Origin of the sequence: Micromonospora sp. WMMC241, from assembly GCF_027460165.1 — a bacterium.
GTDB lineage: Bacteria > Actinomycetota > Actinomycetes > Mycobacteriales > Micromonosporaceae > Micromonospora > Micromonospora humi.
The window spans coordinates 1,077,180-1,527,941 of sequence record NZ_JAPZBF010000001.1 but is presented as its reverse complement, the minus strand read 5'-3'; the positions used below and the strand labels follow the sequence as shown (position 1 = coordinate 1,527,941).

The window sequence follows — 450,762 nt, the reverse complement described above, 5'->3', positions numbered from 1 at the left end:
TGCCCAAGGGCGCGGTGCCGAAGAACATGCGGCCGCCGCGGGGCGCGTTCCGGCAGACCCGGGGTCGCTGACTCCCGACGTACGCGAGAAAGGAGCCGGTCCCCCACGGGGCCGGCTCCTTCTCTCGGTGGTTCAGCGGCGCGACGCGTCGGTGACGACCGCGCCGGTGAGCCGGTCGTGCAGGCCGCGACGGTGCTGATCCATGATCAGGGCCGGGACGACGAGAGCCAGCAGGAGTCCTCGCAGCAGCCCTCGGGCCAGCCCGATCCGGCCGCCGTCGGCCCAGGCCACGCAGCGCAGCCGGGTCAGGTACATGCCGGGGGTCTGGGCGAAGAGGCCGAGGAAGAACCCGTACTCGAGGATCAGCACCAGGACCGGCGGCCAGCCGTCGCGGACCGGGTCGGCGAAGGACCGGGCGACCATCAGACAGAGCACCCAGTCGATGACCAGCGCGCCGAAGCGGCGGCCGAGGCCGGGGGGCGTGAAGGCGGGGTCGGTGGCGGGTGGCACCGGTGCGGCGGCGGTATCGGTCACAGCGGCCAGGGTAGCGCCGCCTCGGCACCCACCGGAAAATCCGACAATGAACCCAATCACCTCCAGACGGTACGGACGATGACGCTCCGCGAGCGACGTAACACGGCGGAAACAGAGGAGACACGGCCGGGCAACCGCCCGGCCATAGCGTCGCCACCAGCCAGCGACCGGAGTGGACCTGCCAGGAGGACGTGTGTTCGCCAATCCCGAGGAACTCCTGCGATACCTCAAGAACGAGGACGTGAAGTTCGTCGACGTACGTTTCTGTGACCTGCCCGGCGTGATGCAGCACTTCAACCTGCCGGTCGAGTCCTTCGACGACAGCGTCTTCACCGACGGCCTCGCGTTCGACGGCTCGTCGATCCGCGGTTTCCAGGCCATCCACGAGTCGGACATGCTCCTGCTGCCCGACGTGGCCACCGCGTTCGTCGACCCGTTCCGGGCGCAGAAGACCGTCGCGATCAACTTCTTCATCCACGACCCGTTCACCCGCGAGGCGTACTCCCGCGACCCGCGCAACGTGGCCAAGAAGGCCGAGGCGTACCTCGCCGCCAGCGGCATCGCCGACACCGCCTACTTCGGCGCCGAGGCCGAGTTCTACATCTTCGACTCGATCCGCCACGAGACGTCGGCGCACCAGTCGTTCTACTACATCGACTCGATCGAGGGCGCCTGGAACACCGGCCGGGTCGAGGAGGGCGGCAACCGCGGCTACAAGACCGCCTACAAGGGCGGCTACTTCCCGGTGCCCCCGGTCGACCACTACGCCGACCTGCGCGACTCGATCGTGCGGCGGCTCGTCGACACCGGCTTCACCGTGGAGCGCTCGCACCACGAGGTGGGCACCGCCGGCCAGTCGGAGATCAACTACAAGTTCTCCACCCTGCTGCACGCCGGCGACCAGCTCCAGCTCTTCAAGTACATCGTGAAGAACGAGGCCTGGGCCAACGGCAAGACGGCCACGTTCATGCCCAAGCCCCTGTTCGGTGACAACGGCTCCGGCATGCACACCCACCAGAGCCTCTGGCTGAACGGCGAGCCGCTGTTCTACGACGAGACCGGCTACGCCGGCCTGTCCGACACCGCCCGCTGGTACATCGGCGGCCTGCTGCACCACGCGCCGTCGCTGCTCGCCTTCACCAACCCGACCGTCAACTCGTACCGGCGGCTCGTGCCGGGCTTCGAGGCGCCGGTCAACCTGGTCTACTCGCAGCGCAACCGCTCCGCGTGCACCCGGATCCCGGTCACCGGCAGCAACCCCAAGGCCAAGCGCGTCGAGTTCCGCGTCCCCGACCCGTCGGCCAACGTCTACCTCGCCTTCTCGGCGATGATGATGGCCGGCCTGGACGGCATCAAGAGCAAGATCGAGCCGCCGGCCCCGATCGACAAGGACCTCTACGACCTCCCGCCGGAGGAGTGGGGCGACGTCAAGCAGGTCCCCGGCTCGCTGTCGGCCGTGCTCGACTCGCTGGAGGCCGACCACGACTACCTGCTCGACGGCGGCGTGTTCACGCCGGACCTGATCTCCACGTGGGTCGACTGGAAGCGGTCCAACGAGGTCGACCCGGTGCGCCTGCGCCCGACCCCGCACGAGTTCGCCATGTACTTCGACTGCTGAGCACGCTCGTCAGCACCGGCCGGGCCGGCTCCGCCACCGCGGGGCCGGCCCGGCCCGTATCCCGGCCACCACGATCACGATCACCAGCACGGTCATCAGCACGGCGCCGGGCGCCTTGGTGAACCGGGCCAGGTTCGTGCCGTCCGGCAACGTCAGCAGCGACGCCACCGCGCTGGGCGCCACGAACCAGGCCGTCCGGGCCGGCGACACCACCGCCACCGCGAGCAGGGCCAGCGGCCAGATCGCGTACCAGGGGTGGAAGACCGGGGCGAGCAGCACGGTCGCGGCCAGCGCCAGCCCGGCACCGAGCAGCGCCACCCGGGGGCGGGCCACGGTCAGCCGGGCCACCCGCTGCCGGGCGTCGTTCAACGAGCGCAGCGCCGACCACGCCCACCACCAGAGCGCCACCAGCAGCCCGGCCAGCAGCACCAGCCCGACCACCCGGGTCACCGGCACGGCGTGCGGGTGCCGGCCGGCCAACTCCCCCGCGTAGTCGACGACGAAACCCACAGCGGTCGGCGGCGACGTCCACTGCTGCGAGTCGCCGCTGCGGCCCAGCCCGCCCACCCAGCCCAACCCGAGGCCGGTGGCGAGCGAGAGAAGCACCAGCGTGCCGAGCACCACGGCGGCCAGCCGGCCCCCGTCGCGCAGCAGCGCCCGCCAGGTGTAGCGACCGAGCACGGCGGCGAGCGCCGCGAACGGCAGCACCACCACGGCGGTCGCCTTCACCGCGACCGCCAGGCCCAGCAGCACCCCGGCCACCACCAGCGCGCGCGGCTTGCCCGGCCGGCGGATCAGCACCAGCAGCCCGAACAGCACCAACCCGAGCGCGAGCGCGTCGTTGTGCGCGCCGGCCACCAGGTGCACCCCGACCAGCGGGCACGCCAGCACCAGCCAGGCCGCCCGGCGGGTGGGCACCCCGGCGGCGCGGGCCAGGCCGGGCAGGCAGAGCGCGGCCAGCAGCACCCCGGCCACCGCGACCAGCCGGAGCAGCACGATCGCACCGACCAGGCCACCGCCGGCGAGCACCGCCAGCCCGGCCAGCAGCACGAAGAACGGCCCGTACGGCGCCGGGGTGTCCCGCCAGATCGGCGACACCGACCCGGTCCACGGGCAGCCGGCCGCCTCGACCCCCACCCGGTACGGGCTCACCCCCCGCGTCCAGGTCCAGCCCTGACAGACGTACGAGTAGACGTCCCGGCTGCCCAACGGCGGCGCGGCCAGCAGCGGCAGCGACCAGAGCCCAGCGGTCAGGTAGGCCCACCGGCCCGACGGGGCGCCCCAGCGCAGCGACCACCAGGCGCCCACCAGCAGCACGGTCCCCACCAACCAGCAGCCGAGCGTCACCGGCCCGTGCGGGGCGTGCCACAGCGCGGCGAACGTGGCGCGCGGCGGCGCGTCGGGCAGGGCCCCGCCCAGCCAGCCGGCGACGGTGAGCAGGACCGCCCCGGCGAGACCGGCGTACCGGGCGAGCGCAGCGGCGACCGGCCGGACCGGCGCGTCGGGCTCGCTCACCGGCACACTCCTCACTCCACCAGGACCGGCTGCCGCCCCTTCCGAGCCGACCGTACCAACCGGACGACCAGCACGATCACGAACAACGTCATCAACGGCGCGCCGGGCATCTTGGTGTAGCGGGGTAGACCGGTCCCGTCGGCCAGCACCAGGAACGACGAAACCACTGTGACGATCGTGAACCAGCCGGTCCGCCGCGCGGTGGCGGCCAGCACGGCCAGCGGCCAGAGCCAGTACCAGGGGTGGAACAGCGGCGCGAGCGCGACGGTGGCGACCAGCGCCAGCGCCGCGTGCCAGAACGGCTCGCCCCGACGCCACGCCCGGAACCAGAGCCACACCAGCAGCGCGACCAGCACGACCATGCCGATCGCCCGGGTCACCGGCAACGCGTCGACGTGCACCCCGAACGGCGCCAGCAGGTAACCGACGGTCTGCCCGACCGCGGTCGGCGGCGACGTCCAGGCCACCACCAGCCCGCCCTGCTCCAGCCCGCTGATGAAGCCGAGGCCGAGGCCGGCGACCAGCGTCGCGGCGGCCAACGCGGCCAGCGCGCCGCCGACCACCCACCCGCCGTCGCGGATCAGCGTCCGGATCCGGTACGGCCCGACGACCGCGGCGAGCGCCGCGAACGGCACCACCACCAGCGCGGTGACCTTGATGCCGGCGGCCAGGCCGAGCAGCAACCCGCCGGCGAGCAGCGGACCCGGCCGGCCCGGTCGGGCCGCCACCACGGCCAGCCCGGCGACGAGCAGGCCGACCATCATCGCGTCGTTGTGCGCCCCGGAAGCCAGGTGCACCGGCACCAGCGGGCTGGCCAGCGCCAGCCAGAGCGCCCGCCGGGGCGGCACCCCGCAGCGGCGGGCCAGCACCGGCAACGCCCAGGCGGTCAGCGCCACCCCGGCCAGGGCCAGCACCCGGAACAGCACGACGGCGCCCCACAGCGAGCCGGTGGCCTTCACCACCGCGCCGGCGAGCAGCACGAACAACGGCCCGTACGGGGCCGGGGTGTCCCGCCAGATGTACGAGATGGTGTCCAGCCACGGGCACGGCAGCACCGACACGCCCTGCTCGTACGGGTTGATCCCGGCCGAGAAGCTGGCACCCTGACACGCGTAGGCGTACACGTCCCGGCTACCCAGCGGCGGAGCGACGAGCATCGGCAGCAGCCAGAGCCCGACCGTGACGAGCACCCACCGGGCCGACGGCACCCGGTCGCGCAGCGACCACCAGGCCCAGGCCAGCAGCGCGGTGCCGGCGAGCCACAATCCGATGATCAGCGGTCCGTTCCGGCCCTGCCAGATACTGACCGGGGTGGGGCGCAGTTCACCGTCGGGCAGCGCACCGCCGAGGTACGCGGCCACGGCGAGCAGCACCGAGCCGGCCAGACCGGTCCAGCGCGAGAGGTGGTGAGACACGTTCACCATGCTGCCAGTACGGTGGTTCGCGATCAGGAGGTGGGCATGCGCGGTGCTCGGGTGGTCGCGGTGTCCGCCGCGTCGGCGCTCGTCCTGGCCGTGCTCTACCTGATCCTGCCGGCCACCGGCTCGGACCTGTCCGCCCAGGTGGCCCGCGCCGGTTTCTTCGCCGCACACGGCCCCGCCCTGGTCGACCTGCGCTGGTACGGCGGGGTGCACCCGTGGGGCTACAGCCTCGTGTCCCCGCCGCTGATGGCGCTGCTCGGGGTACGCCCCACCGGCGCGCTCGCGCTGCTCGCCTCGGCCGTCGCGTTCGCCGCGCTGCTGGTCCGGGTCCGGGTGCCCCGCCCACTGCTGGGCAGCCTTGTCGGGGTGGTGACTATCGCCGGCAACCTGGTCTCCGGCCGGGTCACCTACGCCCTCGGCGTCGCGTTCGGCCTGGCCGCGCTGCTCGCCCTCACCCTGCCCACCGCCTCGACGCGGGTCCGGACCGCCCGCCCGACCGGTCCGACACCCGGCTCGCTGCGCGCCGACTCGACCGGTCCGTCGCCCGGCTCGCCGCCCGCCGGCGCGGCAGACCCGACCGTTCCGCTGGACACCGGGACGGCCGACTGGGCCGGTCCGTCACCTGCCTCGCCGCCCGTTGGAGCGGTCGGATCGACCGGCCCGACACAAGCCGGAGCCGCCCGCTGGGCCGGCCTGCCGCGCGCCGGGGCCGTCGGCGTGGCCGCGTTGCTCGCCTCGGCGACCAGTCCGGTGGCCGGGCTGTTCGTCGGGCTGGCCGGCGTCGCGCTGCTGCTCGGCCGGCGGTGGGCCGACGGACTGCTGCTCGCCGTGCCGGCCGCCGCTCCGCTCGCGGTGACCGGAGTGCTCTTCGGCGAGGGCGGCTGGATGAACATCAGCCGGAGCGACACGGTGCACGCCGTGGTGACCAGCCTGCTGGTGGCGGCGCTGGCGGCGTACCGGCCGGTGCGGGTGGGCGCGCTGCTCTCCGCGGCCGGGGTGCTGGCGGCGGCGCTGCTGCCCACCCCGGTCGGGTTGAACGCCACCCGGCTGGTGGTGATGTTCGCGCTGCCGGTGCTGGCCGCCGCCGCGACGGTCCCGCGCGCGCTCACCGGCCGTACACCTCTCGGGCGCGGCCTGCCGCGCGGCGCCGGAGCGGTCGGTCTGGCCGCGTTGCTGGCGGTGGTCTGCTGGTGGCAGCCGCCGGTGGTCACCGCCGACCTGCGCAGCGCCGACGACCCGACGGCCGACCCGGCGTACTTCGCGCCGCTGCGGGCGGAGCTGGCCCGGCGCGGGCTCACCGGGCGGGTGGAGGTGCCGCCGACCCGCAACTACTGGGAGGCCGCCCGCCTCGGCGAGGTGCCGCTGGCCCGGGGCTGGCTGCGGCAGGCCGACATCGACCGCAATCCGCTGTTCTTCACCACCGTGCCGGGCGCGGCCGGCACCGGCGTCCCGCTGACCGCCGACAGTTACCGGGGCTGGCTGGCCGACAACGCGGTGCAGTACGTCGCCGTGCCCGACGCCGAGCTGTCCTGGGTGGGCCGGCCGGAGGCGGAGCTGGTGACCGCCGGCCAGCCCTACCTGACCGAGGTCTGGTCCGACCGGCACTGGCGGCTGTACGCGGTCGCCGACCCCACCCCGCTGGTCGGCGCGCCCGGTGAGCTGGTCCGGCAGGACGGCGCCTCGGTCACGTTCCGCACCTCGGCGGCCGGCCCGGTCCCGGTCCGGGTCCGCCACGACCGCTGGCTCGCCGTCACCGGCGGCGCCACGCTGTCCCCCGCCGGCGACTGGCTCACCGTCACGGTCCCCCGCCCCGGCACCTACACCCTCACCAGCTGACCGCCGGCGTTAAGAAGGGGCCCCGCCTATACCGAAGGCGTTAACAAGGGGCCCCTCCTTACAGGGGGGCTTCGAGGATGCGCTGGACCACCGTGCGGGAGTGGCGGCCGACGCGCAGGTACTCGTCGAGGAACTCGCCCGGGTCGTCGCGGCCGAGCAGGCGCACCACCCCGGCCAGCTCCACGCCGTGCCGGGGCAGCTGGTCACCGGCGCGGCCCCGCACCAGCATCAACGCGTCGCGGACCTGGGCGGCCAGCGTCCAGCCGGCAGCCAGCTCGGCCGCCTCCTCGCCGTCGAGCAGGCCGGCGTCGCGCGCCGCCGCCAGGGCGTCGAGGGTACGGGTGCCGCGCAGCGCGGGCAGCGCGCCGGCGTGCCGGAGCTGGAGCAGCTGCACCGCCCACTCGACGTCGGCCAGACCGCCCCGGCCCAGCTTGGTGTGGGTGGCCGGGTCGGCGCCGCGGGGCAGCCGCTCGGTCTCCACCCGCGCCTTGATCCGGCGGATCTCCACCACCTGTTCGCGGGTCAGCCCGTCGGCCGGGTAGCGCACCGGCTCGATCATCGCCTCGAACTCGGCGCCCAGCTCGGCGTCGCCGCAGACGAACCGGGCCCGCAGCAGCGCCTGCGCCTCCCACACCCGCGACCAGCGCGCGTAGTACTGGGCGTACGCGGCCAGGCTGCGGACCAGCGGCCCCTGCCGGCCCTCGGGGCGCAGGTCGGCGTCGACGCCGAGCGGCGGGTCGGGGGCCGGCGCGGACAGCAGCCGGCGCAGTTCCTCGGCGATCGCGTGCGCGGCGGCGCTGGCCGTGCTCTCCTCCACCCCGGGCGGCGGGTCGTAGACGAAGAGGACGTCGGCGTCGGACAGGTAGTTCGACTCGTACCCGCCGAGCCGGCCCATGCCGATCACCGCGAAGCGCAGCCCCGGCGGGCCGGGCTGGGCGGCCCGGGCGGCGCGCAGCGCGGCCGCCACTGTGGCGTCGGTGACGTGGGACAGCGCGGTGCCGACGGCGGTCACGTCCACCACGGTGGGCCGGCGTTCCCCGCCGCCGACCGGGCGCGGGGTGAGCGGGGCGAGCGACCCGGCCCGGCTGAGCACGTCGGCGGCGGCGATCCGGACCAGCTCGCGGCGGCGCAGCGCGCGGACCGCCCGGGTGGCCTCGACCGGGTCGTCGTGCCGGGCGGCGGCGGCGACGAACCCCTCGACCAGCGTCTCCCGGGGACGCGGGGTCAGTTCGCTGTCCTCGGCCAGCAGCCGCAGCGCCTCGGGCTCGCGGGCCAGCAGGTCGGCGGCGTACCGGGAGGACGAGAGCACCCGGGCCAGCCGGCGGGCCACCGGGCCGGAGTCGCGCAGCAGGCGCAGGTACCACGGGGTGCTGCCGAGCTTGTCGGACACCTGCCGGTAGTTGAGCAGCCCCCGGTCCGGCTCCGGGGCGTCGGCGAACTCGTCCAGCAGCACCGGCAGCAGCGTGCGCTGGATCGCGGCGGTGCGGCTGACGCCGCCGGTGAGCGCCTGCAGGTGTCGCAGCGCGCCGGCCGGGTCGGCGAAGCCGAGCACCTCCAGCCGGTGCCGGGCCGCCTCGGGCGTGAGGCGCAGCCCTTCGGCCGGCACCCGGGCCACCGACTCCAGCAGCGGCCGGTAGAGCAGTTTGGCGTGCAGCCGGCGTACCTCGCTGGCGTGGGTGACCCACTCGGCGCGGAACTCCTCGACGGCGCTGCGGCCCGGGGTGGCCGTGTAGCCGAGCGCGGCGGCGAGCCAGCGCAGCGCGGCCGGCTCGGTCGGCACGGTGTGGGTGCGGCGCAGGCCCTGGAGCTGGAGCCGGTGCTCGACGGCGCGCAGGAAGCGGTAGCCGCGCAGCAGCGCCTCGCCGTCGGCGCGGCCGACGTAGCCGCCGGCGACCAGGGCGCGCAGCGCCGGCACGGTGCCCGGCACGCGCAGCGACTCGTCGCCGCGTCCGTGCACGAGCTGAAGCAGTTGGACGGCGAACTCGATGTCGCGCAGCCCGCCCGGGCCGCGCTTGATCTCGCGTTCCAGTTCCCGGGGCGGGACGTTGTCGAGGATCTTGCGGCGCATGGACCGGACGTCGGAGACCGCCTCGGGGCGCTCGGCGGCGGTCCAGACCAGCGGGGCGAGCGCCGCGATCCACTCCCGGGCCAGGTCCAGGTCGCCGGCCGCCGGGCGGGCCTTGAGCAGCGCCTGGAACTCCCAGGTGCGGGCCCAGCGGCGGTAGTAGGCCAGGTGGCTGGCGAGCGTGCGGACCAGCGGACCCCGGTTGCCCTCCGGGCGCAGCGCGGCGTCCACCGGCCAGGCGACCAGCCCGCAGACACCGATCAGCCGGGTGGCGACCTGGGTGGCGGCGGTCAGGTCGTCGTCGCCGGCGGCGACGAAGATGACGTCGACGTCGGAGACGTAGTTGAGTTCGTCGCCGCCGCACTTGCCCATCGCCACCACCGCGAGCCGGGGCGGCGCGGTGCCCTCGGGCAGCTCGTCGACGGCGATGTCGTAGGCGGCGGCCAGCGTCGCGTCGGCCAGCCCGGAGAGCGCGGCCATGGTCTGCTCCAGGCCGCGCCCGCCGGTCAGGTCGGCCGCCGCGATCCGCAGCAGCGCCAACCGGTACGCCTGCCGCAGCAGCGGCACCGCGCCGGTGAGCGTGGTCAGCTTGGCGGCGGCGGTCAGGTCGAGCCGGCCGTCGGCGGTCGGTGCGAGCCCGTCCGGCTCGGTGGCCAGCACCGCCCACTGCCCGGGGTTGGCCACCAGGTGGTCGCCGAGCGCCGAGGAGGCGCCGAGCACCGCGATCAGCCGGCGGCGCAGGCCGGGGTCGGCGGCGAGCGCGTCGCGGACCGCCACGTCGTCGCCGGCGCGCCGTTCCGACTCGACCAGCCGGTGCAGCTGGCGCAGCGCCAGGTCCGGGTCGGCGGCCCGGGACAGCGCGGTGAGCAGCTCGGTGGCCTTGTCGTCGGCCGGTTCCTGGGTGTCCGGGCGCCACAGGCCGAGCCCGTCCGGGCCGAGCAGGTCGGCGGCGCGCGCCGCGCCGTCGCCCTCGGCGAAGCCGTAGCGGGCCAGGCGCCCGCGGGCCGGCCGGGTCACCTCACGCCCCGAGCAGCGGGAGGCTGCGGCGAGGGCTGTCGTCGTCGCCCAGCTCGCCGAGCGCGAGCGCGGCGAACCGGATCGCGAACGGCTGCCAGGCCTCCTCGACGTCGGCCATCGCCCGATCGCAGGCGGCCACCACCAGCTCCGGGTCGTAGCCCAGCTCGGCCAGCGTGGCCGAGTCGCGGGACCATTCGGCGATCATCGCGGTGTCGCACTCGATGTGGAACTGCAGACCCCAGGCCCGGTCGCCGAGGCGGAACGCCTGGTGCGGGTAGCGGGTGGACGCGGCGAGCAGCGTCGCGCCGTGCGGCAGCTCGGTGATCTCGTCGGCGTGCCACTGGAGCACGTCGGGCATCAGCGGCACGTAGCGGAACAGCGGGTCGGTCTCGGCGGCGTCGCGCCGGCCCACCACGGTGGGGCCGATCTCCGGCCCGGACGGGCTGCGCTCGACCCGTCCGGCGTGCGCGGTGGCGAGCAGCTGCGCGCCCAGGCAGATCGCCAGCGTGGGCACCCGGTGGCGGACCGCTTTGCGCAGCAGCCCCTCCAGTGCCGGGAACCACTGCGCGCCGGGGCTGTCGTCGGCCAGCGGGTAGGCCTGCTGGTCGCCGCCGAGCACCACGAGCGCGGCGTATCCGTCGAGGTCGGCGGGGAGCGCGTCGCCCGCGTGCGGGCGCAGGACGCGTAGTTCCAGACCCCCTTCGGTGAGCCACTCCCCCAGGCGGCGGAGGTCGTCGGTCGGGTCGTTCTCGATCACCAGCGCGGTCGCCACGACGTCGAGGCTAGCCGGTACGCCCGAGCGCGGGCGGTCCGGCTCGGCGGCACTAGGCTCGCGGTCGTGCCCACCGACGACTGCCTGCGCCCACCCGCCCTGCGCCCCGGCGACGCGGTGATGCTGGTGTCGCCGTCCGGCCCGACCCGTCCGGAGCGGGTGGCCCGCGGCATCGAACTGCTCACCGGCTGGGGCCTGCGGCCGGTGCCCGCGCCGAACGCGTACGCCCGGCGGGGGTACCTGGCCGGCGACGACGAGCTGCGGGCCGACGACCTGAACGCCGCGTTCGCCGACCCGGAGATCCGCGGCGTGCTCTGCACCCGGGGCGGCTACGGCGCGCAGCGGGTGGTCGACCTGATCGACATGGCGGCGGTGCGCCGCGACCCGAAGGTGGTGGCCGGCTTCTCCGACATCACCGCGTTGCAGTTCGCGCTCTGGCGCGGCGCCCGGCTGGCCGGGGTGCACGGTCCGGGTGCCGCCTGGCGGGACGAGCGCACCCCGCTGCGCTCGGCGGAGTCGCTGCACGCCGCGCTGATGACCACCGAACCGGTGACCGTGGCGGCGGTCGAGGCGGAGGAGACGTATCCGGTGCGGGTGCCCGGGCGGGCCGAGGGCCGGCTGATCGGCGGCAACCTGTGCCTGATCACCGCGTCCATCGGCACCCCGGACATGCCGGACCTCACCGGCGCGATCCTGCTGGTGGAGGAGGTGCAGGAGCCGCCGTACAAGATCGACCGGATGCTGACCCACCTGCGCCGGTGCGGTGCCCTGGACGGGCTCGCCGGGGTGGCGGTCGGCCAGTTCACCGAGTGCGCCGACGGCTGGGACACCACTGTCGTCGACGTGCTCACCGACCGCCTGGGCGACCTCGGCGTCCCGGTCCTCGGCGGCCTTCCCATCGGCCACGGCCCCGACCAGCTCACCGTCCCGGTGAACACCCGAGCGGTCCTGGACACCCCCACCGCCACCCTCACGGTCACCCCCGCCGTCCGCTGACCCGGCCCGGCCTCCGCTCGCGCTCGGCTCGCGCGTCGATCATGAGGTTGGCGGCAGTTGTGGATCTCCAAAGCGCCGCCAACCTCATGATCGACCTCGGCGCGGGGTGAGGTGGGCGACCGCGCCGGTTTCCAGGGCGGCCCAGACCGAGGCGTCGGGGATGAGCGTGAGGCCGTGGGGTTCGGAACGCGGGGTGGGCAGGGCGTGGTGGGTGAACGTGCCGTCGGGGGCGACGTGGCCGATGCGGTTGGCGGCCCACTCGGTGAACCAGCAACCGCCGGCCGGGTCGGCGACGATCGCGTGCGGGCGGGCCGCCCGGTCCGGTAGCGGGAACTCGTCGATCCGCCCGTCCGGGGTGATCCGGCCGAGTTGCCCGGCGGCGATCTCGACGAACCACAGCGCGCCGTCGCCGCCCTCGGTGATGCCGACCGGACCGGCCGCCTCGGTGGGCAGCGGGTGCAGCGTCGTCGACCCGTCCAGGTCGACCCGGGCGATCGCGTCGGCCTGGTTGAGTGTGAGCCAGAGCGCGCCGTCCGGGCCGGCGGCCAGCATCGACGGGAACCCCTTGGCGACCGGCAGTGGGAACGTGCTGACCTCCCCGTCCACGCTCACCCGGCCGACCGTGTCGTCGCCCATGCCGGCGTACCAGAGCGCGCCGTCCGGGCCGGTCGCCAGGCCGCACGGGGCGCAGCCGGGCGGCAGCGCGACCGAGCTGCTCTCGCCGTCGACGGTGATCCGGCCGAGCCGGTGGTCGCCGGAGCGGGTGTACCAGAGCGCGCCGTCCGGCCCGGTGGTGATGATCAGGGGGCGGCTCTCCGGCGGGTCGGCGCGGTAGGTCCGCACGTCACCGTCGGCTCCCAGCCGGGCGACGCCGCCGGAGCCGGCGAGCGTCAGCCAGAGCGCGCCGTCGGGCCCGACCGTGATCGCGTACGGGCCGGAGCCCGGCCCGGTGAGCGCGACCTCGCGGATGACGGGCTGTGTCATGAGGGGTGGCCTTTCGTCGGGTTCCCGCCCAGCCTTCCCACCCTCGCGGCGACGCCGCAACCGCATTTGTCCGGATCCTCGGGTCGGATTGCCAGCTCGCTGACAGGTTCGCCATGGGTTGCCCCCAGCTCCAACGGTCACTGTCGGTGACGTCATCGCACCACCACCGAGAAGGAGATCCGCATGATCCGCACGACGAGGAAGCGCCTGCTGGTCGGCCTGGCCGCTGCCGGGGTGCTCGGCGTCGGGATCGCCGCCCCGACGGTGGCGCTCGCCGACGACAACAGCCCGAGTGCCAGCGCGAGCACCGACCAGCGTGCCGACCGTCACGCCGACCGGCAGGCCGAGTTCGCCGACGCGCTCGCCAAGGAGCTGGGCGTGCCGGCCGACAAGGTCACCGCCGCGCTGGAGAAGCTGCGCGAGCAGCGGCAGGCCGACCGGCCGGAGCGGCCCACCCCGCCGTCCGCGCAGGACCGGCAGGCCGCCTTGAAGGAGCGGCTGGACCAGGCCGTCAAGGACGGCAAGCTGACCCAGGAGCAGGCCGACGCGGTGCTCAAGGCCGCCGAGGCGGGCGTCTTCCCCAGCCCAGGAGGCATGGGCCCGGGCGGCATGGGCCACCGTGGCTGGCACGGCCAGACCGACAAGTGAGACCCGGTGGCCCCGCCACCCCTCGCCGGCCGCACCTCCCTCCCGGCCGGCCCGACGGGGCCACCCAGGTGAAAGGCGGGGCCCCCTCCTAACGCATCACGCATAGGAGGGGGCCCCGCTTAACACGCGCCGGCGGTCAGCGCAGGTACGGGCCGTCCGCGCCGATCTTCCCCGGCGCGGGGTTGCCGGGCAGGTCGAGCACGTAGACGCGCAGGTTGCCCTTGCCGCTGACCGAGGCGGTCAGCGTGCCGTCGGTGACCGTCCGCGCGTCGCCGGTGACGGCGTCGACGTACCGGCCGTTCGGCACGCCCCGGAACGTGGCCCCGCCGGAGACGGTGACCAGCGCGAAGCTGTCCACCGCGCCCTCGGTGAAGCGCCGCTTGTACGCCATCGCGCCGCTCACGCCCTCGGTGGAGTACTGCCCCTTCTGCAGCGCCGGCACGGCCCGGCGGATCCGGTTGAGCCGCTGCACGTGCTTGACCAGCGGCTGGGCCAGCGTGGTGGCCACCGTCCCGCCGGCGGTGCCGACCACCCCGAAGTCGGCGGCGGTGACGGTGCCGGCCAGGTGGTCGCCGTAGTAGGCGCGGCCGGTGGTGGCGAGCGGGCAGGTGGGCCCGCAGTCGATCCGGGCGCCCTTCTGGAACTCGATCTCGGAGCCGTAGTAGAGCGTCGGGATGCCGCGGAACGTCCACATCAGGCTCATGTTCTCCGCCCACGCGTCGGTGCCGCCGGTGTAGCGGGTCGAGGACTTGTTCGGCCCGTAGTCGTGGCTGTCGACGTAGACGGCGTTGTAGGTGGCGTCGTTGTAGCTGTCGTCGGAGTCCTTCCCGTTGCCGAACGCGTTGCCGGCGTCGGAGAAGTTCATGTGCATCCGCATGTCGATCACGTTCATGCCGGAGAACTTCGAGTGGTCCGGCGCGTGGTACGCGTTGCCGCGCAGGAACGCGTTGTCGGTGGTGGGCTGCCCGGCCGGGCCGAGCAGTTGCTCGTAGTCGTACTGCTCGATCGCGGCCCGCACGTCGTCCGGGCTGTACTCCTTGCGCTCCTGCCAGGTGAAGAACTGGGCGGAGTGGTTGACCGAGCCACGGTTCCACTTGTCGTTGACGAACGCGGCGACCTCGCCGAAGACGTAGAAGTCCTTGCCCTTCTCGCCGAACCGGGACACGGCGTGCTGCTGGATCGCGGGCAGGAAGCGCCGGTTCCAGGTGACCCGGGGGATGTGCACGGCGGTGTCGATGCGGAAGCCGTCCACCCCCATGTCGATGAACCTGTTGTACGCGTTGATCAGGTATTCCTGCACCGCCGCGTTCTCGGTGTTGAAGTCGGCCAGGTCCTCGTGCAGCCAGCAACTGCGCGCGTCCTCGCCCTCCCAGTTGCCGATCCAGCACTGGTGGTACCTGTCGGCGGGGAAGAGTTTGCTGGTCGGGGTGGGCCACTGGCACTGGTAGAGCGTGTAGCCCTCGGGGCTGCGCCCGCCGGTCGGCGTACCCCAGTTCAGGCACGTGTTGCCGGTGGGCGCGGCGGACGACCACACGTCGCCGTTGTACGGCCGGCCCTTGGCCTTGGCGTTCTGGGCCGGGGTGAGCGCCGGGTCGGCGCCGGTCGCCTCGACCATCGGGTCGTACTCCCGGCCGGCCTGCGGCTGGTCGTAGTACCACTTCCACTGCTCGTCGCGGGTGCCGTAGACGGTGGGCGTGAAGAGACCCTTGGCGCCCCAGCGGGAGCTGTGGTTGTAGACCACGTCCTGGAAGATCTTGATGCCCTTGGCGTGCGCCGCGTTGATCAGGTCCTGGTAGGACGCGCCGGCGCTCTCCAGCCGCGGGTCGACGCGGTAGAAGTCCCACCCGTGGTAGCCGTGGTAGTCGTAGTCGGAGCGGTTCAGCACCACCGGGGTGATCCAGATGGCCGAGAAACCGAGCGCCTTGATGTAGTCGAGCTTGTCGACGAGCCCCTTGAAGTCGCCCCGGAACATCGGGTCGCCGTTGGCGGCGTTGCCGGAGGCCACGTGCTGGCTGCCGCCCCGGTCGTTGGCCGGGTCGCCGTCGGCGAACCGGGCGGTCATCACGAAGTAGATGCTGTCCTCGCGCGGGTCACCGCCGAGCGGGGCGCCGCCGGCCGGCGCGGCGCCGGTGGTCGCGGACGCCGGCGCACTCGCCGCCGACCGGTTGCCGGCCGCGTCGAGCGCCCGCACGCTCCAGGTGTACGCCGTGGCGGGCCGCAGGTCGTACGCCACGTACCGGGTCGTGGTGCTGGTGACCGTGGTGCTCCCGGCGCCGCCGGTGCGGGTCAGCTCGTATCCGGTCACGCCCCGGTCGTCGGTGGCGGCGGTCCAGCTCAGGGTGACCGCCAGCCCGTCGGCGACGGCGGTCAGGCCGCCCGGCGTGGACGGCGGCGTGGTGTCCGGGGCGACCGGCGCGCACGGGTCGGCGGCGGAGGCGGTGACCCGACCGTTGTCGACGACGCTGCGCCCGACGCCCAGGGTGTAGTCGGCGCCGCCGTTGTTGTCCCAGGTGCCGGCGGTGTCGTTGAACGCCGCGGTGAGCCCGGTGGCCGCGCCGAGGTCGACGATCCGGCGGGCCCAGCCGGCGCAGCGCGTCTCCATGGCGACGCCCGGCGCGGTGGTCCAGGCGCCACCGGTGGGCCGGTAGTGCAGGTTGGCGGCGGTCCAGCCGCGCGGGGTGAGGTGGTACCAGACCTCGGCGGTGTTCCCGGCGCCGCCGGACGGCGTCGGCGTGGCCGTGCCGGAGGGTGACGGTGTCGGGCTGGCGGTGGCGGACGGGCTCGGCGACGGGCTGCTCGGGGCGCAGGGGTCGCCGGTGCCGATCCGGCCGGCGGCGACGGTGACCGCGCCGGTGCCGAGGCGGTAGTTGGCACCGTTGTTGTTGTCCCAGACGCCGCTGCCGTTGGTGAAGACGACCTGCAGGCCGGCGGCGGCGCCGAGGTCGAGGGTCTTGCGCCGCCAGCCGGTGCAGGCGGTGTCCATCGGCACGCCGGGCACCGGCGTCCAGGCCTGCCCGTCCACGCCGTAGTGGATGTTGACCGAGGCGCCCCAGGCGGCCGGGGGCTGGTAGTAGACCGTGACGGTGTTCGCCGCCGCGGCGGCGGTGAACGGCAGCAGCGCGGCGAGCACGCCGGTGGCGAGCGCGAGCGCGCCCCACCGGCGACGGGTGGTGGTGGTTCTGCCCCTCATGGCGGCTCTCCTGACACCCTGGCCCGCTCCGGCGGACGCAAGGGGATGAAGGCGTTGCAAGAACTTGCGACGCATGGTGCCAGGAAGTTACCAGCTTCAATCCCCGGAAACCAGAGGTTCACAATCGACGATATGCGCAACCCCTTGCATCCCCCGCAACTCCTTGCTCCCGGCTCCGCCAACGAGCCGGGAGCAAGGAGCGCTCAGTCGCCGGCCGGCGGAGTGAAGACGCCGAGCAGGTTGCCGGACGGGTCACACAGGCGCGCGTGCACCAGGCCGCTCGGCGCGGTCACCGGCTTCGCCAGCACCGTGCCGCCGGCCGCCTCGGCCCGCCGGCAGGTCTCCGCCACGTCGGGCACCTGCGCGTAGAAGATCGCGTAGTTGTCGCCGGCCGAGTCGGTGCCCCGGATCGCGCCGCCGATCCCCGACTCGCCGCCGGCCCCGGTCTGCCGGTAGGAGTTACCCGGGCCGCCCTGCTCCTCGAAGGTCCAGCCGAACAGGTCGGCGTAGAACCGCTGCGCCTCGTCCGGACGGTCGGAGCCGATCTCGAACCAGGTCACGGGCGTGCTGGACATGCTGCCTCCTCCTCGTCGCGCTGGCCGGCGGCCGACGTCGTCAGGATCCAGCGTCGACCCGACCCGCGACAGCGTCCTGTCGGTGTTTCCACCCGGATCAGACCAGGCTCAGCGGGCGCAGCCGGTGCTGCGGGATGTCGAAGTCCTCCGGGCGCAACTCCCGGGTCACCGGCTCGGCCAGCGGGCGCACCGAGCGGATCCGGTCGGTGCGGAAGCAGCGCACGCCGTCGCGCAGGCGGCACCAGGCGACCAGGTACCAGTGCGTCGAGTTGCCCAGGTAGGCCAGCGGCTCCACGTCGCGTGCCGAATCGGCGCCATCGCGGTCGGCGTACCGCAGCCGCAGCACCCGCCCGGCGGCGACCGCGTCGGCGACGGCGGCCGGGACGGGCGTGCCCGGCCCGTCGCCGATCAGGTGCACCCGGCCGGCGAGCCGGTGCGCCTCGGCCACCGCGGCGGGCGGCATCACCGCGACCAGCTTGCGCAGCGCGGCACCGGCCGCCGGGGCGAACGGGGAGCCACCGAGGCGGTGCAGCGCCACCGCCATCGCCACCGCCTCGGCCGGGGTGAGGTTGACCGGCGGCAGCGTGCGGGCGCGGTCGACGACGTAGCCACCGGCGCGGCCCGGCTCGGCCCAGATCGGCACGCCGGCACCCTGGAGCGCGGAGATGTCGCGCTCGACGGTGCGGGTGCTGACCTCGAAGCGCCGCGCCAGCCAGCTCGCGCTGCGCGGGCGCGGCGACACCGCCCGCAGTTCCTCGACCAGGGCGTAGAGGCGATCCGTGCGGTTCACCCCACGAACCCTAGGCCGGGGGTACGACGCCTCAGGCGATGCAGGCGCAGACGATCAGCGCGGCGCCGAAGTGGGTGGCGGCGCTGACCCGGGCCGCCGGGTGCGGCTCGTCGGCGGCGATGACGTCGCCCAGCTTGCCCGGGGTGAGCACGTCGAGCACGAAGAACGCCAACGCCATCACCAGCAGGCCGACCAGCCCGAAGATCACCGTGGAGGCCAGCCCCTTGGTGAACGAGCTGTAGCTGGTCAGCACCGCGGTGAAGACGATGCCGGCGATGCCGAGCTGGTTGGCGGCGAGCAGCAACGCGGCGTTGCCGTTGCGGCGGACCCAGATCAGCTCCCGCAGCTTGCCGGGGGTGAGCAGGTCGACCAGCAGGAATCCGGCGGCCATCAGCGCCACCCCGACCACCCCGAACACGATGCTCTGCCACGCCCCGTTGAGCAGGTCTTCCAGCACGAACGCCCTCCCGGCTCCGCCCGCCCGGGCGCGGGTGCGCGGGCGGTGCCGCAGACGATAGCGGCACCGCGCCAGCGTGATCTAGAGCGAGAGGTAGTGCTGCCGCTCGTAGGGGGTGACCTCGCGGCGGTACTGCTCCCACTCGGCCCGCTTGTTGCGCAGGAAGAAGTCGAAGACGTGCTCGCCGAGCACGTCGGCGACCAGCTCCGAGCCGGACATCACGTCGATCGCCTCGGAGAGGTTCTCCGGCAGCGCCTCGTAGCCCATGGCGCGGCGCTCGGCGCTGCTCAGCGACCAGACGTCGTCCTCGGCGCCCGGGGGCAGCTCGTAGCCCTCCTCGATGCCCTTCAGGCCGGCGCCGAGCATGACCGCGAACGCCAGGTAGGGGTTGGTCGCCGAGTCCAGCGAGCGGACCTCGACCCGGGCCGAGTTCGGCTTGCCGTAGGCGGGCACGCGGACCAGCGCGGACCGGTTCAGGTGACCCCAGCAGACGTACGCCGGGCTCTCGGTGATCCGGTCCGGCAGCGCCTGCGGGAAGAGCCGCTTGTAGGAGTTGACCCACTGGTTGGTGACCGCGGTGTATTCCCGGGCGTGGGTGAGCAGCCCGGCGATGAACGACTTGGCGACCTTGGACAGCTTCATCGGGTCGCCGGCGTCGTGGAACGCGTTGCGCTCCCCCTCGAACAGCGACAGGTGGGTGTGCATGCCGCTGCCCGGCTGGTCGGTGAACGGCTTGGGCATGAAGCTGGCCTGCACCCCCGTGGAGAGCGCCACCTCCTTCACCACGTGCCGGAACGTCATGATGTTGTCGGCGGTGGTGAGCGCGTCGGCGTAGCGCAGGTCGATCTCCTGCTGGCCGGGGGCGACCTCGTGGTGGCTGAACTCCACCGAGATGCCGATCCGCTCCAGCGCCAGCACCGCCTGGCGGCGGAAGTCGCGCGCCACCGCGTGGGTGGTGTGCTCGAAGTAGCCGCCGGTGTCCACCGGCACCGGCACCGAGCCGTCCTGCGGGCCGTTCTCCAGCAGGAAGAACTCGATTTCCGGGTGGGTGTAGAAGGTGAAGCCCTTGTCGGCGGCGCGGGAGAGCATCCGGCGCAGCACGTGCCGCGGGTCGGCCCAGGACGGGCTGCCGTCGGGCAGCAGGATGTCGCAGAACATCCGGGCGCTCTCGCCGCTCACCCCGCCCTCGAACGGGAACACCTGGAACGTGGTCGGGTCGGGCATGGCCACCATGTCCGACTCGAAGACCCGGGCGAAGCCCTCGATCGCCGAGCCGTCGAAGCCGATGCCCTCCTCGAAGGCCGCCTCCAGCTCCGCCGGGGCCACCGAGACGCTCTTCAGCGTGCCGAGCACGTCGGTGAACCACAGCCGGACGAAACGGATGTCCCGCTCCTCCAGCGTACGGAGGACGAACTCCTGCTGACGGTCCACATCCACCCCTCGTGACACGTACGTCCTGCACCGGTCGGGCCGGACCGGCTGACCGCTCAGTCTCCACCGGCCCCGTTACGCCGACGTTACGCCCTTCCCCGGCGGGTCGTCCTGCCGTGTCCCGCCCTCGGGGACGGTGGCCCTCCTCTCCCCCGTCCGGCCTGATTCGGGCGGGAGTGCTGGGGGAAGATGGGGACATGCCCACCCTGCGTCTCGCCCTGTGCCAGGTCAACCCGACGGTCGGCGACCTCACCGGCAACGCCGAGCGGGTCCGCGCGTGGACCCGCAAGGCCGCCGACTCCGGCGCCCAGCTCGCCCTCTTCCCCGAGCTGATGGTGACCGGTTACCCGGTCGAGGACCTGGTCTTCCGCCGGTCGTTCGTCGCCGCGTCCCGGGCCGCGCTGCACCAGCTCGCCGCCGACCTGGCCGGCGACGGCCTCGGTGACCTGCCGGTCCTGGTCGGCTACCTGGACGCGGACGGGCCGCCGCAGGTCAGCGCCGACGCCGAGCCGGGCCGGGGGGCCCGCAACGCGGCCGCGCTGCTGCACCGCGGCGAGGTGGTCGCCACCTACTTCAAGCACCACCTGCCCAACTACGGGGTGTTCGACGAGGACCGCTACTTCGTCCCCGGCGACACGCTGACCGTGGTGCGCGTCGGCGGGGTCGACGTGGCGCTGACCATCTGCGAGGACCTGTGGCAGGCCGGCGGCCCGTTCGCGGTGGCCCGGCAGGCCGGCGTGGGGCTGGTGCTCAGCATCAACGGCTCGCCGTACGAGCTGAACAAGGACGACGCGCGGCTGCCGCTGGTGCGCCGGCGCGCCGCCGAGGCGGGCGCCGCGATCGCGTACGTGAACATGGTCGGCGGCCAGGACGAGCTGGTCTACGACGGCGACTCGCTGATCGTCGCCGCCGACGGCACGCTGCTGGCCCGGGCCCCGCAGTTCGTCGAGCACCTGCTGGTGCACGACGTGGAGCTGCCGGCGGCGCCGGAGACGACCGGCGGCGCGGCCGACCTGGCCGACGGGATGCGGCTGGTCCGCCACGAGGTGCCGGCCATTCCGCCCGCGCCCGAGGGGCCGGCGGCGACCGGCGGGATCATCGAGCCGGTCGCCGACGAGGCGGAAGTGTGGCAGGCGCTGGTGCTGGGCCTGCGCGACTACGCCGACAAGAACCGCTTCCCGTCGGTGGTGCTCGGGCTCTCCGGCGGCATCGACTCGGCGGTGGCGGCGGCCCTCGCGGTGGACGCGCTCGGCCCGCAGCGGGTGGTCGGCGTCTCGATGCCCAGCCAGCACTCCTCCGAGCACTCCCGCACCGACGCCGAGGACCTGGCCAAGCGCACCGGGCTGGACTACCGGATCGAGCCGATCCAGCCGATGGTCGACACGTTCCTGGCCAACATGTCGCTCTCCGGCGTGGCGGTGGAGAACCTCCAGGCCCGGGTACGCGGCGTGATCCTCATGGCGCTGTCGAACCAGGAGGGCCACCTGGTGCTGACCACCGGCAACAAGAGCGAGCTGGCGGTGGGCTACTCGACGCTCTACGGCGACTCGGTGGGCGGCTACAACCCGGTCAAGGACGTCTGGAAGACGCTGGTGTGGCGGCTGGCGAAGTGGCGCAACGCGGACGCGTCCCGGCGCGGCGAGACGCCGCCGATCCCGGAGAACTCGATCGGCAAGCCGCCGTCGGCCGAGCTGAGCCCCGGCCAGCTCGACAGCGACACGCTCCCCGACTACGACGTGCTCGATCCGATCCTGATCGGCTACGTCGACGGCGACCTGGGCCGCGACGGCCTGGTCGAGTCCGGCCACGACCCGGCGGTCGTCGACAAGGTGCTGCGGATGGTGGATACCGCCGAGTACAAGCGGCGGCAGTCCGCGCCCGGCACCAAGATCTCCATGAAGGCGTTCGGCCGGGACCGGCGGCTGCCGATCACCAACCGCTGGCGCGAGGACGGCTGAGCGCTCCCGGGCCGCCGGCGACGGGAGTGAATTCCTCCACTCCGACCTGCCGGCGGCCGGCCACCCGGTGCGACGATCGCGGGGAACCCGGGGACCGCGTGCGCGGCCTCGAGGAAGGGAGATTGTCATGGTGGAGTCCACAGCGACCGAGGTGACCGCCCTGTACGGCGGGCCGGCCACCCGGCGGATCCGCACCCGCGACCTGATCGCCGCCAAGGAGCGCGGCGAGCGGTGGGCCATGCTCACCTCGTACGACCAGTACACCGCCTCGATCTTCGACCAGGCCGGCATCCCGGTGCTGCTGGTCGGCGACTCGGCCGCGAACAACGTCTTCGGCTACGAGACCACGCTGCCGGTGACCGCCGAGGAGCTGCTGCCGCTGGTCCGCGCCGTGGTGCGGGCCACGAAGCAGTCACTCGTCGTCGGCGACCTGCCGTTCGGCTCGTACGAGGAGGGGCCGGCGCAGGCGCTGCGCACCGCGGTGCGGTTCATGAAGGAGGGCGGCTGTCACGCCGTCAAGCTGGAGGGCGGCCGGCGCTGCGCCGCCCAGATCGAGGCGATCGTCGGCGCCGGCATCCCGGTGATGGCGCACATCGGCTTCACCCCGCAGAGCGAGCACACGCTCGGCGGCTACCGGGTGCAGGGCCGCGGGGACACCGCCGAGGAGGTGCTCGCCGACGCCCGGGCGGTGGCCGAGGCGGGCGCGTTCGCGGTGGTGCTGGAGATGGTGCCCGGCGAGGTGGCCAAGCGGGTCACCGGCGAGCTGTCCATTCCCACCGTCGGCATCGGCGCCGGGCCGGACACCGACGGGCAGGTGCTGGTCTGGCAGGACATGGCCGGGCTGCGCACCGGCCGCGCGCCGCGTTTCGTCAAGCGCTACGCCGATCTGGCCGGCGCGCTCACCGACGCCACCCGCCGGTTCGCCGACGAGGTCCGCGGCGGGGAGTTCCCCGCCCCCGAACACACCTTCTGAGAGGTAAGGCGGGGCCCCTTCTCAACGCCTGGCGTAGAGCAGGGGCCCCTTCTCGACAAGCGCCGCTCAGAGATCGGTGACCCGGATGCCGGCGTGCGCCTTGTAGCGCTTGTTGATCGCGATCAGGTTCGCGGTGAACGCCTCGATCTGGTGGGCGTTGCGCAGCCGGCCGGCGTAGATGCCGCGCATGCCGGGGATCCGGGCGGCCAGCGCGGCGACCACGCCGACGAGGTCCCGGTCCTCGGTGCAGATCAGCACGTCGAGGTCGATCCGGTCGACCTCCGGGTCGGCCAGCAGTGGCGCGCTGACGTGGTTGAAGGCGGCGCAGACCCGGGATTCGGGCAGCAGCGCGGCGGCCTGCTGCACGGCGCTGCCCTCGGCCACGGTCAACGCGTACGGGCCCTGCTTGTCGAAGCCCAGCGGGTTCACGCAGTCCACGACGATCTTGCCGGCCAGCGGCCCGGCGAGCGCGGCGACCGTGGCCTCGTGCCCGTCCCACGGCACCGCGACGATCACCACGTCGCTGCGGCGGGCGACCTCGTCGTTGCCGGCGCCGGAGACCGGGGCGTCGGCCGGCACGCCCGGCAGCGCGGCGATCTCGGCGGCGGCCTCGGCGGCCCGGTCGGCGGCGCGGGAGCCGATCAGCACGGTCTGCCCGGCCCGGGCGAACCGGTAGGCGAGACCCCGCCCCTGGTCGCCGGTGCCACCGATGATGCCGACGGTCAGCCCGGAGATGTCGGGCAGCGTGGTCGCGTCGTAAGCCATGCGGTCATCCTCGCAAAACCCGCCACCGGTCGGCGCGGCGAGGCGCTGTGACAATTCCCGCGCCGGTGCGTCGGGCGCTCGCGCGCCCGACGGCAACCGCCGGTCAGGCGCGTTCGAAGGCGACCTTGCGTTCCACCGGGTCGGCGACCGTCAGCCGGACCTGGACGCGCTCGCCGAGCGGCAGCTCGCCCGTGCAGCGGGCCCGTACCGGCGGTTCGTCGAGCGCTACCGTGCCACCGGGTGGCCGGCCGGCCCGGCCGTTGCCCGCCGGTCGGGGCTCGTCCACGTCCAGCACCGCCGCCTCGAAGGTCTCCCCCACCCGGTGGGCCAGCAGCACCGCCTCGGCCAGCTCGATCGCGCCTCGGGTGGCCGCCCCCGCGGTCCGGTCGGTCGTCGCCATCACCTCCGGCAGCTTCGGCAGCGCCTCGCGGACGTGCGCGGGCACCTCCCGCCCCTCGTGCAGGGCCAGGCAGGCCTCGGTGGCGTAACGGTCGGCGAGCCGGCGCAGCGGCGCGGTGACGTGCGCGTACGCGGCGGCCACCCCGCCGTGCTCGGGCTGTTCGGGCGCCGCGCCGTCGAAGGCGGTGTACGCGGCCCCGCGCATCAGCTCGGCGGACTGGTCGACGAAGGCGGCGGCGCGGGGCTGCGACGCGTCCAGCCCGGCGAGCACCTGACCGACCGAGGTGCCCTCCGGCCAGGGCACGCCGAGCGGGCCGGCGGCCAGCCGCAGCTTCTCGACCGCCTCCGGGCGGGGGCGGGGCATGGTGCGCAGCAGGCCGATCCCGCCGGCGAGCATGATGTCGGCGGCGGCCATGCCGGTGAGCAGCGAGATCTGGGCGTTGTGCTCCTCCATCGCGCCGGGGCCGCGCAGCACCAGCCGCCACCCGTCGCCGTCGGGCTCGACGTCCTGCTCGGGCAGCGGCAGGTTGATCGCGCCCCGGCTCAGCCCACGGGTGGTGAGCAGCGCCCCGATCTCGGGCAGCAGGGCGATGGGCTCGGGCAGGCGGCCGGCGTCGGCGTCGCGTTGCACCCCGCCGTAGTCGAGCTTGGCGCGGCTGCGTACCCGGGCCCGTTCCAGGGCGACCGAGACGGTGCCGCCGTCGGCGTCCAGGTCGATGGTCCAGAGCACGGCGGCCCGGTCGACGTCGGGCAGCAGGCTGGCCGCCCCCTCGCTGAGCGTGTGCGGGTGCAGTGGCACGTTGCCGTCGGGCAGGTAGACCGTCTGGCCGCGGCGCCACGTCTCGGCCTCCAGCTCACCCCCCGGGTGTACGTGGGTGAGCACGTCCGCGATCGCGTACCGGATGCGGTATCCCCCACCGGGCCGGCGGGCGAGGTGCATGGCCTGGTCGAGGTCGCGCGAGGTCGCCGGGTCGACGGTGACGAACGGGATGTCGGTCCGGTCGGGGACGGCCGGCAGCGGCGCGGCGGCCGCGGTGTCGGCCTCGCGCTGCGCCGCGGCCGGGAAGCTCTCGGGCAGTCCCAGCTCGCGGCGCAGCGCGCCGAAGTCGATGCGGGGCGCCAGTACGCGTCGGATCACCACGCGGTCAATCCTGACAGTGCGCCGCACGTTCCGCTCACCGGCGCGGCGGTGTCGAGAAGGGGCCCCTGCTCTACCGGATGCGTTGAGCGGGGCCCCTCCTTACGACTCAGGCTCGGCGGGCGGCCGCCTTGCGCGCGGTGGTGGTGCTCTTGCGCGCGGGCGCCTTCTTGGCCGCCGTGGTCTTCTTCGCCGCGGTGGTCGTCTTGCGCGCCGTCGTGGTCTTGCGCGCGGGCGCCTTCTTGGCCGCCGTCTTACGGGCGGTGGGACGCGTCGAGGCGGTGGTCTTCTTCGCCGCGGTCGTCTTCTTCGCGGCCGTGGTCTTTTTGGCGGTGGTCTTCTTCGCCGCCGAGGTGACCTTCCGAGCTCCGGTGGCCTTCTTCGCCGGGGCCTTCTTCGCCGCCGTGGTCTTCCGCGCGGTGGTCTTCTTCGCCGGGGCCTTCTTGGCCGCGGCGCTCGTCCGGGCGGTCGTGGTCTTCCGCGCGGTGGTCTTCTTCGCCGCCGCCGTCTTCCTGGCCGCGGTCGTCTTCTTCGCCGTCGTCTTCTTCGCCGCCGTCTTCTTCGCGGTGGCCTTCTTGGCGGGCGCGCTCTTGGCGGTGGTCCTGGACGCCGGTGCCTTGCGCGCCGCCGACACGGCCTTCTTGGCGGCCGCCTTCTTCGCAGCCGCCTTCCTGGCCGGCGTCCGTCCGGCGCCGGCGCCCGAGGCGTTCGGCGACGCCTTGGTGACCGTCGTCGTCCTGCCCGCGGTGGTCTTCTTCGCGGTCGTCCGTTTCGCGGCCGGGCGGGTGGCCTGCTGTGCTTCGGCCATCTCGGTTCCCTTTCCTGGGGACGTGCTGCCGCCCTCGCGGAGCACGGATCACCTCGACGCGGTCCGTCCCGCGCCGTCTATCGGCCCTCCCCGGCCCAACGGGCGTCCTCGGCATCCCACGCTTCGTTCCGCTCCTGCACCTTCTGCAGGGCGTTCTCCGCGTCGGCGGCCGAGGAATACGGTCCGAGAACGTGCTTCGCGGGACACACGTCGGCATCGGTCTCGACCCGGTGGTGTCGCGTGCACCAGTAGTAGTGCCCACCACTTCCGTCGTCGCTCATGCGATCACTGTGCACCGGGAATCGCCCGGCCGCCACCGGAACGCCACAAATAGTCGCCGCCCTCTCCACATTAGACCTGGTCGGGGCGGTACCGACGGGGAATGGCCGAACCGCCGCGAGCGGGCCGGCCGGCCGTCGAGCCGATCGGCCGAACCGGCGACGCGTGCCTCAAGCGGACACCGGCGCGGGCTCCGCAGCCGGCGCGGCGGCCCGCGCCGGACGGGCCACCGCGATGGCGTACGCCACCGCGTAGGGCGTGCAGGCCACGTAGAACATCGGCTCGACCAGCACCTTGTCGGTGATCAGGAACCGTTCCCACTCCGTCGGGCGGGGCAGCCCGAACGACCAGTCGGTCAGGCAGGTGAACAGCCACATCGGCGCGGAGATCCGGTCCACCGAGTCCGGCGGCAGCTCGGTGAACGACGCGGTCGCCGGGATCGTGGAGACCACCGTGAGCACCACCGCCGCGTCGGCGGCGACCAACGCGCCCAGCAGCCCGACCAGCCAGGCCGCCCGCGCCCGCCCCCGCCGGGCCAGCGCCCCGGCCCCCCAGAGGGCCGGCACCAGCAGCGCCAGCCAGAGCAGGAGCCCGGGCACCATCTCCGCCACACCGCTCTCCGCGCGGCTGGCGAACCAGCCGAGCACCACGGCGATCGTCGCGGCGATCGGCAGGACCACGCCGAGCGCGGTGGGCAACGCCCCGACGCGTACGGTCCGGCGTGCGGCCCGGGTGACGACGAACGCGAGCAGCACCCCGAGCCCGGCCGCGACCACGGACCAGATCGGCAGCTGCGCCGCTGTGGCCCACAGCACGCCGAAGGACAGCCACCCGTAGGCCAGGTTCATCACCAGCGCGGCGACCACGATGACCGCGACGCAGGCCGGCGGCGCGAGCAGCAACACCCCGGCGGTGCGCCACAGCCGCCCGGGCACCGGAGCCCGGTCCGGAGCCGTGGCCGCCCGGCTGGTCGCCAGGCTGGCGGCGAAGCGGAGCATCGTCCACCGCCGCCCGGTCCGGGTCAGCTCGTGCAGCTCGGCGGCCCACTCCCGGGCCAGTTCGTCCCGCAGTTCGGCCGGCCAGCGGCGCACCGCCACGCGCAGCAGGAACGCGGCCACCCGCCCGGTCACCACGCCGCCGCCCCGGTCGCACCGGCGCCACCCTGGTGGGGCCGTTCCGCGGGTGCGAGGGCGCGCAGCTCGGCCAGCGCCAACCGGCCGGCGCGGATCCCCTCGCCGGTGAGGCGGTAGTAGCGACGGGCCGGTCGACCGGCGGCGACCGGGTCGACGTCCTCCCAGTCGGCGGCGAGCCAGGCCGCCGCCTGGAGGCGGTGCAGCACCGGATAGAGCGTCCCGCTGGGCAGGCCGGTGAGTCGCATCAGGTCGAGGCCGTAGCGCGGCGCGTCGGGCTCGGCGAGCAGCGCCGAGAGCACCTTCACCACCGGAATGGTCAGTCGCACCACCTCTTTATAGCATCTCTACATAGGGTTGGCGGCTAGCCTCTCCGACATGGCCCCGCACCGTCTCGACCGTGTCGTCGCCCGCCGCGTCGCCGTACGCGCCCAGTTGCTGGACGCGCACCGGCCGACCGACCTTCGGTCGGTGGTGGACCGGCTGACCTTCCTCCAGATCGACCCGACCGCGGCGGTCGCACCCAACGCCGACCTGGTCGCCTGGACCCGCCTCGGCGCCGGCTACCGGCCCGACGACCTGGTCCGGGCCCTGGAACGGGAGCGCAGCCTCTTCGAGCACCGGGCCATGATCCGGCCCATGGCGGACCTGGGCCTGCACCGCCCGGAGATGTCCGCCTGGCCGACCGATGCCCGGCGACGCGACTGGCTGGCCGCCAACGCCGGCTTCCACCGTTACGTGCTGGACGCGCTGCGCGATGCCGGGCCGCGGCTCAGCCGGGACATCGAGGACCGCAGCGTGGTGCCGTGGCCGTCCACCGGCTGGACGAACAACCGCAACGTCACCCAGATGCTGGAGTTCCTCGCCGCCCGCGGCGAGATCGCCGTCGCCGGGCGAGCGGGCCGCCAACGGGTCTGGGACCTCGCCGAACGGGTCTACCCGGCCACCGCGGCGGTCCCGGCGGACGAGGCACGCCGGCTGCGGGCCGAGCGGCTGCTGCGCTCGCTCGGCGTCGCCCGGCCGACCGTGGTGGGCGACGCCGGCGAGCCGGCGGAGATCGAGGGTACGACCGGATGCTGGCGCGTCGATCCGGCCGCGCTCGACGGCACGCCGTTCGCCGGCCGCACCGCGCTGCTCTCCCCGTTCGACCGGCTGGTGCACGACCGCGTCCGCGCCCGGGAGCTGTTCGACTTCGACTACCGGCTGGAGATGTACGTGCCGAAGGCACGGCGGCGTTGGGGCTACTTCGCCCTGCCCGTGCTGCACCACGACCGGTTGGTGGGCAAGGTCGACGCGACCGTCGACCGCAGGGCGTCGGTGCTGGGGGTCGACGCCATCCACCCCGACGTGCCGCTCACCCCGGAGCTGACCGACGCCGTCCACGGGGAACTGGCCGCGCTCGCGTCGTGGTCGGGCCTGCGCGACATCCGCCTCCCGGCCGGATCCGCGTAGCAGGCGGCTCCACGATCGACCATCGGCCGACGAGTCCCACTTACGGGACCGACGGACGGGCGGGCGAGCCACCCAGGTGGATCACCGGCCGCCAACGTGCAGGCTGCACATTGCTGTGCAAGCCTCGACGGAGCATATTCGCGGGAGGCGCCGGCTGTCAGCCCGCACGACACCCCGAGCGGCGACCGGCCCACCCGGACGACCCCTGGGGAGAACACCGTGGGCAACCTCGACGTCGCGTTGAAGAGCGCGATGAGCATCGACGGCGCGATCGGCGCCGCGCTCGTCGACTACACCAGTGGCATGACCCTCGGCGTGGCCGGCGGCAACGGCGAGGTCGACCTGACCGTCGCCGCCGCCGGCAACACCGACGTGGTCCGGGCCAAGCTGCGCACCATCGAGATGCTGAAGCTCGACGACGAGATCGAGGACATCCTCATCACGCTGGGCAGCCAGTACCACCTGATCCGGCCGCTGAGCAACCGCACCGGCAAGGGCCTGTTCCTCTACCTGATGGTGAGCAAGAGCCGGGCCAACCTGGCGATGGCCCGGCACCAACTGCGCGCGATCGAGGAGAGCCTGGAGCTGTGAGCCGGGTGGACAATCTCCCCCGCCGTACGCCGGCCGGGGCCGGCACCCTGCCCCCGCAGCGCAAGCTGCCGCCCTCGTTGGCCGGCAACCCGGCGCTGCCCTACCCGGCCATCGGGCAGGAACTGTCCGCGTTGCGGCTGCAGATCCCCGGGGTGCACGGCTGCGTGCTCGGCGGCGTCGACGGCCTGCTCATCACGCACAACCTGCAGAACGACGCCAGCCCGGACGACCTGGCGGCACTGGCGGCGACCATGTTCGGGCTGGGCCGCCAGGTCGGGTTCCGGCTGGGCCAGGGCGACTTCCAACAGTCCACGGTCCGCAACGCGAACGGCTACCTCAGCGTCTACGCGGTCAGCCGGCAGGCGCTGCTCGCCGTGGTCGGCACGGACAGCATCAACGTGGCCCGCCTGCACCTGCACGCCCCGGACACCGCAGCCCGCCTCGCCGACCTGCTCGACGGCGTCACCCCGACCACGTCCTGACCCGAGCCGGTCGCGGTGGCCCGGAGAGGCCGCCGCGACCGGTCATGGATCAGGAACCGACCTGGCTCAGCGGGCCGGCCAGGCTGGGATAGTTGCGGGTGCTCATCGCCTGGATGCCCGCGGTGTGGTCACCGTTGAACGGGGTGGGGTTCGCCGGGCAGCCGGCCGCCACCGCCTCCTGCGGCGAGTTGAACCAGAAGCCCAGGTGGTAGGTGTGGATCGGGGCGAACGCCGGGTTGACCGTCGCGTCGACGCCGGGGTGCGTGTTCGGCGCGGGCTGGCCGCCCGGCGCGACGGCGAACGTCTCGATGTTGAAGCGTCCGACCACCGTCGCCCGGGCGAGGCCGTGCTGGTTGGAGCGCATGTCGCTCTGGTACCACGCCACCCCGAACGGCGCGTCGGGCACCTGCAGCACGAACAGGTCGAAGTTGGTCCGCGGCGGCAGGCCGACGGCCCGGATGGTCAGGATCTCGTTGGGCCCCTGCGGATGGACCCGCACCACGGCGCGGGCGTTCGGCAGACAGTCGGCCGCCTCGGCGCCCTGCGAACGGACCATCGTGAACGAGAAGCTGCGGCCATCCGCGCCGGCGGGACTCCGCACCACGCCCGACGCGACGAGCGTGCTGGCCGCGACCACGGCGAGACATGCCCCGACAGTCCTGATCTGGAATCTCATGACGCCCTCCATTCGCCGGGTCGATCACCTCCGACCGCCAGCGCTCGCCGGCTCGGGCCGGCGTGGCGGGGCGGACGCCCGGCCACGGACACGTTATGACCACCAATCGCCATCGGTATCCATAAAGACCGAGATCCGTCAATATGATCAGTTTTCAGTATCCGGATCCCGCAGCCCGACGCAGTCGTGCCGCCAGAACGTGTCCGGGTAGACGAACGTCCCGGTCATCCACGGCTCGTACGCCGACAGCTTGACCACCTGGAACGCGGCGTCGGGGATGCGCAGGGACGGCTTGCGGAAGCCCTGCTGCACCGCCGGCGAGAAGCCGAGCCGGGAGTAGTACCGGGGATCGCCCTCGAGGAAGACCAGCGGCACCCCGCGTACGTCAAGCTCCTGGAGCGCGTGCCGGACGAGCGCCGAACCGATGCCGCGGCGTTGCCGGCGCGGGGCGACGCCGAGCGGGCTCAGCGACACCACGTCGACGAGCCGCCGGGGCGCGTCCAGCCGGCACCGGCTGAACATCACGTGCCCCACGAGCCCGCCTGCCTCCTCGCCCGACTCCTCCGCCACCAGCGACAGCGCGGTGGGGTCGTCGTGACGCAGGTCGTCCACCAGGCGTGCCACCACCTCGCCGTGCTCGCCCCCGAAAGCCTCGCGGTGCAGCGCGCCGACGCGGTCCCGGTCGCGGGTCTGTTCCTCCCGAAGATCCATGGCCGGACGGTAGGAGGCACGCCCCCGGGCCGACAAACGAATAACCCGCTTGATTCTCCGGCTTGCCGGCACCCTCGCATCGCCCAGCCCGTGCCGTTCACGCTGCGCCTGCTGGCGAGGTCACCGTCCGAGCGCGTGCGCGATGGCCGACTTGATCTCCTCGTCGCCCGCGCCGAGCAGACGTGCGTCCCGGACGAAGATGGCAGCACGTTCGTGGAGAACGTCCTCCGACGCGCGGCGTGGGTTGACAGCGACACGCGTTCCCCCGCCACGCCGGGAGATGATCAGCCCGGCCGCTTCCAGTTCCCGGTATGCCCGGGCCACCGTTCCGACCGCCAATCCCAGATCGGAGGCGAGTTGGCGGAGCGGTGGCAGTCGCTCCCCGGGCCCGAGCACCCCGTACTCGATCAGATCCGAGAGCTGCCGGCGCAGTTGTTCGTACGGGGGCGTCGGGTCGTCGGTCGCGACGGTCAGGGTCGGCCGCCCGGTCATGCCCCGGCCTCGTCCGCGGTGGGCTTCTCGGGGACGAGGACGGCGGTGGTGCACCAGGCGGTGAAGGCGATCACCGCGGGCAACACGGCGAGCAGGAACCAGCCCACCGGCTTGCCCCAAGCCGGGCCGCATGCCGTCGCCAGCAGTGTCCAAGAGGCAGTCGCGCAGACCCCGGCGAGCGGGAGGCCCACCAGGATTCCGCCGGCGCCGGCGACCGCACGCGCGGCGCGCCGGCGCAACAGGTCGTCCATCCGGACCAGATCGCCGGTGCTGCCCAGCCGCGGCCGGCGAACGATGCTGCGGAGCACCACGTACGCAGTGACCAGGCCGAGCAGCGCGAGGACGGCAAGCGGAATCGAGTAGAACGACCCCGGCCACGGTCCGTGTCCCTCGGAAGTCGTGGGAGGGCAGTGCAGCTTCAACGCCCGTCCAGGATTCCCGAAGTCATCCGGGCCGCCTGTGGCGGTCGTGACGGTCAGCAGCGCCGTCAGCCCAGCAGCAGCGACGGCGACCGCCCAGCCGAGGCGGCGCGGGAGGTAGTCCCCGACGGTGCGGACCTCCACGGCCGCGCTTCGCGTCGCACCCCTCGGCGGCGCCACCCGCGACTCGCTGACCAGCACGCTCACCAGGACGGACAGCCCGAAAACCGGCGCAGCCAGCAGCGCTCCCAGCTCGAGCGGGTCCGATGCCGCCACTCCGGCCCCCAACACCAAGCCGACGATCACTCCCGCCCACCGCCACCTTGTGGTGCGACGGACCGCCTCCTGGTGCACCCCGTCCGGTGCGTGGCGGGCCGAACGAGCCCGTCGCCAGGACATGGTCACGGCGATCGCACTGACCACGAGGTACAACACGGTCACGATGATCGGGAAGCCGCCCATGAGACCCCTCCGCTTGTGTCAGTCGCTCGACACAACAATGGTCGCGGCAGGTCGGCCCTTGTGTCAATCACTTGAGACAAGTTGCGGTGGAATCCGCGCCGCCACGACGCGCGAGCTACGGGGTCGCATCGCACGGGATCGCGCGTCGTCGGGTTGTCACACGGACGGGTCCCAGGCTGCGAGCTGATCGAAGATGCGACGGTCGCCCTCGAACTCCAGCGCATCCAGCGGTATGCGGCCGTAGAAGAACAGGACCAGGTCACTGGCCGTACCCCGGGCGGAGACGTCGGCCGGGTCGAGGTGCTCGCCGGCAGCGGCCATGAGGTGGGCGACCTGTGCGCCGTCGCCAGACAGCCGGAGGCGCCAGGAGCGACCCTCGATGGCGTGGTAGTCGACGACGGCGGGGGTGTGCGGCCAGGCGACCGTCGTCGCGCAGAGGGTGAACTGGCAGTCGTCGAAACCGTCGAGGGCGACCTCCTCCGACAGCGGCTGCGGGGCACCCACCGTCAGCTGGACGTCGTAGGTGTGCACCGCGATCTCGGGGACCTGACGCCGCGCCCAGGCACCAGACGTCTGCGGTGACGGCGAGTCATCCCACCACGTCCAACAGCCGCGATCCGGGCCGGCCTCGCGCAGCGCGCTCGTCAGCACCTCGACGGACTCGGTCCACCAGGCCAGCAGAGCCTCCCGTTCCCGAGGCGCACCCGTGCCGTCCTCCCACGCCGACTTCTCCGGGGGCGCGTCCGCGGGCCCGGCGGCGACGACGGCGGCCGTCTTGCGGCGGCCCATGCCCACGTGTCGCACGAGATCGAACAGCGTCCGCTCCGGATGCGTCGGCACCGGCAGGTCGAGGCTGGGTGCCGCTTCGACCGCAGCGCGGAAGGCGGCCGACCGCTCGTCGATCAACCGCAGATGATCCAGGAACGTGAGAGTCTTGTGCACCCGGCTTTCTAGCACGGGGCTCCGACGACCGAACAGCGGATTTCGCAGCCGAGGTGGCGGCCCCGGCACCGCTCACGCTGCCGTCCCCCGGTTCAGGCGGTCACCGGACCGGGACGATGGTGGCGGCCAACACCCGCCATCTACCGTCCTCACGCACCCACAACCGGGTGTAGCGCAACCGCGCGGACACAGCGGTACCGCCCTGAACCGCGTCCACCGCGGCGACCATGCGGGTCAGACCGGTCTCACCGTCCTCCTGGACGTCGAGCGACTCCTCCACCAGGTTCGTGATCCGCAGGGCCCCCGAACGATGGCTCTCCAGGTCGTCTTCCTTCGAGAAAATCGCGCCGTCCGGTCCAGCGCCCACGACCCGGGGGTGGAGAAGCGCGTCGAGGGCCTCGACATCGCCGCCACGCTGAGCGGCTTGGAGCTGCCGTTCCGCAGTATGGAGATCCATCCACCGATCCTCTCCAGCGCCCCCGCTACCGGACAAGCGGCTACGCTCGCGGCAGAACATCGCGGCTCTGAGCTGGTGGGCGACGGACGAGTCGACCTGTACGCCGGATTGTGAAGGGTACACACACTCTGAACAGGCGTTTCGTTCCTCGGAAGCCCGCTCAGGGCGTCGCCAGGGCGTCAGGCGTGGGAAGTGTCATCACCTGCGAGGTCCCTCAGTTGCACTCGCTTCTTGGCCACGTTGTAGGCCCATGCATAGGTCGAGACCTTGCGATCAACTCCAAAATGCTTGCCGGTTGCCTCCTCCAGGACGACATAGAAGTCATCAAGGCACCGCGCTCCGCGCGGTGCGGGGCGGCAAGCCCGGCCGGCGGCAAGCCGCCCCGGCCGCCTACGGCGCCGGGGCGGTGAGCCACCGACAACCGCCGGGACACCGCCCCCACGGGAAGGAACCAGCTCTGCGAGGCCGTGACGGAAGCCGGCGGCGCGATCTGACCAAGTGGTCGGGGCTTCCGACTGCCGCGCCAGTCCAACCCCGGGACTGGCTTGCCACCGGATCACCGGCTAGTGCTCTGACCACAAACGTTCGCGGTGTTGGATGACACGTCGCGAATGCGCCCGCCTCCGCTGCGAACGCCAACACCGATGGGGCCAGGCCAACAGCCGGGCAGCAGCCTGACGAAGACCGCCAACGCTCGCGGGCACGCGCATTGTCGCGGTCAGTGGGTGGACGTGTAGAGGGTTAGTAAGGCCAGGGCGGGTGCAGCGGTGGCGATCAGCGGTCCGGCTACTCGCAGAAAGCGATCGCCGCGGCCGGGGAGCAGCGCCAGGATCCGAACGACGAGCAACGCGATCAAGGCCAGCAAGCTGACGGTGAACGCCATACCCCAGCCGCGGCGGAACGCGTCGCCGCCGGGCGTGGAGTCCCAGCCGACCGGACCGCTGCTTCCACGGGTAGGCGCGAAGACGGCGGCTACGAGCAGCGTCAGAATCAACGGGATGCGGCGGATCCAGTGGCGGCTGCCGCGCTCGGGGATCGCGTGGCCGTGGGGGACGCGCGGGCGGTTGAGCGGGTCATTACCGAGTTGTCGCTCGCGGCGCTGCCCGTCGAGCAGGAACACCAGCGCGGCGGCTGGCGCGAACGCGGCGGTTGCCCAGCCAGCCGTGGTCATCCAAGTCGGTGAGCCATGCGTGGCCCGGCTCGCCCAGCTGAGCAGGTGGGGCACGAGCAGCATGTGGGCGACGACGAATGCGGCGACCGGGACCGCGATCGCGCAGAAGTGCGCCAAGCGCTCAGGCCAAATGGGTGGTGGGAGGCGATGGGCGGGGTGCTCATCCCGGGACACGAGTATGCAGCGTAGCGACCCGGCGCTAACCCAGCGGGGCTGGGCGCACCGGTCCTCGTCAGGAACTGATCAGGCCGGGACGGCTGCCCACCCATCAAGGGTTCAGGCTGGCCATGCTCGTCTCGATGAACCAGCGGATCACCTGCCGGACGGCATGTCATTCAACAGCGTGAACGTTTGTGGTCAGAACACTAGCGAAACCAGCTCCACCGCCAGGACGTGCCCGACCCTCCCACACCGCCGCCGGCCCCGACTCCGGAACCACCGAGCGCCGGCCCGGAGAGGCCCCACGACGGCACAGCCCGACCGACCGAAACGAGGTCAACTGAGCCGGCGCTCAGGGCGTCTCCAGGGCGTCAGGGCGTCGTCAGGGCGTCAAATGCCGGCCAAAGTTGACCAACGACGACCATCGACGCCCGGACATTGAACCAGCTCAGAGCCTTGATCAGGTCCCTGAGCTGGTGGGCGACGGACGAGTCGACCTGTACGCCGGATTTTGTGCCCGGCACGCCCGAAGGCGCGCCGGCGGCGGCCATCCATCTCGGCCTGCCGTCGCCGGCAGGCTCCAGCGGCCTACCCGCAGACATCGGGCGGGCAGCCCTCAAGCGTCTGCGCGGGTCGTCATCTTGCGGTGACGGCCCTTTCTTGGCCTTGCTCCGGGTGGGGTTTACCGAGCCACCCCGGTCACCCGGGGTGCTGGTGGGCTCTTACCCCACCGTTTCACCCTTACCGTCCCGTAACGGGCCGGCGGTCTGTTTTCTGTGGCACTGTCCCGCGGGTCACCCCGGGTTGCCGTTAGCAACCACCCTGCCCTGTGGAGTCCGGACGTTCCTCGGCGGCGGGCCGGAGCCCGCCGACGCGACCGCCCGGTCGACTCGTCCGTCGCGCACCCATCCTAACGACGCGCGCGCCGCCCCCATTTCCACCCCGATGCGTCACCCGATTTCGGGGAGGATGACCTGCTCCAGCAGCGCGAGCGGGGTCCGCCACTGCTCGGGGTGGTCATAGTTGCCGGCGGTGACGGCCACGGTGAGGTCCAGGCCGGGCAGGACGTAGAGCCGCTGGCCGCCGTTGCCCATCCCGGCCACCAGGTCGTGGCCGGCGACGGTGTCGAGATACCAGTGGTAGCCGTACCGGGCGCCCCACTCGGTCCGCAGGCGCGGCTGGAGCATCGTCCGGAGCCAGTCGGCGGGAACGAGACGCCGGCCGTCCCACGTCCCCTCACGAAGCACCAGCTCGCCGATCCGGAGCAGATCACGCGGTACGAGTCGGAGCCCGGACGCGGCCGACGCCACCCCGTCCGGGCCGGCCATCCACTCGTACCTGCTGATGCCCAGCGGCTCGAACAGCTTGGCCTGCGCGTATTCAGGCAGGGTCTGCCCGGTGCCGTCGGCGATCAGGTGGCCGAGCAGGGCGGTGGCACCGCCGCAGTAGGTCCAGCGGGTGCCGGGCGGTTCGACGACCGGCCGCTCCAGGACGTATCGGTAGCGGTCGGGTGCCAGCTCCATCGCGATCTCGGCGTTGGCCGGGCTGTCGTACGGCAGGTCCTCGCGCCACTCCAGCCCCAGCGACATGGTCAGCGCGTGTGCGACGGTGAGCCGGGCACGCCGGGGGTCGGCTGCCAGGTCGGGGTATTGCGGGAAGCGCGGCAGCAGCGCCTCCTCGGGCGCCGGGACCAGCCCGTCGTCGAGGGCGACGCCGTACAGCAGGGCGGTCACGCTCTTGGTGACCGAGCGGATGTCGTGCAGGGTCTCGGGCCCGAACTCCACGACGCCCAGCGGATCGCCCCAGGAGAAGTCCTCGCCGGAGCCGTAGTGCTCCAGCAGGAGCTGGCCGCCCCGGGCCACCACCACGCCGTGCAGGCCGTCGAGCCGGCCGGCCCGCAGCGCCTCGTCCAGCCGATCACGCATCTGCGCCCCTCCCCCGCGTACCCCAGCCCGTTATACCGAATCCGCGCCCGCGCGGCGGCCCCGCGGGCGGCGGAAGGCGGGCGTACTAACCTCGGGGATCATGGATCTCTCCGACGTCGCGTTGCTGGTCGTCGCCGGTCTGGCCGCGGGCACGGTGAACGCGGTCGCCGGCGGCGGCTCGCTGATCACGTTCCCGGCGCTGATCGCGACCGGGCTGCCGCCGGTGGCGGCCAACGTGTCGAACTCGGTGGCGGTGTTCCCCGGGTACGCGGCGAGCGTGGCGGGCAGCCGGGCGGACCTGCCGCGCGGCCGGGCGCTGTGGTCGCTGCTGCCCACCGCCGCGGTGGGCACGGTGGTCGGTTGTGTGCTGCTGCTGGCCACCCCGGCCCGGGCGTTCGAGCTGGTGGTGCCGTTCCTGGTGCTGGGCGCGACCGCCGTGCTGGCGTTCCAGGATCCGCTGCGCCGGCTGGTCGGCCATCCGGCGCGGTTGAGCCCGCGCCGCCGTACCGTCACCGTGCAGACCATGGTCCTGGTCGGCACGGTGTACGGCGGCTATTTCGGCGCGGCGCTCGGGGTGATGCTGGTGGCCGGGCTGGCCCTGGTGCTGGATGCGACGCTGGCCCGGGTCACGGCGGTGAAGAACCTGCTGTCGGCCGTGGTGGGGCTGACCACGCTCGTGGTGTTCGCGCTGTTCGGCCCGGTGCAGTGGGTGGCCGTCGCGGTGGTCGCGCCGGCCACCCTGGTCGGGGGGTATGCGGGCGCCCGGCTGGCCCGCCGGCTCCCGGCGGTGGTGTTGAAGACGGTCATCGTGGTGTTCGGCACGGTGATCGGCCTCTACCTGCTGTGGCGCGCGCTGACCTGACCGACCGTCAGTAGGCCTCCCCCACCGGCTCCTCCGGGGCGTGCTCGGCCGCGCGGGCGGCCCGGTTCCACACCACCCGCTCGCCGTAGCCGGCGGCCATCAGGTGGCCGAAGGCGAGGTAGACCAGCACGCCGACGGCGAGGACCCCGAAGCCGACCCAGAACGGCAGGGCCAGGCCGTGTTCGGCGAGCTTGCCGGAGATGATCGGTGCGGGCGCGGCGGCGCCCCAGCGGACCAGGTTGAACGCGCCGGTGGCGATGCGCCGGTCGGCGGAGCCGAGGCCGAGCGCCAGGTCGGTCAGGTTGGCGTTGGCCAGGCCCATGAACAGGCCGGCGATCACGAGTACGACGAGCGACATGGCGGTGCCGGTGGAGGTGGCGAACAGGACCATGCAGACGAGCAGGCCTCCGATGGCCACGCCGACGGTCTGCACCGCGCCGATCCGGTGGGCGAGCCGGTGCCCGATCAGCAGGATGCCGGCGGCCAGGCCGAGGCCCCAGCCGGTGAACGCCAGGCCCAGCGGGATGACGTCGAGGCCCAGGTACAGCGGCGTGTAGCCGAGCACCACGAAGAAGACGAAGTTGTAGGCGGCGGTGACCACGCAGAGGGTGATGAACGCCGGCTTGCGGTAGGTGGTGAAGATCTGGCCGAAGCGTACCGGTGCCTGCTTGTTCGTGGGTTCGCGGAGCTTGCGGGCGGCGACGCCGAGCGCGAGCACCATGAAGATGCCGCAGACGAAGAACGGCAGCCGCCAGCTCACCTCGCCGAGCAGGCCGCCGATCAGCGGGCCGACGGCGAAGCCGAGGCCGAGCGCGGTCTCGAAGAGGCCGACCACCCATTCCCGGTCGTTGGCCAGGTTGACCAGCACCACCATGGCGGTGGCGAAGAACATCGCGTTGCCGAGGCCCCAGACGCCGCGCAGCACGGAGAGCTGGACGATGTCGTTGCTGAACGAGGCGAGGATGGCGGCCAGGCCGACCACCGAGACGCCGGTGACGAGCACCGGTTTGAAGCCGAACCTCCCGCTGGCCAGGGTGGCCGGGATCATGCCGACGGCCATCACCGCGATGTACGCGGTGAAGAGCAGTTCGACCTGCCAGGCGGTGACGCCGATGGCCTCGCCGATGGCGGGCAGGATGGGGTCCACCACGGCGATGCCGGCGATGGCGAGGAACGCCACGAGCGTGGTGGCGTAGATGGCACTGCGGTTGGGCTCGGATCGCCGATCCACTCCGCAACCTCCCAGATAGCTGTATCGTACAGGTAATTTCCTTGTATCATACAGCTATGAGCGACGACGACCACGCGAAGGAAGTCACACTCGGCCGCATCGAGACCGAGGTCGCCCTGCTGATGCGGCTGGGCGAGGCCACCCGGCGCGGCACCGGCACCATGGAGCACCGACTGCTCGACCGGGCCGCGTACGTGATCCTGCGGCACCTCGACGTGGCCGGGCCGCAGAACGTCTCGGCGCTCGCCGCCCGGCTCAACCTGGACGGCTCCACGGTCACCCGGCAGGTCTCCGCGCTCCAGCGCGACGGGCTGATCGCGCGTACCCCCGACCCGGCCGACGGGCGCGGCACGGTGATCTCCGCGACGCCGGCCGGGCTCCAGCGGATGGCGGCCGTGCAGGCCGCCCGCACCCGGCTGTACGGCGAGATGCTGGCCGGCTGGTCCGCCACCGACCGCGACACCCTCGCCGAGCTGCTGCACCGCCTCAACGAGGCGCTCGACGCGCGCAACCGTCGCCGCTGAGGTGTGTGGTTAGGAGGGGCCCCCTGTTATGCAGAATGCGTTAACAGGGGGCCCCTCCTTCTACGCCACCGGTTCCGGCGTGGAGTCGGCGCGTTCGGCGGAGGCCCGCGGCGTCCCCTCGTCGGCGAAGTAGTCGTCCGGCGTGGTGCCGTCCGGCCCGTCGGCCACCTTCGCGGCCCGCAGCACCAGCGTGCCCAGCGCGGCCACCACCAGGTTCACCAGCACCGCCACGATCCCCACGTAGATCGTCTTCTTGGTGTCGAAGCCGAACTCGGAGAGCGGGAACGCCGAACCGCCGAAGTGCTTCTTGCCGGTCGCCGGGTTGCCGATCTGGTAGAGCATCCACATGCCCAGGCCCATGCCGGCCACCCAGCCGGCGATCAGCGCGTCCCGGTGGAACCAGCGGGTGTAGAGGCCCAGCGCCACCGCCGGCAGCGTCTGCAGGATGATCACGCCGCCGATGAGCTGGAGGTCGATGGAGAACTGCGGGTCGAGGAAGACGATGCAGGCCACCGCGCCGACCTTCACCACCAGCGAGGTGATCTTCGAGACGTTCGCCTCCTGCGCCGGGGTGGCGTCCCGCTTCAGGTACTCCTTGTAGATGTTGCGGGTGAACAGGTTCGCCGCCGCGATCGACATGATCGCCGCCGGCACCAGCGCGCCGATGCCGATGGCCGCGTACGCGACGCCCGCGAACCAGTCCGGGAACTGCTGGTCGAACAGCAGCGGCACCACCGTGTTGCCGTCCACGCTGCCGGCCTTCGCGCCGGGCAGCGGCTTCACGTTCGCCGCGATCGCCATGTAGCCGAGCAGCGCGATCAACCCGAGCAGCAGGCTGTACGCCGGCAGCGCGGACATGTTCCGCTTGATCACGTCGCGGTTCCGGCTGGCCAGCACGCCGGTGATGCTGTGCGGGTAGAGGAACAGCGCCAGCGCCGAGCCGAACGCCAACGTCACGTACTGGAGCTGGTTGTTGGCGTTGAGCAGGATGCCGTCGCCGGGTGCCGGGGACGCCTGGAACTTCGCGTCGGCGGCGTCGAAGATGCTGCCCCAGCCGCCCAGCTTGTAGGGCAGGTAGATCACCGCCACCAGGATCACCACGTAGATCAGCGAGTCCTTGACGAACGCGATCAGCGCCGGCGCGCGCAGCCCCGACTGGTAGGTGTAGGCGGCCAGGATGGCGAACGCGATGATGATCGGCAGGTGCCGGGCCAGCGCGCTGTCCCCGGTGACACCCATCGTCTTCAGCACCGCCTCGATGCCGACCAGCTGCAACGCGATGTACGGCATGGTGGCGACGATCCCGGTGATCGCGACCAGCAGCGCCAGGACCGGCGAGCCGAACCGGTTGCGGACGAAGTCGGCCGGGGTGACGAAGCCGTGCCGGTGCGACACCGACCAGAGCCGGCACAGCACCAGGAACACCAACGGATAGATGACGATCGTGTACGGCACGGCGAAGAAGCCCGCCGCGCCGGCCCCGAAGATCAGCGCCGGCACCGCCACGAACGTGTACGCGGTGTAGAGGTCACCGCCGACCAGGAACCACGTGATCCAGCCGCCGAAGCTGCGCCCGCCCAGCCCCCACTCGTCGAGGTGGGCCATGTCCTGCGGCCGGCGCCACCGGGCCGCCACGAAACCCATGGCGCTGACCAGCAGGAACAGCACGGAGAAGACGATGATCTCGGTGAGGTGGTCGCGCCACATCAGTGCTCACCCCGCTTCTTCGTCATCTGGTAGACGAGCGTGGTGGTGCCGACGCCTAGCAGGATCCAGGCCAGTTGCAGCCAGTAGAAGCGTGGGAAACCGAACAGCCGCGGCGAGTCGGCGTTGAAGAACGCCGGGATCAGCGGCACCACGATCGGGATGAGGAGCAGCCAGTTCCAGGGACTCTTGTCCTTCGCCCGGGATCGCGCCGTGTCCGGCGCCTCCGGTTCCGGTGCGTCCATGTGACACCCTCCGGGAGGTCGTAGCGGGCCATGTGACGGCCGGAGGCTACGACCATGTGAGCGCGGTCACGTTCGACTGGCGGACGTCGATGCGCCGAGCGGCCGCCGGCATGCGCCGAACGGCCGCCCAGGGCTCAGAGGTTCCGGAGGTGCGCGGTGTCGTTGACGAGGCGGACCGCGACGCCGCCGTCCGGGTACAGGTCCAGCACCGAGACGCCCGCGGTGTCCAGGTAGAGCCGGTGCAGGAACGCGTCGCCGGCGGCGAGCGCGTCGCGCAGCACCAGCTTGATCGGCGAGACGTGCGAGACGACCACCACTGTCTCCCCCGGGTACGCCGACCGCAGCCGGTCCACCGCCCGGCCGGTGCGCGCGGCGACCGCCGTGAACGACTCGCCCTCCGGCGGGGCGACCCGGGTGGAGGCGAGCCAGGCGTCCAGCTCACCCGGCCAGCCCTCGCGCACCTCGGCGAAGGTGCGCCCCTCCCAGATGCCGAAGTCGCACTCGATCAGGTCCTCGTCGGGGCGTACCGGCGGGTCGCCGACCAGCGCGGAGACCGCCTCGGCGGTGGCCGTACACCGGGACAGCGGCGAGCTGACCACGGCCGCGACGGACGGCGCCAGCTCGGCCACCCGGGCGGCGGTGGCCCGGGCCTGGGCCCGGCCCCGCGCGGTCAGCGGCACGTCGCCGCGACCGGAGTAGCGCTTCTGCACGGTGCGCTCGGTCTCCCCGTGCCGGACCAGGATCAGCCGGGTGCCCTCCTCGGTCGGGCGGGGCTCCCAGGACGCCGGGGTGGTCGCCGGGTCGGTGCCGGTGGCCTTCGCGGTGGCGGCGCGGGCGGCCACCTCGCGGGCCGCGGCCCGGCCGGGTGAGTCGGGGCCGGCGACCTGGCGCGGCGGCTCCGCGACGCGCGCCGCCGTCGAGGGCTTGCCGGCGGCGGCGTCCATGGCGGCGTTGGCCAGGGCGTCGGCGTGCTTGTTGCGCTCGCGGGGGATCCAGGTGAACCGGACGGCGTCGAACCGGCCGACCAGCGCGGCGGCCTGCGCGGCGAGCGGGCGCAGCCCCGGGTGCTTGATCTGCCAGCGGCCGCACATCTGCTCGACCACCAGCTTGGAGTCCATCCGCGCCTCGACCTCGGCGGCGCCCAGCTCGGCGGCGGCCTCCAGCCCGGCGATCAGGCCCCGGTATTCCGCCACGTTGTTGGTGGTCGTGCCGATCGACTCCGATCGCTCGGCCAGCACCTCACCGGTCCCCGGGTCCCGGACCACCGCGCCGTAGCCGGCCGGACCCGGGTTGCCCCGGGAGCCGCCATCGGCCTCGATCACCACCGCGCGCACCGCCACGACGGCTACAGGCCCGACTCGTTGGTGCGGACCATGATCCGGCGGCACTCCTCGCAGCGGACCACGTCGTCCGCGTCGGCCTTGCGGATCCGGGCCAGGTCGGCGCCGGAGAGGTCCAGCCGGCAGCCGCCGCAGCGGCCACCGGTGAGCAGCGCGGCGCCCAGGCCGGTGTCCTCCCGGATCTTGTCGTAGAGGGTGACCAGGTCCCCCGGCAGGTCGTCGGCGAGCGGCCGGCGGGAGGTGCGCTTGAACTCCTCCTCCTTGGCGATCTCGGCGAGCGCGTCGTCGCGGCGCTGCTCGGCCGCGCCCCGGCGCTCCCGGGCCTCGGCGAGACGGCCCTCGATGCCGTCCAGCACGCCCTGCGCGGTCTCCCGCTGCTCCATCAGCTCCAGCTCGGCGTCCTCCAGGTCGCTCTGCCGGCGGTTGAGCGAGACCAGCTCGTGCTGGAGCGCCTCCAGCTCCCGGGCCGGGCCGCTGCCCGAGGCCAGCCGCGCCTCGTCCTTGCTCTTGCGCGCCCGCACCTGGTCGACGTCCTTCTCCAGCCGGGCGATGTCCCGGTCCAGGTCGTCAACGGCCACCTGGGCACGGACCCGCTCGTCCTCCAGCGCCGACAGCTCGCGTGCGAGCGCCTCCAGCTCGGCCCGTTCCGGCAGGCTCCGGCGGCGGTGCGCCAGCTGCGCGAGCGTGGTGTCGATCGCCTGCAGGTCGAGCAGGCGACGCTGCACCTTCGGGTCAGCCTTCACGGTCGGGGCTCCTTGTCGTCGTCCGGTCGGGGCGCGGCGGCGTGCACGGTCCAGGGGTCGGTGTCCAGGTCGGACACCACGGTCTCGACGCCCAGCTCGGCGGCCAGGTGGGCGGCCAGGTCGTCCAGCCACGGTCGTTCGGTCGCCCAGTGGGCGGCGTCCAGCAGGGCCGGGCCGCCGGCGGCGAGGTGCTCCCCGGCCGGATGGTGGCGCAGGTCCGCGGTGAGGAACGCGTCCACCCCGGCCGCGGCCGCCTCGGCGAGGAAGCCGTCCCCCGAGCCGCCGCTAACGGCGAGGGTACGAACCATACGCCCGGGATCCCCGGCGGCGCGAACGCCCCAGGCGGTGACCGGGAGCACGTCGGCGGCCAGCCGGGTCAGCTCGGCCAGCGTCATCGGGTCGGGCAGTTCGCCCACGCGGCCGATGCCCCGGCCCGGCCCGTCGGCCGGTGAGCCGGAGCGAGGCGGATGCAGCGGGCGCAGCCCGGTCAGCCCGAACCGGGCGGCCAGGGCGTCGGACACGCCCGGGGCGGCCACGTCGGCGTTGGTGTGTGCCACGTACAGGGCCACGTCGGCCTTGATCAGCCGGTGCACGATCCGACCCTTGTACGTGGTGGCAGCCACCGAGGAGACGCCGCGCAGCAGCAGCGGGTGGTGGGCGACGATCATGTCGGCGCCGGCGGAGAGCGCCTCCTGGACCGTCTCCGGGACCACGTCGACCACGCAGGCGACCCGGCGCACCGGGTGGTCGGGCTCGCCCAGCACCAGACCGACCCGGTCCCACTCCTCGGCCCAGGCGGGCGGGTAACGGCGGTCCAGGGCGGCCACCACGTCGGCGACCGTGGGCGGGGATCCGGTTGTGCTCACGGCCGGCCAGCTTACCGGCGTCCGGCGGGCGACACGTCCACGGCGGGCGGGCGGGGCCCCCGGACCTCTCCGGGAGGACCCGTGCTCACACCGCGCGGGCGACCGGCACGACGGGTCGCGCCGGGCCGCGCAGTGCGGCCAGGCCGGCGTCCCAGGGGAAGGCGTCCAGGTGCCGCTCGCCGGTGCCGGGGGCGTGCAGGCGGACCACGTGGTCGCCGAAGACCACCCGGACGCCCCACTCGGCGAGCCGGGCCAGGCTGGACCGGAACGCCGGGTGCCCGGCCATCGCCACGTTGGTGTACGGGACGGCGGCGATCGGCACCCCGAGCCCCTGCGCCTCGACCAGCAGGCCGAGCGCGAGCGTGTCGGTGATGCCCACCGCCCACTTGTTGACCGTGTTCACCGTGGCCGGGCAGACCAGCATGGCGTCCGCCGCGGGCAGCACGTCCGGGTCGCCCGGGTTCTTGTAGTGCGTACGGACCGGGTGGCCGGTCTGTCGGGCCAGCGCCGCCCGGTCGACGAACTTCGCGCCGTCCGGCGTGGTGACCACGCAGACCGCCCAGCCGTCGGACTGGGCGAGGTCGACCAGCCGGCCGACGTGACGGGCCAGCGGCGAACCGCAGGCGATGACGTAGAGCACCCCGCGGTGCCCGGTGCTGGTGTGCGGACCGCTCATCCGGTCGGGCCCGCGCTCATACTCCGACTCCCATGTGCTCAGCCAACTCCGCAATCGGCGGCGGCGGCGCACCCCGTGTGCGACGGAGGACCTCGGACATGAGTTCGTGGGCGATCGGCCGGCACCGGATCTCCGACGGCGCGAGCCGGTCGCCCTGCAGGAGCATGTCGCCGGCGTTGCCGACGTCACCGATCTGGGAGTAGGCCCGGGCCAGGTCGAGCAGGTGGTGCGCGCGCCGTTCGGGCAGCAGCGCGTTGAACGCGTGCCCGTTCATCCGCTGGTGGGTCTCCACCGCCCGGCCGCCGTCACCCAGCTCGACCGCCGCCGCGGCGCGGTGCAGCTCCAGGTTGGTCGGGCCGAACGAGGTCCAGTAGTGGTTGTGGTCGCCGCCGAGCAGGACGGCGGCCTCCCCGGCGCCGCTGAGCAGGTCGTCCACGGTCGCCGAGTCACCGATGCGGGCGGCGGCCATCGCGCCCTGGAGCAGCAGCATGCCGTAGACGGAGAGCCGCCTCGGGTCGACGTCGTTGTCGCCGCCGGGGGCGAGCCGGTCGGCGATCCGTACGTTGAGTTCGAGCGCGGGGCGGGGGCGGCCCATCGCGACGAGGGCGTTGCAGACCCGGGTGGTGGCGATGCCGGCGAGCAGCGGGTCGTCCGCGCGCTGGGCCACCGCCATCGAGCGGTCGGCGGCCAGCCAGGCCAGGTTGCACTCGCCCAGCTTGCGCAGCACCGAGGAGGCGATCTGGTAGACCTGCCCGAGCAGGTGGGCGGCCTCGCGGCGCTGGTCGTCGCCGCCGTACACGGCGTCCGCCGCCTGGGCGTCGCGCAGCAGCTTGGGCAGCGCGCGGGTGAGCATGCCGTAACGGCCGTACTGGTAGGTGAGCCAGGCGTGGTTGACCGCCTTGCGCATGTCGTCCAGCGGCGGCGGATAGGGCGCGGCGTCGAAGTAGGCGCTCATCGAGTCGTAGCGCTCCAGGGCGGTGCGGATCTCCTCCACCTCGACCTGGTCGATGCAGTTGAGCGCGTCGGTGCGCCGTTCCGGGTCCTTGCCGTGCAGCAGTTGCACGTCGATCTGGAGGATGTCGGCGATCTCGTAGAGCACGGAGAACTTGTCCAGCCGGCGGACGCCGCGTTCCACCTTGTCCACCCAGCTCTTCGACTTGCCGAGCCGGTCGGCGAAGACCTGCTGGGACATCTTGCGGCGGCTCCGCCAGTAGGCCACCCGCCGACCTATGGGTAGTTCGTCCATCCCTGCCCCTCCCCCGGTCAGCGCCGGCGACCACCCCCACGTTCACCAGGTTTGCCCTGGTCGCACAGGTTGTGCGTCAGCCGTCCAGCCAGTTCTCGTAGTTTTCGTGCAAGTTGCACCGGCCGTTCGTCAACTCAACGATCGCGGGTTACGGCAGTGACGGTTCTCGACGTGTGGCGGTGGACGGATTCGGTGGGGCGAGAGGGGATGGCACACATGTGGGGGAACGTCCGACCGCGCGTCGCTCACCTGTCGCCGCTGGAGCGGGTGCGGCTGCGCCGGGTCGCCGTCCGGTACGCGCTGCACGGCTGGCCGGTCACGCCCGGCGCCTGCCTGGCCAACCGGCGCTTCGTCTGCGGCCGGGCCGGCTGCCCCACCGTGGGCTGCCATCCGGCGCTGGAGAACTGGGAGCACGCGGCCAGCGCCGACCCGGCCCGGGTGGCCACCTGGTGGCGCAGCCGCCCGCACGGCGTCCTGCTGCCCACCGGGCACGCCTTCGACGTGCTGGAGGTCGCCGCGCATCTGGGCCGACGGGTGCTGGAGGCGGTCGCCACCCACCCGGCCGGCTTCGGCGTACGCGGGCCGGTGCTGGTCACCCCGACCGGCCGCTGGATGTTCCTGGTCCGCCCCGGCGACCCGCTGCGGCCGGAACTGGAGCACTGCTTCCACGTGGTGCGGCACGGCCCCGGCTCGTGGATCCCCGCCCCACCGACCCGGCTCCCCGAGGGGACGGTGCGCTGGGCGGTCGCCCCGGAACAGGCCCGGTGGCGGATGCCCGACTCCTACCTGGTGCAGAACGCGCTGATCGCGGCGTTACGGGCGGCCGGGATCACGCTCACCCCGGACCTCTTCCCCGGTCACCTCCCGCTGCCCCGGCGCGGGCGCTGACCGACGGCTGCCCGACAGCGACCTCCCCGCCACCGCACTCGTTGTGTCTGGCGAGGGCGCATCCGCGCCAGAGCGGGGGTTGAGGATGTCCAAGGACGACGCGGCCCGCCACACCGGCGGCACCGAACCACCGCGGCACCACCGTCGCCGCCCACACCCGTGGACCTTCACCCGCCCCCGCGGCGCCCGCCCCCCAGGCGGCTCCCGTCCCCCGGGCTCCCGCCCGGCCATCCTCCACCGCCCCCTCCGCTGACCGTCCCCCGTCCCACCCGGCCTCCACTCCGTCGATCATGAGGTTGGCGGGTGCGGCGCTCGGCGTGTCGTGCCGCCAACCTCATGATCGACGAGGTGGAGGCCGGGTGGGGTGGGGGTCAGGGGTCGGGGGTTACCGGGAGGGCTCGGGAGTGGAGGAGGCGGGCGTCGTCCGTCACCACGGCGTGCTGCCAGGGGGCCGGGAGGCGGTCCAGCCAGGTGATGCCGGGCTCGCCCATGGCGACGGCGGCCGTGGCGTAGGCGTCCGCCTCGCCCAGATCCGGGCCGACCACGGTGACCGAGCGCAGGCCGGTCGCCGGCGCGCCCCGACGCGGGTCGACGACGTGGTGCCCGCGCTCGTAGACCCCCGACGTGGCGACCGCCAGATCGGTGCCGGTCAGCACCAGGCAGGTGGCCGACGGGTCCCACGGATGCCGCACGCCGATCCGCCACGGCTCACCGGCGGCGGTGCGGCCGCGTACCCGCACGTCGCCGCCGGCGTTCACGCAGTGGTTCGGCGCGCCGGCCGCCGCCAGCCGGTCCGAGGCGACCTGCGCCGCCCAGCCCTTCACGTAGCCGGACGGGTCCAGCCGGCCGGTCGCGTACGCGTCGAAGAAGCCGTCCGTGGACATCCACAGGTCGGCGCAACGCTCCAGCACCGCCCGCAGGTCGCCGGACGCCTCGGCCAACGGCAGCTCACCCCGGCCCAGCCGGCACACCTCGCTGTCGTCCCGGTACGTGCTGAACCGGGCGTCCACCTCGCGCATCCAGTCGAACGTCCGCTCCGCCAGCTCGTGCAGCGTGGCGGCGGGCAGGTCGTCGGCGAGGTCGAGGCTGATCGCCGTACCCATGATCTGCTCGACCCGGCACAGCCCGGGCCGATCGGCGGCGGCCAAGCGGTCAGGCCTTGTCGAGCGCGCTCTGCAGCGACTGCTTGTAGGCGGTGCTGGTGTAGGTGGCGCCGGAGACGGTGCTCAGGTTGGCGCTCTGCTTGGCCACCACCTCGCCCGAGCTGCCGCTGTAGCGGGCCTGCACGTCGTCGCTGCGCTGCCCGGACTGGCCGCCCAGCGGCATGCCGGTCGCGGTGGCGTCGACGATCCGGCTGCCGCTGAGCGTGATCCGGACCTGGAGCGAGCCGTACTTATAGCTGACCGACGAGCCGGTGACCGTGCGGGTGGTCGGCTTCGGCGCCTTCGTGGTGGTCCGCGGCGCGGCCGGCGTGCTGGTGCTGGTGCGGGTGCTGCTCCGGCTGGCCGGCTTCCGGTCGGCGGACGGCTTGGCGCTCGGCTTCGCCGACGCGTCCGGCGTCGCCGAGACGCTCGGTGCGGCGGCCGAGGGCGTGGCGGCAGCGCCGCCGGGCGCGGGTGAGCCGCCCGGTACGACCGGCGCCTGCGCGGCCGGCAACTCCTGGGCGGTGGCCGGCCCGGCGCCCGGGCCACCCTTGAGTACCACCAGGGCGGTGGTGCCGGCGGCCAGTCCGGTGATCGCCAGGAACGCGCGACGCATGATGGGTGCCTCTCTACAACTCGAACGCGGTGAGGTGGATCTGGCGGCGGGGCACGCCGGCCGCCCGCAACACCTTGACGGACTCGTCGACCAGGCCGCCCGGCCCGCACAGGTAGACGTCGCGGCGGGTCAGGTCCGGCACCAGCCGGCGCAGCCCCTCCGGGTTCATCACCTGGCGCGGCCCCGGGTCGTCGCGGCGGCCGATGACGTACCAGACCGAGGTCTGCCGGGCCTGGGCGAGCCAGTCCAACTCCCGGTGCAGCAGCACGTCGGCGGGCTGACGCGCCCGGTAGATCAGCGCCGCGCCCGGCGGCAGTTCCTCCAGCATCGCCCGCAGCGGCGCGATGCCGCTGCCACCGGCGATGAGCAGGGCCCGCTCCCGGGTGCGGTGCGCCGCGGTGAACGTGCCGAACGGGCCCTCGGCCCAGGCGCGGGTGCCCGCGGTGAGGTCGCGCAGCTCGGCGGTGTGCTTGCCGACCACCTTCACGGTCAGCCGCAACCAGCGGCCGTTGGCCGCCGCGGAGACCGAGAACGGGTGCGACTCCCACCAGCAGCCCGGGTTGAGGAAACGCCAGCGGAAATATTGACCGCCGAGCATGTCGATCTGGTTGAGCCGGTGCCCGGTCAGGTAGATCGAGATGGTGTCCGGGCTCTCCGCCACCACGTCGGCCACCCGCAGCCGGTGCCGCAGGTTGAACGCCAGCGGCGAGATCACCCGGCCCCACAGCAGCGCGGCCACCACCAGCAGGTACGCGGCGATCCAGCCGGTGCGCACCGGCCCGGGCTCGTAGAGCTGGGCGCCGTTGCTGAACTGGTGCGCGTAGCCGAGCAGCAGGGTCAGGTAGCTGGTCAGGTGCAGGGCGTACCAGAGTTCGTAGGGCAACCGGCGGCGCACGCCGCGCACCGCGGTGACCCCGACCAGCACCATGACGCCGGCGGCCACGAACGCGGAGACCATGTCCTCGTAGTCGGACAGCAGCGTGCCGACCTCGCCGAACACCGAGTTGCGCTCCTGCCGGGCGTAGCCGACCACCAGCAGCGACATGTGGGTCAGCACCGCGACCAGCAGCGTCGCGCCGAGGTCCCGGTGCAGCCGGGAGATCCGTTCGCCGCCGAGCGAGCGCTCCAGCACGCCGAGCCGGCTCATCGCCAACACCTGCACCAGCAGCAGGTAGCCGGCGATCAGGCCGGTGATCCGCCCGCCGGCGGTGAGCAGGTCGGCGGTGTCGGTCAGCGAGCCGGCCGGGGTGGCCAGCCACCACGGCAGCACGGCCAGGACCAGGCCGAGCCAGAAGACCGCGGTGAGGGCACGCCGGCCGCCGGGCCCGCGGCGCGGCCGGCCCGGTAGTGGTACGGGAGCAGCCGGACGGCCGCCGTACGGGGCGGAGTGCCCGGTACGACGGCCGGCGGCCTGAGTTTCCTGATACGTCACGCGTACATCTTGATCGGGGCGAACTTCTGCCGGGGGAAGACCTTGTCCACCTGGGCGGCGGTCAGGCCGAAGCGACCCTGGGCCACCGACCCGTAGACGTTGAACATGTTGTTGTACTCCGGCACGTCACCGCTGTCCAGCTTGCTCAGCCCGTTCCAGGTGCCCAGCAGCGAGCCGGCGAGCTTGCGCCCGGACAGCACGGTCACCACGCCGCCGTGCCCGTGGTCGGTGCCGCCGCTGTTCGAGGCGACCCGCCGGCCGAACTCGCTGGACACCATGATCGTCACGTCCGAGGCCTTGTCGCCCAGGTCGGTGAAGAACGCCGCCATGGCGCCGGCCAGCTCGTTGAGCCGCCGCCAGAGCTGCCCGCCCTCGCTGGTGCCCTGGTTCTCGTGGGTGTCGTAGCCGCCCATGCCGACGGTCGCCACCCGCACGTTCGCCCCGCCCTTGATGAGCTGGGCGAGCTGCTGGAACGCGTAGCCGACGCCCTCGTACTTGACGCCGGCTGCGGCCGCGTACGGCTTGGCGGCGAGCTTCTGCGCGGTGGCCAGCGCGCCCATGCCCTCGATGACCGCGTCCTCCACCGGGTGGTTGATCCCGGTGAACAGGCCGCGGATCGCCTTCTCGGTGGCCGCGCGGTACTTGTCGTCGCCGTTGAGCCGCAGCTCACCGACGCTGTTGAGGGCGAGCGCGCCGTTCACGCCGACCAGCGAACGCGGCAGCGTGCTGCCGATGCCGACGCTGCGGAACGCGGTGCCCTTGCCGAGCGCGTCGACAAGGCTGTCCAGCCAGCCCCGGCCGCCGGTCTCACCGGGCAGGCCGCCCAGGTTGCAGGCGTCGGCGGCCTGGAAGTGGCTGCGGGACAGCCGCGGGTCGGACACCGCCGGCACGAAGCCGAGCTGACCGGCCTTCAGCCACTTCTCCAGCGGAGAGAACGCGCTGGTCAGCTTGAAGCCGCGGTCCAGGGCCAGCGAGTCGTTGCCGAGCAGCAGGTCGGGGCGGGCCTTGCTGAGCACCGCGTCGTTGGATGGCGCGACCAGGCTCAGCCCGTCCAGCCCGCCGTAGAGGAAGACGTGGATCAGGGTGCCGGTCTTGGTCGCGGCGAACGACGCCGAGGTGGTGACGAACTGCGCGGTGGCCAGCGCGGTCGCGGTGGCCGCGGCGCCGGCGACGAAGGTACGCCGGGTGACGCCCCGGCCGTCCTGCTGGGCCTCCTCGACCTCCTCCAGCCGGCGGTACCGGTCCGCCTCGGCCGCGTTCTCGGCCGCGACGATGTCCGCCTCCGCGCGCAGCAGCGCCTCGGCCGGGTTGTCGGCCAGCCGCCGCACGTCGGGGCATTCGGGGTGCAGGGGGTACGGGTTCACGGTCATCTCCATCGAATGCCTCACCGGAGGTGGTGCTGGGGGGACGCGAGGATCGTCCGCGCGACCGCGGCGATGGCCCCGTTGAAGGTGGCGTCGACCTTGGCGCCCTCGGACACCCCGGCCACGGCGAGCACGAGCTTCTTCTCCTTGGCGCTGAGCTTCTGGTGCACCAGCTTCACCGCCAGCGCGTCCACGTACGCCCCGGCGGTCGTCGGCGGCTTCGCCACCAGCTTCTCCGGCTTGACGTAGGTGAACTGCTTGCGCCAGCCACCGAGCAGCTCGCCTGCCTCGTTCCAGCCGTCGACCATGGTGCCGGCCGAGGTCCACGCCAGGTAGACGTCGGCGTAGCCGTCCGGGGTCGGCTTGCCCATCGGGTACTGGCCCAGCTCGCGCATCTTGTCCTGGATCTGCCGCAGGCCCTGGGCGAACGGCGTGCGCCGCTTGTCGCCGTCGAACCCGGGCATCGCGTCCGGCCCGACGCCGAGCGACCGGTACGTGGCCACCAGGTACTCCATCGGGCGGCGCACCTTCTGGCCGACCGAGGCCCAGAACTCCGAGGAGCTGAAGAGCGTGGCCAGCACCGGGCGGATGTTGCCCTTGTTGGTGGTGTACGCCTTCGCCAGCCGGTCCACGATCGACTTCGGCGGGGTGTCGGAGACGAACCGGGTGGCCAGGTTCTGGGCCACGTACTTCGCGGTGGACGGGTGCAGCGCGATGTACCGGATGTAGGAGTCGATCACCTTGTCGGCGACCTTCGGGTCGTTCGAGTTGTTGGCGTGGGTGAACCCGAGGATCTTCACCTTGCCGACGTAGTGCCGGTCGGCGAAGAACATGTACTTGCCGTCCGCGACGCCCCGACCGGTCTGCAGCATGGCGGCCTGCCGCACGTCCTTCTCGGTGTAGCCGCCGTCGACGCCGACCGAGTAGAGCTCCAGGTTCTCCCGGGCCAGGTTCTCGTTGATCGCGTCCTTGCGCGAGTCGACCTGGTTCAGGTAGAGCAGCAGCGCGGGGTGCTTGTTCGCGGCGACCAGCATGTCCGGGTAGCTACCGAGCGCGTGCTTGCGGATGACGTCCTTGTCGAACGCGTTGCGGTAGGTCTCGCCGCCGTCGAAGTCCGCCGCCACGTGCAGGAAGTCGTTCCAGAAGTCGACCATCACCTCGAAGAGCTGGCGGTCGGACCAGATCTGCCGGGCGATGGTGGCGTCCACCGTCTCCCGGGCCGGGTCGACGCCGCGCTCGTTGAGCTGCTCCCGCTGGTCGCGGAGCTGGGTCGGGCTGAGCTTGAGCGAGGGCAGGTCGGCCAGCTTCAGCTCGCCCTTGGTCGGGGCGATCTTCTCCGGCTCGAGCTGTCCGCGCAGCCAGTCGTCGATACCGAGCTTCTTGACCTCGGCCATCATCTTCGCCGTCGGGCCGAAGGTGGTCCGGCTCAGCAGGTGGCGGATCGGGTCCTTGGCGAGCACCGTCTTCACGGTCACCTGGGTCGCCGCCGCCGCGGCCGCCGGGCTGCCGAAGAGCCGACCGCCGGTCGGGGCGTTGCGCTTGAGCGCCGCACCGGCCCGCGAGCCCATGTAGCTCTCGTTCTGCTCGGTGTAGGTCCGCACCGTGCTGGGCTGCTGGCCGCTCGGCCGGGCCTGGGTGCCGTCGGTGGTCACCGTGCCGGTGGCGTCACCGGCCACCGGGCCGTCGGAGAACAGGCCGCGAAGCTGCGGGGAGAGGGCGAACGCGGCGCCGCCGGCGACCACCGCCGCACCGCCGAGCGTGGCGAGGGCCCGGCGCCGGCCGCGGTTCGGGGCGTCGTCGGAGTCGTCGTCCAGAGTGGGCAGACCCGGTCCGGCCGGCGGCGGGTACCCGCCGGCGGGCTGGGTGTAGCCGCTGCCGGGCTGAGCGTAGCCGCCCTGCTGGGCGTAGCCACCCTGGGACGCGGGGCCGGCGGGGGCGAAGCCGTTCGGGCCGACCCACTGCGGGCCCGGGGCGGGCGGGGGCACCGGGGCGGGGTAGCCGCCGGCGTACGGTGCGGCGGAGTCCAGGTCGCGGTGCCCGTCCGGGTGGGGGTGCTGGTATCCGTCCCAACCGCGGTCGTCCCTGGGTCGACGCGGTGGCACGTTCAGGTCGGCCATGTACCTATCCCGTTTTCTTCGAGCGCCGGCACGCCTGCCACCCGGGGGTTGGGTGGGAGGGGCGGCGACGGTTGCCGGAGAGTTGCTACGGGAAAGTAGCCAGGCCTCCGCCGCAGCTCAAGGCGGGCCGGAAGCGCGCCCACGCGCACTTAAGACGGTGCTCATGCCCGTTGCAAGAAGTCGGCCGCCACCGGCCCGGCCCATCCCCGTCCGGAGCAGGGCCGACCCGGGCGCGGACCGCCCGGACGCGAGGTTTCGGCCCGCCGTGACGTCGCCGGGCCCGTTCACGACAACAGGGAAACTTAAGGTACGGATAAGCCTCCGCTGAGGTGTCCGAGCGGTGCGTGCACGACTGCCCGAGCCGGCGAAACAAGCAGCAGCGGCGGCGCGTGACCCACCGGAGATCCGGGTATGCCGCCGAACCGCTGAAGCCGTGAGGGGAAGGCACACCGCCATGCTCAGCCAAGAGGATCAGCGCAGGTTCGAACAGATCACCCGCCAGCTGCGGGAGAGCGATCCGCGGTTCTTCGCCCGGTTGGACAGCCGGATCAAGGGCCGCCGGGGCCGGTACATGATGCTGATGACGATCGTGCTGTGGGCCTCGCTGCCGGCGATGACCGTGCTGGCCGGGCGGTTGGCCGGGGCGATCTGCGCCATGGTGCTGGTCGCCAACGCCGCAGTGATGTGGCGCTTCCGCCGCCGCCTCCTATGAGGTGTAAGGAAGGGCCCCCATTAACGCCTCCGGTAGAGGCGGGGCCCCCTGTTAACCGCTCGGCGTCTCGCCGAAGGCCCGGTACGCGCGGCGGAGCCGCTCGGCCAGGCCCGGGCCGCCGATCTCGGCACCGGGCGGTCCGAGCTGCCGCAACAGCAGCTCCGCGCCGGTGTCCAGGGTGGGCGGTCGGTCCGGCAACGCCACCGGTGAGAGCCAGAACCGGTCCAGCTCCTCGGCCGGCTCGACCGACGGCAGCCCGGCCAGCGCCCGCGCGGCGCCGGTCACCGTCGGTCCGGCCACTGTCGGCGCGGTTTCGGACCCCGTCGGCCCGGCGGGCGCATCCCGGCCGACCGCGTCCGTCGGCCCTTCCGACGCGACCCGGCGACCCTCGACGCCGCCCGGCACCGTCGCGCCGCCAAACCGGACACCGCTCGGCACCGTCCCGCCGCCCGGCACCGTCGCGTCGCCGGACCGGACGCCGCCCGGCCCGCCGGACCGGGCATCGCTCGACTCCGCCCCTCGGGATCGGGCGCCGCGCAGCGTACGCAGCCGGTCGAGCAGGTCGCCCCGGGCCCGGCCACGCCAGTGCAGCAACTGGAACGGGTCGGCGTCGAACGCCTCGGCGAGCAGGTAGAACGTGGCCGCCAGGTGCTTGCACGGCACCGCGAAGTCCGGGCAGCCGCACCGCTGCGTCAACTCGCCGACCTCGGTCGGGAACAGCGGCGCGCCCGCCGCGACGAACAGCTCCTCCAGCTCCGCCGGCAGGTCACCGGCGAGCAGCCGGGCGCTGAAGAACGCCTGCCCGGCCAGCTCCGCCTCGATCCGCCGCCACACCCCTTCCGGGTACGCGGCCAGCCCGATCCGCACCGGGTACGGCTGCGGCCGGGAGCCCTGCACCTCGGCGGTGACCAGCCCGGGTGCGACGTCCAGCCGGAGCACCTGCCCCCGCCGCGCGTACGCCCGGCCGCGGGTGAGCCGGGAGCCGAGCGCGAACGACTCCAGCACCTCCAGGAAGCGCCGGGACCACCAGGACTGCCCGATCGCGCCCCGGGTGCTGCGGGCCCGCAACCCGCCCTCGACCCGACGCGGCGGCCCGTAGTCGTCGAAGCTCGGGCTCACTCGACCACCGCCCCGGCCTCCAGCGTGAACAGTTCGCGCAGCGTGTCGGTGGACAGCTCGGTCACCCACTGCTCGCCGCTGCCGACCACCGACCGGGCCAGGCTCCGCTTGTCGGCGATCATCGCGGCCACCTTCTCCTCCACGGTGCCGGCGCAGACGAACTTGCGTACCTGCACCCGCCGGCGCTGGCCGATGCGGAACGCCCGGTCGGTGGCCTGGTCCTCGACGGCCGGGTTCCACCAGCGGTCGACGTGCACCACGTGGTTGGCCGCGGTGAGGGTGAGTCCGGTGCCGCCGGCCTTGAGCGAGAGCACGAACAGCGGCGGGCCGTCGGGGGTCTGGAACCGGGCCACCATGGCGTCCCGCTCGGCCTTGCCGACGCCGCCGTGCAACAGCAGCACCTCCCGGCCGGTACGCGCCGACAGGTGCCCGCGCAGCATCCCGCCGAACTCGGCGTACTGGGTGAACAGCAGTGCCTTCTCGCCCGCCGCGAGCACCTCGTCGACGATCTCGTCGAGGCGTTCCAGCTTGCCGGAGCGCCCGGCCAGCGCGGAGCCGTCGTGCAGCAGCTGGGCCGGGTGGTTGCAGACCTGCTTGAGCCGGGTCATGGTGGCCAGCACCAAACCCCGGCGTTCGATCCCGTCGCTGGACTCGATCTTCGCCATCATGTCGTCGACCACGGCCCGGTAGAGCGCGGCCTGCTCGGCGGTGAGGTTGCAGAGCACCTCCATCTCCAGCTTCTCCGGCAGGTCGGTGATGATCGACGGGTCGGTCTTGAGCCGGCGCAGCACGAACGGGCCGGTGATCCGGCGCAGCCGCTCGGCCACCTCGGCGTCGCCGTGCCGCTCGATCGGCTCGGCGAACCGCTTGCGGAACACGGCGGCCGGCCCGAGCAGCCCCGGGTTGGCGAACTGCATGATGGACCAGAGGTCGGCGAGGCGGTTCTCCACCGGCGTACCCGTGACCGCGACCCGGTGCCGCGCGGGCAGCGACCGGACCGCCTCGGCCTGCCTGGTCGCGGCGTTCTTGATCGCCTGCGCCTCGTCCACCACCACCCGGTGCCAGTCGACGCCGGCCAGCTCGAACGCGTCGCGCGCGGCCACCGAGTAGGTGGTCACCACCAGGTCCGCCGCCCGCACGGCCGCGGCGAACCCCTCGCCCCGCGCGCGCTCGGCGCCGTGATGCACGTGTACGCGCAGGTCGGGCGCGAACGTGGCGGCCTCGCGCTGCCAGTTGCCGACCAGCGACATCGGACAGACCAGCAGGGTGGGCCCGGCCTCCGGCGGGTCACCGGCGAGCAGCGCGAGCAGCTGCACGGTCTTGCCCAGCCCCATGTCGTCGGCGAGGATCCCGCCCAGCCCGAGCGATTGGAGGAACGCCAGCCAGGCCAGCCCGCGCCGCTGGTACGGCCGCAGCGTCCCGACGAAGCCCGGTGGCGGGTCGGCGGGGGTGAGCCGCCGCTCCGCCTCGCCGGCCAGCAGCTCGCCCAGCGCACCGTCGGCGACCACGTCCAGCACCGGCAGCTCGCCGCCGCGTTCCTCGCCGGAGAGCCCCATCCGCAGCAGGTCGGCCACGGTCAGCTCGCCGGAGGAGCGGAGCAGCCGCAGCCCGGCCTCCAGCCGCTGCGGGTCCAGCTCGACCCACCGGCCGCGCAGTCGCACCAGCGGCGACTTCAGGTCGGCGAGCGAAGCCAACTCCTCGGCGGTCAGCGGCTGGTCACCGAGGGCCACCTCCCAGCGGTAGTCGACGAGGGCGTCCAGCCCCAGCCCGCCCGCCGCGGTGGCGACCGCCCCCGGCGCGGTTCGGCTGCGGGCCCGCAACCTGGCGCCCAGGCGCGACGAGGAACGCCGCCACCAGGACGGCAGCAGCACGCCGAAGCCGGCCGCGTGCAGCACCGGCGCCCCCTCGCGCAGGAACCGGTGCGCGCCGTCGGCGTCCAGCTCCATCCCCTCCGGCGTGGCCGTACGCAGGGCCGCCTCCACCTCGGGCCAGAGCCGGCTGGCCCGGCCCAGTTCGGCCAGCAGCGTCTCCTGCGGGTCGACGCCGCGGGCGGCGAGCGCCGGCGCGGGACGCTGCCAGATGTGCCCGGCGTCGACCACCAGCCCCGGCTCGTCGGCCGGGTGCAGCCCGAACTCCACCTGCCAGGCGCCGCCCTCGACCAGCTCGGCGACCGGGTCGGTGGGCGGTTCGACCAGGCGGAACGTGGCCCGTACCGCCCCGCCGGCGGCGTCGCGCTGCCAGGCGTCCAGCGCGGCGCGCAGCGTCGCCAGCGCCGCCGGCTCGGCGGGGAACTCGCGCTCCGGTCCGGTGAGCGCGGCCAGCCAGCGCGGCACCGGGCCGCCGGGGCGCATCCCCCGGTGCAGCCGGGTGTCCGCCAGGGCCACCCGGGCGGCGGCGTCGGCCAGCACGTCCAGCGCGTCCGCCACCAGCTCGCCCGGCCCGGCCTCCCCGGCCCGACCGCGCCAGTCCCCGGCCGCGTCGGGCCCCGCTGTCCCGGGCCCCGCTGTCCCGGTCGCCGCCGTCCCGGTCGCCGCCGTCCCGGGCCCCGCTGTCCCGGTCGCCGGCTCCCACGTGCGGGCGGCGCGGGCCGCCGGGGGCAGGGCCGATGCCAGGTCCCGGGCCCAGGCCGCGTCGGTGCCGGTGAGCAGCGGCCGCCAGAGCGCCCGCGCGATCGTCACGTCGGAGTCGCCAGCCGCCCGCAGCTGCCGCCGCGCTCGCGTCGGGTGATAAGAGGGGGCCCCTCCTATACCGGAAGCGTTAACAGGGGGCCCCTCCTTACCGCCGAGCGCGGGGAGCAGGCGGCCGCGCGCGACCAGGTCGGCGGCGAAGTCGGCGAGTTCGGCCAGGTGCCGCAGGCTCGCCCCGACCGGGTCGGGCCGGGGCGCGCGCAGCAGCGCGTACGCGGCGTCCGGGGCGTACGCCAGGGCGGGGACCCGCCAGCCGGCGCGGGTGACCGGGCCGCGGACCGGCTCCTCGACGGTGGCTCGGACCAGTTCCGGGGACTCCACCGGCGAGCTGGCCCGGGTGGGCAGGCCGAGCAGTACGGAGATCGGCTCGCCCGGGGTCCCGTCGAGCGCGGCGGCCAGCGTGGCGTGGTCGGCGGCGAACGGGTGCGGCCGTTCCCGCGGGGCGCGGCCGGGCCGGCGCGGGGCGCGGGCGGGCAGCGTGCCGTCCTCGGCCCACAGCGCGAGCCCGGCGCCGGGCAGCCACAGCCCGTGGATGACCAGCACGCAGTTCCCCCTCGACGACGCCCGGGGCCAGGATAGGCGGCCGTGCGGGGTTATCGTCGGCGCCATGGTCGACCTTCTCGTGATCGGCGGGCTGGGCGTGGACGTCCGCGCCCGGGTGCCCGCGCTGCCGCTGCCGGTCGCCGACTCGCTGACCGTGCCCCCGGTCGAGCTGCGGATCGGCAACACCGGCGCCGGGGTGGCGCTGGCCGCGCACGCGCTCGGCCTGCGGGTGACGCTCGTCGACGTGCTCGGCGCCGACCCGGCCGGCGACGTGGTGCGGGCGGCGCTGGCGCGTACCTCGGTGCGGACCGTGCTGGTCGACGCGCCGGCCGGCACCCGACGCTCGGTGAACCTGGTCGACCCGGCCGGTCGCCGGATGTCGCTCTACGACCCCCGGCCCTGGTCCGGCCCGGCGCCGTTCGCCGACGCGGAGCTGGCCGCGCTGGTCGCCGAGGCGGCCCACACACACGTCTCGATCATGGACTGGGCCCGGGACGCGCTGCCGGTGCTGCGGGGCGCGGCGTCGCTCTCCACCGACCTGCACGACTGGGACGGCGAGAACGACTACCACCGCCCGTTCGCCGAGGCCGCCGACCTGGTGTTCGTCAGCGACGTGCAGCTGGGCGAGCGGGCCGGCAAGGCGGCTGCCGCGCTGGCGCCGCGCACGGTGCTGGTCACCGGCGGGGCGGCCGGCGCGACGCTGCACACCCCGGACGCGCCGCCGGCGCACGTGCCCGCCGCCACCCCGCCGGCGCCGGTGGTGGACACCAACGGCGCCGGGGACGCGTTCGCCGCCGGCCTGGTCGCCGCCCGGCTGCGCGGCGCCGCCCCGCCGGACGCGGCCCGGTACGCCGCCCGGGTGGCCGCCGCCGCGTGCACCCACGACGGGATGGAGTATCCGGACGGGCTGCTCCCCCGGGTCTGATCGGCGGCGGGCCCGTCGCCCCGCTATCCGCTGCGAGCGCCGGCCGGTCGGGGCAGGATGGGCGCATGGCTTCCACGGTGCAGATCCCCCTGGTCGGCGGCGCGGCCGACGGTGACAGCGTCACGGTCGAGCTGGACAGCAACGGCCGCCCGCCGCTGACCCACCACCACCTCGGGCCGGGCGGTCTGGCGGAGGCGGAGATCTACGAGCTGGAGTCGGGTGACCGGCCGGACCACGAGTGGGTCTACACCTGGCGCGGCCCGGCGGTCTGACCGCGCCGGCTCACGCCGCCGGGGTCAACGCCCGGGCCCGGATGCTGTCCAGCACGCTTCGGGTCACCTGCGAGGTGCCGCGCGCCTGGTCGCAGACCTCGGCCACCCGGCGGGCGGTCTCGTCGGCCCGGGCCGCCCGTTCGTCCCACAGCCGGTCCACCTCGGCCAGCAGCGGGCCCTCCACCTCCCGCTCCATGCCGCGCAGCGCCGGCACGCCGAGCCGCTGGGCCAGGTCGAAGACCTTGCCGGCGTACGGCAGCGGCAGGAACGGCGTGTTCATCATGGCGGCGAAGATCAGGAAGTGCAGTCGCATGCCGACCGCGAGGTCGAAGTGGCGCATCAGGCCGAGGATCTGCGCCGGGCGGTAGTCGCCGTGCAGGATCCGGCCCCGGTCGGCGGCGATCATGTGTGACAGCACGCCGTGCGAGTGCCGGATGTCGTCGCGTTCCATCGGTACGAAGAGCACGTGCGCGTCGATGCGGTGCACCAGGAAGTCACCGATCTGGGCGAGCAGCCGGTGGTAGCCGTCGACGTCGAGGCGTTCCGCGGCCCGGCCCGGCTCGCGCACGCTCAGCCCGACCAGCCGGGAGCCGGCCGGTACGCCCTCCTCGCGCAACCACTGCGCGGGGAACTCCTCCGGCTCCAGCAGGAACGCCGGGTCCCCGGTGACCGTGATCGGGTTGACCAGGCCGGCCTCCTCCAGCACCATCCGGGACTCCTGGTCGCGGACGGTCACCTCGACGGCCTGCGCTAGCGTCTCGCGCACCATGCCGGTGTCCACCCCGTCGGTGAGCGGGCCCACCCCGACCGCGTAGGTCAGCAGCGGTAGGCCCCGCTCCTGGGCGACCCGGACCACCCGGAGGTAGCGCCGGGCCTCCTTGTCGTAGAGGATCCCGCCGCCGCCGAGGACGAGCAGGTCGAGCTGGTTGAGCACCTGGGACGAGTCGACCCGGCTGACGCCCTCCCACGGCACCGCCTCGACGTCGGGGTGCGCCAGCGCGGTGTGCGCCGGGTTGCGGGAGAACACGATGATCCGTGCGTTCGGCTCGTGCTGGCGCAGGTCGGCCAGGAGACCCGTGAGGATCGCCTCGTCGCCGAGGTTGCGACCGCCGTACGACCCGAGCACGCCGATGGTCAGTCCGGTGCCATCCCTCATCCGATGCTCCTTCCCAGGGGCGTCCGGACCAGCGTTCCCGCACTTCGTGGTCGGGTAACCCGGGCGGAGAACCGCTCAGGGCGCGAGGTCCGCGCCACCGACCAGGCGGGAGACCAGGGTGGAGACCACCCGATCGGGGTCGAACCCGGCGTCGATCGAGGTGGTGAGCAGGTCGAGCAGGAGCCCGTCGACGGCGTAGTGCAGCAGCGCCACCTCGTACGCCCCGCCGGGTAGGCCGGCGGCGACGTGGAAGGCGACGTCGTCGGCGTACCCCCGGCGGAGCACGTCGCCGAGCGCGGCGCGCAGCTCGGGCCGGCGGGCGGCCTCCAGCCGCAGTTCCAGCAGTGCCCGGGTGAGGTCCGGCTCGCGGGTGGTGCGGGCGACGATGTCGCGCAGATAGTCGGTGACCAGCGCGATCGACGGCTCCCGGCGGCCCAGGTCGGCCAGCACGGCCGGGTCGGGCGCCATCCGGTCGAAGATCCGCTCGGCCAGGCCGGCGAGCAGCGCGGCGCGGGACGGGAAGTAGTTGGAGGCGGTGCCGGTGGGCACGCGGGCCTCGGCGTCGACCGCCCGGTGGGTCAGCCCTCGCGCGCCGGCGGCGGCGAGGACCCGCAGGCCGGCGTCGGCGAGCAGGGTACGGCGTTCGGTGTTGCGGGCCACGCGGCACAGCCTAGCAACAACCACGACAGGTGTTGTACATTCACTCCGAACCACGACAGTCGTCGTGGTTGCCCTCGGACATCGGAGTCGGTTTGCGCACGCTCGTCTACTTCGTCGCCAGCACCCTCGACGGCTTCATCGCGGCCCCGGACGGGTCCTTCGACTTCCTCCCGCTGGAGCCCGACGTGGCGCCCTACCTGGTGGCCGAGTGGCCGCAGACGCTGCCCACGTTCGCCCACGCCCAACTCGGCGTGCCGTCCCCGCCCGCCGGCCGCTTCGACACCGTGCTGATGGGTCGCGGCGCCTACGAGCCGGGCCTGTCGATCGGCGCCACCAGCCCGTACGCCCACCTGAAGCAGTACGTCTTCAGCCGCTCCCTCGCCCCGGCCGACCACCCGGACGTGGAGGTGGTGGCCGGCGACCCGGTGGCGTTCGTCCGCGACCTGAAGGCCCGGCCCGGCGGCGACATCTGGCTCTGCGGCGGCGGCCAGCTCGCCGGCCAACTCCTCGACGAGGTCGACGAGCTGGTGGTCAAGCTCAACCCGGTCGTCGTCGGCAGCGGCATCCCGCTGGTGGAGCGCGGGTTCGCGCCCAGCCGATTCACGCTCACCTCCGCGCGCCCCTTCGACGCCGGCGTGGTGGTGCTGCGCTACACGCGGTAAGGCGGGGCCCCTTGTTAACGCATTCGGTAGAGGCGGGGCCCCCGCTTAACACCTCGGGCCCGGCCTAACCCGCTTGCCACCGAAGGCGGGCGCCCCCACGGTGGAACGGTGCGCAGCCCGACGAAGACCCGAATCACGTGGCGCGACCTGCCCGCCCACGTCCGTACCGCGGTGGAGGCCATCCTCGACGACCGGGTGGTGGCGGCCGAGTCGCAGCCGGGCGGCTTCTCCCCCGGCACCGCCGACCGGGTCCGCACCGCCCGGGGCGGGCGGGCGTTCGTCAAGGCGGTCAGCCCGGCGCAGAACGACCGCAGCCCCGCCATGCACCGGGCCGAGGCCCGGATCGCCGCCGCCCTACCGGCGACCACCCCGGCGCCCCGGCTGCTCGGCAGCCACGACGACGGCGAGTGGATCACCCTGGTCTACGCCGACGTCGAGGGCCGGCACCCGGCCACCCCGTGGGACGCGACCGAGCTGACCGCCGTGCTGTCCACGCTGGAGACGATGGCCGCGGCGCTCACCCCGGCCCCCGCCGTCGCGACCACCGCCGCGACCGAGGCGCTCGCGCACGACTTCGGCGGCTGGCGGCGGATCGTCGAGGAGCCGCCGGCCGACCTCGACCCGTGGGCCCGGGCCCACCTGGAGGAGCTGTGCGCAGCCGCCGACCGGGGCCTCGCCGCCCTGGGCGGCGACACGCTCTGCCACCTCGACGTCCGCGCCGACAACCTGCTGATCGGCCCGGACGGTACGGTCACCGTGGTCGACTGGCCCTGGGCCTGCCGCGGGCCGGCCTGGCTGGACACCCTGCTCACCGTGGTCAACGTGCAGGTGTACGGCGGCCACGACCCGGACACGCTGCTCGCCGCCGGTCCGCTCACCGCGCACGTCGACCCGGCCGACCTGACCGGGGCACTGGCCGGCTTCACCGGCTTCTTCCTCGACGGCGCCCGGCAGCCGCCGCCGCCCGGCATCCCCACCGTGCGGGCGTTCCAGCGCCTGCAGGGCGACGCGCTGCTGCCGTGGCTGGCCCGCCGGCTGGGCGAATAAGGTCAAACCCGCTTCGTGTACGCGACGAAAGCGCGCCAGGAGGCGGACGCGAAGGCCAGGGTGGGGCCCGACGGGTCCTTGCTGTCGCGCACGCCGACGACCCCGGGCAGATCGTCCGCCACCTCGACGCAGGCGCCGCCGTTGGAGCCCGAACGGGACGACTTGCGCCAGCGCGCACCGGTCAGATCCATGAGCTTGCCGCCTCCTTGATCAGGTCGAAAGTCCCACCACGACCCGCCCACGGTCTCCCCCTGTCCGCCCGTCGAATCCCCACACGTCCCCGGGTCCTGCTCGCCACTACCAGGAGTGGCGTGGAGCCTTCCGAGCGTAGTGCCGTCCGCTACAGACTGTCATCCGGCGGTCCGATTCCCGCACCGGCCGCCACCGGGCCGCCCCGATGTCCCCCGATGCCGGGGCGGCCCATCCGCCGACTCCGAGGAAGGTCGTGACGATGTGGCCGCGTTCCCCGTACCCCGGCTCGGGCCGCATCCGGACCGGCCGCGCCCCTATCCGCCCGACCACCCGGCGCACCTGCCGATCCGGCCACTGTGGCTCTGCCGCGCCTGCGGCGCACCGTGGCCCTGCGCCCAGGCCCGCCTGCTGCTCAAGGTCGAGTACGCCGACCAGCCGGTCGACCTGGCCGTCTACCTCTCCGGGCTCTACCACGAGGCCACCCACGACCTGTTCCGCCTCGACCCGCACGGCGGCCCGACCCCGCGCGACCTGTTCGACAGGTTCGTCGGCTGGGGCCCGTACCGCCGGGGCGTGGTCGGGGAGGCTTAGGCTCGGCCACTGTGTCCACCGCGCCGACGATCCGTCCGGCGACACCCGACGACGACGTCGACCAGGTCTTCGACCTGCTGTGGCAGTTGGCGCCCGCCGACGACCGTCCCGCCCGGGAGGCACTCGCCGCGGCCTGGCGGGGTTTGCACGCCCGACCGGGCTGGGAACTGCTGCTGGCCCATCTCGGTCCGCGACTGGTCGGCACGCTGGACACCCTGGTCGTCCCGAACCTGACCCGCGAAGCCGCCCACCACTTCTGCGAGTCCGCCGGCTTCACCCCCTCCGCCGCGCCGCTTCCATGCGGCGGACAAGCCCTCTCGCATGCCGGGAACCGGAGAGATCTTGGAAGGAAAGTGCCCCTCCAGGGGCCATCTCCATCCAAGATCCCGGCCGGTGGCACCGATCTTGGAGTTGTGGTGCCCCGAAGGGCCGGAAATGACCTTTCTGTCCACAACCACAACTCCAAGATCGACGCATGAGCGGGCGTGCACACGCACGCATGAGCGGGTGGGGGTGGGTCAGCGGGGTGGGGCGGCCAGGGGGTCGGTCAGGAGCGGGGAGAAGGCCAGGTCGGCGGCGCCGATCAGGGTGGCGTCGTAGCCCAGGGCAGAGACGGTCAGCCGGGCCTTGTCCCGCGACACGGGCAGCACGTTGGCGGCGATCCGGCGGCGGACGTGGGGCGCCGCCGCCGGGAACACCTCACGGAGCGTCCCGCCGAAGATCACCACGCCGGGGTTGAACAGGTTGACCAGGTTCGCCACCCCGATGCCCAGCCAGTCGCCGATGCGCCCGAGCGCCTCGCGGGCGGCCGCATCGCCCCGGCCGGCGGCGGTGACCACGGCGCGTACCGCCTCGCGTCCCCTGTGGTCGGCCGGGCGGCCGGCCTCGTCGAGCAGCGCCCGCTCACCGACCTCGGCCTCCAGGCAGCCCCGGGAGCCACAGCCGCAGGGCCGCCCCTGGTAGGGGTTGACCAGCATGTGACCGACCTCGGAGCCGTACCCGCCGTCGCCGTCGAGCAGGTCCCCACCGACGATGATCCCGCCGCCGACGCCGACGTCGCCGTGCAGGTAGATCAGGTTCTGCACGCCGACGCCGGCGCCGCGCTGGTGTTCCGCCATCGCGCCCAGGTGGGCCTCGTTGCCGACCAGGACCGGCAGGCCCAGGTCGAGGCGGCGGGCCAGCTCGGCGCCGAACGCCTGGTCCACCCAGCCCATGTCGGGTCCGAACCGCACCATCCCGTCGCCGGGTCGGATCATCCCGCAGTAGGACGCGCCGACGCCCACGCACACCGACCCGGGCGGGGCGTCGTGATGCAGCTCCCGCCCGAAGCCGGCCAGCACGGACACCACCGCGTCGAGGTCGGCCCCGGCCCGGGGCCGTTCCGCCTCCAGCCGGGCCGACACCGCCCCGCCCAGCCCGACGCGGGCGGCCACGAGCCGGTCCACCGCGATGTCGAAGGCGAGGACGTGGACGGCCTCGGACTCCGGCCGGACCACGAAGGACGGTCGCCCGGCGCGTCCGCTCGCCGAGGCGGGCATCTCGCGGACCAGGCCGGCCGCCGCCAGCTCCGCCGTGAGCGCCATGACCGTGCTGCGGTTGACGCCCAACCACTCGGCGAGTCCGACGCGCGAGACCGGACCGCCCAGGTGGACCCGCCGGAGCAGCGCACCGAGGTTGCGCCGCCGGCTGTCGCCCGGCACGTGCCGGTCCGCGGCCAGATCCCTCAGCATCGACCACCCCGTCAGCTGACCCATGGCTTGTCATCCGAGGATAGGTGGCTCACATCGACGGCAGCCACCAGCCGGGACGCCTCAACCTTCCGGCGGCCGACCGGCGTTCATTGCAGGGAGGGGGTGGGCATGTCGGAGACGTTCCACGAGTTCGTGGTGCAGCGGTCGCCCGCGTTGTCGCGGACCGCGTACCTGCTGACCGGGGACCACCACCTCGCCGAGGACCTGTTGCAGAGCGCGCTGGCCCGGACCTACCGGCACTGGCGGCGTATCCGCGACGGCGACCCCGAGGCGTACGTGCGCCGGGTGATGTACCACCAGCAGGTGTCGTGGTGGCGTCGACGGCGGGTGGCGGAACGGCTGGACGCGTCGCCGGCCGAGCGGGGCGGCGGCGACCACACCGAGGACACCGCGCTGCGGCTGAGCGTGGTGGCGGCGCTGCGGCTGCTCACCGCGCGGCAGCGGGCCGTGGTGGTGCTGCGCTACTACGAGGACCTGACCGAGGCGCAGGTCGCCGACGTGCTGGGCTGTTCGGTGGGCACGGTGAAACGGCACGGGCACGACGCCGTACGCCGGCTCCGGGACCTCGTCCCCGGCCTGTGGGAGCGGACGCCGGAGAGGAGCGGGCAGTGAGCGTACGGCTGCGTGAGGCGTTGCGGGAGGCGGCGGCCGAGGTGCCCGCGTACCCGGTGCACGACCGGGCGGTGCGAACCGCGCGGCGTACGCGGTTGCGGACCGCCGCGGTGGTCGCGGTGGCGCTGGCGCTGACGGCGGCCGTGCCGCTGGCGGTACGCGGCGGCGGGCGGGCCGCGCCCGCGCCGGCCGGCCCGGGTGCGGCGGCGCTGCCGGACCGGCTCGGGTTGCCGCCGGTCGGCGCGCTGCGGGCCACCGACCGACCACGCCTCGGCCCGGCGTCGGTGGTGTTCAGCGGCCAGGCGCGCGGGCTGACCGACGAGGACGGCACGGTCGGCATCGTCGCCGCCGACGCGGACCGCTACCGCAACTGGACGGTGGGGGCCGAGGTGCCGGCCGGCGAGGGGGTGCTGCTCTCCCCCGACGGGCGCCGCCTCGCCGCGCCGGACCGGTCCGGCTTCCGGCCGGGGATCAACCTGATCGACCTGGTCACCGGCACGACCCGGCACCTGCCCAGCCCACGCGCGGGCAGCTCGATGACCGACCCGGCCGGCTGGGCGCCGGACGGGTCGGCGCTGGTGGTCCGCGACACCACACCGGCGAACCCGGAGGCCGGCGCGCACCTCAACACGCTCAGCCTGCTCCGGATCGACACCGGCCGGGCGGTGCGCCTGCTGGAGACCACGCAGGTGCCGGTCTTCGGCACCCCGGTGGCGTTCACCGCCGACGGGTCCCGGCTGGCCTACCAGGTCGGCGACAAGGTGCTGGTGTCGAGCGCGGACGGGCGGCAGATCTCCTCGTTCGCGCTGCCGGCGGAGAGCGCGTTGGCCGGCAAGGGCGCCTGGCTGCCGGACGGCTCACTGGCCCTGGTCGAACGCGATCCGGCGACCGACCGGTGGCGGCTGGGCCGGGTGGACGTCGAGGGGCGGGCGCTGCCCGCGCCGGCGCTGCCGACCGTCTCGGGCGTGACGGCGATCCGGCTGCTCGGCTGGCAGGCGGACGGGAGCGCGTGGGTGGTCGCGTACCGGCCGGAGCCGAACGCCCCGGCGCTGTCCACCGGCGGGCCGCTGGACATGGGCGAACGGACCTGGTACCAGATCGTGCGGTCGATCCGGGTGCTGGGCCTGACGCCGGGCGCCGCCGCGCCGACCACGCTGCTCACCGCGCCGGACCAGGTGCTCGCCATCGACGTGGCGGACGCGGTGGTGCACGCCGGCCGGGTCCGCGAGGCGCACCCGCCGTCGGGGTTGGGCGGCCGGGTGTGGTGGGGCGTGAGCCTGGTGGTTCTGCTGCTCGGCGTCGTGTTCGGCTACCGCCGGGTGCGCCGTGGCCGACCGGTCAGCCGGGGGCGCGCGCGACGTGGGTGAGGAACGGCAGCACCGCCGCCGGCAGGGCGGGTGACGTGACCACGTCGTCGTGGGTCAGGCCGGGCAGCACCGCCAGCCGGGACGCGGGCCGGTCGGCGCCCGCGTCCCGCCGGTCGCCGCCGAGCAGGCCGAAGAAGTCGGCCATGTGGCGCACCGGGATCGCGTCGGCGTCGGCGAAGACCAGCAGCACCGGCATCGGCAGCGCGGCCACCTCGGCCGACCAGTCGTAGTCGCGCCGCAGCAATTCGCCGGTGCGGACCCAGAGCGCGGGCCAGTCCTGCGGCCGGGGCGCCACCCGCGCGTACCGCTCGTGGGCCGGAGTGCCGCGCATCCGCTCGGCGGCCCGCTCGTCGTGGGCGGACATCGCGGCGAGCACGTCGGGATGCCAGCCCCGCCGCCGGAACGGGGTGGAGACCAGGACCAGGCGGCGGACCAGCGCGGGATGCTGGATCGCGGTACGCAGGGCCACCCCGCCGCCGAGCGAGTAGCCGAGCAGGTCGACCTGGGGCAGGTCGAGGTGACGCAGCAGCGCGGCCAGGTCGTCGGCCATCGACTCGTAGCGCAGCGGCCGGTCGGCGCCGACGGTGCGGCCGTGACCCGGTAGGTCGACCGCGATCAACCGTCGGCGCGCGACCAGCGCGGAGCGGACCGGGGCGAACGTCTCGGTCGAGCCGTAGGAGCCGTGCAGCAGCACCAGCGGCCGGCCGGCGCCGTGCTCCTCGTACCAGACCCGCAGGCCCCGGACGTCGGCGTAACTCACCCGCCGATCATCGCCGGGTCAGCTGACGCCGGTGATCGCCTTGACCAGGTTGATGCCGAAGTAGAGCACGAAGGCCACCGCGACCGCCCAGAGCAGCGGGTGGATCTGGCGGGCCCTACCCTGCGCCACCCGGATCGCCACCCAGCTCACGAAGCCGGCGCCGATGCCGTTGGTGATCGAGTAGGTGAACGGCATCAGCGTCATGGTCAGGAACGCCGGCACGGCCACCCCGAGGTCGGTGAAGTCGATGTCCTTCACCTGGCGGATCATCAGCGCGCCGACCACCACCAGCGCCGGGCCGGCGGCCTCGCTGGGCACCAGCGACACCAGCGGGGTGAGCAGCAGCGCGCCGAGGAAGAGCACGCCGGTGACCACGCTGGTCAGGCCGGTCCGCCCGCCGTCCGCGATGCCCGAGGACGACTCCACGTACGTGGTGGCGGACGAGGCGCTGCCCGCGCCGCCGGCGACCGCGGCGACGCCGTCGACGAAGAGCACCTTGCCGAGGCGGGGCATGTCGGTGCCGTCGGAGGTCGCCAGGTTCGCCTGCTTGGCCAGGCCGACCGTGGTGCCCATGACGTCGAAGAAGTCGGCCAGCACCAGCGTGAAGACCAGCAGCAGGGCGGTCATCAGGCCGACGTGGGCGAACGCGCCGAACGACACGTTGCCGACCAGGTGCAGGTCGGGCTTCTGGATCAGCGGGTCGGGCAGCGTCGGCACGTTGAGCCGCCACCCCTGGGGGTTGGGCTTGCCGTCGACGAACGCCGGCCCCGGCTTGGCGAGCGCGTTGACGATCACCGCGACCACGGTGGTGAACACGATGCCGATCAGCACGCCGGCCTTGACCTTGCGGGCCACCAGGATGCCGGTGACCAGCAGGCCGACCACGAATACGACGGTGGTCCAGCCGCGCAGCGTGCCGTCGCCGCCGAGCTGCACCGGGACCGTGGTGCCGGCCGCGTCCGGCACCCGCCGGACCAGGCCGCCGTCGACGAACCCGATCATGGCGATGAACAGGCCGATGCCGGCCGCGATGGCGGCCTTCAGCTCGGCCGGGATGGCCCGGAAGACGGCCTTGCGGAAGCCGGTCAGCACCAGCACGGTGATGATCAGCCCTTCGACGACCACCAGGCCCATGGCCTCGGCCCAGGTCATCTGCGAGGCCACCGCGTACGCGACGAACGCGTTCAGCCCGAGGCCGGTGGCGACGGCGAACGGCACCCGGCCGACGACGCCCATCATGATCGTCATGACGGCCGCGACCAGGGCGGTGACGCCGGCGACCGGCGCGATGCCGAGCAGGTTTCCGTCGACGTCCGGCGCGGTGCCGATGATCAGGGGGTTCAGCACCACGATGTAGGCCATCGTGGCGAACGTGGCGAGCCCGGCGAGCACCTCGCGACGCACGGTCGAGCCGCGCCGGGTGATCTCGAAGTAACTGTCGAGGCGGCCGCGCGGGGCGGGTTCCGTCGGCTCGACCGGGGCAGCGGGGTCCTGCGTGGACACGCTCATGGCGTGGGCGTACTCCGTTCCGGGTTGGCCCGCCGGTCGTGCCGGACGGGCGGTGGGGTGCGACCGTCCCGAAGCGGTTGGCCCGGAGAACGTCGGGACGGCGGAGCCACCCTAACCGGCGGGTAACCCGGGGTGACCTGGTGCTGCGCGCGGGGGGTGGGCAGGATCACTCCCGCTCGCGGGGGCGGGCGCGCAGGTGGGCCCGCTCGCCCTGGCTGCCGAAGAGGCTGAGGAACTCCACCCCGTCGGCGTCGGCGCGACCGAACCAGTGCGGCACCCGGGTGTCGAACTCGGCCGCCTCGCCGGGGGCGAGCACCAGGTCGTGCTCGCCGAGCACCAGGCGCAGCCGGCCGTTGAGCACGTAGACCCACTCGTACCCCTCGTGGGTCTTCGGTTCGGGCTCGGCCCGACCGCCGGCCGGGATGATCAGCTTGTAGGCCTGGATGCCGCCGGGACGGCGGGTGAGCGGCAGCATGGTCATCCCGAACGCGGCGACCGGCCGCAGGTGGATGCGGGGGTCGCCGGTGGGCGGCGCGCCGACCAGCTCGTCCAGCGTGACGCCGTGCGCCTTGGCCAGCGGGAGCAGCAGTTCCAGGGTGGGCCGCCGGCCGCCCGACTCCAGCCGGGACAGCGTGCTCACCGAGATGCCGGTGGCGGCGGAGAGGTCGGCGAGCGTGGTCTCCCGCTCGCGGCGCAGCGCGCGCAGGCGGGGGCCGACCGCGTCGAGGGCCTGGTCGAGATCGTCGTCCATGCCACCAGTTTGCCACAACAGCAAGAAGGTTTGCGGTTTCGTCAACGGTCGTTCCATGCTGTTCGCGGAGGTGGTCACGATGACCGAGCTACGGACGGACGGCTACGAGGTGGTGGTGATCGGCGGCGGCGCGGCCGGCCTGAGCGGGGCGCTCATGCTGGCCCGGTCGCGCCGGTCGGTGCTGGTGATCGACGGAGGCAGCCCGCGCAACGCGCCGGCCGAGGGGGTGCACGCGTTGCTCGCCCTCGACGGCGTACCGCCGGGCGAGCTGCTGGCGCGCGGGCGGGACGAGGTCCGCCGGTACGGCGGCCAGCTGCTCGCCGGCGAGGTCGAGGCGGTCACCCGCGACGGGACGGGCTTCGACCTGGCGCTGGCCGGGGGCCGCCGGGTGCGGGCCGGCCAGGTGCTGGTGGCCACCGGCCTGGTGGACGAGTTGCCGGACGTGCCGGGGCTGCGGGAGCGCTGGGGCCGGGACGTGGTCCACTGCCCGTACTGCCACGGCTGGGAGGTGCGCGACCGGCCGATCGGGGTCGTCGGCAGCGGCCCGCTGTCGGTGCACCAGACGCTGCTGTTCCGGCAGTGGAGCGACGACGTGGTCTATCTGCGCCACACCGCCCCGCCGCTCACCGACGAGCAGGCGGAGCAGCTCGCCGCACGTGGCGTACCGGTGGTCGAGGGCGAGGTCGCGGCCGTCGAGATCGTCGGGGACCGGCTGACCGGGGTACGCCTGCGCGACGGCCGCACGGTCGCCCGCGAGGTGTTGACCGTCGCGCCCCGGATGGTGGCGCGGACCGGTTTCCTGGCGGCACTGGGCCTGCGCGCGACGCCGCACGAGAGCGGGTCGGGTGAGTACGTGCCGGCCGACCCCGCCGGGCGTACCGATGTCCCCGGGGTGTGGGTGGCGGGCAACGTGACCGACCTGTCCGCCCAGGTCGGCGCCGCGGCGGCGGCCGGCGCCCGGACGGCGGCGATGATCAACGCGGACCTGGTGGCCGAGGAGACCCGCCGGGCGGTCGAGGCGCGCCGCGAGACGGTCGACCACCCGAAACGGCCCTAACCTGACAATTCTTCCCCTAGGTTGGAATGCGCAGGAGCAGTCGAGCGCGGGGGGCGACGTGGACAGCTATCCGGCGATCGAGGACCACGGGCTCATCGGCGATCTGCAGACCGCCGCGCTGGTGACCTGCGACGGGACGATCGACTGGTTCTGCGCGCCCCGCTTCGACTCGCCGAGCGTCTTCGCCGCCCTGCTGGACAAGGACAAGGGCGGCTACTTCCGCATCGCCCCGCACGACGTCCGGTACGTCACCAAGCAGCTCTACCTGCCCGGCACGCCGATCCTGATCACCCGCTTCATCAGCGCCGACGGCGTCGCCGAGGTGATGGACTTCATGCCGGTCACCGGCGAACGGGCCACCGACGCGCACCGCCTGGTCCGCATGGTCAACATGGTCCGGGGCAGCATGCGCTTCCGGGTCGAGTGCCGGCCCCGCTTCGACTACGCCCGGCAGAAGCACCAGCTCGAACGCCACCAGAACGGGTACGTCTTCCGCAGCCCGTCGGCGTCGCTCACGTTCAACCCGGTCGACCCGGTGCGGCAGCTCATCGCCCAGGGCGGCGACATCCAGCTCAACGACGGCGACCTCGTCGCGTACGGCACGTTGCACGAGGGCGACACCGGCGGGGTGGTGCTGGAGACGGCCGGCACCGAACCGCGGATCATCTCCCCGGAAGAGGTCCAGGGGATGTTCGAGTGGACCCGGGACTACTGGCGGCGCTGGGTCGAACGCTCCCGCTACACCGGCCGCTGGCGCGAGATGGTGGAACGCTCGGCGATCACGCTGAAGCTCATGACGTACGCGCCGACCGGCGCGATGATCGCCGCGCCCACCGCCGCGCTGCCCGAGCTGGTCGGCGGCACCCGCAACTGGGACTACCGCTACACCTGGGTCCGCGACACCTCGTTCTCCGTGCACGCGCTGCTCGGCCTCGGCTTCACCGAGGAGGTCAGCAGCTACATGGACTGGCTGGACGAGCGGATCCGCGAGGCCGGCGACCACCAGGACCCACTGAAGATCATGTACCGCGTGGACGGCTCCTCCGACCTGCACGAGGAGGTGCTGGAACACCTGGAGGGCTATCGCGGCTCCAGCCCGGTGCGGATCGGCAACGGCGCCGCCGACCAGCTCCAGCTCGACATCCACGGCGAGGCGCTCTACGCCATGCACCTCGCCGACGAGCAGGGCATCCGGGTGTCGCACCAGGTGTGGAAGAGCACCGTCCGGCTGGTCGACTGGCTCTGCCACAACTGGGACCAGCGCGACGCCGGCATCTGGGAGAGCCGCCACCACCCCCGCAACTACACGTTCGGCCGGGTGATGTCCTGGGTGGCGCTGGACCGGGCCATCCGGCTGGCCACCCGCACCGGCCGCCCCGGCGACATGTCCTGCTGGGTCGAGCAGCGCAACCGGATCTACAACCAGGTCATGGCCCGCGGCTACCACCGGGAACGCGGCAGCTTCGTGCAGGCGTACGACGAGAACGTGCTGGACGCCGCGCTGCTGGCGATGCCGGCGGTGGGCTTCGTGACGCCGAGCGACCCGCTGTGGAAGTCCACCCTGGCCTCGATCGAGCGGGACCTGGTCTCCGACAGCCTGGTCCACCGCTACGACCCGGTGCACTCCCCCGACGGCCTGCCCGGCCACGAGGGCACGTTCAACATGTGCACGTTCTGGTACGTCGAGGCGCTGGCCCGCACCGGTCGCCTCGACGACGCCCGGCTCACCTTCGAGAAGATGTTCACCTTCAGCAACCACCTCGGCCTGTACGCCGAGGAGATCGCCGCGACCGGCGAGCAGATCGGCAACTACCCGCAGGCGTTCAGCCACCTCTCGCTGATCAACTCGGCCTTGGCGCTGAACGACCTGCTCGACGCCGAGGCCGACGCCCGCCGCCGCCAGTAGGGGCTCAGCCCGGCACCGTGCCGACCCGGATCCGGTTGCCGTCCGGGTCGGTCATCCGAGCGTTGTGCGCCCCGGGTGTGTCGATCGGCGCCGATGCGGGCACCAACGCTCACGTGGCGGAGGAACGGGGGCCCGGCGCGGAGCCGGTGGTGTTGTTCGCGTCCCGGTGGTGGCCGGCGGTGCTCGCGCCGCTCGGGTTGCTCGCCCTGGCCGTGGCGCTCGCCCTCCGGGGGAGCCTCGGCTCGCTCGTCGTGCCCATCGGGATGAGTGCCGCCACCGTCATCTCGGCCTGGCGGCATCGCGACGGCGCGCTGCTCGCCGACGACACCGGGCTGCTGGTCCGGCACCGGGGCACGGTCGCCCGCAGCTACCGGTGGTCCGAGATCCACCAGGCCGGGGTGGCCCGCCCCGGCTTCGGCCGGCTCGCGCTCGCCGTGTACCCGAACGGCGGCCGGTGGGACGTGCCCGGGCCGAACAACGCGGTCATGGTCGGGCAGGTCTGGCTCTGGCGGCAGCCGGAGTCGGCCAGCCGGGAGCGGGTCGAGGCGGTGCTGCGCGCCCACGGCGTCCAGATCGTCGAGCCAGGCCCCTGACCGCCGGCGCAAATATCGTTGCCCGCCGACCTGCTCGGTGACAGGCTCCGGCCGTGATCGACAAGCCGGGCGTGGACGAGCGGCTCCTGGCGGCCGAGGTGGCCGCCGCCTGGGCCCTGGACGTCGCCGACCTCGTGTTCCTGCCGGTCGGTCTGGACGGGCAGGCGTGGGCCTACCGGGTGGACACGTCCGACGGTGGGCGCTGGTTCCTCAAGCTGCGCCGCGGCGAGTTCACCCCGGCCGCCGTCCGGTTGCCCGGATTCCTGCGCGCGCACGGCGTCTCGCAGGTCGTTGCGCCGGTGGACCTGGCCGGCGGCGGGACCGCGAACCCGTTCGGCGACTACGAACTGCTGCTCTACCCGTACCGCGACGGCGGCAGCCTCTGGGGTCGGGGACTGACCGACCGCCAGTGGGTCGAGTACGGCGAGTTCCTCGCGCACCTGCACGCGGTCCCACCCAGCCCCGAAGTCGCCGCCGTCCTGCCGGCGGAGACCTACCGGTCGAACGCGGGCCAGCGACTGCGCACCCTGGGCGGGCAGGCCGCGGCGAGCGCGTCCCTCGGGCCCTTCTGGGACCTGTACGGCGACGCGCTGCTCGGGCTGGCGGAGACGGTCGACGAGCTGGCCTCCCGCGTCCCGCAAGCCCCGCACGTCATCTGCCACGCCGACATCCACCCCGGCAACCTGATCGCCGACGGCGACGGACCGCTGCACGTGGTGGACTGGGACGCCCCGGTCCTCGCGCCCCGCGAGCGGGACCTGATGTTCGTGCACAGCCGGGACTTCGGCGACCACCCGATCGACGCGCGCCGCGCCGCGCTGTTCCGCGAGGGGTACGGGCCGGTGGAGCCGGAGCCGTCGCTGCTGGGCTACTACCGCGACGAGCGGCGCCTCGACGACGTCGCGGCGTTCCTCGCCGGCATCCTCGACCCGCAGGCGAGTGCCGAGTCGCGGGCCAACGACCTGCACTGGCTCACCCGCATCGCCGAGTCCGTCGCGGACCCCGGCCACGCGCCCTGAACTGCGGTGGTGGGTGGTGGGCACCCGGGAAGGTGGGGCGGTTCCACCAGAGCCTGCAGGGCGAATGTGGCTGGCGGGGTGGACGATCGATTCACTGGCGCACCGGCGAGCCGGGTCGGCTCGCCGGTGCGATTCCACTACCGCAGCGTGCCGGCTGGCAACACGGTGACGACCCCGGTCCGCGTCGCACTATCGGCGATGAACCGGCCGTTGAACGGATCGTTCGGCGAGAACACAACGTGGAAGTACCCGGTCTGGGAGGGCACGATGTCTGCCACGAACCGCCCCTTGGCGTCGGTGTCCGTGGGCCCGTAGGTGGCATAGCAGCCGTTGTCGTCGTACAGGTTGAAGTAGATGACGCTGGCCTGGTTGGCGTACGGGGTCCAGCCGGCCGACGTCAGCCACGACAACTGGCCCTTGACCTGCACGCTGCGGCCAGCGACAACTCTGGTGCGGTCGACCTTCGCGGTGACTCGTGTCTGCCGCGGATCGATCGTGATCGGGATGCGGACCGGCTCAGACTGCTCGAAGTAAGGTCGGTCGAGCGAGGCGTAGTACGTTGCCGTCACTTCCGGCGCGGGGCCGAAAATGGTGACAGTGCTGCTGAAGGAGCCGTCGGGTGCGGTGCTGACCGGGGGCGTGCCGTCCCATCCGTTGATGTCGATGGGGAATTCGGCAAGCGGGCGAACTTCCCCGGTGCCGGGCCAGCGGCCCTTGAGCGTCCCGCGAACGGTCACTTGGCGGCGGTCGTAGTCGACTGTGCTGGGGGCGGCGGTGACTCCGTCCAGGAAGGTGACGACCCGGTAGAGAAGCGAACCGGCCCGTTCCTGTCGGACGTGGTTGCCCGCGACATCGGTCACCTCGACGTGCACGACGTAGTCGCCGAGCGCGTCGAGGATCAGAGGCGCTGAGGTGGCCCAAAAGGCAGCATCTGAGGTCTGTGACTGGAGCACGAAGTCCGAGGCCTGGGCGACCGGGGCACCGGTGTCCTCGGTGACGACCTCCGCCAGAATGCTGGCGACCGGCTGCGTCGAGGTGACCGAGACAACCAGGGTGCCCGGATTTGGCGAGTCGCTGTAGGCGCCGTTGACCCGCAGGACGTCAGCGGCCTGGGCCGGGGCTGGCGAGCTGATGATGACTAGCACTGCGGCCAGAACGCCGGCAGCGAAAACGGATCTTCTCCTCATGATCTCCCCCGTCAGACCCCCCGGAGGTCGGCGGGGCCGACAGTAGTTATAGAGACACCGGTCGTTTTCGCGCAACCGGCTGGACGGCCACTGGACCGCCGCGCCTGAGACGGCGGGCGGTCAGCCTGCTCGGGCGGGAAGTCCTCGGCGAAGGCGGCGTCGGCGACTGCCACAGGCCTGGAGTCGTGCTGGTGGGCCCAAGTCCCTGCACCCTGGGGAGTGATCTTCCTGGGGCGGTTTTCCCTGCTGATGAGTGGTGGGCGCGGCAGGTTTCGAACCTGCGACCCCTCGCTTGTAAGGCGAGTGCTCTCCCACTGAGCTACGCGCCCGGAACGCCCGTACGGCCGGCCGGAGCGGCAAGCTTACCTGCCGGCCTCCGGCCCGGTCGACCGACGTGTCGGGGGTGGGATCAGCCGGCGACCGCCTCGGCCAGCGCCTTGCGCCAGCCCTGCTGGTCGCGCGCCTCGCCGGGCATGTTCATCTCGGCGAAGCGGACCACGCCGGCCCGGTCGATGACGAAGGTGCCCCGGTTGGCGATGCCGGCGACCTCGTTGAAGACGCCGTACGCCTGGGCCACCGCGCCGTGCGGCCAGAAGTCGGCCAGCAGCGGGAACTGGTAGCCCTCCCGGTCGGCCCAGATCTTGTGGGCGTAGACCGAGTCGACGCTGACGGTCAGCACCTGGACGTCGTCGTTGACGTACTCGTTGAGGTTGTCGCGCACCTCGCACAGCTCACCCTGGCAGATGCCGGTGAAGGCGAGCGGGTAGAAGACCAGCAGCACGGTCTTGCGACCGCGGAGGTCGGAGAGCCGGACCTCCTGGTTGTTCTGGTCCTTGAGCAGGAAGTCGGGCGCCTCGGCACCCACCTCGATCGGCATGCGCGCTCCTACTTCTTGCTCTTGGAGCCGCGCCGCAGCACCAGGCGGGCGCCGCTCCAGTCGCGGCCGGCGTTGATGGTGGAGGTCTGCTGGAGCCCGGCGGTCTGCGCGCTCTCGGCGACCTCGCTCGGCTCGACGTGGCCGTCCCGGCCGGCCTTCGGCGTCAGGAGCCAGACCACGCCGTTGTCCGCCAGCGGCCCGAGGGCGTCGACGAGGAGCTCGAAGAGGTCACCGTCGCCGTCGCGGTGCCAGACCAGGACCGCGTCGACCACCTCGTCGGTGTCCTCGTCGACAAGTTCTCCACAGCGGTCGGTCAGGGCGTCGCGGAGATCGGTGTCGACGTCCTCGTCGTAGCCCATCTCCATGACGACCATGCCCGGTTCGATCCCGAACCGGTCCGCCAGGCTGCGTACCCCGTCGGCGGCCTGACCAGCGGTCGCGCTCACTGTCGCGTGCCTCCTCATCTCATGCCTGCTCCGGCGTCGTGCGACGCCGTGGTGCCCAGTCCACACAGTTGCGGCTCGCTGCGCAAGTGGCGCACCGGGTGGAACGGAATTTACCGTGCCAGCAGCGTACGGGCACCCTGGGTAATGGCTTCCTCGGACACCAGAACATGATGGGCAGCCGGACCTAATGGTACAAAAGTGTCGAGAGCGGCCACCCGGCGCGCCGCACCGACGTAGCCGGTGTCGACGAGCGCGGCGAGCACGCCCTCGCCCACCCCGCCGGAGCGCCGCGTCTCGTCCACCACCAGCACCCGACCGGTCGCCGAGGCCTCCCGGATGAGGTCGGCCACCGGCAGCGGGGCGAGCCAGCGGAGGTCCACCACGCGGCTGCCGACGCCCTCCTCGGCCAGCGTGGCGGCCGCCCGCAGCGACATCCGCACCCCGTTACCGAAGGTGATGATGGTGAGGTCGTCTGCGGAACCGATCCCGTACACCCGGGCCCGGCCGATCGGCACGTGCCGGTCCGCCCACGCGCCCGGCTCGGCGTACTCGGCGAGCCACTCGCCGTCGCCCTCGGCGTAGAGGTCACGCGAGTGGTAGAGCGCGATCGGCTCCAGGAAGACCGACACCGTGCCGTCGACCCGGGCCGCCGCCAGGCAGGTACGCAGCATCGGCGCGGCGTCGTCCGGCCGGGCCGGCACGGCGATCACCAGCCCCGGCACGTCGCGCAGCACCGCCACCGAGTTGTCGTTGTGGAAGTGCCCGCCGAAGCCCTCCTGGTAGGCCAGGCCGGCCACCCGCACCACCATCGGGTTGCGGAACGCGCCCCGGGAGAAGAACCGCATGGTGGCCGCCTCGCCCCGGAGCTGGTCCTCGGCGTTGTGCAGGTAGGCCAGGTACTGGATCTCCGGCACCGGCAGCATGCCGGCCAACCCGGCGCCGAGCCCGAGACCGAGGATCGACGTCTCGTCGAGCAGCGTGTCGAACACCCGGGCCGCCCCGAACCGGTCCCGCAGGCCCTTCGTGACCCCGTACACTCCGCCCTTCGCGGCCACGTCCTCGCCGAACACGGCCATCTGCGGATGGTCGAGCATGCCGTCGGCCAGCGCCGCGTTGATGCTCTGCGCCAGCGTCAGCGGCCCGGTCAGCTCCGGTGGCTTGCCACCGAACGCCTCCGCCCGGCCACCGGCGCCGGGCCCGGCCGCGTGCGCCGCCGACTCGGCGACCGCCCGGGACACCCGCACCGGCCGGCGCGGCGCCAGCTCCGCCACCACCTCGACCGGGGACGCCAGCTTCGGCTCGTCGAGCACCTCCTCGGCGATCCGGCGCAGCTGCCAGCCCCGCTCGTCGTACCGGGCGAGCAGGTCCTCCCCGGCGGCGTAGCCGGCCTCGACCAGCCGGCGTGCGGTGACCAGCAGCGGGTCCCGCGCCAGGTCCGCGGCGATCTCCGCCGGGCTCCGGTACGCGGTCTCCGCGTCCGCCCCGGCGTGCCCCATCAGCCGGACCGTGCTCAGGTGGAGCACGGCGGGCCGGCGGTGCCGGCGCACCCAGGCCGCCGCCTCCGCCGCCACCCGGTGGGTCTCCACCACGTCGGTGCCGTCGGCGGCGAAGTAGCGGATGCCGGGCCGGGACCGCAGCGCGGTCGCCACCCACCCCTCGGGTGAGCGCACGCTGATGCCGAACCCGTTGTCCTCGCAGACGAACAGGACCGGGATCCGCAGGCCGGTGTGGTCGTACCAGCCGGCGGTGTTGAGCGCGGCGGTGGCCGTGGCGTGGTTGACCGAGGCGTCACCGAACGAGCAGACCACCACGGCGTCCGGCGGCCAGGCCGCCACCTCCGGGTCGCCGTCGGCGCGCGGGCCGCCCCGGCGCAGCCGCTCCAGGGCCAGCCCCAGCCCGACCGCCCGGGGCAGGTGCGAGGCGATCGTGGAGGTGGTCGGCACGACCGCGAGGTCGGCCCGGCCGAAGACCTTGTGCCGGCCGCCGGCGATCGGTTCCGCGGCGGAGGCGACCATGCCCCGCAGCACGTCACGCGCCGCCGCCGCGTAGGCGTCGTCGAGCGACGGCGACGGCAGATCGGGTACGCCGACGGTCGCGTCACCGTCCGCGTCCACTGTCACGCCCGCCCCCGCCGGCAGCCGCTCCGCCCCGCCCTCGTCGACGAGCGCAAGATCGGTCGCCGGATCGAGATCTTGGTACGGAACGGCCCCCATGGGGGCACTTTCGTACCAAGATCCCGACGCGTTCCGGTCTTCGGAACGCTCATCCCGAGCAGCGGAAGAGGCGGCGTCATCCGGGCCGACGGGTCCGCTCTCAGCGGCGTCCGGCGGGCCGGGCGCGTCGGCCGGGAGCGCGGCCGGCGAGTCGGCCGGTCGGGGTGCCGGCGGGTCGGCGGGGAGCGGGGCGGACGGGAAGGCGCCGGCGGCCTGGGCTGCGCGCAGGCAGTAGAACGCCCCGGACCGGTAGTGCAGCAGCGCCGGGTCGGTCGGTCGCAGCGCGGCGGCCAGCGCGGCGTTGCCCTCGTGGCCGGCCGAACCGATCGTGTAGTACCCCTCGCCGAAGCCGCGCAGCCAGCGCCCGGCCAGGTCGAGCAGCCGGCTGGTGAGCTGCGCGTCGAACAGGGCCAACGCCTGCGCCCCGGTCAACGACCCGCCGTCGGGCAGCGGTTCGCCGAGGTCGCGCCGCCGCTCCGGCGCGCCGAGCGCGGCCAGGTCGGCGCGGAGCCGGTCGTCGAGATCGTGCGGGGTGGTCACGTCGGACAGCATTACCGACTCGGGCCCGCCTCGCCCAGTCGGACACGTTCCGCCCGGCGTGGCTCAGATCTCCCCGCACGCCTCGGGGCACCCGCCGTCGGACACCTTCCAGACCAGCTCGTGCAGCGTGGCCAGCTCGGTGGCGCCCAGGCCGGCGAGCAGTCGGGAGTCCGACATCACCTCTCGCACCCGCTCGCGCACCTGCCGGCCGCGCGCGGTGACCACCAGCGTCTTCTGCCGCCGGTCGGTCGGGTCGGTCCGCCGTTCCACCAGGCCGGCCTGCTCCAGCTTGTCGGCCAGGCCGGTCACGTTGGACCGGTCACAGCCGAGCTGCTCGGCCAGGTCACGGGCGGGAAGCGGGTGGTCGGGGTCCAGCTCGTGCAGCGCACGGGCGGCTGCCGGGGTGAGCCCCAGCTCGGCGATCGCCTCGTCCTGGTGGTGGCGCAGCGCGGCGGCGACGTGCAGGAGCCGACGCACGGTGTCCCCGGCCAGCGCGGCCCGGTCGTCCGTCCCATCGGTGGATGACGCCATGCCCACGATCATACGTGACGCAGCAACAATTGATGTGGTCCATTATGCCGCCCGGGTACCGACGGGAGTCCCCGGCGAGCGCACCGGTCGGACCGCGCGACGGCCGGCGAACGCGCCGGTGACCAGCAGCGCGGCGACGGCGAGCGCCGGGGGCAGGGCGAGCCCGAGCCCGTCCTCGCCGGCGGCCGTCAGGCTCAGGTGCAGGCCACCGACCACGGCCACGCCCAGGACGGCGGCGAGCAGGGTGCCGGTGGAGACGGCCGCGGAGAGGGCGGTCGCCGCGCTCGCCGGGACGACGGCGGTGAGCCGGGTGACCAGCGGGCTGAACGCGGCCGCGTGCGCCGCGCCGCCGAGCAGCAACAGCATGCCGCCGGCCAGCCATGGCCAGCTCCGGGCGGACAGCGCGGCGAGACCCACGATCACCACGGCCAGCACCAGCGGGCCGACCACCGGCAGGACCGTCCGGGCCGCTCCCGGAAGTCGGGCCACCGCCAGGCCGCACAGGGCGAAACCCGTGGCGTACGGGAGGAAGGCCAACCCTGCGGCGAGCGCGGCGAGACCGAGCGCGTCCTGCGCCCGCAGGGTGAACACGAAGAGGAAGCCGGCGTAGCAGCCCATGACCACGCAGCAGGCGAGCAACCCGGCCGGCACACCCGGATGCCGCAGCACGGCCACGTCGAGCAGCGGGGCCTCGTGCCGCCGGGCCCGGCGGGACTCGTACCTGAGGAAGAGCCGCAGCCCGACGGCGCCGGCGGCGACCGCGGTGACGCGGACCCACCCGGCGGTCCCGAGGACCAGGGGCAGCACGAGGGTGAGCATCGCCGCCGCCAGCAGCGCCGCGCCGGGCAGGTCGAGCGGCTCCCGCCGAGCCGGCGGGGCCGGCGATCCGGCCAGCACCCGCCGGCCGACGACCTGGAGGATCACCCCGACCGGCACGTTCACCAGGAACGCCAGCCGCCAGGTGAGACCGCCGAGGTCGAGCGTCACCAACAGCCCGCCGAGGACCTGCCCGGCGGCCACGCCGAGCGCGAGCACCATCGAGTACGCGCCGACCGCCCGGGCTCGGGCGGCGTCCGGCAGCGCGGTCCGGATCAGCGCGAGCACCTGCGGCACCATGAGCGCGCCGGCCGCGCCCTGCGCCACCCGGGCGAGCACCAGCGTGACCGGCGTCGGGGCCGCCCCGCAGGCCAGCGAGGCGAGCGTGAAGCCGGCCAGGCCGACCAGGAACACCCGGGAGCCGCCGTGGCGGGCGCCGAGCCGGGCGCCGACCACCACCAGCACGGCGAAGGTGAGCGTGTAGCCGGCGAGCACGAGCTGCTGGACCGCGGCGGGACCGCCCAGATCGGCGCGGATCGCGGGCGCGGCCACCGCCGTGATCGAGCTGTCCATCGAGGCCATCGCCTGCCCGGTGAGCAGGACGACGAGCAGGGCGCCGGGACGCCGGTGCGATGCGGTCACCCGGGCACCCTGCCGCCCGCACGGGCGGCGGGTCTTGTCGATCCTTGCGGGCCGCGCCGCGTGGCCGTGGCGGCCTACGCTGGCCCGGTGCGCACCACCAGGCGGCTGCTGGCCCACCCGGACTTCCAGGTCGGCGTGGTGCGCTGCCGGGACGACCACACCGGCTGGTCCGCGCCGGAGCCGGCCACCGCGTACGGCCTGGTGCTGGCCCGGCGCGGCGCCTTCCGGCGGGTCGGGCGCGACGGCGACGCCTGGGTCGGGTCGACGGTCGCCTACCTGACCGTGCCCGGCGAGGAGGAGCGGTTCGCCCACCCGGCGGGCGGCGACGAGTGCACCTCGGTGCACGTGTCGGAGCGGCTGTGGCGGGAGCTGTTCGACGACCGGCCGGTCCCCGGGACGCTGCACGTGGACGGCCGGCTCGACCTCGCCCACCGGCTGCTGCTGCGCGACGTCGACGATCCCGACCACGCCGCGGCCGAGCGGTTGGTGCGGCTGCTCGGCCGGGCCACCGCACCGGCGGCGGTCGGAGCCGGTCCGGGCCGGCTGCTGGTCGAGCGGGCGCGGGCGGCGCTGCACGACGACGCACCGGAGGCCGCCGGGCTGCTTCCGCTGGCCCGGGCGCTGCGGGTGTCGCCCTACCGGCTCAGCCGGGAGTTCCAGGCCCGGGTCGGGGTGCCGCTGACCCGCTACCGCAACCACCTGCGCGTGGTCCGGGTGCTGGACCGGATCGAGCAGGGCGGCGTCCGCCTGGCCGACCTCGCCGGCGAGCTGGGCTTCGCCGACCAGGCGCACCTGACCCGCACCGTCCGCGCGCACCTCGGCCACACCCCCGGCCAGCTGCGCAGGCTGCTCGGCTGCCGAAGCTGCTTCATCCGCCGATCGCCGCTCCGGCTCAGCCGGCGAGGAACGAGAAGCGGACCTGGCGCTCCGGGTTGTCGCCGTTCGGGTCGACCAGGCAGATCGACTGCCACGTGCCGAGTTGGAGCCGCCCGCCGAGCACCGGCAGCGTGGCGTACGGCGGCACGAAGGCCGGCAGCACGTGGTCACGGCCGTGCCCGGGCGAGCCGTGCCGGTGCCGCCAGCGGTCGTCGGTGGGGAGCAGGTCGTCGAGCGCCCGGAGCAGGTCGTCGTCCGAGCCGGCGCCGGTTTCGATGATCGCCAGCCCGGCGGTGGCGTGCGGGACGAACACGTGCAGCAGCCCGTCGCCGGCCCCGGCGACGAACCGCTCGGCCTCGGCCGTGATGTCCCGGACGGTGGGCCGGGAACCGGTCCGGACGCTGATCACCTCACTGCGCATACGGCGCATTCTGCCGCAGCGGCTCAGCTCCCGCTCCCGCCGCCGCAGTCCCCGCCACCACCACCGCCGTCCCCCGAGCCGTAGTCGGGCATCTCGCCGCCACCGGTCTCCGGGCCCGGCGTATGCGGGAGGACGCCGGCCCCACCGGCCGCCTCCCGGTAGCCGGCGCCGAACCGACGCCGGTGGCGGATCTCGTCCACGCCGCCGAGGACCAGCATCACGCCGACGCCGAGGCCGAACACCCAGCCGGGCCCCCACTCCGGGGTGCGCGCGATCTCCCGCGCCAGCCCGACCGCCGAGCCCGCCGCGACCAGCGCGCCCACCCCCACCAGCACACCGCCCACCCGAACCATGCCGGCAGGGTAGGCGGGGGCCGCCACCCACCGGCTCGGACCGCGCGGCCGGCGGTCGCACAAAGTTACCGGCGGGTACCTGTGTTCAGCGTCGCGTCTGGGGGAGCCAGACGTGACGACGAGCGCCACCAGGGGGCAGGATGGCGCTAGAGACCTATCCCACACAGAACCGAGGGAACGCCTGTGGCTACGGAACGCAAGCGCCCGGTGATCACCGCTGGTCTGCCGAGCCAGCTTCCGGACATCGACCCTGAAGAGACCAGCGAATGGGTCGAGTCGCTCGACGGTGTCATCGACGAGCGCGGAACCAAGCGCGCCCGGTACGTCATGCTTCGCCTGCTGGAGCGGGCCCGTGAGCGCCAGGTCGGGGTGCCGTCCCTGACCACCACCGACTACATCAACACCATTCCGCCGGAGCGGGAGCCGTGGTTCCCGGGCGACGAGCACATCGAGCGGCGGCTGCGGGCGTACATCCGGTGGAACGCCGCCATGCTGGTGCACCGGGCGCAGCGCCCGGAGATCGGCGTGGGCGGCCACATCTCCACGTTCGCCAGCTCCGCGTCGCTCTACGAGGTGGGCTTCAACCACTTCTTCCGGGGCAAGGAGCACCCGGGCGGCGGGGACCACATCTACTACCAGGGTCACGCCTCCCCCGGCATGTACGCGCGGGCCTTCCTGGAGGGCCGGCTCAGCGCCGACCAGCTCGACGGGTTCCGGCAGGAGCTGTCGCACCGCGCCGGCTCGCTGCCCTCCTACCCGCACCCGCGGCTGATGCCCGACTTCTGGGAGTTCCCCACCGTCTCCATGGGCCTCGGCCCGTTGAACGCCATCTACCAGGCGCGGTTCAACCGCTACCTGCACCACCGTGGCATCAAGGACACCTCCCAGCAGCACGTCTGGGCGTTCCTCGGCGACGGTGAGATGGACGAGGTCGAGTCGCTCGGCGCGATCGGCGTGGCCGCGCGCGAGGAGCTGGACAACCTCACCTTCGTGATCAACTGCAACCTGCAGCGGCTGGACGGGCCGGTCCGCGGCAACGGCAAGGTCATGCAGGAGCTGGAGGCGTTCTTCCGGGGGGCCGGCTGGAACGTCATCAAGGTGGTCTGGGGCCGCGAGTGGGACCCGCTGCTCGCCGCGGACACCGACGGCGCGCTGGTCAACCTGATGAACACCACGCCCGACGGTGACTACCAGACCTACAAGGCGGAGTCCGGCGCGTACGTCCGGGAGCACTTCTTCGGCCGCGACCCGCGCACCCGCAGGATGGTCGAGCACCTCTCCGACGACGAGATCTGGAACCTCAAGCGGGGCGGTCACGACTACCGCAAGCTCTACGCGGCCTACAAGGCGGCCACGGAGCACACCGGTCAGCCGACGGTCATCCTCGCCAAGACCATCAAGGGCTGGACGCTGGGCTCGCACTTCGAGGGCCGCAACGCCACGCACCAGATGAAGAAGCTGACGCTCGACGATTTGAAGCTGTTCCGCGACCGGCTCTACCTCGACATCCCGGACAAGCAGCTGGAGGAGAACCCCTACCTCCCGCCGTACTACACGCCGGACGAGAAGTCGGACGAGATGGAATACCTGCGCGAGCGGCGCCGTCAGCTCGGCGGCTTCCTCCCGTCGCGCAACACCGCGCCCAAGAAGCTGGCCATCCCGGGCAGCGAGCGGTTCGCCGACGTCAAGCGCGGGTCCGGCAAGCAGAAGGTGGCCACCACGATGGCCTTCGTCCGCCTGCTCAAGGACGTGATGAAGGACAAGGAGTTCGGCAAGCGCTGGGTGCCGATCATCCCGGACGAGGCCCGCACCTTCGGCATGGACTCGCTCTTCCCGACCCAGAAGATCTACTCGCCGCACGGCCAGCGCTACACCTCGGTCGACCGGGAGCTGTTCCTGTCGTACAAGGAGTCGACGACCGGGCAGATCCTGCACGAGGGGATCAACGAGGCCGGCTCGGTCGCCTCGTTCACCGCCGCCGGCACCTCGTACGCCACGCACGGCGAGCCGATGATCCCGATGTACATCTTCTACTCGATGTTCGGGTTCCAGCGCACCGGCGACGGGTTCTGGGCGGCGGCCGACCAGATGGCGCGCGGCTTCGTGCTCGGCGCCACCGCCGGCCGGACCACGCTCAACGGCGAGGGCCTCCAGCACGAGGACGGGCACTCGCTGCTGCTCGCCGCCACCAACCCGGCGGTGGTCGCGTACGACGCCGCGTTCGCGTTCGAGCTGGCGCACATCCTGGAGAACGGCCTGCACCGGATGTACGGCGAGGCGCAGGAGAACGTCTTCTACTACCTCACCGTCTACAACGAGCCGATCTTCCAGCCGGCCGAGCCGGAGGGCGTGGACGCCGAGGGCATCGTCAAGGGCATCTACCGCTACTCCCCGGCGCCGCAGGTCGACGGCGACGCGCCGAAGGCGAACATCCTCGCCTCCGGCACCGGCATGCAGTGGGCGCTCAAGGCGCAGCAGTTGCTCGCCGAGGACTGGGGCGTGGCCGCCGACGTGTGGTCGGTGACGTCCTGGACCGAGCTGCGCCGCGACGCGGTGGAGTGCGAGGAGCACAACCTGCTCAACCCGGGCGAGGAGCAGCGGCTGCCGTACGTCCAGCGGAAGCTGGCCGACGCCGAGGGTCCGAAGGTCGCGGTCAGCGACTGGATGCGCGCGGTGCCGGACCTGATCGCCCGCTGGGTGCCGGGTGACTACACCTCGCTGGGCACCGACGGTTTCGGCATGTCGGACACCCGGCACGCGCTGCGGCGCCACTTCCACGTGGACGCCGAGTCGGTGGCGGTGGCCACGCTGCGGCAGCTCGCCATGCGCGGCACCGTGCCGGCCCACGTGCCGGCGGACGCCGCCCGCAAGTACGCGCTGGACGACGTGAACGCCGCCCCGGTGGGCGAGACCGGCGGCGACAGCTGAGAGTGAAAGGAAGGGCCCCTTCTTAACGCCTCCGGCAGAGAAGGGGCCCTTTCTCACACCCCACCGAAGCGACGATGGTCCGGCATCCCTGGCGGGGACGCCGGACCATCACCATCGCGGGCGACGCCGGGACTGGGCTCGGTCAGCCGACGGCGGCCAGGTCGGTCAGCCGGGCCAGCGAGTCCTCCAGGTCGGCGCCGACCCGGCGCAGGCCGAGCCGCAGCATGGCGGCCTTGACCGGCCCGGCGGGCCACCGCACCACGATCAGCCGGACGACGGTGCCGCCGGCCTCCTCGTCCGCGGTCAGCTGGACGTAGATCTCGGTGCGCGCCTCGGCCCGGGCGCCGGCGCCCTTGGCCCGTTCGCGCCAGCCGATCAGGGTCGGTTCCTGATAGGCGATCACTTCGGCCTCGTGGGCGGCGCCGCGCCCGGCCTGCACCAGCTGCCGCCGGCCGAACCCTTCCCCGGAGAGGACCTCGGCCGCGCGGACACCCGCCAGCCAGGCCGGCAGTTGCTCGGCCCGCTGCACGACGTCCCAGACCACTTCTACAGGCGCCACCACGTGTGCGCTACGTTCCACGAGGATCATGAGCGTCTTTCCCCCACTTAAATCACATCCGCGATATTTGGCACTCTATGTGTAAATCGGACTTAAGCGGACGGGATCGGAAAAGACACGCCGAAAACCCTTGTGCCACCCGCCGTCCCGGCCTATGGCGCGCCGGCCACCCGCGCCCTAGAGTCGCGAACACGCTTCATGTCCTGGGAGGGCGAATTGACGACCGTGCCGATCCCCGACTTCCCCGCCGGCTTCCGGTGGGGGGTGTCCACCTCCGCGTACCAGATCGAGGGAGCGACAGGCGTCGACGGCCGCGGTCCGTCCATCTGGGACACGTTCGCCCACGAGCCGGGCCGGATCGTCGACGGCAGCACCGGTGACGAGGCGTGCGACCACCACCACCGGTACGCCGAGGACATCTCGCTGCTGGCCGGCCTGGGCGTGTCCGCGTACCGGTTCTCGATCGCCTGGCCGCGCGTGCAGCCCACCGGCACCGGCCCGGCGAACGCCGCCGGGCTGGACTTCTACGACCGGTTGGTGGACGGCCTGCTCGCCGCCGGCGTCGACCCGGTCGCCACGCTCTTCCACTGGGACCTGCCCCAGGCGCTGGAGGACGCCGGCGGCTGGCTGAACCGGGACACCGCCGCCCGCTTCGCCGAGTACGCCGACCTGACCGCCGCCCGCCTCGGCGACCGGGTGAAGCTCTGGATCACGCTCAACGAGCCGTTCATCCACATGACCCTGGGCTACGGCATCGGCACCCACGCGCCCGGTCGGATGCTGCTCTTCGACTCCTTCCCGGTCGCCCACCACCAGCTCCTCGGGCACGGCCTCGCGGTCGCCGCGCTGCGCGCCCGCACCACGAGCCCGGTGGCGATCGCCAACAACTACTCACCGGTGCGGCGGGTCGGGGACACCGACGCCGACCGGGCCGCCGCCGAGGCGTACGACGCGCTGCACAACCAGCTCTTCACCGACCCGCTGCTCGGCCGCGGCTATCCCGACGCGCCGGGCCTCGACCGGGCCGTGGTCCGCGACGGGGACCTCGACGTCATCGCCGCGCCGATCGACGTGCTCGGGGTGAACTACTACAACCCGACCGGCATCCGGGCGCCGGAGGAGGGCTCGCCGCTGCCGTTCGAGATGGTGCCGCTGGACGGCTACCCGCGCACCGCGTTCGACTGGCCGGTGGCCCCGGACGGGCTGCGCGAGCTGCTGCTCCACCTCCACGAGCGCTACGGCGACGCGCTGCCGCCGATCCAGGTCACCGAGAGCGGCTGCGCCTACGACGACGCGCCGGACGCTGACGGCCGGGTGGACGACCCGGAGCGGATCGCGTACCTCGACGGACACGTGCGCGCGGTCCACGAGGCGATCACCGCGGGCGTGCCGGTGACCGGGTACTTCGTCTGGTCGCTGCTGGACAACTGGGAGTGGGCGGAGGGGTTCACCAAGCGGTTCGGCCTGGTGCACGTCGACTACCCGACCCAGCGGCGTACCCCGAAGTCCTCGTACGCCTGGTTCCGGGACCTGATCCGGCGATGACCACGGTGAACCCGACGCCGGCCTCACTGCCGGCGGCGCTCGCCGAACCGACAGTGCCGGTGCGGCGGAGCTGGATCGCGCTGATCTTCGCGGCCAATCTGGGCGTCTGGATGGCGTTCTTCACCCCGATCCAGGTGCTGCTGCCGCAGCAGATCGAGCGCATCGCGCCGGGCGACAAGGAGGCCATGCTGGCGGTGGTGACCGGCCTCGGCGCGCTCGCCGCGGTGCTGGCCAACCCGCTGGCGGGCGCGCTGTCGGACCGTACCTCGCTGCGGTTGGCCAACCGGCACTTCGGCCGCCGGCACGTCTGGACCGCGACCGGCGCGGTGGTCGGCGCGGCGGCCCTGGTGCTGCTGGCCCGGCAGAACAGCATCGCCGGGGTGGCGGTCGCCTGGGTGGCCGCGCAGGTCTGCTTCAACGCGATGCTGGCCAGCCTCACCGCCGCGATCCCGGACCGGGTGCCGGTGGCCCAGCGCGGCGGCGTCTCCGGCTGGGTGGGCATCCCGCAGGCGCTCGGCCTGGTGCTCGGCGCGGTGCTGGTCACCGCCGTGGTCACCGGCAACGCCGCCGGGTACGCCGCGATCGCGCTCGCCGTGCTGCTGCTGTCGCTGCCGTTCGCGCTGCTCACCCAGGACGACCCGCTGCCCCGGGAGCACCGGTCGCCGCTGCGGACGCGCGCGCTGTTCGCCTCGATGTGGATCAGCCCGCGCCGCCATCCCGACTTCGCCTGGGCCTGGTTCACCCGGTTCCTGGTGCAGCTGGGCAACGCGCTCGGCACGCTCTACCTGCTCTACTTCCTCACCGACGGGGTGCGGGTGGCCGACCCCGAGGGCTCGCTGCTGGTGCTGATCCTGCTCTACACGCTGGGCATGATGCTCACCGCAGTGGTCGCCGGGCGGCTCTCCGACCGGTCCGGTCGGCGCAAGGTGTTCGTGATCGTGTCCGGGCTGATCATGGCGGTGGCGGCGACGCTGCTCGCGGTCGCCCCGGTCTGGTCGATGGCGGTCGTCGCCGCGCTGCTGCTCGGCGCCGGCTACGGGGTCTACCTGGCGGTGGACGCCGCGTTGATCACCCAGGTGCTGCCCGCCGCCACCGACCGGGCCAAGGACCTCGGGGTGATCAACATCGCGAACTCCGCTCCGCAGGTGCTCGGGCCGGCGCTCTCCGCCCCGATCGTGGTCCACCTGGGCGGCTATCCCACGCTCTACGCGGTCACCGCAGCCGTCACCCTGGTCGGCAGCGCCCTGGTCGTGAAGATCAAGGCGGTGCCCTGACCGGCCCCCTGCCGGAAAGCGGTCGCGGCCCGCCGTAGGCTGGGGGACGTGACGGTACGTGTACGCTTCGCCCCCTCCCCGACCGGAATGTTCCACGTCGGCGGCGCCCGCTCGGCGCTGCAGAACTGGATCTTCGCCAAGCAGCAGGGCGGGGTGTTCGTGCTCCGCGTCGAGGACACCGACGCGGCCCGCAACCGGCCCGAGTGGACCGAGGGCATCCTCTCCGCGCTCGACTGGATCGGCATCGCGCGCGGCAGCTACGAGGGCCCCTACTTCCAGTCCTCCTACGCGGGCGAGCACCGCGCCGCCGCGCAGCGGCTCCACGAGGGCGGCCGGGCCTACTACTGCGACTGCACCCGCGAGGACGTGCAGGCGCGCACCGGCTCGCAGCACCGCGGCTACGACGGCTTCTGCCGCGACCGCGGCCTGCCCGCCGGCGAGGGTCGGGCGCTGCGCTTCCGCACCCCGGACGAGGGCGAGACCGTGGTGGTCGACCTGATCCGGGGCGAGCCGACGTTCGAGAACAAGCTGATCGAGGACTTCGTCATCGCACGCGGCGACGGCTCACCGGTCTTCCTGCTCGCCAACGTGGTCGACGACATGACGATGGGGATCACCCACGTGATCCGGGCCGAGGAGCACCTGCCCAACACCCCGAAGCAGCAGCTCCTCTGGGACGCGCTCGGGGTCAAGCCGCCGATCTGGGCGCACGTGCCGGTGGTCGTGAACGAGAAGCGGCAGAAGCTGTCCAAGCGGCGCGACAAGGTCGCCCTGGAGGCGTACCGGGACGAGGGCTACCTCGCCGACGCGATGCGCAACTACCTGATGCTGCTCGGCTGGGCCCCGTCGGGCGACCGGGAGATCGTGCCCTGGTCGGTGATCGAGGACGAGTTCCGGCTCGACGAGGTCAACCCCTCCCCCGCCTTCTTCGACGAGAAGAAGCTGCGCGCCTTCAACGGGGAGTACATCCGGGCCCTGCCGGTCGAGGACTTCGTCGCCGCGTGCCAGCCGTGGCTCACCGGCACCGACACCATCGCCCCGCCGCCCTGGCAGCCGGCCGAGTTCGACCCGGCCGCGTTCGCCGCGGTCGCCCCGCTGGCGCAGACCCGACTCGCGGTGCTCAGCGAGATCGTGCCGAACGTCGACTTCCTCTTCCTGGCCGACCCGCTGATCGACGAGGCGGCCTGGGCGAAGGCGATGAAGGAGGGCGCGGCCGAGCTGCTGGACGCGGCGATCGCCGCGTTCGAGTCGCTGGAGTCGTGGGACGCCGAGTCGCTGAAGGCCACCCTGGAGGCGGTCGGCGCGGAGCGCGGGCTCAAGCTGGGCAAGGCACAGGCGCCGGTCCGGGTCGCGGTCACCGGCCGCACCGTCGGGCTGCCGCTGTTCGAGTCGCTCGAGGTGCTCGGCCGCGACCGCACGCTGACCCGGCTGCGCGCCGCCCGGGTCCGCCTGGTCTGAGCCCGGCCGCGCCTCTCGCGGCTCCTCCCGGCCTCTCGCGGTTTCGCGGTGCGGCCCGTCGTGCGGCGTTTCGGGGTGGCCGCACTCTCCGCCTGCACTCAGCGTGACGTCGGTCGGGAACAACGCGCTGAAAAGCGGTATACCTCTCCGTCATAAATATGACGGAGAGGTATACCGCGTAAAAGCGTTCCCCCTGCCTGTCGGCGACAGGCCGGTGAACGAGCCGGTCAGCCGCGACCGGCGCGGCGGCGCAACAGCAGGCCGCCGCCGAGCGCGGCCAGCACCACCACCGCACCGGCCGCCCACAGCCACCCCGTACCCCCGTCGTCGTCCGCGGCGGCGGCCGGGGTCGGACTGGCGGGCGCGGCGCTGGTCGGTGCCGCCGTGGGGGTGGGCGTGGCGCCGGTGGGGGTCGCGCTCGCCGACGGCGCCTCCGCCGGCGTGCCGGTGGTGAGCGTGAACCGGATCTCGCCCTTGATCGCGTGGCCGTCGTCGGACGCGAGCTGGTACGCCACGATGTAGAGCCCGGCCGCACCCGGCGTGAACGGCACGCTCACCCGCTTGCCGGAGAACGTCGGGGCGCCGCCCGTGGCGGCCACGTTGTCCGGCCCGGTGACGGTCACCTTCGTCGTGGCCTCCTTCGGCGTGGCGAGGAAGCGCAGCTCGATCCGCTTCGGCGCGGTGGACACCCGGGCGCCGTTCTTCGGATCGCTGCCCGTCAACGAGTTGTGCGCGGCAGCCGGCGCGGCCGGCGACAGCAGCGACACCCCGGCCGCCACCCCGAGCACCACCAGCCAGGCCCGCGCCGTGCGGGCAGCCCTGCCCCCCATGAACCCCTCCGTCCGGGTAAGATCCGGCCGCTGATCTTCGGCCGCTCATGTTGGTCGGTCTCAGCTCGCAGATAGTTCCAATTACTCTTCCACCTGCTGCAACCGCGCGACGTTCTGCGGAGTCTTTCAGGTGGGTGGGTCCAGTGTGACCGGCAGCGGAAGCCAGCCATCGAACGGGGCGAGGAGGCGGCGATGGTCCGGAAGGTGAGACGGCTGCTGACGGTCGTGGCCGGGGCGGCGGTGGCGCTCGCGTGCTCGCTCGCGCTCACCGGCACGACGGCCGCACTGGCCGCGCCGAAACCGAAGCTCGCCCCGCCCGGGGTGGACATCACCGGCGACCGGCTCGACCAGCCGCTGCAACTGCGGGGCGACACCCGGCCGGCCGAGGTCAACATGGTCATCGACCAGGTCAAGTGGCTGGGGACGACCGGCCAGCTACGCGGCCCCGCCGCCAAGGACCTCGGTCCGAAGTACACGGTGGTCGTCCTCGTGGCCGGCACCGCGAAGAACACGTACGACCTGTTTCCGCTGGCCAAGGGCGGCCCCCGGGTCTACCGGCCGGCCAAGCAGCCGGACCTGAGCCACCCTCGGGCCGGCTGGTTCCTCGGCCGCCTCAACATGTCCGAGACGCTGCGCGCGGTCGGGGTGCCGCTGGCGCCCCAGTTCGACACGCTCTCCGGCGGCATCGGCGGCGGCGAGCGGGTCCTGCCGGAGGACGCGCTCGACCCGAAGGGCAACCTCGACACCGCGCTCGCCGAGCTCCAGCGGCTGCTGCTGCTCAACATCGGCGTGGTGCTCGTCATCACCGTGGGGCTGGCCGGCATCTCGCTGCTGGTGCGCCGCCGTACCCGCTGAGCGGTCAGCACCAGCGGCGCGGCGGCCGCTCCCGGCGGATCGTACGGTTACCGGGACGCACCGCGCCGTGCCGGTGACCGCCGGCCCAGCCGGCCTGGTCACTGCGGCAGGTCCGAGCCGGCTCCGGCTCGACCGCGGGGTACGCCGGCTCGACGACCCGCTGCCGCGGCACCGCCGGCTCGTCGTCGGCACGCTCGGGCGTCCACCCGGCGGGCTCGCCCGCGTGGGTCAGGCCCGTCCGGCGCGACTGGTCGTGGCCCGGCCGGCAGGGCTCGTCCTGGGCGCAGCCGTGCTCGGCCTCCCCGTGCGCCATCCCGGTCTCCTCACCTTCGCCGTCGCCCGCCGGGCGGAACACCCCGACGCGCCCTGACACCGTACTGGCCCGGCCCGACGAGATCGTCAGCGCGTACCGGTGGAGATCGTCCGGCGGGGTCCGTGTCGCGGACGCGGGGTGGATCCGCTGGTCAGCGCGTGTCAGGCTGGTGCGGTGAGCGAACCGGGCGGGACGGAGACGTCGGCGACGCTGCGCCGCATCGAGCGGGCCGCGGGCAGCCTGGCCACCGCCAGCGTCGCGCGGATGGACGAGAGCCTGCTCTGGTTCCGGGAGCTGCCGGCCGACCAGCGCTCCTGGGTGATGGTGGTCGCCCAGGCCGGCGTGCGGTCGCTGGTGCAGTGGCTGCGGCAGGGCGGCGGCGCGACCGACCGCACCCAGGAGGTGTCGGACGAGGTCTTCGCCACCGCGCCGCAGGCGCTCGCCCGCTCGATCAGCCTCCAGCAGACCGTGGCGCTGATCAAGGTGACCATCGAGGTCGTCGAGGAGCAGGTGTCGGAACTGGCCGTGCCGGGCGAGGAGCAGTCGCTGCGGGAGGCGGTGCTGCGCTTCTCCCGGGAGATCGCCTTCGCCGCCGCGCGGGTCTACGCCCGGGCCGCCGAGACCCGCGGCTCCTGGGACGCCCGGCTGCAGGCGTTGCTCGTCGACGCGTTGCTGCGCGGTGACTCACCGGACGTGCTGGCCAGCCGCGCCGCGGCGCTGGGCTGGTCGGATGCGCCGCCGGTGGCGGTGGCGGTGGGCCGCTCCCCCGGCGGCGAGGTCGCGGCCGTGCTGCACACGGTCTACCGGCAGGCCCGACGGATCGGCGTCGAGGTGATCGGCGGGGTGCACGGCGACCGCCTGGTCATCGTGCTGGGCGGGGCGGCCGACCCGCTGGCGGCCACCGGGAAGCTGCGTAGCGCGTTCGGCGACGGCCCGGTGGTGGTCGGTCCGGCGGTGCCCAGCCTGGACGAGGCGACCGAGTCCGCGCGGGCGGCGCTCGCCGGCTTCCGGGCCGCGCCGGCCTGGCCGACCGCGCCGCGCCCGGTCGCCGCCGGCGAGTTGCTGCCCGAGCGGGCCCTGGCCGGCGACGCCGAGGCCCGCCGCCGGTTGCGCCACGACGTGTACGCGGCACTGGCCCGCGCCGGCGGCGAACTGCTGGAGACGCTCGACGCGTTCTTCGCGGCCGGTGGCACGCTGGAGAGCGCCGCGCGAGCGCTGTTCGTGCACCCGAACACGGTGCGCTACCGGCTCAAGCGGATCTCCGAGGTGACCGGCTTCTCGCCGCTCTCGCCGCGGGACGCCTTCGCGCTCCAGATCGCGCTGACGGTCGGCCGGCTCGACCCGGTCGCACCAGCCGTCGCACCGGTCCCGAACCAGACAGCGAGCCCAGCCAGCCGGAAAGCCACCCAGAGCGGCGACGACCGTCGCCGATCTTTGTAGGAAACCTCTAAAGCTTCTAGTGCGGTTTGGTGCCGTGCGTTACAGCGCGGCCCGCGAGAATCCGTCAGAGTCGTAGGCGTGCTCGCCGTACTCTCGCCCGGACAGGGTTCACAGAAGCCCGGTTTCCTGAACCCCTGGCTCGACGTCGCCGGCGTCGAGGCGCGCCTGCGTTGGTGGTCGGCGCTGGCCGGAGTCGACCTGGTCCACCTCGGCACCCGGGCGGACGCGGACGAGATCAAGGACACCGCCCGCACCCAGCCGCTGCTGGTCGCCGCCGCGCTGCTCGCCGCCGAGCACCTGCCGATGCACGACGTCGCGCTGGTCGCCGGGCACAGCGTGGGCGAGCTGGGCGCCGCCGCCCTGGCCGGGGTACTGCCCGCCGAGGCGGCCGTGACGCTCGCCGGCGTACGCGGCCGGGAGATGGCCGCCGCCTGCGCGCTGGAGCCGACCGGGATGGCCGCCGTGCTCGGCGGTGACCCGGACGAGGTGCTCGCCGCGCTCGAGACGCACGGGTTGCACGCGGCCAACCGCAACGGCGCCGGCCAGATCGTCGCCGCGGGCGCCGTCGCCGGGCTGGAGAAGCTCGCCGCCGAACCGCCGGCCCGGGCCCGGATCATCCGGCTCCAGGTGGCCGGCGCGTTCCACACGCCCTACATGGCCCCCGCCGAGAACGCGCTGGCCGTCGTGGCCGCCGGCGTCACGGTGGCCGACCCGTCCCGCATCCTGCTGTCCAACCTCGACGGCAACCCGGTCGGACACGGCCGGGAGACCCTCCGGCGGCTGGTCCGGCAGGTGACCGCCCCGGTCCGCTGGGACCTGTGCATGCGCGCCCTGGCCGACCTCGGCGTCACCGGCGTGGTCGAGCTGCCGCCGGCCGGCACCCTGGCCGGCCTGGTCAAGCGGGAGCTGAAGGGCGAGGGCGCACCGGAGATCGTCACCCTGAACACCCCGGACGACCTGCCCGCCGCCCGGCGGCTCATCGCCCGGCACGGCGGCCCGGCCGCCCACCGCCCGGCCGCCCACCGCCCGGCCGCCCGATACCGGGTGGTCGTCTCCCCCGCCGCCGGTGTCTTCACGCCGGTGGCCGAGCTGGCCGAGGGCGCCGAGCTGCGCGCCGGCCAGGTCCTCGGCCACGTCGCCGGCCGGCAGGGGCCGGTCGAGGTGACCGCGCACCACACCGGGTCGCTCACCGAGTGGCTCGCGCACCACGCCGACCCGGTCGCCCCGGGCCAGCCCCTCGTCCGCATCGGAGGATCGCACTAAATGGTCGGCAGCCGGATCGCCGCGATGGGGCACTACCAGCCCTCCCGCGTGGTCACCAACGACGAGCTCGCGCAGATGGTCGACACCAACGATGAGTGGATCAGGGACCGGGTAGGCATCGTCACCCGCCGGATCGCCGGCGACGAGACGGTGGCGGACATGGCCATCGCCGCGGCCGGCAAGGCACTGGCCAACTCGGGCCTCACCGCCGCCGACATCGACCTCGTCGTGGTGGCGACCTGCACCTCCGTGGACCGCAGCCCGAACGTCGCCTGCCGGGTCGCGGCCAAGCTGGGCATCAACGCGCCCGGGGCGTACGACATCAACACCGCCTGTTCCGGCTTCGCGTACGCGCTGGGCACGGTGGACCACGCGGTGCGGGCCGGCGCGGCGCGCAACGCGATCGTCATCGGCGCGGAGAAGCTCTCCGACTTCACCGACTGGACCGACCGGTCGACCTGCATCATCTTCGGCGACGGCGCCGGCGCGGCGGTGGTCACCGCGACCGCCGACGACGAGCCGGCCGGCATCGGGCCGGTGGTGTGGGGCTCCGCGCCGGAGAAGAGCGACGCGGTCCGGATCGAGGGCTGGCAGCCCTACATCGCGCAGGAGGGTCAGTCGGTGTTCCGCTGGGCCACCACCTCGCTGGCCCCACTGGCCCTGCAGGCCTGCGAGCGGGCCGGGGTGGACCCGTCGGAGCTGGCCGCGTTCGTGCCGCACCAGGCCAACGGACGGATCATCGACGGCATCGCCAAGCGGCTGAACATCCCGGACGCGATCATCGCCAAGGACATCGTCGAGTCCGGCAACACCTCGGCGGCGAGCATCCCGCTGGCCCTGTCGAAGCTGGTCGAGCGGCGCGAGGTGCCCTCGGGCGCCCCGGTGCTGCTGTTCGGCTTCGGCGGCGGCCTGACCTACGCCGGTCAGGTCGTCCGCTGCCCCTGATGACCCCCTCGGGCGCAGACGCGCTCCAGGTGCGGTGGCCGGCGTCGCCGACCACCGAGAAACCCCCGATGAGAGGAACCAACCGCAATGACCCGTGACGAGATCACCGCCGGCCTCGCCGAGATCCTCGAAGAGGTTGCCGGCGTGAACCCGGACGACGTGGCCGAGGGGAAGTCCTTCACCGACGACCTCGACGTCGACTCGCTCTCCATGGTGGAGGTCGTGGTGGCGGCCGAGGAGAAGTTCGGCGTCAAGATCCCGGACAACGAGGTGCAGAACCTGAAGACCGTCGGGGACGCGGTCAGCTACATCGAGGCGCAGTCCTGATCATGAGTCGCCCCGACGTCGTCGTCACCGGGCTCGGCGCGACGACCCCGCTCGGCGGGGACGTCGCGTCGACCTGGGACGCCATGCTCGCCGGCCGCTCCGGGGTGAGTGCGCTCACCCAGGAGTGGGCCGCGCAACTGCCCGTCCGGATCGCCGCCCAGCTGGCGGTGGACCCGTCCGAGGTGCTCGACCGGGTGAAGCTGCGCCGGCTGGACCGGTCGCAGGCGATCGCCCTCATCGCCGCGCGGGAGGCCTGGGCGGACGCCGGGCTGACCGACGGCGGCGCCGACCCGGAACGGCTGGCGGTCAGCGTCGGCTCGGGCATCGGCGGCGCCACCACCCTGCTCGCCCAGGACGACATCCTGGAGGCGTCCGGCCCGCGGCGGGTCTCCCCGCACACGGTGCCGATGCTGATGCCGAACGGCCCGGCCGCCTGGGTCGGGCTGGAGCTGGGCGCGAAGGCCGGTGTGCACTCGGTGGCCAGCGCCTGCGCGACCGGCGCGGAGGCGATCGCGCTGGGCCTGGACATCATCCGTTCCGGCCGGGCCGACGTGGTGGTGGCCGGTGGCACCGAGGCGGTCATCCACCCGCTGCCGATCGCCGGTTTCGCCTCGATGCGGGCCATGTCGACCCGAAACGACGAGCCGGAGAAGGCCTCCCGGCCGTGGGACAAGGCCCGCGACGGCTTCGTGCTCGGTGAGGGCGCGGGCGTGCTGGTCCTGGAGCGTGCCGAGCACGCCGCCGCCCGCGGCGCGCGAGTCTACGCACGCCTGGCCGGCGCCGGGATCACCTCCGACGCGTACGACATGGTGCAGCCGCACGCCGAGGGTGAGGGCGCCATCCGGGCCATCACCCGGGCGGTCGCCGACTCGGACGTGGCCCGTACCGACATCGTGCACGTCAACGCGCACGCCACCTCCACGCCGGTGGGCGACATGCTGGAGATCGGCGCGCTGCACCAGGCGATCGGCGACCACGTGTTGCTGACCGCCACCAAGTCGATGACCGGGCACCTGCTCGGCGCGGCCGGGGCGCTGGAGTCGATCGCCACCATCCTGGCCATCCGCGACGGTGTGGTGCCGCCGACGATCAACCTGGAAGACCCGGACGACGGCCTGAACCTGGACGTGGCCGCGCACAAGGCCCGGCACCTGGAGATCCCGGCCGCGCTGAACAACGCGTTCGGTTTCGGTGGCCACAACGTGGCGCTGGTCTTCACCCGCCCCTGAGCGTGTAAGGAGGGGCCCCCTTTTAACAGACGTCTGTTAAAAGGGGGCCCCTCCTTACATCAGCCCCGGTTGCGAGGGTGCTGGCGGGCGGTCCGCTCGTTGCCCCGCCGGTAGTTGCCGGTCCAGCGGGCCATCGCCAGCTGCGGGTCGTCGTCGACCTCGGCCAGGAACTGCGCGGCCCGGCCGCCGCGCAACGTGCCCGCCACCCGCCCGTGATGCGTGATCACCACGGTGCCGTCGGCGCGTGCCACGTAGCGAAACCCCTGCGCTGCCTCTCCCATGGGCGCTGACCCTGCCACCCGGGCACCCCGTGCCGCACCCTGGTTTCGCCGCGCGGGGTGTTAAGCGGGGCCCCCTCCTCTACCGAATGCGTTAAGCGGGGGCCCCTCCTTACGCCTTGCAGGTGGTGGCGGGGAGGCCGGACACGGGCACCGGGGAGCGCCCGGTGGGGCGGGCCTTGCCGGCGAGCACCGCGGCCAGCGCGGTCATCGAGGCCGGGGTGGACGAGTAGGTCGCCAGCACGGTCGGCGACTTCGCGCCGGACAGCACGTACGGCGTGTCCATGGCCACCGTCACCGCCGCGTCGGCGCGCAGGTCCTTGGCGCCGTCGCCGTACCCGACGAGGTGCACCACGGTGCCGCCGGAGGACACCACCTTCACCCCGGCGGCGGTCAGCGCCTCGGTCAACGCGGCCCGGGTGCGGTCCCGCCCGCCGGAGGAGGTGACCCGGATCGGGCCGGCCACCGCGCCACCGCACCGGCCGCGCAACACGGTCACCGCGGCGGCGGCCAGGTCGACGGCGGCCTTGCGGTGCTCGGCGCCCGCCAGCGTGGACAGCGCCGGCTGCGGGTGCCCGGCCAGCCGGAACTTCATGGTGAGCACCCGGGTGACCGCCTCGACCAGGCGGGCCCGCGACAGCGAGCCGTCCTTCAGCGCGGCGCGCAGCCCGTCGTACGCCTGGCCCACGTTCGGGGTCATCAGGATGAGGTCGTTGCCGGCGTTGAGCGCGCGGACCGCCGCCTCGCCCGGCGACCACTTCTTCGCCGGGGCCATGTTCATCCCGTCGGTGATCACCACGCCCTGGAAGCCGAGCTGGCCGCGGAGCACGTCGGTGAGCAGCTTGCGGGAGAACGTGGCCGGGGTGCCCGGGTCGACCGCCTTGACGTTCAGGTGGGCGGACATCACCGCCATCGCGCCGGCGTCGATCCCGGCGCGGAAGGGCGGGAACGCGGTGCGGTCCAGCACGGCCCGGGACTGCCCGACCACCGGCAGGTCGGTGTGCGAGTCGGCGGCGGTCAGGCCGTGCCCGGGAAAGTGCTTGACCGCGGCGCCCACACCCTCGGCCTGCAGACCGCGTACCGCGCCGGCCACCTGGGGGGACGCGGTCGCCGGGGTGGCGCCGAAGGACCGGGAGCCGATCACCGTGCTGCGGGTGGCCAGCACGTCGGCGACCGGCGCGAAGTCCAGGTTGATGCCCATCGCGGCCAGTTCGGCCCCGGCGGCCCGCCACGCGGCCTCGGTCAGCGCCGGGTTGCCGGCCGCGCCGGCGGCGAGCGGGCTGGGCAGCTGGGTCACCCCGTCGGTGACCCGGGTGACCACGCCGTACTCCTGGTCGGTGCCGACCAGGAAGGGCGCGGCGCCGGCGGGCAGCTTGCCGGCGGCGGCCCGCAGCCCGTCGGTGAGTGCCCGGACCTGCTTCGGGCTGTCGACGTTCGTGGTCTCCTGGTTGCCCGAGGTCGGGTCGTCGGCGCTGAAGCCGACCAGGATCACGCCGCCGAGTCGGTACTTCGCCACCATCTCGGCGGGCGTGTCGACGCCGGCCAGGGCGCGGTTGCCGGCGGCCGAGCCGGCGGAGACCTCGGTGGCCGAGCTGCCGTAGGCGTACGGCATCAGCACCTGCCCGACCAGGTCCTCGTCGGAGAGCGTGGCGACCAGCGCGGCGGCCCGGGCGGCGGGGTCGGCGGCGGTGGGCGCCGGCGCGGCCGACGAGGGCGCCGGGGCCGACGGAGCCGGGCGGGGCCGGTCCGGCCCGTCCGAGCACCCGGCGGCGAGCAGCGCGGTCAGTGCGGCGAGCGCGACGGCGGAGCGCCGCGAGGGAATCGACACGGGTCCCACCGTATCGGGGCAACTCGCCCCGCCGTCACCCCACCCGGGTGAGCAGCGTCACCGGGGCGCCGTCGCCGGCGTACCGGTAGGGCTCCAGCTCGGCGTCCCAGGCGGTGCCGAGTGCCTTGTCCAGTGCGTGCGCGAGCGCCTCGGGGGCGCGCGCGGCGGCCATCAGGCTGCGCAGCCGGTCCTCGCCGAGCTGGATGTCGCCGGCCGCGCCGACGGTGGCCCGGAACAGGCCCCGGCCCGGGACGTACATGAAGCGCTCGCCGTCGACGCCGGGACTGGGTTCCTCGGTCACCTCGAAACGGATCATGGGCCACTGCCGGAGGGCAGCAGCCAGCTCGGCACCCGTCCCCGGGCTGCCGGTCCAGCCGCACTCGGCGCGGCGAGCGCCGTGGTCGACGGGCTGCGCCGTCCAGTGCAGGTTGACCGGCGCGGCGAGGACGCGCGCGATCGCCCACTCGACGTGCGAGCACACGGCGAGCGGGGTCGAGTGGACGTATACGACGCCACGCGTTGGCACGGTGACCTCCCGGTGAGCCGAGGTGCGTCTTCCCCTACGACCTCGTCACCCGAGTGGCCTCTGGCACACATGATGACGGCTGTGACAGGTGGTGCGCCAGCGAATCGGAAAATTCGCCGGGGTCGGGCGGCCGGAAATACCCGGGTGGCCGACCCGGTTGTGTCCCGTGACGGCAGCGACGACCAGCCAGGCGTCGTGGTCGTGTACAGTTCTCTGGGCGGTTCTGTGCCGCCGCACGTCTTCGCGGGCCGGCGCTCACGGGCGTCACTCGCATCAGCCCCCGGACGTTTCCCGTCCCCACCGTACGTCTGCAAGGAGTACCTCCGTGGCGAGCAACACCTCTAAGACCGCGCGCGCGTCAGTCCGGGCCGGCCAGGCTGGCCAGGGTGGCGCCCTCAGCGTGCTGGGCGAGTTCAAGTACCTGATCCCGCTCAACGGCGGCAAGCACGCCTACGTGCGCAACCTGACCAACGGCAAGACCGCGCACCTGCGCACCGACTCCGACGCCTTCGTCGAGGAGATCCGGACGCTGGCCGCCGCCGGCCACGCCGCCAAGATCCGCGCCGAGATCAACGGCCTTGCCGCGTCCCACCCGGACCACGGCTGGGACGCGACCGAGAAGCGTCTGGTCGAGGCCGGCGTCTTCGAGGGCTGAGCGCCCTCACCCGCACCACCACGACCGCCCGTCGGGGATCACCCCGGCGGGCGGTCGCGCGTCTCCTCCTCCGCCAGCACCGTGACCTCGCCGGTGGCCAACTCGTAGAGCGCGCCCACCACGGCCAGCTCGCCGGCCGCGACCGGGGCGGCGAGCAGGTCGTCGGCGCGCAGCGCGGCCACCGTCCGCCGCACGTGCCGGCGGATCGCCAGCGGGTGCGCGGCCGGATCGTCCACACCCACCTCGACCACCGCGGGCGCGATCCGGTCCACCACGTAGGCCAGCGCCCCGCCGGGCCGCCGGCCGGTGCGCAGCGCGTCGACCGCCGACGCCACCGCGCCGCAGCGCTCGTGGCCCAGCACCATCACCAGCCGTACGCCGAGCTGCCCCACCACGTACTCGATCGAGCCGCAGACCGCCCGGTCCAGCACGTGCGCGCCGGTGCGGATCACGCAGATCGACCCGAACGTCTGGTCGAAGATCGCCTCCAGCGGCACCCGGGAGTCGATGCAGCCCAGCACCACGGCGTACGGCTGCTGGTCGCCGGAGGCCACCGCCGCGGCGGCGCTGACGTCGTGCCCGTGCAGCGGCTGCCCGCTGACGAAGCGGCGGTTCCCGGTGAGCAGCTCGGCCAGGGCGGCCCGGGGGCTGCGGGCGGCGGGGGTGGTCGGCATGCCCCCAGCCTGGTCATCGATCCGACCCGGCGCGGACGGACGGCGAATCTTCTCACCGTCCCGGTTGCCGTGGTGTCATGGCGGGTAACGCCGGTGTCACCGCCGGGTCACTCCGGTGGACCCAGCGGCCCGGGGAGGTGGACCATGCCGGAGCACCAGGAACTACGGCTTCCCGACGACGTACGCCTGCACGTCACGGCGGTCGGGCCGGTCGACGCCGAGGTTACCGTGGTCCTGCTGCACGGCTGGACGCTGGACGGGCGCAGCTGGCACCGACAGCTCGCCGACCTGCGGGAGCGCTTCGGCGACCGGGTGCGGGTGGTCGCCTACGACGCGCGCGGGCACGGCCGGTCGAGCTGCCTGACCCTGCGCGACGCCACAGTGGCCCAGCTCGGCGACGACCTGGCCGCGGTGGTCGACGAGTTCGCCCCGTCCGGCCCGGTCGTGCTGGTCGGGCACTCGATGGGCGGAATGACCGTGATGGAGTACGCGCACCGCCACCCCGACCGGTTCGCCGACCGCACCGCCGGCCTGGTCTTCGTCTCGACCACCGCGGAGGGGCACACGCACACCGTCTACGGGCTCTCGCCCCGGATCGCCCGGCTGATCCGCCTCGCCGAGACCACCGGGGCCGGGGTGCTGGCCCGCTGCGGCGGCTGGCGGCCGCCGTACGCGCTGCTGCGCGCGCTGCGCCCCAGCATCCGCTGGATGCTCTTCGGCGACCGGTGCGACCCGGCCGACATCCGGCTGGTCACCTCCGCGGTGGCGCACGCCACGCTCCGCTCGATCGGCGGGTTCCGCGCCTCGATCGGCGCCCAGCACCGGCTGGAGACGCTGGCCGCCCTCGGCGGGCTGCCGGCCGCCGCGCTGGTCGGCGACCGGGACCGGCTGACCCCGCCGCCCTGCGCCGAGTCGATCGCGGCGGCGCTGCCCACCGCCGAGCTGACCGTCTGCCCGGGCGCCGGCCACATGCTGATGATGGAGCGCCCGGACGAGGTGAACGCCGCCGTCGCCGGGGTGGTGGGCCGGGTGCTCGCCGGCCCGGCCGCGTCGGGCGCCCGCCCGGCCGCGTCGGCCACCCGGTCGGTCGCCCGGCGGCGACGCCGGTCGGCCGCTCGCCGGGTGGCGGCCTGACCCGCGCCCGACCCACCACCGGGTGACCGGGAAACGGGTGGGAACAGCCGGATAACGGGCAGGCGGCACCGGCGTGCGCCGGTCAGCGGCATGGCCCCGACGTCCGGCTTGCCGGCGGCCCGTACCCTCATTCAGCCCGTCGTGCCGTCCGACCACAGGAGCACCGCGTTGACCGACCAGACCACGCTGGACCGGGAGATCGCCGCCGAGCAGCGGCACCTCGACCGGGTGTACGCCCGGCTGGCCGAGCTGCGCCGGTCTGCGGCCGACGCCGAGCGGGAGGGGTACCAGCTGGCCCGGGTCGGCACGTTCGGCGCGCTCGTCGAGCGGGACGCCATGGTCTTCCACGCCGCCCAGCGCCGGCACGTGCTGGACGCCGAGCACGAGGGACTGGTCTTCGGACGGCTGGACCTGCGTACCGGGCAGGTGCTGCACGTGGGCCGGCTCGGCGTGCGCGCCGACGACGCCGAGACCCTGGTGGTGGACTGGCGGGCGCCCGCCGCCGCCGCGTTCTACCAGGCCACGCCGGCCGAGCCGCGCGGCGTGGTGCGCCGGCGCACGATCCAGTCCGCGGCCGAGAAGGTCACCCGGATCGAGGACGACCTGCTGGACCCGGAGGCCGCCCCGCCGGACATGGCGGTGGTCGGCGACGGCGCGTTGCTGGCCACGTTGTCCCGGGCCACCGGCCGGGGCATGCGCGACATCGTGGCCACCATCCAGCGGGAGCAGGACGAGGCGATCCGCTCCCCCGGCAACGGCGTCACGATCGTCTCCGGCGGCCCGGGCACCGGCAAGACGGCGGTGGCCCTGCACCGGGCCGCGTACCTGCTCTATTCCGACCGGTCCCGGTACGCCGGCGGCGGCATCCTGGTGGTCGGTCCGTCGGGCGTGTTCGTCGAGTACATCGCGTCGGTGCTGCCGTCGCTCGGCGAGGAGACCGCGACGCTGCACTCGCTCGGCTCGCTCTTCCCGGGCCTGTCCGCGACCCGGACGGACCCGCCGGAGGTGGCGTCGGTGAAGGGTTCGCTGCGGATGCGCCGGGTGCTGGAGCGCGCCACCCGGGACGCGGTGCCGGACTCCCCGGCGGAGCTGCGCCTGCTCTACCGCGGTGAGCTGCTGCGGCTGGACCGGCCGGCGCTGGACGCGGTGCGGGACCGGACGCTGACCCGGGGCGCGCGTCGCAACGAGGTGCGTCGGGCGGCGTTCGACGCGGTCCTCGCCGCGCTCTTCGCGCAGGCCCGGACGCTGCGGGTGGGCCGGCTGCCGGAGCAGCCCGCGTTCGAGGACGAGATCATCGAGCGGCCGGAGTTCCGCGAATTCCTCAAGGCCTGGTGGCCCCGGCTGCACCCGCGGCACGTGCTGGGCTGGCTGGCCCGGCCGGAGCGGCTGCGCCGGTACGCCGGCGGGGTGCTCTCCTCGGCCGAGATCCGGCTGCTCACCGACGCGTACCGGACGCTGGACACCGACGGGCTGACCGTCGCCGACATCGCCCTGCTGGACGAGCTGGACGCGTTGCTCGGCACGCCGGTGCGGCGGGCCCGGCCGAAGCGCGACCCGTACCAGTTGGCCGGCGGCGTGCGCGAGCTGAGCACGTACGCCGATCGGCAGCGTGCCGCGCGGGCCGCGGCCCGGGAGCGCCCGGTGGACTACCGCGACTACGCCCACGTGGTGGTGGACGAGTCGCAGGACGTCTCGCCGATGCAGTGGCGGATGGTCGGGCGGCGCGGGCGGCTGGCGTCCTGGACGGTGGTCGGCGATCCGGCGCAGACCGCCTGGACCGGGGACCCGCAGGAGCTGGACCGGGCCCGGGACCAGGCGTTGGGGCGGCGTCGGCGGCACCGCTACGAGCTGACCACCAACTATCGCAACTCGGCGGAGATCTTCGCGGTGGCGGCGGCGGAGATCCGCCGGCTGTACCCGGACCTGGCGCTGCCCGACGCGGTGCGGTCGACGGGCGTGCCGCCGGTCCAGCGCACCGTGGCCGCGGCCGAGCTGCCCACGGCCACGGTCGAGGCGGCCCGGGTGCTGCTGGCCGAGGTGGAGGGGACGGTCGGCGTGATCACGCCGGTGCCGCGCCGGGACGAGGTCGCCGGCTGGCTGGGCGAGCTGGGCGCCGGCCGGCTCCAGGTGGTCAACAGCCTGCAGGCCAAGGGCATGGAGTACGACGGTGTGGTGCTGGTCGCGCCGGGTGAGATCCGGGCCGATCCGGGCTCCGGGGTCCGCACGCTCTACGTGGCGCTCTCCCGGGCCACCCAGCGCCTGACCACCCTCGACCCGGTGGGGTGAGGACACCCTCACTTGCACACATAGCGATGTGAGCATAGATTGGTTCCGGCCGGGGCACGGGGCGGAGGGTGTGTGCGTGGGCGCAGGTCATGACCACAGCGATGCGGTGGCCAACGCGGCGCACCGCCACCGGGGGCGACTGTGGGCCGCCTTCGCGCTGCTCACCGTGCTGATGCTGGTCGAGGCGGTGGCCGCCGTCACGACCGGCTCGCTGGCCCTGCTCTCCGACGCCGGGCACATGTTCACCGACGTGCTCGGCATCGGCATGGCGCTCGCGGCGATCAGCGCCACCCGGCGCGCCCGCACCGATCCGCAGCGGACGTTCGGGCTCTACCGGCTCGAGGTGCTCGCGGCGCTGGCGAACGCGGTGCTGCTCGGCGCCGTCGCGATCTACGTCCTGGTCGAGGCGGTACGCCGGTTCGGCGAGCCACCGGAGGTGCTCGCCGGGCCGATGCTGGTGGTCGCCGTGCTCGGCCTGCTCGCCAACGTCGCCGCGTTCGCGCTGCTGCGCTCCGGCGCCCAGGAGAGCATCAACCTGCGCGGGGCGTACCTGGAGGTGCTCGGCGACCTGCTCGGCTCGCTCGGCGTGATCGGCGCCGCGCTGGTCATCGCGCTCACCGACTGGTGGTGGGCCGACCCGCTGGTCGCGGTGGCGATCGGCCTGTTCATCCTGCCGCGCACGTGGCGGCTCGGCCGCGCCGCGGTGCGCATCCTGGTGCAGGCCGCGCCGGAGCACCTCCAGGTGACCGCGGTGCACGACCGGCTGGCCGCCGTGCCCGGCGTGGCGGAGGTGCACGACCTGCACGTCTGGACACTCACCTCGGGCATGGACGTCGCCTCGGCGCACCTGACCGTCGACGCCGGCACCGAGGTCGCCGGCGTGCTGGCCGCCGCCCGGGCCGCGCTGCACGAGGACTTCTCGATCGACCACGCCACGTTGCAGATCGAACCCGGAGCGTCAGCCGGGGCCTGCGGTCCGACCGAGTGGTAATTAGGACAGACTTAAATCACTGTGTTTATTGTTGGCTTATGCCGGTTTTGCCCGGTAGCTGGCTCCGGTCGGCGGAGCCGGCTCCGGGCAGCGCCGGTAGGCTCGGTCGCGGCCACACCTCGGGCGTCACTCCGGCACCCGAGGGCGCGGCCGGCGCCTAATCGCCCGCAGGGCGAGCCGGGGAACCACGTACGTGGGGTGCATCCGCGTCAGCGGTAGGGATCTTCCGTCCCGAACCCGTCAGCTAACCCGGTCGGCGGTTGACGGAAGGACACACGAATGCCCACAGTGGCACCTGCACGACGGACGGCCGCCCGGTTGGCGGCCCTGCTCGTCGCGACGCTGGCCCTCGGCGTCGGGACCGTCCCGGTCTCCCCCGCCTCGGCGGCACGGTCGACTTCCCCGACCGGCCTGCTCGCCGCCGCACCCGGCGACGACGACGAGGGCGGCACCCCGGCGCTGCGCGATCAGCTCGACGCGGCCAGCAAGGGCTGGCTGGAGGCCAAGGCCGCGCTGAGCCGCTCGGTGACCCGGCAGAAGCAGCTCAACGACCGGCTCAAGACGATCGACGTGGAGCTGACCGAGCGCGACGCCAAGGTCGGCGAGATCGCCGAGGTGGCGTACCGCACCGGCCGGATGGGCACCGCCGCGGCGCTGCTCGGCAGCCGCAGCCCCGAGGGCTTCATGGACCGGGCCGCGGCCTTGGAGACGGTCGCCGCGCACGAGGACCGGACGCTGCGCGACCTGATCACCACCCGGGACGAGGCCATCCGCACCCGCGGCGCGCTCGACGGCGAGATCCGGGAGCAGCGCAAGCAGGTCACGTTGATGGCCAAGCGCAAGGACCAGGCCGAGCGGGCGCTTGAGGTCGCCAACCGGCGGCCGGCCGCCGGCAGTGGCAGCAGCGGCAGCAGTGGCGGCGGCAGCGTCCGGGGCACGTCCACGGCGAACGCGAAGCCGGCCAAACGCAACTCCGACGGCTCGTGGCCGGCGGAGTCGTGCAGCGTCAACGACCCGACGCCGGCCAGCGGCTGCATCACCCCGCGCACGCTGCACGCGTTGCAGCAGGCCAAGGCGGCCGGTTTCACCAGGTACGTCTCGTGCCACCGGCCCAGCGGCTCGGGCGAGCACCCGAAGGGGCGGGCCTGCGACTTCGCGGCGCAGAAGGACGGCTTCGGCGGCGTCGCCAGCGGCGGCGACAAGACGTACGGCAACAACCTGTCCGCCTACTTCATCCGCAACGCCGACCGGCTCGCCGTGCTCTACGTGATCTGGTTCCGGCAGATCTGGCTGCCCAGCAGCGGCTGGAAGTCGTACAGCGGCGGCAACGGCGACCCGTCCAGCGACCACACCAACCACGTGCACCTGTCGGTCTACTGAGCACTACGCCACACGACGTACGCCCGGTGTCGTCGCGCGGCCCACGACGTGGGCCGCGCGACGGGGCGACGATCGGGGCATGAGACGACTCTCGCCCGCCGGCCGCAAGGCGCTGCTCACCGCGCACCTGGCCACCTCGCTGGGCTGGCTCGGCAGCGACCTGACGCTGCTCGCGCTCGGCATCGCCGGGCTGCGCGGCGCCGACCCCGACGTGGTCTACCCGGCGGCGGCGCTGCTGGTCACCTGGCTGTTCGCGCCGCTGAGCGTGGCGGTCTGGCTGATCGGGACCGCCAGCGCGCTGCTCACCCCGTGGGGCCTGCTGCGCTGGCGCTGGGTGCTGGTGAAGTTCGCGCTCACCACCGTCATGCTCGGCCTGGTGCTGCTCCTGCTGACCCCCCGGATCCGGCACCTCGGCGCGCTCGCCGACACCGCCGACGCGCACCTGCGGGTCGACCTGGTGGTGCCGCCGGCCGTCTCCACGACGCTGCTGCTGATCGCCACCGTGCTGTCCACCTACAAGCCGTGGGGGCGGATGCGGCGGGGTCGGCCCGGCTGACCCCACCGAGTCAGGCCGGCCGGCCCTCCAGGGTCGCGCCGAGGCGGGCGGCCAGCCCCAGGTGGGCCGCCCGGGCCTGGCGGAACGCGTAACCGAGCAGCGGCGCGGGCGCGGTGAGGGTGATCTCCACGTCGATCCGCACCACGCCGTCGGGCTCGTCGCGCAGCCGGGTGTGGTTGCGTACCGTCGTCGCCGGTTGCTGGCGGGCGACGGTGACCACCTCGTCGTCGTTGGCGATCAGCACGTCCGCCTGGTAGGTGATCGGGAAGTGCAGCGGACCGAGCTCCAGCCGGTCGGTGATCGCGTAGCTGGCCAGCGCGCCCGGCCGGGGCGGCAGCTGCCGCACCCGGACGATCAGGGGATGCAGCTCGCCCTGCCGGCTCAGGTCACCGAGCAGGGCCACCGCGTCCGCCCGGCTGCACCGGGCCTGCACGGTGTAGCTGAAGCTGTCGCTGCTCTGCAACCGGTCCCCCTCGCCGTCGTGGGTCCGGACGATCGTCCCGTACCGGGGCCGGGCTGGCAACGGGTCGAAGGTCCCCCGGTCGGCGAGGGCAGGACGGGTCTCCGCGCTCGGGCGGCGCGGGGCGCGCTCAGGCGCCGGGGAGCACCTCGGGGATGTCGTCGGCGAACCAGGGCTCGGGCGCGCCGAAGAGACCGAGCAGACCGGTCACCCAGAGCTGGCGGTGCACGAACCGGCTCGGCTCGGTGACCACGAGTTTGACGCCGCTGACCTCGCAGGTCTGGAAGCCGGCCACCATGGCGCTGATGCCGACGGAGTCGATGAACGTCACGAGCCGCATGTTGAGCTCGATCCGGGCGGGGCGCCCCTTGGCGAGCACCTCGGCGATCGCCTCCCGGACCTCGTACGCGGTGTCGACGTCGATCTCCCCGCGGGGCGCGATCTGGACGACACCACCCGGACGCATCGACTTCACGATCGACAGGCTCACGCGAGCACCTCCACTCGCCCCAACGGGCGCCTCATCAGTACGCGGGCCGCGACCGAGAGTATTCCTCCAACGGCCCCGGTCGCCACCCCCCGGGATGAGCAATTCGCGGACTGGGCACACCTGGGCGAGCCCAATCCGGACCTCCGGGTTCCGATTTCCCCTTCGACGCGGACCACGACCAGCCGAACGACCGAGCCGGGTCGACCGATCCGCCGACCCAGGGTAGCGGGCCCGCGCACGTCCCGGGGAATACCCACCCGTCGGCGCGTTCGGGTGATTCGTCCCATTCGGGCCGGGTCCCCGCGGGCGCGGGTGGGGTTTGGGAGAAGGGTGGGTGGGGCACTGCCCACCGGGAGTGAACCGTGACGCGCCGGATGAGGGGTAGAACGATGTTCGGATCCAGCCTGATGGACCGCCGCAGCAAGCCCGAGCGAGTCGCGGACCAGGCGTGGCAGCACCTGATCTCCGCGGTCGGCTCCGCCGGGGACAGCGTGCGCGACGTCACCCGCACCGCCCGCCGAAGCTCGTCCGGCCTGGCCGACGACGCCACCGACCTGGTCGGCTCCGCCGCCGACGAGGCGCGCCGGCGGGCCGGCCTCGCCTTCGACGCGCTCGCCGGTCGCCGGCCCGCGCTGCCCTGGACGCTGCTGATCGCGGCGGCCCTGGCCGGCGCCGCCATCGGCTGGGCTGCCGGCACCGCCGCCCGCGCCGCCGGCAGCCGGGAGCGCAGCGCCGACGAGATCGAGTTCGTGGACGTCGACCGGCCGAACTCCCCGGCCGGCCTGGACGGCTGACCCGCGCACATCTCGCACGAGCGGTGGCCGCCCCCTCGGGGGCGGCCACCGCTGTCTTCCCGCCGGCTGCCCGGCGATCTTGGACTTGTGGCACCTCCGATAATGGTGCCAATCGGGCATTACTGGTGCCACAGCTCCAAGATCGCCGGGGGATGGCGGGCGGCACGCCGGCCGGTCAGCGGGCGGTACAGGTCACCGTGGGCGTGCGGTTGCCGCCGGTCGCCGTCGCGGTGAAGCCGACCGTGGTCGACCCGCCGACGCCGAGGTTGCCGTTCCAGCCCGCGTCGGTGACCGTCACCGCCGCGCCGGTCTGGGTGTACGACCCGCTCCACAGCTGGGAGATCCGCTGACCGTCCGGGAAGGTCCAGGTCAGCGTCCATCCGGCGATCGGCGCAGTGCCCGAATTGCGCACCGCCACCTCGCCCTGGAAGCCACCCGGCCAGGTGTTCGTCACCGCGTAGGTGGCCGCGCACCCGCGCCCGGTCGACGGGGTGGGCGTGGGGCTCGGCGCGGTGGGGGTGGGCGTGGGCGTGCGGGTCGGGGTCGGCGAGGGCGACGGCGCGGTCGGGGACGGCGTCGGGCTCGCCGAGGTGGGGGTCGGCGTGGGCGTGCCGCCGAGCCGGTCCGCCACCAGGATGCCCCGGCCGTTGGTGCCCAGGTAGACCCGGCCGTAGACGCGCGGGTCGCCGGTGAGCGCCTCGCCCGCGTTGCCGTACTGGTGCTTGTCGTCGTTGATCCGCACCCAGGTCGTGCCGGCGTCGTCGGAGCGGTACACGCCGGCCGTGCCGTCGACCGTGCCGACGGTGAACAACGCCGGGTACGTCTTCCCGGGCGCCGCCTTCCCGAAGCCGACGTTCACCGCCGAGGACACGCCGGTCACCTTGGCGAAGCTCGTGCCCGAGTTGGTGGAGTGCCAGAGCCCGCCCTCGCCGGCCAGCCAGAGGTCGCCCTCGACGCCGGGCAGCGCCTTGACCTTGACCCCGGTGGTGGGCAGGCCGGTCGCCGCGGTCGCGGTGAAGCTCGCCCCGCCGTTGGTGCTGACGTAGAACTTCCCGGCGCTGACGCCGTAGAACTTGTTCGGGTCGACCCGGTCGGACTCGACAGTGGCGTTGGCCGGGATGCCGGTGGCGGCGGTCCACGAGTTGCCGAAGCCGACCGAGCGGACGACCTGCTGCCCGGCGTCACCGGGCGACCAGACGAACTGGCTGCCGTCGGCGGACGCGGCGACCGTCCCGCCGTTGTTGATCCCGCCCGGTTCGGTGCCCTGGAACCAGTTCGCGCCGCCGTCGGTGGAGAAGGCCACGTGGCTGTCGTTGGGCCGGTCGGAGTCGGTGAAGTTGCCGGCCCGGACCATCACCGCCGGCTTCGTCTCCGCGTAGTCGAGGCTGGTGGTGCTGGTGAACACCGGTTGGGTGAACATCATCGGCGGCACCGCGCCGAGGTCGGTGTGCCGGAAGCCGCCGATGTCGCCGAGCCCGCTGACCAGCGGCGCGCCGGACGGCGGGCTGATCAGGTCGAGCACCGCGGTCTCCTCCAGGCCCTTCACCATCGGCGTGATGGTGAAGGTGCCACCGGTGTCCCACTTGGTCAGGCCGGTGGTGCCGTAGATCGTCGCGCCGGTGCCGTACATCATCCGGTCGCTGTCGAACGGGTCGATCTCCAGCGACTCGTTCATCCAACCCAGCTTCGGGGTCTCCTCCGGCGGGGCCGGATTCGCGCCGAACGTCAGCCACGGCACCGAACTGACGTCCATGGCGTACTTCTTGCTCCGGTTCGGATAGCTGGTGAAGTCCCAGATCCGGGTCCAGGTCGCGCCCCCGTCGGTGCTGCGCCAGAAGATCGCGTCCGGCCACCAGGAGATCTGGGTGGCGACCATCAGCGTGTTCGGGTGCTGGCGGTCGATGGTCAGCCCGGAGTAGCCGAAGTAGGCGTCCCCGCTGGACGACGGGACCGGGCTGATCCGCGTCCACGCGCCGGTGGCCCGGTCGAACTTCCACACGTCGCCCTTGCCGCCGTCGTACGGGCCGCCGGTGTCGCTGGTGGCGATGTAGAGGAAGCCGCCCACCGGGTCCACCACGCCCTTGTGCGCCAGGTAGCCGGTCGGCTGCCCGGGGATCCGCTCCCAGGTGACGCCGGCGTCGGTGCTGCGGTAGACCGGGTTCTGCTTGTCCGCCACGCCGACGTAGATCGTCTTCGTGGCGGTGCCGGCCGTACCCGTGCTCTTGTCGAAGCTCACCCAGGTCAGGCCCTGGTTCTGGCTCTGGTAGCCGCTGCTGTCGTTCGGGTCGGCCCGGTAGTTGCCCACGTTCGGGAAGGCGGCGACCTTGGCCCAGGTCACCCCGGAGTCGGTGCTGCGCCACAGGCCGTTGCCGCCCTCGGCGCCGTAGTAGAGGACGCTGTTGCGGTTCGGGTCGACCGCCAGCCGCTCCCCCATGCCCCGGCCGGGCATGTTGCCGCCGTTCTTGAACGGCAACTCGGTGGCCTGCCAGGTGGCGCCCTTGTCGGTCGAGCGCAGGATCGCCCCGTGGTTCGGGTCCCAGTCGTTGGTGTACATGCCGACCGCCGCGTACACCCGGTTGGTCTGCACCGGGTCGGTGGCGAGGCTGACCACCCCGTTCCAGCCCCACCGGTCCGCGCCGACGAAGTCCAGCAGCGGCGTCCACGAGCCGGTGGCCTGCTCCCAGCGGTACGCCCCGCCGATGTCGGTCCGCGCGTAGATCAGGTTCTTCTCGGTGGGGTTGAAGACGATGCCCGGCACGAAGCCGCCGCCGTCGATCCGGACGTTCTTCCAGGTGTACGGCTCCGCGGCCGCGGCGGCGGCCGGGGGCGCGCCGGTGGCGACGAGCGGCACGACGACGGCCGCTGCCGTGGCGGCCAGCGCGACGGCGGCCAGCCCGGCGAGACTTCTGCGCATGGGAGGCGGTTCCTCTCGGGTGCCCGGTGACGGGGGAACGGGAGCAGGGGGTGACGCGAGGTCGGGGAGCGGCCCGGGCTCCCCGTCGGCATGCTGGCTCCCGCAGCCGAGGGACCCTCAGCGTACGCCGGTCGACCGATTCATGGAAGCGCTCCCATGCCATCCGGTCCGGGTGAGGCCGACTCACCCCCACGGCACGCAGGATCGGGCTTGCGCGACCGCACCGCCGACCGATCGGGAGGAGAGCGGGATGGCCACCGGAACGACCACGCGCACCGACCGGGAGATCCGGGCCGCCGTGCGCGACGAGCTGACCCGGGCGGGTCTCGACGGCGTCGGGGCGACCGTCACCGGCGGCGTGGTGACGCTGACCGGCCGGGTGGACGGCTACCCGGCGAAGTGGACCGCCGAGCAGGCGGCGCACCGGGTCGCCGGGGTGCGCGCGGTCGCCGACGACCTCGCCGTCCGGATCGCCGCCGCACCCGGCCGGGACGACCCGGAGATCGCCGTCGCAGCCGTACGGGCCCTGGAGTGGGACGCGTTCGTGCCGGTCGGTGCGCTGCACGTGACGGTCGCCGACGGCTGGGTCACGCTGCACGGCGAGGTCGACTGGGAATACCAGCGGCGGGCCGCCGAACGCTCCGTCGCCCGGCTCCCCGGCGTGTGCGGGCTGCGCAACGGAATCGCGGTACGGGCCGGCTGAGCGCGGAACCACCCGGCCCGGGTGAGCCGGGCTCACCCCGGCGCGGGCCAGGGTGGGAGGCATGAGTGATCCGAACGGGCTGATCACAGCCGGGCAGGCCGCGCCCGGGTTCACCCTGCCGGCGTCGCCGGACGGCCGGGAGGTGGGCCCCGGGCAGTTCCGCGGCCGACCGGTCGTGCTGGCCTTCTACCCCGCCGACTGGACCCCGGTCTGCAGCGACCAGATGGCCCTCTACCAGGCCGCCCTGCCCGAACTGGAGCGGTACGACGCGGCGCTGCTGGGCATCTCGGTGGACAGCGTCGACTCGCACCGGGCGTTCGCCCAGAGTCGGGGCATCCGGTTCCCGCTGCTCGCCGACTTCGAGCCGAAGGGTGAGGTGTCCCGCCGCTACGGCGCGTACGCCCCGCGTGGGCAGTCGGACCGGGCGCTCGTGGTGCTCGACCCGGACGGCCGGGTGGCCTGGAGCCACCTCTCCCCGCCCGAGGTCAACCCGGGCGTGGACGGCATCCTGGACGCGCTGGACCAGCTGGGCACGGATCGGCGGGTGGACGCCCGATGACGACGCCGTTGCAGGTCACCACCGCCCGGCTGCGGATCCCGGTCACCGAGCGGGACCACGTGCGCGGGCCCGTCGACGCCCCGGTCACCGTCGTCGAGTACGGCGACTTCCAGTGTCGGTTCTGCGGCGCCGCCTACCCGAACCTGGCCGAGGTGCTGCGTCAGCGGGCCGACGTGGTGCGGCTGGCGTACCGCCACTTTCCGATCACCAACGTCCACCCGTACGCGGAGAACGCGGCGGAGACCGCCGAGGCGGCCGGCGCGCGCGGCCGGTTCTGGGAGATGCACGACTGGCTCTACGAGCACCAGGACCAGCTCGACCCGGTGCACCTGTCGCTCGGCGTGGAGCAGGTCGGGCTGCCGCCCGACGAGGTGGGTGCCGAGGTGGGGCGGCAGGCCCACGCCGACCGGGTCCGGCAGGACTTCGTGGGTGGGATCCGCAGCGGGGTCAACGGCACCCCCACGCTGTTCGTCAACGACATCCGCCACGACGGCGGCTACGACCTGGCCGAGCTGCTGGCCGTGGTGGACGCCGCCGCCGGGGCCTGACCCGCGTCCGGTCAGATCAACCGCAGCTCGCGCGCCCGCCGGACGGCCTCCCGCCGGCGGGTGGCGTCGAGCTTGCGGTAGATGTTGCGCACGTGCGTCTTGACCGTGTTCACCGACAGCGACAGCTCGGCCGCGATCTCCACGTTGGACAGGATGCTCTGCAGGTAGCGCAGGATGGTCAGCTCCCGCTCGGTGAGCGGCTCGTCCAGCGCCCGTGCCGGCGCGTCCGGCGCACCGCCGGCCCGGGCCGCGTCGACGTCGCGGAGCAGGTCGCCGACGGTGGCCCAGTAGGCGGTGCCGGAGTCCAGGTGGGTGGCGAGCAGGTCGCGCAGCCCCGGCCCGGCTCGGGTGAAGACCCGCCGGCAGCCCTCCGGCTCGGCCAGCGCCAGCACCTCCTCCAGCAGCCGCCCGGCCCGCCGGCCGTCCCCGGCCGCGCCGGCCAGCGCCGCGTCCAGCAACCCGGCGCCCAGGCGTACCGGCAGCGGCCAGCGCGTCGCGCCGGGCCCGGTCCAGTCGGGCAGCTCCCGCTCCGCCGCGCCGGCGTCGCCGTCGGCCAGCCGCAGCCGGGCGGACGCCAGCGCCAGCGCCGGGTCGGGCGGTTCGCCGCCCACCGCATCCAGCAGCGCGCGCGCACCGGCCAGGTCGCCGACCTCGGCGCGGAGCTGCGCCTCGCCGGCGGTGAGCCAGGCCGCCAGCTCCGGGCCGGGCGCCGCCGCCCGGGCCGCGGTGAGCGTGCGCAACGCGGCCGCCGGGTCGCCGCCGTCGGCGAGCAGCCCGGCCCGGCAGAGCGCGACGAGCGCCGCGCCACCCGGCTCCGCGCCGGCCGGCCCGGCGAGCGCCAGGTGGGCGGCGGCCTCCGCCGGCCGGTCCCGCTGCCAGTGCGCCAGGGCCAGGGCGAGGTACGCGTAGCCGCAGTCCAGCCGGGACGACCAACCCCGGCAGGGCGGCATGGACAGTGCCTCCCGGGCGTGCTCCTCGGCGGCCCGCAGCGCGCCCCGGGCCGCCTCCAGCACCGCCGACCGGCTGGCGCAGAGCAGCTCGGTACGCGGCCGACCGGCCCGGCACGCCGCCGCGAGCGCCGCGGCGAACCGCTCACCCGCCACCGGCAGCTCCCCCTCGGCGAGCGCGACGAGCCCCTGCGCGGCCCCGGCCACCGCCCGCACGTCGTCGGAGTCGCCGCCCGTCACCTCGGCGAGCAGGCGGTCGGCGGCCCGGCGTACCTCCTCGTGGTCCGCGGTGAGCCGGGCCAGGCTCAGCTCGACCGCGGCGGCCAGCCGGCGGAACCGCTCGCGACGCGGCGCCGGCAGGTCCGACGCGTGCGCGAGCGCCCGCCGGAGCTGCCCGCCGGCGGCGGCCGGGTCCCCGGCGTACGCCCGCTCGGCGGCCGCGGCCAGCGCCAGCTCGGGGTCCCGGCGCACCGCCTCGGCCGGCGGCTCGGGCGGGGCGGGCGCGGCCGCCCGGGCCGGCTCGTCCGGGGCCAGTTCCGGCCATCTGGTGACCAGCAGTTCGGTGGCGTCGGCCCACGCGCCGGCGGTCAGCGTGTGCCGCAGCGCCTCGGCCGGCCGGTCGTGCGCGGCGAACCAGGTGGCCGCGCGCCGGTGCAGCTCGCGCAGCTCGTCGGCGGGGAGCCGGCCCAGCTCGGCGCGGAGCAGGTCGGCCAGGAGCGGGTGCGGCCGGTACCAGGGCGGGCTGCCCCCGTCCTGCTGGACGAAGCCGCCCTCCCGGGCCGCCTCGGCGAGCAGGCGCCCGGCGTCGGCCCGGCCGGTCAGCGCCGCGGCCAGGTCGGCGCAGACCGCGACCGCCACCGCGCCCCGGCGCAGCACCTCGCGGGCCGCCGGGTCCAGGGCCGCGAGCACCTCGTCCCGCAGGTACGCGGCGACGTCCGGCTGGTCGCCGGTGACCTGGTCCACGGCACGCGCCGGGTCGGCGCCGGCGGCCAGCGCCAGCGCGGCGAAGCGCAGCCCGGCCGGCCAGCCCGCGGTCCGCTCGACGAGCCGGGGCACCGCCTCGGCCGGCACCGGCACGCCGTGCGCGACCAGCAGGTCGGCCACCTCGTCGGCGGTGAACGCCAGCTCGTCCGGGCCGAGCACGGTCAGCTCGCCGGCCAGCCGCCACCGGTGCAGGGCCAGCGGCGGTTCCCGCCGCGCGCCGGCCACCAGCCGCAAGCGCCCGTCGCCGTGCCGGAGCAGGAACTCCAGCCCGGCCAGCGCCGCCGGGTCGGCCACCCGGTGCAGGTCGTCCAGGACCAGCAGCACCGGGTGTTCCCGGGCGGCGAGCGCGGCGGCGAGCGCCTCGAGCTGCTCCGGCCGGGGCGGGCCGTCCGGCACCGGCGGTGGCGACCCCTCGTCCGGGTCCCCGGCGACGGCGGTGCGCAGCGCCGCCGCCAGGTACGCCCAGAGCCGGCCGGTGGTGTCGCCGTCCGCCACGGTCACCCAGACCGGCGCCGGGCCGGGCCGCTCCGCGCGCGCCCAATCGGACAGCACTGTCGTCTTGCCCCAGCCGGCCGGGGCGAGGAGCAGGGTGACCGGCCCGACCGCGCCGCGTTCCAGCCGGTCCAGCAGCCGGGGCCGGAGCACCGCCGGCCCGGGCGGCGCGGACGGGGTCAACCGGGACGCGAGCAGCGGCGTGCCACCCCGACCGTGCGACGTGGCGACCCGCGCGTCCGCCGGCACGGCGGCGTCGGTCGGCACGACGGCCTCGGTCGGCACGACGGCCTCGGTCGGCACGACGGCCTCGGTCGGCACGACGGCCTCGGTCGGCACGACGGCCTCGGTCGGCACGACGGCCTCGGTCGGCGCGGCGGCGTCGGTGGGCCCAGCGACCTCGGTCGGCACGACGGCCTCGATCGGCGCGGCGGCCAGCCGGACCGGGTCGGCCTCCTGCGGCATGCGCCCCTCCCCCCGTCGGTGCGGGGGGCGGTTACCCGGACCGCGCCGGTTCACCCCTTCGGGGCGAGCCGGGGTCACCCGGGCCGGCGGCACAGTGGTGCTACCCGGGCGGCCGGCCGCGCACCGCCGGCCGCCCGGGTGGACCCGCGATCCGCAGGAGGGCACGGTGGCTCGGACCGGACGGCTGGTCGGCGCGCTGACCCGGGCGGCCCGGGACGCGCTCGCCGCGGCCCGCCGACGGCGGGCACGGGCCGGGACCGACCCGAGGCCGGCGCGCTGGCAGGTGGTGACCGTGACGGGACGGCCCGAGCACGTGCTCCCGGCCGGGCGGTGGCCCGAGCCGCTGCGCCGGCTCGACGGCGCGGTGGAGGTCTGGGCGCGCCCGGCCCCCGGCGAGCGCGGCACCGAGCTGGCGGTACGCCCGCTGGGCGGGAGGACGACGCTGCCCGGGTTCGCCGCGCACCTGGTCGGTGACGACCCCGGCCGGTTCCTGCGGCAGGTGCTCCGGGAGACCCGACAGCTCCTGGAGACCGGCGAGGTGCTGCGGGCGGACCGCTCGCCGCCGGACCGTCCGGGGGCGGCGAGGTGAGGGCGCTGTGCTGGGAGGGCGCCGGCGCGCTGGCGGTGCGTCAGGTGCCCGACCCGGAGCTGCGCAACGCCCACGACATGATCGTCCGGGTGCGGCGCAGCGTGACCTGCGGCGGTGACCTGCCGCTGCTGGCCGGGCGGGTGCCCGAGGCGGCCGCCGGTGAGGTGCTCGGCCACGAGTTCCTCGGCGAGGTGGTCGAGGTCGGGCCGGAGGTGCGCCGGCACCGGGTCACCGACCGGGTGGTGGTCGGCGCGGCGGTCGCCTGCGGGGCGTGCTGGTTCTGCCGGCAGGGCCTGCTGGCGAGCTGCGACAACGGCACCAGCGGGACGGCGGCCGAGCCGGACTGGGGGCAGCCCGCCGCCGGTTGCTACGGCCGGCCGGCCCGCCTGGGCGGATTCGCCGGCGGCCACGCCGAGTTCGTCCGCGTCCCGTACGCCGACGTGGGCGCGTTCGCGGTGCCCGAGGAGGTCGACGACGACCGGGCGGTCTTCGCCGCGGACGCCGCGCCGGCCGGCTGGCACGGGGCCGAGCTGGGCGGCGTCGCCCCCGGTGACGTGGTGGCGGTCTGGGGCGCGGGCGCGGTCGGCCAGCTCACCGCCGCGGCGGCGGTGGCCCGCGGCGCGGCCCGGGTCATCGTGGTGGACGAGCACGACGACCGGCTGCGGATGGCCGCCCGGCACACCGGTGCCGAGCCGCTCGACCACCGGTCCGTGGACGTCCTCGCCGAGCTGCGGGAGCGCAGCGGCGGCCGGGGACCGGACGTGTGCGTGGACGCGGCCGGCCCGCCGCCCGGGCCGGCGCGGTGGCCGAGCGGCGGGCCGGACGGCGGGGCGGCGCTGCGCGAGGCGGTGCACGCCTGCCGCAAGGGCGGCACGGTGGTGATGCTCGGCGGCGGGGCGGCGTTCGTGGACCGGTTCCCGCTCGGCGCGGTGACGGACAAGGGCCTGGCGGTACGCGGCGGCAGCCGCGCCGGGCCGGGCGCCATCCCCGCGCTGCTGGACCGGATGGCCCGGGGCGAACTGGTCACCGAGCACCTCGCCACGCACCGGCTGCCGCTGGACCGGGGCGCCGACGGGTACGCGCTGTTCCGGGACCGGGCGGACGGCTGCGTCCGGGCGGTGTTCACCCCGTGAGCCCGGCCAGCACGCATGGGCGAACGCACCGAGCGAAGCGAGGGCCGTGAGCGCATTGCCCGGCCAGCACGCATGGGCGAACGCACCGAGCGAAGCGAGGGCCGTGAGCGCATTGCCCGGCCAGCACGGATGGCACACTCGGCGGATGCCCACAGACCGCCCGTACGACCTCGTCCTGTTCGGCGCCACCGGCTTCACCGGCGGCCTGACCGCCGAATACCTGGCCCGGCACGCGCCGGACCGGCTGCGCTGGGCGCTCGCCGGCCGCAACCCGGCCAAGCTGGCCGCGGTACGCGACCGGCTGGCCGCGATCGACAGCGGCCTGGCCGAGCTGCCACTGCTCACCGCCGACGTGACCGACGCGGCGTCGCTGCGGGCGGTCGCGGAGAGCGCCCGGGTGGTCGCCACCACCGTCGGCCCGTACGTGCACCACGGCGAGCCGCTGGTGGCCGCGTGCGCCGCCGCCGGCACCGACTACGTCGACATCACCGGGGAGTCGGAGTTCGTCGACCTGATGTACGTGCGGCACCACGCCGAGGCGGTGCGCACCGGGGCCCGGCTGGTGCACGCCTGCGGCTTCGACTCGATCCCGCACGACCTGGGCGCCTGGTACACCGTCAAGCAGCTCCCGTCGGACGGGCCGGTCACGGTGGACGGCTACGTGCGGGCCGGCGGCCGGTTCTCCGCCGGCACGTACCACTCGGCGCTGACCGCGTTCGCCCGCACCGGCGAGATGAGCCGGGCGGCGCGGGCCCGCCGGGCGGTCGAGCCGCGCCCGGACGGCCGGCGGGTGCGTGCGGTGCCCGGCCGGGTCGGGCGGGTCCGCGAGTTCGGCCAGTGGGCGGCGCCGCTGCCCACCATCGACCCGCAGATCGTCCGCCGCTCGGCCGCGGCCCGCCCGGAGTACGGCCCGGACTTCCGTTACCGGCACTTCGCCGCGATGAAGCGGCTGCCCACCGTGCTGGTCTCCGGCGTCGGCCTGGCCGCGGTGGTGGGGCTGGTGAAGGTGCCGCCGACCCGGCGCTGGCTGCTCGGCCGGCTCGCCTCCGGGCAGGGGCCGAGCGCCGAGCAGCGGGCGAAGTCCTGGTTCCGGGTGCGGTTCGTGGGCGCCGGCGGTGGCCGGCGGGTGGTGACCGAGGTGGCCGGCGGTGACCCCGGCTACGACGAGACCGCCAAGATGCTCGCCGAGTCGGCGCTCTGCCTGGCCTTCGACGACCTGCCGGCGACCGCCGGCCAGCTCACGCCGGTGGCCGCGATGGGCGACGCGCTGCTGGAGCGCCTGGTCCGCGCCGGCATCACCTTCCGCACCCTGAAGGCGTAAGGAAGGGCCCCTTCTTAACGCCTCCGGTAGAGGCGGGGCCCCCTCTTAACAACTCGGGGCGTTGACCCTCGACCTGGTGGAGGGCACAGGATGACGGCCGTGGAGAGCGAGCTTCGCAGCATCGGTGAGCTGGCCCGGGCCAGCGGGTTGACGGTCAGCGCGTTGCGGTTCTACGACCGCTCCGGCGTGCTGGCCCCGGCCCGGGTCGACCCGGTGACCGGCTACCGCTGGTACACCGGGGACCAGGTCGGGCCGGCCCGCCTGGTGGCCGGGCTGCGCCGGGTCGGCATGCCGCTGGCCGGCATCGCCGAGGCGCTGCGGCACCGGGACCGGCCGGCGGAGGTGCACCGACTGCTGGACGCGCACCTGCGCCGGCTGGAGGACGGCCTCGCCGACGCGCGTCGCGAACTCTCCCGGATCCGTCGCCTGATCGACCCGGAGGAGACCACCGTGACCACCCGCCTCGCGCTGTCCCGCACCGACCTGGCCGCCGCCGTGGCCGCCGTACGCTTCGCCGTCGGCGCCGACCCGGAGCTGCCGGCCCTGTCCGGCGTGCTGCTGTCGGTCGAGCCGGACGGCGTACGCCTGGTCGCCACCGACCGGCACCGGCTGGCGGTGGCCCCGGTCGACGCCACGGTCGACGGCCCGCCGGTGGGCGCGCTGCTGCCGGTGGCCGCGGTGGACGAGCTGCGCGCGCTGCTGGACACCGACGCGGCCACCGTCGACGCCGTCGTCGCGGACCGGGTGACGTTCTCCGTCGCCGGTCGCACGCTGGCCGTCACGCCGCTGCCGTACGACTTCCCGGACTACCGCCGGCTGCTGCGGGCGCAGCTCGGTGACGTACCCGCGTACCGGATCCCGGTGGACGGCCCGGCGCTGCGCGCGGCGCTCACCGCCGACGGGGTCCGGGTGTGTCACCGGACGCACGACGGCGTCGCGCACGAGGTGGTCGCGCTCGGCCTGGACGGCCGGGGTGAGCTGCGGCCGGTCGACCCGGACGGCGGCGGCACCGGGCTGCGGGTCGGGCTGAACCGGGAGTACCTGCTCGACGCGCTGGACGCCGGCGGCGACCAGCTGGTGCTGGAGCTGGACGGGCCGATCACGCCGCTGGCCGTACGCCGGGTCGACGACGCGCACGCGTTCTCCATCCTCATGCCGGTGCGCCTGTAGACCGGGCCGGCCCGGGCCGGCGGGGCCGCGACGGTAGCATCTGTGGGTCCCACCTGACTGCCTGGACGGAGGCGTACGAGCAGCATGCTCGACATGGAGTTGATCCGGAAGGATCGCGAGGCGGTGGCGACCGCGCTGGCGAAGCGTCTGGATCCCGCCGAGGTCACCCGGGCGCTGGACGACATCCAGCGGCTCGACCAGGAGCGACGCGCCCTGATCACGGAGATCGACGCCGAGCGGCAGCGCCGCAAGGCCGAGGCGCGCGCGTACGCGGAGGCGAAGCGGTCCGGCGCCACGCCGCAGCCGTCCGCGCCGGAGGCCGAGCGCAAGCAGCTCGCGGAGCTGGAGTCCCAGCTCGACGAGGTGCAGTCCCGGCTCCGCTCGGCGATGAGCGAGCTGCCCAACCTGCCCGCCGACGACGTGGTCGCCGGCGGCAAGGAGGCCAACCGGGTGGTGCGGACGTTCGGCGAGGCGCCGGCCATCGAGAAGGTCCGCGACCACGTGGAGCTGAGCCGTGCGCTCGGGCTGGTCGACCACGAGCGGGGCGTGAAGCTCGGCGGTTCCGGCTTCTGGATGTACACCGGCATGGGCGCCCGGCTGGAGTGGGCGCTGGTCAACTGGCTGATCGAGCGGAACATCCAGGCCGGTTACGAGTTCCTGCTCCCGCCGCACCTGCTGCTGGACACCGCCGGCTTCGCCGCCGGGCAGTTCCCCAAGTTCTACGACGACGTCTACCACCTCGACAAGCAGTCCGCCCCGCGCGGCCAGTTCCTGCTGCCCACGTCGGAGACGGCGATCCTCGGCGCCTACCAGGACGAGATCCTGGAGACGCCGAAGCTGCCGCTGAAGGCGTTCGCGTACACGCCGTGCTACCGGCGCGAGGCGGCCGGCTCGCACTCCGACGAGCGGGGCACGGTGCGCGGCCACCAGTTCAACAAGGTGGAGATCTTCCAGTTCACGCTGCCGGAGCAGGCGGACGCCGCGCTCGAGGCGATGGTGGGTCACGTGGAGGGCCTGGTCGACCAGTTGGGCCTGCACTTCCAGACCAGCCTTCTCGCGGCCGGCGACGCCAGCGCCTCGATGAAGAAGACGCTGGACATCGAGGTGTGGATGCCGAGCACCGGCAAGTACAAGGAGGTGTCGTCGGTCTCCTGGGCCGGCGACTACCAGGCCCGCCGGGCGGCCATCCGCTACCGCGAGCCGGGCGGCAAGCAGACCCGGTTCGTGCACACGCTCAACGGTTCGGCGCTGGCCACCAGTCGCCTGTTCCCGGCGATCCTGGAGCAGTGCCAGCAGCCGGACGGCTCGGTGGTGGTCCCCGAGGTGCTGCGCGACAAGCTCGGCACCGACCGCCTCACCGCTTCTCGCTGATCACCTCCCGCACGGGGGCCGGTTCCGCCGGCCCCCGTCGCGCGTCTCCCGTGGTGTTAACAGGGGGCCCCTGCTCTACCGGAGGCGTTAACAGGGGGCCCCTCCTTACACACAGCGCGAGCAGCACGAGCGCGAGCGCCGCGAGCAACGCCGGGCCGGCGCCGTCCAACGTGCGCACCAGCGCCTGCTGGACGGCGGCGGCGGCCCGCACCACCGGGTCGCCGAAGGCGTCGTGCCGCCCCAGCGCCAGCCGCACCTCGTACCAGCCGTACCAGGCGACGTAGCCGCCGGCGACCAGCAGCACCAGGCCGCTCAGGCGCGGCACCCACGCGCCGGCGCCGCGCAGCCGGGCCAGCACCCGGCCGCGCAGCAGCGCCACGGCGAGCGCGGCCACGCCGACCACCAGCGCCATCCCGAGGGCGTACGCGCCGAACAGCGCCAGCCCGCGCAGCGGTGAGCCGGCCCGCAGGCTCGTCACCACGATCGCCAGGAACGGCGCGATCGCGCAGGTCAGCGACGTGAGCGCGTATGCCGCGCCGAACACCACCATGGACGGCCAGGTGCGGGTCAGCCGGGGCGCGGTGGCGAACGGGCGCGGTGTGGGCAGCCGCCGGCCGGCGAGCAGCCAGACACCGGCCAGCGCCAGCAGCACGCCGAGGGTGACGGTCAGCCAGGGCAGCCGGGGGCGCAGCCAGTCGGCGGCCGGCGCCACGGCCAGCCCGAACGCGCCGAAGACCAGCGCGTACCCCAGGGTCAGCCCGGCCGTCGCGGTGAGCGCCCGGCCGACCGCGCCGCGTCCGTCGCCGGGGCCGGCCACCAGCAACGACAGGTACGCGGGCAGCATCGCGAAGCCGCACGGGTTGACCGCGCCGAGCATGCCGGCGGTCAGCGCGAGCAGCAGCGCGCCGGTCATCCCCGGGCCAGCGTCTCGACCTGCCGGGTGAGTGACTCGCCGTCCAGGAAGCCCTGGTGGACCACCTTCCCGTTCCGGTCGAGGATCACGAACGTGCTCTGCTCGGCCACCTTGAACCGGCGCCACACCGCGCCGGCGCGGTCGTCGAGCTGCGGCGTGCCGGCCAGCTCGAACTCGGTGACGAACTCCTTCATCGCCTTCTGCTCGCCCAGCCCGGCGACGCCGACGATCGGCACGGTGTCCCGGTACTTCGGGGCGATCTCGGCGACGGTCCACGCCTGGCTGGCGCAGGTGGCGCACCAGGGCGCCCAGAACCAGAGCACCACCGGCCGCCCGGCCAGGGCGGCGGCGGAGAACGCCGTACCGTCGAGGGTCTTCCCGGCGAACGACAGCGTCTTCGGCACCGGGGCCGGCGGGGTCGGGGTCTCCCCGGCCGGGGACGCCGTGGCGGTCGCGGAGGGCGCGGCGGCCACCGCCGCGTCCACGGGCGCGGCCCGCTCCGGACCGACCGCGCAGGCCGCGGTGGCGGCGAGCACGGCGGCGGCGCCGAGGTGACGGACGGTACGGGACGACATCGGCGCCTCCTGGTGTGGTCGGCCGGCTACTCGGACTTGACCAGCCGCAGCGCGAGTTCGGGGCAGACCTTGACCGCCTTGAGCGCGCCCTCGCGCAGCCAGGTCGGCACCGGGGTGGGCGGGAAGGCCGGGTAGCCGTTGCCGTCGAGCCGGATGAAGTCCGGCACCACGTGCGCGCAGAGCCCGTGCCCGTCGCAGCGGGACCAGTCCAGGGTGAGTTTCTGCGGGTTGCCGTCGGGCGCTCCGGGCAGGCCCATCACGCCCTTGACCCGCTTGCCGCAGCCCTCCCCGGTGGCGTGCAGCCGCAGGTCGTCGGCGAACACCTCCATGGCGGAGAGCGCGAACCGGGCGGTGCCGTCGGGGTGGCTGCACGCGCCGCGCCCCTTCACGTCGCCGGCCGCCGCCCGGACCAGTTCGATCGGCGCGCTGCCGGAGACCGCGAGGTCGACCGAGCGGGCCAGGTCGGGCAGGCCCATCTTGCACGGCCCGCACTGCCCGGCGGACTCGCCGGCCAGGTAGCGGACCACCTGGGCGGCCTCGCCGAGCGGGCAGGTGTCGACGCCGAGCGGCACGATGATGCCGGCGCCGAGCGTGCCGCCGACGGCGGTGAGCCCCCGGCGGGAGACCTCGGCCCGCGCCGCCGCCTCGGCGGTGATCCACTTGCCGTGGTAGCCGCCCATCAGGATGCCCGGGCCCGGCGGCACCTCGCACAGGTCGAGGATCTCCCGCAACGGGGTGCCGGCGGCGCACTCCACCACGGCCGGCCGCTTCGCCGACCCGGTGACGGTGAGCAGCACCGTGCCCGGCTCGTCGTCGGTGCCGAGCGCCGCGTACTCGTACGGGCCGATCCGGGCGGCGATGGCGAGCTGGGCGTAGGTCTCGGCGTTGGAGAGCAGGGTGGGCAGCCCGTTGACGCCGGAGTCGCTGGAGCGTTTCTTGGTGCCGGGCGGGATGTGCGGCAGGCCGTTGATGCCGTTGACCAGCGCGCCGCCCTCACCGGAGATGAACCGGTGCGGCACGGTGACGATGGTGGTCGGCACCGGCATCCGCCGTTCCTGCAGCGCCTCGGTGAGCGAGGGCCGGCCCACGTCGTCGTCGGCCACCCCGATCACGATCTCCTCGGCGTCCAGCGCGAACGCGGCCAGCGCGGCACCGTCCAGGATGAGGTGCGGGGCCCGGGTGAGCAGCACCTTGTCCTTCCAGCTGGCCGGCTCCCCCTCGGTGGCGTTGACCACCACCACGGCGGCGAGGTCCTGCCGCTCGCAGGACTCCAGCACCGCGCGCAGCTTGCGGGCGAACGGGAAGCCGGCGCCGCCCTTGCCCTTGAGGTCGATCGCCTCGGCGAGCCGCAGCAGCGCGGCCGGCTCCATCGGGCCGATCGGGCCGTGCACCTCCTCGTGGGCGAGCAGGTCGAGCCGGCCGAACTCGGAGAAGCCGGCGGTCAGGCGGGGCTCCCCGACGCAGGCGACCGGCGGGACGGTCGTTCGCATCACCGGGCCTCACCTCGCAGCCCGGCCCAGTACGCGCCGTCGACCGCGTCCGCGTCGGCCTTCTTGCGCCGCCCGGAGCGGGTCTCCTTGGTGGCGCGCATGGCCCGGCGGGAGGCCAAGTCGACGAGCGTCGGGGTGTCGTCGACGAACGCGTCGTCGTCGGCGGCGTAGCGGGCCGGCGGGCGCCAGTAGTCCGGCTCCTCGGGCACGTCCTCCTCGTCGCGGTAACGCCGGCCGGTACCGCTGAGCGGCTCGGCCGAGATCGGGCCGGCGGAGATCGGGCCGGCGGAGATCGGGCCGGCGGAGATCGGCTCGTCCGCCCAGCGGCGCGGGCTGTCCCACGGCTCCTCCGCCTCGTCCGTCGCACGCGGCGGGGCCGAGTAGCGGGCCACCTCGGCCGGGGTGGCGTACCGGCCGCTGTCCGGCGGGGCGGAGTGGCGGCCACCGGTGTCCGGCGGGGCGGAGTGCCGGCCACCGCTCTCCGGCGGCGCGGAGTACTGCGCGGCCTCCTCCTCGACCCGGGCCCGGCGGCGACGGGACCGTTCTCCGTCGCGTCGGCCGACCGTCTCCATCTCCTCGGTGTTCCGCCGGACCGCGGGCACCCGCTCGGCGTCCCGGCTCCGGCGCGGCTCACGCTCGTCGTCGCGTACCCGGGTGGTCACCCGCTCGTCGTCCCGGCGGCGTGAGGTGCGCCGCGCGGCCGGGACCTCCTGGGTCCGGGCGCGGCGTTCCGGCTCGGCCGGCTCCTCGGTGCGCCGCCGGGCGGCGGCCGCACGGACCGGCTCGCGCAGCGACCCGGGCTCCGGCACCACCGGTACGGCGAACCGCTCGGGGTCGCGTCGCCGGGCGGTGCCGGCCGGCGCGGTCCAGGTGGCGGTGGCCTCGGCCCAGCGGCCCTTGCCGGCGCCGCTCTCCTCCTTGCCGGCGGTCTTCTTGCTCTTCAGGACCGCGAACACGCCGGTGCGCTCCTCGCCCTTGCCGGCCATCGCCTTGTTCAGCGCGACGGCCTGGTGCTGTTCGCGGCTGCGCTTGCCGAGGTGGACGGAGACGCGCACCAGCAGCGCCACCACCACGAGCAGCACGCAGGCGAGGTAGCTGAGCACCACCCAGCCCGCCGCCGCCCGACCGGCGTTGAGGCCGTGGAAGAGCGCGAACGGCCAGGAGACGTAGGCCATCGAGTGCAGCGAGCGCCAGAACCACTTGGGGCCGACGCCGGCGAACCGGACCCGGACCAGACCGGTCCAGAGCACGCCGACCATGAGCAGCGCGGCGACGGTGCCCAGCCCGACGTAGAGGCCGTTGCCGCCGACGAACGGCACCACCAGGTCGGTCGGTCCGGCCCGGCCGATCGCGATCTTGGTGATGACGTGGAAGACCAGCCCGACCACGCCGAGTACGCCGGTGGCCCGGTGCGCCGACTGGAGCAGCACCCGGTGGCGGATGAGCAGCACCAGCCGGTCCGTGGCGAGCAGCCCCAGCATCACGGTGAGGCTGAGCGAGACCAGGGTGACCACCCCGGCGAAGAACTCGGTGAAGAAGAAACCGTACGAGTACATGGCGCCGCCGGCGCCGGCCAGTTCCGCACCCGCCCACGCGAGGCCGAGCACGGAGGCGACGAGTGCCACCATCGCGGACTTCGACATGGTCCGGACACCACGGCTGCTGGTGGTGGTCCGGACGGTCGTCGCCTTCTCGTTCTGCTGTGCCCGGGCCATCTGCTCCTCGATCGTCTCGCGGCGGCGCCCCCACCGGCCGACCCTGCTCCCACCTCAGGTACGGAGCGACGGCCCGGACGGATCACCTCCGGTGGCGAATTTCTCGACCGGATCCTCGAACCGTCCCGACCGGACGCGCGTGTAGCGCGGTACGCAACGACGGATGCCCATGCGTTGACATTTCTTGCAACATGCTCGTAACCTTGCGGAAAATTTCAATGTCGGCTGCAAGAAGCCGGCACCGACGCCCTCCCCAGGCTCCACTCCCACTCCCCCGCACCCCCGTAGGAGTCCTGATGCATCGACGCCGATGCCGCGCGATCGGGCTCGCCGTGGCCCTCGCCGCGAGCCTGCTCGTCCCGACCACCGTGGCGGCACCCCCGGCCGTCGCCGCCCCCGCCGGCGGCAAGAAGGTCATCGTCCAGCTCTTCGAGTGGAACTGGACCTCGGTGGCAAGCGAGTGCACCAGCACGCTCGGCCCCAAGGGCTACGGCTACGTCCAGGTGTCCCCGCCGCAGGAGCACGTCAACAGCAGCCCGTGGTGGGTGTCCTACCAGCCGGTCAGCTACCGGATCGAGTCCCGCAAGGGCACCCGCGCCCAGTTCCAGTCCATGGTGAACACCTGCCACAACGCCGGCGTCAAGGTGATCGTCGACGCCGTGGTCAACCACATGTCCGGCCAGGAGAACGGCGGCACCGGGTGGGCCGGCACGTCGTACGGGCACTACAACTACCCGGGCACCTACTCCTCGCAGGACTTCCACTACTGCGGGCGCAACGGCAACAACGACATCGCCAACTACAACGACCGGTACGAGGTGCAGAACTGCGAGCTGGTCAACCTCGCCGACCTGAAGACCGAGTCCGACTACGTCCGCACCCGGCTCGCCACGTACCTCAACGACCTGCTCTCGCTCGGCGTGGACGGGTTCCGGCTGGACGGCAGCAAGCACATGCCGGCCGCCGACATCGCGGCGATCAAGGCGAAGCTGTCCCGCCCGGCCTACCTGGTGCAGGAGGTCATCTACGGCGCGGGTGAGCCGGTCCAGCCGACCGAGTACACCGGCAACGGCGACGTGCACGAGTTCCGGTACGGCAAGGACCTGGCCCGGATGTTCAACAGCGAGCGGCTCGCGTACCTGAGGAACTTCGGCGAGTCCTGGGGCTACCTGCCGGGCGGTTCGGCGGTGGTCTTCACCGACAACCACGACACCCAGCGCGACGGCGGCGTGCTCACCTACCGCGACCGCGGCGAGTACGCCCTGGCCAACGCGTTCATGCTGGCCTGGCCCTACGGCACCCCGGCGGTGATGTCGAGCTTCACGTTCGGCAACAAGGACCAGGGCCCGCCCTCGGACGGCAGCAACCGGATCACCAACACCACCTGCTACTCCGGCTGGGAGTGCGAGCACCGCTGGCCGGTCATCGCCAACATGGTCGGCTTCCGCAACGCCACCGAGGGCGCGGCGGTCGCCAACTGGTACGACAACGGCTACCAGCACATCGCGTTCAGCCGGGCCGGTAAGGGCTACCTGACGGTCAACGACGAGGACTCCGCGGTGAGCGGCCGGTCCTACTACACCGGGCTGCCGGCCGGGCGCTACTGCGACGTCATGCACGGCACGTTCAGCAACGGCTCGTGCAGCGGACCGGTGGTCACGGTGGACTCGTCGGGTTGGTTCGCCGCGACCGTCAACGCGCACGACGGGATCGCCATCCACGTCGGAGCGAAGGTGAGCTGACCTCGCCGTTTGTCGGAAGCCCCCGTGCCGCAGTTCGCGGCGCGGGGGCTTTTTTGTGGGATAGAGTCAGTTTCGTGCCTTTCGACCAGATTACCGGGCGGCGGATACCCGGCTGGCTGTTCGCCGCGCTCGGCGTACCGCTGCTGCTGGCCACCGCACTGCTGGTCGGCCGCGCGCTGGCCGGCCCCCCGGCGCCCACGCCGGTCGTCGCCGCACCCGCCACCGCCACACCGTCGCCGCGCGGCCCGTCGACGACGGAGTCCGTCCCGCCCGCCGCACCCGCGCCGGCCACGCTGCCGGTGATCACCTACGACCCGGCGCCCCGCGGCTTCCCCGCCGACCCGGCCCCGGCGGACACCCGACCGCTGGGCGAGGGCGCACGCCCCAACGGGAAGGTCGCCGCGTACGACGCGCCCGGCGGCCGCCCGCTGGCGTTCCTCGCCCCGACCATCAGCGACGTCCGGCTGACGATGCCGATCGTGGAACGCCGCGCCGGCTGGACCGCGGTGCTGCTCCCGTCCGCCAACCGCACCATCGCCTGGCTGCCGGCCGGCGGCTGGACCACCGTGGCGCTGCGCGACCAGATCGTGGTGGAACGCCGCACCCACCGGCTCACCTGGCTCCGGGACGGGCGCGCGGTCCACACCTGGCCGGTCAGTCTCGGCATGGCCGGCCAGCTCACCCCGCTCGGCCGCACGTTCGTCCTCGGTCGGACGCCGCCCCCGCAGGACGTCTACGGCGGCGTCGACATCTTCGCGCTCGGCGCGATCCCCGACGACCCGGACGCGGTGCCCACCGGCCTACGCGGCGCCCACATCGGACTGCACACCTGGTACAACGACGACACACTCGGCGAGAACGTCACCAACGGCTGCATCCGGCTGACCCGTTCCGCCCAGCGCCAACTCCTCGCCGCCCTGCCCCCCGGCACCAGCCTCGTCGTCGTCGACCGCGTGTAAGGAGGGGCCCCCTTTTAACAGGTGGGCGTGAGAAGGGGCCCCTTCTCTACCGCAGGCGTTAACAGGGGGCCCCTCCTTCTACCCGAGCAGCCAGCCGTTGGCCTCGGCCAGGCGGACGGCGTCGGCGCGGTTGCGGGCGCCGGTCTTACCGATCGCCGACGACAGGTGGTTGCGGACCGTGCCCTCGGAGAGGTGCAGCGTCGCGGCCAGCTCCGCCACCGTGCCGCCGCCCCGGGCCGTCCGCAGCACCTCGGTCTCCCGCTCGGTCAACGGGCTCGACCCGGTCGCCAACGTCTCGGCGGCCAGCGTCGGGTCGACCACCCGCAGGCCGGCGTGCACCCGGCGGACCGCGTCGGCGAGCTGACGGGCCGGGGTGTCCTTGACCACGAAGCCGTTCGCGCCCGCCTCCATCGCCCGGCGCAGGTAGCCGGGCCGGCCGAACGTGGTCACCACCAACACCCGGCAGTCGGGCAGCGCGGACCGGAGCGCGCCCGCCGCGGCCACCCCGTCCATCCCGGGCATCTCCACGTCGAGCAGCGCCACGTCGGGCCGGGTGCGCAGCGCCGCCGGCACCACCTCGTCGCCCCGACTCACCTCCGCCACCACGGTGAGGTCCGGCTCCAGCGACAGCAGCGCGGCCAGCGCGCCCCGGACCAGCGCCTGGTCGTCGGCGAGCAGCAGCCTGATCGACCCGGTCACCCGCGGGCCCTCCCGTTCGTCTGCGGCACCGTGACCCGGAGCAGGAAGCCCCGCCCACCGGGCGCCCGGGCCACCGTCACTGTCGCATCCAACCGGCCGGCCCGCTCGCGCAGCCCGACCAGCCCGTGCCCGGCGCCCGCCGGTTCGCCGGCCGGCCCCCGGCCGTCGTCGCCCACCTCGACCGCCGCCGGGTCGACCCGGATCACGCAGCGCCGCGCGCCGCTGTGCCGCACCACGTTCGTCACCCCCTCGCGGACCGCCCAGCCGAACAACTCGTCCCGGTTCGCCGGCAGCTCCGGCACCGTCTCCGGCAGCTCCGCGACGATGCCCGCCGCGGCCAGCGCCGACCGGGCGCCGGCGAGTTCGGAGGCCAGATCCACCCCGCGGTACGCCCCGACGGTGCCCCGCACGTCGGCCAGCGCCTCCCGGGCCAGCCGCTCCACGTCGGCGATCTCCACGGCCGCGCGGGCCGGGTCCAGCTCCAGCAGCCGGCCGGCCAGCTCGGCCTTGACCGCCACCACGGTGAGCGAGTGCCCGAGGATGTCGTGCAGGTCCCGGGCGGTGCGGGCACGTTCCTCGGCCACCGCGAGCCGGTGGATCTCCTGCTGCGCGGCCTGTAGCTCGCCGTTGCGCTGGGCCAGCCGGCTCACCCCGAACATGGCGAACGACGCGAGCAGCACCGCGAACACCACGGTGCTCTCCGACTCCCAGCCGGAGACGAGGCGCGACGTCACCGGCGGGGTCGCCGCGGCCAGCACCACCACGACCAGGGACTCGACCGACGGCAGCAGGAACACCGCGGCGGCGGCCACGAAGACCAGTGTGGCCAGCCAGTCGCCGTCGGTGCCCGGGATACCGGCCAGGCCGAGCGCGAGCAGCAGCGCGATCAGCAGTCGGGCCCGGCCGGCCGGGATCGGAAGGTGCCGTTGCCGGCGGCTCCGACCCCACTCGAAGATCAGCACGTACGCCACGGCGAACGCGAGCACCGAGCCGAGGCCGAGCAGGCGTCGCCACAGCTCCGGCTGGTGCAGCGCGGTGACGAACGGGATGTTGAGGAAGAAGAGCCAGACCGCCGCCAGCAGCCAGCCGGTGAACCGCCAGTGGCGGCGGTTCACCGGCCGGGCCGGGGCGGTCGGCGACGTCACGCCCACCACGCTAGTGCCCGCCGCCCCGGTCAGACCCGGGTGGTGTCGCGGCGGAACAGGCGGGCCGCGCCCAGACCGAAGAAGGCGGTCCAGGCGGCGACGTTGGCGACCGCCGCCCAGTCCACCCCGGTGCCGGTCAGCGGCGCGCGAGCGAGCTGACCGACCCCGTACACCGGGGTGAACTTGGCGATCTGCTGCATCACGTCGGGCAGCAGATCGAGAGGAACGAACAGACCGCCCAGCATGGCCAGGATGGCCAGTGCCGGGCCCATGAACTGCATGACGTTCTCGGCCGGGGCGAGGTAGCCGACGAACAGACCGAACGCGGCGAAGACGAGCGAGCCGATCCAGGCGGTCAGGCCGGACTCCAGCCAGACGTGTGCCGGCAGCCGGACCCCGGAGGCGGCGCCGACGGCGAACTCGACGAGCACGCCGAGCAGGCCCAGCACCATGGCGGTGGCCACCTTCGTGGCCACGTACGCGGCAGGACGCAACGGGGTGAGCCGCAACTGCCGGCTCCAGCCCAGTGCGCGCTCGGTGGCCACGGCCGCGCCGGCGCTGGTGGTGGCGACCATGGCGGCGTACACGGCCAGGCTGATCATGATCCAGCCGGTGACCGGCAGGCCGTTGTCCAGCTTCTCGCCGCGCGAGGGCAGTCCGAACAGGAGGAAGAACACCGCCGGCATGACCAGGATGAACATCAGGGTGCGGCGGTTGCGCAGCACCCGGCGGATCTCGATGGCGAGCACGCCGGCGGAGAAGCCGCCGAGGGCGGGCGGCCGACGGTCGGCCCGGCGCGGGTCGGTGGTGGTGTCGGGCGAGGTGGTTGCGGTCATGGCGAGGCTCCCGGGCAGGTCAGGCGGCGGTCAGGGCGAGGAACGCGTCCTCGAGGTTGCGCGAGGTGATCTCCAGATCCCGGGCGTCGGTCCGGGTCAGCAGGTGCCGGGCGACGACGTCGGAGTCCTCGCTGTGCACGAGGATCGCGTCGCCGCGTACCTCGACCGAGCGGACCCCGGGCAACGCGGCGAGCGCGGCCTGGTCGGCGCCGGGCAGGGTGGCCCGCACGACCCGGCCGGCGGCCAGGTTCTTGATCTCGGCGGTGGTCCCGTCGGCGACCACCCGGCCCTGCCGGACCAGCACGATCCGGTCCGCGTACGCGTCGGCCTCGTCCAGGTAGTGGGTGGCGAACAGGACGGTCCGGCCGGAGCGGGCGTCGGCGCGGATGGCCTGCCAGAAGTCCCGCCGGCCCTCGACGTCCATGCCGGTGGTCGGCTCGTCCAGCACCATCAGGTCCGGGTCGGGCAGCAACGCGAGGGCGAACCGCAGCCGCTGCTGCTGGCCGCCGGAGCACTTGCCCACCGGCCGGTCGGCGATCTCGGCGATGCCGGCGCGCTCCAGCACCTCGGCCACCGGTCGGGTGTGGCCGTAGAAGTGCGCGGTCATCCGTACCGTCTCGGCGACCGTGAGGTCCTTGAGCAGGCCACCGGTCTGCATCACGGCGGCGACCCGGCCGTGCCGGACGGCGTCGGCCGGGCTGCCGCCGAGGACCCGGACGGTCCCGGCGTCCGGCCGGGCCAGGCCGAGCAGCATGTCCACGGTGGTGGTCTTGCCGGCGCCGTTGGGGCCGAGGAAGGCGACCACCTCACCGGGGGTGATCCGCAGGCTGAGCCCGTCGACGGCGGTCACCGGGCCGTAGGTCTTGGTGAGTCCGGCCAGTTCGACGGCCGGTGCGGTGTCGGTCATGCCAACGATGCTCCGGCCTGCGGCGGTCCGGCCTCCGGAGCGGCCGTCACCTTCCGCCCATTACATTTGTCAGGCATAAGGAGGGGCCCCTTGTTAACGCCTCCGGTAGAGAAGGGGCCCCTTCTCACCGAGCCGCGCCGGGAGTGAGGGGCGCCGGGGCGGGTAAACCGCGGGATGGGCGTACCGACCGGACGCGTCGACACGATCGTGCTCATCCACGGCCTCTGGATGACCTCGCGCAGCTGGGAGCACTGGGCCGACCGCTACGCGGCACGCGGCTTCCGGGTGCTCACCCCGGCCTGGCCCGGTATGGACCGCGAACCGGCGGAGCTGCGGGCCGACCCCACGCCGATCGCCGGCCAGCGGATCGCCGACATCGTCGACCACTACGCGGCGATCATCCGGGAGCTGCCCCGGCCGCCGATCGTGATGGGGCACTCGTTCGGCGGCCTGGTCGCCCAACTGCTGCTGGACCGCCGGCTCGGCGCCGCCGTCGTCGGGGTGCATCCCGCGCCGGTCAAGGGCGTGCTCAAGCTGCCACTGAGCACGCTGCGCTCCGGGTTCTCCATCCTGCACAACCCGGCCAACCGGCACCGCGCCGTGCCGTTCACCGCCGAGGACTTCCGGTACGCCTTCGGCAACACGCTCACCCGCGCCGAGTCCGACGCCGCCTGGGAGCGGTACGCCGTCCCCGGCGCCGGCCACGTGCTGTTCGAGGGCTCCTTCGCCAACCTGGACCCGAACGCCGCCACCGAGATCGACCGCAAGCGCGCCGACCGAGCCCCGCTGCTGATCACCGCCGGCGGCGAGGACCACGTCATCCCGCCGTCGCTCGCCACCAGCCTGGCCAACCTCTACCGCAGCTCGACCGCGATCACCGGCTACCGGGAGTTCCCCGGCCGGTCGCACTTCGTCGGCGGCGAGCCGGGCTGGGAGGAGGAGGCCGACTTCGCGCTGGAGTGGGCCGTCGAGGCGGCCAACGAGTTCTCCCCCACCGTGGTCGGCGAGGCACCCCGACGCAACCGCGCCGGGTAGCGGTCACCGGGTGACCGCCATCGCGGGCACGCTCGGGGCATGAGTCTTGATCGCGCGGGGTCCAGGATCGACCACCTCAACATCGCCGTGCCCGACCTCGCCACCGCCGTGGCCTTCTACGAACCGGTGCTGGCCAGCATCGGGATCACCAAGATGCTCCAGATCCCACCGAACGCGACCCCGAACCAGCCGACGGCCATGACCGGCTTCGGGCTGGCCGGGGTCAAGCCGTACTTCTGGCTCGTCGACGGCGGCACGGTCGGCACGAACATGCACCTGGCCTTCACCGTCGACACCCGCGAGGACGTCGCCACGTTCCACCGTGCCGCGCTCGACGCCGGGGCCACGTCGCTGCTGCCGCCCGCCGTGCACCCCGAGTACCACGACGACTACTACGGCGCGTTCGTCCAGGATCCGCACGGCATCAACCTGGAGGCGGTCTGCCATCGGAGCTAGGCACCTGCGTCGCCGAACTGGCGCAGCCACCGCATGTTCCGGTCGTGCTGCTCGTCGCTGATCGGCGGGTGCTCCGCCAGCCGGCGGCGAGCGCGTTCGACGCTCTCGTCGGTAACCGCGTAGCCGTGCTCTGCCCACCGGACCCGCAGCCCGTCCGCTCGCATCTTCCGCCGCAGGACGTCCGCGATGAAGGCGGATGTCCTGCCGGGTGAACGCTGGACGTACTCGGCAACGTCGTCGGGCAGGCTGAGGCTGATGCGCCGCGTCATGGTCCCAGCATCGCTGGTGCCCGCTTCGTGGCGAGCGCGGCGCGCTCAGCACGGTGGGGACTGGTGTGGGGGTGGGTGGGGCGGGTATCACTGAGCGATGAGGGCGAGTTTCCGGCTCGGAAAGGTCGCCGGCGTACCTGTCGGCGTCAACTGGAGTGTCCTGGTCATCTTCGTACTGATCGCCTGGACGCTGTCGGGCAGCCTGTTCCCGCGCTCGTACCCCGGCCACTCCGCACTGGCCTACCTCGCGGCCGGCCTGGCCGCCGCGGTGGTCTTCTTCCTCGGCCTGCTCGCCCACGAGGTGTCGCACGCGGTGGTGGCCAAGCGCAACGGCATCGAGGTCGAGGGGATCACCCTCTGGCTCTTCGGCGGTGTCGCCGAGCTGAAGGGCGAGGCCAAGGACCCGGGCGCTGAGCTGCGGATCGCCGGCGTGGGCCCGCTGGTCAGCCTGGTCATCGGCGTGGTGTTCGGCGCGATCGCGGTGGCCGTGGCGGTGGCCGGCGGGCACGGGCTGCTGCTCGGCGCGCTGTCCTGGCTGGCCGGCATCAACGTGCTGCTGGCGCTCTTCAACGTGCTGCCGGCGGCGCCGCTGGACGGCGGCCGGCTGCTGCGCGCGGCGGTGTGGAAGGCCACCGGCGACCGGACCCGCGCGTCGGTGGTGGCCGCCGGCGCCGGCCGGGTGCTGGGCATCGTGCTGATCGGCCTCGGGCTGTGGCGGTTCCTCAGCGGGGCCGGGTTCGGCGGGCTGTGGCTGGCGCTGATCGGCTGGTTCCTGATCGGCGCGGCCGGGCAGGAGGAGCGGCAGGCCCGGATGGGCGACGCGCTGCGCGGCATCCGGGTCGGCGACGTGATGACGCCGCAGCCGCAGACCGCGTCCGGCGACCTGACCGTGGCCGACTTCGTCGACCACTACCTCTTCGCGTACCGGCACTCGGCCCTGCCGCTGACCGAGAACGACCGGCCGGTCGGCCTGGTCACGCTCGACCGGGTACGCGGCGTCGCGGCGGACCGCCGCCCGTCGACCACCCTGGCCGAGGTGTCCTGCCGGGCCGACGAGCTGGTGCTGGCCCGCCCGGACGAGCAGCTCACCGAGCTGCTCCCCCGGCTGAACGAGTGCACCGACGGCCGGGCGCTGGTGGTGGTCGACGGCCGGCTGGTCGGGATCGTCTCGCCCAGCGACATCAGCCGCGCCGTGCAGCGCGGCAGCCTGCGCCCGCAGTCACCCGCCGGCCGCTGACCGCCGCCCAGCACCCTCAGTCGCGGGGGAAGTAGCGGTCCATCTCCTCGGTGCGGAACTTCCCGGCCGGGTCGAACTCGCGCAGCAGAGCGGCGAAGTCGGCGTGCCGGGGGTACGCGGCGGCCGGGTCGCGCTCGAACAGCTTGCCCCAGTGCGGGCGGGGCGCGAACGGGGCGAGCCGCTGCTCCACCTCGGCCAGCACGGGCGCCACCGCCACCGGGTCGCCGATCCAAGTGAAGTGCACCGCCAGCGTGTCCCGGCGGTAGTTGGGGCTCAGCCACAGCTCGTCGGCGGCCACCGTACGCAGCTCGCAGATCTGGAGCACGGCGGCGATCCGCTCGGCGACCGGGTCGAGCGCGGCGAGCGCCGCCGCCGCGTCGGCGCGGGCCACGTGCCACTCGGACTGCAACTCGTCGCCGCTGCTGGGGGTGAAGCCGAGCCGGAAGTGCGGCAGCCGCTCGTGCCACGGCCCGGGTTCGCCGAGCTGCGCGGTGCAGTGCTCCGGCGACATGCCCGGCACCGGGTGCTGCGGCGTCTCGGCGGCCACCGTGTCCAGCCAGTCGGCGGCCGGCGGCGGCTGGTCGGCATCCTGCTTGATCCACACCTGGTCGAGGCGCTCCGACCGCCAGTCGGTGAAGACGCTGACGCTGTACGCGGCGCCGAGCGCCTCCGCCAGGGCTTCCCGGGGCAGGCCGAGCCGGACGTACTGCCGCAGCGGGAACGTGGGGACCACGTCGAGCGTGAGCCGGGTGACCACGCCCAGCCCGCCGAGGTTGACCACCAGTCCGGCGAACCGGCTGTCGGTCCGGTCGACGGTGAGCACGTCGCCGTCGGCGGTGACCAGTTCCAGGGCGGCCACGGCGGCGGCCAGGTTGCGGTTGGCGACGCCGGAGCCGTGGGTGGCGGTGGCGATCGAGCCGGCCACCGAGATGTGCGGCAGCGAGGCGAGGTTCGCCAGCGCGTACCCCTGGGCCTGGAGCGTCGTGGCCAGGTCGCCGTAGCGCACGCCGGCGGCGACCGTGACGGTGCCCCGCTCGGGGTCGAGCGCCACGGTGGGTGGCAGCCCGCCGAGCGCGATCTGGGTGCCGGTGGTGTCGCCGAGCCGGTTGAACGAGTGACCGGTGCCGACGGCCCGGACCCGGTCCGCCCCGGCGACCAGCCGGCGCAGTTCGTCCAGGGAGGTCGGCCGGTGCCGGGTCCGGGCCGACCAGCGGACGTTGCCGGCCCAGTTGGTGTCGGTCATGCGCTGCATCATCCGCCATCGCGCGCGGGCAGGGTTGCTCCGGGGTCGCAGCGGGAATCCTGGCGGGATGAGCAGCTACCGCGACCCGAGCCTCCACGGTGACGTGTACCCGTCGGAGGAGGAGATCGACCCGACCGGCGTCGGCCCGGACCTGACGGAGGACCTGGCCGAGGCCGGGCCGGACCTGACCGCGCCGGTGCCGGCGCCGACCCCGGAACCCGAACCCGCCCCGGCGCCCCACCCGGGGCCGGCGCCGCGCGACGGGCAGGCCCGGTCGATCGTGACCCGGCACCTGGACGGCTCCGTCGAGGTGGTGACCGACCTGGACGGCGACGGCGTGGCTGACGTGGTGCAGGTCGACATCGACGGCGACGGCGTCCCGGACGTGATGTACCTGGACAGCGACCGGGACGGCCGCCTCGACACCGTACGGCGGGCGACCGCGGGCTGAACAGTCGGCCGCCGTCACAGTCGGTGACGGCCGTCAGCGGCTGTCTGGTCGAAACGGTTATACCTCTCGGGCATAATCATGCCTCTGAGGTATACCGCATTCAATCGATGCCTTCCCGACGGAGGCCCGAGGCCACGACGGAGGCCCGAGGCCACGACGGAGACACCCGAAGCCACGGCGGGCCCGGCGCGGCGGTGAGACGGGCCGCTCAGAGCTGCGGCATCACCTCGGCGGCGACCAGCTCCAGGTGGTCCAGGTCGGCCAGGTCGAGCACCTGGAGATAGACCCGGCCGGCGCCGGCCTCGGCGTACCGGCCGAGCGTCTCCACCACCTCGGCCGGCGTGCCGGCGGCGCCGTTCGCGCGCAGCTCGGCGGGCTCCCGGCCGATCGCCTCGGCGCGGCGGGCCACCTCGGCGTCGTCGCGCCCGCAGCAGAGCACCAGCGCGTTGGACCAGGTCATGGTGGACGGGTCCCGGCCGATCTCGGCGCAGGCGTCCCGCACGCGCCGGAACTGCGCCGTGGTGTCGTCGACCGTGGCGAACGGCAGGTTGAACTCGTCGGCGTACCGGGCGGCGAGCCGGGGCGTGCGCTTCGGGCCCATGCCGCCGAGCAGGATCGGCGGGTGGGGACGCTGCACCGGCTTGGGCAGTGCCGGCGAGTCGCTGACCGGGTAGTGCTTGCCGGGGAAGTCGAACGTGGCGCCGGCCGGGGTGGACCAGAGCCCGGTGATGACCGCGAGCTGCTCCTCCAGCCGGTCGAACCGCTCACCGAGCGGCGGGAACGGGATGCCGTAGGCGGCGTGCTCCTCGGCGTACCAGCCGGTGCCGATGCCCAGCTCGACCCGGCCGCCGCTCATCTGGTCGACCTGCGCCACGGCGATGGCGAGCGGGCCGGGCAGGCGGAACGTCGCGGCGCTCATCAGCGTGCCGAGCCGGATCCGGGTAGTGTCGCGGGCCAGGCCGGCGAGCGTGGTCCAGGCGTCGGTGGGGCCGGGGTCGCCGCTCACCGAACCCATCTTCAGGTAGTGGTCGGAGCGGAAGAACGCGGCGAAGCCGGTCTCCTCGGCGCGACGCGCCACGGCGAGCAGCTGGTCGTAGCTGGCGCCCTGCTGGGGTTCGGTGAAGATCCGCAGTTCCATGACCCCGAGCATAGGAGCGGTCAACCCAGGTGCGGCGCGACCTCCCGGGCGAACAGCCGCATCGGGGCGAGGTCGGTCGGCTCGTGGAAGTAGAGGATGAAGTACTCCATTCCCGCCTCGACCAGCCGGCCGAAGACGTCGACCAGCTCGGCCGGGGTGCCGACGGCGCTGCCGGCGGCGGTGGCCGCCCGGTCCCGGCCGGCCAGCCGCGCCGTCACCTCGGCGTCCGTCGCGCCGGTGAAGACCGAGAACGACGCCGTCTTCAGGATCGTGGCGGGGTCGCGGCCGAGGTCGGCGCAGTGCCCGGCCAGGACGTCCAGCTTGTGCCGGTAGAACGCCGGGTCGGTGTGGTCGGTCAGGTTGCAGGCGTCCGCGTAGCGGGCCACCGTCCGCAGCGTGCGCTTCTCGCCGCTGCCACCGACGAGCAGGGGTACGGGCGAGGCGGTCGCCCCGGTCGGCACGTTCTGCGCCTCGCGTACCCCGTGGTGCCGGCCCTCGACGGTGCTGACCGGCCGACGCAGCATGGCGGTGACCACGGCGGCGGCCTCGTCGAGCCGGGTCAGCCGCTCCCCCGTCGACGGGTACGGCTGCGGGAAGCCGTAGGCGTCGTACTCGCGCTGGTCCCAGCCGGCGCCGAGGCCGAGGAAGGCCCGGCCGGCGCTGGCCACGTCGAGGGTGGCGGCCATCTTCGCCAGCAACGCCGGGTTGCGGAAGCCGTTGCAGGTGACGATCTGGCCGAGTCGCACCCGGCGGGTCTCCCGGGCGATCGCGGCGAGGCTGGTCCAGCACTCGAACGTGGTCTCCGGCTCGCCGGAGACGGCCTGCACGTGGTCGTAGAGCCAGACCGAGTGGCAGCCCAACTCGTCGGCCTCCCGGGCCACCGCGACCATGGCCTCGAACGCCGCGACCGGGTCGGTCAGGTGGGTGAGGTCGGACCGCCAGCCCTGGGGCAGCACGACGCCCCACCGAATCGTCATGCCCCGAGCATAGGGACAGGGCATATGCCTTGACCGGCATATAACCGCGATGGCATATTGGCGGGGTGACCGTGGACGCCTTCGCCGTGCTGGCCGAACCCGCCCGCCGCGACATCCTCGACCGGCTGCGCCGGGCGGAGAGCAGCGTCGGCGAGCTGGTGGACGCGCTGGGCATGAGCCAGCCCGCCGTCTCCAAACACCTGCGGGTGCTCCGCCAGGCGGGCCTGGTCACCTGCCGCACCGCCGCGCAGCGGCGGATCTACCGGGTGGACACCCGGCCGCTGCGGGCGGTGGACGACTGGCTCGGGCCGTACCGGCTGATGTGGACCGAGCACCTCGACGCCCTGGAGCGCCATCTCGACCGTCAGGAGTGACGATGCAGCGTGACGACTTCCGCCCCGGCCCGCTCGCCGACGTCGACCGGGTCCCGGTCGACGACCGGTGGGACCTCGTTCTCGTCCGGGAGCTGCGGCACCCGCCCGAGAAGGTGTGGGCCGCGTTGACCGATCCCGGGCAGCTCGCCCAGTGGGCGCCGTTCCTCGCCGACCGCGACCTCGGCCGTCCCGGCGAGGCCATGCTCAGCACCGTCGACGGCGACCGGACCCATCCGGCGCCGGCGACCGTGCTGCGCGCCGACCGTCCGATCGTGCTGGAGCACACCTGGGGCGACGGCCTGCTCCGGTGGGACCTGGACCGGACCGGCGCCGGAACCACCCTGACCCTGCGGCACCGGATCGACCGGCCCGACCTGGCGCCGATGGTGGCCGCCGGCTGGCACCTCTGCCTGGACGTCGCCGGGCACCTGCTCGACGGCGACCCGGTCGGCCCGATCCGCGGCGCGGAGGCGAAGGACTTCGGCTGGGCGGAGCTGCGCGACGCGTACGCCGAACGCCTGGACCGCCGCTGACGCTCAGGCCGCGTCGGGCAGCGTGATCGCGGTGGACGCCCGGCGGATCGGCTCGGCCACCCGGCTGATCATCCGCTCCCGGCCGGGCAGGTGCGGCAGGAGACGCAGCATCGTCGTCTGGAACCGGATCTGCCCGGCCGAGCCGAGCACCATGCCCTTCAGGTTCCGCTCGGCCAGCGCCTGGTTCGCCGCGACGAACGGCCGCATCCGGCGCTCGTATGCGGCGAACCCGGCCGCCGGGCGCCCGCCCGCCCCGGCCAGCGCGTCGGCCAGCACGTACGCGCCGACCAGGCCCAGGCTGGTGCCCTGCCCGGACGCCGGCGAAGCGGCGTACGCGGCGTCGCCGACGAGGCCGACCCGGCCGGTCGACCAGCACGCCATCCGCACCTGGCTCATCGCGTCGAGGTAGAGGTCGGGCGCGTCGACCGCCGCGGCGAGCAGTTCGGGCACCCGCCAGCCGGCGTCGGCGAACGCGCGGCCCAGCACGGCCGCGTCGTCGGGGTCGGGCTCGCCGGCGGGCGAGCGGAAGAGGAACAGCGCCCGGGCGTCGGGCGCGCCCGCGGTCCGGTAGACACCGACGGTCCGGCCGGGGGCCGGGTGCAGCAGTTCGACCCGCTCCTCACCGAGGGCGGCCGGCACGGTGCAGATGGCGATGTGGTGCCCGAGCGGGCGCAGGTGCGCCGACGCCGGGCCGAACGCGAGCCGGCGTACCGTCGAGTGCAGGCCGTCGGCGCCGATCACCAGGTCGAAGCGGCGGTGGTCGCCCCGGGCGAACGTCACGTCCACCCCGTCGGCGTCGGCGCGCAGCGCGGTGACCGAGTCGTCGAAGCGGTGCTCCACGTCGCCGGCGGCGGTCCGCAGGATCCGGGTCAGGTCGCCGCGCATGATCTCGACGTCGCCGGCCGACCGGCCGCCGAAGAGCGCGGCGTCCATGGTGGCGAGTTGCCGGCCGCGCGGGTCGAGGAAGCGGGCCAGCCGCATCCCGGTGTCGTGGGCGCGGACCGGCCCGGCCAGGCCCATCCGGTCGAGCACGGTCAGGGCCGAGCCCCGGACGTCGACCTTGTAGCCACCGTCGCGGGGGGCCGGGGCCCGCTCGACGACGGTGGGCCGGAAGCCGTGGCGACGCAACCACCAGGCGAGCGCGGAGCCGGCGACACCGCCGCCGGAGATCAGGACATCGGTCATGGTCACGACGGTACGGGTGTGTCACACGTCTGTGCAAGACAAATGTTCTACCGGTTCGGTACGCTGTCCGCATGGGAAACCGGGAGGACCTGCTCGCCGGCGCGAAGCGCTGCCTGATCGAGAAGGGCTACGCCGACACCACCGCGCGCGACGTCGCCGCCGCGGCCGGCACCAGCCTGGCCGCCATCGGCTACCACTTCCGCACCACCCGGGCGCTGCTCGACGAGGCGCTCGTCGAGGCGATGGCGGAGTGGGGCGAGGAGTTGGACCGCGCGCTGGCGCACGACGACGACCCGGAGCGGCGGTTCGAGTCGGCCTGGGAACGGATCATCGAATCGTTCGCCCGGCTGCGTCCGCTCTGGGCGGTCCAGTTCGAACTCATCGCCCGGATGGACCGCTCCCCCGAGCTGCGCGAGGCGTTCGCCGCGGCCAACCGCCGGGCGCGCCTCGGCCTGGCCGAGGTGTTCCACCGGCTCGACCCGAGCGCCGACGAGGCCACCGCGCTCACGCTCGGCGCGTTCCACCAGGCGCTGCTCGGCGGCGTGGCCGCCCAGTGGCTGGTCGACCCGGCCGCCGCCCCCTCGGCGGAGGAACTGGCCCGCGCACTGCGGGTCGTCGCGAGAGACCTGGGCCCCGCCCGTCCGGGATGACCGTCAGCCGGAGGGGCGGACCACCTCGACGCGACCGACCAGGTCGAACGTCGACCGCGCGGCGTCCACCGCGGCCGTCACCTCCACGGCCGACCACTCCCGACCGGCCACCGCGAAGCGGAAGGCCCGCCAGTCGCGGCCCGGCGCGCCCCCGACCCGGCGGAAGAAGCGGGTCGCCTCCCCCGCGCGCAGGCCGAGCCGGCGCTCCACCTCCGGCGCGACGACCCGGCCGCCCAGGGCACTGCCGAGCAGGACGTACCGGCCGCCGACGGCCCGGGCGGTGGTGTCGAGGTCCAGGCCCGACGACCCGGCGGCCGGCCGGTCGACGGCGACGCCGAGGGCGGCGAGATCGGTCCGCAGCAACGCGGCGGCCTCGCCGACCCGGGGGTCGAGCGGCAGTCCGGACCAGTCCGCGGCGGCCAGCTCCCGCTCCAGCGGCCCCCAGGCGGCGAGCAGCGTGGCCAGCGCGGCGGCGAGGTCGTCCCGCGTGCGGATCCGGTCCGGCAGGCCCAGTCGGCGCTCCACCGCGGCGTGGTGGTCGCGGGTGCCGTCACGCAGCGCGGCAAGCATCGGCGACGCCGCCGGGGGCCGGGGCTGATCGGGCATCCGGCGAGTATGCCCTGCCACGCCGGACGACGCACAATTCCCGGAAGTCGTTCCGACGGGTGCCGGGCCGACTTCCGGAATGGGACGGCGACACCGACCGGCAACCCGTGGGCGAATATGACGAATGCGTGACGGTTCGCTATCGGCGCCTTCATATTCGCGAGCGGACGGCACAACCGCCCAGAATCGTCGGAAGTAACTCCTGGGCGAGCGGAAACGCTTGTCGCGCGGGCGTGCCGCGCGCGTACCGGACCAGCCCGGACGACCGAATTCGGCTCCCGCTTTTTGTGTGCAGTTCCACAGGCCCCGTAGTCCCGGCTGGATTAACCGCGATGACGTCGGTAGGTTTCTCGGCCGGCCCTCAGGAGCCGTTCAATGTGACCGATGTTGATATGACGGACGACACCGCAGACCGCTTCCCGCCGGCGTGATCCGCCGGCGGTTCGCGTCGGAGAGGGGATCGTGTCCGCGCTCGCAGTGCAGTCGCTCTACAAAATATTCGGGAATCGAGCTGACGAAGCGGTAAGACGCCTGGCGGACGGCGCGCCACGCGCCGAGGCCCTGGCCGGACTCCCGGCCACCGCCGCCGTCATCGACGCGACCTTCGAGGTACGCCCCGGCGAGATCTTCGTCGTGATGGGCCTCTCCGGCTCCGGGAAGTCGACCCTCATCCGGATGCTGAACGGCCTGCTCCGCCCCACCTCCGGCAGCGTCCGGGTGGACGGGGTCGAGCTGACCTCGCTCAAGCCCGCCGCGCTGCGCAAGCTGCGCCGGGACAAGATCAGCATGGTCTTCCAGCACTTCGCGCTCATGCCGCACCGCACGGTGGCGGAGAACGCCGGGTACGCGCTGGAGGTCGCCGGCCTGCCCAAGCCGGAGCGGCGCGAGCGCGCCATGGAGGCGCTGCGGATGGTCGGCCTGACCGAGTGGGCGGACAACCTCCCGCACGACCTCTCCGGCGGCATGCGGCAACGGGTCGGCCTGGCCCGCGCGCTGGCCGCCGGCACCGACATCCTGCTCATGGACGAGGCGTTCTCGGCGCTCGACCCGCTCATCCGCCGGGAGATCCAGGACCAGCTCCTGGAACTCCAGGCCGAGCTGGGCAAGACGATCATCTTCATCACCCACGACCTGAACGAGGCGATGCGCCTCGGTGACCGGATCGCGGTGATGCGGGACGGTCGGATCGTCCAGATCGGCACCGCCGAGGAGATCCTCACCGACCCGGCCAACGGCTACGTGGCGCAGTTCGTGGCCGACGTGGACCGCACCCGCATCCTCACCGCCTCCTCGGTGATGGAGAAGCCGCACCAGGTGCTCGACGTGAGCGCCGGGCCGCGGGTCGCCGCGAAGGCGCTGCGGGACACCCAGACCTCGGTGGTCTACGTGACCGGTCCGGGAAAGCGGTTCCTGGGCACGGTGACCGAGGACGAGGTGCTGCGCGCGCTGCGCGAGAACCGGACCAACCTCGACGGACACGTCGTCACGGACCAGGTCCGCACCGTCACCGAGGACACCTCGGTGGCCGACCTCTTCGCCGACTGCGCGGAGAGCCGGCACCCGGTGGCCGTGCTGGACGACCGTGGTCGCCTGGCCGGGGTGATCCCCCGGATCACGCTGCTCAGCGCGCTGGCCAGCGCCACACCCGACGAGCCGGCCACGGTCGAGCCGTCGCCGGCGGCGCCGGAACCGGCCGACGTCGAAGCGGCCGCCGGAAAGGAGATGTCGGCATGAGCCTGCGCGAGTTCCCGCTCGACGCCGCGCTGCCCCGGGTCCCGCTGGGCGAGTGGGTCGAGACCGCGGTGGACTGGGCCACCCGTACCCTCGGGCCGGTCTTCGACGCGATCACGGCCGGGGTCGAGGCCCTGGTCGGCCCGCTCGAACAACTGCTCAACGGCGTGCCGGCGGTGGCCGTCGTGGCGGTGCTGGCCGGGCTCGGCTGGTGGCTGCGCGGCTGGAAGTTCGCCCTCGGCGCCGCGGTCGGCCTCCTGCTGGTGGCCGGGATGCCGTACTGGGAGGAGACCATGAGCACGCTCGCGCAGGTGCTCGTGGCCAGCGTGCTCGCCCTGCTGCTGGCGGTCCCGTTGGGCATCTTCGTGGCCGAGAACAAGCGGGCGTCCGCGGTGGCCCGGCCGGTGCTGGACTTCATGCAGACGATGCCCGCGTTCGTCTACCTGATCCCGGCGCTCTTCTTCTTCGGCATCGGCACGGTGCCGGGCGTGCTGGCCACGGTGGTGTTCAGCATGCCGCCCGGCGTCCGCCTGACCGAGCTGGGCCTGCGCCAGGTCGACAAGGAGATCGTGCAGGCCGCCGAGTCCTTCGGCGCGCCACCCTGGATGGTGCTGCTGCGCACCAAGGTGCCGCTGGCGCTGCCGACCATCATGACCGGCGTCAACCAGGTGATCATGCTGTCCCTGTCCATGGTGGTCATCGCCGGCATGGTCGGCGCCGGCGGTCTCGGCGACGTGATCATCTTTTCGCTCTCCCAGGTCGAGGTGGGCAGCGGGTTCGAGGGCGGGATCGCCGTCGTGGTCCTCGCCGTCGTGCTCGACCGGCTCACCGACTCCCTGGGCGACCGGTTCCCCTCCGCGCGGGCGCAACGCCTCGCGCGGGAGGCCGCCTGACCCGTCGCCCGTCCGGCCGGCACCCCTGCTTCCGCGTACGCGCAAGCGCCGGCAACCCCGTAAGGAAAGGAAATTCTGTGATCACGACAGTGAAGCGCGTCCTCGCGCTGGCGGTGACCGCCGCCCTGGCCCTCGGCGGCGCGACCGCCTGCGGCGAGAAGTCGGACGGTGCGTCCGGCGGCGACAAGAAGCTGACCATCGGCTACATGGCCTGGGACGAGGCGATCGCCGCCTCGCACCTGTGGCAGAACATCCTCGAGGACAAGGGCTACCAGGTCCAGCTGAAGAACCTGGAGGCCGGCCTGGTCTACGGCGGTCTCGCCAACGGCGACATCGACCTGTTCCTGGACGGCTGGCTGCCGCTGACCCACGCCTCCTACCTGGAGAAGTACGGCGACAAGCTGGAGAAGCTGGGCGTCTGGCACGACGACGCCAGCCTCAGCATCGCGGTGCCGAAGTACGTCGAGGGCATCGACTCGCTGGAGGACCTGGCCGCCAAGGCCGGCACGTTCGGCGGTGAGATGGTCGGCATCGAGCCGGGCGCCGGCCTCACCAAGGCCACCCAGGAGCAGGTGCTGCCGAAGTACGGCCTGGAGGGCTCGATGAAGCTCAAGACTTCCTCCACCCCGGCCATGCTGGCCGCGCTCGACGGCGCCATCGCGAACAAGAAGCCGATCGTGGTCACGCTCTGGCACCCGCACTGGGCCTACGCCAAGTACGAGCTGAAGGACCTGGCCGACCCGAAGGGCACGCTGGGCCAGGCCGAGCAGATCAACACGTTCGGCCGTAAGGGCTTCGGCAAGGACTTCCCGGAGGTCGCCGACATGCTGAAGAAGTTCAAGATGGACGGTGACCAGCTCGCCTCGCTGGAGGAGCTGATGTTCACCACGCACAAGGGCGACGAGGAGAAGGCCGTCGAGGAGTGGCTGAAGGCCAACCCCGACTACCTGAAGACGCTCGCCTGAGCGATCGGAGTGCTGACGAGGGGCCCTGCCGGTTCGGCGGGGCCCCTCGTCGTCAGCGGTCGAGGTGGTCGGCGGGCGCGGTCTGCAACAGCCAGGCCAGCGGCATCCGGGCGTGTTCGGCGTACCGGCCGTCGCCGGTCAGCTCGTGGAGCGTCACGGTCTGCGCGCCGTCGCGATCCACCACCCAGTAGCGCGGGATGCCGGCCGAGGCGTACTCCCGGACCTTGGTCACCGAGTCCATCGCCTCCGAACCGGGCGAGACGATCTCGACCGCCAGCACGAGGTCGGCCACGGCCGACCAGACCCCACGCCCGGGCGGCTTGCGCCACACGCTCAGGTCGAGGATCCGGCCGCCGTCGCCGTTGCGCCCGGGAACCCGTACGCCGACCGCCTGGAGCACCTGTTCGGCGGGCCAGCCGGCCATGATCAGCCAGGCGAAGAGGCGGCTCGCGATGATCGCGTGCTCCGAGTCGGGCGGCGGCATGACCGACAGGACCCCCTCGGGGCTGGTCTCGTAGCGGTGACCGTTCGGGTCGGCGGCGTTCATCGTCGCCACGTCGTCGAGCGTCACGACGGCGGGCATGTGCATGCCGACGGCCTCAGCGCTCATGCCGCCATCCTAGGCGAGAGCGGCTGGCAGGATCACGGACGTGACGAGTGTTTCCCGCCCGCCAAGGGCGCTGCCGCGAGTCGTGCCGGCGGAGGCGTTCGCGGACGTCCCCGCCGACCGGTTCCTCGCCGTGCTGGAGGCGGTGACGATGGTCCTCACCCTTCCCGGTCGCGCCGCCGAGCGGGTCGACGCGCTGGTCGTGCCCACCGGCCAGGGCGAGGACTGGCGCCTGGCCGACGCGATCCGCGCCTGGGAGTCCGGCCCGACGCTGCGCCACCTGCTGGTGGCCGGCACCAACCCGGCCGAACGGACCTACCGTCCGCTCACCCTGGACCGCCTGCGGGGTCTCGGTCTGCGCCGGGTCGACGGGGTCGTGCTCCAGGCCGAGCCGGCCACCGACACCGGCCGGCAGGCCAGGTGGATCGTCGACCGGGTCCGGGGCCTGGGCATCGACAGTCTCGCGCTCGTCGTCTCCCCGTACCACCTGGTCCGGGTCTACCTCACCGTGCTGCGGGCCTGCGACGACGGCGGCCTCCGGGTCCCGATGGTCCCGCTCCCGGTGGTAGTCGCACCGGACGCCCCGGTCCCGGAGACCGGGGCGTCCGGCTACCTCACCGGCATCGGCCCGGTCAGTGCCAGTCGCTGATCGGCACGTCGCGCGGTGACGGCGCGCCCTCGCCGGTCTCCACCAGCGCCTTCAGGCTGAGCAGGTACGACCCCCACTTGGTGCTGCAGTGGTGCATGAACTCGACCGGTTCGCGCCAGCCCCGATGGGCGAAGAGCACGATCGTCCAGTCGCCGTCCTGGCGCAGGTCCCACTCGACGGTGGTGCCGACCCACTCCGGCGGGCCGTCGACCACCCGCCACACCACCCGTTCGGACGGCCGCAGCTCGACGACCTCCATGTCGAACCCGCCCGGCGGGAACCGGAACTCGAGGACACCGCCGACGTCGGCACTGCCCTTCGTGTCGTCGGTCCACCAGCCGGCCAGCCCGTCGACGGTGGTCAGCGCGTCGTACACGGCCTCGGGCTTCGGGGTCCGCACCCCGATCCGGTGCAGGATGTCCACCATGTCGATCTCCTTGTCTCTCGTCGTCATTCCGGTCGGGCTCGTTGGATGTCCTCGGCGATCCGCTTGATCCGGCGCAGTCGGGCGTCCCAGGCCGAGCCGACGGACGCGAGCTGGGCCACCGCGCGGGCGAGCTGGGCGTCGTCGACGCGGTAGCGCCGCTCCCGGCCGGCAGGGTCGGCCCGGACCAGGCCGACCCGGTCGAGCACGCCGAGGTGCTTGGCGACCGCCTGGCGGGTGACCGGCATCTGCCGGCTCAGCGAGGTGGCGGTGCCACCGTCGGCGGCGAGCAGCAGGTCGAGCATCCGGCGGCGGGTCGGGTCGCCGATCGCGGACCAGAGGTCGTCGTCGACCGGTTCGACCAGGGCGGTGCTCACGGCCGTACGGCCAGCGTGGCGGCGTAGGGCGGCAGCTGCGGCAGGAAGTGGTCCCAGCCACTGACGTGGTCCTGGTACTGCTGCTCCAGGACGGCGATCTCCCAGCCCATCTCGCGGAAGCCGGTCTCGGTCATCCGGAGCGTCGTGCCCGCGCCGGACGGGGTCAGCTCGAACGTGACAAGCAGCGAGTTGCCCTCGGCCGCGCTCTCGCCGGCCGGGTGCGTCCAGCGGAACGAGAACGTGCGGGGCGGGCGCGCGTCGACGACCGTGAACGGGACCACCGTGTCGCCGAAGGCGATCTCCCCCACCGACCCCGGGGTGGGCTCGTAGCGGGCTTCGTCCGGCCACCACTTCCGGAGATGCTCGGGGCTGCTCACCACCTCGAAGACGATCTCGGGCGACGCCTCGACGTAGATCTCGCGCTCGATGGTTCCGTACTCCATGACAACCTCCTGCAACCATTGGTTGCGTTTGACGCTAGACCTGACCGCCGCAAAGCGCAACCATTTGTTGCATGTGCGTGGTGGTGCCAGCGTCGTGTGCGTCCGCTGCCAGCGGCCCCCGCCAAGGTCGGTGCCATGAGTTACGCATTCGAGGCGGAGGGCCTGGTCAAGCGGTTCGGTACGACAACCGCGCTGGCCGGGATCGACCTCGCCGCACGACGGGGGACCGTGCTGGGGGTGCTGGGGCCGAACGGCGCCGGCAAGACCACCGCGGTGCGCATCCTCGCCACCCTGCTGCGCCCGGACTCCGGGCGCGCCACCGTCGGTGGCCACGACGTGGTCCGCGACGCCGGCCAGGTGCGCCGGCTGATCGGGCTGACCGGGCAGTACGCCTCGGTCGACGAGGACCTGACCGGCACCCAGAACCTGGTGCTGATCGGTCGGCTGCTCGACCTGAGCCGGCGCGACGCGCGGGCCCGGGCGGCGGAGCTGCTCGCCTGGTTCGACCTGACCGACGCCGCCGGGCGCCCGGCCAAGACGTACTCCGGTGGCATGCGCCGCCGGCTCGACCTGGCCGCCAGCCTGGTCGGCCGGCCGGACGTCATCTACCTGGACGAGCCGACGACCGGCCTGGACCCGGCGAAACGCGAGGAGATGTGGGGCGTGGTCCGCTCGCTCGTCGACGACGGCTCGACAGTGCTGCTCACCACCCAGTACCTGGACGAGGCGGACGCGCTGGCCGACGAGATCTCGGTGATCGACCACGGGCGGGTGATCGCCCACGGCACGCCGGGCGAGCTGAAGCGGATCGCCGGCAGCCAGACCATCGTGGTCCGGCCGACCGAGCCGGAGCGGATCGGCGAGGTCGCCGACATCCTGCGCGCCGGCACCGGCGCCGAACCCGAGCTGCCCCGACCCGGCCTGCTCACCGTGCCGGTGGAGAACGACGCGACGTTCACCGCGGTGGTCCGCCGGCTCGACGAGGCAGGCATCGGGGTGGTCGAGCTGGCGCTGCGGCTGCCCAGCCTGGACGAGGTGTTCTTCACGTTGACCGGCCACGGCGCCGCGGAGCCCACGGAGGTGGCGGCATGACCACGACGACCCGCGCGGCGGCGACGCCGCCCCGGACCCGCGCCCCCCGGGCCGGCAGCCGCCCGTTCGGGCTGGCCCGGCACAGCCTCGCGCTCGCCGGCCGGAGCCTGATCAAGACACTGCGCACCCCGGAGCAACTGCTGGACGTGACGCTCCAGCCGATCATCTTCGTGGTCATCTTCGTCTACCTGCTGGGCGGCGCGATCTCCGGCTCGCAGCATGCGTACCTGGAGTTCCTGCTTCCGGCGATCATGGTGCAGACCGTCCTGTTCGCCTCCATCGCGACCGGGGTCAGCCTCAACACCGACGTGGAGAAGGGCGTCTTCGACCGGTTCCGCAGCCTGCCGATCGCCCGGTCCGCGCCGCTCGTCGGCTCCGTGGTCGGCGACCTGGTCCGCTTCGTGGTCTGCATCGCGGTGCTGTTCGCGTTCGGCTACGCGATCGGCTTCCGGATCGGCACCGACCCGCTGTCCACGCTGGCGGCCTGCCTGCTGACCATCGCCTTCGCGTTCGCGGTGAGTTGGATCGGCGTGCTGCTCGGGGTGCTGATGCGCAGCCCGGGCGCGGTGCAGGGCACCGCCTTCCTGCTGCTGTTCCCGCTGACCTTCGGCACCAACATGATGGTGCCGACCGACACGCTGCCCGGCTGGTTGCAGTGGTGGGTCGGGGTGAACCCGGTGGCCGACGTGATGGAGGCGGCCCGGGGACTGATCATCGGCGGCCCGGTCGCCGGGCCGGTGACCCGCTCACTCCTCTGGACGGTGGCGATCATCGCGGTCTTCGCGCCGCTCGCCGTCCGGGCCTACCGACGTCGCGCCTGACCGGTCACATCGAGCCGGGTCGCCGCCCACGGACGCGAGGGCGTCGACCCGGCTCAGCCCGTGCCCCCGGGCGTACGCGGCGGCGTAACCGTCGTCGCCCAGCTCGGCGCGCAGCCGCGCGGCGAGCCGCTGCGCGTCCGCGTTGGACCGGTCCGGCCAGCCGCGCAGCGAGTCGGACGTGCCGAGCAGCTCGGCGGCCCGCTCGAAACGGCCCTCCGCCTCGGCGACCGCCGCCCAGCCCACCGCGATGATCGCGACCACCGGCATGTCCCGGGCGGCGAAGCCCCGCTCGGTGGCCTCGGAGAGGCACGTCCGCGCCCCCGGCACGTCGCCACGGGCCAGCGCGAGGTGACCCGTCGCGGCCAGCAGCAGGCCACGGAACTGCGGCGCGACCATCGGCGCCTCGTCCTGCCGGCGCATCGCGACGGCGAAGCACTCCTGCGCCTCGTCGAGCGAGCCGTCCAGCCGGGCGATGTCGCCGAGCATCATCAGCCCGAACGCGGCGTCCTGGCCGTACCGGTCGGCCGTCCGGTCGGCGACGAACCGCCGCAGCTCCGCCTTGGCGCCGGCCACGTCGCCGGAGCGGGCCCGGATCGCGGCCAGCCAGATCAGCTGGAAGCTCGGCTCGGCGCCCGGGTCGAGTTCGCGGGCCAGCCGCGCCGACTCCTCCAGCGCGGCCGTGGCCGCCTCGAAGTCGCCGCGCTTGGTCAGCGCGTCGGCGTAGTTGCTCAGGGCCATCGACAGGCTCCACCGCTCACCCACCGCGCGCAGCTCCGCGACCGCGGCGGTCAGGTCGCGGAGCATGCCCTCGGCGTCACCGTCGTTCTCCCGGATCTGGCCGCGCATGGCCAGCAGCGTCCCGTCGGTCCACGGGTCGGGATGCCCGCGCGCCCGGTCCACGGCGGCGATCCCGGCGGCCGTGTCGTCGGTGAACATCGACAGCGCCGGTTCGAGCAACGCCACCAGCGGGTGTCCGGTCCCGTCCGCCGCGCGCACCGCCTCGGTCATCTCCGCGACCCGCTCCCCGGTCGGCTCGCGGGTGCCCTGGAACATCTCGGTGACCATCCGGATGGCGAGCACCACGGCCCGTTCCGCCGCCGGGGTGGCACCGGGCAACGCCAGCGCGCGGGCCAGCACGTCACCGCCGATCCCGCCGTCGTCGCCCCAGATGATCAGCGGCAGCGCCAGGCCCGCGCCGATGCGCAGCGCGGTGTCCGCGTCACCGGCGTCGCAGGCGAAGTGCAGCGCGCCGACGATGTTCTCCCGCTCCGCCGTCAGCAACCGCAGCCAGGGCAACTGGCCGGCGGTGCGCAGGTGCGGCTCCGCGGTCGCCACCAGGTCCCGGAAGTACACGGCGTGCGCGGCGCGCGCCTCGGTGGCGACCCCGGCGGCGGCGAGCCGCTCCAGCCCGTACTCCCGGATGGTCTCCAGCATCCGGAACCGCCCGTCGCCGACCACCTGGAGCAGCGACTTGTCGACAAGCGCGTCGAGCAGCGCGGCGGCGGCCGGCCCGGCGACGCCGGCGGCCGACTCGGCGGTGACCGAGGCGGGGAACACGGCGAGCCGCTCGGCCAGCCGGCGCTCGTCGCCGGTGAGCAGCCCCCAGCTCCAGTCCACCACCGCCCGCAGCGTCCGGTGCCGGGGCAGCGCGGTGCGGCTGCCGCCGGTCAGCAGCCGGAACCGGTCGTCCAGACCGGCCGCCACCTGCCGCGGCGAGAGCGTCCGCAGCCGCGCCGCGGCCAGCTCGATGGCCAGCGGCAGGCCGTCCAGCCGGCGGCAGATCTCCACCACGTCCGCGACGTTGTCGCCGGTCACCGCGAAGCCGGCCCGCACGGCCCCGGCCCGGTCGCGCAGCAACTGCACCGACGGGTACGCGGCCGCGTCGGCCGGCGCCGCGTCCGCCGGCGGCAGGCGCAACGGTGGTACGGGCTCCAGCGCCTCGCCGACGATGCCCAGCGGCTCGCGGGACGTCGCCAGCACGATCAGCCCCGGGCAGCGGCCGAGCAGTTCCTCGGCGAGCCGGGCGGCGGCCTCCACCACGTGCTCGCAGTTGTCCAGCACGATCAGCGTCCGGTCGGTGGCGATCGCGTCGACCAGCCGCCCGAGCGTGTCCCGCGCCGTCGGCCGGGCCGGTTCCCGCGGCCGGTCCCGCCGGCCGAGCGTGTCGAGCACGGCCCGCGGCACGTCGGCCGGGTCGGTGATCGGCGCCAGCTCGACCAGCCAGGCCCCACCGGGTACGCCGTCGGCCAGCAGCCCCGCCGCGACGGTCGCCAGCCGGGTCTTGCCGGCCCCGCCCGGCCCGATCAACGTGACCAGGCGGTTGTCGGCGAGCAGCCCGGTGAGCCGGCGCAGGTCCTCGTCGCGCCCGACGAACGTGGTGAGCGCGGCGCGCAGGTTCCCGCGCGGCGCGACGGCCGGCGGCGGCGGGGCGACGTCACCCCGCAGCAGCGCCAGGTGCGCCGCCCGCAGCTCCGGCGACGGGTCCACCCCCAGCTCGTCGGCGAGCCGTGCCCGGATCCGCTCGTACCCGGCCAGCGCCTCGGCGGGCCGCCCGGCGGCGGCGAGCGTCCGCAGGTGCAGCGCGGCCAGCCGCTCCCGCAACGGGTGCGCGGCGGTCAACTCGTCCAGCTCGGCGACCAGCAGCTCCGGACCGCCGGTGCGCAGCTCCGCCTCGATCCGGTCCTCCTGCGCGGTGAGCCGCAGCTCCGCCAGCCGCGCCACCGCGGCACCCGCGTACGGGGCGTCGGCCACCTCGGCCAGCGCCGGGCCACGCCACAACGCCAGCGCCTCCCGCAGCGTCGCCAGCGCCCGCGGCGCGTCCCCGTCCCGCAGCGCCTCCCGGCCGGCGCGGGCCAGCCGGGCGAACCGCTCCGCGTCCACGTCGTCCGGGTCCAGGTCGAGCCGGTAGCCGGCCGGGCCGCTGCGTACGCCCAGCCCGGGCGCCGCCCGGCGCAGCCGGGACACCAGCGTCTGCACGGCGTTCGCGGTGTCGGCGGGCGGCGCGTCCGCCCAGAGCGCCTCGGCCAGCGCCGGCACGCTCACCGGCCGGCCCGGGTCCAGGGCGAGGCGGATCAGCAGCGCCCGCAGCCGCGCCCCGGCGACGTCGACGGGCTGCTCGCCGTCGCGGACCTCCAGCGGCCCGAGGATCCCCACCCGCACGCTGCCACTCTCTCATCCGCGCACCAGCAGGCCATGCGGCTGGGGCGGTGGCAGGCAGGTCAGTCGGCGGTGCCCGGCCAGACGGTCACCCGGATCTTCCAACCGCCCTCGATCGGTGCGACGAACTCGACGAACGCGACGTTGACGTCCCCCCGCGTGTGCACGCAGTATCGGCTGCCTTTGCGGTAGGTGGAGTCGATCGTCGCGAAGCTGTTCAGCAGGGAAAGGCAGTCCTGCCGGCTCGGCACGCCGGCCGCACTCCACCTGGCCAGGCCCGCCCAGATGGGAAAGCTCTGAATCGAGCCGCCCGAGTCGTAGATGTCGATGTCGGGGTCGGACCGGGTGGCCACCTTGGGCGGGTCGGCGTCAAGATCGACGCCGTTGTTGTTGAAGAGCAGTTCGAAAGGGCCGGCACCGGCGCTGTCCGAGGGGGTGGCCGACGGTGGCGACGTACCGGTTCCGACCGCCCGGGCGGGGGCCGACGCGTTCGACGACCGTGTCGGCGGAGCGGCGGCGGAGCCACCTCCGGCGACCTGGTAGACGAATGCCGCGACGCCGACGAGCGCGGTGATCAGGCCGGCAACGGCGGTGAGCACCCCGGCCAGCGACTGCCAGAACGACGTCCGCGGCGCGGTGCCGCGCTGTGGCTCGCTCACACGACCTCCCGCCGGCGCTTCCGACATCGATCATCACATACGGCAGCTCTTCGGCACCGACCCGCGTCCATGCCTGGGTAAGGGGCGCTACGAGAAACGCCAGCACCACATTCGTCTAGGCGGTTCTCCACCCGGCACGTCAGCAATCTGCCGGCGACGGGACCGATTGACCGCCCACGCTGTATCGACCGTCCGGCATCATGGAGTACGTGGGGGACGACGAAACCAACGCTGACGGCCGAGTTCGTGACCCAGGTGGGACCAACCGCACCGGGGTTGGCTCCCTGCGCGGACAGGTGGATCTGTCGGGTGAGTGGGACAGCGCCCGGACCAACGCCGAGATCACTGCGGACTTCGCACCCGGACCGCCGTCCGAGTGCTCGCACACCTCGCCGACCCGTACCGACGCCTGAGCGGTCAGGCCTCGGGGACCCGCATCGAGAGCACCCGGGTGAGCGGGCGGAAGCCGGCCGCGTCGTACATCCGGCGGGCCGGATTTCCGTCGGCCACCGACAGGCCGACGGACGGCAGCCCCGCCCGGCGGGCGCCGCGCAACGCGTGCGTCAGCAACACCCGGCCGAAGCCGCGACGCTGCGCGCGGGGTGCGACGGCCAGGTTGAGGATCCAGGCGCACCCGTCGTCGGTCCACGGCACCGGCCCGGCGCACAGGACGTGACCGGCGCTGCGACCGTCGGGGTCGACCAGCCGGGCCGAGGCGGGCGCCAGCGGCGGCACCGGCTCACCGGTGTCGAACATGCCCCGTACCTCGCGGGTGTCGCCCGGCTGCCACCGCCCGTCCGGATGGTCGGGCCCGTACGCGGCGGCCAGCCCTGCCGCGAGGTCGTCGTCCCACCCCGGGGCGCCGAGTGACCAGCCCGCCGCCAGGGTGGTCGACTCCGGCACCCCGGTCAGGTCGTGCCGCATGTCGGTGGCGGCCCGGCTCAGGTCGAGGCCGTCGGCCACCAGCGCCGCGGCCAGTTCCTCGTCGGCGGTCTCCAGGCGGAACCCGGTGAGGTCCCGCCGTACCTGCGCGGCGAGCCTGGTGAGCGCCGCACCGGGCAGCGGTCGGACGTCGGCCGCGACCCGCTGGCCCTTCTCGTCCCGGACCCGCATCCGGGCGAGCGGTGTGCCGTCGTCTCCGATCAGCAGCGAGCCCTCGGTTTCCTCAAGGTGCGCACGCACCGGCATCCCCCGCTCCCTCTCCTTCGCAGACACCCACACCGTTCCAGTCACGGGTCGCCGAGCCGGCGACTGGAACGCCATGGGTGTCTCACGGCCCCGCAGACACCCACACCGTTCCACCCACGCCCCGGAGACCCCGTGACTGGAACGGTGTGGGTGTCTCGAGGGCGTGTTTCGGAAGTGCCGCGGCCGGCGCCGCGGCGCCGGCGGTTCAGTCCGGCGGGGCGAACACGGACGTGAAGATGACGACCAGCGAGGCCACCGAGATGACGGCGGCGCCGAGGGCCACGTCGACCGTCACCGTCAGCACGAGCCCGACCAGCGCCAACCCCGTGCCGGCGAACACCACGACGCGTTGCTTCCTGGTGAGGCGGGACCACGCCGCCCGCTGCCGGTCCATGTCGCCACGGTGTCACGGGTGGCCGCGTTCCGCAGCCCGGGCCGCGTCGAGCACGGCCGGCGCGGGCCGGGTGTCAGTCGTCGCCGCGGACCCGGGCGTGCAGGTGCATGTCGTGCGGCCCGTCCGCGTGCACGGCGGCGCGGCGTCTGGTGCCCTCCGGGCGGAAGCCGGCCTTGACGGCCACCCGGCAGGAGGCGTGGTTGCGGGTCGAGTGGTCGAGTTCGAGGCGGTGGAAGCCGGCCGCACCCAACGCCCACTCGCTCGCCGCCCGCAACGACCGGGAGGCCAGGCCCGCGCCGCGAGCGGCCGGGACCACCCAGTACGCGCACACCGCTACCCCGTCACCGAGGTCGATGCCGCCGAGGACCATGCGTCCCACCATGGCGCCGCCGCCGTACGTCATCGCCCAGCTCGCCGCCGTCTCCTGCCGCCACGCCCGACGGTAGAACGCGAACCACTCGCGGACCTGCTCCTCCGAGGCGGGTCGGCGGGTGTGCCAGCGTCGGATCTCCGGATCCTGGTAGGCCGCCAGGAACTCCGACGCGTCGTCGTCCTGCCAGGGCCGCAGGACGAGGTCGCCGGCGGTGAGCGTCGGCTGCGGGCCGGCGGCGAGGGTGCCGGCGGGAACGGCGAGCGGTGTCGAGAGTGGAAACCTCACCCGCCCATCCTGCACCCGATCGAACCCTAGAATCGGGTGGTGAGCAGGATCGATCGGGCGAGCCGGACGATAGCCGCGGCGCCGGCGGCCGTCTACGACGCGCTTCTGCGCCGGGACGCGCTCGAGACGTGGCTGCCGCCCGACGGCATGCGCGGGCGGATCGAGCGGTGGGATCCGCGCCCCGGCGGCGGCTTCCGGATGGTGCTCACCTACCTCGACCCCACCGACAGCCCGGGCAAGACGTCGGACGCGACGGACGTCGTCGACGTCGGGTTCGCCGACCTGGTGCGGCCGGCACGGGTGGTCCAGACCGCCGTGTTCCAGGCCGACGACCCGGCGTACGCGGGCACCATGACGATGACCTGGCACCTGGCCGCGGCCGGCGACGGCACCGACGTGACGGTCACCGCGACCGGCGTGCCACCCGGCATCGACCAGAGCGTCCACGAGGAGGGCATCGCGTCCTCGCTGGCGAACCTCGCCTCCTACGTCGAACGCGGCGAGTGACCCGCGTTCGTCACCGCATCGCGGCGCGCGCCTGCTCGACCTGCCCGACGATCCGGCCGGCGCCGGCGGAGCCGGCCAGTGCCTCGGCCTCGTCCAGCAGGGCCCCGGCCTCCTCGGGGCGGCTTCGCGCCAGCGCGACGTAGGCGAGGCCGACCAGGTTCGCGGCGACGCCCGCCGGGAACGCGCACTCGCGGCGCAGGCGGGTGGACTCCTCCAGGTGGCCGTGCGCGTCGTCCAGATCACCGGCCATGTGGGCGGCGATCCCCAGGTGTCGCAGGGCGTACGACCGGGTCAGGTCGTCCGCGACCTGCTCGGCGAGCACACGGGAGCGTTCGAGGTGGGGGACGGCGGCGGCGTTGTCCGCGCGTACCACCTGGTGGTAGACGCCGATCTGGAAGCGGGCCCGAGCCTGCCCACCCAGGTCTCCCAGGGCTTCGTAGGTCGCGCACGCCCGCTCGAAGAGTGCCAACTCGTGCGGGTCCTCGACCCGGTCGTCGAGGAAGCGGGCGTGCAGGACGCGGCCCCTGGCGAGCGCGAGTTCCGCCTCCACGGCGTCGAGCGCCCGGTCGGCGGCCGGCAGCAGGCTGCGGTCGCCTTCGAACACCACCCGGTCGCAGAGGTCGCCGGCCCGCCGCAGAAGATCGTCAGCGTTCATCGGTCCAGTGTGGAAGACGCTCGGCTCTCCTGTCCGCCCCGAGGCGTCGAGTCCGGGCCGGTACCGTCCTGGCATGACAGCGGTGGCAGCGGGAGTCTTTCGACGGACCCCTCTCGAACGGTCCGACCAACGCGTCGCGTGGGACCGCAAGGATCAGGCCTTCTTCGCCGCCGGCGCGTGCCACATCCTGGCCTGGGTGTGCCGGGACGCCCACCCGGACCGGCCGATCGGGCTCACCGGGCTGCACTTCGCCGACGACCCGCAGGTCTGGCACGTCTACGCGACCTGGGCGGGTTGGGCCTTCGACCACTCCGGCTGGCATCCCGAGCCGCACCTGCTGGCCGCGAACCGCGACTTCGAGAGCCGGCCGGTGGAAGCCGTCGCGCTCCCCGACGACCTGGCGGAGTTCTGCGCGGCGCACCACAGCCGGATGCCGCACCAGTACTGGGCGGACCCGCTCCCCCGCGCCCGCGCCTACCTGGCCCGGCACACGCCGCCGTGGGCGTAGCCGTCCGACTGCCTCACCCGTCGTGGCGGGCGGCGGCGTCGTAGGACTCGCGGGCGTCGAGCAGCTCGTCCCAGTGCCGCTCGGTCCAGGCGCACGCCACCGCGATCGGTTCGAGCAGGCTGCGACCCACCGGCGTCAGTTCGTACTCGACGTGTCGCGACCGTCCTTCGCGGACGGTGCGCCGGACGAGTCCGTCGCGTTCCAGGGCGCGCAGCGACCGGGTGAGCACCTTCGGGGTGACGCGGCGCAACGGCACCCGCAACTCGGAGAACCGACGTGGCCCGCCTTCGAGGCACCGGATGACGAGCGCCGCCCACTTGTCGCCGAACCGGATCGGGTTGAGCGACGACGGGCACAACTCGTCGAACATGTCGGCGGGCAGCGGTTGCCTCATCCCACCCACGATACGGGTATCCGCGCGGAAACCGCGGCCCCCGATACCGTCGCCGAACCGGCCGGGCGTGCGGGCTCCGGCCCTGGTGAGAGGCGTTCTGACATGAACATCGTGGTCTTCGGCGCGGGCGGCCGCGCCGGGCGAGCGGCCGTCGGCGAGGCGCGGCGACGCGGCCATCAGGTCACCGCCGTGGTACGCGACCCGGCCCGCCACCGCGACCCGATCGACGCCCGGGTGGTGGCGGGCGACGTCACCGACGCGGCCGACGTCGCGCGGGCGGCAGCCGGGCACGACGCGGCCGTCAGCGCGGCGGTCGACCTGGCCGCGCCGCCGCGCGACTTCTTCACCGCCGCGTCCCGTGCGCTGGCCACCGGGCTGGCGAAGGCGGGCGTACGCCGGTTGGTGGTGGTCGGCCTCGCGTCGGTCCTGCCCGGCGCGTCCGGCGCTCCGCTGATGGACGAGCCCGGCTACCCGAACGAGTACTGGTCCTTCTATCTGGGGCACGCCTCCGGCCTTGCGGAGCTGCGGGCCGGCGACCTCGACTGGGCGTACGTGGCGCCGGCCGGCGACTTCGACCACGGTGGGGCGCGCACCGGCCGATACCGGCTCGCCGAGCACGGCGACGCGGCCAGCCGGATCAGCTACCCGGACTTCGCGATCGCGCTGCTCGACGAGGTCGACGCACCTCGCCACCACCGCGGCGCCGCGAGCATCCGGGAGTCGTGACCTCGCGGCGCCGGTCGGTGAGCGGCCGTGAACGGATCGCCTTGACGGTCGCCGCGCGCACCGGCTCTACTGGTCGACGTGGTCGACGAATCCCAAGTTCCCATGTCAAGGGAGACCGCCGGGCACGAGGCGAGTCCTGGCCTCTCGGCGGATGCATACCTCGCAGACCGCCTCGCTCAGTACCAGTCCTGGTATGACAAGAAGGCGGTCAGGGCGAAGGCCACCCATCTCCGAACCCGCACGGCCGCCGTCGTCGGTGGTTCTCTCGTCCCGGTCCTCGTCAACCTCGACTTTCCCTACGCCCAGGCGGTGACCACCGTCGTTAGCCTGATCGTTGCCGGCGCGGTGTCGTTGGAGAGCGTGTTCCGCTATCGGGAGCAGTGGAAGAACTACCGGTCGACAGAGCAGACCCTGGGGCACGAGAGGATCTACTTCCTCACCCGGACCGGCGTGTACACCGAACTGGACGACGTCACCGCCTTCGCCACCCTGGTCGAGCGGGTGGAGGCGACGATCGCCAACGAGAACGCCGCGACCCTGAGCGTCATGACCCAGGTCGGCTTCGCCGGCGAGGACGGGCAGCCTGCGATCGAGCGGCAGGGCGGCCGGCAGTAGCTAGCCCTCGATGCCGGCGGACCACACGATCTGCCGGACCTACCCGCGGCGGTAGCCCGTACGCCGGACGGGGTCCACCTGACGGGCTCCGCCCTGGTACTCCACCACCACCACGCGTTGCAACTCGGCCCGAGCAGCGTCGACTGCGCGGGACGTGCGGTCCCGGCGCGGATCCGGCCGGCACCGTCCGCGCGGTTGTCGGAGTTGGTTGGTAGAAGTGCGTCGGACATCGCGGTGAGAGGAGACGGATCGTGGAGATGCGCGACGCGGCCGACAGGTGGGCGAAGACGTGGGCCCACGGATGGCCCGCCCAGGACATCGACGGCATCGTCGGTCTGCAGGCCGAGGACGGCGTGCACTGGGCATCGATGTTCCGGCCCTACCGTGGACGAGCCGGCCTGCGCGACTATCTGCGGGAGTCCTTCGACGAGGAGAGCCGCCCCGCCGAGGTCTGGTTCGGCGAGCCGCGCGTCGACGGAGACACTGCGGCCGTGGAGTACTGGGCGGTGATCTACCCGAACGACAAGCCTCTCACCGTCTCCGGCTGCACGCTGCTGCGCTTCGACCATCAAGGGCTGGTGGCCGAGGCGCGCGACTACTCCCACGTGCGGGAGGGCCGCTCCCTGCCCCCGCCCGGCCTGATGCCGGCTCGGTGACCGAGCTTCCGGGCCCCACCAGCTCCACGGCGAGCGCCGCCAGCACGGCGCCACCCGCGAGCCACCAGCGGCCGGAACCCGGTGCGGGAGCGGCGCACCCGGAGCCGAAGTGTGTAGCTACCCCCGGCTCCGTCCTTCTCGACAGCCCCCACCGCGAGTCGGATCCCGTTGTCAGCCACGTCCGTGATGGTGCCCAGGACGATGGGAACGGTCAGCCAGACGGAACCGGGCGGTGAGGTCGTCGGCGAGGTCGCGCACGTCACGCGAACCGTCGACGGTCACCACCGGCAGGCCCGACGCGACGGCCTGGCGGCGGATCTCGGCGTCCCACAGCTCGTCGCGCGCCAGCCGCAGGACCAACGCCTCGTCGTGGTCGCCGTCTCCCCAGTTCGCCCGGGCCCGCGCCGGGTCGGCGAACCGGGCACGCAACGCCCGGTCCCGGAACACCGGCGTCGGCAGGAGGAACGCCGCCTGCTCCGGCCACGTCAGCAGCGGGGCGACCTCCCGGGGCAGAGTACGGAAGTCGTCGACCAGGACCGGACGATCCACGGGCAGCCCCAGCAGGTCGTCCACCACGAAGCCGAACGTCTCGCCGTGCAGGCTCGGCATCGACTCGTAGATCTCCTGTGCGCTGCGGCCGTTCCACCGCCGCGCCGCCGGGGCGTTCAGCAACGCCCAGAGGTACGGCTGGTCCCGCGCGGTGCACCGGCCGACGTACCCCCGCTCGGCGCGGTCGCCGTCGTAGACCAGCACGTCGTGGCGCTCGGCCAGGGCCCGGACGAGGGTGCTCTTGCCCGACCCGGTGCCCCCGGCGAGCCACCGCACGTGCGAGAGGCGGTCAGCGAGGTCCGCGGGACGCCTCACCGCCCGGCGGCCTCTCGCGCGTTCCGCTCCACCATGTCGCGATGCGCGGCCCAGTGCGCCGCGTCCGCCGCCGGCACGTTCGTCGTCGTACGCAGCAGCCCGACCGTGCCGTCGATCAGCTCCCGGACGATGTCGGCGTGACCGGCGTGGCGCTGCGTCTCGGCGGTCACGTGAACCAGGACCTGATGCAGCGTCACCTCGCCGCCGTCGCCCCACCACGGCACCCGACCGACCGCGTCCAACGGCAACGCCTCGATCGTCGCGTCCGCGTGTGCCCAGGCCTGCCGGTACAGGTCGACGATGGACTCGCGCGACTCCGTCGGCAGCGCCCAGGCCTCCCACGCCTCCTCGCCCTCCGGCCACCGGGGAACGGCGTCGCTCGGACGCCCGAAGGTCTCACCGAAGTATCCGAACTCGCCTCGGGCCAGGTGTTTGACCAGGCCCAGCAGGTTCGTGCCGGTGGCCGTCAACGGGCGCCGGGCGTCGTACTCGCTCAGCCCGTCGAGCTTCCACACCATCGCCTCGCGCGCCCCACTCAGGTAGTCGCGCAGATCCGCCTTCGGGTCGTAGATCGCCATGGCGGACAGCATGCGCCATCGACCGTCGACGCGGAGCCCCGGTAGCGCATGTGCCACGATCCCCGACCATGCGTCTCCCGTACGGTCTGCTCGTCGCGTCCGTCGCGGCCGGTCTGCTCTCGGTCGCGGCGGCGCTGCTCGCCATGCGGGCCGCGTCGCTGCAGTTCGGCCTGATCATGCTGCTCGCACTGGTCGGCCACGTGCTGGCGAGCCCGGGTGTGCGCCGCGTCAGGTGGGCCGTCGCCGCGGGCGTCGGGCTACTGGCGGTGGTGACGGCGACCCGGCTCTTCCGGTACCAGGAGCAGGCCGATGACGCCGGCTGGCCGACCACCGGCCAGGGGTTGGCGAAGGCGGCCCTGGCGGCGCACTGGCGGGAACAGATCGACCGGGAGAGGCTCGTCGCGCTGGGCGTGGCGCTCGGCGTCCTCTGTCTCACGGTCGGGGTCGCGGCGCTGCCGTCCCGCGGCCGGCGCGGGGGTGCGGCGACGGCGGTCCTCGCGGTGCTGCTCCTCGCCTGGTTCGGCGTACGCGTGGCGCCGGAGTTCGGCGGTCGTCCGCTGCCGGACCTGCTCGGGACGGTGTGGCCGGCGCTGCTCGCCGCCGTCGTGGCCATGGGGGCGCTCGCGCTGTCCGGGTGGCGGGCGGACCGGCGGTGGCTGCTCCCGATGGGGTTGGTCCTGCTGTCGCTCGCGACGGCCCGCACCTGCTCGGATCTCGCGGCGTCGTGGGCGGGCTGGTGGATCGTGGCCAATCCGGCCGAGGCCACCTTCCTGCAGGTCGGGATGGCGGTGAGCGCGGGAACGGATGACCTGCCTCTGGTATCGGAGGCCGTCGAGGTGGCGGTCGCGCTCGCCGGCACGGGGCTGGTGGCCGTCGGCGCGCTGCGCAGTTCCCGCGAGGCCCGCGCCTCCTAGGTGGACGCTGAGCAAGGGCCGATCTCGCGGGGCAGTGCGGTCCGGCCGCTGCCGCTAGGATCTCCATGTTTTTTGCCTGCAACGGGGAGGACCATCCACATGCGATCGAAGTTGGCGGCGGGTGTCCTGGTGGCGCTCGCCTTTCTGATTCCGGCCGCGCCGGCGGCGGCTCAGGCGCAGGCGCCCGGGTTGGACCCGGCCTGCCAGACGGTCGAGCGCAAGGTCTACAAGGACATCCGCGAACTCGTCACCATCGACCTGGACGCCGCCACCACCACCCAGGTGCGTCTGCTGGCCAACCAGATCCTGGCCGAGGCGAACCGCGAACAGTTGCCCGTCCTGTCGGAAGCCATTCAGAAGCGGCTCGACGGCACCGCCGACGATCTGCGCGCGTTCCTCAAGGCGGACTTGAGCGGCGCCTGGTTGGCGGCTCTGCGGGTCGAGGCGTACCGGACCTTGACGAACGCCGGCCCCAACGTGCAGGACGCGGCGAAGAAGGCGCTCGACGACGGGTCCATCGACGTCCTCCTGGCCTACCTGAACAACGGCGTGTACGAGGCCCGTGAGCTGGACTGCAAGTCGCAGCCCACCGCGACCCCGACGTCGCAGCCCACCGCGACGCCGAGCGTCACGCCCAGCGCCACGGCGACCGGCGTGCCGACCTCCGCTCCCTCCGTCAGCCCGGGCGCTCCCGGCGGCGAGGGCGGCGAGGGTGGCGGGTTGCCGGTGACCGGTTCCGACACCGCAACCGTGGCCGGCATCGGCGGCGTGCTCCTGCTCCTCGGCGGCGTGGGCTTCGTGATCGGCCGCCGGCGCCGGGCCCGCTTCGTGGCCTGACCCCGCACGACGCGCCCGGCCCGGCACCCCGTCGGGCCGGGCGCGTCTTTGCGCGGTGCGTGACGAGCCCCGATCCGAACGGGGTGCCGAGCCGCTACGGTGGCGAACGTGACGGACGATGTGCCGGTGGTCGAGGTGGTGCCCTACGACCCGAACTGGCCCGAGCGGTTCACCGTCGAACGACTGCTGTTGTCGGAGGCGCTGCCTGCGGCGCTGAGCGTCGAGCACTTCGGGTCCACCAGCATTCCCGGCATGGCGGCCAAGCCCATCATCGACATCCAGGCGGTGGTGCCTGAGGTCGACGCGATCGTCACCGACCTCCGGCCACTTGAAAGGCTTGGGTACGTCCATCGTCCGACCGCCTTCGCCGAGGACGACGACCACTTGTTCTTCGCGAAGGACACCGCCGGGAGGCGCAGCCACCATCTGCACGTCTTCCGCGTCACGTCACCGGTGCCGGAAGCGAACCGACTCCTTCGCGAATACCTCGCGGTCACCCCCGACGCCGCCCGCCGATACGAGGCGGCGAAGAGGCGTGCGGCGGCGCTGCATCCCCACAGCCGGGCCCAGTACGGCGCCGCGAAGGAAGAGATGATGACGCAGTTGTCGGCCGAGGCTCGCCTGTCGGGCCGATCGGCGAGGCACCGGCGCGTGGTGGGGCGGGCGGGGTTCGAGCCCGTGCCGGCCGGTGATCGCGGGGCAGTACGCTCCGCCCGCCGCAGCTAGGATCTCCCTGTTTTTGCCTGCAACGGGGAGGACCATCCACATGCGATCGAGGTTGGCGGCCGGTGTCCTGGTGGCACTCGCCTTTCTGTTTCCGGCCGCGCCGGCGGCGGCTCAGGCCCAGGCGCCCGGGTTGGACCCGGCCTGCCAGACGGTCGAGCGCAAGGTCTACACGGACATCCGCAAGCTCATCACCATCGACCTGGACACCGCGACCGATCAGGAGCTCCGGGTGTTGACCGCCCAGATCCTGCACGTGGCGAACACCGACGAGTTGCCCGTTCTGCCGCAAGCCATCCAGGAGCAGCTGAAGGGCACCCCGGAAGGCCTGCGCGCATTCCTCAAGCAGGGCGTGCTCGACGCCTGGTCGACGGGTCTGCGGGTCACGGTGGCCCAGACGCTGACGAACGCCGGCCCCAACGTCGAGGCGGCCGCGCAGAAGCTGCTCGGCGCCCCGTCCATCGACGCCTACCTGGCCTACCTGAACAACGGCGTGTACGAGGCCCGTGAGCTGGACTGCAAGTCGCAGCCCACCGCGACCCCGACGTCGCAGCCCACCGCGACGCCGAGCGTCACGCCCAGCGCCACGGCGACCGGCGTGCCGACCTCCGCTCCCTCCGTCAGCCCGGGCGCTCCCGGCGGCGAGGGTGGCGGGTTGCCGGTGACCGGTTCCGACACCGCAACCGTGGCCGGCATCGGCGGCGCGCTGCTGCTCCTCGGCGGCGTGGGCTTCGTGATCGGCCGCCGGCGCCGGGCCCGCTTCGTGGCCTGAGCCCCACACCACGCGCCCGGCCCGACACTCCGTCAGGCCGGGCGCGTCTTGCCCGGCGCTCGACGCGGATCGTCCTGAGCACGCGGTGCCGGCGAGAGCGCTCGCAGGTCAGTCCGGCTGGGGGGCGAAGGGATTGCGGCGCCGTTCCCGTAGCTCCCGGTCTGCCGCGCACAGATAGTTCCAGGCGCCCCCCGCGACCGAGTCCAGATCCGGCAGCGCGCCGCCCCACCTCGGCGAACGGTCGCCGATCTGATCGAGGTAGCGCCGGTAGACCGCCAACTCGCCGTACCGCGGGTCCTGCCGCCAGAGGGCGTACGGCTGCTCGCGGAGCCAGTCGCAGGCCGCGTCCCCCTCGGCGATCAGGTCTGCGGTCGGTGGCAGCACCTCCAGCGGCTCGTCGCTCTGCCGGTTGCCGTACTGCTTGAGGTACGCCAGGTATCCGTCCTCGTCACGGGGATGGGTGACATGGACCCAGAGAACGGCGACCGGCGCGGCCAGCACACCGGCGACGGCCATTCCCACCATGACCCGCAGGCGTTTCCGCACGGGTGCCGCTACCTCGTCGCCCGGGAGGACGGGCTGGCGGTCCCGGCCCGCGGGGGCACCGGCATCGGGGTGTTGAGCCGGCAACTCTCCATGAACAGGCCCTCGCCGTCTTTCCACAGGGCGCGTGCGTCGTCGTCGTTCAGCGTATCAACCGTCCTTGATGCGCGAGGGAAGCACGGGCGGGGCGGTTGCGGCATCATCAACGGATGAGCGAGCCCAAGATGCAGGTGCGAGCACGGGTGCGGCACGAGCCTGACCGCTCATACGCCGTACTGGTCGAGGGTCCGGACGGCGAGGTGGAGGTAGGCCGCACGGGCAGGACAGCGGATCTCTGGGCGCTGGCCCAGGCCGGTGCAGTTCGTCTGTTCGGTGACAGCCCTGGGGCGGACAACCTCACCCTCCACGTCCCGCAACCGCCCTACGGCCAGGACGGGCAGTGGGTTCGTATCATCGCCGGGGCAAACCGGGACGACCCCTCAGAGAGCGCCGACATCGGCGTCCTGGCGCAGGCGCACTGGCTCGGCCACGAAGGCGCCTGGTTCGTGACGGTCACCGGTACGGGTACCGGCATCGTCCCGAGCGAGCACCTGGACTTCGAACCGGTTGTCACGGATGAAGAAGTGGCGGCCTTCCACACCTACATCACCGCTACGGCCGCAAGCTGAGGCCGTGCCGCCTGCCCGCCGTGCCATCCCGTCCACCGTCGACTGGTGGTGGTAGCTCCGGTCACTGCCTGAGGATCTGCAGTTCGTCTCCCCAGCCTTCGATGATGGGGGTCAGCGCGGGTACGGGACGCTCGTTGTCAAAGGTCGCGCACAGGCTCTCGACCCGCTTGAAGGTTGCCCGTACGGCGGCCGGATCGCCGTCGAGGGTGGCTTGCAGCAAAGACAGGAGTTCCCGGGCATCCCACTCCGGCACGGGGTGTTCGCGGAGTTCCCATGGCAGGTACTTGTGATAGGGACGCACCCGTCCGGCCAGCGAAAAGATGACGTCCAGCAGCCAGGGCACTGATTCGGCAGCATCGAGGCGGCGTTCCAATTCGCGTCCGTCGCGGTCGTTCTTGAGGGCTCGGTACGCATAGTTCAGCCACCCGTCCAGGCGGTCGTGCTCGACGAGAATCGTCTCTGCCTCGTCGGGCGTCACCGTGGCCAACCGGTGAAGGGCGGAGGGCAGCCGGCCCTGTGTGCGGTCGAGGAGGATCGGGGCCCACGCGAACGACCAGCGGAACCACCAGCCTCCGCTCCCGAACGGGGGTACCTCTTCCAACTGGGAGAGCGGGACCGGGATCTCGTCGAGGTCAGGGGACCGGGCCGTGGTGCGCTCGCCCATGCCGTGCTCGGTGAGAACGACGTACACGTCCAGGTCCGAGCGCTCGGTGGCGAGCCCTCGGCCTACCGAACCGGAGAGGACCAGGCCCAGCAGGTCCTCGCCGTGATCCGCATCGTTCCGGGCCGCAAGCTCCGTCAGCACTCCCAGGCGCTGGGACGAGAGACCCGGTGGAAGGTTCAGGCCCTCGGGTGCTTCGGCCACACGCAGCACCCTTCTCTCACCGAGCCCCTGACACCTGTCGCTGGTGGGGCGGGCGGGGTTCGAACCCGCGACCGAGGGATTATGAGTCCCCTGCTCTAACCGGCTGAGCTACCGCCCCGTCACCGCGCCGGATCGTAACCTGCCGATCGATCCCCGGCCACCACCGAGCCGGCGGCAAAGCCTGCCGCGACAGCACGATGGGCAACGCGAGAATAACAGCGAGCAGCCGGCAGGCAGGTGTCAGGAACGCAGCTCGTCCAGGACCGCCCCGGCGGTGCGCCAACCGCTCGCGAGCGCGCCCTGGATGGACGGGCTGTCCCGGTGGTCGCCGGCCACGAACAGGCCGTCGCCGAGCGCCACCGGCTTGCGCAGCCGGCCCTGCGGCGGCGGGGCGGCGGGCAGCGCGTCCGGCACCGTGACGGTGGTGAGGTGGGTCCAGTCGGCGGTGGAGCGGCCGTAGAGGCGGTCCAGCTCGCGCCGGATCACCGGCTCGGGCGGGGCCTGCGGGCCGACCACGGAGGTGGCCACCAGATGCTGGCCGTCCGGCGCGTACGTGGGCGCGGCCTTGCTGATCACCACCGTGTTGGCGACCAGTTCCCGCCGGTCGCCGTCGAGCAGCAGGATCGGCTCGTCGAGCGGCGCCGAGTCGGTGCGGTGGTAGTAGGTGGTGTAGGCGTGCATGCGTACCCGGTCGATCGTGGGCAGCAGCGTGGCCGCCGCCGGCGGGTCCGCGGCGACCACGACGGCGCGGCAGGTGATCTCGCCGGCCTCGGTGCGGACCCGGCCGGGCGCGACGGCGGTGACCGGCGTCCGCAGGGCGATCAGCTCGGCGGGCAGGGGCGCGGCGACGGCCCGGGGCAGCGCGCCCATGCCCCGCGCGGGCAGGCCGATCCGGCCTCGGGCGAACGAGCGCAGGATGACCGCGAACACGTGGCTGGAGGTGGCCAGCTCGCGGTCGAGCAGCACGCCGCTCAGGAACGGCCGGAGCAGTTCCTCGATGATCGCGCTGGAGAGCCCGGCCCGGCGCAGCGCCGTCTCGGTGCTGGTCTCCGGCGCGGTGAGCAGCCGCCCGACGGGCAGTGTGGCGCAGCCGCCGGCGAGCGCGGCCAGGCGCAGCCGGTCGCGCAGCGAGCCGACGCCGGCGGTCAGCGCGCCGGGCGCGCCGGTGGGCTCGCGCAGCGGGTTGACCAGCCGCGCCAGCCGGTCGCCGCGGCGCACCAGCACCCCGGAGGTGAACCAGCCCAGGTCGAGGGCGTCGAGGTCGAGCAGTGAGCCGAGCCGGGGGTAGGCGGTGTTGAGCACCTGGAAGCCCCGGTCCAGCAGGAACCCGTCGACCTCGTCGGTGGCGACCCGCCCGCCGAGCCGGTCGCCGGCCTCCAGCAGCCGCCACGGCACGCCGGCGCGGTGCAGCCGGCGGGCGGCGGCGAGGCCGGCCAGGCCGCCGCCGACGACGACCACGTCGGTGTCAGGCACGGTCCACCCCCGCTCCGGCGCGGTCGCCGTCGCGGTGCGACTTCGACAGCCGGCTCGGCCACCACACCTTGGGCCCGATGTCGTACGCGAGCGCGGGCACCAGCAGCGAACGGACCACGATGGTGTCGAGCAGCACCCCGGCGGCGACCGCCACGCCCAGCTCCACCAGCACCACCAGCGGGAGGACGGCGAGCGCGGAGAACGTGGCGGCGAGCACGATGCCGGCGGAGGTGATGACGCCGCCGGTGACGGCCAGGCCGGCGAGCACCCCGGCGCGGGTGCCGCGCCGCACCGACTCCTCGCGGACCCGGCTCATCAGGAAGATGTTGTAGTCGATGCCGAGCGCGACCAGGAACACGAAGGCGAACAGCGGGAAGGACTGGTCGACGCCGGGGAAGTCGAAGACGTACTTGAAGAGCAGCGCGCAGAGCCCGAGCGTGGCCAGGAACGACAGCACCACGGTGGCGATCAGCAGCACCGGGGCGACCAGGGCGCGCAGCAGCAGCGCCAGGATGATCGCGATGACCAGCAGCACCACCGGGATGATGACGTTGCGGTCGCGCACGGACGCGTCGGCGGTGTCGACGTTGATGGCGGTGAAGCCGCCGACCACGGCGTCCGCGCCGGGCACCGCGTGCACCGCCTCGCGCAGGTCGCGGATGGCCTGTTCGGCGCCGTTGCTGTCGGGCGGGTCGGCGAGCGTGACGTTGAGCTGCACCCGGCCGTCGACCACCTTCGGCGGCGCGTCGGGGTCGGGCGGCGCGTTCTGGCCCTGCTGGCCGAGCGGTGCCACCGAGGCGACGCCCTTGACGCCCTGCGCCACCTGGGCGACCCGCTGGGCGGCGGCCTGCGCGGTGAAGATGGTGGCCGGGCTGCCGGTGCCGGCCGGGAAGTGCCTGTCGATGACCTCCTGGCCGGCCACCGAGTCGGTGCGCTGGGTGAACAGCTGTGTCTGGCCGAGGGTGGTGGCGCCGAGCTGGGTCACCCCGATCGCGAGGGCGGCCAGGACCACCGCGGTGACGATCCAGACGGTACGCGCGCGGCGCGCCACGAAGCCGGCGATGCGCCCCCAGATGCCGTGCTCGGTGCGCGGGTCGGCGTCGTCGTGCCGGGGGCGCCGGGGCCAGAACGCCCAGCGACCGCCGAGCACCAGCAGGGCGGGCAGGAACGTCAGCATCACCAGCAGCGTGGCGGCGATGCCGACGGCGCTGACCGGGCCGAGCGCCCGGTTGGAGTTGAGGCTGGACAGCAGCAGGCAGAGCAGGCTGACGATGACCGTGGCGCCGGAGGCGACGATGGCCGGGGCGGCGCCTTTCCAGGCGGCCTTCATGGCGTCCCAGGGGCGTTCGTGCCGGTGCAGTTCCTCGCGGTAGCGGGCGATGAGCAGCAGCGCGTAGTCGGTGCCGGCGCCGAAGACGAGCACGGTGAGGATGCCCTGCGCCTGCCCGTTGAGCTTGACCACGTCGTGCTTGGCCAGCAGGTAGACGAAGACGGCGGCCAGCGAGTACGACATGCCGGCGGCCAGCAGCGGAAAGATCCAGAGCACCGGGCTGCGGTAGACGATCAGCAGGATGACCAGCACCACGACCAGGGTGACCAGCAGCAGCGGCCCGTCGATGGCGGAGAACACCTCGATCAGGTCGCCGAGCAGGCCGGCCGGGCCGGCGACGTCGACGGTGAGCCCGTCGCGGTCCGGGCCGGCGATGGTGCGCAACTCGTCGACGACGCTGCGGATCTGTTCGCCCTCGGCGCTGTCGATCGGCACGATGATCTGGGCGGCCTGCTTGTCCTGGCTGACGATCGGTGGGGGCAGCGGGCCGATCACGCCGGGCACCTGGGCGAAGCGCGCGGCGTCGGCCTGGATCCGTTGCTGGTCGGCGGGGGTGATGCCGCCGGTGCGTTCGTAGACCACCAGCGCCGGCGTGCTCTCCCGGTCGACGAAGCCGGCGGAGAGGTCCTGGGCCCGGGTGGCCTCGGCGTCGGTCGGAAGGAAGGAGGCGTTGTCGTTGGTGGCGACGTCACCGAGCTTGCCGGCGTACGGGCCGGCGACGCCGCCGACGATCAGCCAGCCGAGCACCACCGCCACCGCGATCAGCGTCGCGGTCCAGCGGCTGCGTCCTGCGGCCATCTCCACCACCCTCGAATCGACGCATCAATCGACGCAGCGGGAGTCTAAGTCGACCCGGACCATCCTGCCGTCCCAAGCCGCGTTCGCGGGCGGAAATCGGGCGGCCCCGGCGACGAGAAACGCCCGCCGGCAGGGCCGACGGGCGTGTGGTGGAGCGAAGCTCCCCCGATTGGACTCGAACCAATAACCTGCCGGTTAACAGCCGGCTGCTCTGCCAATTGAGCTACAGGGGATCGTGCACCGCCCAGCTCGGATCTCCCCGTGCCGTGCGACGGGAAAAGAATACAGGACATCGGGGGGTGGTGCGCCAGTGGGTTGCCGGGCCCTCAGAATCGGGATAAATCGCCATCTCGACACAGGGAGGCATGAGCCGAGAGGAGGATGGGTAGTTAGCCACCAACAGAGTTCAGGGACGGAAGGAGCCGCCATGCGCGGAAAGATCATGTTTCTTGGCGGGCTGGCAGCGGGATTCGTCCTGGGCGCCCGTGCCGGCCGGGAGAAGTACGAGGAGCTGGTGGTCCGCGGGCGTAAGGTGCTCGACCACCCGACCGTCCAGGAGGCGGCGGGCGTCGCGCAGGCCCAGGCGACCCGGCTCTACTCCGAGGGCAAGGACAAGCTCGGGCAGAGCAAGCTCGGCGAGAAGATCTCGACCGGCAACGGCAGCAAGTCGGGGCTGACCGACGCCGACAAGCCGTTCGCCGGCACGCCGGCGGCGGTCGGCAGCAAGTCCGGCACCACCGGTACGAGCGCGACCGGCTCGACCACCACCGGCACCAGCACCAAGCCGAACGGCACGAGCAGCACCCTCTGACGTCAGCGGACAGCGGGCCGGACACCTTCGGGTGACCGGCCCGCTCCCGTGTGCCCGCCCCACGCGTTCACGCCGCCGTGACGGCGGTGTGGCACATTCTCCGGTGGGGAGGTGGACGATCACATGGCGATGGTCGGACCGGAGACCGAGGATCAGGCGCGGCTGCTGCGGCTGCTGCGCGACGACGGCCCCCGGTCACGGGTGGAGCTGGTGGACGTCCTCGGGCTGCCCCGGGCCCGGTTCGCCGCCGAGGCGGATCGGCTGACCGAGCTGGGCCTGGTGGAGACCGCCGGACCGGCCGCGTCCCGGGGCGGGCGCCGCTCGTCGCTGCTGCGGATCGGCGCGCAGGTGCGCTTCGGCGCGGTCGCACTCGGCGACGGCCGGCTACGGGTCGCGCTCACCGACGGCGAGCTGAACCCGCTCGCCCGCCTCGACGAGCCGGTCGACGTGCGGCTCGGCCCGGAACCAGTGGTGGGCCGTGCGGTCGAGCTGCTCGGCAAGCTGCGGGCCGAGGCCGGGCTGGCCCGGCTGACCGGCGTCGGCGTGGCGCTACCCGCGCCGGTCGCGGTCCGCGACGGCTCGCCCGTCTCACCGCCCGCGCTGCCCGGCTGGCACCGATTTCCGGTACGCGACACGCTCGCCGCCGAACTGGGCTGCCCGGTGCAGGTCGACAACGACGCGAACGCCATGGCGCTCGGCGAGCGACACGCCGGCACCGGCCGCCCGTTCGACGACTTCCTCTACGTCAAGCTCGGCGACGCCGTCGGCTGCGGGCTGGTCCTCGGCGGCTCGCTCTACCGGGGCGCGGCCAGCGGGGCCGGCGACATCGGGCACCTCCAGCTCACCGAGGACGGGCCGCTCTGCGGCTGCGGCAACACCGGCTGCGTCGAGGCGTACTGCGGCGACGCCGCGCTGGTGCGGGAGGCGGCGACGGCCGCGCGGGCCGGGCGCTCGACGGCGCTGGCGGACCGGCTCGCGGCGGCCGGCGCGCTGACCGTGGCGGACGTCGCCGCGACGGCGACCGAGGGCGACCCGGCGGCGCAGACGCTGGTCCGCGACGCCGCCCGCCGGCTCGGGCAGGTGCTGGTCGGCCTGGTCAGCTTCGTCAACCCGGCCATAGTGATCATCGGCGGTGCGGCGCCGGGCATCGGGCCGGTCCTGCTCGCCGAGATCCGGGGCGTGGTCTACCGGCGATCCACGCCGCTGGCCACCGGCAGCATGCCGATCGTCCTGTCCGACCTGGACGACCGCGCCGCCCTCATCGGCGCCGCCCACCTGGTCAGCGACCAGGTCTACGCCGCACGCTGACCGCTCCCTGTCCCCCGCTGCCGGCGGCCACCAACCCGCTGCCGAACCTGTCCGGTCGCCGGGCCGTCGGACCGCCGGCGACCCTGCTCGACAAGCCCACGCCACGGCTCTGCCCAGCGGCCTACCCGGTGGGTCGGCACGCCGACCCGAACAGCAGTGCCGGCCGCCGCCGCATGCCTCTCACGCGCCTACAAAGTTGATGACGCAGGTGGGTCAATGGCGGCACATCCGGCCGGTCCGCTCCACAGGGCTCGGCCCTCTGGTGAGTGGAACGCTATGAGTGCCAAGCGCGCCCTCAGACACCCATGCCGTTCCACCCACGCCCTCACCGGACCACCGGTGGAACGCTATGGGTGCCAAGCGCGCCCTCAGACACCCATGACGTTCCACCGGAAGGTCGGAGGGCGGGCGCCGCGATGATATGGCCACTCGGGTCAACGGGCCCGGGGGCACGGGAGCGATTGGCGAGTCATCTGCGCCATCACGTTTGTAGGCGCGCGAGATTGCCCGGCCGCCGGGCTTCCGAGCCCGTCGGGGCGCCTACCACCGGGATCCGAGCCGCGGAGGTCGCGACGTCGGGACGTTGCCGAACTCCGAGCCCACCGGGCCGCCGAGCCGCCGGACTTCGGGCCGCGCCAGGCCGCCGGACTTCGGGCCACGCCGGGCTGCCGTGGCCGGCGCACCGGAGGGGGCGCGCCGGCCGGCGTGGGGGTCAGTCGCGGCTGGTGCTGAAGGCGGCGTCGAAGGCGGCGGTGGGGGCGTCGAAGGCGAGGCGGCGGACGAACTGGAGCGCCTCCGGCGCGCCGACCAGGCGGTCCATGCCGGCGTCCTCCCACTCGATCGAGATCGGGCCGTCGTAGCCGATCGCGTTCAACGCCCGGAAGCAGTCCTCCCACGGCACGTCGCCGTGGCCGGTGGAGACGAAGTCCCAGCCGCGTCGCAGGTCGGCCCAGGGCAGGTGGGACGAGAGGCGACCCCGCCGGCCGTCGCCGGTGCGGACCTTCGCGTCCTTGCAGTCCACGTGGTAGATCCGGTCGGCGAAGTCGAAGATGAAGTTGACCGGGTCCAGCTCCTGCCAGACGAAGTGCGACGGGTCCCAGTTGAGCCCGAACGCCTCCCGGTGGCCGATCGCCTCCAGGGTGCGCTTCGTGGTCCAGTAGTCGTAGGCGATCTCGCTGGGGTGCACCTCGTGCGCGAAGCGCACGCCCACCTCGTCGAAGACGTCCAGGATCGGGTTCCACCGGTCGGCGAAGTCCTGGTAGCCGCGTTCGATCATGGCGGGCGGCACCGGCGGGAACATCGCCAGCGTGTGCCAGATGGACGACCCGGTGAAGCCGACGACGGTCCGTACGCCGAGCTTCGCCGCCGCCCGCGCGGTGTCCTTCATCTCCTCGGCGGCCCGGCGGCGCACCCCCTCCGGCTCGCCGTCGCCCCAGATCCGGGCCGGCAGGATGTCCTGGTGCCGCTCGTCGATCGGATGGTCGCAGACCGCCTGCCCGACCAGGTGGTTCGAGATGGTGAAGACCTGGAGGTTGTGCTTGGCGAGCGTCTCCCGCCTGCGCTCGACGTAGGAGTCGTCCGCGAGCGCCTTGTCGACCTCGAAGTGGTCGCCCCAGCAGGCGATCTCCAGGCCGTCGTACCCCCACTCGGCGGCGAGCCGGCAGACCTCGTCGAACGGAAGATCGGCCCACTGGCCGGTGAAGAGCGTGATGGGTCGCGCCATTGTCCTTCTCCCCTGTCGTGATGGGGGATTCCGTTGCGGACCGGGGCGAGGGACCGGGGACGGCGACGGCTCGACACCGGTGGACGCTCTGGGCGTCTGCACCCGACGGGTTGCGCCTCCCGCCGGGTCACCGGCCACCTCGCGGTCGCCGTCCCCACTCTATGGCCTACCTCACGGCAGGGTCCAGCGTTGGTTCGCGGCGCCGGTGCAGGTCCACAGGTGCACCGGCGTGCCGTCCGCCGAGTTGTTGCCGGAGACGTCCAGGCACTTGCCGGACTGCGGGTTGCGCACCGTGCCGTCGGCCTGCGCCGACCAGTTCTGCGCACCCGTGCCGTTGCACGTCCAGAGCTGGATCTTCGTGCCGTCGGCGTTGGCGCCGCCGTTGACGTCGAGACACTTGCCCAGCGCCTTCACCGGCCCGTTCGGCGTCACCGTCCAGGTCTGCGCCGCCGACGAGTTGCAGGTGTAGAGCTGGATCTGGGTGCCGTCGGCGGTCGCCGCGTTGCGTACGTCCAGGCACTTGCCGGCCAGGCCCTTCACCGGGCCGGTCCCGCCGGTGCCGCCACCGCCGCGAACCAGCGTGAAGTCGTCGACGTCGAACAACCCGGAACCGGTGCCGGTGAAGGTCAGGTGGACCGTCTGGGTGCCCGACGGCACCCCGCTCAGCGCGGTGGTGACGTCGGCGAACGTGGTCCAGCTTCCGGTGTTCGGCACCGCCACCTGGCCGAGCAGCGGGCCGGTCGGTGAGCCGGTGCGCACCTGGATCGTGCCGCCCGGGCCGCCGGAGACCACCCGGGCGCGCAGCGACGTCACACCGGTCAGGTCCAGACCCTGGTAGGCGGCCCAGTCGCCCGGGTCGACGTACCCGAGGGTCTGCCCGCCGTTGGCCCCGGCCTTGGTGAACGCGCTGACGCCGCTGGCCGCGCTGAACGACTCGGCCTGCACTGTGGTGTTGCCGGTGGGCGGCGGGGTGCCGCCCAGTTCCTTGATCCGGATGTTGCGGAACGACGCGTCGTCACCGGTCCCGTGGTTCTGGATGCCGACGTGCCCGGCGAGCGACCGGACCGGGTCGGTGTTGGTGAAGTCGTTGATCCGGACGCCGTTGAGGAAGACCTGGAGCCGTTCGCCCTCGACCAGGATCTCGTAGGTGTTCCACTCCCCCGCCGGGTTCAGCGCCGCGTCCCGGGCGGCCAGGTCGGCGGACTTGAACCCGTAGATCGCCCCGGTGGTCCTGTCCGCCGAGTCGGTGGGGTCGATCTGCACCTCGTAGCCGTTGTTCACCGCCGAGTTCGGGTCGCTCGACGGCGGGAAGCCGACGAACACCCCGGAGTTGTCGTCGCCGGCGAGCCGCCAGTCCAGCTTCAGCGAGTAGTTGGTGAACTGCTTCGCGCTGTACCAGTAGAGACCCATGCCGCCGACCGAGGTGAGCGTGGCGTCGGAGTTGGTGAAGCTGCCCGGCCCGGCCTGCGACCAGCCGGTGGTGCCGCCGTCGTAGAGCGCGGTGTAGCCGGTCTCCGGCCGGCAGTCGGCCTTCGTGCGCCCGGCGGCGTAGCGGATGCCGCCGAGCAGGTGGGCGCGGAACGCGGGCTCGGCGTACGACGCCTGGGTGTGCCCGCCACCGGTGTAGAAGGACCGGCCGCCGCTGACGGACTTGCACCAGGCGTGCGGGTGGTCGCCGCCCATCGAACCCCCGCTGTAGGTGGACTCGTCCAGGCTGGCCAGCACGTGCGCGGTGGAGCGGGCGTTGGTGCGGTAGTCGTACCACTCGTCGGTGCGGTTCCAGCGTTGCGGCAGGTGCGCGGTGGCGGCGTGCGCCCGGTCCTCCACCTTGACGGTGGCCGGCTGGATCGCCGGGTGGGACGCGAACCAGGCGCCGACCAGGTTGCCGTAGAACGGCCAGTCGTACTCGGTGTCGGCGGCCGAGTGCACGCCCACGTATCCGCCGCCGGCGCCGATGTAGCTCTCGAACGCGGCCTGCTGGGTCGCGTTCAGCACGTCGCCGGTGGTGTTGAGGAAGATGACCGCCTCGAAGCGGGCCAGGTTGGCGGTGGTGAACTGGGCGGCGTCCTCGGTCGCGGTGACCGTGAAGTTGTTCGCCGCCCCCAGGTCACGCACGGTCTGCGTGCCGACCGCGATGGAGTCGTGCCGGAAGCCTGCGGTCTTGGAGAAGACCAGCACGTCGTAGGGGGCGTCGGCGGCCCATGCCGGGGTGGCGGACGCGGTGGCGGCGACGGCGGTCACCGCCACCAGCGCGGTACGGAGGAGTCTCATCGGTGTTCTCGCTTCCATCCTCACGGCAGCGTCCACTTCTGGTTGGCAGCACCGGTGCAGGTCCACAGGTGCACGGGCGTGCTGTCGGCGGAGTTGTTGCCGGACACGTCCAGGCACTTGCCGGACTGCGGGTTGCGCACCGTGCCGTCGGCCTGCGCCGACCAGTTCTGCGCACCGGTGCCGTTGCACGTGTAGAGCTGGATCTTCGTGCCGTCGGCGCTGGCGCCGCCGGACACGTCCAGGCACTTGCCGTACGCCTTGACTGTCGAGTTGGGGGTGACCGTCCAGGCCTGCGCGGCGGTGCCGTTGCAGGTGTAGAGCTGGATCTGGGTGCCGTCGGCGGTCGCCGCGTTGCGCACGTCGAGGCACTTGCCGGCCAGTCCCTTCACCGGCCCGGTCCGCACCGCCGAGGTGGTGAACGTGAACGCGTCCAGGTCGTAGAGCGCCCCGGTGCCGCCGGCGAACGTCAGGTAGAGCGTGGTGGTCCCGGCCGGCGGGTTGGTGACGGTGCCGGTGACCGTGGTGAACGAGTCCCAGGCGCCGGTGACCGGGACGGTGGCCGAGCCGAGCACGGTGCCGGTGGCCGAGCCGGCCCGCACCTGGAGCGTGCCGCCCGCGCCGGCCGAGGAGACCCGGGCGCTGAACCCGGTGGCGTCGGCGAGCAGATAGGGCTGGAACGCGATCCAGTCGCCGTTGTTGATGTCACCGACGGTCTTGCCACCCTCGGCGGTGCCCTTGTCGAACGTGTTGATCCCGGACGAGGTCTTGAAGTGCTCGGCCTGCCGGTGCCGGGGCTGGAGCGTGTGCTGGGTGTGGGTGGTGAGGCCGCCGGCGTCGGTGTACTCGGCGTCGAAGATGGCGAAGATGTTCGCCGCGTCGTCATGTTCGCCGTCCACCGGGATGGCGATCGAGCCGGTGCAGCCGGTGGCCGAGGTGATCTGGTGGCCGTGCTGGTCGTGGCCGAGCACGTAGGTCATCTTGACCTTGGTGCAGTCGATGGTGGCGTCCTCCGGGTCGGTGACGGTGATCCGGAACGGCACCGTGTCGCCGAAGGAGAAGAGCTTGCCGTTGCCGGGCGTCTCGATCACCACTGTCGGCGCGGTGTTGCCGACGGTGATCGTCACGCTGGCGGTGCCGGTGGCGCCCTGCGGGTCGCGGACGGTGAGCGTGGCGGTGTAGCGGCCGTTCGCGGTGTAGGTGTGCGACGGGTTGGCGGCGGTGGAGGTGCCGCCGTCGCCGAACGCCCAGGAGTAGGTGAGCGCGCCGCCCTCCGGGTCGGACGAGCCGGCCGACGAGAACGCCACGGCCAGCGGCGCGGCGCCGGAGGTCCGGTCGGCGGCGGCGCGGGCCACCGGGGCGCGGTTGCCGCCGCCCAGGTAGTCGAAGCGGTAGAGCGCCGAGTTGGCGTCGCCGTTGAAGTAGCCGGTGCCGTAGTCGAGCACGTAGTAGGAGCCGTCCGGGCCGAACGCGGAGTCCATCACCTGCTTGCCGGTCCACGGGAACGTGTCGATGGTGCCGGGTGAGCCGTCGGCGTTGACGTGGATCGGCTTGATCCAGCCGCGCCCGAACTCGGTGGCGAAGAACTGACCGTCGAAGGTCTGCGGGAACTTGGTGGTGGACGGGTTGGCCGCGTCGTAGCGGTAGACCGGGCCGCCCATCGGCGACTCGGAGCCGCCGCCGAACTCGGGCGGGCTGCCCGCGTCACCGGCGTAGCGGATCCAGGCCGGCTTGGCGGCCGGCAGCGTCGCCAGGCCGGTGTTGCGGAACGAGTTGTTCGTCGGGCCGCCGGTGCAGTTGAACTTCGCGCCCGCGGTGCCGGCGGCGAAGTCCCACTCGGCGTACGTCTCGGCGGCGGTGTTGGTGCCGGTGCAGTAGGGCCAGCCGTAGTTGCCCGGCCCGGTGACCCGGTCGAACTCGACCTGCCCGGACGGGCCGCGCGCCGAGGTGGTGCCGGCGTCCGGGCCGTAGTCGCCGACGTAGACGATGCCGGTGGCCTTGTCGACGCTCATCCGGAACGGGTTGCGGAAGCCCATCGCGTAGATCTCCGGGCGGGTCTTCGCGGTGCCGGGTGCGAACAGGTTGCCGCTGGGGATCGAGTACGTGCCGTTGGCGTTCACCTTGATCCGCAGGATCTTGCCGCGCAGGTCGTTGGTGTTGCCGGCGCTGCGCTGCGCGTCGTACCCGGGGTTGCGGTTGGTGCGCTCGTCGATCGGGGCGTAGCCGGCGGAGTCGAACGGGTTGGTGTCGTCGCCGGTGGAGAGGTAGAGGTTGCCGGCCGCGTCGAAGTCGATGTCGCCGCCGACGTGGCAGCACAGCCCTCGGTCGGCCGGCACGTCGAGCACGTCGACCTTGCTGGCCTGGTTGAGCGTGAAGTCGGCGTTGAGCGTGAACCGGGAGAGCCGGTTGACGCCCTGCCAGGCGGAGAAGTCGGTGCCGGTGGCGGGAGCGTCCCCGGCCGGGGTGGACAGCGGCGGCGCGTAGTAGAGGTAGATGTGCCGGTTGGTGGTGAAGCCGGGGTCGACGCCGACGCCCTGCAACCCCTCCTCGTCGTGGGTGTAGACCGGCAGCGTGCCGACGACAGTGGTGGCGCCGGCCGCGTCGGTGCGGCGCAGCGTGCCGTTGCGGGCGGTGTGCAGGACCGACCGGTCGGGCAGCACCGCGAGCGACATCGGCTCGCCGGTCTCGGCGACGCCGCGGGCCAGCTCGACCTGCTGGAAGTCGCTGGCCGAGATGGGGTGGGCGGACGCCGGGACGGGCGTCGTGGCCACTGTGACCGTGCCGGCGGTGGCCGCGAGCAGCAGCGCCGCGCCGGCGGCCAGTCGTCGTCGGGCGGGTGGGTGGTGGGGGTGGCTGGACATGCTGTGCAGTCCTTCCTGACGCGCGCAGCCAGGACCGGGCGCGCGTCGCGCCGGATGCCGAAAGGGGGGAGCTGGTGCTGGGACGACATTAAGACCTTTCGATCGGCATGTCCATAGCTTCTGATCGATCGGAAACTACTTTTGACGCGTATCGACAAAAGTTAGGTCCGCGAGGTGGAGCAGCAACGCCTTCACCTCGGTCGCGGCGACCCGGTCCCGGGCCGCCGCCGGGTCGGAGCAGAGCAGCACCGGCCCGTCCGCCGGGTCGGCCGGCAGGCGCCCGTGCGAGCCGCGGACCGCCCGCGCGCCCGCGTCCAGCCCCACCACGCTCATCAGGTAGCGCATCCCGAGCTTCTTGCGAGCCAGCGCCACCGCCGCCCGGCGCTTCGCCGCCGCCGGCGCGGCCGGGTCGAGGAACAGCTCGGCCGGGTCGTAGCCGGGCTTGCGGTGGATCTCGACCAGGCGGGCGAAGTCGGGTGCCCGGGCGTCGTCGAGCCAGTAGTAGTAGGTGAACCAGGCATCCGGATCGGCCACCAGCACCAGCTCGCCGGAGCGGGGATGGTCCAGCCCGTACCCGGCCTGCCCGGCCGCGTCCAGCACCTCGGCCACGCCGGGCAGCGCGGCGCACAGTTTCGCCACCGCCGGCACGTCCGCCGGGTCCCGCACGTAGACGTGCGCCACCTGGTGGTCGGCCACCGCGAAGGCCCGCGACGTCCACGGTTCCAGGTATTCCATCCCGGCCTGGGTGTGCACCCGCAGCAGCCCTTCGGCCCGCAGCATCCGGTTGACGTCCACCGGGCGGGACACCTCGGTGATGCCGTACTCCGACAGCGCGACGATGGTGGCGTCGCGTTCCCGCGCCGCGTCCAGCAGCGGGCCGAGCACCGCGTCCAACTCCGCCGCGGCGGCGGCGGCCCGCGGCGCGGACGGGCCGAAGCGTTGCAGGTCGTAGTCGAGGTGCGGCAGGTAGACCAGGGTCAGGTCGGGGGCGTGGTCGGCGAGGATCCGCTGCGCGGCCCGGCTGATCCACGCCGAGGACGGCAGCCCCGCGCCCGGCCCCCAGTAGCTGAACAGCGGGAAGGTGCCGAGCGCGTCGGTGAGCGTGTCGTGCAGCTCCGGCGGGTCGGTCCAGCAGTCCGGCTCCTTGCGCCCGTCGGCGTGGTAGACCGGGCGCGGCGTGACCGTCCAGTCGACGTCCGCGCCCATCGCGTACCACCAGCAGACGTTCGCCACCCGGTAGCCCGGCTCGACCCGGCGGGCCGCCTGCCACACCTTCTCGCCGCCGACGAGCGCGTGGTGCTGCCGCCAGAGCAGCACCTCGCCGAGGTCCCGGAAGTACCAGCCGTTGCCCACCACGCCGTGCCCGGCGGGCGGCTCGCCGGTGAGGAACGTGGCCTGCGCCGAGCAGGTCACCGCCGGCAGCACGGCGCCCAGCTCGGCGGCGAACCCGGCCTCGGCCACCGCGCGCAGCCGGGGCATGTGCGCCAGCAGCCGCGGCGTCAGCCCGACCACGTCGAGCACCACCAGCCGCCGGCTCATGAGGACACCCCCACCCCGACAGCGCCCACCTCGGCGCGGGCGAAGGCCAGTTCGGCGGCGATGCCGGCGGCCAGCTCCGCGTCGGAGCGCGGCCGCCGCGCCTGCGGCAGCACCCCCCAGGTGTACGTCTCCACGTCGAGGTGGTCGCAGCCGGCGGCAGGGCCGGCGAACAGCGCGGCGAGGGCGGCCCGCAGCACCGGCACGGTCGAGCGCAGCGGTTCCTCCGGCGGGGCGTGCAGCGGCACGTGGTAGTGCACCCGCCACGCCCCGGGCAGCCGCGCGTCGAGCGCCGCGTCCAGGTCGTCGGCCGCCCACGCCGGGTCGGCCGGGTCGGTGGCGCCGGCGCAGCCCGCCGCCCGGGTCTGATGCAGGAACCTCGGCTCGACGAAGCGGCGCAGCGCCCCGGTCGCGCCGGCCGGGTCGGGCGCCTCGACGGCGGCGGAGACCTGCACCTTGACCACCGGCAGCCCGGCGTCACGCAGCCGGGCCAGCGCGTCGGCCGGTTCCTCCCAGGCGCACGCCAGGTGCGCCAGGTCCAGGCAGATCCCGAGCCACTCGGGGTCCACGCCGGACAGGGCGGTGGCGGCCTGCGCGGTCGACTCCACCAGGCAGCCGGGTTCCGGCTCGAAACCCACCCGGATCGTCCGGCCGGTGTCGCGCCGCACGGCGGCCAGCCCGGCGGCCAACGCGTCGAGCCGGCCGCGGGCGGTGTCGGCCCGGTCCGGGCCCCACGGCGTGCGCCAGGCCAGCGGCAACGTCGAGATCGAGCCCCGGGCCGCGTCGTCGGGCAGCAGGTCGGCCAGCACCCGGGCCAGGTCCACTGTGTACGCGAGGCGCTCCGGCGTGGTCCAGTCCGGGTGGTAGACCGCGCCCTTGACCACCGGGGCCTGGAACGCCGCGTACGGGAAGCCGTTGAGCGTGACCACCTCCAGCCCGCGTACGGTCAGCTCGTGGCGCAGCCGGCGGCGGGCCGCCGGGTCGGCGGCGAGCGCGGCGGCCACCGGCGCGGACAGCCACAGCCCCAGTCCGAGCAGGTCGACGTCGAGTCGCCGGCGCACCGCGACCGCGTAGGTGTCGAGTTGGGCGAGGATGCCCGGCAGGTCCTCCGCCGGGTGGACGTTGGTGCAGTAGCCGAGGTGGACGGTGGTGCCGTCGGCGTGACGCAGCCGCATCACGCGCCCCCGCGCAGGATCGAGTTGCCGGCGTACGTGGGGCCGGAGTCGTCCAGGTCGGTCAGGTCCAGCCGGCCGGACTGGCCGTAGAACTCCACCGGGTTGCGCCACAGCACCCGGTCCACGTCGTCGGCGTCGAACCCGGCGTCGAGCATCGCCTCGCCGGTGGCCCGGGTGAGCAGCGGATCGGAGCGCCCCCAGTCGGCGGCCGAGTTGACCAGCATCCGCTCCGTCCCGTACGTCTTCAGCAGCTCGACCATCCGCGGCGGCGACATCTTGGTCTCCGGATAGATCGAGAAGCCGAGCCAGCAGCCGGTGTCCCGGACCAGCTCCACGGTCACCTCGTTGAGGTGGTCGACAAGCACCCGCCCGGGCGCGATGCCCGACTCGGCGACCACCGCGAGGGTGCGTTCCACGCCGCGCGCCTTGTCCCGGTGCGGCGTGTGCACCAGGGCCGGCAGGTCGTGCGCGACGGCCAGGGCGAGTTGCCCGGCCAGGGCGGCGTCCTCGGCGGGCGTCATCGCGTCGTAGCCGATCTCGCCGACCGCGACCACGCCGTCCTTGTCCAGATAGCGGGGCAGCACGTCGAGCACCGGGCGGCAGCGCGGGTCGTTGGCCTCCTTCGGGTTCAGCGCCACGGTGGCGTGGTGCCGTACCCCGAACTGCCCGGCCCGGAACGGCTCCCAGCCGATCAGCGAGTCGAAGTAGTCGACGAAGCTGTCCACGCTGGTGCGCGGCTGGCCCAGCCAGAACGCCGGCTCGACCACCGCCCGTACCCCGGCGGCGGCCATCCGCTCGTAGTCGTCGGTGGTCCGGGACGTCATGTGGATGTGCGGGTCGAAGATGCGCATGTCACGCCTCCGTGGTGGTGGTGAGCCGGTCGAGCAGGTCGGTGGCGTCGGCGGGCATGGCCCGTCCGGCGGCGTGCCGCTCGGCGGCGTACGCGGCGAGCATCTGCGCCAGCTCGCCGTCGGCCCGGTCGGGCAGGCCGTCCACCACGGCCAGCGGCACGCCGGCGAAGACGCACTTCAGCACCGCCTGCCGCCAGGCCGGCTGTTCCAGGTGCCGGGCGTAGGGGCCGAGCGCGGCGGCGACCAGCCGGGTGTCGTTGGTGCGGATCGCGTCGTGCAGCAGCGGCACGCACTCCGCCCCGATCGGCAGCAGCGGCAGGGCCCGCAGCACGGCCCGCTTCTCGGCGGCGTCGCCCTCCCGGTAGAGCGTCTCGGCCGCGGCGGCGTGACCGCCGGGAAGCGCGGCGAGCAGCAGCGCCCGGGCGGCCTCGTCGACGGTCCAGCCGGGCGGGTCGGGCACCGGCCCGCGCCCGCACCGCCGGGCGGCGGCGGCGAAGTAGCGCGGGATCGCCGCCGGTTCGGTCGCGACGCGGCGCAGCGCCGCGTCCAGCCACTGCGGATCGGGTACGCCTCGCAGCGCGGCGCGCAGTCGGTCGGGTGTCATGCCGTCTCCCCTCGGCCGGGTGGTGGATGGTGGTCGGTCACCGCCCCTCGCCGCGCCGGGCGGCGGCGCGCAGGAAGTCGAGCGAGCGGGCGGCGACGGTCGGGGCGGCGTGCGAGTGCCGGGGCAGTTCCACCGCCACCAGGCCGGGGTAGCCGGCGTCGGCCAGGGCGACCAGCACCGGCGGGAAGTCGATCTCTCCGGCGCCGAACTCCAGGTGCTCGTGCGCGCCCCGGCGCATGTCGTCGATCTGCACGTTGACCAGGTGCTCGGCGACCGCCGTCACGCAGTCGGGCACCGGCAGCGGCTCCAGGCAGCGGCAGTGCCCGATGTCGAGGGTGATGCCGAAGCCGGGCGGTTCGCCGAGCGCGGCGCGCAGCCGCCGCCAGCCGGCGATGTCCTCGACCAGCATGCCCGGCTCGGGTTCGAAGCCCAACGGCACGCCGGCCGCCTCGGCGCAGACCGTGGCGCACCCGTCGACCAGGCGCTCCCACGCGACCCGGGGCGGCACCTCGGGTGGGCGTACGCCGGCCCAGAAGGAGACCGCCTCGGCGCCCAGGTCGGCCCCGATCCGCACGGCCCGGCGGAGGAACTCGATCCGACGGGACGGATCGTCGTGCAGCAGCGTCGGGGCGTGCTTGTGCCACGGGTCGAGCAGGTAGCGGGCCCCGGTCTCGACCACCACGGCCAGCCCCAGCGCGCCCAGCCGGCGGCGTACGGCGTCCACCCGGCGGGCCAGCCCGGGGGCGAACGGGTCCAGGTGGTCGTGGTCCAGGGTGAGCGCCACACCCGCGTACCCGAGGTCGGCGAGCACCGCGAGCGCGTCGTCGAGCCGGTGGTTGGCGAAGCCGTTGGTGCCGTACCCGAATCGCAGCCGGCCCGGCGCGGGCGGAGGCCGGCGGGGCGCGGCGGCCGGCGTCACGGTGGTCATGTCGGCGAGATCAGTCGGGCCAGGCGGCGGCCGAGCGGGGCGGCGCCGGCCACCGCGAGACCGAGCAGCCGGGCGCCGGCCCGCGCGGCCAGCGCGCCCTGCAACGCGGGCAGCCCGGTGATGCCGGCGCCGACGGCGGCGCGGACCCGGGCCGGCGACGGGTCGGCGAGCACCCGGGCCTGCGCCCGCCCGTACCGGACGGCGTAGCCGGCCGCGAGCGCCACCGGCACCACGGCCCGAAGGAAGGGCCCCTTCTTAACGCATTCGGTAGAGGAGGGGGCCCCGCTTAACACTGTCGGCCGGCCCGGGGCGGCGAGCGCGATCAGCGCGGTGCCGGCGAGCGTCAAGGCGGGCAGCCGGCGGTCGGCCGCGCCGGTCACCTCGCGGCCGGACAGCGCGGTGACGGTCCAGGTGTGCGCGGCGACGGTGAGCGCGGCCGGCAGCGCCCGCAACAGCGCCGGTCCGACGCCCCCGGCCGACCCGCAGCCGACGCCCCCGGCCGACCCGCCGGCACCCCGGCCGCCGCCGGTGCCGGACGGTCCGCCGCCGGGCCACCGGTCGCCGCCGGCGGCGCATCGCCGGGCGGCCGGGGTCGTGGTCGCGCCGAGCAGCACGTCCAGCCCTCGGCACGCGGCCATCGCGGCGGGACCGGCCGCGGTGTCCTTCGCGCTCAGGTCGTACCCCCAGATGGTGGCGGCCAGACCGACCGCGACGGCCGACGCCGGCCGGCCCCCGGCGGCGGTGGCGACCGCCAGCCCGGCGGCGGTCAGGCCGCCGGCCAGGCCGAGCGCGACGGCGGGGCGGACCCGGCCGGACGGGATCGGCCGCTCCGGGCGCTCGGTCGCGTCGAGCCGCCGGTCCGCCCAATCGTTCGCGGCCATCCCGGCCCAGTAGAGCAGCACCGACGCGGCGGCCAGGGCGGGTGTACGCCGGCCGAGCGTGCCCGCCGCCGCGGCCCCGGCCAGCACGTCCCCGGGCACCGACAGCGCGGCGGGCGCGCGGACCAGCTCGGCCAGGTCGGCCAGCCGGGTCACCGGGCCACCCCGGCGTGCAGGCCGGCGACGAAGTCGCGCAGCACCGCCCACTGCTCGCCGAGCGCGTGGCCGGCGCCGCCGAGCGGGTCCTTGAAGAAGAACGCCAGCTCGGCCAGGGGTCCCCGGCGGCCGGCGGCGTGCGCGGCGGCGGTGAGGCGGGCCAGGTCCAGCACCAGCGGGGCGGCCAGCGCGGAGTCGCAGCCGTGCCAGGTGAACTCCATCCGCATGCCGGTGCCGAGAAAGCCGGCGAAGGTGACCAGGTCCCAGGCGGTCTTGAAGTCGCCAAGCTCCTGGACGTAGTCGATCCGGGTGCTGCCCTGCGGCAGGTAGCCGAGCGTCTCCGCGAGCACCCGCTGCTTGCTGCCCACCTTGGCGGCGTTGGCGGCCGGCTCGGCCAGCGTGGCGCCGTCGCCGCCGCCGAGCAGGTTCGTGCCGGACCAGGAACGCACCGCCAGGTGCCGCATCGCGAACATCGGCGCGAGCACCGACTTGAGCAGCGTCTCGCCGGTCTTGCCGTCGTGCCCGGCGTACGGCAGCCCGCGCTCGTCGGCCAGCGCGGCCAGCGCCGGCAGGCGGGCGCCGGTGGACGGGGTGAAGTCGACGTACGGGCAGCCGGCGGTGAACGCCGCGTACGCGTACCGGGAGCTGGGCGGCAGCACGTCGGCGGGGCCGGTCAGCGCGGTCCGCAGCGCGGTCAGGTCGTGGTGGGCCGGGTGCGGATCGGCCGCCGGCTCGGTGGCGGCGACGTTGACCACCACCACCCGGTCCAGCCCGTGTCGCCGGCGGAACGCGGTCAGGTCGTCGACCACGGCGGCGATCCGGGTCGCCGGGTCGCCCTCGGTCGGCGCGGGCCGGAGCGCCGCCTCGACGTCGGCCAGTTCCGGCGCGACGGCGTCGACCAGCCGGCCGGGCAGCACCCCGGCGGCGGCGAGCGCCTCGGCGCGCTTGGTCAGCGGGGTGGCGACCACGTCGTGGCCGCCGAAGACGAGGTCGGCGAGACCCGGCAGCGCGGGGCCGCGCAGCTCGGGCAGCTCGGTCACGCACCCGGTCGGCGGGGTGAGCCCGGCCCGCAGGGCGAGCGCCCCGACCACGCTGGTGGTGGCGACCGAGCCGCGCGCTCCCACCAGCCAGACACCCGTACGCATCGCTTTACCTCCCCAGGTCGGTGCCGGCCCCACCGGTGCGGCCGGGGAATCCCGGTCCGGCCGCACCGGAGGGCCGTGCTGGCCGTGCCGGCCGGAGGATCCCGGCGGCACGTTCCCCGACGCCGGCCTCGTTCCCGCCGCGGGGCGCAACCGTGGCGGGTCCTCGCCGGCCGGCGCCGGAAGGGTGTCGGCGGCGATCGCACGCCGCACGGGGTGGGCGGGTTGTTAAGCGGGGCCCCCTCCTCTACCGGAGGCGTTAACGGGGGCCCCCTCCTTCTCCACCTCCACCCAGGCGGACCGCGCGGCGGATTTCGCCACCGCGTCCAGCACCAGCTGGACCTGCAACGCGTCGGCGAACGACGGCCTCGGGTCGGCGCCGGTGGCGACCGCCTCGACGAAGTCGCGCATCTGGTGGGTGAAGGAGTGCTCGTAGCCGATGATGTGGCCCGGCGGCCACCACGCGTCCAGGTACGGGTGCTCCGGCTCGGTCACCAGGATCCGACTGAAACCCTGCTCGGCGGTGGGCCGGGTGGCGTCCAGGAACTCCAGCTCGTTGAGGCGTTCCAGGTCGAACACGACGCTGCCGCGCGAGCCGTTGATCTCGACCCGCAGGGCGTTCTTGCGGCCGGTGGCGAACCGGGTCGCCTCGTAGGTGGCGAGCCCGCCACCGTCGAGCCGGGCCACGAAGACCGCCGCGTCGTCCACGGTGACCTCACCCGTGCCCCGACCGTTGCCGCCGGCCTGCGCGGCCAGGCCGCTCGACCCGGCCGGCAACGGCCGCTGCCGGACGAACGTCTCGGTCAGCGCGCTGACCCCGGCGACCAGCTGCCCGGTGACGTACTGGGTGAGGTCGATGATGTGCGCGCCGATGTCGCCCAGCGCGCCGGAGCCCGCCCGGTCCTTCTGCAACCGCCAGACCAGCGGGAACTGCGGGTCGACGATCCAGTCCTGGAGGTAGACCGCCCGGACGTGCCGGATCTCGCCGAGCCGCCCGTCGGCGACGAGTTGCCGCATCAGGGCCACCGCGGGCACCCGCCGGTAGTTGAAGCCGCACATCGCGCGGGCACCGGACTCCCGGGCCCGCGCGGCGGCGGCGGTCATCTCCCGCGCCTCGGCGACGGTGTTGGCAAGCGGCTTCTCGCACAGCACGTGCTTGCCCGCGGCCAACGCGGCGAGGGCGATCTCGCGGTGGCTGTCCCCCGGCGTGCAGATGTCGACCACGTCGATCTCGTCGGACTCGACGAGTCGCCGCCAGTCGGTGGTGTGCCCGTCCCAGCCGAGCCGGTCGGCGGCCTCGGCCACCTTCGACTCGTCCCGGCCGCAGACGAGCGACATCCGCACCTTCGCCGGCAGGTCGAACACCCGGTTCACGGTGCGCCACGCCTGTGAGTGCGCGGCGCCCATGAACGCGTAGCCGACCATGCCGACCCGCAGGATGCTGTCGTGACTGGACAAGCTGGGTCTCCCCCCGTGTGTCAGAACCCGAGCTTCAGGTAGTCGCCCGAGTTCTGCTTGGTGATCGTCTCGGAGGAGAGCACGATCTCCTTCGGCACCTGGAGTTCCACCAGGTCGGACATGCCCTTGCCCTGCCCGATCAGCCGGGCCAGGGAGATGGCCGAGGAGGCCATCGACGGGCTGTAGGTGACGGTGGCCTTGAGCACCGTGTTGTCGGCCGCGATGTCCTCCATGGCCTTCTTCGAGCCGGCGCCGCCGACCATGAAGAACTCCTTGCGGTTGGCCTGGTTGACCGCGGCCAGCACGCCGATGCCCTGGTCGTCGTCGTGGTTCCAGACCGCGTCGATCTTCGGCAGGGCCTGGAACAGCCCGGTGGCGGCCTGCTGGCCGGAGTCCACGGTGAACTCGGCCGGGCGGCGGTTGGCCACCTTCAGCCCGTACGAGGCGAGCGTGTCGGCGAAGCCCTTGGAGCGTTCCTGGGTCAGCTCCAGCGACTCGATGCCGGGGATTTCGCCGATCACCGGGTTGCTCACGCCCTTGGCCTTGAGCTGCTCGGCGATGTAGGTGGCGGCGGCCACCCCCATGCCGTAGTTGTCGCCCTTGATCTGCAGCCGGTAGGCGCGCGCGTCGGGGAAGGCCCGGTCCAGGTTGACCACCGGGATGCCGGCCTTCATCGCCTCCAGGCCGAACGCGTTGAGTTCCTTGCCGTCGTGCGGCAGCAGCACGATCACGTCCGGCTTCTGGGAGATCAGCGTGGACAGCGCCGCCCGCTGGGCCGCCGCGTCCGCGCCGGCCTCCACCGACTTCAGCTCCACGTCGCCGTACGCGCCGGCCTGCGCCTTGGCGTTGTTGGTGATGGCGGCGATCCAGCCGTGGTCGGCGGCCGGGGCGGAGAAGCCGATGGTCACCTTCTTGCCGGGCTCGGTGTTGGCGTCGTTCGCGGCGGCCTTGGTCTGCGCCTCGGTCGGGGACTGCTCGTTGCTCGTGCAGCCGGCGAGCAACACCCCGGCCGAGACCGCGGCTCCGCCGAAGAGCAGCCGGCGGCGTGACAGGTCACTTGTCATGACGGCCTCCTGATGAGGTGGTGGGGGTGGTTTCGGGTGCGGTGGGCCGGGCCGGCGTCTTCTCGACGGCGGCCTGGTGGCGCGGTGGGATCAGGTGGTGGTGGCCCGGTTGCGGGCGAGGAACTGGGTCAGGCTGCGGAACTGCACCTGCTGGACCAGGACGGCGGCGACGATGATGCCGCCCTTGACCATGTTCTGGGCCTCGGCGGAGAGGTTGTTGATGGCGAACAGGTTGGTGATCGTGGAGAAGATGATCACCCCGAGCAGGGAGCCGACGATGGTTCCCCGCCCGCCGCTGAGCAGCGTGCCGCCGATGATCGCGGCGGCGATCGCGTCCAGCTCGTAGAGGTTGGCCATCGCCGCCTGGGCGGAGGTGGCCTGCGCGGTGAGCATGACCGCGGCGATGCCGCAGCAGAGGCCGGAGAGCGCGTAGAGCAGCACGGTGTGGCGGCGGACGTTGATGCCGGCGAGCCGGGCCGCCTCCGGGTTGCCGCCGACCGCCACCGTGCGGCGGCCGAACGTGGTCCGGTTGAGCAGCACCCAGCCGGCCGCGACCACCGCGACGAGGATGTAGACCAGCAACGGGATGCCGAGCACCTTCGTGGTGGCGATGCCGTTGATGAACGAGCTGGTGGAGACCTGGGTCTGCTTGTCGGAGATCTCGGCGGCCAGCCCCCGGGCGGCGACCAGCATGGCCAGCGTGGCGATGAACGGCACCAGCCGCCCGTACGAGATGAGCAGCCCGTTGACCACGCCGACGGCCAGCCCGACGGTCAGCGCGCTGAAGATCATGCCGCCGGCGCCGTAGCTCTGGGTGGCGAGCGTGGTGGACCAGACCCCGGCCAGCGCCACGATCGCGCCGACCGACAGGTCGATGCCGCCGCCGATGATCACGAAGGTCATGCCGACGGTGACCACGCCGACCACCGAGGCGAGCTTGAGGATGGTGAGCGTGTTGCCCCACACCCAGTTCGGGTCGCCGTAGAGGTCGGGCCGGGTCAGGATGCCGATGACCACCAGCACCACGAGCGTTGCCAGCAGGCCGAGGTTGCGCTTCGCGCCCTCCCCGCCGTCGCCGCGCCACCAGGAGAGCCGAGCCGCCGCGTCGGCCTTGGCGGTCTCCGCCCGGTCGACCGGCGGCGACTGTGCGGGAAGCTTGGTGTCGGTCACGTCGCTCATGCCGGTGCGCCTTCCATGAGGGACCCCGCCATGACGAGGTCGAGCACGGTGTTCTCGTCGAGTTCGCCGGCCGGGGCCTCCCGGACCACCCGGCCCTCCCGCATCACCAGCACCCGGTCGGCCAGGCCCAGCACCTCGGGCACCTCGCTGGAGACCAGCAGCACCCCGACTCCCCGGGCGGCCAGATCGCGGATGACCTGGTAGAGCTCGGCCCGGGCGCCCACGTCCACGCCCCGGGTCGGCTCGTCGAGCAGCAGCAGCCGGGTGTCCCCGAGCAGCCACCGGCCGACCACCACCTTCTGCTGGTTGCCGCCGGAGAGGGTGCGTACCGGCCGGCGCACGTCGCGGGGCCGCAGCTCCAGCGACGCGGCGATCCGGTCCGCCTCGGCCCGCTCCCGCCCGGCGTCGGTGAAACCGAGGCGGGCGTACCGGCCGAAGGTGGCGAGCGTGACGTTGCGGTAGATCGGCTCGCCGAGCAGCAACGCCTGGCTCTTGCGCTCCTCGGGGGCCATGCCCATGCCGGCCCGCACCGCCGCGCCCACGCTGCCGGGGCGAAGCGCCCGACCGTCGAGGCGTACCGTCCCGGCGTGCGGCCGGCGGGCCCCGAAGATCGTCTCCAGCAGCTCGGAGCGACCGGAGCCGACCAGTCCGGCGATGCCGACGATCTCCCCCGCCCGCACGCCGAGCGACACGTCGGCGAACTCGCCGTGCCGGGTCAGCCCGTCGACCCGCAGCAGCTCCGCGCCGGCGCCGTCGTCGGCCGGGCGCTGCGGGAAGACGTACTCGATGGTCCGCCCGGTCATCCGGGCGACCAGGTCGCGGGTCGGGGTGTCGCGCGCCGGCAGGCTCGCCGCCGTGGTCCGGCCGTCCTTGAGTACGGTGACCCGGTCGCCGATCTCGCGGATCTCCTCCATCCGGTGCGAGATGTAGATGACCGCGATGCCCTGCGCGGTGAGTTCCCGGATGATCCGGAACAGGTTGCCCACCTCGTCGTGGGCCAGCACCGCGCTCGGCTCGTCCATGATGATCAGGCGGGCCTCGTGGGACAGCGCCCGGGCCATGCTGACGATCTGCTTGCCGGCCGCCGGCAGGTGCCGCACCAACCGCCCGGGCGGGATCTCCGGGTGGCCGAGCCGGGCCAGGATCTGCCGGGTACGCCGGGCCATGTGCCCGCGCCTGACGAAGCCGAGCCGGCGCGGCTCGTGGCCGAGGAACGCGTTCTCCGCCACCGACAGGTCGTCGACCAGGTCGAGTTCCTGGTAGATGGTGGCGATGCCGGCGCGCATGGCGGCCTGCGGGTTGGCGAACGCGGCGGGCTCGCCCCGCCACACCACCTCGCCGGAATCCGGCCGGTGCACGCCGGCGAGCACCTTGATCAGGGTGGACTTGCCGGCGCCGTTCTGCCCCAGCAGGCAGTGCACCTCGCCGGCCCGCACCTCCAGTTGCACGCCGTCCAGCGCGCGTACGCCGGGGAACGTCTTCACCACGTCGGTGAGGCGCAGCACCACCTCGCCCGCGACGGCGGGCGTTTCCTTCCCGGTCACCTCCACCCCCTCGGATGTCATGCGGCTTCCCCGAACGCGACGTCGCTGGCCAGCACCGCGGCGCCGGCGACGCCGGCGCGTGGGCCCAGCTCGGAGAGGACGACCGGCAGGTTGCCGGTGGCCAGCGGCAGCGAGCGGCGGTAGACCACGCTGCGGATCTCGGCGAGCAGGATGTGGCCGAGCTGGGCCAGCCCGCCGCCGATCACGATCATCGACGGGTTGGTGAAGCTGACCAGCCCGGCCAGCACGCTGCCGACCCGCCGACCGCCGTCGCGGATGAGCTGGATGCAGGTGACGTCCCCCTCGATCGCGCCCTGCGCCACGTCCAACGCGGTCACCGCGCCCCGGGCGGCGAACCGCTCGACCAGGGCCGGTGACACCTCGGCGCGGGCCGCGGCGGTCGCCTCCCGGGCCAGCGCGGCGCCGCTGAACACCGCCTCCAGGCAGCCGACGTTGCCGCAGGAGCACATCGGACCGTTCGGGTCGACCTGGATGTGGCCGATGTCGCCGGCGCAGCCGTCGGTGCCCCGGTAGACCTCGCCGTGCAGGTAGATGCCGCAGCCGATGCCGGTGCCGATCTTGATGAAGAGGAAGTCGTCGACCGAGTGGGCGACGCCGCCGTGCCGCTCGCCGATGGCCATGATGTTGACGTCGTTGTCGACCACGGCCGGACAGCCGTGCTCGCGGGTCAGCAGCTCACGGACCGGGAAGCGGTCCCAGCCCGGCATGATCGGCGGGGAGACCGGCACCCCGTCGCGGAAGCTCACCGGCCCGGGCACGCCGATGCCGATCGCGTCGAGCCGCTCGTACGCGCCGTCGACCTTGGCCTTGTGCAGCAGGTCGTTGACCCGTTGCAGGGTCACCTTCGGGCCGGAGCGGATGTCGGCCGGTTCGGTGTAGGCGGTCACCGGCTCCAGGCGGCCGTTGACCACCTCGACGTCTATCGAGCTGGCGCCCAGGTCGACCGAGGCGAAGCGCAGGCGCGGGCTCAACTCGACGAGGGTGGAGCGGCGCCCGCCCCGGGAGGCGGCCAGCCCGGCCTCGGCCACGTAGCCGAGCGCGACCAGCCGCTCCAGCTCGGCGAGCAGCCTCGGGCGGGGCATCTGGAGCCGGTCGCCCAGCTCGGCGCGGGACACCGCGCCCTCGTCCCGGAGCAGCCGCAGGAGCCGCACGTGCAGGGGGTCGACGGTCCGCACCGGCAGCCACCTCCGCATCGAAGTCGTTCACATCGACGTGATGGCGATGTGTTGTGTTCGACACAGTAGGAGCCTTCCGGGTCACGTGTCCATAGCTTCGGCACATCCGATGGAAACTTTTGTCCATACGAACAAAAGCAGGTTCCGGATCATGAAAACGCCCCGCCCGGACGGATCCGGGCGGGGCGCTACGGGGTGCGATTCAGCGCGGAGTGGGGGCGTTCCGCTTCTTGCGCAGCTTGCGGTCGTCGCGCAGCTCGACGTAGGGCTCCTCGTCCTCGGGGAGCCCGGCGGCGATGGCGCGGCTACGCTCCAGCTCGGCGTCGAACTCGGCGCCGAGCAGGATGGCGATGTTGCTCAGCCAGAGCCAGACCAGGAAGATGATCACGCCGGCCACCGCGCCGTACGTCTTGTTGTAGGACCCGAAGTTGCTGACGTAGAGCGCGAACAGGCCGGACACCACCAGCCAGAGCACCACCGCGAGCACGCCGCCGGGGCTCACCCAGCGGAAGCCGCCGTGCCGGGCGTTGGGCGAGGCCCAGTAGAGAATCGCGAACATCAGGCTGACCAGCAGCAGCAACACCGGCCACTTGGCGATGTTCCACACCGTGACCGCCGTCGAGCCGAGCCCGATCGCGTTGCCCGCCTGCTCGGCCAGCCCGCCGGTGAACACCACGATCACGGCGCTGATCAGCAGCAGCACGCCGACCAGGGCGGTCACGCCGAGCCTGATCGGCAGCGTCTTCCAGATCGGCCGCCCCTCCGGCACGTCGTAGATGCTGTTCGAGGCGCGCATGAACGCGGCGATGTAGCCGGACGCCGACCAGAACGCGGCGACCAGACCGATCACCGCAGCGACGCTGGCCAACCCGCCGGCGTCGCTGGCCTGGGTGATCGCGCTCTCGATGATCTTCTGGATGTTGTCCTCAGGCACCACCTGGTTGACCGTGTCCTGCACGCCCTGGGTGGCCCGGTCGCCGAGCAGCCCGAGCAGGGAGATCAGCACCAGCACGCCGGGGAAGATGGAGAGCACCCCGTAGTAGGTGAGCGCGGCGGCCCAGTCGGTCAGGCTGTCGTCCTGGAACTCCCGGACGGTCCGCTTGAGCGTCGCCACCCAGCCCGGACCCGGCAGCTCGGTCGGGCTGTCCGGCCCGTCGTCCGGCCCCACCGGCGCGGTGCGGTCGCGCTCCTCCCGGACGGGAGACTCGTCGCCGGCCATCGCACCTCCCTCGTCGTCGTGTCGTCACTGCACGACTTGCCCCGAGGCCGGGCCGGATAACCGGCTACGGGTAGAGCAACCTGGCCATCCGCCGGGACGCCAGCGCCAACATGCCGCCGGTCAGCGCCACCAGGTAGGCCACGTCGAGCAGCCAGGACCAGCCGGACCCGCCGACGCAGACGCCCCGGATCAGGTGCACCGAGCGGTAGAGCGGGGTCAGCTCGACAAGCCACCGCAGCACCGCCGGGTAGGCCTCGGCGGGCACGAACGTGCCGGAGAAGAGGAAGAGCGTGAACTGGGCCGAGCCCATCAGGTCGAAATCCTGCCAACTGCGCAGCAGCGTGGCGACGGTCATACCGAGCGCACCGAACGCGTTCCCGACGAGCACCGCCGCCGGGAACGCGATCAAGGCCCGGGCCGCGGTGGTCAGGTCCAGCGCCACCATGATCAGCAGAAACGCGGCGGAGTAGAGCGACCCACGCGCCATCGCCCAGCCCAGCTCGCCCAGGGCGATCTCGAACGGCCGTACCGGGGTGGCGATCACCCCGTCGTACAGCTTCATGTATTTCATCTTGCCGAAGAAGTTGAAGGTGGTCTCGGACAGCGCGCCGCTCATCGCCGACGAGGCGAGCATGGCCGGGGCGACGAACGCCGCGTAGGAGACCACCCGGCCGCCGGGCAGCGTCAGGTCGCCGACCAGCGCGCCCACGCCGATGCCGATCGACAGCAGGTAGAGCACCGGCTCCACGAAGCCGGAGACCAGCACCAGCCAGTACGCGCTGCGCAGCGCGGTGAGGTTGCGCTCGGCCACCGCCGCCGAGCGGCGCGCCCCGGTGACGCCGGCCAGCCGGGGCAGGAGGAGAGCGACCACGACACCCCTTCCCTAGACGACGAGTTGACGACGGAACGCCCGCAGCGCCAGCCACCAGCCGACGCCGGCCCAGGCGGCCAGGTAGAGCAGGTGACCGGTGACCGACCATCGCGGCTCGACGCCCAGGGTGGCGGCCCGGCACAGGTCGACGCCGTGCCAGAGCGGCGTCGCCCAGGCGATCGGCCGCAGCCCGGCCGGCATCGACTCGACCGGGAAGAACACCCCGGAGAAGAGCGTCATCGGGATCACCGCGAACCGGAACAGCAGGGCGAGGTAGCTGTCGCTGGGCACCCGCGCGCTGAACGCGAAGACCGGCGCGGCGACCGCCAGCCCGAGCAGCAGGGCGATCGGCGGCACCGCCACCGCCCAGGGCGACCGCAGCGCCCCGAACGCGGCGGCCACGAGCAGGAACGCCAGCGCGCTGGTGACCGCCCGGAACAGCACGAAGACGAGATGACCGGCCACGATGTCGGCGCTGCGCAGCGGCGCGGCCACCTGGGCGTGGTAGGTGCGGACCCACTTGAAGTTGCTGTGCACCGGCCAGGTCGACTCGGCGACGGCGACCTGAAGGACTGTCGAGGCGATCAGGCCGGGCACCAGCCACGGCAGATAAGGCACCCCGTCGACGCCCTGGTCGACGTAGGCGCCGACGCCGTAGCCGAACCCGACCAGGGTGAGCACCGGGAGCAGGAAGGACGAGAAGACGCCCGCGCGCCAGGTGCGCCGGTAGTTGACCAGGTAGTGCGCGAACACCGTCACCGCCGGCACCCGCGGCAGACCCGTCGCGGCCCGGCCCGTCACCGTCGTCACCCGTATCACCCCCGCCGACCTTCCTACTCCTCGGGTACGACAGGCGCGAGCGTGGTCCACACCGGCCCGACGAGGTGGCGGGATGGGGGCCGCCACCTCGGGCCGGCGGCGTGGGTCAGCGCGCGGCGACCCCGGCGACGAACGCGCGCCAGGCATCAGGGGCGAAGGCCAGCACCGGGCCGGCCGGGTCCTTGGAGTCGCGCACGGCGATCACGCCGGGCCGGCCGTCCGCCACCTCCACGCAGGCTCCGCCCTGGCCGTTGCTGCGGCTGCTCTTGCGCCACCGGGCATTGCTCAGGTCCATGTCTCCGCCACTTCCGTCACGAGTTCGAGGGACTGCTGGTGCGATAGTGCCTCACCGCGGATCGACTCCCACACCTCGACCATCTGCCGCACGTGGTCGGCGCGGTCGATGACCTGCGCGTGGAGCTGGCCCTCCTGGTAGACCACGTCCTCGCCGTGCGGCGGGGTGGCGATCACGAACGGGCCGTTCATGCCAGGGTAGGCGCCGACGGTGAGCGGCACGACGTGGATTCTCGTCCGGGGCAGCGTCGAGCCGACCTTCACCAGGTGGCGCACCTGCTCGCGCATCACCTCCGGCCCGCCGACGCTCCGGCGCAGCACGTGCTCGTCGACGACGAACGTGAGCAGCGGGGGCCGTTCGCGGGTCAGCACCGGTTGGCGGTCCAGCCGGGTCGCCACCTGCTGCTCCACCTCGTCCGGCGGGAACAGGCCGCTGCCGGAGAGCAGCGCGCGGGCGTAGCCCTCGGTCTGGAGCAGGCCCGGCACGCAGATCGGCTCGAACCAGCGCAGCGCGGTGGCCTCCGCCTCGATGCCGGGCCAGTCACGGAACCACGGCACCATGGTCTCCCGGCCGATCCGCCGCTGGATGCGCTCGAAGCGCCCGTCGACGCCGAACACCGCGTCGCAGCGGCGGGCGAAGTCCAGGCTCGGGCGGCGCTCGCAGGTCTCCACCTTGGCCACCAGCGCGCCCGAGTAGGTGAGCGCCTCGGCCAACGCCGCCTGGGACATGCCGCCGGCCGCGCGGGCCAGCCGCAGCTCCTCCGCGAAGTGCTCCAGCATGGACGACAGTTCCACGGACAGCCTCCGTACGTCCTCGGTACACCCGTGAGCCGGTCGCCGGACGCGCTCGCCGTCGCCGCGCCGGATCTCCCACCGTAGTCGCGCCGTCACCAGACTGTCACGCAGCGGAACCGCTCCCGGGATCGGACGGCGGGCGGAACCAGGCCGGGGGCGTCGGCGCACGACGAGGTCCGCCGATGCCCCCATCCCAGCCACCACGGAGGCTCGCCCATGGCGACACCCGCCCCGCTCACCCCGAACGAGGAGGGCAGGCGCTGATGCCCCGGTATCGCCCCCACGTCGCGACGCGCCCGTCCTGGCGCTGCCGGACCTGCGGCGCCCCGTGGCCGTGCTCACCGGCCCGGCTGGCGTTGCTCGGTGAGTATCGCGAGGACCGGGTCGCGTTGCTGGTCCATCTCGGGACGCTCCTGTGCGAGGCCACCGCCGACCTGACCGCCGGACGGCCGGAAACCGCGCCCCGGCACCTGGCCGAACGCTTCGTCCTCTGGGCCCGGGCCCGCTGACCTCAGTCGACCAGGGTGCGGCCGGTCAGGTGCAGGAAGACGTCCTCCAGGCTGCCGCGGCGGACCAGCACGCCGGCCGGGTCCAGGCCGCGCCGGGACACCTCGGCCACGGCGGCGTCGCCGTCGGAGACGTAGAGCAGGATGCGGTCGGGCAGCACCTCGACCCGCTCGCCCAGCCCGTCGAGCTTGCCGGCGAACGCCTCCTGCGAGTCGCCGCCGAAGCGCAGCTCGACCACCTCGCGGGTGGCGTGCCGCTCGATCAGCGCCCGGGGCGAGCCCTCGGCGACGATCCGGCCGCCGTCCATCACCACCAGGCGGTCGCAGAGCTGCTCCGCCTCGTCCATGTAGTGGGTGGTCAGGACCAGCGTGACGCCCTGCCGCTTGAGCCGGAACAGCCGTTCCCAGACCAGGTGCCGGGCCTGCGGGTCGAGGCCGGTGGTGGGCTCGTCGAGCAGCACGATCTCCGGCTCGTTGACCAACGCGCGGGCGATGGTCAACCGTCGCTTCATGCCACCGGACAGCGGGTCGACCTTGCTGTCGGCCCGCTCGGCGAGCTGGACGAAGTCGAGCAGCTCGGCGGCGCGCTCCCGGGCCACCCGGCGCGGAATGCCGAAGTAGCGCGCGTAGGTGGTCAGGTTCTCCCGGACGGTCAGCTCCGGGTCGAGGCTGTCGAGCTGCGGGCAGACCCCGAGCCGGGCCCGCACGGCCGGGCCGTCGCGCACCGGGTCGAGCCCGAGGATGCGCAGCTCGCCGCCGGACGGCGGGGAGATGCAGCCGATCATGCGCATGGTGGAGGACTTGCCCGCGCCGTTGGGGCCGAGGAAACCGAACGCCTCCCCCCGGCGGACCTCCACGTCGATGCCGTCGACGGCGGTGAAGTCGCCGAACCGCTTCACCAGCCCGCGAGCCTGGATGAGTGGTTGCCCGATGGTCACCCGCCGACCCTAGCGGCCGTGTCCGACACCCCCGGTGGACCCGCACGTTGCGTGACACCACTACGCTCCGTGACCGAGCCGTTCCATCGTTAGAAGCGGGCCTAACTCACCATAGTGGAGCGACGGACGAAGAACGGTTCGCCCTTGTGGCCGAGTAACTGCGAAATTGACTCAAGAAAGCGTGTGCGGTGAGTGAGCAAAGCTCATTCCGTCACTCAATGCAATCACGATCGGCAATGTTCCCAACGCGTCCGCCATTCGCGTATCGTCCCCCCTCGTGCCACCCGTTCGCCCCTCCGACGCCACTCCCCCGTTGCCCCGGCCGCCCGCCGGCGAGCCGGGCGGGTCCGAAGTGGACGGTGCTGCGGTGCCGCTCCCGCCGGACGAGGGCGACGGCACCGACGCGGCGTGGGCGGACGACGGGCCGGGCGAGACGCACCACCACATACGGGACCCGGCGCACCCCGACACCCGGGAACTCGCGGCGCGTTTCGAGGAGGAGAAACCGGGTCGGGTGCTCTCCGGACCGGTCGGAACGCTCTTCACCGCGATCACCGTCACGGTCGCGCTGTTGGCCCTCCGGCAGGTGTTCTTCCCGTTGCCGCAGGGCAGCAAGTACTACCTCATCATCTTCCTCGCCGGCGTGCTGCCGGTGCTCTTCCTGGCGTACCCCTCGGGGATTCGGCGACGGTCGGCGGAGCGGACCGGGCCGACGGTGCTCGACTGGGTGCTGGCCGCCGCCGCGCTCGTGGTCTGCCTCTACCCGGTGCTGCCGTTCGCGCTCGGCGCGGGCGGCGGCGGCTACGACGCGTTCCTCGACCGGCAGGGCCTGCTCGACCCGCTGGACGTGGCGTTCGGCACCGGGCTGCTGCTCCTGCTGCTGGAGGCCTGCCGGCGCGCCACCGGCTGGATCCTCCCCGCCGTGTGCCTGCTCTTCCTCGGCTACGGCTACTACGGCGGGCTGCTCCCGCAGTCGTGGCCGGTGGCGCACGCCGGCCTGGACTTCGGGCAGCTCGTCGACGCGTTCTACAACTCCGACAGCGGCTTCTACGGCACCCCGCTCGACGTGGCCGCCACCTACATCGTGCTGTTCACCGTCTACGGCGCGGTGCTCGACCTCTCCGGCGCCGGCCGGTTCTTCGTGGAACTCTCCGCCGCCGCGTTCCGCCGCTCCCGCACCGCCGCCGGCCGGACCGCCGTCGCCTCCGGCTTCCTGCTCGGCACCGTCTCCGGGTCCGGCGCCGCCACCACGGTCAGCATCGGCGCGGTGACCTGGCCCATCCTGCGCCGCGCCGGCTACCCGGCCGAGCGGGCCGGCGGCATGCTCGCCGCCGCCGGGGTCGGCGCGATCCTCTCCCCGCCGACGCTCGGCGCCGCGGCCTTCATCATCGCGGAATACCTGGGCGTGTCCTACCTCCAGGTGCTCGGCTGGGCCACCGTGCCGACCGTCCTCTACTACCTGGGCATCCTGCTCTCCGTCGAGATCGACGCCCGGCGCTCGGGCGTGCGCCCGGTGGTGGTCGACACCGGTTCGGCCTGGCGGCTGCTGGCCCGCTTCGGCTACCACTTCCTCTCGCTCGTGGTGATCGTGGTGGTGCTGGCGCTCGGCGCCTCGGCCATGCGGGCGGTGGTGATCGCCACCGCGCTCGCCGCCGCGCTGTCCTTCCTGGACCGGCGGCACCGGCTCACCCCGGCCCGGCTGGTGGCGGCGCTGCGCGACGGCGTACGCGGGGTGCTCGCGGTGAGCGCGGTCTGCGCCGCAGCCGGCATCATCACCGCCACCACCACCAAGACCGGCCTCGGCCCGCAGGCGGCGGCGCTGCTGGTGAGCGGCGCGCAGGCGGTCAGCTCGGAACCGGCCGTGGTGCTGGCGCTCACCGCCGTGCTCGCCGCCGTCGCGCTCAGCCTGCTCGGCCTCGCGGTCCCGGTCACCGCGTCGTTCGTGATCGGCTGGGTGATCATCGGGCCGGCGCTGCTGCACCTGGGCGTCGCCGCCCCCGCCGCCGCCATGTTCGTCTTCTACTTCGCGGTGCTGTCCGAGGTCTCGCCGCCGACCGCGCTCGCCGCGGTCGCCGCCGCCGCGGTCACCGGCGGCCGGCTGGTGCCGACCATGTGGCAGACCCTGCGGTACGCGCTGCCGGCGTACCTCATCCCGCTCGCCTTCGTGGTCACGCCGACCGGCCTCGGCCTGCTCGGCATCGGCGGCCCGGGGCGGATCGCGCTGGCCGGGCTGGTCTCCGCGCTCGGCGTCGCCGTGCTCGCCGTGGCGGCCGGCGGATGGCTGCCCGGCGTCGGCCCGGCCGGAGTGCCGGAACGGCTGCTCGGCGCGGTCGCCGGGCTGGTGCTGCTCTGGCTGGAACCGCTGCCCATGGCGATCGGCGTGGCGCTGGCCGCGCTGGCCGTCGCGGGCGTGTACGTCCGACGCGGCGCCGCCCGCCCGTCGGTGTTGGAGTCCGTCAACCCTGGGGAGGACAGAGAGTGAGAAGGATCGACACGCGAATAGCCGCCGGTGTCGGGGCGCTGGCCCTGCTCGCCGCCGGCGGATGCGGCGGCCGGCAGGACGGCGCGGCGACCGACGACGCCGCCAAGGACATCACCTGCAAGGTCACCAAGGACACCCGGGTCGGCATCGCCACCGGCAACGCCACCGGCGTCTACTACGTGGTCGGCAACGCGCTCGCCGGTGAGCTGAGCAAGGCCACCGACGGCAAGCTCACCGGGACCGCCGCCGAGACCGGCGCCTCCGTGCAGAACGTCGAGCAGCTCGTCGCCGGCCAGTACGACGTGGCGTTCTCGCTGTTCGACACCGCTGTCAACGCGGTACAGGGCAAGGGCAGCTTCAGCTCGCCGCAGCCGGTCAAGGCGCTGGCCCGGATCTACGACAACTACACCCAGGTGGTGGTGCGGGCCGACTCCGGGATCACCTCGGTCGCCGGCATGAAGGGCAAGAAGATCTCCACCGGCTCGCCCAAGTCCGGCACCGAGGTCATCGCCAACCGGCTGCTCACCGCCGCCGGGCTGGACCCGGCCAAGGACATCCAGGCGCAGCGCCTCGACCTCACCAAGACCGTCGACGGCATGAAGGACGGCAGCATCGACGGGTTCTTCTGGTCCGGCGGCATCCCGACCGGCGGGGTCACCGACCTGTTCACCACCGCCGGCGGCAAGGTGACCTTCCTCGACCTCAGCGCGCTGCTGCCGAAGATGGCCGAGCTGAACCCGGCGTACCAGGCCGGCACCATCGGCAAGGACGTCTACTCCACGCCCGCCGACGTGCCCACCATCGTGGTGCCCAACGTGCTGCTGGTGCGCGACAACCTCGACGCGGACGTGGCCTGCGCGATCACCCGGACCGTCTTCGACCGCAGGGACGCGCTGGCCCAGGCGAACCCGGCCGCCAAGGGCATCGAGCTGGGCAACGCCCGCAAGACCGATCCGGTGCCGCTGCACCGGGGCGCGGACCGGGCGCTCACCGACCTCGGCGCGAGCTGACCCGACCGGCCGGGCCCGGACCTCCCCGTCCGGGCCCGGCCCACCGACACCCGACCCGGAGACCCCAGTGCCGCTGCCCCACCCCACCCGCGTACGCCGGCACCACCGTTCCGCGGACCGCGCCGGGCAACTCCGGTCGGTCCGGGTGCAGCTGCTCGCGCCGATCCTGGTGGCCACCGCCGGCCTGGTGGTGCTCGGCGCGGCACAGGCCGGCGCCGCGCTGGACGCGTCCGCGGACGCCGACCGGGCGCGGGTGCTGGCCGGCACCGCCACCGCGACGGTGCGGCTGGTGCACGAGCTGGAACGCGAACTCGGCGAGACGGCGGCGTTGCGCCAGCGCGGCGGCAACGCCGGCCGGCCGCTGGTCGACGCCCAGCGGCGCCGGGTGGACGCCGCCGTCGACAGGTACCGCTCGGCCGGCGGCGACGCCCGCCGTGCCGCGCCGGACCTGGCCCGGGTGCTCGACGACGCGAACGGCCACCTCGACCAGCTCGCCCCGGCCCGCGCGCTCGCGGTGACCGGGGAGCGCGGCGACCCGGCGTACGGGTCCCTGGTCGAGTCGCTGCTCGCGGTCGCGGACGCGTTGCCCAGCCAGCTTCGCGACGCGGGGCTGGCCAACGAGGCCCGCGAGGTCGCCGCGGTGGCCGCCCAGGAGCACCTGTCCGCGCTGGAACGCGACCTGCTGCGCGCGGTCTTCGTCCGGGGCGCGTTGGAGCGCGGCGAACTGGCCCGGCTGGGCCGGCTGCGGGGCGCCCGGGAGCAGCGCCAGGCCGAGTTCCTCCGGATCGCCTCCGCCTCCGCCAACGACGCCTGGTACCGGGTGGTCGACGGCACCGACGTGACGGCGGCCCGGCGGATGCGCGACGCGGTGCTCGACACCGACGGCGAGCCGGAGTCGCTGCGCACCGACGGCGACGCCTGGTACGTGGCGCAGAGCGGCACCATCCGCCGGTACAACCTGCTGGGCCGGGAACTCTCCGACGACCTGGACCGCGACGCCGCCGAGCTGGCCGGCTCGGCCCGGCTGCGCGCGCTGGCGACCGCCGGGGCGACGAGCGCGGTGGCGCTCGGCTCGCTGGTGACCGCCGTGCTGCTGGCGGTCCGCACCAGCCGCCGGCTGCGCCGGCTGCGGGTCGCGGCGCTCACCATGGCGAACCGGGAGCTGCCGGAACGGATCACCGCGATCGCATCGGGCGAGGGTGGGCCGGTGGAGGGCCCGGCGACCCGGATGACCGACGGGATCCGCCGCGGCCAGGACGAGGTGGCGCAGGTCGCCGAGGCGTTCGACACGGTCAACCGGGCGGCGCTGCGGCTGGCCGGCCAGCAGGCCGAGCTGCGGCTGGACGTCACCCGGATGGCCGAGGCGCTGGCCCGGCGCATCCGGACGCTGATCACCCGGCAGCTTCGGCTGCTCGACGACTTCGAACGCGAGGAGACCGACCCGGACGCGCTGGCCCGGCTGTTCGCGCTGGACCACCTCGCCGCCCGGCTGCGCCGCAACGGCGAGAACCTGCTGGTCCTCGCCGGCGGTGAGCCCGGTCGCGGGCACGAGGGTGCGCTGCTCCTCGACGACGTGGCGCGGGCGGCGGCCTCGGAGATCGAGGACTACCCGCGGGTGGAGATCGACGTGCCGGCCGCCGCGGTGCACGGCGCGGCGGCCGGCAACCTGGTGCACCTCCTGGCCGAGCTGCTGGAGAACGCCACCGTCTACTCGCCGCCGGACTCGCGGGTGCTGGTGGACGGGCGGCGGACCGTCGACGGGCTGGTGCTGCGCGTGCACGACCAGGGCATCGGCATCAGCGACAGCCGACTGGCCGAGATCAACCAACGACTCGCCGCACCGGCCATGCTGTCCAGCGCCGCGGCCGGCAGCATGGGCCTGCACGTGGTGGCGCACCTGGCCGCCCGGCACGGGATCCGGGTGCAGTTGCACCACGCCGGCAGCGGGACGGTGGCGCAGGTGGAGGTGCCCGAGTCGGCACTGACCCGGGTCGAGTCGGTGACCCGCCGGCCGGTCACCGAGCGCCGGCCGCCGCACGGAGCCGCCGCCCCGTGGTTCAAGCCCGGCGCCGCGCCGGGACCGGCCGGTCCGCACGGCCTGCTCACCGCCGCGCCGGTGGCCGGCCGGCCGCCGGGCGCGCGCGGCGTCGCCACGGTACGCCCGCCGGGCAACGCCCTGCTGGCACCGAGCGTGGCGCGCATCCGTCCGACGAGCGCGCCACCCGCACCGGTGTCGACCACCGGCGCCGGGCTGCCGCGCCGGACCCGGGGCGGGCACCTGCCCGCGCCGCTGCCCGACACCACCACGCCGCCGCCGGCGGCGGACCTGCTCGACCCCGAGCGGGTACGCGCCCGCCTGTCCGCCCTCGCCGAGGGGGTGGCCAGCGCGACGCGCCGTGCTTCGAACCCCACCACACCCACCGGGAGAACGCCATGACCACACCCGTCACCGCCGGACTCGACTGGCTGCTGGCGAACTTCGCCGAGCAGGTCCCGGACGTCTCGCACGCGCTCGCGGTCTCCGAGGACGGGCTGCGGCTGGCCTCCTCCCCCGACCTCTCCGCCGACCAGGTCGACCAGCTCGCCGCGGTGATCAGCGGGCTGGCCAGCCTGACCGTCGGCGCGGCCCGGCTGATGTCGGCCGGCCGGGTACGCCAGCAGATCGTGGACATGGACGGCGGGGTGATGCTGGTGATGGCGGTCGGCGAGCGGGCGTTGCTCGGCGTGCTCGCCGCGCCGGGCTGCGACCTGGGCCAGATCGGCTTCGAGACGGCGACGCTGGTGCAGCGGGTGGCGGAGGCGCTGGAGCCGGCGGTCCGGCAGTGACCCGCCGCCCGCTGCGGCTGGTGGCCGCGCTGCTGTCGGCCGTGCTGGTGGCCGGCTGCGGCGGCGGCGACGCCGACGCGCCGGCGTGGCACGGCGGGCGGATCTTCCTGGCCACCGGCAACACCACGGGCGTCTACTACCAGCTCGGCGGCGGGTACGCCGACCTGATCAGCCGGCACCTGCCCGGCTACGAGGCGCGGGCGGAGCCGACCGGCGCGTCGGTGGAGAACATCACCCGGGTGGCGAGCGGCGACATGGAGATCGCGTTCAGCCTGGCCGACACCGCCGCGGACGCGGTCAACGGACGGGGGGTCTTCGACAAGCAGCCGCAGCCGGTGCGGGCGCTGGCCCGCGTCTACAGCAACTACACCCACGTGATCGTGCGGGCCGACGGCAAGATCGACAGCTTCGCCGACCTGCGCGGCAAGCGGGTCTCCACCGGCTCGCCGAAGTCCGGCACGGACATCATCGCCGGTCGCCTGCTCACCGCCGGCGGCATCGACCCGAACCGGGGCATCCAGCGGCTCAACCTGTCGCTGCCGGAGACCGTCAAGCGGATGCGGGCGAACACCCTGGACGCCATGTTCTTCTCCGGCGGGCTGCCCACGCCGGGCATCAAGGACCTGCTCTCGGCGGCGCCCGGCAAGTTCCGGCTGCTGCCGCTGACCGAGTTGATCGAGCCGCTGGGCGCGCGCTACGGCTCGGTCTACACCACCGCGCTGCTGCCGAAGGAGGCGTACGGCCTGCCGGCGCCGACACCGACCATCACGGTGGCGAACGTGATCCTGGTGGCCGCCGACATGCCGGACCAGCTCGCGTACGACCTGACCCGGGTGTTGTTCACCTGGCAGGGCGAGCTGGTGCGGGTGCATCCGGAGGCGGCGAACTTCTCCCGGGCCAGCGCGTCGCTGACCGAGCCGATCCCGTTGCACCCGGGCGCACGGCGGTTCTACCGCAGCGGCTGACCAGGTACCTTCATTATCATTCTCGATAGTGATAACGTGCGGCCATGGAGATGTCGCGGGAGCGCTGGGCCGAGACGGCGCTGCATCCGGTGCGGATCCGGATCCTGCGCGCGGTCGCCGGCTCCCGGCTGACCACGCACGACCTGGTCGAACTGCTGCCCGACATCCCCCAGGCCACGCTCTACCGGCACCTGGCGCTGCTGGTCCGGACCGGGCTGCTCGACGTCGTGGAACAGCGCCGGGTCCGGGGCACGGCCGAACGGGTGTACGCGCTGCCCGCCCACGGTGCGACGCTTGACGCCTCGGCGCTGGCCACGGCCACCCCGGAGGACCACGCGCGCTACTTCACGGCGTTCGTGTCGAGCCTGCTGTCCGAGTTCTCCCGCTATCTCGGCCGGGAGCGGATCGACCTCGTCGCCGACGGCGTCGGCTACCAGCAACTCGTGCTGCACCTGACCGACGCCGAGCTGGGCGAGTTCGCGGCCGGCTTCAACGCGCTGGTCGGGCCGCTGCTGAGCAACGAGCCCGGCGACGGGCGGACACCGCGACTGCTGGCGACCGTCCTGATGCCGGCCGACCGGCCGACGCCCACCAATCACGACGCACGGCAACCGGGGCCGGGCGACGGCTCCACGACGACGGGGGAGCACTGATGGCAACGGTGACGGTGACCGGCGACCTGATCGACATCCGGTTCAGCGGATGGGAGCGGCTCTGGACCGGGCGGGAGCGATTCGCGCTGCCCACCGGCGCGGTGCGGTACGCCGCCGGAGTCCACGACCCGCTCCGGCTGGCCCGCGGCGCCCGCCGGGGATACGCCGTCTCCGGGTTCGCCAAGATCGGCATCTGGGGCCTGTTCGGCGGTCCCCGCCAACTCGTCGCGGCCCGCCGGGGCGAACCCGGGCTGCACCTGGTGCTCGACCGGGCGGCGGCCGGCGGCGAGTTCGACGAGGTGGTGCTCTCCACGCCCGCCGGGCCGGCGCTCGCGGAGGCGATCGGGCGGGCGACGGCGGCCGGCGCATGACCGGCGACCGCCTCGCGATCGAGGTGTCACACCTGACCAAACGCTACGGCGACATCACCGCCGTACGCGACCTGAGCTTCACCGTGGAGCCCGGCGCGGTCACCGGATTCCTCGGGCCCAACGGCGCCGGCAAGACCACGACGATGCGCATGGTGACCGGGCTGGTGTCGCCCACCGGCGGCACGGCCACGATCGGCGGGCAGCCGTACGGCCGGCTGACCCACCCGTCGCGGACCGTCGGCGCGGTCTTCGGCGGCAACGCGTTCCACCCCGGACACACCGCCCGGGACCACCTGCGCGTCTACGCCGCGCTGGGCGGCCACCCGGACGGCCGGGTCGCCGAAGTGCTCGACCTGCTCGGCCTGGCCGAGGCCGCCGACCGCCGGACCCGCGGGTTCTCCACCGGCATGCGACAACGGCTGAACCTCGCCACCGCCCTGCTCGGCGACCCCCGCGTCCTGCTGCTGGACGAGCCCGGCAACGGGCTGGACCCGGAAGGCATGGCGTGGCTGCGCACTCTGCTGCGCCGGCTCGCCGACGAGGGCCGTACCGTCCTGGTCTCCAGCCACGTGCTCAGCGAGATCCAGCAACTGGTCGACGACGTGGTGGTGATCCGGCGCGGCGAACTCGTCGCCGCCGGGCCGTTGTCCCGGCTCGCCGGCCCGCCGGCGGTCCTGGTCACCTCCCCCGACGCCGAGGCCCTCGCCGCCACCCTGACCGTCGGCCCCGGCCCGGTCCCCCGGGTGGAGACCGTCGGAACCGGCCGGCTCCGGGTGCACGGGTGGGACGCCCCGGGCGTCGCCGACCACGCGGCCGCCCACCGGCTGCGGGTCCACGAGCTGGTCACCGAGCACACCGGACTCGAACAACTCTTCCTGCGCCTGACCACCGACGAGGTGACCACCCGATGAGTCTGCTGATCACCGCGGAGTTCCGCCGGTTGCTGGCCACCCGGATGTGGGGCGGGCTGCTGCTCACCGCCGCCCTGCTGGGCGGCGGCATGCTCGGCGCCATGGCGCTGGTGGGCCCGGAGAACTTCGACCCGCCACTGCCCGGGCTGGACACCGAGGCCGGCCTCCGCGCCGTGCTCGGCATCCTCGGCTACACCGCGTTCGTGCCGGCCGCCGCCGGTACGCTCGCGGTCACCTCCGAGTACCGGCACGGCACCGCCGCCGTCACCTTCCTGTTCGCGCCGCGCCGGGGCCGGGTGCTGGCCGCCAAGCTCGCCGCGTACGCGGTCGTCGGCCTGGCGTACGGGCTCGTGCTCGCCGGCACCGCCGCGGTGGCGCTGTTCGCCGTCGCCGCCGCCCGCGACGTCCCGCTGGGGCTGCCGACCACCACCGTGCTGGCGCTGCTCGCCTGGATCGGCGTCGCGATGGCGGCGTACCTGCTGATCGGCGTCGGCGTGGGCGCCCTGGTCCGCCACCAGGTCGCCGCGCTGGGCGTCGTGGTCGGCTACCTGTACCTGGGCGAGCCGATGCTCATGATGATCCCCGGCGTCAACCTGCTCTACCCGGTCCTGCCCGGCGGCGCGACCGCCGCGCTGACCGACTTCACCTACCTCACCGACGCCATGTCCGATCAGCTCGGCACCGCCACCGTCCCCCTCCTTCCACCGGCGGCCGGCGCCCTCGTCCTCGCCGCGTACGCGGTGACCGCCTCGGCGCTCGCGGTGCTCCTTGCGCTGCGCCGCGACGTCACCTGACCGCGATGCTTGACCCTCACACGGTGTCAGGGCCGAGGCTGGGGGGACCATGTTCAGTATCGGAGAGTTCGCCGGCCTGGGTCGGGTGTCGGTGCGCATGCTGCGCCACTACGACGCCATCGGCCTGTTGCGTCCCGCCCACGTCGATCCGCACAGCGGCTACCGCTTCTACACCGCGGTGCAACTGCGCCTGCTCAACCGGGTGACCGCCCTCAAGGACCTGGGCTTCAGCCTGCACGAGGTGCAGACACTGATCGACGAGAAGGTGGATCCCGCCGAGCTGCGCGGCATGCTGCGCCTGCGTCGGGCCGAGCTGGCCGCGCGCATGCGGCAGGACACCGCCCGCCTGGCCCAGGTCGACGCGCGACTCCGCATGATCGAGAGCGAGGGACACATGGACACCGGAGACGTCGTCCTGAAGAGCATCCCGGCGATCCGGGTGGCGCAGTTGTCGGGCACCGCCGCCGGCTACGACCACCCGACGTCGATCACCGAGAACCTCAGTCCGCTCTACCCCCAGCTGATGGAGCTGCTGGAACGGCACCGGGTGGCCGTCACCGGCGCGCCGATCGCCTGGTACGAACCGGCGCCGGTCGAGCCGGGCGACGAGACGATCCGGGTGCACGCGGCGTTCCCGGTCGGGTCGGCCGAGGTGCCCGCCGCCGCCGGGTTCGAGGTGGTCACGCTTCCCCCCGTGGAGTACGCGGCGACCGCGCTGCACCACGGCCCGATGTCGGAGGCGTTCCGCACCGGGCAGAAGATCGCCACCTGGATCGACGACAACGGTCACCGGGCGGTCGAGCCGGGCTTCGCCCGCGAGGTCTACCTGGACTGCCCGGACGACCTCGACCGGTGGGTCACCGAGATGCAGGTGACGGTGCGGGTCACCGCCTGACCGTCAGCCGGTGGCGGACCCGAACCAGCGGGACAGGTGGTCGAGCAGCTCCCGCTGGTCGTCGCCGACCCACGCCACGTGCCCGTCGGGCCGCAGCAGCACGGCGGGCACGTTCAGCTCCGCGCCGGGGTCGGCGACGTGGTCGACCCGGTCGTCCCAGCCCGCCACCGAGAGTCCAGCGGTCCGGTCCAGCAGCAGCCCCCGGCCGGCGTGCATCAGCCCGTACAGGCTCCCCCGCGTCAACCGCACGTCGCGCAACCGCCGGCCGAGCAGCTCGTGGCCCGCGCCGAAGTCGTACCGGACCGAGACCGCGGTGATCTTCTCGATCAGGTGGCGGTTCACCTCCTCGAAGTCCATCAGCTCCGCCAGCAGCCGCCGTACGGCCTGCGGGCCCGGTTCCAGGGACATCAGCTCCGTCTGCGCGCGGGTGTTGTCCAGCACGTCCGCCGCCACCGGCCGCCGCTCGTCCTGATAGGTGTCCAGCAGGTCCTTCGGGGCCCACCCGTCGACCTGCGCGGCCAGCTTCCAGCCCAGGTTGAACGCGTCCTGGAGGCCGAGGTTGAGTCCTTGCCCGCCCAGCGGCGGGTGGACGTGCGCCGCGTCGCCGGCCAGCAGCACCCGGTCGACCCGGTAGCGCTCGGCGAGGCGGGTGGCGTCACCGAACCGGGACAGCCAGCGCGGCGAGTGCACCCCGAAGTCGGTGCCGGCGGTGGCCCGCAACTGCTGCCGGAACTCCTCGATGGTCGGCGGGGCGGTGCGGTCCTCCGCCACCCCGGCGGCGGGCACGACCACGCGGTACAACCCCTCCCCGTCCCCGACCGGCCCGGCGCCGAAGCGCAGTTGCGTCTTGCGTACCTCGGTCATCACGGCGACCACCTCGTCCGCCGGCGCGGTCAGCTCCATCACGCCGAGCAGCGTGTCGGACCTGCTGGGCTCGCCCGGAAAGCCGACGCCCAGCAGCTTGCGCACCGTGCTGCGGCCGCCGTCGCACCCGACGAGATAACGCGAACGCAACCGGGTGCCGCCGGCCAGCTCGGCGGTCACCCCGTCCTCGTCCTGGCTCAGCCCGACCAGCTCGCTCCCCCGCCGGATCTCGGCGCCGGCCTCGACGGCGTGTTCGGTCAGCAGCCGCTCGGTGACCGGCTGCGGGATGCCGAGGATGTAGCTGTGCGCGGTGTCCATCCGGGTCGGCCACGCCTTCGCGATCCCGGCGAAGTAGCCGCCGAGCTGGAACGTCTTCCCGGCCGCGAGGAAGCGCTCCAGCAGGCCACGCTGGTCCAGCAGTTCGATGCTGCGCACGTGCATGCCGAGCGAGCGGACCACGCTGGTCGGCTCCGTGTCCCGTTCCAGCACCACCACCCGTACGCCGTGCAGCCGCAACTCGGCGGCCAGCATCAGGCCGGTCGGCCCGGCGCCCACGATGGTCACGTCGATCATGGAGTCCCCCGTTCGATTTCGCCTGGTCACGGCGTCGGAGGGGGATTCTTCAGCAGCACCGGGGTCTTGCCGCAAGACCCCGGGTGCGATATACGTTGAGAGTGGCAGGGAGCGAAAATCCCTGCCTTTTCCGTTCATGAGCAGCCGGTCAACCGCGCGCCACGAAGTGCTAGCATTGCTCTCATCCGCTCCGATGGGAGTAAATGGTGGCAGCACTCAGCATCAGAGATCTTGATGACGCGGTCCGCGAAAAGCTGCGAATCCGCGCCGCGCAACACGGCAAGTCCATGGAATCCGAGATCCGGGACATCCTCACCGCGGCCGTTGCCGAGGACGCACCGGGGACCGACCTGTTCAGCGCACTCACCGCCCGGTTCACCGGGCTCGGTGGCGTCGAGCTGGATCTACCCGCCCGTTCCACTCGACCCCGCGCGGCGAGCCTGCCCGAGTGATGATCGTTCTCGACACCAACGTCGTCTCGGAACTCATGCGGTCCGAGCCCGCGCCGGTGGTGCTGGCGTGGCTGCGGCGGAGTTCAGCCACCGGCCTGTGCACCACAGCCGTCACGGTCGCCGAGATTCGCTACGGGATCGCACGGCTATCGGACGGCCAGCGCCGGGATTCCCTGCAACAAGCCGCCAACGAGATCTTCGCCGCGTTTCCTCGCCAGGTGCTGCCCTTCGACCTCGCGGCAGCCGGCGCCTACGCCGACGTGGTGGCCGGCCGGGACAGGATCGGTCGTCCGATCGACGGGTTCGACGCCCAGATCGCGGCCATCTGTCGCACTCAGGTCGCCACACTCGCCACCCGAAATATCAAGGACTTCGCCGACACCGGCATCGAGGTCGTCGATCCCTGGCAGGAGACGGCCGCCGAAGACCGCTGAGCGGCCGGCGGCAGAAAGCCCCTCGGCACGCCGACCGGGCACACTGGGGCCGTGGAACGTCACGAGTTCGGTGTCGCGGTGCGCCAGTTGCGGGAGAGCACGCCGCCCGCCGCCGTCGGGCTGCCGGTCGGCCGCCGGCGTACGCAGGGATTGCGGCGGGAGGAACTCGGCGAGCTCGCGGGCATGTCCGCGGACTACGTGCGCCGGTTGGAGCAGGGGCGCAGCCACCCGTCGGCCGGCGTGGTGAACGCCATCGCCCGGGCGTTACGGACCGGGCGGGCGGACTACGAGCGCCTCTGCGCGCTGGCCGGGTACGCCGCCGCGGACGGCCAGGTGCCCCACGAGATCGGCCCGGGTGCGATGCGACTGCTGGAGCGGTTCACGGACACCCCGATGTTCGTCTCCGACGCGGCGATGAACCTGGTCGCCGTGAACAGCGCTTTCCTGGCCCTGAGGCACTGGGATCTCACCGGGGACCCCTGGGAGTGGAACATCGCCTGGCGTACGTTCTGCGATCCCTTCACCGGCTTCAAGCAGTCCGTGGACGACGCCACCGATCACGAGGCGATCCTCGCCGCCCAGCTGAGGAGCACACTGTTGCGTTACCCCGCCGACGCGTCGCTCGCCGCGCTGGTGGACGAGATGCGGAGCCGAAGCCGTCTGTTCGACACCCTCTGGCGTACGCCGCGACCGGTGGCTGCCTACGAGAGCAGCGCCGCGTTCATCCATCCCGACGCCGGCGCCGTCACCCTGGTCGGCAGCCTGCTCGCCGTCCCGGGCGACGATCTGGCCGCCCTGATGCTCACCGCGGCCCCCGGCTCGGCCGACGCGGCGCGTCTGGCGGAGATCGTCGGCGCCGCCGGGGAACCGGCCGTCGTCAGGGTGGGCCAGTCCGGCCCAGGATGACCGCGCCGAATCCTGCCAGATTGAGTGAGCACACGAACAGCGCTCACGAAGGCAGGGTTCAGCGATGAAGGCAGTACGTTTCCACGAGTTCGGCGGCCCCGAGGTCCTGCGGTACGAGGACGTCGAGCAGCCCACCCCCGGCGCCGGTCAGGTCCGGATCCGCGTCGCCGCGACGTCGTTCAACGGCGTCGACGGCAACATCCGCGCGGGCTTCATGCAGGGTCCGATCCCGGTCGAGCTGCCGCACACCCCCGGCCTCGACGTCGCCGGCACGGTCGACGCGCTCGGTGTCGGCGTGGACGCCGTCGCGGTCGGCGACCAGGTCGTCGGCTTCCTGCCGATGACGGGGACCGGGGCGGCGGCGGAGTACGTGATCGCGCCGGCGGAGATCCTGACCGGGGCGCCGCGGAACATCCCGTTGGCCGACGCGGCGGCGTTCCCGCTGGTGGGCCTCACCGCGTGGCAGGCGCTGTTCGACCACGGCAAGCTGACCGCCGGCCAGCGGGTGCTCATCAACGGCGCCGGCGGAGCGGTCGGCGGATACGCGGTGCAGCTGGCCAAGGAGGTCGGCGCCCACGTGATCGCCACGGCCAGCCCACGCAGCGCCGATCGCGTCCGGGCGGCCGGCGCCGACGAGGTGATCGACCACACCACCACCGACGTGACCGCGGCGGTGACCGAGCCGGTCGACCTCGCTCTCAACCTCGCGCCCGTCACCCCGGAACAGCTCGCCGCGCTGGTCACGCTGATCCGGGACGGCGGCGCCCTGGTCAACACCACCGTCTGGATGCCCGCGCCCTCCGACGAGGAGCGCGGCGTACGTGGTGTCGACCTGTTCGTCCGCAGCGACGCCGACCAACTCGCCGACCTGGCCGCCCGGATCGGCACCGGCGAGTTGCGGGTCGACGTCGCCGAGCGGGTGGCGCTGGCCGACCTGCCCGCGCTCCACGCCCAGGCCGGCGCGGGCGAGCTGCCCGGCAAGACCGTCGTCCTCGCCCCCCACCGCCTGACCCACCCCCAGGAGGATGACGATCCCGACACGACCTGCCTCTCCCTGGTGGGCAACGCCTACGGCGTCCAGTCGCGCCGCAGCAGACCGTAGATCGCCATGTCCGCGAAGCCGTCCCCGTCGTACGCGCGCTCCCGCTGGGTGCCCTCGTGGATGAAACCGCACGTCTCGGCGGTCCGCCGCATTGCCACGTTGCCGGCCAGCGTCTCGATCTCCAGTCGGCGCAGGTTGCGGTTGCGGAAGCCGTACCGGCAGAGCAGCCGGATCACCTCGGACCCGTAGCCCTGGCCACGCGCCTCCGGGAGCAGCGAGATGCCGAGATGGGCGTACCGCTCGAACGCGCTGATCCCCCACAACGAGCAGCCGCCGAGGAACGTGCCGTCGGCCACGGTCTCGGCCAGCAGCGACACCGAGCTGCCGCCGTCGGGCGGATCGGCGACCTGCTTCTCCAGCCGGGCCCGGACCTGGCCGACGTGGCGCGGCAGGAACGGCTCGTCGTCCGCGAGCAGGTGCAGCTCGGGGTCACCGTCGAGCCGGAAGATGTTCGGCGCGTCGTCGGGCGTGGGCGGGCGCAACCGGACCCGGTCGGTGGCGAACATCCCGCGACGCTAACAGCCAACATGGAACCCCGACGATCGGATTACCGATGCTCCGCTCCCACCACGGCGGTCCGGTCGCGGCGCGGCACGGGCCCGGTCGCTGTCAGACGTCGGCAGGCCGGGTGGCGGCGCGGGCCTCGGCGACCAGTCGGTCGGTCTCGGCGACCACCGCCTCGTCGTCGACCGGCGTCCCCGGCTCGTAGCGCACCGTCCAGGTCAGACCGTCCACCCCGGACACCCGCCGGGCCGCGATCCGGCCGGCGCCGTCGGGCACCGGGTGGTGTGCGGTGTACGCCACCGAGCCGGTGACCCGGGCCCGCACCTGGTGCGGCAGGTCGCCCGGGTCGAGCAGCAGGTAGGTCTCGGCCGGCGCGTCGGCGACCACGAGGTAGCCGTCGCGCTCGGCGACCTGCTCGGCGGGGGTCACGGTGAGTTCACGGCCGGACCAGACCGCCTTGAGGACGTCGTGCCAGCCGAGGCGCTCACCGCGACCGGGCAGCCAGAGCCCACGGTTGCTCGCGACCAGCACGCCGTCGCCCTCGCCGTTGCCGGCGGCGGCCCAGGCGAGCACCCGCTCGTCGGCGGCCAGCGGCGGCCGGTCGGCCGGGGGCAGCTTCGGGCGGCGGCGGAAAAGCCCCATCACAGTCCTCCGGCGGCCTGCTCGCGCAGGGCCCGCGCGTGTTGTTCCAGCGAGAGCAACTCCCCGAACAGGGCGAAGTATTCGTCCTTGTGGCTCACCGGATTGATCCGCTGGATCTTCGACTTGAGGTCCCGGATCCGGCCGGTGACCGAACTCCACTGGAGCCGGGCCATGGTGACCGAGACGTACCTCGGGTCGACCTCGCCGTCGATGCGCAACGGCTCCACCGCCAGCTCGCCGACCAGCGCCTGGCCGGCCAGGTCGTCGCAGGCGTCCCGGACCCGCTCGATCCAGACCGCGCCGCCGGTGGCGCCGGCCGCTCCACCGGCCGCGGCGACGGCGACGCGCACCGCGGCGTGCACCGGGTGCTGGTAGTCGCCCGCCTCGACGGCGTCGAACATCGGACCGGCCAGCACCGGCTCCTGCAGCGCCAGCTTCAACGCCTCGCGCTCCACCATGGACCGAGGGCTGTCCACGGCCGGCGTGGCGGGGCCCGGACGTGCCGGCGCGGGTCGGCCGGCGGCCGGCTGGCCGTTCGCGGCGCCCAGCACGGCCCGCTGCACCGGCTCGATCTCCATGCCGAGGTCGCCGGCGAGCTTGCGGACGTACTCCGGGCGCTTCTCCCGGTCCTTGATCTTCGCGACCAGCGGTGCGGCCCGGCGCATCGCCTCGACCCGGCCGTCGACGGTGTCCAGGTCGAACCGGTTGATCACGTGTCGGAGCGCGAAGTCGACGAGCGGCTCGCGCCGGGCCACCAGGTCGCGCACGGCCAGGTCGCCCTTGGCCAGCCGCAGGTCGCACGGGTCCATGTTGTCGGGGCTGACCGCGATGAACGTACGCCCGACGAAGCGCTGGTCGTCCTCGAACGCGCGCAGCGCGGCCTTCTGGCCGGCGGCGTCGCCGTCGAACGTGAAGATGATCTCCCCGGCCCGCTCGTCGCTGTCGAAGAGCACCCGGCGCAGCACCGAGATGTGGTCCGAGCCGAACGCGGTGCCGCAGGTCGCCACCGCGGTCGGCACGTCGGCGAGGTGGCAGGCCATCACGTCGGTGTAGCCCTCGACCACCACCACCTTGCCCTGCTTGGCGATCTCCCGCTTGGCCTGGTCGATGCCGTAGAGGACGTGCGACTTCTTGTAGATCGGCGTCTCGGGGGTGTTCAGGTATTTCGGGCCGTCGTCGTCGTCGAAGAGCTTGCGGGCGCCGAAGCCGATCACGTCGCCGGTGATGTCCCGGATGGGCCACATCAGCCGGCGGCGGAACCGGTCGATCAGCGAGCCGGACCGGGCCGGGCGGGACAGGCCGCCGGTGACCAGCTCGTCGTGGCTGAAGCCCTGCTGGCGCAGGTGCTTGGTGAGCAGGTCCCAGCCGTCGGGAGCGAAGCCGCAGCCGTAGCGCTCGGCGGCGGCCCGGTCGAAGCCGCGCCGGGCGAGGAACTCCCGGGCCGGCCGGGCGCCGGCGGTGGTGAGCTGGGCCCGGTAGAACTCGACGGCGGCGGCGTGCGCGGCCACCAGCCGCTGCCGCTGGCCCTGCTGCGGCCGGGCGCGCGGGGTGGACCGGTCGTCCTCGACGTAGCGCAGTTGGATGCCGGCGCGGGCGGCGAGACTCTCGACGGACTCGACGAACCCGAGGTGCTCGGCGTCCATCAGGAACTTGATCGCGTCGCCGCCGACCCCGCAGCCGAAGCAGTAGAAGACGTTGCGGGCGGGCGAGACGTTGAACGAGGGACTCTTCTCGTCGTGGAACGGGCAGAGCCCCTTGAGGTTGCCGCCGCCGGCCGACTTGAGCGTCACCACCTCGGAGATGACGTCCGCGATGGAGGTGCGCTCGCGGACCAGCGCGATGTCCTCGTCCCGGATCCGCCCCGCCATGGCCGCCACCTCCTCGGCGTACATCCTGCCCTGCCGGACCGACGATCCGGTGGCCGGGGGGACGGCGTGTGGCGGACGCCGCCCGGCTCAGGCCGAGCGGCCCGCCCCGGCAGCGGCGTCGCCGATGCGGGGGAACGGCTCGATGGAGAAGACCACCTCGACCGGCACCTCGAAGTAGGCAGCGATGCGCAGCGCCAGGTGCAGGCTGGGCCGGAACTCACCGCGTTCCAGGTAGCCCACGGTCTGGTAGTGCACCCCGAGCGCGTCGGCGAGCTGCCGGCGGGAGACGCCCCGTTCGGCGCGCAGCACCGCGATCCGGTTGTGCACGGTCTCGCTCATCGACGCCCTCTCATCCGACCCGCTGCATGGCCCGCTCCCGCCGGGCCGCGACCCGCGAACCGGACTCCCGGCGGGCCATCCGGCGCAGCACCACCGGGGCCAGCACCAGCCCGAGCACGGCCCAGGCGCCGAGCACGCCGAGCGTCTCCAGGTGCCGCCAGGAGCCACCCAGCTCGACCGCCGCCAGGTCGGCCGGGAGCAGCGCCGAGCGCATGCCCAAGCCTAGCCAGTAGAGCGGGAACACCTGGGCGACGCCCTGCACCCAGCCGGGCAGGCCGTTGATCGGGTAGAAGATCCCGGAGAGCGCGATCAGGCCGAAGATCGGCAGGACCACCAGGCCCATGTTGCGCGGGTTCTCGATCAGCGACCCGATCACCGCGCCCAGCGGCAGCGTCGCCACCAGCCCGAGCGGCACCACCCAGGCCAGCGTGAGCCAGGCGCCCGGGTCACCCAGCCGCAGCCCGTCCAGGAAGAACAGGCCGGGCGTGAGCTGGATGGTCACACCGATCAGCGAGACCGCCGAGATCAGCGTCAGCTTGCCGACCAGGTAGCCGAGCATGCCGTTGGGGATGGCCTTGGCGCGCAGCAGCGTGCCGTCCTCCCGGTCGACGATGAGCTGCTGGGCCAGCCCGAGCAGCCCGCCGAAGAGCAGGCCCATGCCGAGCGCGCTGGGCAGCGTCCGGGCGCCGAGGGAGAAGTCGGTGCCGGGCACCGTCGAGCCGCGCATCCAGAACACGGCGACCAGCAGCACCGCCGTGGGGAAGAAGTAGTTCCACAGGTCCTGGCCGTTGGTGAAGGTGGCGCGCAGCTCGATCAGGCCGCGCCGCACGCCGGCCCGGAGCGCGTTGGTGGTCGGGTTCATCGCGTCGCCTCCTGCTGCTGCCACACCCGCTCGGCCCGGCCGGTGCGGATCCCGGTCTCCTCCTCGTGCACCAGCGCCAGGTAGGCGTCCTCCAGGCTGGCCCGGCGCACCTCCAGCTCCCGCACCCGGTCGCCGTGCTCACGGAGCAGGTCGCGCAGGAAGCCGGTGGCGTCGGCGGTGGCGTGCACGTAGCGCTCGCCGTCGCGGGTCCAGCGGACCTCGGCGTCGCCGGCGACGCGGCGGGCCAACTGGTCGGGTGAGCCCTCGGCGATGATCCGGCCGCCGGCCAGGATGAGGATCCGGTCGGCCAGCTTCTCGGCCTCGGCCAGGTCGTGGGTGGTCAGCACGATGGTGGTCGCGTCGAGGTCGGTGAGGCGGTGCACCAGCTCGTGGAACTCGCGCCGGGCCGCCGGGTCGAAGCCGACCGTCGGCTCGTCCAGGAAGAGCAGCTCCGGCCGGCCCACGATGCCGACCGCCACGTCGAGGCGGCGGCGCTGCCCGCCGGAGAGGCGGGCCACCCGGGTGCCGGCGTGCGCGGTCAGCCCCACGGTGGCCAGCAGGTCGTCGACCGGCCAGGGGCGCCCGACCCGGTCGGTGGCGTACGGCGCGTAGAAGTCGCCGAGGTGGGCGAGCAGCTCTCCCACCCGCCACTTGCCGTGGTCGCGCCAGGACTGGAGCACGACGCCGAGCCGGGCCCGCCACCGCTCGTCGCCGCGGGCCGGGTCGACGCCGAGCACCCGGACCGTGCCGGCCGAGGGCAGCCGGAAGCCCTCCAGGATCTCGATGGTGGTGGTCTTGCCGGCGCCGTTGGGACCGAGCAGCGCCACCACCTCGCCCCGCCGGGCGGTGAGGTCGACAGCGTGCAGCACGTCGGTGCTGCCGTACCGCATGCGCAGGTTGCGGACGTCGAGGACCAGGTCCTCGTCGGGTGGCCCGGCCGGCGCGACGGCATCCAGGGATTCGGTCGCAGTCATGCCCCGGAATGTAGCACCTCTACTACATTCCGAGGTACACCCGCTCAGCGCCGGGGGCGGTGCAGCCAGCGGGTGACCGGAGGCGGCTCCTCCTCCTCGTACGACCGGGCCGCGCGCACCGCGGCGGCCAGGCCGGAGCGGCGCGGCCGGGCTCCCGTGCGCAGGATCGGGTCGGCGGCCATCTCCCGGACCAGGGAGACCGCCAGGCCCAGCATCACCACCACGAACGGCAACGCGACCAGGATGGTGGCCTGCTGCAACGCGTCCAGACCGCCGGCGAGCAGCAGCGCCGCCGCGACCGCGCCGATGAGCACACCCCAGAGCACCACCACGCCCCGGTGCGGCCGCAACGCGCCCCGGGAACTCAACGAACCGAGCACCAGCGACGCGGAGTCGGCGCTGGTGACGAAGTAGAGCGCGATCAGCACCATGGCGAGCACGCTGGTCACCGTGCCCAACGGCAGCGCGTCCAGCAGCCCGAACAGAGCCTGCTCCGAGCCGGCGCCCACGTCGGCCACCAGGTCCCGGGTGCCGGTGGACTGGGTGCGCAGCGCGGTGCCGCCCATCACCGCGAACCACACCGCGCTCGCGCCGCTGGGCACCAGCAGCACCCCGACCAGGAACTGCCGGACCGTACGCCCCCGCGAGATGCGGGCGATGAACGTGCCCACGAACGGCGCCCAGGAGATCCACCACGCCCAGTAGAAGATCGTCCACGAACCCAGCCAGCCCGGGTCGGAGAACGCCCCGGTCCGGGTGGACATACGCACCAGGCCGCTGAGGTAGTCACCGACCGCGGCCGGCAGCACCTCAAGCGTGTAGACCGTGGGGCCGACCACGAACACGAACAGCATCAGCGCCACGGCGATCAGCACGTTGGTGGTGGACAACCACTTCACCCCGCGGTGCAGGCCGGAGAAGGCCGACACCACGAACGCCAGGGTGAGCGCGCCGATGATCACCAACTCCACGCCCCGGCTGTCCCGCACGCCGCTCACCAGATCCAGCCCGGCCGCCACCTGGAGCGCGCCGAGGCCGAGACTGGTCGCCGAGCCGAACACCGTGGCGAAGACCGCCAGCAGGTCGATCGCACGACCGATCGGACCGTCCGTCCGCGCGCCCAGCAGCGGCGCGAACGCCGACGAGATCCGGTTGCCCCGCCCCTTGCGGAACGTCGAGTAGGCAAGCGCCAACGCCGCGATCGCGTAGATGCCCCACGGATGCAGCGTCCAGTGGAACAGCGTGTACTGCATGGCCGCCGCGGCGGCGGCGCCGGTCTGCGGTTCGACGCCCGAGGACGGCGGCGGGGCCGCGTAGTGCTGGATCGGCTCGGCGACGGCGAAGAAGACCAGGCCGATGCCCATGCCGGCGCTGAACATCATGGCGATCCAGGCCAGCCCGTCGAACTCCGGCTCGTCGTCGTCGGCGCCCAGCCGGATCCGGCCGAACCGGGAGGCGGCGAGCACCACCGCCAGCACCAGGAAGGCGTCGGCCGCGACCACGAAGAACCAACCGAACGTGTTGATCGTCCAGTCCAGCCCGGCCGCGCCGAACGACGCCAGCGAGCCGCGCGCGAACACGCCCCAGGCCACCACCGCCAACACGCCGGCCACGCCGAGCCCGAGCACCACCCGGTCCGCCGGCTGCGTCGCGGGTCGCTCCCCCACCTCTTCCGCCATGGCCTCATCCTCAGCGGAGCGGGCGCCACGGCGGGGCGGAACGCCCCGAGAAACCCCGGTCAGGCCGGGACGCCGGCCTCCTCGGCCTCGACCTCGGCGTTCCAGGCCCGCTTGGTGGAACGCCAGCCCTCGTCGTCCAGGCCGCGCCGCCAGTAGCCGGAGATGGACAGGTCGCCCGCCGGCACGCCACGCTCCACCCGCAGCAGGCGACGCAGCTCCTTGACCGCACCGGCCTCACCGTGCACGAACGCGTGCACCCGGCCGGGCGGGAACTCCAGCGCCCGGACCGCCTCGACCAGCGCCTCACCGGCCGGGCGTCCGGCCCGGTGCAGCCAGCGCAGCTCGACCGCCCCGGCACCGGCCAGCGGCAGCTCGTCGGCGGGGCCCGCCACCTCGACGAAGACCCGGGCCGGCGCGCCGGAAGGCAGCCGTTCCAGCGCGGCGGCGATCGCCGGCAACGCGCTCTCGTCGCCGGCCAGCAGGTGCCAGTCGGCGGTCGGGTCCGGCGCGTACGCGCCGCCCGGCCCGGAGAACAGCACCCGGTCGCCGGGGCGCAACGCCGCCGCCCACGGACCGGCCAGCCCTTCGTCGCCGTGGTGGACCACGTCGACGGTCAGCTCACCCGCCGCCGCGTCCCAGGCCCGCACCGTGTACGCCCGCAACCGCGGCCACTGCTCGGCGGGGAACTCGCGCTTGATGGTGGCCAGGTCGGTCGGGTGGGGATAGGTCACCCCGGCCGGCGGGAAGACGATCTTCACGTAGTGGTCGGTGTAGGCGCCCACCGGCAGGCCGGTCAGCTCCGCGCCGCCCAGCACGAGCCGGATCAGGTGCGGGGTGGGCCGCTCGGTCCGGACGACCGTGGCGGCGGTGAGCTTCTTCGGGCGTTCCGTCATGCGGCTTAGGCTACCCTCAGTTGCCGGCCGTACCCGCCGGGCGGGCGGTCAGCTCGGCGACACCAGCCGGGCGTGCCAGGCCAGCGCGGCCGGGTCGGTGAGCGAGGCCACCTGGTCGATCACCACGCGCAGCCGCGCGGCGTCGTCCGCCGCGTCCCGCCAGAGCGGCGCGAAGACCTCGTCGAGCGCGTCCGGGGCGCGGTCGAGCAGCGCGGCGACCAGCTCGGCGAGGAGTTCCCGCTGCCGGTCGTACCGGCCACTGGCACCGGGGCGGCGCATCACGTAGCGCAGGGCGATGCCCTTGAGCAGCGCGCACTGCGCCCGGATCCGGCGCGGCACCACCAGGTCGGCGGCGTAGCGGCGGTGCGGGCCGGCGCCGTGGCGCGCCTCGGTGGCGGCCACCACCGTCGACACGAACCGGCCGGTGAGCACGCTCGTGGTGGCCTTCAACGCGGCCAGCGACCGGTGGCTGCCGTCGTACGCGGCGAGCGGGGCGAGCACCGGGTCGGCGAGCAGTTCGCCCAGCACCTCGCCCAGGTCCTCCGGCGCCTCGCCGGAGTAGGCGGACGCCACGTCGGCGCAGAGCGCCCGCCGCTCGTCGTCGACGGCCAGCAGCGGGCGCAGGTCGACGTACCCGCCGTGGATGCCGTCCTCGACGTCGTGCACCGAGTAGGCCACGTCGTCGGCCCAGTCCATCACCTGGGCCTCCAGGCAGCGCCGGTCGCCGGGCGGTGCGCCGGCGCGCAGCCAGTCGAAGACCGGCCGGTCGTCGGCGTACACCCCGAACTTGCGCTCGCCGGGCCGGCGCGGCCACGGATACTTGCCGATCGCGTCGAGTGCGGCCCGGGTCAGGTTCAGCCCGGCGGACCGCCCGTCCGGGGTGAGCACCTTCGCCTCCAGCCGGGTCAGCACCCGCAGCGTCTGCGCGTTGCCCTCGAAGCCGCCGGCGGCGGCGGCCAGCTCGTCCAGGGCGTACTCGCCGTTGTGGCCGAACGGCGGGTGGCCCAGGTCGTGGGCGAGCCCGGCGGTGTCCACCACGTCGGGGTCGCACCCGAGCCGCGCGCCCATCTCGCGGGCGATCTGCGCCACCTCCAGCGAATGGGTCAGCCGGGTACGCAGGAAGTCGTCGGTGCCGGCGGCGTGCACCTGGGTCTTCGCGGCGAGCCGGCGGAACGCCGCCGAGTGCAGCACCCGGGCCCGGTCGCGTTCGAACGGCGACCGGCCGTACCCGGTGTCCTTGGGCGCCTCGGCGACCAGCCGCGCCGCGTCGTCAGCGTGCACGGAGGACGCAGAACTCGTTGCCCTCGGGGTCGGCCAGCACGGTCCACTCCACGTCTCCCTGCCCGATGTCGACGTGCCGCGCGCCCATGTCGACGAGCCGTTCCACCTCGGCCTCCTGGTCCGTCGGGCGGAGGTCGACGTGCAGCCGGTTCTTGCCCGGCTTCGGCCCGGAGACCGGGACGAAGACCAGGCCCGGGAGCGTGTCGGGGGTCCGGCGGATCTCCACCTCGTCGGGCTTGTCGGTGATCACCTGGTAGCCCAGCGCCTCGGCCCACCAGCGGGCGAGCCGGGACGGGTCCCGGGCGTCGACAACCAGGTTCTCCCAGACGGCGGTCATGCGGCCATCCCTCCCGATCAACACGTGGCGGAAGCTCAGGTTACGCCGGGGTGACCCGAACGGCGCGCCAGGCGGGCCGCCGGTGGTCACCGGCGGCCCGTCCGGGGAGCGCTCAGCGGGAGTCGGAGCCGGTCGTGCTGATCGCCGCGCGCCCGGCCTCCAGCCGGGCCACCGGCACCCGGAACGGCGAGCAGGAGACGTAGTCCAGTCCGACCTCGTGGAAGAAGTGCACCGAGTCCGGGTCGCCGCCGTGCTCGCCGCAGACGCCGAGCTTCAGCCCGGGTCGGGCCGCCCGGCCCTCCTCGGCGGCGATCCGGACCAACCGGCCGACGCCGTCGGCGTCGATCGACTCGAACGGCGAGATGCCGAAGATGCCCAGCTCCAGGTAGCGCCAGAAGAACGCGCCCTCGACGTCGTCACGGGAGAAGCCCCAGCCCATCTGGGTCAGGTCGTTGGTGCCGAAGGAGAAGAACTCGGCCGCCTCGGCGATCTGCCCGGCGGTCAGCGCCGCCCGGGGCACCTCGATCATCGTGCCGATCAGCACGTCGACGCCGCTGTCCCCGACCACCTCGGCGATGATCTTCTCGGCCTCGGCGCGTACCGTCTCCAGCTCCTGCACGGCGCCGACCAGCGGCACCATGATCTCCGGGCAGGCCGCCCCGCCGTCGCGGGCGACCGCGACGGCGGCCTCGGCGATGGCGCGGACCTGCATGGCGAACAGGCCCGGGATGACCAGGCCGAGCCGGACCCCGCGCAGGCCGAGCATCGGGTTCTCCTCGTGCATCCGGCGCACGGCGGAGAGCAGCGCCTCCTCCTTGGCCACGTCCTCGCCGCGCTCCTGGGCGACCGCGACGTTGACCGCGAGCTGCTCCAGCGGGGGCAGGAACTCGTGCAGCGGCGGGTCGATCAGCCGGACGGTGACCGGCAGCCCGTCCATCTCCCGGAAGATCTCCACGAAGTCGGCCCGCTGCAACGGCAGCAGCGCGGCGAGCGCCTCGTCCCGCTCCCGCCCGCCTCCGGCGAGGATGAGCCGTTCGACAAGCTCCCGGCGGTCGCCGAGGAACATGTGCTCGGTGCGGCACAGGCCGATGCCCTCGGCGCCGAAGCGCCGGGCCCGCGCCGCGTCCGCGCCGGTGTCGGCGTTCGTCCGCACGCGCAGCCGCCGCGCCGCGTCGGCGTGCGTCATGATCCGGTGTACGGCCCGGACCAGCGGGTCGTCGGTGGTCTCCGGGTCGAGTTCGCCCTCGAAGTACTGCACCACCTCGGACGGCGTGACCGGCACCTCGCCGAGGTAGACCCTGCCGGTGGTGCCGTCGATCGAGACCACGTCGCCCTCGCCGACGGTGTGCCCGCCGACGGTGAACTTCTTCGCCGGGACGTTCACCTCCAGCTCGTCGGCGCCGGAGACGCAGGTCTTGCCCATGCCGCGGGCCACCACGGCGGCGTGGCTGGTCTTGCCGCCGCGCGAGGTGAGGATGCCCTTGGCGGCGATCATGCCGTTGAGGTCGTCCGGGTTGGTCTCCCGGCGGACCAGGATCACCGACTCGCCCTCGGCGGCCAGTTCGACGGCGCGGGCCGAGGTGAAGACCACCTTGCCGGACGCCGCGCCGGGCGACGCGCCGATGCCCCTGGCCACCGGCTGGAAGTCGTGGTCGAGTTGGAAGCGCGGGAACATCAGCTGGGCGAGCTGCGCGCCGTTGACCCGGTGCAGCGCCTCGTCCAGGTCGATCAGGCCCTCGTCGACGAGCTGGCCGGCGATGACGAACGCGGCGGCGGCGGTGCGCTTGCCGACCCGGGTCTGCAGCATCCAGAGTTTGCCGCGCTCGATGGTGAACTCGATGTCGCAGAGGTCCTTGTAGTGCTCCTCCAGCCGGGCCATGATGCCGAGCAGCTGGTCGTAGGAGGTCTTGTCGAGCTGCTCCAGCTCCTGCAACGGCACGGTGTTGCGGATGCCGGCCACCACGTCCTCGCCCTGGGCGTTGGCCAGGTAGTCGCCGTAGATGCCCTGCGCGCCGCTGCCCGGGTCGCGGGTGAACGCGACGCCGGTGCCGGAGTCGGGCCCGAGGTTGCCGAAGACCATGGTGACCACGTTGACGGCGGTGCCCAGGTCGGCCGGGATGCGCTCCTGCCGGCGGTAGAGGATGGCCCGCTCCGCGTTCCACGAGTCGAAGACCGCGCGGATGGCCAGGTCGAGCTGCTCCCGCGGCTCCTGCGGGAACTCGCGCCCGGTGTGCTTGGCGAAGATCTTCTTGTACGCGTCGACCAGCGCACGCAGGTCGTCGGCGTCCAGGTCGAGGTCGTTCTGCGTGCCCTTGGCGTGCTTGGCCTCGTCGAGCGCGTGCTCGAACTCCTCGCCGGGCACCTCGCAGACGGTCTTGCCGAACATCTGGATGAGCCGGCGGTAGGAGTCCCAGGCGAACCGATCGTTCCCACCCGCCTGGGTGCTCAGGCCGATGACGCTGCGGTCGTTGAGGCCGACGTTGAGGACCGTCTCCATCATGCCGGGCATGGAGAACTTGGCGCCGGAGCGTACCGAGACCAGCAGCGGGTCGTCCGGGTCACCGAGCCGGCGGCCCATCTCGCGTTCCAGGGACTCCAGGTGCGCCTCGATCTGCCCGGCGAGGCCGTCCGGCTCGCGCCCGGTCATGAGGTACGCCTTGCAGGCCTCGGTGGTGATGGTGAAGCCGGGCGGGACGGGCAGGCCGAGGTTGGTCATCTCGGCCAGGTTGGCCCCCTTGCCGCCGAGCAGGTCCTTGAGGTCCTTGTTGCCCTCGGCGAAGTCGTAGACGTACTTACCCTCGACCGTTTCCTCTTTCGCTGCCACCAGAGCCTCCCACGCGCGCCATTGACACTTAACGAAGGTTCAGTTCGGACATACCCCGGGAGCGACCACCGGTAATCCCGGCTCGTCAGCGATCGGTGGGCGAAGGTTAAGCGAACTTCGCGAGGCCTGGGACCGTTCGGTGACAATCGGCACAACAGTCACCACTGCCCGCGTCCGTACGGGTTTCTGGGAACGCTTCCACGCGCACGATCACGCAATTCCGATTCCCCTCGTACCCTTGACGGCACCGGATATCGCCGAACCTGACCTTTGCCATATCCCGCACGAATACACCCCTCGGAGCCGTCGCCGTGCCGACCAACCCCGCAGCCCCCGAGACCGGGCCGCAGCCGACCGAGACCCACCCCACCGTCCCGTCGCCCGCCGGCGACGCGCCCGACCTGTCACCCGGTGTCGGCGCCGACCTGCCCGCCACCCCGGCCGCGGCCGGCGAGCTGGCCCGCGTCGCCGCCGACCGGGCCGCCGGGCAGCTCGCCCCGCCCGCACCGGTCCGCCTCGGCGACGTGGTGCCGGCGCCCGAGCGGGTGCTCCCCGACCCGACGGGCGACTTCACGCTGCCGCCGGACGCCTTCATCCGGGTCGGCGTCGCCGGCCTCGACGTGGCCGAGCAGCTCGCCGGCTGGCTCCGCCCGGCCACCGGCTTCCCGCTCCCGGTGACCGACGCGGTCGACCCGGGGCCGGACGGCCCGCTGACGCTCACCCTCGCGGCGACCGACGCCACCGCGCCGTCGGGGAGCCCGCTCGCCCCGGGCGCGCCGGCCCCGCGCCCGCCGGCCGACCGCGCGGCCTCCGTCGGCACGGCCCGGGCCGACGCGGACGGCGACGACGCGGACGGCGCCGACGTGGCGCTCGGGGACGAGGGCTATCGGCTCGACGTCACCCCAGCCGGCGTCCGGATCACCGCCGCCACCCCGGCCGGGCTGTTCCACGGCGCGCAGACGTTGCGGCAGCTCCTGCCGGCGGCGATCGAGAGCGCCGCCCCGGTCACGGCGCGCTGGGCGGTGCCCGGCGGCACCGTCGTCGACCGGCCGCGCTTCGCCTACCGGGGCGCCATGCTCGACGTCGCCCGGCACTTCTTCGGCGTGGACGACGTGCTGCGGGTGGTCGACCACCTGGCCCGCTACAAGCTCAACCACCTGCATCTGCACCTCACCGACGACCAGGGCTGGCGGATCGCTGTCGACTCCTGGCCCCGGCTCGCCGAGGTCGGCGGGGCCACCGCGGTCGGCGGCGCGCCGGGCGGCCGGTACACCCGGGACGACTACCGCCGGATCGTCGCGTACGCCGCCCGTCGCCACGTGACAGTGGTGCCCGAGATCGACCTGCCCGGGCACACCAACGCGGCGCTGGTCGCCTACCCCGAGCTGGCGCCCGGCAAGACCGCGCCGCCGCCGTACACCGGCACCGAGGTCGGGTTCAGCTACGTCGACCCGGCCGACGAGCGGACGTACGCCTTCGTCGCCGACGTGTTCGGCGAGGTGGCCGCGCTGACCCCCGGCCCGTGGCTGCACCTCGGCGGCGACGAGGCGTTCAAGGTGCCGGCCGCGAGCTACCGCGCCTTCGTCGAACGGGCCCAGGCGCTGGTCGCGGCCACCGGCAAGACGGTCGTCGGCTGGCACCAGCTCGCCCCGGCCGGGCACGTCGACGGGCGCGTCCTGCAGTGGTGGGGCACGAACGGCGACGACCCCGAGACGGCCGACGCGGTACGCCGGGGCGCCCGGCTCATCCTCTCCCCCGGCAACCGCGCCTACCTGGACATGAAGTACGCCCCCGACACCCCGATCGGGCACGACTGGGCCGGCCTGGTCGACGTGCGCCGGGCGTACGACTGGGACCCCGGCGCGCACGTCGCCGGCGTACCCGAAGCCGCCGTGCTGGGTGTGGAGGCGCCGCTGTGGACCGAGACGGTGACCACCCCCGCCGAGATCGAGTTCATGATGTTCCCGCGCCTGCCCGCGATCGCCGAGCTGGGGTGGTCGCCCCGCGCCACGCACGACTGGGCCGGCTTCCGGGAGCGGCTCGCCGGCCACGGCCCGCGGTGGACCGCCGCCGGGATCGCCTTCCACCCCGCCCCCGAGATCCCCTGGCCGGCCCGGTTCCCGCGGCACGCCGAGGGGCGGGCGGAGGCCGCGGCGTGACCGGTCAGCTCCCGGCGCGTTCCCGGAGCACGGCGGCCGTGCGCTCGTCGGCAGGATAGAACGACTCGATGGACAGCTCAGCCACCGTGACGTCCAGCGGCGTGCCGAAGGTCGCGACGGTGCCGAGGAAGCACAGCTCCCCGCCCTCGTGCCGCAGCCGCAGCGGCACCACGATCCCGTCCGGGCCGGACGACCCCACGGCCCGGTCCGGGCCGTCGCCCGGATAGCCGCGCAGTTCCTCCTCCAGCGCCGCCAGCTCCACGTCGCCGGTCGACTCCACCTGCCGGGCCAGCCGGTCCAGGAGGTGCCCCCGCCACTCGGCGAGGTTGACGATGTGCGGGGCCAGCCCGTCCGGGTGCAGGCTGACCCGCAGCACGTTCACCCGGCCGGCCAGCAGGTCGGGCGCCACCCGCTCGGTGAGCACCGCCAGGCTGTCGTTGGCGTCCACCAGGTGCCACCCCCGGTCGATCACGGCCGCCGGGTAGGGCTCGTGGCCGACCAGCACCCGCCGGACCGCCGCCCGGACCGCGGCCAGCCGCGGCGCGGCCAGCGCGGTCTCCGGGTACGCCGGGGCGTACCCGGCGGCCAGCAGCAGCCGGTTGCGTTCGCGCAGCGGCAGGTCCAGCGGATCGGCCAGCCGCAGCACCATCTCCCGGCTGGGCCGGGAGCGCCCGGTCTCGACGAAGCTCAGGTGCCGGGTGGACACCTCCGCCCGGACGGACAGCTCCAGTTGGCTGAGCCGGCGCAGCTCCCGCCACCGCCGCAGGGCCTCCCCGGCGGAGGCGGCGCCGGCCGGGTGCGTCGCGGCGGTCACGGCAGCTCCGGCGACGCCGGGGCACGGTACGTGGACATCGGTTCCCCGTCTCTCGTGATGCTCGCGTGGTGGGTCCTCGGCACCACCCTGCCCGGTGCCGCGCCACCGTGTCGATTACCCCCCGGGTAACGCCGACGGCCACGCATCGCCGGGTCCGCGCCCTTACCTGCCGGGTAATCGACACGCCCGCACGGCCGGTGCCAGAGTTCCCGGCGTCACCGAACGACGAAGGGACGACACCGATGAACGCGTACTCCGACCGGGTCGACCGCTACCTCGCCGTGTGGAACGAGACGGACGCCGACGCCCGCGCGGCGGCCGTCGGCGCCCTCTTCACCCCCGACGCCACCTACGTCGACCCGCTGGCCGAGGTGCGCGGGCGTGAGCAGATCGCGGCTGCCATCGCCGGCGTCCAGCAGACCTTCCCGGGCCACGTGCTGCGCCCGCACGGCCCGGTCGACGGTCACCATGACGTGGTCCGGTTCGGCTGGGAGCTGGTGCCCGCCACGGGCGGCGACTCCGTCGCGGTCGGCTTCGACGTGGCGGTCCACGACACCGAGGGCCGGGTACGCGCGGTGCTCGGCTTCCTGGACAAGACCCCCGCCGCAACCTGACCACCACCCACCCCACCCCACCCACCTCGTTGATCATGAAGTTGGCGGCGACAAATCGGACCGCAACTGCCGTCGACTTCATGATCGACGGGCGCGGAACCGGACATCGGGGACGAGACGCGCGAGTCGGCGGCTGCGCCCGGATGCCGGCAGACCGCCCGGTCGGGGAGGTCGGTGACGGCAGGCCCCGTTCGGTGCGGCGGCCCGGCGTCGGACTACCGGGGGGTGCGTCGGATTCGCCGGGTGGTCGAGGGTGGCGCGGCGACTCGGACGCGAGGGATGTCCGGCGGGTCCGGGTCGGTCGGGCGGGCCGGGGCCGCCGGCCGGAATGCCTCCCCGGCCCCGGGCGTTGAACAAGGCTCACCCCCGGGAGCCCGCCGCGAAGCGCCGGCCCCGGAATGCCGGGCCCCGCCCGGTGGTTATACCCCCGAGCCGCCCCGAGCAGGTCGCCACCGCTGACCGCCGCGCGGCGCAGACCTCCCCCGCGGCGCCCCCCCCCCCCCCCCCCCCGTGCCGCACACCCCCGAACGCAGAGGAGTCGCATCATGCGTACCGATCTGATCCGCAAGACCGCGCTGACCGTCGCCGGGATCGCCGCCACCGCCGGTGGCATCGCCGGCCCCGCCATCGCCGCCCAGGCCACCCCGGCCGAGCGCGCCGCCCAGGTCGTCGTGGACCGCAAGGGCCACGGCGAGCGGGAGCTCGACGTGCGCTACGAGGCGCAGCCCAACTTCTACTTCTGCGGCCCCGCCGCGGCCCGCAACGCCCTGTCCGTGCAGGGCAAGAACATCGACGTGGACGCCATGGCCAAGGAGATGGGCACCACCGAGTCCGGCACCAACTCGATCAACGACATCACCCCGGTGCTGAACAAGGAGACCGGCAAGGACGTCTACCGGTCCACCGAGATCCCGGTGGACAAGGCCCGCGACAAGGCCGACAAGCTGCGCGCCGACGTGGTGCGCGCGGTGGACGACGGACGGGCCGTGGTGGCCAACATCGCCGGCACCGCGACCGACACCGACGGCAACACCCACTCCTTCGAGGGTGGCCACTACATCAGCGTGGTGGGCTACCGCGACGGTGGGAAGGTCGTGACGATCGCCGACTCGGCGAACCCGGACATGGCCTCCTACCGGATGGACGTGGACGCCCTGGCGCACTGGATCGCCAGCCGCGGCTACAGCTCCTGACCGAGTGCAGAAGGGCCCGACCCCCGCGGGGGTCGGGCCCTTCTGCGTACCCGGATCAGCCGCCCGAGTCGTCCAGCTCGGCGCCCTCCGGCGGAGTGTCGTCGTCGCGGCTGTCCAGCCAGCCGTCGGGCAGGGAGACCTTGCCCGGGGAGTTGGTGCGGCCACGCGGCTGGCCCAACGTCTCGACCGGGAACGGCACCTCCGGGTCGAGCTTGCCGAGCAGGTCGTCGAGCTGGGCCAGGCTGTCGATCATGGCGAGCGAACGACGCAGTTCGCTGCCGATCGGGAAACCCTTCAGATACCAGGCCACGTGCTTGCGGAAGTCGGTGCAGCCGTCCCGCTCGCCCCGGGCCGGGGTGCGGGCCCCGGCCACGAACTGCTCCACCAGCAACTCGGCGTGCCGCCGCATGGTCACCGCCACCTCGCCGAGGGTCGGCAGCCGCCGGTCGGTGCGGCCGTCGAACGCGGCCTCCAGGTCGGCGAAGAGCCACGGCCGGCCCAGGCAACCGCGCCCCACCACCACGCCGTCCACCCCGGTGTGGGCGACCATCCGCAGCGCGTCCTCGCCCTCCCAGATGTCGCCGTTGCCGAGCACCGGCACGTCGAGCGCCGCCTTGAGGGTGGCGATGGCGTCCCAGTCGGCGGTGCCCGAGTAACGCTGCGCCGCCGTACGCCCGTGCAGGGCGACCGCCGCGACGCCGGCGTCCTGGGCGGCGAGCCCGGCCTCGACGTACGTCAGGTGGTCGTCGTCGATGCCCTTGCGCATCTTGACCGTGACCGGCACCCCGGCGGGCGACGCGGCGTCCACCGCGGCCCTGACCAGCCGGGCGAAGAGCCGGCGCCGCCACGGCAGCGCGGAGCCGCCGCCCCGGCGGGTGACCTTGGGAACCGGGCAGCCGAAGTTGAGGTCGATGTGGTCGGCGAGATCCCGCTCGACCACGATCCGGACGGCGGCGGCGGTGATCTCCGGGTCGGTGCCGTAGAGCTGGAGGCTGCGGGGGTGCTCCTCGGCGCCGAACGCGATCATGCGCAGCGTCTTCGGGTTCCGCTCGACGAGCGCCCGGGTGGTGATCATCTCGCAGACGTAGATGCCGCCGCCCTGCTCACGGCAGAGTCGCCGGAAGCCGACGTTGGTGATGCCGGCCATCGGCGCGAGCACCACCGGCGGCCACACCTCGTACGGCCCGATCTTCAGCGCATCCACCGCCCAAGTGTAAGGAGGGGCCCCCTGTTAACGCCTTCTGCATAGGCGGGGCCCCCTGTTAACACGGCGCATATCACAGATCAGGTGAGGTGGCGGGGTGCTCCACAAGCGGGCGGTGTCCACCCCAGTTGCTCGCCGCCGGCTTCGACGACATGTTCCTCTACCGGCAGACCCGCCGCGGGCTGTGGCAACGCGTGCTGCCGGCCACGTACGCGCTGGTCACCGGCACGTTGACCGAGGAGCAGCGGCGGATCTCCGCCGCCCTGTACGCAGGCCCCGAGGCCCAGCTCACCGGGCTGGCCGCGCTGCGCTGGTACGGCTTCCGGTACGGGCCGCCGACCGACGACGTACACCTGGTCGTGCCGCACCGGGCCCGGCGGAGGTCGTCCGGCCACGCGGTGATCGCCCGCGCGCTGGCGGTCGACGACAAGGCCCGGCACACGGCGCTCTATCCGGTCTGCTCGCCCGCCCGCGCGGTGGTCGACGCGGCCCGCGACCTGCGGCAGCTGCGTCCGGTACGGGCGATCGTGGCCGAGTCGGTGCAGCGCGGGTTCACCGACCTCGCCGCGCTCGACGAGGAGATCCGGCGGGCGCGGCGGAGCCGGACGGCCCTGGTCCGCAAGGCGTTCGCCGAGGTCGTCGCCGGTGCCCGGTCCGCGCCCGAGGCCGAGCTGCGAGAGTGCCTGGCCGGCAGCCGGCTGCTGCCGGAGCTGCTCTGGAACCCGCGGCTGTGCGCCGGGGACGGGCGGCGGCTGCCCACGCCGGACGGCTACCTGGCGGACGCGGCGGTGGCGCTGGAGGTCGACTCGCAGGAGTTCCACTTCACCCCGGGCGACTGGGCGCGCACGCTCGACCGGCACAACGAGCTGAGCCGGTCGGGGGTGCTGATCCTGCACTTCACGCCGGCGCAGATCCGGCGGAGCCCGGCGCTGGTGCGGCGGACGGTCGAGGAGGCGTACGAATCACGGCGGGGCGTCGCCGCCACCCTCGACGTACGCGTCGAGCCACCGCCGGAGCAGGTGTGAGAAGGGGCCCCTTCTCGACCGGAGACGTTAAGAAGGGGCCCCGCCTTACACCTCAGCAGCCGGGGAGGCGCTCGATCAGGTAGCGCTCCACCTGGTCCAGGGCGACGCGCTCCTGGGCCATCGTGTCCCGGTTGCGGACCGTCACCGCGTCGTCGTCGAGCGTGTCGAAGTCGACGGTGACGCAGAACGGGGTGCCGATCTCGTCCTGCCGGCGGTAGCGGCGGCCGATCGCCTGCGAGTCGTCGAACTCGACCACCCAGCGCTTGCGCAGGTCGGCGGCGAGCTGCTTGGCCTTGGGCGAGAGCGCCTCGTTGCGGGACAGCGGCAGCACCGCCACCTTGACCGGGGCCAGCCGCGGGTCGAAGCGCATCACGGTGCGCTTGTCCACGCCGCCCTTGGTGTTCGGCGCCTCGTCCTCGTCGTACGCCTCCAGCAGGAACGCCAGCACCGCGCGGGTGAGGCCGGCGGCCGGCTCGATCACGTACGGCATCCAGCGCTCGCCCTTGGCCTGGTCGAAGTACGACAGGTCGACGCCGGAGTGCTTGCTGTGCGTGGACAGGTCGAAGTCGGTGCGGTTGGCGATGCCCTCCAGCTCGGCGAACTCGGTGCCGCCGAACTGGAACTTGTACTCGATGTCGACGGTGCGCTTCGAGTAGTGGGAGAGCTTCTCCTTGGGGTGCTCGTAGAAGCGCAGGTTCTCCTCGGACAGGCCCAGGTCGAGATACCAGTTCCAGCGCTCGGAGAGCCAGTATTCGTGCCACTGCTCGTCGGTGCCCGGCTCGACGAAGAACTCCATCTCCATCTGCTCGAACTCACGCGTACGGAAGATGAAGTTGCCCGGGGTGATCTCGTTGCGGAACGACTTGCCGGTCTGCGCGATGCCGAACGGCGGCTTCTTGCGGGCGACCGTCTCCACGTTCTTGTAGTTGACGAAGATGCCCTGGGCGGTCTCCGGGCGCAGGTAGTGCAGGCCCTCGTCGCTCTCCACCGGGCCCAGGTAGGTCTTCATCAGGCCGTTGAACATCTTCGGCTCGGTGAAGGTGCCCTTGTTGCCGCAGTTGGGGCAGTTCAGCTCCGTCAGCGAGGTCAGCGGCTTGCCGTGCTTGGCCTCGTACGCCTCTTCCAGGTGGTCGGCGCGGAACCGCTTGTGGCAGGACTGGCACTCGGTCAGCGGGTCGACGAACTCGGCGATGTGGCCGCTGGCCTCCCAGACCTTGCGGGCCAGGATGACCGCCGAGTCGAGGCCGACGACGTCGTCGCGCTGCTGGACCATGGTCTTCCACCACTGCCGGCGGACGTTCTCCTTCAGCTCGACGCCGAGCGGACCGTAGTCCCACGCCGACCGGGTGCCCCCGTAGATCTCGCTGGAGGGGAAGACGAAGCCCCGGCGCTTGGCGAGGCTGACGACGGCGTCGATACGGTCGGCTGGCATGTTTCCTCCTACGCCGGCTGGCGGTCGGCGCGGTTGAGATGGATGATTCCGGGCTGTTCGGGACAACGGTACGACCGCCTCGGCCCCGAGCCCAGCAGAATACCGGGGCCTGATCAGCTCACCCCGCAGACCTCCATGCCGCCCGTCTGCCGGTCGGGGGCCAGCGTCACGGTCTGCGCCTCCCGCCGGCCGCCGGCCAGCGTGACGTCCACCGGCACGGTCAGCGAGGCGGTGTCGACCTCACCGACCCGGTAGCCGGATATCTGCGGCTCGGTGGCGGCCCGCTGCGCGAACTCCGACCGGGACTCGCGCCGCCGGGCGTCGTCGCAGAGCCGGTCGTACGCCTTGGACCACTCCCGGGCGACCAGGGCCTGGTAGTAGTCGTCGGTGACCGCGCGGCCCTGCTCGCCGACCGCCTGCACGTTGCTCACGGCCAGGCCGACGATCGCCGCGCCGCCTCCGCCGCAGCAGAGCAGCACGGCCAGCGCTCCGACGCCGAGGGCGAGCCAGAGCCGGGACCGCCCGCCCTCGGTGGGCGGGGCGGCGAACGGCGGCGCGACGCCGGGACCGGCCGGCGGCGCGGGGACGCCCGGGTCCGCCGGCGGCGCGCCGGGCGGCACGGGTGGCGGGGGCGGTGCGGCCGGTCCGGGAGCGGTCATACGCGCCAGGGTAGTGCCCCGGGACTCAGCGGTACGGACCTGCGGCCCGATCGCTGGCGGCGACGACGATCTCGCCCTGCGGGGCGGCGGACGCGAGCGTCTCGTACGCCGACGGTTCGTCCACCGATCGGGCGAGCAGCGGTACGGCGGTGACCTTGACGTCGAAGCCGCCGAGCGCCCGCCGGTAGGCCCCGACCGACTCCCACTCGGTGAGCAGGCACCAGTGGGCCGGGTCGTCGAGCGCCCGCAGCAGCTCACCGCGCAGGTAGCCGGGGCGGGCGGCGAGCGCGGCGAGCGCGGCGAGCGCCTCCCGGGTGAACTCGTCCGCCGTTTCGGCGTCCACCACGAACCGGTTGGTGACCAGCACGGCGTTCCTCCTCGTAGAGTTTGTGGCATGCAGCGTACGCAGAGTCCCGTGCTGTCCCGGTTGGCCCGGCTCAACCCGACGACGGTGTTCCTCGCCGCGCTGGTGCTGGTGCTGGTCGGCCTCTTCGCGCCCGGTCCGGCCGGCGGCGTCCTGCTGCTGGTGCTGGCCGCCGGGCTGGTCTGGTTGATGTCGGTCACCTGGCCGGTGCAGGCCCCGGCGACCCGGGTGCTCCGGCTGCTGATGCTCACCCTGCTGATCGCGGTGGCGCTGGCCAAGTTGATGGTCGGTTGAGCCGCGCCGCGGACCTGACCTGCGCTGACATGCAAGCATGCGTTTTTGACAATAATTTTCGTTGTCGCGGACAGTTGGTTCCATGACCGTTCGTGCCACCCCCCGCGCCCTGGCCGCCGCGACCGCCGCCCTGCTCACCCTGGGCGGCGTCGCCGCCTGCTCGGACTCCGGCGGGGGCGCCGACCCGGACAAGGTCGACGTGGTGGCCGCGTTCTACCCGCTCCAGTTCCTCACCGAGCGGATCGGCGGCGACCGGGTGGCGGTGGACAACCTCACCAAGCCGGGCGCGGAGCCGCACGACCTGGAGCTGAACCCCCGCCAGGTCGGCCAGGTGGTCGACGCCGAGCTGATCGTCTACCTGACCGGCTTCCAGCCGGCCGTGGACGAGGCGGTCGAGCAGAACGGCGGCGACCGGGCGTTCGACGTGGCAGGCGTGGCGCCGCTGCGCGACGCCGCCGCCGGCGGTCACGAGCACGAGGGCGAGGCCGAGGCCGGCCACGAGGAGGAGAGCGGCGGCAAGGACCCGCACCTCTGGCTCGACCCGACCCGGCTGGCCGCCGTCGGCGACAAGCTCGCCGAGCGCCTCGGCACTGTCGATCCGGACCACGCCGCCGACTACACCGCCCGCGCCGGCGCGCTGCGCGCCGAACTGGCGAAGCTCGACACCGAGTACGCCGAGGGCCTGCGTACCTGCCAGCGCCGGGAGATCGTGACCAGCCACACCGCCTTCGGCTACCTGGCCGAGCACTACAGGCTGGAACAGATCGGCCTCACCGGGCTCACCCCGGAGTCCGAGCCGTCCCCGCAGCGCCTCGCCGAAGTGGCGAAGGAGGCCCGGGAGCACCGGGCCGGCACGATCTTCTTCGAGACGCTCGTCAGCCCGAAGGTCGCCGAGACGATCGCCCGGGAGGTCGGGGCGAGGACCGCGGTCCTGGACCCGATCGAGGGCCCGCCGGCCGAGGGCGACTACCTCACCGCGATGCGCGCCAACCTCCAGACCCTGCGAACCGCCCTGGACTGCTCATGACCTCACCGGTGCTCGAGATCGCGCACGCCACCGTCGGCTACGACGGCCGGCCGGTGCTGCGCGACGTCTCGCTGACCCTGACCGCCGGCGAGGTGGTCGCCGTGCTCGGCGCCAACGGCTCCGGCAAGTCGACGCTGGTCCGCGCCGCGCTCGGCCTGGTGCCGCTCGGCGCCGGGTCGGTCGCCCTCTTCGGCACGCCGCAGCGCCGCTTCCGGCAGTGGCACCGCATCGGGTACGTCCCGCAGCGGCTCGGCGCCGGCGGCGGGGTGCCCGCGACGGTGGCCGAGGTGGTGGCGTCCGGGCGGCTGGCCCGCCGGGGCGTGCTCCGGCCGGCCGGGCGGGCGGACCGGGAGGCGGTGGCGGCGGCGCTGCGCGCGGTCGGACTCGCCGACCGGGCCGGTGACCCGGTGGCCACCCTCTCCGGGGGCCAGCAGCAGCGTGCCCTGATCGCGCGGGCGCTGGCCGGCGGGCCGGAGCTGCTGGTGCTCGACGAGCCGACCGCCGGGGTGGACGCGGCCAGCCAGGAGGCGTTCGCCGGGGCGCTGCGCGCGTTCCGCGACGGCGGCGGCACGGTGCTGCTGGTCGCCCACGAGCTGGGGCCGCTGCGCCCGCTGATCAGCCGGGCCGTGGTGGTGCACCAGGGCGGGATCGCCCACGACGGCGCGGTGCCCGAACCGGCCGGCCACCACGCCGACCCGGACCACGAGCACGTGCACCCGCACTGCGACGAGGAGCCCGCCGGGCTCTGGAGGAGCATCTGAGATGGACCTCTTCCAGTACGACTTCATGCTCCGCGCCCTGGTCGGCGCGCTGGTCATCGGGCTGGCCGCGCCGGCGCTCGGCATCTACCTGGTGCAGCGCCGGCTGGCGCTGATCGGTGACGGCATCGGCCACGTGGCGCTCACCGGCGTCGGCGCCGGACTGCTGCTCAACCGTTCCCCGGTGCTGGTCGCGGTGCTCGCCGCCACGCTCGGCGCGGTGGTCATCGAGCTGGTCCGCGCGTACGGGCGCACCTCGGGGGACCTGGCGCTGGCGCTGCTCTTCTACGGCGGGATCGCCGGCGGCGTGATGCTTGTCGGGCTCTCCGACGCGAGCAGCGGGTCGCTCAACGCGTACCTCTTCGGATCCCTGACCACGACGTCGCCGGCCGACCTGGTCACCATCGGCGTGCTCGGCGCGGTGCTGCTGGTGACCATGCTGGTGCTGCGCCCGGCGCTGTTCGCGGTCTGCCACGACGAGGAGTACGCCCGGGTGTCCGGCCTGCCGGTGCGGGCGCTGAACCTGCTCATCGCGGTCGGCACCGCGGTGACCGTGACCATCGCCATGCGGGCGGTCGGGGTGCTGCTGATCAGCGCGCTGATGGTGGTGCCGGTGGCCACCGCCCAGCAGGTGACCCGGGGATTCCGGTCCACCATGACCGCGGCCATGGCGCTGGGCCTGTTCGCGGCCGGGGCCGGGGTCTGGGTGGCGGCGACCGCCGACACCGCGCCGGGCGCCTCGGTGGTGCTGGTGGCGATCGGCTCGTTCCTGGCGGTGGCGTTGCTGGCGGCCGGTGCGCGGGCGCTGCTGCGGCGGCGGGGCCGGTCGACGCCGGCCGCGCACCCGGTCGAGCCGGCCGAGCACGAGGTGCTGCTCGGATGAGGCCGGCGCAACCGGCAGTGGTTATCGTTGCGGGGTGACCGGCACCAACGGGTACGACGCCTTCGAGGGAGCGGGCGAGCTGCTGCGCGCCCTCTCCGCCCCGATCCGGCTCGCCATCGTGAGCGAGCTGGCCGAGGGCGAGCGCTGCGTGCACGAGCTGGTCGAGACGCTCGGCGCGCCACAGCCGCTGGTCTCCCAGCACCTGCGGGTGCTGCGCGGGGCCGGCGTGGTGCGCGGCTCGCGGCGCGGCCGGGAGATCGCGTACGCGCTGGTCGACGAGCATGTCGCGCACATCGTGGCGGACGCGGTCAGCCACGCCGGGGAGGGACCGTCATGACCACCGGCACCCCACGCACCACCCGGCAGCGCAGCGCGGTGAGCGCGCTGCTGGACGAGGTCGAGGGCTTCCACAGCGCCCAGGAACTGCACGCCATGCTGCGCCGCCGCGGCGACCGGATCGGGCTGACCACGGTCTACCGGACGTTGCAGGTGCTGGCCGACGCCGACGAGATCGACGTGATGCGCCCGCCGGGTGGCGAACACCTCTACCGGCGGTGCAGCGGCGGGCACCACCACCACCTGGTCTGCCGGGCCTGCGGCCGTACCGTCGAGGTGGCCGGGCCGGCGGTGGAGAAGTGGGCGGACCGGATCTCCGCCGAGCACGGCTTCACCGAGGTCAGCCACACCTTCGAGATCTTCGGCACCTGCCCGGCCTGCGCCGGGCGATAAATCCGACCGGTGCCGGCGCGGCTGAGCCGTGGCAGGCTGTCCGGCGTGAAGATCTACGCCGACCGTTTTCCGACCGCCCTCCGCCAGCTCCTGACCGATCTGCTCGTGGTCGTCTGGGTGTACGCGGCGATCCGCTTCGCGCTCTGGTTGCACGACCTGGTGGAGAAGCTCGCCGTACCCGGGCAGAAGCTGGAGGGCGCGGGCGGCGGCCTGGCCGACAACCTGGCCGACGCCGGCGGCAAGGTGGGCCGGGTGCCGCTGGTCGGCGACGAGCTGACCGCCCCCTTCACCCGGGCCGCCGACGCCGCCCGCGCGATGGCCGAGGCCGGCCGCGACCAGCAGGAGCTGGTCGGCCAGCTGGCCCTCGCGCTGGCCGTCGCGGCCCTGGTGTTCCCGCTCGGCCTGGTGCTGTTCGGCTGGCTGCCGCTGCGGGTGCGCTGGATGCGCCGGGCCGGCGCGGCGAAGGCGATGGCCGCCGTGCCGGCCGGCCGGGACCTGCTGGCGCTGCGCGCGCTGGCCGGTCAGCCGCTGTCGAAGCTCACCCGGATCGCGCCGGACGTGGCCGAGGCGTGGCGGCGCGGCGACGACGCCACCGTCGACGCGCTCGCCGCGCTGGAGCTGCGCGGACTGGGGCTGCGCACCGGCCGGTAGGGTGTGCCGGTGCTGTACTTCCTGATCGTCGTCGCCGTGCTGCTGCTGGTCTACGCGGGCGTGCTGGTGAGCTTCGTCCGCAAGGGCCGCAAGATCCCGCCGTCGGCGTACCTCGTGCTGGCCGCCCTCAACGGCCTGATCCTCGCCGGCGTGATCGCCTGGGCGGTCGCCCGCGGATGAGCGGTGTCAAAAGGGGCCTCCGCCTGTACCGAAAGCGTTAAGAAGGGGCCCCTCCTTTCAGATCCGGCGGCGGACGTCCTCGGCGGTGGACGGGCCGGGTTGCCAGCGGGCCACCCAGGGCAGGTCGGCGGGCGGGGTGACCACGCCGGCCTCCACCGAGGCGTACCGGCCGGCGACGATCCGCTTCGCGGCGGCCACGTCGACCGAGTCGGTGTTCGACCAGAGGCCGGTGAACAGCTCGTCGACGCGCAGCCGCGCCTGACGGCAGAACAGGTCGGCCAGCTCCACGTTCTCCGGGTGCTCGGATCGCTCGGCGTAGGCCCGGACGCAGACCGCGGACATCGCGAACAGCTCCGCGCCGATGTCCACCACCCGGCCGAGGAACGCCTGCTTGCGCTCCATCTTCCCCTGCCAGCGGGACATCGCGTAGAAGGTCGAGCGGGCCAGCTTCCGCGAGGTCCGCTCGACGTGCCGCAGGTGCCCGGCCAGCGGCCCGAACTCCTGGTAGGCCCCGGGTGTCTGCCCCTTGCCGACGGCAAGCGTGGGCAGCCACCTCGCGTAGAAGGCGCCCGCCCTCGCGCCCGCTCTCGCCTTGCGGCCCAGCCCGGCGTCCGGGTCGATGATGTCGCCGGCCACCGACAGGTGCGCGTCGACGGCCTCCCGGGCGATCAGCAGGTGCATGATCTCGGTGGAGCCCTCGAAGATCCGGTTGATCCGCAGATCGCGCAGCAGTTGTTCGACCGCGGCCGGGCGCTCGCCCCGGGCTTCGAGCGACTCGGCCGTCTCGTAGCCGCGCCCGCCCCGGATCTGGATCAGCTCGTCGGCGATCCGCCAGGCCATCTCGCTGGCGTAGAGCTTCACCAGCGCCGCCTCGATCCGGATGTCGTTGCGGTCGTCGTCGGCGAGCAGGCAGGACAGGTCCAGCATGGACTCCATGCCGTAGGTGGTGGCCGCGATGAACGACAACTTCTTCGCCACCGCTTCGTGCTCGCCGACCGGCCGGCCCCACTGCACCCGGTCGCCGGCCCACTCGCGGGCCACGTTGAGCGCCCACTTGCCGGCGCCCACGCACATCGCCGGCAGCGACAGCCGGCCGGTGTTCAGCGTGGTCAGCGCGATCTTCAGGCCCTTGCCCTCGCCGCCGATCACGTTCTGGATCGGCACGAACACGTCGTGGAACCGGGTGAGACTGTTCTCCAGGCCACGCAGCCCGACGAAGGAGTTGCGCCGCTCCACCGTGATGCCGTCGCTGTCGCCCTCCACCACGAACGCGGTGATGCCGCCGCGCCGGCCCTCGGTCGCCGGCACCCGGGCCATCACCACCAGCAGGGTGGCCACCGTGCCGTTGGTGGCCCAGAGCTTCACACCGTTGAGGCGGTAGCCCGTGCCGTCGGCGGTCGGCTCGGCGGTGGTGGCCAGCCGGGCCGGGTCGGAGCCGACGTCCGGCTCGGTGAGCAGGAACGCGGACACCTCGCCGGCGGCCAGCCGGGGCAGGAAACTCTCCTTCTGCTCGGGCGTGCCGAACATCTTCAGCGGCTGCGGCACGCCGATCGACTGGTGCGCGGAGAGCAGCGCGCTGATCGCCGGGTTCACCGAGCCGACGAGCATCAGCGCCCGGCAGTAGTGCAGGTTGCTCAGCCCGAGACCGCCGTACCTCCGGTCGATCTTCATGCCGAACGCGCCGAGCCGGGCCAGCCCGCGGAACACCTCGTCCGGGATGTGCGCGTCGCGCTCGATCGCGGCGCCGTCCACCTCACTGCCCAGGTACGCCCCGAGAGCGCCGAGGAACTCCTCGGCGCGGGCCACGTCGGCCGGGTCGGATCGGGGCCAGGGGTCGATCAGGTCGAGCCGGAAGCGGCCGAGGAACAGCTCCTTGCCGAAGCTGGGCCGGTCCCAGGCGGACTCGCGGGCCGCCTCGGCGACCTGGCGGGCCTCCTTCTCCGAGACCTGACCGGCCTCGGTGGGCAGCGGCCCCACCCCGTCGGCGTTGTTCTGTGTCGTGGTCACGGGAGCCTCCTGGATGGTCGGTCCGGATGCGACGAAAACGACGCTACCCCCGGGTGTTACCCAGGGGTAGCGTCGCGTGCACGTCCGATTTGGCGGACCGTCAGTCGCCGGTGAGCGTCTGCGGGTCGTCGTCATCGTCGTCGATGTCGTCGTCGCCCCAGTTGCGCCGGCTGAACGGCAGGACGGCCCAGAAGAGCAGGAACCAGACGCCGGTCAGCGCGCTGAGCAGGAACGCGATCGGCCGGTCCAGCACGAAGTCGCTGACCAGCAGCACCGAGCTGACCATCGCGATCAGCATGAAGAACAGGCCACCGGTGGCCATCCGGTGGGCGAAGCGGACCAGCTCCGGCTTGCGGCCCTGGCGGAACAGCGCCCGGTGGAACGCCACCGGCGAAATGATCATCGCGGCGGACGCGGCGGCGGTCAGCAGCGCCAGGATGTAGACGTCACGCTGGAACTCGGTGGTCCGGGTGAACCCGTTGCTGAACGGCAGCGTCAGCAAGAACGCGAAGAGGATCTGCACGCCGGTCTGCGCGACGCGCAGCTCCTGGAGCAGGTCGGCGAAGTTGCGCTGCCAACGCTGCTTCTCGGATTCCTTGGACACTCGTGAACCTCCGGTGAAGACGGCACGGCCGGCGGGTGAACGCCCGCCGGCAGCAGCGCCTTTGCCCGCTACAGATGATCACGAAACCCGCTCAGGATCCGCGCCGGATCCGGCCCGCGTACCGCGCCTCCAGTTCGGCGTTGTGCTCGTCCCCACCGGTGATGTTGGCGGACAGGTAGACCGGTGGCCGGTCCCCCGCCGCGACCAGCCGGGCCACCACCTCGACGGTGATCTGCTGGGCCAGCAACGCGGCGGTGATCGAGGAGACCGCGCCCACCGCGCCGCCACCGGGCAGCGGCAGCGTGGCGTCGCCGTACGGGGCACCGTTGTCCAGCACCACGTCGGCGAAGTCGGCGAGCTTACGACCGGACGGGTGCCGCGAGGTCATCTGCTCCGAGTGCCGCGCCGAGGTGATCGCCACCAGGGGATGCCCGCGATCCTTGACCACTGATGCGAACTCCACCATCGCCCCGTTCACCCCCGAGTTGGAGGCGAGCACGAACACGTCCTGCGGCCGGGTCGGGGCCAGCTCGTAGAGGCGGTGCGCCACCGCCGGCTCGCGTTCCAGCTTCGGGCCGAGCACGTCGGCCGGCTCGCCGCCGATCAGGACCAGGTCGCGCAGCGCGATCCGGTTGGTCGGCACCAGCCCACCGGCCCGGCCGGCGATCTCCATGGCGAGCGCCTCGGAGTGCCCGGTCCCGAACGCGTGCACCACCCCGTCGGCGCGGACCGACGCGGCGATCAGGTCGGCCGCCGCGGCCACGTTCTCCCGCTGCGCGGCGGCGACCCGCCGCATCGTCGACGTCACCGTTTCCAGGTACGCCTCGGCACTCACCGTCATGCTTCCGCCGTCCCCGAGGTCCGGGCGAGGATCGCCTCGGCCAGCGGGCCGGGGGCCTCGTCGGGGATCCAGTGGCTGACACCGGGCAGCACCACGAAGCGGTAGTCGCCGGTGACGTGCGCCGCGCAGGCCTCGGCGGCGGTCCGGCCGATCGCCACGTCCTTGTCGCTCCAGACGTACGTGGTCGGCACCGCCACCGGCCCGACCGCCTTCATGTCCGACCCGCTCATCGCGCGGTACCAGTTGAGCGCGGCGGTGAGCGCGCCCGGCTCCCGCATCGGCTCGGCGTAGCGGTCGACCGTGGCCTCGTCGCCGACGCCGCGCAGCAGCCGGCGCAGCGCGGCCCCGCGCAGCGCCAGCAGCACCTTCTCGGCCTTGCCCGGCATCCGGAACAGCGCCATGTAGGCCGACTTCGCCTTCTGCCGCGCGTCGGTGGCGAGCGCGTGCCCCATCGCGGCCGGGTGCGGCACCGACACCGCGGTCAGCGACCGCACCCGCTGCGGATGCGCCGCCGCCAGGCCCCAGGCCACGATCGCGCCCCAGTCGTGGCCGACCAGGTGGGCGGTGGTCACCCCGAGCGCGTCCAGCACGGCGGCCGCGTCGGCCACCAGCTCCGGGATCCGGTACGCCTCGACCGCGTCCGGCCGCGCGCCGGGCGAGTAGCCACGCTGGTCGAGCGCGTACGTGCGCAGCCCGGCGGCGTGCAGCGCGGGCGTCACCGCGTCCCACTCGCCGGCGTGCTGCGGGAAGCCGTGCAGCAGCAGGACGGGCTCGCCGTCCTCGGGGCCGCCGGTGTGTACGTCGAACGTCAGACCCCGCGCCTCGATCCGCATGATCGCCACCGTAGCCGACAGTCGCCCTGCTGGGCCCGGGGCCGCCGTCGGTGCTAGCGTCTGCCGTTGAGACAACTTCACATCCGACAGGGGAGCGCACAGCGCTGAGAGTGCGGGCCGGTGCCCGCAGACCCTCGAACCTGATCTGGGTAATGCCAGCGCAGGGAGTTCGGTCGACCTCCAGCCGCGCCGCAGTCCGGGCGTTTTCCGGGTGCGGCGTGCGTCTTCTCCTGGTTCCGCACCACGAACTGGGAGTCCGTCATGAACCACACCGACAGCAACCGCTGGCGTACCGTCGACATCGTCGTCGCCTCGGTCATCGCCGTCACCTTCGGCGTCGTCTTCTGGGCCTGGGGCCTGCTCTGGAGCGCCACCGACGCGGCGTTCGCGTTCTTTCCGCCGGCGCAGGCCGTGCTCTACGGCGTCTGGCTGATCCCGGCGGTGCTCGCCGGCCTGATCATCCGCAAGCCGGGCGCCGCGCTCTACTGCGAGACGGTGGCCGCGATCGTCTCCGCGCTGCTGGGCAGCCAGTGGGCCGGCATCGTGATCCTCCAGGGCCTGATGCAGGGCATCGGCGCCGAGCTGGCGTTCGCCGCGTTCCGCTACCGCTCGTTCAAGCTGCCGGTGGCGGTGCTGGCCGGCGCGCTGACCGGCCTCGGCGCGGCGATCTTCGACTTCGTCTACTGGAACAAGGCCTACGAGCTGACCTCCTACCGCATCCCCTACGCGCTGATCACCATCGTCAGCGCCACGATCGTCGCCGGCTTCGGCGCGTGGGTGCTCACCCGGGCGCTGGCCAACACCGGCGTCCTGGACCGCTTCCCCGCCGGCCGGGACCGGGCCCTGGTCTGACCGGTTCTCGCTGTCGATCATGAAGTTGACGGTGAATTCGGCGCGTTGTGGTGCCGCCAACTTCATGATCGACGAGGCAGAGGGGGTGGGGCCGTGAGCGGGGCGGTTCTTCGCGGGTTCGGGTGGCGGCACGGGGGGCGCCGGGCGTGGGCGGTGCGCGGGGTCGACCTGCGCGTCGAGAGCGGGGAGCGGGTCCTCCTGCTCGGGGCGTCGGGGGCGGGCAAGAGCACGCTGCTGGCGGCGCTGGCCGGGCTGCTGCCCGACGACTCCGGCGAGCAGGAGGGCACCGTCGAGATCGACGGGCTCGACCCGCGCAAGGCCCGCGAACGCGTCGGCGTGCTCTTCCAGGACCCGGAGACCCAACTCGTGATGGCCCGCTCCGGCGACGACGTCGCGTTCGGGCTGGAGAACCGGGGCGTGCCGGCCGAGGAGATCTGGCCCCGGGTGGACGAGGCGCTGCGCCGGGTCGGCTTCCCCTATCACCGGGACCGCCCGACCGCCGCGCTCAGCGGCGGCGAGCAGCAGCGGCTCGCCCTCGCCGGGGCGCTCGCGCTGCGGCCGGGGCTGCTGCTGCTCGACGAACCCACCGCCAACCTCGACCCGGCCGGCGCCACGCTGATCCGCCGCGCGGTCACCGCCGCGCTCGACCCGGACACCACGCTGATCCTGGTCGAGCACCGGGTCGCCGAGGCGTTGCCGCTGGTCGACCGGGTGGTGGTGCTGGAGCCCGGCGGCGGGGTGCGGGCCGACGGCCCACCCGAGGCGGTCTTCGCCGCCCACGGCGAGGCGCTGGCCGCCGCCGGGGTCTGGGTGCCCGGGCACACCGTGCCGCCGAGGCACGCCGGCACGCCGGCCGGCGACGTGCTGCTCACCGCCGACCGGCTCGGCCTGCCAACCCGGCTGGCCCCCACCGACCTTCGGGTACGCGCCGGCGAGGCGCTCGCCGTGCTCGGCCCGAACGGCGCCGGCAAGTCCACGCTGGCGCTGCTCCTGGGCGGCCTGACGCGCCCCGGCACCGGCACGGTCACCGCCTCCGCCGACCTGGCCGGCCGGGACGCGCGTACTCCCCCGCACCGATGGCGCGCGCCCGCGCTGGCCGGACGGATCGGTTCGGTCTTCCAGGACCCGGAGCACCAGTTCGTCACCGGCACGGTCCGCGACGAGCTGGCGCTCGGGCCGCGCCGGACCGGCCGGTCCGAGGCGGAGGTCACCGCCACCGTCGCCGCGCTGCTGGAGCGGCTGCGGCTGGACCGGCTCGCCGGCGCCAACCCGTACACCCTCTCCGGTGGCGAGGCGCGGCGGCTGAGCGTGGCGACCGCCCTGGCCACCGCGCCCCGCCTGCTGATCTGCGACGAGCCCACGTTCGGCCAGGACCGGCGCACCTGGCTGGAGCTGGTCGACCTGCTGGCCGAGCTGCGCGGCGCCGGCCACGGCGTGGTCACGGTGACCCACGACGCCGACTTCGTGGCCGCGCTCGCCGACCGGACGCTCACCCTGGACCGCCCCGCCGACCCGGGCGGGGTGGACCCGTGATCGACCTGGAACCGGTGGCCACGCCCGGTGCCCCGCTGGCGCGACGCAACCCGGTGGCGAAGCTGGCCGCCGCGATGGTCTTCACCATCGTGCTGGTGGCGACGCTGGACCCGGTCGCGCCGGCCATCGCCATCGCGGTCGAGCTGGCCGTGCTACCGCTGTTCGGCGTCCGCTACCGGGTGCTGGCCCGGCGGGCCTGGCCGCTGCTGGCCGCCGCCGGCGGCATCCTGGTCACGCTGGTGCTCTTCGCCGCCGACCGGTCCGGCCGGGTGCTCGTCGAGGCCGGCCCGGTGGTGGTCACCGAGGGCGTGCTGGTCACCGCGCTCGGGCTGGTGCTGCGGATGCTCGCGGTGGCGCTGCCCGGCGTCATCGTGTTCGCCACCACCGACCCGACCGACCTGGCCGACGCGCTGATCCAGAACGCGAAGGCACCGGCCCGGTTCGCCATCGGCGCGCTGGCCGCGTTCCGGCTGGTGCCGCTCCTCGAACAGGAGTGGCGGATGATCAGCATGGCCCGGCGGGCCCGGGGCGTGGACGCCGGCCGCAACCCGGTGGCCAAGCTGCGGCTCTTCGCGTCCACCGCGTTCACCCTGCTGGTCGGCGCGATCCGGCGCGGCACCCGGCTGGCGGTGGCGATGGACGCCCGCGGCTTCGATGCGGGCACCCCGCGTACGGTCGCCCGCCGGCAGCGGTTCACCCGAGCCGACGCGCTGCTCGTGATCGCCGCCGCCCTGCTGGCCGCCGCCGCCCTGACCACGAGCATCCTCCTGGGCACCTTCCGCCCCCTGATCGGCTGACCCACCCACCCCCTCTCGTCGATCATGAAGTTACCGGCACCCGTTGTCCGTTCCGACGCCGCCAACTTCATGATCAACGAGGTGGGTGAAGATCTTGGAAGGAAAGTGCCCCCATGGGGGCCGGAGACTTCCAAGATCTGCGGCGGTCAGCTGCGCCGGAAGGCGTAGAACCGGGTCTGACCGGCGGGCTGGCTGCGCCCCTTGAGCCTGCCCCCGCGGCTTCCGGGCGGCCCGGACTTCGGCGGCGCCGGACGGGTCGACGCGGGCTCGACCGAGATCGCGTCGGGCAGTGCCTCATCGGGCAGCACCGGCTCGGCCAACGCGCCGCCCGGCAACTCACCGGACGGAACCGGGCCGGGCCCGGGCACCGCGCCACCCGGCGACGCCACACCGGACAACGCCGGGCCAGGCACCGCACCACCCGGCGGCGCCACACCGGACAACGCCGGACCAGGCACCGCACCACCCGGCGACGCCACACCGGACAACGCCGGGCCGGGCACCGCACCACCCGGCGACGCCGCACCGGACAACGTGCTGCTCGGCGACGCCGCGCCGGGCAGGACCGGAGCGGGCGACGCGACATCCGGGAGCAGCGCCGCCGGGGTGGGCGGCGCCACGCCGAGCGCGTCGAGATCCGGCGGGGCGGGCTGCCGCCGGGGCGGCGACGGCTTGCGGGACTTCCTCGGGTTGCGCTTCGCGGGCATCCGCGGGCCTCCTGTCTGTCGGGCGCGCCGACCGGCGACGCGCCGAGCGGGTGCCCCGGTGCGATCCGACCACGACAGACACCGTCGACGACGGCGGCGGGAAGAGGATGCGGACGCCCGGAGCGGGACGGGTCCACGGCATCTGCGGCGGTGGACCGGGCTCGGAGGAAGGCGTCACTTACGCATGCCGACACGCTAGCCCGACGCGGACCGCTGCCGCACCCGAATTACTGGCACCATCGTCGGCATGCTGATCGCGTTCTCGATCACCCCGCTCGGCGTGGGTGAGTCCGTGGGTGACCTGGTCGCCGACGCCGTCCGGGTGGTCCGCGAGTCCGGCCTGCCGAACCGGACCGACGCCATGTTCACCACCGTCGAGGGCGAGTGGGACGAGGTGATGGCGGTGGTGAAACGGGCCGTCGACACCGTCGCGGCCCAGGCGCCCCGGGTCAGCGTGGTGCTCAAGGCCGATCTGCGCCCCGGGGTGACCGACGCGTTGACCGCGAAGGTGGCGCACGTCGAGGCGCGGCTCGCCGAGGGGTGAGACACGGCGCCACCGCCTCCTCACCCAGGGTCGAGGTGTGGTCCGCTCATGCCGCGACCGCGATACGGTCGCAGGACTGCAACGAGGACGAGAGGTGGCGGTACGCATGGCAGAACAGGCGACGGCGCAGATCGGGGTCACCGGTCTGGCGGTGATGGGTCGCAACCTGGCCCGGAACCTGGCCCGCAACGGCTTCTCCGTGGCGGTGCACAACCGAACGCCTGCCCGCACCCGCAGCCTGGTCGCCGAACACGGCGACGAGGGCACCTTCGTGCCGTCCGAGTCGCTGGCCGACTTCGTCGGCTCGCTGGAGCGGCCGCGCGCGGTGATCGTGATGGTCAAGGCCGGCGCGCCCACCGACGCCGTGATCGACGAGCTGATCCCGCTGCTGGAGGAGGGGGACATCGTCGTCGACTGCGGCAACGCGCACTTCGCCGACACCCGCCGCCGGGAGGAGGCGCTGCGCGCGCACGGGCTGCACTTCGTCGGCACCGGCGTCTCCGGCGGCGAGGAGGGCGCGCTGCGCGGCCCGAGCATCATGCCGGGCGGCTCGGCGGAGTCCTACCAGAAGCTCGGGCCGATCTTCGAGAAGATCGCCGCGCAGGTCGAGGGCGAGTCGTGCTGCCGGCACGTCGGGCCGGACGGCGCGGGTCACTTCGTGAAGATGGTGCACAACGGCATCGAGTACGCCGACATGCAGCTCATCGCCGAGGCGTACGACCTGTTGCGGGCCGGCCTGTCCGCGACCCCGGCGGAGATCGCGGAGATCTTCCGGGAGTGGAACGGCGGCGAGCTGGAGTCGTTCCTCATCGAGATCACCGCCGACGTGCTCGGCCACACCGACGCGGCGACCGGCAAGGCGTTCGTGGACGTGGTCCTCGACCAGGCCGAGCAGAAGGGCACCGGCCGCTGGACCGTGCAGAGCGCGCTGGACCTGGGCATCCCGATCACCGGCATCGCCGAGGCCACGTTCGCCCGGTCGCTGTCCGGGCACGCCGACCAGCGCGAGGCGGCCCGCCGGGTGTTCCCCGACGCCGGCGAGAAGTGGCAGGTGGACGACCGGGACACGTTCGTCGAGGACGTGCGCCGCGCGCTGCTGGCCAGCAAGATCGTCGCGTACGCGCAGGGCTTCGACCACATCCGCGCCGGCAGCCGGGAGTACGACTGGAACATCGACCTGGGTGGCACGGCCACCATCTGGCGGGGCGGCTGCATCATCCGGGCCCGCTTCCTGGACCGGATCAAGGAGGCGTACGACGGCGAGCCGGACCTGTCGACGCTGCTGGTGGCGCCCTGGTTCGCCGAGCGGGTCAGCGCCGGCGTGCCGGCCTGGCGGCGGGTGGTGGCCGACGCGGCCCGGGCGGGCGTGCCGGCCCCGGCCTTCGCGTCGTCGCTGGCCTACTTCGACGCGCTGCGCGCCGAGCGGCTGCCGGCCGCGCTGATCCAGGGGCTGCGGGACAACTTCGGGGCGCACACCTACCACCGGGTGGACCGGGCCGGCTCGTTCCACACGCTCTGGGCGGGCGACCGCTCCGAAGTGGAGGGCTGAGCCTCACCACGTGCGCTCCGGCGGGTCGGGGGCCCATCCGGCGGCCGGCTCGCCGGCGGCCAGCTCACCGATCTCGCCGGAGCGGACCACCGGGGTGTGGCCGAGTTCGGCACAGTGCCGCTCGGCCACCCCGGCGCACAGCTCGGCCACCGCCTCCCGACGGGTCGGCTCCACCAGGTCGGCGGCGGCCAGGGCGGCCGTCATCTCGTACCGGAGATCGCGCATCCTCCACCCCCGTGGCGGCGCGTCCCGGCGGCGCGCCCTGCGCCGATGGTAAAGCGGAACGCCCCGCGGATGCGGGGCGTTCCGTGGATGGCCGGTCGACGCCGGCCGGCAGGTCAGAAGAACCGACGCCGCTTGGCCTTCTGCGGCCGCAGCAGGTCCGCGCCCTTGGTCAGCAGGCGGCTCACCCCGGTCGGCCCGCGACGGGCCTCCAGCGAGTGGCTGAGCCGGCGCGCGCCGGCCGCCGCCAGCGGCACGGCGACCGCCATGACCGCCCACTGCCCGATCCGCTTCTGAATCATGTGGTTCACCTCCGCGTGTGCTGTTGTCCCTACCGGTACCCCGCGCGCCACGTCGGTAAGCGTGAGCTCAGACTCCCGGGGCCACCGGGTTGGGCAGCGCGCCGCCGAAGCGGCGGTCCCGCTGGGCGTACAGCTCGCAGGCGTACCAGAGGTGGCGGCGGTCGAAGTCGGGCCAGAGCGTGTCCAGGTAGACCAGTTCCGCGTACGCGGTCTGCCAGAGCAGGAAGTTGGAGATGCGCTGCTCGCCGGAGGGACGCAGGAACAGGTCGACCTCGGGCACCTCGGGGTGGTAGAGGTAGCGCGCCACCGTCTTCTCGGTGACCTTGTCCGGGTGCAGCCTGCCGGCGGCGACGTCCCGGGCGATCGCCGCCGCGGCGTCGGCGATCTCCGCCTGGCCGCCGTAGTTGACGCAGAACTGCAGCGTCAACGTCGAGTTGTCACGGGACATCTCCTCGGCGGTCTGCAGCTCGGAGATGACGCTCTTCCACAGCCGCCCGGCCCGACCCGACCAGACCACCCGCACGCCCAGGTCGACGAGCTGGTCGCGGCGGCGGCGGATGACGTCGCGGTTGAAGCCCATCAGGAAACGGACCTCGTCCGGCGAGCGCCGCCAGTTCTCGGTGGAGAACGCATACGCCGACAGGTAGGGCACGCCCAGCTCGATCGCGCCCTCGACGGCGTCGAAGAGGCTGTGTTCGCCCTGCTCGTGCCCCTTGGTGCGGGGCAGCCCGCGCTCCTTGGCCCAGCGGCCGTTGCCGTCCATCACGATCGCGATGTGCCGGGGCAGCGCGGCGGCCGGCAGCGCCGGCGGCCGGGCGCCGGACGGGTGCGGGGTCGGCGGCGACGGCTCGCGACGGGTCGTCCTCGTCGATCGGATCACTCGGTCATCTCCCTGTTGACACCAGCGGCGGCCTGCCCACCGGCGCGCGGCGGGAACACACCCGGCGCCGCGCCGCCGGGCGGCGGGACCGCGCCGGACGCCGGGACACCCCGGTCGACCAGCGGCAGCGAGCGTAGCGCGCGCTCCAGATGCCACTGGAGGTGCGCCGCGACCAGGCCGCTGCACTCCCGGCGTACGGCGGTGTCGGCGGCGTCGGCGTACCCCCAGTCGCCGGTGGTCAGCGCGGACATGAGCGTGAGCGTGGCCGGTGCCGGATGGGCCGCGCCGGGGGGCCGGCAGTCCGGGCAGACGGCGCCGCCGGCCGGCACCGAGAACGCGCGGTGCGCGCCCGGCTCGCCGCAGACCGCGCACGCGGTCAGCGCCGGCGCCCAGCCGGCGAACGACATGCCGCGCAACAGGTAGGCGTCGAGCACCAGGGTGGTGGCGTGGTCGCCGCGGGCCAGCGACTTCATCGCGCCGAGGGTGAGCTGGAACAGCCGCAGCGACGGCTCCCGCTCGACCGGGGTCAGTCGCTCGGCGGTCTCGGCGATCGCGCTGGCCGCCGTGTAGCGGGGGTAGTCGCCGAGGAACCGCTTGCCGTACAGCTCGATCGCCTCGACCTGGCTGACGGTGTGCAGGGAGCTGCCCTGGTTGCCCTTGGGGTCACCGGCGAGCTGGAGGTCGACGTGCCCGAACGGCTCCAGCCGGGCGCCGAACCTGCTGGTGGTGCGGCGGACGCCCCGGGCCACCGCGCGCAGCCGACCGTGCCGGCGGGTGAACAGGGTGATGATCCGGTCGGACTCGCCCAGCTTCTGCACGCGCAGCACCACCGCGTCGTCGCGGTAGAGCTGTCGGCGGTATCCGGCCATCGGTCCATTCTCTCTCGGGGTGCGATCTCAGGGTCGGATCGGGGTGGACCGGCGGCCCATCCCCGATGTGCCGGCCGCCTCGCCGGACCTAGGGTTCTGGCCATGGCTTCGCTCCGAACGGGTCGTGCGGTGATGGCCGCGACCGCCGCCGCCACGCTCATCGTGCTCGCCGGGTGTGACACCCTGTCGTTCCGCCGGCTCGACTACGACCAGACCGAACGCGCGAAGGTCACCCGGATCACCGTGGACGACGGGGGTTCGGGCGACGTGACGATCCGGGGCAACGGCCCCGCCGACCAGGTGAAGATCAAGCGCACGGTGCGTTACCAGGGCGGCGAGCCGGAGAGCCGCTACGAGCTCAAGGGCGACGAGTTGGTGCTGCCCACCGACTGCGGCCACCGGTGCAGCATCTCCTGGGAGGTGACCGCGCCGAAGGGCGTGGCGGTGCGCGGCGGCACCGGCTCCGGCAACGTCGACCTCACCGACGTCGGGGCCGTGGAGTTCACGCTCAGCTCCGGCGACCTCACCATCAGCGGGGCGACCGGTGAGGTGCGCGCCGACACCGCGTCGGGCAACATCCGGCTGGTCGAGGGGGGCGGACCGGTCCGGCTGCGGGCCAAGTCGGGCGACATCGAGGCCCGCCGGCTCGCCTCCGCGGTCGACGCGGAGGCGACCTCGGGCAACCTCACTGTCGAGCTGGACCAGCCGGCCCCGGCCCGGCTGCACGCCACCAGCGGCAACGTCGACCTGGTCGTGCCGGACGGCCGCTACCGGGTGCGGGCCGACGCCAGGTCGGGCGACACCGACGTGCAGGTGACGAACGACCCGGGCGCGTCCCTGCTGCTCGACGTCTCCGCCACCAGCGGCAACGTCACCGTCACGGGTCGCTGAGCGAGCCGCCGCTCCCCCGCCGGGCGCGCTCCGGCCCGGCGACCCGGTCGGCGGACCGCTCGGGGCTCCGGCGCGGCGCCGGCGCCCGGGCCCCGGCGCCGACCAGCCCGCCCGCCGCGCCGGCCGGGGCCGGGCTCGCCGGGGCGTCGGCCGCCCGATCGGCCGCGGACCGTCGTGGCTTGCCCGGCACCAGTTCGGGGGTACGCCGGGCCGCGACGTCCTCGACCCAGCCGACCAGCAACGTCACCACCCCGACCAGCGCGAAGACCAGACCCACCCGCAGCCACAGGCCGACCGGGTCGGTGGGCGACCAACCCACCAGGCCCACCAGCGGGGTGAGCGCCACCACGAACGGCATGTGCCACAGGTAGACGGTCAGCGCCCGCCGGTTCACCACGGTCACCGCCCGGCCGAGCACCGGGACGCGGTCGACCCAGGCCGCGCCGGTCGGCGCCCGACCGATCGCCACCAGGATGAACGCCGTCGCCCAGAGCGCGTTGCCGAGCGGGATGTCGTTGATGTCGTACCCCCGCGGGCCGGGGTGGGTGACGATCCAGGCCAGCCCGGCCGCGCCCACCACCGCGGCGAGCGGCAGCAGCACCCGGTTGCGCATCCGCCGCAGCAGCCCGTCGTGGTGGGCGAAACCGAGCAGCCAGGCGCCGAAGTAGAGACCGAACTCGCGCAGCACGGTCGGCGGGTTCGGCAGGATGCCGAACTCGATCGCGGCGAGCAGCGCGTACGGGGCGGCCAGCGTGGGCAGCGGCGCCCGGCGGAACAGCCAGAGCGCCAGCGGCGAGGCGAGCACGAACCACAGGTAGTCCCGCAGGTACCAGATCGGGCTGAGCGCCAGCCCACCCCAGTAGTTGGCCGGCGGGTCACTGATCGGGAAGAGCCAGAGCAGCACCTTCGGGCTGAACGTCAGCCCGGTGAGCAGCATCGCCGGCACGAAGACCGCAGCGAGCACCCAGAGCGAGGGCAGCAGCCGCCGCAGCCGGCGCCCGACCGCGGGCAGCCCGCTGCGATCCAGCGACGCGGCCATCAGCGACCCGGCCAACGCGAACATCACCGCCATCGCCGGGAACACCAGCGTGAGCGTGGCGTAGCCGGTGACGTGGTAGGTGACGACGCGCAGGATGGCCAGGAAGCGAAGCAGGTCGAGGTAGCGGTTTCGCATCAGCTCGCAGCAGGGTCCGGAGGCAGGGACAGTGGCTCCTACCCTGCTCCGGCAAGCTGTGAAACGTGTAAGGACGTCCGTTCGAGGTGAGATGTCCCATAGGCCTGGCCGAACGTGACCTCAGAAGCCGAGCTTGCGCAGCTGCTTCGGATCGCGTTGCCAGTCCTTCGCCACCCGCACGTGCAGATCCAGATAGACCCGGGTGCCGAGCAGCTCCTCGATCTGCCGGCGCGCCGTGCTCCCCACGTGCTTGAGCCGACTGCCCCGGTGACCGATCACGATCGCCTTCTGACTGGACCGCTCCACGTAGAGATCCGCGTAGATCTTCGTGAGGTTGCCCTCCGGGATCATCTCCTCCACCACCACCGCGATGGAGTGCGGCAACTCGTCCCGCACCCCCTCCAGCGCCGCCTCCCGGACCAGCTCGGCGACGAGCACCTGCTCCGGGTCGTCGGTGAGCATGTCGTCCGGGTAGAGCTGCGGCGACTCCGGCAGGTAGTCGGTCATCACGTCGACGAGCGTGTCGACCTGGTGCCCGGAGACCGCGCTCACCGGCACCACGGCCGCGAAGTCGGCCAGCTCACTCACCGCGAGCAACTGCTCGGCCAGTCGCTTCTTGTCCACCAGGTCGGTCTTGGTGACCACGGCGAGCACGGTGGCCTTGAGGCTGGACAGCTCGCCGGTGATGAACCGGTCGCCCCGGCCGACCGGCTCGTTCGCCGGGACGCAGAGCCCGATCACGTCGACCTCGCTCCAGGTCTCCCGGACCAGGTCGTTCAGGCGCTCGCCGAGCAGCGTGCGGGGACGGTGCAGACCCGGCGTGTCGACCAGCACGAGCTGCGACTCCGGCCGGTGCAGCACCGCCCGGATGATGTGCCGGGTGGTCTGCGGCTTGCTCGACGTGATCGCGATCTTGGTGCCGACGATCGCGTTGGTCAGCGTCGACTTGCCGGCGTTCGGTCGGCCGACGAAACAGGCGAAACCGGCCCGGTAGGGGCGCACCTCGGGCGGTGTCACTCGACCACCGTGCCGAGGACGGCGCCGTCCGGCGCGGCCACGTGGATCGGCGCGTCCGCGGAGAGGTCACGCACCGCGGCGTGCCCGGCCCCGTCGAGCGTCGACGCCTCCGTCACCACCACCGCCGCCTCCAGCCGGCTCGCGCCGGCAGCCACCGCCGAGGCGACCGCCAACTGGAGCGCGGTCAGGGTCAGCGACGGCAGCGCGACGCTCGCCGCCGCGTACGTCCGGCCGTCCTGGTCACGGACCGCCGCACCCTCCACGGCCCCCACCCGGCCCCGCGCGCCCCGGGCCAGGACGACGAGCTTGCCGTCCTCCGCGCTCAGCTCGGCCGGATCGGCGGGGGTGGGCAGTGCGGCCGGCACGGCGGCTGACTCAGGCATCGGCGGGTTGCCTCTCCTCGGAACGGTTGGGGTTGCCACGGGACTCGGCCGGCCCCACGCCCTCCGGCGCGGAACCCGGCCCGGCCCGGCTCACCAGGACGGTGTCGATCCGGTTGCGCCGGCCGGTGGTGCCCTCGGCGACCAGGCTCAGACCGGCCACCTCGGCGCCGGAGCCCGGGATGGGCACCCGGCCGAGCGCCTGGGCGAGCAGGCCGCCGACCGTCTCCACCTCGTCGGTGGGTAGCTCGGTGTCGAACAGCTCGCCCAGATTCTCCACCGGCAGCCGAGCGGTCACCCGCACGGCCCCGTCCGGCAGGTGCTCCACCGGTGGGCGTTCGACATCGTACTCGTCGGTGATCTCACCGACGATCTCCTCCAGGATGTCCTCGATGGTGACCAGGCCCCCGGTGCCGCCATACTCGTCGACCACGATGACCAGGTGGTTGCGGGCCGCCTGCATCTCGGAGAGCAGATCGTCCACCGGCTTGGACTCCGGCACGAACGTCGCGGGACGCATCAGCTCGGCCACCGGCATCTGCCGCGCCCCCCGGTCGCCCTGGGTGCGCCGGATCAGGTCCTTGAGGTAGAGCACCCCGAGCACGTCGTCGACGTTCTCACCGATCACCGGGATGCGGGAGAACCCGGAGCGCAGGAACAACGCCAGCGCCTGGGCCAGCGACTTGCGCTCCTCGATCCACACCATCTCGGTGCGCGGCACCATCACCTCCCGGGCGATGGTGTCGCCGAGCGCGAAGACCGAGTGGATCATCTGGCGCTCGCCGTGCTCCACCACACCGCGCTGCTCGGCCAGGTCAACCAGCTCACGCAGCTCCACCTGGGTGGCGAACGGCCCCTCGCGGAAACCCTTGCCCGGCGTGACCGCGTTGCCGATCAGGATCAGCAGCGACGCCAGCGGGTTGAGCGCCCGGCCCAGCCAGCGCACCAGCGGCGCGACCGCCCGGCCGACCGCGTACGCGTGCTGCCGGCCCAGCGTGCGCGGCGCGACACCGACCACCACGAAGCTCACCACCGTCATCGCCCCGGCGGTCACCAGCGCCGCCCGCCAGCCGGCGCCGAACGTGTCGACCGCCACCAGCGCGACGAGCGTGGTCGCGGTCAGCTCGGCCAGCAGGCGGAGCAGGAGCAGCAGGTTGAGATGGCGGACCACGTCACCGGCGACCGCCTGGAGGGCGCGCGCGCCCCGCGCCCCGTCCCGGGCCAACTCGGCGGCACGCGCCGGGGAGACCGCGGCCAGCGCCGCCTCGGTCATCGCGATCAGGCCGGCGAGCACCACCAGCCCGGCGCCGAAGAACAGGAGCTGGAGATCGGGCAGACCGGCCGGGGCACCGGCCGCGAGAGGAACCATCACCGCGACCGGGTCGACCGCCAGCTGGCCAGCAGCCGGGCCTGGAGACCGAACATCTCCCGCTCCTCCTCCGGCTCGGCGTGGTCGTAGCCGAGCAGGTGCAGCACGCCGTGCACGGTGAGCAGGTGCAACTCGTCGGCGGCGGAGTGCCCGGCGGTGGCCGCCTGCTTGGCCGCCACCTCCGGGCACAGCACGATGTCGCCGAGCAGGGCCGGCTCGCCGCCGGCCGGGGCGCTCTCCCCCGGCCCGTGGTCGACGCTGCCCTCGTCCATGGGGAAGGCGAGCACGTCGGTCGGGCCGTCCCCACCCATCCAGCGGTGGTTCAGCTCCGACATGTATTCGATGTCGACAAGCAGCACGGACAGCTCGGCGAGGGGGTTGACCCCCATCTCGTCGAGGGCGTGCCGGGCGACGGCGAGCACGGCGTCGGTGTCGACGTCGGCACCGGACTCGTTGGCGATCTCGATGGACAACTGTCTTCCTCTGGTGGGTTAGCGGCGCCGGCCGGCCCGGCCGCCCTGGGCGGTGCGCCCCGGCACGGCGTGCACGCTCTGCGCCTGCTGGTTCTCCCGCTCGGCGTCCCAGCGGGCGTACGCGTCGACGATCTCGCCCACCAGCTTGTGGCGAACCACGTCCGAGCTGGAGAGCTGGGCGAAGTGCACGTCCTCGACGTTGTTCAGGATCTCCCGGACCACCCGCAGGCCGCTGCTCGTCCCGCCGGGAAGGTCCACCTGGGTGATGTCGCCGGTGACCACGATCTTCGAGTTGAAGCCGAGCCGGGTGAGGAACATCTTCATCTGCTCGGGCGTGGTGTTCTGCGCCTCGTCCAGGATGATGAACGCGTCGTTCAACGAGCGGCCCCTCATGTATGCCAGCGGCGCGACCTCGATGGTGCCGGCGGCCATCAGCTTCGGGATGGACTCCGGGTCGAGCATGTCGTGCAGCGCGTCGTAGAGCGGGCGCAGGTAGGGGTCGATCTTCTCGTTCAGGGTGCCGGGCAGGAAGCCCAGCCGCTCGCCCGCCTCGACCGCCGGCCGGGTCAGGATGATTCGGTTGACCTGCTTGGCCTGGAGCGCCTGGACGGCCTTCGCCATCGCCAGGTAGGTCTTGCCGGTGCCGGCCGGACCGATGCCGAAGACGATGGTGTGCGAGTCGATCGCGTCGACGTAGCGCTTCTGCCCGAGCGTCTTGGGACGGATGGTGCGGCCGCGCCGGGAGAGGATGTTGAGCGTCAGGACCTCGGCGGGCCGCTCGGCGCTGCCCTGCTCGAGCATGCCGACGGTACGCCGGACGGCGTCTGTGGTCAGGGTCTCGCCTTTCTCGATCAACTCGAGGAGCTCACTGAAGAGGCGCTCGGCGAGGGCGTTGTCGGCGGGCGCACCGGTGATGGTGATCTCGTTGCCGCGCACGTGGACGTCGCTGGTGACCGAACGTTCGACGAGTCGCAGGATCTCGTCGCCCGCGCCGAGCAGGTTCACCATGATCTTCGGGTCGGAAACCGTGATCCTGGTCTGCGCCCGGGGCGGGCCGGGAGGTGGGGTGCCGGTCATAGGTCGGGCCGTGGGGCCCTGCGCCACCTGCTCTCCGATCTCGGCGCCGGGCCCTGCTGGCGCGGCGTGCGGTAGCTCCCATCGTATCGGGTCGACACCGCACGCACCGCGCCCATTTCCGGTGCTCGGCGGTCAGCCGCCGGCCCGGAAGTCGTAGCCGTCGAACGCCTCCTGCCGCCGGGTGAAACGGTAGGTCGCCCAGTGCATCCGGACCACCACCCCGCGCTCGTCCCGGGTGAGCCGGAGCAGCTCGCCCGCCTCCCGCCCGGAGACCGTGCGGAACACGTCGGGCCGCTCCGGCAGCGGCGCGAACACGGCCGGCGGCTTCCCGGCCGGGTCGTCCGCGCCCCGGGCCCGCAGCGCCCCGTCGTGCCAGGAGAAGACCTGCTCGAACCCCTCGCCCCACCAGCGGCCCAGCATGCCGCGCAGGTGCGCGGGCGCGGGCGGGCCGGGACGCCACGGCTCGATCTCGGCCGGGTCGTGCTCGGCGGCGGCGGCGAGCAGCGCGTGCGTCAGGTCGAGCACCTCCACCCCGGCGCCGGACGAGCCGAGCACCGCGCACCCCATGGCGCCGGCCGTGCCCTCCCCGCCGCGCCGGCCGTAGACGGCGGCCAGGAAACCGGGCATCGCGCCGTCGTGCCCCACGTGGGTCACCCGGTCCGCCTGCGGCACCAGGATCAGCCCGAGGCCGAAACCGGCCGACCAGAGCGACTCGTCGGTCGTGGTGAGCGGCCAGCGCATCTCCTCGACCGTGGCCGGCGCGAGCACCGCGCCGGCCGGGTCGAGCGCGGCCGGGTCGGCCAGGAAGGCCGCCCAGCGGGCCATGTCCGTCGCGGTGCTCCAGAGCTGGGCGGCCGGCGCCACCGCGCCGAAGTCGGTGGGCGGCTCCGGGTGCGCCTCGTCGGAGTAGGCGTCGACCAGGTGCCCGGTGGCCGCCCGCTCCCCCGGCCCGGTGGCGGTGGCGGTCAGCCCGAGCGGGACGAGCACCCGCTCGGCGAGCACCTCGGCCCAGCTGACGCCGCGCCGCCGGGCGACCAGCTCGCCGAGCAGCGCCATGCCCAGGTTGAAGTAGTGGAAGCGACGGCCGGTGGGCAGCACCCGCTCGGCCCGGGCCAGGTCGGCCAGCAACTCGTCGACGCCCGGCGCGCGCAGGCTGTCCCACACGTCGCCGTGTGGCTCACGTTGCAGGCCGGCGGTGTGCGACAGCAGCCGGCGCACGGTCAGTTCGCCGTGCGCGGGCAGGTCGAGGTGCCGCCCGACCGGGTCGTCCAGGTCGAGCAGGCCGTCGTCGCGGCACTGCATGATCAGCACCGCGGTGAACGTCTTGGTGACCGAGCCGATCCGGAAGACGGTCTCCGGGTCGAGCGGGGTGTCGTTGCCGGTGCCGCCCACCGCGCAGGTCCAGAGCGGCCGGTCCGCCCGGTGCAGGGCCGCCGACACGGCCGGGATCCGCCCCTTGGCCTGGGCCTGCCGCACCATCCGGCCGAGCCGGTCGGAGATCGTGGTCACGGTCAGCGGCAGAGCATCGGGCCCAGCGGCGCCCCGCCGAGCAGGTGGGCGTGCACGTGGAAGACCTCCTGGCCGCCGTACGGGCCGGTGTTGAACATGAGCCGGAACCCGTCCACCGTCAGGCCCTCCTCCTCGGCCACCAGCGCGGCGGTGTTGAGCAGCTCACCGGCGAGCGTCGGGTCGCCCTGCGCCAGCGTGGCCACGTCCACGTAGTGCTCCTTGGGGATCACCAGCACGTGGGTGGGCGCCTTCGGGTCGATGTCCCGGAAGGCCAGGGTGGTGGCGGTCTCACGGACGATGGTGGCCGGGATCTCCCCGGCGACGATCCGGCAGAACAGGCAGTCGACTCCCATCGCAGCAGTGTAAGGAACGTACGGCAGGATGGCCGGCATGGCGGGACGGGCGGTGCTGGTGACGGGGGCCTCGCGGGGCATCGGGCGGGCGGTGGCGCGGGCGTTCGCGGCCGGCGGGGACCGGGTCGCGATCCACCACCGGGACTCCGCCGACCTGGCCGGGGCGCTCCGCGCCGAGCTGCCCGGCGACGGGCACGTGGTGGTCCGCGCCGACCTGGCCGACCCGGACGCGGTCCGGACCATGGTGGACGCCGCCGCCGGGCTGCTGGGCGGGCTCGACGTGCTGGTCAACAACGCCGGCGTGTTCGGGCCGGCCGACCCGCCGCACCCGGTCTTCGAGAGCACCTACGAGCAGTGGCGGGCGCGCTGGCGGGAGGTGCTCGACACCAACCTGTTCGGCGCCGCGAACGCGTCGTGGTGCGCCGCTCAGCACATGCGGGAGCGGGGCGGGCGGATCGTCAACGTCTCCTCCCGGGGAGCGTTCCGGGGCGAGCCGGCCAACCCGGCGTACGGGGCCAGCAAGGCGGGGATGAACGCGATGGCGCAGTCGCTGGCGGTGGCCCTGGCGCCGTACGGCATCGGGGTGGCCTGCGTCGCCCCGGGCTTCGTGGAGACCGACATGACCAACGAGCACCTCAAGAGCGAGCGCGGCGAGGCGGTGCGGGCGCAGTCGCCGTTCCGTCGGGTGGCCCGTCCGGAGGAGATCGCGGCGGCGGTGCACTGGCTGGCCAGCCCGGAGGCCGAGTGGGCCGCCGGCACCATCGTCGACCTGAACGGCGCGTCCTACCTGCGGAGCTGACGCGTCGAAACCGGGTGACGGGGTAGGTACCCCGGGCATGGCCGACACCGAGCTGCTGGACATCGCCGCCGACTACCGCGTGGTCGACGGGCACGACGACGACCCCGTGCTGCTGCGGCCGGACGGCAGCCCCGTCGAGACGTGGCGTGACGACTACCCGTACGAGCAGCGCCTCGACCGGGACGAGTACGACCACCAGAAGCGGCTGCTGCAGATCGAACTGCTCAAGCTCCAGGACTGGATCAAGGACACCGGCGAGCGGCTGGTGATCCTCTTCGAGGGCCGCGACGCCGCCGGCAAGGGCGGCACCATCAAGCGCTTCATGGAGCACCTCAACCCCCGCGGGGCGAGCGTCGTCGCCCTGGTCAAGCCGGACGAGCGGGAGGCCGGCCAGTGGTACTTCCAGCGCTGGCTGGCCCACCTGCCGACCGCCGGCGAGATCGTGCTCTTCGACCGGTCCTGGTACAACCGGGCCGGCGTGGAACGGGTGATGGGCTTCTGCTCCCGTAACGAGTACCTGGAGTTCCTGCGGCAGGTCCCGGACCTGGAAAGGATGCTGGTGCGTTCCGGGATCCGGCTGGTGAAGTTCTGGTTCTCGGTGTCCCGCAACGAGCAGCGCACCCGGTTCGTGGTGCGCAAGGTGGACCCGGTGCGGCAGTGGAAGCTGTCCCCCATGGACCTGGCCTCACTCGACCGCTGGGACGAGTACACCGAGGCCAAGGAGGCGATGTTCTTCTGGACCGACACCGCGGACGCGCCGTGGACGGTGGTGAAGAGCAACGACAAGAAGCGGGCCCGGCTGGAGGCGATGCGGCACGTGCTGCACAGGTTCGACTACGACGGCAAGGACGTCGACGTGGTCGGCACGCCCGACCCGCTGATCATCGGCCCGGCGGGCCTGGACCTGGGCCCCGAGGACCAGCCGGTGCCGATCTTCCCGCGCCCCTGACCGAGGGCCTACCAGCGGCCCAGGCGGGTGGCGAGCACGCTGAGCGCGGCGACCCCGGCGGTGGAGGTGCGCAGCACGGACGGGCCCAGGCGCACGGTACGGGCGCCGGCCTCGCGGAAAGCGGCCAGCTCCGGCTCGGCGATGCCGCCCTCGGGGCCGACCACCAGGACGATCTCGCCGGTCGACGGCAGCTCGGCCGTGCTCAGCCGCTCGTCGGCCTCCTCGTGCAGCACGAACGTCGCGGCGGCGCCGGCGATCCGCCGGGTGACAGTGGCGGTGGACTCGTCCGGGGCGCCGGCCACCACCGGCAGCCACGGGCGGCGGGCCTGCTTGGCGGCCTCCCGGGCGGTGGCCGCCCACTTCTCCCGGGCCCGTACGCCCCGGTCGCCGCGCCACTGGGTGACCGAGCGGGACGCCGCCCAGGGCACGATCTCGTCCACCCCGACCTCGGTCATCGCCTGCACGGCCAGCTCACCCCGGTCGCCCTTGGCGATCCCCTGCACCACGACCAGCCGGGGTACGCACGCGTCGGCGTACCCCCGGGTGGTGATCCGCAGGTCGAGGGTGCCCCGGCCGACGGCGGTGACCACCGCGGCGGCGGTCCCGCCCCGGCCGTCGGCGAGCAGCAGTTCCTGGCCGACGCGCAGCCGCTGCACGGTGGCCGCGTGATGGCCCTCGGGGCCGTCCAGCGTCACCGTGTCACCGGTGGGCAGCGCCTCGACCAGGAACAGCGGCGCCGACACGTCAGGCGTGCCCGTTGAAGGCGTCGCGCATCCGGGAGAAGAAACCGCCCTGCTTGGTCAGCTCGGCGACCTCCTCACCGCGGGTCTTGGCGAAGTCGCGCAGCATCCGCTCCTGGTCGGCGTCGAGCTTCGTCGGGGTGCGCACGTCCAGGTGGACGTAGAGGTCGCCCCGGCCGGTGCCGCGCAGGTGCGGCACGCCGCGGGCGCGCAGCCGAAGCGTGCTGCCGGGCTGGGTGCCCGGCTTGACGTCGACGACCTCCTCGCTGTCGAGCGTCTTGATGGTCAGCCGGGTGCCGAGCGCGGCGGCGGTCATCGGCACGGTCACCCGGCAGTGCAGGTCGTCGCCCTTGCGGGAGTAGACGTCGTGGGTCCGCTCGTGGATCTCGACGTAGAGGTCGCCGGCGGTGCCGCCGCCCGGGCCGACCTCGCCCTGCTGGGCCAGCCGGATCCGCATGCCGTCCTCGACGCCGGCCGGGATCTTGACGGTCAGCGAGCGGCGGGTGCGCACCCGGCCGTCGCCGGCGCAGGTCGGGCAGGGGTGCGGGATCGTGGTGCCGTAGCCCTGGCAGACGGTGCACGGCCGGGCGGAGACCACCTGGCCGAGGAACGTCCGCTGCACCGACTGCACCTCGCCCCGGCCGCCGCACGCCTCGCAGGTGGCCAGGTGGGTGCCGGCGGCGGTGCCGGCGCCGGAGCAGGTGGTGCAGAGCACCGCGGTGTCGACGGTGATCGGCGCCTCGACGCCGAACGCGGTCTCGTTGAGGTCCAGCTCCAGGCGCAGGATCGCGTCGGCGCCCGGCCGGGTACGCGGCCGGGGACCCCGGCTGCCGCCCGCCGCGCCGCCGAAGAACGCGTCCATGATGTCCTGGAAGCCGACGAACGGGCCGGCCCCGCCCGGGCCGCCCGGGCCCCCGCCGCCGCCGCCCGGGGCGAGCGGGTCGCCACCGAGGTCGACGATCTGCCGCTTCCGGTCGTCCGAGAGGACCTCGTACGCGGCGTTGATGTCCTTGAACTTCTCCTGTGCCTCCGGGTCCGGATTCACGTCCGGGTGGTACTGCCGCGCCAGCTTGCGGTAGGCACGCTTGATGTCGTCGTCGGAGGCGTCCCGGCTCACGCCGAGAATGCCGTAGTAGTCCCTGGCCACTGGGTTCGGTGTCCTCATGTTCGTCTCGCGTCTCGCCGGTCGTCGGCCGCAGCCGGCCGTCGGCCCTGACTGGTCAGTTCTGGGCCAGCAGCTCGCCCACGTAGCGTGCCACGGCCCTCACCATGGCGATATTGCCGGGGTAGTCCATCCGGGTCGGCCCGAGTACGCCGAGCCCGCCCACGATGGTGGCGCCCGGGCCGTATCCGGTGCTGACCACCGAGGCGGCCCGCAGGTTGTCGATCTCGTTCTCGTCGCCGATGAGCACCCGGGTGGCGTTGCTCGGTTCCGTCTCGCCGATCAACTTGAGCAGCACGACCTCCTCCTCGAGCGCCTCGAGGATGGGTCGCAGCGAGCCCTGGAAGTCGAGCAGGCCGCCCCGGGTCAGGTTGGCGGTGCCGGCCAGCGCGATCCGCTCCTCGTGCCGTTCGACGAGCGTCTCCAGCAGCACCGTGGAGAGCGTGGTCATGGCCGGGCGCAGGTGCGGCGCGGACTCCTCGACGAGCGCCTGCACCAGCGGCGGCGTCTCGGCGAGCTGGCTGCCGACCAGCTTCTCGTTGACCAGCCGGCGCAGGTCGGTCACGTCCTCGGCGGGGACCGGGGCGGGCAGCTCGACCAGCCGCTGCTCGACCCGCCCGGTGTCGGCGATCATGACGACCATCAGCCGGGTGGTGGAGATCGGCACCAGTTCCAGGTGGCGCACCTTGGACCGCGCCAGGCTGGGATATTGCACCACCGCGACCTGCCGGGTGAGCTGGGCCAGCAGCCGGACCGTGCGATGCACCACGTCGTCGAGGTCGACCGCGCCGACCAGGAAACGCTCGATCGCCCGGCGCTCGGCCGGGCTGAGCGGCTTGACCCGGGAGAGCCGGTCGACGAAGAGGCGGTAGCCGCGGTCGGTGGGCACCCGGCCGGCGCTGGTGTGCGGCTGCCGGATGTAGCCCTCCTCCTCCAGCACCGCCATGTCGTTGCGCACCGTCGCCGGCGAGACGCCGAGCTGGTGCCGTTCGACAAGGGCCTTGCTGCCCACCGGCTCCTGCGTGTGGACGTAGTCCTCGACGATGGCGCGCAGCACGGCGAGCTTGCGGTCGTCGAGACCCATCTCCCCCACCTCCTGACGCACCTCGGCCGGGCGACGCGCGGCATCCGCCGGGCGGCTGGCACTCGACTGTAGCGAGTGCCAGTCTACGTCGGCACCCCCGCCGACGCGATGATCAGTGGCGCACCCCCGGTCCGGCCCGCCGGTCCGGCCCGCCGCGCCGGGGCCGAACAGCCCTGGTGCCGCTTGCTCCCGGGACCTACCGTGACGTGCATGACTGAACCTCCTCGCCCGCCCGGAGCGGGGGACCCCAACCCCCAGCCCGACCCGGCCGCGCCGTCGGCCCCCTACGGCTCGTCGCCGGCCGACGAGCCCCCCACCGCACCACTGTCCGGGGCCCCGGGCGGAGGCGGCTATCCCCCGCCCGGTGGCTATCCGCCCCCGGGCGGCCAGCCTCCGGCGGGTGGCTATCCCCCGCCGGGTGGCTACCCTCCGCCGGGTGGCTATCCCCCGCCGGGTGGCGGTGCCCCGGGCTACGGGGCCGGCTACCCCGCCGGCGCCGGGTACGGCCCGGCCGCCTACGCCAACAACGACGAGAAGACCTGGGCCCTGGTCGCGCACTTCGGCGGCGCCGCCGGCGTGATCATCGGCGGTGGCCTCCTCGGCTGGGTCGCCCCGCTCGTCGCGCTGATGACCCGGGGGCAGCAGTCGCCGACCGTCCGCGCGCACGCGGTGGCGGCGCTGAACTTCCAGATCACCTGGGCCGTCGCCGGCGTGCTGGCCTGGGTGCTCACGCTGGTCACCTGCGGCATCCTGTTCTTCGTCCCGATGCTCGTCTGGCTCGTGCCGCTGATCTTCGGGATCATCGGCGGCGTCAAGGCGAACGACGGCGTGCTCTACCGCTACCCGATGAGCTACAGCTTCACCAAGTGACCAGGTCCGGTCGGCCGAGGTCCTCGGCCGACCGACCGGTCAGGGCAGCAGGTCGCGCACGACCGCGTCGGCCAGCAGCCGGCCGCGCAACGTGAGCACGGCCCGACCCTCGGCGTACGCCCCGGCGTCGAGCAGCCCGCCCACCCGGGCCCGCTCGGCGCCGGCCCGACCGGCGGTGTCCAGCACGTCCAGCGGCAGCCCGGAGGCGAGACGCAGCCGCAGCATCACGTCCTCCATGTGCTGCTCGTCGCCGGTGAGCCGCTCCCGGGCCAGCGCGGGCGACGCCCCGGCCGCCAGCCGCTCCGCGTACGCCGCCGGGTGCTTCACGTTCCACCAGCGCACGCCGCCGACGTGGCTGTGCGCCCCCGGGCCCAGGCCCCACCAGTCGGCGCCGGTCCAGTAGAGCAGGTTGTGCCGGCACGCCGCCGCCTCGGACCGGGCCCAGTTGGACACCTCGTACCAGGAGAAACCGGCCGCGCCGAGCGCCGCCTCCGCGGCCAGGTAGCGGTCCGCCGCCACGTCGTCGGAGGGGTACGGCAGCTCGCCCCGGCGCATCCGCGCGGCCAGCCGGGTGCCGTCCTCCACGATCAGGGCGTACGCGCTGACGTGGTCCACCCCCGCGTCGACCACCTGGGCCAGCGAGGCCGCGAAGTCGTCCGCCGTCTCCCCCGGCGTGCCGTAGATCAGGTCCAGGTTCACGTGGTCGAACCCGGCGTCGCGCGCCTCCCGGGCGGCGGCGGTGGCCCGGCCCGCGCCGTGCCGCCGGTCGAGCACCGCGAGCACCCCCGGCGCGGCCGACTGCATGCCCAGCGAGATCCGGGTGTAGCCGGCCGCCCGCAGCGTCTTCAGCGACTCCGGGGTCACCGACTCGGGGTTGGCCTCGGTGGTCACCTCGACGTCGGCGGCCAGCCCCCAGGTGCGGTCGATCCCGTCGAGGATCCGGGCCAGGTCGTCGGCGGGCAGCAGGGTGGGAGTTCCGCCGCCGACGAAGACCGTGTCCACCCGCGGCGGCGGGGAGTCGCCCAGCACCCGGCCGGCGAGCGCCAGCTCGGCCAGCACGGTGTCGGCGTACGTCTCCCGGCTCGCCCCGCCGCCCAGCTCGGCGGCGGTGTAGGTGTTGAAGTCGCAGTAACCGCACCGGCTGGCGCAGAACGGGACGTGCACGTACACCCCGAAGCCGCGGGCGCCGACGGCGCGGCGGGCGGCAGCGGGCAGCGACCCGTCGCGCGGGACGGGTTCACCTTCTGGAAGGACGCCGGGCATGGCCACTAGTGTGCCCGGCATGACCTCTCCGGACGCTCTCGTGCGGGTCGCCACGGCCCGTGGGGTGACCACCCTCACCCTGGACAGCCCGCACAACCGCAACGCGCTCTCCACCCCGCTGATGACCGAGCTGCTGGCCGGGCTGGCCGCGGCGGTCGCCGACGACGCGGTCCGGGTGATCGTGCTGGACCACACCGGCCCGGTGTTCTGCTCCGGCGCCGACCTGAAGGAGACCGCCGCCGCGTACGCCAGCGGGACCGTGCCGGCCGGGATGCTCGGCGACGTGCTGGTCGCCGTGCGGGAGTGCCCGAAGCCGGTGCTGGCGAAGGTGGCCGGGCCGGCCCGGGCCGGCGGGTTGGGCCTGATCGCCGCCGCCGACCTCGCGGTCTGCGCCGAGGCGGCCACGTTCGCGTTCACCGAGGTGCGGATCGGCGTGATCCCGGCGGTCATCTCGGCGACCGTGCTGCCCCGGCTGAGCCCGCGGGCCGCCGCCGAGCTGTACCTGACCGGCGACACGTTCGACGGGCGGCGGGCCGCCGAGATCGGCCTGGTCACCGCCGCGGTGCCGGCGGACGGGCTGGACGACGCCGTGGAGCGCTTCTGCGCCTCGCTGGTGAAGGGGGCGCCGGCCGCGCTGGCCGGGGCGAAGGAGCTGCTGCGCCGGCCGTCCGCGACCGACCTGCGGGCGGAGATCGCCGAGTTGGCGGCGCTCTCCACCGGGTACTTCCTCTCCGGCGAGGGGCGGGAGGGGGTGCTCGCGTTCCGCGAGAAGCGCCCCGCCGCGTGGGTGCCCGCCGGAGAATGAAAGGAGGGGCCCCTTCCTAACGTATTCGGTATAGGCGGGGGCCCCTTTTAACAGCGACCCGTCACGGGCCGGTGACGCGGGGGCGAGCAGGCCGGTCGGCCGAGTCGGGAAGCGGCGCCGGCGACGTACGCTGGTCGGACTGTCGTGACTGGGGGTGCTGGTGCGGACGCGAGCGTCGATCGTGGCATCTGGTGTGGTGGTGTGCGTACTGGCTCTGCTCGCGATCTGGTTCGTGACCAAGCAGTTCGGTCACCACCTGCGGCTGCCGCTGGCCAGCCGGACCTGCACCGTGCAGGCCGACGGCGAGGTGGTGCTCGGCGCCGACCAGATGGCAAACGCGGCCACCATCGCGGCCATCGGCATGCAGCGCGGAATGCCCGAGCGGGCCGTGGTGGTGGCGCTGGCCACCGCCTACCAGGAGTCGCACCTGCGCAACATCGCCCACGGCGACCGGGACTCGCTCGGGCTGTTCCAGCAGCGCCCGAGCCAGGGCTGGGGCACCCCGGAGGAGATCCGCGACCCGCGCTACGCGGCGCGGAAGTTCTACGCCGCGCTGAAGAAGGTGCGGGGCTGGGAGGAGATGCGGGTGACCGAGGCCGCCCAGCGGGTGCAGCGGTCGGCCTACCCCGAGGCGTACGAGAAGTGGGCGGACGAGTCGGAGGTCCTCAGCCGCGCGTTGCTCGGCTCGGCGACCGGCGCGGTGGCCTGCACGGTCGGTTCGACGCCGACCATGCGCGGGCCGGCCGCGGCCAGCGCGGTGCTGGAGGGCCTGACGCTCGACTGGGGACTGCCCCGGTTGACCGCGGCGTCGAACCTGACCGGGCTGACGGTGCCGGCCAGCGACGACCGCAACGGCTGGCGGTACGCGCACTGGCTGGTCTCGCACGCCGACGACCACGGCGTGAAGTCGGTCCGCTTCGGCAGCCTGGAGTGGACGGCCGAGCAGGGCACCTGGGCCCGGGTGAAGGGCGACCCGGCGACGCAGGTGCTGGCCGAGGTCTTCGCCGACACCTGATCGGATCAGGCTCAGCCCTTCACCGCGCCCGCCACGAGTCCGGAGACCATCCGGCGCTGGACCAGCAGGAAGAACACGATCACCGGCAGGGTGAACAGGGTGGACGCGGCCATCACCGAACCCCAGGCGGTGTCGTCCCGCCCGAAGAAGAACGTCATCGCCACCGGCAGCGTGTACTTCTGCTGGTCGTTGATGAAGGTCAGCGCGAAGATCAGCTCGTTCCAGGCGGTGATGAAGGAGAAGATGCTGGTCGCCACCAGGCCGGGCGCGACCAGCGGGAAGAGCACCTTGCGGAAGGTCTGCGCCCGGCTGGCCCCGTCGATCGCGGCCGCCTCCTCCAACTCCTTCGGCACCGCCGCGACGAAGCCGCGCAGCATCCAGACCGCGAACGGCAGCGAGAAGCCCAGGTAGGTGAGGATCAGGCTGGGCAGCGTGTTGTAGAGGCCGAGCCGCTGGATCATCAGGAACAGCGGGATGACCAGCGCCTCCAGCGGGATCATCTGCACCACCAGGAGCAGGATCAGGAAGCTGGTGCGCAGCTTGAACCGGAACCGGGCCACCGCGGTCGCGGCGAGCAGCGCGACCAGCCCGCTCAGCAGCACGGTGGCCACCGCGACCAGCACGCTGTTGAGGAAGAAGTCGAGGAACGTCACGCCCGGGATCAGGTTGCCGGTGAGGATCTCCCGGTAGTGCTCCAGGGTGGGCTCCGCCGGCACCGGGCGCGGCGTGGCGGAGAAGATCTCCCGGTTGGGCTTCAGCGAGGTCGCGATCATCCAGTAGACGGGGAACGCGGCGAAGAGCGCGACCAGCAGGCCGGCTCCGTTGAGCGCGAGCTTCTTCACGACTCGTCCTCCTGCCGAAGCACCATGCGGACGTACAGGGCGGTGACCACGAGCAGGATCACGGTGAGGATGACGGCGATCGCGGAGCCGAGGCCGTACTTGGGCGGTGGCGAGAACGCCTCCGCGTACGAGTAGATCGACAGCATGAACGTCGACCGGTCCTGGGTGCCGCCGGCCAGCACGAACTGCTGGGTGAAGACCTTGAAGTCCCAGATCGTGGAGAGCACCACGAGAATGCCGAAGACCGGCCGCAGCATCGGGAACGTGACCGACCAGAAGACCCGCCACGGGCCGGCGCCGTCGACGCGGGCCGCCTCCTGCAGCTCGGTCGGCACGCTCTTGAGCCCGGCCAGCACGCTCACCGCGATGAACGGGAACGAGTGCCAGACCACCACCAGCGTCAGGATGCCGAAGAACAGCAGCGGGTCGTTGAACCAGCCGTAGCCGGTCCAGTCGCTGCGCCCGAACAGGGTGGTGGAGAGGCCGTCGGGCAGCTTGTTGAACAGCCAGGTGACCAGGCCGCTCGTGTCGTCGAAGATCCACTTCCAGACGATGGTGCCGGTGAGCGCCGGGGTGGCCCAGGCGAGCATCACGCAGCTCGCCACGAACGTGGCCATCTTCTTGCCGAGCCGGTTGAGCAGCAGCCCCACCAGCGTGCCGAGCACCATGGTCAGCGCCACGTTGGCGACCGCGAAGAGCACGGTGTTGCGCAACACCGTACGGAAGAACGGGTCGCCGAGGATCTGCGCGTAGTTGGCCAGGCCGACCCACGGCCACTCGCGGTCCCCCCGGAGCTGTCGGACGCTGTCCAGCTTGTAGAAGGACATCATCACGACCTGGCCGAGCGGCCAGAGCAGGAGCACGGCGATGATCGCCAGGCAGGGCAGGAGCAGCAGGTACGGGAGGCGGTCCACCTTTCGGCGGGGCCGCCGCGCGGGGTTCTCCCGCGCGGCGGCCCCGTCGGTGGCCTTGGTCAGCGTGGTCACTTGGCGTTGAGGATGCTTTCCATCTCGGTGGCCGCGTCGGCGGTTGCCTTCTCGACCGACTTCTGACCCTTGATGACCGAGCTGTTCATCGCCTGGGTCACCGTCTTGGTGCGGCTGACCTCGACCCACTTGGGGGTGAGCGGGGTCAGCTTGGTGTTCTGGATGGCGGTGGCGAACGCGGCCATCACCTTGTCGTCGGCGTAGTTGCCGCCGCTGACCAGGTCCTTGTAGACCGGGAAGAAGCCGAGGCTGGAGGCGAACTCCTGGTCCTTCTGCTTGCTCAGCAGCACGGTCGTGTAGTCCCAGGCCAGGGCCTGCCGCTCGCTGTCCTTCCAGACCGCGATGTCGGAGCCACCGGCGAACGCCGGGGCGGCCTTGCCGTCCGGGCCGGGGATCGGGAACGTGCCCCAGACCTTCTCGATGTCCGGGTTGTCCTTCTTCATCGCGCCGCCCTGCCAGCTACCGGCGAACGCCATGGCGGCCTTGCCGGTGGCGAACTGGGTGCGGGCGTCGACCTCGTTCCAGCCGGCCGAGGCGGGCGGGGCGACCTTGTGCACGGTCACCAGGTCGGTCCAGAACTTGACCGCCTTCTGCGCCTCGGGCGTGTTGTAGCCGGACTTCCAGCTGTCGCCGTCCTTGGTGGCGATCTCGCCGCCGGCGGCCCAGAGGAAGGAGTAGAACGGCAGCTCCGAGTTGCCGGGCAGGGCGATGCCGTAGGTGCCGGGCTTCTTGGCCTGGACGGCCTTGGCGGCGGCGACCATCTCGTCCCAGTTCGTCGGCGGCTTCACGCCGGCCTCGGCGAACCAGTCGGTGCGGTAGTAGACGGCGCGCACGCCCGCGTACCATGGCACGCCGTACTGCTTGCCGTCGAGCTGGGCGTTCTTCACCAGGTCGGGCAGGATGTCCTTGCCCTCGGACCAGCCGTTGAACTTGTCCGTGACGTCGGCGAGCGCCTCCTGGGCCGCCCAGCCCTGGGTCTCGGTGTTGCCCAGCTCGGTGACGTCCGGGCCCTCTCCACCGGCCAGCGCGGCCTGGAACTTCTTCGGCGCCTCGAGCCAGGGAATGTACTGCACCACGACGTCGGTCTCGGGGTGCTTCTTCTTGAACTCCGTCTCGACCGTGTCGAGGAACGCGGTCTGGGCGTCGCCGCCCTCGCCCATCATCCAGACCGTCAGCTTGCTGTTGTCGGCGGCCTTGTCGTCGTCGCCGGAGCCACCGCAACCGGTCAGCACCAGCGCGGCCGACGCCACGATGGCGGTGACCGGAGCCAGCCGCTTCCACCTGTTCACGCCATATCTCCCTCAGGGCCGTTTGGCACTAACCTTCTCCGCCGCACCTTAGTAGGAAAATTTCCTTTACAACAGGGGGAGGTTCACGGCGGGCGGCCGAGGCGACGGTATCGCAGGCGAACGCCCGGGCGGCAGGGGTGCCGTCCGGGCAGCTCAGAGCGGGGATACGCGGACGGGCGCCCGGCCAATGGCCGGGCGCCCGTCGAAGCGGTGGTGCGGGGGTCAGTAGCGCGAGACGCTGCGCCGGCGGCCGACACCGGCCACCAGGGCCACCGCGATGGCGGCGAAGAGCACCTGCAGCATCAGCTCGCGCCAGTCGATGCCGGCGGTCTCGGCGAAGCCGGAGGCCCGGGCGACGATCGTGCCCAGCAGCGCGGCGCCGACGCCGATCAGCATGTGCAGCCACATCGGCATGTTCTGCCGGCCCGGCACGACCAGCCGGCCCAGCGCGCCGACGATCAGACCAACGACCAGCGCCGTGATGATGCCCCAGACGGTGAGCTCCATGGTCGCCCTCCTCCTTCAGATCCGTTCACACGATTCCGTGTGTTTCTGTCGTGACCGCTAAGTTCCCGACCCGTCAAAATCCCAAACCGACTCGGGTGACGAATTGTTCAGACCGGCCCTGAGCTGCTGCTTCTCGCTCAAATCCCAGCTCGGGGTGCCATTGCCGGTAGCGCCGCCGCACCGACGGGGTTCAATGCGCAAACGCCGACGGGCGCCCGGCCGGTGAGGCCGGGCGCCCGTCGAGGCGCGTGGTACGCGATCAGTGGTGGGTGACGCCGCGCCGACGGCCGACACCGGCCACCAGGGCCACCGCGATGGCGGCGAAGAGCACCTGCAGCAGCAGCTCACGCCAGTCGATGCCGGCGGTGTCGGCGAAGCCGGAGGCCCGGGCGACGATGGTGCCCAGCAGGGCAGCGCCGACGCCGATCAGCATGTGCAGCCAGATCGGCATGTTCTGCCGGCCCGGCACGACCAGCCGGCCCAGCGCGCCGACGATCAGACCGACGATCAGGGCGGTGATGATGCCCCAGACGGTGAACTCCACGGTCGTCCTCCAAGTAAGCGGTTTCGCACGTTCTGTGCGGTTGCTGTCGTGACCGCTAAGTTCCCGACCGGCCGAAAATCGAAACCGCCCCCGACCCCGCCGATCCGGCCGTCGACCACCCTCGCCGAGCGAATCCGCAGGTGGGAGCGCTGTCAGAAGCTGAAAAATTCCTGAGTACGCGAACCGGCCGGCACCCCGCGCAGGGGGTGCCGGCCGGTCGTGAGAGCCCGGTGGCTACTTCTTGCCGGCGGTCTTGCCGTCACCGGAGTCCGAGGAGAGCGCGGCGATGAAGGCCTCCTGGGGAACCTCCACCCGGCCCACCATCTTCATCCGCTTCTTGCCCTCCTTCTGCTTCTCCAGCAGCTTGCGCTTACGGCTGATGTCACCGCCGTAGCACTTGGCGAGCACGTCCTTGCGGATCGCGCGGATCGTCTCCCGGGCGATCACCCGGCTGCCGATGGCCGCCTGGATCGGCACCTCGAACTGCTGACGCGGGATCAACGAGCGCAACTTCGCCGCGATCGTCGTGCCGTAGTTGTAGGCCTTGTCCTTGTGCACGATGGCGCTGAACGCGTCCACCGGCTCCCCGTGCAGCAGGATGTCGACCTTCACCAGGTCGGACGCCTGCTCGCCGGAGGTCTCGTAGTCCAGCGAGGCGTAACCCTTGGTGCGGCTCTTGAGCTGGTCGAAGAAGTCGAAGATGATCTCGGCCAGCGGCAGCGTGTAGCGCAGCTCCACCCGGTCGGCGGAGAGGTAGTCCATGCCGAGCAGGGTGCCCCGGCGCCCCTGGCACAGCTCCATCACGGCGCCCACGTAGTCGTTCGGGGTGAGCACGGTCGCCCGCACCGTCGGCTCGTACACCTCGGCGATCTTGCCGGTCGGGTACTCGCTGGGGTTGGTGACGACGATCTCCTCGCCGTCCTCCGTGATGGCGCGGTAGACCACGTTGGGCGCGGTGGAGATGAGGTCGAGGTTGAACTCCCGCTCCAGCCGCTCCCGGATGATCTCCAGGTGCAGCAGGCCGAGGAAGCCGCAGCGGAAACCGAAGCCCAGCGCGCCGGAGGTCTCCGGCTCGTAGACCAACGCGGCGTCGTTGAGCTTGAGCTTGTCGAGCGCCTCACGCAGGTTCGGGTAGTCCGAGCCGTCGATCGGATAGAGGCCCGAGTAGACCATCGGCTTCGGGTCCTTGTAGCCCCCGAGCGCCTCCTTGGCCTGGTTGCCGTTGATGGTGACGGTGTCACCGACCCGGGACTGGCGCACGTCCTTCACGCCGGTGATCAGATAGCCCACCTCGCCGACGCCCAGCGCGTCGGCCTTCACCATCTCCGGCGAGATGACGCCGATCTCCAGCAGCTCGTGGACCGCGCCCGTGGACATCATCTTGATCCGGTCCCGGGCCGAGATCCGGCCGTCGATCACCCGGACGTACGTCACCACGCCACGGTAGACGTCGTACACCGAGTCGAAGATCATCGCGCGGGCCGGGTCGTCGGCCACGCCGACCGGCGGCACGAACTGCCGGACGATCTCGTCGAGCAGGTAGGGCACGCCCGCACCGGTCTTGCCGGAGACCCGGATGCAGTCCGCCGGGTCACCGCCGATCAGGTGGGCCAGTTCCTCGGCGTACTTCTCCGGCTGGGCGGCCGGCAGGTCGATCTTGTTGAGCACCGGGATGATGTGCAGGTCGTTCTCGAGCGCCAGGTAGAGGTTCGCAAGCGTCTGCGCCTCGATGCCCTGCGCGGCGTCGACCAGCAGGATCGCGCCCTCGCAAGCCGCCAGCGAACGGGACACCTCGTAGGTGAAGTCGACGTGCCCGGGGGTGTCGATCATGTTGAGCACGGCGGTCTCGCCGACCCGGTCGCCCTCCCGGATCGTCCACGGCATCCGGACGGCCTGGCTCTTGATGGTGATGCCGCGCTCGCGCTCGATGTCCATCCGGTCCAGGTACTGCGCGCGCATCTGCCGCGGGTCGACCACACCGGTGAGCTGCAGCATCCGGTCGGCCAGGGTCGACTTCCCGTGGTCGATGTGGGCGATGATGCAGAAGTTCCGGATGCGCGCCGGGTCGGTGGCACCGGGAGCGTTCGCGCCGGGATCGAGCGTCGGTGGCACAGCGGTCCGTTCTGGTCGGCTGACGTGAGCGGGCCGGCGTGGCGCCGGCCCCCCTCTATGCTCCCACGCCGTCCGGGCCGCGCCCGGGCTCCCCCGTCACTCCGCCGGCGGCTCGACGAAGAGCGCGGCCAGCCTCGGCAGCCGGCGACGGGCCTCCTCCTCGTCGTCGAAGTCCCAGAAGTCGTTCAGGTCGGGCACCGGCACCGGATCACGCTCGGCGGGCAACTCGGTCGCGGTGGCCTTCCGGTAGGCCTCCCAGGGCACCGACAGCATCCGCTCGCACTCGAACTCCTCGCCGCTGAGCGCGGCGGCCCGCACCCCGGGCAGCTCGGCCAGCGAGTCCGGCTCGCCGACCGCCCGCGCGAAGACGGCCCGGCCCTGCGTCATCAGCCAGCCCCGGAAATATTCGAAGCCGTCGTCCGAGGCGCCGCCGTTGATCAGGTAGGCCGCGCCCCACAGGTCCACCCGGTAGGAGGCGGCGATCACCCGTCGCTGATGGTGGGCGTACCCGACGATCTCCTCGGGGTCGCGCTCGGCCAGCAGCGCGACCGCCCGGGCGGCGACCGCGTCGGCCTCTCCCCCGGCCCCGGCCCGGGCCTGGTCGATCAACTGCCAGAACTCCTCGGTCCTCATGGTCGGCAGTCTGGCAGAGCCCACCGACGCGCCGCCCGCACCCGGCCGCGCACCGGTGCGGCAGCATGGTGCGGTGCGCGCGATCTCACTACCGCCCATGCCGTACGGGGCGACGGCCGTCCGGCCCGACTGGGTCGACCTGCCCGCCGGGCTGCGCGACGCGCTGGCGGCCCGGCTCGGCGGCCCACCGGCGGCGGTCGAGGTGGCCGGCGGCGGCTTCACCCGCGGCTTCGCCGCCGTGCTGACCGGCCCGACCGGCGAACGGGTGTTCGTCAAGGCGGCCGCGCTGGACCGGCACCGGCACCTCGTCGACTGGTACGCCCACGAGGCCGCGATCCTGACCCGGCTCCCCGCCGGCCTGCCGGTGCCCCGGCCGCGCTGGGCGCTCACCGACTCCGGCTGGTACGCCCTCGCGCTGGACGCGATCGACGGGCACACCCCCCGGCTGCCCTGGGACCCGGCCGAGCTGGCGGCGGCCCTCACCACGTACGCCGAGGTCGCCGCCGCGCTCGGCGACCCGCCCGCGGACCTCGTCGCGCTCGGCCTGCCCCGCCTCGCCGACCTGGCCCGCGACGACATCCTCTGGTGGGGCGAGGTGGCCGCCGGCCGCGAGCCGCGGCCCGAGCCGGCGGCCCGGGCGCCCCTGGCGGAGCTGGTCGCGCTGGAGTCCCGCCTCCCCGGGTACGCCGACGCCGCCACCGGGCTGGCCCACGGCGACCTGCGGGTGGACAACCTCCTGGTGGACGCGGACGGCCGTGCCTGGCTCTGCGACTGGACCTGGCTCTGCCACGGGCCGGCCTGGTTCGACCTGGCCGGTCTGCTGATCACCGGGTACGCCACCGGCCTGGACGCGGACGCCGCCTTCGCCGCCCACCCGGCGACCGCCGGGGCGCCCGCCGACGCGCTGGACGTGAGCCTCGCCGCGCTCGCCGGCTACTTCCTGACCGGCGCCGCCGCCGGACCGTCGACCGCCTCCTCCCCGCACCTGCGGTCGCACCAGCGGTGGAGCGGTGAGCAGGCGCTCGCCTGGCTGACCGCCCGCCAGGGCTGGACCTGACCCGCCCGCCCGCCGCCCCGCCTTACCCTCGTTTTGGCCCGGCCCGGGGCGACCTGGTAGCCTGACCATTCGCGCGGCGATGACGGCTGCTCGTCGTGCGCGGAAGCTGACCAACCCGAGCTATCAAGACGAGGCTGTCGCGTGGCGAACATCAAGTCCCAGATCAAGCGCAACCGGCAGAACGAGAAGCGCCGGCTGCGGAACAAGTCGGTCAAGTCGTCGCTGAAGACCGCCATCCGGAAGTTCCACGAGGCTGCTGAGGCCGGCGACGCCGAGAAGGCCACCGTTCTCATGCAGGAGGCCACCCGCAAGCTGGACAAGGCTGCCAGCAAGGGTGTCATCCACGCCAACCAGGCGGCCAACCGGAAGTCGGCGATCGCCAAGCGCGTCGCCTCGTTCTCGGCCTGACGAGACCGTAGACCCGACCGGAAGCCCCGGGACGATGGTGTCCCGGGGCTTCCGGCTGTCCACGTACCCTGCTGTGGCAGGACCCGGTCAGCAGCCGATCCGGCTGGACCCGACCGCCACGTCGTCGTACCAGAGGGTGTCGGCACCGCCGCCGTAGCTCTCCCAGCCCAGTTTCAGGTCGGTGAGCTGCGGCCGCCAGGTGCGGTTGTACCACTGGCCGTCGATGTCGTGCGTCGGCACGCCGTCGGCGGTGAGCCCGGCGACGGCGGCGCCGTCCAGCCAGGTACGGAGCTGACCGGCCGAGCCGTCGACCATGAACTCCAGGCAGGCCCACCGGTTGGTGGGCAGCGGCACGCTCTGCGCCACGCCGGCCGGGCTCTGCTCGGGCAGCGTGGCGTCGTCGGAGGCGCGGTTCCACTGCATGGCGCCGTTCTGGCCGCCCATCCGCAGGTCCTTGTTGCCGTCGGCGGAGTCGGCCATCGCGATCATCGTGGTGTGGTCGGTGGGCTGGGCGGTGGTGTGCCGCACCCAGATCCGGCCGTACCGGACACTGCCCACGCCGGCGAGGTTCTTCGTGGACCTGATGAACACGTGGTTGCAGTAGCCGGCCGCGCCGTTGATCCGGACCGCCCGGCTGCCGCTGTGCGTGGTGGCCGTGTCGATGGTGGCCGTGCCGGCGCCGGCACAGTCCGGGTTCACCACGGTCCAGTCACCGGACGGCGTCGAGCCGGTCTGGTTCTCGAAGCCGTCGCAGAGCACCGCCCCGGCGCACCCGACCGGCGGGTTCGTGGTCGGCGGCGGGCTGGTCGGCGGTGCCGTGGTGGGCGGCGCGCTGGTCGGCGGGGCGCTGGTCGGCGGGGCGCTGGTCGGCGGCGCGCTGGTGGGCGGGGCGGTGGTCGGCACCGTCGTGGTGGGCCCGCCGGTCGGTCCGGCGCCGTTGCACGGCACACCGTTGAGGGTGAACCCGGTCGGCGCGCCGCCGCCGGTGGCGAACGTGCCCTGCACGCCGAACTCGGTGGAGCCACCGGCCGGGATGCTGCCGTTGTACGACACGTTGCGGGCGGTCACCGTCGCGCCGGACTGGGTGACCGTGGCGTTCCAGCCGTTCGTGACGCGCTGGTCCCCGGCGTACGTCCAGGTGACGGTCCAACTGGAGACGGCGGTGTCGCCGGGTGAGACCTTGACGGCGGCGGTGAATCCGCCGGGCCACTGGTTGGGCGTGTAGTCGACCCGGCAGCCCTGGGCGGCCGCGGCCGGGCCGGCGAGCAGGGCCGTTCCGGTCGCGGCCACGGTGGCCGCCAGCGCGGCGACCACCGCCAGGGTGGGTACGGTGCGGGCGCGGAGAATCGTCATGAAGGGTCCTTCGGATCGAGCGGGGCGGCGGCGACGCGCGTCCTGCCCGGATGCGGCGCGACGACGTGCCCTGGGTGTGGCGCGGCGATGCGCCACGGCGACTGGTCGGCGTGCCCGGCTCGGGGGGTGGAGCTGTCCGTCGCCGACGGCCCGGTCGCCCGGGACCTCGGCGGTGCCCACCCTCAATCTATTGACAGATCCCTATTCAATCAAGCTCCCGGTCAGGCACCGGGCGGACCGGGGCGGCGGTCAGCGGAAGGAATCGGGCCAGGTGATCTCGGACTCGGTCCGGCGTTCACCCTCCCCGGCCCGGTCGAACGGCAGCACCGAGCGGCCCGGCTGGTGGTAGGGAACGGCGGGGCCGGTCGCCCTCGGGTCGGCGGCCAGGCTCAGGCCGCCGGGCAGCGCCCGGGCCCGGGCCGGCACCCGCGCCCGGCCGACGACCGGCTCCACCTGCCGGCGGAAGCGGTCCCGCTCCTGCTCGGGCACCTGCGCCGCGGTGCGGAACACCATCTCGGCGACCACGTCGTTCAGTTTGACCATCGCGGCCACGGCGGTCGGCAACACCAGCACCGCCCACCAGTTCACCAGCTCGGCGAGCGCGAGCAGCGCGGCCAGCGCCGCCGCGCCCTCGAAGAAGAGGAAGCAGAGCACCCCACCCGGATTGACGAAGCGCAGCCCGAGCACCCGGGCGTAGAGCGGCCGGTACCGCTCCTCGTCCGTCGGCACGGTCGACCACGCTCGGGTCACCGGGCGCCCCCCTGCCGGGCCGCCGCCACCGAGAAGACGGCCCGCTCCAGCGCGTAGGCACGGTCGTCGGCGCCGCCCTTGACCGCCGCGTTGCACTCGGCCGCCGCCTGCATCGCCTCGACCAGGCCTTCCGGCGTCCAGCCACGGCCCTGACGCTGGGCCCGTTCGATCTTCCAGGGCGGCATGCCCAGGCTGCTGGCGAGCTGGTAGGCGCTGCCCCGACCGGCGGAGGCGACACGCGCCACGGTCCGGACGCCGTCGGCGAGCGCGTCGGCGATGGGCACCGGGTCCACCCCGACGTGCAGCGCCCAGCGCAGCGCCTCCAGCGCGCCGGGGACGTCGCCGACCATCGTCGCGTCGGCCACGGTGAAGCCGGTGACCTCGACCCGACCCCGGTAGTAGCGGGAGACCGTCTCGGCGTCGATCCGCCCGTCGGTGTCGGCGACGAGCTGGGAACAGGCGGCGGCCAACTCGCGCAGGTCGTTGCCGACCGCCGCGATCAGGGCCTCGGCCGCGTCGTCGGCGCACTTACCGCCGTGGCGGCGGATCTCGTCCCGGACGAAGGCGACCCGCTCGCGGTGACCCTTCAGCTTCGCCGCCGGCACCACGGTGGCGCCCGCCGCCCGCAGCCCGTCGGCGAACGCCTTGCCCTTTCCGCCACCCAGGTGCAACACCACGAGCTGCACGTCCGGGTCGGGACTCTTCGCGTACGCCAGCAGCGCGGCGGACAGGTCCTTGCGGGTGTCCTGCCCGGAGCGGAGCACCAGCACCCGGCGACCGCCGAACAGCGACGGGCTCAGCATCTCGTCGATCTCGCCGACCGCCACCGAGCCGGCCTGGTATTCCCGCACGTCCACGTCGGGGTCCACCGCCCGGGCCCGGGCAACGGCTTCGGAGACCGCGCGCGTGGCGAGCAGCTCCTCGTCGCCGAGGACGAGCAGAATGGGAGGCAGGCTGGCCGGGGTCACGTCGCCCATACTCGCACGCACTCCGACCGGTGCGTGCCTGCTCGTCGGGGACTGTGACGGCGCAGCCCGCACTCAACGCAAATCCAGACATTTGCCTTGATCTACCATCTATGCCTACAAGATCCTCGACTCGGTTCGGCACGCTCACCGCGACCGCCCCCGCTCGACACCCCGCGCGACCACCGCCAGCCCGCCGCCGACCCGGATCGCGGCCACGTCGCCGTCGGTGTCGGTGCGCATCACCCGCGCACCTCCCCTGGTCAACCGGCCCATCAGGCCCGGGTTGGGATGCCCGTAGTCGTTGTCGACGCCGACGCAGACCAGCGCGACCGCCGGACGGACCGCGGCCAGGAACTCCGGATCCTGGTACGCCGACCCGTGGTGCGCCACCTTCAACACGTCCGCCCGGATCGTGGTGGGCGGCACCGTCTCCACCAGCGCCCGCTGTTCCTCGGTCTCGGCGTCCCCGGCCAGCAGGATCCGCACCCCGGCCACGGTGGCGGTCAGCACCAGCGAGTTGTTGTTCGGGTCGGAGCGGCTACCGCGCAGCGGGTACGGCGGCCCGATCGCGGCCAACTCGACCACGCCGGCCCGCCAGCGCCAGCCGGCCGGCACCGGATCGAGGCGGGCGCCACCGCGGTGGGCCGCCTCGCGTACCTGGGCGACCCCGTAGGGCGGCTCGGACCACTGCGGGCCGACCACCGCACCGACCCGTCGCCCCCGGAACACCCCGGCCACCCCGCCCACGTGGTCGGCGTGGAAGTGGCTGACCACCAGCAGCGGCACCTCGCGTACGCGGAGCCGCCGCAGGCAGCCGTCCACCCCGGACGGCTCCGGGCCGGCGTCGACCACCACGGCCCGCCCGGCGGCGACCGGCAGCACCACCGCGTCGCCCTGCCCCACCGCGCACGCCACCACCACCCAGTCGCGCGGCGGCCACCCGGAGGCCAGCAACCGGATCGGCACCGCACCCAGCACCACGGCCACCACCACGACCACGACCAGCCGCCGAGCCCGACGCCGCCGGACCGCGAGCAGCAACGCCACGCTCACGGCGGCCAGCAGCAGCGCGCCGGCCACCCCGCCCACCCACGGCACGTTCCCCGCCGGCAGCGCCGCCCCGTGCGACGCCACCGCCACCAGCCACCGCGCCGGCCAGCTCGCCAGCCAGGCGAGGAACTCGGCGCCGGCCGGCCACACCGGAGACAGCACGGCGGCGAGCACGCCCAGCACCGTGGCCGGCGCGACGGCGGGCACGACCAGCAGGTTCGCCGGCACCGCCACCAGACTGACCGTCGCGGACAGCCCGGCGATCACCGGGCCGCACGCGAGCTGCGCGGCGGCCGGCACCGCCAGCGCCTCCGCCAGCCCCGGCGGTACGCCCCGACGACGCAACGCGTCCCGCCACCCGGGCGCGAGCAGCAGCAACCCGCCGGTGGCGCAGACCGACAGCGCGAAGCCCGGATCCCCGGCCAGGGCCGGGTCCAGCAGCACCAGCCCGGCGACGGCGGCGGCCAGCGCGGGCAGCGCGGCCCGGGACCGCCCGGCGGCCAGCGCGGCGAGCCCGATCGCGCCCATCGCCGCGGCCCGCACCACGCTCGGCGAGGGCCGGACCAGGACGACGAAGCCGACCAGGGCGAGGCCGCAGAGCCCCACCGCGGTACGGGGACCGGCGCGCCCCCAGCGGGCCAGCAGCAGCACCGCGCCCACGATGATCGCGACGTTGGAACCGGACACCGCGTTGAGATGCGTCATCCCGGTGGCCCGAAAGTCCTCCTCCACCTCGGGCAGCAGCCGACTGGTGTCGCCCACCACCAGCCCGGGCAGCAGCCCACCCGGCGCGTCGGGCAGCGGTTCGCAGGCCCGTTGCAGCCCGGCCCGCAGCGTGCCGGCCGCGCGCTGCGCCCACGACGGGGCGCCGTGCCGGGTGGGTGCCCCGGTGGCCGAGAGCACCGCCGCCGTGAGGTCGCCGCCGCGCGGCTCGGCGAGCCGGCCGCGCGTGGTCACCCGCTGCCCCGGCAGCAGCCCCTGCCAGCCCGGGTCGGTGGCCAGCACCAGCCCGCGCACCGGGCCGGTGACCTGGCTGCCGTCGGGGCCGGTGAGGCGTACCAGGTCGACCCGGACCAGCAGCGGCGCCGGACGGCCGGGTGAGCCGCGTACCCGGCGCGGGTCGTCGCGCACCACCAGGTCGGCGGTGACGAGCGCGCGCTCGGTGACGAGCGCGCGGATCGGAGCGGCGTCGCGGACCGCGAGCCGGGCGCCGGTCGCCGCCGCCCCGCAGAGCACGCCGAGCAGGACGGCCAGGGCGAGCCAGCCGTAGCGGCGGATCGGCGCGGCGCGGTCGCGGCGCAGGCGCAGGCCCGCGGCCAGCGCCAGCCCGGCGGCGACGGCGGCCAGCCCGGCGGTCGCCCGGACGGAGAGGTGCAGGCCGGCCAGCGCGGCGAGCCAGGCGGCCACCGCGAACCCGACCAGCCGCAGGTCCGGTCCCGCGTCGTCCGAACCGTCGACGCTCACACCGTCACCAGTTCCTTGAGCTGCTCGTAACGGGCGTCGCCGATGCCCTCCACCTGCCGCAGGTCGGAGACGGACCGGAAGCCGCCGTGCTGCTCCCGGTGGTCGAGGATCCGCTGGGCGAGCACCGGGCCGACGCCGGGCAGCGCATCCAGCTGGGCCAGCGTGGCGGTGTTCAGATTGACCGGCCCGGCGGCTGGACCACCTGGCGCACCGCCGGCCGCCGGACCGGGGGCGACCGGCCCGGGCGGGGCGGTGACGCCGACCAGGATCAGCTCGCCGTCGGTGACCTTGCGGGCGGGGTTGAGCAGCGCCACGTCGACGCCGGGCAGCGCGCCACCGGCCGCCTCCACGGCGTCGGCCAGGCGGGCGCCGGCCGGCAGCCGCACCAGCCCTGGGCGACGGACCTTGCCGGCAACCGCGACGACCACCTGACCGGTCGACGCGGCCGGCGCCGCCTCGGTCACCACGCCGGCCGCCTGCGTCGCCGCCCCGGCCGGGGCCTCGCCGGCCGGCGCGACCGGACGCACGGGTTCGGCGGTCGGGCGGGAACGCCACGCCCAGACGGCGGCCACCAGGACGACGAGCGCGGCCACCGCAGCGAGGGCGCGGACGCCGCGCCGGCCCGGGTCGAACGCGCCCGGCCCGGGCAGCCGGGACACCAACCCGCGCGCCAGCTCCGGTGGTGGGTCCTCCTCCGGCCCCTCGGAATCCTGCTCGACGAACACCGGGTCCGGCCCGAACAGCGGCGTGGGCCCGTGGTCGGGCTCCGGGTGGCCGTGTCGCAGTTCGGGACGGGCCGGCTCGGGAAACGGGTACACCGGTGACGGCTCGGACGTCGCCGCTCGGACGGCATGCGGCGTGAACAGCCGGGTGAGCCTCCGCCGTACCGTCGTCTCCTCGTCGTCTGACACGGCTCGGGACGCTAGCGGCGACGGCGGTCCGAAGGCTGACCCGCGGGCCATCGCCTGTGGACAACCGGCGCTTGTGGACAACCACCCGATCAAGCTGCCGATGTGCTAGCCGACGGGCGTCGACGGCGCGCCGGGTCCGACCAGGAGCTGACGCCTCGGGAGGCTAGGAACTTGATGTCGAGGATGACTCGGAGAGCGACTCACCCACGTCATCTGGCCGTGCCCGTCGGCGCGAATGAGGCTGCGCGCCGCGTACGACGACGATCCGGTCGGGTTGGCGGTGCACATGGCCGGCTGCCTGTTCGACGCGACCGGCGACCTGCACCGGCTCGGCCCGTCCGGCATGCCCCGACCCGACGCCCTGTTCATCCGCTTCGTCGGCTGGACCCGCCGTGGGCCTGGATCGAGGGCCACGAACTGAGTCCACGCGGCACCGCGGTGGCGAGACGCGAGCTGTTCGTGATGCCGGCGGGCGTGCGCCGGTTGTCCCGCGCGCCGGTCAGCGCGCCTCCGGGTCCAGCCCGAGCGCGGCCCGGCCCCCGTCGACCGGCAGCGTCACCCCGTTGACGAACGAGGCCGCCGCCGACAGCAGGAACGCGACCACGTCGGCCACCTCCCCGGTCTGCCCCATCCGGCCCACCGGGTGCAGCCGGGCCAGCTCCGCTTCGACGTGCTCCACGCCGGCCGGGTCCAGCCCGGCGAGGTAGGCGGCGTGCCGCTCGGTGTGGATCGAGCCGAGCGCGACCGCGTTGGTGCGGATCCCGCGCGGACCGTAGTCCACCGCCAGCGCCCGGGTCAGCCCCTCCACGGCGGCCTTCGCGGTCGCGTACGGCAGGGCGCCCGGGACCGCCCGGCGGGCCTGGTGGGAGGAGACGTTGACGATCACGCCGCCGGTGCCGGCGGCCAGGAACCGGCGTACGGCGGTGCCGGCGCCGACCACGGCGGGGCGCAGGTTGACCGCGATCAGGTCGAACACCTCGGCAGCGGACTCGCGGTGCAGGGCGGCGTCGCGGAAGACGGCGGCGTTGTTCACCCAGCCGGCCAGCGGACCGTGCGCCTCGGCGCGGTCGGCGGCCCGGGCGGTGACCGTCTCGTCGGCGGCGTCCCCGGTGACGGCGTGCAGCCGGTCGGCCGCGGGGTGCCCGGCCAGCCAGTCCGTCGCGCTCTCGTCGCGTTCGACGACCACCACCGTCCCGCCGTCGGCGGCCAGCCGCTCGACGATCGCCCGCCCGACCCCTCGCCCGCCGCCGGTGACGACGTACGACCGCGCGCTCACCGGCGGCGGTGGACGACCACGCAGGCCAGTCCGGGGCCGGCGTGCGCGGCGACCACCGCGCCGGCCTCGGTGACGTACGTGTCGTGCAGCCGGTCGCCCAGCCGCTCGGTCAGCGCGGCCAGCAACGCCTCGGCGCGTTGCGGGGCGGCGAGGTGGTGCACCGCGAGGTCGACGTCGGCGTCGCCGGCCGCCTCGACGGCCAGGTCGACCAGGCGTGCCACGCCCCGGCTGGCGGTGCGGACCTTGTCCTTGACCACGATCGCGCCGTCCGGCATGTGCATGATCGGCTTGACCGAGAGGGCGGTGCCGAGCAACGCCTCGGCCGCGTTGATCCGGCCGCCCCGGCGCAGGAACTCCAGCGTGTCGACGTAGAAGAAGACGGTGGTCCGCCCGACCGCGTCCAGCGCCGCCGCGCGTACCCCGGTCAGGTCGGCGCCTTCGGCGGCGGCCGCGGCGGCGGCGAGCGCCGGGAAGCCGAGGCCCATTCCGGTGGCGCGGCTGTCCACCACCGTGACCCGGTCGTCGCCGACCTCGGCGGCGGCCAGCCGGGCCGCCTCGACGGTGCCGGACAACTCGGCCGAGAGGTGCACCGAGACCACGCCGTCGGCGCCCTCGGCGAGCAGCGCGCGGTAGACCTGCGCGAACTGCTCCGGCGCGGGCCGGGACGTGCTCACCGAGACGCGGCGGGCGCTCAACGCGCGGGTGGCGTCCACCGGGAAGGTCTCGATGCCCTCCAGCCCTTCGGCGCCGTTGAGCACGACGGTCAGCGGTACGACGGTGAGCCGGTGCGCGCGGACCAGCTCGGGGGGCAGGTAGGCGGTGGAGTCGGTGACGACCGCTACGGGCATGACCGGCACGCTAGCCGATGTCGCGGCGCCGCGCCGGGGCCGAGGGGCTCAGACCGCGTCGGTGAGCGCCGGCTGGGTGATCAGCCCGACATTGTGCGCCCGCAGGTGCCAACCCCGGACGTCGTCGTGGCGCAGCTCGGTCCAGTGGCAGTTGGCCAGCGAACCGACGCTGCGCAGCACGGCATGGTCCCAGCCGAGCAGGTGACCGACCCCCTGTCGGGCGCCGCCGCCGTGGGTGGTGACCACCACGGTGCCGCCGGTGGCCAGGTCGGCCGCGTCCCGGAACGCGGCGCCGAGCCGTTTGCCGAGGTCGTCCAGGTTCTCGATGCCGGCGCCGGGGTCAGGGTCGCCGGCCCGCCAGCGGGCGAAGTCGTCGGGGAAGCGCTCGGCGACCTCGGTGAGGGCCAGGCCCTGCCACCGGCCGAAGTGCCGCTCGCGCAGCCGGGCGTCGGTGCGGACCGGCAGCCCGGTGACCGCCGCCAGGGCGGCGGCGGTGTCGGCGGCCCGGCGCAGGTCGCTGGCGACGATGGCGTCGGGGCGCAGCGCGGCCAGCACCGGCGCGGCGGCGCGGGCCTGCTCCCGGCCGAGGTCGTTGAGCGGCACGTCGGTCTGGCCCTGGACCCGGCTCTCGGCGTTCCAGTCGGTGTTGCCGTGCCGCCAGATGATCAGGCGGGTCATTCGGCGGTGGCGGTGCCGGCGGCCGAGTCGGCCAGGTCGCGATCCACGAACGGGATCTGCGGGCAGTCCTTCCAGAGCCGGTCGAGCGCGTAGAACTCGCGCTCCTCGGTGTGCTGCACGTGCACCACGATGTCGACGTAGTCGAGCAGCACCCAACGGCCGCCCCGCTCGCCCTCGCGGCGGATCGGCTTGGCCTTCTCCGGCAGCTCCAGCAGGCGCTCCTCGATGGCGTCGACGATGGCGTGCACCTGACGCTCGTTCGGCGCCGAAGCCACCAGGAACGCGTCGGTGATGGCGAGCTGGTCACCGACGTCGATGACGACGATGTCCTCCGCCTTCTTGTCGGCCGCGGCCTGGGCGGCGGCCATCGCCAGCTCGTACGCGCGCTCGGGAATGGTGGTCACCGTTCTCCTTCGATCATCCGTGCGACCCTCCAAGCCTCTCACACCCGCCGGGGTGGCGACTTGTCAGTTCTGGCCGGTTTCCGGGACGAACGGGGACGTAACGGTCGGGATCACCGCTGGTAGAGCCGCCGTTTGGCGATGTACTGCACCACACCGTCCGGCACCAGATACCAGACCGGCTCGCCCCGACCCACCCGGGCGCGACAGTCGGTCGAGGAGATGGCCATCGCGGGCACCTGCACCAGGCTGACCGAGTCGGCCGGGAGATGCTGGTCGGACAGCTCGAAGCCGGGCCGGGTCACCCCGATGAAGTGGGCCAGTTCGAGCACCTCGTCCAGATCCTTCCAGGAGAGGATCCGCTCCAGCGCGTCCGCCCCGGTGATGAAGAACAGCTGCGCCTTCGGGCCGTACTCGGCATGCAGGTCGCGCAGCGTGTCGACGGTGTAGGTGGGACCACCGCGGTCGATGTCGACGCGGCTCACCTGGAAGCGCGGGTTGGAGGCGGTCGCGATCACCGTCATGAGATAGCGGTCCTCGGCCGGGCTGACCGGTTCGTCCGCCTTCTGCCACGGCTGACCGGTGGGCACGAAGACCACCTCGTCCAGGCCGAACCGGTCGGCCACCTCGCTCGCCGCCACCAGGTGACCGTGGTGGATCGGGTCGAACGTGCCGCCCATGATGCCGATCCGCCGGATGTCGTCCTCCACCCCGCGATCGTAGGCCGCGGACCGGGACCACCGCCGGGCCGGTCACGGTCGGGCCGCGCCGGGCGGACACGATGCCGCCCGGCGCGCTCGACGGTCAGGCCGCCGCGGCGGCCACCGCCGTCCGGGCCACCAGCGCCCGACGCATGTCGTCGTCCAGGTCGGCGACCCAGCGGCGCAGGCCGGGCGTGAGGTCGTCGCGGGCCAGCAGCGTCGCGGCCAGTTCCCGGGTGGGCTGCGCCACCGCGAAGCGCGGATAGGCCCCGACGGTGACCGAGTCGGCCACCCAGGCGGTACGCAGGCGCGCCGCCTCCGGCATGTCGCTGAAGAAGCGCTCGACGTAGCCGGCGGTCAGCTCGGCCTGCTCGGGCTGCCAGAAGTTCTCCGCGGTCGCCTCCACCAGCCGGTTGGACAGCTTGGTGTCGCGGGTGATGATCTCCCAGGCGGCCTGCTTGGCGGCCGGGTCGGGCAGCGCGGCCCGGCAGGCGGCGGCCTGCTCGGCACCGGTGGCGCTGCGGTCGGCCGCCGCCTCGGCGTCGATCTCCGGTGTGCCGGCCGCGCCGAGCACCACGAGCCGGCGGAGCACCGCCCAGCGCAGGTCGGCGTCCATGGCGAGCCCTTGCGGCACCTCCGCACCGGCCAGCCAGCCGACGAGCAGCCCGGTGTCGGTGGTCGCGGCGATCAGCCCGCGCGCGGCGGCGAGCTGCAACGACCCGCCCGGCGGCGCGCCGGGCAGCAGCGCCGCGCAGGCGCCCGCCACCCGCAACAGCGCGGCGTCGCGGGCGAGCGGGTCGAGGTAGCGATCGAGGAGTCGCCGGCTCAGCAGCAGCACCTCCTCGACGATGGTCGCCTCGGTCTCGGCCGGCAGCGCCTCGGCGATCAGCCCGGCCAGCCCGGCGGCCGGCCGTTCCCCGTCGGTGACCGCGTCCAGCGCCTCGCCCCAGAGCAGCACCCGGGCCAGCGGGTCGTCGAGGTCGGGGAGCAGCACCGGCACCGCGTCGACGGAGGCCGGGTCGAGCCGGATCTTGGCGAACGTCAGGTCACCGGCGTTCGGCAGCAGCAGGCCGGTGGCGGGCCGGCCGACCAGCTCCGGCAACGGGGTGCGGCCGCCGTCGGCGTCCGGATCGAGGTCGACCTCGAAACGGCGCACCGGGCCGTCGGCGGTGTGGTGGGCCACCCCGATGCGGTGCGGCCGCAGCACCGGATGGCTCGCCGGCGCGGTCTGCACCACCGCGACCTCGGTCCACCGCCCGTCGGCGTCCACCGCGGTATCCGTCCGCAGCGTGTTGACCTGCGGTCGGCGCAGCCACCGCTCGGCCCAGCCGGTCACGTCACGGCCGCCGGCCGAGGTGAGGCTGTCGAGCAGGTCGGCGAGGGTGGCATTGCCGAACCGGTGCTTCGCGAAGTGCGCGTTCAGGCCGGCGAGGAACGCGTCGTCGCCGAGCCAGGCGACGAGCTGGCGCAGCACGCTCGCGCCCTTGGCGTAGGAGATGCCGTCGAAGTTGAGCAGCCCGGCCGCGGCGTCCACGACCTCCTCCGGCGCCACCGGGTGGGTGGACGGACGCTGGTCGGCGGTGTAGCCCCAGGCCTTGCGACGGCTGGCGAACGTGGTCCACGCCTGGTCGAACCGGGTCGCCTCGGCGGTGACGCGGGTGCCCAGGTATTCCGCGAACGACTCGTTCAGCCACAGGTCGTCCCACCACCGCATGGTGACCAGGTCGCCGAACCACATGTGCGCCATCTCGTGCGCGATGGTGGTGGCCCGCAACTCACGCTGGCTGTCGGTGACCGCGGAGCGGAAGACATAGTCGTCGCGCAACGTCACCAGGCCCGGGTTCTCCATCGCGCCGGCGTTGAACTCGGGCACGAACGCCTGGTCGTACTTGCCGAACGGGTAGCGCTCGGCGAAGAGCTGGTGGAACCGGTCGAGGCACTGGCGGGTGATCGTGAAGATCTCGTCCGCGTCGGCGTCGAGGTGCGCGGCGAGCGACCGCCGGCAGTAGAGGCCGAGCGGGATGCCGTCGTGCTCGGACCGCAGCACGTGCCAGGGCCCGGCGACCAGCGAGACGAAGTAGGTGGCCAGCGGCGCGGTGGGGGCGAACTCCCAGCGCCCGGGCGCCGGCCGGTCGGCGAGCTGCCCGTTGGCCGCCACCGTCCACTCCGGCGGCGCGGTGACCGCCAGCGTCACCGGGGCCTTCAGGTCGGGCTGGTCGAACGCGGCGAAGATGCGCGGGCCGTCGTCCAGGAAGGACAGCGCGTAGAGGTAGGTCTCGCCGTCGGCCGGGTCAACGAAGCGGTGCAGCCCTTCGCCGGTGTGGGAGTAGCCCATCTCGGCCTCGACCGTCAGCGTGTTGGTCGCGGCCAGCCCGGTGAGCGGCAGTCGGCCGTCGACCAGCAGCGCCGGATCGAGGTCACGGCCGTCGAGACGGGCCCGCAGGAGTCGGCGGGGCTTGACGTCGACGAAGGTCTCGGCGCCGGGGGTGGCCCGGAACCGGATGGTGGTGGTGGAGCGGAACCGCTCGGCGTCGCCGGTCAGGTCGAGGTCCACCTGGTAGGACTCGACGGTGATCGACGCGCCACGCGCGGTTGCCTCTGCACGGGTCAGGCTCGGCATCCGCTTATCCTGCCCGATGAGGTCCGTACGGGCCTTCCCGTGACACGTGGCGATGGAGGAATGACGATGGGTCAGCACCCCAAGGGCGATTTCGACCTTTCTCGGGCGGTATGGCAGCGAGCGGAGGGCGACACGTCGGAGGGCGCGGTCGAGGTGGCCTTCGTCGACGACCTGATCGGAATGCGCAACTCGGCCGAGCCGGACGGCCCCGTGCTGGTCTTCACCCAGGCCGAGTGGGACGCCTTCGTCGCGGGCGCCCAGGACGGCGAGTTCGACCTGGACTGACCCCGCCGGGTCAGTCACCGTCGCCCCAGCCGAGCCCGCCCGGACCGGGTGCGTGGTGGAAGCCGGGATGGCCGGCCACGTCGGCACAGTGCTCGCCGTCGGGCCCGACCGCGCCGCAGAACAGCCGCTCGGCGCGGTGCCAGGCGTCGGCCGGCGACAGCGCCGCCGCGCCGAGCGCCAGCTCCGGGCGGAGCAGGCCGAGCGCCTCGGCGTACGCGACGGCCAGCTCGCGCGCGACGGCGGCGTCGGCGGCCGCGAAGCCGAGGTGCACGGTGAAGAACCGCGGAGGGCGGGCCCCGGCACGCCGGGGCCCGCCGATCAGCGGTTCCTCCCGGCCACCGCCCCGCAGCCGCGCCACCGCGTCGCGGTGCCGCCCCCGTGCCGCCCGGTCGTCGCGCATCCGTGCCCTCCCCCGTCCGGTGACCCCGCCGGACCTCGCGCCGGCAGGGCCGGACCGGCCGTCGCCGATCCGTGTGTCGAGCCAACCAGCTTTTCCGCGCCCTGGGAGGGGCCAGGGCAGGTCGGCCCGCCCGGCACCGCCCCTACCCGGGTTGAGCTGCGGATATGGAGGATTCGGTCGCGTCGCCCCGGGTAGGTAGCGGGCAACGTCGTGCACGGCGGCCGACAGGCGTCAGGAGCAGCCGAGATGAGCACCATGCCGAGCGACCGGAGCCCGGACAGCACCCTGGCGTTCCTCCGCGAGGGCTACCGCTTCGTGAGCGCGCGCTGCGACCGGCTCGGCAGCGACGTCGTGCAGACCCGGCTGCTGCTGGAGCCGACCATCTGCCTGCGCGGGCGGGACGCCGCCGAGCTGTTCTACGACGAGGAGCGGTTCGTCCGGCGCGGCGCCGCGCCGAAGCGCGGGCAGCGCACGCTGACCGGCGTCGGCGGCGTCCAGGGCCTCGACGGACCGGCGCACCGCGCCCGCAAGGCGATGTTCATGTCGCTCATGACGCCGGCCGCGGTCCGGCGCCTCGGGCAGCTCTTCGACGACGAGTGGCGCGCCCGGATCCCGACCTGGGCCGAGGACGGCCCGGTGGTGCTCTACGACGAGGTGGGCCGGATCCTGACCCGGGCGGTCTGGGCCTGGGCCGGCGTGCCGCTGGCCGAGGCCGACGTACGCCGTCGCACCGCCGAGATGCACGCCATGATCGAGGGACCGGCCGTGCTGGGCCCGAAGCACTGGCGCGGCCTGCTCGCCCGCCGCCGGGCCGAGCGCTGGGCCGGCGAGCTGGTCGACCGGGTGCGCGCCGGCACACTGCCCGCGCCCGAGGACAGCGCGCTGCGGGTGATCGCCGAGCACCGGGACGAGCGGGGCGCGCCGCTGCCCCGCCGGATCGCCGCGGTGGGGCTGCTCAACGTGCTGCGCCCCACGGTCGCGGTGGACCGGTACGTGGTCTTCGCCGCGCTGGCGCTGCACGACCACCCGCACTGGCGCGACCGGGTCCGCGGCGACGACGCCGCGACCGAGCAGTTCGTGCAGGAGGTACGCCGCTACTACCCGTTCTTCCCGTTCGCCGCGGCCCGGGTCCGCCGCTCCTTCGAGTGGCGGGGGTACGCGTTCCCGCAGGGCCGTCGCGTGCTGCTCGACCTGTACGGAACGAACCACCACCCGGCGCTCTGGCCGGAACCTGAGCGGTTCCGCCCGGAACGCTTCGCCGCCTGGCGGGACGACCCGTTCAGCTTCATCCCGCAGGGCGGCGGCGACCACGACACGGGTCACCGCTGCGCCGGCGAGTGGATCACGATCGAGTTGATGAAGCGCGCGGTGGGCGCGCTGACCGGGGCGATGAGCTACCGCGTCCCGCCCCAGGACCTCGCGCTCGACCTCGGCCGGATGCCGGCGCTGCCGCCCAGCGGGATGATCGTCGACGGAGTGCGGCCGGTCACCTGAGGCGGCCCACCGCACCCGTCCCGGTCACACCGCCTGCGGGTGCAGCACCGTCCGCAGGCAGCCGTCCTCCTTCTTCTCGAAGATCTCGTAGCCGCGGGCCCCCTCCTCCAGCGACATCGGGTGGGTGGCCAGGTAGCCGGGGTCGATCTCACCGGCCGCGACCCGGTCCAGCAGCATCGGGATGTAGCGCTGGGCGTGCATCTGCCCCATCCGCAGCACCAGCGCCTTGTTCATGGCCGCGCCGAGCGGGAACTTGTCCACCAGCCCGCCGTACACCCCGACGATGCTGACCGTGCCGCCCTTGCGACACGCCATGATCGCCTGCCGGACCGAGGTCGGCCGGTCGCTCTGCAGCCGGACCGTCTGCTTGGCCTTGTCGTACGCGTAGGTCGGCCCGACGTCGTGCGACTCCATGCCGACGGCCTCGATGCAGGCGTCCGGCCCGCGCCCGGCGGTCAGCTCGCGCAACGCCTCCAGCACGTCGGTCTCCGCGTAGTTGATCGTCTCCACGCCGAGGCGCCGGGACGCGGTGTCGAGCCGCTCCGGGAGCCGGTCGATGACCACGACCCGCTCGGCGCCGAGGATCTGCGCGGACCGGGCGGCCATCTGGCCGACGCCGCCGGCGCCCCAGACCGCAACCACCTCGCCGCCCTTCAGGCCGCAGAAGTCGGCCGCCATCCACCCGGTCGGCATGGCGTCGGAGGCGAACACCACCGAGTCGTCCGGCACGCCGTCCGGCACCGGGAACGCGCCGACGTCGCCGAACGGCACCCGGATGTACTCGGCGTGGCTGCCGGAGTAGCCGCCGGCGGCGTGCGAGTAGCCGAGGATGCCGGCCGGCGAGTGGCCCCACAGCTTCTCGGTGAAGACCGGCTGCGGGTTGGAGTTGTCGCAGAGCGAGTACTGCTCGGTGCGGCAGTACCAGCAGCTCCCGCAGGCCACCACCGAGCCGACCACGACCCGGTCGCCGACGGAGATCCGCCGGACGTCCGGGCCGGTCTCGACCACCTCGCCCATGAACTCGTGGCCGAGCACGTCCCCCTCCCGCATCGCCGGCAGGTAGCCGTTGATCAGGTGCAGGTCGGAGCCGCAGACGCTGCTCGCCCGGACCTTGACGATGATGTCGCCGGCCGACCGGATGGCCGGCTCCGGCACGTCGCGCACGGCGAGTTTGCCGACGCCTTCCCAGCACAGCGCCCTCACGGCCGGCCTCCCACGATCAGCTTCTCGCGTACCTTGTCGGTGGCCCGTTCCTGGCGCGGGCTGCGTCCCGACGGGTCGTGCCGGGTGTCCAGCACCTGGCCGGTCTCGATCAGCGACTTGATCCGGCGCAACGCGGTGCGCAGCGCCAGGTCCGGGTCGTCGCCGCCGGCCAGGCCGGCCGCCCGGCGCAGCGGGCCGGAGCGCCAGCGCAGCTCGGCGCGGATCTCGGTGCCGCGGTCCTGCGGCGCGGCGACCAGCTCGACCCGTCCCCGCTGCGCCACCGGTCCGTCGGTGACCCGCCAGCTCAGCCGGCCCGGCCCCTCGACGGTGATCTCGGCCCGCCACTGCGCGCCACCGCCGGCCGGGTCGGCCGCCACGCAACGCCACCGGTTGTCGTCGAGCTGCTCCAGGGTGGCCCACTCGGCCAGCCCTCGGTCGAGCCGTTCCCGGTCGGTCCAGAAGCCGACCACCGCGTCGACCGGCCGGTCGACGGTGATCCCGCGGCGCACCACGTACCAGCCGTCCTCGCGGTCGGGTTGGTGCCGGTGCCGGCGGCGGGCCACCGTGCGGGTGATCCCGAGCGCGGTCGCCGCGGCGGCGCCGGCCAGCGCCCACCTCGTTCCGTTGCTGCTCATCACGTCTCCTCCAGCCCGGACGATCGGACCGTCCGTGGTTGGCTGCGCTACCCGGCGCGAGGGGCCCGAAACGGTTTCAGGGGTCGCATTCCGGGCAAGTCGCGGAACCTCGACCCGACCGGAGGCGCCGTGACCCGCACGACCGTGCCACCCCGACCGCACCCCGACCGGACCGCCACCGCGTCCGCGCCGGTCCGGCTCCCGATGGCGTACGTCCTGCCGCTGCGCGCCACCGACGGTCACGACCTCGACGAGCTGACCGGGTATCTGCGCGAGCTGTGCCGGTGGGTCGACGTGGTGGTGGTCGACGGATCCCCGCCGGAGCGGTACGCCCGGCACGCGGCCGCGTGGCGCGGGCTGGTCCGGCACGTCCCGCCGGATCCGGCGGTGCGCGGGCGCAACGGCAAGGCGCTCGGGGTGCTCACCGGCGTGGCGCTGGCCCGGCACGAGCACGTGGTGATCGCCGACGACGACGTCCGGTACGACCCGTCGGCGCTGCGCGCCGTGCACGCCCTGCTCGACCGGGTGGACCTGGTCCGGCCGCAGAACCACTTCGACCCGCTGCCCTGGCACGCCTGGTGGGACACCGGCCGGACGCTGCTCGCCCGGGTGTTCGGCGGGGACTGGCCGGGCACGCTGGCGGTACGTCGGAGCACGTTCCTGGCCATGGGCGGCTACGACCCGGACGTGCTCTTCGAGAACCTGGAGCTGCACCGGACCGTCCGCGCGTACGGCGGCAGCACGGCGACCCCGGCCTGGCTGTACGTGCGGCGGCTCCCGCCCGACGCCGGGCACTTCCTCGGGCAGCGGGTCCGCCAGGCGTACGACGAGACGGCCCGGCCGGCGTGGCTGCTGGGCGCGCTGGCGGTGCTGCCGGCCACGGCGGCCGCGCTCGCCGCGCGCCGTCCGGGACTGCTGCTGCGGGCCGGGCTGGTCACGGTCGCGGTGGCGGAGTTGGGCCGGCGTCGGGCCGGTGGGGCCCGGGTCTTTCCGGCGCACACCACGCTCGCCGCCCCGGTGTGGCTGCTGGAGCGCGGGGCGTGCGCCTGGCTCGCGGTGGGCCGGCGGCTGCGCGGCGGGGTGCCCTACGCGGGCAGCCGGCTGCGGGTGGCGGCGCACTCCACCCGCGCGTTGCGCAGGCGGCTCGCGCGGCAGCCCGCCGACGAGACGGCCGGCTGGGTGCGGACGTGCGAAGGCGGGGGCCCTTCCTGACGCCTGGGCGTCAGGAAGGGCCCCCGCCCGACCGGGGAGCGTCGGTCAGGACCGTGCCTGGTACGCGCTCTCCCGGACGTCCTGCGCGGCGCTGCGGCTGTCGTCCTTGACCGCGTGCGCGGCGTCCTGCGCGGTCGAGCGCACCGAGTCGGCGGCGTGCTGGGCCGGCTCGCGCAGCTCGTCCTTCAGCTCGCCGGCGACCTCACCGAGCTTGGACTTGACCACGTCGCTGTGCTCGGTGGCCTTCTCCTTGACCTGCGCGGCGAGTTCCTGCTCGCGCCGGGTGGCCGGGATCAGCGAGGAGACCAGCATGCCGACGCCGAAGGCGATCACGCCGGCGGCGATCGGGTTGCCCTGCGACTTCTGCCGCACCACCTGCGGCGCCCGCTGGGCGGCGTCGCCCACGGTGGAGGCGGCGGAGTGTGCCTTGTCGGTCACTGTGGAAGCGGCCGAGGAGGCGTGGTCACCCACCGAGTGGGCGGCGTGGCCGGTGCTGTGGCCGAGGTCGGAAGCGGTTCCCATCACCTTGTCCTTCACGTTCGTCAGCGCGCTGCGGACGCGCTGCTTGCGGTCGTCGACGATGCGGCCCGGGCTGACCTTGTACGCCAGGGCGTCCACGTCCGAGCTGAGGTTGTTGCGGGTGGCTTCGATCTCCCGGCGGATCTGGTCGGGATCGGTGCTCATCGGGTGACTCCCTCCGGGTGCGGCTTGAGTGCGTCGGGGATGCGCTGCACGCTGTCGTTGGTCTGCTTCAGACCGCGGATCTGCTCGGCGTTCTTCTTCGCCTTCGAGTAGAGGACGGCGGCGATCGCGGCCCACACCACCGCCACGATCAGCGCGGCCAGGCCGGAGTCCATGACGTTGTCGAGGAACTGCCACACCGCGATGGAGACGAAGAGCGCCACCATGTAGCCGCCGAAGCCGGCGCCGCCGTAGAGGCCGGCCGCCTTGCCCGCCTTCTTGCCCTCCTGGCGGATCTCCGCCTTGGCCAGCTCGACCTCCTGGCGCATCAGCGTGGAGAGGTCGCCGGTGACCTGGCTCATCAGCTCACCGATCGAGCTGGCCCGCACCTCGTCGGCCCGGTGCGGGGCGCCCGCGCCCGGGTAGCCCGGGTCCTGCGTCGGCACGGTCATGCCGTGGTCTCCCTTCTGCCGGTCGGGCGGCTCACGGACGCGGAGCGCCGGTCGACGGGACGCCCGGCAGCGGGTCGGTCTGGGTGGGCGGGGGCAGCGGCTGGCCGGTGCCGCCCGCCGGGTCGGCCCAGGTGTTCGGCGCGCCGCCACCCGGGTAGGCCGCGCCCGGCGCGGAGTAGCCCGGGTCCGGCTCGGCGTAGCTGCCCGGCGTCGGGTCGAGGTAGCCACCCGGCGGGGTCTGGGCGGGCACCACCGGCGCGGTCGGGATGACGGCGGTCCGGTCCGGGTCGTAGGACTGCCCGGTGCCACCGTCGTTGCCCACGGCGGCGATGTTCCGGGTGAGCCGACCGGCGACCACGCCCAGCAGGGCGGCGCCGACCAGGAACGTGCCCGGGTTACGACGGGCGTAGCCCTTGACCTCGTTGAGCAGGTCACCCGGCTCGCGCTGCTCCAGCCAGCCGGCCACGCCGTGCACCCGCTCGGCGGCCTGGTGGGCCAGCTCGGTGACCGGGCCGGAGCCGCCACCCTGCTGCGCCATCGACCGCATCTCGTCGGCCAGCGACCGCAGGCCGCTGGCGGCCCGCTGCTGCTGCTGACCGGCCTGGCCGGCGACCTGGTTGCGGGCCTCGCCGTAGAGGTTGCGGGCCTGCCGCTTGGCCTCGCCCACCACCTCCTGGCCCTGCTCCTTGGCGGTCTGCGCCACGGCGCCGCCCGCGCTTGCGGCGTCGGAGCCGACCTGGCGGGCCTGGTCGCGTACGCCGCCGCCGTTCGTCGACTCGTACGTGGCGGACGTGGAGGAAAGATCCTGAGTCATGGTGTCCCTTCCGCTCGTGCGTTCCAGCGGTTTGCGTTACGGGGGGGGTCACGCGAGTGCTTTCCGCGTGACAACTGCCCTACCCCCGGTTGCCGGGTCCATGCCTGATTCGTCAATTCTCTGCGGAACCGGCCCGGCCCGGTCACAGAATGAGGTGCCGTCCGCCCGGGCGGCGAGCAGCTCCGACGGGGGGGACCGTGATGGCACACGAACACGCGCCGGCCCGGTCGGCCGTGCAGAAGGTCGCCCTCGCGGCGGCGGCCCTCTTCGTGCTGATCGGCGTGCTCGGCTTCGTCCCCGGCGTCACGGCGCACTACGGCCAGATGACGTTCGCCGGGCACCACTCCGGGGCGAAGCTGCTCGGCCTGTTCCAGGTGTCGGTGCTGCACAACCTGGTGCATCTGCTCTTCGGCCTGGTCGGGCTGGTGGCGGCCCGCCGGTTGGCGGGGGCGCGGGCGTTCCTGGCCGTGGGCGGCGCGCTCTACCTGGTCCTCTGGCTCTACGGCTTCGCCATCGACAGCCGCGAGACCGCGGCCAACTTCGTGCCGGTGAACCACGCCGACAACTGGCTGCACCTGGCCCTCGGCTTCGGCATGCTCGCCACCGGCCTGCTGCTGAGCAACGAGGCGGGCACCGGCAGCCGGCTGGACACCCCCATCGACCGCCCCTGACCAGGGACGACACGCCGGCCGGCGTTTGCCCGGCGCAGGGCACGGGCAGGAGTGCGGGCAGCCCGGGAACGAGGAGGTCCCACGATGCCGCGGTGGTTGAGCTGGTGGGCCTACCTGGGCACCGGGCAAGAACATGCCGGCCCGCGCGCCCCCTGGCCGGTACGCGCCGGCGGCCTGCCCCTGGTGGTCTACCGGAACAGCCTCTCCGTGGCACTGCTGATGATCTTCGCCGGGTCGTTCCTGGGCCACCTCCTCGGCGGCGTGCACGCCTACAACCAGGAGCAGGCGTTGGAGAGCGGCGCCGCCCCGATCACCGCCTGGCAGTTCCTCGGCACCAGCGACTTCTGGTTCCAGTCCATGCAGAACTGGCAGAGCGAGTTCCTGGCGGTGGGCGTGCTGATCCTGCTCAGCATCGTGCTGCGCCAGCACGCCAGCCCCGAGTCGAAGCCGGTGACCGCGCCGCACGCCCAGACGAGCGCCTGACGCGTCAGGCCGCGACCGGCAGCCGCTTGGCGAAGCAGACGCTGTACGGGTTGTCGACGTACTCGCCGTAGACCGGGACGGGTTGGTAGCCGGCGGACCGGTAGAGCCCGATCGCGGCCGGCAGGTAGGTGCCGGTCTCCAGGCACACCGTCCGGTACCCGTGCCGGAAGGCCAACTCCTCCAGCGCGACCAGCAACTGCCGGGCGACGCCCCGCCCGCGGAACGCCGGCCGGACGTACATCCGCTTCAGCTCGCCGGTGTCCGCGTCGAGCGCCTGGAGGCCGCCGCAGCCGACCGCCCGGCCGCCGACCACGGCCGCCAGGTAGTGGACGTCGTCGTGCACGACCGTCACCTGACCGTCCAGACCGCCGTCGGCGGCCCGCAGCTCACGCTGCTGGGCGACGACGAGCGTGGCGATCTCCGGGTCGGTGGCGGGCCGGGACTCGATCAGCATCCGGCCACGCTAGGTCGCCCGGATTTCGCGAAGGTTTCCGGCCATCGTCCCCCACACGGACGGAGCCGAACTAATCGTCGTCCGGGTCGTCCAGGTCGTCCGCCGAGGTCTCCGGCGCGCCCTCGACCTCGTCCTCCGGGCGACGCCGGCGGGCCTTGCGGGCCTCCAACCGGTCGGCGGCCCGGGGACGCGTCGACTTGTCCTCCAGCCGCAGGTCGGTGCCCCGGTTGCCGGGGACGAAGTCGACGCCCGCGTAGAGCGTGGGCTGCCAGTCGAACTCCCGCTCGCCGATCCGCACCAGGTCGCCGGCCTGCGCGCCGGCCTTCGCCAGCTTCTCCTCGACGCCGAGGCGGGCCAGCCGGTCGGCCAGGTAGCCCACCGCCTCGTCGTTGTCGAAGTTGGTCTGCTTCACCCAGCGTTCCGGTCGGCTGCCACGCACCGTGTAGGAGCCGTCCTCCTCGGCCTCGATGGTGAAGCCGGCGTCGTCGACCGCCTTCGGGCGGATCACGATCCGGGTCGGCTCGGCCGGCGGGGCCGCGCGACGGCTCTCGTCGACCAGCTGGGCCATCGCGAACGTCAGCTCGCGCAGACCCTCCCGGGTGGCGCTGGAGACGTCGAAGACGCGGAAGCCGCGGGCCTCCAGGTCGGGGCGGACGATGTCGGCCAGGTCCTTCCCGTCCGGCACGTCGACCTTGTTGAGCGCGACCAGCCGGGGCCGGTCGGCCAGCCCGCCGTACTGGGTCAGCTCCGACTCGATGGCGTCGATGTCGGCCAGCGGGTCACGGCCCGGCTCCAACGTCGCGGTGTCGACCACGTGCACCAGCACGGCGCAGCGCTCGACGTGGCGGAGGAACTCCAGGCCCAGGCCCTTGCCGGTGGCCGCGCCCGGGATCAGGCCCGGCACGTCGGCGACGGTGAAGGTGTGGTTGTCCACCCGGACCACGCCGAGGTTCGGCACCAGCGTGGTGAACGGGTAGTCGGCGATCTTCGGCTTGGCCGCGGAGATCACCGAGATCAGCGAGGACTTGCCGGCAGACGGGAAGCCGACCAGACCGACGTCGGCGACGCTCTTCAGCTCCAGCACCACGTCGAGCTTGTCGCCCGGCTCGCCCAGCTCGGCGAAGCCCGGCGCCTTGCGGCGGGCGTTGGCCAGCGAGGCGTTGCCCCGCCCGCCCCGGCCGCCCCGGGCCGCCTCGAACGTGGTGCCCACGCCGACCAGGTCGGCCAGCACCTCGCCGTCGAGGCTCTGCACGACGGTGCCGTTCGGCACCTTGATCACCAGGTCGCGGCCGTTGGCGCCGTCCCGGTTCGAGCCGGCCCCGCCCTTGCCGTTGTCGGCCTTCAGGTGCGGCCGGAAGTGGAAGTCGAGCAGCGTGGTGACCTGTGCGTCGACCACCAGCGACACGCTGCCGCCGTGGCCGCCGTTCCCGCCGTCCGGGCCACCGAAGGGCTTGAACTTCTCCCGGTGGATGGAGGCACAGCCGTGCCCGCCGTCGCCGGCCTGCATGTGCAGGACGACCCGGTCAACGAACGTCGTCACGACGCCAATCCTTCCAGCGGGGTACCGCCCCGCGCGTGGAAAGGCGAAGCGGGCCGGGACCCGAGGTCCGCGGCCCGCTTCGCCTTCGAACTACTGCTGCGGAACGATGCTGACGGTCTTGCGGCCGCGCTTGGTGCCGAACAGCACCGCACCGGCGGACAGCGCGAACAGCGTGTCGTCGCCGCCACGGCCGACCAGGTCACCGGGGTGGAACTTGGTGCCACGCTGACGGATGAGGATCTCACCCGCGCTGACGACCTGACCACCGAAGCGCTTCACGCCAAGTCGCTGGGCCGCGGAGTCACGGCCGTTACGCGAGCTGGACGCACCCTTTTTGTGAGCCATTGGAGGACGACCTACTTCCCGCTGTTGGAGATGCCGGTCACCTTGATCTGGGTCAGCGGCTGACGGTGACCCTGACGCTTGTGGTAGCCGGTCTTGTTCTTGAACTTGTGGATCCGGATCTTCGGGCCCTTGGTGTGCGCGGCGATCTCACCGGACACCGCGACCTTCGCGAGCTTCGCCGCGTCGGTCACCAGGTCGTCACCGTCGACGAGGAGCACCGCGGTGAGCTTCACCGCGTCACCGGGGGCACCGGTGAGCTTCTCGACCTCGATCACGTCGCCCTCGGCGACCTTGTACTGCTTGCCGCCGGTCTTGACGATCGCGTACATCGGAGGCGGACTCCCTGTCGTTGAGGCTGCTGACGTCTTTTCCCACCGTCACCGGCGGGTCGTTCCCACGGCGTCTCGCCGGGAGCCGTGACACCGGCGGCGCGGGCACGCGGGAACTAGGCACACCAAAGTGCGCCGCAGGCAAGCGTACGCCATAGGAGGCCCGCCACCCAAACCGGGCCCGCCGGTCAGGCCGGACAGAGCTGGTCGAGGCGCTGCTGGAGCCGGTCGAACTCCGTCTCGTCGATCGCCCGCACGTCGGTGCCGAGCCCGGCGACCTCGGTGGCCAGGTCCGCCAGGAGCGTCCGCAGCCCCGGATCCGTGGCCTTCCGAGACTGCTCCCGCAGCACGTCCCGCCAGCCCGCCAGGGCGGCCTCCGCGTCCCGCTGGGCGGCCTTCTCCGCGCTCCGGTCCCCGGTCGCACCGGACCGCAGCATCTCCGCCAGCTTCGCCACGTACGTCTGCACGGCCGCCGAACCGGACTGCTTCGCCCGGGCGCAGACCCCGGCGTCGCCGGTGGCGGTCGGGGCGGGGATGGGCGACGTGGCGGCCGGGGCAGGTGAGGCGAAGCCCACCGAGAACGGATCGTCGCCCCGGTCGGCGCAGCCCGACCCGGCCAGCAGCAGTCCGGCCAGCGCGGTGACCGCGAACACCCGACGCATGTCTCCTCCCTCCGGGACGTGCCGCCCCGACCGGGGGTAGACGGGAAACGACAGGGCCCCTGCTCGGCACTCTGTTGCCGGAGCAGGGGCCCTGTCAAACGCCACGCAGGTCAGCGGCTCACGGCCGGGTACGCCGCCGGGCGCCGCCACGCCGGGACCGCCGCCGCGGGGTGCCACCGTCGCCGCCCTCGTCGTCGGTCTCGCCGTCACCGATCGCGTCCGGGTCGTCCGAGGCCGCCAGCCGGGCCGAGTCGCCCTCCTGGCTGTCCGCGACCGCCGGGGCGGCCGGCGTGTCGGCGGCGAACCGGGACAGGTCGTAGCCCTGGGTGTCGTAGTAGTCGTCGTCGGGGGTTTCGACCACCTCGGCGACGGTCCGCTCCGGCTCGGCCGCGGCCGGCGGCTCCGGCGCGGTCTCCGCGGCGGGCTTCTCCGCGGCGGCCTTGCGACCCCGTCGGCGGCCCTTCTCCTCGGTCGGCGCGACCGCCGAGGCGACCGCCTTGACCTTCTCCCCCGCGCCGCCGCCGCGCGGCTTCTCCGGCACCGGCTCGGTGTGGATGACGACGCCTCGGCCCTTGCAGCACTCACAGGTCTCGCTGAACGCCTCCAGCAGGCCCGCGCCGATCCGCTTGCGGGTCATCTGCACCAGGCCGAGCGAGGTGATCTCGGTGACCTGGTGCTTGGTGCGGTCCCGCCCCAGGCACTCGGTGAGCCGGCGCAGCACCAGCTCCCGGTTCGACTCCAGCACCATGTCGATGAAGTCGATCACCACGATGCCACCGAGGTCGCGCAGCCGGAGCTGGCGCACGATCTCCTCGGCCGCCTCCAGGTTGTTCCGGGTGACCGTCTCCTCCAGGTTGCCGCCGGAGCCGGTGTACTTGCCGGTGTTGACGTCGACGACGGTCATCGCCTCGGTCCGGTCGATCACCAGCGAGCCACCGGAGGGGAGGAAGACCTTCCGGTCCAGCCCCTTGAGGATCTGCTCGTCGATCCGGTGCTCGGCGAACACGTCGGCGACACCCGCATGACGGCGCAGCCGCGCGACCAGGTCCGGCGAGACGTGCGACAGATACGACTCGACCACGTCGTACGCGGACTCGCCCTCGATGACCAGCTCGCGGAAGTCCTCGTTGAAGAGATCCCGGACCACCCGGATGACCAGGTCCGGCTCCTCGTAGAGCAGCACCGGGGCGCCACCGGAGGCCGCCTTGTCCTGGATGTCCTCCCACTGCGCCTGGAGCCGCTTGACGTCGCGGGCCAGCTCGTCCTCGCTGGCGCCCTCGGCCGCGGTCCGGACGATCACGCCGGCGCCGTCCGGCACCAGCTTCTTGAGGATGTCCCGCAGCCGCTTGCGCTCGTTGTCCGGCAGCTTGCGGCTGATCCCGGAGGCGTTGCCGTTGGGCACGTAGACCAGGTGCCGGCCGGAGAGCGCGACGTGGCTGGTCAGCCGCGCGCCCTTGTGCCCGATCGGGTCCTTGGTGACCTGCACCAGCACCGGGTCGCCGGAGCGCAACGCCTGCTCGATCGAGCGGGCTCGCCCCTCCAGCCCGGTGGCGTCCCAGTTGACCTCGCCGGCGTAGAGCACGGCGTTGCGGCCGCGCCCGATGTCGACGAAGGCCGCCTCCATGCTGGGCAGGACGTTCTGCACCTTGCCCAGGTAGACGTTGCCGGCCATGGTGCCGGACGAGTTGCGGGTCACGTAGTGCTCGACCAGCACGCCGTCCTCGAGCACCGCGATCTGGGTGCGGTCGCCGCGCTGGCGGACCACCATCGTCCGGTCGACCGCCTCGCGGCGGGCCAGGAACTCCGACTCGCTCAGGATCGGCGGCCGGGTACGCCGCTGCTCCCGGCCGTCCCGGCGGCGCTGCCGCTTGGCCTCCAGCCGGGTCGAGCCGGAGACGCCCTGCACCTCGTCGACGGCCTTGCGCGGCTCACGGATCTTGACGACGGTGGGCACGCCGTCCTCGGTGGCGGTCTCCGCCTCCCCCGCGCCCCGGCGGCGACGGCGGCGGCGACGACGGGTCATCCCCTCGCCCTCGGTGTCCTCGTCCTCGGCGGTCTCCTCGGCCTCGGCGTCGGACGCCTCCGCCGTACCGGACTCGTCGTCCTCTGCCTCGTCGGCGCCACCCTTGCCGCGGCCGCGGCCGCGGCGACCGCGACGACGACGCCGCCGGCCCTCGGCCGTGTCGTCGTCGTCCTCCTCGGCCTCGGCGGTCTCCTCGGCCTCGGCGGTCGGCTCCTCCTCGACGGCCTCGGCCTCCACCTCGGCCGGCTCGGGCTCACGGCGGGCGCGGCGACGGCGCCGGCCGGTCTCGACCGGCTCCTCCACCGCCTCCTCGGCGACCGGGTAGGTGACCCGGACGTCCGGGACCTCCTCGGGCTGCGGGGGCATGAACAGGACGGTCGGCGCGGAGAGCGCGGCCCGGCGTCGGCGGCCGGTGGTCGGCCGTTCCTCGGCCGCCGCCGGCTCGTCCGCGACGCCCGGCACCGCGGCGCCCGGGGACACCGCGCCGGAGTCGTCGGCCAGCCCACCGGCCCGGGCCAGGTCGACATCGTCGGTACGACGTGGCGCGGCGTCCTCGCCTGCGGAGGTACGGCGACGGGTGCGCCGCGCCGGCGCGGCGACCTCGGCCGGGGTGGGCTCGTCGACGGCGTCCTCGCCCACCGCGTCGGGGTTCTCGTCCTCGTCCTCGTCGAGCGGAGCGCGACCCTCGGCGATCTCGCCGGTGCCTCCGGGCACCGAGACCGGCCCGTCGACCACGGCGTCGGCGCGCGGCGCGGCGGACGGCTCCACCGCCGGGCCGTCGACCACGGCGCCAGCGCTCGACGCCACCGCCGGCCCGGCCGCCTCGGCGGGGGCCTCGGTCGGCGACTCGGCGACCGGGATCGCCTCGGCCGGCGGGGTGGCCTTGCGGCGGCGGGTCCGGGTCACCTTGACCGGCGGCACCACCTCGTCCGAGGTGGCCTCCACCCCGGCGGCGGTCACCGGCTCCTCGACCGCCTTCGCCGGGGTCGCCTTACGCCGCCGTCGGGTGGTCTTGGGCGCGGCGTCCAACTCCCCCGCGACCGGCGCGAACACCTCGGCCTGCGGCGACTCGGCGCTGCCGGTGGCCGCGGCGGGCGCCTCGACCGGGGCGTCGGTCTGCTCCGGCTGGTTGAGCGGAGCCGCCTTACGGCGGCTGGCCCGCTTGCGGGCCGGAGGCTTCACCTCGGCGGCGCCGGCGGTGCTGTCGGTGGTGGCGGTCGCGTCGGCCGGCTCCGCGCCGGTCCGTTCGCCGCCCTCGGGCTCGTTCTCGAGCATGGACGTTCTCCAGTTCTGGCTGCCCCGGGCGCGGTTGAGCGCTGCCACGCAGGGTTGCCGCAAAGGTGTTTCCGCCGGGCGCGCGGGAGCGCGACCGCCGAAGTCTGCCTGCCAGAGCGCTGACCGTCCGGTCAGTGCTCTCCGATGGCTGCCCCGTCGCGATCCGCGTCCAACGGATCGACGATCTCGCCCTGCGCGGTCAGCGTGCCCTGCGCCAGCCGGATCACCTTGGGGGTGACCGGCGGCTCCAGGTCGGCCACCACGCGGAGGCCGGAAAGGACGTCATCGGGTCGCACGGACGGGGTGACCTGCCGCACGACCAGTTCGAGTATCGCACACGGTACGGCCGCCGCTCGGGAAGGCGTCTCAGCCGACTCCGGCGCATCGATGGCCATCACGGCACTCCGGGTGTCGAAGGTGCGCCGGCCCTGCTTGGTCATCCGCTCGACCTGGATCTCCTCGGCGGCGGTGAAGGCCGCCACGGCGGCCCGGAGCACATCCGGGTCGACCTCGGGCAGCTCGATGCGCCAGTGCGACGCCTCGATGCGGTCGGCCAGGCTGCCGCCGGTGGCCACGACCGCGTCGAGCACGTCGAGCCCGGGCGAGAGCGCGGCGTCCAGGGCCGCCCGGAGCTGCTCCGGGTCGACCGGCTCACGCAGGCCGATCTCGAGGTATTCCGCCTCGCTGGCCACACCGGTCGGCGCCGCCGACGCGTACGAGATCTTGGGGTGCGGGGTGAAACCCTGGGAGAAGGCGATCGGTACGCCGGCCCGGCGCAGCGCGCGCTCGAAGGCCCGGGCGAAGTCCCGGTGCGAGGTGAACCGCAGCGGTCCACGCTTGGCGTACCGGATGCGGACCCGCTGGACGACGGGCGCCTGGCCACCCTCGGGTTGAGGCTTTCTGGCGATCGTGAGCTCCTCGGCTGTGCCTGCGTGTCCGCCCCATCCTGGCGCAGCCCCGGGCACCCGTCGCGACCGGGGGGCGGCCGGACCCGGCCGGACGACGCCGGTGGTCACGAGGTCGGCGGCGGAGTCGATCTTCGTGCCGACCGCCGATCCCGTGACCGATGCGAGCCGTCAGGGGCGGTTGTCGCCCGGCGGGGTGCGGGGTCCCGGAGGCGGCGCGTAGGGGCTCCGGCCCGGTGCGGGCTGCTGCCCCTGGCCGGGAGGCGGGTAGCCGCCCGGCCCGGACGGAGGATACGCACCGGACTGGGGATACGACCCGGACTGGGGATACGGGCCGGACTGGGGATACGGGCCGGGCGGGGCGTGGCCGGCCGGGACCGGGGGGCCGTGGCCGCCGTCCGCCCGGTCGAGCACGTCGTCCGGAAGCTGCGCCACCCGAGCCAGCTCACGCCGGTGCCGGCGCCGGTTCCAGATCAGGAACACCACCAGTGCCACCAGCACCACCAGCGCCACCGCGATGCCGATGCCGATCACCATGACCTGCTGGTCGGTCGGGCCGCCCCGGTCGCCGTACTTGGTCACGTCGAAGTTGTCGTCCTCGGCGGCGGCCGGCGGCGGCGACGACGCGCCGGGCGAGGCCGGGGCGAGCAGCGGGTTCGCCGACACCGACGGCACGTCGGCGGTGAGCGCCGCCACCGGATCGATCCGGCCGAAGCCGAACCGCGGGTCACGACCGGGCGCGCCGGCGTCCCGGGCGGTACGGATGATCCGATTGATCACGTCGGGCGCGGAGAGCTTCGGGTATTTCGAGCGGATCAACGCCGCCACGCCGGAGACGATGGCGCTGGAGTCGGAGGTGCCGTCACCCCAGCCGTAGCCGTGGTCGGGGCCGGCGTTGTAGATGCCGTCCGCCGGCGCGGCGACCACCGCCTCCGGCCCCTGGGCGGAGCCGGACCAGAAGCCCCCGCCACGGGTGGTGCCGGTCACCGCGATCACGCCCGGAATCCTGGCCGGCGAGGCGATGTCCACGTCGCCCGCCTTGAGGTTGCCGGCCGAGGCGACCACCACGACGTCGCGCTCCAGCGCGTACCGGATCGCCTCCTCCTCGTCCGGATTCGGCGCGCCGGCATGGCCGAAGGAGAGGTTGAGCACCTTCGCGCCGCCGTCCACGGCCATCCGGATGCCCAGGGCGGACGCCCCGTCGGGCACGGTTCCGGGCCCCCGCTCCTGCTTGATCGGCAGGATCCGGGCGTCCGGGGCGATGCCGTCCACGCCGTCGCCGACGTTCGCCGCCGCGATGATGCCGGCCATGTGGGTGCCGTGGCCGTCCTGGTCCTCCCGGCCGTCACCGCGAGCGCCGTAGCTACGGTCGCCGGGCAGCACCCGACCGCGCAACACGGGATGTGTCGCGTCGACGCCGGTGTCCACCACGCCGACCAACACGCCGCGACCGGTGGAGATCTGATGTGCCCGGTCTATGCGCAGCTCGTCCAGATACCACTGCTCGGCGCGGCGCGGCGCGGCGGTCGCCGGCTGCGCGGCCCCCAGCAGCATCAGCCCGGCCGTCAGCCCCGCCGCCACCGGCCGTAGCACGCCGACGTACTTCCTCATCCGTCCGTCCTCATCGCAGGATGCCCGGGGACGCACCGTCACCGGTGCCCCACGGATCGTCGTCCTCAGTCAACCACGACGAGTGCTCGCCACCGCCGCCGCCGTGCCCGGCGCCGCCGTGACCGCCCATCATCCCGCCGCCCATCATGCCGCCGGCCGTGCCGCCGCGCGGACCACCGAGGCCCGCGCCCGCGCCGCCGGCACCGGTCGCGCCGCGCACCGCGTTGGCCGCGCTGGTCAACGGCGGCACCTTGCCGTTGCCGCCGCCGACCATGCCGGGCAGCGCACCCACGCCCATCCCGCCGGCCGCGCCCAGGCCACCGCCGCCGAGGCCACCACCACCGAGGCCACCGGCGGAACCCAGTCCGGCGCCGCCGCCACCGAAGCCGGCACCGCCGCCACCGATCGTGCCGAGGCCACCGCCGCCGAGCGCGCTGCCCGGGCCACCGGGCGTGATCGTGCCCGGCCCGCCCGCGCCGGCCAGGCCGCTGCCGTAGTCGTTGCCGAGCGAGCCCGGCGCGCCGGCGCCGGTCACCGGCGGGACGTGCGCGCCGGCCCCGCCGGGACGGCCGCCGAGGTCCGGGCCGCCAGTGGTGGGCGGCGGCGTGAACGACCCGCCGTCGTACGAGCCACCGCCGCCACCGCCGCCGATGCCGGTGCTGCCCAGCGACGGCATCTTGCCGCCACCGCCGCCACCACCGCCCCCGGGCAGTGTGGTGTCGGGCACGCCGGAGGGCGGGACGCGGTTGTCGGGCGTGAAGCCGTCACGCTTCTCCGTGGGATCGCCGTGGAACGGGGGCTGGGGCACGGCCAGCTTCGGACGCTCGGTCTCCACCGCCACCGGCAGCGGCGACATCGCCTTGTTGGCCGCCACCTGGTTGTCCCGGTACCAGTTGTCCAGATGCGACTTGGTGTCCCACCAGCCGCCGCGCTTCTGGTCGCTGGCGTTGCCGTCGACCTTCATCGTCGCCTCGAGGTCGTCCGCCTTGTCGCGGAACGCGCCGTCGGCGTAGAGCTCCGGGTGCTGCCCGTAGTCCCGGCGCAGGGAGGCGAGGAAACCGGACTGGCTCTCACCGTCGCGGGCGTCGTCCAGCTCGGTGCCGCCGGGCAGGCTCCACTCGTTCCAGCCGAAGTCGTCCATCAGCGGGATCGGGATGCTGGCCACCGCCGTGCGGATGTCGCCCTCGATCCGCGACAACGCGCCGCTGACCCCACTGGCGTGGGTGATCAGGTCCTCGATGTCCTTGCCGATGCCGGTCAGGTGTTCGCGGTACGCGTCACCGCCGCTGCCCTTCCAACCGGCCAGCAGCCCGGGCAGGCCGCCGCTGTGCGGGCGTTCCTGGCCGGTCGCGATCGGGCCGACGAACGAGCGCCCGACCAGCGAGTCCCGCAGGTAGCCGAGCGCGGTGGAGAGGTTGCTCCAGCCCGCACCCACGGACCCGACGGTCTCCGGGTCCGCGGACAGCGTCACCTCGCGCACCGCGCGCTCCCAGGTGCCTCCAGCCATGACCGTCTCCCCCTCAGGCCGTGTACGGGTAGGTGGGCTGCTGCCCGGCCTGCGGCGGCGGCGCCGCCGACTCCAGCAGCCGCTCGATCTGCTTGCCGTTGGCCGCGTTGCGGGCCTCCGCGTCGCGGAACGCCTTCGCGATGTCCTCGGTGCCCTTCTTCAGACCGGCCAACTTCTGGGAGATGGCCTTGAGGTGGGCCTCCATGTTGGCCGTCGACCTGGTCAACGCCGCCCACTGCATCCGGGCGTCCTCGTACGCACCGAACGGGGTGCCGTTCGGCACCGCGGACGCGTTGGCGCTGTCGCCCTTCATCCGCTCCTTGATGCGTTCCATCTCGTAGCCGATGGTGTCGTCGACGTACTGCTTGAGGCGCTCGACGTAGTCGGCCGCGGCGTCCAGGTCCTCGACGCTGACGTGCAGATCGCCGGTGTCCGGCGGCGTGATGCCCATGCTGTCCTCCCCGCTACCGGCCCCCCGGGCCGGTCCAATACGGACGCAGCGTATCGAGGAAGCACCACTCGGGGCACCCCCGCCCCGGTGAGCGGGCGGTCAGCGCGAAACGCGACGGAGCGCGGGAACCCCGAGGGTTCCCGCGCTTCGTCGGACGCGTCGGCTCAGCCCTGGGCGGCGGCCGGCTGCTTCAACCCGCCCACGGGCGTCAACGGCAGCAGCTTCCGGCCGGTCGGGCCGATCTGGATCTCGGTGTCCATGGAGGGGCAGACACCGCAGTCGAAACAGGGCGTCCAGCGGCAGTCGTCCTGCTCGTACTCCGACAGCGAGTCCTGCCAGTCCTGCCAGAGCCAGTCCTTGTCCAGGCCGGAGTCGAGGTGGTCCCACGGCAGGACCTCCAGCTCCTCGCGCTGGCGGGTGGTGTACCAGTCGAGGTCCACCCCGAAGTTCGGCAGCACCTCGGCGGCCGCCTCCACCCAGCGCTGGTAGGAGAAGTGCTCGCTCCAGCCGTCGAACCGGCCGCCGTTCTCCCAGACCTTGCGGATCACCGCGCCGACCCGGCGGTCGCCCCGGGACAGCAGGCCCTCGATCAGCGACGGCTCGCCGTCGTGGTAGCGGAAACCGATCGCCCGGCCCAGCGAACGGTCGCTGTTGATCGCCTGCTTGAGCAGCTTGAGCCGGTTGTCGATGACCTCCGGCGAGGACATCGAGGCCCACTGGAACGGGGTGTGCGGCTTCGGCACGAACCCGCCGATGGAGACCGTGCAGCGGATGTCCTTCGACCCGGTGGCGGCGCGCCCGGCCCGGATCACCTCGTGCGCCATGTCGGCGATCTCGAGGACGTCGGAGTCGGTCTCGGTGGGCAGGCCGCACATGAAGTAGAGCTTCACCTGCCGCCAGCCGTTGGTGTACGCGGTGACCACGGTGCGGATCAGGTCTTCCTTCGACACCATCTTGTTGATGACCTTGCGGATGCGCTCCGAGCCGCCCTCCGGGGCGAAGGTCAGACCGGTCCGCCGCCCGTTGCGGGACAGCTCCTGCGCGAGGTCGATGTTGAACGCGTCCACCCGGGTCGACGGCAGCGAGAGCGACACGTTGGTGCCCTCGTACTGCTCGGCCAGGCCGGAGCACATGTCGCCGATCTCCGAGTGGTCGGCCGACGACAGCGACAGCAGGCCCACCTCGTGGAAGCCGGAGAACTCGAGGCCCTGCTGCACCATCTGGCCGACAGTGGTGATCGAGCGCTCACGCACCGGGCGGGTGATCATGCCGGCCTGGCAGAACCGGCAGCCCCGGGTGCAGCCCCGGAAGATCTCCACCGCGTACCGCTCGTGGACCGTCTCGGCGAGCGGGACCAGGGGCTTCTTCGGGTACGGCCAGGCGTCCAGGTCCATCGTCGTGCGCTTGTGCACCCGGAACGGCACGTCCGGACGGTTGGGCACGACCCGCTGGATCCGGCCGTCGGGCAGGTAGTCGACGTCGTAGAAGCGCGGCACGTAGACGCTCTCGGTGCGGGCCAGCCGCAGCAGCAGCTCGTCCCGGCCGCCCGGGGAGCCCTCGGCCTTCCACTCCCGGACGATGGCGGTGATCTCCAGCACCGCCTCCTCGCCGTCGCCGAGCACCGCGGCGTCGACGAAGTCGGCGATCGGCTCCGGGTTGAACGCGGCGTGCCCACCGGCCACGATCACCGGGTCGGCAGCGGTGCGGTCGGCGGCGAGCAGCGGGATGCCGGCCAGGTCGATCGCGGCGAGCAGGTTGGTGTAGCCCAGTTCGGTGGAGAACGAGACGCCGAACACGTCGAAGTCGCGCACCGGGCGGTGCGCGTCGACGGTGAACTGCGGCACGCCGTGCTCACGCATCAGGCGCTCCAGGTCGGGCCAGACCGCGTACGTGCGCTCGGCGAGCACGTCGGGCAGCTCGTTGAGCACCTCGTAGAGGATCTGCACGCCCTGGTTGGGCAGCCCCACCTCGTACGCGTCCGGATACATCAACGCCCACCGGACGGTCGCCGCGTCCCAGTCCTTGACCACCGCGCCCAACTCCCCACCCACGTACTGGATGGGTTTGGTCACCTGCGGCAGCAACGGCTCCAGCCGGTGCCACACCGAGTTGGCGGCCGGGGGACGTGGGGTCGTGGACGGGGCACTCATGATGCCCAAGGGTACGCGGTGCCCCGGCTCACCCTCCCCCACCGGCACCTTTCCCGCGCCACGTCCCCGACGACCAAGGAGCCGGCGCGCCGATCCGGCCCCCCGGCCGACGCGAACTCCTTGGTCACGAGCCCGGCGGGACCCGGGGCGGCGGAGTCGACGATTCGTGGACAGTGGCGGGGCGGTACTAACCTCGCAACGGGCGCGAGAGGAGATTGCCGCGATGTCGCAGCCGCAGCCGGGGGCGGGCCGGCCGGCCGACGGGGCCGATGGGCCGGCCGTCACCGAGCCGTCGACCGCCGTACCGGCACCTGCCGACGCCGGGGCCACCACGCCGCCGTCCGCGCCCGCCGAGCGCGCCGACGGCACCGCCGTGGGCGGCCCGGCCGCCGGTCCCGCCGACGATCCGGCCGCCCCGGCGGCCGGAGAACCGGACAGTCCGGCCGGCACCGCCCCGACCGACACCGCCGCGGCGGACGCCGCCCGGGCTGGCACCGCCCCGACCGACGCCGTCCCGACCGACGCCGCCCGGACCGACACGGACCTGGCCGACACGGACCTGGCCGATGCGGCCCCGGCCGACCCCGTCCCCGGAGACGTCGCCCCGGCTGACGCCGTCGCGCCGCCCTCCGCCCGGGACACGCCCGCGGAGGGAGAAGCGCCGCCGACCGGCACCGGGCCGGAGGCCGCCGGGACGTCCGGGGCGAGCAGCGGGCACGTCCCGCCGGAGCGGGACGACGCCGGAACCGGGCAGCCGACCTCCGATCCCGACCCCGACGCCACCCCGGCCGCACCGGCCCGAGCCCGGGGCACCGCCGCCGTGCCCGGCCGCGTCCCGACGGCCCCGCGCACCCCCGACCCCACCCGGATCGAGGACCGTCCGGCCCCACATACGCCCGAACCGACCCGGATCGAGGACGGTCCGGCACCCGCCGCGGCCGGGACCGGACCGGATCCCACCCGGGTGGAGAACGCGTCGCCGCCGACCCGCGTCGAGCCGGTCACTCCCCGCTGGAGCGGTTCCGCCCAGGTCCCGCCCCCGCCGCCGCGCCGTCGGGGCTGGGGCGAGTCCGCCGAGCCCACGCCGGTCCCGCCGATCGAATCGCCCGAGCACGCCACCCCGGTGGACCCGTGGGCCGGGGTGGACACCACCGGCTGGAACCTTCCGTCGGCCGAGCTGCCGTCGTTGCCGGCGACGATGCCCTACACCGCGCCGTGGCCGGCTCACCCGGCGCCGCATCCGGCCCCGCCGCCGCCGGCCGCGCGGCCGGTGTCGCCGCCGGCGCACACCCCGCCCTACCCGCCTCCGCCGGCCGCCGGCCCGGTGTCGCCGCCGTACCCCGGCCCGCCCGCTGCCCGCCCGGTCTCGCCCCCGCCGGCCCGGGTCGTCCCGGCCAAGCCGCCGAAGCAGACCCGGCCGCCGAAGCAGCGCCGGGGCCAGACTCCACCGCCACCCGGGTGGCAGGCGCCCAAGGGGTACGTCCCGGTGCCGGTCCGCCGCCGGCGCCGCTGGCCGTGGATGCTGCTGCTCAGCGTGGCGTGCTGTTGCGGCGTCCCGCTCTGGTGGGTCCAGCCGCTCTCCAGCCAGTACCCGGCCAGCGCCACCCTCCCCGACCAACTCGACTCGATGCGGCTGCGCCAGGACCAGAACAGCCAGGCCACGGCCGAGGACCTGAAGAGCCGGGTACGCCAGGCGGACTGGCTCGCCGAGGACACGTTCGCCGGGATCTACGCCACGAACGACGGCAAGCGGGTGACCCTGTTCGGCAGCACCGGTTTCCGGTTCAGCCCGGAGTCCGACGCCGAGGCCGAGCTGAAGCGCCTCACCGGCGACTACGACCTGCAACCCTCGGTGACCGTGGACACCGGCGTACGCGGCCGGCACGAACGCTGCGCGGTCGGCCGGGCGGACGGCGACGCGGTGGTGGTGTGCACCTCGGTTGACCACGGCAGCCTCACCACGGGCGTGTTCACCCGGCTGTCGGTGGACGACAGCGGCCGGCTGCTGAACGACCTGCGCCAGCAGGTGGTGGTTCCGAAGCAGTCCTGAGCGGGGCCGGTCAGGCCGGCGGCTCCTCGCTGCGCTTCGGGGCGTAGCGGGGCACGTACTCCTGGCCGGTGAGCTTCTGGATCTCGGCCATCAGCTCGTCGGTCATGGCCCGCAGCGACGACCGGTCGTCGGGCCGCCCGGTGAAGTCCAGCGGCTTGCCGAACTTGATGGTGATCTTCGCCCGGCCCGGTCGGGGCACCCGGGTCCCGATCGGCTGGGCCTTGTCGGTGCCGGTCACGCCGACCGGGATGATCGGCACGCCGGCGGCCACCGCCAGCCGGGTCGCGCCGGTGCGGCCGCGGTAGAGCCGCCCGTCCGGCGACCGGGTGCCCTCCGGGTAGACGGCGACCAGGTCACCGGCCTTGAGTACGGGAATCGCGGCGTCGAACGCGGACAGCGCGGCCCGCCCGCCGCCCCGCTCGACCGGGATGGCGCCCAGCCCGGTGAGCACGAACTTGGAGAAGCCGCCCTTCACCCCGGTGCCGTTGAAGTATTCCGACTTGGCCCAGAACGCCAGGTGCCGCGGGACCACGGTGCCGAGCAGCAGCTCGTCGGCGACGGAGAGGTGGTTGCCCGCGAAGATCGCGCCGCCGGTCGCCGGGATGTGCTCCAACCCCTCCGCGTGCGGCCGGAAGGCCAACCGGAGCGCGGGCGCCACGGTGAGCTTGCCGATGGTGTAGAGCAGGGGCACGGGTCCTCCGGCGGTCGTACGCGAAACAGGCGCTGTCACGGTAGCCGACGCCGCCACCCCCGGCCGAGCGGGTGGCCCGCAGTCCACCCGCTCGGTACGCCGGAGTGAGAGGGGGCCCCTTCTCTACCGCATGCGTTAAGAAGGGGCCCCGCCTTACACCTCACACGCGGCGAACGGTGACCACCACGCGCTCGCCGTCGCCGACCTCGCCGGCGAAGCCGTCCAGGCCCTCGACGAAGTCGATGCTGTCGGCCAGCACCTCCCGCGCGACGAAGTCGCGGAACGCGGCGACCGCCGCGCGCACCTCCTCGGAGGCCGACACCGCCACCGTGATCCGGTCGGAGATGTCCAGGTCGGCGTCGCGGCGGGCCTGCTGGACCACCCGGACCACGTCCCGGGCGAGCCCTTCGGCGGCCAGCTCCGGCGTGACAGCGGTGTCCAGCACCACCACGCCGTCGGACAGCGGGGCGGAGTGCTCCGCGTCCGCGGCGACCAGGCGCAGCTCGTACTCGCCCTCGGCGAGGGTGACCCCGGCGGCGACCGGGGCGCCGTCGACGAGTTCCCACTCCCCCGCCTTGACCGCCTTGATCACCTGCTGGACCGCCTTGCCGACACGCGGGCCGAGCGCTCGCGGCACCACGGTCAGCACCTGCTGGCAGTAGGCGGACACCTCGCCGGTGAGCACGACCTCCTTCACGTTGACCTCGTCGGCGACCAGGTCGGCGAACGGCCGGAGCTGGTCGGCGACGGCCGAGGCCACGGTCAGCTTCGCCAGCGGCAGCCGGACCCGCAGGCCCTTCGCCTTGCGCAGCGACAGCGCGGCCGAGGCGACCGCCCGGACGTTGTCCATCGCGGAGACCAGTTCGGGGTCGGCCGGGAACTCCTGCGCGGACGGCCAGTCGGTCAGGTGCACCGACCGCTCGCCGGTCAGGCCGCGCCAGATCTCCTCGGCGGTCAGCGGCACCAGCGGCGCCACCACCCGGCAGAGCGTCTCCAGCACGGTCCAGAGCGTGTCGAACGCGTCCGCGTCGCCGGCCCAGAACCGGTCCCGCGAGCGGCGCACGTACCAGTTGGTCAGCGCGTCCAGGTAGGACCGGACGGTGCCGCAGGCGCCGGAGATGTCGTAGGCGTCCATCTGCGCGCCGACGGTCGCCACCAGCTCGTTCGTCTTCGCCAGCACGTACCGGTCGAGCACGTTCGTCGAGTCGGTGCGCCGGCGCGCCTGGTGGCCGTCCGCGTTGGCGTAGAGCGTGAAGAAGTACCAGACGTTCCACAACGGCAGCAGCACCTGCCGCACCGCGTCCCGGATCAGCGTCTCGGTGACCGCCATGTCCCCACCGCGCAGCACCGGCGAGGACATCAGCATCCAGCGCATCGCGTCCGACCCGTAGGAGTCGAAGACGTGGTAGACGTCCGGATAGTTCTTCAGGCTCTTGGACATCTTGCGGCCGTCCGAGCCGAGCAGGATGCCGTGGCTGAGGCAGTTGCGGAACGCCGGCCGGTCGAACAGCGCGGTGGCCAGCACGTGCATGGTGTAGAACCAGCCACGGGTCTGCCCGATGTACTCGACGATGAAGTCACCCGGGTAGTGGTGCTCGAACCAGTCGCGGTTCTCGAACGGGTAGTGCACCTGGGCGAACGGCATCGAGCCGGACTCGAACCAGCAGTCCAGCACCTCCGGCACCCGGCGCATCATCGACTTGCCCGTCGGGTCGTCCGGGTTGGGGCGGACCAGGTCGTCCACCGCCGGCCGGTGCAGGTCGGTCAGGCGTACGCCGAAGTCCCGCTCGATGTCGTCGAGCGACCCGTACACGTCGATGCGCGGGTGGTTCGGGTCGTCGGAGCGCCACACCGGGATCGGTGAGCCCCAGAACCGGTTCCGGCTGATCGACCAGTCCCGGGCGTTGGCGAGCCACTTGCCGAACGAGCCGTCCTTGATGTGCCCGGGCGTCCAGTTGATCTCCTGGTTCAGCTCGACCATCCGGTCCCGGAACGCCGTCACCGCGACGAACCACGACGACACCGCCTTGTAGACCAGCGGGGTGTCGCAGCGCCAGCAGTGCGGGTACGAGTGGGTGTAGACGTCCTGCCGCAGCACCACCCCCCGCTCCTTCAGCTCCCGGATCACCGGCTTGTTCACGTCGAAGACCTGCTCGCCCTGGTACGGCGGGACCAGCGCGGTGAACCGGGTGTGGTCGTCCACGGTGACCACGGTCGGGATGCCGGCCGCGTTGCAGGTGTTCTGGTCGTCCTCGCCGAACGCGGGCGCCAGGTGGACGATCCCGGTGCCGTCCTCGGTGGTGACGAACTCCGCGCCGAGCACCTGGTAGGCGTTCGGGCCGGCCGGCTCGACCAGGAAGTCGTAGAGCGGGGTGTAGCGACGCCCGACCAGGTCCCGGCCGGACACGGTGCCGACCTGCTGGTAGCCCTCCAGCTCCTTGGCGTACGCGCCGAGCCGCGCGGCGCCGACCACGTACCGCTGGCCGTCGCGCTCCAGCACCGCGTACTCGATGTCCGGGCCGACGGCGAGCGCCAGGTTCGACGGCAGCGTCCACGGCGTGGTGGTCCAGACGCCGAGCTTCACCGGGCCCCGGACGAGCTCCGGCGCGGTCTCGTCGGCGGTCAGCTCGAACCACACGGTCAGCGTCGGGTCGTGCCGGTCCCGGTAGACGTCGTCCATCCGGGTCTCGGTGTTCGACAGCGGGGTCTCGCACCGCCAGCAGTAGGCCAGCACCCGGAAGCCCTCGTAGACCAGACCCTTGTCGTGCAGGGTCTTGAAGGCCCACATGACGCTTTCCATGTAGTCCAGGTCGAGCGTCTTGTAGTCGTTGGCGAAGTCGACCCAGCGGGCCTGCCGGGTGACGTAGCGTTCCCAGTCCTGGGTGAACTCCAGCACGCTGGCGCGGCAGGCGTCGTTGAACCGGGCCACGCCGAGGTCGAGGATCTCCGCCTTGGTGGTGATGCCGAGCTGCTTCTCGGCCACCACCTCGGCCGGCAGGCCGTGGCAGTCCCAGCCGAAGCGCCGCTCGACGTGCCGCCCACGCATGGTCTGGTAGCGCGGCACCACGTCCTTGACGTAGCCGGTGAAGAGGTGGCCGTAGTGCGGCAGGCCGTTGGCGAACGGCGGGCCGTCGTAGAAGACGTACTCGTTCTTGCCGTTCTCGCCGGTCGGCCTCGCCTCGACGGACGCTTCGAACGTCTTGTCGGCGGTCCAGTGCTCCAGCACCCGGCGCTCGACCGCGGGCAGGTCCGGGCTCGCCGGGACGCCGGCGCCGGTCGGGTCGTGCAACGGATAGGCCATCGGGGGTCGCTCTCCTCGCGCAGCTCACTCGTCGGTGGGTCTGCGAGGACGAACCGTCCGGGGGTACGCCTCGACGGCGCTCCCGGGTGGTCCGCGGTACCACCCCGCTTGGCGGTCGAGGTGCGACCGCCCGCTCGTTCGTCGGCTGTGACGGGCCGGACCCGTCCGGTTCTACTGGGCCGGTTGCCCGGCTGTTCTTCCGGAGGCTCGCCGGTGATGGCCGGGTCGACGCCTGTGCGCCCAAGCTTACCCGCCCCACCACCCGCTCCGCCTCCGAGTAAGGAGGGGCCCCCTGTTAACGCATACGGATTGGAGGGGGCCCCTCCTCACACCTCAGCGGCGCGCTGCTGTCCGGCACGCGCATGACGACCGTCACAACGCCGCGCCGTCACGCCGGACGGGCCCCGATCCGTCGTGTGCATGTACGGACGACACGAGGGAGGCGGCGATGAGCCGGATCGACATGGCAGCGGTGGCGCCGGAGGCGTACACGGCGGTGCTCGGGCTGGAGAAGTACATCCGGGGCAACCTGGACCACACCGTTCTGGAGCTGGTGAAGGTGCGGGCGTCGATGCTCAACGGCTGCGCGTTCTGCGTCGACATGCACACCCGGGAGGCGCTGGGGGCCGGCGAGGACAGCCGGCGGTTGTTCGCGGTGGCGGCCTGGCGGGAGGCCCCGTTCTTCGACGAGCGGGAACGGACCGCGCTGGCCCTGACCGACGCGGTCACCCGGCTCGGCGAGCACGGTGTGTCGGACGAGGTGTGGGACGCCGCGGCAAAGGTCTGGTCTGAGCGGGAGCTGGCGGACCTGGTGGTCGCGATCGCCACAATCAACGTGTGGAACCGGATCGTGATCAGCAGTCGGACCCAGCCACCGCTCGAGGTGTGACCACCACGCCGGCGGCGGAGTCGGCCGGTGCGCTCACCGCGCACCGGCCGATGCTGCTCGGGCTGGCGTACCGGCTGCTGGGCAGCCTGCACGACGCCGAGGACGTGCTCCAGGAGGCGTACCTGCGCTGGCTCGGCGTGGACCGGGCGACGGTCGACGAGCCGCGCCGCTACCTGTCCCGGGTGGTGACCCGACTGGCGCTGGACCGGCTGCGCGCCCGGCAGGCTGCCCGGGAGACGTACGTCGGCCCGTGGCTGCCCGAGCCGGTGCCCACTGACCCGTCGCCGTTCGGGCCGCTGGAAACCGTCGAGCTGCGGGAGACGGTCTCCATCGCGCTGCTGCACCTGCTGGAACGGCTCACCCCGCCGGAACGGGCGGTATACGTGCTGCACACCGCGTTCGCGCTGCCGTACGCGGAGATCGGCGACGTCCTGGACCGGTCGGCGGCGGACTGCCGCCAGCTGCACCACCGGGCGACGGCCCGGCTCGCCGAGGAGCGGCGGCGCTTCACCGCCGGCCGGGCCGAGCAGCGACGGCTGCTCGACGCCTTCCTCGCCGCGGCGTGCGACGGCGACCTGGCCCGGCTGACCGACCTGGTCGCGGCCGACGCCACCGCCTGGTCCGACGGCGGCGGGCGGATCCGTGCGGCCCGCAAGCCGGTGCACGGCGCGGACCGGATCGCCCGGTTCTTCGCCGGGGTCTACCACCACCGCCGCCCCGGGGTGCGGGCCACGCCCGTCGAGCTCAACGGCGCGCCCGCCCTGCTGCTGCGCTGGCCGTCCGGGGTCCGGTACACCCTCGGCGTCGCCGCCGCCGACGGCCGGATCACCCACCTCTACCTGGTCGGCAACCCCGACAAGTTGACCCGCGTCGGCCGCTGAGCGGACGGCGGCCCCGGTCCCACGCGGGGAGCCGGGGCCGTCGGGAGGTCGGTCAGCCCAGCTCGGGGAACCAGAGGGTGATCTCGCGCTTGGCGCTGTCGGTCGAGTCGGAGGCGTGCACCAGGTTCTCCCGGTTCGACAGGGACAGGTCGCCGCGGATGGTGCCGGCGGCGGCCTTGCGGCCGTCGGTGCTGCCGATCATGCCGCGCACCACCTCGATCACCTGGTCGCCGGAGAGCACCAGCGCCACCAGCGGGCCACCGGTCATGAACGTCTTCAGCGGCGGGTAGAACGGCTTGTCGACGTGCTCGGCGTAGTGCTGGTCGGCGAAGTCGCCGTCCATGGTCCGGCTCACCAGCGCGTCGATCCGCAGGCCCTTGCGCTCGAAACGGGACAGGATCTCGCCCACCAGACCACGGCGCACCGCGTCGGGCTTGATCAGTACGAGCGTCCGCTCGTCCGGGCTGCTGCTGGACACGCTGGCTTCCTCCTGTGCACCTAAACCTGGTCGCGCTGGGTACGGTCAGCGTAGCGACCCGGTCCCGGCGCCGGCGCGGCGGCTGCGTCTTCCCTGGCCCGCCGCGGCGGCCTAGCCTGACCATGGAACCCCTGGGAGGTCCACTGTGGCGAATGGCGGGAACCGCACCATCGCGCCGGTACGCAAGCTGATCGGCGCGGTGCTGGGCACCGTGGCCGCGTTCGTGACCCTGTTCGGGCTCGGGATGACCAGCTGGGCGATCGTCGCGCTCGGCGTCGCGCTGCTGGTGCTGGCGATCGCCCTGGCCACGGTCCGGGGCGGTGGCCGCACCTGGGTGGTCGGCCTGGGGCACGTGCACAGCGCCTCCGAGCCGCCCACCCAGTACGCGTTCGGGCGCTGCGAGCTGCAACTGGTGATCGACGCCCCCGGCCTGCCACCCCGCTCCAAGAAGATCATCGAGCCGCGGGTGCCGGTCGCCAAGTGGCCCTCGCTCGGCCAGGCGCTGCCGGTCCGGGTGGCGCTCGACGACCAGCGCCACGTCCGGGTGCTCTGGGACGAGGTGCCCACCCACACCGAGAACTCCGCCCCGGTCACCGACCTGCCGCCGGAGTACGCCGACGCGGACCCGTTCGACGAGACGCTCATCGCGCAGGAGGCCCCGCCGTGGGCCGGCCGCGCCCCGGAGGACGACTTCCTCCGCGACGACTACCCGCCCGCGCCGGATCCGCTGCTCGACGACCTCCCGCCGCGACCCGAGGAACGCGAGCCGGTGGTGATGCGCCAGCGGCCCGGCGGCCCGGTCGTGCTGGAGGGTCAGCTGGTCGAGCCGGCACCGGTGGGCCCGCTCCCCCGCCGCGCGCCGACGCCCCGCCCGCCGGCCGAGGACCGGGCCGACGACACCGTGGCGGTGGACCCGATCGACGTGCCGCTGGACGCCCCGGAGCGGGACGCGCCACCCACTCCGCAGGAGCTGGACGAGGCCATCTTCGGTCCGGCCGGCGCCGCCGAGGCGGACGAGCTGGCCAGCCCGATCAGCGGGGTCGGGATCACGCTGCTCGTCACCGACCTGGACCGGTCCCTCGACTTCTACCGGGAGCTCGGCTTCGACGAGCTGGACCGGGGCGAGGGCAACGCGGTGCTCGGCTCCGGGCCGACCCGGCTGGTGCTGCGCCGGGTGACCGGCGCCGCGCCGATCAGTCGTCGGCTGGTGCACGTCAACCTGGAGGTGGACGACATCCAGGCGGCGTACGAGCGGCTGCGCGAGTCGGGCGTCCGGTTCACGTACGCCCCGCGGGTGGTCAACCGGGGCACCAAGCTGGAGGTGTGGGCCGCCGCCTTCCGCGACCCCGACGGGCACGGCGTCGCGCTGACCCAGTGGCGCTCGCTCGCCGACGCCTGAGGTGCAAGGCGGGGCCCCTTCTCAACGCCTGCGGTAGAGGAAGGGGCCCCGCTCAACGAGAAACGGCGCTCAGCCGAGGATGACCCGGCGCACGTGCCACGCGTACGCCCACACCAGCGCGAAGATCACGCCGAGCACGAGCAGCGACCAGTGCAGCAGCCCGGAGAGCAGCAGCAGGCCCTGCACCACGGTGCCGGCCTGCCAGGCCCAGCCGCGGCGCATCATGCCGGCCAGCACCACGCAGGCCACGGCCAGCGCGACGATCGCCGCGATCGCGGCGCCGCTCAGGTCGCCGCCGACGACCCGGATCGGCTGGATGGCCAGCAGCAGCACCAGCGCCTCCAGCGAGAGGGTGCCGGCGCCCAGGCCGCGCACCGCCTTGTCGGGGTTGCGCAGCCCGGACCGGCGGACGCCGCCCGGACCCGCCTCACCCGACTGCTGCGCGCCCGGACCCGCCTCGCCGCCTGGACCCGCCCCACCCGACTGCTCCGGACCCGCCTCGCCGCCCGGGCCCGGCTGCGTGTCCGGGCGCTGCTCCGGGCCGGTCATCGCTTGAGCAGCCGGCGGGCGTCGGCCACGGTCACCACCGAACCGGTGATCAGCACGCCCACACCCGACAGCTCGCCCGGCACGTCCGACTCGGCCTCGGCCACCGCCGCCTCGATGGCGTCCGGCATCTCCCGGGCCACCTGCACCCGGTCCGACCCGAAGACCTCCTGCGCCAGCTCGGCCAGCTCGTCGACGGGCATCGCCCGGGGCGAGCTGTTCTCCGCGACCACGATCGTGTCGAGCACCGGTTCGAGCAGGTCGAGCAGCCCGGCCGCGTCCTTGTCGCCGAGCACGGCCAGCACGCCGACCAGCTTGCTGAACGCGAACTCCTCCTGGAGCGCGGCGACCGTGGCGGCCATCCCGTGCGGATTGTGCGCGCCGTCGAGCAGCACCGTCGGGGCGGTACGCACCCGCTCCAGCCGACCCGGGGAGCTGGTCGCGGCGAAGCCCTCCCGGACCGCCTCGATGTCGAGCTGCCGCCGCGCGCCGGCACCCAGGAACGCCTCCACCGCGGCCAGTGCCACTGCCGCGTTCTGCGCCTGGTGCGCGCCGTGCAGCGGGATGAAGATCTCCTCGTACACCCCGCCCAGGCCCTGGATGGTGAGCACCTGGCCGCCGACGGCGACCGCCCGGCGCATCACCCCGAACTCGGCGCCCTCGCGGGCGACGGTGGCGTTGACCTCGGCGCAGCGTTCCAGGATCGGCCGGGCGGCCTCCTCCTCCTGCGCCGCCGCGATCACGGTGGCCCCGGGGTGGATGATGCCCGCCTTGTGCAGCGCGATGTCCTCGATGGTGTCGCCGAGCCACTCGGTGTGGTCCAGCCCGATCGGGGTGATCACGGCGACGCCGGCCTGGATCACGTTCGTCGCGTCCTCGGCGCCGCCGAGCCCGACCTCCACCACCGCCACGTCGACCGGGGCGTCGGCGAACGTGGCGAACGCCAACGCCGTGGTCAGGTCGAAATAGGTGAGCGGCTCGGCGGACCGCTGGTCGACCAGCTCCGCCAGCGGCGCGATCTCGCGGTACGTGGCCACGAACCGCTCCTCGCTCACCGGCTCGCCGTCCAGGCTGATCCGCTCCCGGACGGTCTCCAGGTGCGGGCTGGTGTAGCGGCCGGTGTGCAGCCCGAACGCCCGCAGCAGCGAGTCGATCATCCGGGCCGTCGAGGTCTTGCCGTTGGTGCCGGTCAGGTGGATCGACGGGTACGCCCGCTGCGGGCTGCCCAGCAGGTCGAGCAGGCTCTCGATCTTCTCCAGCTCGAAACGCATCCGGGTGAAGCCGCGCGCGTTGAGCGTGGCCTCCACCTCGGCGAACGCGGGATCGGTACGGTCACTCACGAGTTCAGCGCCCCCAGGGCGGCGTCGATCCGGACCAGATCCGCCTCGGCCACCGCCAGCCGGTCCCGGATCTTCGCGACGACCGGTTCGGGCGCCTTGCCGACGAACGCCGGATTGTCCAGCTTCGCCCGCGCCTGGGTGGCCTCCTTCTCGGCCGCCGCCCGGTCCTTGGTGAGCCGGGCCCGCTCGGCGGCCACGTCGATGGCGCCCCGGGTGTCGAGCGCGACGCTCACCTCTCCGGGCATCGCCAGCGTGGCGGCGGCCTGGAAGTCGTCGCCGGGCGCGTCGAGCCGGGCCAGCGAGCGGACCAGCGGCTCGTGCGCCGCGATGCCCGCGCCGGTCAGGCCGTCGAGCCGGGCGGCGACCCGCTGGGTCGGCCGCAGCCCCTGGTCCGAACGGAACCGCCGGACCTCGGTCACCACCCGCTGGAGCGTGGCGACCTCCGCCTCCGCGGCGTCGTCGATTCCGGTACGGTCGGCGACCGGCCAGGCCGCCGTCAGCACTGTCGCACCGCCGTTGAGCGCGGTCCACAGCTCGTCGGTGACGAACGGGATCACCGGGTGCAGCAGCCGCAGGAGCTGGTCCAGCACGTGGCCCAGCACCCGCCGGGTGGCGTCCGCCGCCGGCCCGTCCTCGGCGAGCACCGGCTTGCTCAGCTCCACGTACCAGTCGCAGACGTCGTCCCAGGCGAAGTGGTAGAGCAGGTCACAGACCTTGGCGAACTCGTACGCCTCGAACTGCTCGTCGACCTCGGCGGTGACGTGCGCCAACCGGGACAGGATCCACCTGTCGACGGTCGACAGGCTGCCGGCCGCCGGCAGCGGACCGCCGGTGTGCGCGCCGTTGAGCAGCGCGAACCGGGTGGCGTTCCACAGCTTGTTGCAGAAGTTGCGGGAGCCCTGGCACCACTCCTCGCTGACCGGCACGTCCTGGCCGGGGTTGGCGCCGCGAGCCAGCGTGAACCGGGTGGCGTCGGCGCCGAACCGGTCGATCCAGTCCAGCGGGTCCACCACGTTGCCGAACGACTTCGACATCTTCTTGCCGTGCTCGTCGCGCACCATGCCGTGCAGCGCCACCACGTCGAACGGCTGCACGCCGTCCATCGCGTACAGGCCGAACATCATCATCCGGGCGACCCAGAAGAACAGGATGTCGTAGCCGGTGACCAGCACGCTGGTCGGGTAGAACTTCGCCAGGTCCGGGGTCTGCTCCGGCCAGCCGAGGGTGGAGAACGGCCAGAGGCCGCTGGAGAACCAGGTGTCGAGGACGTCCTCGTCCTGCCGCCAGCCCTCGCCGGTCGGCGGCGCCTCGTCCGGCCCGACGCAGACGATCTCGCCGGCCGGGCCGTACCAGACCGGAATGCGGTGGCCCCACCACAGCTGACGCGAGATGCACCAGTCGTGCATGTTGTCGACCCAGGCGAAGTAGCGCTTGGCCAGCTCGGCCGGCTCGATCTTCACCCGGCCGTCCCGCACCGCGTCGCCGGCCGCCTTGGCCAGCGGCCCGGTGTTGACGAACCACTGGAGCGACAGCCGCGGCTCGACGGTCGTCTTGCACCGCGAGCAGTGCCCCACCGCGTGCAGGTAGGGCCGCTTCTCGGCCACGATCCGGCCCTGCTCGCGCAGCGCCGCCACGATGGCCGGGCGGGCCTCGTAGCGGTCCAGGCCCTGGAACGGCCCGGGCGCGGTGATGACGCCTCGCTCGTCCATGATCGTCAGCGAGGGCAGGTCGTGCCGCTGGCCGATCTCGAAGTCGTTCGGGTCGTGCGCCGGGGTCACCTTGACCATGCCGGTGCCGAAGCTCGGGTCGACGTGCTCGTCCGCGACGATCGGGATCCGCCGGTCGGTGAGCGGCAGCGCCACCTCGGTGCCGATCAGGTGGCGGTAACGCTCGTCGTCCGGGTGCACCGCGACCGCGGTGTCGCCGAGCATGGTCTCGGCCCGGGTGGTGGCCACCACGACCTCGTCGCCGTAGCGGATCGAGATCAGCTCACCCTCGTCGTCGGTGTGCTCGACCTCGATGTCGGAGAGCGCGGTGAGGCAGCGCGGGCACCAGTTGATGATCCGGTTGGCCCGGTAGATCAGACCGTCGTCGAAGAGCTTCTTGAACATGGTCTGCACGGCCCGGGAGAGGCCCTCGTCCATGGTGAAACGCTCGCGGTCCCAGTCGACGGCGTCGCCGAGCCGGCGCATCTGGCCGAGGATCGCGCCGCCGGACTCGGCCTTCCACTGCCAGACCCGCTCGACGAACTTCTCCCGGCCCAGGTCGTGCCGGGAGAGCCCTTCGCCGGCGAGCTGCCGCTCGACCAGGTTCTGGGTGGCGATGCCGGCGTGGTCCATGCCGGGCAACCACAGCGCCTCGTAGCCCTGCATCCGCTTGCGCCGGGTGAGCGCGTCCATCAGCGTGTGCTCGAACGCGTGGCCCATGTGCAGCGAGCCGGTGACGTTGGGCGGCGGGATGACGATGGCGAACGGCGGCTTGTCGCTCTGCGCCGACGCCCGGAAGTGCCCGCCGGCTACCCACTGCTCGTACCGTCGCTGCTCTACCTCGCCGGGCTGGTACTGGCCGGCAAGGGTCGGGGCGTCGGGGCGTCGGGCATCCAGTCTCTCGGTCACCCTGAAAGTCTACGGAGCGCTTTCGGAGACCCGACGTGCGCCACCGGTGATTCGCGTACGGTGGCGGACATGTCCGACGCGCATCTCACCGAGCGTCCGGTCGACGGGGGCAACGGTCCGGTCGAGTTGACCGACGAACCGATCCAACTCAGCCGCCGCGATCCGGCACAGGAGCCCGAACGGCAGCCCGTGTCCCGGCGCCGGAAGATCGTGCTGGCCGCCGCCCTGGTGGTGGGTCTCGCCGGCGCCGCCGCGCTCGGCACCGCCGGGTGGCGGGTCTACCAGGAGAAGGACACCCGGCTGAGCCAGCCGTCCGGCGTGGCCGGGCTCACCCGCGACGACAGCGATCGGGCCCGCAGCACCGCCGAGTACCTGCGCGACGGGTTCGCCGCCGACATCGACCTGGACCGCAGCTTCGGCACGGTCTACACCGATCCGGCGGACGCGAAGCGCTCGGTGCTGCTGTTCGGCGGCACCACGTTGCTCTGGCAGCCCGAGCGTGACCTGGACACCCTGTTCGACCTGATGGCCGACGAGACCGGCAAGGTGGCCGGTCTCCACGAGGTCGACGCCGGCCGCCTGGGCGGCGTGATGAAGTGTGGCCGGACGAGCGGCGACGGCGGCGACTTCGCGGTCTGCGGTTGGGCCGATCACGGCAGCGTGGCGATGGGGATGTTCCCGGGCCGCCCGGTCGACGACGCCGCGGTGCTGTTCCGGCAGATCCGCGAGGGCGTCCAGCGCCGCTGAGCCGCTCCCCGGAAACGGGGAAATGCAATGAGGGCCACCCCCGTCAGGGGTGGCCCTCATTGAAAGATTGTCCGGCGGTGTCCTACTCTCCCACACCCTCCCGAGTGCAGTACCATCGGCGCTGGAGGGCTTAGCTTCCGGGTTCGGAATGTTGCCGGGCGTTTCCCCTCCGCCATGACCGCCGTAACTCTATGAACATGTCAAACAACCCTCAAAACCGGGTCGCCGTTTGTTCAGAGTTGCACAGTGGACGCGTAGCAGCTTGGTAGTCAAGTCCTCGGCCTATTAGTACCGGTCAACTGAACCCGTTACCGGGCTTACATTTCCGGCCTATCAACCCAGTCGTCTAGCTGGGGGCCTTACCCCACAAAGTGGGTGGGATACCTCATCTTGAAGCGAGCTTCCCGCTTAGATGCTTTCAGCGGTTATCCCTTCCGAACGTAGCTAACCAGCCGTGCCCCTGGCGGGACAACTGGCACACCAGAGGTTCGTCCGTCCCGGTCCTCTCGTACTAGGGACAGCCCTTCTCAAGTATCCTACGCGCACGGCGGATAGGGACCGAACTGTCTCACGACGTTCTAAACCCAGCTCGCGTACCGCTTTAATGGGCGAACAGCCCAACCCTTGGGACCTGCTACAGCCCCAGGATGCGACGAGCCGACATCGAGGTGCCAAACCATCCCGTCGATATGGACTCTTGGGGAAGATCAGCCTGTTATCCCCGGGGTACCTTTTATCCGTTGAGCGACACCGCTTCCACATGCCAGTGCCGGATCACTAGTCCCGACTTTCGTCCCTGCTCGACCTGTCAGTCTCACAGTCAAGCTCCCTTGTGCACTTGCACTCAACACCTGATTGCCAACCAGGCTGAGGGAACCTTTGGGCGCCTCCGTTACCCTTTAGGAGGCAACCGCCCCAGTTAAACTACCCACCAGACACTGTCCCTGAACCGGATAACGGTCCGAAGTTAGATACCCAAATCAACCAGAGTGGTATTTCAAGATTGCCTCCACCCATACTGGCGTATGGACTTCACCGGCTCCCACCTATCCTACACAAGCTAATTCAGATACCAATGTCAAGCTATAGTAAAGGTCCCGGGGTCTTTCCGTCCTGCCGCGCGTAACGAGCATCTTTACTCGTAATGCAATTTCGCCGGGCCTGTGGTTGAGACAGTGGGGAAGTCGTTACGCCATTCGTGCAGGTCGGAACTTACCCGACAAGGAATTTCGCTACCTTAGGATGGTTATAGTTACCACCGCCGTTTACTGGCGCTTAAGTTCTCCGCTTCGCCCCGAAGAGCTAACAGGTCCCCTTAACGTTCCAGCACCGGGCAGGCGTCAGTCCATATACATCGAATTACTTCTTCGCATGGACCTGTGTTTTTAGTAAACAGTCGCTTCCCCCTGCTCTCTGCGGCCATACAACGCTCCACCCGCGCGGGGCTTCACGTCTCCGGCCCCCCTTCTCCCTAAGTTACGGGGGCAATTTGCCGAGTTCCTTAACCACAGTTCGCCCGATCGCCTCGGTATTCTCTACCTGACCACCTGTGTCGGTTTGGGGTACGGGCCGCTAAGAACTCGCTAGAGGCTTTTCTCGGCAGCATAGGATCACTGACTTCACCTGAATCGGCTCGGCATCACGTCTCAGCCTATATGCACCGCGGATTTGCCTACGGCACGGCCTACACGCTTACCCCGGCACAACCACCGGCCGGGCTCAGCTACCTTCCTGCGTCACCCCATCGCTTGACTACTACCCGCCAGGTTCCCACGCTCCCCACCCTCAACCCGAAGGTCTTGGATGGTTTGGGTGGTTAGCACAACGAGGTTCGTCAGGGTCGCTCTTTCGCGGGTACGGGAATATCAACCCGTTGTCCATCGACTACGCCTCTCGGCCTCGCCTTAGGTCCCGACTCACCCAGGGCGGATTAGCCTGGCCCTGGAACCCTTGGTCATCCGGCGGAAGGGTTTCTCACCCTTCTTTCGCTACTCATGCCTGCATTCTCACTCGTGCCGTGTCCACAACTAGGTCACCCCGTCGCTTCACCCCCGGCACGACGCTCCCCTACCCATCCACACACCTGCACCAGATATCAAGACCTGGCGAAGTTGAAATGTGAATGCCACAGCTTCGGCGGTGTGCTTGAGCCCCGCTACATTGTCGGCGCGGAACCACTTGACCAGTGAGCTATTACGCACTCTTTAAAGGGTGGCTGCTTCTAAGCCAACCTCCTGGTTGTCTATGCGACCCCACATCCTTTTCCACTTAGCACACGCTTAGGGGCCTTAGCTGGTGATCTGGGCTGTTTCCCTCTCGACTACGAAGCTTATCCCCCGCAGTCTCACTGCCGCGCTCTCACTTACCGGCATTCGGAGTTTGGCTGATTTCGGTAAGCTTGTGGGCCCCCTAGACCATCCAGTGCTCTACCTCCGGCAAGAAACACGCGACGCTGCACCTAAATGCATTTCGGGGAGAACCAGCTATCACGGAGTTTGATTGGCCTTTCACCCCTAACCACAGGTCATCCCCCAACTTTTCAACGTTGGTGGGTTCGGCCCTCCACGCGGTCTTACCCGCGCTTCAGCCTGCCCATGGCTAGATCACTCCGCTTCGGGTCTAGAGCATGCGACTGAATACGCCCTATTCAGACTCGCTTTCGCTACGGCTCCCCCACCCGGGTTAACCTCGCCACATGCCACTAACTCGCAGGCTCATTCTTCAAAAGGCACGCCGTCACCCCGTAAGGCTCCGACGGATTGTAGGCGAACGGTTTCAGGTACTATTTCACTCCCCTCCCGGGGTACTTTTCACCATTCCCTCACGGTACTCGTCCGCTATCGGTCACCAGGAAGTATTTAGGCTTACCAGGTGGTCCTGGCAGATTCACGGCAGATTTCAGGAGTCCGCCGCTACTCGGGAACACCCACAGAAGACCAGCAGCTTTCACCTACCGGACTATCACCGTCTACGGTCAGCCATTCCAGACTGTTCGACTAACCACTGGCTTTGTAACTTCTCGACTGTGTGTCAGCACAATCAGCAGGGTCCCACAACCCCGACCACGCAACCCCTGACAGGTATCACACGCCGCCGGTTTAGCCTCGATCCGCTTTCGCTCGCCACTACTCACGGAATCACTAAATTGTTTTCTCTTCCTACGGGTACTGAGATGTTTCACTTCCCCGCGTTCCCCCCACACACCCTATGTGTTCAGGTGCGGGTGACATCACATGACTGATGCCGGGTTCCCCCATTCGGACACCCTGGGATCACAGCTTGGTTGACAGCTCCCCCAGGCCTATCGCGGCCTCCCACGTCCTTCATCGGCTCCTGGTGCCAAGGCATCCACCGTTCGCCCTTGACAACTTGACCACAAAGATGCTCGCGTCCACTGTGCAATTCTCAACAAACAACCAACCCACAACCCGAACAGTCCCACACCAACGACCCGGCAACCGCCGGCGGTATGCGAGACCAGGCCATGCCTGGCGCCACCCCGAGGCATCACCTCGGGCATCGGCTCTGAAGACAACAACCGTGGTTGTTCCTTCAGGACCCAACAGGGTGCTCTACGCCCTCCCCCAGCCGCACCAGGACTCCGCTCCACACCCACCCGAAGGCGAGCAGTACTAGAAGGATCCCGGCCGTTGCCGAGGAAAAACTAACCAGTGTCTCCGCCATCTGAGCACCCCGACCCGACATTCGCAGGTCGCGGGCTCCATACCAGCTTTCGCTGGATGGTGCTCCTTAGAAAGGAGGTGATCCAGCCGCACCTTCCGGTACGGCTACCTTGTTACGACTTCGTCCCAATCGCCAGCCCCACCTTCGACGGCTCCCTCCACAAGGGTTGGGCCACCGGCTTCGGGTGTTGCCGACTTTCGTGACGTGACGGGCGGTGTGTACAAGGCCCGGGAACGTATTCACCGCAGCGTTGCTGATCTGCGATTACTAGCGACTCCGACTTCACGGGGTCGAGTTGCAGACCCCGATCCGAACTGAGACCGGCTTTTTGGGATTCGCTCCACCTCACGGTATCGCAGCCCATTGTACCGGCCATTGTAGCATGCGTGAAGCCCTGGACATAAGGGGCATGATGACTTGACGTCATCCCCACCTTCCTCCGAGTTGACCCCGGCAGTCTTCGATGAGTCCCCGCCATAACGCGCTGGCAACATCGAACGAGGGTTGCGCTCGTTGCGGGACTTAACCCAACATCTCACGACACGAGCTGACGACAGCCATGCACCACCTGTGACCGCCCCCGAAGGACCTTACATCTCTGCAAGTTTTGCGGCCATGTCAAACCCAGGTAAGGTTCTTCGCGTTGCATCGAATTAATCCGCATGCTCCGCCGCTTGTGCGGGCCCCCGTCAATTCCTTTGAGTTTTAGCCTTGCGGCCGTACTCCCCAGGCGGGGCGCTTAATGCGTTAGCTGCGGCACAGGGAACCGGAGAGGCCCCCCACACCTAGCGCCCAACGTTTACAGCGTGGACTACCAGGGTATCTAATCCTGTTCGCTCCCCACGCTTTCGCTCCTCAGCGTCAGTATCGGCCCAGAGACCCGCCTTCGCCACCGGTGTTCCTCCTGATATCTGCGCATTTCACCGCTACACCAGGAATTCCAGTCTCCCCTACCGAACTCTAGCCTGCCCGTATCGACCGCAGGCCTGGGGTTGAGCCCCAGGTTTTCACGGTCGACGCGACAAGCCGCCTACGAGCTCTTTACGCCCAATAAATCCGGACAACGCTCGCGCCCTACGTCTTACCGCGGCTGCTGGCACGTAGTTGGCCGGCGCTTCTTCTGCAGGTACCGTCACTTACGCTTCGTCCCTGCTGAAAGAGGTTTACAACCCGAAGGCCGTCATCCCTCACGCGGCGTCGCTGCATCAGGCTTCCGCCCATTGTGCAATATTCCCCACTGCTGCCTCCCGTAGGAGTCTGGGCCGTGTCTCAGTCCCAGTGTGGCCGGTCGCCCTCTCAGGCCGGCTACCCGTCGTCGCCTTGGTAGGCCATCACCCCACCAACAAGCTGATAGGCCGCGAGCCCATCCCAGGCCGAAAAACTTTCCACCACACACCATGCGGCACGTGGTCATATTCGGTATTAGCCCCGGTTTCCCGGGGTTATCCCAAAGCCTAGGGCAGGTTGCTCACGTGTTACTCACCCGTTCGCCGCTCGAGTACCCCGAAGGGCCTTTCCGCTCGACTTGCATGTGTTAAGCACGCCGCCAGCGTTCGTCCTGAGCCAGGATCAAACTCTCCAACAAAAACTTTGTCGGACACAATGTCCTGGCAACAAAAGTGTTGCCAAAGGAATCCCAACCAGCAACCATCCGAAGACAGCCACCAGTCCGGGGTATAAAACAATTGGCACTGGCTTTACAAGCACCCTGTTGAGTTCTCAAAGAACAACCACACACCAATTAGAAGCCCTACACCGTAGAACCCCCGCTTGGGGCAACCTCTCTAACTTACCCGACCCGACTTTCGCTGTCAACCTCAGGTTCGAGGCGATCAACTTGGTTCGAGTCGACCCACGCTGACGCTCACCGTTTCCGGTGGTCGCTGCTCCCGTGGTTTTCGGCGGACCGGCCGGCGTCGCTTTCGCAACCACCCGCCCGGCTCCCTGCCGGCTTTCGAACTCTACCCGGTCGGCTTCGCGTTCGCAACTCCGTGTCTCCGAAGTCGTTCCGCACCACCCGGATCCTCGGTCTGGCTCGGCGTCACCGCCACCAGCCCGGCGCCCGTTCTCGGCCGGTTTGCCCCGGCCTCCCGCGTGCAGAGAGAAAGTTACGCGGAGCGGCCCCGGAAGGCAAATCAATGATCGTCATTGTCCTCGGCGAGCTGCCGCACCTGAGGAAAGGACCGCTCGGAGAAGTACAGGCCGCCGCCCGCCGTGCCAGAGTGGTCGGCATGGCTGACCTGTCCCGACGTCCGGCCCTCGCCGAGGAGGCCCTGCTCGGTCTCCTGCTGCCGTTCTGGCAGTTGGTCATCGGGGCGTTCGTACTCGCCGTACTGCTGCTGTCGGTGCGGCGCCTCGCCCGGCGCGGCCCGTCCCGGATGACCACCGCGCTGCTGATCACCGCGGCGGCGATCGCCGGCTTCGCGGTGGTGGGCCTGCTCCTGGAGACCTGACCCGTTCAGAGCCGGCGGTTGGCGAGGCTGGGCAGCTCGGCCCGAACGGTGCGCAGCCGGTCCAGGTCGATCTCCGCCACCGCCAGGCCCGGACCGTCGGCGACCTGGCTCACCACCGTCCCCCACGGGTCCACCACCATGCTCCGCCCGAAGCAGGTGCGGCCCGGCTCGTGGTCGCCGGTCTGGCCGGCGGCCGCCACGAAGCACTGGTTCTCGATCGCCCGGGCCCGGAGCAGCACCTCCCAGTGGTCCCGCCCGGTGTGCATCATGAACGCGGCCGGCACGACCAGGAGCTCGGCGCCGCCGTCGACGGCGAGCTGCCGGTAGAGCTCGGGGAACCGCAGGTCGTAGCAGATCGACAGGCCGACCCGGAGACCCTCCACGTCGACCACCACCGGCTTCTCCCCCGGCGCGACGGTGGCCGACTCCTGGTAGGAGACGCGGCCGGGGATCTCCACGTCGTACAGATGGATCTTGCGATAGGCGGCGGCGAGCGTGCCCTCCCGGTCGAAGACCAGCGAGGTGTTCCAGGTGTGCGCCGGGTCCGGGCCGGCCTCGTGGAACGAACCGGCGATCACCCAGAGGCCGAGCCGGCGCGCGGTCGCGGCGAAGAACCGCCCCACCTCGCCGTCGACCGGCTCGGCCGGCGGCATCCGGTCGGCGTGGCCGAGGTAGTCGACGTACTCCGGGAGGAGGGCGAGATCGGCGCCGGCCGCCGCGGCCCTGACCAGCAGGTCCTCGGCGGCGGCGAGGTTCGCCGCCCGGTCGTCGCGGGCGTTGAGCTGGCAGACGGCGACGCGCATGACACCGAGGGTACGGGCTCCGGGCCGCTCGACGACAGGGCTCAGACGCTGGCCAGCACGAGCGCGGCGGCGGCGACCCCGAGCCCGGCCAACTGGACCGGGCGCAGCCGTTCCCGGTCCACGGCGAGCGCGAGCAGGACCGTGCTCGCCGGATAGAGCGACGCGATGGCGGCCACCACGCTGAGATGACCCCGCCCGGCGGCGGCGAGGAAGAGCGCGTTCGCCGCGGAGTCGAGCAGGCCGGCCGCGGCGGCCCAGCCGAGCACCCGCCGGCCCACCCGTAGGCGCACGCCGGTGCGGGCGGCGAGCGCGAGGCCGAACGCGACCGAGCTGACGCGTACCGCCAGCACCGGCCACATCCCGGCGCCGGCGTCGGCCTGGCCCAGCAGCGCGAAGAAGATGCCGAAGAGCAGGCCCGCGGCGAGCGCGATGCCGATGACCCGGCCGGAAATGCGACCGGCGCCACCGCGCTCGCCCAGGCTGACGAGCGCGATCGCCACCACGGCGAGCCCGGCGCCACCGAGCGCCACGGCACCCGGGGAGTCGGCCACGAGCAGGCCGGCCACCACCGGCACCACCGCGGCGGTGATCGCGGTGACCGGTGCGACCACCGCCATCACACCGGTGGCCAGCGCGCGGTAGAGCAGCATGACACCGGCCGCGCCGGCCACCCCGGCGAGCAGGCCCCAGGCCAGGTCGGCGCCGTTCGGGGTGCCGGGTACGACGAGCACCAGCACGATCAGCAGCGGCAGGCTGAGCAGTTGGGACACCACCGTCACCGCGATCGGGTCGGCGTGCCTCGACGCCTTGCCGCCGGAGAAGTCGGCCGTGCCGAACGCGATCGCGGACACCGCGGCGAGCACAATGGGGAGCATCCCGTAGTCGTACCATAATAGTGACCGTGAAGGACAGTATGTTGACCGACACCGGTGGACGGGTGAGTGCGGTGACCGCCGCGGTCGCCCGGCAGGTACGCGAGTTGCGGGCCGCCCGCGGCTGGTCCTTCGAGGAACTGGCCGGCCGGTCCGGGGTCAGCAAGGGCATGCTGGTGCAGATCGAGGGCGCGCGCACCAACCCGAGCATCGGCACGCTCTGCCGCGTCGCCGACGCCTTCGGCGTCAACATCGCGCAACTGCTGGAGCCCGCCGAGGAGAACACGGTGCGGGTGACCGCCGCGGACGAGGCACCGGTGCTGTGGCGCGGCGCGAACGGGGGCGCGGCGCGCCTGCTCAGCGGCATCGGCGAACCGGACATGGTCGAGCTCTGGGACTGGCGGATGCGGCCCGGCGAGGCCCTGCACTCCCCCGACCACCCACCCGGCACCCGGGAGATCCTGCACGTGCTGGACGGAGCCCTGACCGTCACCGTCGACGGCGTCGACCACGAAGTGCGCGCCGGCGAGACGGTGGAGTTCCACGCCGACCGGCCGCACGGCTATCGCACCGCCGGCGACGCGCCGGTACGCCTGATGATGGTGACGGCGACACCGTCGGGCGAGTGGGACCGGCGGACCCGGTCACGCGGGCCGCGCCCGAGCTGACTCGGGCGCGGTCGCGGCGACGGCTCAGGCCGACTTCTCCTCGCGGTCCCGGCGACGCCGGCCGGTGAACTCGCGGGGCACGATGGTCGGGTTGACGTTCTCCAGGACGGCCTCCCGGGTGATCAGCACCCGGGCCGCGTCGGGGTTGCTCGGCACCTCGTACATCACGGAGAGGAGCACCTCCTCCATGATGGCCCGCAAGCCACGGGCGCCGGTGCCGCGGAGCATGGCCTGGTCGGCGATGGCCTCCAGCGCCGGCTGCTCGAACTCCAGCTCGACGCCGTCGAGCTCGAACAGGCGCTGGTATTGCCGGACCAGCGCGTTGCGCGGCTCGGTGAGGATCTTCACCAGGGCGCCCCGGTCGAGGCTGCGCACGTTGGTGATCACCGGGAGCCGGCCGATGAACTCGGGGATCAGCCCGAACTTCAACATGTCTTCCGGCATGACCTGGCTGAAGATGTCATCGGTCGACCGCTCCGACACCGACCGGAGCCGGGCGCCGAAGCCGGTGCCGCCGGAGCCGGTGCGGGCCTCGATGATCTGGTCGAGGCCGGCGAACGCGCCACCGCAGATGAACAGCACGTTCGTGGTGTCGATCTGGATGAACTCCTGGTGCGGGTGCTTCCGGCCGCCCTGCGGCGGCACGTTGGCGACCGTGCCCTCCAGCATCTTCAGCAGCGCCTGCTGCACGCCCTCGCCGGAGACGTCCCGGGTGATCGACGGGTTCTCCGACTTACGGGCGATCTTGTCGACCTCGTCGATGTAGATGATGCCGGTCTCGGCGCGCTTGATGTCGTAGTCGGCGGCCTGGATCAGCTTGAGGAGGATGTTCTCCACGTCCTCGCCGACGTAGCCCGCCTCGGTGAGCGCGGTGGCGTCGGCGATCGCGAACGGCACGTTGAGCATCCGGGCCAGGGTCTGCGCCAGGTGGGTCTTACCGCAGCCGGTCGGGCCGAGCAGCATGATGTTGGACTTGGCCAGCTCGACGCCGTCGCTGCCGGAGCCCGGCGCGCCGGCGGCCTCGGCCTGGATCCGCTTGTAGTGGTTGTAGACCGCGACGGCGAGCGCCTTCTTGGCCTGCTCCTGACCCACGACGTAGTTGTCGAGGAACTGGCAGATCTCCATCGGCTTGGGAAGCTCTTCCCACTTCACCTCGCCGGACTCGGCCAGCTCTTCCTCGATGATCTCGTTGCAGAGATCGATGCACTCGTCGCAGATGTAGACCCCGGGACCCGCGATGAGTTTCTTGACCTGCTTCTGCGACTTGCCACAGAAGGAGCACTTCAGTAGGTCGCCGCCGTCACCGATCCGTGCCACCTACGTTCTCCCTGCACTCATCGGCCGGAGCGCCGGCCCTGACCTGCGGGCGCCGCGGCGCCCGTCCGTCCCTGTCGTCCCACTGTGCTGTCGGCTCCACCCGATCCGACCCGGAGCGGTACAGACCCGACGTTACCCGGTGGCCGGGTTTTCTCCGACCCCCAAAACGGGTGTGTCAGAGGTCGGCCGGGGTCCACCCCCGACCGACCTCCGACCCCGCACGTGCTCAGCCCGCGGCGTGAGTCGCCAGCAGACCCTTCTTGCGGCTGGTCAGGATGGTGTCGACCAGCCCGTACTCCTTGGACTCCTCGGCCGTCATGATCTTGTCACGGTCGATGTCCTTGCGAACCTGCTCGATCGGCCGGTTGCAGTGGCGGGACAGCATGTCCTCCAGCTGCGTCCGCATCCGCAGGATCTCCCGCGCCTGGATCTCGATGTCCGACCCCTGACCGTAGCCACCCTCGGTGGCCGGCTGGTGGATGATGATCCGGGAGTTCGGCAGCGCCATCCGCTTGCCCGGGGTGCCCGCGGCGAGCAGCACCGCCGCCGCGCTGGCCGCCTGACCGAGGCAGACCGTCTGGATGTCCGGACGGACGTACTGCATGGTGTCGTAGATCGCCGTCATGGCGGTGAAGGACCCACCCGGCGAGTTGATGTACATGATGATGTCGCGGTCCGGGTCGGTGCCCTCCAGCGTCAGCAGCTGGGCCATCACGTCGTTTGCCGACGCGTCGTCCACCTGGACGCCGAGGAAGATGATCCGGTCCTCGAAGAGCTTGTTGTAGGGATTCGACTCCTTCATCCCGTACGACGTGCGCTCGACGAACGACGGCAGGACGTAGCGGTTGTGCACGGCCGCGAACTGGGGCGGCAGGCTCAGGTCGGTCATCGTCAGCTCCTCGATCAGCTCAGGGTCCCGGCGCCATCCGGAACCTGCGCGGCCCCGATGATCACCTTGTCGATGAAGCCGTAGTCCATGGCCTCCTGGGCGGTGAACCAGCGGTCGCGGTCCGAGTCCGCCTCGATCTGGGCCTGGGACTGGCCGGTGTGGTGCGCCACCCGCTCCTGGAACATCCGCTTGGTGTAGAGCATCTGCTCGGCCTGGATCGCGATGTCCGACGCGGTGCCACCGAGGCCGCCCGAGGGCTGGTGCATCATGATCCGCGCGTGCGGCAGGGCGTAACGCTTGCCCTTGGTGCCGGCGCAGAGCAGCAGCTGGCCCATGGAGGCGGCCATGCCCATCGCCACGGTCGACACGTCGTTGTCGATGTACTGCATGGTGTCGTAGATCGCCATGCCGGAGTAGACCGAGCCACCCGGCGAGTTGATCCAGAGGAAGATGTCGCGGTCCGGGTCCTCCGCCGCGAGCAGCAGCAGCTGCGCGCAGATGCGGTTGGCCACCTGGTCGTTCACCTCACTGCCCAGGAAGATGATCCGTTCCTTGAGCAACCGGTTGTAGACCGAGTCGTCGAGGTTGCCAATGGAGTCGCCACCGCGGGCCTCGATCGCCCGGAGCGACTTCTTGGGGATGTGCATGTCGGTCATGGCAGCCCTTCGCTCTCCGTACCGTCCTGTCCGACACTAACCGCTCCGCCTCCGGGCGCACTCCCGGTCGGGGCACTGTTCGCTCTCAGCGCAGTCACCCGCTCGGCGTACCCCGGAAAGGGTTTCGGCCGCCGCCCGGCGCGCAGCGCGGGACGGCGGCCGTCGCCTGACGATCAGTGCTGGTGGTCGTGCTCGGCCTCGTTCTGGGCCCGCAGCGCGTCGAGGGAGACCTCGTTGCCCGCCGCGTCCTTGATCTTGATCTTCTCCATCACCGCGGCGAGCGCCTTGCCCCGGCGGACGTCGCCGAAGACGGCCGCGGCGGCGCCGGAGCGGGCCAGCTGGTCGTAGTACTGCTGCGGAGCCATGCCGGCGCGCTGCGCCCGGTGCACGATCTCGTGCCCGAACTCGTCGTCGGAGACCTGCACGTCCTCCGCGTCGGCCAGCGTGTCCAGCAGGAGCTGGATCTTGACGCCGTCGGTCGCCGCCTCGGTCAGCTCGGCGTCGATCTGCTCCTCGGTCTTCTCCTCCGCGGCGAGGTATTCCTCCATGGAGGCGCCGATGCGCTCGAGCTGGTCGACCATCGCGGCCTTGCGGCTCTCGACCTCCTCCTTGACGACACCCTCCGGCGCCGGCACCTCGGCGGCGGCCACCATCTGCTCGAGGGCCTTGTCCCGGGCGGCGTAGATCTGCTCGACCTGCTTGCCGCGGGTGACCCGCTCGCGCAGGTCGCCGCGCAGCTCCTCGATCGTGTCGAACTCGCTGGCCATCTGCGCGAAGTCGTCGTCGAGCTCGGGAAGCTCCTTCTCCTTGACCGTGCGGACGGTCACCGCCACGTCGGCGTCACGGCCGGCGTAGTCGCCGCCCACCAGCTGGGTGGTGAAGGTGGTGCTGTCGCCGGCGGCCAGGCCGACCAGCGCCTCGTCCAGGCCCGGCAGGAGCTGCTTGCTGCCGACCTCGTGCGAGATGTTGCTCGCCGACCCGCCCGGGACCTCCTCGCCGTCGACCGTGGCGTTCAGGTCGATCTGGACGAAGTCGCCCTCCTGGGCGGCCCGCTCGACGGTCTTCAGCGTGGCGAACCGCTCGCGGAGGCTGCCGATCTGGTCGTCGATCTCGCTGTCGGCGATCTCGATCTCGTCGACGGTCACCTCGATGGTGGCCGGGTCCGGCAGGGTGATCTCCGGCCGGACGTCGACCTCGGCGGTGAAGTTGAGCGAGTCACCGTCGTTGAACTCGGTGATGTCGACCTCGGGACGGCCGAGCGTCTTCAGGTCGTGCTCGCGGACCGCCGCGAGGATGTTCTGCGGGATGGCCTCCTGGATCGCCTCGTTGAGGACGGTCCCCCGGCCCACCCGCTGGTCGATCACCGCGCTGGGAACCTTGCCCCGGCGGAAGCCGGGAACCTGGACCTGCTGGCCGATCTCCCGGTACGCCTTCCTGAGGCTCGGCTCGAGCTCGACGAACGGCACCTCGATGGCGAGCCGCACGCGCGTCGGGCTCAGAGTCTCGACGGTGCTCTTCACAGGCGTACTCCTTGACGGATCAGGGTGTTGAAGTCTGGGGCGTGATTGCGCGCATCGAGTGTAGGCGAGTCGGCCTGCGGCATCGGCAGGGCCCGGGCACCACGCGGAGAAACCGGCGGTTCCCGGGACGATCCGGTCGCGAACGACAGTCGGGGTGGCGGGATTTGAACCCACGGCCCCTCGCTCCCAAAGCGAGTGCGCTACCAAGCTGCGCCACACCCCGTGGCAACGACGAGTGTATGCCGTCCGGACCCCCGTGTGGGTGACCGGGGCGCGGGTGGGCGCTGCGCGCCCGGCTCCGGGATTCGGTAGGCTGTCTGGCGCGCCCCGCGACAGCGAGGCGCTCGCGGGCGTAGCTCAATGGTAGAGCTTCAGTCTTCCAAACTGACTACGCGGGTTCGATTCCCGTCGCCCGCTCCACGAGAACAGACCCGGGTGGATCAGCCGGAAGCTGACCATGGGTGGTCCGGCATCCGTGCCGCCCCCTACCGGGGAGGCCGGCCCGTCGGGTCGCCGGCCAGCAGGCACCCCTGGAGCGTGGCCGGGCCCCGCAGCGTCAGGAACGGTCGCGGGTCCGACCCGTCCCGGTTCGCCGCGTAGAGGGTCGGGGCCGGTCCCGCCTCCGGGTGGCCGCGGAAGAACACCCGCTGCCCGGCACCGGCCAAGGGGGCGGCGCCGTCGCCCACGAGCATCCGGCCGCCGTCGCGGACGTCGACGCTGACGTGCGGCCACGAGTCGTCCTGCCAGAAGCGGCAGACGACGTGGTCCTCGTCGACCCATGCGGCGTTGGTCGGTGGCACCAGGTCCGCCTGGTCGAGATGGGCGATCTCGCGACCGGTCAGGTCCAGCACGACGGTGACGATCGCATCGTCGTCCTCGTCGGTGGCACGCAGGTGGGTCGCGGCGATCCGCCGCCCGTCCGGCGACCACCCGATCCCACTCTCCGCCGACCAGCCACCCTTCGACCGCGTCCACAGCCGCCGCCGCACGCCACCGGCGAGATCGATCACGCTCACCACCGTCAGGCCGCCGGTCTCCGGGTCGTCGTCGTCGGGGTCGGAGGCCGTCGTCAACACCGCCAACGCCGTCCCGTCCGGCGAGAACTGGGCCAGGTGGTCCGAGGACTCACGCTCGTCCGACGCCAACCATCGCTCGTGGCCGGTGGCCAGATCATGCAGCCCCACGACGGGCGACGCCGGGAACGGATCCACGTCGACGACGGCTGCCGTCCGGCCGTCGGGAGCGAGGGCGAGCACGAGGCGGCTCGTCCCGAACAGGGCCGGCGGGTAGACGAACCCGCCGGTCTCCGGATCGAGGGCGACGGCCACGTTCCCGGGCCCGCCGACGAGAGGGAGCAGGACCGGTGTGCGCGCCACCGCCCGGTGCGGAAGGACGTCCAGGTCGACGTCGTACTCACGGTCGGACATGTGCCCTCCGATGGCCGGTGACGGGTTCGGATCGGACCGGACGGTCAGGACAGCCGGCGGCGGATCCGCTCCCGGTCGTCCGCCGGCAGGGCGTCGGCCACCAGCAGTCGGGGCAGCAGCTCCGGCTCCGAGGTCACCGCGCGGAACAGGAACGCCACCGTCACGTCGTGGTCGGGCCGGTGCACGACCTCCACCGGATCACCGGCGGCGATGCTGCCGGGCGAGATCACCCGCAGGTACGCCCCCGGCACGACGGCGGCGGTGAACCGCTTGATCCAACCCTGCTCGCCCAGCCAGCCCTGGAACGTGCCGCACGGGATGCGCGCGCAGGACACCTCCAGCACGACGTCCGCCCCGATCCGCCACCGCTCGCCGATCAGTGCGCCGTTCACGTCCAGGCCGGCGGTGGTCAGGTTCTCGCCGAAGCTGCCGTTGCCCAGCGACCGGCCCAGCTCGGCCTGCCAGCGGTCCAGGTCCTCCCGGGCGTACGCGTAGACGGCCTGGTCGGTGCCGCCGTGGTGGGCCACGTCGTAGACCCGGTCGCCGGCCAGGCCGACGTCGCCGGCGCCCTTCGGGCCGGGCGCGGTGACCGCGACCGGGCCGTCCACGGGCTGCTTGTCGATGCCGGTCGCCCCGATCCCCTTCCAGGGGTTGGGTCGGGGTCGGCCAACGTTCACGGAGAGCACCCTCATGGTCCGCGACGGTAGGGCCCGCACCGGGCGACCGGCCACCGAATTCCCGGCCCGGCGAGCCGGGCTGCGCGGGCTGCGTACGATGCGGGCCGGACATGCCCGCGTCGGCCGGAGGTAGCGACGGATGTCAGGCCAGCAGGACGGTTTCGCCCTCGGCGTGGACCTCGGCACCTCGAACACGGTGGCGGTGCTGCGCCGGCCGGACGGGACCACCCGGCCGGTGCTCGTGGACGGGCACCCGATCCTGCCGTCGGGGGTGTACGCCGACGCCGACGGTCAGCTGCACGTCGGGCGGGACGCCCAACGGCTGGCCCAGGCCGATCCGGCCGGCTACGAGCCGAGCCCGAAGCGTCGGGTCGACGAGGAGACCGTCGAGCTGCGCGGGCGGGCGTACCGGCCGGCGGAGCTGCTGGCCGCGACGCTGCGCGCGGTCGCCGACTCGGCGCTGGCCGCGGTCGGTCACCTGCCTCCGGCGGTGGTGACGCACCCGGCGGCCTGGGCGCCGGCCCGACGGCAGGTGCTGCACGACGCGGTGGAACTCGCCGGCTGGCCGGCGGCGGCCGAGCACACGCTCGCCGGGCCGATCGCGCCCGGCACCCGCCTGCTGCGCGAGCCGGTCGCCGCGGCCCGCTACTACACCCAGGTGCTGCGCCGGCCGGTGCCGGTGGGCGGCGCGGTGGCGGTGTTCGACTTCGGCGGCGGCACGCTCGACGTGGCGGTGCTGCGCAACGAGGGCGCCGATCCGTGGGGCGACTCGGGCTTCCAGCTCGTCGCCACCGGCGGGCTCGCCGACCTGGGCGGGCTCGACCTGGACGCGGCCCTGCTCGGGCGGCTCGGCGAACTGGTGCGGCCCGGCCACGCGCGGCAGTGGGCGCGGCTGACCGAGCCGGCGACCACCGCCGACCGGCGGGACCGGCAGCAGCTCTGGGACAACGTGCGCGGCGCGAAGGAGATGCTCTCCCGAGCCGTGGTCGCGCCGGTGGCCGTGCCGGGCGTGGAGGCCGCCGTCCCGCTGACCCGGGCGGACTTCGAGCGCCTCGCCGCCCCGATGCTCGCCCGCGCGGTCGCCGAGACCCGCGACGTCACCGCCGCCGCCGGGCTGCGCCCGGAGCAGCTCTCCGGGCTGTTCCTGGTCGGCGGCTCGACCCGGGTGCCGCTGGTGGCCCGGCTGCTGCACGCCGAGCTGGGCATCGCGCCGACCGTGCTGGAGCAGCCGGAGCTGCCGGTCGCCGAGGGCGCGCTGACCGACCTGCCACTGCCACGGCGACCCGGCCGGCCCGCGGGGCCGGTGCAGCAGGTGCCGGCGGCGGCCGACGCGCCCCCGGCCGGTCCGCCGGCACCCCGGGGCGCACCCGACCGGGCGGCGGGACGGGACACCACCGTGCCGGCGGCGGCCGGGGAGGAACTGACGGCGGCGGTCGGACCGCACGGCACGGCCGTCGGGCCGGGGACCACCGCCCCGGCCGGCCCGTCCGGCACGCCGGCCGCCGACGCGACGACCGCGGCTGCCGGCGGCCCGCACGGCACGCTCGTCGCCGACCCGGCCGGCCCCACCCCGCCCGGGTACGCCCCGACGTCCGCCCCTCCCGGCGGGTCGGCGCACGCCACGCCCGGGTACGCCCCGACGTCCGCCCCTCCCGGCGGGCCGGGACACGGCGCGGCCGGCGTACCCCAGGGCTGGCCGGGCGCTGCCGGCGTACCCGGAGCCTGGTCCTCCGCCCCCGCGGGCGGCGCGGCGCGTGGCGGCGGCCGACGGGGCCGCTGGCTCGCGGCGGGCGCCGGCCTGGTGGTCGTCGCGGTGGCCGCCGCGACGCTGCTGTGGGTGTTCCGGGACCGGCACCCGGCGCTCGACTTCCACACCCCGCCGGAGCTGGTCGGGACCGTGCCGGTGGGCGACGAACGGCCCGGCGCGATGTTCACCGCGACGCTCGGCGAGCGGGCCTACCTGGCCTGGTCACGGCCGGACGACCGGCTCACGGTGCGGGCGGTGGAGGCCGCCACCGGCCGGAAGCTGTGGGAGGAGCCGACCGGGGTGAGCGCCGAACGGTGGGCCGGGATCCGGGCCCTGCCCGACGGCGTCGCGGTGCTCGCCGACGCCTCCGGGTCGAGCACGGCCCGCCCGCTGGCGGTGCTCGACGGCGACACCGGCGCGCAGCGGTGGAACACCAGCATCGCCGGCGACGACGAGATCTTCCTCGGCGCCGGCACGCTGGTCCGGCTGGACCGTGCCGGCAACCGGCTGGTCGGGTTGCGGCTGGACGACGGCCGGGAGCGGTGGACGCTGGGCAACCCGCGCAGCGAGTACGGCGACGCCCGGACGGTGGTGGTGCCGGTCGGCACCGGGGCGGCGCTGGACGGCGCCGCGCACCCGGACGGCTCGCCGCTCGCGCCGTGGGCCGGCGAGGCCGACCGGCTGGTGCAGGTGGGCGCGGACCGTTCGGTGCGGGTGCTGGCCATGGAGACCGGGAAGATCCTGCGCGATCGCGGCAACGTGGCCGACCTCGACGACCCGGTGGCCGCCCGCGACGACCGGCTGTACGTGGCGGAGAACGACCGAGGGCTGCGGCTGCTCTCCTACGACCTGGGCGGCCTCGGCACGCCCGACGTGCTCTACGAGGCCACGGACCGGGACAGCCGGGTGAAGGCGCTGGTCACCTGCGGCAAGCACCGCGCGTGCCTGCTGGAGGTGCCCGGCGCCGGCGCCGACGGCACGCAGGTGGTGGCCGTGACCGAGGGCGAGGGCAGCCGGCACTGGGCGGCCCCGCAGGCGACGCGGCTGGTCCCACTCGGCGAGCACCTGCTGGCGGAGCGGACCCTGCCCCGGGACTCGGTGACGCTGTTCGCGCCGGACGGCGAGCCGGTGCTGCGCGACCGCGACGGGACGGCGGTCCGGCTGGACGCCGGCAACCTGCTGCTGTTCGACAAGGAGCCGAGCGGCTACGAGGACGACCGGGTCCTGGCCGGCCTCGCGGTCGGCGACAAGCCGGTCGAGATGGGGAAGGTGCAGCAGATCCGCAGCGAATCCTGCTCCTGGAACACCGAGATGCTGGTGTGCGGCGCGGAGAAGGAGTTCCGGCTGTACCGGTTCGCCGGCTGAGCGCCGAGACCGAAAGTGAGCTTGACAGTCGTCGATGCCTCGACTGGTCTGGACGTTCGAGAGATCGACGTCCGTCAGGAGGCCCCGTGTTCGTCCGACGACGGTGGACCGCGCTCGCCACCACCAGCATCCTGATCACCGCCGGCCTGCTCCATCCCGACCCCGGCGTGGCCGCGCCGACCGCTCCCACGATCACCCTGGCACCCGCCGAGACCGCCCTGGTCCGGGTACGACTCGCCGACGAGGCGCAGCTCGCCCGCCTGGTCGCCGGCGGCGCCGACCTGGCCAACCGACCCCGGTCCCGCGACGGCCACCCGGTCGCCGACCTCGTCCTCACCGGCCGGCAGCTCGCCGACCTCACCCGGCAGGGCGCGGACGCGCTGCAGATCGTGCAACGCGCCGACGACGGCGCCCGGCGGCTCGCCGAGAGCACCCGCGCCGCCCAGGCCCGCACCCGCGCCGGGCTGCGCGCCGCCGACGGGGCCGACACCCTCCAGTTCCTCCAGGCGTACTGGTGGACCACCGGCGGGAAGACCTTCCTGCAGGCCCAGGTGGCCACCACCGCCACGGACGACCCGGACGTGGAGATCACGGTGAGCTGGCGCACCGCCGACGGCGCCACCGGCTCCTTCCCGCTCTACCGCTTCGAGGACTCGGGGGAATACCAGTACCACTACGCGCTGCCGCAGCCGGTGCCCGGCCGGCCGGTGCAGCTCACCGCCACCTCCAGCCTCGGCGGGACGAGCCGGCCGGTCACCCCGTCGCCCTGGCCGAACGCCGCCCCGCCGCCGCAGCCCGCCGGCTACCAGAAGGACTTCATCGACGCCTACCTGACGCCCGTCGACATCAAGGCCCGCATCGCCCGGCTGGGCCGGCAGTACCGCGACCTGGTCGACGTCATCGACCTGCCGAACCGCACCCAGGGCTACCGCCGCACCGCCGCCGCGTACCTGGGTGACCCGACCGCCGCGGCCGTGGTGGTGGAGTCGGTCCGCTTCGGCGACCAGGGCATGAACGGCGTACAGGCGCGCACCGTCGACCCGGGCCGGGCCGACCGGCCGCTGACCGTCCGCTACCGCGACCGGGTGCTCACCGTGTCGCTGGCCACCGACGCCGCCGGCAAGGTGACCAGCACCACCGACGACGTCGCCGCCGCGATCAACGCCCGGCAGGGCACGCGCCTGCGGGCCACCGTGGAGGACGGCTCGGCCGGGCTGCCCATGCCGGTCGCCGGACCGGTACGCCTCGACGACGGGTTGCAGGGCGCCGAGGTGCCGGCCCGCCCGTGGACCGTGCAGGCGCTGCGCATCGGCAAGCACCGCGACGGCTCCCGGATCGGGGTGCTCGCGTACTCGCAGGAGCACGCCCGGGAATGGGCGACGCCGCTGGTCACGCTGGAGTTCGCGGAGCGGCTGCTGGCCAACGCGCGCACCGACGCGGCGACCCGGAGCCTGCTGGAGCAGGTGGACGTGTTCGTGATCCCGACGGTGAACCCGGACGGCGCGAACTACTCGTTCCACGACTACAACTTCCAGCGCAAGAACCTGGTGAACCACTGCACCGGTACCGCCCGCGACCCGAGGTACCGCACCAGCTGGGGCGTGGACGTCAACCGCAACTACACCGTCGGGTCGCTGTTCGACGGCTACGTGGGCGCCAGCGCCAACTGCCTCTCCGGCAACTACGCCGGCACGGCGGAGCTGTCCGAGCCGGAGAGCCGCAACGTGGTCGACCTGGCCAAGGCGCACCCCAACATCAGGTTCGCGATGAACGTGCACTCCTACGGGGGTTACTTCATGTGGCCGCCCGGGGCGTACAAGGCCGACGGGCGGGTCACCCTGCCGCGCCCGTCGATCGACGAGTCCACGCTGTTCCTGGCCAGCGCCCGACGGATCGTCGGCGCCATCGCGGCCGAACGCGGCACCGTCACCTGGCCGTCGCAGACCGGCCCGGTCGCCGACGTGCTCTACTCGGCGGCCGGCAACTCGGCCGACCAGCTCTACTACGAGCTGGGCATCTTCGCCTGGGACTTCGAGGTCGGCAACGACAGGTGGAACGAGACCACCGGGCAGTGGGAGGGCGTCGGCTTCCAGCCGCCCTTCGGCGAGGCGCACGGCGAGTCCCAGGAGTACGCCGGCGGCCTGATCGAGCTGGTAAGGGTGGCCCGCGACCACGCGGCCGCGTCGGCGAGGCCCTGACCGCTCATCCCGACGGGCGACGGATGAACCGGGCGGCGCGGGGTAATGCGAGCGCCGTCCTGGAGGAGTGACGACCGGCGTCGCGGCGTACCGCGACCGGGCGTGCGGGCGGGCGGCACCACGCCGACCCGCCCGCCGCCGTCCCCCGCCGGCGGCCGGAGTCCGCTAGCGTGCCCTCCCGTGAAGAAGACTCGTATCGCCCCGGTCGTCCTGGCCTGCGCCCTGGCGACGCTCACCGCCTGCGGCGGCGAGGACCCCGACACCGAGGCGGGTCCCGCGGCCACGTCCGCCTCGCCCCCCGCCGCGACGACCCCCGCCGCCCCGGCCACCCCCGCCGCCACCGCCTCCTCGCCGGCCGCGGCGAACACCGCCGGCGACAAGCGGCTCTGCGAATCCGTCAAGAAGTCGGGCGACGAGATGAAGGCGCGGCTCGTCTCCGCCGTGCAGGCCGGCGGCGACCCCGATGTCGAGGTCACCAAGATCCTGGCCGAGATGGGCCGGACCGCCACCGCGCTGGCCGCGACCGGGGGCGGCGGCGCCGCGGGCACCGCCCTGAAGAAGTTCGGCGCGGAGAACACCAAGGCGGCGAAGGCCGCCGACCCGAGCACCGCCGCCGACAGCGCCGCCATGGAGAAGGCCGGCGCGGACCTCAACGCCGCCTGCAAGGCGGCCGGGGTCACCACCAGTTTCTGACCCGTCCGGCGCGGGCGGGCGGCGTCCTGCCGACCCACCCGCGCCGGGTGGCTCAGTTGCCGGTGACCCAGTTCCAGGCGGAGACCACCCACTCGGTCTGCTGGAGGTAGGCCACCCCCACCCCGGCCAGGAAGAGCGCGGTGATCATGTGTGCGCCGCGGGCGCTGCGACGCACCCGGCCGAGCTGCCGCTCCAGGACCAGCCGGCCGAGCAGCCGGGCCAACGCGAACAGGCCGACGGCGGTGAGCAGGCTGAGCACGAACGTGAGCAGCGGAGCGATCAGGTTGCCCCGGCCGGAGATCGCCCAGATGCCCCAGCAGACGAACGCGAACAGCGCGCCGGCCGCGCTCCACTCCCCGCCCCGGCGCGCCTGGGCCAGGTGCCAGCTCATCGACCGGCGCGGCGCCGGCTCGCCGGCCCAGTCGCCGTGCTCCACGGTGGGGAACTGCTCGGTGCGGGGGGTACGGCGCGGGCCGACCGCCGCCACCCCGCGCTGGAACGCGTCCCGCTGCCCGGGCACCACGCCCGGCTGGGGCGGCACCTCCACGGTGCGCTCCGCCCACGGCTGTGTCTGGTCCGGCATCTTCCGTCCTCCCCCTCGACCGACGTCGGCCTCCGGTTCGAGGGTAGCCACCCGGCAAATAGGGTGCCGACCCCCACCGTGATCGGGTACACACGGGCGATGACCGACGCGGTGGTGCCCCGGGCCGAGGACTTCGACGAGATCGCCGCGCTGCTGGCGTTGGCCTTCCACAACGACCTCGATCCCGAGATGCAGGCGATCGAACGTCCGATCTTCGAGCCGGAACGGTCGCTGCTGGTCCGCGACGGCCGGACGGCGGTGGCGCACGCCGCCGCGTTCAGCCGCGACCTGGCAGTGCCCGGGGCGGACGTGCCGGCCGCGCACGTGACGATGGTGGCGGTCGCGCCCACGCACCGCCGCCGGGGCCTGCTCAGCGGGCTGATGCGCCGGCAGCTACGGGAGATCCGCGACGCCCGCCGCGAGCCGGTCGCGGTGCTCTGGGCCAGCGAGGGCCGCATCTACCCCCGGTTCGGCTACGGCTCCGCGGCCCAGCGGCTGGTGCTGTCCGCCGACACCACCGGGCTTCGGCTGCCCGACCCGACGCCCGCCGAGGGCACGCTGCGCCTGGATCGACCGGCCGCGCACGCCGGCGAACTGGCCCGACTGTACGAACGGGCGCGCGCCGACCGCCCCGGCTGGTCCCGCCGCGACGAGCGCTGGTGGGCGTACGTGCTGGCGGAGGTGAAGAGCCTGCGGGGCGGCGCCACCGCGCGACGGGTGCTGCTGCACGACGGGCCGGACGGGCTCGACGGCTACGCGCTCTACCGCACCAGGGACGAGTGGAGCGGTGGCGTTCCCCGCAGCGAGGTGCAGGTCGCCGAGGTGGTGGCGCACACGCCGGCGGCGTACCTGGCGCTCTGGCGGCTGCTGCTCTCGGTCGACCTGACCCGGCGGCTCTCCTTCCCGATCGCCGCCGTGGACGAGCCGCTGCTGCGCCTCGTCGACGAACCCCGCCAACTCGCCCCGCAACTCGCCGACGGGCTCTGGGTACGGATGGTGGACGTGCCGGCCGCGCTCGCCGCCCGCCGCTACGCCGCCGACGTCGACGTGGTGGTCGAGGTCGTCGACCCGCTGCTGCCGGAGAACAGCGGCCGATGGCGGCTGGTCGGCGGGCCGGCCGGCGCGGAGTGCACGGCCACCACCGCGCCGGCCGGGTTGGCCTGCGACGTCCGCGCGCTCGGGGAGCTCTACCTGGGCGGCGCGACCCCGGCCGCGCTGGCCGCCACCGGCCGGGTCCGCGAGCTGATCCCGGACACCCTGGCCACCACCACCGCGGCCTTCACCTGGCACCGCTCCCCCACCCCCATGGAGGTCTTCTGACCCACCCGCCGCCGCGCCCCGCCGATGATCAAGCTTTGCTCCCCACCGCTCGCGCCCCCTGAGCGTGGGTGCAACGGCATGGGTGTGTCATGGCCCGCTAGACACCCATGGCGTCCCAGCCGACTGTCGGACGACCCATTTGAAAAGACGCCCCCCCGGCTGCAGCCCTCACAAGCAACAGCCACCGGCCACCGCGACGGTCGACGTCGCCGGCAATTCCCGTGCGGCAAAGTGGGAGCGGATGGTTGATCAAGGAGTTCGCGTCGCCGCGGAGATCGACTCCGACACAAACCCCTTGATCAACCCCAAGGACGGCCCCGCCGGGGCGGGCGGAAGTGGGCGGTGATCATGAGGTTGACGGCATCAATGGAGATCAGAAACGCCGTCAACCTCATGATCACGGCATCGGAGGCCGGTGCCGCCCACCCCTCCCCGGCGACCTTGGAGTTGTGGCACCTCGGATACCGGGGTGATCCCGACATCGCAGGCGCCACAACTCCAAGATCGTGGAGCGGTCGCCTCGCCGGGCCGACCGGGGGCGGGGCGGGCGGTACGGTCGGTGGGTGGGTGAGGCGGAGCGACGGCGGCGGCGACTGCGGCATCAGGGCGAGACGACCGAGGCGGTCGGCGCCGGGGCGGCGAGCGCGCACCCGGCCCGCGAGACGGGCGCGAGCACGGCCGGGGCGGCGAGCGCGCACACGGCCCGCGAGACGGGCGCGAACACGGCCGGGGCGGCGGGGGCGAGCACGGCCGTGGAGACGAGCGCGAGCACGGCCGGGGTGCACGACGACGTCGCGCCCCGCCCCCCGCACGGTCCCCGACGCACCGAGCAGGGGCCCGGCACCCGACGTGGTGAGCCGGAGTCCGAACCACGGGGTCGGCGTGGCGCGTCCTCCGCCGACGAAGGCGAACGAGGACTGCGTGGTCTCGTCGGCTCGGGATCGTCGCAGGTGAGCGTCACCGCTGCGATGCGGGCGCGGGACGCCGCCCGCCCCACCGACGACGACCTCGCCGAGGCCGAGGCGCGGGTGGTGCTGGTCCGCCGCAACTGGGTGCCCCGCGAGGAACTGCCCCGCGGCGGACGCTGACCGGCCGCGCCGAACGGGTCAGGCGGGCAGTTCCGGCAGCCGGCGGCTCTGCTCGTAGTCGGCCACCTGGGCGATCCGCCGACTGTGCCGGGGGTTGCCGGAGAACGCCGTGGTCAGGAACGCCTCGACCAGGGCGGTGGCCTCGTCCAGCGTGTGCTGCCGGGCGCCGATCGCGACGACGTTCGCGTCGTTGTGCTCCCGGGACAGCTGGGCGGTCTCGACGTTCCAGGCGAGCGCCGCCCGGACGCCGGCCACCTTGTTCGCGGCGATCTGCTCGCCGTTGCCGGAGCCGCCGATCACGACGCCGAGGCTGCCCGGGTCGCCGACCACCCGGTCGCCGGTGTGCAGGCAGAACGCCGGGTAGTCGTCGTCCGGGTCGAAGGCGTGCGGACCCACGTCCACCACCTCGTAGCCCTGCTTGGCCAGATGGTTGGCCAGGTGCACCTTCAGCTCGAAACCGGCGTGGTCGGATCCCAGGTAGACGCGCATACCGCGCAGTCTGACAGGCCCGCCTCCGCAATCGTCGCCCGGGCGGCGACCCGGAGGCGGTACGTCACACGCCGGTCAGCGGGGCAGCTCCGCCACCACCAGGCCGGCCCGCGCCTTCGGGGTGAACCAGGTGCTCTTGCGCGGCATCTTCTCCCGGGCCAGATTGACCGCGACGAAGTCGTCCACGGTCACCGGCGCCACCAGCACCGCCAGCTCGGCCCGGCCGGCGTCGACCTCACCGGTCAGCCAGCTCGCCGGGTAGTCGCCCCCCACGTACGTGATCCGCTTGTCGCCCGGGTCGAGGCCCAGCGCGTCGCGCAGCAGCAACCGCTCGACCAGCGCGTGGTCCAGGTTCTCCAACCGGCCGGCTCCCACGTGCGGCAGCGTCACCGCGTACCCCCGGCCGGCGAGGTGCAGGTGCACGGTGCCGCCGGTGGCCGGGACGCCGACCGGGCCGGCGGTCCCGGTGACCTCGGCCCCGGCGGCGCGGAGCCGGTCGAGCAGCTCGTCCGGCGTGGTGGTCAGCTCGCTGACCAGCCGGTTGTAGGGCTGGATGGCGACCGACGCCGGCGTGGTGATCACCGACAGGAAGCGCGGGAAGCCGCCGGTCTGCGCGGCCAGGCTGCGGTGGTTGCCGTCGGCGACCACCAGGTCGCCGCCGCCGGCCAGCGCGGTCAGCTCGTCCTGCGCCGCGCCCGGGCCGACCAGCCAGATCGCGTGCGTACGGCCGGACTGGTCGACGTCGGTCGCCGCGGGCGCGCCGGCCGACTCGGTCGCCGCCGCGAGCGCCGCGTGCAGCTCGTCGCCGCGCCCGGTCTGGAGCAGGAGTACGGGCGAGAGCAGGTGACCGAGCGCCTCGGCCAGCGCGACCCGCTCGCGCACCTTCGCGATGAACACGTCCTCGTTGCGGATCACCAGGCCGGGCTCGTCGGCGCGGGTGGAGATCTGGTCGGTGTCGACCATGGCCCACAGCCCGTACGCGCTCTCCTCACCCGGGGCGCTGATCCGGTAGAGCACCACCACCTGCTCGGCCGGGGTGTAGCTGCCGTCCGCCTTGGCCTCGGTGAGACGGGCCACCGCGTCCGGGAGGGCGTCGAGGAACGACTTGCCGACGCTGTCCGGTGCCCGGTGGGGCATCTCGATGCCCAGGGCGCTGTGCGGATTGGCCGCCACGATGGCGGTGATCTCCGCGTCGTCGGCGAACTCGTCGTAGTTCTGCGCGCCGGTGCCGCCAGTGGTGATCCAGGCCCGGGCGATCGGATGCACGACCGTCATGCCCGCTGACGCTACCCGTGCCCGTTCCGCCCCCGCCGCCGGACTCGCCCCCTTCCACCAGGTGAAAGGAGGGGCCCCCGCTTAACGCCTCCGGTAGAGGAGGGGCCCCCTGTTAACAGCCGCGGGATCAGGTGACGGGATCGCGGTGGCGGCCGGGGCCGGCCGGGCGGCGGGGCGGGGCGGACGGGCGGGAGCCGGCGTTGAGGCGTACCGTCGTCGCCCCTGCGGCGGCGCCCGTCCGGGTCGGCGCGCGACCGGCGCGGCCAGCCTCCGGCGGTGTCATCCGCGAGGTGGCCACCACCCGGGCCACTCCGACCACGATCGGCGGGGCCAGCAGGTCGGCCAGCTCGGCCGGACCGGCGGGCCAGTCGCCCTCGGCCACCGACCAGTACGTCGCACCGGGATCCTCGGTCGCCGGCTGCGTCGCGTCGTCGGACAGGCGGCGGTGCTTAGCCATTGAGAACGCCTCCAGGAGCTGCCGTGGTGCGGCCTCGCTCGGGGCCGCCGGCTGGGACACCCGGTGAAACGAGCCCCGCACCGGCCCGGTGACGGGCGGCGCGGGGCTCGGCGGGGTGTTAAGCGGGTCCCCCTCCTCTACCGGAGGCGTTAACAGGGGGCCCCTCCTTGCACCTCAGTCGAAGATGGGGGGCTGGGTGCGGGTGCGCTTCAGCTCGTAGAAGCCGGGGGTGGCGGAGACCAGCAGCACGCCGTCCCACAGCCGGCCGGCCGCCTCGCCCTTGGGCGCCGGCGTGATGACCGGGCCGAAGAACGCGACCTGGCCGGTGCCGTCCGGGCCGGGCGCGTGGACCACCGGCGTGCCCACCTCGGTGCCGACCGGCCGCATCCCGGCCTCGTGGCTGGCCCGCAGCGCGTCGTCGTACTGGGTGGACTCGGCGGCGTCGGCGAGCGCCGGGTCCAGCCCGACGTCGGTGAGCGCGCCGACCAGCATGTCCCGGCCCAGTTCCTCCTTGCCCAGGTGGATCCGGGTGCCCATCGCGGTGTAGAGCTTCGCCAGCGCCTCGGCCCCGTGCGCCTGCTCGACGGCGATGCACACCCGCACCGGGCCCCAGCCCTTGCGCATCATTTCCTGGTACTCCTCCGGCAGCTCCCGGCCCTCGTTCAGCACGGCCAGGCTCATCACGTGGAACCGGATGTCCACGTCCCGGACCTGCTCGACCTCCAGCAGCCAGCGGGAGGTGATCCACGCCCACGGGCACAGCGGGTCGAACCACATGTCCGCGGTGACACGTTCGGTCACGGTGTCGTCCCTTCACGTCTTCCCCGGCGCCGGGGACCCGGCGTCGTCACCGTCGATCCTCACCCCGCGCCCGGTCGATCGGTACCGGAATGAGAGCGTGACCTCGCCCACCGAAGGCGGTGCGTGCATGGAAGACTCGATCCTCAGCCGGCCGTCACGAGCGGACCGGGCTGAGACCGGTGCCGCGGGGCGCGGCGAGACGAGTGGGATGGAGACGAACAGTGCCGGGAGTGCGCAACCTGACCCAGGTCGAGGCGACGGAGCGGGCCCGCCTGCTCGAGGTGACCGGGTACGACATCAGCCTTGACCTGTCGACCGCCGTGCAGCCCACCGGTCGCACGTTCCGCTCGGTGACCGAGGTCCGGTTCCGCTGCGCCGAGCCGGGGGCGACCACCTTCATCGAGACGGCCGCCGAGTCGGTGCGCTCGGCCACCCTCAACGGCGATCCCGTCGACCTGTCCGACTGGTCCGCCGAGAAGGGCCTCACGCTGACCGGCCTGGCCGCCGAGAACGTGCTCGTGGTGGACGCCGACTTCGGCTACTCGAACAGCGGGCAGGGCCTGCACCGCACCGTCGACCCGGTCGACGGCGAGACCTACCTCTACAGCCAGTTCGAGACCGCCGACGCGCAGAAGGTCTTCGCCTGCTTCGACCAGCCCGACCTGAAGAGCGTCTACACCTGGCACGCCACCGTCCCGGACCACTGGAAGGTGGTGTCGAACATGCCGGTGGCCCGCGAGGAGGCCGCCGGCGAGGGCATGAAGACGCTGCACTTCACCGTGTCGGAGCGGATGAGCACCTACATCACCGCGCTCTGCGCCGGGCCCTACCACGAGGTGCGGCACACCCACGACGGCATCGACATGGGCTACTTCTGCCGGGCCAGCATGGCCCCGCACATGGACGCGGACGACCTGCACCTGATCACCACGCAGGGCTTCGACTTCTTCCAGGAGAAGTTCGGCGTGCGCTACCCGCTGCCCAAGTACGACCAGCTCTGGGTGCCGGACTTCAACGCCGGCGCGATGGAGAACTTCGGCTGCGTCACGCACGCCGAGTCGCACTACATCTTCCGCTCGCAGGTCACCGACTTCGAGTACGAGCAGCGGGCCAACACGATCCTGCACGAGCTGGCGCACATGTGGTTCGGTGACCTGGTCACCATGCGCTGGTGGAACGACCTGTGGCTGAACGAGTCGTTCGCCGAGTGGGCCAGCCACTGGTGCAACACCCACGCCACCCGGTTCACCGACGCCTGGACGACGTTCCTGTCCATCCGCAAGAACTGGGGCTACCGGCAGGACCAGCTCTCCTCCACCCACCCGGTCTACTGCGAGATGCCGGACCTGGAGGCCGTCGAGGTCAACTTCGACGGCATCACGTACGCCAAGGGCGCCAGCGTGCTGAAGCAGCTCGTCGCGTACGTGGGTGAGGAGCCGTTCCTGGCCGGCCTGCGCGCCTACTTCGGAAAGCACGCGTGGGGCAACGCCACCTTCGACGACCTGCTCTCCGAGCTGGAGGCGGCCTCCGGCCGGGAGCTGCGCAAGTTCGCCGCCCAGTGGCTGGAGACCGCGCAGGTCAACACGCTGCGCCCGGAGGTGACCGTCGGCGCCGACGGCACGTACGAGCGGGTGGTGGTCCGGCAGGAGGCGCCGGCCGGGCACCCGACGCTGCGCACGCACCGGATCGGGGTGGGTCTCTACGACCTGACCGACGGCCGGCTGGCCCGCCGCGAGCTGGTCGAGGTGGACGTGACCGGCGAGCTGACCGAGTTGTCCGCGCTGCACGGCAAGCCGGCCGCGGATGTGCTGCTGCTCAACGACGAGGACCTCACCTACACCAAGCTGCGGCTGGACGAACGGTCCATGTCGACTGTCGTGCAGCACATCTCCGGTTTCGACTCGTCGCTGGCCCGGGCGCTGTGCTGGACGGCCGCCTGGGACATGACCCGCGACGCCGAGCTGGCGGCCCGCGACTACGTGGCGCTGGTGCTGGCCGGGCTGACCACCGAGACCGACATCAACCTGGTGACTGCCACGCTGCGCCAGGCGACCACCGCGCTCACCTTCTACGCCGACCCGGAGTGGGCGCCGACCGGCTGGGCGGACCTGGCCCGCACCGCGCGGACCGCCCTCGCCGCGGCGGAGCCGGGCAGCGGTTTCCAGCTCGCCTGGGCCCGGGCGTACGCCTCCTCGGCCCGCTCCAGCGAGGATCTGGCGACGCTGCGCGGCTGGCTGGACGGCAGCGGGGTGCCGGACGGGCTGACCGTCGACACCGAGCTGCGCTGGACCGTGCTCCAGTCGCTTGTCGCGAACGGCGCGGCCGGGACCGCCGAGGTGGACGCCGAACTGGCCGGTGACCGCACCGCCAGCGGCGAGCGGGAGGCCGCGTACGCCTACGCCCTGGTGCCGACCGAGGCGAACAAGGCCGCGGTGTGGGCGCAGCTCACCGGCCCGGACGCGCTGCCCAACTGGCGCAACCGGGCGCTGTTGCAGGGTCTCACCCACCCGGCGCAGGTGGAGCTGATCGCGCCCTACCGGGAGCGCTACTTCGCCACCGTGGACCAGGTCTGGGCGCAGCGCGACAGCGAGCCGGCGCAGGAGTTCGTGCAGCTCGCCTACCCGTCGTACCTGGTCGACGAGGACACGGTCGCGGCCACCGACGCGTGGCTGGCCCGCGACGGCCAGCCGGCGTCGCTGCGCCGCCTGGTGGCGGAGGGCCGCGACGGCGTGGTCCGCGCGCTGAAGGCCCGCGAGCGGGACGCCCGCAGCGCCTGAGCAGGGGTACGACGGCCGGGGCCGGCGTGGGTGGGAGCCCGCGCCGGCCCCGGCCGTTTATCGTGTACGGAGGAGGTGGACGTGATGGCACAGCCGACCCACGAGTGGCGCCCACCCGAGCGCGACTGGCAGGAGCAGGACCTCTTCGACCTGCCCGAGGACGGTAACCGCTACGAGATCATCGACGGGAGCCTGCACGTGACTCCACCCCCGGGGTTCGGCCACCAGGAGCTGGCGGACGATCTGCGGATGGCACTCCGCCTCTCCGCGCCCCCCGGATGGCGGGTCATCCGGGAAGCCGGCCTGCGCGCCCCGGGCGGTAATCTCATTCCGGACGTCAGCGTGGTCAAGCCCGACGCCCCCCGCGACGGCCTGTGGCTGCACGCGGCGGATGTCGCGCTCGTCGTCGAGATCGAATCCCCGAGCAGCCGCCGGTACGACCGGCTGATCAAACCGACGCTCTACGCCGAGGCGGGCATCCCGCACTACTGGCGGGTGGAGCGGGGCGACTTCGGTCCGGTGATCTACCGCTACCACCTGGTCAAGGGCGTCCACTACAACATGGCGGGCACACTGGGGCCGGACGACCCCGTCCAGCTCGACGAGCCGTGGCCGATGCGGCTGGACCCCTCCGCCTGGCCCCGCTGACGCCCACGAGAAAGCCCGGCCCACGAGTACGCGGGCCGGGCTTCGTCGTGTCTGCGGGTCGGGCGCTCAGCCCTTGCCGGCGTGGCTGGCGAGCTGGTCGAGGCCCTGGATGACGCCGCCGGCCAGGTCGCCGCCGCCGAAGGACGCCACCATCGAGAGCGCGGCCAGCTTGGCGTACGTGTCGGGGATGCGCTTGCGCGCGTACTTGCCGGTGACGATCTCCAGCTGCCGCTGGTTGGGCGACACCGCGATCAGCACCGACCGGTCCGGGTCGGCGAGCTGCCGGTGCAGCCGCTCGGCGTGCTCCCGGATCGGCTCGTCGAGGCCGCCGACGTAGACCGAGAAGACCAGGCCGGTGCCCTGGTCGGCCAGGCGGAGCGCCTCGTCGATGCGGAGCAGCTGCCGGGTCGAGAACGGCCCGTCCAGCACGTCGGGCGGGGTGCCCGTCCCGGTCGTGGGCCGCGCTTCACCAACGGTCACTTGCGCCTCCGGTTCCACCGGCCGGAGCCTCCCGGCCGGCCTGCTCCTGCTTGCGGCTGGTCAGCGCCGGTGCCTGGGCCCCGGCGGTCAGCGCGGTGCCGGCCGAGTCGGCCAGCTGCTCCGGGCGGCCCAGGAACCAGACCGGAGTGAAGTCGAAGGGCCGCCCCGGCCGGTAGCGCTTGGCGCCGCCACCGTTGCCACGGCTGCCGGCGGCCGCCAGACCGGCGATCACCAGCACCGCGGCGGCCGGGATGCCGACGAAGAACACCAACGTCTCGGTAACAGACAATCCCAACGCCCCCAGGCGGAAAGAGACCAGGAATGTTCCGGGTCGGGTGGACGGTCACGACGGGCCGCGCCCGACCTCGCTTGTGATGTTCACGTTAGCGGAGTCGACGGCCCGCCAGATTGCGGGGTGCTGATCCCATCCGCCACACCGGTGCTCCAGTTGCGCGGCAGTGGCGATCAATGTCGCGTCGTCGCCGTAGCGGCCGGTGAGCAGCACCCCGACCGGCAGGCCCTCGGCGGTGCGGCCGACCGGCAGCGAAACGGACGGGTCGCCGGTGACGTTGAAGACGGCGCAGTAGGGCGAGAAGCGCCGTTGCCTGTCGAAATCCTCCGCCGGGTCGAGCGCGGCGAACGCGCCGACGGGCGCCTGCGGGGTGGCCAGGGTGGGGCAGAGCAGCAGGTCACAGCCGGCGGTGCGGCGTATCCCCCGGCGTACCTGGGCCTGCAGCCCGCCGAGCGCGGCCATCAGCCGGGCCGCGCCGACCGCCTCGCCGCGCTCGCGCAGGTAGCGGGTCAGCGGCAGCAGGTCGTCCTCCCGGCCGGCCGGCACCGGAGCGAGCGCGAGCGCGTACCAGACGGTCTCGAACATCGGCCACGCCTCCGGGCCGAGCGGCGCGGGGACCTCGACCACCTCGTGGCCGGCGTCGGCGAGCAGCGCGGCGGCGCGGTCGACGGCGGCCACGCAGTCGCTGTGGACCGGCTCGTCGGCGAGCATGCCGGTGGTGAAGCGGCCGATCCGCAGCCGGCCGGGGTCGGCGGCCCGGGCGGCGCCGAGGTGGCCGCCGGTGGGTGCGGCCGGCGGCAGGTAGGGCTCACCGGGCACCGGTCGGGCCAGCACGTCGAGCAGCGCGGCCACGTCGGCGACGGTGCGGCCGATCGGCCCGTTGGTGGGCAGCCCGAACGCGCCGAAGCCGAGCGGCCCGCCGGAGACCAGCCCGCGGCTCGGCTTGTGGCCGACCAGCCCGCAGAGCGCGGCCGGGATGCGCAGCGAGCCGCCGCCGTCGGAGCCCTGCGCCACCGGCACCAGGCCGGTGGCGACCGCGGCAGCCGCGCCGCCGCTGGAACCACCCGCGGTGTACGCGAGGTTCCACGGGTTGCGGGCCGGCGGCGCGACCCGTCCCTCGGAGTAGAGCGAGCAGCCCAGCTCGGAGGTGGTGGTCTTGCCGAGGCTGACCAGACCCGCCTCGGTCAGGAAGCGGACCACGTCGGCGTCGACCGGCGGTACGAAGTCGGCGAAGGCGGCCGAGCCGAACGTGGTGCGTACGCCGGCGGTCAGCGTCAGGTCCTTGATCGCGGTCGGCACGCCGTGCAGCGGCCCACGGTCGGCCACCGGCACGGCGTCGGCGGCGCGGGCCGCGGCCCGGGCCCGCTCGGCGGTGACGGTGACGAACGCGCCCACGGTGTCGCCGAGCGCGTCGACCCGGCGCAGGTGGTGGTCGACCATCTCCAGGCTGGACAGTTCACCCCGGCGGATCGCGGCGGCCTGCTCCAGCGCGGTCAGGTCGTGCGGCTCGGCCATGGCCACCATCCTGCCCGCTCGGCGGCGGTACGGCCGGACGACACGTCCGGGCGGCGGCCCGACCCATACCCGGGTGGCATGACCGGATCGGGATTGCCCGGCCGGGGCTCGGACGCGGACGATTGCTACATCGATCAAAATCGATCGAACTCGCCGCAACCGCCACCCCAGGGAGCGTGCCGTGCAACCCGTACCCGACCCGCAGAGCCCACCCCCGACCCGTGAGGCCCGCCGCCTCCCGCGCGTCCTCCGCTCGCTGCTCGCGCTGGCGCTGACCGCGGCCGGTCTCGCCGCCCTCCCCGTGGCGCCGGCCGGGGCCGGCGCCGGTGTGGCCTCGACGTTGGCCGCCAACCCCTACCAGCGGGGTCCCGCGCCCACGACGGCAAGCATCGAGGCCACCCGCGGCCCGTTCGCCATCGCCCAGACCACTGTCGCCGCGTCCAGCGTGAGCGGCTTCCGGGGCGGCACGATCTACTACCCGACCAGCACCGCCGAGGGCACCTTCGGCGCGGTCGCCATCTCCCCCGGCTTCACCGCCAGCCAGTCCTCGGTCGCCTGGCTCGGGCCGCGCCTGGCCTCCCAGGGCTTCGTGGTCATCACCATCGACACGCTCTCCGTCTACGACCAGCCGGCCAGCCGCGGCACCCAACTCCTCGCCGCCGTGGACTACGTGGCCAACACCAGCACGGTGCGCGCCCGGGTGGACCGCAACCGGCTCGCCGTGATGGGGCACTCGATGGGCGGCGGCGGCAGCCTCTCCGCGGCCAACGCCCGGCCCAGCCTCCAGGCGGCGATCCCGCTGACCGGCTGGCACACGGTCAAGAACTGGTCGTCGGTACGCGTACCGACGCTCGTCATCGGCGCCGAGAACGACACGGTGGCCCCGGTGTCGTCGCACTCGGAGCCGTTCTACACCAGCCTGCCGGCCACCCTGGACAAGGCGTACCTGGAGTTGAACGCGGCCAGCCACTCGGCGCCGACCTCGCCGAACGTGACGGTCGCGAAGTACAGCATCTCCTGGCTCAAGCGGTTCGTCGACGACGACACCCGCTACGAGCAGTTCCTCTGCCCGGCCCCCCGGGGCAGCGCCATCGAGGAATATCGCGACACCTGCCCGCACTCCTGAACCGGCTCGGGGCTTTGGGTGCATCTGTCGTCGCCGCAGCGACAACAGACGCACCCAAAGCCGTCAGGACCGCCCGAGCCGAGTCACCGGCCGAGGAAGCGCAGGGCGTTGCCGCCGAGCAGCGCGGCCCGCTGGGCGTCGGTGAGGAAGTCGGACCGGTGCACCACCCGACCGACCGGCCGCTCCCCCAACGGGTACGGGTAGTCGCTGCCGAGCAGCACCCGGTCCGCGCCCATGGTGTCGACCAGCAGCCGCAACGCGGCCGGCTCGAAGACCACCGAGTCGACGCTGAACCGGTCGACGTAGGAGCTGGGCGGAGCGGTGGACGCGCCGCGTACCAGGTCGCCGCGGCGGTGCCAGGCGTTGTCGGCGCGGCCCAGCCAGAACGGGAAGCTGCCGCCGCCGTGGGCGAAGCAGATCCGCAGCGTCTCCGGCACCCGGTCGAACACGCCGCCGAGGATCAGCGCCAGCACCGACAGGTGCGTCTCGGCCGGCATGCCGGCCAGCCAGCGGGCCATCCACCGGTTCAGCCGGGGCCCGCCGGGCATGTCCCACGGGTGCACGAAGACCGGCGCGCCGACCTCGGCGCAGTGGGTCAGGAACTCCACGATGCCGGCGTCGTCGAGGTCCCGGTCGCCGACGTGGTTGCCGATCTCCACGCCGGCGTGCCCGGCGGTGAGGCAGCGGTCCAGCTCGGCGCAGGCGGCGGCCGGGTCCTGCAACGGCACCTGGCAGAACGGCACCAGCCGGTCGCCGCCGGCCGCGGTGACCTCCAGGGTGAGGTCGTTGAAGATCCGGGAGACCTTGACCGCCTGGTCGGCCGGGCGGTCGTAGCCGAAGAAGACCGGGGTGGGCGACACCACCTGCACGTCGACGCCGTCGGCGGTCATGTCGGCGAGCCGGGTGGGCGCGTCCCAGCACGGTGCGCCGACCGGGCGGAACTCCGTCTCCCCCACCATGATCATGGCGGCGCGCTCGGAGTCCACCCGCAGCCACGGCCAACCGGACCCGCCGCAGGCCGCGGCGAGGTCCGGCCACCCCTTGGGTACGACGTGCGTGTGCACGTCCACCACCGGCAGCGGCATCAGCCCTTGCCCGGGTGCAACGCGCCGCAGTTGTCGCAGGTGCGGGCCTTCTCGTCGGCGTAGAACGCGGCGAAGACCGGGGGCAGGTCGGCGGCGATGTCGCGGACCTGCAACTCGACCTCGTGCACCTTGTGGCTGCACTCGGCGCAGTACCACTGGAACTTCTCCAGCGTGCCCTCCTCGCGGACCCGCTCGATCACCATCCCGATCGAGCCGGCCTCCGGGCGCTGCGGCGAGTGCGGGGTGTTGCGCGGCAGCATCCACATCTGCCCCTCGCGCACGTGCACCGTACGCGGGCCCTCGGGCGTCATCAGGTTGATGTGCATGTTGCCCTTGACCTGGTAGAAGAACTCCTCGTACGGGTCGACGTGGAAGTCGGTGCGCTGGTTCGGCCCACCCACCACCATGACGATGAAGTCGTCGCTGCCGGGCAGCATCTCCTTGTTGCCCACCGGCGGCTTGAGCAGGTGCTGGTTCTCCCCGATCCAGCCGGTGAAGCTGAACGGCTCGGCGATCTCACTCATGACGGACCTCCGGACGGCAGTAGGGCCACGGCCTGCATCTCGATCAGCAGGTGCGGGTGCGGAAGCTGGTGCACGGCCACCGTGGTCCGGGTCGGGCCGGTGGCGTCGAAGAACTCCGCCCACACCTCGTTGTAGCCACCGAAGTCGTTCATGTTGACCAGGTAGCTGGTGACCTGCACCAGGTCGGTCAGCTCGGCGCCGACCGAGCGGAGCAGGTCGCGGATGTTCCCGATCACGGCCCGGGTCTGCGCCCGGACGTCCAGGTCGGTGGTGCCGAACTCGTCCACCGAGACACCGGCGAACGTGTTGTCCGGCCGGCGCGACGACGTACCGGAGACGAAGACGAACCCGCCGGCCACCTTGACGTGCGGGAACGCCCCGCGCGGCACGGCCTTGCCCGCGACGACCCGACCGGTCGCTGGGCCGCTTTTCGTTCGCGACTGCGGGGCTCGCAAACCCGGCTCACTCCTCGCGCTCACGGGAGCGCCTTCAGCGAGGCGGAGCCGAGCTTCTCGACGACGGCGCGCACGTGCGCGCCCGGGCGCAGCGGCACCGCGGCGGTCGCCGCGCCGGCCAGGAAGACCCAGCCCTTGCGCAGCCGGACGCCGTGCCGGCCGGCCAGTCGCAGGCCCTCGTCGAGCGCGCGACGCGGGTCGCCGAGGATGGCCGCGGTCGAGCCGACCTGCGCCACCCGCCCGTCGATCTCCAGCAACACACCCAGATTGTCCAACCCGTCGGGCACCGGTGACCAGGGCCCGATCGCGAAGGCGGCGGCCGAGGTGTTGTCCGCGATCACGTCCGGCAGCGAGAAGGTGAAGTTCGCGTACCGGGAGTCGATCAGCTCGATCGCCGGGGCGACCGCGCGGACCGCGCGGGTGAACGAGCCGACCGGCTCGCCCGGGTCGGGCAGCCGGTCCAGCAGGAACGCCACCTCCGGCTCGACCCGGGGATGGATGAAGTCGCCGGTGTCGACGGTCCCGCCGTCGGGCACCCGCATCACGTCGGTGAGTCGGCCCCAGATCACCTCGTCCACGCCGACCTGGGCCATCTTGGCCCTGCTGGTCAGCCCCATCTTCAGTCCGACCAGCCGCTCGCCGCGGTCGAGGCGGCGCTGCACCAGCGCCGCCTGCACCGCGTACGCGGCGTCGGAGTCCAGCCCGGTCTCGGCGGCGAGCTGACCGATGGCGGTGGCGGAGTCCGCCGCCGCGCCCAGCTTCTCGGCGATCCCCGCCACGTCCGGCCCGATCATGAGGTCTTCTCCTTGTCGCCGGCCAGGTCCAGTGCCACGTCCACGATCATGTCCTCCTGGCCGCCGACCATCCGGCGGCGGCCCAGCTCGACCAGGATCGAGCGCACGTCCACCCCGTACTTCGCCGAGGCCCGCTCCGCGTGGCGCAGGAAGCTGGAGTAGACACCCGCGTACCCCAGGGAGAGCGTCTCCCGGTCGACCTGGACCGGCCGGTCCTGCAACGGGCGGACCAGGTCGTCGGCGGCGTCCATGAGTGCGAACACGTCGCAGCCGTGCTTCCAACCGTGCAGCTCGGCGACCGCGACGAACACCTCCAGCGGGGCGTTGCCGGCGCCCGCGCCCATCCCGGCCAGCGACGCGTCCACCCGCACGGTCCGCCCGGACGGCGAGCCGAGCGGGCCGGCGCCGAGGATCCGGCCGTGCTCGACCGCCAGCACGCTGTTCGCCACGCCCAGCGACAGGTTGTGGTGCGCGTGGATGCCGATCTGCGTCTCCGGCGCCAACACCTGCCGGTACGCGTCGACGCGCTGCGCCACGTCGGACATCAGCAGCCGCCCGCCGGAGTCGGTGACGTAGACGCAGTGCGCGCCGTACGACTCCATCAGCTTGGCCTGCGCGGCCAGCCCGGCCGGATCGTTGAGGTGGGACATCATCAGGAACCCGGAGACGTCCATGTCGTTCTCCCGGGCCCAGGCGATGTGCTGGGCGGAGATGTCCGCCTCGGTGCAGTGGGTGGCGATCCGCACGCTGGTCACGCCGAGCGCCTTCGCGGCCCGCAGGTCGGCGATGGTGCCGATGCCGGGTAGCAGCAGCGTGGTGAGCCGGGCGGTGGTCAGCACCTCGGCGGCGGCGGCGATCCAGTCCGCGTCGGCGGCGGCGCCGTGGCCGTAGTTGACGCTGGAGCCGGCCAGCCCGTCGCCGTGCGCCACCTCGATCGCGGCCACCCCGGCCGCGTCGAGCGCGGCGGCGATGGTACGCACCTGGTCGACCGTGTAGCGGTGCCCGATGGCGTGCATGCCGTCGCGCAGCGTCACGTCCTGGATGTAGAGGTCGGTCATCGCACGGCCGCCTTCCGGAGCGTGACCAGCCGCTCGGCGGTGCGCAGCGCGGCCGACGTCATGATGTCCAGGTTCCCGGCGTACGCGGGCAGGTAGTGCCCGGCGCCGGAGACCTCCAGGAACACCGACACCTGGAGGCCGGTGACGTGCCGGCCGAGCACCGGCGCGTACGTGTCCACCGGGTCGAACTGCACCTCCTGCTTGAGCCGGTAGCCGGGGACGTACTCCTGCACGGCGGCCACCATGTCGGCCACCGAGGCGGCGATCCTCGCCCGGTCGGCGTCGGCGTCGGGGCAGATGCAGTAGACCGTGTCCCGCATGAGCAGCGGCGGGTCGGCCGGGTTCAGCACGATGATGGCCTTGCCGCGCTCGGCGCCGCCGACCACCTCGATGGCCCGGGCCGTGGTCTCGGTGAACTCGTCGATGTTGGCCCGGGTGCCGGGACCGGCCGAGCGGGAGGCGATCGAGGCGACGATCTCCCCGTACGCGACGGGGGTGACCCGGCCGACCGCGTGCACGATCGGCACGGTGGCCTGCCCACCGCAGGTGACCATGTTGACGTTCGACTCGTGCAGGTGCTCGTCGAGGTTGACCGTCGGCACCACGTACGGGCCGATCGCGGCCGGGGTCAGGTCGACCACGGTCCGGCCGTGCGCGCGCAGCACCTCGTCGTGGCGGCGGTGCGCGCCGGCCGAGGTGGCGTCGAAGACCAGCTCGACGTCGGCGAACTCGGGCAGCGCGACCAAGCCGTCGACGCCTTGGGCGGTGGTGGCCACGCCGAGCCGGCGGGCCCGTGCCAGACCGTCCGAGGCCGGGTCGATGCCGGCCATCGCCACCATGCGCAGCCTCCCCGGGGAGCGCGAGGAACGCAGCGAAGCGGAGTCCCGCAGTCGCGACCCACCAGCGGCACTGCTGAGCCGCAACACCTTGATCATCAGGTCGGTGCCGATGTTGCCCGACCCGAGCACCGCCACGCCGACAGTCATGAGGTCTCCTTGGAGAAGCAGGTCCGCACCGAGCCGAGCCCGGAGATCCGCGCCTCGTACGCGGCACCCGGCGTGACCGGCACCATCGGGCCGAGCGCACCGGACAGCACCACGTCGCCGGCCTTCAGCGGATCGCCGGCGCGGGCCATGGTGGCGGCCAACCAGCGCAACGCGTGCAGCGGGTTGCCGAGGCAGGCCGCGCCCGCGCCGACCGAGACCGGCTCCCCGGCATGTTCCAGCACCATGCCGCACAGCCGCAGGTCCACGTCGGCGAGCCGGCGCGGCGCGGTGCCGAGCACGAACAACCCGCTGGAGGCGTTGTCCGCCACCGTGTCCACGATCGAGATGTCCCAGTCGGCGATCCGCGAGTCGACGATCTCGATGGCCGGTAGCACGTGGTCCACGGCCCGGACCAGGTCGACCGTGGTGACCCGCTCGTCCGGCAGGCCGGCGCCGAGCACGAACGCGATCTCCGCCTCCACCCGGGGCTGGAGCAGCCGGCCGATCGGCACCTCCTCGCCGTCGCCGACGGCCATGTCGTCGAAGAGCACCCCGAAGTCGGGCTGGAAGACGCCGAAGCTCTCCTGCACCGCCCGGGAGGTCAGGCCGATCTTCGCGCCGACCCGACGGTGCCCCTTGCCCAGGCGCTGCCGGGTGTAGACCTGCTGCGCCTGGTAGGCGGCCTCGACGTCGCCCTCCGGCAGCAGCCGGCCGCGCAGCGGCGGGCAGGGTTTCCCCTCCTGCCGGGCCACCGCCAGCTCCCGGTTGGCGGCCTCGATGTCCACGGTCATGGCGGGCTCCTCGCTCGTGGTCATGACAGCGCCACCTTTCGTTCGCGACTGCGGGGCTCGCAAAACCGGCTCACTCCTCGCGCTCACGACAGATCGACGCAGACGTTCGTCAGCTCGGAGTAGAAGGCTAGTGAGTGCACGCCGCCCTCCCGGCCGACGCCCGACGCCTTCACCCCGCCGAACGGGGTGCGCAGGTCGCGCAGGAACCAGGTGTTGACCCAGACGATGCCGGCGTCCAGCCGCACCCCGGCCCGGTGCGCCCGGCCCACGTCCCGGGTCCAGACCGTCGCCGCCAGGCCGTAGTCGGTGCCGTTTGCGAGCGCGTACGCCTCGTCCTCGTCGTCGAACGGCGCGACGTGCACCACCGGCCCGAAGATCTCCTCGCGGTTGGTCCGGGCGTCCGGCCCGAGGCCGGTGAGCACCGTCGGCTGCACGTACGCGCCGCCGTCGCGGGCGTCGCCGAAGCGCGGCGTCCCGCCACCGGCGCGCACCTCGGCGCCCTCGGTGCGGGCCAGCGCGTAGTGGCCGAGCACCTTGTCCCGGTGGGCGTGCGAGATCAGCGGCATGTTCGCCGTCGCCTCGTCGGCCGGCCAGCCGTACGCCAGCTCCTCGGCACGCTTGGCCAGCCGCGCGGTGAACTCCTCGAAGACCGGCCGCTGCACGTAGATCCGCTCGGTGCAGAGGCACACCTGGCCGCCGTTGGTGAAGCTGGACCGCACCGAGCCGGCGACGGCCGCGTCCAGGTCGGCGTCGGCGAAGACCAGGCCGGCGTTCTTGCCGCCCAGCTCGAAGCTGACCGCCTTCACCCCGTCGGCGGCGGCGCGCATGATGGCGCTGCCGGTGGCCGACTCGCCGGTGAACGTGATCGCGTCCACGCCCGGGTGCCGGGTCAGGTGCTCGCCGGCCGAGCCGGGGCCGAAGCCGTGCACCAGGTTGAACACGCCGTCCGGCACGCCGGCGGCGGCCATCACCTCGGCCAGCAGCGTGGCGGACGCGGGCGTCTCCTCGCTGGGCTTGACCACGACCGCGTTGCCGCAGGCCAGCGCCGGGGCGACCTTCCAGGTGAGCAGCAGCAGCGGCAGGTTCCACGGCACGATGACCGCGACCACGCCGACCGGCTTGCGAACCGCGTAGTTCAGCGCCCGGCCGCCCGTGGGGGTGACAGTGGTGAACGACTCGGTCGGCGCGGTCGACACGATCTCGGCGAACGCCCGGAAGTTGGCCGCGCCGCGCGGGATGTCCAGCGTGCGGGCCTGCGAGATGGCCTTGCCGGTGTCGGCGACCTCGGCCGCTACCAGGTCGTCGAAGCGCCGCTCCAACTCGTCGGCGACCCGGCGCAGCACGTCGGCGCGTTCCCGCTCCCCCATCCGGCCCCACGGGCCGCGCAGCGCCGCCCGGCCGGCGGCCACCGCGTCGTCCACCGTGGACCGCGAGGCCTCGACCACCTCGAAGACCGGTTCGCCGGTGACCGGGCTGCGCTTGGTGAACCGGTCACCGGTGTCGACGAACGCGCCACCGACGAAGTTGCGCAGCAGGCCGGGCCCGTCCGGCGCGTGCCCGGTCATCAGCCGGGGGTCCCAGAGCGTCACCGCCGCCTCCCCAGCGCCGCGCCGACGCCGGCGGCCAACAGCGCCGCCGCACCGGCCGCGACCGCGCCGACCACCGCGTACTGGCGGCGCACCCGGCGGCGCACCTCGGCGTACGGGGTGGTGGAGAACGACACCAGCTCGTACTGGGAGACGTAGCGGCCGGGCAGCGCCCGCTCCAGCGCGTGCTCGACCGTCTTGCGGGCGCGGAACACCGGGGAGGCGACCTTGTCCCGCATCTCCACGAAGTTGGCCAGCGCCATCCGAGCGATCGCCTCGGCGTCGTCCTGCCGGCGGCGCTGGAACAGCGGCAGCGCGGCGGCCCACTCGTCGTCGCACTCGTCGAGGCAGCGGTCCAGCTCGACCACGTCCTCGAACGCGCAGTTCGCGCCCTGGCCGTAGAACGGCACGATGGCGTGCGCGGCGTCGCCGAGCAGGCCGACCGTGCCGGCCACCTGCCACGGCGTGCAGCGCACCGTGCCGAGCACACCCACCGGGTTGTGCTGGTAGTCGTCGACCAGGTTCGGCGCCAGCGGGACCAGGTCCGGGTAGTGGGCGGCGAAGAACCGCTCGATCGCCGCCGGGCTGCTCAGCGACGCGAAGCTGCTGGTGCCGTGGGTGGGCCAGAAGAGCGTGCAGGTGAACGAGCGGTCCGGGTTCGGCAGCGCGATCATCATCGAGGTGCCACGCGGCCAGATGTGCAACGCGCCCGGGTCCAGGGCGAACTCCCCGCCGATCGGCGGGATGGTCAGCTCCTTGTAGCCGTAGTCGAGGAAGTCCAGGCTCTCGGTCAGGCCCCCGTACGCCAGCAGTTGCCCGCGCACCGCGGAGCCGGCGCCGTCGGCGCCGAGGACGACCGACGCGGTGGCGGTGACCTTGCCCTGCGGGGTCTCGAAGGTCATCTCCCCGCCGACCGGGTCGAGGCCGACCAGCCGGTGGTCGAACGCGACACGCACGCCGGGCAGTGCGGTCGCGGCGTCGAGCAGCGCGTTGTTCAGCGCGCCCCGGCTGATCGAGTTGATCGCCCGGTCCCCGGAGACGCTGTACGACTGGAACTGCGGCTGACCCTCGACCGGGTGGATCATCCGGCCGCGCATCGGCAGCGCGTCCGTCATCACCTGCTCGTCCAGGCCGATGCGGCGCAGCGCGTCCAGGCCGCGTTCGGAGAGGGCCAGGTTGATCGAGCGGCCCCGCTCGACGGTGCCGGCGCGGGGGTCGCCCCGCCGCTCGTAGAGCGCGACCGGGTAGCCGCGCCGGGCCAGGAAGCAGGCCAGCAGGCAGCCGGCCAGCCCGGCCCCGACCACCGCGATCTCGTCGCGTTCCGTCACGACTCCTCCTTCGCAACCGTGGCGGCCAGCGCCTCGGCGACGCGCCAGCAGTCGTGGTACGTCGAGTAGAGCGGCACCGGGGCGAACCGCACCACGTCCGGCTCCCGGGCGTCGGCGATCACACCGTGCTCGTGCCGCAGCCGTTTGGTCAACTCGCCGGCGCTGCCGGTGCCGACCCGGACGGAGAGTTGGCAGCCACGCCGGGCCGGGTCGCGGGGCGTCACCACGGTCAGCGGCCGGCCGGGCGTCACCTCGTCGAGCAGCCGCTCCAGCCAGCCGGTGAGCCGCAGGCTGCGTTCGCGCAGCGCCGGCATGCCGACGGCGTCGAACAGCTCCAGCGAGGTACGCACCGGGCCCATCGCGAAGATCGGCGGATTGGAGATCTGCCACGCCTCCACGGTGGCCGGCGGACGGGACACCGGCGTCATCTCGAACCGGGTGGCCGCCTCGGTGCTCCACCAGCCCTCGAAGCGGGGCAGCGCGGGATCGCCGAGGTGTCGCTCGTGGACGAAGACGCCGGCCAGCGCGCCCGGGCCGGAGTTCAGATATTTGTAGGAGCACCAGGCGGCGAAGTCGACGTCCCAGTCGTGCAGCGCCAGCGGCACGTTGCCGGCCGCGTGCGCCAGGTCCCAGCCGACCACCACGCCGGCGGCCCGGCCCGCTGCGGTGATCGCCGGGATGTCCATCAGCTCGCCGGTCAGGTAGTTGACGCCGCCGAGCAGCAGCAGCGCCACCGTATGCCCCTCGGCCGCCAGGAAGTCGGTGACGTCGGACGTGCGGAGGGTGTCCTCGCCCGGGCGCGGCTTGAGCCGCACCACTGTGGCGTCCGGGTCGAGGCCGTGGAAGCGGGCCTGGCTGCGCACCGCGTAGCTGTCCGAGGGGAAGGCGCTGTCCTCGATGACGATCCGGGTGCGCCCGCCCACCGGGCGGTAGAAGCTGACCATCAGCAGGTGCAGGTTGACCGTCAGCGAGTTCATCACCACGGTCTCGGTGGGCAGCGCGCCGACCAGCCGCGCGGCGGGCGCGGTCAGCAGCTCGTGGTAGGGCAGCCAGGGCCGCTCCGCCTCCAGGTGCCCCTCGACGCCCAGCCGGCGCCAGGCGTCCAGGTCGGCGACGAGTTCGTCGGCGGTGGCCCGGGGTTGCAGGCCCAGCGAGTTGCCGGCCAGGTACGCCACGTCGGGGTGCGGCCCGCCCTCGGCCGGCGGCACGTGGAACAGGTGCCGGTGGCCGGGGTCGGCGGCGTCGAGCCGGTGGGCTTCGCTCTCGGGGGTGATCATCGATTGTTCTCCGGTCACATCGCGGTACGGGCCGACCACAGCTCCGGGAAGACCACCCGGGCCATGCTGCGCTGCAACCATGCCAGGCCTGCCGAACCGCCGCTGCCGACCTTCGCGCCCATGGTGCGCTGCACCGCCTTGACGTGGTTCCACCGCCAGTCGCCGAACCGCTCGGCGACCTCGGTCAACGCGTCGCCGAGCATCCGCATGTGGTTGTCCGGCCCGCCGTCGCCGTAGACGCGGACCCAGGCCGCCTCGACCGCCGGGTGCGACTCGTGCTCGGCCGCCACGTCCCGCTCCAGCAGTTCGGCCGGGAGGGCGAAGCCGCGGCGGGCGAGCAGCGCGACCACGTCGTCCCAGAGGCTCGGCGTGGCGAGCGCGGCGGTCAGCTCGGCGTGCACGTCGGCGTCCCGGCGGAACGGGCGGATCAGCGCCGGGTCCCGGAGGCCGAGCAGGAACTCCAACTGCCGGTACATGGCCGACTGGAAGCCGGAGCCCTCGCCGAGGCGGTCGCGGAAGCGGTTGAAGTCGGCCGGGGTCATCCACCGCAGCCCCTGCCAGGCCGCGTTGAGGCCCTCCAGGTGCAGGGCGGCGCGGCGCAGCGGCGGCAACGCCTCCCAGACCCGGTTGGCCCGCAGCTCGCGCTGGGCGTGCCGCAGCTCGTGGCAGGTGAGCTTGAAGTACAGCTCCATGATCTGGCTGACCATCAGGAAGGACATCTCGCCCGGGTCCTCGCTGAGCGGCTGCTGGAGCCGGTGCAGCGTGCTGGCGTGGACGTACGCGTCGTAGGGGACGCGCTCGGCGAACTCCAGCGTCGGCTCGCCGCCGTTGCGGGCCGCCCGGGCCGCCCGCTGCTGACCGGTGACCGGGCGCACCGCCGTCGTGTGTTCCACCGTGTTCTCCGTCCGTGCGCGGGGTAGACGCCATGATCCCGCCGGTGGACGCGCGGACGGAATGCCTGTTCAACGGCGGTAGGGTGGGTTCACTTCACGAACTGAAAGCATCTCGGGTCACCGACTTCACGGAAGAAAGGTCGCCGCGTGGACGACATGGACTGGGCGCTCCTGCGCGAGCTCCAATCCGACGCCCGGCTCTCCTACAGCGAGCTGTCCCGCCGGGTGCACCTGTCGCCGCCCGCGGTCGCCGAACGGGTGCGGCGGCTGGAGGAGTCGGGGGTGATCACCGGCTACCACGCGCACGTGGACCTGACCCGGGCCGGGCGAACCGTGCTCGCGCTGATCCGGATGTCCTGCTACGGCACCCGGTGCATCCTCAACGACCCGGACGTGGCGCGGTGGCCGCAGATCATGGAGATCCACCGGATCACCGGCGACGCGTGCAGCATGCTCAAGGTCGCCGCCGCGTCGATGGGCGAGTTCGAGGCGGTGATCGACCGCCTCGCCCCCTACGGCCAGCCCGCCAGCACCATGGTCCTCTCCACGCCGCTGGCCTGGCACCCGGTGGAGAAAGGAGGGGCCCCCGCTTAACGCCTCCGGTAGAGGCGGGGCCCCCTGTTAACAGCGCCGCTGGCCGGGAAGGCAGCCCCCGCTGCCCGTCAGCAGGTCCGGTGCGACGTCGCACCGGGAGGGGGGAACCATGCGAGGGCTCCTGTCACATCGCGCGCTGTCGTCCGTACTGGGCCTGCTCGGCCTGGTCGCGGCGTTCGTCCTGACCACGGCCGTACCGGCCCGGGCCGGGGAGAACGTGTTCATCGAGGTGACGCCGAACAGCGTCCAGGCCGGCTCCCGGGTGAACCTCCGGGCCGGCTGCGACAACAACAACGACCGTCAGGCGCAGGTCACCTCGGACGCGTTCGGCCGGGTGACGCTGCGCTCGAACAACGGCTTCCTGACCGGCTCGGTCACCGTGCCCGGCAACAAGGCACCCGGCGACTACCCGGTGAACCTGGACTGTTCCAACGGCGCCACCGCCTCGACCATGCTCACCGTGCTGAACATGTCGCAGCCGAGCAAGGGCCCGGCGACCGGCGGCGGGGGCACCGCGACCGGTGGCCGGGGCGCCGGCTCGCTGCTGCTGGTCGGCGGCCTGGTGGCGGTGGCCGTGGTGGCCGGCGTGGGCGCCCGCCGCAAGACCGGTGGCCGCGTCTGAGGGGGTCCGGTCATGGCCCGCTCACCGCGCCGACCGGGCTCCGACCGGCGGCACCAGCGGAACCGACCGCCGGCGGACCGGACCGGACGGCTCCGGGCCGCGCTGCGGCCGGCCTCGGCGGCCGCGCGCCGGTTCGGCCACGCCGCCGGGCACGCGTTCTCGGCCAGCGTCACCACCGCGGACCCGCGGGCCCGCCCGGTCGCGGCCCGCCCCACCACGGCCACCACCCGGCGGTACGCCCCGAGGCGCGGTCCCGGTGTCCCGGTGCTGGTGGTGGCCGCCCTGATGGCGATGATCGTGGCCATGCTCGGGGTGGAGCGGGTGACCGGGGCGAGCGTGCTGCCGGACCGGATCGTCGCCGGCCTGCGCCCGCCGCCGAAGAAGTTCCCGGTGCTGCCGGCCAGCCCACCGACCGACCTGACCATCGGCAAGCTCGACCTGCGGGCGCCGGTGCACCGGGTGGGCATCGCACCCGACGGCAGCATCGCGGTGCCGGACGTGGGCAGAGCCGGCGAGGTCGGGTGGTACGACCAGGGCCCCACCCCCGGCCAGTACGGCCCGGCGGTGCTCGTCGGGCACGTCGACACCACCACCGGACCGGCCGTCTTCCACGGGCTGCGGGAACTCGACGACGGCGACCGGATCGAGGTGACCCGGCAGGACCGCTCGGTGGCGGTCTTCGAGGTGACCTCGATCGAGCGGTACGGCAAGGAGAAACTGCCGGTGCAGGAGGTCTACGGGGACTTCAGTCGCCCCGCCCTGCGGCTGATCACCTGTGGCGGGCGGTGGGTGGGCGGCGAGACCGGCTACGCGGACAACCTGGTCGTCTACGCCTCGCTGGTGAAGGCGCGCTGAGCGACCGGCCTCGTCAGGCCGCCTCGGGCTCGGGCTCGCGCAGGTCGAGCCAGTCCGCCCAGCGTGGGTCGGGCGCCCGGTGGCCCAGCACCCGCCAGGCGTTGCCCTTCGGCGCCACCGGCGGGTGGTGCAGCCGCCAGCCCAGCTCGGCCGGGGTCTTGTCGCCCTTGGTGTGGTTGCAGCGGGCGCAGGCGGCGACCACGTTCTCCCAGGCGTGCCGGCCGCCCCGGCTGCGCGGGAAGACGTGATCGATGGTCTCCGCGGGGCCCCGGCAGTAGGCGCACCGCCATCCGTCGCGGGCGAAGATCGCCCGGCGGGAGAGCCCCACGTGGGTGCGGTAGGGCACCCGGACATAGCGGGTCAGCCGCACCACCGAGGGGATCGGGAGCGTGTTGCGCGCGCTGTGCAGGATGCCCTCGCCGTCGGCCACGCAGACCGCCTTGGCGGAGAGCACGAGGATGGCGGCCCGACGCACCGACACGACGCACAGGGGCTCGTAGGTGGCGTTGAGAACGAGCGCACCGGAGCCCGCCGTGGGTCGTATGTCAGGCATCGCGGTCACCCTCCCGGTCCAGCCGCTCCCGCCGCCGCAGGTGCCGGGACCGCCGGCGCGCAGCGCGGCACGGCCCTGGCGCCGGCCGGGATCACCGACGTCCGTTGGGCCAATAGTCCCTGATCGCGCCCCGGAATGCACGCACTAATCCGGGGTACCCTCTTCGGGACTGACCCCGGCGTGCCAGGATGACCGGTTCCGCCCGGGATGATCGTCGGCCCGGTCGTCGCCGCCGGGGCGGGTCCGTGCGGGCCGTCGGCGCCCGGTGCGGTACGAAAGCACGGTGAACGTCTCCGACCTGATCACCGCGCTGCTGTCCGCGCTCTCCGACCGGCGCCCCGACTGCCAGGGCAGCAGTTCCTGCGAGTTCCTCTACCGGCTCACCGGCTCCGCCTGGTTCGCCGAGAGCAGCTACTGGGTCCTGCTCAAGCCGCTGCGGGTGGCCCTGATCCTGCTGATCGCCGTGGCCGCCCGCTGGGCGGTGCACCGGACCATCAACCGGCTGGTGCGGACCACCACGCAGGGCGCGGTGCCGACCATGCTCCGCCCGCTGCGCGAGCGGATCCCCAGCGCCACGCTCGAACCGGAGCAGTTCGTGCCCGAGCGGCGGCGCCAGCGGGCCGAGGCGATCGGGTCGGTGCTGCGCAGTCTCGTCACCGCGTTCGTCTTCGGCATCGCGCTGCTGATGGTGCTCAAGGAGTTCAGCTTCGACCTGGCTCCGCTGCTGGCCAGCGCCGGCATCGCCGGCGTGGCGCTCGGCTTCGGCGCGCAGAGCCTGGTCAAGGACCTGATCGCCGGCCTGTTCATGTTGATCGAGGACCAGTACGGCGTGGGTGACACCGTCGACCTCGGCGAGGCGACGGGCGTGGTGGAGGCGGTCGGCCTGCGGGTGACCACGGTGCGCGACGGCCGGGGCGTGCTCTGGTACATCCGCAACGGCGAGATCGTCCGGGTCGGCAACAAGAGCCAGGGCTGGGCGCTGGTCGTGGTGGATCTGCCGATCGGCTTCGCCGGCACCGAGGAGGCCACCGCCGTGCTGCGGACCGCGGCGGCGTCGGTGGCGCTGGACCCGGAGCTGGCGTCGAAGATCGTGGAGGAGCCGGAGGTGCTCGGCGTCGAGCAGGTGACTGTCGACGGCTCGGTGATCCGTACCGTGGTCAAGACCACCGCTGACGGACAGTTCGCGGTCGGCCGCGAGTTGCGCCGACGGCTCGCGGAGGCGCTGGAGAACTCCGGGATCACCGCGCAGATCGCCGCGGCCCGGCTCTATCCCGGGCTGCCGCCGCAGCCGTCGTCGCCGCCGCGCGGCGAGGGAACGGGCACCGGCGGGGCCACCTGAGGCCGGACGATTTCGGGGGTCGCGCGTCGCGCGGCCCCTCGGGTATCGTCCGTTCGTTCAGTCGGAGATGCGACGATCAATCCGTTCGCCCTAGTCAGTTGTCAGACGATCGGGCAGAATCCGGTGAACACCCTCCACCGGGGAGTGTGTTCGTGTCCTCGCCGATCGGTTGATCTGACGACGGTTCCCGGTCGGGCCATCACAAGTGGCCGGCCCGGAACGATGGAGGCGACGGTGTCCGACCAGCGGCCCGCCCAGGAGAGCCCGGCCACCTTCCGCGACGTCTTCGGTCAGTCGGAGTTCCGGGCGCTCTTCGCGGCGAACGTGCTGTCCTGGGTCGGCGACTACCTCGCCAAGGCCGCGGTCACCGTGCTCGTGCTGCGCGAGACCCAGTCGGTCGCGCTCTCCGCCGCCGCCTTCGCGGCCAGCTACCTGCCCTGGCTGATCGGTGGCCCGCTGCTCTCGGCGCTCGCCGAGCGGCACCGCTACCGCCGGGTGATGGTGCTATGCGACCTGATCCGGATGGCGCTGATGGTGCTCGTCGCCATGCCGTTCATGCCGCCCTGGTCGATCCTCGCCCTGATCTTCGTGGCCACGTTGGCCAACCCGCCGAGCCAGGCGGCGCGCTCCGCGCTGATGCCGCACATCCTCGGCGGCGACCGGCTGGTGGTGGGCCTCACGGTCTCCACCAGCGCGGCGCAGGCCGCCCAGGTCGTCGGCTACCTGGCCGGCGCGGCCATCGCGGTGCTGAACCCGAGCACCGCCCTGCTGATCAACGCGGGCACGTTCGCCCTGTCGGCGGCGCTGGTCCGGTTCGGCCTGCGGGACCGGCCCCCGGCGATGACCGAGGCGCACCGCAGTCACCTGCTGCGGGAGACCGCCCAGGGCTTCCGGATGGTCTTCGAGCGGCCGGTGCTGCGGGCCATCGCGGTGCTGGTGTTCAGCGCCATGCTCTTCTCGATCGTCCCCGAGGGGCTCGCCGCCGGCTGGGCCGCCGACCGGACCGGCGGCGGCATGGACGCCGGCACCGCCCAGGCGGTCATCATGGCCGCCAATCCGGTGGGCTACGTCCTCGGCGGCCTGGTGATCGCCCGACTGACCGGCCCGGCCCGCCGGCTGACCCTGATGCCGGTGCTGGCGGTGCTCGCGCCGGCGGTGCTCGTACCCTCGCTCCTCAACCCGCCGCCGGCCGTGGTGGCCCTGCTGGCCGGCGCGTGCGGCTTCGCGGTCGGCGGGCTCGTCCCGGTCGCCAACGGCCTCTTCGTGCAGGCGCTGCCGGACGGCTACCGGGCCCGGGCGTTCGGGGTGATGGCGAGCGGCACCCAGATCATCCAGGGCGCCTCGGTGCTGGCCACCGGCGCGCTGGCGCAGCGGTTCGGCATCCCGACGGTGGTCGGCCTCTGGAGCGCGGCCGGGGTGGTCCTCATGCTGGTCGCGGCGATCACCTGGCCCCGCCCGGCGACGATCGAGGCGGCCGTCGAGAGCGCCCGCGCCGAGTCGGCGCTCGGGAACGCGCACGCGCCGCAGCGGGGGCCGGGGGCGGGTGACCGGGGGCGGGAGCACGGCCGGCACCGGCACGCGGTGACGTGACGCGCGACGCCCGGCGGGCGGGCGCGGGTGCCGGGTGACACCTGGCAGGATGGAAACGTGACTTCCCCAGGCGAGTCGATGACGCTGTTCGAGGCGATCGGCGGTGAGCCCGCCTTCCGCAAGCTGGTGGACGAGTTCTACGCCGGCGTCGCCGACGACCCGCTGCTGCGGCCGATGTATCCGGAGGAGGATCTGGGCCCGGCGGCGGACCGGCTGACCCTCTTCCTGATCCAGTACTGGGGCGGCCCGCGGACCTACTCCGAGCAGCGCGGGCACCCCCGCCTGCGGATGCGCCACGCCCCGTTCCGGATCGGCGCCGCCGAGCGGGACGCCTGGCTGCGTCACATGCGGCAGGCGGTGGACGCGCTGGACCTGCCGCCGCAGCTCGCCGTCGCGCTCTGGGACTACCTGGAGCGGGCCGCGTACTTCATGGTGAACGCGGAGGACTGACCGACCGGCGAGAGCTCAGAGCAGGGCGCCCTCGTCGTGCAGCCAGTCGACGAACGTGGTGGCCACCGCGGCGCCGCAGTCGAGCATCTCGACCAGGAGCGCGTCGTGGGCGCCGGCGCCGAGCGGCACCTGCAGCTCGGCGTAGATCGGCAGTTGGCCACGCTCGGTCGGATCACCGATGTAGGCCTTGCAGAACCGCCGGGTGTGGTTCCACTCGTTGACCACCCGGTAGGCCCGGTCGGCCCAGTCCGGCGGCACTGTCGCGTGTGGACGGGCCCGCATCACCAGGATCTCGTCCTCCGGACCCTCCAGCGCGACCAGCACGGCGTGCCGCTCCCACATGGCCAGCAGGTTGCCGTCGCCGTCGGCCAGGTAACGCACGTCGAGCAGGTCGAGCGCGTCGCAGACCCGGCGCAGGGTGACCGGGGCGACGGTGGCCGGCATGTCGGCGATGACCGGCCGCTCGGGCGCGGACGCCGCGTCGTCACCCGGCTGGCGCGGGGTCGGTGGCCCGACCCGGACGCTGTCGTCCACTGTGGTCCCGCTTCGAGTCTCCGGATCGCCGCCACCGGCGGGACCGGGGCGCCATGACCACCACGGCATCGCTCGCGCACCTCACTCCCCAGCGGATCCAGCCGCCTACGGTGCGTTGGATCCGAGGATGGACGGTACCCGGACAGCCGGCAGGAGGCACCCCCCCAACGACCGCCCCGGCCCGGAAGAACGATGCCAGGTCATCCGTTCGGATGAGTCCGGGTAGGCGTGAGTGCAAGGTCCGCGACGGTCCGCGACCATGCCGCCCCGTACGGCCCGACCAGGCCGACCCAACGGCCGGCCACCCGCACCTGAACGTCGCCGACGCCCGGGCCGACGAAGCCCATCCGGACCACGCCCTGCACCAGCCGCTGCGACACCTCCACCGGGGCCGCCGGAGCGTCGTCCGGGGTCACCACCACCGCGACGTGATCCAGCAACGCGTCCCGCAGCACCCGCTGGCCGACCGCCCGACCGCCCACCCCGTGGGTGGCCGCCTCGCGCAGCGTGCCGGCCGCCGCGTCCGCGATCCGGCGCAGCTCCGCGCCGGGGAGCACCTCGACCGGCCGGCTGGCCGGCGGCGGCAGCGGCCAGCGCCAGCCGTCGTCGCGGCGGCGGGGCAACGCCGCGCCGGCGGCGGAGAGTTCGGCCAGCAGCTCCCCCGCGCCGACCGTGACGTCACCGGGCGCCGCGCCGGGCACGGTGCGCACCACGAGCACCCCCCAGGGCAGGTGGGCCCAGAGGGCGGTCCGGCCGGCGCCGGGCACCGGCCGGAGCCGGACCAGCACGGCCGGGTCCAGCCGGACCAGCCGGGCGAGGAAGGCCCCGGCGTCGGTCACCCCGGTCAGCCCGTGCCCGACCGCCGGCCCGGTCACCCGGCCAGCCCCGGGGCGTAGCGCAGCAGGAACGCCCGCTCGTCGGCCGAGATCCGGCGCGGCCGTTGGACGGACAGGTCGAACGGCACCAGCACCGAGCGGGCGGTGCCGGCCAGCGCGTCGCCGTCGTACAGCTCGTAGGCGACCGAGAAGGACGCGGCCCGGATCTCGTCCACCCAGAGCTCGATCCGCACGCTCGGTGCCGCCTCCGCGCTGGCCCGGCCGAGCGCGTAGTCGACCGGGCGCAGGTAGTCGACCTCGTGCCGGCGGATGACCACCCCGTCGACGAACGAGCCCACCCCCCACGCCCGGCCGCCGGCGAACATCATCGCCACCCGGGCCTCCTCGTAGAGGGTGAGGAAGCGGGCGTTGTTGACGTGGCCGTACGCGTCCAGGTCGGACCAGCGCAACGCGCAGTGATAGACGAACCGGTCAGACAAGGGTCAGCACCGATCAGTCACGGGTGAGCTTGCGGTAGGTCACCCGGTGCGGGCGGGCCGCCTCCGCGCCGAGCCGGTCGATCTTGTTCTTCTCGTACGCCTCGAAGTTGCCCTCGAACCAGAACCACTTCGACGGCTCCTCCTCGGTGCCCTCCCAGGCGAGGATGTGCGTGGCCACCCGGTCCAGGAACATCCGGTCGTGGGAGATGACCACGGCGCAGCCGGGGAACTCCAGCAGCGCGTTCTCCAGGCTGGAGAGCGTCTCCACGTCCAGGTCGTTGGTCGGCTCGTCGAGCAGGATGACGTTGCCGCCGATCTTGAGCGTCAGCGCCAGGTTGAGCCGGTTCCGCTCGCCGCCGGAGAGCACCTTGGTCGGCTTCTGCTGGTCCGGCCCCTTGAAGCCGAACGCGGCGATGTACGCCCGGGACGGCATCTCGACCTTGCCCACCATGAGGTGGTCCAGCCCGTCGGAGACGACCTCCCAGACGGTCTTGTCGCCGTCCAGGCCCTGCCGGTTCTGGTCGACGTACGACAGGGAGACCGTCGGGCCGACCTTCACGTCGCCGCCGGTCGGCTGCTCCAGCCCGACGATGGTCTTGAACAGCGTGGTCTTGCCGACGCCGTTCGGGCCGATGATGCCGACGATGCCGTTGCGCGGCAGCGAGAAGGACAGGTCGTCGATCAGCACCCGATCGCCGAAGCCCTTGGTCAGGTCGTGCGCCTCGATGACGGTGCTGCCCAGCCGCGGGCCCGGCGGGATCTGGATCTCCTCGAAGTCCAGCTTGCGGGTCTTCTCCGCCTCGGCGGCCATCTCGTCGTACCGGTCGAGGCGGGCCTTGGACTTGGTCTGCCGGGCCTTGGCGTTGGAGCGGACCCACTCCAGCTCGTCGGAGAGGCGCTTCTTCATCTTGGCGTCGCGGCGACCCTCGACGGCCAGCCGGGCGGCCTTCTTCTCCAGGTAGGTGGAGTAGTTGCCCTCGTACGGGTAGGCCCGGCCGCGGTCCAGCTCCAGGATCCAGTTCGCCACGTTGTCCAGGAAGTACCGGTCGTGGGTGATGGCGATGACGGTGCCGGCGTACTTGGCCAGGTGCTGCTCCAGCCACTGCACGCTCTCCGCGTCCAGGTGGTTGGTGGGCTCGTCGAGCAGCAGCAGGTCGGGCGCCTCCAGCAGCAGCTTGCACAGCGCGACCCGGCGGCGCTCACCACCGGAGAGCTTGGTGACGTCGGCGTCCGGCGGCGGGCAGCGCAGCGCGTCCATGGCCAGTTCGAGCTTGGAGTCGATGTCCCAGGCGTCGGCGTTGTCCAACTCCTCCTGGAGCCGGCCCATCTCCTCCATCAACTCGTCGGAGTAGTCGGTGGCCATCTGCTCGGCGATGGCGTTGAAGCGGTCCAGCTTCGTCTTGATCTCCGCGACCGCCTCCTCGACGTTGCCGAGGACCGTCTTGCTGTCGTTGAGCGGGGGCTCCTGGGCGAGCATGCCGACGGTGAAGCCGGGCATCAGCCGGGCCTCGCCGTTGCTCGGCTGGTCCCACCCTGCCATGATCTTGAGGAGGCTGGACTTACCGGCGCCGTTCGGGCCGACCACACCGATCTTGGCCCCCGGCAGGAAGTTCAGCGTCACGTTGTCGAGCACGACCTTGTCGCCGTGCGCCTTGCGCGCCTTCTCCAGGACGTAGATGAACTGGGCCACGGTGCGGGCTACCTCCGTCGGTTGCGATCGCGGGCTTGCGGGTGCGGGGCGCGGGCTTCGACCTCCGCCCGCCGCCGCGGGCCGGGAGCCGGCCGCGCACACCGCCGTCAATCCTGACAGGTACGGGCGGCCGCGCCCACATCACCCCACCCCAGCACCGGTACGGCGGGTCGCGCACCCACCGGGCCGCCGGTGTCGACAAGATCACGGGGAGGGTTCGGCGCTTTCCGGGCGGGTAGAGGAGTCCGGCACGGGGGATCAGACGCCGCAGCTACGCTCAGTACGCTCATCGCGGTGGACCCGTCAGTACCCGGAGGTGGCCGATCGTGACCGTCCGCAGCTCCTTTGTCGTAGTGGCCAACCGACTGCCGGTCGACGAGGTGAGCACACCCGAGGGGCGGCAGTGGCGACGCAGCCCGGGCGGCCTGGTGACCGCGCTGCACCCGGTGCTCGCCGAACACCAGGGCACCTGGGTCGGCTGGGCCGGTGGCACCGGTGCCGCACCCGAGCCGTTCGACCTGGAGGGGATCCGGCTGCACCCGGTGCCGTTGAGCGCCGAGGAGCTGGAGCGCTACTACGAGGGCCAGTCCAACGCGACGATCTGGCCGCTCTACCACGACGCGGTGGAGACACCCGCCTACAAGCGGCGCTGGCGCGAGGCGTACCGCCTGGTCAACGCCCGGTTCGCGGAGGCCGCGGCGGACGTGGCGGCCGAGGGCGCCACGGTCTGGGTGCAGGACTACCAGCTCCAGCTCGTCCCGGCGATGCTGCGTGAGCTGCGCCCCGACCTCAAGATCGGGTTCTTCCTGCACATCCCGTTCCCGCCGATCGAGCTGTTCATGCAGATGCCGTTCCGCGCCGAGATCCTGCGCGGCCTGCTCGGCGCCGACCTGGTCGGCTTCCAGCAGCGGCTGGCGGCGCAGAACTTCGTCCGGCTGGCCCGGCACCTGCTCGGCCTGCGCTACGAGGGGCAGATGATCCAGGTCGACGGCCGGCAGGTGAAGGCCGGCGCGTTCCCGATCTCGATCGAGACCCGGGAGATGGAGCGGCTGGCCGAGGACCCGGCGATCCAGGCCCGGGCCAAGCAGATCCGCGAGGAGCTGGGCAACCCGAAGACGATCATCCTGGGCGTCGACCGGCTCGACTACACCAAGGGCATCGAACTCCGGCTCAAGGCCTTCCGAGAACTCCTCGCTGACGGAAAGTTGACAGTTCCAGACGCGGTTATGGTGCAGGTCGCCACGCCCAGCCGCGAGCGCGTGGAGCACTACCAGGCACTTCGGGTGAAGGTGGAACGCGAGGTTGGCCGGATCAATGGTGAATTCGGCCGGGTCGGCGTGCCGGCGGTGCATTATCTGCATCAGTCGTACAGTCGCTCCGAACTGGCCGCGATGTACGTCGCGGCCGACGTGATGATGGTGACCCCGCTGCGAGACGGAATGAATCTGGTGGCCAAGGAGTACGTCGCATCGCGCGCCGACCAGGGCGGCGCGCTCGTGCTCAGTGAGTTCGCCGGCGCCGCCACCGAGCTGCGCCAGGCGTTCCTGTGTAATCCGCACGACCCGGACGCGGTGAAGGACGCGTTGCTGCGGGCCGTGCACGTCGAGAAGCCCGAAGCCCGCCGCCGGATGCGCGTCATGCAGCGCCATCTGCGCAGCCACGACGTGGGCCACTGGGCCAAGTCGTTCCTCAGCGAGCTCGGCGTCCCCGATACGGAGGCTGCGTGACCTCGCCCGCCGCCGCCACCTCCTCCGGTGGCGTGCTCGACCCGGAACTGCGCGCCGCGATCGGCCGCATCGCCCGGATCCCCCAGCTCCTCGTCGCCTGCGACTACGACGGCACACTGGCGCCGATCGTCGAGGACCCGACCAAGGCCGTACCGCTGCCCGAGTCGGTGGCCGCGATCCGCGCGCTGGCCTCGCTGCCGCAGACGAGCGTCGCGGTGGTCTCCGGCCGCGCGCTGCGCGACCTGGCCACGCTCTCCCGGCTGCCGAGCGAGGTGCACCTGGTCGGCAGCCACGGCTCGGAGTTCGACATCGGCTTCGTCGAACGGCTCAGCCCGGAGCTGATCGCGGTCCGGCACCGGCTCCGCCAGGAGCTGCGGGACATCGCCGCCGCGCACCCCGGGGTCCGACTGGAACGCAAGCCGGCCAGCGTGGCCGTGCACACCCGCGGGGTCGACCCGCAGGTCGCCGCCGCGGCCGTGGAGGCGGTCCGCAACGGGCCCGCCACCTGGGACGACGTCACCGTCACCCAGGGCAAGGAGGTCATCGAGCTGTCGGTGGTGGCAACCCACAAGGGCACCGCGGTCGACCAGCTCCGCACCCAGCTCGCCGCCGGCGCGGTGCTCTTCATCGGCGACGACGTCACCGACGAGAACGCGTTCGGCAACCTCCAGGGGCCGGACGTCGGCATCAAGATCGGCCCCGGCGAGACCCAGGCCGACTACCGGGTGGCCGAGCCGATCGAGGCGGCCCGTGCGCTGGGCCTGCTGCTGGAGACCCGGCGGCACTGGCTCTTCGGCGAGCGGGCGGTGCCGATCGAGCGGCACTCGATGCTCGCCAACGGCCGTACGGTCGCGCTGGTCACCCCGGAAGCCAAGATCACCTGGCTGTGCCACCCGAAGCCGGACTCGGCGGCGATCTTCGCCGACCTGGTCGGCGGCAGCCCGGCCGGGCACTTCACCATCGGCCCGGAGCGCGGCGGCATCCCGCTCGGCCAGCGCTACCGCAGCAACACCATGACGGTGGAGACCCGCTGGTCCGGCCTGACCGTCACCGACTGGCTGGACCTGCCCGTCCGGCAGACCACGCCGGACGACCCGGCCGTGGTCAGCGGCGACTCGACCCTGGTCCGGGTGCTCAGCGGCACCGGGCGGGCCCGCGTCGAGTTCGCGCCACGACCGGAGTTCGGCCAGGTGGCGGTGCAGCTCCAGCCGCTCGACGACGGGTTGCTCGTGCTCGGCTCCAACGAGCCGGTCGCGCTGCACTCCCCCGGCGTCGAGTGGGAGGTCACCAACGACGCCGGGTACGAGACCGCGAAGGCCGTGGTGGACCTGTCCGCCCTCGGCGGGCAGGTGGTGCTGGAACTGCGCTTCGGCACCCAGAGCCTGGAGCCGCACCGGGTGCCGGTGCACGAGCGGCAGGCCGCCGCCGAGCAGCCCTGGAAGGACTGGGTGGCCTCGCTGCGGCTGCCCACCACCGCCCGGGACCTGGTCGCCCGCAGCGCGCTGACCCTGCGCGGGCTCGCCCACGAGCCGACCGGCTCGATCCTCGCCGCGGCCACCACGTCGCTGCCCGAGGAACTGGGCGGGGTCCGCAACTGGGACTACCGCTACTGCTGGCTGCGGGACGCGGCGATGACCGCGCGGTCGCTCGTCGACCTCGGCTCCACCGAGGAGGCCGAAGGGCTGCTGCGCTGGATCGACGGCGTGGTGGAACGCACCGGCGGGCACCCGGAGCGGCTGCACCCGCTCTACACCGTCGACGGTTTCGAGCTGGGCGCCGAGGCGGTCATCGACACGCTGCCCGGCTACGCCGGGTCCCGGCCGGTCCGGGTCGGCAACCTCGCCAACCACCAGCTCCAGCTCGACGTCTTCGGCCCGGTGGCCGACCTGATCGCCGCGGTGGCCGACGCCCGGGGCTCGGTCCGCGACGACGAGTGGCGGGTGCTGGAGAACATGGTCGAGGCGGTACGCCGCCGCTGGCACGAGCCCGACCACGGCATCTGGGAGGCCCGCCTCCCACCCCGGCACCACGTCTTCTCCAAGGTCATGCTCTGGATGACTGTCGACCGGGCGCTGCACGTGGTGCGCCAGCACGGCGGCGAGGACCGGCCGGAGTGGGTCGACCTGCGCGACCGGATCGGCGCCAACGTGCTGGAGTACGGCTGGCACCCGGAGGCCGAGGCCTACAGCGTCGCGTACGGGCACGACGAGATGGACGCCTCGTCGCTCTGGATCGGCCTGTCCGGGCTGCTCCCCGGCGACGATCCGCGTTTCCTCTCCACCGTGCTCAAGATCGAGGCGGACCTGCGCAGCGGCCCGGTGGTCTACCGCTACCACTGGGACGACGGCCTGCCCGGTCGGGAGGGTGGCTTCCACATCTGCACGGCGTGGCTGATCGAGGCGTACCTGCGCACCGGCCGCCGCACCGACGCGGAGGAGCTGTTCACCCAGATGGTCGACACGGCCGGCCCCACCGGCCTGCTCCCGGAGCAGTACGACCCGCTGGCCGAGCGGGGCCTGGGCAACCACCCCCAGGCGTACAGCCACCTCGGCCTGATCCGCTGCGCCCTGCTCCTGGACAACATGCTCAAGCAGTAACCCGACCCGGAACGCGGCCCGGGACCGTCCGGTCCCGGGCCGCTCCGCGTCCCACCCACCCCCGCTCCGCCGATCTTGCACTTGCTGCCCCGACGAATGGGGCGGATCAGGGCATGGTGCGGGCACCAACTGCAAGATCGATGGCGTCAGGGGGTCAGGGCGTCGACCACGTCGCCGACGACCACGACGGCCGGGGGGCGGAGCGCGGCGGCCTCCACGTCGGCGGCGACCGTGGCGAGCGTGGCGCGCAGGGTGCGCTGGGCTGCGGTGGTGCCCTCCTGGATCACCGCGGCGGGGGTGTGCGGCGGCTTGCCGTGCGCGATCAGCGTGGCGGCGATCGCGGCCAGGTTCTTCAGGCCCATCAGGATCACCAGCGTGCCGCGCAGCCCGGCGAGCGACTCCCAGCGCACCAGCGAGGCCGGCGCGTCCGGCGCGACGTGCCCGGAGACCACCGTGAACTCGTGCGCCACCGACCGGTGCGTCACCGGCACCCCGGCCACCCCGGGCACCGCGATCGCGCTGGTCACCCCCGGCACCACGGTCACCGGCACCCCCGCCTCGGCGCAGGCCAGCAGTTCCTCACCACCCCGCCCGAAGACGTACGGGTCGCCGCCCTTGAGCCGCACCACGACCCGGCCGGCCAGGGCGCGTTCCACCAGGATCCGGTTGATCTCCTCCTGGGCGCGCGACGGTCCGTAGGGGATCTTCGACGCGTCGACCAGCTCGACGTCCGGGCGCAGCTCGTCCAGGAGCAGCCCGGGGACGAGCCGGTCGGCCACCACCACCTCGGCCTCGGTGAGCAGCCGCCAGCCCTTCACGGTGATCAGCTCCGGGTCACCCGGCCCGGCGCCCACCAGCGCGACGCGCCCGCCGGAGGTGTTAAGCGGGGCGCCCTCCTCTACCGAATCCGTTAACAGGGGGCCCCTCCTTGCACTCAGGAGGGTGCGGACGGCGTCGCGGACGGCCATCGCGCGGCGCGGGTCGCCGCCGCCGAGGACCGCCACCGTCACCGGGCCGTGCCGGGTGACCGCGGGCGTCCACGCGCTGGCGGCCGCGCGGTCGTCGGCGCGCACGCAGAAGATCCGCCGCTCGGCCGCGGCGGCGCTGACCGCCGCGGCGGCGAGCCGGTCGTCCACCGCCACCTGGACCAGCCAGGCGCCCTCCAGGTCACCGGCGACGAACCGGTGCGGCTCCCACCGCAGCCGCCCGGCGTCGGCGTGCGCGCGCAGCGCCGGGGTCAGCTCCGGCGACACCAGCAGCACGTCCGCGCCGGCGTCCAGCAGCGCCGGCACCCGTCGGGTGGCCACCGCTCCCCCGCCCACCACGACCACGCGCCGCCCGGCCAGCCGCAACCCCAGGGGGTACGGGCTCGGCTCGCTCACTTCTCGGCCACCCCGGCCGAGTCGAACGTGGCCACCTCGTGCAGCACCCGGACCGCGCCGGTGACGACCGGCAGGGCGAGCAACGCCCCGGTGCCCTCGCCGAGCCGCAGCCCCAGGTCGATCAGCGGGTCCAGCCCGAGGTGCCGCAGCGCCGCGGTGGCGCCCGGCTCGGCGCTGCGGTGCCCGGCGACCATGGCGCCCACCGCGTCCGGTGCGAACGCGGCGGCGGCCAGCGCGGCGCTGACCGCGATCACGCCGTCGAGCAGCACCGGCACCCGGCGCGCGGCGGCGCCGAGGATCAGCCCGGCCAGCGCGGCGTGCTCCAGCCCGCCAACCGCGGCGAGCACGCCCAGCGGGTCCGCCGGGTCGGGCGCGTGCCGCTCCAGCGCGGCCCGGACCACCTCCACCTTGCGGGCGTACGTCCCGTCGTCCACGCCCGTGCCCCGGCCGGTCGCCGCCGCCGCGTCCACACCGGTGAACGCGGCGACGAGGGCGGCCGCCGGGGTGGTATTGCCGATGCCCATGTCGCCGGTGAGCAGGATGCCGGCGCCGGCGTCGATCAGTTCGGCGGCGACCCGGATGCCGGTCTCCACCGCCGCCCGAGCCTCGTCCCGGGTGAGCGCGGCGGTGACCGTCATGTCCCGGGTGCCGAGCCGCACGTTCGCCGCCACCAGACGCGGTCCGTCCGGGTCGGCGGGCGTCGCGACGATGTCCGCGGGGCGGGCCGACGGGTCGACCGGGTCGGCGGAGAGCCCCGTCGGGTCGGCCGGGTCGGCGGAGAGCCCGGCCGGGTCGGTCGGGTCGGCGGCGCGCGCCGCCGCGGCGGGCGGGGTGGCCGCGAGCGGGGTGGCGACGCCGACGTCCACCACGGTGACCGAGGCGCCGGCCTGCCGGGCGAACGCGTTGACCACCGCGCCGCCGGCCAGGAAGTTGCCGATCATCTGGGCGGTGACCTCCTGCGGCCACGGGCTGACGCCCTGGGCGTGGACGCCGTGGTCGCCCGCGAAGATCGCCACCGCGGCCTCGTCGGGCAGCGGCGGCGGGCAGGTCCCGGCCAGCCCGGCCAGGCGTACCGAGAGTGGCTCCAGGGCGCCGAGCGAGCCGGCGGGCTTGGTCAGCCGGCCCTGGAGTTCGCGGGCCGCCGCCATCGCGGCCTCGTCCAGCGGCCGGATCGCCGCGACGGTGGACTCCAGCATCATGCCTCCAGGATCCCTGCGAGCGTCTCGACGAACGCGTCGGTGGTGGCCGGATCGCGCACCGCGATCCGGAGCCAGTCCGGGCCGAGCCCGGGGAACGTGTCGCCCCGGCGCACCGCCCAGCCCCGCTCCCGCAGCCGCTGTCGCAGCTCGGCCGCGCCGGGTCGGTGGATCAGGACGAAGGCGCTGGCCGGCGCTCCCGCGACGCGTACGCCGGGCAGGCCGGACAGGCGGGTCACCAGGTGGTCGCGGTCGGCGGCGAGGTCGGCGGCGATCGCGCGCTCGGCCGCGACGGCGAGCGGCGCGGCGCAGGCGGTGGCCGCGGCGAGCGCCGGGGTGGAGACGGCCCAGAGCGGCTGGGCGGCGGCGAGGCGGGCCAGCAGCCCGGCGTCGCCGAGCAGGTAGCCGATCCGCAGCCCGGCCAGCCCCCAGGTCTTGGTGAGACTGCGGACCACCAGGAGGCCGGGCAGGTCACGGCGGTGGGCGAGCGACTCGGGCTCGCCGTCGACGCCGGGGGCGATCGTGGTGTCCGCGAACGCCTCGTCGACCACCAGCACCCGACCCGGGCGGGCCAGTGTGGCGACGGCGTCCGCGGGGTGCAGCGCCGAGGTCGGGTTGGTGGGATTGCCGATCATGACCAGGTCGGCGTCGGCGGGGACGCGGGCCGGGTCGAGCCGGAACCCGTCGGCCGGGTCGAGCAGCACCCGGTCCACCCGGTGCCCGGCGGCGCGCAGGGCGGCCTCCGGCTCGGTGAACTGCGGGTGCACCACCACCGGGTGGCGGGCGTCGCGCAACGCGCGGGCGATCAGCACGAAGCCCTCGGCGGCGCCGGCCGTGAGGAGTACCTCGTCCGGGGGTCGCCCGTGCCGGTGACCGACGGCGGCGCGGGCCGGCGTCGGGTCCGGGTACGCGGCCAGGTCGCCCAGCGCGGCGGTGATCGGGTCGGCCAGCCAGTCGGGCATCGCGGCGCGCCGCACGTTGACCGCCAGGTCGACCAGTCCGGGTGTGGCCTCGGCGTCCCCATGGTGGCCCAGGTCGGGTTCGGGCGCGGCGGCGGTCGGTGCGGCGGGCATGACCGCGATCCTGCCGGGAAGCCGCCGTCCGGGACAGCGCATCCCGGCGTGGGGCGCGTCACGACCCCCGCCCGTTTATGAATTCTTCTCATTTCCGAATCGGAAATGTCATAGCTTGACCACGTGAGCAATCGACCCCTTGCCTCCGCCGGTCGTGCCGTGCCCCTTCTCCGCGCCGGGCTGATCGCCGGCATCGTCGTCGCCGCCGCCCTCTATCCGATGGCCGCCGTCACCGGCGTCGGCGCGAAGGCCACCGCGCACGCCGTGCAGCAGAAGACGAACATCCTCAAGACCGCGCTGCCGGCCGAGACCTCGTACGTCTACGCGCCGGACGGCAAGACCGTGCTGACCATGTTCTACGAGGAGTACCGGCAGTACACCAAGATCGAGAACATGTCGCCGAACATCCAGCAGGCGATCGTCGCCGCCGAGGACAACCGCTTCTACCAGCACCACGGCGTCGACCCGAAGGGCGTGGCGCGGGCGTTCGTCTCCAACGCCCGCTCCGGCGGCGTCTCCCAGGGCGCCTCCACGCTCACCATGCAGTACGTGCGGATGGCCCTGCGGGACAGCGCGAGCACGCCCAAGGAGGTCCAGGAGGCCACCCAGCAGACCAGCCTGCGCAAGGTCAAGGAGATGCGCATGGCGCTCGACATCGAGAAGCACCTGACCAAGGAGCAGATCCTCGAGCGCTACCTCAACTCGGCCTACTTCGGCCACCGGGCGTACGGGATCTACGCCGCGTCGCAGATCTTCTTCTCCAAGACCCCGGCGACGCTCAGCCCGGTCGAGGCGGCCACCCTGGCCGGGCTGGTGAAGTCTCCCTCCGAGTACGACCCGATCACCTCGGACCAGAAGGACGCCACCGGCCGGCGCAACTACGTGCTGGACAACATGGCCCGCCTCGGTTACCTGTCGCCGGACGCCGCCGCGGCGGCCAAGGGGCAGCCGATCAAGCTGAAGCTGACCGACCCGCCGAACGACTGCGCCGCGATCGACGGCGCGCACCGCAGCTGGGGCTTCTACTGCGACTACCTGAAGAACTGGTGGAGCGCGCAGTCCGCGTTCGGCGAGAACCGGCTGGAACGGATGGACAAGCTGCGCCGCGGCGGCTACCGGATCGTGCTCGCGCTCGACCCGAAGACCCAGGCGGCGGCCGAGAAGAACGTCGGCGCCAAGGACAACACCGGCAGCCCGTTCGCCAACGGCATCGTCGTCTCCGAGCCGGGCACCGGGCGGATCAAGGCGATGGCGGTGAACCGGAACTACTCGCTGGACCTGGCCGAGAACCCGAACAGCTCGAACCCGGAGGCCGGCCCCAAGGTCAAGGCGAACTACCCGAACACGGTGGCGCCGCTGCTCGGCGGCGGGACACTCCCCGGCTACCAGGCCGGATCGACGTTCAAGATGTTCCCGATGCTCGCCGCGCTCAACGCCGGGATGCCGCTGTCCACCGCGTACGACTCGCCCTACCGGTACCAGTCCGCGGTCTACGACGGCTGGGCGCCGTCCAACGCCAGCGGCGCGATGACCGGCCGGCAGACCATGTGGTCCGGCTTCGGCAAGTCGGTGAACACCTACTTCGTCCAGCTGGAGGAGAAGGTGGGCGCGGACGCCGGGGTGCGCCTGGCCGAGCAGCTGGGGCTGCGCTGGCGCACCGACGTGGACAAGGAGCAGGCCTCCCCGGCCAAGGCGAAGAAGTGGGGCGCGTTCACGCTGGGCGTCTCCGACGCCACCCCGCTGGAGATGGCGAACGCGTACGCGACCGTCGCCGCCGACGGGCGCTACTGCGAGGCGATCCCGGTCAACGCGATCATGAACCGGGACGGCACGCCGGCCACCTGGTCCACCCCGGGCGGGGTGCAGCGGGAGGTGGCCAAGCCGAGGTGCCGGCAGGTGGTCAACGCGGACGCGGCCCGGGCCGCCACCGATGCCGCCCGCTGCCCGACCGGCGACACGCCCGCCAAGGGGAGCTGCGGCGGCTGGTCGACCGCCGACAGCGTCCGGAAGACGGTCGGCCGACCGGTGGCCGGCAAGACCGGCACCACGGACAGCACCCGGTCGGCGTGGTTCGTCGGCTACACCCCGGAACTGGCCGCGGCGAGCTTCATCGCCGATCCGGACAATCCCTTCAACGCGGTGGGTGACGGGCAGTCACAGATCCCGGTGAACGCGGTGGCGGAGACGCTGCGCGACGCGCTGAAGGGTCAACCCACCCGCCAGTTCACCCCGCCGTCCGACCAGATCGTCGGCTGACCGCCGCCTGCCCGTCCCGGGGGTGCGCCCGGGTCAGTCGACCAGGGAGTTCGCGCCCGCGAACTCCCTGATCGACGTCAGCGCAGGTCGGCGGCCACGAACGACCACAGCTCCAGGTCGACCCGGGCACCGCGGACGAAACCGGCGTTGCGCAGCAGGCCCTCGTAGCTGAAGCCGGCCTTCTCGGCGACCCGCCGCGAGGCGACGTTGCCCGGCGCCACCCGCAGTTCCACCCGGTGGAACCCGTGCTCCAGGATCAACGCGATCGCCACCCCGTCCACCGCCTCCGCGGCCAGGCCGAAGCCCCGGGCCTGCGGCGCGATCGCGTACGACACCTCGGTGAGCCGCGCCCCCCAGTCGGTGCGACGGGTCCAGAGGCAGCCGACGACCCGCTGGTCCTCCCGGCGGACCACCGCCCAGTGGTCGCCGTCGCCGCTGTCCCGCCGCTGCCGGGCCAGCTCGGTGCACCAGGCCCGCCCGTCGATCTGCCCGGCCGCCTCGGCCAGCGGCAACCAGCGCTGCGTCTGCCGGTCGGCGAACACCTCGTCCACGGCCGCCGCGTCCGCCGCGGTGAGCCGGCGCACCTCCGTGCGCGGGGTGGACACGGTCAGCGCCGGGAACCGGCGTACCGCCACCTGACCGATCACGCGGGCGCCGCCGCGGGTGTCCGGGCGGCGGCCACCAGGCGCTCGGCCACCCCGGGAAGCGCGGCCCAGTGCGGCACGAGCTGCGAGGCGTGCACGCCGTGGTGGACGAAGCCCTCCGGGGTGCCGCCACCCCACTGCCAGGCCGGGCGGTCACCGGCGCGCGGGGTGAGCACCGCCGCGTGCTGCTTGTGCCCGGTCACCGTGACGCCGGCCGGCGCCACCACGCTGTCGGTGACCGCGGTGGCCTCCCGGTAGCCGACGACCAGGCCGTCCCGGACCGTGCCGACCGCGTCGAGCACCCCGCACATCGGCAGGCCGTCCAGCTCGCGGGCCAGCCACAGCAGGCCGGCGCCCTCGGCGACCACCGGGCGGCCGGAGCGGGCCAGCTCGGCCACCGCGATGCAGAGCCGGCGGTTGGCGGAGAGCTGCTCCGCGTACGCCTCGGGGAGCCCGCCGCCGACGACGAGCGCGCGGGCCCCGGCGGGCAGCGCCTCGTCGTGCAGCGGGTCGAACGTGATCACCTCGGCGCCGGCGGCGCGCAGCAGCTCGACCGTCTCCGGGTGGCTGTAGCTGCCGGCCGGACCACCGGCCAGCGCCACCACCGGCCGCCCGCCAACCTCGGACGGCCCGTCCGCCGGCTCGGCCGACCAGGGCCCGACGGTCAGCGCGGGCGCGGAGCGGGCCAGCGTCAGGAGCCGGTCCAGGTCGACGGTGGCGGCCACCGCCTCACCGAGCCGGCGCACCCCGCGCTCGGCCTCGACGTCGCCGCGCACCACCGGTGCGGCGCCGTGCCGGCGGGCGGGCAGCACCGGAGGCAGCTCGTGCCGGCGCAACGCGCCGTAGACCGGCACCCCGACGTCGTCCAGCGCCTCGCGCAGCAGCTCCTCGTGCCGGGGCGAGGCCACCCGGTTGAGGATCACGCCGCCCAGCCAGAGCTGTTCGTCGTACGCCCGGAAGCCGTGCACCAGCGCGGCCACCGACTGGCCCATCGCGGCCACGTCCACCACCAGCACCACCGGGCTGCGCAGCGCGGTGGCGACGGCGGCCGTGGACTCGCTCTCCGGCCGGCCGGCGACCGAGTCGTAGAGGCCCATGGTGCCCTGGACCAGCGCGAACCCGGCCCCGGCCGCGCCGTGCGCGAAGAGCGGGGCGATCCGCTCCGGGCCGACCAGGCGCGGGTCGAGCGTGCGCCCCGGCCGGCCGGCGGCCAACCCGAGGTATGCCGCGTCGACCTGGTCCGGCCCGACCTTGAACCCGGCGACCGGCAGCTCCCGGTCGGCCAGGGCCGCGAGCAGGCCGAGGGAGAGGGCACCGGTGCCGTGCCCCGAGGAGGGTGCGCTCAGCACGACGCGGGGCACGTCGGTCATCATCGACTCCTGGATCCGGGGGATTTCCGCCCGCGTGACCATACCCGCCCGGCCCGACGCGCGGCGTCCGCCCGGGTGCCGGGATTCCGCCGGCAGCCACGAGTGGCCCCGCTCATACGGGTAGCCTTTGCCAACGTGTACCGGTTCCTGCTGACCCCGCGCTGGCTCGGCTACCTCGCGCTGACCCTGGTGGCCGCCGCGGTGATGGTGTTCCTGGGCAACTGGCAGCTGGACCGCTACCACGGCCGCACGGCGATCAACGAACGGATCGACGCCGGCGCCACGATGACCCCCGCGCCGCTGCGCGACGCCCTGCCCGCGCCGACCGGCGCCGCCGGCAGCGTCGGCCCGGCCCCGGCCGAGCGGCTCACCTGGAGCCGGGTCACCGCCACCGGTCGCTACGACAGCGCGAACGACGTGCTGATCCGCGGCCGGACCGTGGACAGCACTGTCGGCTTCGAGGTGCTCACCCCGCTGGTGCTCGCCGACGGCAGCGCGGTGCTCGTCGATCGCGGCTGGATCCCGCCGGTCCCGGGCGGCGGCGCGACCGTCCAGCCGTCGGTGCCGGCGGCGCCGACCGGCGAGGTGACAGTCACCGGCCGAGTGGTCGGCAGCGAGAGCGGTGGCGGCGGCGTCGCCCGACGCGACGGCAAGCTGGAGGCTCGACGGATCGACGTCGCCCGCCTGGCGAAGCAGCTGCCCTATCCGGTGACCGGCGGTTACGTACTGCTGGACGGGCAGACGCCGGCCGCCGACCCGGCCTTCCGGGCGGTGCCGATCGGGCACACCAACAACTGGCAGAACTTCGGCTACGTGTGGCAGTGGTGGATCTTCGCGGTGATGAGCCTGGTCGGCTACGGCTGGGTGGCGCGCCGGGAGGCTCGCCGTCGGGCCGGCCTGGACGGCCCGCGCCTGCCGGTCGACCGGGCCGCCGAACCGGCCGCCGCCGGCCCCGCCACCTCCTGAGGCGGGACCGCGGGCTCAGCCGGTGACCCGGCCGGCGTGGATCGCCCGGACCGCGTCGATCGTGTCCGCCTCGGCGGCGGTCTTGTCGTCGCGGTAACGCACCACCCGGGCGAAGCGCAGCGCCATCCCGCCCGGGTAGCGGCTGCTCGTCTGCACCCCGTCGAACGCGATCTCGACCACCTGCTCCGGGCGGACCCGCACCACCCAGTCGCCCTTCTCCACGGCCAGCGACAGGAAGCGCTCGGTCTGCCACCGCAGCGTCTCGTCGGTGAGCCCCTTGAACGTCTTGCCCAGCATGACGAACTCGCCGCTGCCCGGGTCACGGGCGCCGAGGTGCAGGTTGGACAGCCAACCCTGACGCCGGCCGCTGCCCCACTCGACCGCGAGCACCACCAGGTCGAGCGTGTGCCGGGGCTTGACCTTGACCCAGGCCGCGCCGCGCCGCCCGGCGTCGTAGGGCGCGGCCGGGTCCTTGACCACCACGCCCTCCTGCCCGGCGTCGACCGCCGCGGCGAACGCGGCGGCGGCCTGCTCCGCGTCGTCCACCTCCACCCGGCCGACCAGCAGCGCCGGGTCGACCGCGCGGGCCAGCGTCGCCCACCGCTCCCGCCCGGGCAGGTCGATCAGGTCGGCGCCGTCGAGGTGCAGCAGGTCGAAGAAGTACGGGGTGAGCACCGGCTCGCCGGCCCGCTCGGCGGCGGCCAGCACGGCGGGCGCGACCGGGGCCCGACCGGTGGTGCTGGGCGTGGTGCGCCGCGCCGCGTGGCTCGACGTCTGCTGGAACGGCAGCGGCCGGCCGGCGGCGTCCAGCCCGATCGCCTCGCCGTCGAGCACCAGCTCGCGGGCGGGCAGCGCGCGGACGGCGGCCACCACCTCGGGCAGCCGGCCGGTGATCTCGTCGAGGCTGCGGGTGAAGACCGCGATGTCCGACCCGGAGCGGTGCACCTGGATGCGGATGCCGTCGAGCTTGACGTCGACCACGGCCGGCGCGCCGGTCGCGGTGAGCGCCTCGTCGACCGAGGGCGCGCTCTGGGCCAGCATGGGCGCGAGCGGACGGCCCACCTGGAGCCCGAACCCGGCCAGGGCGGCAGCGCCGCCGGTGAGCGCCGCGACCGCCACCGCCCGCAGGTCACCGGCGAGAAGCAGGGCCCGCCGGACGGCCGGGACCGGCACGTCGGCGGCCCGGGCCACCGCCTCGGCGAGCAGGCCGGCCTGTGCGCCCTGCCGCAGCTCGCCGCGGAACAGGCCGACCAGCAGGCGCTGCTCGTCGGCGGTGGCCGCGGCGAACAGCCGGCCGACCAGCTCCCGCCGTCGGGCCTGGGAGCCGGCGCCGCCGACCCGGGAGATCTCCTCGATCCCCGCGTCGACGGCGGTCACGGTCAGGGTCGGCTCGGCCGCCGGCGGTGGCAGGTCCCGCAGCGCCGCCCAACCGACGCCGGTCTGCCGCTGCCGCAGCTCACCGGCGAGGTAGCCGGCGCCGGCCGGGATCTCGCCCGGGTCGAGCGCGCGCAGCGCGGCGGCCAGCAGCTCCACCTTGGCGCGCCGGCCACCGGTGGCGCCCACCGCGGCCGAGGTGGCCGCCAGTTCCGCGAAACGCACGTCCACATCCTGCCAGCCGGCGGTGACACCGGGGCGGTTCCGGCGGCCCGGCGCACCGATTCGGGTGCGCCGGACCGCCGGACGCCCGGACGCGCGAGGCCCGTCGTGCCGGTCGCCGGGCCTCGCGCGCCGGGCCGCTTCCGGCGCACCGAAGATCAGGCCGAGACCGGCTCCTCGACCCGCAGGCCGCGCCCGCGCACCCCCTCGGCGACCCGGGTGAGCAGCGCGTCGAGCGTGACCAGCGTGGCCGACAGCTCACCGAGCTGTTCCTTGAGCGTGGCCTCGGGCCACGCGGAGACGTCGACGTCCCCCAGAGCACGGACAGCGGCCTGGAGCCGCGCCATCTCGTCGTTCGTACGCATGTTCGAAAGGCTATAACACCCGGCCGGGCGACACGCCGCAAAGTGCGACATCCATCTCGAAGTTACGGTTTCGACACCGTGCGTGTCGGGACCGGACATAGACACCGGCCGGGAGCGACATACCGCAGAGGCATAATTATGACTTTTGGGGTATATCGCTTTCCACCTCGTCGCCTCATCGCCAGCGTCACCCACCGTGACGACGCGCGCGCATCGCCCGTCGTCTGCCCCCCGGTCAGGCGCGGCCCGCCTCGGCCACCTTCGCCAGCAGCAGCGCCTCGGCCAGGCAGACCCGGGCGAACTCGCCCAGGTGCAGGCTCTCGTTCGGCCCGTGCGCCCGGGCGTGCGGGTCCTCCACGCCGGTCACCAGGATCGCCGCCTGCGGGAACATCTCCTGGAACGTGGCGATGAACGGGATCGAGCCACCCACCCCGATGTCGACCGGGTCGGTGCCGTCCCAGGCGCCCCGGAACGCCGCCCGCGCTGCGTCGAACATCGGGCCACTCGCGTCGATCACGCAGGGCGCGCCGTCGTGCTCGAACGTCACCGTCACCTGCGCGCCCCACGGCGCGTTCCGCTCCAGGTGCGCGGTCAGCGCCGCGTACGCCTTCTTCGGGTCGTCGCCCGGCGCCAGCCGTACGCTCAGCTTCGCCTTCGCGGCCGGGACCAGCGCGTTCGGCGCCTCTCCGGTGGCCGGCGCGTCGACGCCGAGGATCGCCAACGCCGGCTTCGTCCAGAGCCGGTCGGTGATCCGGCCGGTGCCGAACAGCCGCGCGCCGTCGACCAGGCCGGCCTCCGCACGGAACCGGTCCTCCGGGTAGTCGACGCTCGCGCCCTCCCGGGTGGCCAGCCCGTCCACCGCGACGTCGCCGGCGTCGTCGTGCAGCGTGCCGAGTAGCCTCACCAGCGCGGTGAGCGCATCCGGCACGGCGCCGCCGAACATGCCGCTGTGCACCGCGTGGTCGAGCGTGCGCACCTCCACGAAGCAGTTCACGATGCCGCGCAGCGAGGTGGTCAACGCCGGCACCCCGACGTCCCAGTTGGTGGAGTCGGCGATCACGATGACGTCCGAGGCCAGGTCGTCGCGGTGCTCGGCGAGCAGCCGCTCCAGCGAGTCCGAGCCGTACTCCTCCTCGCCCTCGACGAACAGCACCACGCCGACCGGCAGCCGGTCGCCGAACGCGCGCAGCGCGGCGACGTGCGCCATGATGCCGGCCTTGTCGTCGGCCGCACCCCGACCGTAGAGACGGCCGTCGCGCTCCACCGGCTCGAACGGGTCGGACTCCCACAGCGACCGGTCGCCGACCGGCTGCACGTCGTGGTGGGCGTAGAGCAGCACGGTGGGCGCGCCGGCCGGAGCCGCCTTCGTCCCGATCACCGCCGGCTGGCCGCCGGAGCGGACGATCCGGGTGTCCAGGCCGCAACCGCGCAGCAGCTCCGCCACCGCCTCGGCGGAACGCTCCACGTGCGAGTGGTCGAAGCCCTCGAAGGCGATGCCCGGGATGCGGACGAGTCGTTCGAGGTCGGCACGGACGCCGGGCAGTTCCCGCTCGACGGCGGCCCGCACCTCGGACTCGGAGATGATCGGAGTGGTCATGACCGGAATCGTATGCCGGCCTTACCCGGCCACGCCGTCCGAGCCCGGACGCCGACCGTGCCGCACGAAGTAGCGGTCCGGGTCGTGCGGCAGGTCGGGAGCGCCGTCGACGACCAGGTCCACCGCCGCCTCGGTGCCGTCGGCGGCGAAGTGCGCCCGCTCGCCGGCGTGCCAGCGGCGCAACTCGGGCAGGACCCCCGCGCCGTCGCGGGCCAGCGCCCGGGACAGCCGCAGCTCGGCCGGCGCGGTGACGAGCGCGGAGAGCGTCAGCTCGGGACGTACGGCGGCGCGCGCGGCGCTCACCCCCTCGACGATCAGCACCGGCGCCGCCGGCACCGGCACCACTCGCTCCAGGAAACGCCGACGGACCCAGCTGTACCGGCGGTAGCCGCCCGCCCGGCCGGCCCGCACCGGCCCGAGCACCCACTCCTCCAGCCGCGTCCAGAACGTGAGCTGGTCGTCCCAGCCGTCGAGCAGGTCGTCGGTGCGGACCAGCGGCGGCCGCTCGCCGCCGGTCGCCGCGAACGCCTCCGCGAGGCGCGTCGCGAACACGCTCTTGCCCGCGCCGCTCGGCCCGTCCACCGCCACCAGCCGGGTACGCCCCAACCGCGCCGGCCCGGCCAGCACCCGCCGGACCAGTCCGGCGTACGCCTCGACCACCGCGACGTTCACCCGACCGACGCTAACGTTCCCCCGTCCGCTGGATCCTGCGACCCGGGCGGGCCGTTTCGCCCGGCGGTGTCGCCGGGCCACGGGCATGATCTGGGGGTGCTCCATGACGTGATGTGTCCGGGCGTCGACGCCCTCCTGGAACAGGCCCGCGCCGGTCTCCGCCGGCTCACCCCGCACGAGACCGTCGAGGCGGTCCGCAACGGCGCGCTGCTGATCGACACGCGCACCGAGGCGCAGCGTCGCGAGGAGGGTGAGCTGCCCGGCGCGATCGTCATCGACCGCACCGTGCTGGAGTGGCGGCTCGACCCGGCCAGCGAGTGGCGCATCCCGGAGGCGATCGGCTACGACCGCGAGATCGTGGTGGCCTGCCGGCAGGGCTTCAGCTCCAGCCTGGCCGCCGCCAGCCTCCAGACGCTCGGCCTGCGGCACGCCACCGACATGATCGGCGGCGTGCAGGGTTGGCGGGAGGCCGGCCTGCCGATGTCCGACCGCCCGGCCGACGTGCGCCACTGACCCGCCCCGCCCGGGTGTCACCGACCCGCCCGCCTCGGCTGCCGCCGGACCGCCCCGCCCGGGTGCCGCGGGACCGCTCCGGTCAGGACGGGCCGGGCGGTTGCCCGGGCGCGCCGGGCGGCACGAACGGCAGGCCCGGCGGCGGGCCGTCCTCGATCAGCCGCCACAGCGCGCCGGTGTCGAGGTGCTCCTCCACCAGGTCGCCGAGCAGGTCCAGCGTCCGTTCCCGAACCGCCGCGAACGACGTGTCCGGCGCCGCCTTGAAGCCGGTCCGACCGGCCGCCTCGGCGACCTCGGTGAGGAACCGGCGGCGGAACGCGTCGGACTCGAACGCCCCGTGCCAGTGCGTCCCGTACACCGCGCCGAGCCGGGCGCCCTCGCCGGTGCCGTCGGCGTAGCGCAGCAGCGGCGGCAGCCCCGGGTCGGCGGCGGAGACCCGACCGTGGTGGATCTCGTACCCGTGCACCGGCACGTCCCCGGCCGCGGCGCCCTCGGCCCGGCGGACCGTCTTGCGCGGATCGAAGGTGATCTCGACGGGCAGCAGCCCGAGGCCGGGCACGCTGCCCTGCCGGCTCTCCACCGGGTCGTGGATCGCCCGGCCGAGCATCTGGAACCCGCCGCAGATGCCGAGCAGCGGACGGCCGGCGGCGGCGTGCGCCCGCACCGCGTCGGCCAACCCGCTCTCCCGCAGCCAGGCCAGGTCGGCGACGGTCGACTTGGAGCCGGGCAGCACCACCAGGTCGGCGGCGGCCAGTTCGGCCGGCTCGACGGTCAGCCGCACCCGCACCCCCGGCTCGGTGGCGAGCGCCTCGACGTCGGTGGCGTTGCTGATCCGGGGCAGCCGGACCACTGCGACGTCGAGCCAGTCCGTGCCGCGCGGCGCCGCCGGCCGGCCGAGCACCCGCCCGTACGCGAGCGAGTCCTCCGCGTCCAACCACAGGTCCAGCGCCCACGGCAGCACGCCGTAGGTGGGTCGGCCGGTGACCTGGCGCAGCATGTCCAGACCGGGCCGGAGCAACCCGACGTCACCCCGGAACTTGTTGATCACGAAGCCGGCGACCAGCGCCTGGTCGGCCGCGTCGAGCAGGGCCACGGTGCCGAACATCGAGGCGAACACCCCGCCCCGGTCGATGTCGCCGACCACGATCGCGGGCAGGCCGGCCTGGCGGGCCAGCCCCATGTTGACGTAGTCGCCGGCCCGCAGGTTGATCTCCGCGGGGCTGCCCGCGCCCTCGCAGATCACCGCGTCGTACTCGGTCCGCAACTCGGCCAGCGCCGCATACGCGGTGGCGGCGAGCCGGGGCCGCAGCGTGTGGAAGTTGCCGGCGGTGATCGTGTCGACCGCCTCGCCGAGCAGCACCACCTGGCTGGCCTGGTCGCTGCCCGGTTTGAGCAGCACCGGGTTGAAGCGCAGATCGGGCGCGAGCCCGGCGGCGGCGGCCTGCATGGCCTGGGCCCGGCCGAGTTCCCCACCCCGGCCGTCCGGGCCGACCACCACTGCCGAGTTGTTGGACATGTTCTGCGCCTTGAACGGCGCCACCCGGACCCCCTGGCGGCGCAGCCAGCGGCAGATCCCGGCGGTGAGCACGCTCTTGCCGGCGTCGGAGGTGGTGCCGGCGACCAGCAGCCCGCCGCTCACCGCCCGCTCCCCCGGCCGCCACGCGCGATGCGCGCGCCGCCGGCGATCCCGACGCGGCCCTGCCCGTCGCGCCCGGGAGGACCGAGCGTGCGTCCGGCGGCGCCGCTGATCGTGTGCCCGATGGTGCCGATGGGCGTGCGCCCGGCGGCGCCGCTGAACGTGTGCCCGATGGTGCCGGTGAGCGTGCGCCCGGCGGCGCCGCGGACCGTGCGCCCGGGAGCGCCGGTGAGCGCGCGCAGCGCGGCGCGGGCGGTGGCGCCGGCCAGCCGGCCCACGGTCACCGGATAGAGCGCGGCCAACCCGAGCGCGGCCAGGCTCACCGCGCCGGAGACCCGGGCCGCCCGCTTCAGGTGTCGCGCCTCCGGACGGGGGCCGTCACCGAGGAACGGCCGCGTCTCGGAGCGGCCGAAGTAGACGTTGCGCCCGCCCAGCCGGACGCCGAGCGCGCCCGCCATCGCCGCCTCGCACTGCCCGGCGTTCGGGCTCGGATGGTCGGCCCGGTCCCGCCGCCAGACGTGCCAGGCCGTCGCCCGGTCCCCGTGCACCACCGGCGCGACGGCCACCGTGAGCAGACCGGTCAACCGGGACGGCACCAGGTTGAGCAGGTCGTCCAGCCGCGCGGCCGGGGTGCCGAAACGGGCGTACCGGGGTGAGCGGTGACCGACCATGGCGTCGAGCGTGTTCGCCGCCCGGTAGCCGAGCAGGCCGGGCAGCCCGGCGACCGCCCCCCACACCAGCGGCGCGACCACCGCGTCGGAGGTGTTCTCGGCGACCGACTCGACAGTGGCGCGGGCCAGCTCCGACTCGTCCAGGGCGGACGGGTCCCGCCCGCACAGGTGGCCGAGACGGGCCCGGGCGGCGGGCAGGTCGGCGCGACGCAGCGACCGCCCCATCACCCGCGACTCGTGCCGCAGGGTCCGTCCGCCCAGCACCGTCCAGGTGCCGGCGGCCACCAGCGCGGCCCGGGCCACCGGGTGACGTCGGGTGGCCAGCGCGGCGGCGGCGCCGAGGAGCGCCGGCGCGCCGACCGCCAGCGCCGTGAACGCGGCCCCGGCCGACCGCCGGGGGCGGTAGATCCGTCGCTCCAGCGCGCCGGCCGCCTGGCCGAAGCCGGCCACCGGATGCCACCTGCGCGGGTCGCCGAGCAGCGCGTCGAGCGCGTAGCCCGCCGCCAACCCGGTCGCGTTCGCCATGGCGGTCGCCTGCCGCACCCGTCACCACCTCCGGCCGGCCAGCCTAACCGCACCGCGGGGCGCCGCACCGCCGTACCGCGGGGTGGCCACGCCGACGTCGCCACCCCGCGCCCCCGTCGCACGGCCCAGGCCTCAGACGGACACCGTGCTACGCCGTCGGCCGCGGCGCCCCGAGGCGGACCCGTCGCCGTCGGACCCCGCAGCCCTCGGCCCGTCGTCGACGGGCAGCCCGACCTCGGTCAGCTCGTCGTCCTCGGCCGCGACCGGCTTGTCTCCCTCCTCCTCGCCATCCCCCGACTCCCCGGACCGAGCGTCGAACGGGTCGAGTTCGGCCGTCCGGTCGAGCGTGCCGGTGAGACCGACATGTGCCGCCCCGAACTCCGGCGCCGGGAAGTCGTCGTCGAACGGCCGGGCGTCGAACGTGGTCGGGGCCTGCTCGTCGGGCACCGGCTCGGTCGCCTCACCGTGCACGCGCTGCTCCGCCTCGGCGTCCTCGACCGAGCTGGTGGCCGCGCGCGGCTGGTTGCGCAGGAAACGGGCCCGCCCCCGGGACAGGTCGTGCCCGACCGCGACCGCCTCCAGCTCGTAGAGCGTGCGATGGTTGCCGGCCTCGTCGGTCCAGTCGCGGGTGTAGAGGCGGCCGGCGACGATCACCGGGTCACCCAGGGCCACCGACGCCGCCACCCCCTCGGCCAGCCGTCGCCAGCAGTTCACCCGCACCCGCAGGCTGTTGCCGTCGACCCAGCGGCCGCTGTCCCGGTCGAGCCGGCGAGCGGTCGAGGCGACCTTGAAGTTGGCCACCAGCGTTCCGCTCTGCGTGGTGCGGCGCCACTCGGGCGCGGTCAGCACGTTGCCGACAATCGTGACGTAGGTATCGAACATCGCCCCTCCCAGGGATCGGTTGTCCGGGTGAGCGTGGGCCGAACCGGGCCGCCCGGGCAGCCCTCCGACCCCGCGCCTGTGGACGACGGACGGCTTGTGGACAACCGCCTGATCAAGGTCCCCGTCTGCTAGGCCGATGGGCCCTACGGGGCCGACCTGCGGCGACACATGATCGGAACGTGACCGGCGGGAGGCGTTCCGGAATCGCGCCGGTTGGGTAAGTACTTGATCAACCGAGAGAAAGGGAGCGCCGATGCTTCTCCGAGACGTCCGCGAGGCAGGGCGATGAGCGCCGTGGCGAACCCCGCGACCGTGGGCGAGTGCCTGCGGGTCGGTGCCGGGTTCTCGCAGGGCGACCGCAACTGGATCGCCGAGCAGTTCGCGACGCTGGACGCCCGGCTCGCCGGCTTCCACGCCGACGCCACCGAACTGGAGGTGTCGGTCAAGGACCGCGAGGCCCGGGGTCAGAAGGTGACCCTGGAGTGCTGGGTGGCCGGCCGGCAGAAGATCGTCACCACCTCGACCGAGGAGGACCTGCACGCCGCGTTGAACGACGTCCGGGACGACCTGCGCCGGAAGCTCAACGACGCGAAGACCCGGCAGGAGCCGCGCAGCAACAAGCACCTGCGCGCGACGGAGCAGCCCGATCCCGTCCCGCTGGAGGACGCGTTGCGGCAGGACACCGAGACCGCCTGAGTTCCCGTACGCCCCCGCCCGCTCGGTGCCGGCGGGCGGGGGTCCCGCGCTCGGCCCAGGTTTCAGGCGTGGCCCTCGCCTTACGCCCCTACCGCCGGGTAGCTCGGCGGCGTACCGTCGCGGTCGTGGAACCGGACGTGCTGGGAGCGCCCTACGAGCGGCGCACGATCGAGCTGGGCACCGACGACGAGGGGCCGGTGGTCGCGACCCTGGTCCGCCGGCGCGCGGACCGCCCGACCGGCCGGGCCGTGCTCTACGTGCACGGCTTCGTCGACTACTTCTTCCAGACCCACGTGGCCGACTTCTTCGCCGAGCGGGGCTGGGACTTCTACGCCCTCGACCTGCGCAAGTACGGCCGCAGTCTGCTCCCGCACCAGACCCCGAACTTCTGCCGCGACCTCAGCGACTACTTCCCCGAGCTGGACGCCGCCGCGGAGATCATTCGCGCCGACGAGGGGCACGAGACGCTGCTCGCCATGGGCCACTCGACCGGCGGCCTGATCATCTCGCTCTGGGCGGACGCCCGCCGCGACGCCGGCCTGGTCGACGGCATCGTGCTGAACAGCCCCTTCTTCGACATCAACGCCCCCTGGGCGGTCCGTCGACCGCTCGCGGCCGCCGTCGCCCGTCTGGGCCGCCGGGCGCCGCAGCGCATCCTGCCGTTCGGGCTCGGCACCGTGTACGGCGAGAGCCTGCACGCCGACCACCGCGGCGAGTGGCGCTACGACCTGGCGTGGAAGCCGCTCGCCGGGTTCCCGGTCCGGGCCGGCTGGCTGAACGCGATCCGCACCGGTCAGCGCCGGCTGCGGGCCGGGCTGACCATCGAGGTGCCGGTGCTGCTGGCCTGCTCCACCCGCAGCTTCCGGGGCGCGAAGTGGCACGAGAGCGCCACCGGGGCCGACGCGGTGCTCGACGTGGAGCACATGGTGCGCTGGGCGCCCCGGCTGGGCCGGCACGTCACAGTGGCCCGCTTCGACGGCGGGCTGCACGACCTCACGCTGTCCAGCCCCGGCGTACGCGAGAAGGTCTTCGCGGAGGTCGGCCGGTGGGCGGAGGGTTTCCTCCGCGCCGGCCCCACCGAGCCGGAGCCCACGCCGCCGGCCGCACGCCGCCCGACCGACGAACCAGCCGACGCACGGGCTGCCGCCGGCGCCGAGGGCTGAGCCGCCGGCCACTGGTGGCGGTGAGAAGGGGCCCCCGCTCTACCGGAGGCGTCAAGAAGGGGCCCCTCCTCGCACGACCTCGGCGAGCGCCGACCGGATCCGGTCGAACGTGGCGACCGGGTGCCCGCCGTCGCGCGGCGGCAGCAGCACGCCCAGGCAGCGCGGGACCACACCGCCCTCCGGCCCCGCCTCGACCGCGAACACCGGCGCACCCACGTACCCGGCGGGCAGCTCGACGGTGACCCGCACCTCGTCGCCGTCCCGCGCGACCTGTTGGACCACCGCCTCCAACGGCCGTGACCCGTCCTCGGAGACCCCCAGGGCCAGCACGAACGCCGAACCGGGCATCGCGCCGATCCGCGCCACCGCGTCGGCCGGCGCGGCCACCGCCTCGGTGACCTGCTGGGTACGCCAGCGCCAGCCCTGGTCGTCGGCGTGGCCGTGCAGCCCGCCGGTCGGCATCGCGGCCACCCCCAACTCCGGCAGGCGCAGCCAGTGGTCGGCGAAACCGGGCAGCTCGATCGGCTCCGCCGCCCCCTCGGCCGGCTCGGTGACGCTGGGCCGGAGCAGGATCTCCCCGTACGGCCGGTCGGTGAGCACCTCGGCGGTGAGCAGCCACTCGTGCGCGACCTCCCCGTCGTCGGTGGCGCCGACCAGCTCGCTGAAGAAGAAGGCGGTACCGACCGTGCCGGCCGGCGCTCCGGGCCCGTCCGACCCGGCGACGGGCAGGATCGACCGCCCGAGGTGCTGGCACAGCTCGAAGACGATCTCGTTCTCGGTTTCCTGGTCGAGAAGCATCCGCCGAGGGTACGGACCGGGGTGTGCCCGCCGGCCCGGGACCCGCCGTAACTCCGATGCCGGGTTCGGCCTCGGCGTGGGACGCTGGCGGCGACGTGGGCGCGCTCGACCCGTACCCCCGGCCGGGCCGGGGCCGGCGGTACCCTCTTGGCGCGACGATCGTCGGCGCGCGCCCGTAGCTCAGCGGATAGAGCAGGGGACTTCTAATCCCAAGGCCGCAGGTTCGAATCCTGCCGGGCGCACTCGCACCTACCCGGAGGCGCTCCCACCTCGCCCTCCCGGATCTCCGGCGGACGGCAGCGGCACCACCCGTTCCTCGTGCACCTTGACCTCGGCACGGTACCGGTGGGCGGCCGGATGCCAGATCTCCTCGAACGGGCCCATCACGTTGTCGCCGACCCCGCGGCGGCGAACCCGGGCCGCCAGCCAGGCGAGAAGGCCCAGGGTGCCCGCCAGGCAGCCGACGACCAGCACGATCGCCAGAAGCTCGCCCACCGGGCCAGGCTAGCCCGTCATCGGAGATCTGGTTGACCAGCCACCCGAGCCGAGCGGGACCATCGGGCGCATGTCGCTGCCGCCGGCGACCGGCGGACGGTCACGAGTCGGCCGGCACGCCCGCCTCCAGTTGACCGATCACCGGGTGGAGCAGGTCGTTGAGTTCCCGGGTCAGCACGACGACCGCGCGCCGCGCCGTGGCCGCCACGGAGTCGCCGGGTCCGTCGGGTGCCGGCGGCAGGTCGCCGAGCGGGACGGGCGCCTCCACCTGGAGCGTGGCGCGCAGGTGCGGGCTGCGGGTCAGGTCCTGGTCGGTCGGCGTCGTGTACTGGCCGAACAACTGGGGCCAGTCCCGCCAGCCCCGGTCGCGCTGCCACTGCCGGCTCCAGGTGAGTTCGGCCGGCCACCGGGAGATCACCGTGACGGCACAGATCAGACTGCCGTCCCACGGGCTCGGCGCGCAGGTCGCGGCCACGATCCGCCGGTGCCAGCGTACGTAGCCGGGTGACAGCTCGACGGCCACCCGCCAGGCGGTCGCGGCGAAGGCGACCGGCGCGATGTCGCCCCACGTGTCGGCGAATTCATCGGTACGTCTGAGCACCTCGGCCTCGTAGCGGCCGCGTCCGCCGGTGCCGCGCTCACGATCGACGTTCTCGTCGAGCCAGAAGGCTCGCGTTTCGGCCATGGTCTGCCCCCGTCCGGACTCTCGTACCGGTCTACCACGCCGGCGCGGAAATCGGATGCACGTCGGTGGATCCGTCGGGATACTTCCCGGATGATCGACGACGCCGTGCGGAACGAGTGGGAGACCGAGGGGTTCGTCGTCCTGCCCGGTTACCTCCCGGCTGCGGACCTGGCGCCCGCGCTCGACGAGTTGGAGACGATGTTCCCGTCGCCGGACGGCTTCCACGACGGGACGGATCCGCGGCGGGACCGCTATCTCGGCGACGAGTTCGCCGGCATCCAGGGCTTTCCGTTCGACAGCGTCGCACTCAGCCTGCTTGCGGTGGGCGACCGCCTGGTGCGGCTGGCGCGCGCGTTGCTCGCCACCGAGGATCTCCGGGTCTACTCGGCCGAGGCCTGGGCGAAGTTCACCGGAGCGGCCGACTACGACCAGGAGCTGCACCGCGACTACCTCAACCACACCCTGCTGGTGCCGACGGACACGCCCGAGCACCGGCAGCTGGAGATGTTTGTCTACCTCGTCGACGTGCCCGAGGGCCTCGGCCCGCCGCACCTGCTGGCCACGCGGCACACCCGGGACCTTCCGGCCCGGCCGAACTGGTATCCCCGTACCGATGTGGGCGAGCGGTTCGGTGACTTCGTCGCATCCACCGGCAGCCCGCGTCTCTACGACGCGGAGGTCTCCGGTGCCGGCCCGGCCGGCACGGTGGTCGCCTTCCAGCCCGGCACGTTCCACCGGGGCACCGGCATGACCGCGCCACGGGGCGCCCGCTACACCATGCATTTGGGTTTCCGGCCGGCCGCCGTGGACTGGAGCAACCGTCACGCCTGGGCGGAACGCAGCCACGAGCCCGCCTGGTACCGCTTCGTGAGCCGGGCGACCCCGGCGCAGCTCGCGCTCTTCGGCTTCCCACCACCGGGCCATCCCTACTGGACCGCCGACACCCTCGCCGGCGTGGCCGAGCGCTATCCGGGCCTGGACCTGACACCCTGGAAGGTCTGAGGCGTCAGTGTGCCGTACCGGCGAGCAGCCACCGCCGGACCGGGATCTCCAACAGCACCCGTCCACTGTCCAGCGTGACCGGCTGCCGGATGTCCCACCCGTCGTACTTGTCGGCGAAGGCCCGGACGACGGCGGGCGGGAAGTCGCCGTGCAGCCGGGCGGCGCCCTCCGCGACGACCGGGTGGTCGCCGTTCTCCAGCGCCAGGGAGACGCGCGGGTCCGCCGCCACGTTGCGGGCCTTGACACTGCCGGCCTCGCAGCAGACCCACCAGATGCCGTCGACGTGGACGAACCAGACCGGCGTCACGTGCGGGGAGCCGTCCGGGCGCAGCGTGCACAGCCACACGTTCCGCTCCCGGACGAGCCGGGCGTCGACGTCGGCCGGAAGTGGGGCAGCCATCCGGAGAGTGCACCACATCCCCGCCGCCCACGAGTGGAACGCAATGGTCGTCTCATGTCCACGCAGACACCCATGGCGTTCCACCCGCCGCCTGTTGATCTCTTGAGTGGAACGTCATGGGTGTCTCGGCCCCGCGCAGACACCCATCACGTTCCACCCACGGTTGCCCATGGGGCGCGGTGGGCCGCCCCGCCCGTCGAGTCGTTCCTGACATCAGCTCGAAAGGCACGCACGGCGGGACGGTCACTGACCGCCGTCAGGCTCCGCTCATGGTGGCCGAGACGGCACACCGAACGTCGGCACCCCGCCCGCACCGGGTCGCGACGTCGCTTCGGCGGCGTCCGACGTGGCCGCGCTGCACGCCGAGACCGCCCTGGAATGGCTCAGTCGCAGACCCGCCAGTCCCCGTCCTCCTTGACCAGCGGGAGGACCTGGGTGATGGCGACTCCGTCGCGCGGGGTGAAGCGGACGTTCGCCGACCCGTGCACCCGGCCGTTGTTGTTCATGACGTTCACCCCGAGGATCTCGTAGCCGGTCAGCTCCGGCTGGGCGGCCTGCTGCCGGGCGAAGTCCGCCTCGCCGAGTCGGTCGCGCACCTGGGCGCAGAGCTGCCCGTACGCGGTGGGGTAGTCGCGGGCGACCACGGCGGCGGAGAACGTGTCGGCGGTGGCGCGGGCCGGCCCGGTGGCGTCCTGGACCACGCGGTAGAACACGAAGCCACCGACCACGCCGCCCGTACAGCAGAGGGCGAGCACCACACCCAGCACGATGAACAGCGTCCGCTTGGACTTCTTGGGCGGCACCATGGCCGGCTCGTACGCCATGACCGCAGGGTAGGAGCCTCGGACAACCCGTCGACGCGCCGCGCACCGAGGGTGACCGGTTCCGACAAAGCATGTTATTCTCCGGCGTCAATCTATGCCGTGCGGACCCGGCCGGGTCGCTGCCGGAAGGACACCTCCCCGATGCCGGTGGCTGCCGCCACGACCCTGCCCCGGTCCCCACTGGACCGTCCCGCGGGCGGCGCGTTCACGCTGATCTTCACCACCCTGCCGGCGCTGCTCCGGCTCACCTGCGGGCTGGTCGGCGCGGTGGTCGCCCTGTCGGTGCGGACGCCGCCGGTGCGGGTGGCGCTGCTGGTCCCGGCCGTCGTCGCGCTCACCGCGTGGTCCGGCTGGTACGCCGTCCGCGCGTTCCGGCACGGCATCGGCGTCGCGCTGGTGGCCGGCGACGTGGCGCTCACCACCGCCACCGCGCTGGCCCTCGGTTGGCTGGTCGCGCCGGAGGTGCTGCCCGGCGAGGCGAGCTGGGTCGCGGTGCTGGCCAGCACCACGGTGATCAACGCACAGGCCACCGCACCGGCCCGCTGGTCGGTGCCGGCCGGCCTGCTGGTCACCGCCGCCTACGCGACCGGCGCCACGCTGGCCGGGAACCCGGTCGAGGCGCGGGCGCACACCGGCACGCTGCTGGTGCAGACCGGCTGCACGGCGGTGATGACCGCGGTGATGCGCCGCTGGATCGGCCGGGGCGATGCCGCGTTCGCCGACTACCGGCGGTTGTCGCACGAGGCGGTGGTGGCGCGCACCGCCCGCGAGGCGGAACGGCGGCACAACCGGGACCTGCACGACACCGTCCTCGGCACGCTGACCATGGTCGGGCTCGGCGCGATCCCCGGTGGCTCGGCGGCGCTGCGCGAGCGGTGCGCGGCCGATCTGCGTACCCTCGGCGCGCTGGCCGGCGCGCGGGCCGCGTCCGGCGAGGCGGACCTGGACGAGCGGCTGCGCACGGTCCTCGCCGGGCTGCCGGAGCTGCGGGTGACCGCGACGCTGCCGCCGTGCCGGGTGCCGGCGGAGGTCGCCGCGGCGCTCGCCGACAGCGCCGCCGCCGCGCTGGCCAACGTGGTGCGGCACGCGCCGGGCGCGACCACCGCGCTGCGCCTGGCCCGCGAGGGCGGCGCCGTGGTGGTCGAGGTGGCCGACGACGGTCCGGGCTTCGACCCGGCGACGGTCCCGGCCCACCGGTACGGGCTGCGCGAGTCGATCCACGGGCGGATGGCCACGGTGGACGGTCGGGCGGTGGTGACCTCCGCCCCTGGCGCGGGTACCCGGGTCCGGCTGGAGTGGTCGGATGGCGACTGAGTCCCCGATGGCGGTGACCACCCGCCCGGCGCCGCTCCCCCGGCCCCGGGTGTTCGCGCGCGCCGGATCGGCCGCCGCACCGCCGGAGGCGCACGCCGTGGCGGACGCGTCGGACCGGGGCGCCCGGCTCGTCGCGGTCGTCATCGCGCTGGCCTGGCACCTGGTGATCGGGCTGCCGGCGGTGCTGGCGGCGGGGCCCGGGATGGCCGCCCCGGCGGTGGTGGCGGGCGGATGGCTGGTGACCGCGCTGGTCGGCGTCGCCACCGGCGTACGCCTGCTGCGCGGCGGGCTGCCCCCGGCCCGGCGGTTGGCCGCGGCGCTGCTGGTGGTCGACGCGGCGGTCTTCGCGGCGGCCGGCGAGCGGTTCCTGTTCACCACCGCCAACTGGGTGTGGGGCGGGCTGGCCTGGTTCTTCCTGCTGGTGCTCTGGCAGCGTCCGGTGCGTTGGCTGCTGGTCCTGCTCGCGGCGCACGCGACGATCGCGCTGGTGGCGGTGGTGCTGCACGGCGCGACCGCACCGGCCGACCTGAGCCGCTACGCGATGTACGTCTACGGCACCTCCACGCTGCCGGTGGCGGTGTTCGCCGGCGCGGCGGCACTCACCGGGCTGGCCCGGGACCGGGCCGGCACCGCCGCGGCGGCGCTGGCGGTGGCCGCGGAGCGGGAGGCGGCCGAGCGCGCCCAGGGCGAGCGGCAGGCCCGGCTCGCCCTGGTCAGCGGCACCGCCGAGGAGGTGCTGGCGGCGTTGGCGGCCGGCGACGCCGACCCGGCCGACCCGGCGGTACGCCGGCGCGCGGTGCTGGCCGCCGCCCGGCTGCGCCGGCTGATCGCCGAGTCCGACGACGTGCCCGACCCGCTGCTGCACGAGTTGCGCGCCGCCGCCGACCTGGCCGAACGGAACGGCCTGCCGATCGAGCTGATCGCGGTCGGTACGCCGCCGGAACTGCCGGTCGACGTGCGCCGAGGGCTGGCCGACCCGCTCACCGCCGCGCTCGCCGGCGCCCGCGGCTGGGCCCGGCTGACCGTGGTCGCCAACCCGGACGAGGTGATGGTCAGCCTGGTGACGCCGGATCACGACGGCCCGGACGACTCCGTGGCGCCGGCCGGCGGCGACGGCCCGGTGGAGCGCCTGCACGAGCGGGACGGGGAGATCAGATGGACGCAGACCCGCTGGCGGCGGACGTGAACGCCGGGCACCCGATCGGGGTGGCGATCGTCGACGACCACCCGGTGGTGATCGACGGGGTGCGCGCCTGGCTGGCCACCGAGCCGCGGCTGCGGGTGCTGGCGACCGGCGACGACCCGGACGCGGTGCTGCGGGCCGCGCCGGACGCCGAGGTGGTCCTGCTCGACCTGCGGCTGCACGGGCGGATGGTGCTCGACAAGCTGGCCGAGCTGAGCGCGGCCGGGCGGCGCGTGGTGGTCTACTCCGAGCACACCGACCCGCAGACCATGCTGGCCGCCCTGGACGCGGGTGCGGTGGCGTTCCTGGCCAAGCACGAGGGGCGGGAGCACTGCGTGGGCACCGTGCTCGCGGCGGCGAGCGACCGCCCGTACGTGCCGCCGGCACTGGCCGGCGCGATGGTCGGCGATGCCCGCCCGGACCGGCCGGCCCTGTCGGACAAGGAGCGCGAGGCGCTGCTGCTGTGGTTCCAGTCGATGTCGAAGGCGTCGGTGGCGCGCCGGATGCAGATCAGCGAGCACACCGTCAAGCAGTACGTGGACCGGGCGCGGATCAAATACACCCGGGCGGGCCGTCCGGCGGCCTCCAAGGCGGCCCTGCTCGCCCGCGCGATCGAGGACGGCCTCGTCCGACCGGAAGATATCGGCATCTACCGGTCGCAGGCGTCGGCCGACCGGCCGACCCCCTAACGGGTGTCATGACAATCACCCCAGGAATCGGGCAGGCTCACCGGTACCGCCAACCGTCACCGGGAGGTCGTACCGTGCCGGAGGACGCCGCACCCTTCTTCATCGGGCCACACCGCTTCGACGCCGACGACGATCCCACCCGTCCGCTGCTCGACCGGCGCTACGCGCTGGTGCCCGAGCCGGGCGAACGGCTGCTCGGCCAGCACCGGCTGTCGGTCGCCGGCCACCTGCTCGGCCCCACCGAGGACGTACGCTGCTGGGCGCTGCCCGACCCGGCGTCGGTCACCGTGACCGACCGACGGCTGGCCTACGTGTGCACCGGCCCCGAGCTGTCCCTGGTCCCCGGGCGGGACGGCCCGACCGGCGCCCGGCACCGGCGCCCGGTCCGGCTGTCCCGCCTGGTCAGCGGTCAGATCCGCTGGCAGTGGCCGTCCCGGCTGGAGCTGGCCGAGGTCGGCGACGACGCGGTGGAGCTGCGCGTGGTCTGCGACGCGTTGCGCACCATCCGGCAGCCGGCGCTGGCGCTCACCGGCCCGGTCGACCTGGTCACCGCGCTGGCCCGGCAGGTACGCCGCTCGGTGGCCGGGTTCCGGCTGGCCCACCCCGACCTGGTGGACCTGTCCCCGCCGGAGCGGGACGCCCTCGCCACCCGGGTGGCCGCCTCCCCCGGCCCGACGCTGGGCGCGGTGACGCTGCCCGGCTCGCTGCCGGTGGAGTTCCTCTCCCGCGACGACTACTACCGCCAGCCGGTGGCGGAGGCGACGGACTGGCCACGGCTCGACGCCCCGGCCCGGGACCTGCCCGGCTCCGCCTGCTGACCCGCCCGTCGGGCGGCGGTCAGGAGGCGCTGCGGGAGCGGCGGTCGGAGCGGTCCAGCTCGGCGGCCTGCTCCGGGGTGGGCGCGGCGCCGCCCAGGTGGGCCGGCTGCCACCAGGCGTCGTCCGGGCCGGCCGGCTGCTCCGGGTAGTCCCGCTGGGCGCGGTCGACGAGCGCCGACAGCCGGGTGCGCAGCTCGGCGGTGAGGGCGGTGGCGTCCGGGTAGGCGGCCGGGTCCATCGGCTCGCCCACCAGGATGGTGATCGGGGTGTGCCGGCGGGTCAGGGTGCGCGGGCGACCCTTGGTCCAGAGCCGCTGGGTGCCCCAGAGCGCCACCGGCAGCAGCGGCACGGCGGCCTCCTGCGCCATCCGGGCCGCGCCGTTCTTGAGGTCCTTGACGGTGAAGGAGCGGCTGATCGTCGCCTCCGGGAAGACGCCGACCACCTCACCCTGGCGCAGCGCGCCGACCGCGGCGGCGTACGACCCGGCGCCGGCGGCGCGGTTGACCGGGATGTGCTTCATGCCGCGCATCAGCGGACCGGAGACCCGGTGCCGGAAGACGCTCTCCTTGGCCATGAACCGGACCAGCCGGCGGGACTCGTGCGCGCCGTAGCCGCAGAAGATGAAGTCGAGGTAGCTCACGTGGTTGGACGCCAGCACCGCCCCGCCGGTGGCGGGCACGTGCTCGCTGCCCCGCACGTCCAGGCGCAGGTCGAGAGCGCGGAACATCGTCTTGGCGGCGGTGATCACGGGCGGGTACACGAGTTCCGGCATCCCGTTACTTTACCCCGAGTAGGTTACCCGACCGTAGGGACGCTCTGCCCTGAGCAGACCGGGGTCGCGGACCGGCCCTGACGAGGCCACGATGGGCCGATGACCGAACGCGGCGTGCTGCTCTGGATCCACGGCGGCGGATGGCGGGCCCGCTCCGACGAGGACGGCGCCGCGCTGGCGTCGCTCGGCCTGCGGGTGGTCGCCGCGACCCACCGGTTCTCGCACGAGGCGCACTGGCCGGCGCAGCTCGACGACGTCCGCGCCGCCGCGCGGGCCGCCCGGGCCGCGGCGGGCGGCCTGCCGCTGCTGGTCGGCGGCGACTCGGCCGGCGCGATGCTCGCCCTGCACCTGGGGCTGCGCGGGGTGGACCGGCCGGGTGACGTGGCGGGCGTGCTGGCGTACTGGGCGCCGGTGGACCCGCTCGACCCGGAGCAGCGGCGCCACCGTCCACCCGGCGACGACCCGTGGACCGACCTGCTCGGGCACCCGCCGGCTGCGGGCGACCCGGCCACCGCCGACGCCACCGTGGCCCACCATCTCGGCTCCGGGGTGCCGGTGCTGCTGGTGCAGGGGCGCGACGACGTCCCGGTGCCGGCCGCCCAGGCGGTCGAGCTGGCCGGTCGCCTGCTCGCCGCCGGCCACCCGACCCACCTGTGGCTCACCCACGGCGGGCACGCGCTCGACCTGGCCCGGCCGGATCTGCGTGCGGTCGCCGCCACGTTCCTGGACAGCGTCCTGCCGGCGGTCCCCGCCCACTAGGTTCGAGGCATGCCCGATCTCGCCGCAATCGTCATCCACTGCCGCGATCCCTACCTGCTCGCCCCGTTCTGGAGCGCGGTCAGCGGGCTGCCGGTGGTCGACGAGGACCACGCGAAGCTCGCCGACCGGACGCTCGGGCCGACCGAGGCGGTGCTGCTGCGCGACCCGCACCGGCGGCGGCCGGACCTGTGGATCAGCCCGGCCGGTGACCTGCCCGCGCCCGGCCTGATCCACCTGGACCTGGTCGGCGACGCCGAGGAACGGGCCGCGGTGCTGGAGGCGGGCGCGACGGTGGTCCGCGAGCTGCCCCGCTGGACCGTGCTGGCCGACCCGGAGGGCAACGAGTTCTGCCTGCTGCCCCCGCACGAGGCGCACGCCGCCGAGCCGTCGCCCGGCCACTGAGCGCGGCCGGGCCGGGCCGGGACAGCCGGCAGGTCAGCCCGCCAGGTTGTGCAGGTCCAGTCGGCCCCGGGCGAACGCGTCCACCCGGCCCCACCGGCCCGGGATGTCCAGCACCTCGATCCGTCCCATGCCCACCGGCAGCCGCGGGTCCACCGCCAGGTGACCCTCGTGCGGCTCCAGCCCCAGCATGGTCCGGATCAGCAGCAGCGGCGCCCCGGTCGACCAGGCCTGCGGGCTGCACGCGGTCGGATACTCCACCGGGAACTTCGTCAGCTCCCGGTGGTAGCCGCCGAACGCCTCGGGCAGTCGACCGTCGAAGTAGGTCGCCGCGTCCAGGATCCCGTTCGCCACCGTGGCCGCCTCCTCGGCGAAGCCGTAGCGGCGCAGGCCCCAGGCGACGAACGAGTTGTCGAACGGCCAGATCGCGCCGTTGTGGTAGCCGATCGGGTTGTAGCGGACCTCGCCCTCGGCAAGCGTCCGCACCCCCCAGCCGGACCACAGGCGCGGCCCGATGAGGTGCTCGGCGATCTGCGGCGCCCGCTCGTCGTCGACGATGCCGCTCCACAGCAGGTGGCCGATGTTGGAGCTGAGCACGTCGCACTTGCGCCCCTGCGGATCCAGCGCGAGCGCGTAGAACCCGCCCTCCTCGACCCACCAGTCCCGGTTGAACCGTGCCTTCAGCTCCGCCGCCTCGCGTTCCAGCTGCTCGGCGTACCCGGGGTCACCCCAGAACTCCCGGGCCATCCGGGCGGCCCGGATCTTCGCGTCGTACGCGTACCCCTGCACCTCGCAGCTCGCCCGCGGGAACGGCGGCAGCGAGCCGTCGGCGTACGAGACGGAGTCCCAGGAGTCCTTCCAGCACTGGTTCTCCAGGCCGGTGTCGGTGTTGCGCCGCTCGTACCAGATGTAGCCGTTGCCGACCAGGTCGGCGTAGTCGTCGATCCACCTCAGCGCGGCACGGCACTCCCGTTCCAGCTCCTTGACCAGCGCCACGTCGCCGCTCCACCGCTCGTACTCGTCGAGCAGCACCACGAACAGCGGGGTGGCGTCCACCGAGCCGTAGTAGGGCGAGTGCGGTTGCTCCTCGAACGCGGCGGTCTCGCCGTAGCGCATCTCGTGCAGGATCCGACCCGGGTCCTCGTCCCGGAAGTCGTCGAACCGGGTGCCCTGGAGGGCCCCGAGGATGCGCAGCGTGGTCTTCGACATCTCGGGCGCGAACGGCAGCACCTGGAGGCAGGTGAGGATGCTGTCCCGACCGAACATGGTCATGAACCAGGGCAGCCCGGCCGCGGGCAGCGTCTGCCCGCCGAGCGACAGCGGCGAGAAGCGCAACGCCGCCAGGTCGACCAGGCTCCGCCGATAGGTCGCGGCGACCCGGCCGTGCTCGCTGTTCACCTTCGGCGCCTTCTCGATCCACTCCTCCAGGTCGTGCTGGAGCGCGAGCCGCTCGGTGCCGTGCGCCCGCAACCCGATCCGCAGGTCCCGGCCGCCGGGCCCGATGGCGAACGTCTGCACGTCGATGAGGACGTTCCACTGCTCGTTGGGCTCCAGGTGGATGCTGAAGGCGAAACCCCGGTTGTCGTAGCGGGCCGGCTGGTTGGTGGAGACGACCGTCTCCCGCTTGAAGTTCCCCCGCCGGTAGCCCAGTCGCAGCCGGTCCGGTTCCGCCTCGGCGTACAGCTCGCCCTTCTTGTTGAGGATCTCGTCCTTGACCTGGAAGAGGTCGGCGAAGTCGGAGCCGGCGTCCATCCGGATCTCCAGGTCGACCGCCTTCTCGTCGTGGTTGAGGATGGTCAGCGTCTCCCGGAAGCTGCCGCCCACCACCCGTTCCCGGATGATCGACAGTTTCGCGTCGACATAGTGCGTCGCCATGCCCGGCACCAGGAAGAAGCGGGCCTCGTAGTACTGGAGGTCGTCGTAGGAGAGCGCGTTGAGCCGCTCACCGTTGACCGTGAGCACCCACTTCGAGAGGTACCGGGTGTCGAGCGAGAAGAGACCGGTCGGCTCGCTCGGGGTGGCCTCGATGTCACCGGTGTCCTCGGAGACCACGAACGTGTTGCCGTCCAGGATCCGGACGGTGTTGGTACCGGCCATCAGGCGGCCCTCCTGGCAAAGGCGTGGTGCGGCCCGCGGGAGTCCGGCGGACCGGGGAAGACGCGCTCGATCTGGAGGACGAGCCGCAGGTCACCGACGACGGTCATGTCGCCGCGCAGCAGCGCCGCGATGGCGTTCTCCTCGCCGTCGACGAGCGCGCCGAAGAGTCGGGGGTCGGTGCCGACCACGGTGTCCGCCTCACCGTCCTCCTGCCGGACCCGCAGGTTGCCCCGGTCGATCTCCAGCAGCCAGTGCGTGGTCTGCGCGCCCTCGTGCAGGTCGAACCGGAGCGTTCCGGATGTCTTGACCAGTAGCGGCTCGAACCCCCGCCGATCCAGGTCCTCGAAGAATCTCGTGGTCATGTCCACCATCGAAGGCGACTCCTCCCGCGATGCCAGCGGCCTCCCCGTCGTCAGCACGGGTCCCCGGCGGGTCCCGGGTCAACCTCGCCCGGATCGGGTGAGGGCGCCGCCGGGCCGGACACGCGAGACGCCGGCCCCCGAACCGGGGGCCGGCGTCACCGCGGCGGACGGTCAGTTGTTGGGGTCGTCGGCGCTGATGTCCGCGAGCACCGACTGGGGTTCCCGCTCGACCGCCAGGTCACCCATCGAGACCAGGCCGATCAGCTTGCCGTCCTCGATCACCGGGAGCCGGCGGACGGCGTACGTGCGCATCAGGTCGGCGGCGGCCACCGCGTCGTCGTTCTGGCTGACCGTCACCACGTCCTTGCTGGTGATCTCGTTGAGCCGGGTGGTGGCGGGGTTCCGGTCCTCGGCGACGCCCCGGACCGTGATGTCCCGGTCCGTGACGATGCCGACCACGTTGTCGCCGTCGGTCACCACCACGTCGCCGATGGCGCTGTCGCGCATCTCCTGGGCCGCCGCGGCGAGCGTGTCGTTGCCGTCCATCGTCACCAACCGGGTCGTCATGAACTCTCCGACCGTTGTCATGGTGCTCCCCTCTCGGTGTCGGCACCGCGGTCTACCCGCCGCCCGAGGCGGGGTAACCGGCGCGACCGACCCCGCGCGGGGCTCAGCGCCCGGCGGCGACCAGCTCGGCGAGCTGCACGGCGTTGAGCGCGGCGCCCTTGCGCAGGTTGTCGTTGGCGCAGAACAGCGCCAGCCCGTGCTCGACCGTCTCGTCAACCCGGATCCGTCCCACGTACGTCGGGTCCTGGCCGGCCGCCTCCAGCGGGGTGGGCACGTCGCTCAACGCCACCCCTGGCGCGCCGTCGAGCAGCTCCCGGGCCCGGGCCGGGTCGATCGGACGGGCGAAGCGGGCGTTGATCTGCAACGAGTGACCGGTGAAGACCGGCACCCGCACGCAGGTGCCGGAGACCTTCAACCCGGGGATCTGGAGGATCTTGCGGCTCTCGTTGCGCAGCTTCTGCTCCTCGTCGGTCTCGAACGAGCCGTCGTCGACGATCGAGCCGGCCAGCGGGAGCACGTTGAAGGCGATCGGGCGGGCGAACGAGCGCGGGGCCGGGAACTCGACCGCCGAGCCGTCGAACGCGAGTGCGCTCGCGTCCTCGGCCACCTTGCGGACCTGTTCGTCCAGCTCGGCCACGCCGGCCAGGCCGGCGCCGGAGACCGCCTGGTAGGTGGCGACCACCAGGCCGACCAGCTCGGCCTCGGCGTGCAGCGGACGCAGCACCGGCATGGCGGCCATCGTGGTGCAGTTGGGGTTGGCCACGATGCCCTTGGGCCGGTCGGCGATCGCGTGCGGGTTGACCTCGGCGACGACCAGCGGCACCTCGGGGTCCATCCGGTACGCGGACGAGTTGTCGATCACCACGGCGCCGGCCGCGGCGACCCGGGGCGCCAGCTCCTTCGCGGTGCCCTTGCCGGCCGAGAAGAGCACGATGTCCAGACCGCGGTAGTCCGCGGTGGCCGCGTCCTCGACGGTCACCTCGCCGTCGCGCCAGGGCAGCGCCCGCCCGGCCGACCGGGCCGAGGCGAACAACCGCACCTGCTCCGCCGGGAAGTCGCGCTCCGCCAGCACCTGCCGCATCACGCCACCGACCTGGCCGGTGGCACCCACAATGCCGATCCTCATGCCCGCGAGGCTACCCAGCCGAGCCGCGCGGGCGGGAAGCCTTTCCCAGCGCGCGGGCCGGGGCGACGGGAATCACATCGATCCCGCCGCCCCCGCCCGGTCACGCGTGGTCACGCGTGGTCGACCACGTCGCCGAGGCCGGCGGCCACCAGCTCGTCCCGGATCACCGCCGCGTCCCCCTCGACGACGAGGGACAGCGCCTCCGGGTGCAGGTGCGCCGCGGCCGCCGCGGAGACCTCCTCCACGGTGGCCGCGAGCAGCGCCTCGCGCAGCCGGGCGTGGTAGTCGTCCGGCAGGTCGTGCACCACCAGCGTGGTCAGCGCCGACGCGATCGCCCGCGGGCTCTGCAGCTCGACCGAGAGCTGGCCGGCCCGCCACGAGCGGGCCACCTCCAGCTCCTCCTCGGTCACCCCGGTGAGCCGGGTCCGCGAGACCTCGCCCACCGACTCGACGAGCGCCGGCGCGGTCACCGCGGTCTGCACGCCGGAGCTGACCGCGAACCGGCCGAAGCGCCGGGACGAGGCGAAGTCGCCGCGGATCCCGTACGTGTAGCCGCGCACCTCGCGGATCAGGTGGTTGAGGCGGGAGGTGAACGCGCCGCCGAGCACCGTGCCGGCGAGCGTCATCGGCACGTGGTCGGGGTGGGCACGGTGCGGCGACGGGTGGCCCAGCCGCAGCGTGGACTGCACCGAGCCGGGCCGGTCCACCAGGATGATCCGCCGCCGGTCGGCCAGCGGCACCTCGATCGGGCCGCCCCGGTCCACCGGACCACCGCCGGTGCCGGCGAACGCCGCCGCGCCGAGCGCGTCCAGGTCGATCCGGTCCAGGTCGCCGGCGACCACGAGGGTGCCGGGACGGATGAACCACTCGGAGTGGAAGACCGTGACGTCGTCCACCTCCAGCGCGGCCACGCTCTCCGGGTCGCCGTAGAGCGGGCGCCCCCACCGGTGCTCGGCGCCGAACAGGTCGGCGCGCAGCACCGCGTCGGCGCGGGGGCCCGGGTTGGCCCAGTCCATCCGCAGCGCGGTCGCCTCGTCGTCACGGACCCGCAGCACGTCGGCCGGGTCGAGGCGCGGCGTGCGGACCGCCTCGGCCATCAACTCCACCGCGGCACTCAGCCGGCCCACCGGGACCTGCACGCTGACCTGGAACGAGTCCCAGTCGAGCCCGCTCACCAGCTCGGTGCCGAGCGCCTCGATCGCCAGCGCGTACGCGGTGGCGTCCCGCTGCGCGGTGCCCTCCTCCAGCGCCTTGGCCAGCACCGCGCCGAGGCCCTCCTTGCCGACCGGCTCCCGGCCCGCGCCGCCGTCGAGCAGCAGCAGCGCGACGGCGAGGTTCTGCCCCGGCAGGTGCGCGGCGACGACCTGCCCGCCGGCGACCGTCCGCCGGACCACCTGGGGGAACCGGTAGGCGCGGGCGGCGCCGGGACCGGGACGGGTGGCGATCAGCGTCATGAGGTCTCCTCGGGCAGGTAGGTCAGGATCACCCGGTCGTCGGCGCCGAACAGCTCGGCGGCCTGCCCGGCGATCTGCTCGGCGGTGACGGCCAGCCAGCCGGGCAGCCGGTCGGCGGCCGTGGCCGGGTCGCCGAACTGGGTGGCGTAGCGGCCGAGCGTGTCGGCGCGACCGTCCACCGTGGACATCTGCCGCCACCACATGGTGCTCAGCAGCGCCTTGGCCCGGTCCAGCTCGGCGGCCGTCACCGGCACGGTGGCCAGCTCGTCGACCACCTCGGCCAGCCCGTCGCGCAGCCGCTCGGCGGTCACGCCGGGGCGGGCGGTGGCGGTGGCGATCAGCGGGGCGGGCGCGTACGCCAGGTCGACGCCGTACGCGCCGACCAGGTCCGGCTGGGCGATCCGCTCGCCGTCGGCGAGCCGCTGGTAGAGCCGGCTGCCCCGGCCGCTGCCGAGCACGGTGGCGAGGACCGTTGTCACGTCGTAGCCGGGGTCGCCGAACGGGTGGGTGCGGTGCGCCAGGTAGACGCGGGGGGCGGGCACGTCGGCGGTGACCGTCTCCACCGCCGGACGGCCGGTCGCCGGCACCGCGCGCCCGTCCGGGGCGGCCGGGATGTCCGGCCGCGGCGCCAGGCCGCCGAAGTATTTGTCGGCCAGCGCGAACACCTCGGCCGCGGTGGTGTCGCCGACCACGGTCAGGACCGCGTTGTTCGGCGCGTAGTAGGTGCTGTGGAACGCCTGGAAGGTGGCCAGGTCGGCGGCGTTCAGGTCGGCCATCGAGCCGATCGTGGCGTGGTGGTAGGGGTGGCCGGGCGGATAGAGCAGCGGCAGCAGCCGCAGCCAGGCGTCGCCGTACGGCACGTTCTCGTAGCGCTGCCGCCGCTCGTTCTTCACCACGTCACGCTGGTTGTCCAGCGTCTCCTGGGTCAGCGCCGGCACCAGGCCGCCCATCCGGTCGGCCTCCAGCCAGAGCGCCAGCTCCAGGTGCTCGGCCGGGACCGTCTCGAAGTAGTTGGTCCGGTCCGGGTTGGTGGTCGCGTTGAGCGAGCCGCCGGCGCCCTGGATCAGCTTCATGTGCTCGGTCTTCGCCACGTTCACCGAGCCCTCGAACATCAGGTGCTCGAAGAGGTGGGCGAAGCCGGTCTGGCCCGCCGGTTCGTGGCGGGAACCCACGTCGTACCAGAGGTTGACCGCCACGGCCGGTGCGGTGCGGTCCTCGCTCACCACCACACGCAGGCCGTTGTCCAGTCGGGTCGTCTCGATCGGCCAGGGGAAACCGCTGTCGGGCATGGCACGACGCTATCCGATCCGGTGGGCGGAAAGGGGACGCCCGGTCCGCGTCGTCGTCGCGCGACGGGGTACCCAGGTCGGCATGACCCCCGCACCCTCCGCCGTCGAACGTGCCGCCGCCGCGCTGGCCCGGCTCCGGCACGCCCGACTGCTGCATCCCGCCGGCCGCGTCTTCGCCGCCGACGTGCTGATCTGGGGTACGCCGGGACCGCCCACCGGGGTGCCGCTGCTGGACCGGCCCGGTCGCTGGCCGGCCACGGTCCGCCTGTCGAAGGGGACGCCGACGCCGGCCGGCTGGCCGGACGTGCTGGGCGTGGCGGTCCGGCTGCACCGGGATCCGGAGCCGCCGGTGGACCTGCTGGTGAGTTCCAGCGGGGCGGCGCCGGTGCTGCGGAACCTGCCGCTGCCCCGGCGGCGCTTCACCGGGACGTACACCTCGATCATGTCGTTCCGGGCCGGGGCGCGGCGGTTGTTCCTGGCCGCGCTGGCCGACCCGGACTCACCCGACCTTGGTCGCACGCTCGCCGAGGCCGACGCGGCGGTGGCCGGCGACGAGCCCCGGCTGGTGCTCGCGGTGGCCTCGGCGGTGGGGCCGTGGCGGCCGTTCGGCGAGGTACGGCTGAGCGCCCGGCGCGGCGCCCGGGAGGACGCCGCGCTGGCCTTCGACCCGATCGGGAACGTGCCGCCGGGCCTGCGGCTGGCCGGCCCGCTGGCCCGGCTGCGGGACGCCGGTTACCGGGGGTCGCGTCGGGGCCGGGGCGTCGCGGTCAGTCGGGTGGCTCGACGGGGTTGACGGTCTCGGCGGAGGTGCGGTGCTCCAGCACCGTGTCCGGGGCGGCGTTCTGGTCCTCCTCCCGAAGATCCGATTCGGCGAGGATCGCGTCGGCCTGGGCCTGCGGGTCGTCGCTGCCCGCCGCCGCCTCCTCGGGCAGCAGGTGGGCGCGGGACTCGATCCGGTCCTGGTCGCTCTGGTCGTGACTCATGAGAGTCCTCATACCCCGCGTCCCGCTTCGCGGAACGACAGCGGCGTTCCCGGGCGCGTCGGGTACGCTGGCCGGCGTGACGCGTTCGTATCGATGGTTTAGACAGCCGGCTGGAGGAGCCGGTGACTCGACCGTGAGCTGACGTCACTTCCTCTTCGAGCCGGCCGGGCAGGGATGGTTCCCTGCCCTTTCGCATGCGAGCAGCCGGCTCGACACCCTGGGCGCCGGCCCCGGGGCGCGGTCGGCGGAAGGATCCCCACCGTGACCACGTCCCCGGACGCCCGCCGGGTCATCGACCAGCGGATCGACCGCGTCGTGCCGTTGACCACCCCGGCCCTGCTGCACCACCACCTGCCGCTCGACGCGCCCCTCGCCGAGGCCGTCGTGGCCGGCCGGCGCGCGGTCGGCCGGGTGCTGGACCGCGCCGACGACCGCCTGCTGGTGGTGGTCGGCCCGTGCTCGGTGCACGACCCGGCGGCCGCGCTGGAGTACGCGGGACGGCTGCGCGCGGCCGCCGACCGCGTCGCCGACGACCTGCTCGTGGTGATGCGGGTCTACTTCGAGAAGCCGCGCTCGACGGTGGGCTGGAAGGGCCTGATCAACGACCCGGCGCTGGACGGCTCGGGTGACGTGAACACCGGCCTGCGTAGCGCGCGGGCGCTCCTGCTCGACGTGTTGCGGCTGGGCCTGCCGGTGGGTTGCGAGTTCCTCGACCCGATCACCCCGCAGTACATCGCGGACACGGTGGCCTGGGGCGCGATCGGGGCCCGGACGGTGGAGAGCCAGGTGCACCGGCAGCTCGCCTCCGGACTGTCCATGCCGATCGGCATGAAGAACCGCCCCGACGGCAGCATCGCCACCGCCGTGGACGCGATCCGCGCCGCCGGCGTGCCGCACGTCTTCCCCGGCATCGACGTCTCCGGCATCCCGGCGATCATGCACACCCGGGGCAACGCCGACGGTCACCTGGTGCTGCGCGGCGGGGGCGGCCGGCCCAACTACGACGCCGAGTCGGTGGCCGGGGCGCTGGACCTGCTGCGCGCCGCGGGCCTGCCCGAGCGGGTGGTGATCGACGCCAGCCACGCCAACAGCGGCAAGGACCACCGCAACCAGCCGCTGGTCGCCGCGGACGTGGCCGAGCAGCTCGCCGCCGGCCAGCGCGGCATCGTCGGGATCATGCTGGAGAGCTTCCTGCTCCCCGGCCGGCAGGATCTGGACCCGACCCGGGAGCTGGAGTACGGCCGGTCGGTCACGGACGCCTGCATCGGCTGGGACACCACCGCCGAGGTGCTCGACCACCTGGCCCAGGCCGTCCGCGCCCGCCGGGCCGCCCTCCCGGCGCCGGCCTGAGCGGCATTCGGCGGAGTTTGACCGGTTCGGGGTCGGGTAGGTGGTCGGCGTGACCGATGACGCGCCCGTGACCGAGCAGCCGGACACCAGGCCGCTCGACGACCTGCTCGACGACCTCTACCACGGCCAGGAGCGGATCAGTCAGACCGACATCTACCGCCGGGCGGTGGCCGCGGAACTCCCCGCGGAGCTGCTCACCCGGATCGCCGCGCTCCCCCAGGGCGAGTACGCGGTGGACGAGGTGGCCGACCTGCTGGGCGGCACGGTCGCCTGAGCACCCCGCCGACGAGAGGACGCAGATGACCGACCGTGAGCCCGAGCACAAGCACCTGCCGGCGCTCGGCCAGCCCCCGGAGGGCGTAGACACGCTGCCGGAGCCGGACTTCGCCAACGAGCACGACCGCACCGCGGTGGACCGGGACATCATCACCGGGGAGGACGACCGGGAGCCGGAGACGTCGCGCGGCTGGGCCGGCGAGGACCACGGCAGCACCCCCACCTGATCCGGCCGACGAACGAGGACGGGGCCGGCGCGTTCGCGCCGGCCCCGTCGTCCGTCGGCTCACTCCTCGTGGTGGCCGCCCTCGGCCGCCCGCTGGGCCACCGCGTAGCCCATCTGGAGGAAGTCGGAGGCGGCGACCGCGGTCAGCGCGGTGGCCACCAGCCGGGTCAGCCGGGGCGCGAGCACCAGGCCGCCGGTGAGCCCGGTGGCCACCCACACCGCCAGGCAGAACGGGCAGCTGACCAGCTCGCCGAGCGCGTGCCGGGTGGGGCTGCCCTCGTCGCGGACCTGTTCCATCACCTCGCCGCTGCCGATCGGGTGGTCGTAGCGGGTGAACGGCGCCCGCAACGGGCTGGTGATGGCGTCCTTGGAGATCAGCCGGCTCAGCTTGTGCGTGGCGATCGAGAGCAGCACCACGTCGCCGGGCGAGGGCCGCTCCGGCACCGGTCGGCCGGTCGCCCGGACCACCCCGACCAGCGCGGCGGTCACGCCGGCGTAGGTGCCCATCGCCTTCAGGTAGCCCTCCAGCGGTCGGTGCTCGTGCGGCGCGTACGCCTGGCGCAGGCGCGCCACCTTCTGCTTCAGGCCACTCCCGGTCAACCCGGCCTCCCTCGTCGTCATGGCGGCCGGGCTCAACCGGCGGTCAGGTTGTCGGCCACCTCGCGGTCGAGGTTGGCCAGGATCTCGTCGGCCAGCCCGTGGTCCGGGCCGGCCAGGTCCAGTCGGACCCGCGCGCCACCGGCGTCGGCCGGTTCCACGTCGATCTCCGCCGACCAGTCGGCGCTGCTCCACCGGGCCCGCATGTCGTCGGCGTCGAGCACCTCCACCCGGCAGGTGCCGGAGCGACGCAGTTCCTCGGGCAGCCAGGCGGAGGACCGGTCCGGGTCGGTGGCGGTGTTGAACACCACCTCGGGCGGCGCGGACATGCCGCGCTCGGCGTGGCTGGCCATCAGGCGTCCCGCAGCCGGTGCGGGTCGACCTCGCGGCCCGGGTGTCGGGCCAGGTATTCCGTCTCCAGCTCGGCGGTGCGGCGCAGGTGGTTGGCGAGTGCCGAGTCGGTGGCGTGCCGCAGCGTGTCCAGCCGGGTCCGGTGCAGGCTCCGCATCTCCCGGATCAGGTCCTCGTCGCCCAGTTCGGCCGGGTCCACCCCGATCATCTCGTCGTCGGCGGGCCCGGTGCGGGCGTGGTCACCGTCCCACTCGGTGACGCGCTGTTCCGGGCTGGTGTCCCCGCGTACCGATTCGGTCATCGTCGCCCCCTCGTCTCGTTCGGGCTGGCGACTAGACGGATGCCCAGCCGGGATGCCACCAAACCCCGCGCACTACGACGCCGCGTCGGAGAGGGCCGGCGACCCCGGTACCCTCGATGGCATGCAGCGGCTCCGGACACCGGCGTGGATCGTCCGCCACGTGGCCATGGTCGTGCTGGTGGTGGGGTTCCTCGGGTTGGGCTGGTGGCAGGTCACCCGGGCCGCCGGGGGCAACGCGCTGAGCTTCGGCTACGCGATCGAGTGGCCGGTCTTCGCCGGCTTCGTGGTCTTCGTGTGGTGGCGCGAGGTGCGGCAGGCCCTGCGGGCCGAGCGGGGGCAGCCGGCGGGTCCGGCGCCGTCGTCGACCGCCGGCGACGAGCCGGTCGCCGCCACCCAGGGGGTACGCGAGCCGGTCGCCGCCACCCCGGCGGTACGCCGGCCGGTGCGCGTCGCCCGGACGCCGGTGCGCCCGGCGGACGGGGCGGACGACGGCGAGTTGGCCGCGTACAACCGCTATCTTTCCTGGTTGAACGCCAATCCGGGCGCCCGGCCCGGCGACTATCCCGGCTGAGGCCGGTGCGGAAGGACGGACGACGGTGGGCGGAGCCCTTACCCGGTACCGCGTGATCGCCTGGATCGTGGGCGTGGCGCTGGTGGTGCTGGTCCTGATCGGCATGCCGCTGAAGTACGGCTTCGACAACCCGAGCGTGGTCGCAGTGGTCGGCGTCGCGCACGGCTGGCTCTACATGCTCTATCTGGCGCTCACGTTCGACCTGTCCCGCCGGGCCGACTGGCCGTTGAAGCGGATGCTGCTGGTGATGCTGGCCGGCACCGTGCCGTTCGTCTCGTTCTACGCCGAGCGGCGGGTGAGCCACTGGGTGGCCGCCGAGCGCCGCCCCCGTACCCCGGAGCCGGTCGCCGGCTGACCGCGCGTCAGCGCGTCGGCCGCCACGGGCCGGCGCCCGGCGGGTCGGCCCGGCGCGCCCCCTCGCGGGCCCGGCGCAACGCGCGGGTGACCTGGCCGAACTGCCGCTCGTCGTCGCTGCTGAACAGCAGCACCTCGGCGCCGCGGACGCGGCCCCACAGCTCGTGCGCCGGGGGTCGCCAGCGGTCGCCGGCCAGCACGAGCAGCAACGGCAGCAGGCCCACCGCGCCGAGCGTGAGGTACGCCCCGGCGGTGAGCCGCTCCAGGCCGCCGGTGAAGCCGAGCAGCAGGCCGACCGACGCGATCAACGCGGCGGAGACGGCGACCGCCCGCACGGCGAGCCGGTCGTGCGGGCCTCGGGCGGTGCGGAGCTGGGTGATGTCGGCGACCGGCCAGCTGGTGCGGCCGACGCTGAAGCGTTCGGCGGTGACGACGATGCCGGGCCGGGCGTAGAGCAGGGTGGGCGCGGTGGAGGAGCGATCGGTCTGCACGGTGGCCTCCCGGGGTCGCGGATCCCGCGGTGGGATTCCCGGATCCGCAACCCATTGTGTGGCTCTCCCGCTACCCGGGAAAACCGTCACCGACCGTCAACGTCATCATTGTCACTTTCCGACACTTTGCCAACTTTCGCCCCTCCTTGAACTCCCGGTAACTCCGATCACGGGTTAGGTTGTCCAGGTCGGTCCGGTCGACCGCCGTCCACCCGGACGGCGCCGGGCCGGTGTCGACGGATCGCGACACCGCGCTCCGCCGACCCTGGAGAGGAGCTTTCCGCTCTTGTCGTCCTTACGGATGCTGCTCCGCTCGCTTGCGGTGGCCGGCCTCTCGGCCGCGCTGCTCGCCCCGGCCTCGGTGGCTCGGGCCGAGCCCACCCCCGCCGAGCTGACGAAGCAGATCGAGAAGTCCTCGACTGAGCTGGAGCGAATCGTCGAGTCCTACAACAAGCTCAACGAGGAGATCAAGGCCAACAAGGCCGAGGCGGCCGCGTTGGAGGCCAAGATCGGCCCGTTGCAGGAACAGGCCGAGCGGAGCCGCGCCGACGTGGGCGTGCTGGCCGCCACGGCGTACAAGACCGGTGGCATGCGCACCGCGGCGGCTCTGCTGGAGCCGGGCGGCACGGCCGCGCTGCCGGAGCGGCTGGGCACGCTCGACCAGCTCACCCGACAGCGGCAGCGCACCATCACCGGCTTCACCGCCGACCAGCGGCGACTGATCGACCAGAAGTCCAAGCTCGACCTCACGCTGGCCCGGGAGGCGGCGCAGGCGAAGCAGCTCGTCGCCGGCAAGAAGCGGATCGAGTCGGACCTGTCCCGTCTCTACGAGATGCGCCGTAAGGCGTACGGACGGGCCACCGAGGCGCCCGCCAAGGCGAACTCGGCGGGCAAGCCGCCGGCCGTCTCCGGCAAGGCCGGGGTGGCGGTGCGCTACGCCTACGGCGCGGTCGGCAAGCCGTACGGCTGGGGCTCCGAGGGCCCCGGCAGCTACGACTGCTCCGGCCTGACGCTGGCCTCCTGGCGGGCGGCCGGGAAGTCCCTGCCGCACAACGCGGCGGCCCAGTGGAACGCCACCACCCGGATCAGCCGTAGCGCGCTGCAACCGGGTGACCTGGTGTTCTATTCGGGGCTCGGGCACGTGGCGCTCTACGTCGGTGGTGGTCAGATCATCGACGCGCCGAGCGCGGGGCGCAACGTGAGCAAGCGGAGCATGAACATCATGACGATCGCCGGCTACGGCCGGGTCTGATCGAAGACAGCGAACGGCCGGCGTCCCCCTGTCGGACGCCGGCCGTTTCGTCGTTCATCACTACCGGGTCAGGCCGCCTGCAGCCCTTCGGCGCGGGCCAGCTCGCGGAGCCGGCCGAGGGCCTGGATCTCCAGCTGGCGGATCCGCTCCCGGGAGAGCGAGAACCGGGACGCGACCTCGGTGAGCGAGTGCTCCCGCCCGTCCTCCAGGCCGTAGCGGGCCCGCATGATGCCGGCCGACCGGTCGTCGAGATGGTTGAGCAGGCCCTCGATACGCTGCCGCTCCAGGCCGGTGAGCACGATCTCCTCCGGCGACGGCGCGTCGCTGTCGGCGACCAGGTCACCGAGGTTGGTGTCGCCGTCGTCGCCCACCGGGGTGTCCAGCGAGACGGTGTCCTGCGACCAGCGGCGCAGCTCGTTCACCCGCTCGACGGTGACGCCGAGCGAGGCCGCGATCTGCTCCGGCTCCGGGTCGGCGCCCAGCTCGCGGGTGAGCTGCCGGGCCACGTTGCGCATCCGGTTGACGTCCTCGACCAGGTGCACGGGCAGCCGTACGGTCCGCTCCTGCTGGGCGATCGCCCGGCTGATCGCCTGGCGGATCCACCACGTCGCGTAGGTGGAGAACTTGAAGCCCCGCTCGTAGTCGAACTTCTCGACCGCCCGGACCAGGCCGGTGTTGCCCTCCTGGATCAGGTCCAGCATGGGCATGCCGGAGCGCACGTAGCGCCGGGCGATGGAGACGACCAGCCGCAGGTTGGCGCGGATGAAGAGGTCCTTCGCCCGCTCACCGTCGGCCACGACGCGCTCCAGTTCCTCCCGGGTGACCCCGTCGGGGACGCGCTCCTGCTCGAGCAGGTGCTCGGCGTAGAGGCCCCCCTCGATCGCCTTGGAGAGGTCGACCTCCCGGGCGGCGTCCAGCAGCGGCGTCCGGGAGATCTCGTGCAGGTAGACGCCGACCAGGTCCCGCTCCTCGGCGACCTCGTCGGTACGCATGCCGATCTTCTTGTCCACGATTGCCACGGTCCCCTCGCTCGCGCCGGTTGCCCGGTTCCTTGCCATCCCCACGTTCATCAGCCCTCCCCGTAACTTCCGCTGTGCCCGTAGGTGCTGACACCTACACAACAGATGTGACGTGTCGGGGATTCCATGCCGTGAGTCGAAACTGTCACGAATGCCTGAGTAGTAGCTGAGAGCCCGGTCCATGTTTCCTGTCAGGACCCCTGCTCGGGCGGCCCGCGGACGCCCTGGTGAACGGGGCCCGGAGCAGCGGATTCGCCGCCCGCCCATGGAATGGCACCATTGCGTGTTCCATGAACACAGCGAGCCGCGTCACCGTGCCTTTGCGATCCTGGTCACTGCGAGATACGCGCGGAGCGGACCGGTCGGTTCAGCCACGGGGAAGGATTACCCTCCGCCTGGTTGAACAATCCGCGCGGGGAGAGCCGTCCCCTCCCGCCACGTGATACGCGTCGCACCCGCCGGGCGGATGCACCGGCGGGTGTAACGCGCGGAACTCAGGAGGCGAGCAGGGCCAGGGCGCCGCGTACCTGGTCGGCGGAGCGGGCCAGCGCGGCCCGGGCGGCGGGCACCTCGGCGCCGGAGACCAGCGCGACGAGGGCGGTCTTGAGGTCGCCGTCGGCCTGCTGGAGGGCGACCCGGCAGACCTCCTCGGCGCACCCGGTGGCCTCCATCAGGATCGAGATCATCCGGCCGCGCAGCTTCGCGTTGGTGGCCACCATGTCGATCATGAGGTTCGAGTAGACCCGGCCGAGGCGCACCATCACGGCCGTGGAGAACGTGTTGAGCACCAGCTTCTGCGCGGTGCCGGCCTTCATCCGGGTCGACCCGGTCACCACCTCGGGTCCGGTGTCCACCCCGATGAACACGTCGACCGATCCGGCGGCCTCGGCCTCCGGATTGGCGCAGAGCAGCACCGTCCCGGCCCCCCGCGCCCGGGACGCGCCGAGCGCCCCGAGGACGTACGGGGTGCGCCCGCTGGCCGCCAGGCCGACCACCAGGTCGCCGGGACGCACGCACTCGGTGGCCTCGGCGGCGCCGCCGCGCTCGTCGTCCTCGGCGTCCTCGACGGCCCGCCACATGGCCTCCGGGCCGCCCGCCAGGTGTGCGCAGAACCAGTGCCGCGGTGAGTTGAACGTGGGGGCCAGCTCGGCGGCGTCCAGCACGCCGAGGCGGCCGGACGTGCCGGCGCCGAAGTAGTGCACCCGACGCCCGCCGCGCAGCGCGGCCACGGCCAGGTCGACGGTCTCGGCGATCTCGTCGAGCACGCCGGCCACCGCCGCCGGCACCCGCCGGTCGGCCTCGTTGATGACGGTGAGCACGTCCCGGGTCGACATCAGGTCGAGGTCGACGCTCTGCGGGTTGCGTCGCTCGGTCGGCGCGCCGACGCGTACCACCGGACGCACCGCGGCGACCTCGTCGCGCTCCACCCGGCCCGCCGTCATGCCCGCCTCCGGCCGGGGCCGACCCGGCGCGACCGGACCGCCTCGGCGGTGGCCTCCAGGGCCTTCTTCGTCCTGGCCCGGCTGCGGGCGGCCACCCCGACGAAGAGGCAGTCGACCACGGTGAGCTGGGCCAGCCGGCTCGCCGTGGCGCCGGACCGGTAGGTCGTCTCGCGGGCCGCGGTGGTGAGCACGTGGTCGGCGACCTCGGTGATCGGCGAGCGGGGGAAGTTGGTCAGCGCCACCGTGGTGGCCCCGCGCGCCCGGGCCTGCTCCAGGACCTCGATGACGTCGGAGGTGGTGCCGGTGTGCGAGATGCCGACCGCGACGTCGCCCCGGCCCAGGAGCGCGGCCGAGGTGAGGGCGGTGTGCACGTCCGGGAAGTAGAACGCGATGCGGCCGATGCGGTGCAGCTTCTGTTGGAAGTCGGAGGCGACGAAGCCGCTCGCGCCGGCCCCGTAGACGTCGATCCGGCCGGCCGCGCCGATCGCCTCGACCACCTGCTCGCAGACCGCCGGGTCGAGTTGCTCGGCGGTCTCCTCGACCGCCCGCGCGTCGTTGAACGCGATGGTGGCGATGATCTGGGCCAGGTCGGCGCCGGGCGGGATGTCGCCACCGACCACCCGGGCGTCCGGCGGCTCGACCCGGCGGGCGGCCTCGGCGGCGAGCCGGATGCGCAGCTGGGGATAACCGTCCATGCCGACCGAGCGGCAGAACCGGATCACTGTCGCCTCGGATGTCTCCGCGGCGGTGGCGAGGTCGGTGATGGTGCGCCGGGCCGCGTCCGCCGGATCGGCGACGACCAGCCGGGCCACCCGCTGCTCGGCCGGGGACAGCGAAGGCAGGAGCCCGCTGATGTGGACGATCAGTCCACCGGGCTCGTGACTCGCAGAAATCTTCGGACTCTTCGCCACGGATGAAACTTACTTTCAGAGGGCGTGAGCGTCAACCATGACGCCGCGTATCGGGAAATTTACCGCCTTCCGCGCCCGGTCCCCGTGCCCAGGGTCCCATCACCGCAGCCCGGCCGCCTCCTCCGGTCCGGTCGATTCGCACCCGCCGGAGGTTCGTCCGATCGACGGTCGCGCGTCGGGGGACGCGCTGTCCACGACACCCACGCACGCGACGGCCTGGTCGGGCTCGACGCCGGGCGGCCCGCCGACCCGCCGCGGCCGGTCGACGGCGTCACGGAAAGTGATCAGGGGGGTGATTGCGCAGAGTCACCGCAGGGCCCGGGACGGCGGAATGCCCCTCGCCGCCTTTGCTCTGCAGCCGCATACGCACCAGCGTGTCCACCTGGGCATGCGAGCAGCGGTCCGGCAGGGATGCCGGACCGCTGCGGTCACTCGCGGTTACTGCTGCGGGGATGGCTGCAGAGCAAAGGCGGCCACAGCCATCGGGCGGCCGACCCCCTCGCGTTGCTGTCCGTGACCGGCGGGTGAGCCGCCTGCGGCGCCGGGCGGGCCGTCGGCGGTGGTGGTGGTCGGGCCGGGCGAGGCGGTGCTCGCCGACAGTCGAGGTGATGCTCGCCCGCCGGCCCGGGCGGCGCCGACGGGCCACCGGAGCGGGGCGGGCGGCGTGACCGGCCCTCGCCGTCGCGGCGGCTACCGTGTGGCCATGGCGGATCGCACGGTGCTGGTCACCGGAGGCACGGGTGGGCTGGGCGGCGCGGTCACCGCCGCGTTCCTGCGGGACGGCTGGCGGGTGGTCGTACCCCGCCGGGAGGACGGGACGGCGGCGCCCGAGCCGTCCGGTCCGGTCCCGGTGGTGGCGGACCTGCTCACCCCCGAGGGGGCGGCGCGGGCGGTGGCGGAGGCCACCGCCGCGGCCGCGGCGCCGCTGCGCGCGGTGGTCAACCTCGTCGGTGGATACGCCAGCGGCGGCCTGGTGCACGAGACCCCGGTCGAGGAGTTCGAGCGCCTGCTGCGGCTCAACCTGCGCCCGACCTACCTGGTCACCCACGCGGCGCTGCCGCACCTGGTCGCGGCCGGCGGCGGCGCGGTGGTCTGCGTCTCGGCGCGCGCGGCGGTGGCGCCCTTCCCCGGCGCGGCCGGCTACGTGACCGCCAAGGCCGCCGTGCAGGCGTTCGCCAACGCGGTCGCGGTGGAGTACCGGCAGCGTGGCGTGCGGTGCAACACGGTGCTGCCGAGCGTCGTCGACACCCCGGCCAACCGGGCCGCCCAGCCCGAGGCCGACCACCGGCGGTGGGTGCCGCCGGCCGAGATCGCCTCGGTGATCCGCTTCCTGGCCGGCGACGAGTCCGCGCCGACCAGCGGCGCGAGCGTCCCGGTCTACGGGCGGGCCTGAGCCGGAACCGGGCCGTCCCGGCCGCCCCCGGACGGGCCCGGGGTGCCGTCCGGCGACGGGCCGGCCAGCGTGGCCGGGTCGTCGGGCAACCACTCGCTCAGGTGCGCCCGGATCCGCCGGGAGACCTCCTCCGGCGGGCCGCTGCCGTCCACCACCACGAAGCCGGCGTACTCCGGCAGCGACCGGTACGCGGCGTCGGCGGCGGTGAGCCACCGCATGCTCTCGTGGTCGGTGCCGCGACGCTCGATCCGCCGGTACGCCTCGGCCGGGTCGACGGTCAGCAGGAAGGTGACCCGGGGCGGCGGGAAGACCCGGTAGCCGGCCCGGGCCAGCCGCTCCCACCGCTGGCCGCCGTGCGCCCGGATACTGGCGTACTGGCAGGCGGACCAGCGGTCCATCACCGCGGTGCGACCGGTGAGCAGGCAGCTGAGCAGCGCGAGCGCGATGGCCAGCCAGCGCAGCACGCTTTCGACAGCGAGCAGGCCGTCGCGCCCGACGAGGCGTTGCGCGTCGGGTCGGCCGACCCGTTGGGCGAGCCGGCCGAGCCAGCGACGGCCGCCGGCGTTGCGGTGGTAGGTGGCCGGGTGGCCGGCGGCGGTGAGCGCCTCGGCGAGCAGGTGGGCCTGGGTGGTCTTGCCCGAGCCGTCGATGCCGATCAGGGCGACGGTGCGCAGTGAGGCGGCCACCTCCCCGAGGATATCCGACCCGTGCTCGCGGCTACCGTTTTGTCGCGTTCCTCCCCAGGTGGATGCGGAAGGTGTGACCGGAGCGTCCGCCGGGTACGCCACTCAATCTCACCGCCCACGACGACGACGGGAGACCCAGATGGCCGAGCGCGGGGACGAGACCCTGGTGCACACGCTGAAGAAGGTCGCCGCCGTGCTCAAGCAGTCCGAGATCCCGTTCGCGCTGGGCGGCAGCTTCGCGGTGTACGCCCACGGCGGGCACTCCAGCGACCACGACGTCGACTTCCTGCTCCGCGAGTGCGACGTCGACCGGGCGCTGGAGGCGCTGGTCGAGGCCGGCTTCACCGCCGAGCGCCCGCCGGAGGACTGGCTGGTCAAGGTCTACGACGAGGACCGGATGGTGGACCTCATCCACCGGCCGATCGAGACCCCGGTGACCGAGGAGACGTTCGCCGACACGATCGTGCGGCCGGTCGACGCGATCCGCATGCCGGTGCTCTCGGCCAGCCAGCTCATGGTGCACAAGCTGCTCAGCTTCTCCCAGCACTACTGCGACTTCGCCCGCGCCCTGCCGCTCGCCCGCTCGCTGCGGGAGCAGATCGACTGGGAACGGGTACGGAAGGAAACGCAGCACTCGCCGTACGCGGAGGCGTTCCTGGTGCTGCTCGACCGGCTGGACGTGCTGCCCGACGGCGCGCCCGGCGGAAGGGAGACCCCGTGACCGGACAGCCCGGCGACGCGCCCCCCGACGAATACGTCGAGGCCGAGATCCAGAACATGCTGACCGAGGACCCGTCCGTGGCCGAACAGGGCATCACCGTGGCGCGCCACGAGCGCGGGCTGGTGCTCTCCGGTGAGGTGGAGAGCCCGCACCGGCGGGAGGAGATCCTGCGACGGGTGGCCGAGCGCTTCCCCGACACGCCGGTGACCAGCGACATCGGCGTGATCCGAACGCAGGCGCCCACCCAGGTCGAGGAGCTGCCGTGAGGGAGGTTCGATGGTGATCCGGATCGCCGCCGTCGGCGACGTGCACGTGGACGAGGACGTGGTGGGCCGGTTCCGCCCGGCGCTGGAGGAGTTGCCGGACTGCGCGGACGTGCTGCTGCTCGCCGGCGACCTGACCCGGCACGGCACCGAGGCCGAGGCGCGCTGCGTGGCGCGCGAGTTCGGTGACCTCGGGGTGCCGGTGATCACCGTGCTCGGCAACCACGACCACCAGTGCGACCAGGTGCCACAGGTGGTCAAGGTGCTCGAGGATGCCGGGATCACCGTGCTGGAGGGCACCGGCACCGTGCTGGAGTGCGCCGGCGGCCGGCTCGGCGTGGCCGGGGTGAAGGGCTTCGGCGGCGGGTTCGCCGGGCGGTGCGCCAGCGACTTCGGCGAGCCGGAGATGAAGTCGTTCGTGCGGACCACCCGGGAGAGCGCCGACGCGCTGGCGTCCGCGTTGCTCTCCCTGGACTGCGACGCGCTGGTCGCGCTCACCCACTACGCCCCCGTGCCGGACACGCTCGCCGGTGAGCCGCTGGAGATCTACCCGTTCCTCGGCTGCTACCAGCTCGGGCAGGCGATCGACTCGGCGCCCACCGCGCTGGCGTTGCACGGGCACGCCCACCACGGCACCGAGCGGGGCACCACCCCGGGCGGGGTCCGGGTACGCAACGTCGCGCATCCCGTGATCAAGCAGGCGTACAGCGTCTTCCACCTGGGAGAACAGCTCGACTGAGCGGGAGGTTTCCGGGATCGGACACCCGGGTATCCAGCCGCCATGGAGCTGATTCTCTGGATTCTCGCAGTCGTACTCGTGGTCGCCGGAATTCTCGCCCTCTTCCGCCGGCAGATCCTCTGGGGCATCGTCCTCATCGTCGTCGGCCTGCTGGTCGGCCCGGGTGGCGTCAGCATCTTCAACACGTAACCGTCCGACCGCAACACACCCCTGACCCGCCGGGGTCGTCGGGTTCGGCGCTCTGTCCTCCCAGACCGGAGCGTCCGGACCCGACGATCCCGGCGCTTTCGCGTCCGGGCGGGTTTGCCCCCGGGGCGAAACGGCAATATCTCGACCATGGAGATGTCGCAGCGTGCCGCACGGCGCACCGCCGGGGCCCGGAAGTGGTGGGCACTGGTGGGCTTCGGCGCCGCCACGTTCGCCGCCGCCGCCATCGGCGGTCTGGGTGTCCGGGGCACCTCCGCCGAGTACCAGAGCCTCGACCAGCCTTCCTGGGCGCCCCCGTCGTGGCTGTTCGGCCCGGTCTGGACCGTGCTCTACGCGCTGATCGCGATCGCCGGCTGGCTGGTCTGGCGGCGGGTCGGCTTCGGCCCCGCGCTCTGGGCCTGGTGTGCGCAGCTCGTGCTCAACGCGATCTGGACCCCGCTCTTCTTCGGCGCCGGCCGCTACGGGCTGGCGTTCGCCGAGATCGTGCTGATGTGGCTGGCGATCGGCGTGACCGTGTTCCTGTTCCGGCGGGTGTCCCGGCCGGCGACGCTGCTGATGCTGCCGTACTGGGCGTGGGTCACGTTCGCCGCCGCGCTGAACTTCGCCATCTGGCGGATGAACGCCTGACCCGATCCGGGCGCGGGGGCCGCCGCCCCCGCGCCACCGTGGTCAGCAGCGGGGCACGCCCGGGATGTACCCGTCGTAGCCGGTGTAGACGTAGGCGTCGGAGATGAACCGGCCGGAGCCGATGCGGTCCCAGATCGAGCTGGTGCCGTAGGTGCCGGTGACCGTGGTGCCGCTGGTCTGGCAGTGGATCGTCACGCCGGCCCCGTCGGCCACCGTGCCGACCGCGCTGTAGCCGGTGCCCGGGCCGGAGCGCACGGTCAGCGGCGCGCCCGCCGTGTTCACCGTGCCGGCGCCGGTGTTCGATCCGGCGCAGCCGTTGTCGCTGGTGTAGGTCTTCGTGCCCCAGTAGAGGGCCTGCGCGCCGTTAAATTTGATCTTGACAGAGCTGCCGTTCAGGCGCTGCTCGTAGTGCAGGTGCGGCCCGGTGGAGCCACCGGTGGTGCCGACGTAGCCGATCACCCGCCCGTATCCGACGGTCTGCCCGACCGACACGTTGAACGCGTTCAGGTGGGCGTAGTAGGTGGTGTATCCGCCGCCGTGGTTGACCCGCACGTACTTGCCGTAGCTGGTGTCACCGAGGTTGGTCACCACGTCGACGGTGCCGGGCGCGCTGGCCACCACCGGGTCACCCAGGTCGTCGGTGCGGTTGAAGTCGATCGCGTTGGCCGGGCTGTGGTCCGACCGGGTCTGCCCGGACCAGGACTGGTTGCACGGGAACGGGACCTTGAACGTGGGCGCGGCCATCGCCGGCGCCGCCGGAACCAGGATCGCGGCCAGGACCGCCACCCCCGTCGCGAGACTGAGCCACCGTTTGCCCATCCACTGCCTCCTATGTTGAAAGTCTTCAATGCGATACGGACAGGGTGGCAGAAAGTTCCGTCCAACGGAAGATCGGTGGGAGCGCACCCACCAGGGATGACCGAGTTTCGGGATTGTTACCGGGCCGTGTCCGCCCTAGGGGTGGACCACGCGGGATGCAAGCGCTTACATGTGGGGACGACCATCGGACCGGCGCGGGTTCGATCCCCTCACGCGCCGGCAAGGAAGGAGATCGGCATGGCGTTTGCCAGATCACGCCAGGCGCTCGCGGTCACCGGCGTGCTGGGGCTGGCGCTCGGCGTCGCCGCCTGCGGCACCGGCAACGACAAGAAGAGCGACAAGGCGGGCTCGGCCGAGTGCGCGGCATACGAGAAGTACCAGGGCAACGACGGTAAGAAGGTCTCGATCTACTCGTCGATCCGGGACATCGAGGACGAGCGCCTCCAGCAGTCCTGGAAGGAGTTCGAGGACTGCACCGGCATCGACATCGACCACGAGGGCTCCGGCGAGTTCGAGGCCCAGCTCCCCGTCCGGGTGGACGGCGGCAACGCCCCCGACATCGCCTTCATCCCGCAGCCGGGCCTGCTCAAGCGGTTCGTCGACTCGGGCAAGCTCAAGCCCGCCGGCGCCGACACCAAGGCCATGGCCGAGCAGAACTACTCCCCCGACTGGCTGAAGTACAGCACCGTCAACGGCCAGTTCTACGGCGCCCCGCTGGGCTCCAACGTGAAGTCCTTCGTGTGGTACTCGCCGAAGACCTTCAAGGAGAAGGGCTGGTCGGTCCCGACCACCTGGCAGGAGCTGATCGACCTCAGCGACAAGATCGCGGCGAGCGGCACCAAGCCGTGGTGCGCCGGCATCGAGTCCGGTGACGCCACCGGCTGGCCGGCCACCGACTGGATCGAGGACGTCCTGCTGCGCACCGGCGGGCCGGAGGTCTACGACAAGTGGACCACCCACGGCATCCCGTTCAACGACCCGCAGGTCGCCACCGCCGTCAACCAGGCCGGCACCATCCTGAAGAACGAGAAGTACGTCAACGGCGGGTTCGGCGGCGTGAAGAGCATCGCCACCACCTCGTTCCAGGAGGCCGGCGCGCCGGTCCTCAGCGGCAAGTGCGCGCTGCACCGGCAGGCGTCCTTCTACGCCAACCAGTGGGCGAAGGGCACCAAGGTGGCCGAGGACGGCGACGTCTTCGCGTTCTACTTCCCGGCCATCGACCCCTCCAAGGGCAAGCCGGTGCTGGGTGGTGGCGAGTTCGTCGCCGCCTTCGCCGACCGTCCCGAGGTCCAGGCGGTGCAGACCTACCTGGCCTCCGGCGAGTACGCCAACAGCCGGGCCAAGATCGGTGACTGGGTGTCCGCGAACAAGAAGCTGGACCTCAACAACGTCCCGAACCCGGTGGACAAGCTCTCCGTGGGCATCCTCCAGGACGAGAAGACCGTCTTCCGGTTCGACGGCTCGGACCTGATGCCGGCCGCGGTCGGCGCGGGCACGTTCTGGAAGGGCATGGTCGCCTGGATCAACGGCAAGGACACCACCACCGTCCTGAACGACATCGAGGGCAGCTGGAAGTGATCCGAGCGGGTGGTCCGGTCCGCGTCGCGGGCCGGGCCACCCGTCCGCATCCGAACCCTTGAGGGAGGGTTGATGGAGTTCGACTTCGCGGCGGAACAGCCGAAGTTCCTCATGCTGATGTACGGGCTGATCGCTTTCGTCGCGGTGGTGGGCGGGCTGCTCCTGCTCCTCGACGTGGTGCCGGCCTGGTTCGCACGGCGCCGGGAGGCGCAACTGGTCGCGGCCTCGGCGAGCGGCGCCCCGCTGCCCCGCCGGCGCAAGCAGCGCGAGGGCGGGTTCGCGTTCTTCTTCCTGCTGCCCACGCTGCTGCTGCTGACCATCGGTCTGGTGATCCCGGCCGTCCGCACCACACTGCTCTCCTTCATGGACTCGAGCAGCACCAACTGGGTGGGGCTGGACAACTACAGCTGGATGATCGACGAGGACTCGATCGTCCGGGTGCTGATCAACACCCTGATCTGGGTGCTGCTGGTGCCGCTGGTGGCCAGCGCGTTCGGCCTGATCTACGCGGTCCTGGTGGACCGGGCCCGGTTCGAGTCGGTGGCCAAGTCGCTGATCTTCCTGCCGATGGCGATCTCGTTCGTCGGCGCCGCCATCATCTGGAAGTTCATCTACGCCTACCGTGGCGACGAGCAGGACCAGATCGGCCTGCTCAACCAGATCGTGGTCACCCTGGGCGGCGAGCCGAAGCAGTGGCTGCTGGACTCGCCGCTGAACACGTTCCTGCTCATCGTGATCATGGTGTGGATCCAGGCCGGCTTCGCCATGGTGGTGCTCTCCGCGGCCATCAAGGCCATCCCGGCGGACATCATCGAGGCGGCCCGGCTGGACGGCACCACCCCGTGGCAGATGTTCTGGCGGATCACCATGCCGAGCATCCGGCCGGCGCTGATCGTGGTGGTGGTGACGATCTCCATCGCCACGCTCAAGGTCTTCGACATCGTCCGGACCGCCACCAACGGCAACTACGACACCAACGTGATCGCGACCGAGATGTACAACCAGGCGTTCCGGTACGGCGAGAACGGGCAGGGCTCGGCGCTCGCGGTCTTCCTGTTCGTCCTGGTCCTACCGCTCGTGATCTACCAGATCCGCAACCTGCGCAAGCAGCGGGAGGGCTGAGATGACCACCGCCACGCCCACCGTCGGAGCCGGCGTCCAACCCCCGGCGCCGCTCACCCGGGCCGCCCGGGTCCGCAAGCGGCTCAACAGCCGCACCGCCACGCTCGTCTCGATCGTGCTCGCGCTGCTCTGGACGATCCCGACCTTCGGGCTGTTCATCTCCTCGTTCCGGCCCGAGGACCAGATCAAGACCACCGGTTGGTGGACGTTCTTCAGCGACCCGCAGTTCACCCTGCAGAACTACCAGGACGTGCTGTTCAGCACCGGCTCGTCGGGGCAGCTCGCCAGCTACTTCATCAACTCGCTGGCGATCACCATCCCCTCGGTCCTGTTCCCCATCGCGTTCGCCTCCCTCGCCGCGTACGCGCTGGCGTGGATCAACTTCAAGGGGCGGGACTGGCTCTACATCGGGATCTTCGCGCTGCAGATCGTGCCGCTGCAGATGGCCCTCGTGCCACTGCTGCGGTTCTTCTCCACCGGCGTCACCGTCGGCGGGGTCCAGCTCCTCCCCGCGTGGGACCTGGTCGACGAGCAGAAGTTCGCCCAGGTGTGGTTCGCGCACACCTGCTTCGCGCTTCCGTTCGCCGTCTACCTGCTGCACAACTTCATCTCGCAGCTCCCCGGCGACCTGATGGAGGCGGCCCGGGTCGACGGCGCCACCCACCCGAAGATCTTCCGCACCATCGTGCTGCCGCTGATCACGCCCGCGCTGGCGGCGATCGGCATCTTCCAGTTCCTCTGGGTCTGGAACGACCTGCTGGTCGCGCTGATCTTCGCCGGAGGCGGCGACGAGACCGCCCCGCTGACGGTCCGGCTCGCCGAGCTGGCCGGCACCCGGGGCAACGAGTGGCAACGGCTCACCGCCGGCGCGTTCGTGTCGATCGTCGTACCGCTGCTGGTGTTCCTGTCCCTCCAGCGCTACTTCGTGCGGGGCCTGCTCGCCGGCAGCGTCAAGGGTTGATCCGCCGCCCCGCCGCCGCCGGGTCCGGCGGCGGCGGGGCCCGGGTCGCAGCGGGGAGCCACGATGACCAAGATTGACGACGTCGCCCGGCTGGCCGGGGTCTCCACGGCCACCGTGTCCCGCGCGCTGCGCGGCCTGCCGACCGTCTCCGCCGCCACCCGCCGCCGGGTGCTCGCCGCCGCCGAGCAGCTCCAGTACGCGGTCTCGCCCAGCGCCTCCCGGCTGGCCGGCGGGCGAACCGGCACCGTCGCGGTGGTGGTCCCCCGGATCACCAGATGGTTCTTCGGCACGGTCGTCGAGGCCGTCGAGGACTACCTCCAGCAGAACGGCTACGACCTGCTGCTCTACAACCTCGGCGGCCGGGAGCAGACCCGCCAGCGGGTGCTGCGCACCGCCGCCCTGCACAAGCGGGTCGACGCGATCATCCTGGTCGCCACCCCGCTGCGCGCCGCCGACGTGCACGCGCTCACCAAACTCGACCTGCCCGGCGTGACGATCAGCTCCGGCAGCGGCGTACCGGGCTGGCCCTGCGTCCGGATCGACGACGTCGCCGCCGCCCGCACCGCCACCCGCCACCTGCTCGATCTCGGGCACACCCGGATCGCGCACATCTCCGGTGACCCGGACGACGAGCTGGCCTTCACCACCCACCTGGACCGCCGGCGCGGCTACCAGGAGGCGCTGCGCACCGCCGGCCTCCGGCCCGACCCGAGCCTCGACGTCGAATCCCGGTTCACCATCGACGGGGGCACCCATGCCACCGCCGAGCTGCTCGCCCGGGGCGAACCGCCCACCGCCATCTTCGCCGCCTGCGACGAGATGGCGATGGGCGCGGTCACCGCGCTGCGCGACGCCGGGCTGCGGGTGCCGCAGGACGTCAGCGTCATCGGCATCGACGACCACGACCTGGCCGGCGTGCTGGGGTTGAGCACCATCGCCCAGCCCGCCGCCGACCAGGGGCGGCTCGCCGCCCGCATCCTGCTGGACCCGCTGGGCACGCGCGCCGCCGACCCGTACCCCGGGCTGGTGCCGGCGCCGCGCGACGCCGACGGCGACCGGCGGACGCCGACCTCGGTGATCCTCCCCACTCGGCTCGTCGTGCGCGAGTCGACCGCGCCACCCCGGGCACACTGAACGGACCCGTTCGTCCCGCACCAACGACAGGGAGAAGGCGCTGAACACCGACGCGACGCAGCAGAACCCGGCCACCGGCTGGTGGACCGAGGCGGTCATCTACCAGGTCTACCCGCGCTCGTTCGCCGACTCCGACGGCGACGGCATCGGCGACCTGCCGGGCATCACGGCCCGTCTCGACCACCTCGCCGAGCTGGGGGTCGACGCGGTCTGGCTGTCCCCGTTCTATCCGTCCCCGCAGGCCGACGCCGGCTACGACGTGGCCGACTACCGCGACGTCGACAGGCTCTTCGGCACGCTCGACGACGCCGACCGGCTGATCGCCGAGGCGAAGGCACGCGACCTGCGGGTGATCGTCGACCTGGTGCCCAACCACACCTCGTCCGCGCACCGCTGGTTCGCCGCGGCCGTGGCCGCCGCGCCGGGCAGCCCGGAACGGCGGCGCTACGTCATCCGCGACGGCAAGGGCCCGGACGGCGCCGAGCCGCCGAACGACTGGGAGAGCGTGTTCGGCGGCCCGGCCTGGACCCGGCTGCCCGACGGCCAGTGGTACCTGCACCTGTTCGACACCGGCCAGCCCGACCTCGACTGGGACAACCCGGAGGTCCGCGAGGAGTTCCTCGACGTGCTGCGCTTCTGGCTGGACCGGGGCGTCGACGGGTTCCGGGTGGACGTGGCGCACGGCCTGATCAAGCAGGCCGACCTGGCCGACTGGCAGGAGCCGCAGGAGATCCTCTCCGGCAGCGAGGCGGACAAGCCCCGCCCGCCGATGTGGGACCAGGACGGCGTGCACGAGATCTACCGGGAGTGGCGGCGGCTGCTCGACTCGTACGACGGGGAGCGGGTCCTGGTCGCCGAGGCGTGGGTGGAGCCGGCCGAGCGGCTGGCCCGCTACGTCCGGCCCGACGAGATGCACCAGGCGTTCAACTTCGAGTACCTGATGGCCGCCTGGACCGCCCCGGCCCAGTACGCGGTGATCACCCGCTCGCTGGAGGCCACCGACGCGGTCGGCGCGCCCACCACGTGGGTGCTGTCCAACCACGACGTGGTCCGGCATGCCTCCCGGCTCGGGCTGAGCACCGGCGGCGGACGGACCAACGGCATCGGCGTCGACGACCCGCAGCCCGACGCGGCGCTCGGCCTGCGCCGGGCCCGAGCGGCCAGCCTGCTGATGCTCGCGCTGCCCGGGTCGGCCTACCTCTACCAGGGTGAGGAGCTGGGGCTGCCGGAGCACACCACGCTGCCCGACGAGGCCCGGCAGGACCCGACCTGGGCCCGCAGCGGGCACACACAGCGCGGCCGGGACGGCTGCCGGGTGCCGATCCCGTGGGAGGCCGACGCCCCGTCGTACGGCTTCGGCCCGACCGACGCGAGCTGGCTGCCCCAGCCGCCGGTCTGGGCCGAGTACGCGCTGGACCGCCAGCGCGGGGTGCCCGGCTCGACGTACGAGCTGTACCGGACCGCGTTGCGGCTGCGCCGCGAGCACGGGCTGGCCCGGGGGCCGATGCGCTTCCTCTCCTCCGGCGACGAGGTGCTCACGTTCACCAACGGCGACCTGACCGTGCTGACCAACTTCGGCCCGGCCCCGGTGCCACTGCCCTCCGGCGCGCAGGTGCTGGCCTCCAGCGCCCCCTTGGACGGCTCCGCCGTCCCCACCGACGTCACCGTGTGGCTGGTGTAAGGAGGGGCCCCCTGTTAACGCCTCCGGTATAGGAGGGGCCCCCTCCTAACAGCCACCTGTTAAGAGGGGGCCCCTCCTTCGAGGCGGTCGGCGCGGGCGTGCAGGAGGTCGTGCACCTGCGCGATGTCCCGGGGCGAGGTGCGGGCGGCCAGCCAGTACATGATCCCGGTCGGCACGAAGAACAGCTGGAACGCGGCCAGCCCGACGGCGTAGTTCAGCGGCGGCGGGAACGCCACCCGCAGCGCGGCGAACGCCACCCCGACCAGCCCGTTGCCGGCCGCCCGTCCCACGCCGTTGACCAGGTTGCCGAGGCTGTAGACCGTGCCCCGGTGCTCGGGCGGGTTCACGTCGGCGATCAGCGCGAACCAGTTCGGCGAGTTGGCCGAGGTGAGCGCCAGCGCGACCACGGCGGTGAGCAGGCTCAGCCCGACCGTCGGCTCGGTCAGCACGCTGGACAGCACGGCCGCCACCACCGCGCCGGAGCCGGCGCCGTCGGGCACGTCGATGTGGATCGGCACGAAGAACAGGACCAGGTAGAACGGCACGGCCGCGAGGATGCCCACGGCCGCGACCAGGGCCCGGCCACTGGGCGTACGCCGTTGCAGCGCGTCGCCGACCAGCCCGCCCACGATGGACAGCACGCCGCCGAGCTGGAACAGGGTGGCGAACACGCTGCCCACCACGACGGCGGTGGCCGCCGAGTAGCCCTGCGCCTCGGCCCGCTGGCTGAACAGCACCGGCAGCCAGACCAGCGAGCCGAAGGCGGCCTGGGCGGTGAGCCCCTGCAGGATCAGCCAGCGGTTGGTCCGCCGGGCCAGGATCCGGGGCAGGTCGGCGCGGCTGATCCGGTAGTCGTACTCGCCGCCGGCGTCCAGCGCGTCGGCCAGCTCCGGCTCGCTCTGCCCGCGCGCGATGTCGTACGTGAACAGGTAGGCCACGGTGGCGGCCAGACCGACGCCGGTCAGCAGCAGGAACGGCCGCTGCCAGTCGGTCGCCCCGAGCAGGCCCCCGGCCAGCGTGCCGGCCAGCGTGCCGACACCCTGGGACAGCCCCCAGAAGCTCATCACCAGTCCGCGGCGGCGCGGCGAGATCAGGTCGGTGACCACGGAGAAGCCGACCGAGCCGACCGCGCCCAGCCCGATCGCGGCGACGAGCTGGGCGGCCAGGAACGTCGGGTACCGCTCGGCCAGCGCGCTGCCGCCGGTGCCGGCCGCCCAGATCAGCGTGCCGACCATGAGCAGCGGCTTGCGGTTGGTGCGGTCGCCGACGTACGCCCAGCCCACCGCCGCCACCGCGCTGACCAGGAAGCTGACGGCGGTGACCAGGCCGAGCAACCGCTGGGGTACGCCGAGCGCGCCGGAGATCGGCCCGTACAGCGGTGGCACCAGGCCGATCGCCACGTTGTCCAGCGAGGCGAGCACCACGAAGACGACGACGCTGTAGAACCGGTGCACCGCGTTACCGCCGCGCCGGGAGACCGTCGTGTCGCTCATGCCGGCAGCCAACCAGGCTCACCCCCGGCGCGCACCACGACCCCCCGGCGCGTCGCGTCCGGTGTTAGGCGGGGGCCCCTCTTATGCACGAGGCGTTAACAGGGGGCCCCTCCTTACCCTCGGGCGTGGGCGTAGCGCTCGCGGATGGTGGGGACGGGGGCGGCGGTGTACTCCTCGGTGTCGCCGATCGACCAGTCCGGCGGGGCGTCCCCGCCCAGCGCCACCCAGGCGGCCTGCCGGGCCGCGCCGTCCGCGACGTACTCCCCGGGTGGCGGGACCACCACCGGGCGGCCGAAGACCTGCGGGGCGATCCGCCGTACCGCGGCGGACCGGGCGCCGCCGCCGACCAGGATGATCCGGTCGGCGCGGGCGCCCTGGGCGAGCAGCGCGTCGAGGCCGTCGGCCAGCCCGCAGAGCATCCCCTCGACGGCGGCCCGGGCCAGGTGGGCCGGCGTCGAGGTGGCCAGCGTGAGGCCGTGCAGCGTGCCGGTGGCGTCCGGCCGGTTCGGCGTCCGCTCCCCCTCCAGGTAGGGCACCAGGACCAGCCCGTCCGCGCCGGGCGGGGCGGACAGGGCCAGCTCGCCGAGCGTGTCCAGGTCGACGCCGAGCAGGGTCGCGGCGGCGTCGAGCACCCGGGCCGCGTTCAGCGTGGCGACCAGCGGCAGGAACCGGCCGCCGGCGTCGGCGAAGCCGGCCACCGCGCCGGAGGCGTCCGCGG

At 73.4% G+C, this 450,762-nt stretch carries 440 protein-coding genes, 6 tRNA genes, 3 rRNA genes, 1 other RNA gene, 5 pseudogenes and 2 riboswitches (2 of these 457 running past the window's edge); of the genes and pseudogenes, 181 read left to right on the top strand and 274 right to left on the bottom strand.

Annotation, left to right across the window (positions count from 1 at the left end):
- Window positions 1–71, top strand: partial view of a DUF4191 domain-containing protein gene (locus O7598_RS07420; RefSeq protein ID WP_269690609.1) — the 3' portion only. Its footprint begins 619 nt before the window's first position; the window shows 71 of its 690 coding nt (coding positions 620–690); its start codon lies beyond the left edge, outside the window; its stop codon occupies window positions 69–71.
- A gap of 61 nt (window positions 72–132) precedes the next feature.
- Here the strand turns inward: O7598_RS07420 and O7598_RS07415 are convergent, their stop codons facing one another.
- Window positions 133–543, bottom strand: a complete 411-nt coding sequence (locus tag O7598_RS07415; protein ID WP_442929921.1) for an RDD family protein — start codon at window positions 541–543, stop codon at window positions 133–135.
- Between the two features lie 184 nt (window positions 544–727).
- Here O7598_RS07415 and glnA (O7598_RS07410) point away from each other — a divergent pair, with 184 nt between their 5' ends.
- Window positions 728–2,152, top strand: a complete 1,425-nt coding sequence (glnA, locus tag O7598_RS07410) for a type I glutamate--ammonia ligase (RefSeq protein WP_269690608.1) — start codon at window positions 728–730, stop codon at window positions 2,150–2,152.
- A 9-nt stretch (window positions 2,153–2,161) separates the two neighbouring features.
- On the opposite strand, the gene mptB (O7598_RS07405) is transcribed toward glnA (O7598_RS07410), so the two are convergent.
- Together mptB (O7598_RS07405) and mptB (O7598_RS07400) are read right to left on the bottom strand one after the other, a co-directional pair.
- Entirely contained in the window at window positions 2,162–3,667 is a 1,506-nt protein-coding gene (gene mptB, locus O7598_RS07405) for a polyprenol phosphomannose-dependent alpha 1,6 mannosyltransferase MptB (protein ID WP_269690607.1), read from the bottom strand.
- Between the two features lie 11 nt (window positions 3,668–3,678).
- Window positions 3,679–5,082, bottom strand: coding sequence for a polyprenol phosphomannose-dependent alpha 1,6 mannosyltransferase MptB (gene mptB, locus O7598_RS07400; protein ID WP_442929830.1), 1,404 nt, complete (start codon window positions 5,080–5,082; stop codon window positions 3,679–3,681).
- A gap of 252 nt (window positions 5,083–5,334) precedes the next feature.
- Here mptB (O7598_RS07400) and O7598_RS07395 point away from each other — a divergent pair, with 252 nt between their 5' ends.
- Complete coding sequence (locus O7598_RS07395) at window positions 5,335–6,924, top strand: hypothetical protein (RefSeq protein ID WP_442929920.1); 1,590 nt, start codon at window positions 5,335–5,337, stop codon at window positions 6,922–6,924.
- Between the two features lie 58 nt (window positions 6,925–6,982).
- Here O7598_RS07395 and O7598_RS07390 read toward each other — a convergent pair whose 3' ends face one another.
- Both O7598_RS07390 and O7598_RS07385 read right to left on the bottom strand, forming a co-directional pair.
- Entirely contained in the window at window positions 6,983–10,006 is a 3,024-nt protein-coding gene (locus tag O7598_RS07390) for a bifunctional [glutamine synthetase] adenylyltransferase/[glutamine synthetase]-adenylyl-L-tyrosine phosphorylase (RefSeq protein WP_269690605.1), read from the bottom strand.
- Between the two features lies 1 nt (window position 10,007).
- Complete coding sequence (locus O7598_RS07385; RefSeq protein WP_269690604.1) at window positions 10,008–10,778, bottom strand: type 1 glutamine amidotransferase; 771 nt, start codon at window positions 10,776–10,778, stop codon at window positions 10,008–10,010.
- Between the two features lie 66 nt (window positions 10,779–10,844).
- Between O7598_RS07385 and O7598_RS07380 the strand changes: the two genes are divergently transcribed.
- Window positions 10,845–11,774 carry a S66 peptidase family protein gene (locus O7598_RS07380; protein ID WP_269690603.1) on the top strand — a complete coding sequence of 310 codons (930 nt, stop codon included), beginning with the start codon at window positions 10,845–10,847 and terminating at the stop codon, window positions 11,772–11,774.
- Window positions 11,775–11,858: 84 nt separating this feature from the next.
- Here the strand turns inward: O7598_RS07380 and O7598_RS07375 are convergent, their stop codons facing one another.
- Window positions 11,859–12,758, bottom strand: a complete 900-nt coding sequence (locus tag O7598_RS07375) for a Vgb family protein (protein WP_269690602.1) — start codon at window positions 12,756–12,758, stop codon at window positions 11,859–11,861.
- Window positions 12,759–12,941: 183 nt separating this feature from the next.
- On the opposite strand from O7598_RS07375, the gene O7598_RS07370 reads away from it, so the two are divergent.
- Window positions 12,942–13,406 carry a hypothetical protein gene (locus O7598_RS07370; protein ID WP_269690601.1) on the top strand — a complete coding sequence of 155 codons (465 nt, stop codon included), beginning with the start codon at window positions 12,942–12,944 and terminating at the stop codon, window positions 13,404–13,406.
- Window positions 13,407–13,542: 136 nt separating this feature from the next.
- On the opposite strand, the gene O7598_RS07365 is transcribed toward O7598_RS07370, so the two are convergent.
- The 5 genes from O7598_RS07365 to glnA (O7598_RS07345) all read right to left on the bottom strand — a co-directional run bounded on the left by O7598_RS07365 (window position 13,543) and on the right by glnA (O7598_RS07345) (window position 19,849).
- Window positions 13,543–16,596: a carbohydrate binding domain-containing protein gene (locus tag O7598_RS07365; RefSeq protein ID WP_269690600.1), complete on the bottom strand. Its 3,054-nt coding sequence runs from the start codon at window positions 16,594–16,596 to the stop codon at window positions 13,543–13,545.
- Between the two features lie 203 nt (window positions 16,597–16,799).
- Window positions 16,800–17,171: a VOC family protein gene (locus O7598_RS07360; protein ID WP_269690599.1), complete on the bottom strand. Its 372-nt coding sequence runs from the start codon at window positions 17,169–17,171 to the stop codon at window positions 16,800–16,802.
- A 97-nt stretch (window positions 17,172–17,268) separates the two neighbouring features.
- Window positions 17,269–17,961, bottom strand: coding sequence for a helix-turn-helix transcriptional regulator (locus O7598_RS07355; protein ID WP_269690598.1), 693 nt, complete (start codon window positions 17,959–17,961; stop codon window positions 17,269–17,271).
- Window positions 17,962–17,992: 31 nt separating this feature from the next.
- Complete coding sequence (locus tag O7598_RS07350; RefSeq protein WP_269690597.1) at window positions 17,993–18,418, bottom strand: DUF350 domain-containing protein; 426 nt, start codon at window positions 18,416–18,418, stop codon at window positions 17,993–17,995.
- Window positions 18,419–18,499: 81 nt separating this feature from the next.
- Window positions 18,500–19,849: a type I glutamate--ammonia ligase gene (gene glnA, locus O7598_RS07345; RefSeq protein ID WP_269690596.1), complete on the bottom strand. Its 1,350-nt coding sequence runs from the start codon at window positions 19,847–19,849 to the stop codon at window positions 18,500–18,502.
- A 197-nt stretch (window positions 19,850–20,046) separates the two neighbouring features.
- Between glnA (O7598_RS07345) and O7598_RS07340 the strand changes: the two genes are divergently transcribed.
- A complete protein-coding gene (locus O7598_RS07340; RefSeq protein WP_269690595.1) occupies window positions 20,047–21,807 on the top strand; it encodes an NAD+ synthase in 1,761 nt (586 codons plus the stop codon).
- A gap of 127 nt (window positions 21,808–21,934) precedes the next feature.
- Window positions 21,935–22,780: a 3-methyl-2-oxobutanoate hydroxymethyltransferase gene (gene panB, locus O7598_RS07335; RefSeq protein ID WP_269690594.1), complete on the top strand. Its 846-nt coding sequence runs from the start codon at window positions 21,935–21,937 to the stop codon at window positions 22,778–22,780.
- 66 nt (window positions 22,781–22,846) lie between these two features.
- Here panB and npdG read toward each other — a convergent pair whose 3' ends face one another.
- The 6 genes from npdG to O7598_RS07305 all read right to left on the bottom strand — a co-directional run bounded on the left by npdG (window position 22,847) and on the right by O7598_RS07305 (window position 27,628).
- Window positions 22,847–23,545, bottom strand: a complete 699-nt coding sequence (npdG, locus tag O7598_RS07330) for an NADPH-dependent F420 reductase (RefSeq protein ID WP_269690593.1) — start codon at window positions 23,543–23,545, stop codon at window positions 22,847–22,849.
- 103 nt (window positions 23,546–23,648) lie between these two features.
- Window positions 23,649–25,085 (bottom strand): RNB domain-containing ribonuclease, encoded by a 1,437-nt coding sequence (locus O7598_RS07325; protein ID WP_269690592.1) that lies wholly within the window; start codon window positions 25,083–25,085, stop codon window positions 23,649–23,651.
- A gap of 106 nt (window positions 25,086–25,191) precedes the next feature.
- Window positions 25,192–25,890: a histone gene (locus O7598_RS07320; protein ID WP_269690591.1), complete on the bottom strand. Its 699-nt coding sequence runs from the start codon at window positions 25,888–25,890 to the stop codon at window positions 25,192–25,194.
- A gap of 77 nt (window positions 25,891–25,967) precedes the next feature.
- Window positions 25,968–26,171: a hypothetical protein gene (locus O7598_RS07315; protein WP_091060091.1), complete on the bottom strand. Its 204-nt coding sequence runs from the start codon at window positions 26,169–26,171 to the stop codon at window positions 25,968–25,970.
- A 168-nt stretch (window positions 26,172–26,339) separates the two neighbouring features.
- On the bottom strand, window positions 26,340–27,299 hold the full coding sequence (locus O7598_RS07310) for a hypothetical protein (RefSeq protein WP_269690590.1): 960 nt from the start codon (window positions 27,297–27,299) through the stop codon (window positions 26,340–26,342).
- Window positions 27,296–27,628 carry a PadR family transcriptional regulator gene (locus O7598_RS07305; protein WP_091059118.1) on the bottom strand — a complete coding sequence of 111 codons (333 nt, stop codon included), beginning with the start codon at window positions 27,626–27,628 and terminating at the stop codon, window positions 27,296–27,298. Before O7598_RS07305 ends, O7598_RS07310 begins: the two co-directional genes overlap by 4 nt.
- A gap of 49 nt (window positions 27,629–27,677) precedes the next feature.
- Here O7598_RS07305 and O7598_RS07300 point away from each other — a divergent pair, with 49 nt between their 5' ends.
- From O7598_RS07300 to O7598_RS07290, 3 genes are all read left to right on the top strand, one after another.
- Complete coding sequence (locus tag O7598_RS07300) at window positions 27,678–28,751, top strand: DNA glycosylase AlkZ-like family protein (protein WP_269690589.1); 1,074 nt, start codon at window positions 27,678–27,680, stop codon at window positions 28,749–28,751.
- Between the two features lie 219 nt (window positions 28,752–28,970).
- A complete protein-coding gene (locus O7598_RS07295) occupies window positions 28,971–29,342 on the top strand; it encodes a hypothetical protein (protein ID WP_269690588.1) in 372 nt (123 codons plus the stop codon).
- The gene (locus O7598_RS07290; RefSeq protein ID WP_269690587.1) at window positions 29,339–29,824 is read left to right on the top strand and encodes a roadblock/LC7 domain-containing protein; all 486 of its coding nucleotides are present in this window, start codon (window positions 29,339–29,341) and stop codon (window positions 29,822–29,824) included. The genes O7598_RS07295 and O7598_RS07290 overlap by 4 nt, the downstream gene beginning before the upstream one ends.
- Before the next feature lie 49 nt (window positions 29,825–29,873).
- On the opposite strand, the gene O7598_RS07285 is transcribed toward O7598_RS07290, so the two are convergent.
- The 6 genes from O7598_RS07285 to O7598_RS07260 all read right to left on the bottom strand — a co-directional run bounded on the left by O7598_RS07285 (window position 29,874) and on the right by O7598_RS07260 (window position 33,983).
- The gene (locus O7598_RS07285) at window positions 29,874–30,500 is read right to left on the bottom strand and encodes a hypothetical protein (RefSeq protein WP_269690586.1); all 627 of its coding nucleotides are present in this window, start codon (window positions 30,498–30,500) and stop codon (window positions 29,874–29,876) included.
- Between the two features lie 147 nt (window positions 30,501–30,647).
- On the bottom strand, window positions 30,648–31,211 hold the full coding sequence (locus O7598_RS07280; RefSeq protein WP_269690585.1) for a GNAT family N-acetyltransferase: 564 nt from the start codon (window positions 31,209–31,211) through the stop codon (window positions 30,648–30,650).
- Between the two features lie 120 nt (window positions 31,212–31,331).
- A complete protein-coding gene (locus tag O7598_RS07275; RefSeq protein ID WP_269690584.1) occupies window positions 31,332–31,703 on the bottom strand; it encodes a GntR family transcriptional regulator in 372 nt (123 codons plus the stop codon).
- Window positions 31,700–32,584: a hypothetical protein gene (locus O7598_RS07270; protein WP_269690583.1), complete on the bottom strand. Its 885-nt coding sequence runs from the start codon at window positions 32,582–32,584 to the stop codon at window positions 31,700–31,702. The genes O7598_RS07275 and O7598_RS07270 overlap by 4 nt, the downstream gene beginning before the upstream one ends.
- 156 nt (window positions 32,585–32,740) lie before the next feature.
- Complete coding sequence (locus tag O7598_RS07265; RefSeq protein WP_269690582.1) at window positions 32,741–33,526, bottom strand: maleylpyruvate isomerase N-terminal domain-containing protein; 786 nt, start codon at window positions 33,524–33,526, stop codon at window positions 32,741–32,743.
- 100 nt (window positions 33,527–33,626) lie between these two features.
- Window positions 33,627–33,983 (bottom strand): nuclear transport factor 2 family protein, encoded by a 357-nt coding sequence (locus O7598_RS07260; RefSeq protein ID WP_269690581.1) that lies wholly within the window; start codon window positions 33,981–33,983, stop codon window positions 33,627–33,629.
- On the opposite strand from O7598_RS07260, the gene O7598_RS07255 reads away from it, so the two are divergent.
- Window positions 33,903–34,097, top strand: coding sequence for a hypothetical protein (locus tag O7598_RS07255; protein ID WP_269695044.1), 195 nt, complete (start codon window positions 33,903–33,905; stop codon window positions 34,095–34,097). The genes O7598_RS07260 and O7598_RS07255 overlap by 81 nt on opposite strands.
- 604 nt (window positions 34,098–34,701) lie before the next feature.
- Here O7598_RS07255 and O7598_RS07250 read toward each other — a convergent pair.
- From O7598_RS07250 to O7598_RS07240, 3 genes are all read right to left on the bottom strand, one after another.
- Window positions 34,702–35,271: a hypothetical protein gene (locus O7598_RS07250; protein ID WP_269690580.1), complete on the bottom strand. Its 570-nt coding sequence runs from the start codon at window positions 35,269–35,271 to the stop codon at window positions 34,702–34,704.
- 526 nt (window positions 35,272–35,797) lie between these two features.
- Window positions 35,798–36,206: RNase P RNA component class A (gene rnpB / locus O7598_RS07245), an RNA gene on the bottom strand.
- A gap of 57 nt (window positions 36,207–36,263) precedes the next feature.
- Window positions 36,264–37,238, bottom strand: a complete 975-nt coding sequence (locus O7598_RS07240) for a serine hydrolase domain-containing protein (protein ID WP_269690579.1) — start codon at window positions 37,236–37,238, stop codon at window positions 36,264–36,266.
- 100 nt (window positions 37,239–37,338) lie between these two features.
- Here O7598_RS07240 and O7598_RS07235 point away from each other — a divergent pair, with 100 nt between their 5' ends.
- Complete coding sequence (locus O7598_RS07235) at window positions 37,339–38,100, top strand: sulfite exporter TauE/SafE family protein (RefSeq protein ID WP_269690578.1); 762 nt, start codon at window positions 37,339–37,341, stop codon at window positions 38,098–38,100.
- Window positions 38,101–38,107: 7 nt separating this feature from the next.
- Here O7598_RS07235 and O7598_RS07230 read toward each other — a convergent pair whose 3' ends face one another.
- The gene (locus O7598_RS07230; RefSeq protein WP_269690577.1) at window positions 38,108–39,331 is read right to left on the bottom strand and encodes an MFS transporter; all 1,224 of its coding nucleotides are present in this window, start codon (window positions 39,329–39,331) and stop codon (window positions 38,108–38,110) included.
- A gap of 56 nt (window positions 39,332–39,387) precedes the next feature.
- Here O7598_RS07230 and O7598_RS07225 point away from each other — a divergent pair, with 56 nt between their 5' ends.
- Window positions 39,388–39,855 (top strand): MarR family winged helix-turn-helix transcriptional regulator, encoded by a 468-nt coding sequence (locus O7598_RS07225; RefSeq protein WP_269690576.1) that lies wholly within the window; start codon window positions 39,388–39,390, stop codon window positions 39,853–39,855.
- Between the two features lie 60 nt (window positions 39,856–39,915).
- Here O7598_RS07225 and mctP read toward each other — a convergent pair whose 3' ends face one another.
- The 7 genes from mctP to O7598_RS07190 form a co-directional block, all read right to left on the bottom strand.
- A complete protein-coding gene (mctP, locus tag O7598_RS07220; protein WP_269690575.1) occupies window positions 39,916–41,562 on the bottom strand; it encodes a monocarboxylate uptake permease MctP in 1,647 nt (548 codons plus the stop codon).
- Window positions 41,562–41,804, bottom strand: a complete 243-nt coding sequence (locus tag O7598_RS07215; protein WP_269690574.1) for a DUF3311 domain-containing protein — start codon at window positions 41,802–41,804, stop codon at window positions 41,562–41,564. Before O7598_RS07215 ends, mctP begins: the two co-directional genes overlap by 1 nt.
- A gap of 134 nt (window positions 41,805–41,938) precedes the next feature.
- Complete coding sequence (locus O7598_RS07210; protein WP_269690573.1) at window positions 41,939–43,144, bottom strand: bifunctional RNase H/acid phosphatase; 1,206 nt, start codon at window positions 43,142–43,144, stop codon at window positions 41,939–41,941.
- A 5-nt stretch (window positions 43,145–43,149) separates the two neighbouring features.
- Window positions 43,150–43,887 (bottom strand): zinc ribbon domain-containing protein, encoded by a 738-nt coding sequence (locus O7598_RS07205; protein ID WP_269690572.1) that lies wholly within the window; start codon window positions 43,885–43,887, stop codon window positions 43,150–43,152.
- A complete protein-coding gene (locus O7598_RS07200) occupies window positions 43,884–44,753 on the bottom strand; it encodes a Nif3-like dinuclear metal center hexameric protein (RefSeq protein ID WP_269690571.1) in 870 nt (289 codons plus the stop codon). The genes O7598_RS07205 and O7598_RS07200 overlap by 4 nt, the downstream gene beginning before the upstream one ends.
- 85 nt (window positions 44,754–44,838) lie before the next feature.
- On the bottom strand, window positions 44,839–45,429 hold the full coding sequence (locus O7598_RS07195) for a flavoprotein (RefSeq protein ID WP_269690570.1): 591 nt from the start codon (window positions 45,427–45,429) through the stop codon (window positions 44,839–44,841).
- A gap of 16 nt (window positions 45,430–45,445) precedes the next feature.
- Entirely contained in the window at window positions 45,446–46,675 is a 1,230-nt protein-coding gene (locus O7598_RS07190; protein ID WP_269690569.1) for a helix-turn-helix domain-containing protein, read from the bottom strand.
- Window positions 46,676–46,882: 207 nt separating this feature from the next.
- Between O7598_RS07190 and O7598_RS07185 the strand changes: the two genes are divergently transcribed.
- Entirely contained in the window at window positions 46,883–47,563 is a 681-nt protein-coding gene (locus O7598_RS07185; protein ID WP_269690568.1) for a bifunctional DNA primase/polymerase, read from the top strand.
- Between the two features lie 371 nt (window positions 47,564–47,934).
- On the opposite strand, the gene O7598_RS07180 is transcribed toward O7598_RS07185, so the two are convergent.
- The 5 genes from O7598_RS07180 to O7598_RS07160 are packed head-to-tail and all read right to left on the bottom strand — an operon-like array spanning window position 47,935 to window position 54,234.
- Window positions 47,935–48,666: an FAD:protein FMN transferase gene (locus O7598_RS07180; RefSeq protein WP_269694780.1), complete on the bottom strand. Its 732-nt coding sequence runs from the start codon at window positions 48,664–48,666 to the stop codon at window positions 47,935–47,937.
- Between the two features lie 49 nt (window positions 48,667–48,715).
- Window positions 48,716–49,321 carry an FMN-binding protein gene (locus O7598_RS07175; protein ID WP_269690567.1) on the bottom strand — a complete coding sequence of 202 codons (606 nt, stop codon included), beginning with the start codon at window positions 49,319–49,321 and terminating at the stop codon, window positions 48,716–48,718.
- Window positions 49,322–49,334: 13 nt separating this feature from the next.
- Window positions 49,335–50,753, bottom strand: a complete 1,419-nt coding sequence (locus O7598_RS07170) for a ferredoxin reductase family protein (RefSeq protein WP_269690566.1) — start codon at window positions 50,751–50,753, stop codon at window positions 49,335–49,337.
- On the bottom strand, window positions 50,750–52,123 hold the full coding sequence (locus O7598_RS07165) for a DUF1501 domain-containing protein (protein ID WP_269694779.1): 1,374 nt from the start codon (window positions 52,121–52,123) through the stop codon (window positions 50,750–50,752). Before O7598_RS07165 ends, O7598_RS07170 begins: the two co-directional genes overlap by 4 nt.
- A 14-nt stretch (window positions 52,124–52,137) precedes the next feature.
- The gene (locus O7598_RS07160) at window positions 52,138–54,234 is read right to left on the bottom strand and encodes a DUF1800 domain-containing protein (protein WP_269690565.1); all 2,097 of its coding nucleotides are present in this window, start codon (window positions 54,232–54,234) and stop codon (window positions 52,138–52,140) included.
- A gap of 454 nt (window positions 54,235–54,688) precedes the next feature.
- Here O7598_RS07160 and O7598_RS07155 point away from each other — a divergent pair, with 454 nt between their 5' ends.
- Window positions 54,689–54,946: a DUF3040 domain-containing protein gene (locus tag O7598_RS07155; RefSeq protein WP_269690564.1), complete on the top strand. Its 258-nt coding sequence runs from the start codon at window positions 54,689–54,691 to the stop codon at window positions 54,944–54,946.
- A gap of 51 nt (window positions 54,947–54,997) precedes the next feature.
- Here O7598_RS07155 and O7598_RS07150 read toward each other — a convergent pair whose 3' ends face one another.
- Both O7598_RS07150 and O7598_RS07145 read right to left on the bottom strand, forming a co-directional pair.
- On the bottom strand, window positions 54,998–56,065 hold the full coding sequence (locus tag O7598_RS07150; RefSeq protein ID WP_269690563.1) for an SWIM zinc finger family protein: 1,068 nt from the start codon (window positions 56,063–56,065) through the stop codon (window positions 54,998–55,000).
- Entirely contained in the window at window positions 56,062–59,295 is a 3,234-nt protein-coding gene (locus tag O7598_RS07145; protein ID WP_269690562.1) for a DEAD/DEAH box helicase, read from the bottom strand. The genes O7598_RS07150 and O7598_RS07145 overlap by 4 nt, the downstream gene beginning before the upstream one ends.
- 64 nt (window positions 59,296–59,359) lie before the next feature.
- Here O7598_RS07145 and O7598_RS07140 point away from each other — a divergent pair, with 64 nt between their 5' ends.
- The gene (locus O7598_RS07140; RefSeq protein WP_269690561.1) at window positions 59,360–60,220 is read left to right on the top strand and encodes a carbohydrate kinase family protein; all 861 of its coding nucleotides are present in this window, start codon (window positions 59,360–59,362) and stop codon (window positions 60,218–60,220) included.
- A 65-nt stretch (window positions 60,221–60,285) separates the two neighbouring features.
- Window positions 60,286–60,492, top strand: a complete 207-nt coding sequence (locus O7598_RS07135) for a hypothetical protein (protein ID WP_091059014.1) — start codon at window positions 60,286–60,288, stop codon at window positions 60,490–60,492.
- Window positions 60,493–60,502: 10 nt separating this feature from the next.
- On the opposite strand, the gene O7598_RS07130 is transcribed toward O7598_RS07135, so the two are convergent.
- A complete protein-coding gene (locus O7598_RS07130) occupies window positions 60,503–61,648 on the bottom strand; it encodes a polysaccharide pyruvyl transferase family protein (protein WP_269690560.1) in 1,146 nt (381 codons plus the stop codon).
- Window positions 61,649–61,723: 75 nt separating this feature from the next.
- Entirely contained in the window at window positions 61,724–62,308 is a 585-nt protein-coding gene (locus tag O7598_RS07125) for a TetR/AcrR family transcriptional regulator (protein ID WP_269690559.1), read from the bottom strand.
- A 92-nt stretch (window positions 62,309–62,400) separates the two neighbouring features.
- On the opposite strand from O7598_RS07125, the gene O7598_RS07120 reads away from it, so the two are divergent.
- Together O7598_RS07120 and O7598_RS07115 are read left to right on the top strand one after the other, a co-directional pair.
- Window positions 62,401–62,970: a dihydrofolate reductase family protein gene (locus O7598_RS07120; protein ID WP_269690558.1), complete on the top strand. Its 570-nt coding sequence runs from the start codon at window positions 62,401–62,403 to the stop codon at window positions 62,968–62,970.
- Window positions 62,971–63,078: 108 nt separating this feature from the next.
- Entirely contained in the window at window positions 63,079–64,017 is a 939-nt protein-coding gene (locus O7598_RS07115; RefSeq protein WP_269690557.1) for a phosphotransferase, read from the top strand.
- Between the two features lie 2 nt (window positions 64,018–64,019).
- On the opposite strand, the gene O7598_RS07110 is transcribed toward O7598_RS07115, so the two are convergent.
- On the bottom strand, window positions 64,020–64,208 hold the full coding sequence (locus O7598_RS07110; protein WP_269690556.1) for a DUF397 domain-containing protein: 189 nt from the start codon (window positions 64,206–64,208) through the stop codon (window positions 64,020–64,022).
- 262 nt (window positions 64,209–64,470) lie between these two features.
- On the opposite strand from O7598_RS07110, the gene O7598_RS07105 reads away from it, so the two are divergent.
- Entirely contained in the window at window positions 64,471–64,800 is a 330-nt protein-coding gene (locus O7598_RS07105; protein WP_269690555.1) for a hypothetical protein, read from the top strand.
- A gap of 11 nt (window positions 64,801–64,811) precedes the next feature.
- Window positions 64,812–65,279 (top strand): hypothetical protein, encoded by a 468-nt coding sequence (locus tag O7598_RS07100; RefSeq protein WP_269690554.1) that lies wholly within the window; start codon window positions 64,812–64,814, stop codon window positions 65,277–65,279.
- A gap of 39 nt (window positions 65,280–65,318) precedes the next feature.
- Here O7598_RS07100 and O7598_RS07095 read toward each other — a convergent pair whose 3' ends face one another.
- Window positions 65,319–66,530 (bottom strand): ROK family protein, encoded by a 1,212-nt coding sequence (locus O7598_RS07095; protein WP_269694777.1) that lies wholly within the window; start codon window positions 66,528–66,530, stop codon window positions 65,319–65,321.
- 129 nt (window positions 66,531–66,659) lie between these two features.
- Between O7598_RS07095 and O7598_RS07090 the strand changes: the two genes are divergently transcribed.
- Complete coding sequence (locus O7598_RS07090; protein WP_269690553.1) at window positions 66,660–67,163, top strand: SigE family RNA polymerase sigma factor; 504 nt, start codon at window positions 66,660–66,662, stop codon at window positions 67,161–67,163.
- On the top strand, window positions 67,160–68,530 hold the full coding sequence (locus O7598_RS07085) for a hypothetical protein (RefSeq protein ID WP_269690552.1): 1,371 nt from the start codon (window positions 67,160–67,162) through the stop codon (window positions 68,528–68,530). The genes O7598_RS07090 and O7598_RS07085 overlap by 4 nt, the downstream gene beginning before the upstream one ends.
- On the opposite strand, the gene O7598_RS07080 is transcribed toward O7598_RS07085, so the two are convergent.
- From O7598_RS07080 to O7598_RS07070, 3 genes are all read right to left on the bottom strand, one after another.
- Window positions 68,502–69,290: an alpha/beta fold hydrolase gene (locus O7598_RS07080; protein ID WP_269690551.1), complete on the bottom strand. Its 789-nt coding sequence runs from the start codon at window positions 69,288–69,290 to the stop codon at window positions 68,502–68,504. The genes O7598_RS07085 and O7598_RS07080 overlap by 29 nt on opposite strands.
- A gap of 18 nt (window positions 69,291–69,308) precedes the next feature.
- A complete protein-coding gene (locus O7598_RS07075; protein ID WP_269690550.1) occupies window positions 69,309–70,799 on the bottom strand; it encodes an NCS2 family permease in 1,491 nt (496 codons plus the stop codon).
- 166 nt (window positions 70,800–70,965) lie between these two features.
- A complete protein-coding gene (locus tag O7598_RS07070; protein WP_269690549.1) occupies window positions 70,966–71,550 on the bottom strand; it encodes a helix-turn-helix domain-containing protein in 585 nt (194 codons plus the stop codon).
- A gap of 79 nt (window positions 71,551–71,629) precedes the next feature.
- On the opposite strand from O7598_RS07070, the gene O7598_RS07065 reads away from it, so the two are divergent.
- The 4 genes from O7598_RS07065 to O7598_RS07050 all read left to right on the top strand — a co-directional run bounded on the left by O7598_RS07065 (window position 71,630) and on the right by O7598_RS07050 (window position 76,125).
- Window positions 71,630–72,607 carry an NAD(P)/FAD-dependent oxidoreductase gene (locus O7598_RS07065; RefSeq protein WP_269694776.1) on the top strand — a complete coding sequence of 326 codons (978 nt, stop codon included), beginning with the start codon at window positions 71,630–71,632 and terminating at the stop codon, window positions 72,605–72,607.
- 58 nt (window positions 72,608–72,665) lie between these two features.
- Window positions 72,666–74,513, top strand: a complete 1,848-nt coding sequence (locus O7598_RS07060; RefSeq protein WP_269690548.1) for a glycoside hydrolase family 15 protein — start codon at window positions 72,666–72,668, stop codon at window positions 74,511–74,513.
- Between the two features lie 113 nt (window positions 74,514–74,626).
- Window positions 74,627–75,106 (top strand): hypothetical protein, encoded by a 480-nt coding sequence (locus O7598_RS07055; RefSeq protein ID WP_269690547.1) that lies wholly within the window; start codon window positions 74,627–74,629, stop codon window positions 75,104–75,106.
- A gap of 53 nt (window positions 75,107–75,159) precedes the next feature.
- Window positions 75,160–76,125: a phosphotransferase enzyme family protein gene (locus O7598_RS07050; protein ID WP_269690546.1), complete on the top strand. Its 966-nt coding sequence runs from the start codon at window positions 75,160–75,162 to the stop codon at window positions 76,123–76,125.
- Window positions 76,126–76,262: 137 nt separating this feature from the next.
- Here the strand turns inward: O7598_RS07050 and O7598_RS07045 are convergent, their stop codons facing one another.
- The 7 genes from O7598_RS07045 to O7598_RS07015 form a co-directional block, all read right to left on the bottom strand.
- Window positions 76,263–77,312, bottom strand: a complete 1,050-nt coding sequence (locus tag O7598_RS07045) for a hypothetical protein (protein WP_269690545.1) — start codon at window positions 77,310–77,312, stop codon at window positions 76,263–76,265.
- 254 nt (window positions 77,313–77,566) lie between these two features.
- Window positions 77,567–77,641 (bottom strand) — tRNA-Val (locus O7598_RS07040).
- Between the two features lie 80 nt (window positions 77,642–77,721).
- Entirely contained in the window at window positions 77,722–78,189 is a 468-nt protein-coding gene (locus O7598_RS07035; protein WP_269690544.1) for a peroxiredoxin, read from the bottom strand.
- Window positions 78,190–78,197: 8 nt separating this feature from the next.
- Window positions 78,198–78,635, bottom strand: coding sequence for a DUF3052 domain-containing protein (locus O7598_RS07030; protein WP_091058954.1), 438 nt, complete (start codon window positions 78,633–78,635; stop codon window positions 78,198–78,200).
- 110 nt (window positions 78,636–78,745) lie between these two features.
- A complete protein-coding gene (locus O7598_RS07025; RefSeq protein WP_442929919.1) occupies window positions 78,746–81,229 on the bottom strand; it encodes a thiamine pyrophosphate-dependent enzyme in 2,484 nt (827 codons plus the stop codon).
- 222 nt (window positions 81,230–81,451) lie between these two features.
- Window positions 81,452–81,919, bottom strand: coding sequence for a MarR family winged helix-turn-helix transcriptional regulator (locus tag O7598_RS07020; RefSeq protein WP_269690542.1), 468 nt, complete (start codon window positions 81,917–81,919; stop codon window positions 81,452–81,454).
- Window positions 81,920–81,961: 42 nt separating this feature from the next.
- On the bottom strand, window positions 81,962–83,377 hold the full coding sequence (locus O7598_RS07015; RefSeq protein WP_269690541.1) for an MFS transporter: 1,416 nt from the start codon (window positions 83,375–83,377) through the stop codon (window positions 81,962–81,964).
- On the opposite strand from O7598_RS07015, the pseudogene O7598_RS07010 reads away from it, so the two are divergent.
- Window positions 83,363–84,211, top strand: a pseudogene (locus O7598_RS07010) (helix-turn-helix domain-containing protein); the annotation flags it as partial. The gene O7598_RS07015 and the pseudogene O7598_RS07010 sit on opposite strands and share 15 nt — an antisense overlap.
- Before the next feature lie 58 nt (window positions 84,212–84,269).
- On the opposite strand, the gene O7598_RS07005 reads toward O7598_RS07010, so the two are convergent.
- Both O7598_RS07005 and O7598_RS07000 read right to left on the bottom strand, forming a co-directional pair.
- Window positions 84,270–84,674, bottom strand: a complete 405-nt coding sequence (locus O7598_RS07005) for a YjbQ family protein (protein WP_269690540.1) — start codon at window positions 84,672–84,674, stop codon at window positions 84,270–84,272.
- A 23-nt stretch (window positions 84,675–84,697) separates the two neighbouring features.
- On the bottom strand, window positions 84,698–85,027 hold the full coding sequence (locus tag O7598_RS07000) for a hypothetical protein (protein WP_269690539.1): 330 nt from the start codon (window positions 85,025–85,027) through the stop codon (window positions 84,698–84,700).
- A gap of 183 nt (window positions 85,028–85,210) precedes the next feature.
- On the opposite strand from O7598_RS07000, the gene aceE reads away from it, so the two are divergent.
- Window positions 85,211–87,955, top strand: a complete 2,745-nt coding sequence (gene aceE, locus O7598_RS06995; protein WP_332367365.1) for a pyruvate dehydrogenase (acetyl-transferring), homodimeric type — start codon at window positions 85,211–85,213, stop codon at window positions 87,953–87,955.
- A gap of 142 nt (window positions 87,956–88,097) precedes the next feature.
- On the opposite strand, the gene O7598_RS06990 is transcribed toward aceE, so the two are convergent.
- Complete coding sequence (locus tag O7598_RS06990) at window positions 88,098–88,544, bottom strand: SRPBCC family protein (RefSeq protein WP_091058936.1); 447 nt, start codon at window positions 88,542–88,544, stop codon at window positions 88,098–88,100.
- A 168-nt stretch (window positions 88,545–88,712) separates the two neighbouring features.
- Here O7598_RS06990 and O7598_RS06985 point away from each other — a divergent pair, with 168 nt between their 5' ends.
- Genes O7598_RS06985 through gltX form a run of 3 tightly spaced genes read left to right on the top strand, consistent with a single transcriptional unit; the run spans window position 88,713 to window position 92,791 of the window.
- Entirely contained in the window at window positions 88,713–90,059 is a 1,347-nt protein-coding gene (locus O7598_RS06985) for a GH1 family beta-glucosidase (RefSeq protein WP_269690538.1), read from the top strand.
- The gene (locus O7598_RS06980; RefSeq protein ID WP_269690537.1) at window positions 90,056–91,333 is read left to right on the top strand and encodes an MFS transporter; all 1,278 of its coding nucleotides are present in this window, start codon (window positions 90,056–90,058) and stop codon (window positions 91,331–91,333) included. Before O7598_RS06985 ends, O7598_RS06980 begins: the two co-directional genes overlap by 4 nt.
- Window positions 91,334–91,381: 48 nt before the next feature.
- Window positions 91,382–92,791 (top strand): glutamate--tRNA ligase, encoded by a 1,410-nt coding sequence (gene gltX / locus O7598_RS06975; protein ID WP_269690536.1) that lies wholly within the window; start codon window positions 91,382–91,384, stop codon window positions 92,789–92,791.
- 227 nt (window positions 92,792–93,018) lie between these two features.
- On the opposite strand, the gene O7598_RS06970 is transcribed toward gltX, so the two are convergent.
- A complete protein-coding gene (locus O7598_RS06970; RefSeq protein WP_269690535.1) occupies window positions 93,019–93,621 on the bottom strand; it encodes a copper resistance CopC family protein in 603 nt (200 codons plus the stop codon).
- A 192-nt stretch (window positions 93,622–93,813) separates the two neighbouring features.
- Between O7598_RS06970 and O7598_RS06965 the strand changes: the two genes are divergently transcribed.
- On the top strand, window positions 93,814–94,476 hold the full coding sequence (locus O7598_RS06965; protein WP_269690534.1) for a hypothetical protein: 663 nt from the start codon (window positions 93,814–93,816) through the stop codon (window positions 94,474–94,476).
- 4 nt (window positions 94,477–94,480) lie between these two features.
- On the opposite strand, the gene O7598_RS06960 is transcribed toward O7598_RS06965, so the two are convergent.
- Window positions 94,481–94,789, bottom strand: a complete 309-nt coding sequence (locus O7598_RS06960; protein WP_269690533.1) for a hypothetical protein — start codon at window positions 94,787–94,789, stop codon at window positions 94,481–94,483.
- Window positions 94,790–94,927: 138 nt separating this feature from the next.
- On the opposite strand from O7598_RS06960, the gene O7598_RS06955 reads away from it, so the two are divergent.
- The 5 genes from O7598_RS06955 to fabF all read left to right on the top strand — a co-directional run bounded on the left by O7598_RS06955 (window position 94,928) and on the right by fabF (window position 99,993).
- The gene (locus O7598_RS06955) at window positions 94,928–96,229 is read left to right on the top strand and encodes a PucR family transcriptional regulator (protein WP_332367364.1); all 1,302 of its coding nucleotides are present in this window, start codon (window positions 94,928–94,930) and stop codon (window positions 96,227–96,229) included.
- 78 nt (window positions 96,230–96,307) lie between these two features.
- Window positions 96,308–97,492, top strand: coding sequence for an acyltransferase domain-containing protein (locus O7598_RS06950; RefSeq protein WP_269690531.1), 1,185 nt, complete (start codon window positions 96,308–96,310; stop codon window positions 97,490–97,492).
- Complete coding sequence (locus O7598_RS06945) at window positions 97,493–98,437, top strand: beta-ketoacyl-ACP synthase III (RefSeq protein ID WP_091058902.1); 945 nt, start codon at window positions 97,493–97,495, stop codon at window positions 98,435–98,437.
- Window positions 98,438–98,524: 87 nt separating this feature from the next.
- The gene (locus O7598_RS06940; protein WP_007072348.1) at window positions 98,525–98,764 is read left to right on the top strand and encodes an acyl carrier protein; all 240 of its coding nucleotides are present in this window, start codon (window positions 98,525–98,527) and stop codon (window positions 98,762–98,764) included.
- 2 nt (window positions 98,765–98,766) lie between these two features.
- Window positions 98,767–99,993, top strand: a complete 1,227-nt coding sequence (fabF, locus tag O7598_RS06935; RefSeq protein WP_269690530.1) for a beta-ketoacyl-ACP synthase II — start codon at window positions 98,767–98,769, stop codon at window positions 99,991–99,993.
- 59 nt (window positions 99,994–100,052) lie between these two features.
- On the opposite strand, the gene O7598_RS06930 is transcribed toward fabF, so the two are convergent.
- The 3 genes from O7598_RS06930 to O7598_RS06920 all read right to left on the bottom strand — a co-directional run bounded on the left by O7598_RS06930 (window position 100,053) and on the right by O7598_RS06920 (window position 102,625).
- A complete protein-coding gene (locus O7598_RS06930; RefSeq protein WP_269690529.1) occupies window positions 100,053–100,244 on the bottom strand; it encodes a hypothetical protein in 192 nt (63 codons plus the stop codon).
- 139 nt (window positions 100,245–100,383) lie between these two features.
- Window positions 100,384–102,099 carry a glycoside hydrolase family 3 protein gene (locus tag O7598_RS06925; protein WP_442929827.1) on the bottom strand — a complete coding sequence of 572 codons (1,716 nt, stop codon included), beginning with the start codon at window positions 102,097–102,099 and terminating at the stop codon, window positions 100,384–100,386.
- A gap of 34 nt (window positions 102,100–102,133) precedes the next feature.
- Window positions 102,134–102,625 (bottom strand): DUF3145 domain-containing protein, encoded by a 492-nt coding sequence (locus O7598_RS06920; RefSeq protein WP_091058888.1) that lies wholly within the window; start codon window positions 102,623–102,625, stop codon window positions 102,134–102,136.
- Between the two features lie 325 nt (window positions 102,626–102,950).
- On the opposite strand from O7598_RS06920, the gene O7598_RS06915 reads away from it, so the two are divergent.
- Window positions 102,951–103,280: a hypothetical protein gene (locus O7598_RS06915; RefSeq protein ID WP_091058885.1), complete on the top strand. Its 330-nt coding sequence runs from the start codon at window positions 102,951–102,953 to the stop codon at window positions 103,278–103,280.
- A gap of 38 nt (window positions 103,281–103,318) precedes the next feature.
- On the opposite strand, the gene O7598_RS06910 is transcribed toward O7598_RS06915, so the two are convergent.
- The gene (locus O7598_RS06910; protein ID WP_269690527.1) at window positions 103,319–103,954 is read right to left on the bottom strand and encodes a carbonic anhydrase; all 636 of its coding nucleotides are present in this window, start codon (window positions 103,952–103,954) and stop codon (window positions 103,319–103,321) included.
- Window positions 103,955–104,098: 144 nt separating this feature from the next.
- Between O7598_RS06910 and O7598_RS06905 the strand changes: the two genes are divergently transcribed.
- From O7598_RS06905 to O7598_RS06885, 5 genes are all read left to right on the top strand, one after another.
- Complete coding sequence (locus O7598_RS06905; protein ID WP_269690526.1) at window positions 104,099–105,088, top strand: alpha/beta fold hydrolase; 990 nt, start codon at window positions 104,099–104,101, stop codon at window positions 105,086–105,088.
- Window positions 105,089–105,256: 168 nt separating this feature from the next.
- Complete coding sequence (locus O7598_RS06900; RefSeq protein WP_269690525.1) at window positions 105,257–107,374, top strand: HelD family protein; 2,118 nt, start codon at window positions 105,257–105,259, stop codon at window positions 107,372–107,374.
- A 76-nt stretch (window positions 107,375–107,450) separates the two neighbouring features.
- The gene (locus tag O7598_RS06895) at window positions 107,451–108,365 is read left to right on the top strand and encodes a cation diffusion facilitator family transporter (RefSeq protein WP_269690524.1); all 915 of its coding nucleotides are present in this window, start codon (window positions 107,451–107,453) and stop codon (window positions 108,363–108,365) included.
- Between the two features lie 144 nt (window positions 108,366–108,509).
- Window positions 108,510–108,639, top strand: a riboswitch (cyclic di-AMP (ydaO/yuaA leader).
- Window positions 108,640–108,644: 5 nt separating this feature from the next.
- Window positions 108,645–109,745: a coiled-coil domain-containing protein gene (locus O7598_RS06890; protein ID WP_269690523.1), complete on the top strand. Its 1,101-nt coding sequence runs from the start codon at window positions 108,645–108,647 to the stop codon at window positions 109,743–109,745.
- Window positions 109,746–109,824: 79 nt separating this feature from the next.
- Complete coding sequence (locus O7598_RS06885) at window positions 109,825–110,301, top strand: hypothetical protein (protein WP_269690522.1); 477 nt, start codon at window positions 109,825–109,827, stop codon at window positions 110,299–110,301.
- Window positions 110,302–110,311: 10 nt separating this feature from the next.
- On the opposite strand, the gene O7598_RS06880 is transcribed toward O7598_RS06885, so the two are convergent.
- Both O7598_RS06880 and O7598_RS06875 read right to left on the bottom strand, forming a co-directional pair.
- Window positions 110,312–110,824: an SRPBCC family protein gene (locus O7598_RS06880; protein ID WP_269690521.1), complete on the bottom strand. Its 513-nt coding sequence runs from the start codon at window positions 110,822–110,824 to the stop codon at window positions 110,312–110,314.
- Between the two features lie 67 nt (window positions 110,825–110,891).
- On the bottom strand, window positions 110,892–111,251 hold the full coding sequence (locus tag O7598_RS06875) for an STAS domain-containing protein (protein WP_091058869.1): 360 nt from the start codon (window positions 111,249–111,251) through the stop codon (window positions 110,892–110,894).
- A 389-nt stretch (window positions 111,252–111,640) separates the two neighbouring features.
- Between O7598_RS06875 and O7598_RS06870 the strand changes: the two genes are divergently transcribed.
- On the top strand, window positions 111,641–112,045 hold the full coding sequence (locus tag O7598_RS06870; protein WP_091058865.1) for a hypothetical protein: 405 nt from the start codon (window positions 111,641–111,643) through the stop codon (window positions 112,043–112,045).
- 175 nt (window positions 112,046–112,220) lie between these two features.
- Here the strand turns inward: O7598_RS06870 and O7598_RS06865 are convergent, their stop codons facing one another.
- Window positions 112,221–114,959: a cellulose binding domain-containing protein gene (locus tag O7598_RS06865; RefSeq protein ID WP_269690520.1), complete on the bottom strand. Its 2,739-nt coding sequence runs from the start codon at window positions 114,957–114,959 to the stop codon at window positions 112,221–112,223.
- Window positions 114,960–115,209: 250 nt separating this feature from the next.
- Between O7598_RS06865 and O7598_RS06860 the strand changes: the two are divergent.
- The 3 genes and pseudogenes from O7598_RS06860 to O7598_RS06850 form a co-directional block, all read left to right on the top strand.
- Window positions 115,210–115,653, top strand: a pseudogene (locus O7598_RS06860) (BON domain-containing protein); the annotation flags it as partial.
- 70 nt (window positions 115,654–115,723) lie between these two features.
- A complete protein-coding gene (locus tag O7598_RS06855; RefSeq protein ID WP_269690518.1) occupies window positions 115,724–116,221 on the top strand; it encodes a redoxin domain-containing protein in 498 nt (165 codons plus the stop codon).
- Window positions 116,218–116,769, top strand: a complete 552-nt coding sequence (locus O7598_RS06850) for a DsbA family protein (protein ID WP_269690517.1) — start codon at window positions 116,218–116,220, stop codon at window positions 116,767–116,769. The genes O7598_RS06855 and O7598_RS06850 overlap by 4 nt, the downstream gene beginning before the upstream one ends.
- A gap of 11 nt (window positions 116,770–116,780) precedes the next feature.
- Here O7598_RS06850 and O7598_RS06845 read toward each other — a convergent pair whose 3' ends face one another.
- The gene (locus O7598_RS06845) at window positions 116,781–119,441 is read right to left on the bottom strand and encodes a LuxR C-terminal-related transcriptional regulator (protein WP_442929918.1); all 2,661 of its coding nucleotides are present in this window, start codon (window positions 119,439–119,441) and stop codon (window positions 116,781–116,783) included.
- Window positions 119,442–119,823: 382 nt separating this feature from the next.
- Here O7598_RS06845 and O7598_RS06840 point away from each other — a divergent pair, with 382 nt between their 5' ends.
- The 5 genes from O7598_RS06840 to serS all read left to right on the top strand — a co-directional run bounded on the left by O7598_RS06840 (window position 119,824) and on the right by serS (window position 125,241).
- A complete protein-coding gene (locus O7598_RS06840; protein WP_442929825.1) occupies window positions 119,824–120,246 on the top strand; it encodes a hypothetical protein in 423 nt (140 codons plus the stop codon).
- Entirely contained in the window at window positions 120,243–121,379 is a 1,137-nt protein-coding gene (locus O7598_RS06835) for a zinc-binding dehydrogenase (RefSeq protein WP_269690515.1), read from the top strand. Before O7598_RS06840 ends, O7598_RS06835 begins: the two co-directional genes overlap by 4 nt.
- A 145-nt stretch (window positions 121,380–121,524) precedes the next feature.
- A complete protein-coding gene (locus tag O7598_RS06830) occupies window positions 121,525–122,700 on the top strand; it encodes a saccharopine dehydrogenase family protein (protein ID WP_269690514.1) in 1,176 nt (391 codons plus the stop codon).
- Window positions 122,701–122,790: 90 nt separating this feature from the next.
- Window positions 122,791–123,870 carry a DNA polymerase III subunit beta family protein gene (locus tag O7598_RS06825; RefSeq protein ID WP_269690513.1) on the top strand — a complete coding sequence of 360 codons (1,080 nt, stop codon included), beginning with the start codon at window positions 122,791–122,793 and terminating at the stop codon, window positions 123,868–123,870.
- Between the two features lie 84 nt (window positions 123,871–123,954).
- Window positions 123,955–125,241 carry a serine--tRNA ligase gene (gene serS / locus O7598_RS06820; protein WP_269690512.1) on the top strand — a complete coding sequence of 429 codons (1,287 nt, stop codon included), beginning with the start codon at window positions 123,955–123,957 and terminating at the stop codon, window positions 125,239–125,241.
- Here the strand turns inward: serS and O7598_RS06815 are convergent.
- The 4 genes from O7598_RS06815 to O7598_RS06800 are packed head-to-tail and all read right to left on the bottom strand — an operon-like array spanning window position 125,225 to window position 129,934.
- Window positions 125,225–126,154, bottom strand: a complete 930-nt coding sequence (locus O7598_RS06815; protein WP_269690511.1) for a cytochrome c biogenesis CcdA family protein — start codon at window positions 126,152–126,154, stop codon at window positions 125,225–125,227. The genes serS and O7598_RS06815 overlap by 17 nt on opposite strands.
- The gene (locus O7598_RS06810) at window positions 126,151–126,729 is read right to left on the bottom strand and encodes a TlpA family protein disulfide reductase (protein ID WP_269690510.1); all 579 of its coding nucleotides are present in this window, start codon (window positions 126,727–126,729) and stop codon (window positions 126,151–126,153) included. Before O7598_RS06810 ends, O7598_RS06815 begins: the two co-directional genes overlap by 4 nt.
- A gap of 26 nt (window positions 126,730–126,755) precedes the next feature.
- Window positions 126,756–128,222 carry an NADH-quinone oxidoreductase subunit NuoF family protein gene (locus O7598_RS06805; protein ID WP_091058830.1) on the bottom strand — a complete coding sequence of 489 codons (1,467 nt, stop codon included), beginning with the start codon at window positions 128,220–128,222 and terminating at the stop codon, window positions 126,756–126,758.
- On the bottom strand, window positions 128,219–129,934 hold the full coding sequence (locus O7598_RS06800; RefSeq protein ID WP_269690508.1) for a hypothetical protein: 1,716 nt from the start codon (window positions 129,932–129,934) through the stop codon (window positions 128,219–128,221). Before O7598_RS06800 ends, O7598_RS06805 begins: the two co-directional genes overlap by 4 nt.
- Window positions 129,935–130,230: 296 nt before the next feature.
- On the opposite strand from O7598_RS06800, the gene O7598_RS06795 reads away from it, so the two are divergent.
- Together O7598_RS06795 and O7598_RS06790 are read left to right on the top strand one after the other, a co-directional pair.
- On the top strand, window positions 130,231–131,676 hold the full coding sequence (locus tag O7598_RS06795) for an alpha-amylase (RefSeq protein WP_269690507.1): 1,446 nt from the start codon (window positions 130,231–130,233) through the stop codon (window positions 131,674–131,676).
- A gap of 74 nt (window positions 131,677–131,750) precedes the next feature.
- Window positions 131,751–132,635 (top strand): L,D-transpeptidase, encoded by an 885-nt coding sequence (locus O7598_RS06790; protein WP_269690506.1) that lies wholly within the window; start codon window positions 131,751–131,753, stop codon window positions 132,633–132,635.
- Between the two features lie 78 nt (window positions 132,636–132,713).
- Here O7598_RS06790 and O7598_RS06785 read toward each other — a convergent pair whose 3' ends face one another.
- From O7598_RS06785 to O7598_RS06770, 4 genes are read right to left on the bottom strand one after another with little or no spacing between them, the layout of a single operon-like run.
- Window positions 132,714–133,334, bottom strand: a complete 621-nt coding sequence (locus O7598_RS06785; protein ID WP_269690505.1) for a response regulator transcription factor — start codon at window positions 133,332–133,334, stop codon at window positions 132,714–132,716.
- Window positions 133,331–134,479: a sensor histidine kinase gene (locus O7598_RS06780; protein WP_269690504.1), complete on the bottom strand. Its 1,149-nt coding sequence runs from the start codon at window positions 134,477–134,479 to the stop codon at window positions 133,331–133,333. Before O7598_RS06780 ends, O7598_RS06785 begins: the two co-directional genes overlap by 4 nt.
- A gap of 29 nt (window positions 134,480–134,508) precedes the next feature.
- Window positions 134,509–135,315 (bottom strand): ABC transporter permease, encoded by an 807-nt coding sequence (locus O7598_RS06775; protein WP_269690503.1) that lies wholly within the window; start codon window positions 135,313–135,315, stop codon window positions 134,509–134,511.
- A 19-nt stretch (window positions 135,316–135,334) separates the two neighbouring features.
- Window positions 135,335–136,222, bottom strand: a complete 888-nt coding sequence (locus O7598_RS06770; protein WP_269690502.1) for an ABC transporter ATP-binding protein — start codon at window positions 136,220–136,222, stop codon at window positions 135,335–135,337.
- Window positions 136,223–136,396: 174 nt separating this feature from the next.
- On the opposite strand from O7598_RS06770, the gene O7598_RS06765 reads away from it, so the two are divergent.
- Together O7598_RS06765 and O7598_RS06760 are read left to right on the top strand one after the other, a co-directional pair.
- A complete protein-coding gene (locus O7598_RS06765) occupies window positions 136,397–137,257 on the top strand; it encodes an alpha/beta hydrolase (protein ID WP_269690501.1) in 861 nt (286 codons plus the stop codon).
- Window positions 137,258–137,296: 39 nt separating this feature from the next.
- A complete protein-coding gene (locus tag O7598_RS06760; RefSeq protein ID WP_269690500.1) occupies window positions 137,297–137,713 on the top strand; it encodes a VOC family protein in 417 nt (138 codons plus the stop codon).
- Here O7598_RS06760 and O7598_RS06755 read toward each other — a convergent pair.
- Window positions 137,710–137,982, bottom strand: a complete 273-nt coding sequence (locus O7598_RS06755; RefSeq protein ID WP_269690499.1) for a hypothetical protein — start codon at window positions 137,980–137,982, stop codon at window positions 137,710–137,712. The two genes, O7598_RS06760 and O7598_RS06755, sit on opposite strands and share 4 nt — an antisense overlap.
- Before the next feature lie 97 nt (window positions 137,983–138,079).
- On the opposite strand from O7598_RS06755, the gene O7598_RS06750 reads away from it, so the two are divergent.
- Window positions 138,080–139,219, top strand: coding sequence for a site-2 protease family protein (locus O7598_RS06750; RefSeq protein ID WP_269690498.1), 1,140 nt, complete (start codon window positions 138,080–138,082; stop codon window positions 139,217–139,219).
- A 16-nt stretch (window positions 139,220–139,235) separates the two neighbouring features.
- Here O7598_RS06750 and O7598_RS06745 read toward each other — a convergent pair whose 3' ends face one another.
- On the bottom strand, window positions 139,236–140,462 hold the full coding sequence (locus tag O7598_RS06745) for an FAD-binding protein (RefSeq protein WP_269690497.1): 1,227 nt from the start codon (window positions 140,460–140,462) through the stop codon (window positions 139,236–139,238).
- Between the two features lie 67 nt (window positions 140,463–140,529).
- Between O7598_RS06745 and O7598_RS06740 the strand changes: the two genes are divergently transcribed.
- Window positions 140,530–140,913 carry a hypothetical protein gene (locus O7598_RS06740; RefSeq protein ID WP_269690496.1) on the top strand — a complete coding sequence of 128 codons (384 nt, stop codon included), beginning with the start codon at window positions 140,530–140,532 and terminating at the stop codon, window positions 140,911–140,913.
- A 208-nt stretch (window positions 140,914–141,121) separates the two neighbouring features.
- Here O7598_RS06740 and O7598_RS06735 read toward each other — a convergent pair whose 3' ends face one another.
- Both O7598_RS06735 and O7598_RS06730 read right to left on the bottom strand, forming a co-directional pair.
- On the bottom strand, window positions 141,122–142,051 hold the full coding sequence (locus tag O7598_RS06735) for an LLM class F420-dependent oxidoreductase (RefSeq protein ID WP_269690495.1): 930 nt from the start codon (window positions 142,049–142,051) through the stop codon (window positions 141,122–141,124).
- Between the two features lie 20 nt (window positions 142,052–142,071).
- Entirely contained in the window at window positions 142,072–143,028 is a 957-nt protein-coding gene (locus O7598_RS06730; RefSeq protein ID WP_269690494.1) for a TIGR03560 family F420-dependent LLM class oxidoreductase, read from the bottom strand.
- 65 nt (window positions 143,029–143,093) lie between these two features.
- On the opposite strand from O7598_RS06730, the gene O7598_RS06725 reads away from it, so the two are divergent.
- Both O7598_RS06725 and O7598_RS06720 read left to right on the top strand, forming a co-directional pair.
- The gene (locus O7598_RS06725) at window positions 143,094–143,402 is read left to right on the top strand and encodes an ArsR/SmtB family transcription factor (protein WP_269690493.1); all 309 of its coding nucleotides are present in this window, start codon (window positions 143,094–143,096) and stop codon (window positions 143,400–143,402) included.
- Between the two features lie 2 nt (window positions 143,403–143,404).
- Window positions 143,405–143,935 (top strand): SRPBCC family protein, encoded by a 531-nt coding sequence (locus O7598_RS06720; protein WP_269690492.1) that lies wholly within the window; start codon window positions 143,405–143,407, stop codon window positions 143,933–143,935.
- Between the two features lie 3 nt (window positions 143,936–143,938).
- Here the strand turns inward: O7598_RS06720 and O7598_RS06715 are convergent, their stop codons facing one another.
- Window positions 143,939–145,120: an FAD-dependent monooxygenase gene (locus O7598_RS06715; RefSeq protein ID WP_269690491.1), complete on the bottom strand. Its 1,182-nt coding sequence runs from the start codon at window positions 145,118–145,120 to the stop codon at window positions 143,939–143,941.
- 71 nt (window positions 145,121–145,191) lie between these two features.
- Between O7598_RS06715 and O7598_RS06710 the strand changes: the two genes are divergently transcribed.
- Complete coding sequence (locus O7598_RS06710; protein WP_269690490.1) at window positions 145,192–145,770, top strand: TetR/AcrR family transcriptional regulator; 579 nt, start codon at window positions 145,192–145,194, stop codon at window positions 145,768–145,770.
- Window positions 145,771–145,773: 3 nt separating this feature from the next.
- On the opposite strand, the gene O7598_RS06705 is transcribed toward O7598_RS06710, so the two are convergent.
- Window positions 145,774–146,376 (bottom strand): biliverdin-producing heme oxygenase, encoded by a 603-nt coding sequence (locus O7598_RS06705; RefSeq protein ID WP_269690489.1) that lies wholly within the window; start codon window positions 146,374–146,376, stop codon window positions 145,774–145,776.
- 462 nt (window positions 146,377–146,838) lie between these two features.
- Between O7598_RS06705 and O7598_RS06700 the strand changes: the two genes are divergently transcribed.
- The 3 genes from O7598_RS06700 (at window position 146,839) to O7598_RS06690 (ending at window position 149,965) form a co-directional block, all read left to right on the top strand.
- The gene (locus O7598_RS06700) at window positions 146,839–148,110 is read left to right on the top strand and encodes a quaternary amine ABC transporter ATP-binding protein (protein ID WP_269690488.1); all 1,272 of its coding nucleotides are present in this window, start codon (window positions 146,839–146,841) and stop codon (window positions 148,108–148,110) included.
- On the top strand, window positions 148,107–149,000 hold the full coding sequence (locus tag O7598_RS06695; protein WP_269690487.1) for an ABC transporter permease: 894 nt from the start codon (window positions 148,107–148,109) through the stop codon (window positions 148,998–149,000). Before O7598_RS06700 ends, O7598_RS06695 begins: the two co-directional genes overlap by 4 nt.
- A 77-nt stretch (window positions 149,001–149,077) precedes the next feature.
- Window positions 149,078–149,965, top strand: coding sequence for a glycine betaine ABC transporter substrate-binding protein (locus O7598_RS06690; RefSeq protein WP_269690486.1), 888 nt, complete (start codon window positions 149,078–149,080; stop codon window positions 149,963–149,965).
- A gap of 52 nt (window positions 149,966–150,017) precedes the next feature.
- Here the strand turns inward: O7598_RS06690 and O7598_RS06685 are convergent, their stop codons facing one another.
- The gene (locus O7598_RS06685) at window positions 150,018–150,575 is read right to left on the bottom strand and encodes a Uma2 family endonuclease (RefSeq protein WP_269690485.1); all 558 of its coding nucleotides are present in this window, start codon (window positions 150,573–150,575) and stop codon (window positions 150,018–150,020) included.
- 40 nt (window positions 150,576–150,615) lie between these two features.
- Here O7598_RS06685 and O7598_RS06680 point away from each other — a divergent pair, with 40 nt between their 5' ends.
- A complete protein-coding gene (locus O7598_RS06680) occupies window positions 150,616–151,221 on the top strand; it encodes an ElyC/SanA/YdcF family protein (protein WP_269690484.1) in 606 nt (201 codons plus the stop codon).
- On the opposite strand, the gene O7598_RS06675 is transcribed toward O7598_RS06680, so the two are convergent.
- From O7598_RS06675 to O7598_RS06665, 3 genes are read right to left on the bottom strand one after another with little or no spacing between them, the layout of a single operon-like run.
- Window positions 151,205–151,648 (bottom strand): SRPBCC family protein, encoded by a 444-nt coding sequence (locus O7598_RS06675; RefSeq protein WP_332367403.1) that lies wholly within the window; start codon window positions 151,646–151,648, stop codon window positions 151,205–151,207. The two genes, O7598_RS06680 and O7598_RS06675, sit on opposite strands and share 17 nt — an antisense overlap.
- Before the next feature lie 23 nt (window positions 151,649–151,671).
- Window positions 151,672–152,022, bottom strand: a complete 351-nt coding sequence (locus tag O7598_RS06670; RefSeq protein ID WP_269690482.1) for an ArsR/SmtB family transcription factor — start codon at window positions 152,020–152,022, stop codon at window positions 151,672–151,674.
- Window positions 152,019–152,465: an SRPBCC family protein gene (locus O7598_RS06665; RefSeq protein ID WP_269690481.1), complete on the bottom strand. Its 447-nt coding sequence runs from the start codon at window positions 152,463–152,465 to the stop codon at window positions 152,019–152,021. The genes O7598_RS06670 and O7598_RS06665 overlap by 4 nt, the downstream gene beginning before the upstream one ends.
- A gap of 135 nt (window positions 152,466–152,600) precedes the next feature.
- Between O7598_RS06665 and O7598_RS06660 the strand changes: the two genes are divergently transcribed.
- Window positions 152,601–153,557 carry an ATP-binding cassette domain-containing protein gene (locus O7598_RS06660; protein ID WP_269690480.1) on the top strand — a complete coding sequence of 319 codons (957 nt, stop codon included), beginning with the start codon at window positions 152,601–152,603 and terminating at the stop codon, window positions 153,555–153,557.
- Window positions 153,554–154,378 (top strand): ABC transporter permease, encoded by an 825-nt coding sequence (locus tag O7598_RS06655; RefSeq protein ID WP_269690479.1) that lies wholly within the window; start codon window positions 153,554–153,556, stop codon window positions 154,376–154,378. The genes O7598_RS06660 and O7598_RS06655 overlap by 4 nt, the downstream gene beginning before the upstream one ends.
- On the opposite strand, the gene O7598_RS06650 is transcribed toward O7598_RS06655, so the two are convergent.
- The 5 genes from O7598_RS06650 to O7598_RS06630 form a co-directional block, all read right to left on the bottom strand.
- Window positions 154,304–157,537: a BTAD domain-containing putative transcriptional regulator gene (locus O7598_RS06650; protein ID WP_269690478.1), complete on the bottom strand. Its 3,234-nt coding sequence runs from the start codon at window positions 157,535–157,537 to the stop codon at window positions 154,304–154,306. The genes O7598_RS06655 and O7598_RS06650 overlap by 75 nt on opposite strands.
- 59 nt (window positions 157,538–157,596) lie before the next feature.
- A complete protein-coding gene (locus tag O7598_RS06645; protein WP_269690477.1) occupies window positions 157,597–158,193 on the bottom strand; it encodes a hypothetical protein in 597 nt (198 codons plus the stop codon).
- Between the two features lie 417 nt (window positions 158,194–158,610).
- A complete protein-coding gene (locus tag O7598_RS06640; RefSeq protein WP_269690476.1) occupies window positions 158,611–159,381 on the bottom strand; it encodes a GNAT family N-acetyltransferase in 771 nt (256 codons plus the stop codon).
- 205 nt (window positions 159,382–159,586) lie between these two features.
- Window positions 159,587–159,775, bottom strand: a complete 189-nt coding sequence (locus tag O7598_RS06635; RefSeq protein ID WP_269690475.1) for a hypothetical protein — start codon at window positions 159,773–159,775, stop codon at window positions 159,587–159,589.
- A 73-nt stretch (window positions 159,776–159,848) separates the two neighbouring features.
- On the bottom strand, window positions 159,849–160,433 hold the full coding sequence (locus tag O7598_RS06630) for a GNAT family N-acetyltransferase (protein ID WP_269690474.1): 585 nt from the start codon (window positions 160,431–160,433) through the stop codon (window positions 159,849–159,851).
- A 39-nt stretch (window positions 160,434–160,472) separates the two neighbouring features.
- Here O7598_RS06630 and O7598_RS06625 point away from each other — a divergent pair, with 39 nt between their 5' ends.
- On the top strand, window positions 160,473–160,940 hold the full coding sequence (locus O7598_RS06625; RefSeq protein WP_269690473.1) for an SRPBCC family protein: 468 nt from the start codon (window positions 160,473–160,475) through the stop codon (window positions 160,938–160,940).
- Between the two features lie 10 nt (window positions 160,941–160,950).
- Here O7598_RS06625 and O7598_RS06620 read toward each other — a convergent pair whose 3' ends face one another.
- Window positions 160,951–161,595, bottom strand: a complete 645-nt coding sequence (locus O7598_RS06620; RefSeq protein ID WP_269690472.1) for a tetratricopeptide repeat protein — start codon at window positions 161,593–161,595, stop codon at window positions 160,951–160,953.
- A gap of 73 nt (window positions 161,596–161,668) precedes the next feature.
- Here O7598_RS06620 and O7598_RS06615 point away from each other — a divergent pair, with 73 nt between their 5' ends.
- Window positions 161,669–162,103, top strand: a complete 435-nt coding sequence (locus O7598_RS06615; RefSeq protein WP_269690471.1) for a hypothetical protein — start codon at window positions 161,669–161,671, stop codon at window positions 162,101–162,103.
- A gap of 13 nt (window positions 162,104–162,116) precedes the next feature.
- Here the strand turns inward: O7598_RS06615 and O7598_RS06610 are convergent, their stop codons facing one another.
- Window positions 162,117–162,497, bottom strand: coding sequence for a winged helix-turn-helix transcriptional regulator (locus O7598_RS06610; protein ID WP_269690470.1), 381 nt, complete (start codon window positions 162,495–162,497; stop codon window positions 162,117–162,119).
- Between the two features lie 102 nt (window positions 162,498–162,599).
- Here O7598_RS06610 and O7598_RS06605 point away from each other — a divergent pair, with 102 nt between their 5' ends.
- From O7598_RS06605 to O7598_RS06595, 3 genes are all read left to right on the top strand, one after another.
- Window positions 162,600–163,223: an NAD(P)-dependent oxidoreductase gene (locus O7598_RS06605; protein WP_269690469.1), complete on the top strand. Its 624-nt coding sequence runs from the start codon at window positions 162,600–162,602 to the stop codon at window positions 163,221–163,223.
- Between the two features lie 102 nt (window positions 163,224–163,325).
- Window positions 163,326–163,838, top strand: a complete 513-nt coding sequence (locus O7598_RS06600; RefSeq protein ID WP_269694773.1) for a DUF4231 domain-containing protein — start codon at window positions 163,326–163,328, stop codon at window positions 163,836–163,838.
- Window positions 163,839–164,095: 257 nt separating this feature from the next.
- Window positions 164,096–164,494: a nuclear transport factor 2 family protein gene (locus tag O7598_RS06595; RefSeq protein WP_269694772.1), complete on the top strand. Its 399-nt coding sequence runs from the start codon at window positions 164,096–164,098 to the stop codon at window positions 164,492–164,494.
- A gap of 171 nt (window positions 164,495–164,665) precedes the next feature.
- Here O7598_RS06595 and O7598_RS06590 read toward each other — a convergent pair whose 3' ends face one another.
- Together O7598_RS06590 and O7598_RS06585 are read right to left on the bottom strand one after the other, a co-directional pair.
- On the bottom strand, window positions 164,666–165,358 hold the full coding sequence (locus tag O7598_RS06590; RefSeq protein WP_269690468.1) for a hypothetical protein: 693 nt from the start codon (window positions 165,356–165,358) through the stop codon (window positions 164,666–164,668).
- Window positions 165,355–165,936, bottom strand: coding sequence for a DinB family protein (locus O7598_RS06585; RefSeq protein WP_269690467.1), 582 nt, complete (start codon window positions 165,934–165,936; stop codon window positions 165,355–165,357). Before O7598_RS06585 ends, O7598_RS06590 begins: the two co-directional genes overlap by 4 nt.
- A 68-nt stretch (window positions 165,937–166,004) precedes the next feature.
- Here O7598_RS06585 and O7598_RS06580 point away from each other — a divergent pair, with 68 nt between their 5' ends.
- From O7598_RS06580 to O7598_RS06565, 4 genes are all read left to right on the top strand, one after another.
- Window positions 166,005–166,850 carry an aminopeptidase gene (locus tag O7598_RS06580; protein ID WP_269690466.1) on the top strand — a complete coding sequence of 282 codons (846 nt, stop codon included), beginning with the start codon at window positions 166,005–166,007 and terminating at the stop codon, window positions 166,848–166,850.
- Window positions 166,851–166,949: 99 nt separating this feature from the next.
- A complete protein-coding gene (locus O7598_RS06575; RefSeq protein ID WP_269690465.1) occupies window positions 166,950–167,687 on the top strand; it encodes a PT domain-containing protein in 738 nt (245 codons plus the stop codon).
- Between the two features lie 108 nt (window positions 167,688–167,795).
- On the top strand, window positions 167,796–168,413 hold the full coding sequence (locus O7598_RS06570) for a GrpB family protein (protein WP_269690464.1): 618 nt from the start codon (window positions 167,796–167,798) through the stop codon (window positions 168,411–168,413).
- Window positions 168,414–168,453: 40 nt separating this feature from the next.
- The gene (locus O7598_RS06565; protein ID WP_269690463.1) at window positions 168,454–169,182 is read left to right on the top strand and encodes a PT domain-containing protein; all 729 of its coding nucleotides are present in this window, start codon (window positions 168,454–168,456) and stop codon (window positions 169,180–169,182) included.
- 108 nt (window positions 169,183–169,290) lie between these two features.
- On the opposite strand, the gene O7598_RS06560 is transcribed toward O7598_RS06565, so the two are convergent.
- The gene (locus O7598_RS06560) at window positions 169,291–169,728 is read right to left on the bottom strand and encodes a hypothetical protein (protein ID WP_269690462.1); all 438 of its coding nucleotides are present in this window, start codon (window positions 169,726–169,728) and stop codon (window positions 169,291–169,293) included.
- A 206-nt stretch (window positions 169,729–169,934) separates the two neighbouring features.
- On the opposite strand from O7598_RS06560, the gene O7598_RS06555 reads away from it, so the two are divergent.
- Window positions 169,935–170,393, top strand: coding sequence for a hypothetical protein (locus O7598_RS06555; RefSeq protein WP_269690461.1), 459 nt, complete (start codon window positions 169,935–169,937; stop codon window positions 170,391–170,393).
- A 61-nt stretch (window positions 170,394–170,454) separates the two neighbouring features.
- Here the strand turns inward: O7598_RS06555 and O7598_RS06550 are convergent, their stop codons facing one another.
- The 5 genes from O7598_RS06550 to O7598_RS06530 all read right to left on the bottom strand — a co-directional run bounded on the left by O7598_RS06550 (window position 170,455) and on the right by O7598_RS06530 (window position 175,092).
- Window positions 170,455–171,258 (bottom strand): nucleotidyltransferase domain-containing protein, encoded by an 804-nt coding sequence (locus O7598_RS06550; protein ID WP_269690460.1) that lies wholly within the window; start codon window positions 171,256–171,258, stop codon window positions 170,455–170,457.
- Between the two features lie 41 nt (window positions 171,259–171,299).
- Window positions 171,300–171,376 (bottom strand) — tRNA-Ile (locus O7598_RS06545).
- A 122-nt stretch (window positions 171,377–171,498) separates the two neighbouring features.
- Window positions 171,499–172,731 carry an FAD-dependent oxidoreductase gene (locus O7598_RS06540; RefSeq protein WP_269690459.1) on the bottom strand — a complete coding sequence of 411 codons (1,233 nt, stop codon included), beginning with the start codon at window positions 172,729–172,731 and terminating at the stop codon, window positions 171,499–171,501.
- Window positions 172,724–174,859 (bottom strand): MMPL family transporter, encoded by a 2,136-nt coding sequence (locus tag O7598_RS06535; RefSeq protein WP_269690458.1) that lies wholly within the window; start codon window positions 174,857–174,859, stop codon window positions 172,724–172,726. Before O7598_RS06535 ends, O7598_RS06540 begins: the two co-directional genes overlap by 8 nt.
- Window positions 174,860–175,019: 160 nt before the next feature.
- Window positions 175,020–175,092: transfer RNA gene (locus tag O7598_RS06530), tRNA-Asn, on the bottom strand.
- A 194-nt stretch (window positions 175,093–175,286) separates the two neighbouring features.
- Here O7598_RS06530 and O7598_RS06525 point away from each other — a divergent pair.
- Complete coding sequence (locus tag O7598_RS06525; protein ID WP_269690457.1) at window positions 175,287–175,670, top strand: hypothetical protein; 384 nt, start codon at window positions 175,287–175,289, stop codon at window positions 175,668–175,670.
- 123 nt (window positions 175,671–175,793) lie between these two features.
- Window positions 175,794–176,978: an ROK family transcriptional regulator gene (locus O7598_RS06520; RefSeq protein ID WP_269690456.1), complete on the top strand. Its 1,185-nt coding sequence runs from the start codon at window positions 175,794–175,796 to the stop codon at window positions 176,976–176,978.
- Between the two features lie 712 nt (window positions 176,979–177,690).
- Here O7598_RS06520 and O7598_RS06515 read toward each other — a convergent pair.
- The 20 genes from O7598_RS06515 to O7598_RS06420 all read right to left on the bottom strand — a co-directional run bounded on the left by O7598_RS06515 (window position 177,691) and on the right by O7598_RS06420 (window position 201,539).
- Complete coding sequence (locus O7598_RS06515; protein WP_269690455.1) at window positions 177,691–178,701, bottom strand: sugar phosphate isomerase/epimerase family protein; 1,011 nt, start codon at window positions 178,699–178,701, stop codon at window positions 177,691–177,693.
- 171 nt (window positions 178,702–178,872) lie between these two features.
- On the bottom strand, window positions 178,873–180,972 hold the full coding sequence (locus O7598_RS06510) for a ThuA domain-containing protein (protein ID WP_269690454.1): 2,100 nt from the start codon (window positions 180,970–180,972) through the stop codon (window positions 178,873–178,875).
- A 20-nt stretch (window positions 180,973–180,992) separates the two neighbouring features.
- Window positions 180,993–183,830, bottom strand: a complete 2,838-nt coding sequence (locus O7598_RS06505) for an RICIN domain-containing protein (RefSeq protein WP_269690453.1) — start codon at window positions 183,828–183,830, stop codon at window positions 180,993–180,995.
- A 135-nt stretch (window positions 183,831–183,965) separates the two neighbouring features.
- Window positions 183,966–185,369 carry an alkaline phosphatase family protein gene (locus O7598_RS06500; RefSeq protein WP_269690452.1) on the bottom strand — a complete coding sequence of 468 codons (1,404 nt, stop codon included), beginning with the start codon at window positions 185,367–185,369 and terminating at the stop codon, window positions 183,966–183,968.
- On the bottom strand, window positions 185,366–186,541 hold the full coding sequence (gene eboE, locus O7598_RS06495; RefSeq protein ID WP_269690451.1) for a metabolite traffic protein EboE: 1,176 nt from the start codon (window positions 186,539–186,541) through the stop codon (window positions 185,366–185,368). Before eboE ends, O7598_RS06500 begins: the two co-directional genes overlap by 4 nt.
- A complete protein-coding gene (locus O7598_RS06490; RefSeq protein WP_269690450.1) occupies window positions 186,541–187,392 on the bottom strand; it encodes a TatD family hydrolase in 852 nt (283 codons plus the stop codon). The genes eboE and O7598_RS06490 overlap by 1 nt, the downstream gene beginning before the upstream one ends.
- A 1-nt stretch (window position 187,393) precedes the next feature.
- Window positions 187,394–187,996 (bottom strand): EboA domain-containing protein, encoded by a 603-nt coding sequence (locus tag O7598_RS06485; protein WP_269690449.1) that lies wholly within the window; start codon window positions 187,994–187,996, stop codon window positions 187,394–187,396.
- A gap of 37 nt (window positions 187,997–188,033) precedes the next feature.
- Window positions 188,034–188,924 (bottom strand): sugar phosphate isomerase/epimerase family protein, encoded by an 891-nt coding sequence (locus tag O7598_RS06480; protein WP_269690448.1) that lies wholly within the window; start codon window positions 188,922–188,924, stop codon window positions 188,034–188,036.
- Window positions 188,921–189,958 carry an SCO3242 family prenyltransferase gene (locus tag O7598_RS06475; protein WP_269690447.1) on the bottom strand — a complete coding sequence of 346 codons (1,038 nt, stop codon included), beginning with the start codon at window positions 189,956–189,958 and terminating at the stop codon, window positions 188,921–188,923. Before O7598_RS06475 ends, O7598_RS06480 begins: the two co-directional genes overlap by 4 nt.
- Window positions 189,955–191,103, bottom strand: coding sequence for an inositol-3-phosphate synthase (locus tag O7598_RS06470; protein ID WP_269690446.1), 1,149 nt, complete (start codon window positions 191,101–191,103; stop codon window positions 189,955–189,957). The genes O7598_RS06475 and O7598_RS06470 overlap by 4 nt, the downstream gene beginning before the upstream one ends.
- 225 nt (window positions 191,104–191,328) lie before the next feature.
- On the bottom strand, window positions 191,329–192,525 hold the full coding sequence (locus O7598_RS06465) for a Gfo/Idh/MocA family protein (RefSeq protein WP_442929917.1): 1,197 nt from the start codon (window positions 192,523–192,525) through the stop codon (window positions 191,329–191,331).
- A gap of 53 nt (window positions 192,526–192,578) precedes the next feature.
- Window positions 192,579–193,622 (bottom strand): substrate-binding domain-containing protein, encoded by a 1,044-nt coding sequence (locus O7598_RS06460; protein WP_091071177.1) that lies wholly within the window; start codon window positions 193,620–193,622, stop codon window positions 192,579–192,581.
- 90 nt (window positions 193,623–193,712) lie between these two features.
- The gene (locus O7598_RS06455; protein WP_269690444.1) at window positions 193,713–194,801 is read right to left on the bottom strand and encodes an ABC transporter permease; all 1,089 of its coding nucleotides are present in this window, start codon (window positions 194,799–194,801) and stop codon (window positions 193,713–193,715) included.
- Window positions 194,798–196,366 carry a sugar ABC transporter ATP-binding protein gene (locus tag O7598_RS06450; protein WP_269690443.1) on the bottom strand — a complete coding sequence of 523 codons (1,569 nt, stop codon included), beginning with the start codon at window positions 196,364–196,366 and terminating at the stop codon, window positions 194,798–194,800. The genes O7598_RS06455 and O7598_RS06450 overlap by 4 nt, the downstream gene beginning before the upstream one ends.
- Window positions 196,363–197,541, bottom strand: a complete 1,179-nt coding sequence (locus O7598_RS06445) for an ROK family protein (RefSeq protein ID WP_269690442.1) — start codon at window positions 197,539–197,541, stop codon at window positions 196,363–196,365. Before O7598_RS06445 ends, O7598_RS06450 begins: the two co-directional genes overlap by 4 nt.
- A gap of 202 nt (window positions 197,542–197,743) precedes the next feature.
- Window positions 197,744–198,760 carry a YihY/virulence factor BrkB family protein gene (locus tag O7598_RS06440; RefSeq protein ID WP_269690441.1) on the bottom strand — a complete coding sequence of 339 codons (1,017 nt, stop codon included), beginning with the start codon at window positions 198,758–198,760 and terminating at the stop codon, window positions 197,744–197,746.
- A 64-nt stretch (window positions 198,761–198,824) separates the two neighbouring features.
- Window positions 198,825–199,631, bottom strand: coding sequence for an ABC transporter permease (locus O7598_RS06435; RefSeq protein WP_269690440.1), 807 nt, complete (start codon window positions 199,629–199,631; stop codon window positions 198,825–198,827).
- Window positions 199,632–199,643: 12 nt separating this feature from the next.
- Window positions 199,644–200,441, bottom strand: coding sequence for an ABC transporter permease (locus O7598_RS06430; RefSeq protein WP_442929822.1), 798 nt, complete (start codon window positions 200,439–200,441; stop codon window positions 199,644–199,646).
- A 115-nt stretch (window positions 200,442–200,556) separates the two neighbouring features.
- Window positions 200,557–200,745 (bottom strand): DUF397 domain-containing protein, encoded by a 189-nt coding sequence (locus O7598_RS06425; protein WP_269690439.1) that lies wholly within the window; start codon window positions 200,743–200,745, stop codon window positions 200,557–200,559.
- On the bottom strand, window positions 200,736–201,539 hold the full coding sequence (locus O7598_RS06420; protein ID WP_269690438.1) for a helix-turn-helix domain-containing protein: 804 nt from the start codon (window positions 201,537–201,539) through the stop codon (window positions 200,736–200,738). Before O7598_RS06420 ends, O7598_RS06425 begins: the two co-directional genes overlap by 10 nt.
- A gap of 263 nt (window positions 201,540–201,802) precedes the next feature.
- Here O7598_RS06420 and O7598_RS06415 point away from each other — a divergent pair, with 263 nt between their 5' ends.
- On the top strand, window positions 201,803–202,048 hold the full coding sequence (locus O7598_RS06415; RefSeq protein ID WP_269690437.1) for a flavin reductase: 246 nt from the start codon (window positions 201,803–201,805) through the stop codon (window positions 202,046–202,048).
- Window positions 202,049–202,050: 2 nt separating this feature from the next.
- On the opposite strand, the gene O7598_RS06410 is transcribed toward O7598_RS06415, so the two are convergent.
- Window positions 202,051–202,983, bottom strand: a complete 933-nt coding sequence (locus O7598_RS06410; protein WP_269690436.1) for an ABC transporter ATP-binding protein — start codon at window positions 202,981–202,983, stop codon at window positions 202,051–202,053.
- 367 nt (window positions 202,984–203,350) lie between these two features.
- Between O7598_RS06410 and O7598_RS06405 the strand changes: the two genes are divergently transcribed.
- The 10 genes from O7598_RS06405 (at window position 203,351) to O7598_RS06360 (ending at window position 213,890) form a co-directional block, all read left to right on the top strand.
- Window positions 203,351–205,465, top strand: a complete 2,115-nt coding sequence (locus O7598_RS06405) for a TRAP transporter permease (RefSeq protein ID WP_442929820.1) — start codon at window positions 203,351–203,353, stop codon at window positions 205,463–205,465.
- Entirely contained in the window at window positions 205,462–206,475 is a 1,014-nt protein-coding gene (locus O7598_RS06400) for a TAXI family TRAP transporter solute-binding subunit (protein ID WP_269690434.1), read from the top strand. The genes O7598_RS06405 and O7598_RS06400 overlap by 4 nt, the downstream gene beginning before the upstream one ends.
- A 67-nt stretch (window positions 206,476–206,542) precedes the next feature.
- Window positions 206,543–208,912, top strand: coding sequence for a sensor histidine kinase (locus tag O7598_RS06395; protein ID WP_269690433.1), 2,370 nt, complete (start codon window positions 206,543–206,545; stop codon window positions 208,910–208,912).
- A complete protein-coding gene (locus tag O7598_RS06390) occupies window positions 208,909–209,301 on the top strand; it encodes a roadblock/LC7 domain-containing protein (protein ID WP_269690432.1) in 393 nt (130 codons plus the stop codon). Before O7598_RS06395 ends, O7598_RS06390 begins: the two co-directional genes overlap by 4 nt.
- Window positions 209,298–210,266: a TAXI family TRAP transporter solute-binding subunit gene (locus tag O7598_RS06385; RefSeq protein ID WP_269690431.1), complete on the top strand. Its 969-nt coding sequence runs from the start codon at window positions 209,298–209,300 to the stop codon at window positions 210,264–210,266. The genes O7598_RS06390 and O7598_RS06385 overlap by 4 nt, the downstream gene beginning before the upstream one ends.
- Before the next feature lie 44 nt (window positions 210,267–210,310).
- Complete coding sequence (locus tag O7598_RS06380; RefSeq protein WP_269690430.1) at window positions 210,311–210,919, top strand: helix-turn-helix domain-containing protein; 609 nt, start codon at window positions 210,311–210,313, stop codon at window positions 210,917–210,919.
- A complete protein-coding gene (locus O7598_RS06375) occupies window positions 210,919–211,290 on the top strand; it encodes a hypothetical protein (protein ID WP_269690429.1) in 372 nt (123 codons plus the stop codon). Before O7598_RS06380 ends, O7598_RS06375 begins: the two co-directional genes overlap by 1 nt.
- Window positions 211,287–212,201 carry an ABC transporter ATP-binding protein gene (locus O7598_RS06370; protein ID WP_269690428.1) on the top strand — a complete coding sequence of 305 codons (915 nt, stop codon included), beginning with the start codon at window positions 211,287–211,289 and terminating at the stop codon, window positions 212,199–212,201. Before O7598_RS06375 ends, O7598_RS06370 begins: the two co-directional genes overlap by 4 nt.
- Window positions 212,198–212,995, top strand: a complete 798-nt coding sequence (locus tag O7598_RS06365; RefSeq protein ID WP_269690427.1) for an ABC transporter permease subunit — start codon at window positions 212,198–212,200, stop codon at window positions 212,993–212,995. The genes O7598_RS06370 and O7598_RS06365 overlap by 4 nt, the downstream gene beginning before the upstream one ends.
- A 49-nt stretch (window positions 212,996–213,044) precedes the next feature.
- On the top strand, window positions 213,045–213,890 hold the full coding sequence (locus O7598_RS06360) for a MerR family transcriptional regulator (RefSeq protein ID WP_269690426.1): 846 nt from the start codon (window positions 213,045–213,047) through the stop codon (window positions 213,888–213,890).
- Between the two features lie 3 nt (window positions 213,891–213,893).
- Here O7598_RS06360 and rox read toward each other — a convergent pair whose 3' ends face one another.
- On the bottom strand, window positions 213,894–215,327 hold the full coding sequence (rox, locus tag O7598_RS06355) for a rifampin monooxygenase (protein ID WP_269690425.1): 1,434 nt from the start codon (window positions 215,325–215,327) through the stop codon (window positions 213,894–213,896).
- Between the two features lie 203 nt (window positions 215,328–215,530).
- Here rox and O7598_RS06350 point away from each other — a divergent pair, with 203 nt between their 5' ends.
- The 4 genes from O7598_RS06350 (at window position 215,531) to O7598_RS06335 (ending at window position 218,221) form a co-directional block, all read left to right on the top strand.
- Complete coding sequence (locus O7598_RS06350; RefSeq protein WP_269690424.1) at window positions 215,531–215,779, top strand: FitA-like ribbon-helix-helix domain-containing protein; 249 nt, start codon at window positions 215,531–215,533, stop codon at window positions 215,777–215,779.
- Entirely contained in the window at window positions 215,779–216,213 is a 435-nt protein-coding gene (locus O7598_RS06345) for a type II toxin-antitoxin system VapC family toxin (RefSeq protein WP_269694770.1), read from the top strand. The genes O7598_RS06350 and O7598_RS06345 overlap by 1 nt, the downstream gene beginning before the upstream one ends.
- Before the next feature lie 51 nt (window positions 216,214–216,264).
- Window positions 216,265–217,119, top strand: a complete 855-nt coding sequence (locus O7598_RS06340) for a helix-turn-helix domain-containing protein (RefSeq protein ID WP_269690423.1) — start codon at window positions 216,265–216,267, stop codon at window positions 217,117–217,119.
- Window positions 217,120–217,183: 64 nt separating this feature from the next.
- Window positions 217,184–218,221, top strand: a complete 1,038-nt coding sequence (locus tag O7598_RS06335) for an NADP-dependent oxidoreductase (RefSeq protein ID WP_269690422.1) — start codon at window positions 217,184–217,186, stop codon at window positions 218,219–218,221.
- Here O7598_RS06335 and O7598_RS06330 read toward each other — a convergent pair.
- From O7598_RS06330 to ppdK, 11 genes are all read right to left on the bottom strand, one after another.
- A complete protein-coding gene (locus tag O7598_RS06330; protein ID WP_269690421.1) occupies window positions 218,188–218,727 on the bottom strand; it encodes a GNAT family N-acetyltransferase in 540 nt (179 codons plus the stop codon). The two genes, O7598_RS06335 and O7598_RS06330, sit on opposite strands and share 34 nt — an antisense overlap.
- Window positions 218,728–218,830: 103 nt before the next feature.
- A complete protein-coding gene (locus tag O7598_RS06325) occupies window positions 218,831–219,367 on the bottom strand; it encodes a hypothetical protein (RefSeq protein WP_269690420.1) in 537 nt (178 codons plus the stop codon).
- A complete protein-coding gene (dnaG, locus tag O7598_RS06320; protein WP_269690419.1) occupies window positions 219,367–221,259 on the bottom strand; it encodes a DNA primase in 1,893 nt (630 codons plus the stop codon). The genes O7598_RS06325 and dnaG overlap by 1 nt, the downstream gene beginning before the upstream one ends.
- Window positions 221,260–221,322: 63 nt before the next feature.
- Window positions 221,323–221,574 (bottom strand): helix-turn-helix transcriptional regulator, encoded by a 252-nt coding sequence (locus O7598_RS06315; protein WP_091071236.1) that lies wholly within the window; start codon window positions 221,572–221,574, stop codon window positions 221,323–221,325.
- A 10-nt stretch (window positions 221,575–221,584) separates the two neighbouring features.
- Window positions 221,585–222,436, bottom strand: a complete 852-nt coding sequence (locus O7598_RS06310; protein ID WP_269690418.1) for an ABC transporter permease — start codon at window positions 222,434–222,436, stop codon at window positions 221,585–221,587.
- Window positions 222,433–223,326, bottom strand: coding sequence for an ABC transporter ATP-binding protein (locus tag O7598_RS06305; RefSeq protein ID WP_269694769.1), 894 nt, complete (start codon window positions 223,324–223,326; stop codon window positions 222,433–222,435). Before O7598_RS06305 ends, O7598_RS06310 begins: the two co-directional genes overlap by 4 nt.
- Before the next feature lie 128 nt (window positions 223,327–223,454).
- Window positions 223,455–225,089 (bottom strand): BCCT family transporter, encoded by a 1,635-nt coding sequence (locus O7598_RS06300; protein ID WP_269690417.1) that lies wholly within the window; start codon window positions 225,087–225,089, stop codon window positions 223,455–223,457.
- 59 nt (window positions 225,090–225,148) lie between these two features.
- Window positions 225,149–225,982: a siderophore-interacting protein gene (locus O7598_RS06295; RefSeq protein ID WP_269690416.1), complete on the bottom strand. Its 834-nt coding sequence runs from the start codon at window positions 225,980–225,982 to the stop codon at window positions 225,149–225,151.
- Window positions 225,983–226,030: 48 nt separating this feature from the next.
- Entirely contained in the window at window positions 226,031–227,263 is a 1,233-nt protein-coding gene (locus O7598_RS06290) for a deoxyguanosinetriphosphate triphosphohydrolase (protein ID WP_269690415.1), read from the bottom strand.
- The gene (locus tag O7598_RS06285; protein ID WP_269690414.1) at window positions 227,253–227,600 is read right to left on the bottom strand and encodes a VOC family protein; all 348 of its coding nucleotides are present in this window, start codon (window positions 227,598–227,600) and stop codon (window positions 227,253–227,255) included. Before O7598_RS06285 ends, O7598_RS06290 begins: the two co-directional genes overlap by 11 nt.
- Window positions 227,601–227,712: 112 nt before the next feature.
- Window positions 227,713–230,424, bottom strand: a complete 2,712-nt coding sequence (ppdK, locus tag O7598_RS06280; RefSeq protein ID WP_269690413.1) for a pyruvate, phosphate dikinase — start codon at window positions 230,422–230,424, stop codon at window positions 227,713–227,715.
- A gap of 401 nt (window positions 230,425–230,825) precedes the next feature.
- Here ppdK and O7598_RS06275 point away from each other — a divergent pair, with 401 nt between their 5' ends.
- Window positions 230,826–232,583: a family 20 glycosylhydrolase gene (locus O7598_RS06275; RefSeq protein ID WP_269694768.1), complete on the top strand. Its 1,758-nt coding sequence runs from the start codon at window positions 230,826–230,828 to the stop codon at window positions 232,581–232,583.
- A 4-nt stretch (window positions 232,584–232,587) separates the two neighbouring features.
- On the opposite strand, the gene O7598_RS06270 is transcribed toward O7598_RS06275, so the two are convergent.
- Window positions 232,588–233,397 carry a helix-turn-helix domain-containing protein gene (locus O7598_RS06270; protein WP_269690412.1) on the bottom strand — a complete coding sequence of 270 codons (810 nt, stop codon included), beginning with the start codon at window positions 233,395–233,397 and terminating at the stop codon, window positions 232,588–232,590.
- A gap of 242 nt (window positions 233,398–233,639) precedes the next feature.
- On the opposite strand from O7598_RS06270, the gene O7598_RS06265 reads away from it, so the two are divergent.
- On the top strand, window positions 233,640–234,011 hold the full coding sequence (locus tag O7598_RS06265) for a nuclear transport factor 2 family protein (protein WP_269690411.1): 372 nt from the start codon (window positions 233,640–233,642) through the stop codon (window positions 234,009–234,011).
- A gap of 545 nt (window positions 234,012–234,556) precedes the next feature.
- Window positions 234,557–235,204, top strand: coding sequence for a C39 family peptidase (locus O7598_RS06260; RefSeq protein WP_269690410.1), 648 nt, complete (start codon window positions 234,557–234,559; stop codon window positions 235,202–235,204).
- Between the two features lie 55 nt (window positions 235,205–235,259).
- Here the strand turns inward: O7598_RS06260 and dusB are convergent, their stop codons facing one another.
- Window positions 235,260–236,408 (bottom strand): tRNA dihydrouridine synthase DusB, encoded by a 1,149-nt coding sequence (gene dusB, locus O7598_RS06255; RefSeq protein WP_269690409.1) that lies wholly within the window; start codon window positions 236,406–236,408, stop codon window positions 235,260–235,262.
- Window positions 236,409–236,536: 128 nt separating this feature from the next.
- On the opposite strand from dusB, the gene O7598_RS06250 reads away from it, so the two are divergent.
- A complete protein-coding gene (locus O7598_RS06250) occupies window positions 236,537–237,433 on the top strand; it encodes a hypothetical protein (protein ID WP_269690408.1) in 897 nt (298 codons plus the stop codon).
- Window positions 237,434–237,485: 52 nt separating this feature from the next.
- Here O7598_RS06250 and O7598_RS06245 read toward each other — a convergent pair whose 3' ends face one another.
- The 3 genes from O7598_RS06245 to O7598_RS06235 form a co-directional block, all read right to left on the bottom strand.
- Window positions 237,486–238,865, bottom strand: coding sequence for a glycine--tRNA ligase (locus tag O7598_RS06245; protein ID WP_269690407.1), 1,380 nt, complete (start codon window positions 238,863–238,865; stop codon window positions 237,486–237,488).
- Window positions 238,866–238,978: 113 nt separating this feature from the next.
- Window positions 238,979–239,524: an Rv0361 family membrane protein gene (locus O7598_RS06240; protein WP_269690406.1), complete on the bottom strand. Its 546-nt coding sequence runs from the start codon at window positions 239,522–239,524 to the stop codon at window positions 238,979–238,981.
- A 25-nt stretch (window positions 239,525–239,549) separates the two neighbouring features.
- Entirely contained in the window at window positions 239,550–239,891 is a 342-nt protein-coding gene (locus tag O7598_RS06235; protein ID WP_269690405.1) for an antibiotic biosynthesis monooxygenase family protein, read from the bottom strand.
- A gap of 27 nt (window positions 239,892–239,918) precedes the next feature.
- Here O7598_RS06235 and O7598_RS06230 point away from each other — a divergent pair, with 27 nt between their 5' ends.
- The 8 genes from O7598_RS06230 to O7598_RS06195 all read left to right on the top strand — a co-directional run bounded on the left by O7598_RS06230 (window position 239,919) and on the right by O7598_RS06195 (window position 244,410).
- Complete coding sequence (locus O7598_RS06230; protein WP_091071275.1) at window positions 239,919–240,182, top strand: DUF6703 family protein; 264 nt, start codon at window positions 239,919–239,921, stop codon at window positions 240,180–240,182.
- Between the two features lie 82 nt (window positions 240,183–240,264).
- The gene (locus O7598_RS06225) at window positions 240,265–241,209 is read left to right on the top strand and encodes a metal ABC transporter substrate-binding protein (RefSeq protein WP_269690404.1); all 945 of its coding nucleotides are present in this window, start codon (window positions 240,265–240,267) and stop codon (window positions 241,207–241,209) included.
- Window positions 241,206–241,970, top strand: a complete 765-nt coding sequence (locus tag O7598_RS06220; RefSeq protein ID WP_269690403.1) for a metal ABC transporter ATP-binding protein — start codon at window positions 241,206–241,208, stop codon at window positions 241,968–241,970. The genes O7598_RS06225 and O7598_RS06220 overlap by 4 nt, the downstream gene beginning before the upstream one ends.
- Before the next feature lies 1 nt (window position 241,971).
- Entirely contained in the window at window positions 241,972–242,850 is an 879-nt protein-coding gene (locus tag O7598_RS06215) for a metal ABC transporter permease (protein WP_091071283.1), read from the top strand.
- A 34-nt stretch (window positions 242,851–242,884) separates the two neighbouring features.
- The gene (locus tag O7598_RS06210; protein WP_091071285.1) at window positions 242,885–243,187 is read left to right on the top strand and encodes an ArsR/SmtB family transcription factor; all 303 of its coding nucleotides are present in this window, start codon (window positions 242,885–242,887) and stop codon (window positions 243,185–243,187) included.
- On the top strand, window positions 243,184–243,579 hold the full coding sequence (locus tag O7598_RS06205; protein ID WP_269690402.1) for a Fur family transcriptional regulator: 396 nt from the start codon (window positions 243,184–243,186) through the stop codon (window positions 243,577–243,579). The genes O7598_RS06210 and O7598_RS06205 overlap by 4 nt, the downstream gene beginning before the upstream one ends.
- Window positions 243,580–243,624: 45 nt before the next feature.
- The gene (locus tag O7598_RS06200) at window positions 243,625–244,230 is read left to right on the top strand and encodes a hypothetical protein (protein ID WP_269690401.1); all 606 of its coding nucleotides are present in this window, start codon (window positions 243,625–243,627) and stop codon (window positions 244,228–244,230) included.
- Window positions 244,231–244,239: 9 nt separating this feature from the next.
- On the top strand, window positions 244,240–244,410 hold the full coding sequence (locus O7598_RS06195; RefSeq protein WP_269690400.1) for a hypothetical protein: 171 nt from the start codon (window positions 244,240–244,242) through the stop codon (window positions 244,408–244,410).
- Between the two features lie 57 nt (window positions 244,411–244,467).
- On the opposite strand, the gene O7598_RS06190 is transcribed toward O7598_RS06195, so the two are convergent.
- From O7598_RS06190 to O7598_RS06175, 4 genes are all read right to left on the bottom strand, one after another.
- Window positions 244,468–246,417: an acyl-CoA dehydrogenase family protein gene (locus O7598_RS06190; protein WP_269690399.1), complete on the bottom strand. Its 1,950-nt coding sequence runs from the start codon at window positions 246,415–246,417 to the stop codon at window positions 244,468–244,470.
- A gap of 100 nt (window positions 246,418–246,517) precedes the next feature.
- On the bottom strand, window positions 246,518–247,021 hold the full coding sequence (locus O7598_RS06185; protein ID WP_269690398.1) for a DUF6328 family protein: 504 nt from the start codon (window positions 247,019–247,021) through the stop codon (window positions 246,518–246,520).
- A 91-nt stretch (window positions 247,022–247,112) separates the two neighbouring features.
- The gene (locus tag O7598_RS06180) at window positions 247,113–247,862 is read right to left on the bottom strand and encodes an SIS domain-containing protein (protein WP_269690397.1); all 750 of its coding nucleotides are present in this window, start codon (window positions 247,860–247,862) and stop codon (window positions 247,113–247,115) included.
- Window positions 247,859–248,695, bottom strand: a complete 837-nt coding sequence (locus O7598_RS06175) for an alpha/beta fold hydrolase (RefSeq protein ID WP_269690396.1) — start codon at window positions 248,693–248,695, stop codon at window positions 247,859–247,861. Before O7598_RS06175 ends, O7598_RS06180 begins: the two co-directional genes overlap by 4 nt.
- A 78-nt stretch (window positions 248,696–248,773) precedes the next feature.
- A riboswitch (TPP riboswitch) is annotated at window positions 248,774–248,880 on the top strand.
- A gap of 76 nt (window positions 248,881–248,956) precedes the next feature.
- Between O7598_RS06175 and O7598_RS06170 the strand changes: the two genes are divergently transcribed.
- From O7598_RS06170 to O7598_RS06160, 3 genes are all read left to right on the top strand, one after another.
- Window positions 248,957–249,547: an ECF transporter S component gene (locus O7598_RS06170; RefSeq protein WP_269690395.1), complete on the top strand. Its 591-nt coding sequence runs from the start codon at window positions 248,957–248,959 to the stop codon at window positions 249,545–249,547.
- Between the two features lie 93 nt (window positions 249,548–249,640).
- The gene (locus tag O7598_RS06165) at window positions 249,641–251,080 is read left to right on the top strand and encodes an ABC transporter ATP-binding protein (RefSeq protein ID WP_269690394.1); all 1,440 of its coding nucleotides are present in this window, start codon (window positions 249,641–249,643) and stop codon (window positions 251,078–251,080) included.
- Window positions 251,077–251,877 carry an energy-coupling factor transporter transmembrane component T family protein gene (locus O7598_RS06160; protein WP_269690393.1) on the top strand — a complete coding sequence of 267 codons (801 nt, stop codon included), beginning with the start codon at window positions 251,077–251,079 and terminating at the stop codon, window positions 251,875–251,877. The genes O7598_RS06165 and O7598_RS06160 overlap by 4 nt, the downstream gene beginning before the upstream one ends.
- A 146-nt stretch (window positions 251,878–252,023) precedes the next feature.
- Here the strand turns inward: O7598_RS06160 and O7598_RS06155 are convergent, their stop codons facing one another.
- On the bottom strand, window positions 252,024–252,584 hold the full coding sequence (locus O7598_RS06155) for a hypothetical protein (RefSeq protein ID WP_269690392.1): 561 nt from the start codon (window positions 252,582–252,584) through the stop codon (window positions 252,024–252,026).
- A gap of 247 nt (window positions 252,585–252,831) precedes the next feature.
- Between O7598_RS06155 and O7598_RS06150 the strand changes: the two genes are divergently transcribed.
- Entirely contained in the window at window positions 252,832–253,128 is a 297-nt protein-coding gene (locus O7598_RS06150) for an MTH1187 family thiamine-binding protein (RefSeq protein ID WP_269690391.1), read from the top strand.
- 106 nt (window positions 253,129–253,234) lie between these two features.
- Window positions 253,235–254,677 (top strand): NADP-dependent phosphogluconate dehydrogenase, encoded by a 1,443-nt coding sequence (gene gndA, locus O7598_RS06145; protein WP_269690390.1) that lies wholly within the window; start codon window positions 253,235–253,237, stop codon window positions 254,675–254,677.
- A 3-nt stretch (window positions 254,678–254,680) separates the two neighbouring features.
- On the opposite strand, the gene O7598_RS06140 is transcribed toward gndA, so the two are convergent.
- The 4 genes from O7598_RS06140 to recO all read right to left on the bottom strand — a co-directional run bounded on the left by O7598_RS06140 (window position 254,681) and on the right by recO (window position 256,950).
- Complete coding sequence (locus O7598_RS06140) at window positions 254,681–254,902, bottom strand: thioredoxin reductase (protein ID WP_269690389.1); 222 nt, start codon at window positions 254,900–254,902, stop codon at window positions 254,681–254,683.
- A gap of 113 nt (window positions 254,903–255,015) precedes the next feature.
- On the bottom strand, window positions 255,016–255,201 hold the full coding sequence (locus O7598_RS06135; RefSeq protein ID WP_089158089.1) for a hypothetical protein: 186 nt from the start codon (window positions 255,199–255,201) through the stop codon (window positions 255,016–255,018).
- Window positions 255,202–255,268: 67 nt separating this feature from the next.
- The gene (locus tag O7598_RS06130; RefSeq protein WP_091071313.1) at window positions 255,269–256,081 is read right to left on the bottom strand and encodes an isoprenyl transferase; all 813 of its coding nucleotides are present in this window, start codon (window positions 256,079–256,081) and stop codon (window positions 255,269–255,271) included.
- On the bottom strand, window positions 256,078–256,950 hold the full coding sequence (recO, locus tag O7598_RS06125) for a DNA repair protein RecO (RefSeq protein WP_269690388.1): 873 nt from the start codon (window positions 256,948–256,950) through the stop codon (window positions 256,078–256,080). The genes O7598_RS06130 and recO overlap by 4 nt, the downstream gene beginning before the upstream one ends.
- 102 nt (window positions 256,951–257,052) lie before the next feature.
- Between recO and O7598_RS06120 the strand changes: the two genes are divergently transcribed.
- Window positions 257,053–257,841, top strand: a complete 789-nt coding sequence (locus tag O7598_RS06120) for a DUF4097 family beta strand repeat-containing protein (protein WP_269690387.1) — start codon at window positions 257,053–257,055, stop codon at window positions 257,839–257,841.
- Here the strand turns inward: O7598_RS06120 and O7598_RS06115 are convergent.
- The 8 genes from O7598_RS06115 to O7598_RS06080 all read right to left on the bottom strand — a co-directional run bounded on the left by O7598_RS06115 (window position 257,828) and on the right by O7598_RS06080 (window position 265,193).
- The gene (locus tag O7598_RS06115) at window positions 257,828–259,015 is read right to left on the bottom strand and encodes an acyltransferase family protein (protein WP_269690386.1); all 1,188 of its coding nucleotides are present in this window, start codon (window positions 259,013–259,015) and stop codon (window positions 257,828–257,830) included. The two genes, O7598_RS06120 and O7598_RS06115, sit on opposite strands and share 14 nt — an antisense overlap.
- 120 nt (window positions 259,016–259,135) lie before the next feature.
- Window positions 259,136–260,032, bottom strand: a complete 897-nt coding sequence (gene era, locus O7598_RS06110) for a GTPase Era (protein ID WP_269690385.1) — start codon at window positions 260,030–260,032, stop codon at window positions 259,136–259,138.
- Window positions 260,029–260,415, bottom strand: coding sequence for a cytidine deaminase (locus O7598_RS06105; RefSeq protein WP_091071324.1), 387 nt, complete (start codon window positions 260,413–260,415; stop codon window positions 260,029–260,031). Before O7598_RS06105 ends, era begins: the two co-directional genes overlap by 4 nt.
- Window positions 260,408–261,805 carry a hemolysin family protein gene (locus O7598_RS06100; protein ID WP_269694767.1) on the bottom strand — a complete coding sequence of 466 codons (1,398 nt, stop codon included), beginning with the start codon at window positions 261,803–261,805 and terminating at the stop codon, window positions 260,408–260,410. Before O7598_RS06100 ends, O7598_RS06105 begins: the two co-directional genes overlap by 8 nt.
- The gene (gene ybeY / locus O7598_RS06095) at window positions 261,781–262,254 is read right to left on the bottom strand and encodes an rRNA maturation RNase YbeY (RefSeq protein ID WP_091071329.1); all 474 of its coding nucleotides are present in this window, start codon (window positions 262,252–262,254) and stop codon (window positions 261,781–261,783) included. The genes O7598_RS06100 and ybeY overlap by 25 nt, the downstream gene beginning before the upstream one ends.
- Window positions 262,255–262,272: 18 nt before the next feature.
- Window positions 262,273–263,331: a PhoH family protein gene (locus O7598_RS06090; protein WP_269690384.1), complete on the bottom strand. Its 1,059-nt coding sequence runs from the start codon at window positions 263,329–263,331 to the stop codon at window positions 262,273–262,275.
- A 132-nt stretch (window positions 263,332–263,463) separates the two neighbouring features.
- Complete coding sequence (locus O7598_RS06085; protein ID WP_269690383.1) at window positions 263,464–264,840, bottom strand: serine hydrolase domain-containing protein; 1,377 nt, start codon at window positions 264,838–264,840, stop codon at window positions 263,464–263,466.
- Window positions 264,841–264,842: 2 nt separating this feature from the next.
- On the bottom strand, window positions 264,843–265,193 hold the full coding sequence (locus tag O7598_RS06080; protein ID WP_091071336.1) for a histidine triad nucleotide-binding protein: 351 nt from the start codon (window positions 265,191–265,193) through the stop codon (window positions 264,843–264,845).
- A gap of 37 nt (window positions 265,194–265,230) precedes the next feature.
- On the opposite strand from O7598_RS06080, the gene O7598_RS06075 reads away from it, so the two are divergent.
- A complete protein-coding gene (locus O7598_RS06075; RefSeq protein ID WP_269690382.1) occupies window positions 265,231–265,992 on the top strand; it encodes an SDR family NAD(P)-dependent oxidoreductase in 762 nt (253 codons plus the stop codon).
- Between the two features lie 37 nt (window positions 265,993–266,029).
- On the top strand, window positions 266,030–266,941 hold the full coding sequence (ppk2, locus tag O7598_RS06070; protein ID WP_269690381.1) for a polyphosphate kinase 2: 912 nt from the start codon (window positions 266,030–266,032) through the stop codon (window positions 266,939–266,941).
- Window positions 266,942–266,949: 8 nt separating this feature from the next.
- Here the strand turns inward: ppk2 and O7598_RS06065 are convergent, their stop codons facing one another.
- The 3 genes from O7598_RS06065 to hrcA form a co-directional block, all read right to left on the bottom strand.
- A complete protein-coding gene (locus O7598_RS06065; RefSeq protein WP_269690380.1) occupies window positions 266,950–267,684 on the bottom strand; it encodes a 16S rRNA (uracil(1498)-N(3))-methyltransferase in 735 nt (244 codons plus the stop codon).
- A 1-nt stretch (window position 267,685) separates the two neighbouring features.
- A complete protein-coding gene (gene dnaJ, locus O7598_RS06060) occupies window positions 267,686–268,828 on the bottom strand; it encodes a molecular chaperone DnaJ (protein WP_269694766.1) in 1,143 nt (380 codons plus the stop codon).
- A gap of 73 nt (window positions 268,829–268,901) precedes the next feature.
- A complete protein-coding gene (gene hrcA, locus O7598_RS06055; protein WP_269690379.1) occupies window positions 268,902–269,927 on the bottom strand; it encodes a heat-inducible transcriptional repressor HrcA in 1,026 nt (341 codons plus the stop codon).
- Between the two features lie 210 nt (window positions 269,928–270,137).
- On the opposite strand from hrcA, the gene O7598_RS06050 reads away from it, so the two are divergent.
- A complete protein-coding gene (locus O7598_RS06050; RefSeq protein ID WP_269690378.1) occupies window positions 270,138–270,797 on the top strand; it encodes a DUF4870 domain-containing protein in 660 nt (219 codons plus the stop codon).
- 39 nt (window positions 270,798–270,836) lie between these two features.
- Here O7598_RS06050 and hemW read toward each other — a convergent pair whose 3' ends face one another.
- Window positions 270,837–272,060, bottom strand: a complete 1,224-nt coding sequence (gene hemW, locus O7598_RS06045; protein WP_269690377.1) for a radical SAM family heme chaperone HemW — start codon at window positions 272,058–272,060, stop codon at window positions 270,837–270,839.
- A 19-nt stretch (window positions 272,061–272,079) separates the two neighbouring features.
- On the opposite strand from hemW, the gene O7598_RS06040 reads away from it, so the two are divergent.
- Both O7598_RS06040 and O7598_RS06035 read left to right on the top strand, forming a co-directional pair.
- Window positions 272,080–272,865, top strand: coding sequence for an enoyl-CoA hydratase-related protein (locus tag O7598_RS06040; protein ID WP_269690376.1), 786 nt, complete (start codon window positions 272,080–272,082; stop codon window positions 272,863–272,865).
- A gap of 154 nt (window positions 272,866–273,019) precedes the next feature.
- Window positions 273,020–273,880, top strand: coding sequence for a hypothetical protein (locus O7598_RS06035; RefSeq protein WP_269690375.1), 861 nt, complete (start codon window positions 273,020–273,022; stop codon window positions 273,878–273,880).
- 11 nt (window positions 273,881–273,891) lie between these two features.
- On the opposite strand, the gene O7598_RS06030 is transcribed toward O7598_RS06035, so the two are convergent.
- The 7 genes from O7598_RS06030 to O7598_RS06000 all read right to left on the bottom strand — a co-directional run bounded on the left by O7598_RS06030 (window position 273,892) and on the right by O7598_RS06000 (window position 280,793).
- Window positions 273,892–274,722 (bottom strand): carbohydrate ABC transporter permease, encoded by an 831-nt coding sequence (locus tag O7598_RS06030; RefSeq protein ID WP_269690374.1) that lies wholly within the window; start codon window positions 274,720–274,722, stop codon window positions 273,892–273,894.
- The gene (locus O7598_RS06025; protein WP_269690373.1) at window positions 274,719–275,708 is read right to left on the bottom strand and encodes a carbohydrate ABC transporter permease; all 990 of its coding nucleotides are present in this window, start codon (window positions 275,706–275,708) and stop codon (window positions 274,719–274,721) included. Before O7598_RS06025 ends, O7598_RS06030 begins: the two co-directional genes overlap by 4 nt.
- Window positions 275,705–276,997 carry a sugar ABC transporter substrate-binding protein gene (locus O7598_RS06020; RefSeq protein WP_269690372.1) on the bottom strand — a complete coding sequence of 431 codons (1,293 nt, stop codon included), beginning with the start codon at window positions 276,995–276,997 and terminating at the stop codon, window positions 275,705–275,707. The genes O7598_RS06025 and O7598_RS06020 overlap by 4 nt, the downstream gene beginning before the upstream one ends.
- 222 nt (window positions 276,998–277,219) lie before the next feature.
- On the bottom strand, window positions 277,220–277,504 hold the full coding sequence (locus tag O7598_RS06015; RefSeq protein ID WP_098746948.1) for a GlsB/YeaQ/YmgE family stress response membrane protein: 285 nt from the start codon (window positions 277,502–277,504) through the stop codon (window positions 277,220–277,222).
- A gap of 259 nt (window positions 277,505–277,763) precedes the next feature.
- The gene (locus O7598_RS06010) at window positions 277,764–278,048 is read right to left on the bottom strand and encodes a GlsB/YeaQ/YmgE family stress response membrane protein (RefSeq protein WP_269690371.1); all 285 of its coding nucleotides are present in this window, start codon (window positions 278,046–278,048) and stop codon (window positions 277,764–277,766) included.
- Window positions 278,049–278,282: 234 nt separating this feature from the next.
- On the bottom strand, window positions 278,283–280,160 hold the full coding sequence (gene lepA, locus O7598_RS06005; RefSeq protein WP_269690370.1) for a translation elongation factor 4: 1,878 nt from the start codon (window positions 280,158–280,160) through the stop codon (window positions 278,283–278,285).
- A 96-nt stretch (window positions 280,161–280,256) separates the two neighbouring features.
- Window positions 280,257–280,793, bottom strand: a complete 537-nt coding sequence (locus tag O7598_RS06000) for a DUF4240 domain-containing protein (protein ID WP_269690369.1) — start codon at window positions 280,791–280,793, stop codon at window positions 280,257–280,259.
- 97 nt (window positions 280,794–280,890) lie between these two features.
- On the opposite strand from O7598_RS06000, the gene O7598_RS05995 reads away from it, so the two are divergent.
- Together O7598_RS05995 and rpsT are read left to right on the top strand one after the other, a co-directional pair.
- Entirely contained in the window at window positions 280,891–281,850 is a 960-nt protein-coding gene (locus O7598_RS05995; RefSeq protein WP_269694764.1) for a phosphotransferase family protein, read from the top strand.
- A 141-nt stretch (window positions 281,851–281,991) separates the two neighbouring features.
- On the top strand, window positions 281,992–282,258 hold the full coding sequence (gene rpsT / locus O7598_RS05990) for a 30S ribosomal protein S20 (protein ID WP_091071372.1): 267 nt from the start codon (window positions 281,992–281,994) through the stop codon (window positions 282,256–282,258).
- An 87-nt stretch (window positions 282,259–282,345) separates the two neighbouring features.
- Here rpsT and O7598_RS05985 read toward each other — a convergent pair whose 3' ends face one another.
- The 5 genes from O7598_RS05985 to O7598_RS05965 form a co-directional block, all read right to left on the bottom strand.
- Entirely contained in the window at window positions 282,346–283,611 is a 1,266-nt protein-coding gene (locus O7598_RS05985; protein WP_269690368.1) for a cellulose-binding domain-containing protein, read from the bottom strand.
- 249 nt (window positions 283,612–283,860) lie between these two features.
- A complete protein-coding gene (locus O7598_RS05980; protein WP_269690367.1) occupies window positions 283,861–284,361 on the bottom strand; it encodes a hypothetical protein in 501 nt (166 codons plus the stop codon).
- Window positions 284,358–285,338 carry a DNA polymerase III subunit delta gene (gene holA, locus O7598_RS05975; protein WP_269690366.1) on the bottom strand — a complete coding sequence of 327 codons (981 nt, stop codon included), beginning with the start codon at window positions 285,336–285,338 and terminating at the stop codon, window positions 284,358–284,360. Before holA ends, O7598_RS05980 begins: the two co-directional genes overlap by 4 nt.
- A gap of 135 nt (window positions 285,339–285,473) precedes the next feature.
- Complete coding sequence (locus tag O7598_RS05970) at window positions 285,474–287,843, bottom strand: ComEC/Rec2 family competence protein (protein WP_269690365.1); 2,370 nt, start codon at window positions 287,841–287,843, stop codon at window positions 285,474–285,476.
- The gene (locus O7598_RS05965; RefSeq protein ID WP_442929916.1) at window positions 287,840–288,586 is read right to left on the bottom strand and encodes a helix-hairpin-helix domain-containing protein; all 747 of its coding nucleotides are present in this window, start codon (window positions 288,584–288,586) and stop codon (window positions 287,840–287,842) included. The genes O7598_RS05970 and O7598_RS05965 overlap by 4 nt, the downstream gene beginning before the upstream one ends.
- 403 nt (window positions 288,587–288,989) lie before the next feature.
- On the opposite strand from O7598_RS05965, the gene O7598_RS05960 reads away from it, so the two are divergent.
- Window positions 288,990–289,175, top strand: coding sequence for a hypothetical protein (locus tag O7598_RS05960; protein ID WP_269690363.1), 186 nt, complete (start codon window positions 288,990–288,992; stop codon window positions 289,173–289,175).
- A 78-nt stretch (window positions 289,176–289,253) separates the two neighbouring features.
- Here O7598_RS05960 and O7598_RS05955 read toward each other — a convergent pair whose 3' ends face one another.
- The 6 genes from O7598_RS05955 to pepN (O7598_RS05930) form a co-directional block, all read right to left on the bottom strand.
- Window positions 289,254–290,030 (bottom strand): SDR family NAD(P)-dependent oxidoreductase, encoded by a 777-nt coding sequence (locus O7598_RS05955; RefSeq protein ID WP_269690362.1) that lies wholly within the window; start codon window positions 290,028–290,030, stop codon window positions 289,254–289,256.
- Window positions 290,027–290,878 (bottom strand): DegV family protein, encoded by an 852-nt coding sequence (locus tag O7598_RS05950; RefSeq protein ID WP_269690361.1) that lies wholly within the window; start codon window positions 290,876–290,878, stop codon window positions 290,027–290,029. The genes O7598_RS05955 and O7598_RS05950 overlap by 4 nt, the downstream gene beginning before the upstream one ends.
- Before the next feature lie 48 nt (window positions 290,879–290,926).
- The gene (locus tag O7598_RS05945) at window positions 290,927–291,556 is read right to left on the bottom strand and encodes a histidine phosphatase family protein (protein ID WP_269690360.1); all 630 of its coding nucleotides are present in this window, start codon (window positions 291,554–291,556) and stop codon (window positions 290,927–290,929) included.
- Complete coding sequence (gene rsfS / locus O7598_RS05940; protein WP_091072476.1) at window positions 291,553–291,924, bottom strand: ribosome silencing factor; 372 nt, start codon at window positions 291,922–291,924, stop codon at window positions 291,553–291,555. Before rsfS ends, O7598_RS05945 begins: the two co-directional genes overlap by 4 nt.
- A 146-nt stretch (window positions 291,925–292,070) precedes the next feature.
- Complete coding sequence (gene nadD / locus O7598_RS05935; RefSeq protein ID WP_091072367.1) at window positions 292,071–292,667, bottom strand: nicotinate-nucleotide adenylyltransferase; 597 nt, start codon at window positions 292,665–292,667, stop codon at window positions 292,071–292,073.
- Between the two features lie 94 nt (window positions 292,668–292,761).
- Window positions 292,762–295,278, bottom strand: coding sequence for an aminopeptidase N (pepN, locus tag O7598_RS05930; protein WP_269690359.1), 2,517 nt, complete (start codon window positions 295,276–295,278; stop codon window positions 292,762–292,764).
- 66 nt (window positions 295,279–295,344) lie between these two features.
- On the opposite strand from pepN (O7598_RS05930), the gene O7598_RS05925 reads away from it, so the two are divergent.
- Window positions 295,345–295,563, top strand: a complete 219-nt coding sequence (locus tag O7598_RS05925; RefSeq protein WP_013287999.1) for a DUF397 domain-containing protein — start codon at window positions 295,345–295,347, stop codon at window positions 295,561–295,563.
- 10 nt (window positions 295,564–295,573) lie between these two features.
- Here the strand turns inward: O7598_RS05925 and O7598_RS05920 are convergent, their stop codons facing one another.
- Window positions 295,574–295,963, bottom strand: a complete 390-nt coding sequence (locus O7598_RS05920; protein WP_269690358.1) for a hypothetical protein — start codon at window positions 295,961–295,963, stop codon at window positions 295,574–295,576.
- 246 nt (window positions 295,964–296,209) lie between these two features.
- On the opposite strand from O7598_RS05920, the gene O7598_RS05915 reads away from it, so the two are divergent.
- Window positions 296,210–297,457 (top strand): cytochrome P450, encoded by a 1,248-nt coding sequence (locus O7598_RS05915; RefSeq protein WP_269690357.1) that lies wholly within the window; start codon window positions 296,210–296,212, stop codon window positions 297,455–297,457.
- Window positions 297,458–297,481: 24 nt separating this feature from the next.
- Here O7598_RS05915 and O7598_RS05910 read toward each other — a convergent pair whose 3' ends face one another.
- Window positions 297,482–298,660 (bottom strand): zinc-dependent alcohol dehydrogenase, encoded by a 1,179-nt coding sequence (locus tag O7598_RS05910; RefSeq protein ID WP_269690356.1) that lies wholly within the window; start codon window positions 298,658–298,660, stop codon window positions 297,482–297,484.
- The gene (locus O7598_RS05905) at window positions 298,657–299,295 is read right to left on the bottom strand and encodes an SRPBCC family protein (protein ID WP_269690355.1); all 639 of its coding nucleotides are present in this window, start codon (window positions 299,293–299,295) and stop codon (window positions 298,657–298,659) included. Before O7598_RS05905 ends, O7598_RS05910 begins: the two co-directional genes overlap by 4 nt.
- Before the next feature lie 129 nt (window positions 299,296–299,424).
- On the opposite strand from O7598_RS05905, the gene O7598_RS05900 reads away from it, so the two are divergent.
- Window positions 299,425–300,507, top strand: a complete 1,083-nt coding sequence (locus O7598_RS05900; RefSeq protein WP_269690354.1) for a glycosyltransferase — start codon at window positions 299,425–299,427, stop codon at window positions 300,505–300,507.
- Between the two features lie 45 nt (window positions 300,508–300,552).
- Here O7598_RS05900 and O7598_RS05895 read toward each other — a convergent pair whose 3' ends face one another.
- From O7598_RS05895 to O7598_RS05885, 3 genes are read right to left on the bottom strand one after another with little or no spacing between them, the layout of a single operon-like run.
- On the bottom strand, window positions 300,553–301,191 hold the full coding sequence (locus O7598_RS05895; RefSeq protein ID WP_269690353.1) for a DUF3618 domain-containing protein: 639 nt from the start codon (window positions 301,189–301,191) through the stop codon (window positions 300,553–300,555).
- On the bottom strand, window positions 301,188–301,640 hold the full coding sequence (locus O7598_RS05890; RefSeq protein ID WP_269690352.1) for a phage holin family protein: 453 nt from the start codon (window positions 301,638–301,640) through the stop codon (window positions 301,188–301,190). The genes O7598_RS05895 and O7598_RS05890 overlap by 4 nt, the downstream gene beginning before the upstream one ends.
- Window positions 301,641–301,671: 31 nt before the next feature.
- Window positions 301,672–302,454, bottom strand: a complete 783-nt coding sequence (locus O7598_RS05885; protein WP_269690351.1) for a hypothetical protein — start codon at window positions 302,452–302,454, stop codon at window positions 301,672–301,674.
- A 200-nt stretch (window positions 302,455–302,654) separates the two neighbouring features.
- Here O7598_RS05885 and O7598_RS05880 point away from each other — a divergent pair, with 200 nt between their 5' ends.
- Window positions 302,655–303,125, top strand: a complete 471-nt coding sequence (locus O7598_RS05880; protein ID WP_269690350.1) for a DUF4383 domain-containing protein — start codon at window positions 302,655–302,657, stop codon at window positions 303,123–303,125.
- Window positions 303,126–303,209: 84 nt separating this feature from the next.
- A complete protein-coding gene (locus O7598_RS05875) occupies window positions 303,210–303,608 on the top strand; it encodes a DUF6766 family protein (RefSeq protein WP_269690349.1) in 399 nt (132 codons plus the stop codon).
- Between the two features lie 4 nt (window positions 303,609–303,612).
- Here the strand turns inward: O7598_RS05875 and O7598_RS05870 are convergent, their stop codons facing one another.
- From O7598_RS05870 to O7598_RS05820, 11 genes are all read right to left on the bottom strand, one after another.
- Window positions 303,613–304,062 carry a GNAT family N-acetyltransferase gene (locus tag O7598_RS05870; RefSeq protein WP_269690348.1) on the bottom strand — a complete coding sequence of 150 codons (450 nt, stop codon included), beginning with the start codon at window positions 304,060–304,062 and terminating at the stop codon, window positions 303,613–303,615.
- A 70-nt stretch (window positions 304,063–304,132) separates the two neighbouring features.
- The gene (obgE, locus tag O7598_RS05865) at window positions 304,133–305,602 is read right to left on the bottom strand and encodes a GTPase ObgE (protein WP_269690347.1); all 1,470 of its coding nucleotides are present in this window, start codon (window positions 305,600–305,602) and stop codon (window positions 304,133–304,135) included.
- Between the two features lie 90 nt (window positions 305,603–305,692).
- Complete coding sequence (gene rpmA / locus O7598_RS05860) at window positions 305,693–305,947, bottom strand: 50S ribosomal protein L27 (RefSeq protein WP_074313740.1); 255 nt, start codon at window positions 305,945–305,947, stop codon at window positions 305,693–305,695.
- Between the two features lie 11 nt (window positions 305,948–305,958).
- A complete protein-coding gene (gene rplU, locus O7598_RS05855; protein WP_091072401.1) occupies window positions 305,959–306,276 on the bottom strand; it encodes a 50S ribosomal protein L21 in 318 nt (105 codons plus the stop codon).
- 188 nt (window positions 306,277–306,464) lie between these two features.
- Window positions 306,465–306,938, bottom strand: coding sequence for a hypothetical protein (locus O7598_RS05850; RefSeq protein ID WP_269690346.1), 474 nt, complete (start codon window positions 306,936–306,938; stop codon window positions 306,465–306,467).
- 118 nt (window positions 306,939–307,056) lie between these two features.
- On the bottom strand, window positions 307,057–310,236 hold the full coding sequence (locus tag O7598_RS05845) for an Rne/Rng family ribonuclease (RefSeq protein WP_269690345.1): 3,180 nt from the start codon (window positions 310,234–310,236) through the stop codon (window positions 307,057–307,059).
- Between the two features lie 131 nt (window positions 310,237–310,367).
- The gene (locus O7598_RS05840; protein WP_269694763.1) at window positions 310,368–311,087 is read right to left on the bottom strand and encodes a TIGR03936 family radical SAM-associated protein; all 720 of its coding nucleotides are present in this window, start codon (window positions 311,085–311,087) and stop codon (window positions 310,368–310,370) included.
- A 225-nt stretch (window positions 311,088–311,312) separates the two neighbouring features.
- On the bottom strand, window positions 311,313–312,752 hold the full coding sequence (gene mycP, locus O7598_RS05835; RefSeq protein WP_269690344.1) for a type VII secretion-associated serine protease mycosin: 1,440 nt from the start codon (window positions 312,750–312,752) through the stop codon (window positions 311,313–311,315).
- A gap of 10 nt (window positions 312,753–312,762) precedes the next feature.
- Window positions 312,763–314,259, bottom strand: a complete 1,497-nt coding sequence (locus tag O7598_RS05830) for a hypothetical protein (protein ID WP_269690343.1) — start codon at window positions 314,257–314,259, stop codon at window positions 312,763–312,765.
- 13 nt (window positions 314,260–314,272) lie between these two features.
- Window positions 314,273–314,710, bottom strand: coding sequence for a hypothetical protein (locus O7598_RS05825; RefSeq protein WP_091072423.1), 438 nt, complete (start codon window positions 314,708–314,710; stop codon window positions 314,273–314,275).
- Window positions 314,711–314,874: 164 nt separating this feature from the next.
- Window positions 314,875–316,860, bottom strand: a complete 1,986-nt coding sequence (locus O7598_RS05820; RefSeq protein WP_269690342.1) for a TIGR03960 family B12-binding radical SAM protein — start codon at window positions 316,858–316,860, stop codon at window positions 314,875–314,877.
- A gap of 223 nt (window positions 316,861–317,083) precedes the next feature.
- Here O7598_RS05820 and O7598_RS05815 point away from each other — a divergent pair, with 223 nt between their 5' ends.
- Window positions 317,084–318,910 carry a hypothetical protein gene (locus tag O7598_RS05815; protein WP_269690341.1) on the top strand — a complete coding sequence of 609 codons (1,827 nt, stop codon included), beginning with the start codon at window positions 317,084–317,086 and terminating at the stop codon, window positions 318,908–318,910.
- Between the two features lie 10 nt (window positions 318,911–318,920).
- On the opposite strand, the gene O7598_RS05810 is transcribed toward O7598_RS05815, so the two are convergent.
- Together O7598_RS05810 and ileS are read right to left on the bottom strand one after the other, a co-directional pair.
- Window positions 318,921–319,601: a lysophospholipid acyltransferase family protein gene (locus O7598_RS05810; protein ID WP_269690340.1), complete on the bottom strand. Its 681-nt coding sequence runs from the start codon at window positions 319,599–319,601 to the stop codon at window positions 318,921–318,923.
- 160 nt (window positions 319,602–319,761) lie between these two features.
- Window positions 319,762–322,902, bottom strand: coding sequence for an isoleucine--tRNA ligase (gene ileS / locus O7598_RS05805; RefSeq protein WP_269690339.1), 3,141 nt, complete (start codon window positions 322,900–322,902; stop codon window positions 319,762–319,764).
- A gap of 448 nt (window positions 322,903–323,350) precedes the next feature.
- Here ileS and O7598_RS05800 point away from each other — a divergent pair, with 448 nt between their 5' ends.
- Both O7598_RS05800 and sigJ read left to right on the top strand, forming a co-directional pair.
- Complete coding sequence (locus O7598_RS05800; protein WP_269690338.1) at window positions 323,351–323,791, top strand: carboxymuconolactone decarboxylase family protein; 441 nt, start codon at window positions 323,351–323,353, stop codon at window positions 323,789–323,791.
- Window positions 323,788–324,672, top strand: a complete 885-nt coding sequence (gene sigJ, locus O7598_RS05795) for an RNA polymerase sigma factor SigJ (protein WP_269690337.1) — start codon at window positions 323,788–323,790, stop codon at window positions 324,670–324,672. Before O7598_RS05800 ends, sigJ begins: the two co-directional genes overlap by 4 nt.
- 52 nt (window positions 324,673–324,724) lie before the next feature.
- On the opposite strand, the gene ndk is transcribed toward sigJ, so the two are convergent.
- A complete protein-coding gene (gene ndk, locus O7598_RS05790) occupies window positions 324,725–325,150 on the bottom strand; it encodes a nucleoside-diphosphate kinase (protein WP_091072442.1) in 426 nt (141 codons plus the stop codon).
- Between the two features lie 145 nt (window positions 325,151–325,295).
- Here ndk and O7598_RS05785 point away from each other — a divergent pair, with 145 nt between their 5' ends.
- Window positions 325,296–326,549, top strand: coding sequence for a VOC family protein (locus O7598_RS05785; protein WP_269690336.1), 1,254 nt, complete (start codon window positions 325,296–325,298; stop codon window positions 326,547–326,549).
- Window positions 326,550–326,618: 69 nt separating this feature from the next.
- On the opposite strand, the gene O7598_RS05780 is transcribed toward O7598_RS05785, so the two are convergent.
- Genes O7598_RS05780 through O7598_RS05770 form a run of 3 tightly spaced genes read right to left on the bottom strand, consistent with a single transcriptional unit; the run spans window position 326,619 to window position 331,050 of the window.
- Window positions 326,619–327,098 carry a DUF4233 domain-containing protein gene (locus tag O7598_RS05780; protein ID WP_332367363.1) on the bottom strand — a complete coding sequence of 160 codons (480 nt, stop codon included), beginning with the start codon at window positions 327,096–327,098 and terminating at the stop codon, window positions 326,619–326,621.
- Window positions 327,095–328,435 carry a bifunctional folylpolyglutamate synthase/dihydrofolate synthase gene (locus O7598_RS05775; protein WP_269690335.1) on the bottom strand — a complete coding sequence of 447 codons (1,341 nt, stop codon included), beginning with the start codon at window positions 328,433–328,435 and terminating at the stop codon, window positions 327,095–327,097. The genes O7598_RS05780 and O7598_RS05775 overlap by 4 nt, the downstream gene beginning before the upstream one ends.
- Window positions 328,432–331,050 carry a valine--tRNA ligase gene (locus tag O7598_RS05770; RefSeq protein WP_269690334.1) on the bottom strand — a complete coding sequence of 873 codons (2,619 nt, stop codon included), beginning with the start codon at window positions 331,048–331,050 and terminating at the stop codon, window positions 328,432–328,434. The genes O7598_RS05775 and O7598_RS05770 overlap by 4 nt, the downstream gene beginning before the upstream one ends.
- Window positions 331,051–331,119: 69 nt before the next feature.
- Between O7598_RS05770 and O7598_RS05765 the strand changes: the two genes are divergently transcribed.
- Window positions 331,120–331,797, top strand: coding sequence for a hypothetical protein (locus O7598_RS05765; RefSeq protein ID WP_269690333.1), 678 nt, complete (start codon window positions 331,120–331,122; stop codon window positions 331,795–331,797).
- A gap of 69 nt (window positions 331,798–331,866) precedes the next feature.
- Here O7598_RS05765 and rrf read toward each other — a convergent pair.
- From rrf to O7598_RS05750, 3 genes are all read right to left on the bottom strand, one after another.
- Window positions 331,867–331,983, bottom strand: a 5S ribosomal RNA gene (gene rrf / locus O7598_RS05760).
- A 79-nt stretch (window positions 331,984–332,062) separates the two neighbouring features.
- Window positions 332,063–335,172 (bottom strand): 23S ribosomal RNA (locus O7598_RS05755).
- Between the two features lie 379 nt (window positions 335,173–335,551).
- Window positions 335,552–337,066 (bottom strand): 16S ribosomal RNA (locus O7598_RS05750).
- The 16S, 23S and 5S rRNA genes sit together here, the layout of an rRNA operon.
- Window positions 337,067–337,712: 646 nt before the next feature.
- Here O7598_RS05750 and O7598_RS05745 point away from each other — a divergent pair.
- On the top strand, window positions 337,713–337,934 hold the full coding sequence (locus O7598_RS05745; protein ID WP_269690332.1) for a hypothetical protein: 222 nt from the start codon (window positions 337,713–337,715) through the stop codon (window positions 337,932–337,934).
- Window positions 337,935–337,939: 5 nt separating this feature from the next.
- On the opposite strand, the gene O7598_RS05740 is transcribed toward O7598_RS05745, so the two are convergent.
- Window positions 337,940–338,737 carry a carbon-nitrogen hydrolase family protein gene (locus O7598_RS05740; RefSeq protein WP_269690331.1) on the bottom strand — a complete coding sequence of 266 codons (798 nt, stop codon included), beginning with the start codon at window positions 338,735–338,737 and terminating at the stop codon, window positions 337,940–337,942.
- A 41-nt stretch (window positions 338,738–338,778) separates the two neighbouring features.
- A complete protein-coding gene (locus O7598_RS05735) occupies window positions 338,779–339,612 on the bottom strand; it encodes an EamA family transporter (RefSeq protein ID WP_269690330.1) in 834 nt (277 codons plus the stop codon).
- Window positions 339,613–339,638: 26 nt separating this feature from the next.
- On the opposite strand from O7598_RS05735, the gene O7598_RS05730 reads away from it, so the two are divergent.
- On the top strand, window positions 339,639–340,277 hold the full coding sequence (locus O7598_RS05730) for a helix-turn-helix domain-containing protein (protein WP_269690329.1): 639 nt from the start codon (window positions 339,639–339,641) through the stop codon (window positions 340,275–340,277).
- Window positions 340,278–340,301: 24 nt separating this feature from the next.
- On the opposite strand, the gene clpX is transcribed toward O7598_RS05730, so the two are convergent.
- From clpX to O7598_RS05705, 5 genes are all read right to left on the bottom strand, one after another.
- Window positions 340,302–341,594, bottom strand: a complete 1,293-nt coding sequence (gene clpX, locus O7598_RS05725; protein WP_091069593.1) for an ATP-dependent Clp protease ATP-binding subunit ClpX — start codon at window positions 341,592–341,594, stop codon at window positions 340,302–340,304.
- 226 nt (window positions 341,595–341,820) lie between these two features.
- Window positions 341,821–342,483, bottom strand: a complete 663-nt coding sequence (locus tag O7598_RS05720; RefSeq protein ID WP_091069591.1) for an ATP-dependent Clp protease proteolytic subunit — start codon at window positions 342,481–342,483, stop codon at window positions 341,821–341,823.
- Window positions 342,484–342,497: 14 nt separating this feature from the next.
- Window positions 342,498–343,139 carry an ATP-dependent Clp protease proteolytic subunit gene (locus O7598_RS05715; RefSeq protein WP_089158260.1) on the bottom strand — a complete coding sequence of 214 codons (642 nt, stop codon included), beginning with the start codon at window positions 343,137–343,139 and terminating at the stop codon, window positions 342,498–342,500.
- 173 nt (window positions 343,140–343,312) lie between these two features.
- Window positions 343,313–344,659, bottom strand: a complete 1,347-nt coding sequence (gene tig, locus O7598_RS05710; RefSeq protein ID WP_091069588.1) for a trigger factor — start codon at window positions 344,657–344,659, stop codon at window positions 343,313–343,315.
- Between the two features lie 149 nt (window positions 344,660–344,808).
- Window positions 344,809–344,882 (bottom strand) — tRNA-Pro (locus tag O7598_RS05705).
- Window positions 344,883–345,005: 123 nt separating this feature from the next.
- Between O7598_RS05705 and O7598_RS05700 the strand changes: the two genes are divergently transcribed.
- Window positions 345,006–345,079: transfer RNA gene (locus tag O7598_RS05700), tRNA-Gly, on the top strand.
- Window positions 345,080–345,144: 65 nt separating this feature from the next.
- Here O7598_RS05700 and O7598_RS05695 read toward each other — a convergent pair.
- Window positions 345,145–346,086 carry a TolB family protein gene (locus O7598_RS05695; protein ID WP_269690328.1) on the bottom strand — a complete coding sequence of 314 codons (942 nt, stop codon included), beginning with the start codon at window positions 346,084–346,086 and terminating at the stop codon, window positions 345,145–345,147.
- A gap of 44 nt (window positions 346,087–346,130) precedes the next feature.
- A complete protein-coding gene (locus O7598_RS05690; RefSeq protein WP_269690327.1) occupies window positions 346,131–346,778 on the bottom strand; it encodes an MOSC domain-containing protein in 648 nt (215 codons plus the stop codon).
- 124 nt (window positions 346,779–346,902) lie between these two features.
- Between O7598_RS05690 and O7598_RS05685 the strand changes: the two genes are divergently transcribed.
- The 3 genes from O7598_RS05685 to O7598_RS05675 all read left to right on the top strand — a co-directional run bounded on the left by O7598_RS05685 (window position 346,903) and on the right by O7598_RS05675 (window position 352,766).
- Window positions 346,903–349,875 carry an Hsp70 family protein gene (locus tag O7598_RS05685; RefSeq protein ID WP_269690326.1) on the top strand — a complete coding sequence of 991 codons (2,973 nt, stop codon included), beginning with the start codon at window positions 346,903–346,905 and terminating at the stop codon, window positions 349,873–349,875.
- Between the two features lie 86 nt (window positions 349,876–349,961).
- On the top strand, window positions 349,962–352,073 hold the full coding sequence (locus tag O7598_RS05680) for a M14 family zinc carboxypeptidase (RefSeq protein WP_269690325.1): 2,112 nt from the start codon (window positions 349,962–349,964) through the stop codon (window positions 352,071–352,073).
- Between the two features lie 180 nt (window positions 352,074–352,253).
- Window positions 352,254–352,766 (top strand): hypothetical protein, encoded by a 513-nt coding sequence (locus tag O7598_RS05675; RefSeq protein WP_269690324.1) that lies wholly within the window; start codon window positions 352,254–352,256, stop codon window positions 352,764–352,766.
- Between the two features lie 52 nt (window positions 352,767–352,818).
- Here the strand turns inward: O7598_RS05675 and O7598_RS05670 are convergent, their stop codons facing one another.
- Window positions 352,819–353,349 (bottom strand): hypothetical protein, encoded by a 531-nt coding sequence (locus O7598_RS05670; protein WP_269690323.1) that lies wholly within the window; start codon window positions 353,347–353,349, stop codon window positions 352,819–352,821.
- 99 nt (window positions 353,350–353,448) lie between these two features.
- Here O7598_RS05670 and O7598_RS05665 point away from each other — a divergent pair, with 99 nt between their 5' ends.
- Window positions 353,449–354,669, top strand: coding sequence for a GNAT family N-acetyltransferase (locus tag O7598_RS05665; RefSeq protein ID WP_269690322.1), 1,221 nt, complete (start codon window positions 353,449–353,451; stop codon window positions 354,667–354,669).
- Window positions 354,670–355,270: 601 nt separating this feature from the next.
- Here the strand turns inward: O7598_RS05665 and O7598_RS05660 are convergent.
- Window positions 355,271–355,441, bottom strand: a complete 171-nt coding sequence (locus O7598_RS05660) for a hypothetical protein (RefSeq protein ID WP_269695043.1) — start codon at window positions 355,439–355,441, stop codon at window positions 355,271–355,273.
- 7 nt (window positions 355,442–355,448) lie between these two features.
- On the opposite strand from O7598_RS05660, the gene O7598_RS31430 reads away from it, so the two are divergent.
- Complete coding sequence (locus O7598_RS31430; protein WP_442929915.1) at window positions 355,449–355,757, top strand: hypothetical protein; 309 nt, start codon at window positions 355,449–355,451, stop codon at window positions 355,755–355,757.
- Between the two features lie 18 nt (window positions 355,758–355,775).
- Here the strand turns inward: O7598_RS31430 and O7598_RS05650 are convergent, their stop codons facing one another.
- From O7598_RS05650 to O7598_RS05635, 4 genes are all read right to left on the bottom strand, one after another.
- Window positions 355,776–356,246 carry a ribose-5-phosphate isomerase gene (locus tag O7598_RS05650; protein WP_269690321.1) on the bottom strand — a complete coding sequence of 157 codons (471 nt, stop codon included), beginning with the start codon at window positions 356,244–356,246 and terminating at the stop codon, window positions 355,776–355,778.
- A gap of 75 nt (window positions 356,247–356,321) precedes the next feature.
- A complete protein-coding gene (locus tag O7598_RS05645; protein WP_269690320.1) occupies window positions 356,322–357,521 on the bottom strand; it encodes a DUF1015 family protein in 1,200 nt (399 codons plus the stop codon).
- 127 nt (window positions 357,522–357,648) lie between these two features.
- On the bottom strand, window positions 357,649–357,978 hold the full coding sequence (locus O7598_RS05640) for a hypothetical protein (protein WP_269690319.1): 330 nt from the start codon (window positions 357,976–357,978) through the stop codon (window positions 357,649–357,651).
- 174 nt (window positions 357,979–358,152) lie between these two features.
- The gene (locus O7598_RS05635) at window positions 358,153–358,779 is read right to left on the bottom strand and encodes a mycothiol-dependent nitroreductase Rv2466c family protein (RefSeq protein WP_269690318.1); all 627 of its coding nucleotides are present in this window, start codon (window positions 358,777–358,779) and stop codon (window positions 358,153–358,155) included.
- A gap of 230 nt (window positions 358,780–359,009) precedes the next feature.
- On the opposite strand from O7598_RS05635, the gene pepN (O7598_RS05630) reads away from it, so the two are divergent.
- Both pepN (O7598_RS05630) and O7598_RS05625 read left to right on the top strand, forming a co-directional pair.
- A complete protein-coding gene (gene pepN, locus O7598_RS05630; protein ID WP_269690317.1) occupies window positions 359,010–361,556 on the top strand; it encodes an aminopeptidase N in 2,547 nt (848 codons plus the stop codon).
- 84 nt (window positions 361,557–361,640) lie between these two features.
- A complete protein-coding gene (locus tag O7598_RS05625; protein ID WP_269690316.1) occupies window positions 361,641–362,204 on the top strand; it encodes a Uma2 family endonuclease in 564 nt (187 codons plus the stop codon).
- Between the two features lie 66 nt (window positions 362,205–362,270).
- Here O7598_RS05625 and O7598_RS05620 read toward each other — a convergent pair whose 3' ends face one another.
- From O7598_RS05620 to O7598_RS05610, 3 genes are read right to left on the bottom strand one after another with little or no spacing between them, the layout of a single operon-like run.
- Entirely contained in the window at window positions 362,271–362,684 is a 414-nt protein-coding gene (locus O7598_RS05620; RefSeq protein WP_091069547.1) for a DUF5130 family protein, read from the bottom strand.
- Entirely contained in the window at window positions 362,671–362,979 is a 309-nt protein-coding gene (ctaJ, locus tag O7598_RS05615) for an aa3-type cytochrome oxidase subunit CtaJ (protein WP_442929804.1), read from the bottom strand. Before ctaJ ends, O7598_RS05620 begins: the two co-directional genes overlap by 14 nt.
- 48 nt (window positions 362,980–363,027) lie before the next feature.
- Window positions 363,028–364,491 (bottom strand): amidase, encoded by a 1,464-nt coding sequence (locus O7598_RS05610; protein ID WP_269690315.1) that lies wholly within the window; start codon window positions 364,489–364,491, stop codon window positions 363,028–363,030.
- 181 nt (window positions 364,492–364,672) lie between these two features.
- On the opposite strand from O7598_RS05610, the gene O7598_RS05605 reads away from it, so the two are divergent.
- Window positions 364,673–365,617 (top strand): poly(ethylene terephthalate) hydrolase family protein, encoded by a 945-nt coding sequence (locus tag O7598_RS05605; RefSeq protein ID WP_269690314.1) that lies wholly within the window; start codon window positions 364,673–364,675, stop codon window positions 365,615–365,617.
- Window positions 365,618–365,700: 83 nt separating this feature from the next.
- Here O7598_RS05605 and O7598_RS05600 read toward each other — a convergent pair whose 3' ends face one another.
- The 11 genes from O7598_RS05600 to O7598_RS05550 form a co-directional block, all read right to left on the bottom strand.
- Entirely contained in the window at window positions 365,701–366,702 is a 1,002-nt protein-coding gene (locus O7598_RS05600) for an amidohydrolase family protein (protein WP_269690313.1), read from the bottom strand.
- Window positions 366,702–367,226, bottom strand: a complete 525-nt coding sequence (locus tag O7598_RS05595) for a 3-hydroxyanthranilate 3,4-dioxygenase (protein ID WP_269690312.1) — start codon at window positions 367,224–367,226, stop codon at window positions 366,702–366,704. Before O7598_RS05595 ends, O7598_RS05600 begins: the two co-directional genes overlap by 1 nt.
- Window positions 367,223–367,681, bottom strand: a complete 459-nt coding sequence (locus tag O7598_RS05590; RefSeq protein WP_269690311.1) for a RidA family protein — start codon at window positions 367,679–367,681, stop codon at window positions 367,223–367,225. Before O7598_RS05590 ends, O7598_RS05595 begins: the two co-directional genes overlap by 4 nt.
- Window positions 367,682–367,701: 20 nt before the next feature.
- Window positions 367,702–368,475, bottom strand: coding sequence for a 2-keto-4-pentenoate hydratase (locus O7598_RS05585; protein WP_269690310.1), 774 nt, complete (start codon window positions 368,473–368,475; stop codon window positions 367,702–367,704).
- A complete protein-coding gene (gene dmpG, locus O7598_RS05580; protein WP_269690309.1) occupies window positions 368,472–369,533 on the bottom strand; it encodes a 4-hydroxy-2-oxovalerate aldolase in 1,062 nt (353 codons plus the stop codon). The genes O7598_RS05585 and dmpG overlap by 4 nt, the downstream gene beginning before the upstream one ends.
- Entirely contained in the window at window positions 369,530–370,519 is a 990-nt protein-coding gene (locus O7598_RS05575) for an acetaldehyde dehydrogenase (acetylating) (protein WP_269690307.1), read from the bottom strand. Before O7598_RS05575 ends, dmpG begins: the two co-directional genes overlap by 4 nt.
- Complete coding sequence (locus O7598_RS05570; protein ID WP_269694761.1) at window positions 370,516–371,310, bottom strand: 2-keto-4-pentenoate hydratase; 795 nt, start codon at window positions 371,308–371,310, stop codon at window positions 370,516–370,518. The genes O7598_RS05575 and O7598_RS05570 overlap by 4 nt, the downstream gene beginning before the upstream one ends.
- An 83-nt stretch (window positions 371,311–371,393) precedes the next feature.
- On the bottom strand, window positions 371,394–372,875 hold the full coding sequence (locus tag O7598_RS05565; protein ID WP_269694760.1) for a 2-hydroxymuconic semialdehyde dehydrogenase: 1,482 nt from the start codon (window positions 372,873–372,875) through the stop codon (window positions 371,394–371,396).
- A gap of 20 nt (window positions 372,876–372,895) precedes the next feature.
- Window positions 372,896–374,224, bottom strand: coding sequence for an FAD-dependent oxidoreductase (locus O7598_RS05560; RefSeq protein WP_269690305.1), 1,329 nt, complete (start codon window positions 374,222–374,224; stop codon window positions 372,896–372,898).
- A complete protein-coding gene (kynU, locus tag O7598_RS05555; RefSeq protein WP_269690304.1) occupies window positions 374,221–375,501 on the bottom strand; it encodes a kynureninase in 1,281 nt (426 codons plus the stop codon). Before kynU ends, O7598_RS05560 begins: the two co-directional genes overlap by 4 nt.
- Before the next feature lie 14 nt (window positions 375,502–375,515).
- The gene (locus O7598_RS05550; protein ID WP_269690303.1) at window positions 375,516–376,394 is read right to left on the bottom strand and encodes a tryptophan 2,3-dioxygenase; all 879 of its coding nucleotides are present in this window, start codon (window positions 376,392–376,394) and stop codon (window positions 375,516–375,518) included.
- Window positions 376,395–376,541: 147 nt separating this feature from the next.
- Between O7598_RS05550 and O7598_RS05545 the strand changes: the two genes are divergently transcribed.
- From O7598_RS05545 to O7598_RS05535, 3 genes are all read left to right on the top strand, one after another.
- A complete protein-coding gene (locus O7598_RS05545) occupies window positions 376,542–376,988 on the top strand; it encodes an Lrp/AsnC family transcriptional regulator (RefSeq protein WP_091069523.1) in 447 nt (148 codons plus the stop codon).
- A 109-nt stretch (window positions 376,989–377,097) separates the two neighbouring features.
- Window positions 377,098–377,610 carry a hypothetical protein gene (locus O7598_RS05540; RefSeq protein ID WP_269690302.1) on the top strand — a complete coding sequence of 171 codons (513 nt, stop codon included), beginning with the start codon at window positions 377,098–377,100 and terminating at the stop codon, window positions 377,608–377,610.
- Window positions 377,611–377,622: 12 nt separating this feature from the next.
- Window positions 377,623–378,465, top strand: coding sequence for a class F sortase (locus O7598_RS05535; RefSeq protein WP_269690301.1), 843 nt, complete (start codon window positions 377,623–377,625; stop codon window positions 378,463–378,465).
- A gap of 13 nt (window positions 378,466–378,478) precedes the next feature.
- Here the strand turns inward: O7598_RS05535 and O7598_RS05530 are convergent, their stop codons facing one another.
- The gene (locus tag O7598_RS05530) at window positions 378,479–379,018 is read right to left on the bottom strand and encodes an HNH endonuclease (protein WP_091069643.1); all 540 of its coding nucleotides are present in this window, start codon (window positions 379,016–379,018) and stop codon (window positions 378,479–378,481) included.
- A 310-nt stretch (window positions 379,019–379,328) separates the two neighbouring features.
- Here O7598_RS05530 and O7598_RS05525 point away from each other — a divergent pair, with 310 nt between their 5' ends.
- The 3 genes from O7598_RS05525 (at window position 379,329) to O7598_RS05515 (ending at window position 382,397) form a co-directional block, all read left to right on the top strand.
- Window positions 379,329–380,357, top strand: a complete 1,029-nt coding sequence (locus O7598_RS05525) for a mechanosensitive ion channel family protein (RefSeq protein WP_269694759.1) — start codon at window positions 379,329–379,331, stop codon at window positions 380,355–380,357.
- A 222-nt stretch (window positions 380,358–380,579) separates the two neighbouring features.
- Entirely contained in the window at window positions 380,580–381,947 is a 1,368-nt protein-coding gene (locus O7598_RS05520) for an MFS transporter (RefSeq protein WP_269690300.1), read from the top strand.
- A 78-nt stretch (window positions 381,948–382,025) separates the two neighbouring features.
- A complete protein-coding gene (locus O7598_RS05515; protein WP_269694758.1) occupies window positions 382,026–382,397 on the top strand; it encodes a globin in 372 nt (123 codons plus the stop codon).
- Window positions 382,398–382,412: 15 nt separating this feature from the next.
- Here O7598_RS05515 and O7598_RS05510 read toward each other — a convergent pair whose 3' ends face one another.
- From O7598_RS05510 to ettA, 4 genes are all read right to left on the bottom strand, one after another.
- Window positions 382,413–383,000: a YbjN domain-containing protein gene (locus O7598_RS05510; RefSeq protein ID WP_091069510.1), complete on the bottom strand. Its 588-nt coding sequence runs from the start codon at window positions 382,998–383,000 to the stop codon at window positions 382,413–382,415.
- 131 nt (window positions 383,001–383,131) lie between these two features.
- The gene (locus O7598_RS05505; protein WP_269690299.1) at window positions 383,132–383,806 is read right to left on the bottom strand and encodes a hypothetical protein; all 675 of its coding nucleotides are present in this window, start codon (window positions 383,804–383,806) and stop codon (window positions 383,132–383,134) included.
- Complete coding sequence (locus O7598_RS05500) at window positions 383,803–384,246, bottom strand: acyl-CoA thioesterase (protein WP_269690298.1); 444 nt, start codon at window positions 384,244–384,246, stop codon at window positions 383,803–383,805. The genes O7598_RS05505 and O7598_RS05500 overlap by 4 nt, the downstream gene beginning before the upstream one ends.
- 13 nt (window positions 384,247–384,259) lie before the next feature.
- The gene (ettA, locus tag O7598_RS05495) at window positions 384,260–385,936 is read right to left on the bottom strand and encodes an energy-dependent translational throttle protein EttA (protein ID WP_091069504.1); all 1,677 of its coding nucleotides are present in this window, start codon (window positions 385,934–385,936) and stop codon (window positions 384,260–384,262) included.
- Between the two features lie 326 nt (window positions 385,937–386,262).
- Here ettA and O7598_RS05490 point away from each other — a divergent pair, with 326 nt between their 5' ends.
- Both O7598_RS05490 and otsB read left to right on the top strand, forming a co-directional pair.
- The gene (locus O7598_RS05490; RefSeq protein ID WP_091069502.1) at window positions 386,263–387,663 is read left to right on the top strand and encodes an alpha,alpha-trehalose-phosphate synthase (UDP-forming); all 1,401 of its coding nucleotides are present in this window, start codon (window positions 386,263–386,265) and stop codon (window positions 387,661–387,663) included.
- Window positions 387,660–390,260, top strand: coding sequence for a trehalose-phosphatase (otsB, locus tag O7598_RS05485; RefSeq protein WP_269690296.1), 2,601 nt, complete (start codon window positions 387,660–387,662; stop codon window positions 390,258–390,260). The genes O7598_RS05490 and otsB overlap by 4 nt, the downstream gene beginning before the upstream one ends.
- Window positions 390,261–390,406: 146 nt before the next feature.
- Here the strand turns inward: otsB and cobA are convergent, their stop codons facing one another.
- The 3 genes from cobA to cobC are packed head-to-tail and all read right to left on the bottom strand — an operon-like array spanning window position 390,407 to window position 393,911.
- Window positions 390,407–391,642 (bottom strand): uroporphyrinogen-III C-methyltransferase, encoded by a 1,236-nt coding sequence (gene cobA / locus O7598_RS05480; RefSeq protein WP_269690295.1) that lies wholly within the window; start codon window positions 391,640–391,642, stop codon window positions 390,407–390,409.
- Window positions 391,639–392,838 (bottom strand): nicotinate-nucleotide--dimethylbenzimidazole phosphoribosyltransferase, encoded by a 1,200-nt coding sequence (locus O7598_RS05475; RefSeq protein WP_269694757.1) that lies wholly within the window; start codon window positions 392,836–392,838, stop codon window positions 391,639–391,641. Before O7598_RS05475 ends, cobA begins: the two co-directional genes overlap by 4 nt.
- Window positions 392,838–393,911, bottom strand: coding sequence for an Rv2231c family pyridoxal phosphate-dependent protein CobC (gene cobC / locus O7598_RS05470; RefSeq protein WP_269690294.1), 1,074 nt, complete (start codon window positions 393,909–393,911; stop codon window positions 392,838–392,840). Before cobC ends, O7598_RS05475 begins: the two co-directional genes overlap by 1 nt.
- Window positions 393,912–394,034: 123 nt before the next feature.
- Here cobC and O7598_RS05465 point away from each other — a divergent pair, with 123 nt between their 5' ends.
- Window positions 394,035–396,167, top strand: coding sequence for a transglycosylase domain-containing protein (locus O7598_RS05465; RefSeq protein WP_269690293.1), 2,133 nt, complete (start codon window positions 394,035–394,037; stop codon window positions 396,165–396,167).
- Between the two features lie 77 nt (window positions 396,168–396,244).
- Here the strand turns inward: O7598_RS05465 and O7598_RS05460 are convergent, their stop codons facing one another.
- Both O7598_RS05460 and O7598_RS05455 read right to left on the bottom strand, forming a co-directional pair.
- Complete coding sequence (locus tag O7598_RS05460) at window positions 396,245–396,814, bottom strand: GNAT family N-acetyltransferase (RefSeq protein WP_269690292.1); 570 nt, start codon at window positions 396,812–396,814, stop codon at window positions 396,245–396,247.
- The gene (locus O7598_RS05455; RefSeq protein WP_269690291.1) at window positions 396,811–398,181 is read right to left on the bottom strand and encodes a cobyrinate a,c-diamide synthase; all 1,371 of its coding nucleotides are present in this window, start codon (window positions 398,179–398,181) and stop codon (window positions 396,811–396,813) included. The genes O7598_RS05460 and O7598_RS05455 overlap by 4 nt, the downstream gene beginning before the upstream one ends.
- Window positions 398,182–398,316: 135 nt before the next feature.
- Between O7598_RS05455 and O7598_RS05450 the strand changes: the two genes are divergently transcribed.
- Window positions 398,317–399,147 (top strand): SURF1 family cytochrome oxidase biogenesis protein, encoded by an 831-nt coding sequence (locus tag O7598_RS05450; protein WP_269690290.1) that lies wholly within the window; start codon window positions 398,317–398,319, stop codon window positions 399,145–399,147.
- Between the two features lie 15 nt (window positions 399,148–399,162).
- Here the strand turns inward: O7598_RS05450 and O7598_RS05445 are convergent, their stop codons facing one another.
- The 4 genes and pseudogenes from O7598_RS05445 to O7598_RS05430 all read right to left on the bottom strand — a co-directional run.
- Window positions 399,163–400,746: an ATP-dependent DNA ligase gene (locus O7598_RS05445; protein ID WP_269690289.1), complete on the bottom strand. Its 1,584-nt coding sequence runs from the start codon at window positions 400,744–400,746 to the stop codon at window positions 399,163–399,165.
- Window positions 400,747–400,901: 155 nt separating this feature from the next.
- Window positions 400,902–401,108, bottom strand: coding sequence for a hypothetical protein (locus tag O7598_RS05440; protein WP_091069481.1), 207 nt, complete (start codon window positions 401,106–401,108; stop codon window positions 400,902–400,904).
- A 235-nt stretch (window positions 401,109–401,343) separates the two neighbouring features.
- On the bottom strand, window positions 401,344–402,705 hold the full coding sequence (locus O7598_RS05435) for a dipeptidase (protein ID WP_269690288.1): 1,362 nt from the start codon (window positions 402,703–402,705) through the stop codon (window positions 401,344–401,346).
- Window positions 402,680–403,377: pseudogene (locus O7598_RS05430) on the bottom strand (uridine kinase family protein); the annotation flags it as partial. The pseudogene O7598_RS05430 and the gene O7598_RS05435, both read right to left, overlap by 26 nt.
- Before the next feature lie 111 nt (window positions 403,378–403,488).
- Between O7598_RS05430 and O7598_RS05425 the strand changes: the two are divergent.
- On the top strand, window positions 403,489–403,890 hold the full coding sequence (locus tag O7598_RS05425; RefSeq protein WP_091069476.1) for a rhodanese-like domain-containing protein: 402 nt from the start codon (window positions 403,489–403,491) through the stop codon (window positions 403,888–403,890).
- 82 nt (window positions 403,891–403,972) lie between these two features.
- On the opposite strand, the gene O7598_RS05420 is transcribed toward O7598_RS05425, so the two are convergent.
- From O7598_RS05420 to ssb, 3 genes and pseudogenes are all read right to left on the bottom strand, one after another.
- The gene (locus O7598_RS05420) at window positions 403,973–405,529 is read right to left on the bottom strand and encodes a cobyric acid synthase (protein WP_269690286.1); all 1,557 of its coding nucleotides are present in this window, start codon (window positions 405,527–405,529) and stop codon (window positions 403,973–403,975) included.
- Between the two features lie 197 nt (window positions 405,530–405,726).
- Window positions 405,727–406,740: pseudogene (locus O7598_RS05415) on the bottom strand (cobalamin biosynthesis protein); the annotation flags it as partial.
- 114 nt (window positions 406,741–406,854) lie between these two features.
- On the bottom strand, window positions 406,855–407,604 hold the full coding sequence (gene ssb, locus O7598_RS05410; protein WP_269690285.1) for a single-stranded DNA-binding protein: 750 nt from the start codon (window positions 407,602–407,604) through the stop codon (window positions 406,855–406,857).
- A gap of 285 nt (window positions 407,605–407,889) precedes the next feature.
- Here ssb and O7598_RS05405 point away from each other — a divergent pair, with 285 nt between their 5' ends.
- Window positions 407,890–408,300 carry an HPF/RaiA family ribosome-associated protein gene (locus O7598_RS05405; RefSeq protein WP_091069469.1) on the top strand — a complete coding sequence of 137 codons (411 nt, stop codon included), beginning with the start codon at window positions 407,890–407,892 and terminating at the stop codon, window positions 408,298–408,300.
- A gap of 125 nt (window positions 408,301–408,425) precedes the next feature.
- A complete protein-coding gene (locus O7598_RS05400; RefSeq protein ID WP_269690284.1) occupies window positions 408,426–409,463 on the top strand; it encodes an alpha/beta hydrolase in 1,038 nt (345 codons plus the stop codon).
- A gap of 51 nt (window positions 409,464–409,514) precedes the next feature.
- Here the strand turns inward: O7598_RS05400 and O7598_RS05395 are convergent, their stop codons facing one another.
- On the bottom strand, window positions 409,515–410,261 hold the full coding sequence (locus tag O7598_RS05395; protein WP_269690283.1) for a hypothetical protein: 747 nt from the start codon (window positions 410,259–410,261) through the stop codon (window positions 409,515–409,517).
- Window positions 410,262–410,430: 169 nt separating this feature from the next.
- Between O7598_RS05395 and O7598_RS05390 the strand changes: the two genes are divergently transcribed.
- Window positions 410,431–410,503 (top strand) — tRNA-Arg (locus tag O7598_RS05390).
- A 7-nt stretch (window positions 410,504–410,510) separates the two neighbouring features.
- Here the strand turns inward: O7598_RS05390 and O7598_RS05385 are convergent.
- The gene (locus tag O7598_RS05385) at window positions 410,511–410,756 is read right to left on the bottom strand and encodes a hypothetical protein (RefSeq protein WP_269690282.1); all 246 of its coding nucleotides are present in this window, start codon (window positions 410,754–410,756) and stop codon (window positions 410,511–410,513) included.
- 100 nt (window positions 410,757–410,856) lie between these two features.
- Window positions 410,857–411,441, bottom strand: coding sequence for a hypothetical protein (locus tag O7598_RS05380; RefSeq protein WP_269690281.1), 585 nt, complete (start codon window positions 411,439–411,441; stop codon window positions 410,857–410,859).
- A 90-nt stretch (window positions 411,442–411,531) separates the two neighbouring features.
- On the opposite strand from O7598_RS05380, the gene O7598_RS05375 reads away from it, so the two are divergent.
- Window positions 411,532–412,443 (top strand): phytanoyl-CoA dioxygenase family protein, encoded by a 912-nt coding sequence (locus O7598_RS05375; RefSeq protein WP_269690280.1) that lies wholly within the window; start codon window positions 411,532–411,534, stop codon window positions 412,441–412,443.
- Window positions 412,444–412,447: 4 nt separating this feature from the next.
- Here the strand turns inward: O7598_RS05375 and O7598_RS05370 are convergent, their stop codons facing one another.
- The gene (locus O7598_RS05370; protein WP_269690279.1) at window positions 412,448–412,843 is read right to left on the bottom strand and encodes a pyridoxamine 5'-phosphate oxidase family protein; all 396 of its coding nucleotides are present in this window, start codon (window positions 412,841–412,843) and stop codon (window positions 412,448–412,450) included.
- A gap of 383 nt (window positions 412,844–413,226) precedes the next feature.
- Window positions 413,227–413,667, bottom strand: a complete 441-nt coding sequence (locus O7598_RS05365) for an Rv0361 family membrane protein (RefSeq protein ID WP_269690278.1) — start codon at window positions 413,665–413,667, stop codon at window positions 413,227–413,229.
- Window positions 413,668–413,808: 141 nt separating this feature from the next.
- On the opposite strand from O7598_RS05365, the gene O7598_RS05360 reads away from it, so the two are divergent.
- The 4 genes from O7598_RS05360 (at window position 413,809) to O7598_RS05345 (ending at window position 417,671) form a co-directional block, all read left to right on the top strand.
- The gene (locus tag O7598_RS05360; RefSeq protein ID WP_269690277.1) at window positions 413,809–414,981 is read left to right on the top strand and encodes a sensor histidine kinase; all 1,173 of its coding nucleotides are present in this window, start codon (window positions 413,809–413,811) and stop codon (window positions 414,979–414,981) included.
- Complete coding sequence (locus tag O7598_RS05355; RefSeq protein ID WP_269690276.1) at window positions 414,971–416,167, top strand: hypothetical protein; 1,197 nt, start codon at window positions 414,971–414,973, stop codon at window positions 416,165–416,167. The genes O7598_RS05360 and O7598_RS05355 overlap by 11 nt, the downstream gene beginning before the upstream one ends.
- Window positions 416,137–416,853, top strand: a complete 717-nt coding sequence (locus O7598_RS05350; RefSeq protein WP_269690275.1) for a response regulator — start codon at window positions 416,137–416,139, stop codon at window positions 416,851–416,853. The genes O7598_RS05355 and O7598_RS05350 overlap by 31 nt, the downstream gene beginning before the upstream one ends.
- 74 nt (window positions 416,854–416,927) lie before the next feature.
- A complete protein-coding gene (locus O7598_RS05345) occupies window positions 416,928–417,671 on the top strand; it encodes a hypothetical protein (RefSeq protein WP_269690274.1) in 744 nt (247 codons plus the stop codon).
- A 19-nt stretch (window positions 417,672–417,690) separates the two neighbouring features.
- Here the strand turns inward: O7598_RS05345 and O7598_RS05340 are convergent, their stop codons facing one another.
- Window positions 417,691–418,443, bottom strand: a complete 753-nt coding sequence (locus O7598_RS05340; RefSeq protein ID WP_269690273.1) for a lysophospholipid acyltransferase family protein — start codon at window positions 418,441–418,443, stop codon at window positions 417,691–417,693.
- Between the two features lie 99 nt (window positions 418,444–418,542).
- Between O7598_RS05340 and O7598_RS05335 the strand changes: the two genes are divergently transcribed.
- Complete coding sequence (locus O7598_RS05335; protein WP_269690272.1) at window positions 418,543–419,202, top strand: alpha/beta hydrolase; 660 nt, start codon at window positions 418,543–418,545, stop codon at window positions 419,200–419,202.
- Window positions 419,203–419,211: 9 nt separating this feature from the next.
- Window positions 419,212–419,604 carry a VOC family protein gene (locus tag O7598_RS05330; RefSeq protein WP_269690271.1) on the top strand — a complete coding sequence of 131 codons (393 nt, stop codon included), beginning with the start codon at window positions 419,212–419,214 and terminating at the stop codon, window positions 419,602–419,604.
- Between the two features lie 33 nt (window positions 419,605–419,637).
- Here the strand turns inward: O7598_RS05330 and O7598_RS05325 are convergent, their stop codons facing one another.
- The 6 genes from O7598_RS05325 to O7598_RS05300 form a co-directional block, all read right to left on the bottom strand.
- The gene (locus O7598_RS05325; RefSeq protein WP_269690270.1) at window positions 419,638–421,698 is read right to left on the bottom strand and encodes an amylo-alpha-1,6-glucosidase; all 2,061 of its coding nucleotides are present in this window, start codon (window positions 421,696–421,698) and stop codon (window positions 419,638–419,640) included.
- Window positions 421,698–422,069: an SCP2 sterol-binding domain-containing protein gene (locus O7598_RS05320; RefSeq protein WP_091069422.1), complete on the bottom strand. Its 372-nt coding sequence runs from the start codon at window positions 422,067–422,069 to the stop codon at window positions 421,698–421,700. Before O7598_RS05320 ends, O7598_RS05325 begins: the two co-directional genes overlap by 1 nt.
- Window positions 422,070–422,231: 162 nt before the next feature.
- Window positions 422,232–422,648, bottom strand: coding sequence for a CBS domain-containing protein (locus O7598_RS05315; RefSeq protein ID WP_269690269.1), 417 nt, complete (start codon window positions 422,646–422,648; stop codon window positions 422,232–422,234).
- A gap of 82 nt (window positions 422,649–422,730) precedes the next feature.
- Window positions 422,731–423,753 (bottom strand): aspartate-semialdehyde dehydrogenase, encoded by a 1,023-nt coding sequence (locus O7598_RS05310; protein WP_269690268.1) that lies wholly within the window; start codon window positions 423,751–423,753, stop codon window positions 422,731–422,733.
- A 110-nt stretch (window positions 423,754–423,863) separates the two neighbouring features.
- Window positions 423,864–425,207 carry a M16 family metallopeptidase gene (locus O7598_RS05305; protein WP_269690267.1) on the bottom strand — a complete coding sequence of 448 codons (1,344 nt, stop codon included), beginning with the start codon at window positions 425,205–425,207 and terminating at the stop codon, window positions 423,864–423,866.
- Window positions 425,204–426,496, bottom strand: coding sequence for a M16 family metallopeptidase (locus tag O7598_RS05300; protein WP_269690266.1), 1,293 nt, complete (start codon window positions 426,494–426,496; stop codon window positions 425,204–425,206). Before O7598_RS05300 ends, O7598_RS05305 begins: the two co-directional genes overlap by 4 nt.
- A gap of 82 nt (window positions 426,497–426,578) precedes the next feature.
- Here O7598_RS05300 and O7598_RS05295 point away from each other — a divergent pair, with 82 nt between their 5' ends.
- The gene (locus O7598_RS05295; RefSeq protein ID WP_269690265.1) at window positions 426,579–427,289 is read left to right on the top strand and encodes a phosphodiesterase; all 711 of its coding nucleotides are present in this window, start codon (window positions 426,579–426,581) and stop codon (window positions 427,287–427,289) included.
- Here O7598_RS05295 and O7598_RS05290 read toward each other — a convergent pair.
- On the bottom strand, window positions 427,264–427,479 hold the full coding sequence (locus tag O7598_RS05290; protein WP_269690264.1) for a hypothetical protein: 216 nt from the start codon (window positions 427,477–427,479) through the stop codon (window positions 427,264–427,266). The two genes, O7598_RS05295 and O7598_RS05290, sit on opposite strands and share 26 nt — an antisense overlap.
- A 252-nt stretch (window positions 427,480–427,731) precedes the next feature.
- On the opposite strand from O7598_RS05290, the gene O7598_RS05285 reads away from it, so the two are divergent.
- From O7598_RS05285 to O7598_RS05275, 3 genes are read left to right on the top strand one after another with little or no spacing between them, the layout of a single operon-like run.
- Window positions 427,732–428,829 carry a 3-deoxy-7-phosphoheptulonate synthase gene (locus O7598_RS05285; protein WP_269694755.1) on the top strand — a complete coding sequence of 366 codons (1,098 nt, stop codon included), beginning with the start codon at window positions 427,732–427,734 and terminating at the stop codon, window positions 428,827–428,829.
- Between the two features lie 40 nt (window positions 428,830–428,869).
- Window positions 428,870–429,103: a hypothetical protein gene (locus O7598_RS05280; protein ID WP_374709203.1), complete on the top strand. Its 234-nt coding sequence runs from the start codon at window positions 428,870–428,872 to the stop codon at window positions 429,101–429,103.
- A 25-nt stretch (window positions 429,104–429,128) separates the two neighbouring features.
- A complete protein-coding gene (locus O7598_RS05275; protein WP_269690263.1) occupies window positions 429,129–429,332 on the top strand; it encodes a hypothetical protein in 204 nt (67 codons plus the stop codon).
- Between the two features lie 59 nt (window positions 429,333–429,391).
- Here O7598_RS05275 and O7598_RS05270 read toward each other — a convergent pair whose 3' ends face one another.
- Genes O7598_RS05270 through O7598_RS05260 form a run of 3 tightly spaced genes read right to left on the bottom strand, consistent with a single transcriptional unit; the run spans window position 429,392 to window position 430,580 of the window.
- Window positions 429,392–429,952 carry a DUF1360 domain-containing protein gene (locus tag O7598_RS05270; protein ID WP_269690262.1) on the bottom strand — a complete coding sequence of 187 codons (561 nt, stop codon included), beginning with the start codon at window positions 429,950–429,952 and terminating at the stop codon, window positions 429,392–429,394.
- Between the two features lie 11 nt (window positions 429,953–429,963).
- Window positions 429,964–430,281: an SRPBCC family protein gene (locus tag O7598_RS05265; RefSeq protein ID WP_269690261.1), complete on the bottom strand. Its 318-nt coding sequence runs from the start codon at window positions 430,279–430,281 to the stop codon at window positions 429,964–429,966.
- A complete protein-coding gene (locus tag O7598_RS05260) occupies window positions 430,281–430,580 on the bottom strand; it encodes a DUF6158 family protein (protein WP_269690260.1) in 300 nt (99 codons plus the stop codon). Before O7598_RS05260 ends, O7598_RS05265 begins: the two co-directional genes overlap by 1 nt.
- A 121-nt stretch (window positions 430,581–430,701) precedes the next feature.
- On the opposite strand from O7598_RS05260, the gene O7598_RS05255 reads away from it, so the two are divergent.
- Both O7598_RS05255 and O7598_RS05250 read left to right on the top strand, forming a co-directional pair.
- Window positions 430,702–431,151, top strand: a complete 450-nt coding sequence (locus O7598_RS05255) for a hypothetical protein (RefSeq protein ID WP_269690259.1) — start codon at window positions 430,702–430,704, stop codon at window positions 431,149–431,151.
- A 25-nt stretch (window positions 431,152–431,176) separates the two neighbouring features.
- Window positions 431,177–431,506, top strand: a complete 330-nt coding sequence (locus O7598_RS05250; protein WP_269690258.1) for a DUF3817 domain-containing protein — start codon at window positions 431,177–431,179, stop codon at window positions 431,504–431,506.
- A 7-nt stretch (window positions 431,507–431,513) separates the two neighbouring features.
- On the opposite strand, the gene O7598_RS05245 is transcribed toward O7598_RS05250, so the two are convergent.
- The gene (locus tag O7598_RS05245) at window positions 431,514–431,996 is read right to left on the bottom strand and encodes a DUF6232 family protein (RefSeq protein WP_269690257.1); all 483 of its coding nucleotides are present in this window, start codon (window positions 431,994–431,996) and stop codon (window positions 431,514–431,516) included.
- Window positions 431,997–432,282: 286 nt separating this feature from the next.
- On the opposite strand from O7598_RS05245, the gene O7598_RS05240 reads away from it, so the two are divergent.
- A complete protein-coding gene (locus O7598_RS05240; protein WP_269690256.1) occupies window positions 432,283–433,248 on the top strand; it encodes a C40 family peptidase in 966 nt (321 codons plus the stop codon).
- A gap of 68 nt (window positions 433,249–433,316) precedes the next feature.
- Here the strand turns inward: O7598_RS05240 and O7598_RS05235 are convergent, their stop codons facing one another.
- The 3 genes from O7598_RS05235 to O7598_RS05225 all read right to left on the bottom strand — a co-directional run bounded on the left by O7598_RS05235 (window position 433,317) and on the right by O7598_RS05225 (window position 436,620).
- Window positions 433,317–434,306 carry a sigma-70 family RNA polymerase sigma factor gene (locus tag O7598_RS05235; RefSeq protein ID WP_175441474.1) on the bottom strand — a complete coding sequence of 330 codons (990 nt, stop codon included), beginning with the start codon at window positions 434,304–434,306 and terminating at the stop codon, window positions 433,317–433,319.
- A 455-nt stretch (window positions 434,307–434,761) separates the two neighbouring features.
- Window positions 434,762–435,709: an N-acetylmuramic acid 6-phosphate etherase gene (gene murQ / locus O7598_RS05230; protein WP_269690255.1), complete on the bottom strand. Its 948-nt coding sequence runs from the start codon at window positions 435,707–435,709 to the stop codon at window positions 434,762–434,764.
- Window positions 435,706–436,620, bottom strand: a complete 915-nt coding sequence (locus O7598_RS05225) for a MurR/RpiR family transcriptional regulator (RefSeq protein ID WP_091069367.1) — start codon at window positions 436,618–436,620, stop codon at window positions 435,706–435,708. Before O7598_RS05225 ends, murQ begins: the two co-directional genes overlap by 4 nt.
- A 703-nt stretch (window positions 436,621–437,323) precedes the next feature.
- Here O7598_RS05225 and O7598_RS05220 point away from each other — a divergent pair.
- Window positions 437,324–438,013 carry an SDR family NAD(P)-dependent oxidoreductase gene (locus O7598_RS05220; protein ID WP_269690254.1) on the top strand — a complete coding sequence of 230 codons (690 nt, stop codon included), beginning with the start codon at window positions 437,324–437,326 and terminating at the stop codon, window positions 438,011–438,013.
- On the opposite strand, the gene O7598_RS05215 is transcribed toward O7598_RS05220, so the two are convergent.
- Entirely contained in the window at window positions 437,998–438,699 is a 702-nt protein-coding gene (locus O7598_RS05215) for a dTMP kinase (protein ID WP_269690253.1), read from the bottom strand. The genes O7598_RS05220 and O7598_RS05215 overlap by 16 nt on opposite strands.
- On the opposite strand from O7598_RS05215, the gene O7598_RS05210 reads away from it, so the two are divergent.
- The 5 genes and pseudogenes from O7598_RS05210 to O7598_RS05190 all read left to right on the top strand — a co-directional run bounded on the left by O7598_RS05210 (window position 438,662) and on the right by O7598_RS05190 (window position 441,256).
- The gene (locus tag O7598_RS05210; protein WP_269690252.1) at window positions 438,662–439,420 is read left to right on the top strand and encodes a nucleotidyltransferase; all 759 of its coding nucleotides are present in this window, start codon (window positions 438,662–438,664) and stop codon (window positions 439,418–439,420) included. The two genes, O7598_RS05215 and O7598_RS05210, sit on opposite strands and share 38 nt — an antisense overlap.
- 56 nt (window positions 439,421–439,476) lie before the next feature.
- The gene (locus O7598_RS05205; RefSeq protein ID WP_245716536.1) at window positions 439,477–439,686 is read left to right on the top strand and encodes a hypothetical protein; all 210 of its coding nucleotides are present in this window, start codon (window positions 439,477–439,479) and stop codon (window positions 439,684–439,686) included.
- A gap of 10 nt (window positions 439,687–439,696) precedes the next feature.
- Window positions 439,697–440,474, top strand: a pseudogene (locus tag O7598_RS05200) (metallophosphoesterase family protein).
- Window positions 440,465–440,611 carry a GPGG-motif small membrane protein gene (locus O7598_RS05195; protein WP_013288160.1) on the top strand — a complete coding sequence of 49 codons (147 nt, stop codon included), beginning with the start codon at window positions 440,465–440,467 and terminating at the stop codon, window positions 440,609–440,611. The pseudogene O7598_RS05200 and the gene O7598_RS05195 overlap by 10 nt, the downstream one beginning before the upstream one ends.
- Window positions 440,612–440,758: 147 nt before the next feature.
- Window positions 440,759–441,256: a TspO/MBR family protein gene (locus O7598_RS05190; protein WP_269690250.1), complete on the top strand. Its 498-nt coding sequence runs from the start codon at window positions 440,759–440,761 to the stop codon at window positions 441,254–441,256.
- Window positions 441,257–441,298: 42 nt separating this feature from the next.
- Here the strand turns inward: O7598_RS05190 and O7598_RS05185 are convergent, their stop codons facing one another.
- Complete coding sequence (locus tag O7598_RS05185) at window positions 441,299–442,075, bottom strand: peptidoglycan DD-metalloendopeptidase family protein (RefSeq protein ID WP_269690249.1); 777 nt, start codon at window positions 442,073–442,075, stop codon at window positions 441,299–441,301.
- A gap of 237 nt (window positions 442,076–442,312) precedes the next feature.
- On the opposite strand from O7598_RS05185, the gene O7598_RS05180 reads away from it, so the two are divergent.
- The 5 genes from O7598_RS05180 (at window position 442,313) to O7598_RS05160 (ending at window position 448,551) form a co-directional block, all read left to right on the top strand.
- A complete protein-coding gene (locus O7598_RS05180; RefSeq protein WP_269690248.1) occupies window positions 442,313–443,653 on the top strand; it encodes an ABC transporter substrate-binding protein in 1,341 nt (446 codons plus the stop codon).
- 72 nt (window positions 443,654–443,725) lie between these two features.
- On the top strand, window positions 443,726–444,775 hold the full coding sequence (locus O7598_RS05175) for a carbohydrate ABC transporter permease (protein WP_269690247.1): 1,050 nt from the start codon (window positions 443,726–443,728) through the stop codon (window positions 444,773–444,775).
- A 1-nt stretch (window position 444,776) separates the two neighbouring features.
- The gene (locus tag O7598_RS05170) at window positions 444,777–445,736 is read left to right on the top strand and encodes a carbohydrate ABC transporter permease (protein WP_269690246.1); all 960 of its coding nucleotides are present in this window, start codon (window positions 444,777–444,779) and stop codon (window positions 445,734–445,736) included.
- Window positions 445,737–445,799: 63 nt separating this feature from the next.
- Window positions 445,800–446,870: a LacI family DNA-binding transcriptional regulator gene (locus tag O7598_RS05165; RefSeq protein ID WP_269690245.1), complete on the top strand. Its 1,071-nt coding sequence runs from the start codon at window positions 445,800–445,802 to the stop codon at window positions 446,868–446,870.
- A 40-nt stretch (window positions 446,871–446,910) separates the two neighbouring features.
- A complete protein-coding gene (locus O7598_RS05160) occupies window positions 446,911–448,551 on the top strand; it encodes a glycoside hydrolase family 13 protein (protein ID WP_269694754.1) in 1,641 nt (546 codons plus the stop codon).
- Window positions 448,552–448,610: 59 nt separating this feature from the next.
- Here the strand turns inward: O7598_RS05160 and O7598_RS05155 are convergent, their stop codons facing one another.
- Window positions 448,611–450,044, bottom strand: a complete 1,434-nt coding sequence (locus O7598_RS05155) for an MFS transporter (protein WP_269690244.1) — start codon at window positions 450,042–450,044, stop codon at window positions 448,611–448,613.
- Window positions 450,045–450,157: 113 nt separating this feature from the next.
- Window positions 450,158–450,762: the end of a xylulokinase gene (locus tag O7598_RS05150; RefSeq protein WP_269690243.1), read on the bottom strand. Its footprint extends 925 nt past the window's final position; the window shows 605 of its 1,530 coding nt (coding positions 926–1,530); the start codon falls outside the window, past its right edge; the stop codon is at window positions 450,158–450,160.

Coding starts and splice junctions, on each gene's coding strand:
- O7598_RS05365 (WP_269690278.1), bottom strand. CDS start 413,667: ATGGCGTACGAGCCGGCCATGGTGCCGCCCAAGAAGTCCAAGCGGACG.
- O7598_RS05715 (WP_089158260.1), bottom strand. CDS start 343,139: ATGACCGACATGCACATCCCCAAGAAGTCGCTCCGGGCGATCGAGGCC.
- O7598_RS07090 (WP_269690553.1), top strand. CDS start 66,660: ATGTCGGAGACGTTCCACGAGTTCGTGGTGCAGCGGTCGCCCGCGTTG.
- O7598_RS06885 (WP_269690522.1), top strand. CDS start 109,825: ATGAGACGACTCTCGCCCGCCGGCCGCAAGGCGCTGCTCACCGCGCAC.
- O7598_RS06220 (WP_269690403.1), top strand. CDS start 241,206: ATGACCTCACCGGTGCTCGAGATCGCGCACGCCACCGTCGGCTACGAC.
- eboE (WP_269690451.1), bottom strand. CDS start 186,541: ATGCGGCTGCGTCACGCCGACGGCACCACCGTCCACCTCGGCTACTGC.
- O7598_RS05915 (WP_269690357.1), top strand. CDS start 296,210: ATGAGCACCATGCCGAGCGACCGGAGCCCGGACAGCACCCTGGCGTTC.
- O7598_RS06985 (WP_269690538.1), top strand. CDS start 88,713: ATGTCCTGGGAGGGCGAATTGACGACCGTGCCGATCCCCGACTTCCCC.
- O7598_RS07110 (WP_269690556.1), bottom strand. CDS start 64,208: ATGGATCTGACCGGTGCGCGCTGGCGCAAGTCGTCCCGTTCGGGCTCC.
- O7598_RS06515 (WP_269690455.1), bottom strand. CDS start 178,701: ATGGCGCGACCCATCACGCTCTTCACCGGCCAGTGGGCCGATCTTCCG.
- O7598_RS07275 (WP_269690584.1), bottom strand. CDS start 31,703: ATGACCGGGCGGCCGACCCTGACCGTCGCGACCGACGACCCGACGCCC.
- O7598_RS06525 (WP_269690457.1), top strand. CDS start 175,287: ATGCGCGGAAAGATCATGTTTCTTGGCGGGCTGGCAGCGGGATTCGTC.
- O7598_RS06940 (WP_007072348.1), top strand. CDS start 98,525: ATGACCCGTGACGAGATCACCGCCGGCCTCGCCGAGATCCTCGAAGAG.
- O7598_RS07225 (WP_269690576.1), top strand. CDS start 39,388: ATGAGCGACGACGACCACGCGAAGGAAGTCACACTCGGCCGCATCGAG.
- O7598_RS06480 (WP_269690448.1), bottom strand. CDS start 188,924: ATGACCACCGTGACGCCGGCCGCCGCGCCCCGCCGGCCTCCGCCCGCG.
- rsfS (WP_091072476.1), bottom strand. CDS start 291,924: ATGGCCGCCGCCCAGGCCGCGGCCGACAAGAAGGCGGAGGACATCGTC.
- O7598_RS05815 (WP_269690341.1), top strand. CDS start 317,084: ATGTCGCAGCCGCAGCCGGGGGCGGGCCGGCCGGCCGACGGGGCCGAT.
- O7598_RS05640 (WP_269690319.1), bottom strand. CDS start 357,978: ATGGCTAAGCACCGCCGCCTGTCCGACGACGCGACGCAGCCGGCGACC.
- O7598_RS06825 (WP_269690513.1), top strand. CDS start 122,791: ATGACGGCCGTGGAGAGCGAGCTTCGCAGCATCGGTGAGCTGGCCCGG.
- O7598_RS05625 (WP_269690316.1), top strand. CDS start 361,641: ATGGCACAGCCGACCCACGAGTGGCGCCCACCCGAGCGCGACTGGCAG.
- O7598_RS06585 (WP_269690467.1), bottom strand. CDS start 165,936: ATGGCGATCTACGACCCGAAGGCGGATCTGCGCGACTACCTGAGTGGG.
- O7598_RS05745 (WP_269690332.1), top strand. CDS start 337,713: ATGGCTGACCTGTCCCGACGTCCGGCCCTCGCCGAGGAGGCCCTGCTC.
- O7598_RS06565 (WP_269690463.1), top strand. CDS start 168,454: ATGCGATCGAGGTTGGCGGCCGGTGTCCTGGTGGCACTCGCCTTTCTG.
- rplU (WP_091072401.1), bottom strand. CDS start 306,276: ATGTACGCGATCGTCAAGACCGGCGGCAAGCAGTACAAGGTCGCCGAG.
- O7598_RS07045 (WP_269690545.1), bottom strand. CDS start 77,312: ATGAGGAGAAGATCCGTTTTCGCTGCCGGCGTTCTGGCCGCAGTGCTA.
- O7598_RS06090 (WP_269690384.1), bottom strand. CDS start 263,331: ATGACCGGCACCCCACCTCCCGGCCCGCCCCGGGCGCAGACCAGGATC.
- O7598_RS06015 (WP_098746948.1), bottom strand. CDS start 277,504: ATGGAGCTCACCGTCTGGGGCATCATCACGGCGCTGGTCGTTGGTCTG.
- pepN (WP_269690359.1), bottom strand. CDS start 295,278: ATGCCGAGCCTGACCCGTGCAGAGGCAACCGCGCGTGGCGCGTCGATC.
- O7598_RS05380 (WP_269690281.1), bottom strand. CDS start 411,441: ATGGCCGAAACGCGAGCCTTCTGGCTCGACGAGAACGTCGATCGTGAG.
- O7598_RS05950 (WP_269690361.1), bottom strand. CDS start 290,878: ATGCCCGTAGCGGTCGTCACCGACTCCACCGCCTACCTGCCCCCCGAG.
- O7598_RS07270 (WP_269690583.1), bottom strand. CDS start 32,584: ATGGGCGGCTTCCCGATCATCGTGACCGTGTTGTACCTCGTGGTCAGT.
- ileS (WP_269690339.1), bottom strand. CDS start 322,902: ATGGCCTATCCGTTGCACGACCCGACCGGCGCCGGCGTCCCGGCGAGC.
- O7598_RS06770 (WP_269690502.1), bottom strand. CDS start 136,222: ATGACCGACACCGCACCGGCCGTCGAACTGGCCGGACTCACCAAGACC.
- O7598_RS06640 (WP_269690476.1), bottom strand. CDS start 159,381: ATGCCGGTGCGTGCGCACCTTGAGGAAACCGAGGGCTCGCTGCTGATC.
- O7598_RS07215 (WP_269690574.1), bottom strand. CDS start 41,804: ATGGACGCACCGGAACCGGAGGCGCCGGACACGGCGCGATCCCGGGCG.
- O7598_RS05335 (WP_269690272.1), top strand. CDS start 418,543: ATGACCGAACGCGGCGTGCTGCTCTGGATCCACGGCGGCGGATGGCGG.
- O7598_RS07075 (WP_269690550.1), bottom strand. CDS start 70,799: ATGAGCGTGTCCACGCAGGACCCCGCTGCCCCGGTCGAGCCGACGGAA.
- O7598_RS05845 (WP_269690345.1), bottom strand. CDS start 310,236: ATGCTCGAGAACGAGCCCGAGGGCGGCGAACGGACCGGCGCGGAGCCG.
- O7598_RS07180 (WP_269694780.1), bottom strand. CDS start 48,666: ATGGGTACGGCGATCAGCCTCGACCTCGCCGACGACCTGCCCGCCGCC.
- O7598_RS05685 (WP_269690326.1), top strand. CDS start 346,903: ATGTCAGGCCAGCAGGACGGTTTCGCCCTCGGCGTGGACCTCGGCACC.
- O7598_RS07280 (WP_269690585.1), bottom strand. CDS start 31,211: ATGGATCTTCGGGAGGAACAGACCCGCGACCGGGACCGCGTCGGCGCG.
- O7598_RS06735 (WP_269690495.1), bottom strand. CDS start 142,051: ATGGAACTGCGGATCTTCACCGAACCCCAGCAGGGCGCCAGCTACGAC.
- O7598_RS06575 (WP_269690465.1), top strand. CDS start 166,950: ATGCGATCGAAGTTGGCGGCGGGTGTCCTGGTGGCGCTCGCCTTTCTG.
- O7598_RS05300 (WP_269690266.1), bottom strand. CDS start 426,496: ATGCCCGACAGCGGTTTCCCCTGGCCGATCGAGACGACCCGACTGGAC.
- O7598_RS06675 (WP_332367403.1), bottom strand. CDS start 151,648: ATGGTGGACATCCTGCACCGGATCGGGGTGCGGACCCCGAAGCCCGAG.
- O7598_RS05205 (WP_245716536.1), top strand. CDS start 439,477: ATGCTGACCGAGGACCCGTCCGTGGCCGAACAGGGCATCACCGTGGCG.
- panB (WP_269690594.1), top strand. CDS start 21,935: ATGGTGGAGTCCACAGCGACCGAGGTGACCGCCCTGTACGGCGGGCCG.
- O7598_RS05195 (WP_013288160.1), top strand. CDS start 440,465: ATGGAGCTGATTCTCTGGATTCTCGCAGTCGTACTCGTGGTCGCCGGA.
- O7598_RS06205 (WP_269690402.1), top strand. CDS start 243,184: ATGACCACCGGCACCCCACGCACCACCCGGCAGCGCAGCGCGGTGAGC.
- O7598_RS05520 (WP_269690300.1), top strand. CDS start 380,580: ATGGAGGCGACGGTGTCCGACCAGCGGCCCGCCCAGGAGAGCCCGGCC.
- O7598_RS06850 (WP_269690517.1), top strand. CDS start 116,218: ATGACGACGCCGTTGCAGGTCACCACCGCCCGGCTGCGGATCCCGGTC.
- O7598_RS05540 (WP_269690302.1), top strand. CDS start 377,098: ATGCGAGGGCTCCTGTCACATCGCGCGCTGTCGTCCGTACTGGGCCTG.
- O7598_RS05575 (WP_269690307.1), bottom strand. CDS start 370,519: ATGACTGTCGGCGTGGCGGTGCTCGGGTCGGGCAACATCGGCACCGAC.
- O7598_RS06815 (WP_269690511.1), bottom strand. CDS start 126,154: ATGACCGGCGCGCTGCTGCTCGCGCTGACCGCCGGCATGCTCGGCGCG.
- O7598_RS05890 (WP_269690352.1), bottom strand. CDS start 301,640: ATGACCGTGCCGACGCAGGACCCGGGCTACCCGGGCGCGGGCGCCCCG.
- O7598_RS05475 (WP_269694757.1), bottom strand. CDS start 392,838: ATGCTGGAGTCCACCGTCGCGGCGATCCGGCCGCTGGACGAGGCCGCG.
- O7598_RS05320 (WP_091069422.1), bottom strand. CDS start 422,069: ATGGTGGACATGACCACGAGATTCTTCGAGGACCTGGATCGGCGGGGG.
- O7598_RS06310 (WP_269690418.1), bottom strand. CDS start 222,436: ATGAACCCGACCACCAACGCGCTCCGGGCCGGCGTGCGGCGCGGCCTG.
- O7598_RS07070 (WP_269690549.1), bottom strand. CDS start 71,550: ATGGACGACGATCTCGACCAGGCCCTCGACGCGGTCGGCCCCCGCCTG.
- serS (WP_269690512.1), top strand. CDS start 123,955: ATGCTCGACATGGAGTTGATCCGGAAGGATCGCGAGGCGGTGGCGACC.
- O7598_RS05170 (WP_269690246.1), top strand. CDS start 444,777: ATGACCACCGCCACGCCCACCGTCGGAGCCGGCGTCCAACCCCCGGCG.
- O7598_RS06460 (WP_091071177.1), bottom strand. CDS start 193,622: ATGACAAGTGACCTGTCACGCCGCCGGCTGCTCTTCGGCGGAGCCGCG.
- O7598_RS05905 (WP_269690355.1), bottom strand. CDS start 299,295: ATGAGCAGCAACGGAACGAGGTGGGCGCTGGCCGGCGCCGCCGCGGCG.
- O7598_RS05960 (WP_269690363.1), top strand. CDS start 288,990: ATGAGGCTGCGCGCCGCGTACGACGACGATCCGGTCGGGTTGGCGGTG.
- O7598_RS06945 (WP_091058902.1), top strand. CDS start 97,493: ATGGTCGGCAGCCGGATCGCCGCGATGGGGCACTACCAGCCCTCCCGC.
- O7598_RS05850 (WP_269690346.1), bottom strand. CDS start 306,938: ATGCGTCGGGTGTTCGCGGTCACCGCGCTGGCCGGACTGCTGCTGGCC.
- O7598_RS06730 (WP_269690494.1), bottom strand. CDS start 143,028: ATGACGATTCGGTGGGGCGTCGTGCTGCCCCAGGGCTGGCGGTCCGAC.
- O7598_RS06660 (WP_269690480.1), top strand. CDS start 152,601: ATGAGTTACGCATTCGAGGCGGAGGGCCTGGTCAAGCGGTTCGGTACG.
- O7598_RS06555 (WP_269690461.1), top strand. CDS start 169,935: ATGAGCGAGCCCAAGATGCAGGTGCGAGCACGGGTGCGGCACGAGCCT.
- O7598_RS05355 (WP_269690276.1), top strand. CDS start 414,971: ATGGCGACTGAGTCCCCGATGGCGGTGACCACCCGCCCGGCGCCGCTC.
- O7598_RS06765 (WP_269690501.1), top strand. CDS start 136,397: ATGGGCGTACCGACCGGACGCGTCGACACGATCGTGCTCATCCACGGC.
- O7598_RS05165 (WP_269690245.1), top strand. CDS start 445,800: ATGACCAAGATTGACGACGTCGCCCGGCTGGCCGGGGTCTCCACGGCC.
- O7598_RS05570 (WP_269694761.1), bottom strand. CDS start 371,310: ATGACCGTGGACATCGAGGCCGCCAACCGGGAGCTGGCGGTGGCCCGG.
- O7598_RS07140 (WP_269690561.1), top strand. CDS start 59,360: ATGGTCGACCTTCTCGTGATCGGCGGGCTGGGCGTGGACGTCCGCGCC.
- O7598_RS06775 (WP_269690503.1), bottom strand. CDS start 135,315: ATGACCGCAACCACCTCGCCCGACACCACCACCGACCCGCGCCGGGCC.
- O7598_RS06135 (WP_089158089.1), bottom strand. CDS start 255,201: ATGATTCAGAAGCGGATCGGGCAGTGGGCGGTCATGGCGGTCGCCGTG.
- O7598_RS05180 (WP_269690248.1), top strand. CDS start 442,313: ATGGCGTTTGCCAGATCACGCCAGGCGCTCGCGGTCACCGGCGTGCTG.
- O7598_RS05255 (WP_269690259.1), top strand. CDS start 430,702: ATGCAGCGGCTCCGGACACCGGCGTGGATCGTCCGCCACGTGGCCATG.
- O7598_RS06965 (WP_269690534.1), top strand. CDS start 93,814: ATGGTCCGGAAGGTGAGACGGCTGCTGACGGTCGTGGCCGGGGCGGCG.
- fabF (WP_269690530.1), top strand. CDS start 98,767: ATGAGTCGCCCCGACGTCGTCGTCACCGGGCTCGGCGCGACGACCCCG.
- O7598_RS05270 (WP_269690262.1), bottom strand. CDS start 429,952: ATGACGACGAGGGAGGCCGGGTTGACCGGGAGTGGCCTGAAGCAGAAG.
- O7598_RS06760 (WP_269690500.1), top strand. CDS start 137,297: ATGAGTCTTGATCGCGCGGGGTCCAGGATCGACCACCTCAACATCGCC.
- O7598_RS05825 (WP_091072423.1), bottom strand. CDS start 314,710: ATGGGCATCACGCCGCCGGACACCGGCGATCTGCACGTCAGCGTCGAG.
- O7598_RS05185 (WP_269690249.1), bottom strand. CDS start 442,075: ATGGGCAAACGGTGGCTCAGTCTCGCGACGGGGGTGGCGGTCCTGGCC.
- O7598_RS06450 (WP_269690443.1), bottom strand. CDS start 196,366: ATGACATCCGAGGGGGTGGAGGTGACCGGGAAGGAAACGCCCGCCGTC.
- O7598_RS05370 (WP_269690279.1), bottom strand. CDS start 412,843: ATGGCTGCCCCACTTCCGGCCGACGTCGACGCCCGGCTCGTCCGGGAG.
- O7598_RS06180 (WP_269690397.1), bottom strand. CDS start 247,862: ATGACGGTGAGTGCCGAGGCGTACCTGGAAACGGTGACGTCGACGATG.
- O7598_RS05510 (WP_091069510.1), bottom strand. CDS start 383,000: ATGCCGTGGTGGTCATGGCGCCCCGGTCCCGCCGGTGGCGGCGATCCG.
- holA (WP_269690366.1), bottom strand. CDS start 285,338: ATGGGCGACGTGACCCCGGCCAGCCTGCCTCCCATTCTGCTCGTCCTC.
- O7598_RS07300 (WP_269690589.1), top strand. CDS start 27,678: ATGGCCCCGCACCGTCTCGACCGTGTCGTCGCCCGCCGCGTCGCCGTA.
- O7598_RS06380 (WP_269690430.1), top strand. CDS start 210,311: ATGGAGATGTCGCGGGAGCGCTGGGCCGAGACGGCGCTGCATCCGGTG.
- rox (WP_269690425.1), bottom strand. CDS start 215,327: ATGATCGACGTGACCATCGTGGGCGCCGGGCCGACCGGCCTGATGCTG.
- O7598_RS05995 (WP_269694764.1), top strand. CDS start 280,891: ATGCCGTACGGGGCGACGGCCGTCCGGCCCGACTGGGTCGACCTGCCC.
- O7598_RS05315 (WP_269690269.1), bottom strand. CDS start 422,648: ATGACAACGGTCGGAGAGTTCATGACGACCCGGTTGGTGACGATGGAC.
- O7598_RS06810 (WP_269690510.1), bottom strand. CDS start 126,729: ATGTCGTCCCGTACCGTCCGTCACCTCGGCGCCGCCGCCGTGCTCGCC.
- O7598_RS05375 (WP_269690280.1), top strand. CDS start 411,532: ATGATCGACGACGCCGTGCGGAACGAGTGGGAGACCGAGGGGTTCGTC.
- O7598_RS05175 (WP_269690247.1), top strand. CDS start 443,726: ATGGAGTTCGACTTCGCGGCGGAACAGCCGAAGTTCCTCATGCTGATG.
- O7598_RS06595 (WP_269694772.1), top strand. CDS start 164,096: ATGCGCGACGCGGCCGACAGGTGGGCGAAGACGTGGGCCCACGGATGG.
- O7598_RS07065 (WP_269694776.1), top strand. CDS start 71,630: ATGACCGAGCTACGGACGGACGGCTACGAGGTGGTGGTGATCGGCGGC.
- O7598_RS06455 (WP_269690444.1), bottom strand. CDS start 194,801: ATGAGCGACGTGACCGACACCAAGCTTCCCGCACAGTCGCCGCCGGTC.
- rpmA (WP_074313740.1), bottom strand. CDS start 305,947: ATGGCTCACAAAAAGGGTGCGTCCAGCTCGCGTAACGGCCGTGACTCC.
- O7598_RS07195 (WP_269690570.1), bottom strand. CDS start 45,429: ATGAGCGGTCCGCACACCAGCACCGGGCACCGCGGGGTGCTCTACGTC.
- O7598_RS07175 (WP_269690567.1), bottom strand. CDS start 49,321: ATGCGTCGCGCGTTCCTGGCGATCACCGGACTGGCCGCCGGCACCACC.
- O7598_RS05360 (WP_269690277.1), top strand. CDS start 413,809: ATGCCGGTGGCTGCCGCCACGACCCTGCCCCGGTCCCCACTGGACCGT.
- O7598_RS05695 (WP_269690328.1), bottom strand. CDS start 346,086: ATGTCCGACCGTGAGTACGACGTCGACCTGGACGTCCTTCCGCACCGG.
- O7598_RS06910 (WP_269690527.1), bottom strand. CDS start 103,954: ATGCCGACCACCCCCGCCGCCCGCAGCCCCCGGGCCGCCCTGGCCGAG.
- O7598_RS05920 (WP_269690358.1), bottom strand. CDS start 295,963: ATGCGCGACGACCGGGCGGCACGGGGGCGGCACCGCGACGCGGTGGCG.
- O7598_RS07000 (WP_269690539.1), bottom strand. CDS start 85,027: ATGGTTCGGGTGGGCGGTGTGCTGGTGGGGGTGGGCGCGCTGGTCGCG.
- O7598_RS06685 (WP_269690485.1), bottom strand. CDS start 150,575: ATGAGCGCTGAGGCCGTCGGCATGCACATGCCCGCCGTCGTGACGCTC.
- O7598_RS05220 (WP_269690254.1), top strand. CDS start 437,324: ATGGCGGATCGCACGGTGCTGGTCACCGGAGGCACGGGTGGGCTGGGC.
- O7598_RS05515 (WP_269694758.1), top strand. CDS start 382,026: ATGACGCTGTTCGAGGCGATCGGCGGTGAGCCCGCCTTCCGCAAGCTG.
- O7598_RS06520 (WP_269690456.1), top strand. CDS start 175,794: ATGGCGATGGTCGGACCGGAGACCGAGGATCAGGCGCGGCTGCTGCGG.
- O7598_RS06265 (WP_269690411.1), top strand. CDS start 233,640: ATGAACGCGTACTCCGACCGGGTCGACCGCTACCTCGCCGTGTGGAAC.
- O7598_RS06225 (WP_269690404.1), top strand. CDS start 240,265: ATGACCGTTCGTGCCACCCCCCGCGCCCTGGCCGCCGCGACCGCCGCC.
- O7598_RS06325 (WP_269690420.1), bottom strand. CDS start 219,367: ATGGGGCTTTTCCGCCGCCGCCCGAAGCTGCCCCCGGCCGACCGGCCG.
- O7598_RS06440 (WP_269690441.1), bottom strand. CDS start 198,760: ATGGCCGGCGACGAGTCTCCCGTCCGGGAGGAGCGCGACCGCACCGCG.
- O7598_RS06720 (WP_269690492.1), top strand. CDS start 143,405: ATGCAGCGTGACGACTTCCGCCCCGGCCCGCTCGCCGACGTCGACCGG.
- O7598_RS05235 (WP_175441474.1), bottom strand. CDS start 434,306: ATGGCAAGGAACCGGGCAACCGGCGCGAGCGAGGGGACCGTGGCAATC.
- O7598_RS07365 (WP_269690600.1), bottom strand. CDS start 16,596: ATGAGGGGCAGAACCACCACCACCCGTCGCCGGTGGGGCGCGCTCGCG.
- O7598_RS05945 (WP_269690360.1), bottom strand. CDS start 291,556: ATGACCCGCCTGATCATCTGGCGGCACGGCAACACCGACTGGAACGCC.
- dnaG (WP_269690419.1), bottom strand. CDS start 221,259: ATGTACGCCGAGGAGGTGGCGGCCATGGCGGGGCGGATCCGGGACGAG.
- O7598_RS06230 (WP_091071275.1), top strand. CDS start 239,919: ATGCAGCGTACGCAGAGTCCCGTGCTGTCCCGGTTGGCCCGGCTCAAC.
- O7598_RS06800 (WP_269690508.1), bottom strand. CDS start 129,934: ATGGCCCGGGCACAGCAGAACGAGAAGGCGACGACCGTCCGGACCACC.
- O7598_RS05265 (WP_269690261.1), bottom strand. CDS start 430,281: ATGGCCAGCCACGCCGAGCGCGGCATGTCCGCGCCGCCCGAGGTGGTG.
- O7598_RS06740 (WP_269690496.1), top strand. CDS start 140,530: ATGAGCAGCTACCGCGACCCGAGCCTCCACGGTGACGTGTACCCGTCG.
- mycP (WP_269690344.1), bottom strand. CDS start 312,752: ATGAGGAAGTACGTCGGCGTGCTACGGCCGGTGGCGGCGGGGCTGACG.
- O7598_RS06350 (WP_269690424.1), top strand. CDS start 215,531: ATGGTGGCAGCACTCAGCATCAGAGATCTTGATGACGCGGTCCGCGAA.
- O7598_RS07370 (WP_269690601.1), top strand. CDS start 12,942: ATGATCCGCACGACGAGGAAGCGCCTGCTGGTCGGCCTGGCCGCTGCC.
- O7598_RS05565 (WP_269694760.1), bottom strand. CDS start 372,875: ATGACCGGGCACGCGCCGGACGGGCCCGGCCTGCTGCGCAACTTCGTC.
- O7598_RS05875 (WP_269690349.1), top strand. CDS start 303,210: ATGCCGCGGTGGTTGAGCTGGTGGGCCTACCTGGGCACCGGGCAAGAA.
- O7598_RS06745 (WP_269690497.1), bottom strand. CDS start 140,462: ATGACCGACACCAACTGGGCCGGCAACGTCCGCTGGTCGGCCCGGACC.
- O7598_RS05650 (WP_269690321.1), bottom strand. CDS start 356,246: ATGCGCGTCTACCTGGGATCCGACCACGCCGGTTTCGAGCTGAAGGTG.
- O7598_RS05295 (WP_269690265.1), top strand. CDS start 426,579: ATGACCCCCGCACCCTCCGCCGTCGAACGTGCCGCCGCCGCGCTGGCC.
- O7598_RS05435 (WP_269690288.1), bottom strand. CDS start 402,705: ATGACCACTCCGATCATCTCCGAGTCCGAGGTGCGGGCCGCCGTCGAG.
- O7598_RS06260 (WP_269690410.1), top strand. CDS start 234,557: ATGCGTACCGATCTGATCCGCAAGACCGCGCTGACCGTCGCCGGGATC.
- O7598_RS06580 (WP_269690466.1), top strand. CDS start 166,005: ATGCGTCTCCCGTACGGTCTGCTCGTCGCGTCCGTCGCGGCCGGTCTG.
- O7598_RS06365 (WP_269690427.1), top strand. CDS start 212,198: ATGAGTCTGCTGATCACCGCGGAGTTCCGCCGGTTGCTGGCCACCCGG.
- mctP (WP_269690575.1), bottom strand. CDS start 41,562: ATGTGGCGCGACCACCTCACCGAGATCATCGTCTTCTCCGTGCTGTTC.
- O7598_RS05535 (WP_269690301.1), top strand. CDS start 377,623: ATGGCCCGCTCACCGCGCCGACCGGGCTCCGACCGGCGGCACCAGCGG.
- O7598_RS07285 (WP_269690586.1), bottom strand. CDS start 30,500: ATGAGATTCCAGATCAGGACTGTCGGGGCATGTCTCGCCGTGGTCGCG.
- O7598_RS07190 (WP_269690569.1), bottom strand. CDS start 46,675: ATGGACGAACTACCCATAGGTCGGCGGGTGGCCTACTGGCGGAGCCGC.
- O7598_RS06105 (WP_091071324.1), bottom strand. CDS start 260,415: ATGCCTGAGTCAGCCGCCGTGCCGGCCGCACTGCCCACCCCCGCCGAT.
- O7598_RS06750 (WP_269690498.1), top strand. CDS start 138,080: ATGAGGGCGAGTTTCCGGCTCGGAAAGGTCGCCGGCGTACCTGTCGGC.
- O7598_RS06150 (WP_269690391.1), top strand. CDS start 252,832: ATGCTGATCGCGTTCTCGATCACCCCGCTCGGCGTGGGTGAGTCCGTG.
- O7598_RS06300 (WP_269690417.1), bottom strand. CDS start 225,089: ATGGCGGAAGAGGTGGGGGAGCGACCCGCGACGCAGCCGGCGGACCGG.
- O7598_RS05395 (WP_269690283.1), bottom strand. CDS start 410,261: ATGCTTCTCGACCAGGAAACCGAGAACGAGATCGTCTTCGAGCTGTGC.
- O7598_RS07165 (WP_269694779.1), bottom strand. CDS start 52,123: ATGACCGTGAACCCGTACCCCCTGCACCCCGAATGCCCCGACGTGCGG.
- O7598_RS07035 (WP_269690544.1), bottom strand. CDS start 78,189: ATGCCGATCGAGGTGGGTGCCGAGGCGCCCGACTTCCTGCTCAAGGAC.
- O7598_RS06305 (WP_269694769.1), bottom strand. CDS start 223,326: ATGCGGTACGGCAGCACCGACGTGCTGCACGCTGTCGACCTCACCGCC.
- O7598_RS06905 (WP_269690526.1), top strand. CDS start 104,099: ATGCCGGAGCACCAGGAACTACGGCTTCCCGACGACGTACGCCTGCAC.
- O7598_RS05260 (WP_269690260.1), bottom strand. CDS start 430,580: ATGACCGAATCGGTACGCGGGGACACCAGCCCGGAACAGCGCGTCACC.
- O7598_RS06170 (WP_269690395.1), top strand. CDS start 248,957: ATGAACCACACCGACAGCAACCGCTGGCGTACCGTCGACATCGTCGTC.
- O7598_RS05820 (WP_269690342.1), bottom strand. CDS start 316,860: ATGAGTGCCCCGTCCACGACCCCACGTCCCCCGGCCGCCAACTCGGTG.
- O7598_RS06705 (WP_269690489.1), bottom strand. CDS start 146,376: ATGCCCGATCAGCCCCGGCCCCCGGCGGCGTCGCCGATGCTTGCCGCG.
- npdG (WP_269690593.1), bottom strand. CDS start 23,545: ATGGCTTACGACGCGACCACGCTGCCCGACATCTCCGGGCTGACCGTC.
- O7598_RS05530 (WP_091069643.1), bottom strand. CDS start 379,018: ATGCCTGACATACGACCCACGGCGGGCTCCGGTGCGCTCGTTCTCAAC.
- O7598_RS06285 (WP_269690414.1), bottom strand. CDS start 227,600: ATGACCGCCGTCTGGGAGAACCTGGTTGTCGACGCCCGGGACCCGTCC.
- O7598_RS05310 (WP_269690268.1), bottom strand. CDS start 423,753: ATGAGGATCGGCATTGTGGGTGCCACCGGCCAGGTCGGTGGCGTGATG.
- O7598_RS07020 (WP_269690542.1), bottom strand. CDS start 81,919: ATGGCGTCATCCACCGATGGGACGGACGACCGGGCCGCGCTGGCCGGG.
- O7598_RS05210 (WP_269690252.1), top strand. CDS start 438,662: ATGCCGATCAGGGCGACGGTGCGCAGTGAGGCGGCCACCTCCCCGAGG.
- O7598_RS05425 (WP_091069476.1), top strand. CDS start 403,489: ATGTGTCCGGGCGTCGACGCCCTCCTGGAACAGGCCCGCGCCGGTCTC.
- O7598_RS06335 (WP_269690422.1), top strand. CDS start 217,184: ATGAAGGCAGTACGTTTCCACGAGTTCGGCGGCCCCGAGGTCCTGCGG.
- O7598_RS05880 (WP_269690350.1), top strand. CDS start 302,655: ATGGCACACGAACACGCGCCGGCCCGGTCGGCCGTGCAGAAGGTCGCC.
- O7598_RS06000 (WP_269690369.1), bottom strand. CDS start 280,793: ATGAGGACCGAGGAGTTCTGGCAGTTGATCGACCAGGCCCGGGCCGGG.
- O7598_RS05595 (WP_269690312.1), bottom strand. CDS start 367,226: ATGAGTGAGATCGCCGAGCCGTTCAGCTTCACCGGCTGGATCGGGGAG.
- O7598_RS07260 (WP_269690581.1), bottom strand. CDS start 33,983: ATGGATCTCCATACTGCGGAACGGCAGCTCCAAGCCGCTCAGCGTGGC.
- O7598_RS06655 (WP_269690479.1), top strand. CDS start 153,554: ATGACCACGACGACCCGCGCGGCGGCGACGCCGCCCCGGACCCGCGCC.
- O7598_RS07240 (WP_269690579.1), bottom strand. CDS start 37,238: ATGCGTGATCGGCTGGACGAGGCGCTGCGGGCCGGCCGGCTCGACGGC.
- O7598_RS06960 (WP_269690533.1), bottom strand. CDS start 94,789: ATGGCGCACGGGGAGGCCGAGCACGGCTGCGCCCAGGACGAGCCCTGC.
- O7598_RS06245 (WP_269690407.1), bottom strand. CDS start 238,865: ATGCCAGCCGACCGTATCGACGCCGTCGTCAGCCTCGCCAAGCGCCGG.
- O7598_RS05405 (WP_091069469.1), top strand. CDS start 407,890: ATGAGCGCCGTGGCGAACCCCGCGACCGTGGGCGAGTGCCTGCGGGTC.
- O7598_RS06795 (WP_269690507.1), top strand. CDS start 130,231: ATGCATCGACGCCGATGCCGCGCGATCGGGCTCGCCGTGGCCCTCGCC.
- O7598_RS06240 (WP_269690406.1), bottom strand. CDS start 239,524: ATGACCGCTCCCGGACCGGCCGCACCGCCCCCGCCACCCGTGCCGCCC.
- O7598_RS06755 (WP_269690499.1), bottom strand. CDS start 137,982: ATGACGCGGCGCATCAGCCTCAGCCTGCCCGACGACGTTGCCGAGTAC.
- O7598_RS05330 (WP_269690271.1), top strand. CDS start 419,212: ATGCCCGATCTCGCCGCAATCGTCATCCACTGCCGCGATCCCTACCTG.
- O7598_RS06980 (WP_269690537.1), top strand. CDS start 90,056: ATGACCACGGTGAACCCGACGCCGGCCTCACTGCCGGCGGCGCTCGCC.
- O7598_RS05275 (WP_269690263.1), top strand. CDS start 429,129: ATGACCGACCGTGAGCCCGAGCACAAGCACCTGCCGGCGCTCGGCCAG.
- O7598_RS06665 (WP_269690481.1), bottom strand. CDS start 152,465: ATGGAGTACGGAACCATCGAGCGCGAGATCTACGTCGAGGCGTCGCCC.
- O7598_RS06155 (WP_269690392.1), bottom strand. CDS start 252,584: ATGCCCGCGAAGCGCAACCCGAGGAAGTCCCGCAAGCCGTCGCCGCCC.
- O7598_RS05190 (WP_269690250.1), top strand. CDS start 440,759: ATGGAGATGTCGCAGCGTGCCGCACGGCGCACCGCCGGGGCCCGGAAG.
- O7598_RS05585 (WP_269690310.1), bottom strand. CDS start 368,475: ATGATCGGGCCGGACGTGGCGGGGATCGCCGAGAAGCTGGGCGCGGCG.
- O7598_RS06370 (WP_269690428.1), top strand. CDS start 211,287: ATGACCGGCGACCGCCTCGCGATCGAGGTGTCACACCTGACCAAACGC.
- O7598_RS06465 (WP_442929917.1), bottom strand. CDS start 192,525: ATGGTCGGCTACGCGTTCATGGGCGCCGCGCACTCACAGGCGTGGCGC.
- O7598_RS07340 (WP_269690595.1), top strand. CDS start 20,047: ATGCCCACCCTGCGTCTCGCCCTGTGCCAGGTCAACCCGACGGTCGGC.
- O7598_RS06890 (WP_269690523.1), top strand. CDS start 108,645: ATGCCCACAGTGGCACCTGCACGACGGACGGCCGCCCGGTTGGCGGCC.
- O7598_RS07360 (WP_269690599.1), bottom strand. CDS start 17,171: ATGTCCAGCACGCCCGTGACCTGGTTCGAGATCGGCTCCGACCGTCCG.
- O7598_RS05155 (WP_269690244.1), bottom strand. CDS start 450,044: ATGAGCGACACGACGGTCTCCCGGCGCGGCGGTAACGCGGTGCACCGG.
- O7598_RS07315 (WP_091060091.1), bottom strand. CDS start 26,171: ATGAGCGACGACGGAAGTGGTGGGCACTACTACTGGTGCACGCGACAC.
- O7598_RS06425 (WP_269690439.1), bottom strand. CDS start 200,745: ATGGACCTGAGCAATGCCCGGTGGCGCAAGAGCAGCCGCAGCAACGGC.
- O7598_RS06605 (WP_269690469.1), top strand. CDS start 162,600: ATGAACATCGTGGTCTTCGGCGCGGGCGGCCGCGCCGGGCGAGCGGCC.
- O7598_RS06865 (WP_269690520.1), bottom strand. CDS start 114,959: ATGCGCAGAAGTCTCGCCGGGCTGGCCGCCGTCGCGCTGGCCGCCACG.
- O7598_RS06500 (WP_269690452.1), bottom strand. CDS start 185,369: ATGAGCCGGCGGCTGGTGGTGCTCGACGTGGTCGGGCTGACGCCGCGG.
- O7598_RS05670 (WP_269690323.1), bottom strand. CDS start 353,349: ATGCCGGACCAGACACAGCCGTGGGCGGAGCGCACCGTGGAGGTGCCG.
- O7598_RS06140 (WP_269690389.1), bottom strand. CDS start 254,902: ATGCGCGATCTCCGGTACGAGATGACGGCCGCCCTGGCCGCCGCCGAC.
- O7598_RS06315 (WP_091071236.1), bottom strand. CDS start 221,574: ATGAGCGAGACCGTGCACAACCGGATCGCGGTGCTGCGCGCCGAACGG.
- O7598_RS06990 (WP_091058936.1), bottom strand. CDS start 88,544: ATGATCCTCGTGGAACGTAGCGCACACGTGGTGGCGCCTGTAGAAGTG.
- O7598_RS05925 (WP_013287999.1), top strand. CDS start 295,345: ATGGGTCAGCACCCCAAGGGCGATTTCGACCTTTCTCGGGCGGTATGG.
- O7598_RS06050 (WP_269690378.1), top strand. CDS start 270,138: ATGACTGAACCTCCTCGCCCGCCCGGAGCGGGGGACCCCAACCCCCAG.
- O7598_RS05665 (WP_269690322.1), top strand. CDS start 353,449: ATGACCGACGCGGTGGTGCCCCGGGCCGAGGACTTCGACGAGATCGCC.
- O7598_RS06600 (WP_269694773.1), top strand. CDS start 163,326: ATGTCAAGGGAGACCGCCGGGCACGAGGCGAGTCCTGGCCTCTCGGCG.
- recO (WP_269690388.1), bottom strand. CDS start 256,950: ATGGCCGGATACCGCCGACAGCTCTACCGCGACGACGCGGTGGTGCTG.
- O7598_RS06635 (WP_269690475.1), bottom strand. CDS start 159,775: ATGGACCGGCAGCGGGCGGCGTGGTCCCGCCTCACCAGGAAGCAACGC.
- O7598_RS05600 (WP_269690313.1), bottom strand. CDS start 366,702: ATGCCGCTGCCGGTGGTGGACGTGCACACGCACGTCGTACCCAAGGGG.
- O7598_RS07130 (WP_269690560.1), bottom strand. CDS start 61,648: ATGAGGGATGGCACCGGACTGACCATCGGCGTGCTCGGGTCGTACGGC.
- O7598_RS07160 (WP_269690565.1), bottom strand. CDS start 54,234: ATGGCCGACCTGAACGTGCCACCGCGTCGACCCAGGGACGACCGCGGT.
- hemW (WP_269690377.1), bottom strand. CDS start 272,060: ATGCCCGGCGTCCTTCCAGAAGGTGAACCCGTCCCGCGCGACGGGTCG.
- O7598_RS05325 (WP_269690270.1), bottom strand. CDS start 421,698: ATGGCCGGTACCAACACCGTCCGGATCCTGGACGGCAACACGTTCGTG.
- O7598_RS05690 (WP_269690327.1), bottom strand. CDS start 346,778: ATGAGGGTGCTCTCCGTGAACGTTGGCCGACCCCGACCCAACCCCTGG.
- O7598_RS05340 (WP_269690273.1), bottom strand. CDS start 418,443: ATGCCGGAACTCGTGTACCCGCCCGTGATCACCGCCGCCAAGACGATG.
- ppk2 (WP_269690381.1), top strand. CDS start 266,030: ATGGCCGACACCGAGCTGCTGGACATCGCCGCCGACTACCGCGTGGTC.
- gndA (WP_269690390.1), top strand. CDS start 253,235: ATGGCAGAACAGGCGACGGCGCAGATCGGGGTCACCGGTCTGGCGGTG.
- O7598_RS05305 (WP_269690267.1), bottom strand. CDS start 425,207: ATGACGCTGATCGCCACCCGTCCCGGTCCCGGCGCCGCCCGCGCCTAC.
- O7598_RS06330 (WP_269690421.1), bottom strand. CDS start 218,727: ATGTTCGCCACCGACCGGGTCCGGTTGCGCCCGCCCACGCCCGACGAC.
- O7598_RS05985 (WP_269690368.1), bottom strand. CDS start 283,611: ATGACGATTCTCCGCGCCCGCACCGTACCCACCCTGGCGGTGGTCGCC.
- O7598_RS06375 (WP_269690429.1), top strand. CDS start 210,919: ATGGCAACGGTGACGGTGACCGGCGACCTGATCGACATCCGGTTCAGC.
- O7598_RS07005 (WP_269690540.1), bottom strand. CDS start 84,674: ATGCGCAGTGAGGTGATCAGCGTCCGGACCGGTTCCCGGCCCACCGTC.
- O7598_RS05830 (WP_269690343.1), bottom strand. CDS start 314,259: ATGGCTGGAGGCACCTGGGAGCGCGCGGTGCGCGAGGTGACGCTGTCC.
- O7598_RS07185 (WP_269690568.1), top strand. CDS start 46,883: ATGGCACACATGTGGGGGAACGTCCGACCGCGCGTCGCTCACCTGTCG.
- O7598_RS06870 (WP_091058865.1), top strand. CDS start 111,641: ATGTTCGGATCCAGCCTGATGGACCGCCGCAGCAAGCCCGAGCGAGTC.
- O7598_RS07155 (WP_269690564.1), top strand. CDS start 54,689: ATGCTCAGCCAAGAGGATCAGCGCAGGTTCGAACAGATCACCCGCCAG.
- O7598_RS06345 (WP_269694770.1), top strand. CDS start 215,779: ATGATCGTTCTCGACACCAACGTCGTCTCGGAACTCATGCGGTCCGAG.
- O7598_RS06215 (WP_091071283.1), top strand. CDS start 241,972: ATGGACCTCTTCCAGTACGACTTCATGCTCCGCGCCCTGGTCGGCGCG.
- O7598_RS07375 (WP_269690602.1), bottom strand. CDS start 12,758: ATGACACAGCCCGTCATCCGCGAGGTCGCGCTCACCGGGCCGGGCTCC.
- O7598_RS06040 (WP_269690376.1), top strand. CDS start 272,080: ATGACCTCTCCGGACGCTCTCGTGCGGGTCGCCACGGCCCGTGGGGTG.
- hrcA (WP_269690379.1), bottom strand. CDS start 269,927: ATGGGTCTCGACGACCGCAAGCTCGCCGTGCTGCGCGCCATCGTCGAG.
- O7598_RS05350 (WP_269690275.1), top strand. CDS start 416,137: ATGGACGCAGACCCGCTGGCGGCGGACGTGAACGCCGGGCACCCGATC.
- O7598_RS05455 (WP_269690291.1), bottom strand. CDS start 398,181: ATGACCGACGTGCCCCGCGTCGTGCTGAGCGCACCCTCCTCGGGGCAC.
- O7598_RS06505 (WP_269690453.1), bottom strand. CDS start 183,830: ATGTCCAGCCACCCCCACCACCCACCCGCCCGACGACGACTGGCCGCC.
- O7598_RS05440 (WP_091069481.1), bottom strand. CDS start 401,108: ATGCGTACGAACGACGAGATGGCGCGGCTCCAGGCCGCTGTCCGTGCT.
- O7598_RS05645 (WP_269690320.1), bottom strand. CDS start 357,521: ATGACGGTCGTGCATCCGATCGCCCGGGCCTGGATCACCACTGGCGGC.
- O7598_RS07320 (WP_269690591.1), bottom strand. CDS start 25,890: ATGGCCGAAGCACAGCAGGCCACCCGCCCGGCCGCGAAACGGACGACC.
- O7598_RS07095 (WP_269694777.1), bottom strand. CDS start 66,530: ATGCTGAGGGATCTGGCCGCGGACCGGCACGTGCCGGGCGACAGCCGG.
- O7598_RS06080 (WP_091071336.1), bottom strand. CDS start 265,193: ATGGGAGTCGACTGCCTGTTCTGCCGGATCGTCGCCGGGGAGATCCCG.
- ssb (WP_269690285.1), bottom strand. CDS start 407,604: ATGTTCGATACCTACGTCACGATTGTCGGCAACGTGCTGACCGCGCCC.
- O7598_RS06120 (WP_269690387.1), top strand. CDS start 257,053: ATGGCTTCGCTCCGAACGGGTCGTGCGGTGATGGCCGCGACCGCCGCC.
- O7598_RS06295 (WP_269690416.1), bottom strand. CDS start 225,982: ATGACGGAACGCCCGAAGAAGCTCACCGCCGCCACGGTCGTCCGGACC.
- O7598_RS07235 (WP_269690578.1), top strand. CDS start 37,339: ATGGATCTCTCCGACGTCGCGTTGCTGGTCGTCGCCGGTCTGGCCGCG.
- O7598_RS05895 (WP_269690353.1), bottom strand. CDS start 301,191: ATGAGCACCGATCCCGACCAGATCCGCCGGGAGATCGAAGCCACCCGC.
- O7598_RS06535 (WP_269690458.1), bottom strand. CDS start 174,859: ATGGCCGCAGGACGCAGCCGCTGGACCGCGACGCTGATCGCGGTGGCG.
- O7598_RS05290 (WP_269690264.1), bottom strand. CDS start 427,479: ATGAGTCACGACCAGAGCGACCAGGACCGGATCGAGTCCCGCGCCCAC.
- O7598_RS05720 (WP_091069591.1), bottom strand. CDS start 342,483: ATGACCGACCTGAGCCTGCCGCCCCAGTTCGCGGCCGTGCACAACCGC.
- O7598_RS06390 (WP_269690432.1), top strand. CDS start 208,909: ATGACCACACCCGTCACCGCCGGACTCGACTGGCTGCTGGCGAACTTC.
- O7598_RS06715 (WP_269690491.1), bottom strand. CDS start 145,120: ATGACCGATGTCCTGATCTCCGGCGGCGGTGTCGCCGGCTCCGCGCTC.
- O7598_RS06075 (WP_269690382.1), top strand. CDS start 265,231: ATGGCGGGACGGGCGGTGCTGGTGACGGGGGCCTCGCGGGGCATCGGG.
- O7598_RS05735 (WP_269690330.1), bottom strand. CDS start 339,612: ATGCTCCCCATTGTGCTCGCCGCGGTGTCCGCGATCGCGTTCGGCACG.
- O7598_RS05780 (WP_332367363.1), bottom strand. CDS start 327,098: ATGACCGGCCCGGAGCAGCGCCCGGACACGCAGCCGGGCCCGGGCGGC.
- O7598_RS06855 (WP_269690518.1), top strand. CDS start 115,724: ATGAGTGATCCGAACGGGCTGATCACAGCCGGGCAGGCCGCGCCCGGG.
- O7598_RS05870 (WP_269690348.1), bottom strand. CDS start 304,062: ATGCTGATCGAGTCCCGGCCCGCCACCGACCCGGAGATCGCCACGCTC.
- O7598_RS06470 (WP_269690446.1), bottom strand. CDS start 191,103: ATGCGTACGGGTGTCTGGCTGGTGGGAGCGCGCGGCTCGGTCGCCACC.
- O7598_RS06830 (WP_269690514.1), top strand. CDS start 121,525: ATGCCCACAGACCGCCCGTACGACCTCGTCCTGTTCGGCGCCACCGGC.
- O7598_RS06175 (WP_269690396.1), bottom strand. CDS start 248,695: ATGCGGATCGAGGCGCGGGGTCTGACGTTCGACGTACACACCGGCGGC.
- O7598_RS06360 (WP_269690426.1), top strand. CDS start 213,045: ATGTTCAGTATCGGAGAGTTCGCCGGCCTGGGTCGGGTGTCGGTGCGC.
- O7598_RS06490 (WP_269690450.1), bottom strand. CDS start 187,392: ATGCGCATCTTCGACCCGCACATCCACATGACGTCCCGGACCACCGAC.
- O7598_RS05885 (WP_269690351.1), bottom strand. CDS start 302,454: ATGACTCAGGATCTTTCCTCCACGTCCGCCACGTACGAGTCGACGAAC.
- O7598_RS06620 (WP_269690472.1), bottom strand. CDS start 161,595: ATGAACGCTGACGATCTTCTGCGGCGGGCCGGCGACCTCTGCGACCGG.
- O7598_RS05800 (WP_269690338.1), top strand. CDS start 323,351: ATGAGCCGGATCGACATGGCAGCGGTGGCGCCGGAGGCGTACACGGCG.
- O7598_RS06610 (WP_269690470.1), bottom strand. CDS start 162,497: ATGAGGCAACCGCTGCCCGCCGACATGTTCGACGAGTTGTGCCCGTCG.
- O7598_RS07395 (WP_442929920.1), top strand. CDS start 5,335: ATGGCGCTGCTCGGGGTACGCCCCACCGGCGCGCTCGCGCTGCTCGCC.
- O7598_RS06615 (WP_269690471.1), top strand. CDS start 161,669: ATGACAGCGGTGGCAGCGGGAGTCTTTCGACGGACCCCTCTCGAACGG.
- O7598_RS06115 (WP_269690386.1), bottom strand. CDS start 259,015: ATGCGAAACCGCTACCTCGACCTGCTTCGCTTCCTGGCCATCCTGCGC.
- O7598_RS06485 (WP_269690449.1), bottom strand. CDS start 187,996: ATGACACCCGACCGACTGCGCGCCGCGCTGCGAGGCGTACCCGATCCG.
- O7598_RS06710 (WP_269690490.1), top strand. CDS start 145,192: ATGGGAAACCGGGAGGACCTGCTCGCCGGCGCGAAGCGCTGCCTGATC.
- O7598_RS06695 (WP_269690487.1), top strand. CDS start 148,107: ATGAGCCTGCGCGAGTTCCCGCTCGACGCCGCGCTGCCCCGGGTCCCG.
- O7598_RS05740 (WP_269690331.1), bottom strand. CDS start 338,737: ATGCGCGTCGCCGTCTGCCAGCTCAACGCCCGCGACGACCGGGCGGCG.
- murQ (WP_269690255.1), bottom strand. CDS start 435,709: ATGACGGCGGGCCGGGTGGAGCGCGACGAGGTCGCCGCGGTGCGTCCG.
- O7598_RS05610 (WP_269690315.1), bottom strand. CDS start 364,491: ATGGCCGAGCCGCACGACCTGACCGCGCTGGAGCAGGCCGCCGCGATC.
- O7598_RS05765 (WP_269690333.1), top strand. CDS start 331,120: ATGTCCGACGCGCATCTCACCGAGCGTCCGGTCGACGGGGGCAACGGT.
- kynU (WP_269690304.1), bottom strand. CDS start 375,501: ATGATCACCCCCGAGAGCGAAGCCCACCGGCTCGACGCCGCCGACCCC.
- O7598_RS07135 (WP_091059014.1), top strand. CDS start 60,286: ATGGCTTCCACGGTGCAGATCCCCCTGGTCGGCGGCGCGGCCGACGGT.
- cobC (WP_269690294.1), bottom strand. CDS start 393,911: ATGCCCGCCGCACCGACCGCCGCCGCGCCCGAACCCGACCTGGGCCAC.
- O7598_RS06510 (WP_269690454.1), bottom strand. CDS start 180,972: ATGAGACTCCTCCGTACCGCGCTGGTGGCGGTGACCGCCGTCGCCGCC.
- O7598_RS06415 (WP_269690437.1), top strand. CDS start 201,803: ATGCCCCGGTATCGCCCCCACGTCGCGACGCGCCCGTCCTGGCGCTGC.
- O7598_RS06970 (WP_269690535.1), bottom strand. CDS start 93,621: ATGGGGGGCAGGGCTGCCCGCACGGCGCGGGCCTGGCTGGTGGTGCTC.
- dmpG (WP_269690309.1), bottom strand. CDS start 369,533: ATGACCGACCTCTACATCCAGGACGTGACGCTGCGCGACGGCATGCAC.